The organism is Mycolicibacter terrae (assembly GCF_010727125.1).
GTDB classification, from domain to species: domain Bacteria; phylum Actinomycetota; class Actinomycetes; order Mycobacteriales; family Mycobacteriaceae; genus Mycobacterium; species Mycobacterium terrae.
Genome location: NZ_AP022564.1, coordinates 3,481,032 through 3,942,404, shown reverse-complemented (window position 1 = coordinate 3,942,404; position 461,373 = coordinate 3,481,032). Strand labels below are relative to the sequence as shown.

Genomic DNA, 461,373 nt, shown 5'->3' with positions numbered 1-461,373 from the left:
GTTACTGGGCCCGCGGCCGGCCTGGCGGCGACGACGGCGCAGACGGAACCGGCGGATGCGGCCGCTGAGTCGGCGGGGCGGGGAGAGCAGGCTATGAGTGCGGTCTCGCAGACCGATCGGATCGGTCTGCGAGAGCAGGTCGAGCAGCGGGTTGATGATTGCCGCCGCGCGGCCGAGCGCGTCGGCGACCTCGGCGTCGGTCAGGGTGGCGCGTGGCTTCGGTAGCAGACCCATGCCGTCGATTGTGCTGCGCAGACTGCTCAAACGTGGAGCCGATGACGGGAATCGAACCCGCGTATTCAGCTTGGGAAGCTGATGTTCTGCCATTGAACTACATCGGCGAGTAGGTGTCTGACCTGCGCGTACGCACTCGATTGCCTCGGGCGTGGCACGTCGGTGTCACACTCAGTGTTGCAATGAGTTTGCAGCGGCGCGCAGGGCGTCGTCCTGCGAGTGAGCATACAACCTCATGGTCAGGGCCGGATCGTTGTGTCCGATGTACGCGGCAATGACGAACTCGGCGGTGTGGGCCGGATCGCTAAGCCACTCCAGGGGAAGGCCGGGCGTATCACTATGGCCGGGAGTTTTCGCGGACTTGGGCTTGTGTCGGTATTCGGATACAGCGTCGAGGTCGTCAGGTGAGAATAGGTAGTCGGTTCCGCGTTTGGTGAGCCTCATTCTGAGGCCGGACTTACGGATTGCGCGTTGTAGAACTGGAATCGAAATATCAAATGCCGCAGCGGCCTGCGAGGTCGTCATCATGCGCCGCATCGACGCATTCGCGAACTTGCGGTTAGTCGTCGTCCTCGTCGGCATCGGGCTGGTAGCGATACCACTTGCTCTCGTCTGGATCCCAGTACGCTTGCTCGGCTCCCGGTTCGGGATTGTGGCGATATCTCCCTACAGGGAAACGATAACCCTGAGTCGGATGCGTCGGAGGCTGGCCCCATCTGCCGTCCCACCACGGAACCCAATGGAAGTCCCAGATGTCGTCGTCCGATGGCTGGAACTCTTTGAACGCTGCACCCAGTCGATAGATGATGTGGAGCATGCTTTTGGCTTCGCCAACATTGCGGAGCGCCCTAACAAGATCCTCCTCGCGGATCTCTTCGTTGTAGCGCTGCTGGAACCAGATTCCGTCTGTATGTTCCTCGAAGCCTTTGCCGAAGACAATAGTCATGACACGGTGGGGCTGATCGCCCTCGACCGAGGCAACGTCGACGATGTGCGCGAGCTTGTCGCGCATTGCCTTGGCTTCCTTGTAGATCGCCGAGAAGACATGCGGGAACGCGACTCCCCAGACGCGACGGACAACTTTCTTGTACTCCTTGAGGATGTAGTCGTCGGCGTACTTTCCTCTCTCCGCGTAGGCCTTGGCGTCCTCAGCTTCTAGGGCCATCAGCGTGTAGTCCTTTATCAGCGCTTGCAGCTCCGTCCACGCGCCGAACAGTTTGAGCACCATCCGTTCCATGGCGACCATCGTCGCACTCACCAGAGAAGTCGCGGCGATGTGTCGAGGACTACGGCTGACGGGTCCGCACGCGCCCTCTCGGTTGTTGCGTCACAGACCATCGGTATTCTTTCGCTGTGGAGCCGCCCAATAATCCGGCAGAAGCGCTCGACCGCTTGCTCTGGAAAATCATCCAGTCTGGTGTTGCGCCATTCAGAGACATCATCGGCAACGCCGTTGGGGCTGGAGTTGGCTCGGTTGAGTTCGTAAATCGGCATAGCGCCGTCGTCGGGCTCATCAATGAGTTGCAGACCTTCCTCGATGCGCTTCCCGATGGGCACGAACTCAAGACCCGCCATTTGTCGGACATGCCGGCGTACTACAACGCGGTGGTGTATCCCGGTGACTGGGGCGCGAACGTCAACCCATCCACCATCATCGACGCGAATCTGATCAAGCTCTTGGGTGGACTCGGCACCACGTTGAAGGTCATGGCAGCAGGGACGACGCCAGTCGCGGCTGATATCGAGAAGCTCGAAACGTCTCTCACCGAGTGGGAAGCGATGCTCGAGTCGGCGGGTTTGCCAGACGGCTTAGCCGACCAGATTCGTGGGCAAGTGAAGAAGATCCGCGATCTGCTCACGCAAGTTGACAACCTCGGGTACGGGCCCGTCATACGGGAGAGCCAGAGCCTGCTCGGGTACGGCATCCGAGCCCTCAAAGTGGCGAAGAACGTCGGTCACGTCGCCACATGTTACGTCGCACTCTTCGAATTCATTGCGCATGTTCAAGTGCAGGACTGGGGTTCGGCGGCCAACGTGCTTACGGGTGCGTTTAACACCATGGGCGAAGCGCTGAACACTGCGCGCGAAACCGATCAAGGCTTGCAACTTGCGCTAAACGGGGCCGAGCAGCTTGCGATCGAAGCGAAGAAGGTCGCGGACGTCATTGAGGAGGTCGTTGACGACGCAAGTGAACTTCTTGATGCACCAAAAAGCCCCACACCCGATGATGGGGTGCAGGGCTGACGGCCGGTGTGGTCAGGCGGTCTTGCTTTCTTTGCGCCTTCGCGCTGGGCAAGCCAGGCCGTGAACTTGGCTTTCATTGGCGCGATGTCTTCGGCGGTGAACGCATAGCGCGACCCCGATCCCATGGCTTCGTAGTCGGACGACGTCCGCAAGAAGCTTCGAAGCGCCTTGGGGTCGGTTCCGATCTTGTTGGCAACCTCACGGGTGGTCAGCGCGGGGGTGGGCTCAGACATGGTTGACAGCCTTTCGTTAGCTGTGCTTACTAACTAACGCTAAGACGCCTCGGCGTCGAGTCCAAAATATGCCTTGTGACGTGCGAGGTTGCTGCGCCCGATTTGCGTTCGATGTTGCAACCGACGTCATCAGACGTGCCCCAACGACATCGAACGACACCGAACGCAAGATCACTCGAAAGCGCAGGTAGACAAGGACTTTGAGTGCACACAGGCATACGTCATCGGACGTATCGGGGCATCTTGGGAAGCTGATGTTCTGCCATTGAACTACATCGGCATTGCTGCGCTAGCAGGCTAGCATCAGCGGCCCTGCGCACCGGCAATGACGGCGGCGACTGTGCGGAATTGTTCGCCCAAGCGCCGAAATCCGAACCGAACCGCACACTCGGCGCCCGCGGTACGGCCCATCCAAGCGGTCAGCGGATACGCTCGTGCGGTGCTGCTCTCCGATCGCGATCTGCGGGCCGAAATCGCCGCCGGCCGGCTGGGTATCGACCCCTTCGATGACGCCCTGGTACAGCCGTCCAGCGTGGATGTCCGCCTCGACAATCTGTTCCGGGTGTTCAACAACACCCGTTACACACATATTGATCCCGCCCAGCAGCAGGACGAGCTGACCACGCTGGTCGAACCCAAACCCGGCGAGCCGTTCGTGCTGCACCCCGGCGAGTTCGTGCTGGGCTCCACCCTGGAGCGCTGCACCCTGCCCGAGGACCTCGCCGGCCGGTTGGAGGGGAAGTCGAGCCTGGGCCGGCTCGGGCTGCTGACCCACTCCACCGCGGGTTTCATCGACCCGGGCTTCTCCGGTCACATCACCTTGGAGCTGTCCAACGTGGCGAACCTGCCGATCACGTTGTGGCCGGGGATGAAGATCGGCCAGCTGTGCCTGCTGCGACTGACGAGTCCGGCGGAGCACCCTTACGGCAGCACGCGAGTAGGGTCGAAATATCAGGGCCAGCGCGGGCCGACGCCGTCCCGCTCGTACCAGAACTTCATCCAGTCCGGTTAGCCCTTCGGATGTACGGCCGCCCGCGGCTGTGATGGAGCCGGTACCGGCTGGCCCTGCCGGGGGTCTGGCCCTCGTCACTGGCCGAATAGCAGCGGGGTGGAGGTTTCGGTGGACATCGTTCTCGGGGTGTCAGTGGCACCCTCGACGGTCCGCATGGTGTTGGTCGAAGGCGAAAGCGCCAACGGGGTCACGGTGGAGCATGACGACTTCGATGTCGGCGCCGGTACCCAGAGCGCACCGGAGCGGGTGGTATCGGCCATCCTGGGCACCCGCGAGGGCGCTCGCGAGGGTGGCTATCAGCTCAGTTCGACCGGGGTGACCTGGTGTAATCCCGCCGAGGCCACCGCCCTGCGAGATGCCCTGGTCAGCCACAAGGTCGAGAACGTGATGCTGGTGTCGGCGTTCCTGGCGGCCGCGGCGTTGGCCCAGGCGGTGGGCAGTGCGACCCGCTACGACCGCACAGCTCTGCTGTTCGTCGAACCGGAGGCCGCCACCCTGGCGGTGGTCAACTCCGGCGACGGCGCGATCACCGAGATCTATCGGCAGCCGCTCTCACGCGACGACGCCAGCGCCGTCGGGGAGCTCACCGAGATGGCGGCCGGCGCTCAACGGCTGGCGTCTCGTCCCGAGGGGTTGTTCGTGGTGGGGGCGGGCGGCGTCAACGTCGCCGCGATCAAGCCGGAGTTGGACAAAGCCAGCCCCCTGCCGGTCAGCGCGCCCGAGGAGCCGGACATGGCGTTGGCCCGGGGTGCCGCGCTGGCCAGCGCGCACGCGCCGTTGTTCACGTCGTCCACTCAGGCGATGGCGTGGGCGCAGGACCCGGGCACCGGCGCAGTAGACCCATCGCTGGTCAGTGCCGGCTACGCCTACATCCCGCCCGAGGCGGTGGACTACAACGCCACTTCGGATATCGAGCCGCTGGCCTACAGTGCCGTACCCGACTTCACCGACAGCGGCTACCTGCCCTCGGGGATCCAGGACGCCGTCGACCGGCCCGAGCTCGTCGACTCCCGGCTGCTGGACTTCAGCACCGGGTTCCAGGAGCGGGAACGCAAGCCGATGTTGGTCACCGGTGGGGTGGCGGCGCTGTTCGTGGTCGGGGTGCTGGCCCTGGCGATCGCGATGGCGGTGGGCATGCGGGCGGCCAACCACCACGGGCCCGATGTGCGGGCCAACGTCGTCACTCATCAGCCCTCGCCGCCCAAGGCCGCGGTTCCGCCCCCGGCGCCGGCACCGTCGGCGCCGCCCGTGCCGGCCGCGGAACCGGCCCCACCGCAGGCCCCGGCCCCGGTGCCCCGGGCGCCGGCACCGCAGCCCGTGGCCCCGCCGCCACCGCCGGCTCTACCGCCCCCGCCGCCACCGATGATCCCCAACCTGGAGATTCCCGGCCTCCCCGGTGGTCCGCCGATTCTCGGGCCACCGAAAAAGGGCGGTTGGGGACCCGGCCCCGGTTGGAATCCCGGCCGGGGCGGACCCGGCCGAGGCGGTCATGGCGGTGGCCATGGCCGCGGCGGCGGCGGCGGAATCCCGATCCCGCTGCCCATTCCGGGCCTCCACTTCTGAGGTGGGGGTTTAGTTCGCCAACCGATAAGATGGGCTAATCAACCGAGGGCCGTAGGGGAGGTGTGCGATGGACATCGTTCTGGGCGTGTCGATGGCACCGCCGTCGGTACGGATGGTCCTCGTCGAAGGAGAGAACGCCGGTGGCGTCACCGTCGACGAGGACGGCTTCGAGGTGGACTCCACCAGCGGTGCGGCGTTTCCCGACCAGGTGGTGTCGGCCATTCTGGGCACTCAGGAGAGCGCCCAGGAAAGCGGTTATCGGCTGGCCTCCACCGGAGTGACCGTCGCCAATCAATGGCAGGCCGGTCGGCTGCGCGACGCGTTGGCCGACCGCAAGGTCGAAAACGTGATGCTGGTGTCGGCGTTCCTGGCGGCGGCAGCGCTGGCGCAGACGGTAGGCGGAACGATCGGCTACCAGCGAACCGCGTTGATGTTCGTCGAGCCCGGCGGTGCAACGCTGGCGGTCGTCGACTCGTCGGACGGCTCGATCACCGAGGTGCGCCGGGTGACATTGCCGTCCGACGACACCGCCGCCCTGGGTGAGTTGACCACCCTGGCCGCGCAGGCCGGACGACTCGAGTCCCGGCCGGACGGCTTGTTCGTGGTCGGCTCCGGGGTCAACGTCGGCCGGGTCAAGCCGGAACTGGATGCGGCCAGCCCGATCCCGGTCAGCGTGCCCGAGGAGCCGGAGACGGCGCTAGCGCGGGGCGCGGCGCTGGCCAGCGCACACGCGCCGCTGTTCGATTCGTCGACGTCGGCTCTGGCGTGGGCGCGCGACCCGGGCACCGGCGTGATCGATCGGGATCTGGTCGCGCTCGGCTACGCCTACCCGGCCGGCGGCGACTACGACGCCACCATGGGCGAGTACGCCCTGGCCTACAGCGCCGTCCGCGACGACGCCGATGGCGACTATCTGCCGTTCTCCGACACCGGCAGCACCCAGAGCGCCGTTGTCGAAGACTACGAGCCGGGCTCCGGTGTGCGGCAGTTCGAGGACCCCGAGCGTCCTCGCCGCCGTAATCCGTTCCTGCTGGCCGGCAGCGGACTGGCGGCCTTCTTCGTCGTCGGGGTGGCCTCGTTGCTGGTGGCGCTGGCGGTCAGTATCCGGCCCACCGCGTCCGACCATCCCGCTCCCAGCCAGCACATCGTGGTACCCACGCAGCAGGCCCCGGTGGCCCCGGCGCCGGTCCCCGAGGCGGCGCCCAAGGTGCCACCTGCCGCACCGGCGGCTCCGGCTCCGGCGGCCCCGGCGCCGCCCGCTCCGATGGCCCCGGCGGCTCCTGCTCCGGTGCCCGCGGCTCCTGCGCCCGCCCCGGCGGCTCCTGCTCCGGCGGCCCCTGTGCCGGTGCCGATTCCGGTGCCGATCCAGGTGCCCAGTCCGCCGCCGGTCGAGATCCCATCGCCTGCCGCACCTGCCCCGAAACAACCCGAGTGGCCACCGATCTTCAAGCCGCCCAAACAGAGTCCGCCCAAGAACGACAATCCATCGTGGCTGCCCGGAAACAACGGTGGCGGCAACAAGGGCGGCAACCCGTCGTGGTTGCCGGGCGACAACGGTGGCGGCAACAAGGGCGGCAACCCATCGCCCTGGCTGCCCGGCGTCGGCACCAACGGTGGCGGGAACAATCCCTGGTTACCGGGCCTGGGAGGCGGTAGCAGCGGCGCTCGCGGTGGTGGCGGCGGCTCGTGGTTCCCCGGCCTCGGCGGTGGCGGCAACCGGGGCGGCGGTGGCTGGCCCTTCTGAGTCGGCGCGCAGTCCACTAGCCTGACGGCGTGGATTACGCCGCAGCTTTACTCGATGAGAACCGTTCCTTCGGTGAGCTGGTCCGCTCCGGGGATCCCGAGCTGGCGATTCCTACCTGCCCGGAGTGGAACCTGACGCAACTGTTCCGGCACGTCGGACGCGGACATCGTTGGGCCGCACAGATCGTCGCCGACCGACTGGACCACCCACTGGATCCGCGCGACGTCGTCGACGGTAAGCCGCCCGCGGACCCGGACGCGGCCATCGCCTGGCTGCACGACGGGGCACAGCGGGTGCTCGATGCGATCACGAAGATCGGGCCGGACAATCCGGCGTGGACATTCCTGGGTCCGCGCCCGGCCGGCTGGTGGCTGCGTCGCCGGTTGCACGAGACGACGGTGCACCGAGCCGACGCCGCACTGGCGCTCGGCGGTGACTTCAGGCACTTTGCCCTGCCGCCGGAGTTGGCCGCCGACGGGATCTCCGAATGGCTCGACCTGATCACCGCGCGACTCGGCCGCGACGGGCAACCGGCACTGGCCGGCGGCGACAGTGTGCACCTGCACGCTACCGATGAGGGTCTGGGACCGGCGGGCGAGTGGACGTTCAGCAGGTCGGCAGAGACCGGCGCACTGTGCTGGTCGCACGAGCACGGCAAAGGGTCGGTGGCACTGCGCGGCCCGGCCCGGGACCTCTTCCTGGCGATCCTGCGACGGGTTCCGGTGGCCGACACCGACATCGCGATGTTCGGCGACGCCGCGGTCTGGCAGGCCTGGGTCGACAACACCACGTTCTGAGTGCGCTCCAACACGGTAGTTTGCAGGGCATGAGCACATCGGAGATCGCTACCGTCCTCGCCTGGCAAGACGCCCTGGACGCCGGCGACCTGGACACCCTGGAACAGCTGTCCAGTGACGACATCGAGGTAGCCGACGCCGACGGTGCCGCGCAGGGTCATCAGGCGCTGCGGAGGTGGGCCGCTTCGGCGGAGTCCACCGCCGGGATCGGCCGGATGTATGTGCACGACGGCGTCGTCGTGGTCGAGTTGACCCCCGTCGGAGCCGGCACGGCCCAGGCGGTCGCTTTCCGGGTGGTGCACGACCACGTCACGGCGGTGTTCCGCCATGAGAACCTCGACGCGGCGCTGACCGCCACGGACCTCACCGAGGCCGACCGGGCCGACTGACCGGTGTCCTTCTGCTTCACCCGGCTCCGCCGCGTTTGCGATCGCCGCTAGGCTCGACGGCATGCGCGGGATCATCCTGGCCGGTGGCTCAGGCACCCGCCTGTATCCGATCACCATGGGCGTCAGCAAACAGCTGCTGCCGGTCTACGACAAGCCGCTGGTCTATTACCCGCTGTGCACCCTGATGCTGGCCGGAATCCGCGACATCCAGGTGATCACCACGGGCCACGACGCGCCGGCCTTTCAGCGATTGCTCGGTGACGGCGGCACATTCGGGGTCGACATCACCTATGCGGTCCAGGATCAGCCCGACGGGCTGGCGCGGGCGTTCGTCATCGGCGCCGACCACATCGGCAACGACTCGGTCGCACTGGTGTTGGGGGACAACATCTTCTACGGTCCCGGCCTGGGAACCAGCCTCCGTCGTCACCAATCCGTTTCCGGCGCAGTAATATTCGCCTACTGGATGGCCGACCCGTCGGCCTACGGCGTCGTCGAGTTCGATGCGCAAGGCACGGCGGTGTCGGTGGTGGAGAAGCCGACGACGCCGAAATCCCACTACGCGATACCGGGTCTGTACTTCTACGACAACGACGTCGTCGAGATCGCCCGGGGCCTGAGGCCTTCGGGGCGCGGCGAGTACGAGATCACCGACATCAACCGGACCTACCTCGACCAGGGTCGGCTCCGGGTCGAGACCCTGGCCCGCGGCACCGCCTGGCTGGATACTGGGACGTTCGATTCGCTGCTGGACGCCGGCGACTACGTCCGCACCATCGAGCGTCGCCAGGGCCTCAAGATCGGCATTCCCGAGGAGGTGGCCTGGCGGATGGGGTTCATCGACGACACCCAGCTCGCGGCCCGCGCCGAGAACCTGCGTAGGTCCGGCTACGGCGACTACCTGTCCGGGCTGTTGGAGCGCCGGTAGCGGGCCGCGGCGGTGGGCGCCGCCGTCGTTATCCACAACCTCGTGGTCGAGCCCGCAGTTATCCACAACCGTGGAATCTTGCATAGATTTGTGAGTCCACCCGGGTAGTGTCGAACATATGTTCGATATCGACTTGCCGGAACCGGACGATCTGTCGGGTGTCGACGAGCGCGTTCTGGTAGCGGCGGTCGCCGGGTGGGGCCGGATCGAGGCGGCCGCCGCCGCGCGACGGCTGGCGGTGATCGCCGAGTTGGTGGACCGGAGAACCTCGGGGGAGGGCTCGCGTTCACGCTGGGCGTGCGACGGCTGGGATGCGACCGCGGCGGAGGTGGCTGCGGCTGCGGGTTCGACCCGTGGTCGTGCGTCGAATCAGATGTATGTGGCCACCGCCCTGCGCCACCGGTTACCGCGGATCGCCCGGCTGTTCGCCGACGGCACACTCAGCGCGGCGGTGGTAGGCGCCATCGTCTGGCACACCACGCTGATCGAGGATCTCGGGGTGTTGGAGCTTGTCGATGTCGCCCTGGCCGGTGAGGCCCGCTACTACGGTCAGTTGTCGGCGGCAAAAACCACCGCGGCCATCCACGCGATCATCGAAGCGCACGATCCAGCTGCGGTGCGGCGCAGTCAGGCTGCGGCCCGCAGCCGCGACCTGGTCGTCGACACCAACAACACCGAATCGGGCACGACCGCACTGTGGGGGCGGTTGTATGCCCATGACGCCGCCGTCCTGGATCGACGCCTTGGCGCGATGGCCCACAGTGTCTGCGACGACGACCCGCGCACCTTGGGGCAACGGCGTGCCGACGCGCTTGCCGCCTTGGCCGCCGGCGCCGGCGGGCTGGCGTGTGCCTGCGACAATCCGCACTGCCCCACCCGAACCGGGGCCCCGGATGCGGGCACCGGCGCCGCGCTGGTCTATGTGCTCGCCGACGCCGACAGCCTCGATAGCCCTGTCGATCCGCTCAACAACGGTGAATACCGCCAGTGCCGACCCGGTGCCCCCGCTGGGCCGGCTGACGAACCGACGGCCAGGGGAAAGCCCGCGCAGATCGTGGGCGGGCCGATCACCCCCACCTCGGTGCTGGCCGAACTGGTCCGTACCGGCGCCACGGTGCGGCCTCTGCAGATTCCCGGACCCGACAGCCGACCCGAACCTCATTACCGGCCTTCGGCCAAGCTGGCGGACTTCATCCGCTGCCGTGACCTGACCTGCCGGTTCCCTGGATGCGACCAGCCCGCACAACGCTGTGACATCGACCATGCGATCGCTTGGGCCGACGGCGGGCTGACCCACCCGGGCAACCTGCGGCTGCTGTGCCGAAAAGATCACCTGCTCAAGACGTTCTGGGGGTGGCACGATCGCCAGCTTCCCAACGGCACGATCGTCTGGACCAGCCCCACCGGGCACACCTACACCACGCATCCCGGCAGCAGGCTGCTCTTCCCGGCTCTGTGCCGACCCACCGGCCGAGCACCGACTTCTGTGCCGCTGCCGCAGGAGGCGTCGGCCTGCCGCACCCTGATGATGCCCATCCGTAGACGCACTCGCGCGCAGGATCGCCACGCGGCGATCAAAGCCGAGCGCGCGCTCAACCGTATCGACGCCGACGAAGTACGAGCCGAACGCAGCAGGCCGCCGCCGCCATAGCCCAGCCGTATCGGCACTGCCGATCATGTTTGGTGAAGGCGGTGGCAGTGGTAGAACAACCCACATGAGGAACACGAACCGGGTTGCGGCAGGTATGGCGACGGCGGCGTTAGGGTTCGTTGCCCTGGGCATGGCGGGTGTGGCGCAGGCCGAGCCGCGTTACCACTGGTGCCCGGGTGAGCAGTGGAGCGGGTGGATGGGTCTCAACTGGAACACCAGCTACTGCCACGACAACCACTATCTCGACAACGTGCCGCACGACCCGGAGCACTGGCAGAACGGCGGCACCTACGATCCGAACTGGCCGCCGCCGTCGCCCTATACCCGGTAGCCGACCAGGAAGTTGCCCAGGCGTTCGATGGCGCTGGACAGGTCACGGGCCCACGGCAACGTCACGATCCGCAGGTGGTCCGGCGCAGGCCAGTTGAATCCGGTGCCTTGGGTGACCAGGATCTTCTCCTGCAGTAGCAGATCCAGAACCAGCTGCTCGTCGTCCTCGATCGGGTAGACCTCGGGATCCAACCGCGGGAACGCGTAAAGCGCACCACTCGGCTTGACGCAGGACACGCCCGGAATCTCATTGAGCTTGGTCCAGGCGACGTCCCGCTGTTCAAGCAGCCGCCCACCCGGCAGGACCAGATCGTCGATGCTCTGGTGACCGCCCAGGGCCACCTGAATGGCGTGCTGGGCCGGCACATTCGGACACAGCCGCATGTTGGCCAGCAGGTTGATGCCCTCCAGGAAACTGGTCGCGTGCTCCTTGGGGCCGGTGATCGCGACCCAGCCCGCCCGGTAGCCCGCCACCCGGTAGGCCTTCGACAACCCGTTGAACGTCAAGCACAGCAGATCCGGTGCCAGGCTGGCCATGTTGGTGTGTTCGGCGTCGTCGTAGAGGATCTTGTCGTAGATCTCGTCGGCCAGCAGCAGGAGTTGATGCTTGCGGGCCAACTCGGCGATCTGGCTGAGCACTTCCCGGCCGTAGACCGCGCCGGTGGGGTTGTTCGGGTTGATCACCACCAGCGCCTTGGTGCGCTCGGTGATCTTCGACTCCATGTCGGCGATGTCGGGCTGCCAGCCCTGGGTCTCATCGCACAGGTAATGCACCGGTGTGCCGCCGGCCAGTGAGGTCGACGCCGTCCACAGCGGATAATCCGGCGCCGGGATCAGCACCTGGTCGCCGTTGTCCAACAGTGCCTGCAGAACCAGAGAGATCAGCTCCGACACCCCATTGCCCAGGTACACGTCGTCGACGTCGAAGCGGGGGAAGCCTTCGACGAGTTCGTAACGGGTGACCACCGCGCGGCGTGCCGGCAGGATGCCCTGCGAATCGGAGTAGCCCTGTGCGTACGGCAGGGCCTGGATCATGTCCCGCATGATGACGTCGGGCGCCTCGAACCCGAACGGCGCCGGGTTGCCGATGTTGAGCTTGAGGATGCGGTGCCCCTCGGCCTCCATCCGTGCGGCTTGGGCGTGGATCGGACCGCGGATCTCATAGAGGACGTCCTGCAGCTTGGTCGACTGCGCGAACGTGCGCTGCCGCAGCTGGCTGCCGGGCGCAGGCCAGGGCATCTGGTGGGGCAACTGATGAGCGGTCACGTCGACAATGGTCCCATAGCTGTCCAATCAAAATTTGCCCCAGAAACAGATCGGGGCCGTATGTGCACACACACGGCCCCAACCTGTTATCTCAACGTTTGCCCGGCGGCTTCGCTCCGCGCTGGATGCCCAGCCCCTTCACCGGGGGCTGTTCCTTGGGAGCTTCGGCCTGCGAAGCAGCCTCGGGAGCTGCCCCGGCGGAGGCCGCTTCAGTGGTCGGCTCCGCGGCCGGCTCGGCCGGTTCGGCCGTGGCGGGCTCCGCGGCCGCAGCCGCCGGTGCCTTCTTGGCGCCGGGTTTGCGCGCCCCAGCCGCCATACCGAGCCCCTTGACCGGTGCCGCGGGTGCGGCCGGCTCGGCGGGTGCCGCGGGTGCGGCCGGCTCGGCGGGTGCCGCGGTGGCGGCCTCGGAGGCCGGAGCCGCTGCCTTCTTGGCACCCGGACGCTTGGCACCGCCGGCGATGCCCAACCCCTTGACCGGTGCCGCCGGTGGCGCCGGGGCAGCGGGGCTGACCTCGGCGGCCGGAGCCGCCGTCTTGGCGCCCGGACGCTTGGCCCCACCGGCGATTCCCAGCCCCTTGACCGGGGCAGCGGTCTTGGCCTCGGCTGCCGGCGCCGGCTTCTCCAGCGTCGCGGTGGCGGCAGCAGCAGGTTGCGGCGCCTGTTCGGATTTCTTCGGTGCCCGTTCGGCGGCCGCTGCGGCGGCGGTGCCCTTCGCCGGCAACGTCACCCCGGACAGATCCAGCGAGTCCAGCAGCATCTGGGCGATGTCGCGGACCACCACACCCTCGCTCCCGGCGGCTTCCTGACGGTCGCCGACACCGTCGTGCAGCATGATGCGGCAGAACGGGCAGGCCGTCGCGATCTGTTTGGCACCGGTGGCCAGCGCCTCGTCGACTCGGTCGTGGTTCACCCGCTTGCCGATGTGCTCTTCCATCCACATCCGGGCCCCGCCGGCGCCGCAGCAGAACGAGCGGTCGCGGCTCCGCGGCATCTCGATCAGGTTCCGGCCGGACGCGGTGACCAGTTCACGCGGAGGCTCGTAGATCTTGTTGTGCCGGCCCAGGAAGCACGGGTCGTGGTAGGTGACGTCTTGCGAGACGGGACTGACCGGTACCAACCTCTTGTCCCGCACCAGGCGGTTGAGCACCTGGCTGTGGTGCAGTACGGAGTAGCTACTGCCCAGCTGCGGGTACTCCCGGCTGATCGTGTTGAAGCAGTGCGGGCAGCTGGCGATGATCTTGCGTTCCGTGGTTGGCACCCCGTCGAACAGCTCGTTGAGCGTCTCGACGTTTTGGGTGGCGAGCTGCTGGAACAGGAACTCGTTGCCGGAACGTCGGGCCGGGTCGCCGGTGCAGGTCTCCCCGGTGCCCAGCACCAAGAACTTCACCCCGGCCGCGGCCAGCAGTTCGGCGACCGCCTTGGTGGTCTGCTTGGCCTTGTCCTCGTAGGCGCCGGCGCAACCCACCCAGAACAGGTACTCGAAGCCGTCGAAGCTCTCGACGTCCTGCCCATAGACCGGGATGTCGAAGTTCAACTCGTCGATCCAGGCGGTGCGCTCGCTGGCGTTCTGACCCCACGGGTTGCCCTTGTTCTCCAGGTTCTTGAACAGCACGCTCAGCTCGGACGGGAACTCCGACTCCACCAGCACCTGGTAGCGGCGCATGTCCAGGATGTGGTCGATGTGCTCGATGTCGACCGGACACTGCTCGACGCAGGCACCGCAGTTGGTGCACGACCACAGCACGTCGGGGTCGATCACGCCGCCCTGCTCGGCGGTGCCGACCAGCGGCCGGGCGGCCTGCTCGGGGCCGGAGCCGCCGATGCGCTCGAAACCCTTCTCCGGCACGTGGTGTCCCGCCAACGGCTTGGCGTCGGCGAGGTCGATGTCCATGTCCGGCGCGTCAGCGGTGCCGAGCAGGTAGGGAGCCTTGGCCATCCAGTGGTCGCGCAGGTCCATGATCAGCAGCTTGGGGCTCAGCGGTTTGCCGGTGTTCCACGCCGGGCATTGCGACTGGCAGCGGCCGCACTCGGTACAGGTGGCGAAGTCGAGCATGCCCTTCCAGGAGAAGTCCTCGATCTTGCCGCGGCCGAACACCGCGTCTTCCGGCGGGTCGTCGAAGTCCAGCGGCTCGCCCTCGTACTCGATCGGCAGCAGCGGGCCGAGCCCGTTGGGCAGTCGTTTGAAGGTGACGTTGATCGGGGCCAGGAAGATGTGCAGATGCTTGGAGTGCAGCACGATGATCAGGAAGGCCAGCGCCACCCCGATGTGCAGCAGCAGCGAGACCGTCTCGATGTACTCGTTGGCTGTGAGCCCGAGCGGCTCCATGATCTTGCCCATCAGCTGCGACAGGTAGGCGCCCTTGCCGTAGGGCAGGCTGCCGGTGTTGACGGCGGCCCCGCGCAGCAGCAGGAAGGTCCAGACCACGTTGAGGATCATGACCAGGATCAGCCAGGCACCGCCGTTGTGAGAGCCGTAGAAACGGGACGCCCGGCCCATCTCGCGGGGGTTGCGGATCACGCGGATGACCATGAACGCGAAGATCGACAGGGTGACCGCGGTGATGAAGAAGTCCTGCAGGAAGCCCAGCGCGTCCCAATGGCCGATGATCGGCAGTGCGAAGTCGTGCTTGAACAGCTGGCCGTAGGCCTCGATGTAGACGGTCAGCAGGACGATGAACGCCCACATGGTGAAGAAGTGCGCGATGCCCGGGATCGACCATTTCAGCAGCTTGGCCTGACCGGCGACCTCGCGGATCTGAGTCCAAACCCGGGTCCCGACGTCGGATACCCGCTCAGCCCCGACCTTTTGGCCGGACATCACCAGCCGGTACAGCCAGAGCACCCGGCGTGCGGAGAAATAGCCGACGAGCACCGTCATGGACAGGCCGACGACCAGCCTGATCATCATCTGGACATTCTCGGTCACGGAGCGCCTCTCCCATCCATAAGTTACCGATCAGTAACTTAACTCTTGTTACTGACGGGTAACTTACCGCCAATCTTGCGCAATACCTGTTCAAGCGCTGCTTGATGCTCGCCCATAGTGCCACCCCGTTCCGACCCAGCGCGACGCAGGCTGGCCTAACTGTATCGGCTGGCGAGTGTTCCGACGGGCTTTCTCGCCGGTGACGGCTATTGGCCGTTCATCCTTCGTGTGGCAGCGGGATGACGATCTCCGACGGCGGTTGAGCCGCCGCGCTCGTGGTGGTGGGGGCCTGGGTGGTGGTCGGAGCTGTGGTGGTCGGAGCTTCCGTGGTCGTCGGCGCCGAGGTCGTGGTCGGCGTGGTAGTCGTCGGCGATTCGGTGGTGCTCGGCGGTTCGGAGCTGCTGGCCGATGGTTCGATTGTCGTGGCCGGGGGAGCGTTTTCGCCGGTGGTGGTCTCCGGGACGACCGGCTCCGGGTTCGGGGCGACCGGTGACTCGTTGGGCGCGACTGTGGTGGATGTGACCGTGGTCGGTGTGGCGTCACCGGATTCTTTGTTCACCAGCCGGACCATGCCCCACACCAGTCCCGCGATCAGGAGTGCCGTCAACACCCCCCAGCCGATCAGCGCGAGCGGCTGCAGGTACCAGGGGGTCGGTGGCGGTTCAGGTGGTTCGGACCAGCCGGGCTGTACGCCGGTGGGTTCGCGGTACTGGCTGTAGTAGCCCGCCGGCTCGCCGTAGTCGCCGCCCCCGCGATAGTCGTAATCGGCCATTCGGGTCGGTTCGTCGTTCGGATCCTCCGGCGTTCGGTCCACGCGAACCGATGGTAGGCGCCGCGTCTGACGAAACGCCGCGATGGCACCTGACTAGTAGCTGTGCCGTCCACCGGTGCGGCGGCCGCGTCATCCCCGGCCGGCGGCCCTGCGTCGTGCGACGAGCTCGAACGCAGCCCGCCAGCCGAGCAGGAAGACGGCGGTCACCGTCGATGCGACCAATACGAAACTCCACGCCACACCCGCGGAGGTTGCTGCGCGCAGCACCATGCCGACCAGCACCGTCGATATCCAGACGATCGCCCCGGTGGGCACCACCGCGGTCGGCCGGAGCCAGCCGCGGGACAACAGCCAGCCCAGCACCGTACCGCTCAGAAACGGCCAGGCCGTGGCCGCCAAGCCGCTGAAATCGACGCCCTCGTCGTGACTGCGCCGACCGAGGGCGCAGAACACCAGAACGGCCACCAGATCCATACCGAGCCAGGCCGGCTCCCGCTGCGGTCGCATGCGGCGAGAGTACTGGGCCGGTGCTCCGCCTACCGGCGTGGCGGGATGGTGATCACCGTCGGCAGCTCCGGAACCTTGGGGATCGGCGGAATGGTGATCACCGACGGCAGCGACGGCAGGCGCGGAAGGTGACGGTGCGACTCACTGGGCACCGGCGGCTGCCGGGGCGCCGGCTGTTGCGGTGGCGCCTGTCCGGGCGGGGCCGCCGGCGGGGCCGATGTGCTCGAGGGGCTCTCCGAGGTGGAGCTGCTGGTGGTGGCGCTGCTGCTGGTCGTCGTGCTGGTGGAGCTCGACGAGCTGGTCTGCGGCGCGGTGCTCCCGCCCCCGGGCCCGCGGCTGGTCAGCTGGACGATGCCCCAGATCACCAGCCCGAGCATCACCGCAATGAGTCCGAACCACGCGGTCAGCACCGACCGCCGGCGAAACCAGGGGGTGGGGGGCACTCCGGCGAAGTCCGTGGTGTCCGCCTCACCCGGAATCTGCTGTTCGAACGGGTTGTGGACGGGGTTGTACTGGGTCGGCGCGTTGCCGGGGTGGTAGCCCGGATCGCCGGGATTGTACCCCGGGCCCGGGGGGCCGAACGGAGCCGGCTGCGGCCCGGGCGGCTGAGGTCCGCGTTGGGTGTACTGGGTGGATCGGGTTGGGTCGTCGCCGGGTTTGCCGGAGCCGTCTGAAGATCCGAAGCGCGCCATTCCAGCGATCGTAATCGAAAGCGGTGGCCGGCGAACGGTGCCAGAGGTCAGAACGTTTCGACGTTGTCGATGCTGACGAACATGCCGTGGCCGGTGCGTTCATTGGTGAATCGGGTGCCGTCGATATCGGCTTTGATCTTCCAGCCCTGAGCCTGGTAGGTCAGGTAGTCGATGGTGACGACCGGGATGTCGCCCAGGTTGCCCAGCACCCACTGCACGGTGCCGTCAGAACTGACGCTGACGCCGTTGGCGTGCTCGCCGCCCTTGAGCGGGGTGTTGGTGAACTGAGCCTCGCAGTCCACCTGCCGAGTCGAGATCTGGCAGCGGGTCCTGCCCGACTTCGTCTCGATGAAGACGTAGCCGTTCTCGTCGGGCGGCAGGGAAACGGCGCCACCCGGCTCATGCGGATTGCTCGACGGGGGCGGCGTGGAGGGAGCCGGGGTTCTCGGCGGCGCCGTGGTGGGTCGGGGTGTCCGGAACGACGGCTCCGCCGGCCCGCCCCCGCCGGGCGCCGCGGTCGGGTTGCCGTCGACGGTGGAACTGCAGCCGGTCAACAGCAGCGCGACCGCCAGCGTCAGTTGTGCGCCGATTGCTCTCGTTCTCACCTGATCCGGTTCCCGCACGCACGCCCCCGCCGACATAGATTGCCGTCCAGCCTACGCATTCTGTGACGCGAGTGGCTGTAGTGACTCGCGGGCGAAGCAGTGGGGGTTACGAGAAATCCCGGAACGCCAACACGCCCCCGGCCACCGCCGTGACCGCGGCGAGGCCGTAGCCGAGCACCGACCACCAGCCGACGTGCAGATAGGCGGTGATGGCCACGATCGCGATGGCGCAGAAGACCAGGGCCATTCCATACAGCGGAGGTTTCGCTGCATATCGGTTGGGGGACATGCGTTTCCGGCCTCCTACTCGTCCGTTTCGGCCTGCGTGGTCACCGCAGGTGGTTGCTCGGGGGCGGCCGACGGTGGTGCGGCCGCGGCCGTCACCCGCCCGCGGACCAGATACCAGCCAAGCACCAGCGCCGGTGCACCGACGAGCACCGCGGTGCGAATCCAGATGCCGTACTCGGGGTCGAACAGCATCAGCACCAGCACCGCGGCCAGGAAGGCCAGTGTGGCGTAGCCGCTGTAGGGGGCCAGCGGCATGCGAAATGTCGGCCGTTGCAGGGTTCCGGACTTGGTCAGCCGGTGAAACCGCAGCTGGCAGGCCACAATCGTCGCCCACGCCGTTACCACGCCCAAAGCCGCGATATTGAGCACGATTTCGAAGGCATGCTCCGGTACGACGGCGTTCAGTGCCACCCCGAGCAGGCCGATCATGCCGGTCAGCAGGATTCCGCCGTAGGGCACCCCGTTGCTGGACAACGGTGCGGTGAACTTCGGCCCGCTGCCATTGACCGCCATCGAACGCAGAATCCGCCCGGTGGAGTACAGGCCGGCGTTGAGGCTGGAAAACGCGGCGGTGAGCACCACCAGGTTCATCAGGCCGCCTGCGCCGGTGAACCCGATCTTGGCGAAGAATGTGACGAACGGGCTCTCACCATGTTTGTAGGTGGTGTAGGGCAGCAGGAGTGCCAACAGCACCACCGAGCCGACGTAGAAGATCGCGATCCGGGCGACCACCGAATTGATCGCCCGCGGCATGATCCTTTCGGGGTCGGCGGTCTCGCCGGCCGCGGTGCCGACCAACTCGACGGCGGCGTAGGAGAACACCACACCCGAGGTGACCAGCACCACCGGCAGTAGCCCCGTCGGGAGGAACCCGCCGTTGTCGACCCACAGGTGCAGGCCGGTGGCCTGGCCTTCGACCGGAAAGCGCCCGCCCAAAAAGACGGTCCCGACGACCAGGAACGTCATCAGGGCCACCACCTTGATCAGCGCGGCCCAGAACTCCAGCTCGCCGAAGAGCTTCACCGAGATCAGGTTCATCGACACCACCGCCACCAGCGCGACCAGTGCCAGCACCCACTGGGGAAAGACGTGGAACACGCCCCAGTAGTGGAAGTACGTCGCGATCGCGGTGGTGTCGACGATGCCGGTCATCGACCAGTTCACGAAGTACAGCCACCCGGCGACGAATGCCGTTTTCTCCCCGAAGAATTCGCGGGCATACGACACGAACGACCCCGAGGTGGGGCGGTGCACCACCAGTTCGCCGAGCGCCCGCAGGATGAAGAAGACGAAGATGCCGCAGATCCCGTAGACCAGGAACAGGCTGGGGCCGGCCTCGTGCAGGCGCCGGCCCGCCCCCAGGAACAGCCCGGTGCCGATCGCTCCGCCGATGGCGATCATCTGCACCTGACGAGGGTGAAGATCCTTGTGATAGCCCTCGTCTTCACGGGCCAACACGGCCGGAGAGGCCGGGTGAGGATCGGGGGCGTGGGACATCGGTGCAGGGTAACGCACCGAGGCTGTCGGCCAGATTCAAATCTCGCCGCGCTCGGCCCCGCCTTCTCGCTACAGCGAGCTGAACCAGCTGGTGACGTGGTCGAGGGTGCTCTCGAACGCGAAGAACCCGAGCAAGCCCCCGGCGCTGGTCCTTCGAATAAACCGGATCGGTGTTCGGGATTTGACGCCAACGGCGGAGAACGAGTCGCTGCCGGATCCCATGCTGAATCGGTCGCGGTGGAAGCCGCTGCAGCAGCGGAACTTTCCCGCGACGTGGCGATGCGGAACGTATACGGTTGCGGTTATGGCCAGGCGGTCAGCGCAAGTCGACGGCGTGCACGGCATCCCCGTGTCGAGACCGCGCGTCACCAGGACCGAACTCGCCGAAGTGATTCAGGACGCCTGGCTGTCCCGGGCCGCCGGCGGTTCAGACGCATGAGCAAGCGGATCGCTGTCGTGGGAGCCGGTATCGCCGGGCTGGCGACCGCGATCGGGCTGCAGCGGCGCGGTCATGATGTCACCGTCATCGAACAGCGGACCGACACCTCGTCGGGTGCTGGGATCAGCATCTGGCCCAATGCGCTGGCGGCCCTGGACCATCTCGATCTGGGCGATGCAGTCCGCGCGGCGGGCGGCCGCATCACAGCCGGCGCGGCGCGCTGGCACGACGGGTCGTGGCTGCGCCGCCCCGCGACCGAACGAATGGTCAAAGCGCTCGGCGAGCCGCTCGTGGTGGTGCAGCGCTCCGTACTGCGCGACATCCTCACCGACGCGTTGCCGGCGGGCGCCGTCGAATACGGGCTCACCGCCGCCGACGTGACGATTACCGGTGACATTGTGCAGCTGCAACTCTCGGATGCCTCGGTACGTACTTTCGATGCGCTCGTCGGCGCCGACGGCACGCATTCGATGGTGGCCCGCCACCTCAACGGCCCGCTGAGCCAGCGTTACGTCGGCTATACCGCGTGGCGCGGCATCGCCGCCTACGCGCTGGACCCGGACCTGGCGGGGGAGACGCTGGGTCCCGGGGTGGAGGCCGGCCATGTCCCGATGGGCCCGGATCTGACGTACTGGTTCGCCACCGAGCGGGTGCCCGAGGGGCAACGGGCGCCCGAAGGGGAGTTGGCCTACCTTCGGGCCAAGTTCGCCCCTTGGGCCGAGCCCATGCCGAGCATTCTTGCCGCGACCGCGGCCACTGATGTGTTACGCGATGATCTCTACGATCGCAGTTCGGCCCGGCTCTGGGCGCGCGGACCGACGGTGGTGGTGGGCGACGCGGCCCATCCGATGCGCCCGCATCTCGGCCAGGGCGGCTGCCAGGGGCTGGAGGATGCCGCAATCCTGTCCGCGTTCGTCGCGCGGGAGCCCGACCTGTTTGCCGCTTTCTCCCGGTTCGCCGCCTTTCGTCGTCCGCGAGTGGCGTCGCTGGTGCGGGAGTCGGCGTGGCTCGGGAAGGCGGTCAATGTGCGACCCGATTTCCTCAGCGCCGCCGTCAGCCGCGTCACCGCGCTGATCCCGGAAGCACTGCTGATGAGGCACATGGCAGCGATCGCTGCGCGGTCGGCGTTTGTGCTGCCCACCGGCGGCCGATGAGTGCCGTCTGCCCTGGGCGACATGACGGAGTTCGAGATTTGACGGGAGGTCGGTGATGCGATCGGGTCTATGGGTTCGGTGGGCGGTGCTGCACGGGCTTCCGCGGGCGTTCCTGGCGGTGCAGGCCCGGCGCTCAGAGCCCATGGCGCGTCTACTGCTCGGTCCCGTGCGCGGTGGTGCACCCGAACCGCTGATCGAACAGATTCGCGCCGAGGGAAGCCTGGTTCGTACGTCGTGGGCCTCGGTGAGTGCCGATCATGAGTTGTGCCGAACGATCTTGCGCGACGACAGGTTCGGAGTGAGCAACCCCACCAACATGAGACTGTCCAAGGCGGTGCGCTGGGTGCTCGACCGAACCGATCCGCAACTGCCGAATCCGGCCGAGCCGCCGTCGATGCTGATGGTCGATCCACCCGATCACACGCGCTACCGGCGAGCCGTGGTGCGCGCCTTCACGCCGCGCGCCATCGAGAAACTGCGTACCCGGATCGTCGAGATCACCGATGAGCTGCTGGACCGCCTCGAGGGTGCATCGGATCCGGACCTGATCGCCGATTTCGCCGGGCCATTGCCGGCGTTGATCATCGCCGAGATTCTCGGAGTACCCGAGGAGATGCGGCCACGGCTGCTGGACCGGGGCGACCTCGCCGCACCGCTGCTCGATATCGGATTGTCCTGGAAGATATTTCGGTGCGCGATGCAATCACTGCGCGAAGGCGACCGCGACTTCGGCGACCACGTCGAACGGTTGCGCAACGAACCCGGCGACGACATCTTCAGCCAGCTGATCCGCGACGGGGACCTTGATCGACGCGAACTGGGTGTGACGGCGCTGCTGGTCATCGGCGCGGGGTTCGAGACCACCGTCAACCTGATCGGCAACGCCATCGTGCTGTTGCTGCGTCACCGAGAGCAACTGGCGATGCTGCGCGAGGATCCAGAGTTGTGGCCGGGTGCGGTCGAGGAAGTCTTGCGCTTCGACAGCCCGGTGCAGATGACGTCGCGCAACCCGCTCTGCGACTTGGAGATCGGCGGGCATCGCCTGACCGCAGGCGAAACGGTCGCGCTGCTGCTGGGCGGCGCCAACCACGACCCCGGGGTGTTCGATGAGCCCGACAGGTTCGACATCACCAGAGCCAACGCGCACGAACATCTGTCCTTCAGCAGCGGTGTCCACGCCTGCCTCGGGGCCAACCTGGCTCGCATGGAAGCCACCATCGCCCTGCGAGCACTGTTCGAGCGCTTCCCCGACCTGCAGCTGGCCGGGCCTCCGACACCGCGCGAGTTGGCCACCTTGCACGGTTTCCGGTGCATACCGGCGACGATGGGCGCCCCGGCGAATCCGGTCAGGCGGTTCTCGGCTTGACCAACCGTGCACCCAGCTCACCGGGCTCGACCCGGTGGTCTTCGGCGCAGCGGATCTCGACCGACACGTCGGCACCACAGCCCAGATGGGTCAGGCCGATCCGTCCGCGGTTGGGCAGGTGGCGTTGCCCCCACTGGAACATCGCCCAGACCACCGGCATGAAATCGATCCCGGCGTCGGTCAGGACGTATTCGTCGCGGCTGCGCTGGCCCGGCTCCCGGTAGGGCCGCCGGGCCAGTAATCCGAGGTCGACGAGCTCCGCCAGCCGCGTTGCGGTCGCCGCTTTGGTGATGCCCACCCGCTGGGCGAAGTCGTCGAAGCGGGTGGTGCCGTAGTAGGCCTCCCGCATGACCAGCATTGCGGACTTGGTTCCGACGACCGCCATGGTCTTTTCGACCGGACACTGCCCGATCGCCGACCAGGAATCCCGGTCGGCGAGCGACCCCTGCAGAAAAGTCATCTCGATCACCTCACTCCTGAGTTGACTCTACTATACCCAGGGTGTATACCTGGGTATAGACGACCATACTCAGAGGGCAGGAGAGTTCGCGATGACCGGATACCACGGCCGCGACGCCGTCATCGTCGGCGCCGTACGCACCCCGATCGGCAAGGGCAAGCCGGGTGGCGCTCTGCACGGTGTCCTGCCCGCCGACCTGCTGGCGCACAGCCTGCGGGAACTGGTGCGGCGCACCGGCGTCGATCCGGGTCAGATCGACGACGTGATCGCCGGCGCCGTCACCCAGGTGGGCGATCAGGCCGTCAACATCGCCCGCAACGCTTTGTTGGGTGCGGGATTTCCCGAATCGGTTCCCGGCACCACCATCGACCGGCAATGCGGCAGCAGTCAGCAGGCGATCAGCTTCGCGGCCCAGGGCGTGCTGGCCGGCGCCTATGACATCGTCATCGCGGCCGGAGTGGAGTCGATGAGCCGTGTCCCGATGGGCAGCTCGGTGCTACCGGGCAGCAACCCGTTCGGCGAGGACATGACGCGCCGCTACCCCGAAGGGCTGGTACCGCAGGGCATCAGCGCCGAGTTGATCGCCGCCCGGTGGGGTTTCTCCCGGGCCGAGCTCGACGAGTTCTCCGCCGCCAGCCATGAGAAGGCGGCACGGGCAACCAAGGAAGGACTCTTCGACGACGAGCTCGCCCCGATCGCCGGCCTGACCACCGACGAGATCATCCGGCCCGGCACCACCGTGGAGACGTTGGCGGCGTTGCGCCCGGCCTTCTACAACGAAGCGGTGGAAGCGCGTTTCCCGCAGATCAATTGGTCGATCACCGCCGGGAACTCGTCACCGCTGTCCGACGGCAGTGCAGCGCTGCTGATCACCAGCGGCGAAGCCGCCCGGAAGCTGGGCCTGCGGCCCCTCGCGCGAATCCACACCACCACCGTCGTCGGGTCCGATCCGCTCTACATGCTCACCGGCGTGATACCGGCCACCGAGAAAGTGTTGCGGCGTGCCGGGTTGACCCTGGCCGATATCGACCTGTTCGAGGTCAATGAGGCGTTCGCCCCGGTGGTGCTGGCCTGGGCGAAGGAAACCGGTGCGGATCTGGCGAAGACCAATGTCAACGGCGGCGCCATCGCGATCGGGCATCCGTTGGGCGCCAGCGGCGCACGCCTGATGGCCACCCTGGTAAACGCGTTGCAGCACAGCGGAAAACGCTACGGCCTGCAGACGATGTGCGAAGGCGGCGGCATGGCCAACGCCACCATCATCGAGCGCCTGGGCTAGCAGGGGCCGTCATGAGCACCGAACCGAACGCCTCCCGCACCGAGCGACTGGCCCGTCGCGTCGCCGACCTCTACGCCGCCGACGCCCAATTCCAGGCAGCGCAACCGGACCCCGACGTCATCGCGGCGGCACGCCGGCCTGGCTTGCGACTCGCTGAGGTGTTGCAGACATTGGCCGGCGGCTATGCGGAGCGCCCGGCCGTCGGGGAGCGCGCCCGTGAGCTGGTGACCGATTCTGCGACGGGCCGCACCACAGCGCGGCTGTTGCCCCGGTTCGAGACGATCAGCTATCGGCAGCTGTGGGCGCGGGCGGGGGCGATCGCCGCCGACTGGCGGCACCACCACAGCCATCCCCTGCAGCCCGGCGATTTCGTCGCCACCATCGGTTTCGCCAGTGCGGACTATCTGACCATCGACCTGGCCTGCGCTTATCTCGGCCTGGCGTCGGTGCCGTTGCAGCACACCGCTTCTGCATCGCAGCTGAGGTCGATCGTCGCCGAGGTGCAGCCGCGGGTGGTCGCGGTGGGCGCCGCGTACCTGGAGCTAGCGCTGGAATCGGCGTTGGACAACCCTTCGCTGCGCCACGTACTGATCTTCGACCATCAGCCGGAACTCGATGCACACCGGGAGGCGTTGGCACGGGCTCGCGAGCGCATCCGCGGCGCCGGCGTCCCGGTCGTCGTCGAGACGCTCGACGAGGTCGTACAGCGCGGCCGCGCGCTGCCGCCCGAGCCGCTCTACACCGCCGGCACCGACGAGCGGCTGGCGATGATTCTCTACACCTCGGGCAGTACCGGCACACCGAAGGGCGCCATGCACTCCGAACGGACGCTCACCAAGCTGTGGACGGCGACGTCAACGTTTCTCTCGTCGTCGGAGACACCGGTGTTCAACGTCAACTTCATGCCGCTCAACCACCTCGGCGGCCGGCTGCCGCTGGTCTCGTCGTTCATAGCCGGCGGCACAAGCTATTTCGTAGCCGAGCCCGACCTGTCGACGCTGTTCGACGACTGGTCACTGGTGCGCCCCACCGAGCTTCCGCTGGTACCCAGAGTGATCGACATGCTCTACCAGCGCCACCGCAGCGCGGTGGCCGGATCGATCGCCGGTGGTGCCACCTCGGAGGCTGCAGAGGCCGACGCGGCGGCTGAGCTACGCGAGGGACTGCTCGGCGGTCGGGTTCTGGGTGGGTTCGTCGGCACCGCGCCGCTGGCTCCGGAGATGGCGGCGTTTCTCGATTCGGCACTGCAGGTACACCTCTCCGACGGCTACGGCTTGACCGAGGTCGGCGGGGTCGCCCGGGACGGCGCCATCCTTCGGCCGCCGGTGCTGGACTACAAGCTCGTCGACGTCCCCGAGCTCGGGTACTTCACCACCGACCGGCCGCATCCGCGCGGTGAACTGCTGATCAAATCGGCAACCGCCACGATGGGCTATTTCAAGCGCCCCGACGTCACTGCCGAGGTCTTCGACGACGACGGCTACTACCGCACCGGTGATGTGATGGCGGAAATCGCCCCGGATCAGCTGGTTTACCTGGACCGCAGCAAGAACGTGCTCAAGCTCGCTCAGGGTGAGTTCGTCGCGGTCGCGCGCTTGGATGCGGTTTTCGCCGCGGCACCCGGGGTGGGCCAGATATTCGTCTACGGCAACAGCGAACGCTCGTACCTGCTCGCGGTGATCGTTCCGACCCCCCAGGTTCGTGAGCAATTCGCCGACGACGCCGGCGCGCTGAAGGCCGTGCTCCGCGATTCGCTGCGGCAGACCGCCAAAGCGGCCGAGCTGCAGTCTTATGAGGTCCCGGTCGACTTCCTGATCGAGACAGCACCCTTCACCGCCGCAGCCGGCCTCGTCTCGGGCGTCGGGAAGCTGTTGCGCCCCGCGCTCACAGCGCGCTACGGCCGGCGACTCGAGCAGCTCTACACCGATATCGAGCTGGCGCAGGCGGACGAACTGCATGCGCTGCGCAACTCCGCGACCGACCAGCCGGTGCTCGACACCGTGCGCCGGGCCGCGGTCGCGGTACTCGGCTCCGCGGGCGCCGACGTGGACCCGGACGCCCACTTCACCGATCTTGGCGGCGACTCGCTGTCCGCCCTGACGTTCTCGGAGCTGCTGCACGACGTCTTCGGAGTCGACGTACCCGTGGGAGTCATCATCAGCCCCACGTCCACCCTCGAGCAGCTGGCGAGCCACGTGGTGGCGCAACAGCGAGGCGCTTCAACGCGCCCCACAAGCGCCACGGTGCACGGGCCCGACGCGGCGACGTTACGGGCGAGCGAGGTGACCCTGGAGAAGTTCATCGATGCCGTGACGTTGGCCGAGGCGCTGACGCTTCCGCACGTCACCGGCGAACCGCGCACCGTACTGCTCACCGGCGCCAACGGCTATCTCGGCCGGTTCATCGCCTTGCAGTGGCTGGAAAGGCTCTCACAGACCGGCGGCACACTGATCTGCATCGTGCGCGGCAGCGACGACGCGGCGGCGTGGGTGCGCCTTGAGCAGATGTTCGACAGCGGTGACGTAGCGCTGCGGCGGCGTTTTCGTGCACTGGCCGCCGAGCATCTGGAGGTCATTGCCGGCGACATCGGCGAACCGCACCTCGGACTGGACACGACCACCTGGAATCGGCTGGGGCGCAGCGTGGATCTGATCGTGCACGCGGCCGCCCTGGTCAACCACGTGCTGCCCTACGAGCAATTGTTCGGCCCGAACGTCGTCGGCACCGCGGAGGTGATCCGGCTGGCGATGACCACCCGGATCACGCCGATCACGTTCCTGTCGACGGTGGCGGTTGCCATGACGGTCGACCCGGCTGCCTTCACCGAGGACGGCGACATTCGCGAGATCAACCCGGTACGGGCGATCGGCGACGGCTACGCCAGCGGCTACGCCAACAGTAAGTGGGCGGGGGAAGTGTTGCTGCGCGAGGCGTTTGACCACTGCGGGCTGCCGGTGACGGTCTTCCGATCGGACATGATCCTCGCGCACCGCCGCTTTACCGGCCAGCTCAACGTCCCCGACGCATTCACCCGACTGGTCTTCAGCCTGCTTGTGACGGGTATCGCGCCAGGGTCCTTCTACGAGACGGGGACCTCCGGTGAGCGGCCGCGCGCGCACTACAGCGGCTTGCCAGTTGATTTCGTCGCCGAGGCGATTGCGGTCCTGGGCGCGCGCGGCGCCGGCGGGTTCCGATCCTTCGACGTGATGAACCCGCACGACGACGGTATCTCGTTGGACACCTTCGTCGATTGGCTCGGCGATGCCGGCCATCGGATCGAGCGCATCGATGACTATGACGCGTGGTTGGGGCGCTTCGAGACGGTGTTGCGGGCGCTGCCCGAAAAGCAGCGCCGGCACAGCGTGCTTGCGCTGCTGGACGCCTACCGGAAACCGCAGCAACCGCTGCGGGGCGCCCCGGCGCCGACGGCGGCCTTCCGCGCCGCGGTGCAATCCGCACAGGTCGGTGACGACGACGACATTCCGCAGTTGTCGGCGGAACTGGTTGAAAAGTACGTAGCCGACCTGAATTACCTCGGCGTGCTGCCGGCCGGCAGTTCGACAATCGTTGAGACACAATAAAAAGGACGCTGAAAATGAATGAGATCCGAGCCGCCGCCGTGCAGATCAGCCCGGTGCTCTACAGCCGGGAAGGAACCGTCGAACGAGTGGTGGACAAGATCGAGCACTTGTCGCGCCAGGGTGTGCGGTTCGCGGTCTTTCCCGAAACGGTGATCCCGTACTACCCGTACTTCGCGTTCGTGCAGCGTCCGTTCGAGATGCGCCCGCAACACCTCACGTTGATGGAGCAGGCCGTGACGATCCCGTCGCCGGAGATCGATGCGATCGCAGCCGCGGCCAGACAAGCCGCAATGGTGGTGTCCATCGGTGTCACCGAGCGCGACGGCGGCTCGCTGTACAACACCCAGCTGCTGTTCGACGCGGACGGCAGCCTGCTGCAGCGGCGGCGCAAGATCATGCCGACCTATCACGAGCGAATGATCTGGGGGCAGGGTGACGGCAGCGGGCTGCGTGCCGTCGATAGCGCGGTCGGACGGATCGGGCAGCTCGCCTGCTGGGAGCACTACATCCCGTTGGCCCGGTATGCCTTGATCGCCGACGGCGAGCAGATCCACGCGGGCATGTGGCCGGGCTCGTTCGCCGGCGAGTTGTTCGCGCAACAGGCCGAGATCAGCGTGCGCAATCACGCACTCGAATCGGGTGCCTTCGTCGTGAACTCCACCGCCTGGCTGGACGCCGACCAGCAGACCCAGATCATGGCCGACACCGGGTGTCCGATCGGTCCGATCTCGGGCGGGTGCTTCACCGCGATCATCAGCCCGCACGGGGAGCTGATCGGTGAGCCATTGCGTTCCGGCGAAGGTGAGGTCATCGCCGACCTGGACTTCTCGCTGATCGATGCGCGCAAGTCGCAGATGGATTCGCACGGCCATTACAGCCGCCCGGACCTGCTGAGCCTGCGGGTGGATCGCACCCCGCGCGCCCACGTCCAGGAGCGCTTCGAAGAACCTGCAGCTGCCGATGTCGAGGAGATGGATCGTGTCGCAGTCTGATCCGCGCGAGATCCGGTTCTCCGGAGTCCGGGTGCGCTATGAGAGCACGAAGAGCTACGACGAGCTGGTGGCCGCATTGTTCGCCGACGTCGGCGATCGGCCAGTTCCGATCGAGGACATTGCGAAGGACTTCCCGAGCTGGGACGCCTATCGAGACGAGGTCCAAACCCATGTCGGCCCAAGTGGATTCATGCTGTTCACGATCTTCGATCATGGCGGCTGGATCACCAAGGCCGGCATCAACCGAGAAGTGTTGCGGGTCATCATCGGCAACCCGCTGATCGCGATCACGATGTTGCGCCACGACGTGACAGCGGGCCTGTTCGCGCCGGTGGAGTTGCTGATCGTCGGCGAGGAAGACGGCAGCAGCAGTTTGACCTACGTCAAGCCCTCATCACTGATGGTCGTAGAACCCAACCCCGCGCTGCTTTCGGCCGCCGAAGGGCTCGACGCCAAGTTGGCGGCCCTGGCCGCGAAGGTCGCGGGATGAGCGCCGCCGAAGGCGGCAGGCGGATCTTCTTCGCGGGCGCCTCGGGTGTCATCGGCAGTCGGCTCGTCCCGATGTTGGTGCAGGCCGGCCACACCGTCGGGGCGATGACGCGGTCAGCCGCGAAGGCCGACGGGCTGGCTTTCCTGGGTGCCCAACCGATCGTCTGCGACGTTTTCGACCGTCCGGGTCTGACCAGCGCCGTCCGCGCCTTCTCACCCGACCTGGTGCTGCACCAGCTGACGGATCTTCCCGACGACCTGGACGATCTGCCCGAGGTGTCGCTGCTCAATGCCCGGATACGGGTGGAGGGCACCCGCAATCTCCTCGGCGCGTTGGAGGGCTTGCCACCGACGAGGATCGTGGCCCAGAGCGTCGCGTGGACGATGCGACCCGGCCCCGAAGCCGACGCGGTGGTGGCACTCGAGGAAGCCGTCCTCGCGGCGAACGGCGTGGTCCTACGCTACGGATTGTTTTACGGGCCCGGCACCTACTACCAGGGGGAACTCCCGCCGGCGCCACGCGTGCACATCGACATCGCCGCCGCGCGAACCCTCCAGGCCCTCGAGGCGCCATCGGGCATCTTGACCGTCGTGAGTAGCTGACCGTCTCCCGGGAACAAACCCCGGACCCGCCCCGTTGACCACTACGACAAGTTGAGTCATACGCACTCAAGTCTGGGTTGACAGCAGGACCGCCGGAGGCGCATCCTTGAGCGCAGTCCGCTCAGACTAGGGAAGCGTCTATCAGGGAGGAAACCACAATGGCTCGTGCGGTCGGAATCGACCTCGGGACCACCAACTCTTGCGTCTCGGTGCTGGAGGGCGGCGATCCCGTCGTCGTAGCCAACTCGGAGGGCTCGCGCACGACCCCGTCGGTCGTCGCGTTCGCCCGCAACGGCGAAGTGCTGGTCGGCCAGCCCGCCAAGAACCAGGCGGTCACCAACGTTGACCGCACCATCCGCTCGGTCAAGCGCCACATGGGCACCGACTGGAAAGTCGAGATCGACGGCAAGAACTACACCGCGCAGGAGATCAGCGCCCGCGTGCTGATGAAGCTCAAGCGCGACGCGGAGGCCTACCTCGGTGAGGACATCACCGACGCGGTCATCACCGTGCCCGCCTACTTCAACGACGCCCAGCGTCAGTCCACCAAGGAAGCCGGCCAGATCGCCGGGCTGAACGTGCTGCGGATCGTCAACGAGCCGACCGCGGCCGCGCTGGCCTACGGCCTGGACAAAGGCCAGAAGGAACAGACCATCCTGGTGTTCGACCTCGGTGGCGGCACCTTCGACGTCTCGCTGCTGGAGATCGGCGAGGGCGTGGTCGAGGTCCGGGCCACCTCCGGTGACAACCACCTCGGTGGCGACGACTGGGACGACCGCGTAGTGGAGTGGCTGGTCGACAAGTTCAAGGGCACCTCGGGCATCGACCTGACCAAGGACAAGATGGCGATGCAGCGGCTGCGGGAAGCGGCCGAGAAGGCCAAGATCGAGCTGTCCAGCTCGCAGAGCACGTCGATCAACCTGCCCTACATCACCGTCGACGCCGACAAGAACCCGCTGTTCCTCGACGAGCAGCTGACCCGCTCGGAGTTCCAGAAGATCACCCAGGACCTGCTGGACCGCACCCGCAAGCCGTTCCAGTCGGTGATCAAGGACGCCGGTATCTCGGTGTCGGAGATCGACCACGTGGTGCTGGTGGGTGGTTCCACCCGGATGCCCGCGGTGACCGACCTGGTCAAAGAGCTGACCGGCGGCCAGGAGCCCAACAAGGGCGTCAACCCCGACGAGGTTGTCGCCGTGGGTGCCGCGTTGCAGGCCGGCGTGCTCAAGGGTGAGGTGAAAGACGTTCTGCTGCTTGACGTCACCCCGCTGTCGCTCGGTATCGAGACCAAGGGCGGGGTGATGACGAAGCTGATCGAGCGCAACACCACGATCCCGACCAAGCGCAGTGAGACCTTCACCACCGCCGACGACAACCAGCCGTCGGTGCAGATCCAGGTCTATCAGGGTGAGCGTGAAATCGCCTCGCACAACAAGCTGCTCGGCTCCTTCGAGCTGACCGGTATCCCGCCGGCCCCGCGTGGCGTCCCGCAGATCGAGGTCACCTTCGACATCGACGCCAACGGCATCGTGCACGTCACCGCCAAGGACAAGGGCACCGGCAAGGAGAACACGATCAAGATCCAGGAGGGCTCCGGCCTGTCCCAGGAGGAGATCGACCGGATGATCAAGGACGCCGAGGCGCACGCCGACGAGGACCGCAAGCGTCGCGAAGAGGCCGACGTTCGCAACCAGGCCGAGTCGCTGGTCTATCAGACCGAGAAGTTCGTCACCGAGCAGCGTGAAGCCGAGGGCGGCTCCAAGGTCCCCGAGGACACTCTGGCCAAGGTCGACAGTGCGATCGGCGAAGCGAAGAAGGCGCTGGAGGGCACCGACATCGGTGCCATCAAGTCCGCGATGGAGAAGCTCGGCGTCGAATCGCAGGCGCTGGGTCAGGCGATCTACGAGGCCACGCAGGCCGAGCAGGCAGCCTCCGGAGCGGAGGGCGGTGCATCCGCCGGTGCCGATGACGTCGTGGACGCCGAAGTGGTCGATGATGGAGACACCAAGTGAGCGAAGGAGCTTCACACGAACCGTCTCCGGAGACGATCACCGTGACCGACAAGCGGCGTATTGACCCGGAAACCGGTGAGGTGCGCGCGAGTTCCGCCGGGCCGGCCCCAAGTGGGCCGGCCCCGGCGGAACCGGCCAGCGACGTCCACGCCGGTGAGGTCGACCAGGTTGCGGAACTGACCGCCGACCTGCAGCGGGTACAGGCGGACTTCGCCAACTACCGCAAGCGGGCGCTGCGCGACCAGCAGGGTGTCGCCGACCGGGCCAAGGCGTCGGTGGTGACCGAACTACTCGGGATCCTCGATGACCTGGACCGTGCCCGTAGTCATGGCGACCTGGAATCCGGGCCGCTGAAAGCGTTCGCGGACAAGCTGACCGGTGTGCTCACCGGGCTGGGGTTGGCGGCGTTCGGCGCCGAGGGCGAAGAGTTCGACCCGCTGTTGCACGAGGCCGTCCAGCATGAGGGTGACGGAACCCATTCGGTGATCGGCACCGTCATGCGGCAGGGCTACAAACTCGGTGAGCAGGTGCTGCGCCACGCGATGGTCGGGGTGGTGGACACCGTCCCGGACGTTGACGAGGGCAGCGCTGACACCCAAACCGACGACGAAGACGCCGGCGACGACAATTGATCAGGGTGAGGAGGTGACGCGTCATGGCTCAGCGTGAATGGGTCGAGAAAGACTTCTACAAGGAGTTGGGCGTCTCCTCCGACGCCAGCGAGAAAGAGATCAAGAGCGCCTACCGCAAGTTGGCGTCCGAACTGCATCCGGACAAGAACCCGAACAACCCGGCTGCCGCGGACCGGTTCAAGGCCGTCTCCGAGGCCTACAGCATCTTGTCCGACGAGTCCAAGCGCAAGGAGTACGACGAGACCCGGCGACTGTTCGCCGGCGGCGGGTTCGGACGGCGCTTCAACGGTGGCGGCGGCTTCGATCGGTTCTCCACCGGCGGCGACGGCAGTGAGTTCAACCTCAACGACCTGTTCGGTCAGGCCGGTCAGGCCGGTGGCGCCAACATCGGGGACCTGTTCGGCGGCCTGTTCGGGCGCGGTGCACAGCAGCGGCCCAGCCGGCCGCGGCGCGGAAACGACCTGGAGACCGACTCCGAGCTGAGTTTCCTGGAGGCCACCAAGGGTGTGGAGATGCCGCTGCGGCTGACCAGTGCGGCACCGTGCACCAACTGCCACGGCAGTGGAGCACGGCCGGGTACGAGCCCGCGAGTGTGCGCGTCCTGCAACGGATCCGGAGTGATCAGCAGCAACCAGGGCGCCTTCGGGTTCTCCGAGCCGTGTACCGACTGCCGCGGCAGCGGGTCGATCATCGAGCACCCGTGTTCGGAGTGCAAGGGAACCGGGCGGGCGGCCCGCACCCGCACCATCAACGTGCGGATTCCACCGGGCGTCGAGGACGGCCAGCGGATTCGGCTGGCCGGCCAGGGCGAGGCGGGTCTGCGGGGGGCGCCGTCGGGCGACCTGTATGTGACGGTCCGGGTGCGTCCGGACAAGGTCTTCGGCCGCGACGGCGACGACCTGACGGTCACCATCCCGGTCAGTTTCTCCGAACTAGCCTTGGGCACCACGCTTTCGGTGCCGACACTGGACGGCAAGGTCGGTGTGCGAGTACCCAAGGGGACCGCCGACGGCCGGATTCTGCGGGTGCGCGGGCGCGGGGTGCCCAAACGCGGCGGCGGACACGGCGACCTGCTGGTCAAGGTGAAGGTTGCGGTCCCACCGAACCTGGAGGGTCCCGCGCAGGAGGCACTCGAGGCGTATGCGGCAGCGGAGCGGTCCAGCGGCTTCGACCCGAGGGCCGGATGGGCGGGGAACCGGTCATGAGTAAATCGGAGAACTCCCGGACCTTCCTGATCTCGGTGGCCGCCGAGCTGGCCGGTATGCACGCCCAGACGCTGCGGACCTATGACCGGATCGGGTTGGTCAGCCCGCGCCGCAGCTCCGGCGGCGGACGCCGCTACTCGGAGCGGGATGTGGACCTGTTGCGTGAGGTGCAGCGGCTCTCCCACGACGAGGGCGTCAACCTGGCCGGCATCAAGCGGATCATCGAACTGACCAATCAGGTCGAGGCGCTGCAGTCACGGGTCAAGGAGATGGCGGCCGAGCTGGAGATGTTGCGCGCCAAGCAGCGTCGCGAGATCGCGGTGATGCCCAAGAGCACCGCCGTAGTGGTCTGGCAGCCGCGTAAGTGATTCCTCACCGTTGACTCTGCGTCCACCAGGGTGTCCACTCGCACTTTTGTCTGGTACGCGCAGAGTCAGCGCTCAACGGACCCGGATGGAGAACTGTGCCACGCCGGGCGCTCCCTGACGCGCCATCCGATAGCCGCCGCGGCGCAGCGCGTCGGTGGGCGCGGCCATCGGTTCGAAGCAGATGACGTCGTCGGTGGCCGGGGCGTAGATCTGTGCCGCCGGATACCCGGTGTCGAAGTGCACCTCGATCCGTCGGCCGCCGCCGCTGACCGCGAATACCGCCCCGGCCGGCACGTCGTCGAAACCGTCGTCGAACACCTGCTCGCCCAATGACTCGCTGATCGCCGGGTGCGGTTCGGTGGCACCGGTGGGGATGCCGCGGGCGTCGACGAGCCGGGCGCGCATCGGCGGCGTCTCCATGCGCCATTGATCTCTCAAGACTCCGGGCAGCTGCAGATACGGGTGGAAGCCGAAGCACAGCGGCACCGCCGCGCCGGTGGTGGCGGTGACCGTGGTACGCACCGTCAGTATGCGGTCGGCAAGGCTGACAGCCAGGCTGAGCAGGTGCGGGAACGGGAAGGACGCCAACAACTCCGGGCGCGAACCGAAGTCGAGTTCGGCGGTCACGGTCGTCGCCGATCGCTCGGTCACCCGCCACCCGGGATCTCCGGCCAGCGTGCCGTGGATCGGGGCGCCGTGCTCGTCGGTGTGCACTCCGCCGCTGCCGGGAGTCAGCGCGACCTCGGTTGCACCGACGCGGTATCCCTTACCGCTCAACCGGTTCGCCCACGGATACAGCAGTGGGATGCCCATGGTCTTGGCCTCAAAGACGTAGGCCCGCAGGCCCCTGCGCTGGCCGAGTAACTCCTCGCCGCCGTCGGACAGCGAGGTGCCGATCATGCCCGCACCCGGGACGAACGTGGCCGTGAGATCCGACGACGGATCAGCCAATGTGCACGGTTCGAATTCGGTCACTTCTCACTCCGACAACGGGTCGTGTTGAATACGTTGCGCAGGCGCGCCTTTGGCGACCAAAGCCGCCTTGGTAGCGCGGGTCATCTCGGGTCCGCCGCAGATCAGGATCTGGCGGTCACTCCAGCTGCCATAGCGGGTGACCACCTCCGGCAGCCGCCCGGTCTGCCGCACGTGCAGGCCCCGCGGCGGCGTCACATCGGGATAGTCGGCGGCCCAGCCGGGGTCGCCGGGGTACTCCGACACCGGGGTCACCGACAGCCACGGGTTGTGCGCCGCGATCTGCCACAGCGTCGGCAGGTCGTAGAGCTCGCAGGGGTATCGGCCGCCGAAGAACAGGTGCACGCGCGGGTTCACCCCCCACCGGGTCAGGTCCATGATGATCGCTCGCAGTGGCGCCAGGCCGGTGCTGCCGGCCACCATCAACACATCACCGGCCTCCCGGTCGATGTGCAGGCCGCCGTGCGGGCTGGACAGCCGCCAGCGGTCGCCGGGGCTGGTCTCGTTGACGATCGCGGTGCTGACCAGTCCGGCGGGGACCCCGCGCAGATGGAACTCGATCGCGCCGGTCTCGTCGGCCGGCATGGCAGGCGAGAGGTAGCGCCAGGAGCGCGGGCACTGTGGCACCTCGACTTTGACGTACTGGCCCGGGTGGTAGGGCAGTGGGTAGTCCAACTGGATCCGGACGACCGCCAAGTCGCGGGAGACCCGTAGGTGTTCGACGACGGTGCCGTCCCACCAGGCCGGGCCGTCTTCGGCGTCGGCGGCGCCACCCATCACCCCGATGATCAGACTCAGTGACTCCCGGGCGGCGTCGTCGACCGCGGGGGTCCAGTCATCGGCCAGCTCTTCCCGCAGGACGGCATACAGCACCCGCCCCATGGTGTCGTAATGATGTTGTGTCACACCGTATTTACGGTGGTCTCGACCGAGTTGTGCCAAAAAGGCGACCGGCTCCTGGGCGCGCTGGGCGACCAGCTCGCCATACACCCAGCTCATGGCCTGGGCGAACGCCACGCGGATGCCGGACAGGTCGGCCGGGAACAGGTCTCGGGCCGACGGGTTGGTTCCGAACCAGCGGGCGAACAGGCGGCCGATGAAACCGTCGGTGGCCTCGGTGCTGTTCGAGTCGCCGAACGCGCCGCGCAGCACCTGCAGTGCGTCACGGTCGTCTAGGCCCACGGCCGCAATTTTATGCTGGCCGGGCGCCGTAGCGGCTACAGCGCGTGAATCCCGTTGTAGGTCACCATCGCACCGATGAGGACGAGGATGACGGCGACGAGCGCGGCGTGCTGCTGTTCCATCCAGTCTTTGAGCCTGCCCAGCGCGGGATCAAGCCGGTGGCTGGCGGCAAGGTAGCCCAATATCGGGATCACGACCGTGGACGCGGCGACGGCTACGAAGAACGCGGCCGCCTGCCAGGCGGCCGCCGCGCCCAGCCCGGCGCTGCCGATGGCCAGGCCCGCGGCGGCACACATGAACAGCACCTCGGGCCGGATTGCGGCCAATACCGCGGCCATCAACCCGGCGCGCAGTGGGGTCATCCTCGTGAATGAGCGCATCCAGCCCGGCATCTCGCCGTGTCCATGTCGGGCGGTCCAGCGGTAGATGCCGAACGCGATCAGTGTCGCGCCGACCACGATCCGCAACCACGACGCCCAGGCCGGCGGTGTCTTGTCCAGCCCGCCCAGCAGGCCCGATCCCGCTACGAAGGCCGCGGTGAGTGCGGCCAGGCCCGCCAGCCAGCCGATCAGGAAGGTCAGCCCGGTCTCGCGCGGATGCGGGGTGTGCAGCACCAGTATCGCCGGGATAACGGTGATCGGGGAGAGTGCCACCACCAGTGCGAGCGGAACCAACGCGATCCATATCGAACCCAAGCCGGACGTCATGGCAGCACCGTATCGGTTCGGTGCCGGCCTTCAGCCACGGCAGCACCGAGCCGATCCGAGCTTGCCCTATACCCGTACGGGGTATAGGTTCGCAGAAGGTCTCCACGGAAGGCGGATATGCCACCCCCAGCAGAATGTCCTGATCGGCGCCGGCTGCGCTCCGCGACGGGTCGCCGGTTCGGGCTGGCGGGTGTCATCGCGGCTTTGACCTGCACGCTGGCCTGCTGCCTGCCGGCGATCCTGGTGCTGCTGGGCGTGGGGGCGTCCGCGGGCCTGGGCCATGCTGCGCACGGTGCCGCGGGCTCCCGGGGCTGGTGGGGCGGTCTGCTCGACGTGCTGCACCGGATCAGCCCGGGACTGCTGATCATTTCGATCGTGCTCGTCGCCGGTGCGTTCGCCGTGCGGCGCGCCGCGGCGGTGCTGCCGGCGCTGTTGGCCGGTGTCGTGCTGTATCTCAGCGTGCACGGCCAAACCGATCCGGCCGTGATGTACGCCGGGATGGCGGTCGGCTACGGCGCCTGGCTGGCTCTCTACTTCTGGACGCGGCCGTCAGCCGAGGCCCGCGAGCACCAGCCGGGTTGCGTAACCGCCGAGCTCGGCACGACTGACCGGAAGCCGCCCATCGGCCCAGTCGAGGACCAGGGCGGTGAGCGCACCTGACAGTGCGCTGGCGTGCAGGGCGCGCATGGTGCGGGGCAGCGGGGAATCGGCGAGGCCTGCCGAGGTGGCCAGCTCGGTCGCCAGATCGGGCAGAACATCGGCCCGGTGTACCGCCGCTCGGCAAAAAATAGACTTGAGCGGAACAGACTCAACCTTGACTGCGTTGGACAACACGACAAGCATTTTTGGTAACCCCTGACCCCGAATGGAGGTGTCGTGGACTCGTTCAACCCGACCACCAAGACGCAGGCGGCCTTGACCGCGGCATTGCAGGCGGCCACCGCCGCCGGCAACCCCGAAATCCGGCCCGCACACCTGCTGCAGGCCCTACTGACTCAGAACGACGGGATCGCCGCGCCGCTGCTGGAGGCGGTCGGTGTGGTCCCGGCAACGATCCGCGCCGAGAACCAGCACCTGCTGGACCGGCTACCGCAGGCCAGCGGAGCCAGCGCGCAACCACAGCTGTCCCGCGAGTCGCTGGCGGCGATCACCGTCGCCCAGCAGCTGGCCACCGAGATGGACGACGAGTACGTCTCCACCGAGCACCTGATGGTCGGGTTGGCCACCGGTGACTCCGATGTCGCCAAGCTGCTCACCGGCCACGGCGCTTCGCCGCAGGCGCTGCGGGAAGCCTTCGTCAAGGTGCGCGGCAGCGCCCGGGTCACCAACCCCGACCCGGAGGCCAGCTACCAGGCGCTGGAGAAGTACTCCACCGACCTGACCGCCCGCGCCCGCGAGGGCAAGCTCGACCCGGTGATCGGCCGTGACACCGAGATCCGCCGGGTGGTGCAGGTACTGAGCCGGCGCACCAAGAACAACCCGGTGCTCATCGGTGAGCCCGGCGTCGGCAAGACCGCGATCGTGGAGGGCCTGGCCCAGCGCATCGTCGCCGGCGATGTCCCGGAAAGCCTGCGCGACAAGACCGTCGTCGCGCTGGACCTGGGTTCGATGGTGGCCGGCGCCAAATATCGTGGCGAGTTCGAGGAACGCCTCAAGGCCGTCCTCGACGAGATCAAGAACGCTGCCGGGCAGGTGATCACCTTCATCGACGAGCTGCACACCATCGTCGGCGCCGGCGCCACCGGCGAGGGCGCGATGGACGCCGGCAACATGATCAAGCCGATGCTGGCCCGCGGCGAGCTGCGACTGGTCGGCGCGACCACGCTCGAGGAGTACCGCAAGTACATCGAGAAGGACGCCGCCCTGGAGCGCCGTTTCCAGCAGGTCTACGTCGGCGAACCCTCGGCCGAGGACACCATCGGCATCCTGCGCGGCCTCAAGGACCGCTACGAGGTGCACCACGGTGTGCGCATCACCGACTCCGCGCTGGTGGCCGCCGCCACCTTGAGCGACCGCTACATCAGCGCGCGTTTCCTGCCGGACAAGGCCATCGACCTGGTCGACGAGGCCGCCAGCCGGCTGCGGATGGAGATCGACTCCCGGCCCGTCGAGGTCGACGAGGTCGAGCGGTTGGTGCGCCGGCTGGAGATCGAAGAGATGGCTCTGGAAAAGGAGGAAGACGCCGCGTCCAAGGACCGGTTGGTCAAACTGCGTGCCGAGCTGGCCGACCTCAAGGAAAAGCTCGCGGAACTGACGACCAGGTGGCACAACGAGAAGAACGCCATCGACATCGTCCGTGAACTCAAGGAGCAGCTGGAGGCGCTACGCGGCGAGGCCGACCGTGCCGAGCGGGACGGCGATCTCGCCAAGGCTGCCGAACTGCGCTACGGGCGCATCCCCGAGGTGGAGAAGAAGCTCGAGGCGGCGCTGCCGGACGCACAGGCCCGCGAGGGCGTCATGCTCAAAGAAGAAGTCGGGCCGGACGACATCGCCGACGTGGTGAGTGCCTGGACCGGCATCCCGGCGGGACGACTGCTGGAAGGCGAGACCGCCAAGCTGCTGCGGATGGAAGACGAGCTGGGCAAGCGCGTCGTCGGGCAGCGCAAACCGGTGCAGGCGGTCTCCGATGCGGTGCGGCGCAGCCGCGCCGGGGTCGCCGACCCCAACCGGCCGACCGGCTCGTTCCTGTTCCTCGGTCCTACCGGCGTGGGCAAGACCGAGCTCGCCAAGGCGCTGGCCGACTTTCTGTTCGACGACGAACGGGCGATGGTTCGTATCGACATGAGCGAGTACAGCGAGAAGCACTCGGTGGCGCGCCTGGTGGGGGCGCCCCCCGGCTACGTCGGCTACGACCAGGGCGGTCAGCTGACCGAGGCGGTACGTCGCCGGCCCTACACCGTGGTGCTCTTCGACGAGGTGGAGAAGGCGCACCCGGATGTGTTCGACGTGCTGCTGCAGGTGCTCGACGAGGGCCGGCTCACCGACGGCCAGGGCCGTACCGTCGACTTCCGCAACACCATCTTGATCCTGACCTCCAACCTGGGATCGGGTGGCACCGACGAGCAGGTGATGGCGGCGGTGCGGGCGGCGTTCAAGCCGGAGTTCATCAACCGGCTCGACGACGTGCTGATCTTCGAGGGGCTCAACCCCGAGGAACTGGTGTCGATCGTCGACATCCAGCTGCAGCAGCTGTCCAAGCGGCTTCAGCAACGCCGGCTGACGCTGGAGGTGTCGCTGCCGGCCAAGAAGTGGCTGGCGCACCGCGGGTTCGACCCGATGTACGGCGCGCGGCCGCTGCGCAGGCTGATTCAGCAGGCCATCGGCGACCAGCTGGCCAAGCTGTTGCTGGCCGGTGAGGTGCACGACGGCGACACCGTGCCGGTCAACGTCAGTCCGGATGGCGAGTCGCTGATCCTGGGCTGACGGCCCGGCGAGAGTGAAGGCCCCCGCTTACCGGCGGGGGCCTTCACGTCTGCCGGGGGAGCTGATGCGGCGGCGGAGTTGATCGGTTACCCTAACGATTGCTGAGAATGTCCAGTATTTTCCAATACCGTCGTTCATTCCGAGGGGTAGCCATGTCGGGTCGTCGTCATCGCCTGGTCGGCGCAGTCAGCACCGTAGGGGCGTTCCTGACGGTGGGGTTGGCGCCACTGGGCACCGCGCCCGCGGCGAACGCGGACTTCGACGACCTGTTCCAGCCCATCATCGATGCATTCACCATGGTCGATCCCGGCATTGCTGCCGACACCGACCCGGGTTCGGCGCTGGCCTCGTTGGACAGCCTGCTGGACGGCTGGTACCAGGACCTCGTCTACACCCCGCTGCACGGTATCGCGCCGTGGCTGTTCGGGCCGGATCTCCCGGGCAGCGCTGTCGCTTACGACTCGGACAGCGCCGTCCTCCCGGACAGCTTCACCGTTCCGATGGACGTCAACCTCACCACCCAACCGGTGATCAACGTTTCGATCGGCGGCGGCGCCCAGACCGAGGTGCTGGTCGACACCGGCGCGGCCGGGCTGGTCGTGCCGATCTGGAACATCAACCCGTTCGGCATCACCGGGCTGCCCACCGGCTTCAACATCGGCCAGTTCGGTGGGGCGCTGAACTACTTCTATATGGAGCTGCCCACCACGGTCACGTTCACCGACGCCGGCGGCAACACCGTCACCGCTGACACCACGGTGGATGCCGTGCTCTTCGCGTTCCCTGCGGACCTCAATCCCTTTGGCTCCTGGTCGATTTACGACTACTTGGCCGGCTCCTCCACCGGGGTCTTGGGGATCGGACCCAACGCGCTCGGGCCGACTCCCGACCACATCCCGACCGCCGATCTGCCGGGAGTTCTTGGCCATGGGGTGTTGATCGACCAGCCGGGCGGCAAATTGATCTTCGGGGACAACCCGTTGGAGGGGGGCACCGTGATTGCCGGGTCGCCCTGGGCTGAGCTGAAGGTGCAGCTCAACGACGGGCCGATGACGGGCGTCCGCGGGGTGATCGACTCCGGTGGGGTGTACGGCACCATGCCGTCCTCGGCGCTCGGCGAGGTCACCCCGACCGCCAACGGAGCTTTGCCCGACGGGACGGACATCTCGGTCTACACCAAGGACGGCACGCTGCTGTACTCCTACACGGTGGGCTCGCAGGAGGGTGAGGTGCGCAGCCCGGTTGTGGTCGGCGCCAACAGTGGCATGAACACCGGGAACTGGCTGTTCGGCCAGCAGCCGGTCTACATCAACTACCTCGTGAATGGCGGGCAGACCATCATCGGCGGCACCCCCATCGAACTGTGATGGCGTAGGCCCGCAATCCGCTGAACGCACCGAGATTTTTGGGTGTTTCTTGGGTGAATCCTCTGGTGTTCTACGCCCCATAGTGGGTTAGCGTGACCGCGGGCGGTCGCGGCTGTTCGCGGCCTCATGCGGGGAGGTCTCCGATATGGCAGTTCGTCATCGGCAGGTGGTAGGTGCGACCGCGACGGTCGGGGCGTTCCTGGCGTTCGGGGCTATTCCGGCGGCGCACGCCGACTTCGACGACCTGTTTCAGCCGATCATCGACGCTCTCAGTGCGGTCGATCCCGGAATCGCCGCCGATACCGATCCGGGTTCGGCTCTCGCCTCGTTGGACTCCCTGTTCGACGGCTGGTACCAGAATCTGGTCTACACCCCGATCAACGACCTCGAGCAGTGGCTGTTCGGCGGGTCGGCGGACGCGAGCACAGCCGGCAGTGCCCTTGCGTCCGGCTCGGACACCGCTGTCCCGGATACCTTCACCGTCCCATTGCAGGTCAATGCCACCACCGAGCCCGTGGTGGACGTCTCGGTGGGTGGCGGCGGTTCGGCGCCGGTGCTGGTCGACACCGGCGCGGCCGGCCTGGTGATGCCGATCTGGGACATCCCATGGACCGGCATCACCGGCCTGCCCACCGGCTTCAACATCGGTCAGTTCGGCGGTGCGCTGGACTACTTCTATGTGGAGTTGCCCACCACCGTCACCTTCACCGACGCGGCAGGAGAAACCGTCACCGCCGACACCAGCGTCGATGCCGTGCTCTTCGCGTTCCCGGCGGACTTCAACATCTTCGGCCCGTGGTCCATCCAGGACTACCTGGGTCCGGCCAACGTCGTCGGCGTGCTGGGGGTCGGACCCAACGCGCTCGGGCCTACCCCCGACAGCATCCCGACCGCCGCGCTACCGGGGGATCTCGGTCAGGGTGTGCTGATCGACCAGGCCAATAACCGTTTGATCTTCGGGGACAACCCGTTGACCGACGGGACCTCGGTCGCCGGGGCACCCTATGCCCAACTGGATCTCAGCATCAACGGCGGTGCACACCAGGCGGTCCAAGCGGTGGTCGACTCCGGCGGGGTGTACGGCACCATGCCTTCCTCGGCGCTCAACGGTGTCACGCCGGAGGGCAACGGCGGATTGCCGGATGGGACGACCATCGCGGTCTATCAGCACGGCACCAACAACCTGCTGTACGAGTACACGGTGCATAACTCGAACGGGGTCTTCAACTCCCCGACGGTGACTTCCGGCGACACCATGAACACCGGCAACATCCCGTTCGCCCAGCAGCCGATCTACATCTCCTATGCCGGCAACGGGACCACCATCTTCGGTGGCTCCAATGCGCTCCAACTGTGACGTTGACCTCTTGGAATCGTGCTGATACCCGGTTGTAACCGGCAAGCGTTCTCGCTTCCGGGCCGACAGCAGATACGCTAGGCGCAATGGTCCCGCTCTGGTTCACGCTGTCCGCGCTGTGCTTCGTCGGCGCGGGTGTCTTGCTGTACGTGGACCTCGACCAGCGCCGCGGCCGCAGCCGCCGCCGTAAGTCCTGGGCCCGCTCGCAGGGCTTCGACTTCGAACCGGAGTCCACCGAGATCCTGCGACGCTGGAAACGCGGCGTCATGTCGACGGTGGGCGACGCGCCCGTCCGCAACGTGGTGCTCGGCCAGATCCGCGGCGAGGCGGTCTACATCTTCGACCTCGACGAAGTCGCGACGGTGATCGCCCTGCACCGCAAGGTCAGCACCAACGTCGTCGTCGACGTGCGGCTCAAGGGCCTCAAAGAGCCGCGGGAGAACGACATCTGGCTGCTCGGGGCGATCGGCCCGCGGATGGTCTACTCCACCAACCTCGACGCGGCCCGCCGGGCGTGCGACCGGCGGATGGTCACCTTCGCCCACACCGCCCCGGACTGCGCGGAAATCATGTGGAACGAGGCGAACTGGACCCTGGTGAGCATGCCGATCACCAGCACCCGCGCCCAATGGGACGAGGGTCTGCGCAGCGTGCGCCAGTTCAATGACCTGCTGCGGGTGCTGCCGCCGACGCCGCGGCGCCAACCGGTCGAAGCCGCTGCCGGCGCCGCCAAGCCGTCGGCCCGACGCAACGGGCAGCCCAGCCGTCCGCTGGGGTCGGGCGGTGCGGTGGAATCCCCGGAGGACAGCGCGGCCGAGCAGGCCCCGTCTGCGCCCCGGTCGTCCGCTCCGCCCCAGGGCAACACCGCCGCCGAATCTCGGCCGCGGCGCCGGACGGCCCGCGAGGAGTCATCGGGCATGCTGCATGCCCCGGCCCCCGGCCGCAACGGGCGGCAGACCGCGCACTATCAGCGCTGACATACGCTATCGGTCATGTCACGACCCACGGCCCTGGTCACCGGGCCTACCTCCGGGTTGGGAGCGGGCTACGCGCGCCGGTACGCCGCTGACGGCTATGACCTGATCCTGGTGGCCCGCGATGCCGAGCGCCTGCAGGCGATGGCGGCCGAACTGCGGGGCAGGCACGGCTGTGATGTCGAGGTGCTGCCCGCCGACCTGGCCGACGCCGACGGCCGGGCCAAGGTCGCCGAGCGGGTGAGCGCCGGAGTGCGGGTCCTGGTGAACAACGCCGGCTTCGGCACCTCCGGCGAGTTCTGGACCGCCGACCCCGCGCTGCTGCAGGCCCAGCTGGACGTCAACGTCACCGCGGTGATGCAGCTGACCCGGGCCGCCCTGCCCGCGATGATCGACACCGGCGCCGGCACCGTCGTCAACGTGGCCAGCGTCGCCGGCCTGCTGTCCGGGCGCGGCTCCACCTACTCGGCGTCCAAGGCCTGGGTGGTGTCGTTCACCGAAGGACTGGCCGGTGGGCTCAAGGGCACCGGCGTGGGTATCCACGTGGTCTGCCCGGGCTATGTGCACACCGAATTCCACGACCGCGCAGGCATCGACATGGCCACGCTGCCGTCGTTTCTGTGGATGGAGGTCGACGATGTGGTCGGGGCCAGCCTGGCCGACATCGCCCGCGGTGAGGTGATCAGCGTCCCGGGCATGCACTACAAGGCGCTGGTAGGCGCCAGCCGACTCATTCCGCGCGGACTGTCGCGGACACTGACCAACACCTTCGGGCGGGGCCGTGGGCGCACTTAACAGCGGCGAACGCGACGAACTTGCCGCGCTGGTGCGCGAGCTGTCGGTGGTACACGGCCGCGTGACCCTGTCCTCGGGCGCCGAAGCCGACTACTACGTCGACCTGCGCCGCTCCACCCTGCACCACCGGGCCGGCGCCCTGATCGGCCGGCTGGTCCGCCAGCTCACCGACGACTGGGACTACGTCGCGGTGGGCGGGTTGACCCTGGGCGCGGACCCGGTCGCGACCGCCGTCATGCACGCCCCGGGACGGCCGATCGACGCCTTCGTGGTGCGTAAGTCGGTGAAAACCCATGGCATGCAACGCCTTATCGAAGGCGCCGATGTCTCCGGCCGTCCGGTGCTCGTGGTCGAGGACACCAGCACCACCGGCGGCTCGGCGCTGACCGCGGTGCGTGCGGTGCGCGACGCCGGCGGGCACGTCGTCGGGGTGGCCACCGTGGTGGACCGCGCCACCGGAGCGGCGGAGGCCATCGAGGCCGAGGGTGTGCCCTACCGCAGCGTGCTCGGCCTGGCCGAGCTCGGACTGGGCTGAGCCCGAGGACGGTTGTGCGGAGACTGATCGCGGCGTTGCTGACGCTGGCCGTCGCATTTCTGCCGGCCTGCACGCGTTCCGGTGCGACCGGTCCCTACGGGGCCCAGGGCGCCCGGCTCGGGGAGGCGCTGACGCTGCTGGGTTGGGACATGACGCTGACCAACCTGCGCTGGGAGGTCGATCACGTGCTGATCGACGTCAAGGGTCGTCTCGCCGACCCGGATGCTGAGCACGCCGCGGCCGGCGATCTGCGGTTCGGCATCTACGGCACCCCGGCGCACCCGGTGGAGGCCACCGGCCTGGGCAGCTGCGATGCGCTGGGTGAGCTGACCCCGGCGCCGCTGTCGGATCGCGAACCCGATCGGTTGGACGGAACCGTGTGCCTGGGACCGCTGAAGGAACGCAGCGCGGTGCGCGGGATCTACGCCTACTCCCCGGCCGACCGGATCAAGGACACCACCGTGGCCTACCCCGCGGCGTTCCCGGTGGGGTTGCCGCCGGTGAACCCCTACGACACCGGTCTGGTGCTCACCGCCCAGGGCGTGGCGGCCTACCGGGCCGACGGTGTGCCGCTGGCCCCGTCCGCCCTCGGCGACCCGAAAGCGTTCTCCGGCAAGGGATATATGGTGCTGAGCCTGTCCGCCGACGCGCTCGCCGCGCAGTACCGGGACGACGCGCAGGCGCGCGGTGGGCCGTTGATGCTCCTCGCCGGACCGTCCACGCCGATGCCCGGGCTGGGCCCGGACTGCCTTGCGTTCGGGTCGTCGGTGCTGATCCTGCCGGAGGCGTCGCTGAACTCCGTGCACGTGCCGACATCGCTGTGCACGCACGGGGAGATCAACGCCGCGGTGCTCTACGCCTCGGTATCGGTGGTGGGCACCCACGCGGCGGTATGGACCACCTCGTGAACGACGCGGTGGATCATCCCGGCCCCACCGAGTGGTTCCCGCCCGCCAACGGTGTCGGGCCGTGGCCGGGTGAGCCGCCGGCCGACCCACGTTACGACCCGGAGCTGCTCCGGGACGGCGATGCCCGCAACGTCGTCGACGCCTACCGCTACTGGACCCGCGAGGCGATCATCGCCGACATCGACCGGCGGCGGCACGCGCTTCACGTCGCGATCGAGAACTTCGGGCATGACGCCAACATCGGCTCGGTGGTGCGCACCGCCAACGCGTTCGCCGTGCACACCGTGCACATCGTCGGGCGGCGGCGCTGGAACCGGCGCGGCGCCATGGTCACCGACCGTTACCAGCGGCTGCAACACCACAACGACGTGGCCGGACTGCTCGACTTCGCTGCGCGACAGGGCCTGACGGTGGTCGCGGTGGACAACGTCGCCGGGGCGGTGCGCCTGGAGCAGACCACATTGCCGGCCGACTGCCTGCTGGTGTTCGGCTCCGAGGGGCCCGGCATCAGCGACGAGATGCGCGCGGGCGCCGATGTGCTGGTGTCGATCGCCCAGTTCGGCTCGACCCGCAGCATCAACGTCGGGGTGGCCGCCGGGATCGTGATGCACGCCTGGATAGCCCAGCATGGGAACCTCGACCAGGCCTGGTAGGGCAGGATCTTTGGCTATGGATCTGCTATGGGCGAATCGGGCCGAGAGTGCCGAGGCTGCTGTCACCGCGAGACACCTCAAGCCGCTCTGGCATCTGCCGGGCACCCAGCTGGGCGTGGTGGCCTGGCCGCCGATCCGGCGCGCCCCGCACTGGCACTACTGGTGGCAGGCGCACCTGCTGGACTGCCTGGTCGACGCGCAGCTGCGGGACCCGCAACCCGAACGGGTGACCCGGATCAAACGGCAGCTCCGCAGCCACCGGCTGCGCAACGTGTTCCGTTGGGGCAACGCCTATTACGACGACATGGCGTGGCTGGCGCTGGCGATCCAGCGGGCCGGCGCCGTCACCGGTATCGACCGGCACCGTGCGCTGCGCACCCTGACCCGCGAGCTGACCGACTCCTGGATGCCCGAGGCCGGCGGCGGGATCCCCTGGCGGAAGGACGAACAGTTCACCGAGCCCTTTTTCAATGCCCCCGCCAACGGCCCGGCCGGGATCTTCCTGGCCCGCGAACCCGGTTGGCTGGAGCGCGCGAGGGAGATGGGCGACTGGATCGATGCCACCCTGATCGACCCGGACACGCACCTGGTGTTCGACGGCATCAGGGCCGGCTCGCTGGTGCGGGCGCAGTACACCTACTGCCAGGGCGTGGTGCTCGGCCTGGAGACCGAGCTGGCGGCGCGCACCGGAGCGCCAGACAGCGCGCGGCACGCCGCCCGCGTCCACCGGCTGGTCGCCGCGGTGCACTCGCAGATGGCTCCCGGCGGGGTGCTCAAGGGCGCCGGGGGCGGCGACGGCGGCCTGTTCGCCGGGATCACCGCCCGGTACCTGGCGTTGGTGGCCACCGATCTGCCGGGCGATTCCGCTGCCGACACCGCGGCCAGGGGCACCGCCGCCGAGCTGGTGCTGGCGTCGGCGAGGTCGGCGTGGGATTACCGGCAGTCGGTGGACGGGCTGCCGCTGTTCGGGGCGTTCTGGGACCGGCCCGCCGATCTGCCCCGGGCCGACGGCGCGGTGGCCACCTCCGTCGCGGGGGCCGTCTACGAGTCCGAGGTGCCCGAACGCGACCTCTCGGTGCAGCTGTCGGGCTGGATGCTGATGGAGGCCGCCCACGCGGTGGCGTCGGCCCGCCCGAGCGGACTTACTCCGGAGTCGGCGTGCTGAGCGCGGACTCGTCGTCGGGTGTCTCGACCGCGCGGTTCTGCCGGCGCGCCAGGTAGGCCTTGGTCGCCGAGAAGATCGCCGGGAGCAGCGAGACGAACAGGATCCCGATGATGATCAATTCCAGGTGGTCGGTGATGCCGGGCACCTTGGTACCCAGCCAGTACCCGGTCAGGGTCATCCCGGCCCCCCACAGAATCCCGCCGACGATGTCGAAGGCCAGATAGACCGGGTAGCGCATGTAGGACACGCCGGCGATCGCCGGGACGAAGGTGCGTGCGAACGGCACGAAGCGGGCCAGGATGATCGCCACCGGGCCGTATTTTTCGAAGAAGGCATGTGAGTCGGTCACATAGTGCTTCTTGAAAAAGCGGGAATCCTCCTTCTTGAACAGTGCCGGCCCCAGACGGCGGCCGATGAAGTAGCCGGTCTGATCGCCGAGGATCGCCACGATCGCCACCGCCGGCGCCAGCACCCAGATGTCGGGATTGCCCGCCGCGGCCAGCAGACCACCGGTGACCAGCAGCGATTCGCCCGGCAACAGCGGAAACAGCAGACCGGTTTCGACGAAGACGATCACCAGGATGGCCGGCAGTACGGCGTGCTCGAATACCCCGCCCTGCCCGATCCAGTACATCGGGTCCAAGATGTGGGGCATCGCCGCCACCGTCATGCTCATGACGCACCAACATACCCGGGGCTGCTGCGGAAACCGTCCCTGAGATACTCGAGGGCAGGTTCGGTCAGCCAGGAGGAGAGAGTTCCATGCCTATCGCCACCCCTGAGATCTACGCCGAGATGTTGGGCCGCGCCAAGGAGAATTCCTACGCGTTCCCGGCGATCAACTGCACGTCGTCGGAGACCATCAACGCCGCGATCAAGGGCTTCGCCGACGCCGGCAGCGACGGCATCATCCAGTTCTCCACCGGCGGCGCGGAGTTCGGCTCCGGGCTCGGTGTCAAGGACATGGTGGCCGGCGCGGTGGCGCTGGCCGAGTTCACCCACGTGATCGCCGCCAAGTACCCGATCAACGTGGCCCTGCACACCGACCACTGCCCGAAGGACAAGCTGGACGGATTCGTGCGTCCGCTGCTGGCGATCTCGACCGAACGGGTCAAAGCCGGCAACAACCCGCTGTTCCAGTCGCACATGTGGGACGGCTCAGCCGTGCCGATCGACGAGAACCTGTCCATCGCCAAGGAGCTGCTGGCCAAGGCGGAGGCCGCCAACATCATCCTGGAGATCGAGATCGGCGTCGTCGGCGGCGAAGAGGACGGTGTGGAAGCCGAGATCAATGAGAAGCTCTACACCACCCCGGAGGACTTCGAGAAGACCATCGACGCCCTCGGCATCGGCGACCACGGCGAGTACCTGCTCGCCGCGACCTTCGGCAACGTGCACGGTGTCTACAAGCCCGGCAACGTCAAGCTGCGTCCCGACATCCTCGGCGAGGGCCAGAAGGTGGCGGCGGCCAAGCTGGGTCTGGCGGCCGGCTCCAAGCCGTTCAACTTCGTCTTCCACGGCGGCTCGGGCTCGCTGAAGTCCGAGATCGAAGAGGCGTTGCAGCACGGCGTGGTGAAGATGAACGTCGACACCGACACCCAGTACGCGTTCACCCGCCCGATCGCCGCGCACATGTTCACCAACTACGACGGGGTGCTCAAGATCGACGGCGAGGTCGGCAACAAGAAGACCTACGACCCGCGCAGCTACCTCAAGAAGGCCGAAGCCGCCATGACCGAGCGGGTCATCGAGGCCTGCAACGACCTGCACAGCGCCGGCAAGGCCCTGGGCTGATGCGCTGACTCTGCGTCCACGGCGGAGAAATTCGAGAAAACCGCGCCGTGAGCGCAGAGTCAACGTGGATGGTTCACCCGGCGTGTGACTGGCAGATCTTCCACTGGTCGTCGCGGAACTGCAGGTCGAAGCTGCGGGTCGAGCGGACCCGCGGCTCGTAGGCCATGAACGCGGTGACGTTGGCTTCGGCGTGCCCGTCGTTGACGACGACCTCGTCGATGCTGGCGACCACCGGGTACTGCTTGGCCGCCGCGATCCGGCGGTAGGTGTCGTCCCAGGCCTTCTGGTCGTAGTTGACGTAGCGGTCGCGGATGTCGCCGCAGGTCAGGCTGCGCAGCGCGGCCAGGTCGCCGGTCTGCATGGCGACGTCGAAGTTCTGGATGGTGCCGCGGACCCGCTCTTCCTGCGAGGCCGCCTGGCGCTCGTCGCGGGTCAGCCACAACGTGCCCAGCACCGCGATGACGGCCAGCGCCAGGATGATCAGGATCAGCGCCATCACCCAGCCCCAGCTGCGTGAGACGGTCGCGGGCAGCCTGCCGCCCAGCCGCGGCGGAATCTGTTGCGGTATCGCCTTTCCCGCCTCGCCCTGCCGGCCGATCAACGCGGTGTCGGCGTCGCCCACCGACGGGATGACCTCGGTCTGCCCGGCGTCGAACCCGGGCGCGGTGAACCGGCGCTCCGTAGGCCCGTCCGCCGCGGAGCCGGCTGCTCCGGGTGCGGCCTCGGTGGCGATCACCTCGGTGACGGCCTCGGCGTTGGCCTCGTCCGCGGAATCGGCGACGGGGTGGACCTCGGTGACCTGGTCGTCGCCGTCGGGCTGCCCGGTCGAAGTGATATCGCCGCCCACGGGACCGTGACCGGATGCGGGCGGGGCGGGGACGTCGTCGCGGTCGGGGCCGGATGGGTTCGGCATGGGCTTAGTGCTGTCCTCCCGCTAGCGAGTCTGCTGGGCGCCAGCTTACTGAGCGAGGCGGCGGCTTGTTGGAGTGGCCGGCCATGGACGGCACGGCACAATGAACGGTGTGACGCTCTCCGGTGATCTCCTCAGACCCGATCCGATCTTGCTGCCCGGCGACCCCGACGCTGAGGCCGACCTGCGGGCCAACCAGAACCCCACGATTGTCGCTGCCGCGCATCCGGCGGCCTCGGTCGCGTGGGCGGCGCTGGCCGAAGCGGCATTGGCCGAGGATAAGGCGGTCACCGCCTACGCCTACGCGCGCACCGGCTACCACCGGGGCCTGGACCAGCTGCGGCGCAACGGGTGGAAGGGCTACGGCCCGGTGCCCTACGAGCATGAACCCAACCGGGGCTTTCTGCGGTGTGTGGCCGCGCTGGCGCGGGCCGCCGATTCCATCGGGGAGACCGAGGAGCTGGCGCGCTGTCTGGATCTGCTCGACGATTGCGACCCCGGCGCCCGCTCGGCGCTGGGGCTGAGCTGACCATGCGATGACCCGGCTTGGGAGTCAGCATCCGATGGGGCAGTCGCCGCCCTGTCCGGGCGGCTCCACCTGGACGGTGGCATGGGTCAGTCCGCGAGCGGCCAGTACCGCACGCGCCTGGCCGAGCACCCGGCCGGGGTCGGTGTCGGCGCGCAGGTGAGCGGTGGCCATGTCCTGGCCCGGAACCAGCGTCCAGACGTGGAGGTCGTGGACATCGGTGACCCCGTCGACGGCGGCCAGCGCCGCCCGCAGTTCGTTGACGTCGATGTGGCTCGGCGATGCCTCCGACAGGATCCGTAGCGCGGCGCCGGCCAGCGCGAACGCCCGCGGCAGCACCCACAACGCGACGAACACGGCGACGACCACGTCGGCGTAGGGCCAGCCGGTGGTCACCGTGACGACACCGGCGATCAACACTCCCACGCTGCCGACGGTGTCGGCGACCACCTCCATGTAGGCGCCGCGCACCGCGAGGCTGTCCGTCGCGTGCGAGCGCAACAGCAGGGCCACCCCGGTGTTGACGGCCATGCCGGCGACCGCGACGACGATCATCGGCACACCGGGCACATCCGGTGCGGTGCCGATCCGGCGGATCGCCTCGGTGAGGATGAACGTCGCCATCCCGATCAGCAGCACCGCGTTGGCCACCGCGGTGAACACCTCGGCGCGGTGCCAGCCGTAGGTGCGCGACGGCGAGGCGCTGCCGCGGCGGGCCAGCACCACCGCCGCCACCCCCATGAACAGGGCGGCCAGGTCGGTGAGCAGGTGCCCGGCGTCGGCGAGCAGCGCGATCGAGTTGATCACCACCGCCGTGGTCAGCTCGATGGCGAAGAACGCGGTCAGGATCACCGCCCCGATGACCATCCGGGACAGCCGGGAGTCGGTGCGACGGTGATCGTGACCGGTGGCCATGGCTAGCCAATATATGTCGCGCGTCCCACGTGGGCGCTGCGCTCGTCAGAACCAGCCGTTCCAGAACTGCGTCAGCGACAACCCCCACGAAACCAGCAGGCGCGGCACCCCGAACAGGTCGAAGAACCACAGCACCATGCCGAAGAACTTTGCGTTCAAGGCGGGCGACGAGATCAGCAGGACCAGCAGCACCAACAGGCCCCACTGCTGAAACGGCGCCACGGCGCGGCGGGTCTGGGGGCTCAGGTGCGGCTCCAGCGCGCCGTAGCCGTCCAGCCCGGGCACCGGCAGCAGGTTCAGCACCACCGCGGTGACCTGCAGGAAACCCAGGAACGCCACCCCGGAGAAGAACACCGGATGCGCGGGGTCGTAGAACGCCCGGGTGGCGCCCAGCAGCAGCACCGCCAGCACCAGGTTGGCCGTCGGGCCCGCCAGGCTGACCAGGGTGCGCCGCAATGGCGTCATGAACGAGGTGTGCAGGTACACCGCACCGCCCGGCAGGCCGATGCCGCCCAGGGCGATGAACAGCATCGGCAGCACCAGCGACAACCCCGGATGGGTGTAGCGCAGCGGGTTCAGCGTCAGATAGCCGCGCATCTCGACGCCGCGGTCGCCGAATCGCCAGGCGGTGAAGGCGTGGCCGAACTCGTGCAGGCACAGCGACACCAGCCAGCCGGCGATGACGAACACGAACACACCGGTGTAGGCCAGTGGCGCGATGTCGGCGGCCGCCCGCCAGGCCAGCACGCCGCCGACGGCGGTCACGGCCACCAGTGCCAGGAAGACCGGGCTGGGCCGTACCGCCTCGCCGCGCAGCGGGCTGACATTCACCGCACGAACCTATCGGACCAACAACCAGTCCTCGATGTGCCGATAGAAGGTGGACCGCTTCACCGTGCGGGTGCCATAAACCCCGTCGCGCACCACCAGCGCCCCGGTGGTGCCCAGTTGCGCCGCCCGGCCGCTCACCCAGCGGCGCACCCGGCCGCGCCGCGACGGGATCCCGGCCCGCAGCCCCGGTGCGGTGCCGAGCGGCTCGATGAGCACCCCGGCCGCGTCGCCGTCGAAGACGGTCGCGTCGTCGACGATGCCCTCACCGCGCAGCACCACGTTGCCGTCCACCGGCACCCAGCGGCCCGCACCGGCCAGCACCGTCCCGGCGTCGTCGCGGATCAGCGGCACCGCGACGGCGGCGCCCCGGCGGGCACGCCGCGCCCCCCGCCAGCCGGCCGGGAGCCGGTAGGCCCTGGTAGCGGGGGTGCGCCGCGGCGGCGCGTAGCCCACCTCGACATCCAGCCGGTCGGCGCGCAGCAGCCGGGTCAGCACCCGCGCCAGCTCGGCGTCACCGCCCACCACCACCAGCCGGCGGAATCGGTCGATCGCGGCGTCTACCGCCTCCGCGGCGGCCGCGTCGTCGTGGACTTGCACCGTCGGAAGCCCCCGCAACGGGCGGGGCAGCGGCCGCCCGGCAAACTGCAGAACGGCGATTTCAGGGCCGTTGGTGGCGTTCAACGCTCTCCTTGTGAATCTCTTCAGATAGGCTCAGTCACCGGCTGGACCACAGTAAGCCAAGACAGTTAGCGAGAATCCATGCCGGCAATCGTCGTCATCGGCGCCCAATGGGGTGACGAGGGCAAAGGAAAAGCCACCGACCTACTCGGCGAACGAGTGCAGTGGGTGGTGCGCTACCAGGGCGGCAACAATGCCGGCCACACCGTTGTGCTGCCCACCGGGGAGAACTTCGCGTTGCACCTGATCCCCTCGGGGGTGCTGACGCCGCACGTCACCAACATCATCGGCAACGGTGTGGTGGTCGATCCCGGGGTGCTGCTCGAGGAGCTGGCCGGGCTGGAACGGCGCGGCGTGGACACCTCGAGGCTGCTGATCTCCGCTGATGCGCACCTGCTGATGCCCTATCACGTCGCCATCGACAAGGTGACCGAGCGCTACATGGGCAGCAAGAAGATCGGCACCACCGGCCGCGGCATCGGGCCCTGCTATCAGGATAAGATCGCCCGGATCGGGATCCGGGTCGCCGACGTGCTCGACGAGACGTCGCTGGCGCAGAAGATCGAGGCGGCCCTGGACTTCAAGAACCAGGTGCTGGTCAAGATCTACAACCGCAAAGCGCTGGAACCGCAGCAGGTCCTCGAAGATCTGCTGGCGCAGGCCGAGGGTTTCAAGCACCGCATCGCCGACACCGCCCTGCTGTTGGGCGCCGCGCTGGACCGCGGCGAGAACGTGTTGCTGGAAGGCTCGCAGGGCACCCTGCTCGACGTCGACCACGGCACCTACCCGTACGTGACGTCTTCCAACCCGACCGCCGGCGGCGCAGCCGTGGGCTCCGGCGTCGGGCCGACCCGCATCACCACGGTGCTGGGCATCCTGAAGGCCTACACCACCCGGGTCGGCTCGGGGCCGTTCCCCACCGAGTTGTTCGACGCCAAGGGCGAATACCTGTCCAAGACCGGCGGCGAGGTCGGGGTGACCACCGGGCGCCGGCGGCGGTGCGGCTGGTTCGACGCGGTGATCGCCCGCTACGCCACCCGGGTCAACGGCATCACCGACTACTTCCTGACCAAACTCGACGTGCTGTCTTCCCTGGAGACCGTGCCGGTCTGCGTCGGCTACACCGTCGACGGCAAACGCACCGACGAGCTGCCGATGACCCAGGAGGAATTCGCCCGCGCCGTACCGGTTTACGAAGAACTGCCGGGCTGGTGGGAGGACATCTCCACGGCACGTACCTTCGAGGAGCTGCCCGCCAACGCGCGCGACTACGTGTCGCGGCTGGAAGATATTGCCGGAGCGCAGGTTTCGTGCATCGGTGTCGGACCCGGTCGCGAGCAGACCATTGTGCGCCGCGATGTCGTGCGGGACCACACGTGAGCGACGGTGGGCCCGAGCAGCTCGATCCCGATTACGCCAGCCACGGCGGGTTCCCCGACTTCGCGGTCGTCGACCCGAGCCCGGGTTTCGCGCGGTTCGTCACCACGATGCGGCGCCTGCAGGACCTGGCGGTGTCCACCGACCCCGACGACACCACCTGGGATGACGCCGCCGACCGGGTCGAGCAACTGGTCGGGCTGCTGGAGAAGTTCCCGGCGCCGCAGGCGGTCGCCCCGGCCGGGCGCGCGCCGTCGCTGCCGGGCATGGGCAGCCTGCTGCTGCCACCGTGGCGCCTCACCCGGTTCGAGCCCGACGGTGTCTCGATGCAGGGGCGATTCAGCCGGTTCCACGTGGGCGGTAACTCCGCGGTGCACGGCGGCGTGCTGCCGCTGCTGTTCGACTGGATGTTCGGGATGGTGGTGCACGCCGCGAACCGCCCGATCAGCCGGACGGCGTTCTTGCACGTCGACTACCGCAAGGTCACCCCGATCGACACCCCACTGCTGGTGCACGGCCGGATCGAGAAGGCCGAGGGGCGCAAGGCGTTCATCGGCGCAGAACTCACCGACACCGACGGCACCGTGCTCGCCGAAGCGCAGGGCCTGATGGTGCGGCTGCTGCCCGGGCAGCCCTAGCGGCGGACCGGCCGCAGCGTCATCGCCGCGAACAGCGCCAGAAACGATGCGGCCGGGACGGTGTTGGGGATGCTGTCGCGGACTCGGACGTGGGCGCCCACGGCGAGCACGAAATACAGCGTCAACGCCGCGGTGGTGAGTCGGGCCAGCACCGGGAACCGGTTCACCGACAGCAGGCCGACCGCCGAGGCGACCTTGACGATCGGCAGGATCGGGCGGACCTGCTGGGGGCACTGGACGGTGTCGAGTGCTTTGGCGATGAAGGGCACCGGGATGGCGCACGCCACCGCGTCGGCGGCCTGGAAGGCGGCCAGGCCCTGGTATGTCTTCGGCGAGGTCAGAACGCTCATGGCACCCACTGTATTCAGCGGTGCGAATCCTCTGCGCGAGCAGACGCAGACTCGCACGCCGCAGGCTGGTTCCGTGCGATTCTGTGTCTGCTCGCGGGAGGGGCTAGTCCAGATTCAGCGTCGCCTCTTCCAGATCCAGCCCGTGCAGCAGGGCGCGCAGCACCTGATCGTCGATGCGGCCGGCGTCGCGTTCGGTGATCAGCGCGGCACGCTCGGCGGCCAGCATCTCCAGCCGTAGCCGGCGAAAGGCCGCCGAGGCGGTCTCGTCGCTGTCGTCGTAGTCAGGATCCAGGCGCCGCAGCCGTTCCCGGGCGGCATTGCGTCGTCGGGTGTTCCAGCTGCGCAGCGCGTCGGCGGCACGCTCGCTGGCCGGCGACGGCTCGCTCGAGGCGAGTACCTCGTCGAGTCGGTCGGCGGCGGCGCGGGCCGCCTTGTCCCGCGCGGACGCGGCGGCGATCGCATCGCGGCGGTCCTGATCGGTACGCACCCCCAGCCGCCGGATCAGCCACGGCAGGGTCAGGCCGTGCAGCAGCAGGGTGCCGACGACCACCACGAAGGTCAGAAAAACCAGCTGCGGGCGGCCCGGGAACGGCTGCCCGGCCAGTGTCGCCAGCGGTACACCGAAGGCGGCCGCCAGCGACACCACGCCGCGCATCCCGGCCCAGGCCAGGATGAACACCTGCCCCGGGGTGGGTGCGGGCTCGCGTTGCCGGATGCCCGCGGACAGCATCCGGGGCAGGTAGGAGAACGTCACCACCCACACCGCCCGCACCGCCAGCGCCGTCGCGAAAACCGCCACCGATGCGAGGGCCAGAGTCGAGAAGCGCACGCCGTGCATGTTCTGCACGACCGTCGGCAGTTGCAGCCCGATCAGCAGGAACGCCAACGACTCCAGCACCAGCTGCACGGCCCGCCAGACCGCCTGATCCTGCAGCCGGGTGGCGTAGTGGGCGCGGGTGTAGCGCTGCCCGAGGATCAACGCGGCGACCACCACCGCGAGCACACCGGAGCCGCGGACTTCTTCGGCCACCAGGTAGATGACGAACGGGGCCACCAGCCCGACCGCGCTCTCCACCAGCGGGTCGGCCAGCCGGGCCCGGATGACCACGATGAGCGCCCCGAAGACCACGCCGACCACCACGCCGCCGACGGCCGCCAGCGCGAATGTCGCCAGACCCATGCCCCAGCCGGTCGCGGCGCCGATCGCCGCGGCCAGCGCCACCTTGTAGACGGTCAGCGCGGTGGCGTCGTTGAGCAGGCTCTCGCCGCCCAGCAAAGTCATGATCCGCCGGGGCAGGCCGACCCGGCGGCCGATGGCGGTGGCCGACACCGCGTCCGGTGGGGCCACGATCGCGCCCAGCGTCAGCGCGGCGGCCAGGGTGAACTCCGGCACGGTGTAATAGGCGACCACACCGACCGCGACGGTGGTGGCCAGCGGCAGCCCGACCGCCAACAGGATGATCGAACGCCGGCTGCGGCGCATGTTGATGAAGGAGCTCTCCAGCCCCGCCGACCACAGCAGCGGCGGCAGGATCACGAACAGCACCAGGTCGGGGCGCAGCGCGATGTCGGGCACCGCCGGGATCAGCCCGACCAGCAGACCGGCGATCACCAGGACCAGCGGCGCCGACAGCTGGCGGTGCCGCGCGAGGGCTGCCACCAGCACCGCGCCCACCAGCGGACCCAGCAGCACCGCGTTCACCGTGGTTCGCACCTCCGCCCGTCTTCACCTTTATCCTTGAGCACCATGCAACATTGCCTTGACGCGGGGAGGGTGGGGCAGTGAACGGCGACGCGGGTGAGCCCACGACCGAGCGGTTGTCCTCCGACGGCCCCAGCCGGACCAGGGTGGCATTGCTCGGCTCCGGTGAGCTCAGCCGCGAACTGGTGACGGCGCTGCAACGCCTGGGCGCCGAGGTGATCGCCGTCGACCGGTACGCCGACTCGGCGCTGCAACCGATCGCCGACCGCTCCGTGGTGGTGGACCTGATCGACAACGACGAACTGGCCGCGGCGATCAGATGGTTGCAGCCGAAATTCGTGGTGGTCGCCTCGGACGTGGTGGCCACCGAGGCGCTGACCGCGGCGGTCGATACCGGTTTCACCGCATTGGTGCCAGGAATCCGCGGTGCCCGGCTGGCCGCCGATCCGGAGGGGTTGCGGCGGCTGGCCGCCGATGAGCTCGGCCTGCCGACCGCGCCGTTCTGGTTCGTCGGTTCGGTCGAGGAACTGCGGGAGGTGGCCGGGCACGCCGGGTTCCCGATGGTGGTCAAACCGGTGGGCGGAGCCCTCGGCGAGGGCCGCTCGGTGATGGTGCGAGACAGCGATGTCGAACCGGCCTGGCAACGCGCGGTTTCCGCCGCCGGTGCGGGGTCGCCGGCCCGCGTGCTGGCCGAGACCGCGGTGGAATTCGACAGCGAGGTCACGCTGCTGGCCGTGCACCGCGACGGCCCGGACGGCCCGGCACTGGACTTCTGCGCCCCCATCGGGCACCGCACCGAGGAGGACCCGAACGGGCAACTGACGGTGGAGCTTTGGCAGCCCTACTCGATGAGTGCGGTGGCGCTGGATGCGGCCAAGTCGGTCGCCGCCCGGATCGCGCGGGCGCTCGGCGGCCGCGGCCTGTTCGGGGTGGAGCTGATGGTTCACGGCGACGAGGTGTACTTCACCGGCGTCAACGTCCGCCCGTATGATGCCGCGCTGCTGACGTTGCGCACCCAGCGGCTCTCCGGTTTCGAACTGCAGGCCCGGGCGATCCTCGGGCTGGCGATCGACGCCATCATGGTTTCGCCGGGCGCAGCCCGGCTGATCTACTCCCGGCGTCCGCCGGGCCCGCCCGCCACCGAGACCACCCCCGACAGTGTGGCCGTGGTCGCCGATGCGCTCAGCGTGACCGAAAGTGATGTGGTGGTGTTCGGACACCACGAGGGGCACCCGCGCCGGCGGCTGGGTTTGGCGCTGGCCACCGGTCCGGACGTGGCGGTTGCCCGCGACCGGGCCGGGCAGGTCGCGGCCATTCTGGGCAAGCTCTGGCCCTGACCCCGCCGTGGCGTGAGCCCGCCGCGGGTGCGAGACTTCCGCAGGTGAGCTACGCAGGAGACATCACACCCGAGCAGGCCTGGGCGATACTGCGCGACGACCCCACGGCGACGCTCATCGATGTGCGCACCGACGCCGAATGGCGCTTCGTGGGGCTGCCCGACCTGTCCGGCCTGGGCCGCGAGGTGGTCTGCATCGAGTGGGTCCGCTCCGACGGCACCGCCAACCCGGACTTCGCGCACGAGCTGGCCGCCCGGGTACCGGCCGGGCCGGCGGTTTTCCTGTGCCGCTCGGGCAACCGCTCCATTCCTGCCGCCGAGACCGCAACCGCGGCCGGCATCGGCCCGTCCTACAACGTGCTGGACGGTTTCGAAGGGCAGCTCGACGAGCACGCGCACCGCGGTGGCACCGGTTGGCGCGCGGTCGGCCTGCCCTGGAAGCAGTCGTGAGTGATCCGAAGCGCTCCGTCCGGGTCCCCAAACCGCTGCCGGACGGCGTCAGCCAGGCCACCATCGGGGTGCGCGGCGGGCTGCTGCGCTCGCAGTTCGACGAGACCGCCGAGGCGCTGTTCCTCAATTCCGGTTACGTCTACCCCTCCGCCGCCGACGCGGAGCGGGCGTTCACCGGTGAGGTCGACCGGTTCGTCTACTCCCGGTACGGCAATCCGACAGTGTCGATGTTCGAGGAGCGGCTGCGGCTGATCGAGGGCGCCCCGGCGGCGTTCGCCACCGCCAGCGGCATGGCGGCGGTGTTCGTGTCACTCGGTGCGCTGCTGGGTGCGGGCGACCGGTTGGTGGCCGCTCGCAGCCTGTTCGGATCGTGTTTCGTTGTCTGCAACGAGATCCTGCCCCGCTGGGGCGTGGAGACCGTGTTCGTCGACGGCGATGACATGGCGCAGTGGGAGCAGGCGCTGTCGGTACCCACGAGCGCGGTGTTCTTCGAGACGCCGTCCAATCCGATGCAGTCGCTGGTCGACATCGCCGCGGTCACCGAGCTGGCTCATGCCGCCGGCGCGAAAGTGTTGCTGGACAACGTGTTCGCCACTCCGCTGCTGCAGCAGGGTTTTCCGCTCGGGGTGGACGTGGTGGTGTATTCGGGCACCAAGCACCTCGATGGGCAGGGCCGGGTGCTCGGTGGGGCGATCCTGGGCGACCAGGAGTACATCGACGGTCCGGTGCAGACGCTGATGCGTCACACCGGCCCGGCCCTGAGCGCCTTCAACGCCTGGATACTGCTGAAAGGCCTTGAGACAATGGCGGTCCGGGTCGACTACGCCAACGCAGCGGCGCTGCGGATCGCGGAATTCCTCGAACAGCGTCCCGCGGTGCGCTGGGTGCGCTATCCGTTTCTGGCGTCGCATCCGCAGCACGACCTGGCGCGCAAGCAGATGTCCGGCGGCGGCACCGTCATCACCTTCGAACTCGACGCCCCCGAAAGCACAGCCAAACAGCGGGCTTTCGAGCTGTTGGACAAGCTCAAGCTGATCGACATCTCCAACAACCTTGGGGACGCGAAGTCTCTGATCACCCATCCGGCGACCACCACTCACCGGGCGATGGGGCCCGACGGGCGCGCCGCGATAGGCCTCGGCGACGGGGTGGTGCGGATCTCGGTCGGGCTGGAAGGCACCGACGACCTGATCGCCGACCTGGATCAGGCGCTGGGGTAGAACAGGTTGCCGGTCAGTCGTTCTCGATGACCCCGGTGGCGTGCTGGGCGCGGTCTTCGTAGGCCTGTCGGGCCGCGGTGTCGAACTGCAGAAACACCGTGTCGTTGCCCGTCTTCTTGTTGAGCCAGCGGCGGGCCCGATCGGGCAACAGGCTCGCCAGGACCGCGGTGCGGCGACCGAAACCGGGCACCGAGACCAGCGTCTTGGGCTTGTCGAGCACCTTGACCACCGCAGCGGCGATGTCCTCGGGCTCCACCGGCTTCTGTGCCGCCGACGGGTTGGTGCCCGAGATCAATTCGGTGTTGGTGAAGGTCGGTAGCACCGCGGTGACCGAAACACCCTGCGGTGCGAACTCGTCGGCCATCGCGGTGCTCAGGCCGACGACGGCGAATTTGGTTCCGGCGTAGAGCACCTGGCCCGGAACAGCCACGATCCCGGCCAGCGAGGCGACGTTGATGATGTGGCCGGCGCGACGCTTGACCATCTCGGGAAGCACCAGCTGGCAGCCGTTGAGCACTCCGTAGAAGTTGACCTCGGTCGCCGAGCGAATGGATTCCGGGGTCTGGTCGAGGAACGGTCCGACCGGCATCACGCCGGCATTGTTGATCAGCACATCGATCCGGCCGTCACCATCGGTGCGGGCCTTGTCCAAGAACGTCGAGAACGACTCGCGGTCGGTGACGTCGAGGGGGTAGCCGGTGACCGGACTCCCCGGGCCCAGGCGCTGTACCGCCTTGTCGAGCGCGCCGACATCGCGGTCGCCGATGACGACGCGGGCGCCGCGGCGCAGCAGAGCGGTGGCGGTCGCCAGCCCGATCCCACGGGCGGCTCCGGTGATGGCAATGGTCTTACCGCGGATGTTGTCCACCCGAGAAATTTAACAGGTGTCAAGTTCGTCCGTCGAGGGTCTCCCGGTGCGGACTGCGGACCGGCGGGGTCTCAGGCCCAGCGGGCCAAGAGCTCACCGGCCTGCTTACCCAGTGCGACCTGCAACAGCCCCCCGAAGCTGACCCGCGCGACGCCGAGTTGGCCGAACGAGGCCGGGTCGTCCTGGTCGGGTGCGGCGAGCGCGTTGATCGGCTTGGGCAGCCCGGCGACCAGGGCGCGCAGCGTCTCCGCGTCATGGCGGCCGACGGGGTAGAGCACGTCTGCTCCCGCCTCGGCGCACTCGGTCAGCCGGGCGATGACGCGATCGATGCGATCCGCGTCGTCGCCGTCTTTGCGCAGGAACAAGTCGGTGCGGGCGTTGATCACGAGGTGGGCGCCCGCGGCGTCGGAGGCTTCGCGCAGTGCGGCCACGTACTCGGCGTGCTCGGACGCCGACCGCAGGCGCTTGTCCTGGCTGTGCACCGAGTCCTCGATGTTGCAGCCGACGACGCCGGCCTCCAGCAGGCCTTCGGCCAGTCGCTCGGGGGACTCGGCGTAGCCGGATTCGATGTCCAGCGATACCGGCACGTCGACGGCCTCGGTGATCTGGCCGACCCTGCGCAACACCTCGGCGAAGGACATCCCCTCACCGTCGCTCTGGCCCCTCGACTCGGCCACCGGCTTGCTGCCGACGGTCAGTGCGGCGAATCCGGCGCCGACCGCCAGCTTCGCCGACCACACATCCCACACGGTGGGCAGGACCACCGGATTGCCCGGCTGGTGCAGTGCCAGAAACGCTGCCGCCCGCTGCCCAACATCCTCGCGATTCGTCATTTTCACAACTCTTCCATGTGTTATTTGCCGGTCGATCAGCGGGGCTCGGTTGTGGGCGACCCGGGGACGTCGTCAGAGCCGGAGATCCTTGGCGATGATCGTCTTCATGATCTCGTTGGTGCCGCCGTAGATGCTCTGAATACGGGCGTCGACGAACGCCCGGGACACCGGATACTCACGCATGTAGCCGTATCCGCCGTACAACTGCAGGCAGCGGTGCGCGGTTCGGAACTGCACGTCGGTGGTCCACCACTTGAGCTTGGCGGCCCGCGCCGCGGTCAGCTCACCGGCCAGGTGCGCTGCGATGCAATCGTCGAGATAGGTTCGGGCGACGTCTAATTCGGTCGCCACCTCGGCCAGTACGAACTGGGTGTTCTGGAAGCCGGCGATCTCGGTGCCGAACGCCCGGCGGGACCGGACGTAGTCCAGGGTCTCGGCCAGCACCCCTTCGGCGGCGGCGACCGCGCCCACCCCCAGCGAGAGCCGTTCCTGGGGCAGGTTGTGCATCAACTGGTAGAAACCCTGCCCCTCCTCGCCGAGCAGGTTGTCGACCGGCACCCGCATGTCGGTGAACGCCAGCTCGGAGGTGTCCTGGGCGTGCAGGCCGATCTTGGCCAGGTTGCGGCCCCGATGGAACCCGGGTGTGTCGGGCGCGACGACCAGCAGGGACAGCCCCTTGTGCCGGTCCTCCCCGGTGCGGACCGCGACGACGAACAGATCGCCGGTCTGGCCGTTGGAGATGAAGGTCTTGGCGCCGTTGACCACGTAGTGATCGCCGTCCCGGTGCGCGGTGGTGGTGATGCCGGCCAGGTCGCTGCCGGTGCCGGGTTCGGTCATCGCGATCCCGAGCACCGTTTCGCCGGTCACCACCCCGGGCAGCCAGCGGCGCTGCTGCTCGGCCGTGGTCAGGTCGGTCAGGTAGGGCAGCACGACGTCGTTCTGCAGCGAGAACGCGATCGCCTCCGCGGCGGCCCCGGCCCGTTGCAGTTCGTCGACGACGATCGCGTGGTACCGGAAGTCGCGGACTCCCGGTCCGCCCAGGTCCTCGGGCACCGGGAACCCGAGCAGGCCCAGCCGGCCGGCCTCGATGAACATCGAGCGATCCCAGCTGCCGTCGCGTTCGGCGTCCTCGTGGCCGGGCATGACGATGTTGCGTACGAAATCCCGGACCAATTCCCGGAATTGGCGGTGCTCCGAGCTGTAGCTCAGCATCAGCGGAAGGCGCCCAGCCCGGTGAAGGCCTGCCCCAGTACGAGCTGATGCATCTCCGGGGTGCCCTCGTAGGTCAGCACCGACTCCAGGTTGACCATGTGCCGGATCACCGGGTATTCCAGCGATATCCCGTTGCCGCCCAGAATCGTTCGTGCAGTTCGACAGATCTCCAGCGCGCTGCGGGTGTTGTTGAGTTTGCCGAAGCTGACCTGCTCGGGGCGCAGGCCGACGCCGTCCTTGAGCCGGCCCAGGTGTAGAGACAACAGCTGGCCCTTGTGCAGCTCGACGGCCATGTCCACCAGCTTGGCCTGGGTGAGCTGGAAACCGGCGATCGGCTTGCCGAATTGGGTGCGCTGCATGGCATAGTCGCGGGCCGACTGCCACGCCGAGCGAGCCGCACCCATTGCCCCCCAGATGATCCCGTAGCGCGCCTCGGACAGGCTGGCCAGCGCGCCCTTGACACCACGCGCCTTGGGCAGCATCGCGTCGGCGGGCAGCCGCACATCGTCAAGCACCAGTTCGCTGGTGATCGACGCGCGCAGCGACAGCTTGTGGTGGACGGTGTTGGCGGAGAACCCCGGCGTGTCGGTGGGCACGATGAAGCCGCGGATGCCCTCGTCGGTGGCCGCCCACACCACCGCGACGTCGGCGATCGATCCGTTGGTGATCCACATCTTGCGGCCATTGAGTATCCAGTCCGAGCCGTCACGTTTGGCCCGGGTGGTCATCGCGGCCGGATCGGAGCCGACGTCGGGCTCGGTCAGCCCGAAGCAGCCGATCACCTCACCGGTGGCCATGCCCGGCAGCCACTGCTGCTTCTGCTCTTCGGAACCGTTGTTGTAGATCGAGAACATCGCCAGCGAACCCTGCACGCTCACCAGGGAACGCAGGCCGGAGTCGGCCGCCTCGAGCTCCACGCAGGCCAGCCCGTAATGCACCGCCGACGCCCCACTGCAGCCGTAGCCGTGCAGGTGCATGCCGAGCAGCCCGAGCTTGCCGAATTCCCGGGCCAGTTCGCGGGCCGGCAGGTCGCCGATCTCGAACCACTCGGCGATGTGGCCCATGACGTGCTCGGCGCAGAACTTCGCGACGGTGTCGCGCAGCGCGATCTCGTCGTCGGAGAGCAGGGTGTCGAGGCTCAGCGGGTCGAGTGGGTCGAAAGCCGCGGTGCTGCCGGTTGTCATCAGCTCATCCTGCCATCGTGAGGCCGCCGCTGACACTGATCACCTGTCCGGTGATGAACGACGCGGCAGCAGAGGCGAAGAACAGCACCGGGGCGGCGACCTCGTCGGGACGGGCCAGCCGCCGGAACGGGATCGCTTTGACCAGCGCCTCTTTCAGCTTCTCCGGTTGGGCGGCGAACAGCGGGGTGTCGGTGGGGCCGGGACACACGCAGTTGACGGTGATCTGGTGGCGGGCCATCTCCCGGGCCAGTGACTTGGTCAGTGCGATCACCCCGCCCTTGGCGCCGGCGTAGATGCTCTCCCCGGCGCTGCCCACCCGCCCGGCGTCACTGGCCAGGTTCACCACTCGGCCACCACCGCCGGACTCGATCATGCCCGGCAGGAACGCACTACACATGTGCACCGGGCCCAGATAGTTGATCGCCACCACCTTCTCGGCGAATTCTGGTGTGGCATCCAGGAATTGGGCGGTGCGATCCCAGCCGGCGGCGTTGACCAGCACGGTGGGCGCGCCGGCCTCGGCGAGCACCGCGTCGCGTAGCGCGTCCACCCGGGTGCGATCGGCGACGTCGACGCCCAGCGCGGTGATGTGGTCCGGGGCCGACGCGGCGGTGGCCTGCGCGGCCGATTCGTCGAGGTCGGCGGCGATCACCCGATCGCCCTGCGCGGCGAAGCCCAGCGCGACGGCTCGGCCGATCCCGGAGCCGGCACCGGTCACCACGGCGATTCTGTCGGTCATAGTCGGGCTCCCCTGTCTGGATTTTTTAGCAGGGTAGCCCCGCCGCCGGGTCAGGATTCAGCCCAACCGAACAGGCTGGCAGTTCGCTGGACGGTCGCTGCAAATGCCGTCGAAATTCCTGTTGCTATCTCAGTTATCGTGCCGGATCTGAAATAACCTCGCGCAGCTGATATTTCACGACCTTTCCGGACTGGGTCCGAGGCAGCGCGTCGATGAACTCCAGCCGGATGGGCAATTTGAACGCAGCAAGCTTGTCCCGGGCGAACTCGCGCAGCTCGTCGAGCGTCAGCGTCGTCCCCGGCCGCAGCGCCACCACCGCGGTCACCGCCTCGCCCCACTTTTCGTGCGGGGTGCCCAGCACGGCGACTTCGGCGACGGCCGGATGCCCGTAGAGCACATCTTCGACTTCGGCGGGGTAGACGTTCTCGCCGCCGGAGATCACCATGTCCTTCACCCGGTCGATCACCCAGACGTAGCCCTCGTCGTCGGCCTGACCGATATCGCCGGTGTGAAACCACCCCTCGGAGTCGATCACCGCCGCGGTGGCCTCGGGGTTGCGCCAGTAACCGGCCATCACCTGCGGTCCGCGCACACAGATCTCGCCGCGCGCGCCGGCGGGCACCGGAGCGTTGTTGGCGTCGACCAGTCGCACATCCGAGAGCGGCAGCACCTGATTGCCCGCGGCGCCGATCTTCACGCCGACCTCGTCGGTGCGCAGTACCAACGCCAGTGGCGCGGTCTCGGTGAGCCCGTAACCCTGCGCGAACGGGATGCCACGCTCGCCGTAGCGGTGGATCAGCGCCTCGGGCACCGGCGCGCCGCCGCAGACGAAGTTGCGCACGCTGGACAGGTCGGATTCGGCGAACTCCGGGCGCTGACTCATGAACAGGAACATCGCCGGTACCCCGAACATGGTGGTGACCCGATGCTCGGCGATCAGCGTGAGGGCTTCGGCCGGATCGAAGGCAGGCATCAGCACGATCCGGCCGCCCTTCTGCAGCGTCAGCAACGTGGTGACGTTCAGTCCGCCGATGTGAAACAGCGGCGCGCAGACCAGCGACACGTCCTGCTGGCTGGTGTCGAACGTCAACAGCGCATTGATGTTGTTCCAGAACAGGTTTGCGTGGGTGAGCATGGCCCCCTTGGGCCGCCCGGTGGTGCCCGAGGTGTACATGATCACCGCGATGTCGTCGGGCTCGGCGTACACCGGGTCGGCCAGCGGGGCGCGGCGGGCGAGCAGTTCGTCGGCCACCTCCCAGCCGGGCACCGGGGTCAGGGCGATCGCGCGCTGCAACCCGGCCTGGGCGCGCACCGGGTCGATCACCGCGGCACGCTCGGCGTCGGCCAGCAGCGTGTGCACCTCGGCGTTGCCCAGGATGTAGCAGAGTTCGTCGGCGGTGAGTCGCCAGTTCAGCGGCACGAATGCCGCGCCGATCCGGGCGGCGGCGAACAGTGTGACGAGAAAGTCGGGGTGGTTGAGGCCGACATAGCCGACGCGGTCGCCGCGGCGCATGCCACCGGCGGCCAGTTCGGCCGCCAGCCGGTCGATGCGGTCCGAGAAATCCCGGTACGTCCAGGTGGTCTCACCGAAGGTTATCGCCGGCAGCTTCGGAGTTGCCGCCGCTCGCCGGGCGATCCAGGAGCCGAGGTCGATAGGAGCTGTGGTCACCTTCTGAACGCTAACGGCGGAGCCGTCGGCCGGGGCGCGATTCGCCGCGCCGGCGTGGTGGCCGGCGGTTGCGGCATTTAATGCTCGGCCTGATTTTTTGTGTCGATCGATGCCGAACTTCAACAACAGATGTGAGCAGAGAGCGCTTTTATGTGGGTAATGGAATCATTCGCGGTGATTTAATCTGTGAACCATTGTGACGGTCATCTCATTTGCCGCTCCCACCTGGGAAAATACCTGCCGTCGTGGCGATGGTGACGTGACGGATGACGATAGATGAACGGCCCTTGAACATTGTATTCGCCCACCTTTTCGGCTCGCGTAATCCGGCGCGAAACGGCTAGGTTCGTCTTCGTCGAGCCGACCATTGCTCGGCGCGGTTTAGGAAGGGTTTCGCAGATGAGCGGTCGCGGTTCGGTTCGAGGGGCAGTCACGGCGTTTGTGGCGCTGGGCTGCTGCCTGCTGGCCGCACCGACTGCGCACGCCGACTTCGACGACCTGCTCGACACCGTCCTGGGCGCAGCGGCCGCCGGAGCCGACCTGGGCCCGGGCGAGATCCCCGCCGACCCGGGCGACCTCGGTGATCTCGGCGTGCTTCAGGACCCGCTGGGCCAGCTCGACCAGTTGTTCCACGAGACGCCGGGATCCGTCGACGCCGATCCCGCCTACGGCGCACCCGACAGCCCCGCCCACGGCGCACCCGACAGCCCCGGCGACGGCGGCTACGGTGCGCCCTCCGGCACCACTCCCGGTGGCGCCGAACACAACTCCGAGGGCGAGGGTTCCGAACGCCTGCCCAGCCTGCCCAAATTCAGCATCCCCAGCACCGGTAACGGCTCCGGAGGTTCCGGCGGCAGCGGAGGGGGCTCAGGAGGCTCGGGTAACTCGGGCAGCAGCGCGCCGCGGACCAAGGCGAACGCCGGCGCCACCAACGGCTCCACGGCGCCGACGCCCGAGCCGGCAGCAGTGCCGTAATCGAGGGGGTGGCAGGCTGAACCGGTGCCCGGTTCGATCTGCGACATCCTGCCGTCCGCGGCCGCGGCGCTCGGAGTTCCGGGCGCGACCGACGTACTCGGCCTGGTAGAGCGCCTCGGCGACGTGCGGCGCCTGGCGGTGGTCTTGGTCGACGGGCTGGGTTATCACCTGTTGCCGCAGCTGGCCCCCGACGCCCCGCTGCTGGCCTCGGTGCTGGCCGGCACCACGGGGCAGCTGACCGAGCTGGCCTGCACCTTCCCGTCGACCACGCCGACCAGCCTGGTCTCGCTGGGCACCGGCGCGTTGCCGGGAGAGCACGGCGTTTTGGGCTTCACCGTCAACGTGCCCGGAACCGCTTCCGTGCTGACCCACATCTTCTGGGCAGACGACCCGCCGCCGCGAGCCTGGCAGCCGGTGCCGACCTGGTTCGAACGACTCCGCGACGCGGGCATCAGCGCCCGCGCGGTGCTGCCGGAGATGTTCATCGGCAGCGGGCTGACCGAGGCCGCCTACCGGGGCGCGGAGTTTCGCCCGACCGCCAAGGGCGAACACTATGCCGCTCGGCTCGCCGCGGAGGTGGCGGCCGCACCCGGTCTGGTCTACGGCTACACCGCGGCGCTGGACCACGCGGCGCACGTCTCGGGCATCGGCTCACCGCACTGGCACACCGCCGCGGCCAAGGTCGATGCGCTGCTGCGGCATGTCCTCGAGCACCTACCGGGGGATGCCGCGCTGGTGGTCACCGCCGACCACGGCGGGCTCAACGTGCCCGACGAGGCGCGCATCGACCTGGACGCCGACCCGCGGCTGCGCGCGGGAATCCGGGTGGTCGCGGGCGAGCCGCGGGTGCGCTACCTGCACACCGAACCGGGCGCGACGGCAGACGTGCTGGCCGCCTGGACGGAGCTGCTCGCCGGTCGGGCCCTGGTGCAAACCCGCGAACAGGCCGTCGCCGCAGGCGTTTTCGGGCCGGTGCGCGAGGAGCACCTGGCCCGCATCGGCGACGTCGTGGTGACCTGTGGCGGCGACACGGCGATCCTGGCGACCGATCACGAACCGCCGCAGACGGCGCAGCTGGTGGGCTTCCACGGCGGTCTCACCCCGGCGGAGGTGGACATTCCACTCATTCTTCTGCGTTGACCCTGCGCTCACCAGACACCGCACTCGCACTTTCGCCTGGTACGCGCAGAGTCAACGGGGGGGGGGTTACTCCGAGTCGCCGTACTCGTCGAACCAGTGGGCCAGTTTGCCGCGCCGGCTGACCGCCCGCAGCCGGCTTTCCGCCGAGGCGCGGGTCTTGCTGGTGGTGACGATCAGCAGCTCGTCGCCCACGGCGATCCGGGTGTCGGGCTGCGGGACGAACGTGTCGCCCTTGCGGATGATCAGGGTGATGACGCTCGGATCAGGCAGCCGAAGCTCCAGCAGCGAGACGTTGTGCAGCTTCGATTCCGGCTGCACCGTCATCGTCAACAGCTCGGCTTCCAACACATCCAGCGGCGCCGCCTCGACCTGGATCTCACGGGTGCTATCGCGTCGGATCAGCCCCAGCCAGTGGGCGACCATGCCCAGGCTGGGGCCCTGCACCACCGTGTAGACCACCACCAGGATGAACACGATGTTGAGCAGTCGATAGCTGTCCGGCACTCCCTCGACGATCGGAAAGGTGGCGAGCACGATCGGAACCGCGCCGCGCAGGCCGGCCCAGGACAGGAAGATCTGCTCACGCCACGGCACCCTGAACCAGATCAGCGAGGCCACCACCGACAGCGGACGACTCAGCAGCAGCAGCACCGCCCCGATCAGCAGCGCCGGCACCAGCTCCCCGGACAGCTGACTCGGGCTCACCAGCAGTCCGAGCAGCACGAACAAACCGATCTGCGCCAGCCAGCCCAGCCCCTCGGCGAACGAGCGGATGGCCGCGCGGTGCGGCAGCCCGGAGTTCGCCAGCACCACCCCGGACAGGTAGGCGGCGATGAAGCCGCTGGCGTGCACCGAGGCGGCCGCGGCGAACGCCACCATGCCCAGCCCGAACGTCGCCAGCGGATACAGGCCGGACGCCGGCAGTGCGGCGCGACGCAGCATCATCGCCCCGAGCAACCCGGCGACCAATCCGATCGCCGACCCGATCACCAGCTCGAAGACCACGTCGCCGATCGCGTGCACCGGTGCGATCGTCAGCGGCGTGGTGCTCAGCATCAGCACCATGATCGCCGCGGGCGCGTCGTTGAAGCCGGACTCGGCCTCCAGTAGACCCGCCACCCGCCGCGGCAGCGGCAGCACGCGCAGGATGGAGAACACCGCGGCGGCGTCGGTGGGCGAGATGATCGCGCCCAGCAGGAAGGCCAGCTGCCAGCTGATGCCCAGCAGCAGGTGTGCGGCCACCGCGATCACCGCCATGCTGACCACCACGCCGACGGTGGCCAACACCGCCGCGGGCGCGAGCAGCGTGCGGATGTTCGAAAAGCGCGTCGTCAAACCGCCTTCGACCAGGATCACCGCCAGCGCCGTGGTGCCCAGGTCACTGGCCAGTTGTACGTCGGAGAAGTCCAGGCCCAGCCCGTCGTTGCCGATCGCCACCCCGACCAGCAGGAACAGCAGCAGGCTGGGCAGACCGACCCGATCTGCCGCCCGGGTGGCGATGATGCTGGCCAGCAGTACCGAGCCCCCGATCAGCAAAGCCAGGTACAGCTGTTCCAGGCTCATCTGATCCCCATTCGGGCCGGCGGTGGCGGTCGAACCCACTCGTGTGATTCGCTCAAAGTCAGCGGGTTCGTGTTATCTGTCAGTAAATCAGTAGCGCTGTCACAACCGTGTTACGCCCGGAGCGGCCGGGGCAGCCCGGGGACGAGGGGAGCGATCATGCGCATCGGAATCGCCGGTGCCGGCGCGGTCGGGCGATCCGTGGCCCGGGAACTGATCGGCGACGGTCACCGGGTGCTGCTCATCGAGCGCAATCCGGCGCATTACGAGCCGCACTCCGTCCCTGAGGCCGAGTGGCTGCTCGCCGACTCCTGCGAGCTGTCCGCGCTACAGGAATGCGGCATCGAGATCTGTGATGTGGTGATCGCGGCCACCGGTGATGACAAGGCCAACCTGGCCACCGCGCTGCTGGCCAAGGCCGAGTTCGGGGTGGCCCGGGTGGTCGCGCGGGTCAACAACGCGCGCAACGAGCCGCTGTTCACCGAGGAATGGGGTATCGATGTGGCGGTCTCCACCCCGCGAGCGATGGTCGCCGCGGTGGAGGGCGCCATCGACGTCGGCCACCTGGTGCCCCTGATGGGCTTGCGGCGCGGCCAGGCGAGCCTGACGAAGCTGACGCTGCCCGACGACAACCCGCTGATCGGCCGCAAGGTCTGCGACATCGCGCTGCCCGAGGGCGCCGCCCTGGTCGCGGTGCTGCGCGGCGACGCGGTCATCCTGCCGCGGGCGGCAGATACGCTGCGGGCCGGCGACGAGATGCTGTTCGCCGCGGCGAGCGGGACGGAGGATCGGGTCCGGGCGGTCGTGCACGGGGTGCCGGCCGGCAGAAGGGTGCACTGACCGTCGTGCCGCCACGGTGGACACCCATGAGCACGGCGCCCGCCTCCCCGGATGACACCGGGAGCCTGGCCACCGGTGCCGGCGTCATCGCGACCGTGCTGGCCGCGGCGCGAGCCGCGGCGACGTCTCGCGGCCTGATCAACGACCCCTTCGCTGCGCCGCTGGTGCACAAGGTGGGGCTGGATTTCTGCATTCGGGTAGCCGACGGCGAGCTGGACATCAGTCGGCTGGGCAAGGACGGCGGGTTTCCGCGGCTGGCCGAGTTCTCCGCGGCCCGCACCAAGTTCTTCGACGCGTTCTTCACCGACGCCGCTCGCGGCGGGATCCGCCAGGCGGTGATCCTGGGGTCGGGGCTGGACACCCGCGCCTACCGGTTGTGGTGGCCGGCCGAGACCATCGTCTACGAGGTGGACCATCCGCCGGTGGTCGACTTCAAGGCCACCACCATGCGGGCCTGGGGCAGCGCGCCGAGTGTCAACCGCCGTGCGGTCGGAGTTGACCTGCGGGGCGACTGGCCGGCAGCGCTGCGGCGGGTGGGTTTCGACGTGGCCGCCCCCACGGCATGGGTCATCGAAGGCCTGCTGGTCTGGTACGTGCCCTCGGATGCGCAGAACCGCCTGCTCGACGGTGTCAGCGCGCTCAGCGCCCCGGGCAGTCGGCTCGCCGCGGACCACGCGGTGCCACCGAGCAGGCCGCAGGCGGTGCATCACGAATCCCTCGTCGAGCGCTGGCGCCGGCGCGGCCTGAGCCTGACCGGGCCCGGACCGTTCTATTCCGGAGAGCACACCGACGTGGTGCGGCACCTGACCGAAAGCGGCTGGATGACGGTCGACTCCGGGATCGCTGACCTGTTCGCCGCCGCCCGGCTGCCCCGGCTGACCGATCGTGAGCTCGATGGGGCCCCGGCTGCGATCCGCTACGTCGCGGCCACCCGGAGCTAGCCGGCCTGCGCTTCGGGATGTGTTGCGCGAGAATTTATCTCGTATAACGTGGTATCGAGTGCGAGGCTCGTCACTACGTAGGGCATCGCGATCGGTGTCGCACTGAATTAATACAGCAGACGTTCGTAAAAGCTTCTCATGCGAATGTTGTTGGAGCACAACGCTATCGATGATACTGCGGCTGCAACCGTACGACAGTCGCAGTGCGTGACCGGCATCACTCAGTTTGTCCAACAGGGACTTTCGATATTCACCTTCCAGTTCTTCCACAGCAAATCCCCGGAAATCGCCCCTAGTTTGAGGGTTCGTCAATCGGCGGACAGCTCGACGATGGCGTGAAAGACCCGTATTTCCAGGAGGTTACGCCGTGATCACACGTTGCGTCGCACGGGTAGGTCCATCCGTCGAGCGTGCCGAAGCATCCGATTCTTCAAAGATGCCGGGCGCCTGGGCGCACGCCGTTGAGGGCTACCTGCAGCGCCGGATACATCGGCCGTGGCGAAAGCGCGGCTCCTAACCGCAACTGGCAATCCCGGTGAGCCGTGCCGGCGCTCGGTTCTTCGTGGCTCACCGCTGGTGCTACAGCATCTCTTCAGACGCTTGGAAAAGGTTGGGTGAATATGGATTTCGGGGCATTGCCGCCGGAGGTGAACTCCGGCCTGATGTATTCAGGGGCCGGCCCGGGCCCGTTGCTGTCCGCGGCATCCGCGTGGAGCGAACTTGCTGCCGAGTTGCACTCGGCGGCAGCGGGATACGGTGCAGTCCTATCGGACCTGTCGGCTGACTGGCACGGGTCGTCCGCGGAGGCCATGTCGGTGGCGGCTGCGCCGTACGTCGAGTGGATGAGCGGGCTCGCCGGCCAGGCCGAACAGGCGGGAGCGCAGGCGGCCGCGGCCGCCGCGGCCTACGAGGGGGCCTTCGCTGCGACCGTTCCACCGCCGGTGATCGCTGCGAACCGCAGCCTGCTGATGACGCTGATCGCGACGAACATTCTGGGGCTCAACACCCCGGCGATCGCTGCCACGGAGGCGCATTACGCACAGATGTGGGCTCAGGATGCCGCAACCATGTACGGCTACGCCGGTGCCTCGGCGGCAGCTACCCGGCTGATGCCGTTCACCGAGCCGCCGCCCACCACCGACCCGGCCGGCGTCGCCGATCAGGCGGCTGCGACCGCGCAGGCCACCGCTGGATCGGGAAGCGCAGTCGGACAACAGATCTCCCAGGCGCTGAAAATGCTGCCGAGTGCGCTGCAATCGCTGTCGGCGAATCCGGCCGGAGCCACATTGCCGGGAGGCCTCGGCACCGATCTGGCCAACTGGAACACCATCATGTCCACCCTGACCGGTGCGTACAGCCCACTGTTGGGATGGACGTCCATCCCGGGCGGGCCGTTGCTGGCCTTCGGGCAGATCTGGAGCTGGCCTATCAATGCGATGGGGGCCACCTCCTACCTGGCCGGGCCGAAAGCCATCACCGGCGCGTTGACGCCCTTGTCGTCCTTGGCGAACGACGTCATTCCGGCGGCAGGGCTCGGTGGGGGGCCGGTGACCGGCACCCTCGGCCGGGCGGCGCTGGTCGGAAAGCTGTCGGTACCCACGGCATGGGCCACGTCCGCGCCGGTGACCCAACCGGTGGTGTTGACAATGCCGGCCAGTGCGGCCGCTCCGGTAGCCGCGTTCGCCGCCGAGGACACCATGTTCGGTCAGATGGCCTTGGCCAGCCTGGCGGGACGTGCCATGGGGGCCACCACCGGCCGGACCGTCGGCGCGACGATGAGCCGTGCCGCCGGCTGCGGAGTCGGCGCCGATGTCGTCGGCGCCGTTGCCGGTGAGGCGGACCCTGCGGCGGCCACCATCGTGGTGATCCCGGCGCTGGACGACGAATGAACCCGGCTCGTAGCCCAGCCCGCGTGTTGCGGTCGCGCGTCACCAGATGAGGGAGAGGCGAATGTACTTTTCTTGGTTACCGCCGGAGACCAACTCGGGAAACATCTACACCGGCCCGGGGTCCGGACCGCTGCGGGCGGCGGCGACATCATGGGAGCGGCTGGCCGGTGAATTGCATTCTGCAGCAGCCGACTACGCCGCGGTGGTGGCGGAACTGACCGCTGAATCATGGGCCGGCCCGTCGGCCGAGTCGATGGCGGCCGCGGCGGCACCCTATGCGGCGTGGCTGTCGGTCACCTCGGCGCAGGCCGCGGAGGCGGCCGCGCAGGCGCAGGCCGCCGCGGTCGCCTACGAAACCGCCTTTGCCGCCGTCGTGCCACCGGAAGTGGTGGCGGCCAACCGCACTCAATTGATGTCACTACTGGCGACGAACCTGGTCGGCCAGAACACCGCGGCGATCGCCGCTACCGAAGCTCAGTACATGGAGATGTGGGCCCAGGATGCGACGGTCATGCAGAGCTATGCCGTGTCGGCGGCGGCCGCCACGAAGATCAGCGCCTTCACCGAACCGCCACAGACCACCACCGGGAACGCGCCGGTCGCCGCGTCGACCGCGGCTGCCAACCCCATCCTGCAGGCCGGTGCCGACCTCGCGACCCAGTACACCGCGTTCTTCAACAACCTGCTGAACAGCCTCACCGGCTCATCGGACGCCGGCTCGACGTTCTCGGCGTTGTACTCGGCTGTCAAGGTCCCCCTTGGCTTTACCACCCAGTTCAACGACGTCTCCCTGCTCACCAACTTCCCCATTCAGAACTTTCTGAAGTTCGCCCCGCCACTCGGACGTGCGCTCGTCGAGATCCCGGCGACCCGGATGGGGGCGGGACTCGCGCTGCCGCCGTCCGGTGGACTCGCCGCTGCGGTGTCGGCCGGAATGGGCGAAGCCGATCTGGTCGGGTCACTGTCTGTCCCGCCGGTGTGGGCCGGACAGAGCCCGGCGATCCGGCTGGCGGTCGGCGCGATACCGAGCGCCGGCGGGACCGGGGCCCCCGCAGCCATTTCCGGGGGCCTGGCGAGCCAGATGGCGCTCGGTGCCATGACCGGTGGGGCCCTCGGCAGTGCGGCGCCCCGGCTCGTCGCCGCAGCAGGACGGACACGCGTCACCACCGGCATGGGCGCCAAGACCCCCGCCAAGCTCGACCGGGTGCTGGCCAAACTGCGGCATCAACCCGACTCGGTGCAGCACTGGAATACCGACCAGGCCGGGCTGGACACCTTGCTCGACGAGCTGTCGCGCAAGCCGGGAATCCATGCCGTTCACCTCAAGGGCAGCAGGACCAAGGCGCCCAACAAACCCGTGACGTGACCCGCGGCCGACCCCTTCCGACAGCATTCCGAAACCGGAGATCTCAATGCAGATGCTTCTGGAGTTCTGGCAGAACTTCACCCACAACCTGTTCAAGCCGCTACTGCTGTTCTTCTATCTCGGCTTTCTCATGCCGATCCTGAAGGTGCCCTTCGAATTTCCGGCGGCGATCTACCACGGGCTGACGATGTATCTGCTGCTGGCCATCGGCTGGCACGGCGGCGAAGAGCTCGCCGGAGTCGACATGTCCAGTCTCGGAGGCATTCTCGGCTTCATGCTGACCGGATTCGTACTGAACTTCGTCATCGGCGCATTGGCATACTTCATCCTGAAGCACACCACGAAGATGCGAGCAGTCGACCGGGCGACGGTCGCCGGCTATTACGGGTCGGACTCGGCCGGCACGTTCGCCACGTGTGTCGGTGTACTGGCCACCGCGGGCGTTGTTTTCGACTCGTATATGCCGGTGATGCTGGCGATCATGGAGATTCCCGGCTGCCTGGTGGCGTTACTCCTGGTGGCTCGGCTACGGCGCAGGGGAATGGACTCCGTCGGTCTGCTGCCCGGTGAGATCGGGTACACCGGGACGGCCGGATCCGTGGTTCGGGCCGCTCACCACAGCGACACGGACTCCGGCGGTTCCGTGACACTCGAGGACCTTCCGGAGTCTCCGAGAAAGGAATCTCTCCTCTCCGGCGCGATGCTTCGCGAAGTGTTTCTCAATCCTGGACTGTGCCTGCTCATGGGCGGCATAGCGATCGGATTCATCAGCGGCCTGCAGGGGCAGAAGGTCACCGCTGTCGACGACCCGGTCTTCTTGACGGCGTTCCAAGGGGCGCTGTGTCTGTTCCTGCTGGAGATGGGGATCACCGCGTCCCGAAAGCTGAAGGATCTCAAGGCGGCGGGCCGGGGCCTGATCCTGTTCGGCGTTCTCGCACCGAACCTCTTCGCGACGATCGGTATCGCGGTGGCCCGCTTGTATTCCCAACTCACCGGGTTCCCCCTGGAGACCGGAACCTACGTGCTCTTCGCGGTGCTCTGCGGTGCAGCGTCGTATATCGCGGTTCCCGCGATCCAGCGGCTGGCCATTCCCGAAGCCAGTCCGAGCCTGCCGTTGGCCGCGTCGCTGGGCCTGACCTTCTCCTACAACGTGACTATCGGCATACCGCTCTACATCGAACTGGCCCACATGCTGGCGCGGGTGTGAGCATCGATGATCGCGAAGAAGTTCCTCGTGGCGGTGGGCCTGGCGTGCTCGATCACCGGAGCCGCTGCAGCTCAGGCAGATCCCGACGGTGCCGACAACGACCAGGCTTTCCTTGCCTCGCTTCGACAGTCGGGTATTACGTTCGCCAGCGAAGGGCAGGCGATCGCGGCCGCCCGGACGGTCTGCGGGCTGATCGACAACGGGGAATCCGGGTTGCAGGTCGTCAGAGAACTGCAGAGCGACAACGCCGCGCTGACCTGGGATGGTGCAGCACAGTTCGCGGCGATCGCCGCCAAGGCCTACTGCCCCGCACAACTGAACAGACCCAGGTCGTGATCGGGCCGGCGCTCACGGTGGCCCCGCTCCTACTGCCCGCAGCAGTGGGTCACGAGATGGCTGCGGGCAGTAGGAGCTGTCACAAGGGTGCTCGGCTCGAAGGCGAGCCGCTGACGCAACGCCGTTATCCCGCCATGAATTCAGCGTAGGCGGAGGCCAATTCGGGCGGAAGCACCGTCGTCTGGCACTGCCGTTGCGTCTCGCCGATCGGCGCCAGGATGCCGCGCAGTTCGTAGTACTCCTGCGGGTGCGCAGTGAAGTAGCTGCGCACATCGGCTGCGGCCTGGGGCCGCGGAGAGCTGATGGCCCGGCTCACCACGGCATCGGCGCCCGGGTGGGCGCTGAGGTACTGCCGAGCCGAACCGGTGACCGAGTCGACGGTGCTGGTCACCGACGCCGGACTGCAGTCCGGTGCCGCCGACGCCGCGGGCGCGGCGATCAGAGTGGCCACCACGGTGGTGGTAGCGGCGCCCAGCAGTCCGGCGCCGAGGCCGAATCGCCGAATCATGGTGGTGTCGAGGGGTTTCGACATGGATGTTTCCTCCCGGTTAGTGCGTGCAATTCCCGTCCCGAGCCCAAGGTACGCGCGACCACGGTGGGCGACAGGTGTCCCGTAGCGCAGCCGAATGTGCACTGGGGCAACAAATCGATCACTCGCCGGTCGATCCGGGCCGGGTGTGCCGCAAATGAGGATCGGATTGGTAAGGCCGCTCTTAAACTCCGAGATCAGCACTTATCAGATCGTGACCTTAGGGCCTGCCCGCTCGGTCGATTGCGGCCTCGGCGGCCTCCCGGATCGGGCCGCGCCAGACGTCTCCGTGACCGGGCGCCAGCACGTCGGTCTCCAGCAGCGCCAGTGCCGCCAGGCTGCGGATGCAGTCGTCCTGGCTGTGGCTGAACAGCGCCGGCAGCAGCTGCGGTCCGGTGCGCGCCAGCACCGGGTGCCCGGTGATCAGGGCGTCGCCGCTGGCCAGGACCCCGTCAACCAGATAGGAGCAGTGGCCGCGGGTGTGGCCCGGCGTGGGGATGGCCACCGGCTGGCCGGGTAGACCGGCCGCGATGTCCCCGGTCAGCGGCCGAGCGGAGGGGATGCCCTCCCGGTTCAGGCCGCCGTTGCGCAGGACGTGCGCGCTCCACCGGGCCCAACTGGGCCGCCACAGGTGCGGAGCCACCGCCAGCGGCGAAGCCTGCTCCAGGTACTCGCGCTTGGCGTGTCCCACCTCGTCGGCGTGGCAGTAGACCGGTGTCCCGTACGTTTTGGCGAGCCAGATCGCGGCACCGAAATGGTCGACGTGGGCGTGGGTGAGCAGCACCGCACGCACATCGGCGGCGTGATAGCCCAACGCGCCCAGTGAGGCCAGCACGTCGGTGCGGTCGCCGGGGTAGCCGGCGTCGATCAGCAGCACACCGGTGTCATCGGTGACCACTAGCCAGTTGACCGCCTCACCGCGGGCCAGGTGGACCCGCTCGCTCACCGGAACGACCTCGACCAGCCTCTCACCCATGCCCGTGAGTCTAGGAAGAGCGCGGGAGAGTAGAAAAGGTGGAATGGCGGAACTCAAACTCGGATACAAGGCGTCGGCGGAGCAGTTCGGGCCGCGAGAACTGGTGGAGCTCGGTGTTGCCGCGGAGGCGCACGGCATGGACAGCGCCACCGTCAGCGACCACTTCCAGCCCTGGCGCCACGAAGGCGGGCACGCCCCGTTTTCGCTGGCCTGGATGACCGCCGTCGGGGAACGCACCGAGAAGATCCAGCTGGGCACCTCCGTGCTGACCCCGACGTTCCGCTACAACCCGGCCGTCGTCGCGCAGGCCTTCGCCACCATGAGCTGCCTGTATCCACAGCGGGTCTTCCTCGGGGTGGGCACCGGGGAGGCGCTGAACGAGATCGCCACCGGCTTCACCGGGCAGTGGCCCGAGTTCAAGGAGCGGTTCGCCCGGCTGCGCGAGTCGGTGCGGCTGATGCGCGAGCTGTGGCGCGGCGATCGGGTGGATTTCGACGGCGACTACTACACGCTCAAGGGCGCCTCGATCTACGACGTGCCCGACGGCGGCGTGCCGGTCTACATCGCGGCCGGTGGGCCGGCGGTGGCCAAGTACGCCGGGCGGGCCGGCGACGGGTTCATCTGCACCTCAGGCAAGGGCGAGGAGCTCTACACCGAGAAGCTGATGCCGGCCGTGCTGGAGGGCGCGGCCGCGGCCGAGCGGAACGCCGACGGCATCGACAAGATGATCGAGATCAAGATCTCCTACGACCCGGATCCCGACCTGGCGCTGAACAACACCCGGTTCTGGGCGCCGCTGTCGCTGACCGCCGAGCAGAAGCACTCCATCGACGACCCGATCGAGATGGAGAAGGCGGCCGACGCGCTCCCGATCGAGCAGATCGCCAAGCGCTGGATCGTCGCCTCGGATCCCGACCAGGCGGTGGAACAGGTCGGCCAGTACGTCAAGTGGGGCCTGAACCACCTGGTGTTCCACGCCCCCGGCCACGACCAGCGGCGTTTCCTGCAACTGTTCAAGACCGACTTGGAGCCGCGGCTGCGTCGGCTGGGCTGACCGGCGTCAGAACGTGCTCATCGGCCGCACCGCGTTGGCCATGTCGACCAGCGCGTAGCGGTGCGCCTGGGTCGGCGCCAGCCGGGCCAGGGCCCGCAGCGCCGTCTCCACTCCCAGCCGCAGCCCGTGTTCGGTGAACGGGAACCCGAGGATGTGGTTGGTGCTGGCCTCGTGCTCGGTCAGCCAGTCCATCGCCGCACCCAGCACCAGCGCCCGGATCTGCAACACCCGCGGTTCAGTCTCCGGCAGCGCCTCCACCCGGCGGGCGGCGTCGCGGATCTGGGCCTCGGTGATCTCATTCGTCGACCGCCCGGACAGCAACGTCACCGCGCTGGTCAGCCGGGCGGTGGTGAAATGCCTTGAGGTGGCGGGCACTTCGTCAAGGGTTCGGACCGCCGCGGTGCGGTCGCCCTCGACCGAAAGAGCGCGCGCCAGGCCGAACGCGGCCGAGATCACACTGTCATCGGTGCGCCACACCGTCTCGTAGAAGTCGCGTTCGTCTTCGGTGCCGGCCAGCTCGGCGGTGGCGGCCAGCGCCATCTTCGGCGCCAGTTCACCCGGGAACATGTCGAGCACCTCGGTGAAGTCCTTGCGCGCCGCCTCATAGTCGCCGGTGAGCAACTCGGCCACGCCCCGGAACCAGACCAGCCGCCATCGCCAACCGACCTGCTCGGCGAGTTCGTCGAGCTTGCTCATGGCCTTGGTGACGTTGCCCAGGTCCAGCAGGGCGCGCACCTCCATCAACGGCAGCCCGATGGACTCCGACAGGTCGATACCTTCGGATTCCAGCGCGCTGTTGCGCACCGCGCGCAGCGAATCCAGCGTCTGCACCGGTTCGCTCAGCTCCATCGACGTCAACAGCGGGGCGGCGACGTCGCCCGGGTCGATCAGCGGCACCTGCAGTGCGGTGACGATCTCGCGGGCGGTCAGGTTCTGCGAGTGCACATGCCCGTCCAGGTAGACGTCGGTATGCGCGACCAGCAGGTGCTCGCCGAATGTCGACCGCGACCGGGTGAACACCGTCGACAGGCCGGGCCGCGGGATGCCGGTGTCCTCGGCGACCACCTCGCGCAGCACCCCCATCAGCTGCGCGGACATCTCCTCCGCGGAGGTGAACCGGCGCCGCGGATCCGGGTCGATGGCGCGGCGCAGCAACCGGCGGTAGGAGTCGTATTTCTTCAGAACCGGGTCGTCGTCGGGTAGGCCTTCGACGTAGCGGCCATCACGGGTGCGTAGCTTCAGCGTCAGCGCGGCCAGGGTTCGGCCCACCGTGTAGATGTCGGTGGCCACGGTCGGTCCGGTTCGGACGATGTCCGGCGCCTGGTAACCCGGTGTGCCGTAGAGGTAGCCGAACGAGTTGATGCGCGCCACCGCGCCGAGGTCGATCAGCTTCAGCTGCTCCTCGGTCAGCACGATGTTCTCCGGCTTCAGGTCGTTGTAGACCAGGCCGAGGGAGTGCAGGTAGCCCAGCGCGGGCAAGATCTCCAGCATGTAGGCGATGGCCTGTGCTACCGGCAGCCGGCTGCCGCGGCGCTGTTTGAGTGACTGCCCGCCGACGTACTCCATCACGATGTAGCCGACCGGGTCCCCGTGGGAATCCGGGTGCTGGACGAAGTTGAAGATCTTCACGATCGACGGGTGGGTCACCTCGGCGAGGAACTGGCGCTCGGCCATCGCGATGGCCTGCGCCTCGGCGTCGCCGGAGTGCACCAGGCCTTTGAGAACCACCGGGCGCTCGTTGACGTTGTGGTCGACCGCCAGGTAGACCCAGCCCAGGCCACCGTGTGCCACACAACCCTTGATCTCGTACTGCCCGGCCACCATGTCTCCGGGTTTGAGTTGCGGCAGAAAAGAATACGGGCTACCGCAGTGCGGGCACCAGCCTTCCGAGGTGGCTCGTTTTGTTTCGGAGTCGTCCGGACCGGAACGTCCCACCGGCCGGCCACAGTTCCAGCAGAAACGCTTGGACTCGGCGACGACCGGATCGGCCATCAGCGCCTCGAGCGGGTTGATCTCGGGAACCCGCGGGATCTCCACCAGCCCGCCGCCCAGGCGCCGCCGCGGAGCGACGGTGCGCACCACCGTCGCGTCGCGGGATTCGTCGTCGTCGGAAGCTGCCGAGGTCAAACCCTCACGGGGGCGGAAGATCGCCTGGGTCGACATCGGACGTCGCACCGACGACGATTCGGCCAGCACGTCCGCGCGCTGGGTGACCGGGCCCTCGAAGTCGTCGGGCTCGCCGTGCGGCTCGAGCCGCCCGTCGGCGTCACCGAGGTCTGAATCGTCGCTTGCCATCAGTCCGAATACCTCGGCGTAGGTGGCACCGGCGCCGGCCCGAGCACCGTCAACCACTTGCGGTACAAGGTGTTCCAGGTGCCGTCGCGGCGGATGCGCTCCAACGTGCCGTTGACGAAGCGGACCAGCCCGGTGTTGTCCAGATTGATCCCGATACCGTAGGGCTCCTCGTCCATGCTCGGCCCGACGATATGCAGATACGGATCTTGGGCCATCAATCCGGCCAGGATCGAGTCGTCGGTGCTGACGGCGTCGACCTGACGCTGCTGCATCGCCACCAGGCAGTCGGCCCAGTTCACCACCGAGACGATGATCGGCGCCGGGGAGATGTGCCGGATGCGGCGCAGCGAGGTGGTGCCCTGCGCGACACAGACCCGCTTGCCCGACAGATCGCCGGCCTGGCGGATCGAGGAGTCGCGCGGCACCAGCAGACGCTGATTGGCGACGAGGTACACCGTCGAGAAGTTCACCAGCTTTCGGCGGCCGCAGGTGATGCTCATGGTCTTGACCACGATATCGACTTCGGACTTCTGCAGCGCCGCAATGCGTTCGGCCGACGCCAGAATCCGGTACTCGACCTGCGACGGAGTGCCGAAGATGTCGCGGGCCACCTCGCCGGCGATGTCGACGTCGAAACCGGTTATCTCGCCGGTGATCGGATCGCGGAAGCTGAACAGGTTGCTGCCGATGTCCAGTCCGACGATCAACCGGCCGCGATGACGGATCTTGTCCACCGCCGCATCGGCCTCCGCCTTGGTGCGGAACGGGCGCAGGCTGGCGGTGGCATCACAGTTCTCGGTTCCCGGTTCGGGTGGTCGCGGCGCCTCGGGCGCCAGCTCCTGCATCCCGGCCGGGGTGGGCGGCGGCAGTGTCGGCACCGCGGTGGGCGTCACGAACTCGGAGTGGCCGCACCCGGTCAGCCCGGACAGCACCAGCACCGCGCTGAGTGCGCCGGCGAGCAGACGGGGCCCGTAGCGGGTCATCATTTGTACTCGTTCAGTCGTGGCCACAGACCGAGCGCGACGGCTATCGCAGCCCCCATGCTGAGCACCGCGCCGCCGACGGGGGCCACCGACAGCACCCGCCGGGCGTTGAGGATATCGCTGCGCAGTTGATTGCGGCTGTGCTGCAGGGCCTTGTCCAAGGCCGCGTCGAGCTGGTCGAACGCGGGAGTGGAGTCATCCCCGTTGCCGCCCAGCGCCACCTGGGTGGCGGCCCGGTAGTTGCCGACGGAGATGTAGGAGTTCATCCGGTCGTTGGCCTGCCGCCACCGGGCCAACAGCTGCCCGGCGTTGGCCAGGTCGGCCTTGTCGACGGCGTCGCCGCGCTTCAGGTAGCCCTGCAACTGATCCTGCATGGTGTCGATGCGCTGGTAGAAGGTCTGCTTGCGGGTCTCCTCGTCGCCGCGCCGGATCAGCGACAGCGTCTCGTCGGCGCGGGCCTGCTGCGCGGTGATCGCCAGGTTGGTGATCTGCTTCAGCGATTCGGCGGCGGTGTCCTTGGCGGCGCGGCTGCCCGCGGTCGAGATCACCAGCACGGTGCCGACCCAGATCACCATCAGCAGGATCGCCAAACCACCGGCGACCAGCCCGGGGTTGATCCGGCGCCGGGTGTGCCGGGCCAGCCAGCGGTGCGCGAACGCACCGAACAGCACGGTGGTGGCCACCACCAGGATCACCGGGGCCGGCACCCGGGTGGAGGCGGTGGTCTGGACGTCGACCGTCGCCGAGGTGGCCTGATAGAGCCGCTGGGCATCGGGCAGGATCGTGTGCTGCATCAGCTCGGAGGCTTCCGACAGGTACGACGAGCCCACCGGATCACCCGATCGGTTGTTGGTCCGGGCGGTCTCGATCAGGCCGGTGTAGACGGCCAGTTCGGCGTTGATCCGTCCCAGCAGCGCCAGCAGCGGCTCATCGCTGAGTCCGCCGGAAGCCCTGGTCACCGCCACCGCGGCGGCGGTGATGGCCTGCTCGTAGCGTTCCCGCACCGCTCGGGGCTCACCCTGGGCGATGAACGCGGTGGCCGCCGCGGCGTCGGCGACCGACAGGGTGGTGTAGAGCTGGCCGGCGGCGTAGGCCAGCGGCTCGGTGTGGTTGAGCACGGTGGTCAGGGTGTTCTGCCGGTTGTTGATCGTGGTGGCGGTAGCAAACGCACTGATGCCGCCGAGGGCGGCCAGGATGAGGCCGATGGCCAGGATTCGACCGGGGGTGGTGGTGAAGAACCACCAGCGGGGTCGGGCCGATTCGGTCGGCGACCGTAACCCCGCCGGCTCGGTTGACGGATGCGCCAACTCAACGGTCACGTCTGTTCGTCACTCCGTCCCTGCTCGCGTCACCAACGATCATAAAGGGATTCTAAGAGTGCAGGTGTCGTCCGCGCCGACCTGCGCGGCGGTTGTTGCCGAAATAGTCGCGCGATCTAACCACAACCGAGACATTGCTCTCCCGATACGCTTCCAGGCGTGCGTGGTGACGGCGATGGGTGGGCGTTCTCCGACGCCGGCGTCCGCTTCTGGGGCCGGCACGGCGCGGCGGGCCTGCTGCTGCGGGCCCCCCGGCCCGACGGCATCCGCACCGTACTGCTGCAGCACCGCGCCTGGTGGAGTCATCAGGGCGGCACCTGGGCGCTGCCCGGCGGTGCCCGCGACAGTCACGAGACCGCCGAGGAGGCCGCGATCCGCGAGGCGCAGGAGGAGGCCGGCCTGCCCGCCGACCGCATCGTCGTTCGCGCCGCCGTGGTCACCGCGTCGGCCAGCGGCACCAGCTGGACCTACACCACCGTGGTCGCCGACGCCGACGAGCTCCTCCCGGTGGTGCCCAACCGGGAGAGCACCGAGCTGCGGTGGGTTCCTGAGCACGACGTGTCCGCTCTGCCGTTGCACCCCGGTTTCGCCGCCAGCTGGGAATCGCTGCGCGGGTTGCAGCTACCGGGCTGAGGCGAAACACGTCGAGTGTGCGGTTTGGGACGAAAAATCGTCGATCTGCTGACGAAAACGCACAGTCGAAGCGACAGCCGGGTCACCCCGGCGTGACGGTCAGCCCCGCACGCAGTGCTGCTGCTGCTGCCCGCGGATCCTCGGCGGCGGTGATCGCCCGCACCACCACCGCCCGGTCGGCCCCGGCTTCCAGCACCTGCGGCAGCCGCTCGGCGTCGATCCCGCCGATGGCGAACCACGGCTTGGCGGAGCGCTGCTGCGCGGCGAACCGCAGCAGCTCCAGGCCCGGGGCTTCCCGGCCGGGTTTGGTCGGGGTGGGCCAGCACGGCCCGACGCAGAAGTAGTCGACCGGTTCGGTCAGCGCCGCGGCGACCTGCTCGCGGTCGTGGGTGGACCGGCCGATCAGCACGTCGGGGCCGACGATCTCGCGCGCCACCGGCAGCGGCAGGTCGTCCTGACCCAGGTGCAGCACGCCGGCGCCGGCAGCGCGGGCGATGTCGGCGCGGTCGTTGACCGCCAGCAGCGCCCCGTGCCGGTCCGCGGCGTCGGCCAGCGCCTCCAGCGCCGCCAACTCGTCGCGAGCCTCCAGCGGGCCGAATCGCTGCTCGCCGGGCGAACCCTTGTCGCGCAGCTGGATGATGTCCACCCCACCGGCCAGTGCGGCGTCGGCGAACGCGGCCAGATCGCCACGTTCCCGGCGGGCGTCGGTGCACAGGTACAGCCGGGCTCGATCAAGGCGGGCGAGGCGGGACCGACGGTCGGAGGGTTTGTGCACACCGCGACGCTAGCGGCTAGCTTGGTGAGTTGACACGCGGGTGGAAGGGAGCAGCACATGCCCGGACCCTCGCTCGGGTCACTGGCCGTGATCGGCGGCGGCGTCATCGGCCTTTCGGTGGCGCGTCAGGCCGCCCGGGCCGGGTGGACGGTGCGGGTGCACCGTACCGGTGAGCACGGCGCGTCCTGGGTGGCCGGCGGCATGTTGGCCCCGCACAGCGAGGGCTGGCCCGGGGAGGACCGGCAGCTGCGGCTGGGGCTGCGATCACTGGAGTTGTGGCACGACTTCCTCGAGGGACTGCCGGCCGAGGTCGTCACGGCGCGCGAATCGCTGGTGGTGGCCGCCGACCGAGCCGATGCAGCCGACCTGCGCACCGTCGCCGACTGGCTCTCGGCGCAGGGCCACCCGGTGGTCTGGGAGTCGGCGGCCCGCGAGGTCGAACCGCTGCTGGCCGCCGGGATCCGGCACGGTTTTCGGGCCCCGACTGAGCTGGCGGTCGACAACCGCGCGGTGGTCACCGCCCTGGTCGCCGCCTGCGAGGAACTCGGGGTGGCGTGGGCCGGGCCCGTGCATGATCTCGCCGAGGTGGTCGCCGACGCGGTGGTGATCGCCAACGGCATCGACGCCCCGGCGCTGTGGCCCGGCTTGGCGATCCGGCCGGTCAAGGGCGAGGTGCTGCGACTTCGGTGGCGAAAAGGCTGTTTGTCGGTGCCGCAGCGGGTCATTCGGGCCCGGGTGCACGGCCGGCAGGTCTATCTGGTGCCGCGAGCTGACGGCGTGGTGGTGGGGGCCACCCAGTACGAGCACGGCCGCGACACCGCCCCGGTGGTCTCCGGGGTGCGCGATCTGCTCGACGACGCCTGCGCCCTGGTGCCGGCGCTGGGGGAGTACGAGCTGGCCGAATGCGGAGCGGGCTTGAGGCCGATGACGCCGGACAACCTGCCGCTGGTGCGCCGACTCGACGAGCGGACGGTCGTCGCCGCCGGCCACGGCCGAAATGGTTTTCTGTTGGCCCCATGGACCGCCGAACAGGTTGTGTCCGAACTACTTCCGGTTGGAGTGCGGTAATGATCGTCAACGTCAACGAGAAACAGGTCGAAGTGGCCGAAGCGACGACCGTTGCGGCGCTGCTGGTTTCGATGGGCTACCCGGACCGCGGCATCGCGGTGGCGGTGGATCAGGCGGTACTGCCGAGATCACGGTGGACCACCACACTTTCCGATGGCGCCCGGCTCGAGGTGGTGACGGCGGTGCAAGGTGGTTGATGACGCGAAGCTGACCATCGCCGGGCGGGAGTTCAGCTCCCGGCTCATCATGGGAACTGGTGGGGCGCAGAGCCTGGCCGTGCTCGAAGAGGCGCTGGTGGCCTCCGGTACCGAGCTGACCACGGTCGCGATGCGCCGCGTCGACGCCGAGGGCGGGACCGGCATGCTGGATCTGCTGAGCCGGCTGGGGATCACGCCGCTGCCCAACACCGCGGGTTGCCGCAGTGCCGCCGAGGCGGTGCTGACCGCGCAGTTGGCGCGCGAAGCGTTGGGCACCGAGTGGGTCAAGCTGGAGGTGATCGGCGATGAACGCACCCTGTTGCCCGACGCCGTCGAATTAGTCCGCGCCGCAGAGCAATTGGTGGACGAGGGGTTCGTCGTCCTGCCGTATACCAATGACGACCCGGTACTGGCCCGCCGGCTGGAGGACGCCGGCTGCGCTGCCGTGATGCCGCTGGGTTCGCCGATCGGCACCGGACTGGGCATCGTCAACCCGCACAGCATCGAGATGATCGTGGCCGCGGCCGGGGTGCCGGTGGTGCTGGACGCCGGGATCGGGACCGCCAGCGATGCCGCGCTGGCCATGGAGTTGGGTTGCGACGCGGTGCTGTTGGCCAGCGCGGTCACCCGGGCGGCCGACCCGCCGGCCATGGCCGCGGCGATGGCAGGTGCCGTCACCGCCGGATACCTGGCGCGCCGGGCCGGGCGTATCCCGAAGCGGTTCTGGGCGCAGGCATCCAGCCCGGCCCCGTGAGCGGGCTTCCGAGAGTCGCATGAGCCGCTATGTCGCGCTGGGCAGTTCCATGGCGGCCGGTCCGGGCATCCGGCCGGGCGTCGCCGGCGCGCCGCGGGCGGCGGGACGTTCGCAGCGCAACTACCCCCACCTGGTCGCGAATGCGCTGAACCTCGATCTGGTCGACGTGACGTTCTCCGGCGCGACGACAGCGCATCTGCTGACCGAACGCCAGCACGGTGCACCGCCCCAGATCGAGGCGCTCGACGGCTCGGAAACCCTGGTGACCATCACGATCGGCGGCAACGACGTCGGCTACGTGCCGCTGCTGATGGCGGCGGCGCTGCTGCCCCGGCCCGCCCGGCTGCTGCCGCCGGTCGGTGCACTCTTCGACCGTCGCCAGCGCCAGCGGGACCTCGACGAGGTCGAAGCCGCGCTGCGGGCGGTCGGCACCGCGGTTCGTGACCGGGCCCCCCGCGCGCGGGTGCTCTTCATCGACTACCTGACCCTGTTGCCACCGGCCGGGATCCGGGCGGGACGCCTGCCCGAGCCCGTCGTCGAGTTGGCCCGCCACGTCGCCGGCGAATTGGAACAGCACACCGCCGCGGCCGCGGCCGCCACCGGCGCCGAGATCGTGTGCGCCGGACAGGCCAGCCGTGAGCACCACCCCTGGTCAGCGGCTCCGTGGACGGTGGGCGCGGGCCTGCCGTTGCCGTGGCGGCCGTGGCCGTTTCACCCCAATGCCGCCGGAATGGCGGCGGTCGCCGAGATGGTGACGGCGCGACTGGCCGGGCCGGGAATCTCGCCCGCCGATTAAGACGAGGCGCCGGGAGCGCCCGGTTTGCCGGGAGTGCCCGCGCTGCCGTGCACGGTGCCGGGTCCGGCGTTGCCGGCCGGGCCGCCGAGACCACCGGTGGCCCCGTCGCTCCCGTCGCCGCCATCGCCGCCGTTACCGCCCGCGCCGCCGTCGCCCCCGAAGCCCACGCCGTGGCCGCCGCCGCCGCCGTGGCCGCCCGTCCCGCCGATCCCACCGATGCCGGCAGCCGCGCCACCGGCCCCGCCGTCGCCGCCGGTACCGCCGTTGCCGCCGAGGATCCCGAGAACGACGCTGGTACCGCCGCCGCCGGTTCCGCCGTCGCCACCGGCTCCGCCGGTGCTGGCGGTCCCGGTGGCCGCGCCGCCGTCGCCGCCCACACCGCCGTGACCGCCACCGGCCGGATCGCCACTGCCGCCGACCCGACCGCCATTGCCCCCGTCGCCACCGGCTCCGCCGGTGCTGCCGGTCCCGGTGGCCGCCCCTCCGTGGCCGCCGTGGCCGCCGTGGCCGCCGCCGCCGAACAACTGACCGCCGTCGCCGCCGTCGCCGCCGTCGCCGCCGATGCCGCCTGCGCCGCCGGCCCCGCCGATCAACGAGCCCTCTGCTGCTGCCGAGCCGTTGCCGCCGTCACCGCCGTCACCGCCGTTGCCGAACATCGTCCCGCCGTTGCCTCCGGCGCCTCCATGGCCGCCCGCCCCGCCGTCGCCGCCGTCGCCGCCGTCGCCGAACAGGCCGGCGTGCCCGCCGTCCCCACCGGCCGTGCCGGCCACGGTCGAGGTCCAGCCGTCGCCGCCGTCGCCGAACCACACTCCGCCGTTGCCGCCGTCGGGATCGGCCTCGGTGCCGTCCGCCCCGTTGCAGATCAACCCGCACGTGTCGGGATAGAGCGGCGCGAACATCTGGTTGATCGGGGCGATGGCCTGTTCACCGAAGTCGGAGGTGATCCAGTTCTGCAGGGCTGTGTGCAGCGGCGTGTAGAAGTCGAACGCGACACCGCTGCCGGCGGCCGACCCGATCAGCGCATCGCCGGACAGATCCCAGCCCGGAGCGGCGAAAAGACTGTTGAAGTCGTCGCTCAGATTGCCCCACGCATTCGGGTCGAACAGGTCTGCCAGCAGATCCTCGACGTCGGCCTGGGCCGCGGCAGCGGGAGCCGCCATTCCCATCGCGGTCGCTGTGAGAACGGCCAACAGTGGACGTCCACCCTTCAGTGTCGCGTGGCGTATGCGGGAGCGGCGCTGTTCCGCATTACTGCGAGCCTGTGTCATTCGGCCGACCTTCCTAGACGACTGGGGCCAACGATAACGCAGGTCAGCCAGCGTCTCCGCCCTTTTGATCCACCGAAACATACCATCTGACTTATTCAACGGCCGTTATTGCACTGTCGGTAGACACTTGCCCCAGCGTCAGTTACTGTGCCCGTCCTAAGGGCACAGTAAACGAAGTGGTGCGGCGCTGAGGACGATCCGAAAGGTCCGGGGGATGGCTAGTCGAAGTGGTGTGACGGGGAGTTGGGGCCGGCGGGCCGTGGGTGCGTCCTCGGCGGTCGCGGCGTTTTTGGCGCTGGGGTTGTCGCCGTTGGGGGCGACGCCGGCGGCTCATGCCGACTTCGATGATTTATTGACCGATCTGTTCGATCCGGCTGCGTGGGGCAATTTGTCGGGGGATTTCGACAGCCTGTTCACCTCGTCCGGTTGGGATCTGCCGGGCTCGGCGGACGCGACCGACATGGCCCAGATGTGGGACACCATGTTCTACACGCCGCTGCACGCGGCATTGCAGGACTGGATCAACTCTGACTTCGGGTCGCAGGTCAACAGTGTGGTCAACCAGTTGACCGCCCCGTTCACCGAGGGCTTCTGCGGGATGATCTGCAACGGCATCGATGGCACGCAGGCCGATCCCGACGGCGGTAACGGCGGCCTGTGGTTCGGCGACGGTGGTGATGGTTGGTCCTCCACGGTCGAGGGTGTGGCCGGTGGCAACGGCGGGCACGCCGGCGGTATCGGTGATGGTGGCGACGGTGGTGTCGGCGGGTTGGGGGCCGACGGTGGCAACGGCGGTCACGGCGGCGAGATGTGGGGCAACGGCGGCGACGGTGGCGCCGGCGGGGCGGCCACGGCGACCCTGGCGGCTGGTAACGGCGGCAATGGCGGGTCTTCGGGTCAGGCCCAGGACTTCTTCGGGATGGGTGCGCTGGGCAACGGCGGCGACGGCGGTGTCGGTGGTGCGGGCTGGAACGGAGTGGCCGGCTCGTTCGCCAACGGCGGTGACGGCGCCGGTGGTAACGGCAGCAACGGCGGCAACGGCGGCAACGGTGGCGCCGGCTCGTCGATCCTGGGTATCGGCGGCAACGGCGGCGCAGGCGGCGCGGCCGGCAACGGTGGCGACGGTGCGACCGGAACCTTGGCGCACCACGACGGTGGCAATGGCGGCAACGGCGCCGCGCCGGGCACCGGCGGCAAGGGCGGCGCCGGCGGCAGCGCGGCAGGCACCGACGGCACCTCGGCGACGACTGGCGGCAATGGCGGTAACGGCGGTGACGGCTTCGATGCCGCCGCGGCGAACTCGGGTGCCGCGACCGGCACCGACGGTGGTAACGGAGGCATCGGCGGCAACGGTGGTGCCTACGGCAACGGCGGCACCGGTGGTAACGGCGGTGACGGATCAGCTGGTGCCGGCGGCACTAACGGCACACCGAGCAGCACCGGCAGCGCCGCGACGGCGGGTCAAGCCGGCGGCGTCGGCGGTAACGGCGGTGCCGGTGGTAATGGCGGAACGCTCGCGGGCAACGCCGGCGACGGCGGCAACGGTGGCAACGGTGCCGGCGGTGGTGTCGGCGGCAACGGCGCGATCAGCACTGACGACGGTGATCTCACACCCGCTGCCAACGCCACCGGCCAGGACGGTGGCGCCGGCGGCCACGGCGGTGACGGCGGCGCCGGCGGCCAGGCGCTCAGCGGCACCGGCAACGGCGGTAACGGCGGCAACGCTGGTGCCGGCGCCAACGGCGGCACCGGAGGTGTGGGCGGTACCAGCAACGACGGCATCACCAACACCAACAGCTACCGCCCCGGCGGCGATGGTGGTGCCGGTGGTGCCGGCGGCAACGCCGGTGTCGGCGGTGCCGGCGGTGCCCAGGGCACCGATGGTCAGCTCGGCGAGGGCGCTGACGGCGGCAACGGCGGCGACGGCGGCGCGGCCGCGCCGTGGGTCCATGACATCTGGCCCGGCGGTGCCGGCGGCCCGAACGGTGCGGTGGCCGGCAACGGCGGCGATGGCGGTGCCGGTGGCACCGGCCTGCACGCCGGAAACGGCGGTGACGGCGGGGCCGGCGGCTTCGGCGGCGGCACCGCGGGTACCACGCCGGGCACCGGCGGCAGCGGCGGCGCCGGTGGCGTCGGTGGCAAGGCCGTGGCAGGCACCGTCGACGGGCTCGGCGGCAATGGCGGTGTTGGTGGGGCCGGCGGCGCCGGTGGCGACGGCAACATCATCGAGTCCGGTCCGGTCGCGACCAACGCCCCGCGGATCCTGCCGGCCGGTAATGGCGGCGATGGCGGCGACGGTGGCGCCGGTGGCGCCGGATTCGGCGGCGGCCACCAGGGCGACGGAGGCAACGCCGGTGCGGGCGGTAACGGTGGCAACGGCATGTCGGGCCCGCAGACCGCAGTCAGCAACACCGCCGGAGACACCACGACGGTGATGGACGGCGGCGACGGCGGCAACGGCGGTAATGGCGGCGTCGGTGGCGACGGCTACAACTCTGGTAACGGAGGCGACGCCGGCCAGGCAGGTATCGGCGGCGACGGCGCCGACGGCACCGTTGACAACCCCAACGGGGGCAACGGCGGTAATGGAGGCAACGGCGGCGATATCGGTGTGGCCGGCACAGCCAACGGCGGTGCCACCGGAGCCGATGGCGCGACCGCTGACGGCGGCACGGGCGGAACCGGCGGCGACGGCATGGGCAACGTGACCGGCGTGAGCGGCGGTGGCACCGGCGGTAACGGCGGCGCCGGCGGCGCTGGCGGAGGCGGCACCCACACCGCGGGTAACGGCGGTGCCGGCGGCGCGGCCGGAGACGGCGGCTCCGGGCAGATCGGCGCCGACCCGGTTACTGGCCCGGGTTTGAATCTCAATGGCAGCAACGGCGGCGCCGGCGGTATCGGCGGCGCCGGTGGCGCCGGTGGTACCGCTACCGCGGCCGACGGTATTGGTGGCAATGGCGGCCAGGGTGGCGCGGGCGGCAGCGGTGGGGTCGCTGGTGCTGCCCAGCACAACGATGCCGGGCATGCCTACTCCCAGCATGCTCAAGTGGGCGGCAACGGTGGTGCCGGTGGTGCCGGTGGTGCCGGCGGTGCCGGCGGTGTGAACGGTCATGTGGGTGACGGCGCCGACGGTGGTGCCGGCGGTAACGGTGGCGACGGGTTCACCGCGACACCGACCGACTACAACAATGGCCTGGTCGATGTCGCGGGCTCGGCCGGCAGCGGCGGCACCGGTGGCGCCGGCGGCGCCGGTTTCAACCCCGGTGACGGCGGTGCCGGCGGCAACGGCGGCAACGGCAACACCGCGACGGTCAACGGGCCCGGGGGTACCGGCGCCACGGGAATCACCGGCAGTGGTGCCCTTCCGGGCGCCGGCGGTGATGGCGGCGCCGGCGGTGACGCCATCGGTGCCGGCACCGGTGGCACCGGCGGAGCCGGCGGTAGCGGCGGTATCGCCGGAGGTACGAACGGCAATGTGGCCGCCGCGACCGGTGGAGCCGGTGGTAGCGGTGGGGCCGGCGGATCCAGCGACGCCGGACCCGGTGGTACCGGCGGGGCCGGAGGCGACGGCGGAAACAGTGAAACCACCGCGGGCGGCAACGGGGGTGCCGGCGGTGGTGGGGGCCAGGGCGGTGCGTCCGGGGCCACAACCGGCGATGCCGGGGCGGCGGGTGACGCCGCCACGGGAGCCGCGGGCGGCGCCGGCGGTACCGGTGGCGCCGGCGCCCAGCCCGCGCCTTAAGGAATCGCAGCACGCAGCAGCCCCGCACGGCATGGCCGTGCGGGGCTGCTGTATTCGGTGCAATCAGCGGCGGCACCCAGCCGTGCCTGGCGCGCGTCGCGCCGCCCACCCACTAACGTGGACGCGGTGGATTACCAGAAGAAACTGATGCCCGTCCTTGGTGCCGTGCTGGTCGCTGTGCTGTTCACCGGTGGGTGCAGCAGCACGCCGCGCAGCACCATTGAGAAGGCACCGGACGCCGCCGCGGCAGCGGAGTTCGCCAACACATTGAGCGACAAGGTCACCATCGACGCGATGATGACGCACCTGCAGAAACTGCAGGACATCGCCAACGCCAACAACGACACCCGCGCCGTCGGCACCCCGGGGTATGACGCCAGCGTCGACTACGTGGCCAACACGTTGCGCGAGCACGGTTTCGACGTCCAGACCCCCGAATTCATCGCCCGGGTGTTCAAGGCCGAAAAGGGCTCGGTGCAACTCGGCGACAAGACCGTGGAGGCTCGGGCCCTGCAGTACAGCCTCGGAACGCCCCCGGACGGCGTCACCGGGCCGCTGGTGGCCGCGCCGGCCGACGACAGCCCGGGCTGCAGCGCGGAGGACTACGACGGCCTGACGGTCAAGGATGCCGTCGTACTGGTGGATCGCGGAACCTGCCCGTTCAAGGAGAAGATGGCCGTCGCCGTCGAGAAGGGCGCGGTGGCACTGGTGGTCGCCGACAGCGTCGACGAGGAGAAGATGGGCGGCACGCTGGGCGAGGCCACCGAGGTCAAGATCCCGGTGGTGAGTGTGACCAAGGCCGACGGCGCGATGCTGCGCGGCGGGCACGGCGCGATGACCGTCAAACTCGATGCGCACACCGATGAGATTCCGGCGCGCAACGTGATCGCCCAGACCAAGACGGGTTCGACCGAGAACGTGGTGATGCTCGGCGCCCACCTGGACAGCGTCCCCGAGGGGCCCGGCATCAACGACAACGGCTCCGGGGTGGCCGCGGTGCTGGAAACCGCTCTGCAATTGGGTGATTCGCCTGATGTGCACAATGCGGTGCGGTTCGGGTTCTGGGGCGCCGAAGAACTCGGCCTGATCGGATCGAGGAAGTACATCGAGTCGCTCGACGTCGAGCAGCTCAAGAACATCGCGCTGTATCTGAACTTCGACATGCTCGGCTCACCCAACCCCGGCTACTTCACCTACGACGGCGACCAGTCACTGGACCCCGACAAACGCGGACAGCCGGTGGTGCCGGAAGGCTCGGCCGGCATCGAGCGCACCCTGGTGGCCTACCTGAAGTCCGCCGGCAAGGAACCGCGTGACACCTCATTCGACGGTCGCTCCGACTACGACGGATTCACCCAGGCCGGCATCCCGTCCGGCGGGCTGTTCTCCGGTGCCGAGGTGAAGAAGTCGGCCGAGGAGGCCAAGTTGTGGGGCGGCGCCGCCGATGAGCCGTTCGACCCGAACTACCACCAGAAGGGCGACACCATCGACAACATCGACCGCGACGAACTGGCCCTCAACGGCCGCGGCGTCCCCTACGCCGTCGGGATCTACGCCCAGGATCTCAGCGGCCGCAACGGGGTTCCGGTTCGGGACGACCGCACCCGCCACCTCGTCACCACCCCGTGATCCGCCCGGCGGGCGCCCTACTGGTCGCAACCGCCCTGTTGGCGGGCTGCTCGCCGGAGCCCGTCTCGCCGCCGTTGTCGAACCGGCTCGCCGGTCAGGTCAAAGTCGACGCGATGCTGGCGCACCTGCAGCGATTGCAGGAGATCGCCGACGCGCACCACCATGACCGGGCCGACGGCACGCCCGGCTTCGACGCCGGCGCGGACTATGTGGCCAATGCCCTGCGGGACAAGGGCTTTGACGTGCAGACGCCGGAGATCACCAGGCTGGACACCACCTCGCCAGGCAAGCCGACCCTGACGGTGGGAGGAATCGGCTACGCCGTCGACCAGGCATCGCTGCTGGTGCGCACACCGGTCGGGGGAGTAACCGGGCCGGTGATCCGCCCGACCCGGTCGACCGGTTGTGCGGCGGCCGACTATCCGGCCACGGTGCCCCGCGGCGGTATCGCCGTGGTCAGCGACGCCGGCTGTTCGGTGGTGGTCAAGCAGAACGTGGCCGCCGAACGCGGTGCCGCCGCACTGATCGTGGTCAGCCTGCCCAGCCGCAACGGCGCTCCCGCCGGGCTGTTCCCCACGGACTACTACGATCAGCTCACCATGCCGGTGGCGGTGACTGGTCGCGACGGGGACCGCGCGCTACGCCGCACCACGGGCAAGGTGCGGCTCGTGCTGGACGCCGTCACCGTCAAGGTCACCTCCAAAAACATACTGGCGCAGACCAAAACCGGCTCCGAGCATGACGTCGTGATGGTCGGTGCGCACCTGGACAGCGCACCCGGCAGTCCGGGAATCAACGACAACGGTTCCGGGGTGGCCGCGGTGCTGGAGACCGCCCTGCAGCTGGGACCGGCGCCCTCGGCGGCCAACGCGGTGCGGTTCGCGTTCTGGGCGGCCGAGGAACAACAGCTCGGCGGCTCCACCGACTACGTCTTCGGACTGGACCGCGACCAGCTCAACGACATCGCGGTCTACCTCGACTTCGACATGCTCGCCTCCCCGAACCCCGGTTTCTTCACCTACGACGGTGACCAGTCCGCGCTGCCGAGCCGTGACATCGCCCCGGGCGACGTCCCCGCCGGGTCCGCCGGTGTGGAACGAACCCTCGCCGGCTACCTGAACTTGGTCGGGGTGCGGCCCGCCGACATGCCGTTGAGCAGCGACACCGACTACAGCCCGTTCCTGGTGGCCGGGGTTCCAGTCGGCGGCATCACCACCGGGGCCTCCCAGCTCAAGACCACCGCGCAGGCGCGGCTGTGGGGCGGCAAACCCGGGGCCGCGTTCGACCCGAATTATCACGGCCCCGGCGACACCATCGCCAAGACCAATCGGCATGCGCTGGCGCTCACCGGTTCTGCGGTGGCGTTCGCAGTGGCGACCTACGCGCAGTCCATCGGCGGCCCCAACGGGGTTCCACTCCGCGACGCGCGCCACCGGGTACCGTTGGCCCCGTAGCTGTCACGGCCAGGCAGGACCGAAGCAAGGTGCCTTGCCCTGCGTTGTTGACCAGGGTGTGTTAATAATGCTCTGCAACGACAGAGCCGTCGGGAGTGATGAGGGGTGGTTATCACGCTTGGTGCCACGAACGACCCGGCCGGACGGGCGGGTCCCCACATCAGGCGGCGCCCCAAGGATCGCAAAGCACAGATCACCCGGGCGGCGGCGGAAGCCTTCAGTGCGCACGGCTACCACGCAACCAGCATGGAGGCGATCGCCAGCAGAGTCGGGATATCGGCGCCCGCGCTGTACCGGCATTATCCCAGCAAATACCACATGTTTGCCGTCGTCGTCGGTGCGTTCGGCCAGCAGCTACTCGACTGCACGGCTTTCGTCGACGACGTCTCCGACGTCGAACTGGAGCGAGACCCCGCGGCGGTACTGGACCGGATAGTCGAGGCGCTCCTCGAGACGGCGCTCCTCAACCGCGCGACCGGCGGTTTGTACCGCTGGCAGGGCCGCTACCTACAGCCCGACGACCAGGCCAAGCTGATGGCGCAGATGTCCACGGTCAATCGGCGCATTCAACGTCCGCTCGGCGCGCTGCGCCCGGAGCTGAACTCCGTAGAACGCTGGACCCTGTCGGCAAGCCTGCTCAGTGTCGCCGGCAGCATCCTGGGTCACCGGCTTGCGCTGCCCGACGAGGAAATCCGGCCGATGCTCATCGAGTCCGCGCGCGCGTTGGTGGACACCCAACTGCCCCAACCCGGAGACGTCGGGGTCAATCGACTGACGGTATGGCGCATTTTCACGCCCGACGCCGGACCGTATGAGACCCTGCTGCACGCGGCGATCCTGCTGTTCGGCAAGCAGGGGTATGCCGAGACCAGCGTCACCGAGATCGCCGACGCCGTCGGTGTCCCCGCCTCCGGGGTCTACCGGTACTTCTCCAGCAAGGCCGACATCTTGACGACGGGTCTGCAGCGTGCCATGGACCGGACCGCCGGGGAGATGTCGGCTATCGCGAGTGTCTTCGCCGACCCCCGGGAGGCGTTGGCTCGCTTGGTCGAGGCATACGTGGCCACCGTGTTCGCCAACCCGGAACTGGCGGCCGTCTACGACACCGAGCGAGTGAATCTCGCCTCGGCGGAGCGGGAGCTGCTCCGGGATTCCGAGCGCGCATTCATGGACACCTGGGCCAAGCCGCTGATCATGGTGCGGCCGGGGCTGGACAGCGACCACGCCAGGTTCCTGGTGCACGTGTTGGCGGTGCTGGTGGACGACCTGGGCCGGGTGGCACGGGAGCGCAAAGCGAAGTACGGCGAGGAGTCCGCCCCCGGCGGGCCGGGCTACGCGCAGGCAAGCCTGCGCAGACTGATGGAGTCCATCGTGTTCGGCCCGGCTCAGCCCTGACGCCGATTCATCCCACGGCTCAGGCGATCTGGTAGTCCTCAAGGGGAAACCGTGCGCCGTCGCGTACCGCGTTGCGGACGGTGGTCGGCCGCAGCAGCGAGGCCTCACCGGCGGGGTTGAAGTAGTAGGACCGCGACGTCGCGCAGTCACCGCTGTAGAACACCGAGGAGTCCAGCCGCTTGGTCATCTCGTCGAGGAAGCGGGCGTTGGCGGCCTCGGTGACCTCGAACGTCGTCGCACCGCGGCGCTGCACTTCGCCGAACAAGCGGCCCATGTGGCGCATCTGGTACTCCATCGTGTTGAAGAACGACAGGCCGCAGAACGCGTATGGGCTGGCCAGGCTCAAGAAATTCGGGAAGGCCGGAATCGACACGCCCTGATAGGCCTGGAACCGATTCTCCCGCCACCACTTACCCAGATTGCGCCCGTCACGTCCGACGATCTCGATCGCCGGGAAGTTGGCCTCCCACAGATCGAATCCGGTGGCCAGCACCAGGGTGTCGATCTCGGTCTTGCGCCCGTCGCAGCCGACGATGCCGTCCGGTTCGATCCGCTCGATGCCGGCGGTCTCCAGGTGCACGTTCGGCTTGGTGAAGCTGCGGTAGTAGTCGTTGGACCAGCTCGGCCGTTTGCAGCCGATGTCGTAGTTGGGGGTGAGTTTGGCCCGCAGCTCCTTGTCCCGGATCTGCACGAACCGGTGGATCTTGCAGAGGTCCATCGCGCCGACCGAAAGCCTGCGGAAGTAGGGGAAGTTGAGCACCCCGACGAACGTCATGAACCCCAGCATGCTGTCGGTGACCCAGCGCACCGCCCGCTGGGTCAGCGGTACCCGGGCAAATATCCGCTGCACGAACGGTGAGATGTTGAAGTCGAGTTTGGGGGCGACCCAGATCGGCGTGCGCTGATACACCGTGAGGTCGGCGACGGTCTTGGCCAGTTCCGGGATCAGCTGCACCGCGGTGGCGCCGGTACCGATCAGGCCGACCCGCCGGCCCGTGAAGTCGTAGCTGTCGTCCCAGGCGGTGGTGTGCACCACCTTGCCCTCGAAACCGGCGATGCCCGGGATGTCCGGGGTGTGCGGCTGGGACAAGAACCCGGTCGCGGTGATCAGGTAGCGGGCGCCGAGGGTCGCACCGTCGGCCAGGCTCACCTGCCAGAGCTGGGCCTCCTCGTCCCAGCGGGCGCCCTCGACGGTGGTGCGGAAGCGCATGTGGCGGCGCACGTCGTACTTGTCTGCGACGTGCTCGGCGTAGCGCTTGAGTTCCGAACCGGTGGCGAACAGCCGGGTCCAGTGCGGATTGGGCTCGAACCAGTAGGAGTAGGTGGTCGAGGGGATGTCGACGGCCAGTCCCGGGTAGCGGTTGACGTGCCATGTTCCGCCCAGATCGTCCTCGCGCTCCAGCAGGACGATGTTGTCGTAGCCGAGCTTCTTGAGCTCTATCGCCGCACCCATCCCGCCGAAGCCGGCACCCACGATGACGACGTCGAAGCGCTCCGTACTCATGAAAATTACGGTACCTGACTCACCGGTAACCAGCGAAGCTCACCGACGGGTCTCGGCCCAGCAGTCGCAGTGCGGCGTCGACCGCCAGCGCCGGCACGTCCAGTGTCTTGGAGGCCAGGTCGTGGCGGGCGCCGGTGATCTCGACGACCCGGTGCGGGGCCGGGATCAACGCGGCGGCGGCGTGAATTTCGGCGGTCGTGCCGAAGGGATCCGAGCTGCCGTGGGTGAACACCGTGGGCACGCCGATGTCGGGCAGGTGTTCGGTGCGGGCGCGCTCCGGCTTGCCCGGCGGGTGCAGCGGGTAGGAGAACAGCGCCAGCAGGTCCACCGGTGCACCGCTGGCCGCCACCACCATCGAGGTCTGCCGGCCACCGTAGGAGTGCCCGCCGGCGATCAGCGGACCGCCGGACAGCCCGCGCGCGTACTCGATGGCCTCGGTGATGCCCTCCCGGTCCCCGGCACCCGATCCCGACGGTGGACCCTTCGGGCGGCGCCGGCGAAACGGTAGGTCGTAGCGGATCGCCAGAAAGCCGCGCCGGGCCCACTCGTCGCAAAGCCATTGCAGCATAAGCGAATCCCGGTTGCCGCCGGCGCCGTGCGTCAGCACCACCACTCCGGCGGGGGTGCCGTCTGGGCGGTGAGCGATACCGGCTATGTCCGCCAGGCTCACGAGACGCCCCGTGCTAACCGGAACAGCGGCGAGACGGGGCCGTGCCCGTGGCCCAGCGGATAAGCGGCACGCAGGCACTCGGTCACCCAGCGTTTGGCGAAGTCCACCGCGTCGGGCACGGGAAACCCGTGCGCCAGCGCGCACACGGTCGCCGCGGCCAGCGTGTCACCGGCACCGTGGTCGTCGGTGGTGGCCACCCGCGGCCCGGGGAACTCCAGAAAATCGTTGCCGTCGAACAGCAGATCGGGACTGTGCTGGGCCGACGGCAAATGCCCGCCCTTGACCAGCGCCCACCGTGGCCCCAGACGGTGCAGCGCCCGGGCGGCCGCCCGTTGCGATTCGGCGTCCACCACGTCGATGCCGACCAGCAGCCGAACCTCGTGCAGGTTGGGTGTCACCAGGGTGGCCAGCGGAAACAAGTTGTCGCGCAGCGCATCCAGGGCTGAGGCCGCCAGCAGGGCATCACCGTGCATGGACGCCGACACCGGATCGACCACGAGCGGAACGGACAGCGCGAGTTCTTGCCACGTCGCGGCAACCGTGGTGATGATCCGCGCCGACGCCAGCATCCCGGTCTTGGCGGCCTGGACCCCGATGTCGGGTACCACCGCGGTGATCTGGGCGGCGACGGTGTCGGTGGGCACCTCGTGAAAGCTCTTGACGCCGGTGGTGTTCTGCACCGTCACCGCCGTGACCGCGACACAGGCATGCACGCCGAGCAGCGCGCAGGTGCGCATGTCGGCCTGGATGCCCGCGCCGCCGCCGGAATCCGACCCGGCGATGGTGAGCACCCGCGCCGGGGTCGAGCCGGGCGGGGCCAGCGGCAGGAACCCCACTAGGTGGAGATGGGGAGATACACCCGGTTGCCGTGTTCGGCGAACTCGGCGGACTTCTCGTCCATGCCCTGCTGGATCGCGGCGTCGATGTCCTCCTGGGTCTGTAACCCGTGCTCGGTGGCGTAGTCGCGCACGTCCTGGCTGATCCGCATCGAGCAGAACTTTGGCCCGCACATCGAGCAGAAGTGCGCGGACTTGGCGGGCTCGGCGGGCAGTGTCTCGTCGTGGTACTCCCGCGCGGTGTCCGGGTCCAGGGAGAGTGCGAACTGGTCATACCAGCGGAACTCGAAGCGCGCCTTGGACAGTGCGTTGTCGCGATCCTGTGCGTGTGGGTGCCCCTTGGCCAGGTCGGCGGCGTGTGCGGCGATCTTGTAGGCGATCACCCCGTCCTTGACGTCCTTGCGGTCCGGCAGGCCCAGGTGCTCCTTGGGAGTCACATAGCACAGCATCGCGGTGCCGGCCTGGGCGATGATGGCCGCGCCGATCGCCGAGGTGATGTGGTCGTAGGCCGGCGCGATGTCGGTGGCCAGCGGTCCGAGGGTGTAGAACGGCGCCTCGTCGCACAGTTCCTCTTCCAAGCGCACGTTCTCGACGATCTTGTGCATCGGGACGTGGCCGGGTCCTTCGATCATCACTTGGGCGCCACGGGATTTGGCGATCTTGGTCAGCTCGCCCAGGGTGCGAAGTTCGGCGAACTGGGCTTCGTCGTTGGCGTCGGCGATCGAACCGGGCCGCAACCCGTCGCCGAGGGAGAAGGTGACGTCATAGCTGGCCAGGATGTCGGCCAGTTCCTCGAAGTTGGTGTAGAGGAAGGATTCCTGGTGCCGCGACAGGCACCACGCCGCCATGATCGAGCCGCCGCGTGACACGATGCCGGTGACTCGCTTGGCGGTCAGCGGCACATACCGCAACAGCACCCCGGCGTGCACGGTCATGTAATCCACACCCTGCTCGCACTGCTCGATCACGGTGTCGCGGTACAGCTCCCAGGTCAGCTTGGTCGGGTCGCCGTTGACCTTCTCCAGCGCCTGGTAGATCGGCACGGTGCCGACCGGAACCGGGGAGTTGCGCAGGATCCACTCCCTGGTCTCGTGGATGTCTTTGCCGGTGGACAGGTCCATGATGTTGTCCGCGCCCCAGCGGGTGGCCCACACCATCTTGTCCACTTCTTCGGCGATCGAGCTGGTCACCGCGGAGTTGCCGATGTTGGCGTTGATCTTCACCTTGAAGGCCTTGCCGATGATCATCGGCTCCAGTTCGGGGTGGTTGTGGTTGGCCGGGATCACCGCCCGCCCGCGGGCGACCTCGTCGCGGACCAGCTCTGCCGGTACTCCTTCGCGGGCGGCGATGAATGCCATCTCGGCGGTGATCTCACCGGCCTGGGCGCGCTGCAACTGGGTACCTCGATCGGTCACCACGCCCGGCCGCGGCGGCAGGCCGCGGTGCAGGTCAAGGTCGGCGTGGGCGTCGGTGTAGGGGCCGGAGGTGTCGTAGACGTCGAAGTGCTCACCGTTGGTCAGGTTGATCCGCCGGAACGGCACCTTCATGACCGCGCCACCGGGGGCTTCGATCTCGCGGTAGGCCTTCTCGCTGTAGGGGATGGGCCCGGTGGTCACCTGCGGGTCTACTCGGACATCTGAGACGTCGGTCATGTTTCTTCCTCTCCCTTGCCGGCATTACCCGGTCAGGTTCGTACGGTCGACGGCCCCGGCCGTCCTCTCAGCGCACTGGTTGCGCTCCCGCGGTGTGGATTTCTGTCACTGCCAGACTGCACTGCCACGCTATCGCAGCGCGGCAGCCGATGTAAGGCGCTGACATGGCTGCGAGCGCCGCAGATTAGGCATCCGATCCTTTGCATAGCTAATATATGTGCCTTGGCTTAGAGAAGATGCGGGTGAATCGATGACGGCGCAGATCGACCGGGCAAATGTCGATCCCGGCGCGGTCGCCACCACCGCCCGCCGGTTGCGCTACGACCGCCACCACCCGCGCTACAAGTGGATCGCGCTGTCCAACACCACGCTGGGCGTGCTGCTGGCCACCATCAACGGCTCGATCGTGCTGATCTCGTTGCCGGCGATCTTCCGTGGCATCGGCCTGAACCCCCTGGACCCGGCGAACGTCAGCTACTTGCTGTGGATGCTGATGGGCTACCTGCTGGTGTCGGCGGTGCTGGTGGTGTTCTTCGGCCGGCTCGGCGACATGTTCGGCCGGGTGCGCATCTACAACTGGGGCTTCGTGGTGTTCACGATCGCGGCGATCGCGCTGTCGATCGACCCGTTCGACCACGCCGCCGGCGCCCAATGGCTGATCGCCTGGCGCGTGGTGCAAGGGGTCGGCGGGGCGATGCTGTTCGCCTCGTCGTCGGCGATCCTCACCGATGCCTTCCCGGCCAATCAGCGCGGCATGGCGTTGGGCGTCAACCAGGTGGCGGCGGTCGCGGGGTCCTTCGTCGGCCTGCTGATCGGCGGGTTGCTCTCGGAATGGGATTGGCGGGCGGTGTTCTGGGTGGGGGTGCCGATCGGGGTGCTGGGCACCCTCTGGTCGGTGCGCTCACTACACGAACTCGGTGAGCGGGCACCGGCCAAGCTGGACTGGGCCGGCACCGTGACACTGGCGCTGGGCCTGACCTTGCTGCTGACCGCGATCACCTACAGCATTCAGCCGCACGGCAATTCGCCGACCAGCTGGGCCAGCCCGGCGGTGCTGGGCTCGCTGGCTCTCGGGGTGGCGCTGCTCGTGCTCTTCTGTGTCATCGAACTGCGGGTGGCCGCGCCGCTGCTCGATGTGCGGCTGTTCCTGATCCCGGCGTTCGGCATGGCCAACGTGGCGGGCCTGATGTCGGCGATCGGGCGTGGCGGCCTGCAGTTCATGCTGATCATCTGGCTACAGGGCATCTGGTTGCCGTTGCACGGGTACAGCTTCGAATCCACCCCACTGTGGTCGGGGATCTACCTGCTGCCGATGACGGCCGGCTTTCTGCTGGCCGGGCCGGTGGCCGGATCGTTGTCGGACCGGCACGGCGCCCGGCCGTTCGCTGTCGGCGGCATGGCACTGATGGCCGCGACGTTCGTCGCGCTGGTGCTGCTCCCGGTCGATTTCGACTACCGGGTGTTCGCGGCGCTGGTGTTCCTCAACGGGCTGGGCGGCGGGATCTTCACCGCGCCCAACAGCGCCGTGGTCATGTCGAGCGTTCCGGCCGACCAGCGCGGGGCGGCGTCGGGCGTGCGAGCCACCTTCTTCAACGCCGGCACCTCGCTGTCGATCGGCGTCTTCTTCTCGCTGATGGTGATCGGCCTGGCCAACACCCTGCCGGCCGCGATGGGCACCGGGCTGCAGGAGCAGGGGGTGTCGGCCGCGGTGGCCGATCAGGTGGCCGGGACGCCGCCGGTGGGCAGCTTGTTCGCGGCGTTCCTGGGCTACAACCCGATCGCCGAACTGCTGGCGCCCTCCGGAGCACTGCACCAGCCCGGGGTCGATGCTCAGGCGCTGACCGGACACACCTTCTTTCCGCAGCTGATCTCCGGGCCGTTCCACACCGGGTTGGCGGTGGTGTTCGCCGCCGCCGCGGTGATGATGGTGCTCGGCGCGCTGACCTCCTGGGTGTCGCCGGGGCGCTACGCCGGTGAGCCGGTACGCCTGTCCGACAGCGACCGCCAGGGCTGATTGCTGTTACCCAAGTGACTGGTGTGACAACGCCTCGGATCCCCGAGTCGGGGCATTCGGGCACGTCAGGTGCCCCCGACACGCCCGGAAAGCGCGGAGTTGACCGCGGCCTGCCCGTCATGCACTATGGAGCACGCAAGCACCTCGTTAGGTGAGGCGTCTGCACGGATACAGGCCACTGACCCCGAACGTCGAAAGACGCCCCGGGTCAGGACAGCTCCTCCCGGCTTAAGGGTTGAGCCCAAGTGGCTTCCTACCGCGTCAGTAACGCGGGCAGGACACGCCGTGCAGTGCCGAAGCTCTGACGAGAGGGGTGCGGTCTTCCGACAGTCGTCGGAGCTGCCTCCGAAGCATGCGGTGAAACCGGCACGCTCACGCGTGCCCGCGACCGAGAGGAGGTGAGGGACGAATGAGTTCCGGCGATAGTCCGAGCCGATATCTGACGTCAGTTCCGTCCCCATCCGAACGGTCGCGCACTGCCTCCAGCTGAGCCATACCCCTGGACTCCCCGCTGGGCGCGTAGCGCCGTTACGCGACTAGGAGGCCATCATGGTTGCAATCGCTTACACCGACATCCCGGCGCCGGCCCCGCGTGCCGCCAGCACGGCGAAGAAGCAGGACCCCCGACGGGGCGCGCCTGCCTCGGACCCCGTCGTCGACATGACCACCCGGCTGCTCAGCGGTCCCCTGCACCAGATGTATGCACTCCTGTGGCGGGTCGGGGTGCTCAGCGTCGACAACTGAGGAGGCGGCCCGACGTCTGCTAGACGTCTTCTAGGGCCTCGCCGAGTTGCTCGAGTACCTCGCTGCGGTGGTTGTTGGCCAGAATGTGGCCGGCAGCCACCGCAACGGCGACCGGCCAGTCGATGATCTCGAACGCCGCCAGCAGCGCCAGCCCCCCGTAGTAGGCCAGCTGCTCGGGACGCGGCACCGTCACCTTGCCCACCAGGGGTAACTCGACGGCGAAACCCTCGGCGTCGCGGATGTGGGCCACCGCTTCCCGCTGAGAGGTGGTGCGCCGCGGCTTGTCCGCCATCATGAGCCTCCTGGTGGCGACGGGTCGCCGGATGATCGGGCCGCGGCCGTTCCGCGACGAGAGCCGGTGTCCCCATTGTGCACAAGCCGCAGGTGCGGCGTGGGGTGGCCGTCGGCCATCGGGGTGCCGTCGGGCCGGCGCGGGCCCGGGACCATGAACTGGGTGGGCTTGTCCGCGGCGTCCTGCACACCGGACAGCAGCCTGGGCACCACGGCGGCACCGACGGTGGCCACCGCCGCCGTACCCAGCGCCTGGGCCCAGCCCAGCGGGCCCAGCGGCGTGCAGCCCAGCAGCTGACTGACGCCGGGAATGGTGATCAGCGTTCCCATCGCGCCAAGCGAGCCGACGGCGGTCGCCACCACCAGCGGGTCGTGCGAGTCGAGCAGGGTCTGGCCCAGCTGGGTGGCGACCAGCGACACCAATGCCACTGTGGAGGCACGCTGTTGACGGCCGGTCACCGATGCCAGCGCCCAGGCGCCCACCGCGGCCGATGCGGTCGTCACCCCGCGGACGGCCACCGTGCGCCACAGCGCGCGCTCGTCGGGGCCGTGCCCGCCGTTGGTAGCTGCCTCGTTGAGCGAACTGACCGCCAGCGCGGTGGCCGGCAGCGCGTCGGTCAGCATGTTCACCAGCAGCAGCTGGCGGGCGTTCAGCGGTGAGCGCCCGGTGAGTGCGCTGCCGATGATCGCGAACGCCACCTCGCCGGCGTTGCCGCCCAACAGCACCGCCACCGCCGCCTGCACCCGCTGCCACAGCTCGCGGCCCTCGTCCAAGGCGTCGAGCAGGGTATGGATCCGCCCGTCGAGCAGCACCACGTCGGCGGCGGTGCTGGCCGCGTCGCTGCCGTGTGCGACCACCGCGATCCCCACGGTGGCGGCCCGGATGGCCGCGGCGTCGTTGGCGCCGTCGCCGACCATCGCCGACACCTTGCCGGTGCGTTCCAGGGTCTGCACGATCTGCACCTTGTTCTCCGGTGACATCCGGGCGAACAGCACCCGCTCGGCCACCGCACGCTCCTGGCCCTTGCGCGACAACGCATCCCACTCCGCGCCGCTGATCACCTGATCGTTGGTGACCTCCAGGCCCAGCTCCCGGGCGATCGCGGTGGCCGTCAGCGGGTGGTCGCCGGTGATGAGCCGCACCGGGATGCGGCGGCGGTCCAAGTCGGCGAGCAGGTCGGCGGCCTCGTCGCGCGGAGTGTCGGACAGGCCCAGCAGGCCGACGAATGTCAGGCCCTCGTTGCAGAACTCGGAGATCTCGTCGGGTTCGGGATCGTCACCGAGCGATGCCACCTGTTCGGGGGTCAGGTCACGGCGGGCGACCGCGATCACCCGCAAGCCGTTGGCGGCCAGCGCCGCCACCGCCTGCTTGACGGCCGGGCCCGCGCCGGTGCACGCCAGCACCACCTCCGGGGCGCCCTTGAGGGTGAGTTCGGTTCCGAGCACCGAGGCCGAGAACTGGCGCCCGGAACGGAACGGCAGGTGCGCGGCGAGACCATTGGGTGCGCCTGCGACCCCTGCCCTGGAGGCGCCCTCGATGATGGCGGTGTCGGTGGCGTGCGTCTGGCGGTTGCCGTTGGACGCCGGGGCCGCGGTCGCCGCGTAGCGCAGCACGTCGTCGTCGGTGAACCCCTCCGCCGGATGCACCTGAGTCACTCGGAGCCGGTTCTTGCTCAGTGTTCCGGTCTTGTCGAAGCAGACCACGTCGACCCGGCCCAGAGCCTCGACCGAACGCGGAACCCGCACCAGTACACCGGCTTTGGTCAGTCTGCGAGCCGACGCCTGCTGTGACAGGGTGGCCACCAGCGGCAGCCCCTCGGGGATCGCGGCCACGCTCACCGCGATGCCGCTGGCCACCGCCTGACGCAACCCGATCCGGCGCGCCATACCGAGCCCGGTCACCAGCGCACCGCCGGCCAGGCTTATCCGCCATGCCTTGCTGGTGAGCAGGCTCAGCTGGTGCTGCAACCCGATCTCGGACTGATCGCCGGCCACCAGGTCGGCGGCCCGGCGTCCGTGGGTGTCGCCGCCGGTCGCGGTCACCAGCACCACCGCGGTTCCGGTCACCACGGTGGTGCCGGCGTAGACCATGCACTCCCGGTCGGCCAGCTCCGCGCCCGGGGTGGCCTCGACCTGTTTGACCACCGTCAACGACTCACCGGTCAACGACGACTCGTCGACTTCCAGGTCGATCGCCTCGATCAGGCGTCCGTCGGCGGGCACCACCTCGTGCGGCTGCACCTCGATCACATCGCCGGGGCGCAGCTCCTCGGCGTCGACCTCGCGGTGGCTGCCGTCGGGAAGCACCTTGCGTGCCGGCGGGACCTGTTCGTTCAGCAGCACATTGAGCCGACGCTCGGCCACCAGCCGCTGCGCGGCGGCCAGCATCGCGTTGCCGCTCACCACCGAACCGACCAGCATCGCGTCGACCGGTGAGCCCAGCACTGCGCTGGCCGCGGCCCCCAGGGCCAGCACCGGTGTGATCGGGTCGGACAGTTCACTGCGCACGGCCTGGGCGAACTGCCAGAACAAGCGGGGTGGGGCGGTGCGCTGCGCGCCGCGGCGGGCCAACTCGACTGCTGCCAGCGCGGCCGCCGCCGCGGGAGCGTGGTGGGCCTCGGCGGGGATCTCCAGGTCGGGTGGCGGAAGCACCGCGCGGACCTGGTCGACCGACATGGCGTGCCACTCGTGCACCGCCGCGGGCCGAGGCGCCGCTGCGTCCACGGCACGCCGGGCCAGCCAGTAGCCGGACAGGGCGCCGGCCGCCGCGCCGGTGGTCACCGGGCCGGGCCCGCGGCCACGCACCCCGGGCAGCATCAGCAACGCACCCAACGTCGAAGCGCCGGTGGCGATCTCCACGCCGCGCCGGCTGGCGGAGCGGGCCGCCGGCAGTGCGTGCAGCACTCGCCACGCCGCGGCCAGATCGGTCAGCAACACATCCGAGCACCACGGCGGGCAGCCCTGCTCCGGCAGGACGCCCAGCGCCACGTCGGCGGCCGCAAGTGCCCCGACGGCGGCCGTCGACAGCACGGCGACGTCGTGACCGTCGGCTTGGTAGGCGATCACCGCGGCGGTCAGCGCCTCATCGACCGAGGCCCCGTCCAGCGGACGGATGTCATCGAAGATCGGCCGCAGCTCGCCGAGCGCCTCGGTCTCGACCGAGACCACTTCGACGTCGGCGTGCCTTGCTTCGGTCACCACCGCGGCGGCCAGCGGCAGCAGCGCGGGCTGGAACGACGCCTGCACGCCGGCGCGCGAACCGACCCGATGCCAGCCGGGTGTGAGTCCGGGGTCGCTGAGGCGGGCTTGGGCCTGCGCCCACACGGCCCGAAGCTCGTCGTCGTCGGCGCCGCGCACCTGCATCACCCGCAGGCCTTCGCCGCACAGCACCCGCGGGTCGATGATCACCGTGTCGATCCGGTCGAGCTCGCGCAGGCTGCAAGGCCGCAGCACAACCGCGCCGTGCCGGTCGGCCAGACCGCGGCCCAGGGTCGCGGCGAACGACTCGCGCGCGGTGCGGGTGCCCTTCGGCGCGGCCACCGCCGCGGCGGTACCGGCCAGGTCGGGACTGCGGGTCGCGGCGCCGATCACTCCGGCGCCCAGCGCCTGTGCCCAGGCGCTGCGGGTCAGGTGCCGTTCGACCGGACCGGGCGGCCGAGGTGCCGGTCGTGGCGGGATGGCCACCGGCGGGTGGTCGGCGTAGTCGGCGAGTTCGGGCTCGCGGCGGCGCCAGGCCCGCGCCGCGGCGCGTTCCTCGCCGGCGCGCATCGCCTCCATCGACAAGTCCACCGCCAGCGCGGTGGGTGCCTGGTTGAGCGTGTGCACACCCGCGCCGGCCAGCGATAACAGCGCGTCGGTCGCCTGTTTGCCGAGGCGTTCCTCGAGTAGCCGGCGCACTCGCGGCTGGTAGTCGACGACGATGACCCCGGCTTCCAGGCCCAGCGGTAGGACGGGCAACCGCAACAGCCGCCCGACGGTCGCCAAACCCAAGCCGGCGACGTTCGCGCCGACCGTCAACGCGCGCAGCGTCTGCGTCATGCCGTCGCCGGGCAGGGCGGCCGGCGGGCGGACGGGGGTGGCCGGCCGACGGTACTGGTTCTCGGTGTCGGCGACGACCCGGCAGAGCTCGCGCAACGACACCACGTCGGTGGCCGCCGAGTCCAGGCCGACGACCAGGCGTGACAACGGGTGGTTCAACCGAACCGCGGTGACCCCGGGTAGTGCCCGCGCCGCGGTGAGGACGGCGGTCGCGAGCTCGGCTCCGGCCGCACCGTCAAGGCCGCGTACCTCGACCCAGGCCCGCTGCTCGCCGCGGAAGCACCGTCGGGACAGCGACCACCCGGTCTCGCTGGTGTGACGGGCCGGCCGGGTGGCCAGGTCGGCCAGCCCCGTCGCGGTCTGCACCGATGCGTCGACCAACGCGGAGGTGAGTTGGACACCGAAACTCGCCGCACGCAGCGGAAGAGAGTGCCTGATGGCACGGCCTAAATCCACTCGGGCCCGATCAGTGGCGCGCGCGAGCGCTGCTGCCGCTGCGCGACTGCCGTGCTGTGGTCTTCTTGGCCTGCGGGCTGCGCCGCGTGGCCGAGGAACCCGCCGGCTTGCTCGACTTCACCGACTTCAACGGCCGTGCCGCCGCGGTCGGAGCCTTGGCCGAAGTCTTGGCCGGCGCCTTCGCCTGGGCCGCTTGGGGCGCCTTGCCGTTCTCGGACCGCCCGTTGAGCTGCTTGAGCACCAGCGCGGTGCCGCCGACGGCCACCAGCAGCGGCCATTCGACCAGCCCGGTGACGCCGAGGGCGCCCAAGGTCAGTGCCGCTGCGGGGGTTGAGTGACTGCCGGTGCTCAGCCCGCGTTGCGCACCGCTGGCCGCACCCTTCAGTCCGCCGATCACTCCGTTGAGTGCGGCCCCGCCGATCGCGCCGGCCGCCTCGGTGGTCATGGTCGCCGCGCGGGTTGCCGCCCCGGCCACCTTCCGAACCGTCCCTGCGACGGCGTTCATGGGTATTCCCTGCCCTTCAAATGAGCAAATCGGTTAACCCAATCCATCCTATGCGCATTTCGGCGAGCCCCGCGGAATCCACAAGGAATTCATATAACTGGGGGCGTCCGGCTCGACTGGATGTCCACCAGCACCGGCGCGTGATCGCTGGGCGACTTGCCCTTGCGTTCGTCGCGGACGATCTCGGCGTGCGAGACCCGGGTCGCCAGTGCGGGAGAACCCAGGATGAAATCGATGCGCATGCCCTGCTTCTTGGGGAACCGCAACTGCGTGTAATCCCAATAGGTGTAGACGCCGGGGCCGGGTGTGAACGGCCGGACCACGTCGAGGAACCGGGCCTCGGTCAGCGCGCGGAATGCCCTGCGCTCCGGCTCGGAGACGTGCGTCGCCCCGTCGAAGAACTCCATGCTCCACACATCGTCGTCCTGCGGGGCGATGTTCCAGTCGCCGACCAGCGCGATCGGCGCCGACGGGTCGTCGACCAACCAGCCTTCTGCAGTATCGCGCAGTGCGGCAAGCCATTCCAACTTGTAGGTGTAGTGCGGGTCGTTCAGTGCCCGGCCGTTGGGCACATACAGGCTCCACACCCGCACCCCGCCGCAGGTGGCGCCCAGCGCTCGTGCCTCCACCGCCGGGTCGGCATCCGGCTTGGCCCAGACCGGCTGGCCCGGGAAGCCGACCTCGATGTCGTCGAGTCCGACCCGGGAGGCGATCGCCACCCCGTTCCACTGGTTGTGGCCGACGTGGGCGACCTCGTAGCCCAATTCGTGAAACGGCAGCGTGGGGAACTGCGCGTCGGTGCACTTGGTCTCCTGCATGGCCAGCACGTCGACCTCGGAGCGGGCCAGCCACTCGGTCACCCGGCCGACCCGGGTGCGGATGGAGTTGACGTTCCAGGTGGCCAGTCGCAACGCAGTCACGCCAGCCACCCTAGATCGTGGCGGCGGACCGCTACGAGCTACAGCAGCCGCGCGTCGAGGTAGCGGGTGCGGTGCTGGCCGGCGAATCCGATCGCCTCGAAGAAGCCGAACGCGATCGCCCCGTCGGGCGAGCCGCCGGGCACCTGCGCGTAGCCGCGGGTGGCGCCGCGGTCGAACCCCCAGGCCTGCAACGCCGCACAGATCGTCCGGCCGTGGCCCTGGCGGCGCCGTTCGGCGGCCACCCGCAGCGCCGACAGACCCAACCAGCGGGTCCCGTCCGGGGCTTCGGTGAGCGCGGCGCGCCCGACCCCGACCCCCGGGATCGAGGCGAACACCACCTCGCCGCCGACGACCGCGGTCAGCACGTCGACCGGCTCGGCGCCGCCCGACGCCAGCCAGTCGGCGTCGGGTTCCCCGGCCAGCAGCACATCGCCGCCGGGCTCTCCGGCGGGCAACTCGCGCACCAGGGTGCGGGTCTCATACCGCGCGGGGATGTCCTCGGGTAACCGCAGCAGCCGTTCCGGTACCGCCAGGCACGGCGGCAGGTCCCGCTGCGCATACCAGGCGATGATCGCCGGGAGAGTGTTGGTGTGCGCGAACATGTCCAGGGGAACAGCGGAATTGGCTTCCAACCCGGCGCCGGGCCCGGCCCGCATCATCCAGCCGTCGAGCCACTGGTGTTCGCTGCCCGGCCAGGCCAGGGCGGCGGCGTGCTCGACGGATCGGATCGCCGAGTTCTTCACCGGCCGATCGGTCAGCCGCCGCACATAGAGCACGTCGGCGTGCCGGCAATCATGGATCACCCCGTCCGATGAGCGGACCCGCACCAGCGGCCCGGTCTGCACCAGATGCCCCACCACGTCGCCCATCGGCGGTTCGGAGCCGGGCGGACGCAGATAACGCAGGCTCACCCGGGCACCGACCTCGGGCAGTTCCGGGGGCAGTTCCGGGCGCCGGCTCATCAGTGGCCGAACGGGTCGGGCACGTCACCCGGCATCCAGGACAGGCCCGGTACCCCCCAGCCGTTGGATCTCACCGTCCGCTTCGCCGCGCGGGCATGCCTGCCCACCAGCATGTCCAGATAGAGCAGCCCGTCGAGGTGTCCGGTCTCGTGCTGCAGCATCCGGGCGAACAACCCGGTGCCCTCCAGCGTGACCGGGTTGCTGTCCGCGTCCAGGCCGGTGACCCGAGCCCACTGGGCCCGGCCGGTGGGAAACGATTCGCCGGGCACCGACAGACAGCCCTCGTCATCGTTGTCCGGGTCGGGCATGGTCTCGGGGCGCTCGGAGGTCTCCAGCACCGGGTTGACCACCACGCCGCGGCGCCGGGTGGTCGCGCGGCGGTCGTCGGCGCAGTCGTAGACGAAGACCCGCAACCCCACGCCGATCTGGTTGGCGGCCAAACCGACGCCGTTGGCGGCATCCATGGTCTGGTACATCGTGTCGATCAGCTCACCGAGGTCGGCGGGCAGCGAGCCGTCTTCGGCGACGGGGACCGGACTGGTCGGGGTGTGCAGGACGGGATCGCCCACAATGCGGATGGGTACGACGGCCATGACCGAAAAGCTTAGGTGGGCGGTTTAGCGAGGCTCGACGGAGGAGAGGCGAAGCTGGAACCGCCGGGGTGGTGGGCGGTTTAGCGAGGCTCGACGGAGGAGAGGCGAAGCTGGAACCGCCGGGGTGGTGGGCGGGTTAGCGAGGCTCGACGGAGGAGAGGCGAAGCTGGAACCGCCGGGGTGGTGGGCGGTTTAGCGAGGCTCGACGGAGGAGAGGCGAAGCTGGAACCGCCGGGTTGGTGTGCTGCCATCGGCCCAGTGCAGCGGCCACGGCGACTCGCGGGACCGGCTCCCGGTTCAACACCGCCTGCCGTGATTGAATATTCGCTCAGGACACGCCGCCGAAAAACGCAATGAACGTTCAACCAAAGTACTTTCCGGAAGGGTCCAGGAAACGATATGGACGGCGCCATGGCGCAAGCGAATCGCTCAGGGGACGATTCGGAGCCCACCGACGGCCTGAGCCGTCGCGAACACGACATCCTGTCCTTCGAACGGGACTGGTGGAAGTACGCCGGCGCCAAGGAAGAGGCCATCAAGGAGCGGTTCTCGCTGTCGGCGACCCGCTACTACCAGGTGCTCAACGCACTCGTCGACCGGCCCGAGGCACTGGCCGCCGACCCGATGCTGGTCAAACGGCTACGCAGGCTGCGGTCCAGTCGTCAGAAGGCGCGCGCGGCCCGGCGTCTCGGTTTCGATATCACCTGAATCACCTGAATCAGCTGGAACCGTTGATAGCTGGGCGTTTATCGCTTATGGCCTGCTCCTGGATACAGTGGGCGCAATGAGCGAACACGTTCCCGACTCCTCCAGGCTCCCGCTGCGGGCCATGGTGATGGTGCTGCTGTTTCTGGGCACCATCTTTCTGCTGGTCGGGTTCCAGGCGCTCGGCTCGTCGGGTGACGACGACAACACGAACAGTTCGCCGTCGTCGAAACCGATGACCACCAGCTCGGCGGTGGCCAAGCCCGAGCATCCCGCCCACAAGTCCGATGTGCGGGTCTACAACATCTCCGAGCAGGCCGGACTGGCCGGGCACACCGCGGACCAGCTGCGGGAAGCCGGCTGGAACGTGACCGACGTCGGGAACCTCGAGCTGCCCGAGGTCACCGAGACCACCGTCTACTTCAGCGACGCCCAGGGCGAGCACGACTCGGCCACGGCCGTGGCCGACGTGCTGCACGCTGCGGTGGAGCCGCGCATCCCCGACGTAGCCGAGCAGCCGCCAGGCGTCATCGTGGTGGTCGCGGGTTAAGCTCCTCGCATGGTCACAGGTCACCGCAGAGTTCTCGCCGTCGCTGTCTTCGCCACCCCGGTTGTGCTGTTGGCGGCGTGCAGCCCCCCCAACGAGCAGCCTTCGGACGCGCCGGGCACCACGCCGGCGATCTGGACCGGATCACCGGCGCCGTCGGGCGTGGACCATGAGCCGGGCGGGTCGGGCCCCTCGGACACCCTGGTCGCGCACCTGACGACCCCGGACGGCGGCCAGGTCGCCACCGCGACGTTCGAGTTCAGCAAGGCCGGCGGCAAGGAATTCGCCACGATCACCGTGCAGACCACCAGCCCCGGCGTGTTGACACCGGGCTTCCACGGCATGCACATCCACAGCGTGGGCAAGTGCGAAGCCGACTCGGTGCCGCCCGGCGGCGGGGCACCCGGTGCCTTCCTGTCGGCCGGCGGCCACTTCCAGGCTCCCGGTCACAGCGAGCACCCGCAGAGCGGCGACCTGACCTCGCTGCAGGTGCGCTCCGACGGCAGCGCGCTGCTGGTGACCACCACCGACGCGTTCACCCGCGACGAGCTGCTGGCAGGTGAGAAGACGGCCATCATCATCCACGCCGACGACGACAACTTCGCCAACATCCCGGCGGACCGCTACACCCAGGTCAACGGCACCCCCGGCCCGGACCAGACCACGCTGACCACCGGAGACGCCGGCAAGCGGGTTGCGTGTGGTGTCATCGGCACCGGATAACCCGTTGCACAGCTGGGCTTCCTCGCGGTCTGAAGCCCGGATCGAGTTCGCGCACTGCGCCCGGCCCACCCTCGGGGTGGAATGGGAGTTCGCCCTGGTCGACGCGGAGACCCGCGACCTGAGCAACGAAGCCAGTGCCGTGCTCGCCGAAATCGGCGAGAACCCGCGGGTGCACAACGAATTGCTGCGCAACACCGTTGAACTCGTCACAGGCATCTGTGCCGATACCGGTGAGGCGATGGACGACCTGCGCCAGACGCTGGCCGCCACCCAGCCGATCGTGCACGACCGGGGGATGGAACTGTTCGGCGCCGGCACCCACCCGTTCGCGCAGTGGTCGGCGCAGAAGCTGACCGATGCGCCGCGCTACGCCGAGCTGATCAAACGCACCCAGTGGTGGGGCCGGCAGATGATGATCTGGGGCGTGCACGTGCACGTCGGCATCTCCTCGGCCCGCAAGGTGATGCCGATCATCTCCTCGCTGCTCAACTACTACCCGCACCTGCTGGCGCTCTCGGCGTCGTCGCCGTGGTGGGCCGGCGAGGACACCGGCTACGCCAGTAACCGGGCGATGATGTTCCAGCAGCTGCCCACCGCGGGGCTACCGTTCCAGTTCCAGACCTGGGCGGAGTTCGAAGGTTTCGTCTACGACCAGAAGAAGACCGGGATCATCGACCACACCAACGAGATCCGTTGGGACATCAGGCCGTCCCCGCACCTGGGCACCATCGAGGTGCGGGTCTGCGACGGGGTGTCCAATCTTCGCGAGTTAAGCGCCCTGGTAGCACTGACCCATTGCCTGATCGTCGATCTGGACCGGCGGCTGGACGCCGACCAGTTCCTCCCCACCATGCCGCCGTGGCACGTGCAGGAGAACAAGTGGCGCGCGGCCCGTTACGGCCTGGACGCGGAGATCATTCTCGACTCCGACAGCAACGAGCGATTGGTCACCGAGGACATCGACGAACTGCTCAACCGGCTGGAGCCGATGGCCGCGCGACTGCACTGCGCCGACGAGCTGGCGTCCGTCGCCGACATCTACCGAACGGGTGCGTCATACCAGCGCCAGCGCCGAGTCGCCGAGGAACACGACGGCGACCTGCGCGCGGTCGTCGATGCGCTGGTCGCCGAACTGGATATCGCCTGATGGAACTGCCGATGTTCCCGCTGGAATGGGTGTTGCTGCCCGGCGAGGAACTGTCGCTGCGGATCTTCGAGTTGCGCTACACGGTGATGGTCGGTGACCTGGTGCGCAGTGGCGACCCCCGGTTCGGGGTGGTGCTGATCGCCCGCGGCCGCGAGGTGGGCGGGGGCGAGCAGCGCAACGACGTCGGCGCGATGGCCGCTATCACGCAGTGCACCGAGCTCGGTGGCGGCCGTTACGCGTTGCGCTGTCTGACCGGGGAGCGGATCCGGGTCCAAGAGTGGCTGCCCGACGATCCGTATCCGCGGGCGATCGTCGAGGAATGGCCCGATGAGCCGGCAGAACCGGTGAGCGACAGCCAGTTCCGCGAATTGGAAGACCGTATCGTCACACTCCACAAGCGGATGGCGATGGCCCGGCGCCGGTGGGTCGTGCCGGGGCGCAACACGATGCTGGGTGGTCGCCGGTTGCGCTCGCTGGAACCGGTGCAGCGGCTGTATTCGCTGGCCTGCCGGGTCCCGATGGGGGAGGCCGACCGCTACGCGGTGCTGGCGGCGCCCTCGTTGTCCGACCGGCTGACCGCGGTGCACGAGGCCATCGAGACGGTTTCGGCCCGAGTCGAATTCGAGCTGCCCCACTGACGCCGGTTCACTTCAGCATGCTGCCCGCGTCGACGGTGAGCAGAAGCCCGGTGACGTAGCGGGATTCGTCTGAGGCCAAGAACAGCACGGCGTTGCTGATGTCCACCGGTTCCACCCACCCCGTCTGGTGTTGGTCGATCGATCAGCACCGCTGGCACCGACGAGCCTGGTTGTCAACCGTCGGGTGTCAGGAGGCGGGGGCCGGGGGGACCGCCAGCCGATTGAGCTGACGCTCGACGAGCATGCGCAGCTCGTCGTGGCCACGGGTGACGCCGACGGCGTCTTCGTTGCACAGGCTGCGGGCGATCTGGGCGATCAGCATGGCGACCGCGACGGGGGGACATTCCTCGAGGTCGACGCCGTTGGCGCGCAACGCCACCGTGACGGCCGCGGTCTCGATGTCGCGTACCCGTTCGGCGTAGGCCTTGAGCTCGCTCCGAATCGCCTTGCGATGGTTGGCCAGCGCCATGAACTCGGTGTTCAGGCTGGTCACCCGGGCGTCACTGTTGATCGTCCACAGCGCCCGGAGCGGATCGTCGTCGGTGAGGGCGGCGCGCATCCGCTCCAGCGCGACGTCGGCCCCGGCACGCAGCACCTCGACGAACAGGTCATCCATGGTGGGGAAGTAGTAGTAGACCAGGGCCTGCTTCACCCCGGCCTCGGCGGCCACGCGCCGCGAGGTCGCCGCGGCATAGCCTTCGTCGCGCATGAGCCGGGCCGTCGCTTCGATCAGCCGTCGCCGGGTGGCGCTGTCGGTCGATTTGGCCTTGCGCGGCGCCGTCATTCAGGACATCCCGGCGCTGCGATTGCTTGACCACCCGTCGCCGCACATGGTAGGCATGACGCATTCTAGCAATTTGATCGGTCGATCAGCGCGACGCGGTCGTGGCACGAGTGAAAGGGCGCATCGCGTGGTGACGGATCTCGCGGCGCTGGACTACTTCTCCGACCCGGGGATAACCCAGAACCCCTACCCCTATTACGAATACCTGCGCGGATGCGGACCCGTCTTCGCCGAGCCGCACCACGGCGTCGTCGCCGTCACCGGCTACGACGAGGTGCACGCCGCGTTCAAAGACCACGACTCGTTCTCGGCGGTCAACGCCATCGGCGGTCCCTTCCCGCCGTTGCCCTTCGAGCCCGAGGGCGACGACATCACCGAGCAGATCGAGGCGCACCGGCACCAGTTTCCCATCTTCGAGCACGTGGTCGTCCAGGATCCGCCGGCACACGAACGGACCCGGGCGCTGCTGGGGCGCATCCTGACTCCGGTCCGGCTCAAGGAGAACGAGGAGTTCATCTGGCGGCTGGCCGACCTGCAGCTCGACGAGTTCATCGCTGACGGCCGGTGCGAATTCCTCATGGACTACGCCAAACCATTCGCGACACTGGCGATCGCCGACCTGCTCGGGGTTCCCGACGATGACCGCGCCGAATTCCGCCGGGCGCTGGGGGCCGGCGCACGCCCGGGTGCCCGCGTCGGTGCTCTGGACGGAGAACCGGTGGGGCTCAACCCGTTGGAGTACCTCGACGACAGATTCGACGGCTACATCTCCGATCGGCGTAACAACCCCCGGGCCGATGTGCTGACCATGCTCGCCGAGGCGACCTACCCCGATGGGTCGATCCCGGAAGTGAGGGAGGTGGTGCGTCCGGCGACCTTCCTGTTCGGCGCGGGCCAGGAGACCGTGACCAAGCTGCTGGGGACCATGGTGCAGGTCCTCGCGGAGCACCCCGAGTTGCAGGAGAGGCTGCGCGAGAACCGCGACCTGATCCCGCGCTTCATCGAGGAATCGCTGCGGATCCAGAGCCCGACGAAGATCGACTTCCGGCTGACACGCAAGTCCACCACGTTGGCCGGTGTGCCGATCAAGGCGGGCACGGTGCTCATGCTCTGCCTGGGTGCGGCCAACCGGGACCCGCGCAAGTTCGAAAACCCCGACGAATTCAACCTGGACCGCAAGAACGTTCGCGAACACATCGCCTTCGGCCGCGGTATCCACACCTGCCCCGGCGCGCCGCTGGTCCGGGTCGAAGGCCGGATCACCGCCAATCGGATGCTGGACCGGATGCGCGACATCAGGATCAGTGAGGCCCACCACGGCCCGGCCGACCAGCGGCACTTCGACTATGAGCCGACGTTTCTGCTGCGCGGCCTGACCGCGCTGCACATCGAGTTCACCCCGGTCGGTTAGCCTCGGATCCCGGCGGTCAGCGTCTGGTCAGCGCGAACACCTTGATCTGGCGATCGGCCCGGTGCCGGTAGGTGTCGTAGTTGTTGATGTAGTCGACGAATCTCTGGTAGGCCCGGTCGCGCTCCTCGCCGATGACCTCGGTGGCAAGCACCGGAATCTCCTTGCCGCCCATCGTGACCCAGGCATTCGGGTCGGAGACGAGATTCAACACCCAAGCGGGATGGTGCTGCTGTCCGAAGTTGCTGCCCACCAGCAACAGCCGGTCGCCATCCCGCATATAGCTCAGCGGGATCTGCCGGCGCTGACCGGACTTGCGGCCGGTCGTGGTGAGCAGCAGCAACGGGACCGCCATCGGCCCGAAGATGGTGAGCCGACCGTCGCTGCGGTCGAGCAGCCAGCGGTCCAGCGGAGTGAACTGGCGGATCAGCCAGGCGCCGGGTTTCGATCCGGCGACCGCCCCGATCGCGCGCCTCGCCAGCGGTCCGGGGTCGCGGCCCCACCGCACGTCGGGAAAAGGGTTGTCGGTCATGCCCAGATCCTGCCATCCCGGCGGGTGCGTGTGAGACTGGCGTCATGCCGGAGATCGTCTTCACCGCCGTCGCCCCCGTCATCCCGGTACGAGATCTCGATGCCGCCCTGGACCGCTATCGCCGGCTCGGATTCACCGCCCGCGCCCACCCCGGGCCGGCCCGGTACGGGTTCGCCGAGCGCGGCCCGGTGGCACTGCATCTGACCGAGTGGGCGGAGCACGATCCGCTGCGCACCGCGGCCAGCGTGTACCTCTACGTCGACGACGCCGACGCGCTCTACGCGCAGTGGACGGCAACGGGAGTCCAGGGCCGGTTCATCGAACCGGCCGACACCGACTATCGGCTCCGGGAGTTCGCGTACGTCGATCCCGAGGGCACCCTGCACCGCGTCGGCTCGCCCGTTGCGGCCAGGGTCGTCAGCGCCGGCCGGGACATCGCTGCGCCGGCCGAGCGGATCTTCGAGTTGATCGCCGATCCGGCTCAACAGCCGCGCTGGGACGGCAACGACAACCTGGCCGAGGCGAAACCCGGACAGCGGGTCCGCGCCGCCGGCGACACCTTCACCACGATGCTGACCCTGGGCTCCCTTCGGGAGAACCACGTGGTGGAGTTCGAGGAAGGGCGCCGGATCGCCTGGCTACCGGCCGAACCCGGCCGGCAGCCGCCGGGGCACCTGTGGCGGTGGGACCTCGAACCGCTGGACCAGACCCACACCCGTGTCACCCACACCTACGACTGGTCGGCACTGTCGGACCCGAAACGTCTCGAGCGCGCCAGGGCCACCACCGCCGACAACCTCGCTGCGTCGCTGACCCGGTTGGCCGCGCTGGTCGAGGGGTCTTGATCTCACCGATTGTCGGCGAAGGACCGCAGCGCGTCGATCTGAGCGGGATCCAGTGAGGGGCGGACGGTTTCGCGCGCCGCGGTGATGTCGGCGTTGGTGACGTCGGCGGCGTCGATAGACCGCCGCATCGCGGTCAGGGCCGCTTCGCGCAGCAATGCCACGCAATCGGCGGCGCTGTAGCCGTCCAGGTCGGTGGCCAGCGCGTCGAGATCCACATCTTCATGCAGCGGCACGGACTTTCCGGCCACCCGCAGGATCTGCCGGCGGGCGTCGGCGTCGGGCGGCTCGACGAACACCAGCTTCTCGAGCCGGCCCGGCCGGGTCAGGGCCGGGTCGATCAGCTCGGGGCGGTTTGTGGCACCGACCACCACCACGTCGCGCAGTGGGTTGACGCCGTCGAGTTCGGTCAGCAGCGCGGCCACCACCCGGTCGGTCACCCCGGAGTCGAAGCTCTGCCCGCGCCGCGGCGCCAGGGCGTCGATCTCGTCGAGGAACACCAGTGAGGGAGCGGAATCGCGGGCGCGCTGGAACAGATCCCGCACCGCCCGCTCGCTGCTGCCCACCCACTTGTCCATCAGCTCGGCGCCCTTGACGGCATGCACACTCACCCGCCCGGAGCCGGCCAGCGCGCGCACCACGAACGTCTTGCCGCAACCCGGCGGGCCGTAGAGCAGCACGCCGTGCGGCGGGTCGACGCCGAGGCGGGTGAAGGTGTCCGGGTGCTGCAACGGCCACAGGATCGCCTCGGTCAGCGCCTGTTTGGTGGCCGCCATATCGCCGACGTCATCGAGGGTGACCGAGCCCACGGAGACCTCGGCGGCCGCCGAGCGGGACAGTGGACGGATCACGCTGAGCGCGCCGGCCAGATCATCCTGGGTCAGCACCGGGTCCCCGCCGCTGTCGCTGGCCCGCGACGCCGCCCGCAGTGCCGCCTCGCGTACCAGTGCCGAAAGGTCCGTGGCGACGAAACCCGGTGTGCGTTCAGCGATCTCGTTCAGGTCCAGAGCCTGGCTGGGCACCGACCTGAGCAGTCCGCCCAGCAACGCGGCGCGGGTCGCGCCGTCGGGAAGGCTCAGGCGCAGTTCCCGATCGCACAGCTCCGGGACCCGCAGCCTGGTGTCGACCCGGTCCGGCACCGCGGAGGTGGCGATGAACGCGACCCCGTCGGCGGCGACCGCGGCGCGCAGCTCGGCCAGGATCAAGGTGCTCACCGGCTCGGCCTGATCCGGCAGCAGCGCATCGATATCGGTGATCAACAGCACCCCGCCGCCGTCGCACACCTCGTTCACCGCCGCGCGCACCGCCGCCAGCCGCTCGTCGGCGACTCGGGCCCCGACCTCGGGCCCGTCGAGCTCCACCATCCGCCGGCGCGCGCACACCGCCCGCACCAGCGTGGACTTGCCGACCCCGGGTGGGCCGGACACCAGCACGCCGAGGTTGGTGCCGGCGTTGAGCGTCTTGAGCAGGTGCGGTTCGTCGAGAGCCAGCTTGAGCCATTCGGTGAGCTTGTCGGCCTGGGCGGTACAGCCCTTGAGGTCGTCGACGCTCAGCGGCGCGGTTGCGGCCGCAACGGCCCGATCAGCCGGCACAGCCGGTAGCGAGCCGTTGCCCCAGGTCACCGACGAGTTGGGTTGCACGCTGACCGGCCCGGCCGGGTCGACGCCGGTGACGGTCAACAGCTCCGAGGTCCAGCTGATCCCCACCGCGGAGGCCAGCGCGGTGGTGGCGGCCGAGGTCGAGGTACCCGGGCCCAGGTCGCGGGGCAGCAGCGAGACCGCATCACCGACGGTGAGCACCTTGCCCAGCAGCGCCTGACGCAAGGTGGCCGCCGACACCGATTGGCAGGCCAGCTTCGACCCGCTCAGGGTGACCGCCCGGGCACCGTAGACGGTGACCGGGGCCACCACCACCTCGGTGCCGTCCCTCAGCCCGGCGTTGGACAGCGTCACGTCATCGAGCAGCACCACACCGGCCGGCGAGTCGTTTGCGGCCAGCCCGGCCACCGCCGACGTCGTGCGAGAACCGGTCAGCGAGACCGCATCCCATTCCCGAATGCCCAGGGCGGCAATCGCTTCGGCGTGCAGCCGGACCACGCCACGGCGTGCGTCGACGGCCGAGGTGTTCAGCCGGGCGATCAACGTCAGGTGGCGGGAGGAGGTCCGGGAGGCATCGCCGTCCCGATGCTCTTCAATAGAACCCATGCGGTCATTATCGGCATACGGCGGCACCCTGATGTCGGCGATCTGCGCTGTCACACTGCTGTCGGGCCCCTTCCCGTCGCGAGCCGACACGCCAAACCCGCTGGCCGAGTTGGTCGATGCGGCCGCCCAGCGGCTCCAAGTCGCCGACGACGTCGCCGCCAGCAAGTGGCTCACCACCGCCCCCATCGAGGACCCGGCCCGGGTGCAGCAACAACTGACCGCCCTGGTGGCGGCCGCGCAGGCCGACCACCTCGACGCCGACTATGTGCGGCGGGTCTTCACCGACCAGATCGGCGCCACCGAGGCGGCCGAGCACTACCGGTTCGCCCAGTGGAAGCTGGACCCGGCCGCCGCACCGGCCGCCGCCCCCGGCCTCGCCGTCTCACGGGCCCGCATCGACGGCTTCAACCACGTCATGCTCACCCAGATCGGCCTGCGCTGGGAGCAACTGCATGCACCCGACTGCGACGCCCGACTCGATGAGGCGACCCGCGACGTCAGCGTCGCGCGGCAACTCGATCCGTTCTACCGGCAGGCGCTGACGGCGGCGACGCGGGAGTACTGCTCGGGATAGCTCAGCGGCCCGGCTTGCGCAGCCGTAGCCGTGCCATCGACTGGCCGCTGGGCCGGCGGATGCCCCGCCGCGCTCCGGGCCGGCGGCTGGGCTGCGACCGGCGGATCGCCCGCCGCGCGGCGCGGCGCTCCCGGGGGGCGTCCTCCCAGGCCTCCGGGTGGGCGGCCACCCAGCGCTGGCTGCGGACCGAGAACGGAATGGTGCACAGGTACGCCACGATCAGCACCAGCACCAGCACGTAGGGGAACAGGAACGCCGCGGCGGCCACCAGGGCCAGCACCGCCAGCAGCACCGCGGCCAGATGCGGGGGTACCGACACGGCGTGCATCTTGCGCATCGGGATCCGGCTGACCAGCAGCATCGACGTGCCCACCACCCAGGCGCAGGTGAACCACTGCGAAGTCCACCACCCCTCGCCGAACTGCAGCTTCGCGGCCAGCAGCCCCATCAGGGTGATCGCTCCGGCCGGGGCGGGCATCCCGACGAAGAACTCGCGGGTGTAGGACGGCAGGGTGGCGTCGTCGAGCAGGGTGTTGAACCGCGCCAGCCGCAGCACCACACACACCGCGTAGAGCAGCACCACGATCCAGCCCGCCGGCTGCGTCGACAGCAGCGACACGTAGATCACCACCGCGGGCGCCACCCCGAAGTCGACCGCGTCGGCCAGCGAGTCGATCTCGGCGCCCATCCGCGATTCGGCGTCCAGGATGCGGGCCACCCGGCCGTCGAGACCGTCGAGGATGGCGGCCGCCGCGATCAGCGCCATCGCCACATGCGGTTGACCGTCGAGTGCGTACTTGATCGAGGTCAGGCCGGCACAGATCGCCAGTACCGTCATCGAGCTGGGCAGGATGTGCAGGCCCACCGGGCCCCGGGTGCGAGAGGACGTCGTCATGGCAGCCGGGCCAGCACCGTCTCGCCGGCGACCATGCGCTGGCCGACGCCGACCAGCGGCTGCGTCCCGGCCGGCATATAGGTGTCCAGCCGCGACCCGAACCGGATCAGCCCGTAGGTGTCGCCGATCGCCAGATGATCGCCGGGCCTGGCGTCGCAGACGATGCGCCGCGCCACCAGCCCGGCGATCTGCACGGCGATCACCTCGGCGCCGTCGGCGGTGCGGATCCGCACACTGTTGCGCTCGTTGTCCTCGCTGGCCTCGGTGCGGTCGGCGGAACCGAACCGGCCGGCCCGGTGCAGCACGTCGAGTACCTCACCGCCGACCGGGGCCCGCTGCACGTGCGCGTCGAACACCGACATGAAGATGCTGACCCGCGGCAGCGGAGTGTCGGGCAGTTCGAGTTCCGGGGGCGGGGTTGCGGTGTCGACCAGGCAGACCATGCCGTCGGCGGGGGCCACCACCACATCGGGGCGGGTCGGCGGCACCCGGCGGGGATGGCGGAAGAAGCCGGCACTGGCGCCCGCGGCCAGCAGTCCGGCGCCGCGCAGCCAGCGCTGCTTGCGGCCCAGCGCGGCCAGCCCCAGGCCGCCGGCGACGAACGGCACGCCGGCATGGTGCATCGGCGGCACCGTCGAGCGCACCAACTCGATCAGGTGTCGCAGACCACCGGGATCATCTGCTGCGCGGGGGCGTCTGGCCATCCGGCCATCTTAGAAGCTGCCAGTCAGGTCCCAGACCTCCACGGTGGTGCCCATCGGCAGTTCGGTCACCTCATCGGCGATGTCGAGCAGGCAGTTGGCCGACGCCAGGTAGCGCAAATGGTGCGAGGCCGGTGGGCCGTAATTGGTGACGGTCCCGGTGTCGTGGTCGAGCAGGCCGCGCCGGAACTGCCGCCGGCCGGCCGGGGAGGTCAGCGTCTCGCTGAGAACGGCGGCGCGGCGCGGCCGGTCCGGTGTCGGTGAGTCCATCGCGCGGCGCAGCGCGGGCCGGACGAACACCTCGAAGGAAACCTGCGCACTGACCGGGTTGCCGGGCAGCGTGATGATGGCGGCGTCGCCCACCCGGCCGATGCCCTGCGGCATGCCCGGCTGCATCGCCACCTTGACGAAATCCACGCCCTGATCGCCGTTGCGGCCGAAGACGTCCTTGACCACCTCGTAGGCGCCCGCGCTGACCCCACCGCTGGTGATGATCAGATCCACCGCGCCGTCGCGCACGCCGTAGCGGTCCAGCACCGCGGTGAACTCGGCGGTGTCGTCGGCGACGGTCGCCACCGCCACCACCTCGGCCCCTGCCTCGCGCACCGCGGCGCCCAGCATCACCCCGTTGGACTCGTAGATCTGTCCGGGCGCCAACGGGGTGCCCGGCTTGACCAGCTCGGTGCCGGTGGAGATCACCAGCACCCGTTGCCGGGGCCGCACCGTCAGCTCGGCCAGGCCCAGCGCGGCGGCCAGGCCTGCCGCCGGCGGGCTGACGAGCTGCCCGGCCCACAGCACGGTGGCGCCCTGCGCGACGTCCCCGCCGGCGCGGCGGATGTGACGTCCCCGGGCGGTGGAGGCACTGATCGCCACGCTGTCGGTTCCCCCGTCGGTGGCCTCGACGGGAACCACCCCGTCGGCCCCGAACGGGATGGGCGCGCCGGTCATGATGCGGTGCGCGCTACCGGGTTCCAGCGAGGGGATGTCGGTGCGACCGGCCGGGATGTCCTCGGTCACCGGCAGCGTCACCGGGTTCTCTGGTGATGCGGCGGCTACGTCGTCGGCGAGCACGGCATAGCCGTCCATTCCGGAGTTGTCGAAGACCGGCAGGGAGATCGGCGCGATCACGTCCGCGGCCAGTACCAGCCCCTCGGCGTCGGACAGCGAGACCGTGAGCGGCGGGCGGGCCCGGATCAAGCCGGCGACGGCGCGCTGATGCTCCTCGACAGATCGCATTCCGACATCTTGACCTAGACGGGGAAGGTGATTCCTGTCAGCTCCTGCGAGACCGCCCACAGGCGCTGCTGGAGTTCGACGTCGTGCGCCTGCTTACTGGCCTCGACCAGCTTGGGATGACCGCGTTGCTCACCGAGGCCGCCCGGCCCGTAGTACTGCCCGCCGTGCACCTCGGGGTCGGTGGCGGCGCGCAGCGTCGGCAGCGCGCCCATCGCCGCGCTCTGGACGACCAGCGGCAACAGCAACCGGTCGGCCGGACGCAGGAACGGCGGCAGATAGCGGGTCAATTCGGTGTTGGCGGTGCCGGGGTGCGCGGCGACGGCGATCGTCGATTTGCGTTTGGCGGCCAGCCGCCGTTGCAGCTCAAACGTGAACATCAGGTTGGCCAGCTTGGACTGCCCGTAGGCGGCGATCCGGTTGTAGCCGTGCTCCCACTGCAGGTCGTCGAAGTGGATCGCCGCCATGATCCGGTGGGCCATGCTGCTGACGGTCACCACGCGAGAACCCTTCACCGGCATCATCCGGGGCAGCAGCAGGCCGGTGAGTGCGAAATGCCCCAGATGGTTGGTGCCGAACTGCAGCTCGAAACCGTCGACGGTGGTCTGTTTGGGGGTGTACATGACACCGGCGTTGTTGATCAGCAGGTCGATACGGGGGTGCGCGGCGCCCAGCGCTTCGGCGGCTTCGCGGACCGATGCCAGCGAGCTCAGGTCGAGCTCCTGCACCTCGACGGCGGCCTGCGGCGCGGCCTTGGTGATCCGTTCGGCTGCCGCGCGGCCCTTGTCGAGGTCGCGCACCGCCAGCACCACCACAGCGCCGTGCCCGGCGAGCGACAGGGCGGTGTGATAGCCGATTCCGGTGTTGGAGCCGGTGATCACCGCGACGCGCCCGGTTTGATCGGGTGCATCCCCGGCGGTCCATTTGTCCCGGCTGCCCATGTGGAAAACGATACCGACGTCCGCGGGTTCTGCACTCGGAGATGACAGCGCCGCGAGGCTAGGTCATTCTCTGTTGCATGGCGCCCAACGCAAATCGTCCCAGCAACGCCGCGGTGATCACGATGGTCGACCCCACCAACTCACCCAGCTCGCGAGCGCCGCTGGTGTGGGCCCTGGGCGGCGCGGTGCCCTGGCTGGTGTTCGCCATACTGCAACTGGGGTGGGCGGTCGCCGATCCGCGGCTGGAGTGGCTGCACGTCGGTGCCGTGGCGGTCACCGCGCTGGGACTGCTGGTCTCGGTGGTGATCGCGCCGGTGTGGCGTTTTCGTGTGCACCGGTGGGATATCAGCGACCACGCGGTCTACACCCGCACCGGCTGGCTGGTGCAGGAGCGCCGGATCGCGCCGATCTCACGGGTCCAGACCGTCGACACCTACCGCGGGCCGCTGGATCGACTGCTCGGACTGGCCAACGTCCGGGTGACCACCGCGTCGTCGGCGGGGGCGGTGCACATCGTGGCGCTGGACGCCCCGGTCGCCGACCAGGTGGTGGCGCACCTGACAAACATCGCCTCGCTGGGCGCCGGGGACGCCACATGACCGCCGGCGACGAAGCGGACTGGCAGCGGCTGAGCCCGCGGATGCTGCTGGTGCACCCGCTGCACGAGGCACTGCGCGAGCTGCCGCTGCTGATCGCGGTCGTCGTATTCGGTTCGGCCACCGACAATTCGGTGTGGGTGGTCGCGGTGGTGTGGGTGATCGCCGTGGTCGGGGTGACGCGCTGGTTCACCACCACCTATCGCATCGACCCGGACCCCGAGGCCGGCCGGGTGCAGCTGCGCTCAGGCCTGCTGCGCCGAAGGGCTCTCTCGGTGCCGCTCAACAGGATCCGCTCGGTGGAGACCGACACCCGGTTGCTGCACCGGCTGCTGGGGTTGACGGTGCTGCGGGTCAGCACCGGCCAGCAGGCCGCCGGCGACACCGTGTTCGAGCTGGATGCGGTTGAGAGCAGTCAGGTGCCGCGGCTGCGCGCGATCCTGCTGGCGCACACCGGGCAGGCCTCCGCGGCCGGGCCGGAGCTGGCCCGGGCAATGGTGCTGGCCCGGTGGCGGCCGTCCTGGCTGCGCTACAGCGCCCTGAGTATGTCCGGGCTGGTGACGATCGGCGCCGCGCTGGGTGCGCTGTATCAGAGCGGAGCCTGGGATGCCCTGGCGGATTCGCCACTCAGCCGGGCCTGGCGGGACGCCGCCGAGCGGTTCGGGCCGCAGCAGACCGCGGCGGTGGCGGCCGGACTGGTGCTGGTGGCGGCGATAATGCTGGCGGTGCTGCGCTCGGCACTGACCTACGGGAACCTGGTGCTGTCCCGCAGGCCCGGGGCGGCCGGAGACGTGCTGGAGCTGAGCCACGGCTTGCTGCGGGTACGGCAGCACAGCTACGACATGCGTCGGCTGCGCGGCGGAACGCTGCGTCGGCCGCTGCTGGTGCGGCTGTTCGGCGGCGCGCGACTGGACGCGGCGATGACCGGCGTCACCGGTGCGGGGGAATCCTCCACCCTGCTGCCGCCCTGCCCGCGTGTCACCGCCGAGCAGGTGCTGACCGGACTGGTCGCCGACCCCGATGCGGTCACCGGGCCGCTGCGCCGGCACGGCCCGGTGGCGACCCGCCGGCGCTGGACCCGGGCGATGATGCTGCCGGCGGCGCTGGGAGCGGGGCTGGCCGTTGCGGCGGTGACCGACGGGGTTGCGGCGTGGTACTGGCCGGCCTGGGCGGCGCTGATGCTGGGCGCGGCGCTGCTGGCCGCCGACCGGGCGCGTGCCCTGGGGCATCGCGTCGACCAGCATTGGCTCTCGGCCCGTACCGGCAGTTGGGAACAGCGCCGCTACTGCATCGCCACCGCGGGCATCATCGGCTGGACGGTGCACCAGAGCTGGTTTCAGCGCCGCGCCGGTGTCGCCACCCTGATCGCGGCGACGGCCGCCGGCGTGAAGGCCTACCGGGTGCTCGACGTGCCCCAGGAGTGGGCGTGGTCGGTGGCCGCGCAGGCCTCGCCGTGGGTGGCCGAGAGCGTGTGGGCGCGATAGCTCGGCGGTTTCCGTTCCGCTGGACCCCGTAGGGGCCGGAGAACGAAGATGGATGCGGGTGGAAACTCAGAGTTTTCTCTGAAACTATTTTCCATGTAAATTTCCCGCCGGACCTTTTGATAAGAGTTCGTGTTCGTGGGCGTCGGAAAAGCGAGCGAGCCGCCGGTTCGGGCCGCGAAGCCTCAACGAAGTCGTTGCGCGGGGAAATCAGTGCGATAACCACGCCAAGGGTATCGACGAGATAAGGCGAAGATCGGACGTACTTGAGCCTTATTTCACAAATTGACGGTTGTGCAACCTAAGGTCGTTTATGCTGCGGGCTGAGAGACGGCTGAGTTCGTTCGAAAGGGGAGTAGCCATGGGTATTCGTCGGCGTGAACAGGGGAACAGTCGGGCGAGGACACGTCGGCGAGACCGCGCGGTAGGTGCCGCCGCCTCGGTCGGGGCGTTCCTGGCGTTCGGGATGGCGCCGTTGGCGTCGGCGCCGGCGGCCAATGCCGACTTCGATGACTTGCTGGCAGATCTGTTCGACCCGACTGCGTGGGGCAACCTGTCCAACGATTTCGACGGACTGTTCACCGGCTCGGACTGGGATCTGTCCGGTTCGGCCGACGCGTCAGGGGCGGAGCTGGCCCAGATGTGGGACACCTACGTCTACATGCCGCTGCACGACATGATGCAGGACTGGATCAACTCTGACTTCGGTTCGAGCGTCAACGGGATGATCAACCAGCTGTTCGCTCCGTTCACCGAGGGCTTCTGCGGGATGATCTGTAACGGCGTCGATGGCACGCAGGCCGATCCCGATGGTGGTAACGGCGGTCTGTGGTTCGGCGACGGTGGTGATGGCTGGTCGTCGACGGTGGACGAGCTGGCCGGTGGTAACGGCGGGCATGCCGGCGGGATCGGCAATGGCGGCGACGGCGGCGCCGGTGGCCTGGGGGCCGACGGCGGCAACGGTGGTCACGGCGGCGAGATGTGGGGCAACGGCGGCGACGGTGGCGCCGGCGGGGCCGCGACTGAGATTTTGGCGGCTGGTAACGGCGGCAATGGCGGGTCTTCGGGTCAGGCCCAGGACTTCTTCGGCATGGGTGCGATCGGCAACGGCGGCGACGGCGGTATCGGCGGCGCGGGCTGGAACGGGACGACCGGGTCGTTCGCCAACAACGGCGACGGCACCGGTGCCAACGGCAGCAACGGCGGCAACGGCGGCAACGGTGGCGCCGGTTCGTCGATCCTGGGCATCGGCGGCAACGGTGGCACCGGTGGTGCGGCCGGCAACGGCGGAAATGGCGCGACCGGTAGCGCGGCGAACGTCAACGGCGGCGCGGGCGGCAACGGCGCGGCGCCAGGCAACGGCGGCAAGGGCGGCCTGGGAGCGAGCTTGTTCGGCGGCAGCGGCAGCGACGGCGCCCTCGGCGGCGGCGGCAACGGCGGTGACGGCGGCGACGGCTATGACGCGGCCACCGATGGCAGTGCGCTGGCCGGCACGGCCGGCGGCAACGGCGGCGCCGGTGGCAACGGCGGCGCCTACGGCAACGGTGGCAGCGGCGGGGCCGGCGGCAACGGTGCGAACGGCGCCGCGGGTGCCGCGGGCACTGCCACCGACCTCGACGGCGGCAACGGTACCGAGGGCGGCCTCGGCGGTAGTGGCGGTAGTGGTGGCTCGGGCGGAGCCAACGCCGGTGATGGCGGTGTCGGTGGTGCCGGTGGCGCGGGCGGTAACGGCGGTAAGGGCGGCGACGGCGTTCAGGGCACCGACGGCGCCGACGCCGAAGCCGGCAGTGGCGCCGACGGCGGTAACGGCACCGACGGTGGCAGCGGCGGTAACGGCGGTGCCGGTGCGAACGGCGGTGCCGGCGGTGCCGGTGGTGCGGCACTGGCCGACGGGTACAGCAACGGTGCCGTGGGTGCGGGCGGCGTCGGCGGCAACGGCGGAGCCGCGGGCAACGCCGGTGACGGCGGGGATGGCGGCGCCGGCGCGGCGGGCGGAACCGGAACCACGGCCGGCAGCGGCGGCAACGGCGGCAACGCCGGCGACGCGGGAACGGCCGGCGGCGCCGGCACCGGCGGGCTCAGCGGTGACGGCACCACCGCAGCCGCCGACGGCACGGCCGGTGCTGCGGCCACCGGGGTCGGCAACGGCGGCAACGGCGGCAACGGCGCCAACGGTCAGGTGATCGACACCGGTACCGGCGCCATCGCCCAGGACGGCGGCAGCGGCGGTGCCGGCGGTGCGGCCGGGCTGGTCGGCAACGGTGGCCGGGGTGGCGCCGGCGGTAACGGCGTGGACGGCACCGGTGGCAACCCACCGGCCCAGAACATTCCGCCGGCTGCCGGAAACGGCGCCGACGCACCGGTGAACGAGGGGACGCCGGGCGGTGTCGGCACCACCGGCGGTAACGGCAGCGCGGGAACCTCACCCGGCCAGGCCGGTGGTGCCGGCGGTACCGGCGAGACGTACTTCAGCCCAGAAAGCGACGCCACCGGCGGCAACGGCGGGTCCGGCGGCACGGGTGGGCTCGGCGCGGCCGGCGGGGCCGGCGGCTTGGGCGGCACTGTGTTCGGTGCCGAGGATCCGGAGGTCGATGGCACCGGTGGTGTCGGCGGCACCGGCGGCGACGGCGGGGCCGGCGGCGTGGGTGGCGACGGCGGCAACGGCGGGAATGGCGACGTCAACGGCGGCATCGGTACCGGCGGTGCGGGTGGTGCCGGCGGGAATGGCGGCACCGGGGCCGCCGGCGGCAACGGCGGCACCGGCGGTTACGGCGACACTTCCGGCGCGGGCAACGCCGCCGGTGGTGCCGGGGGCGACGGCGGTAACGGCGGCGATGGCGCCAGCGGCACCAGCGGCAGCAGCGGCGGGGCCGGTGGCGCCGGCGGGGCCGGCGGCACGGTGAGTGGTGTCGGTGGTGACGGCGGCGTGGGCGGCAGCGGCGGTAACGGCGCGGACGGCGACGTCGGTGGCTCCGGCGGTAACGGTGGTGACGGCGGCTTGGCCAGTAACGGCGTGGTGTCCACCGGAGGCGACGCCGGTGACGGCGGTGATGGCGGTGATGGCGGTGACGGCGGCAACGGCGGTAACGGCGGCAACGGCGGGGCCGCGGGCAGCGGAGCCGACGGCGCCGGCACCGCGGGTGCCGGCGGGGCCGCAGGTACGGCTGGTGTCGGCGCGGACGGTGGGGCGGCCGGCGCAGGCGGCGCCGGTGGGACCGCGGCCAGCCCAGGCGGCACCACCGTCATCGACGGCGCCGCCGGAGACGACGGCAGCGCCGGTGCTCAGGGCAACGACGGCACCGCCGGCACCGCCGGTCAGCCCGGCGCCCCCGCCGGTCAGCCCTGATCCCGGGTTGACGTTCGCCGAGCGTGTACTCACTGCGAAATTTCGCGCGGATTTTCGCAGTGAGTGCACGCTCGGCGAAGCGGCATAAGCGCTACAGCTGCCGGATGGCCTCGATCCGCGCCCGCAGCTGATCCGACGTGGCCGCCGCCACCGGCGGGCCACCGCAGATCCGGCGCAACTCGTTGTGGATCCAGCCGTGCGGTTTGCCGAGCCGATGATGCGCCGCCGACACCAGCGCGTTGAGCTCGTGGCGCAGCGCCCGCAGCTGCCCGTGCGTGGTCACCGGAACCGGCGCCCCGGCGACCTTCGAGCGCCGGTCGAGCTGCTCTTCTTGGCGGCGCCGCAACAGGTCTCGCATCTGGTCGGCGTCCAGCAGCCCGGGGATGCCCAGGTAGTCGGCCTCTTCCTCGCTGCCGGCCGGGCCGGAAGTCACAGCGGTGCCATAGGACTGGCCGTCGAAGATCACCTGATCCAGCTCGGCGTCGGCCCCCAGCGACTCGAAGGTGTTCTCCAGCTCGGAGGGTTCGTCACGCCGGCGCTCGGCCTCGGCGAACTCGTCGCGTTCGGACTCCCGGTGCGGCTTGCCCAGCACATGATTGCGCTGCGCCTCGAGCTCACTGGCCAGCTGCAGCAGCGACGGCACCGACGGCAGAAAGATGCTGGCGGTCTCTCCGGGTCGACGTGACCGGACGAACCGGCCGATCGCCTGCGCGAAGAACAGCGGGGTGGACGCGCTGGTCGCGTAGACGCCGACCGCCAGCCGCGGCACGTCGACCCCTTCGGAGACCATCCGCACCGCCACCAGCCAGCGACTGGTGGCCGCGGAGAACTGCGCGATCTTGTCCGAGGCGCCCGCGTCGTCGGAGAGCACCACGGTGGGGGCCTCGCCGGTGAGCGTGGTCAGCAGCTTGGCGTAGGCCCGGGCCGTCTTCTGATCCGAGGCGATCACCATGCCGCCGGCGTCGGCCATGCCGCCGTCCCGCAGCTGGCGCAGCCGGGTGTCCGCGGCGGTGATGACCGCCGGCATCCATTCCCCGGTCGGATCCAGCGCGGTGCGCCAGGCGCGGGCGGTGTGCTCGGCGGTCAACGGCTCGCCGAGCCGGGCCGAGTACTCCTCGCCGGCACTGTCGCGCCAGCGGGCCTCACCCGAGTAGGCCATGAACACCACCGGGCGCACCACACCGTCGGCCAGCGCGTCGGTGTAGCCGTAGCTCTCGTCGGCCACCGAGCGCAGCGCACCGCTGCCGTCGGGCTCGTAGTTGACGAACGGGATGGGACTGTCGTCGCTGCGGAACGGGGTGCCGGTCAGCGCCAGCCGGCGGGTGGCATCGGAGAACGCCTCCCGGATGCCGTCACCCCAGCTCTTGGCGTCGCCGCCGTGGTGGATCTCGTCGAAGATCACCAGGGTTTTCGCGGCCTCGGTGCGCACCCGGTGCCGGGTCGGGTGGCTGGCGACCTGCGCGTAGGTGACGACGACGCCGTGGTACTCCGAACTGGTCCGGGCATCGGAGTTGGAAAACCGCGGATCCAGCGCGACGCCGTGTTCGGCGGCCGCCGTCGCCCACTGCACCTTCAGGTGTTCGGTGGGCACCACGATCGTGATGCGCTCGACGGTCCGGTCGGCCAGCAGCTCGGCCACGATGCGCAGCGCGAACGTCGTCTTGCCGGCGCCGGGGGTGGCCACCATCAGGAAATCACGCGGTTTGGCGGTCAGATACCGCACCAGCGCCCGCCGTTGCCAGCCCCGCAAAGCCCGGGTGCTGGGCGCTGCGTCAGCCCGCACCCGGTCTCCTATCTGATCGAGAGGCAGTCTAGGGCAAGCGGATAGCATCGCTTGCGTGTCCACCCCGGAGGAGCCGGAATCCGTCCGCGTCGAGCGGCTGCTCGACGCGCAGACCAAAGCCGCGGCGCTGTTCGACGAGATCGAGCGCCGCGGCATGATCCGCCCCGGTGTCGGCGAGCAGCAACTCTCCGAGGAGATCGCCGGCCTGGCCGCCGAGCGATTCGGGGTGACGCGGCACTGGCACCGCCGGGTGGTGCGCGCCGGAGAGAACACCCTGCTGGCGTTTCACGCCCATCCGCCGGATCGCGTCATCGTCGACGACGACATCGTCTACCTCGATCTGGGGCCGATCTTCTCGGAGTGGGAGGCCGATTTCGGCCGCACCTTCGTGCTCGGCGCTGACCCGGACAAGCTGGCGCTGCGCGACGCCCTGCCCGGGGTGTGGCAGGCCGGGCGGGAGTTCTTCGACGCCCACGCCGAGATCACCGGCGCGCAGCTCTACGACCACGTGGTCGGATTGGCGCGGGACCGGGGCTACGAGTTCGGCGCCCCGATCGCCGGGCATCTGCTGGGGGAGTTCCCGCACAAGAAGATCTCCGGGGACGAGGCGCAGTTCTACGTCACGCCCGGGTCCGATCACCCGATGCGACGGACCGACCGCACCGGCCGGGTCTGTCACTGGATCCTCGAGGTGCACCTGGTGAACCGGGCCCGCGGGTTCGGCGGTTTCTACGAGGAACTGCTCGACGTGGGGTGAACCGGGTTCGGCTATACCGGAAAGACCACCCCGGTCAGCTCCTCGGAGACGTTCCACAGCCGCTTCTGCGTGCCGACGTCATGGGACTTGCGGCTGGAGCCCACCACTTTCGGGTAGCCGCGTCCTTGCGCGAAGCCGTCCGGCCCGAAGTACTGCCCGCCGAGCGCCTGCGGGTCGCTGGCAGCACGCAGCGTCGGCAGGGCGCCCATGGCCGCGTCCTGGAACAGCGGCTCGACCAGCAGCGTCAACCCGGCAGCCCAGGCGGGCAGGTTGCGGGTCAGCTCGGTCCGGGAACCCCCGGGATGCGCGGCCGTGGCGATCGTCGTCGGCTGCGAGGCCAGCCGTCGCTGCAGTTCGTAGGTGAACAGCAAGTTGGCCAGCTTGGACTGCCCATAGGCGGCGACGCGACTGTAGCCGTGCTCCCACTGCAGGTCATCGAAGTGGATGTCGGCACGGAGGCGGTGACCGAGGCTGCTGACGGTCACGACCCGGGAGCCGGCGACCGGCAGCAGCCGGTCCAGCAGCAGGCCGGTGAAGGCGAAGTGGCCCAGGTGGTTGGTGCCGAACTGCAACTCGAAGCCGTCCTTGGTGGTCGACTTCGGCGTCCACATCACGCCGGCGTTGTTGACCAGCAGATCGATGCGGTCATGCTCGGAGCGCAACTGCGCGGCGGCGGTGCGAACGGAGTCCAGCGATGTGAGGTCGAGTTCCTGCAACGCAACGCTGGCACCCGGGCTGCGCTGCCGGATCAAGGCCTCGGCGTCCTTGCCCTTGTCGAGATTGCGCACCGCCAGCACCACGTGCGCCCCCCGCTCGGCGAGCGCGGCGGCGGTCTCGAAGCCGAGGCCGGTGTTGGCGCCGGTGATGACGACGACACGACCGTTCTGGTCGGGAATATCGGCGGCTGTCCACTTGGCCATGGAAGGCTCCTGAAGCTGTAGGGTAAACGGGGCGGACGCTCCGGTTCGTGCAACTATACGGAACGTACGCCCCGTTTTGTCAAGCGATAGGGATGCTCAGGTGACTCAGCCCACCCGGCCACTGCGCGCCGACGCGGCGCGCAACCGCGCGCGCATCCTGGAAGTGGCCTACGAAACCTTTGCCGCCGAAGGCTTGTCGGTGCCCATCGACGAGATCGCCCGGCGTGCCGGAGTCGGTGCCGGGACCATCTACCGGCACTTCCCCACCAAGGAGGAGTTGTTTCAGGCGGTCATCCAGGACCGGGTGCGGCGTGTCACCGACAACGGCTACGCCCTGCTGGAATCCGAGGCGCCCGGAACGGCGATGTTCACCTTTCTCCGGTCGATCGTCCTGCAGTGGGGCGCGACCGACCGCGGGCTGGTTGAGGCGCTGGCCGGCGCCGGAATCGACATCGCGGAGTTCGCGCCCGACACGGAGGCTGCGTTCTTGGCGGTGCTTGACGAGCTGCTACAGGCGGCTCAGCAGGCGGGTACCGCGCGACACGACATCGACGTCCCCGAAGTGAAGGCGATCCTGGTCGGATGCCAGGCGATGCAGTCCTACAACTCTGCATTGGCCGAACGTGTGACCGAGGTCGTCATCGACGGTTTGCGCCCGCCGCAATAGGAACCCGGCAATCTTGCACTCTCCATGGGCGAGTGCTAAGAATGACGTTGGCACTCGCGACCGGCGAGTGCTAGGTCGGGACGGTGAGGTACGGGGCCGCACCTGCGGAGCACACCCACAGCCGTCCGTCGCGGGCACTGACCCGACCGACAAGACGTGCACCCCCTAACCGGAGGAATCACTTCGCAATGGCCAAGCAAATTGCGTATGACGAAGAGGCCCGTCGCGGCCTCGAGCGGGGCCTGAACGCCCTCGCCGACGCGGTCAAGGTGACGCTCGGTCCCAAGGGCCGCAACGTTGTCCTGGAGAAGAAGTGGGGCGCCCCCACGATCACCAACGATGGTGTGTCCATCGCCAAGGAGATCGAGCTGGAGGACCCCTACGAGAAGATCGGCGCCGAGCTGGTCAAAGAGGTCGCCAAGAAGACCGACGATGTCGCCGGTGACGGCACCACCACGGCCACCGTGCTGGCACAGGCGCTGGTCAAGGAAGGCCTGCGCAACGTGGCCGCCGGCGCCAACCCGCTGGCCCTGAAGCGCGGCATCGAGAAGGCCGTCGAGAAGGTCTCCGAGACCCTGCTGAAGGACGCCAAGGAGGTCGAGACCAAGGAGCAGATCGCGGCTACCGCCGGGATCTCCGCGGGCGACCAGTCCATCGGTGACCTGATCGCCGAGGCGATGGACAAGGTCGGCAACGAGGGTGTCATCACCGTCGAGGAGTCCAACACCTTCGGCCTGCAGCTGGAGCTCACCGAGGGTATGCGCTTCGACAAGGGCTACATCTCGGGTTACTTCGTCACCGACGCCGACCGTCAGGAAGCGGTTCTCGAGGACCCCTACATCCTGCTGGTCAGCTCCAAGATCTCGACGGTCAAGGACCTGCTCCCACTGCTGGAGAAGGTCATTCAGGGCGGTAAGCCGCTGCTGATCATCGCCGAGGACGTCGAGGGCGAGGCCCTGTCCACCCTGGTGGTCAACAAGATCCGCGGCACCTTCAAGTCCGTCGCCGTCAAGGCCCCGGGCTTCGGTGACCGCCGCAAGGCGATGCTGCAGGACATGGCGATCCTCACCGGTGGTCAGGTCATCAGCGAAGAGGTCGGTCTGTCGCTCGAGACCGCCGACATCGCGCTGCTGGGTAAGGCCCGCAAGATCGTCGTCACCAAGGACGAGACCACCATCGTCGAGGGCGCTGGTGACTCGGAGGCCATCGCCGGCCGGGTGTCGCAGATCCGCGCCGAGATCGAGAACAGCGACTCCGACTACGACCGGGAGAAGCTGCAGGAGCGGCTGGCCAAGCTGGCCGGCGGCGTCGCGGTCATCAAGGCCGGGGCTGCCACCGAGGTGGAGCTCAAGGAGCGCAAGCACCGCATCGAGGACGCGGTGCGCAACGCCAAGGCCGCCGTGGAGGAGGGCATCGTCGCCGGTGGTGGCGTGACCCTGCTTCAGGTCGCTCCGTCGCTGGACGAGCTCAAGCTCGAGGGTGACGAGGCCACCGGCGCCAACATCGTCAAGGTGGCGCTGGAGGCCCCGCTGAAGCAGATCGCCTTCAACGCCGGCCTGGAGCCGGGCGTGGTGGCCGAGAAGGTGCGCAACTCGCCCGCCGGGACCGGCCTCAACGCCGCCACCGGGGTGTACGAGGACCTGCTCAAGGCAGGCGTCGCCGACCCGGTGAAGGTGACCCGCTCGGCGCTGCAGAACGCGGCGTCCATCGCGGCACTGTTCCTGACCACCGAGGCCGTGGTCGCCGACAAGCCGGAGAAGTCGGCCGCACCCGCGGGCGACCCGACCGGTGGCATGGGCGGCATGGACTTCTAAGTCTGGTTGCACGAAAGAGCCCGGTCCCTTTGGGGGGCCGGGTTTTTTCGTTGCAGCGCGCGGGCTGACAGTGATTCCCCAGCAAATAAATCTTGGTCCTCCTTGTGAAAAAGAACTACGTTGTGAGACCGCATCTTGCGTGAGAGGAATCGATGAAGCACTTCGCATGGGGGATCGTTGTCGGGGGAGCCGTCGCGGCGGCGTTCGCGAGCTCGGCGGTGGCCAACGCCACCGGAGAGACCTGGACGCCGGACTACGACGTGGGCACCGCCCAGCTGCTCGCGCAGTTGCCAACTCTGACCCAGGAAGGGTGGTCCCCGGCGTGGGAGCTGCCCGCGAGTTTCACGTCCGGCACCGGCACGACCCTGACCGGGACCGACTACATCACGCTGTCGGGCGGCGGGTTCAACGACGAGTTCATCACCAAGGACGGAGCGATCTACGACCAGAACCAGCTGTTTCCGGGATTCACGAACCTGTATTACGACCCGGCCGGGGACGGCCCCGCCGTCGACGCCATGAAGACCCCGTTCGGCAGCTTCGATATGTCGTCGATGGCCTCGACGTTCGCCCCGGCGGAGCTTCCCACGGTGAACGCGGAGACCGTGGGGAACAACATCGTGGTCGGCGACGGTGGCGGCTTGCGCATTACCCAGGCGCTGGGGCTGTCGAACGGCAGCGACCACTGGGCCGGAGGGCCGATGGCAACGTCGGTCACGCCGATGGAGACACCGGACTCCTCGCTGGTGTGGTCGGTTCCCGCAATGTTCACCGACGGCAGCGGCCCCGACGTGCCGACGCTGACCGGGACCGAATACGTCACGTCGCCGACCGACGTCGAGTTCGTAGATAAGGCCGGGGATGTCTTCGATCAACACGCATTCGTTTATGGCTTGTTTCCGGTGGAGAACCTGTACTACGACCCGGTCGACGGCCCCGCGGTGGATGAGATCCAAACGATCTTCGGCAACATCGACCTGTCGCCGATCGCATCGTGGTTCGCGCCAGCCGACGTCGCAGACCTGGTGACTCCGTCGCCGCTGGCCGATCTGGCCGACGCCGGCCTGTACAGCGCGCTCGACCTTTTGACCGGGCTCACCCCGTAGTCGCTGCCTCCGCGAGCAGACATAGAGTCGCACCCGCGGCGGTCGCATCGTGCGATTCTGTGTCTGCTCGCCGAGGGGAGGCGCCATGGAGATCCTGCTTTTGGGCACCGGCAGCGCCGACGGCTGGCCCAATCCGTTCTGCCGGTGTGCTTCCTGCCGGTGGGCGGTCGACACCGGGGAGATCCGCGCCCAGACCGCCGCACTGGTCGACGACGTCCTGCTGCTCGACTGCGGCCCCGAGGCGCCACGCTCCGCGATGCGTCACGGCCGGTCGCTGGCGCCGGTGCGCCACATCCTGTTCACCCACGGACACCCCGACCACGTCGGCCCGGCAGCGCTGCTGATGCGGCACTGGGCCGGGACCGCCGAGCCGCTGGACGTGGTCGGACCGGCCAGTGCCCTGGATCAGTGCCGGGATTGGGTGGGCCCGGACGATCCGGTGCGCTTCGTCGAGGTGGGGCCCGGCGACGACGTGCATCTGGGTGCCTACCGGGTCCGGGTGCTGGCCGCCGCACACGGGTCCGACATCGGCGGTGACGCGGTGCTCTACGACCTGGAATCCGTTGGCGGCCGGATCTTCTGGGCCACCGACACCGGCCCCCTGCCCGAGGAGACGCACGCCGCGGTCGCCGGTGCCGCCTTCGATGCGGTGTTCCTGGAGGAGACGTTCGGCAACCACACCGGGCACGGCACCGAACACCATGATCTGCCTGCCTTCGCGGCAACCGTGGCGACGTTGCGACGATCCGGCGCCATTGTCGAGGCCACCGAGGTCGTCGCCGTCCATCTGAGTCATCACAACTTTACCGGCTCGAAATTAGCTGCAGCACTGATGGATTCAGGTGCTCGCCCGGGGCGTGACGGCGAGATTGTGGGTGCGTCCCGGCCGGCTCAACGGCGCACCTTGGTGCTCGGTGGCGCCCGGTCGGGGAAATCCGCGCACGCCGAAGCGCTGCTGGCAGGAGAACCCGCGGTCACCTACCTGGCCACCGGCGGTATGCGCGAGGGCGATCCGGAGTGGGCCGAGCGAATCCGGCTGCACCGGGGCAGGCGCCCGCACTCCTGGCGCACCGTGGAGACCGTCGACATCGCCGATACGCTGCTCACCGCCGAAACCCCGGTGTTACTGGATTGTTTGGGCACCTGGCTCACCGCCCGGATGGACCTGCGCCGAGCCTGGGACGACGGTGGGCTCGACGGCGTGCACGCCGACATCGACGAGCTGGTGGCGGCCTGGCGGGCCTGCCCCGTGCGGGCGGTGGCGGTCAGCAACGAAGTCGGCAGCGGCGTGGTTCCGCCCACCGCCTCCGGCCGGTTGTTCCGCGACCTGCTCGGAGTGCTCAACGCGCGGATCGCCACCGAGTCCGACGAGGTGCTGCTGATGGTGGCCGGGCGACCGCTCAGACTCCCTGCGCAGTGACCTTCAAGTCGACACAGTCGCTGTAGCAAGGGGTTTCGCCCGGAGACTCCGGGGTGGCGACCCGGATCAGCACCGCGCGACTGGGGGTGATCTTCACGCTGGCCAGCTCACCGGCATCAGACACCTCGGCGGTGCCGTCGACGATGACGGTGTAACCGCCCGGGACCGGCGGCGGCCACATCACCGTGACGTCGCCGCTGCGGGCCAGATTCGCCCGGCTGCGCCGCCCGCCCAGCGCTCCGATGTGCACGATGTCGCCGTCGAGCGTCGGCATCACCGGTACCGGGTGCGGCCGGTTCTCGGCGTCGACGGTGATCAGGTAGGCGTAGTCGTAGCCCACGAGTTTCTCTGCGAGGCGGTCGAAATCCACGTTGGAGGTCATGAATTCGAGCCTAGTCCGCCTTGAGCTGTACGCAGTCGTGCACGGTGCCTACGGCCCGCCCGCCCTCGAAAACAGGCCGGTGCAACAGGGCTTTGGTCGGTGTCACCAGCACCGGACCGGCCGGATCATCGGGAACCTCGGCCCGGCCGTCGACGAACAGCGAGTAATCGCCGACGTCGCGGGCCGGCCAGACCAGGGTGACCGCGTCACGGGCGGCCATGTTCTCCCGGCCGTGGGTGCCGACCGGGCCGATATCCAACCGGGCGCCGTCGAAGGTCGGGGTGATCGCGACGGTACGGATGCGGTAGTCGTCGCCGACGGTGACCAGAAAGGCGTAGCGGTAGCCGGGCAACAGCTCGGCCAAGCGGGCGAGGTCGACAGTTCGGGCCATAAAGTCCAAGATAACGTTATGGAATTTCGCTACCTGGGCAACTCCGGCCTGCAGATCTCAGAGATCACCTACGGCAACTGGCTCACCCACGGATCGCAGGTCGAGAACGACGTCGCCACCGCGTGCGTGCACGCCGCGCTGGACTGCGGTATCACCACGTTCGACACCGCCGACGTGTACGCCAACGGCGCTGCCGAGGAGGTGCTCGGGGCGGCACTCAAAGGACGGCGCCGCGAATCACTGGAGATCTTCACCAAGGTCTACTGGCCGATCGGGCCGGCCCCGTTGGGTAAGAACGACACCGGATTGTCCCGCAAACACATGATGGAGGCCATCGACGGGTCACTGCGCCGGCTGGGCACCGACTACGTCGACCTGTACCAGGCGCACCGCTATGACTCCTTCACCCCGCTGGAGGAGACCATGCAGGCGTTCGCCGACATCGTCCGGGCGGGCAAGGCGCTCTACATCGGCGTCAGCGAGTGGAGCCCCGAGCAGATCCGCCAGGCCCACGGACTGGCTCGCGAGCTGGGGGTTTCGCTGATCTCCAGTCAGCCGCAGTACTCGATGCTGTGGCGGATCATCGAGCCGGAGGTGATTCCGGTCTGTCAAGAGCTGGGCCTGAGCCAGATCGTCTGGTCGCCGATGGCCCAGGGCGTGCTGTCGGGCAAGTACCTGCCGGGTCAGCCGCCGCCGGCCGGCTCACGCGCCACCGATGAGAAGGGCGGGGCGAATTTCGTCAAGCGGTTCATGACCGACGACGTGCTGACCCGGGTGCAGCAGCTGCGTCCGATCGCCGAGGAATTGGACCTCACGACGGCGCAGTTGGCCATTGCCTGGGTGCTGCAGAACGACAACGTCGCCGCGGCGCTGGTCGGGGCATCGCGCCCGGAGCAGGTGACCGAGAACGTCAAGGCTGCCGGGGTGCGGATCCCCGCCGAGCTGCTGGCGCGCATCGACGAGGTGCTGGGCGACGCGGTGACCAGTGACGCCGCGCTGGTGGCCAAGTCCACCCCGCAGCAGCGGCTGATCTGAGCGGTCACACCCGGCACAGGATCTGGCTGTGCAGGATCGCCAACCAGCCGTCCGGGTGATCGGCCCAGTCTCGCCACGCCCGCGAAATCGCCTGCAGCTTGGCCTGATCGGCGGCGCCGCTGCCGAGTAGCTGCTCGGCGATGGCGGATTGCAGGATCCGGTCGGCCCACATGCCGCCCCAGTGCTCCCGGTCGGCGGGGGTCGCGAAACACGACGCGCTCGTGGTCGGGGTGACGTCGGTGAATCCGGCCGCGTGCGCCCAGGCCAGCAGGTGCCGGCCCGCGTCGGGCTCGCCGCCGTTGGCCCGCGCGGCCTCGCGGTAGAGCTGCAGCCAGTCGTCCAGCTCCGCCGAAGCCGGGTACCAGGTGAACGCCGCGTAATCGCTGTCGCGGGCGGCCACCACCCCGCCGGGCTTGCACACCCGGCGCATCTCGGAAAGCGCGGTCACCGGGTCGGCGACATGCTGTAGCACCTGATGAGCATGCACCACGTCAAAGCTGTTGTCGCCGAACTGTAGTGCATGCACATCGGCGACCACGAAGTCGATGTTGTGTTGCCCTCGTTCACGTGCGCAGTCGCGCGCCAGATCCAGTGCTTCGGGCACCGGTTCGATGGCGATCACCCGGCCGGGAGCGACGATGCCGGCCAGATCCGCGGTGATGGTTCCCGGCCCGCAGCCGACATCGAGCAACTGCAAGCCCGGGGTCAATGACGGCAACAGATACGCTGCTGAGTTCTGCGCGGTGCGAGCCCGGTGGGCGCGCAGCACCGACTCATGATGGCCGTGGGTGTATTTGGGCTCCGGGGGCTCAGTCACATCCGACAACGCTACTCGCGCAGCCCAGCCGCCCGACGCGGCTCAAGCTCGGGCCGGCGAGGGCTGACGGCCACGCACCAGCTTGCCGGGCCGGGCCGCGGTGGGTTTGCCGTTCTCGGCGATGATCTCGCCGGAGACGATCGTCGCCACGTAGCCGTCGGCGGTCTGGTCCAGCCGCCGCCCGCCGGCGGGCAGGTCGTAACTGATCACCGGCTTGTGCAGCCGCAGGCGCTGGTGATCGATGACGTTGAGGTCCGCCTTGTAGCCGACGGCGATCCGGCCGCGGTCGTCGAGTCCGGCTGCCCGGGCCGGCGTCGACGTCAATTCGCGGATCGCCTCGGCAACGCTGAGCCGGCCAGACTCGCGGTCACGGGCCCAGTGCGTCAGCACGTAGGTGGGAAAGCTTGAGTCGCAGATCATTCCGTAGTGGGCGCCACCGTCGCCCAGGCCCAGCACCACGTCGTCGCGGCGCATCAGGGCGCCGACGGTGTCCAGCGAGTTGTTCTCGAAGTTGGCCAGGGCGTCCAGCAGGATCGCGTGCCCGTCGTCATCGAGGAGCCGGTCGTATGCTTCCTCGACCGGAGAGACGCCACGTGCCCTGGCGCGTGCCGCAATGCTCTTCGCCGGATCCGGTTCGTAGTCGGGGTCGTCGCCGAGCGGGTACGTCCAGTCCCAGGACTGGGCCAGATACGCAATGGGATTGGCCGGGACAATACTCGGCCGATCGGACAAAATCCGTTGCCGCACCTCAGGTTTGCGCATTTCGGTGACGCGCTCCGCCAACGGCAGCCCGGCGATCTTCTGGTAGCTCGGGTACAGCACGAACGGATGGATGCTCAGATCCAGGCCGACCATTAGACCGATCGGCCGGGGGAACACCTGCGCGGTGATCGCGGCGCCGGAACTGTTCGCCTTCTCCACCATGGTGATCGCATCGTGCCACAGTGGATCGCCGGCGTTCCCGATCAGCAGGGTGAACGTGACCGGCAGGCCTGCATCGGTGGCTGCGTCGAAAACCTGTTGCAGCACAGGCTGATACGCGCCGTTGGGGAGGTCCGGGACGAATTGGATCAGCCCTCCGCCGCCATCGGCGATGCCGCGGCTGATCTCGAGGATCTCGGCGTAGGCGGCGTCGTAGCTGGGGATCCGGGCTCCGGTCTTGGTGCGGTGGGTGGTCAGCCGAGACGATGAGAAACCCAGTGCCCCAGCGTCGGCGGCCTCGCGGGCCAGCTCGCGCATCCGGGCCAGATCCTCGGGCGTTGCCGGCTCGCGGTCCACACCGCGCAGTCCCATCACGTAGACCCGCAGCGGCGAGTGCGGCAGAAACGCCGCGACGTCGATGTCGCGCTGCCGCGCGTCGACAGCATCCATGAACTCCGGGAAGGTCTCCCAGGTCCACGGCAGCCCGTCGGTCATCACCACCCCGGGGATGTCTTCGACGCCGGCCATCAGGTCGACCAGCACCTCGTGGTCGGCCATCCGGCACGGCGCGAAACCCACGCCACAGTTGCCCATCAGTGCCGTCGTCACCCCGTGCGCCGATGAGGGATTGAGGCGATCCGACCAGATCGACTGCCCGTCGTAGTGGGTGTGAAGGTCGACGAAACCGGGTGTGACCAGAAGCCCCGCCGCGTCGATCACGTGCTGGGCTTCTGTGGCCCCCGAGTCGGCCACCCGACCGACCTCGGCGATGATGCCGTCGCGGACCGCGACATCGCCGACGAAAAGCTCGCCACCCAGCCCATCGACAACGGTGCCGTTGCGGACCACGAGGTCGAAGCTCATCTAGAAAATCTACGCCCGGGTACGCCTCATATGCCAGAACGTTTTCGGTGATCGCCGGTGGCGGCCGATTGGCGCAGCCGGTCACAGCGGCCATCGAAGCATCTCGGCCCCGCGATCGCCGGGCGTGGCTATAGTTGGTGGCTGGAGCGCAACCAAGGAGCCTGCAACAGGATCGGAGGCGCGAACCGATGGTAGCCCTCGAACGGCTTGACTCCGACGGCGTCTGGGAGCTGTTCTACCGGACCGACAAACTCGGTGTGCTGACGGTCAGCCTGAACGCGGATCCGAGCGGGGACCCCAACCTGCAAGCCGCCGCCATCGACCTGAAGAACCGCTTCCGGGAGTTGCAGCGCCGGATCGCGGCGGAGAGCGAGCACAGCGACAAGACCGTCGCGGCGCTGGAACGACTCTGGCCCCGGGTGGCAGAGCTGGCCGACCCGGCGGCCGGCGGCCGAAGCCGAATTCTGTTCGCCGGGCTGGAAGATGACTGGGTTCTGCAACTGCAGAGCGCGTTGCCGATAGCCAGCCGAGTGGTGTTGGACGACCGCCCGTTCATCCATCCGCTGCTGGAGTTGCTCGATGAAGGCCGGCCGGCGGGGGTGGTCCTGGTCTCCGCCGAGGACGCGGTACTGCTCGAGTGGCGCGTCGGGTCGGTTCAGCAGCTGAGCCGGATCGAGCAGCAATATGTCGAGGCGTCGCACGAGCGCGCCGGCCATATCGGTGGCGGCCCGCAAGGGCAGTTCCACACGCCGATGCAAGAGCAGCGTCAATCGCGCGAGCACGATCGAGCACAACGGTTCCTGGATCGGGTGACGACGGTGGCCGCCGGGCTGGCCGCCGAGCGTGGTTGGGAGCGAATCCTGGTCAGCGGCGGGGACCGCTGGACCGAGCCGGCCGTCACGAAATTTCCCCAAGTCCTTCGCGACCGGGTATTCGCCGACACCCGGGTTCTCAGCGGGCTCGATGCCGCTGCACTGCAGGCCGCTGTGACCGAGTGGGCTCATGAGCAGCACGCCGAGCGGGAAAGACGGCTGCTGGACGGGGTGTGCGACGGCGCCGGGTCCGGTCACCGGGTGGCCCTGGGGTTGTCGGAGGTGGCCGCGGCGTTGAATGCCGGCCGAGTCGCGCACCTGATCTACGACCCGGAGGTCCGCTACACCGGGACGCTGGGTGCGGACGGGGCGCTTTACGCCGGCGAGGAGGTCGGCCCGGACGGGCACCCGGGGACGCCGGATTCCCGGTTGACCGAGAGGCTGGTCGAGCGGGCGTTCAAGACCGGAGCCCGGATCAGCCCCATCCAGGGGGCGGCCGACGGGCGGCTGCGCGATGCCGCGGGCGTTGCCGCGCTCCTGCGCTGGTAAACGACCCTTACGGAAGGACGTGCCGATGAGCGACGCCGCGTTGCAGGACCTGCTTCGGGACGCGTTCACCCGATTGATCGAACACGCCGACGAAGTCACCGACGGGCTCACCGAGCAGGTGGCCGAATATCGGCCGACGGCGCAGGCCAACAGCATCGCCTGGCTGCTCTGGCACAGCGCCCGGGTACAGGACATCCAGATCGCCCAGGTCGCCGGCGTCGAGCAGGTGTGGACCCGCGACGGCTGGGTGGACCGGTTCGGTCTGGACCTGCCGCGCGACGACAGCGGGTACGGCCACAGCGCGGCCGATGTCGCCAAGGTCCGGGCCCCGGCGCAACTGCTGGCGGGCTACTACCGCAGCGTGCACCAGCTGACCCTCGACTATCTCGACGGAGTCACCTCCGACGAGCTGGCCCGCATCGTCGACGACCAGTGGGATCCGCCGGTGACGGCCGGGGTGCGGCTGGTCAGCATCATCGACGACTGCGCGCAGCATCTAGGTCAGGCGGCGTACCTGCGGGGCTTACAAGCCTGAGCGCGGGGATGAACTTGACACCTGTCGAGGCGGGTGCGACGGGGATCACAACCGGGACTAACATGGCGCCATGACTGTCACCACGCCTGCCACCGCCCTGTCCGGTACCGACACCGTGCTCAGCCCCGCCACCGGGGCGGTCGCCGGTGAGGTGCACTGGACCGATCCGTCCGACGTCGAAGCGATCGCCGCCGGCCTGCGCAGCGCCCAGCGCGAATGGGAGCGGCGCGGCGCCAAGGGGCGGGCCAAGGCGATGGCCCGCTACGCGGTGTGGCTCGGCGAGCACCGCGACGAGATCGAGCGGCTGCTGATCGCCGAGACCGGCAAGTCCAGCACCGACGCCGCGCAAGAGGTGCCGCTGCTGATCATGATCCTGTCCTACGTGATCAAGGTGATGGACAAGGCGATGGCCCCGGAGACCCGGCCGGCAGCGCTGCCGATGATGGCGATCAAGAAGATCTCGGTGCACTACCGGCCGCGGCCGGTAGTCGGCGTGATCGCCCCGTGGAACTACCCGGTGGCCAACGCGTTGATGGACGCGATCGGTGCCTTGGCGGCCGGCTGTGCGGTGCTGCTCAAGCCGTCCGAGCAGACCCCGCTGACCGCGGAGCTGCTGCGCGAGGGCTGGCAGGCCTCCGGCGGCCCGGACGTGTTCGCGGTGGTTCAGGGCGCCCGTGAGGTGGCCGAAGCGGTGATCGACAGCTCCGACTATGTGCAATTCACCGGCTCCAGCGGCACCGGCCGCAAGGTGGCCGAGCGCGCCGCCCGGCGGCTGGTGCCCTACAGCCTCGAATTGGGTGGCAAGGACCCGATGATCGTGTGCGAGGACGCCGACATCGACCTGGCCGCACACGCCGCCGTGTGGGGGGCGATGTTCAACGCCGGCCAGACCTGCGTCTCGGTCGAGCGGGTGTATGTGCTGGACGCCGTCTACGACAAGTTCGTCGCCGCCGTCGTCCGGGACGTCGAGGCGCTGCAGATGGGCACCGGTGAGGGTAAGCACTTCGGGGCGCTGATCAGCGACCAGCAGTTGGCCATCACCGAACGTCACGTCAAGGAGGCGGTGGCCGCCGGAGCGCGCGCGCTGACCGGCGGTGAACGCGCGCCCGGCACGGGCAGCTTCTACCCGCCCACCGTGCTCGTCGGCGTCGACCACTCGATGGCCTGCATGACCGAGGAGACCTTCGGGCCGACCCTGCCGATCATGAAGGTCGCCAGTGTCGATGAGGCGATCCGGCTCGCCAATGACAGCCCCTACGGGCTGAGTGCCTCGGTGTTCTCCCGCGACATCTCACGAGCCAAAGACATTGCCGTCCAACTGGATTGCGGTGCGGTGAACATCAACGACGTGATCTCGAACCTGATGTGCACGACGGCCCCGATGGGCGGCTGGAAGACGTCGGGTATCGGGGCGCGTTTCGGCGGCGTCGACGGGATCCGCAAGTTCTGCCGGCAGGAGGCCATCGTGGCGCCGCGCACGAACGTCGGTGCGGGCGGCAACTACTACCACAATTCGCTCAAGGCACTGGCCCGGATGAACGGGCTGATGACCCGGATGGCGCTGGCGAGGCCGCGGCGCACGGCGAAATAGTGCGCTTCCTCACGGCGGCGCTGTTCTGGTTGCTGGCCACCGTGACCCTTGCGGTGTCGCTGCCGACGGCATGGGCGCAGAGCAACCTGATCGACGGCGACGGCTACGCGCGGCTGGCGCGACGGGCTGCGGCCCAACCTGCCCTGCAGGACGCCGTCGCCGCGGAGCTCACCTCCCAGGCGGTGCGGCTGATCCGTGCGCAGGGCTTTCCCATCGACCCGTCCCCGGTGCGGGACGCCGCCGCCGAATACACTGCCGGGCCGGCATTTCCTGCCCAGTTCGTCCAGGTGAACCGGGACGGGCACGACTGGCTGCTCAGCAGCGCCGACACCGGCCCGTGGGAGATCGACGTGGTACCGATGTTGCGGGACAAGGCGTTTGCGCAACTGCTGTCCGACCACCACATCGCGCTACCGGCGTCGATGAGCATTCCGCTGACGGCGACGTCCACCGAGGTGGCGCGTCCGGCTGAATTGCACCGCCTCGCGGTGTGGGGACCGTGGCTGAGCCTGGTGCTGGTCGCGCTGACCGGTCTGTGTGCGGCGCTGACGCTCGCCGCGGCACGCCATCGCGGCAGGGCATTGGCGAGTCTCGGCGTTTCGGGGCTATTGGTGGGCGCGGCGGGCTGGGCGGGGATCGAGGTGGCGCGGCGCTATCTGAATCACGCGCTCAACCAGGCGACCGGCGACATCCGCCGGATCGCCGAAGCCGTGGTGGACGTGGCCGAAGCCAGCCTGCATCAGTGGCTCAATCTGACCCTGGCCGCCGGTGGGGTGCTGGTGCTGGTCGGCGTGGCCGCCGCGTTGGCGGGTGGGGTGCGCAAGGCCTGACGGGTCAGCGCCGATCGCCCAGCATCCGCCACAGGAATGAGAAACTCAGCGCGGACTTGAACGCCGCCTGCGCGTTGTCGGCGGCCCCGCCGTGGCCGCCCTCGATGTTCTCGTAGTACCAGACACGGTGTCCGGCGTCCTGCAGTGCCGCGGTCATCTTGCGGGCATGCCCGGGGTGCACCCGGTCGTCGCGGGTGGACGTGGTGATCAACACCGGAGGGTAGGTCGCCTCGGCCGAAATATTCTGGTAGGGAGAGTATTTCGAGATGAATTCCCAGTCGTCGGGGTTGTCGGGATCGCCGTACTCGGCGACCCAGGACGCGCCGGCCAACAGCAGGTGGTAGCGGCGCATGTCCAACAGCGGTACCTGACAGACCAGCGCGCCGAACAACTGCGGGTAGGCGGTGAGCATGATGCCCATCAACAGCCCGCCGTTACTGCCGCCCACCGCGCCGAGCTGCGCCACCGTGGTGATCCCGCGGTCCACCAGATCGGTTGCCACCGCGGCGAAATCCTCGGCCACCAGGTGCCGGCCCGCGCGCATCGCCTGGGTGTGCCAACCCGGACCGTACTCGCCGCCGCCGCGGATGTTGGCCAGCACGTAGGTGCCGCCGCGCGCCAGCCACAGCCGGCCCAGCACCCCGTCGTAGCCGGGGGTGCGGGCCACCTCGAATCCGCCGTAGCCGCCCAACAGCGTCGGGCCGGTTGCGCCTTCCGGGCGCACCACGAAATAGGGAATCGCGGTGCCGTCCTTGGACGTGGCGAAGTACTGGGAGACGTTCAGGCCTTCGGCGTCGAAAAAGGCTGGCGCGGACTTGATCTCGGTGAGCGAGCCGTCGACCGGACCGTGCAGCAGCCGCGACGGGTGAGCGAATCCGCTGGAGTCCAGGAAGATTTCATCGCCGGTGTCGTCGGCAGCCGCGATCACGACGTTGGTGTTGGCCGGCACCTCGGTGACCGGGCGGCGCTGCCAGTCGCCGGGAGTGATCACCTCCACCCGGCTGGCCACGTCGCGCAGGGTGACCAGAACCAGCCGGTCGCGGGTCCATGCGTAATGGTGCAGGGCGCTGTGGGCGTCGGGTTCGAAGACGACGCTGCACTGCGCTGTGCCGGCCAGGAATTCGTCGTAGTCGGCGGCCAACAGGGAACCCGCTCGGTAGGACGCGGTGCCGGTGTCCCAATCGGTGCGCAGCTCGATCAGGATCCATTGCCGGTGCACCGACACCGTCGCGTCGGTGGGCGCGTCGATCCGGATCAGCTCGTCCTCGCGCAGCTCATAGACCTCGTCGTTGAAGAAGTCGACGGCCCGCGAGACCAGGGTGCGTTCGAAACCCGGGGTGCGGTCGCGTCCGGCGCCCACCGCCACATCGGTCGCCGCGCCGGCGAACACCGTCGCGGCGTCGGTGAGCGGCCGGCCGCGCCGCCACCGCTTGACGATCCGCGGATACCCCGAGTCGGTGAGCGAGTCCGGCCCGAAGTCGGTGCCCACCAGCACCGTGTCCTCGTCCTCCCAGCTGATCCGGGTCTTGGCCTCCGGGAGCTGGAATCCGCCGGAAGCAGAGGGGACGAATTCCCTGGTGGTCATATCGAATTCGCGCACCACCACGGCGTCCGAGCCGCCCCGGGACAGCGACACCAGCGCCCGGGTGAGCTCGGGTTCGATCACGTTGGCGCCGCCCCACACCCAGTTCTCGCCGTCGGCGCGGCCCAGCTCGTCGACGTCGATGATCACGTCCCAGTCCGGGGCGGCGCTGCGGTAGCTGTCCAACGTGGTGCGCCGCCACAACCCGCGCGGGTTGGCGGCGTCGCGCCAGAAGTTGTAGAGGAACTCGCCGCGCCGGCGCACGTAGGGGATGCGGGCGTCGGTGTCGAGCACCTCGAGGGCGGCGGTGCGCATCGCCTCGAAGTCCGCTCCGGCGAACCCGTCGACGGTCGGGGTGTTGTGGGCGCGGACCCAGTCCAGGGCGTCGTCACCGGTGACGTCCTCGAGCCAGAGGTAGGGGTCGTCGAAGTGGTCGGCAGCCATGGATGCCATTGTGACGGCGACGGTAGTGTGAGGTGTGTAACACCCGAGAGGAGCAGCACCGATGACCGTATTCGCACGTCCGGGTTCCGCGGGGGCGCTGATGAGCTACGAGTCCCGCTACGGGAACTTCATCGGCGGGCAGTGGGAGCCGCCGGTCTCCGGTGAGTATTTCGAGAACGCGACACCGGTCACCGGCCAGGTGTTCTGCGAGATCCCGCGCTCCACGGCGGCCGACGTCGACAAGGCGCTGGACGCCGCGCACGCCGCCGCCCCGGCCTGGGGCAAGACTTCGCCGGCCGAGCGGGCGGCGGTGTTGAACAAGATCGCCGACCGCATCGAAGAGCACACCCAGCAGCTGGCGGTCGCCGAGGTGTGGGACAACGGCAAGCCCATCCGGGAGGCGCTGGCCGCCGACATCCCGCTGGCCGTGGATCATTTCCGCTATTTCGCCTCCGCGATCCGCACCCAGGAGGGTGCACTGTCCCAGCTCGACGACGACACCGTCGCCTATCACTTCCACGAACCGCTGGGCGTGGTGGGCCAGATCATCCCGTGGAACTTCCCGCTGCTGATGGCGGCCTGGAAGCTGGCGCCCGCCCTGGCGGCGGGAAACGCGGTGGTGCTCAAGCCCGCCGAGCAGACCCCGGCGTCGATCCTGTATCTGATGAGCCTGATCGGCGACCTGCTGCCCGCCGGAGTCCTCAACGTGGTCAACGGTTTCGGGGTGGAGGCGGGCAAGCCGCTGGCTTCGAGCAACCGGATCGCCAAGATCGGTTTCACCGGGGAGACCACCACCGGCCGGCTCATCATGCAGTACGCCAGCCAGAACATCATCCCGGTCACCCTGGAGCTGGGTGGCAAGAGCCCCAACATCTTCTTCTCCGACGTGCTGGCGGCAGGAGACGACTTCCAGGACAAGGCGCTGGAGGGGTTCGCCGGGTTCGCGCTCAACCAGGGCGAAGTGTGCACCTGCCCGTCGCGGTCGCTGATCCAGGCCGACATCTACGACGAGTTCCTGGAACTGGCCGCGATCCGCACCAAGGCGATCCGCCAGGGCGATCCGCTGGACCCCGCCACCATGATCGGCGCGCAGGCCTCCAACGACCAGCTCGAGAAGATCCTGTCCTACATCGAGATCGGTAAGGGCGAGGGCGCCAAGGTCATCACCGGCGGGGAGCGCGCCGAACTCGGTGGGGAGCTGTCCGGCGGTTACTACGTGCAGCCGACGATCTTCGGCGGGCACAACAAGATGCGGGTCTTCCAGGAGGAGATCTTCGGCCCGGTGGTCTCGGTGACATCGTTCACCGATTACGACGACGCCATCGGCATCGCCAACGACACCCTCTACGGGCTGGCCGCGGGGGTGTGGAGCCGCGACGGCAACACCGCCTACCGGGCCGGCCGCGACATCCAGGCCGGCCGGGTGTGGGTCAACTGCTACCACGCCTATCCCGCGCACGCCGCGTTCGGCGGCTACAAGCAGTCCGGAATCGGCCGGGAGAACCACAAGATGGTGCTCGGCCACTACCAGCAGACCAAGAACCTGCTGGTGTCCTACTCCCAGACGGCGCAGGGTCTTTTTTGATGGGCATGTTCTGATGGACGCGCCGGCCAGGGTGCTGATCACCGATGCGGCAGCCGAACTGGTGGCGCGACTGGTCCGGCGGCACGGCCCGGTGATGTTCCACCAGTCCGGCGGCTGCTGCGACGGCTCGGCGCCGATGTGCTACCCCGACGGGGACTTCATCGTCGGTGACCGCGACGTGCTGCTCGGTGTGCTCGACGTCGACGGAGTCGGTGGCGGGGTGCCGGTGTGGATCTCCGGGCCGCAGTTCGGGGCGTGGAAGCACACCCAGCTGATCATCGATGTGGTGCCCGGCCGCGGTGCCGGGTTCAGCCTGGAGGCGCCGGAGGGCATCCGGTTCTTGACCCGTGGCCGGGCCTTCACCGACGACGAGAACGCTTTGCTGGACGAAGTCCCGGTGATCACCGGGTCGCTACCGCACTGAGCGGGGCCGCGGTCGTAAAATCTGCTGGTGTGATTCCGCTGCCGCGCCCCTGGCTGTTGAGCAGCATCATGCTGGTCGGGACCGCTGTCGGTGCGCTGACCGGAATCGGGACGACGCTGCTGCTCACCGCAGCATTGCGCCCGGACGCCGCGATCGCGCTGGTGCTCGGAGCTCCCAGCGTGGCCGGGCTGGGGTTGGTGTTCGTCTCCTCGCGACGCTGGGTAACCGCAGTGGGTGCGTTTCTCCTCGCGCTGGCGGTCGGCTGGTTCGGGGCTCTGGCGGCGATTCAGGCGGTCTCCGGTGTCTGAGACCACCGACACCGGGGCGCTGCCGATGACCGAGCCGCACTGGCCGCCGAGCTTCGAGACCGGCCCGCATCCGACGCCGCTGCCCGGGCCGGAAGAGGAGTGTGCGCCCGAACCGGAAGGCAAGCCGGAGCCGCAGGTGACGTCGACCGCCAAGCCTCCCAAGCCGGTCGTCGTGGAGGGCCAGTACCGGTTTCTCAAGTGGTGGCAGCTGGTGCTGGTGCTGGCCGCCGTCTGGATCCCGGCGGCCGGGATCGGGCTGGGGCTGTTCTCCTGGTGGTATTCGCTGGCCGACAAGACCCCGGCCGTCTTCGTGGTGGTGGTCTACGCGGTGGGGTGCATCCTCGCCGGGGTGATCGTGGCGATGGTCGGCGAGAAACCGTTGCTGGCGGCGCTGGCCATCGCGCTGATGTCGGCGGTGTTCGCCTCGGCCGCGGCCGCCGCGCCGCTGTACGGCCACCACTTCTGCCAGCACGTGAGCCGCTGCGTCGGCGGGATCATCCCGTACTGAAGCGCGGGGACACTGCCCGTTAGGGTGGGTCTGTGACCCACTATGACGTCGTAGTCCTCGGAGCCGGCCCCGGTGGTTATGTCGCGGCCATCCGCGCTGCCCAGCTGGGCTTGAACACCGCCATCGTCGAACCGAAATACTGGGGCGGGGTCTGCCTGAACGTCGGCTGTATCCCGTCGAAAGCGTTGCTGCGCAATGCCGAGCTGGCACACATCTTCAACCGTGAGGCCGCCACCTTCGGGATCACCGGGGAGGCCAGCTTCGACTACGGGGCGGCGTTCGACCGCAGCCGCAAGGTCGCCGACGGCCGGGTGGCCGGTGTGCACTTCTTGATGAAGAAGAACAAGATCACCGAGATCCACGGCTACGGCCGGTTCGCCGACGCCCACACGCTGTCCGTCGAGCTGAACGAGGGCGGGACCGAAAACGTCACCTTCGACAACGCGATCATCGCCACCGGATCGAGCACCCGGCTGGTGCCGGGCACGTCGCTTTCGGCCAACGTGGTCACCTACGAGGAGCTGATCCTGAGCCGGGAGCTACCGGGCTCGATCGTCATCGCCGGATGCGGGGCCATCGGCATGGAGTTCTCCTACATCTTGGCCAACTACGGCGTCGACGTCACGGTGGTGGAGTTCCTACCGAGGGCGCTGCCCAACGAGGACGTCGAGGTGTCCAAGGAGGTGGAGAAGCAGCTCAAGAAGCTGGGTATCAAGATCCGCACCGGCACCAAGGTCGAGTCCATCGTGGACAGTGGAGCCGGCGGGTCCGTCACCGTCACCGTCAGCAAGGACGGGCAGACTGAAGAGCTCAAAACCGACAAGGTGTTGCAGGCCATCGGCTTTGCGCCCAACGTCGACGGTTACGGTCTGGAGGCCGCCGGGGTGGCGCTGACCGACCGGCGCGCGATCGGTGTCGGGGAGTACATGCAGACCTCGGTGCCGCACATCTACGCCATCGGCGACGTCACCGGTCTGTTGCAGCTGGCGCACGTCGCCGAGGCGCAGGGCGTGGTGGCCGCCGAGACCATCGGTGGGGCCGAGACGATGCCGCTCGGTGACTATCGGATGATGCCGCGCGCCACGTTCTGCCAGCCGCAGGTGGCCAGTTTCGGGCTGACCGAGGAGCAGGCCCGCGCCGAGGGTTACGACGTGAAGGTGGTCAAGTTCCCGTTCACCGCCAACGGCAAGGCCCACGGGGCGGGCGACCCGAGCGGGTTCGTGAAGCTGATCGCCGACACCCGCTACGGCGAGCTGCTCGGCGGGCACCTGGTCGGCCACGACGTCTCCGAACTGCTGCCCGAGCTCACCCTGGCGCAGAAGTGGGACCTGACCGCGGGCGAGCTGGCCCGCAACGTGCACACCCACCCGACCATGTCCGAGGCGCTGCAGGAGTGCTTCCACGGCCTGACCGGCCACATGATCAACTTCTGAGTCCGGGCGCCCGCCGGCGCCGCCCTTGATACGGGCAACCAAAGCGACCAAGCTTGCGGTCGTGGAGACGGTGGCGCAGTCCGCAACACACCCACGGACAGTCGAGGTCCGGTGACCCGGCGGTATGACCTGGCGATAGCCGGGGGCGGGCCGGCGGGTTCGGCGGCAGCGTGGCAGGCGGTGCGGACCGGTGCCCGGGTGGTGGTGCTGGACAAGGCCGAGTTTCCGCGCGACAAGCCCTGTGGTGACGGCTTGACTCCGCGCGCCACCGGCTACCTGCAGAGGATGGGTCTGGCCGACGAGATCGCCACGTTCCACCGCATCAACCGGGCCAAGATCTTCAGCCCGAGTCAGTGGGAGCTGACCTTCCCGCGCCGCGCCGGGATGCCCGACCACGGGCACGGTATCCGCCGTCGCGAGCTGGACACGATGTTGCTCGAAAACGTCGCGGCTGCGGGTGCCGAGGTACGCCAGGGCGCCGAAGTCGTCGGCCCCCTCGTCGACGACGACGGACGCGTCACCGGCGTGACCCTGAAGTCCGGCGAGAAGGTACTGGCCGATGCGGTGATCGCCGCCGACGGCGCGTACTCGCCGGTCAAGCGCGGGCTCACACTGGACTCGCAATGCAACGGCTACTCGGCGATCGCGATCCGCGCCGAAATGCAGGCGAACCGCCCGGACTCCGACAGCCTCGACATCTACCTGAAGATTCGGTTCCAGGGCGACCAACTGCCCGGGTACGGCTGGGTTTTCCCACTCGGCGGTGGCCACGTCAACATCGGCGTGGGCTACGTCAACAGCTACAAGCACTGGCAGAAGATCAACTCCACCCGGTTCCTGGGCGAGTTCATGGCCACCCTGCCCCGCGACTGGGAGCTGCCGTCGGTCGCCGAGTTGCAGAAGTCGAAGGCCCTGCAGGGCTGGCGGCTGCCGATGGGTTTCACCGCCTGGCCGCCGTGGCGCCCGGGTGTGCTGTTCGCCGGTGACGCGCTGGGGGCGGCCCGGCCGGTGTCGGGCGCGGGCATCTCCAAGGCGTTGCAATCCGGGATGGCGGCCGGTGAGTGCGCCATCGCCGCGTTGACCAACGGTGGGCCCGACGATTTCAGCAACTACCAACAAACCATCCAAGCGGCATGGGGCAAGGAATACCGGCGCGGCCGGATCTTCAACAAGCTGGCCGGCGTCCCGGCGCTCACCCGCACCGCGCTCGCGTTGTTGGACAGTGTGAACCATCCCGGGTTTCGAACACGGCTGCTGTTGTGGGAGAGGACATTATCGGGAAGGTAGCCAGGCGCGGCTACCCCAGCAGCTCGAATACCAGGAATCCCGCCGCCATCCCGGCCCCATTGGCGAAGGCGTTGACGACGTCGTTGCCCACCCAGCGCCACCCCCAGGACGGCTGCGTCGGCGACCCACAGTGCAGGCGGTCCTCCACCGTGGCGCCGCAGGTGGTGCACACGAAGCGGGCCTCCACGCTGGCGCCGATCAGGGTGTCCACCAGGGAGCCGATGATCCCGGCCACCAGGCCGACGGGCACCATCGCCAGCCCACCGAAGAGCGCGCCGAAACATCCGACCGCCAACGCTCCCACCACCGTCGCCGCTGAACCCAGCGGGGAGACCGCCCCCGACGTGCCTTTGGCGACGCGGCCCCGCGTCCGCAGCGACACCGGATCCCGCTTGGAGAACCGGCCGATCTCCGACGCCCAGGAGTCGGCGATGCCGGCGGCGATCCCGCCGATGGAGACGGCGTACCAGGCCGGGTCGCGGGTGAACGCAAAGCCGATCACCGGGACCAGCACCGGTAGGCTGGCGTTCACCGCGACCTGACTCATGGTGCGCATGCCCCCGGCCCGGGTGGGTCGGCGATACCCGGTGAGCAGGCTGGTCAGTGAGAAGAAGACGGCGGCCGGGATGATCCACGCCCACCCGCCGAGGCCGACGGCCACCCCGGCGATCAGACCACCGCAGAGCGCGCCCGGCAGATCCAGCCAGCGCATCCGGAGCATGAACGGCACGATGGCGCAACCGAATACGGCCGCGGCCAACCAGCGCAGCGCGTCGTCGGTGGACAGCTCGCGCGCGACGTGCAGCAGCAGCGCCACCCACGGTGTGATCAGCAGGTTGTCCGCCGCCGGCCAGACCAGCAGCTCGACCGCTGCCGTCGTCACCGCGACGAACAACGAAACCGCCACCGCCATGAACGAATTCAGTTCGAGGCCGACCCGGCAGAACACGAACGACACGGCGAAGGCGATCGCCACGAAGGCCACCGAGCCCTCCAGGGAGCGCACACCGCCGCCGGCTTCCACCCGGTGGCGGCCGTAGCGGTCCCCGATCAGGGCCGCGCCCGCGTCGGCCAGACCCAGCACCACCACACCTGCGGCGATCGCCACCCGATCCGGCCAGAACGCCAGCACCGCGACGAGTGCCCCGGCCGCGAAGCCGACCAGCCCGTAGTCGCGGGAACGGGTGCCATCGAAGACCCCGGGAACCGGGACCAGGCCCCGCTCCACGATGAACGCCAATGCCACCGTCGCGACGGCCAGCACGCCCGCCACCACCGCCCCGTGGGACAGCTGGAACGCGGCCACCGCGGCGAACAGCCCGCACAGCGCATGGGGAACCTTGCGGGTGACCAGCGGGCCGGCGCCACGGCGTGCCAGCGCTCGCCCGACGACGATCAGCACGACCGCGATCAGCAGGATCCCGCCCCCGGCGACGGCCAGGTCGTGGCTAACGGTAGCTGTCACGCAGCGCTACTCGTCGAAGTCCAGCGGCACCCGCAGGGCGCTCAGCGTGGCGGCCAGCGCGTCGTATTGCGATGTCAGCATGACGAATTCGATCAGCCGGGGACGATCCAGGTGCTCGGACAACTGCTCCCAGGTGGCATCGGAGAGGGTGCGGGACTGCACGAGTTCGTCGATCGCGATCAGCATGACGCGCTGGCGATCGGTGAGCTCGTCGAAATGGGGGCCGCCGGGGCCCTCGAAGATGCGGGCCTGGGTGGCGTCGTCCAAGCCGGCCGCGGCGGCCATCCGGCGGTGATGCTGCAGTTCGTATCTGCTGTCCCGCAGGTGGCCCACCCGCAGGATCACCAGCTCGGTGTCGCGAGTGGAGAGCTTGCCGCCCCGCATCAGCACCCCGCCGAACGGCAGCCAGGACCACATCAACCGCTTGTGCTGGCCCAGCGTGGTGAACAGGTGCGCCCGGGGCACGTGCTGGCGGGCGGCGACGACTTTGCAGACCAGCCAGTTGACCAGACCGAGGTCGCGCAGGCCGGGGGCTTCGGGGATGCGAGCTGTCACCGCTGTTGCTTTACCAGATACGGCGACACCGTGCTGCGGTGTTCGTTGAGATCGAGGTCGCGGCCCAGTGCGGGGAATGCCCGCTGCGGGCAGTTGTCGCGTTCGCAGACCCGGCAGCCCGCCCCGATCGGGGTGGCCGGGACCTCATGGTCACCGTGCAGATCCAGCCCTTCGGAGTAGACCAGCCGGTGGGCGTGGCGCAGTTCGCAGCCCAGCCCGATCGCGAAGGTCTTGTCCGGCTGGCCCCAGCGCGCGGCGCGGCGTTCCACGGTGCGCGCCACCCACAGGTATTTGCGGCCGTCGGGCATCTCGGCGACCTGCACGCCGATCCGTCCCGGGTTGCCGAACGTCTCGTAGACGTTCCACAGCGGGCAGGTCCCGCCGCTGGAGGAGAAGTGAAAACCGGTGGCCGACTGACGTTTCGACATGTTTCCCGCGCGATCGACGCGGACGAACGAGAACGGCACGCCCCGCATCGACGGCCGCTGCAGGGTGGACAGCCGGTGGGCGATGGTCTCGTAGCTGACCCGGTAGAACGCCGACAGCCGCTCGATGTCGTAGCGGAACGTCTCGGCGCTGTCGTGGAACTGCCCGTAGGGCAGCACGATCGCCGCCGCGAAGTAGTTGGCCAGACCGAGCCGGGCCAGCGTGCGCGAGTCCTTCGAGGTGAACTTGCCCTCTTCGACCATCGCCGAGATCTGGTCGTCGAATTCCAGGTAGGCCAGCTCGGCGGCCATCTTGAACACCCGCTGGCCCCACGACAGGTGGTTGGAGATGTCCAGGGTCCGGGTCGCCGTGTCATAGCGGTGCAGCACCGTCTCGCCCAGGTCGATGCGCCGGTTGATGTGCACGCCGTGTACCTCGGTGAGCCGGTTGGCCAACTCGATGGCCAATTCGCCTTGGTGCCGGCGCATCCGGGTGGCCAGTTCCTCTGCGGCGGTGTCGAGTTCGTGCAGGTAATTCTGTCGCTGATAGAAGTAGTCGCGGACCTCTTCGTGCGGCATGGTGATCGCGCCGGTGCCGCTGCCGTCGGTGTAGCGCTCCTCGGTGGCCGCGGCCAGCTGGGCGGTGGTGATCCGGTAGCGGCGGTGCAGGTTGACCATCGCCCGGGCCAGTTTGGGGTGGGCGCTGACCAGTTCGGCCACCTCGGTCAGCTCGACCTCGACGTCCAGGTCGCGGTCCAGGGTGACCTCACGCAACTCGGCGACCAGCCGGGTGTCGTCCTGGGAGGCGAAGAAGGTGGCGTCGACCCCGAAGACCTCGGTGATGCGCAGCAGCACCGCCACGGTCAGCGGCCGGACGTCGTGCTCGATCTGGTTGAGGTAACTCGGTGAGATCCCCAGCATCTGCGCCAGGGCAGCCTGGCTGAACCCGCGCTCGCTGCGCAGCTGGCGCACCCGGGAGCCGACGTAGGTCTTGGCCACTTCGCCGAGCCTACCTGCTGCGAAGCCGGCATTCGCATTATTGGCATGGCATGATCGCTCTGGGAAAACGACGGGGAGCATCGATGCAGCAGACTGATGGGCCGGCCGGTCTGGCGAAGGTTTTGATGCCGGTGCCCGACCCGCACCCCCACGTATTCGACCGGCAGTGGCCGCTGCGGGTCGCCGACATCGACCGGCGGGGCCGGCTGCGGATGGATGCGGCGGCCCGGCACATCCAGGACATCGGCCAGGATCAGCTGCGGGAGATGGGGTTTGAGGCCACCCACCCGCTCTGGATCGTCCGGCGCACCGTGATGGACCTGATCGCACCCGTCGAGTTCCAGGACTTGCTGCGGGTGCGGCGCTGGTGCTCGGGCACCTCCAACCGCTGGTGCGAGATGCGGGTCCGCATCGACGGCCGGCGCAGCGGCGGCCTCATCGAGTCCGAGGCGTTCTGGATCAATATCAACCGCGAGACCCAGGGGCCGGCGCGGATCTCCGAGGACTTCCTGGCCGGACTCAAACGCACCACCAGCGTCGACCGGCTGCGCTGGAAGGCGTACCTGAAAGCGGGCGACCGCGCCGACGCCGCCGAGATTCACGAGTATCCGATCCGCTTCACCGACATCGACCTGTTCGACCACGTGAACAACTCGGTGTACTGGAGCGTGGTCGAGGACTACCTGTCGAGTTACCCGGAACTGCTCGCGGCGCCGTTGCGGGTAACCCTGGAACACGACGCCCCCGTCGCGCTGGGCGACAAACTAGAGATCGTCTCCCACATTCACCCGGCCGGATCGACCGATCGGTTCGGGTCCGAGCTGGCCGATCGCGCTGTTAGAACGCTCACATACGTGGTCGGCGAAGAGGTCAAAGCGCTCGCCGCGATCTTCCCGCTGTAACACGTTCTAGTCAGTACGGCCGTACTGCTGATACCCGCGTTGACCTGTGCGGATAAGTTACCGACCGGTAGCTTTTCCTGGACGCGCCACGAGAAGGCCTCTGGACGATTCTTCGCAAACTTCGCATAACGGTCGTACTGTTTGGCCAAAATTGGCAACTAAAACCAGTGGACCTGGGCCGATGTGGTGTGTCAAGGTCGCGTTAACACACCAGTAAATTCGCCGGGGTGTTGGCAAGTCCGATAAGCGGCCCGGCGATCGCGCGAACACGAAGGAGTTGCCATGTCGACCGTTGGCACGCCGAAGAGCCCCGAGCAGATCCAGCACGACTGGGACCACAACCCGCGCTGGGAGGGCGTCACCCGCACCTACTCGGCCGAGGACGTCGTCGCCCTGCAGGGCCACGTCGTCGAGGAGCACACCCTGGCCCGCCGCGGCGCCGAGGTGCTCTGGGAGCAGCTGCACGAGCTGGACTACATCAACGCCCTCGGTGCGCTGACCGGCAACATGGCGGTCCAGCAGGTTCGGGCCGGCCTGAAGGCCATCTACCTGTCCGGGTGGCAGGTCGCCGGTGACGCGAACCTGTCCGGCCACACCTACCCCGACCAGAGCCTCTACCCGGCCAACTCGGTGCCGCAGGTGGTGCGCCGGATCAACAACGCGCTGCTGCGTGCCGACGAGATCGCCAAGGTCGAGGGCGACACCTCGGTGGAGAACTGGCTGGCCCCGATCGTGGCCGACGGGGAGGCCGGCTTCGGTGGCGCGCTCAACGTCTACGAGCTGCAGAAGGCGATGATCGCCGCCGGCGTCGCGGGCTCGCACTGGGAGGACCAGCTGGCCTCGGAGAAAAAGTGCGGTCACCTGGGCGGCAAGGTGCTGATCCCCACCCAGCAGCACATCCGCACGTTGACCTCTGCCCGACTCGCTGCTGACGTGGCCGGCGTTCCCACCGTGGTGATCGCCCGCACCGACGCCGAGGCCGCCACCCTGATCACCTCGGATGTCGACGAGCGCGACCAGCCGTTCATCACCGGTGACCGGACCGCGGAGGGCTTCTACCGGGTCCGCAACGGCCTGGAGCCGTGCATCGCCCGGGCCAAGGCCTACGCCCCCTACGCCGACCTGATCTGGATGGAGACCGGCACCCCGGACCTGGAGCTGGCGGCTAAGTTCGCCGAGGGCGTCAAGGCCGAGTTCCCCGACCAGATGCTGGCCTACAACTGCTCGCCGTCGTTCAACTGGCGCCAGCACCTCGACGACGCCACCATCGCCAAGTTCCAGAACGAGCTGGGCGCGATGGGCTTCAAGTTCCAGTTCATCACGCTGGCCGGCTTCCACGCCCTGAACTACTCGATGTTCGACCTGGCTCACGGCTACGCCCGCAACCAGATGAGCGCCTACGTGGAGCTGCAGGAGCGCGAGTTCGCCGCCGAGGCACGGGGCTACACCGCCACCAAGCACCAGCGCGAGGTCGGCGCCGGCTACTTCGACCGGATCGCCACCACCGTCGACCCGACGTCGTCGACGACTGCGCTGGCGGGCTCGACCGAAGAGGGCCAGTTCCACTGAGTCACTGAGCCACTCACCCGCCGAGCAGACGCAGAATCGCGTAATCACCGCTGAGGTTGTGCGAATTTGTGTCTGCTCGCGGGGTAGGTTTCCCGCGGTGCTTGTCGGATTGCGCCGCGGGGGAGTTGACAGCGCAGGCCCCGCCCAGCCAGCCTGGGCGGGGCCTGTTGCTGCCGCGAGACTGAAAATGAACATGCCGTGAGGCCCGAAAGGAACACAGTGTCGATCCAACGAGTAGGCGTCATCGGAGCCGGGCAGATGGGCGCCGGAATCGCCGAGGTGTCCGCGCGTGCCGGCGTCGAGGTGAAGGTCTTCGAGACCACCGACGCGTTGATCACCGCCGGACGCAACCGGATCGTCAAGTCGCTGGAGCGCGGTGTGAGCGCCGGCAAGATCACCGAACGCGAACGCGACGACGCCGTGGGCAACCTGACTTTCACCACCGACCTCGCTGAGCTGGCCGACCGGCAGCTGGTCATCGAGGCCGTCATCGAAGACGACACCGTCAAGTCGAAGATCTTCGCCGAACTCGACCGGGTGATCACCGACCCCGAGGCGGTGCTCGCGTCGAACACCTCGTCCATCCCGATCATGAAGATCGCCGCCGCCACGGCGAACCCGCAGCGGGTGTTGGGCCTGCACTTCTTCAACCCGGTGCCGGTGCTGCCGCTGGTCGAGCTGGTCAGCACGCTGGTCACCGACGAATCCGCCGCCGCCCGCACCGAGGAATTCGCCAGCGCGGTGCTGGGCAAGCAGGTGGTGCGCTGCTCGGACCGCTCCGGTTTCGTGGTGAACGCCCTGCTGGTGCCCTACCTGCTGTCGGCGGTGCGCATGCTCGAGTCCGGGTTCGCCACCGTCGAGGACATCGACAAGGCCATCGTTGCCGGGCTTTCGCATCCGATGGGCCCGCTGCGGCTGTCCGACCTCGTCGGCCTGGACACCCTCAAGCTGATCGCGGACAAGATGTACGAGGAGTTCAAGGAGCCGCTCTACGCCGCGCCGCCGTTGCTGCTGCGCATGGTCGAGGCCGGCCAGCTCGGCAAGAAGTCCGGCCGGGGCTTCTACTCCTACTGAGCGGCTAGTGCGTGGGGGTCACGCCGAACGCATACCAGCAGGGCTTGCCCTCCATGGGCGAGTCGAACGGTGACGCGGTGCGGGTCAAGCCGCCTGGCGGGATCAGGGTCGGGGCCCCGTTGAAGATGACGCAGGCGGAGTTGGTGATCAGGTCCTGCGGCGGGCGGTCGCCGGACGGATTGCCCTGGCTGTTCTGGCCGGCGGCGCGGGCCGCCTGGTCGGCGGCGTTCTGGGCCTCGCCGATGGCCCGATTGGCGATACCGGCGCCGCACGCCTGCGGGTCTTGCGGCTGTTGGCCCTGATCGCCGCCTGCGCAGGCGTCCTGCCCCTGCCCGCCCGGCGGTTCGGGGTCGTCCGCGCCGGCCGGTGGGGGACTGCTGAGGAACGCTCCGGCAGCGATCAGTGTCGATGCGACCGTCGTGACGGCCAGCCGGTAGCCCGTTGTGGCCATGGTGAGGCACCCGCCTTCCCTGGATGAGACTTCGCGTCACAACCGGTCGGTTCTGACGACCCGCTTGCGACGGTAGGAGATTCAGCCGTCGAGAGATACAGGGATTTCCCTGGTAATCGTCGGCGCCTCATGGGCGCGGCCAGGTCAGCCCGCAGACTTCGTCGATACGTCGGGTTGGCGCCCTTGCGCGCCGGTCACCCGGCGCCAGGGCAGCATCGGCGACGGGTGCTTCCCGGCGTTGAACTTCTCCAGCGACCCACCCACCTCGACGATGCCGCACAACGCATTCCAGCTCAGCATCGTCAGGTAGTCGATCAGGTCGTCGGCGCTCATCCGCGGGTCCAGCAGCCACGAGTGGGTGGCCAACTGCACACCACCGACGATCATGTAGGCCCACGGCTCGACCCCGCTGGTGTCCATCCCGACCGCGTTCATCCGCCGGCGGAGCATCACGGCGAGCATTCGGGCGATGATGCGCTCGGAGTCGGCGATCACCTTGCTCTTGCTGGCCGAACTGTTGGCCATCACGAACCGGTACGGCTCGGGCTCGTTGGCCACCGTCTGCACATACACCCGGATGATCTCGCGGACCAGGTCGAAGCCGTCCAGGTTCGCCGACAGCGCAGCCGCCATATTGGGGATCAGGGTCGTCTGAGCGAAGCGCATCATCACCGCGGTGGTCAGGTCGTTCTTGTCGACGAAGTAGCGGTACAGCACGGTTTTGGACACGCCGATCTCAGCGGCGATCTCATCCATGCTCACGTACCGGCCGCGGCGCCGGATCGCCTCGATCGTCCCGTCGGTCAGGTCATTTCGGCGGTCGACCTTGTGTTGGTGCCAGCGCCGCTTGCGACCATCGGTCTTGGCGGCGCCGGCTCGAAGCTGCTCTGCCACTATCGCGGGTTCCCATTCACTAGTCCTTATAGATAATACGGCGCGGTCCAGCAAACTTTGTGGTCCGGTAACAGTTACCGGTGGTTTGGCGAGGCCCGGCGGAGGAGAGGCGAAGCTGGAACCGCCGCATATACCCGCCGCCCGAGATGGCGGATGATGGTGTGGTGGTGCATCGAGAGAACCGCCAGACTTGGCCCGGCGCGGCGCGGACCGTGCAGTCGCTGGCGGAGTCCTTCGCCGATGCCGATCCGGCCGCCGATGCCGTGCGATTGCGAGACCTGCGCCGGATGAAGGTCGTCGCACTGAGCTTCCTGCTCGGTGCGACCGTCGTCTTCCTGCTGTGCCGGTGGGCGGCGGCCCACGGTATGGAGGGCACCGCCCCGACCTGGGTGGGTTACGTCGGCGCCGCCGCCGAGGCCGGCATGGTCGGGGCCCTGGCGGACTGGTTCGCGGTGACCGCGCTGTTCAAGCATCCGCTGGGCATCCCGATCCCGCACACCGCGATCATCAAACGCAAGAAGGACCAGCTCGGGGAGGGCCTGGGCACCTTCGTGCGGGAGAACTTCCTGTCACCGCCGGTGGTGGAGACCAAGCTGCGCGACGCGCAGATCGCCGGGCGGCTGGGCAAGTGGCTCTCCGAACAGGACCACGCCGAACGGGTGGCCGCCGAGACCGCGACCGTGCTGCGGGTGCTGATCGAGATGTTGCGCGACGACGACGTCCAGGACGTGATCGACCGGATGATCGTGCGGCGCATTGCCGAGCCGCACTGGGGGCCACCGGTGGGCCGGGTGCTGGGCACCCTGCTGGCCGAGAACCGGCAGGAGGCGTTGATCCAGTTGCTGGCCGACCGGGCGTTCCAGTGGTCGCTCAACGCCGGCGAAGTCATCCAGCGGGTGGTGGAGCGGGACTCGCCCACCTGGTCGCCGCGGTTCGTCGACCATCTGGTCGGCGACCGGATCCACCGTGAGCTGATGGACTTCACCGACAAGGTGCGCCGCAACCCCGATCACGAATTGCGCCGCAGTGCGACGCGTTTCCTGTTCGAGTTCGCCGACGACCTGCAGAACGACCCGGCGACGATCGCCAAGGCCGACGCGGTCAAGGAACAGTTGATGGCCCGCGACGAGGTCGCCAACGCTGCGGCCACCGCCTGGCGGACGCTGAAGCGGCTGGTGCTCGAGGGTGTCGACGACCCGTCCAGCGCCCTGCGCACCCGGGTGGCCTCGACGGTGGTCCAGGTCGGTGAGTCGTTGCGCGACAAGGCCGACCTGCGCGACAAGGTGGACAATTGGATCGTGCGGGGCGCTCAGCATCTGGTGGCGCATTACGGGGTGGAGATCACCGCGATCATCACCGAGACGATCGAGCGCTGGGACGCCGCGGAGGCGAGCCGGCGCATCGAATTGCATGTCGGACGCGATCTGCAGTTCATCCGGATCAACGGGACCGTGGTGGGGTCACTGGCCGGGCTGGCGATCTACGCCATAGCTCAACTTATGTTCTGACCTGCGCTAGCTAGTGCTTGCAAAAGTTAGCATTAGGTCGTATCGTGGCGTTCGTCAGCAAGTCGCAAGTCCACGAAAGGGGTCACCGGTGTCGCAGGATGACAAAATTGCCGCAGTGGTCTCCACTGCCGCGGCGGACATCGGCAGCTTCATCCGGGCGCAGCGCGAAGCCGCGCAGGTGTCCATGCGACAGCTGGCCGACAAGGCCGGCGTGAGCAATCCCTACCTCAGTCAGATCGAGCGCGGATTGCGTAAGCCCTCCGCTGACGTCCTCAATCAGATCGCCAAGGCCCTGCGGGTCTCCGCCGAGGTGCTCTACGTGCGTGCGGGAATCCTGGAGCCCAGCGAGAAGAGCGAGGTCCGCGACGCCGTCATCTCGGATGCGGCGATCACGGAGCGCCAGAAACAGGTTCTGCTCGACATCTACACCTCCTTCGTCCAGCAGAACGAAGCCGACGGTGAGGAGACGACACCTGCCTGATCCATGTTCGTCCTCCTGAGAAGAACCACCAACCGGAAAATCCAACCCGAAAGGAACCCCGACATGGCCGAGAACCCGACCATCGAAGAACTGAAGGCCCCGCTGCTCGCCGCGATCGGCGCTGCCGACCTGGCCCTGGCCACCATGACCGACCTCGTCGCCAACCTGCGCGAGCGCGCCGGTGATGCCCGCGAAGACGCCAGCACCCGGGTCGAGGAGAGCCGTGCCCGGCTGAACAAGCTGCAGGAGGAGCTGCCCGAGCAGTTCGCCGAGCTGCGGGAGCGTTTCACCGCCGAGGAGCTGCGCAAGGCCGCCGAGGGCTACGTGGAGGCCGCCACCGGCCGGTACAACGACCTGGTGACCCGCGGCGAGGCCGCCCTGGAGCGGCTGCGCAACCAGTCCGGTCTCGACGACGCCTCGGCGCAGGTTGAGGGCTACGTCGACCAGGCCGTCGAGCTGACCCAGGAGGTGCTGGGCAACGTTGCGTCGCAGACCCGCGAGGTCGGCGAGCGCGCCGCCAAGCTGGTCGGCATCGAGCTGCCCAAGAAGGAGCAGGCCAAGACGGCGCCCCCGGCTGCTGGGGCCGCCAAGAAGACCCCGGCGCCGGCTGCTGCCAAGAAGGCTGCCCCGGCCAAGAAGGCTGCTGCCAAGACGGCCGCGAAGAAGGCGCCTGCCAAGAAGGTCACCCAGAAGTAACCGCAGTTCGACGCCCGGGACGGTACCCGCCTAGGCTTGCAGCGTGTTCGCTATGAGCCTGGTGGGTATCGTCCTCGGCGTTTTGCAGCTCATCGTCTTCGCGACGTCGGTGTATGCGTTCGTGCACGCGGCGATGCAGCGCTCCGACGCCTATACCGCCGCCGACAAGCTCACCAAGCCGGTGTGGCTGGTGATCCTCGGGGTGTGCGGGCTGCTGGCCCTGGTGCTACAGGTGATGGGGATGGCCATCGCCGCCTGTGCCGCCGGGGTCTACCTGGTGGATGTGCGGCCGAGATTGCTTGAGGTCCAAGGCAAATCCCACTGACGCCCATGATCCGTTCGACTCTCCGAGCAGTCGGTGTCGCGGCGGCCGTTTCGCTGCCCGCCGCCCCGGCGTGGGCCGACTCCGGGGCGTCGGGTTTCGTCGACCGCATCGAGTGGACGAGCTACGGCGACCTGTCCAGCCTGCGGGTGTATCCGACGCCGGCCGGCCGGGCCGCGGCAGCCCGGTTGGACGCCGCCGCCGACGGCGAGCAGGCCTGGCGCGAAGTGCTCGCCCATGCTCCCGGGGCGGACACCCCGGGCATGCGCGACCAATTCCTCTGTCACTGGAACTATGCCGAGTTCGCCCGGCCCGGCAAGACCAGCTGGAACCTGGAGCCGTGGCGGCCCGTCGTCGACGGTGTGACGATGCTGGAATCCGGATGTAATCCCGGTGCCCCCGAGGAGGCGTTCTGATGCCCGGATGGAACCGCGACCAGGTGGCCAAACTGGTCGACCACACCTTGCTCAAACCCGAAGCGACGACCGAGCAGGTCGTCGCCGTCGTCGCCGAAGCCGCCGAACTCGGCGTCGCCGCGGTGTGCGTGTCACCGTCGGTGGTGGCCGTCGCCGCGGCGGCCAATCCGGCCGGCGTCCGGATCGCCGCGGTCGCGGGCTTTCCGTCCGGCAAGCACCTGCCGGTGGTCAAAGCGCAGGAGGCGGCGCTGGCGGTGGCGGCCGGGGCGGCCGAAATCGACATGGTCATCGACGTCGGCGCCGCACTGGCCGGTGATTTCGCCGCGGTCGGCGCCGACATCGGCACCGTGCGTGCCGCCGCTCCCGACGCCGTGCTCAAGGTGATCCTGGAATCCGCCGCGCTGCTGGAGCTGGGCGGGGACGCGACCCTGGTGGCGGCCTGCCGCGCCGCCGAAGACGCCGGTGCGGATTTCGTCAAGACCTCCACCGGTTTTCATCCTTCCGGCGGGGCCTCGGTGCGCGCGGTGACGCTGATGGCCGATGCCGTCGGCGGTCGGCTCGGCGTCAAGGCCAGCGGTGGCATCCGCACCGCGGACGATGCGCTGGCGATGCTCGAGGCGGGGGCGACCCGGCTGGGCCTGTCGGGTACCCGGGCCGTACTGGACGGGCTCGGGTAGCGCCGGCCGCGAACCCTTACAGTCTCGCGAAGCACTGACTCGACGACGACGCCGGGATGGCGGCGTTTCGCGTCGAGAACTTGACCACCACACCGGAATCGGTGACCTGCGAGCTGTCGATGTGGATCCCCAGCGGAAGGTCGTCGGTCACCTTCGCGGTGAGGTTATCGAGGTTGCGCTGCACGGTGTCGGTGTCCAGATCGTGGCCGAGTGCTTCCAGCTCCACCACCTGCAGCTTCAGCCCGTTGTCGACGATCTGCGGCTTGACGGTCGCGCGGTTCAGCAGGCCCTTGAGCTCGACGGTGCCGGCGTCCGGATCGGTGGTGACCTTGCCGGTGACGATGCTGCCGATCACCGGGACCACCTCCTGAATCGACTCTTTGATGCCGTCCGCCGGCCAGGTGATGGTGCCGTCCAGCGACCCGATGGTGCCTTTCGAATCCCCGCTCTTGTGCAGCCGGATGTCGCGGATGTCCAGGTCCAGCCGCATGCCCTTGGCCTTGCGGATCTGGTTGCCAGCGGTCTGCACCGAGATGTGCGGGTAGTCGCCCCGGAAGTACTGCGCCAGCACCGGCGGATTGGAGGCGAACGACACCGTGGCGGTGTCCTCCGCCTCGCACTGGACCGCGTCGGCGACCAGGCTCTTGGCCCGGTGCGTGGCATAGAGCTGTCCGCCGAACAAGGCGACCAGCGCCAGGACCAGCACCGCGGACAGCGCCAGCAGGACCGCCGGCAGGCCGGTAAATCGATGCGGGCGGTGCGCCGATCCGAATGTGCTCATTACTGCAGGCTACAGGTGCGCGAAGCAGGGGTCGTCGGACTGCGGGATGGCGGCGTTCCGGGTCGAAAACCGCGCCACCACACCGTTATCGGTGACCTGGATGCTCTCGGCGCGCAGACCCAGCGGGTAACGCTTCGTCAGCTCCCGGGCGAATCTGTCCAGCTCCGGCTGAAGCGTCTCGCGCGGCAGGGTCAGCGCACCCAGGCCGGTGAGCTTCTGCACCTGCAGCGAGAGTCCACCGTCGACCACTTCCGGCTTGACCACCACGCTGGCCAGGCCGAATGCGCCACCGAGTTCGACGGTGCCGTCCTGGGAATTGGTCTTCAGATCCGAGACCAGGTTGCCCAGGATCGGCACCATCGACTGGACGGTCTCCTTGATGCCGGCCGCCGGCCAGGTCAGGGTGGCGTCCAAGGCCCCGATGGTGCCCTTGGAGTCGCCGGTGCCGTGCAGGTCGACATCGGAGATGTTGAGGTCGGCGGTCATCTGCTGGGCGTCTTTGACCTGGTTACCCGCGGTGTGGATGGAGATGTTGGTGTAGTTGCCGGTGATGTGCTGCCACAGGAACGGCGGCGTCACCCCGAAGGACACCTTGGCCTTGTCGTGCACCACGCATTCGGTCGCCTTGGCCACCTTGTTGTCGGCGATCCGGCGGGCGATCAGCTCGGCGCCGATCAGACCGGCCAGCGCCAGCGCGATCACCGTGACGACGATCAGGACCAGGGCCAGCGGATCCCGCAGCAGGGTGGCCGGCCGGTGCTGCGGGGCCGGGGCGCTGATGACGGTGGTGGGCGCCTCGCCGGCCGACTCCGGTGGCGCCGCGGCCGGTACCGGCGGGGCGGACGGTGGTGGCGCCGCCGGGGCCGCGGGTGCGCTGGGAATCCGGGTGGTCGGCTCCTCGCGGGGCGTACCGCCGACCGGCATCTGCCGGGTCGGCGACGCGGACGGTTCCGGTCGAGGCGGGGCTTCGCCCTCGGGGGGCTGATCGGGCTGGCCGGTGGGGCGCGCCCAAGGTGACTGGTCGCCGTGGGGAGGTCCGGGCGGATTGCTCACCCGCGCGATTCTGCCTTACCGACCTGAAGAAAATCCGCGCGATTGCTCAACACGGCCAGGGTTCGGCGGGCGCTGCCGACCGCGTCGAGGTCGACGTCGCAGACCAGGAGCTGCGGTTCCGGGCCGGCCGACACCACCACCTCACCCCACGGCGAGGCGACCAGGCTGTGGCCCACACCGGTCGGCGCGCCCGACGAACTCGCCGGGTCGCCGGCGCCGGGGTAGGCCTGCCCGACGGCGGCGATGTAGCTGGTCGAATCCAGCGCCCGGGCGCAGGCCAGCAGTTCCCACTGCCGCAGTTTGTCCGGCCCGGCGCCCCACGAGGCGCACACCGCGATCAGCTGGGCACCGCGATCGGCCAACTCGGTGTACAGCGTCGGGAACCGGATGTCATAGCAAGTGGACAGGCCGACGCCGACGCCGTCGACGTCGATCACCACGGGATCGGATCCCGGTGCGACGGTGCGTGATTCGGTGAATCCGAACGCGTCGTAGAGGTGGATCTTGTGATAGTGCGCTTCGGTTCCCGGTCCGGTCGCCAGCAGGGTGTTGCTGACCCGTCCGTCGCCGGCCGGGACGAACATCCCCGCGATGACGGTCACCCCGGCCCGGGCGGCGATGTCGCGCACCCGGGTGGCCCACGGCCCGTCGAGCGGCTCGGCGACCGGGCCCAGCGGCACCCCGAACCGGCACATCGTGGCCTCCGGGAAAACCACCAGGCGCGCGCCCTGGGCGGCGGCGCGCTCGGTGTGTTCGGCGACCAACTCCAGGTTGGCGGCCGGGTCGGTCCCGCTGAGGATCTGCGCACACGCTATCCGCATGGGTTCAGCCTATTCCGGTCGCTCAGCGCCGCCTCGCTGCAGCCACATCGCGGTGAACCGTTGCTCGGCGGTCATCAGCTCAGTCAGCTGGGTGCCGATGAAGTTCTCGATCTTGCCGCCCACCAGCGGGATGTCGACCCGCACCGTCGCGGTCAGCCGCAGCGCACAGCCGCCGGTGGCCGGTTCCAGCACCGCGTCCCCGGACAGCTTCGCCGGCGCCCCGACGATCCTGCCGGTGACCTCGGCGTGGGCCCGCCCGTCGCGGACCGGACGCCACTTCTCGTGGCGGGCCATCTCCAGGTCGCCGGGGTGGAACTGGGCGGCCAGCGCCGGCAGCTTGTCGCGGTGAATGCCCTGTGTGGTGGCCACGTCGACACCGCCGTCGGCGCCGACGGTCATCGAGTCCAGGGTCACCGTGTCGGCCCCGGAATCGGCCAGCCGGGCCAGCCAGTACTGCTCGTCGGCGAATGCCGCATAGACCTGCTCGACGCTTCCCGGATAGTGCTCGGACAGCGTGAATGTACGCGGCATAGCTGGTCAGGCTACCGTTACCGGCCGTGGCCGGATCCGAGTTCGCGGGCGCGCGTGTCGCCGAGGCGGTGCCGCTGGCGCCGTTGACCACGCTGCGGGTCGGACCGGTCGCGCAGCGCGTCATCACCTGCATCGATGCCGAGCAGATCGTGGCCACCCTGGGCGAACTCGACCGGGCCGGGGTCCGCCCGCTGCTGCTCTCGGGTGGCTCCAACGTGGTGATCGCCGACGACCTGACTGACCTGACCGTCGTCCGGCTGGCCAACGACGGCATCGAGATCGACGGCAACGTGCTGCGGGCCCAGGCCGGCGCGGTCTGGGACGACGTGGTCGCACGAGCCGTCGCCGCGGGGCTGGGCGGTCTGGAGTGCCTGTCGGGTATCCCCGGTTCGGCCGGCGCCACCCCGGTGCAGAACGTCGGGGCCTACGGCGCGGAAGTCGCCGACACCGTGACCCGGGTGCTGCTGCTGGACCGTCGCACCGGCACCGTGCGCTGGGCAGCGGGCGCCGAGTTGAACTTCGGCTACCGCACCAGCGTGCTGAAGTACTCGGATGCGGCGGTGGTGCTCGAGGTGGAATTCGAGCTGGACGCCTCCGGGCGCAGCGCGCCGCTGCGCTACGGCGAACTGGCCACCGCGTTGCACGCCGCCGACGGCGACCGCGCCGACCCGGCAGCCGTGCGTGCCGCAGTGCTCAAGCTGCGCAGCGCCAAGGGCATGGTGCTCGACGGGAGCGATCACGACACCTGGAGTGTGGGCTCGTTCTTCACCAATCCGGTTGTGCCGCAGGAGGTGTACCGGCAGATCGCCGAACGGAAGACCGGACTGGTTCCGCACTGGGACGGCCCCGACGGGGTGAAGCTGGCGGCCGGCTGGCTGGTGGAGCGGGCCGGTTTCGGCAAGGGCTATCCGGACGATGACGGTGCGCCGGTGCGTCTTTCGGGCAAACATGCGCTGGCTTTGACCAACCGGGGTGGCGCCAGCACCGCCGACGTGCTGGAGTTGGCGCGCACCGTGCGCGACGGGGTGCGCGCGGTGTTCGGCATCACCTTGCACCCCGAGCCGGTGCTCGTCGGTTGCGCGCTGTAACCAACATCGCAGGTGGTCAGGTGGCCTGCCCGGTATCTTGGGATGGCGTGAACCTGAACCGGCGAAGGGCGTTGGCCGCGCTGGCGGCCGGGGTGCTGGCGCCGCAGGCGCTGGCGGGCTGTCTGAGCCGGGCCGGAAACAGTGCCGACAAGACGCCGCCGGCGGCGCCCGCCCTGAGCTTCGAACCCCCGGTCGGCCAGACCGATGTGCTGCCGACCGCCGACGTCGCTGTCACCGTCTCCGACGGCTGGTTTCAGCGGGTGGCGCTGACCAGCCCGGCCGGCAAGGTGCTCAGTGGAACGTTCAATCGGGACCGCACCCGCTACACCGTCACCGAGCCGCTGGGCTACGACGCCGTCTACAGCTGGTCGGGCTCGGTGGTGGGCCACGACGGCAACGCCGTACCGGTCACCGGCACCATCACCACGGTGACGCCCGCAGTCGTCATCGACGGCGGTTTTCAGCTGGCCGACGGGCAGACGGTCGGCGTCGCGGCGCCGGTGATCCTGCAGTTCGACGCGCCGATCAGTGACAAGGCGGCCGTCGAGCGGGCCCTGCGGGTCACCACCGAACCGCCGGTGGAGGGCGGCTGGGCCTGGTTGCCCGATGAGGTGCAGGGCGCCCGGGTGCACTGGCGCAGCCGCGAGTACTACCCGGCCGGAACCACCGTCAGCGTCGACGCCAAGCTGTACGGCGTGGCCTTCGGCGACGGTGCCTACGGCGCCCAGGACATGTCGCTGCAATTCTCGATCGGGCGGCGCCAGGTGGTGAAGGCCGAGGTCTCCTCGCACCGCATCCAGGTGGTCCGCGACGAGGGCGTGATCATGGACTTCCCGTGCAGCTACGGTGAAGGCGACCAGCCGCGCAACGTCACCCGCAACGGCGTCCACGTGGTCAGCGAGAAGTACGCCGACTTCTACATGTCCAACCCGGCCGCCGGCTACAGCAACATCCACGAGCGCTGGGCGGTCCGCATCTCCAACAACGGCGAGTTCATCCACGCCAACCCGGCCAGCTCCGGCGCCCAGGGCAACACCAACGTCACCAACGGCTGCATCAACTTGTCCACCGAGGACGCCGAGCAGTACTTCCACAGCGCGATCTACGGCGACCCGGTCGAGGTGACCGGCAGCTCGATCGAGCTGTCCTACGCCGACGGCGATATCTGGGACTGGGCGGTGGACTGGGACACCTGGGTGTCCATGTCGGCGCTGCAGGCGGATTCGTCGACTCCAGGGCGGCCCCGGACCTCACTGCCCAGCACCGCGCCGGCCACCCCGACCGACGCGCCGACACTGTCGGGCACCCCGACGACGACTCAGCCGCCGCCGACGTCTGTTACTCGGCCCGGCGGTTAGCCCGCGTTGCGGAGGCCTGGTCGCGCGGGCGGATCACGATCTGGTCGAGGTCGACGTGCGGGGGCCGGGAGGCGACGAACCCGATCACCTCGGCGATGTCGGCCGCCGTCAGCGGAGTCAGGCCGGCATAGACCGCGTCGGAGCGCTCGCGGTCACCGTCGAAGCGCACCAGCGAGAACTCGGTCTCCACCATGCCCGGGGCGATCTCGGTGAGCCGCACCGGTTTTCCCAACAACTCACCGCGCAGCGTGCGGTGCAGCGCGCTCTGGGCGTGCTTGGCCGAGGTGTAACCGGCGCCGCCGTCGTAGATCTCGAATGCCGCGATGGAGGTCACGGTGACCACCAGGCCGTCGCCGGAGGCGATCAGCTTCGGCAGCAGGGCGCGGGTCACCTGAAGGGTGCCCAGCACGTTGGTCTCCCACATCCACCGCCAGTGCTCGAGGTCGGCGTCGCTGACCGGCGCCAGGCCCTTGGCCCCGCCGGCGTTGTTGACCAGCACGTTGACCGAACCGGCGAGACCCTCGCACACGTCGGCCAGCTCGGCGACCGCGGCCAGGTCGGTGACGTCCGCCGCAACGGCGGTGCCCCCGATCTCCTGCGTCAGCGCGGAGATCCGGTCGGCGCGCCGGGCTACCGCGACCACGTGAAAGCCTTGTCCGGCAAGGGTTCTCGCGGTCGCCTCGCCGATACCCGAGCTGGCGCCGGTGACCACGGCGATCGGTTGGCCGGCGCGCTGGTGTCGCGCGGGTGTGCTCATCGACTCAACTTTAGTGACCGTGCTACATTTCTCCGTTATGTACCGCAGTGCCCGCTATCTGACAGCGGTGTGTCTCGTCGCCACCGGCGCGTGTTGTTGCGCATGTCGTCGCGCCTGACCTGCTGCGAGTAGCCACTCCTTGAGGGAGCCCGCCGGGTCGCAGGCGTCACCGGACCCCATTCGGACTCTTCCTAGGCAAGGACACACAGCGTGCGCACCACCTCTCTCACCACCCACATCACCAGCCACCGGACCGCCCGGGTGCGCTCGCATCCGCGCGTCGTTCCGCCGGCCCTGCAGCTGCCCGAAACCGCCGGCGCCGCGGTCTTCTCCGCGGTTCGCCAGCACGGCCCGATCGCCCGCGAGGCCATCGCCGGCGCCACCTCGCTGAGCGTCGCCACGGTCAACCGGCAGGTCAGCGCGCTGCTGGAGGCCGGATTGCTGCTGGAGCGCGCTGATTTGGCGACCTCCGGGGCGATCGGACGCCCGCGCCGGCCTGTGGTGGTCAACCACGAACCGTTCCTGGCGTTGGGCCTGCACATCGGGGCGAAGACCACCAGCATCGTGGCCACCGACCTGCTCGGCCGCACCCTGGACGTGGTCGAGACCCCGACCCCGGCCAACGGGGCCTCGCCGGCGCTGGCGGCCCTGGCCGCCAGTGCGCGCCGGTACCTGACCCGCTGGCAGAAGCGCCGCCCGCTGTGGGTCGGGGTGGCCATCGGTGGCGCGGTGGACGGCACCACCGGCTACGTCGACCACCCCCGGCTGGGCTGGACGGCCGCCCCGGTCGGACCGGTGCTGGCCGACGAGCTGCGGCTGCCGGTGTCGGTGGCCTCCCACGTCGACGCCATGGCCGGCGCCGAACTGCTGCTGGGAGTGCGGCGACCGACGGTGACCAGCTCCACCAGCCTCTACGTCTACGCCCGCGAGACCGTGGGCTACGCCCTGGTGATCGGCGGGCGGGTACACAGCCCGACCAGCGGTCCCGGCACCATTGCCGGCCTGCCGGTGTCCTCGGAGCTGCTCGGCGATTCCGGACAGCTCGAATCCACCGTCAGCGACGAGGCGGTGCTGGCCGCGGCACGCCGGCTGCGGATCCTGCCCGACGGCAACGGTGCGGCTTCGGCCGCGGTGACCGGCCTGGCGCGGGAGGCCCGGGCCGGTGACCAGCGGGCGAGCGCGTTGCTGACCGAACGTGCCCGGGTCCTCGGCGAAGCCGTCGCGCTGCTGCGCGACGTGCTCAACCCCGACGACCTGGTGGTCGGTGGCCAGGGCTTCACCGAATACCCGGAGGGCATGGCCGAGGTGGAGCGGGCCTTCGCCCAGCGGTCGGTGCTGGCGGGCCGCACGCTGCGGGTCACCGCTTTCGGCAACCGGGTCCAGGAGGCCGGGGCCGGGACGGTGTCGTTGGGCGGGCTCTACGCCGATCCGGTCGGGGCGATGCGCCGCTCCCGCGGCTCGGTGGCCCGGGCGGTCCCCGAAGCGTCCGCCTGACCGGAGCTGTAAAGATGACTGGGTGGGGAGTGGCGTCGGATCCGATGTGCACCGGGTAGCGGTGCTGTCGGTGCACACCTCGCCGCTGGCCCAACCCGGTACGGGCGATGCCGGCGGCATGAACGTCTACGTGCTGCAGAGCGCGCTGCACCTGGCTCGCCGCGGGGTGGCCGTGGAGGTCTTCACCCGCGCCACGTCGTCGGCCGATCCGCCGGTGCAGCATGTGGCGCCCGGCGTACTGGTGCGCAACGTGGTGGCCGGACCGTTCGAGGGCCTGGACAAGAACGACCTGCCCACCCAGTTGTGCGCGTTCGCGGCCGCGGTGCTGCGTGCCGAGGCGGCCCACGAGCCCGGCTACTACGACGTCGTGCATTCGCACTACTGGCTGTCCGGTCAGGTCGGCTGGCTGGCCGCGGATCGGTGGGCGGTGCCGCTGGTGCACACCGCACACACCCTGGCCGGGGTCAAGAACGCCGCCCTGGCCGCCGGTGACAGCCCCGAGCCGCCGCTGCGCACCGTCGGCGAGCAGCAGGTCGTCGACGAGGCGGACCGGCTGATCGTCAACACCGACGACGAGGCCCACCAACTCGTCGCGCTGCACGGGGCCGACCCGGCGCGTATCGACGTGGCGCATCCGGGCGTCGACCTGGAGGTCTTCCGCCCCGGCGACAAGGCGCAGGCCCGGGCCGCGTTGGGGTTCTCGCCCGGCGAGCCGATCGTGGCCTTCGTCGGTCGCATCCAGCCGCTCAAGGCGCCCGACATCCTGCTGCGCGCCGTCGCGAAGCTGCCCGGGGTGCGCGTGGTGGTGGCCGGCGGGCCGTCGGGCAGCAGTGGGCTCGCCGCGCCGGGCGGACTGGTTCGGCTGGCCGCGGAACTGGGTATCAGTGACCGGGTGACCTTCTTGCCGCCGCAGTCCCGCGAGGATCTGGCGGCTTTGTTCCGGGCGGCCGATCTGGTGGCGGTGCCCAGCTACTCCGAATCGTTCGGCCTGGTGGCCCTGGAGGCGCAGGCCTGCGGCACGCCGGTGGTCGCCGCGGCGGTCGGCGGGCTGCCGGTGGCGGTGCGCGACGGTGTCACCGGGGCACTGGTCGCCGGGCACGGCATCGAGGCGTGGGCGACCGCGATCGACGACCTGCTGCGGTTGGGGGAGGGGCCGCGCGGGTGGGCGATGCGCCGGGCCGCGGCCGCTCACGCGGCGACGTTCTCCTGGGAGCGCACCGTGGACGCCCAGCTGGCCAGCTACACCAGCGCGATCGAGGACTTCGCCGCCGCTCGGGGTGCGCGGATGCGGGTGGTGGGGGCGCCGCGGCGGGCCCGGCGCTGGCCCACGCGACGCGGGGCGCGCGCGTGAACCGCAGCGACGTCCAACAGCTCATCGAGGACACCCTCAAGACGGCAGAGCTGACCTACTCGCAGTTCCCCGGCGCACACGGCGGGCTGCCGGGGGTGGTCGTCGAGCTGCCCGGCGAACGCAAGCTCAAGACCAACACGATCCTCAGCGTCGGGGAGCACTCGGTGCGCGTCGAGGCCTTCGTCTGCCGCAAGCCCGATGAGAACCACGCCGGGGTCTACCGCTTTCTGCTCAAGCGCAACCGCCGGCTCTACGGGGTGGCCTACACCCTGGACAACGTCGGCGACATCTACCTGGTCGGCCGGATGGCGCTGGCTTCGGTGACCGCCGAGGAGATCGACCGGGTACTCGGGCAGGTGCTCGAAGCCGTCGACTTCGACTTCAACACGTTGCTGGAGTTGGGATTTGCCTCCTCCATCCAGAAGGAGTGGGAGTGGCGGGTGTCCACCGGGCAGTCGCTGCAGAACCTGCAGGCGTTCGAGCATTTGATTGACCGCGACGGTGACTGAGACACTGGCCGGCATGTCTGAGACTGCCACGCTGGTGCTGCTGCGCCACGGAGAGAGCGAATGGAACGCCAGTAACCAGTTCACCGGCTGGATGGACGTCAACCTGACCGACAAGGGCCGCACCGAGGCGGTCCGCGCCGGCAAGCTGCTGGTCGAGCACGACCTGCTGCCGGACGTGGTCTACACCTCGCTGCTGCGCCGGGCGATCACCACCGCGAACCTGGCCCTGGACGCCGCCGACCGGCACTGGATCCCGGTCAGGCGCACCTGGCGGCTCAACGAACGCCACTACGGCGCGCTGCAGGGCCTGGACAAGGCCGCCACCAAGGCGCGCTACGGCGATGACCAGTTCATGACGTGGCGGCGCAGCTACGACACCCCGCCGCCGCCGATCGAGGCCGGCAGCCGCTACAGCCAGGACACCGACGCGCGCTACGCCGACATCGGCGGCGGTCCGCTGACCGAGTGCCTGGCCGATGTGGTGGCGCGCTTCCTGCCGTACTACACCGACGTCGTCATCCCGGACCTGCGGTGCGGCAAGACGGTGCTGATCGCGGCGCACGGCAACTCGTTGCGGGCGCTGGTGAAGTACCTCGATCAGATGTCGGATGAGGAGGTGGTCGGACTGAACATCCCCACCGGTATCCCGCTGCGCTACGACCTGGACGCCGACCTGCGTCCGACCCTCACCGGCGGTGCCTACCTGGACCCCGAGGCGGCCGCGGCCGGGGCCGCGGCGGTGGCCGGCCAGGGCGCCAAGTAGCCGCAGCGCCCGCCAGCATGAATTTCAGGTGGAAAACGGGTGAAATCTTCCCCCTGAATTCACACTCGACGCACGTCGGGGTCGAACGCTGGCCAGATAGCGCGGTCGACCTGCGTACGATTTTGCCGTGGCTGCGACTTCGGCGCTGACGCTCGCCGCGGTGTCGGCACTGCCGGCGCTCGTGGTGGGCGCGGCGGCCGGTTTCTGGCTGTCGCCCCTGCTGGCCGCGCGGCGCCGGCGGGTGACCACCGAACGGGCGGGGATCACCGTCGCGCAGATGCTGCAGCGGATCGTCGCGCACGCCTCGTTGGGGATCGCCGTCGTCGACACCCACCGCGACGTCGTCTACCTCAATGAGCGCGCCTCCGAGTTGGGCCTGGTGCACGGCCGGCTGCTCGACGACGGCGCCTGGGAGGCCGCGCAGCGGGCACTCTCCGGTGAGGAGGACGTGGTGTTCGACCTCTCGGCGGCCAAGCGATCGGCCGGGGCCACCCGGCCGGATCTGTCCGCGGTGCGAGGGTACGCCCGGTTGCTGTCCGACGTGGATCGTCGGTTCGCGGTGGTGATCGTCGACGACCAGTCCGAACAGGCGCGGATGGAGGCCAGCCGGCGCGACTTCGTGGCCAACGTCAGCCATGAACTCAAGACCCCGGTCGGGGCGATGGGCCTGCTCGCCGAGGCGCTGCTGGCCTCCGCCGACGACCCCGAGGCGGTCCGCCCGTTCGCCGAGCGGGTGCTGGTGGAGGCGAACCGGCTGGCCAGCATGATCGGCGAGCTGATCGAGTTGTCCCGGCTGCAGGGCGCCGATCCGCTGCCGGATCTGGGCGCCGTCGACGTCGACAGTGTGGTGAACGAGGCGATCTCCCGGCACAAGGTGGCCGCCGACAACGCGGAGATCACCATCACCACCGACGCCCCGAGCGGCTATCGGGTGCTCGGCGACGAGCCCCTTCTGGTCACCGCACTGGCTAACCTGGTGTCGAACGCGATCGCCTACTCGCCACACGGCTCGCAGGTGTCGATCAGCCGGCGCAGCCGGGACGGCTTCGTCGAGATCGCCGTCACCGACCGCGGCATCGGAATCGCGCGGAAGGACCAGCAGCGCGTCTTCGAGCGGTTCTTCCGCAGCGACAAGGCGCGCTCGCGGGCGACCGGTGGCAGCGGGCTCGGGTTGGCCATCGTCAAGCACGTGGCGGCCAACCACAACGGCAGCATCACGCTGTGGAGCCAGCCGGGCACCGGTTCGACGTTCACCCTGGCGATTCCCGCCTACCAAGCCGATTCGGAGCGAAGGGAAGAAGAGCAGCGATGACACCTGCTGTCGACGATGCAGAGCGGAGCGTGCGGAGCGATGAGGAGGAGCAGCAGCGATGACACACGTGTTGATCGTTGAGGACGAGGAGTCGCTGGCGGACCCGCTGGCGTTCCTGCTGCGCAAGGAGGGTTTCGAGGCGACCGTGGTCACCGACGGGCCCGCGGCTCTGGCCGAGTTCGACCGGGTCGGCGCCGACATCGTGTTGCTGGACCTGATGCTTCCGGGGATGTCGGGCACCGACGTCTGCAAGCAGTTGCGGGTCCGCTCCAGCGTGCCGGTGATTATGGTCACTGCCCGCGACAGCGAGATCGACAAGGTCGTCGGCCTGGAACTCGGGGCCGACGACTATGTGACCAAGCCGTATTCGGCCCGCGAACTGATCGCCCGGATCCGGGCGGTGCTGCGCCGTGGCGGCGACGACGAGGGCGGTGTCGGGGAGGGGGTGCTGGAGTCCGGCCCGGTGCGCATGGACGTCGAACGGCACGTGGTCATGGTCAACGGCGAACAGATCACCTTGCCGCTCAAGGAGTTCGACCTGCTCGAATACCTGATGCGTAACACCGGCCGGGTGCTCACCCGCGGCCAGTTGATCGACCGGGTGTGGGGCGCCGATTATGTCGGCGACACCAAGACCCTGGATGTCCACGTCAAGCGACTGCGGTCCAAGATCGAGGCCGACCCGGCCAATCCCGTGCACCTGGTTACCGTGCGGGGTCTCGGATACAAGCTGGAGGGCTGACGCCGCAGCCGTCTGGCTGATCGGTCACCTGACTTGCCCGGTGTGGGCGATGTCGCCGAAAATCACGGGATTGACGTCCTGCTTCTTAATGTAGCCTTAATCAGGTTGCCTACGGGATCTTTGGGCCCAATATCTAAAACCAATCTTCGTTAGCCATACGGGAGACGCGATCGATGAGCGGGCCGGACGAAACGGTGCACACCCTCCGCACGCTGGTGGACCTGCTGGCGCAGCGTGCCCGGGAGCGCGGCGACAAACCGGCGTTCACCTTCTCCCGCGACGGCGACGAGCACGAGACCAGCCAGGTGACTTACCGGGAGCTGGACCTGCGCGCCCGCCAGATCGCCACCGACCTGCAGCGCCAGGGCGCCTCCGGGCAGCGGGTGCTGGTGCTGTGCCCGCCCGGCCTGGACTTCATCGCCAGCTTCTTCGGGTGCCTCTACGCCGGCGCCATCGCGATCCCGGTGCACCCGCCGATGCGCGAGCATCTGATCGGCCGCGTCGAGTCGATCATCGGCGACGTCCAGCCCGGCTTCGCGCTCACCACCGCCGAGATCGAGCCCAGGATCAAGCCCGCCATCGACGGGCTGCCCGGCGGGCAGGCGCTGCAGTGGTCGATCACCGACAGCTACCCGCCCGGCAGCGAGGCGGCCTGGGTGGCGCCGCAGATCGACGGCGACAGCGTCGCGATGCTGCAGTACACCTCCGGGTCGACCAGCGCGCCCAAGGGCGTCGTGCTGACCCACGGCAACCTGGTGCACAACCTGTTGACCATTGCCGAGGCCTGGAACCCGCCCCACCACTCCGAGATCACCGGGGTGTTCTGGCTGCCGCCGTACCACGACATGGGCCTGATCGGCGGCCTGCTGGAAACCCTGTACGTCGGCGGCACCTCGGTCCTGATGCCGCCGACCGCGTTCATCAAGCGCCCGATGCGGTGGTTGGAGGCGATCTCGCGGCATCGCGCCACGATCACCGCCGCGCCGAACTTCGCCTTCGACATGTGCGTCGAGCTGTCCAGCCCGCAGGAGCGCGCGGCCCTGGACCTGTCCAACTGGACGGTGGCGCTGTGCGGTGCCGAACCGGTGCGCACCGCCACCCTGGAGGGGTTCGCCGAGGCATTCGCGCCGGCCGGCTTCCGGGCCGAGTCGTTCTACCCGGTGTACGGGCTGGCGGAGGGCACCCTGCTGGTCTCCGGCGGATCGGACTCGCCGCTGCCGTTGGTGCAGAACGTCGACCGGGTCGCCCTCGGCGACAACCGGGTCGTCGCCGTTTCCGCCGACGATCCCAACGTCGCGACCCTGGTCGGCTGCGGCAAGCCACGCGGCGGCCAGCGGGTGATCATCGTCGACCCCGACACCCGCCGGGAATGCGCCGCCGACCGGGTCGGTGAGATCTGGGTGGCCGGCGGAAGTGTGGCCCACGGCTACTGGGGAGCCCCGGAGCTGTCCGCCGAGACGTTCGCCGCGACCCTGTCCGACAGCGGTGAGGGGCCGTTCCTGCGCACCGGCGACCTGGGATTCATCCATTCCGGGGAGCTGTTCGTCACCGGCCGGCGCAAAGACCTGATCATCATCCGGGGCACCAACCACTATCCCAACGACATCGAGCTGACCGTCCAGAACACCAACCCGGGGTTGCTGCGCGGCCGCGGCGCGGTGTTCTCGATCGCTCCCGAACCGGGCGCGGCCGAGCAACTCGTCGTGGTGCAGGAGGTCGACCCGAGCCGGTTGAGCGGGGCGGCGGCCGATGAGGCCATGCAGGTCATCCGCACCGCGATCACCGAGAACCATTCGGTTCGCACCCACTCCGTCGTCCTGGTGCAGCCGCTGCAGCTGCCGACGACCTCCAGCGGCAAGATCCAGCGCAGCGCCTGCAAGCAGCGCTACCTCGACGGCGAGCTGCCGGTGGTGGCGGTCTGGCCCCCGGCCGCGCCCGAGCCGACCGAGCCGCCGGCGCAGGCCGAACCCGAACCCGCCCCCACGGTGGCGGCCGGGTCGGGGAAACGCGGTGCGGCGGAGATCAGCGCCTGGCTCGTCGACCGGTTGTCCGGTGAACTCGAACTGCCCGCCGCCGAGATCGACCCGGCCAAGCCGTTCGCCTTCTACGGGCTGGACTCCATCCACGCGGTGCGGCTCTCGACCGCCCTGGAGCAGTGGCTGGGCTGCGAGCTGGCCCCGACCATCGCCTACGAATACCCGTCGATCGACATCCTGTCGCAGCACCTGGCCCGCTCGAAAACGCTAGCCGCGGAGACTCCGGCCGCGGGGCCCGCCGGCGAGCGCCCGGAACGGCCCGCCGCCGACGAGCCGATCGCCATCGTCGGCATCGGCTGCCGGTTCCCGGGCGCTGACGGGCCCGAGGCCTTCTGGCGGCTGCTGTCCGGCGGGGTGGACGCCACCAGCGAGGTCCCGGCCGACCGGTGGGATGTCGACGCGTTCTACAACCCCGACCCCTCTGTTCCGGGTACCGCCGTCACCCGCCGCGGTGGCTTCCTGGGCCAGGTCGACCAATTCGACTTCCAGTTCTTCGGCATTTCGCCGCGCGAGTCGGCGCAGATGGATCCGCAGCAGCGGCTGCTGCTCGAAGTGGCCTGGGAGGCCCTCGAGGACGCCGGTCAGGTGCCCGACGCCCTGGCCGGCAGCCGCACCGGGGTGTTCGTCGGGATCTCCACCAACGACTACGGCTTCCTGCGGCTGGGGCAGCCCCAGCTCGTCGACGCCTACACCGGCACCGGCAACGCGCTGAGCATCGCCGCCAACCGGCTGTCCTACACCTTCGACTTCCACGGCCCGAGCCTGTCGGTCGACACCGCGTGCTCGTCGTCGCTGGTGGCCGTCGACCTGGCATGCCGCAGCCTGCGCGACGGCGAGTGCAGCATGGCGCTGGCCGCCGGGGTGAACGTGATCCTGTCGCCGGCCCTGGCGATCAACTTTTCCAAGGCCCGGGTGATGGCCCCCGACGGCCGGTGCAAGACCTTCGATGCCGACGCCGACGGCTATGTGCGCGGTGAGGGCGCCGGCGTGGTGGTGCTCAAGCCGTTGAGCCGGGCACTGGAGGACAACGACCCGATCTACGCGGTGATCCGGGGCAGCGCCACCAACTCCGACGGCCGCACCAACGGCCTGATCGCCCCCAGCGGGCGGGCCCAGGAGGGCGTGCTCACCGAGGCGTTCCGCCGGGCGGGCCTGCCGGCCGGTGCGGTCCAGTACGTCGAGGCGCACGGCACCGGAACCTCGATCGGTGACGCCATTGAGGCCAACGCGCTGGGCACCGTGCTGGCCGAGGGCCGCCCGCAGGGCAGCCGCTGCCTGGTGGGCTCGGTCAAGACCAATATCGGGCACCTGGAGGCGGCGGCCGGTGTTGCCGGCCTGATCAAGGTGGCGCTGGCGTTGCAGCACCGGCAGATCCCGGCCAGCCTGAACTACACCGAGCCCAACCCGCACATCGGATTCGACCGTCTGCCGTTGGAGGTGGTGCAGACGCTGACCCCGTGGCCGGCGGGCAGCCGGGCGATCGCCGGGGTCAGCTCGTTCGGGTTCGGCGGCACCAACGCCCACGTCGTGCTCACCGAGGCCCCGCAGGTCCGCGGCGGCCACCCCGACGACACCGCGGCGCCGCGCGCCGAGTTGCTGGCACTCTCGGCCCGCTCGCCGGAGGCGCTGACCGCGCTGGTCGGCGAGTACGAGATGGCGTTGTTCTCCAGCGGGCTCGGGGGCGGCAGGGCCCTGACCGACCTCTGCTACACCGCCGGAGCGCGCCGCGGCCACCACGATTACCGGCTTGCGGTGGTCGGCGACTCCCCGGCCGCGTTGTTCGAGTCGCTGTCGGCTTACCGGCAGGGCGAGTCACGGCCCGGCCTGTCGGTCGGCCATTGTTCAGCCGGGCGCGCCGTCGGATCCCGCGGTGTGACGTTCATCTTCTCCGGCCAGGGCTCGCAGTGGCACGGCATGGCACAGCGGTTGCAGGCCGACGAGCCGGTCTTCGCCGACGCCCTGGCCGCCTGCGACAACGCGCTGCACCCGCACCTGGGCCACTCGATCCTCAAGGAACTGGCCAAGCCGCAGGAGCGGTCCAAGCTCACCGACATCGGCATCCTGCAGCCCACCATCTTCGCCATTCAGGTGGCGCTGGCGGCGCTGTGGCGATCCTGGGGCGTCGAGCCGGCCGCGGTGGTCGGACACAGTCTCGGCGAGGTCGCCGCCGCCCACGTGGCGGGGGCGCTGAGTCTGGAGGACGCTGCGCGGGTGATCTGCGCCCGGGCCCGCATGCTGCGGGGAGTGCGCGGCCGCGGCGCGATGATGGTCACCGAGACCACCCTGGCCGAAGCCCAGGAGCTCATCGCCGGTCACGAGCGTGAGGTCGCCGTCGCCGCCAGCAACAGCCACCGGTCGACGGTGCTCGCCGGTGAACGCAAGGTGCTGGAAGAGTTGATGGCCAAGCTGACCCGGCGGGACCGGTTCTGCCGGTGGATCGAGGTCGACGTCGCTTCGCACAGCCCGCAGATGGAGGCCCTCGGTGCGGGCCTGCGCGGCAGCCTGGTCAAGCTGAAGCCGACCGCGCCGACGGTGCCGATGTACTCGACCGTCACCGGGGAGCTGGTCGGCGAGAAGCTGCTCGACGCCGACTACTGGGTGGCGAACCTGTGTTCGCCGGTGCGGTTCTCGCCGGCGCTGCGGCGGCTGCTGGAGACCGGACACGACACCTTCGTCGAACTCAGCCCGCACCCGATCCTGCTGACGGCGGCCCGCGAGGATGTTGAGGATCTCAGGCGCAGCTGCACCTTATTGCCGTCGATGCGGCGCGACGATGACGGCCGCTCGACCATGCTCGGCTCCCTGGGCGCCCTCTACACCCTGGGACAGCCGGTGGCCTGGGAGCAGATCTACCCCGAGGGCAGTCGCTGCGTCCCCGCCCCCACCTACCCCTGGCAGCGGGTGCACTCCTGGCTGGACGCCGGCTCCATCGCGGCGCCGCGCCACAACGGTGCCGTGGTGCCCGGCGGCGGCTGGCGCGGGCCCATCCGCTCGGCCACCCAGCCGGGCACGGTGCTGACCGAGATCGACGTGACCACGGGGGCGCTCTCCGCCGAGCAGCTCGGTGAGCTGGCCGGCCAGGCGGTCGAGGTGGCGTTCGGCCCGGGCAACCGGTCGGTCGGCGCGCTGAACCTCAACGGCGGTCCGGTCGCGGCGCACACCGTGCAGTTCGCCCTGGCCGATGACGCTTTCGAGTGCTACGGCAGCACCGCCGGTGCGGAGTGGTCGTTGCTGGCCACGGGGAGCATCGTGGCCGGCCGGTCCGGCGTGCCGGCCATCACCACCGCTCCCGCCGACCCGGCCGACCGCAGCTACCGGGTGCGCTGGCAGCCCGCCTCCCTCCCCATCGACGGCGGCGGCCGGTCCGAGGGCCGGCCCGCCGAACCCGGCAGCTGGCTGATCCTGTCCGACGGCTCGGTGGCCGACACGCTGCGCGACCACCTCGAGGCGCAGGCCCAGTCCTGTGTGCTGGTGGAACCGGTCGTCGGGCTCGCCGAGATCGAACGGGTCAGCGCCGACAGCTACCGGCTCGACCCGGGCCGGCCCGAACACTTCGGTGAGCTGTTGCGCGCGGCGTTCGGCGGTGACCGGCCGCCGTGCCGTGGCGTGGTGCACCTGTGGAACCTGCTGGACGCCTCGCCGGCGAACACCGGCATCGAATCGCTGGAGACGGCGACGACGGTCGGCACGCTGAGCGTGGTGCATCTGATCCAGGCGCTGACGCTGGCCGGCTGGCCGGAATCACCGCGGTTGTGGCTGGTGACCCGCGGGGCGCAGCCGGCCGGCGACAACGGATCCGCCGGACTGTCGGTCGGGCAGGCCCCGGTCTGGGGGCTGGGCCGCAGCATCGACCACGAGCACCCGGAGTTTCGCGCCACCGGCGTCGACCTGTCCGCCGACGGCGGTCCCGAAGAACTGCGGGGCCTGTTCGGCGAGATCTGGTCGGACGACCGTGAGACCGACGTGGCGCTGCGCGGGCACCGGCGCTACGTAGCCCGGCTGGAGCCCTACCGGGAGACCTCCGGGCAGCCGGGCGCGTTCACGCTCGGAGACCAGGCCACCTACCTGGTCACCGGCGGCCTCGGTGCGGTCGGCGGCGAGGTGGCCGGCTGGCTGCTCGAGCGCGGTGCGCGCCATCTGGTCCTGATGGGCCGCGGCGCCCCGTCGGCGACGGCGGAGGCGACGCTGGCGGCGCTGCGTGCGGCCGGTGCCCAGGTGACGGTCGCGCGGGGCGACGTCACCAAGGCCGACGACGTCGCCGCGGTGCTCGCCACCATCGCCGCGACGATGCCGCCGCTGCGCGGCGTGGTGCACGCCGCCGGCACGGTGGACGACGCGATCCTGGCCCGCCTGGACGCGGCCAAGCTGCGGGAGGTGATGGCGCCCAAGGTGCAGGGCGCCTGGAACCTGCACACGCTGACCGCCGGTGCGGAGCTGGACTTCTTCGTGCTGTTCTCCTCGGCGGCGTCGGTGCTGGGTTCGCCCGGGGCCGCCAACTACGGGGCCGCGAACGCCTTCCTGGATGCGCTGGCCTGGCACCGGCGGGCGTCCGGCCAACCGGCGCTCAGCGTCAACTTCGGCCCGTGGGCCGGGCTGGGCATGTTCACCAACTCCGAGCTGCACCGCCACTTCTCGCATTACGGCGTCGAAGGCATGCCGGCACAGGACTACTTCGCGGCGCTGACCGCTCTGCTGGCCGGCTCCGGGGAGCTGGCACCGCAGGTCATGGTGCTCGACATCGACTGGGCGCTTTGGCGTCCCAGCGCGCAGTCGCCGTTGCTGCGGGATCTGCAGGTCCCCGGTGGGCCGCAGGACGCGGCGATAGGAAGCGGTCTGTTCGAGACGGTGCAGGCCGCCGATCCGCAGGAGCGCCGGCGGCTGCTGGAGACCTACCTGCGTGATCTGGTCGCCGGCAAGCTGGGTCTGGCCCCGGCCGGCCTGGACATCGCGGCGCCGTTGAACAGTCTCGGAGTCGATTCGCTGATCACCCTGGAACTTCGCATCCAGGTGGAGCGTGAACTCGGTATCGTCGTTCCCGTTGCCCGGCTGCTGGATGGGCCGAGCGTGGCCAGCCTGTCGGCCTGGCTCGGTGAGCAATTGGACTCCCGGGCCGGTGCGGCGGGGCCGGCAGCGCCCGAGCCGGCCGTCTCGCCGGAAACGACGGCGCAGGAGACGGAACTGCTGTCGCAGGTGTCCGACCTCTCCGACGACGCGGTGGACGCGCTGCTGCAGAAGATGCTTGCCGACGGCGAGCATGCCAAGGATGGGGGGTAGCCGATGACGGACCGACCCGAGCCGCCCCTCGACATCTCCGGCCTGTCGCCGGAGAAGAAGCGCGAACTGCTGACGCAGCTGCTGATGGCCAAAGCGCAGAACGCGGCGTCCGAACACGAGCTGTCCTACGGGCAGCGGTCAATGTGGTTCGTGCACCGGCTCGCTCCCGACAGCGCCGCCTACACCGTCGCCTACGCGGGACGCATCGGCGGCCGACTCGACGTGGGTGCCCTCGAGCGGGCCGCCCAGGCCTTGGTGGACCGGCACCCGATGCTGCGGACCACCTACACCGAACGGGACGGCCAGCCGGTCGGGCTGGTCCACCCGCACTGGCCCGTGCGGATCGCCACCCATCGCATCGGTGCGGACGCGGCCGAACTCGAGCAGTGGATCCAGACCGAGACCGACCGGCCGTTCGACCTGCGCACCGGCCCGGTGCTGCGGCTGACGCTGCTGCAGCGGCCGGACGACCACGTGCTGCTGCTGACGGTGCACCACATCGCGGTGGACTTCTGGTCCATCGACATCATCCTCAACGAGCTGCGTGCGCTGTACGCCGCCGAGCACGGCGCCACCGCCCCCACGCCGCCGGCGGGGCCGCCCGCCGACCGGTATGTCGACTACGCCGCGCGGCAGACCCGGATGCTGGCCGGGCCCGACGGCGAACGGCTGTGGGAGCACTGGCGCGAGACGCTGCGCGGTGAGCTGCCGACGCTGGCGCTGCCCACCGATCGGCCGCGACCGGCCGTGCAGACCTACGACGGTGCGCTGCACCGGTTCAGCGTCGACGCGCAGGTGACCGCCGGGCTGAAGCAAGTGGGGCGGGCGGTCGGCGCGACGCCCTACATGACCCTGTTGGCCGCCTACGCGGTGCTGCTGCACCGCTACAGCGGTCAGGACGACCTGATCATCGGTTCACCGTTCGCCTGCCGCGACCGGGCCGGCCTGATGGGCATGGTCGGCTACGTCACCAACCCGCTGCCACTGCGCGTCGACGTGCGCGAGGACCCGAGCTTCGCTGCGCTGCTGGGCCAGGTCAAAGACACCGTGCTGGGCGCCATCGCGCATCAGGATTACCCGCTGCCGCTGCTCGTCGAGCGACTGCGACCGGCCCGCGACGCCGGGCGCACCCCGCTGTTCCAGGTGTCCTTCGCCTGGCAGCAGGTTCGGCTGTTCGACGACGGTGCCTCCGGCGCGGGGGTGCTGCCCCTGGAGACCCTGCACATCGGCCAGGGCGGCTCACCGTTCGACATCACCATGCAGGTCGGTGAGCAGGACGACGCGCTGCAACTCGCGCTGCAGTACAACACCGACCTGTTCGACGCCGCCACCATCGAGTCGATGGCGCAGCACTTCGGCTTGCTGCTGGCCGGGTTGGTACAGCCCGGGGCCGCCGACGCTCCGGTGTCGCGCTTGCCGCTGCTCACCGACGCCGAGCGGGCAAAGCTGCAGTCCTGGAACCAGACCCGGGTCGATTACCCGGATGCTCCGGCCGGTCTGCACGAGATGGTCGCCGCCGCCGCGGCGCGCACACCCGACGCCGTCGCGGTGAGCTACGACGGCCGGGAGCTGAGCTACCGTGAACTCGACCGGCGGGCCAACGGGCTGGCGCACCGGCTGAATCAGCTCGGAGTCGGTGCCGGAGCCGGTCCCGCCGTGGTGCCGGTGCTGCTGGAGCGCTCCGAGGATCTGGTGATCGCCCTGCTCGGCGTGCTCAAGGCCGGCGGCGTCTTCCTGCCGCTGGACCCCGCCCAGCCCACCGGGCGGATGGAGGCGATGCTGGCCGACGTGCCGGATGCACCGGTCTGCGTCACCCACCGACAGCATCTTCCCCAGGTGCCAACGGGTTTCACCGGCGCCCGGCTCTGCCTGGACCAGTCGTCGGCGGCACCGGAGGAGCAGGAGTCGGCTCCCGAGGTGGCCTCCGCCGAGCTGGCGTATCTGATGTACACCTCCGGTTCCACCGGCGCTCCCAAGGGGGCGCTGAACAGCCACGCCGGCATCCGCAACCGGCTGCTGTGGATGCAGGACGCCTACCGGTTGACCGCCGAGGACCGGGTGCTGCACAAGACCCCGATCAACTTCGACCCGTTCGTCTGGGAGATCTTCTGGCCGTTGATCGTTGGCGCCCGGGTGGTGATCGCCAAACCAGAGGGCCACAAGGACGCCGGCTACCTGGCCCGGACCGTCGTCGAAGAACGCGTCACCACGATGCATTTCGTGCCGTCGATGCTTCGCCGTTTTCTGGCCGAACCCGCGGCGGTGTCGTGCTCCGGGCTGCGCCGGGTGTTCTGCAGCGGTGAGGCACTCACCGCCGACCTGCGCGATGCGTTCTTCGCGATGCTTCCCGCCGAGCTGTACAACCTGTACGGTCCGACCGAGGCCGCCATCGACGTCACTCATTTTCATTGTGTGCGTGGGGATTCGCGTCCCATCATCCCGATCGGACGACCGATCGCCAACATCGCGATCCATCTGCTCGACGCCGCGGGCAACCCGGTTCCGATCGGGGTGCCCGGCGAGCTGTGCATCGGCGGCGTCGGCGTCGCCCGCGGCTACCTGAACCGGCCGGAGGCCACCGCGGCGGCGTTCGGCGAAGACCCGTTCAGTTCCGTTCCAGGTGCCCTGCTCTACCGCACCGGCGACCTGGCCCGGTATCTGCCCGACGGCAACATCGAGTACCTGGGCCGCCGCGACGACCAGGTGAAGATCAACGGTTTCCGCATCGAGCTCGGAGAGGTCGAAGCCGCGCTGGCCAAGCATCCGGGTATCGCCGAATGCGCCGTGGTGGCACGCAAAGACGCCTCCGGCAACACCCAGCTGATCGCACATATCGTGCCGGTCGCCGCCGCGCCGGGCACCGCGGAGCTGCGCCGCTTCCTGCTGGACCTGGTGCCGGCGGCGATGGTGCCCGCGCTGTTCCGCACCACCGACCTGCTGCCGCTGTCGCCCAGCGGCAAGGTGGATCGCCGGGCGCTGCTGGCCGCCGACGACGATCTCGATGCGGCGCCGAGAGAGTTCGTCGCACCGCGCAACCGCACCGAGGAGGCGCTGGCGAAGATCTGGCGTGAGGTGCTCGACGTGCAGCGCGTCGGCGTCACCGACGACTTCTTCGCCCTCGGTGGGGCCTCCACCCAGGCGCTGGAGGTCGCGGTGCGGGTCGGCGAGCTCGGCATGGAGCTGCGCCCGGAGTCGATGTTCGTCTACGGCACCATCGCCGAACTGGCGGAGGAGTTCGGCCCGATCGGCGAGGACACCGCCGGCGCGGCCGCGGCCGCACCGGTCGTTGCCGAGACGCCTGTCGCTCCGAAACCCGCTGCGGTACCGGTGATCAAGCCGGCGCAGACCGGTCCGGCGCGCAACGTGGTGATTGAAAGCCTCGGCGTGTACCTGCCGCCCCGGGCGGTCTCCACCGAGCAGGTGCTGGCCGACTGTGTCAACGAGGTGAAGATCCCGCTGGAGCGCCTCACCGGCATCAAGAACCGGCGGATGGCCGGCGTCGACGAGTTCTCGATCGACCTGGGCCGCAAGGCGATCAGCGACTGCCTGTCCCGGTCGAGCTACGCCCCCGAAGAGATAGACCTGGTCATCGCCTGCAACATCTCCCGGTGCGACGGCCCGGAGCACATGTTCACCTTCGAGCCCAGCACCGCCTCCCAGTTGCGTGATCAGCTGGGCCTGGCCAACGCGGTGTGCTTCGACATCAACAACGCCTGCGCGGGCATGTTCACCGGCGTCAGCGTGGCTCAGGACTTCCTCAAGACCCACCTGGTGCGCAACGCGCTGGTGGTCAGCGGTGAGTACATCAGCCACATCACCGGAACCGCGCAGCAGGAGATCGACGGGCCGATGGACCCGCGGCTGGCCTGCTTGACCGTCGGCGACGCCGGCGCGGCGGTGGTGCTCGAACTGGGGGCGAGCGACCGGGTCGGCTTCCACGACCTGGACCTGGCCACCTACAGCGAGTTCGCCAAGCTGTGCATCGCCAAGGCCACCGAGGGCCCGCACGGCGGCGCCATCATGGTCACCGACTCGGTCACCCAGACCGCGATCGCGGTGAAGCACTCGGTGCCCTACGTCGCGGCGGTGATGCAGCGGCACGGCTGGCGGCCCGAGACGGCCGATCACCTGCTGATGCACCAGACCTCCGAGGCGTCGATCAACGACGCCATCCTGACCATCAACCGGGTCTTCGGGGCGGGCGCGGCCAGCCGGGCCACCACCATCTGCAACCTGGCCGAGCGCGGCAACACTGCCACCACAACGCATTTCGTTGCGTTGTATGACTACATCAACGCGGGCCGGATCAACTCCGGCGATAACGTGGTGTTGTCCATCACCGGATCGGGACAGACCATCGGCACCGGGCTGTACACCTTCGACGACCTGCCCGACCGAATGCGACGTGCCGCCAACGGCCAGGCCGGCCACTCCGCCCGCGGGCGGTCCACCACCGGCCGCCGGGAACTGCCCGCGACCCCGCGGGTGCGTATCGAGGGCATCGGCCTCGCCCCGGCCGGCCAGGGCCCGCCGAGCTCCATTGCGTTCGCGGTCGACGCCGCCAGGGCCTGCCTGGACGACAGCGGTGTGGACTCCGCGCAGGTCGGCCTGATGATCCACGCCGGCATCTACCGCGACGACTTCCTGTCCGAACCGGCGGTCGCCACCCTGGTGGCCGGTGAAGTCGGGGTCAACGCCGAGCCGGAGTCCGCGGATGCCCCCAAGACCTTCGCGTTCGACATCCTCAACGGCGCGGTCGGTTTCCTCAACGGCTGCCACATCGCCGCCGGCATGATCGGCGCCGGCCGGACCGGTCACGCCATGGTGCTGGCTTCGGAGGTGGAGAACAACACCGTCGAGAGCGGCTACCCGCGCAGGGGAGTTCAGGAGACCGGGTCGGCGATCATGCTGAGCCCGAGCAACGGCCCGGAAGGCTTCGGCCGGTTCGTCTTCGAACACCACCCGGAGTACCGCGGGGCGCTGGCCACCCACACCCAGGAGCGCGACGGTCGGACCTGGCTGCGGGTGGACCGCGACCCGAACCTGTCGGCGATCTACCTGAGCTGCCTGCCGTCGGCGGTCAAGCAGCTGCTGACCCTGGAGACGCTGGATCCCGAGGACATCGCGCTGGTGTTGCCGCCGTATCTGCCCGGCGCGGCCCTCGACGACCTGGCCGCGCGTATCGGTGTGGACCGGTCGCGGTTCGTCGACCTGGAGGCCCAGGGCTGGACGAGTGACCCGTTCACCTCGACCCTGCCCTATCAGATCGCCGACGCTCGGCGGCGCGGGCTGGTCAAGCCGGGCGATGTCGCGCTGATCCTGGCCGTCGGCTCCGGCGTCGAGGTCGGCTGCGCCACCTACCGGTTCTGACCTCGTGCGGGCATTCGTCACCGGGGGAACCGGATTCGTCGGCTCGAACCTGGTGGCCGCCTTGCTCGACCGCGGCATCGAGGTTCGGGTGTTGCGACGCTCGACCTCGCCGATGGCCGCGCTCGACGGCCTGGACTGTGAAACCCGGGTCGGTGACGTACTCGACGGTGTCGACGCGCTGACCGAGGCGATGGCGGACTGCGATTGGGTATTCCACACCGCGGCGATCTCGGACTACTGGCGCTACCGGACCCAGACCCGGCTCTACCGCACCAATGTCGACGGCACCCGCGACATGGCTACCGCGGCCCGGCGGGCCGGGGTGAAGCGCTTCGTCTACACCAGTTCGCTGGCCGCCCTGGGTGTTCCCACGCGGGGCCATCTGCTGGTGGAGACCGACGAGTTCAACATCCGCCCGCGGAGATTCCCCTACGGGCACAGCAAGCATCTCGCCGAGACCGAACTGCACAAGGAAGTGGCGGCGGGCCTGCCCGCGGTGATCGTCAACCCCTCGGTGGTGATCGGGCCCCGCGACGTCAACCGCATCGCCAGCGCGATGCTGGTCGAAGCGAAGCGCGGTCGGCTGTGGTTCGCCGCTCCGGGTGGTACCAACTTCGTCTCGGTCGACGACGTGGTGGCCGGCCACATCGCGGCAGCGGAACGGGGACGGGTCGGCGAACGCTACATCCTGGGCGGTGAAAACCTGCCGTTCCGTGCGGTGTTCGCGGCCGCCAATGAACTCTTTGGCCGGGGTGCCCCCTCGATTGTGCTGCCGCGCTGGATAATTCCGGTAGCTGCGGCCGGCGTGAGCGTCGCTCGTGCCGTCGCGGGCCCGCGGTTGCCGATCGACGCCCGCCAGATGCGCCTGTCGCTGGCCGAGATCTACGCCGATCCCGCCAAGTCCCACAACGAGTTGGGCGTGCCGTTCACCCCGTTCCGCACCGCGCTGCGCAGCGGCTACGAGTGGTACCGCAGCAACGGCTACCTGGACGGGTAATCTGACGAGCTTTCAGCGATAGCGGTTGTCAGCCGGCTTGTTTCCAGTCGTCTTCGGCTGACGTCGGGAGAGGGTCGTCGTCGCCGTCTGGGAGAGGCCGTCGGTGGTGGTCGATGACGGCTTCGATGAAGTGGAAGGGGTTGGTGCGTGGTTGGCCGTGGTCGAGTTTGGGTGGTGGGATCCATTCGACCCGGCCGGTGTCGTCGAGTCTGGTCAACCAGCCCTGTTCGCTGGCCATCCGGTTGTCCGGCGCGCACGCCAACGCGAGTTCGTCGATATCGGTCTGCCCGTTTGTGGCCCAGTCGTTTTCGAGGTGATGGGCCTGGGACAGATAACCCGAGACCGTACATCCTGGGCGGGTGCAGCCGCGGTCGCGTGCGTGCAGCACGATGCGCTGATCTCCTGAGGCGAGGCGTTTGCTGCGGCCCAACCACAAGGCTCGGCCTTTCCCGTCGAAGATGCTCAGGTAGTGGTAGGCGTGGGAAGCCATGCGCAGCAGATCACTCATGGGCAGCAGGCCGCCACCGGCGGTGTGTGCCTTGCCGGTGACCGGGGATTCGGTCGGCGGCGTATGACCGGTGGCGGCCTGCAGCTCGGCCAGGGTGGTCGAGACGATCACGGTCACCGGCAGGCCGTTGAGTTGGCCCAGATCCCCACAGGCCAGGGTGGCGCGTAAGGCGGCGAGCAGAGCATCGTGTTGGCGTTGATCGCGGGTGCGGTGATCGTGCTGGATCTGGTCCTGGCTGGGGGTGCCGGCCACACAGGGTTGGTCGTCGGCGGAGTTGCACATCCCCGGGGCGGCCAGTTTGGCCAGTACCGGCTCGAGGGTCGCCCGCAATTCCGGGCTGATCTTGCCGGACAGGGTGCTCAATCCATCGGCTCGTTGCGGCCCCAGCCGCAGCCCGCGGTGGGCGTGGCGTTGGCGGTCGTCGGGCTCGTCGCCATCTTGATCCAGAACGGCGATCAGATGCGCCGCCAACCGCCCGAAGGTCTCCGGGGCGAACAGCGTCGCCAGCTCTGCCAGATCACGTTCGGCGCGCTCTCGATCTGCAGCAGCCACCCGGGTCGGGATCTTGTCCATCGCCTTGCGGGCGATCGCCATCTGCTCGGGGCCGACCCGCCCGGCTGCCTGCGCGGCAGCCAGAGCGGGCAGCACCGGTTCGAGGGGTTGACCGATCATGGCGGTGCGCGGTCCCAGGTCAGCGGCCTCGGCGATCCGCCGGCGGGCTTCTGCCGCGCTGATCCGCAACCGCTCACCGAGGGCCTTGGCCAGCGAGCACCCCGCCAACACCGCGCCATGGCCCTCGGCCACGAAGCGGGCCACGATCTGATGATCGATCGCCGGCGCCTGCCACGCCAACGCCTCCCGGCGGGCCAGCACCTCCACCAGTTCCTCGGGGCTCAACGCATCGAACGAACACTGCGCCAACTGCGCATTAATCGCTTCCTGCGCATCCAGACACCCCAGAATGGTGTCCCGATCGGCGAGCGCATCCCTACCCATATATCGAACACTAGTTCGATACACCGACAGAAAATCCCCGGGTCCGACCCGCCCAGATTAAGGAGCCGGTGAGAATTCGGGTCCGCCTCAGTCCGAGTTCAACATCGGCGTGCGGTCGCTCGAAGGTCCCTCCGATAGTGTCGATCCACAGGCCGTCACCGGAAGGAAGACACCATGGTTGTCACCGTTGTCGAAGCGGGACCCCGGCAGGTCAGCCGGTCGGTGGAGGTTGCGGCTCCGGCGGCCGAACTGTTCGCGATGGCGGCCGACCCGCGCCGCCATCGGGAACTGGACGGGTCGGGTACGGTCCGGGATACCGTCAAGGCACCGGCCGAAATCACTGTCGGGTCAAAGTTTTCGACGAACATGAAGATGTTCGGGTTGCCCTACCGCATCACCAGCACCGTGACCGCGTTCAAGCCGGACGAGTTGGTCGAGTGGCGCCACCCGGAAGGCCATCGCTGGCGATGGGAGTTCGAGCCGATCGCACCGAGCCTGACCAGAGTCACCGAGACATTCGACTACCGCAACGGTGGTGCGCTCAAATTGAAGTTCTACGAGCTGACCCGGTCCGCCAAGACCAATGCCGCGGGTATCGAGGCGACACTGAGGAGGCTGTGCGAGCGCTACCCGGTGACGTAGCGCGCGATTTTCAGCCAACCTGCGACAGCAGCGCCTCGGTGGGCGGCCGGCGCTGGACCCACGGCCGCACCGACTCGATCTGTGCCGCAAGCGAAATCAGGGTCGCCTCGTCGTTGGCCCGTGCCACCAGGTGCACCGCCTCGGGTACGCCGTCGGCGGCGATCCCGGTCGGGACCGACATCGCCGGCTGGCCGCTGTAGCACTGCGGGAAGGTGAACGGGATGAACTTCAGCATTCGCAGCATGGCGCGGGTCGGGCCGAAACCCTCGAAGTAGCCCACCCGCACCGGCGGGATCGCCAGCACCGGGGTCATCAGCACGTCGAAGTCGGCGATCGGACGCTGCGAGCGGGCGGTGATCCGGGGCTCGGCGGCCACCGCCTGCCGGGCCAGCCAGTCCGGGACCAGGCGGCTGGTTCGTGCCTCGGCCTGCATACGTCGTTCCAGCAGTTCGGTCTCCGGCAGCCGGGCGATCTCGTCGGCGAACCCGTTCATGAACAGCGCGAGCACCGCGGCGATACCCACCACCGGATAGACCGGGTCACGCTCGACGACCTCGTGGCCCAGCGAACGCAACAAGTCCGCGGTCTCGCACACCGGGCGACGCACCTCGTCGCTGACCGGCACCGGAACCACCGGCTTGAACGACACCGCGACCCGCAGCCGCCGCGTCGGCGCCAGCAGCGCGTCCATCAGCGGCGGCGCCGGTGGCGGCGAGGGGATCTCGTCGTCGGGTTCGGGGCCGGTCATCGCGTCGTGCAGCAGCGCGGCGTCGACGACGCTGCGGGCCAGCGGCCCGATGTGGTTCAGTCCGTGGAACCGGTAGGCCCGTTCGGGCGACTCCTTGGTGCTGATCCGTCCGCGTTGGCCCTTCAGGCCGACCAGCCCGCAGCAGGCGGCCGGGATGCGGACCGAGCCGCCGCTGTCGCTGCCAGTGGCGCCGGGCACCATCCCGGAGGCCACGGCGGCGGCCGAGCCGCCGCTGGATCCACCCGGGGTCCGGTAGAGATCCCACGGGTTGCGGGTCACCCCCCAGGTGGCCGATTCGCAGACCGGGTAGGCGCCGAACTCCGAGAGGTGAGTCTTGCCGATGATCACCGCGCCGGCGGCGCGCAGCCGGCGCACCGCGGCGCTGTCGGTGCTGGCCGGGCCGACGTCGATTCCGGTGCCGCACATCGACGAAACACCCGCCACATCGGTGTCGTCCTTGACCGCGATCGGCACGCCGGCCAGCGGCAGCACCTCTCCGGCGGCAAGCCGCCGCTCGACCTGCGCGGCCTCGGCCATCGCCGTGTCGCCGAGCACGGTGCGAAATGCGTTCAGCACCGGGTCAAGTCGGGCGATCCGATCCAGGTACAGCGTCACCAGTTCGCGCGGGGACACCTCGCGCTCCCGCACCAACTGCGCTAACCGCGCGACGCCGGCAAAGGCCAACCCATCATCGTGCGCGCCCGGCATGCTTGCGTCCTTTCCCCGCGGACCACAATACCCAGTCTGCGCTGCGTAAACGTGTGTCGATGGTGGCGACACACTGTGAACTGCGAACGTCAGCCCGCGGGCTTGATGTTGTGGTTGAGGGTGAACCGGTTGTCCGGGTCCAGACGTGCCTTGAGATCGGCGAGGCGCTGATAGCCGGCGTCGCCGAATGTCGCCCGGATGCGGTCCTGCCCTTCATCTCCGACGAAATTCAGGTAGGCGCCGGCCGGGCCGAGCGGCCGCAGGATCTCGAAGGCCTGACCGGCCCACGCCGTGCAACGCGCGGTGTCGGCCGGGTCGGTCCAGGTCGTCATCAGATGGATGATGTACGGGTGCTCCCGGGTGGCCACGGCCGTGGCCTCCGGCGGCACCCGGCTGGCGTACCCGCCGAGCCGAATCAGGTGCAGCCGGGTCTGTGCCGAGGGCCGGGATCGGCCGAGCAGGGCGATGCGGCGGATCGCCTCGTCGGTGAGTTCGGTGACGAACAGTGACTTCCAGTAGTTCAGCCAGCCGAACGGCGCCGTCTGGTCGATGGCCTGCTGCCAGGTCGGGTACTCCAGCTTGTGCTGCAGGGCCAGCACGGGTTTGGTCGCTGCGCCGCGGACGTTGAGCAGCGCATGGGTGTCGTCGACCCCGGTGGAGTCGGTTCGCGTCGAGCAGCCCAGGATGTTGACCAGCGACTGACCGGACTTGAGGTCGCTGGAGAAGTCCAGGATGGACGCCAGGTGATCCGGGGCGTTGTCCATCTGGGCCCGGAAGTGCTTGCACGCCGCCTCGGCGTCGGTGTCGGCGTAGGACTGCACGCCGGCCACCACCCCGTCGACCGGATGCAACCGCAGCACGAATTGCGAGACGATGCCGAAGTTGCCGCCCCCGCCGCGCAGCCCCCACAGCACGTCGGCGTTCTCGGTCTCGCTGACCGTCAGCACCTCGCCGGATGCCAGTACCAGCTCCGCGCCGATGAGGTTGTCGCAGGTCATACCGTAGGCGCGGGAGAGCCACCCGATGCCGCCACCGAGCGAGAAGCCGCCGACACCCGTCGTCGACACCACCCCGCCGGGGCAGGCCAGGCCGTACCTGCTGGTGGCCGGGTCGACATCGCCCCAGGTGGCGCCGGCGTCGACGTAGGCGATCCGCGCCTGCGCGTCGACGCGTACCCCGCGCATCTGCGTCAGGTCGATGACGACGCCGCCGTCGGTGGTCGAGTGACCGGCGACGCTGTGTCCGCCGCCGCGCACCGCGATCTCGGCACCGGCGTCCACGGCATAGCGCACCGCGGCGACGATGTCCTCGCGCGTGCGGCACTGCAGCACCGCCCGCGGCCGTTTGTCGATCATGCCGTTGAAGACCTGACGCACCGCCTCGTAGCGGGCATCGTCGGGGTAGATGGCGTCACCGGTGAAACCCGGCACGGTGGAGGCGGTCGCGGTCATTGCATCCTTCACTCGTCGCGAAGCTCGGTCGCCGGGGTGGAGCGGGTGGACTTCCACGCGGGAATGATGGCCGCGAAGACCGCGGCGACGGTGGCCAGCACCGCATACATCAGCGCGTCGGACCAGGGGAACACCAGCGGGGTGATCAAGCCGACGTTGACGACGGCCGCTCGCCGAACCGCTTCGGAGATGGCGATCGACAGCACCGCGCCGAACAGCCCACCGGCGGCACCGGCGACGACGGCCTCCACCGTGGTGATGCTGAAGACCCGGAACCGGGTGGCGCCCAGCGCCTGGATCAGCGCCACCTCGCGCTTACGGCGGATGCCGACCAGCAACAGCGTCGACAGCACCGACACGAACGCGATGGCGAGCAGGCCGTACTTGAGGGTGTTCAGCGGCGTGAGGTACCGGCCGATCGAGGTCGCGATCTCCGAGGCGTAGCCGGCGGTGTCCACTGCGCTCACCGGCTGGTCGAACTTGACGGACCCGATGTTGTCGATGACCTGCTCGGTGGTGAACCCCGACGCCGGGGTGGCGAAGATCAGGCCGGCGGGCTGCGGACCGTAGATCTGCTCGGCGATCGAGTACGGCATGTAGATCCGGCGGCCGCCGTATTCGGGCGTGGCGACAATCGTGCCGATACTCATGGCCTGCGCATCGAGTCCACTTCCAAATACCAGAGTGTCACCGATGTGGAGATTTTTCTCTCGGGCAAGCACGCTGCCGATGACGAGTTGATTGGCTTTCTGGCTCGCCTCCGGCGATTGCCCGGCGAGTAATCCGAACGGGAATGTCGGTCGGTCCTGCGCCTGAATATGCGCCAGCGACCCGTCTTTGAGGCTGATCTCGATTTCAGCCATGCGCTCGATTTTTTCCACGCCGGCCACCGAGTTGAGTTTGTTGACCGTCTGCGGGGCGAATCGGGCGTCAATGGGCCCGTAATCGGCGAAGCGTGTCGTGGTGATGGCAATGCGCCCGTCGGACTGCGATTCGGCGACCCGGGTCGCGCCGATGTGAATCGCCACCAGGAAGCCGGAAAGCAGGATCGCGACCACCACGGGCACCGCGATGGCGCCCGAGATCGCCGCGGTGCGCGAGCGGTCCGAGCGCAGCGCGTTGAGGGCGATGGTCAGCGTCGCCCCGCGTGACTTGCTCGGCGTCGTCCGCAGGCTGGTGATGGCCTGGGCACTGAGGTACGCGGTGGCCAGCAGCAGCCCGATGATCGCGACCACGGCGCCGGCGTCGGCGATGGCGGCCTGCCAGGACACCAGCGCGCCGGACACCGTGGCCAATCGGGCCGCGATCACCCCGGACAACCCGATCGCCAGCAGCAGCAGCGCCTTGAACCAGATCTTGCGCTGGGTGGTCTGTTCCTGGGCCGCCCGTCCGGACAGCTCGGCCGCGATCGGGGTGTTGGACGCCGAGAGGGCGGGGCCGACGGCGGCCAGAACCGCCAACACGATGCCGGCCAGGACACCGACCACCAGGATCACCGGTCTGAGCACCACCGGGACGGTGACGCCGACGAAGCGTTCGGTCAGCTCGCTCGCGCTGGCCACGATCGGTTCGGAGATGATGATGCCGGTCAGCACGCCCATCGCCGATCCCGCCGCGCCCAGCAGGGCGGCCTCGCTGAGGAACCCGGTCATGATCGAGGCCGGTGATGCCCCCAGCGCGGAGGCGATCGCGATCTCGCGACGGCGTTCCTCGACCGAGAGGCGGGTGATCTGGGTGATCAGGATGACCCCGACCCCGATCGAGATCAGCGCGAAGATGCCCAGCAGGGGCAACAGCACGTCGTTGACGTTGTAGCCGCGCGCCGGTTCACTGCGGGGCTGCACGCTGTAGGTCGGGCCGAGCGTGGTCTTCAGCCGCTGCTGAACCTCGGTGGCGTCGGCGTTCTTGGCCAGGGTCACGTACACCATGTCCACCCGATCGCCGCGGGCGAACTGCACTTTGGCCATGCTCAGCGGGAGCACCACCACCAGGCCGTTGTTGACGTTGTCGAGGTCGGCTACCCGCTGGAACTTGTCCATCGACAGCTGCCCGACGTCGGTGACCAGGGTCGCCGAGGGGTCCAGGGAGTCGCCCAGGGAACTCGAGATCGCCGGCGGGGGTTCCTGCTGCCCGGTCTGGCAGACCTTGGGGTCGACGATCCACTGCGCCGAGCAGTCCACCCCGAGGCCCAGCCCGAAGCTCTCCTTGCCACTGTCGCCACCGTCGCGGATCATCGTCACGCCGCGGATGACCGGCACCACGGCCGCCACTCCGGGCACCGAGCGGGCGTCGTCGACCACCGCCGGGCTGATCCCGCCCCGGGTTGCCGCACCGACCACGCGCAACGGAGCCGGTCCGGCGATCTGGTAGCCGACATCGTCGACGGCCTTGGAGACGCTGGTGACCTCGATCATGACGGCCACGACGACCGCGACGCCGCCGCCGAGCGAGAAAGCTGCCAGTGCGGCCCGGAAGGCGTGTTTACGAACGGCCCGGAAATTGATAATCCGCAGGAGGCCGAAAGTCGCGGCTAATGTTCCGCGAGCCATGTCACATTGTTGGGCGCGTGGACTATTCCACTGTCGGTTTCGATTTCACCGTCGAGTAGGGAAACAAGCCGAGGAGCGTCGTCGGCTATTTTCCGATCGTGCGTCACCAGAACAATTGTCTGCCCCGCCGCATTAAGGTTATACAGGGCGTCGATAACCCGGTGGCCATTAAGCGTGTCCAGATTGCCGGTCGGTTCATCGGCGAGAATGACATCGGGTTTCATGAAAAGTGCTCGCGCAACGGCCACGCGTTGTTGTTCGCCGCCGGACAATTCAGAGGGCACCCGTTTGGATTTGGCGGCCAGTCCGACCTGGTCCAGCAGGCTCATCGCATGGGCGTGCTGGGAGCGCCCGGATTTCCCGGCCAGCAGGCCCGGGAGCATGACGTTCTCCACGACCGACAGACCCGCCAGAAGGTTGAATGCCTGGAAGACATAGCCGAGGGTCTGACATCGGACGGCGGCCAACTGCCGGCGGGAGAGCTGCGAAACGCTTTGGCCGTTGATGAGGACATCGCCGCTGGTCGGCATGTCCAGCAGACCGAGGATGCTCAGCAGCGTCGACTTGCCGGACCCCGACGGCCCGACCAGGGCGACGAATTCCCCGCGGGTTATCTGGATATCGATGTTCCGCAATACCGGCGTCGCCGTATCGCCGGCACCGAACTGTTTGTTGAGTTTGCGCGCTTCCAGGACCACGGGAGGTCTAAGAACGACCGGCGGCGTCTGTCCGTTATGGTCGAGCTCCACGGTGTGCATGTCGGTCCTGATCATGAATCTCCAGCGGGCTGTCTAAACGCCGATTATGCCCGTTTAGGGCGATTTCCTCAGTTCGTTGCGCACTCCGATGATGCCGCGCTACCGGGGAGCCTGCTGCCGATCATACCGACCTGAGTCCCTTGCCAAAAATCATTGGTCGGTGACCCCGCACACCATTGACGGCCCTGGTGGGTGGGCCTACCGGGGCGAGATGGTTGCACGCCGGCAGCTGAGTTTCGCCGGAAGTAAGTCCTGACCTGCAGTGAATCGTTCATGGAAGCCGGTCGTCGAAATCGACGTCACTCCGCTCGGATCGGCCGGCGGCGGCGGTGGCCGGGTGCACGGCCACCAGGCCGAGTTCGTTGCGCCGCTGGCAGATCGCCGCCAGCTCGGCGTAGGCCTTTTCGCCCAGCAATTCGGTGAGCTCCGGTCCCAGGCTCTGCCACACCTGCCTGGCGCCGACGTGGGCCGCCGGATCGCCGGTGCAGTACCAATGCAGATCCGCACCTCCAGGGCCCCAGCCCCGCCGGTCGAACTCGGTGATCGTGGTCTTGAGGATCTCGGTCTCATCGGGGCGGGTCACCCACTCCTGGCTGCGCCGGATCGGCAGTTGCCAGCACACGTCGGGCTTCATGGTCAGCGGCTCCACCCCCAGCCGGACCGCCTTGATGTGCAGCGCGCAGCCCGCGCCGCCGGCGAACCCGGGCCGGTTCAGAAAGATGCAGGCGCCCTTGACAGTCCGGGTGCGCAGTTGCTCCTCGCCGTCGTTCTCGTCGTACTCGAGGTAGCCCTTCTTGCCCAGACCCTTGTCCCGCAGCTGCCAGTCGGCGTCGGTCAGCTGCGCGACGGCGTCGTCGAGCTTGGCGCGGTCGTCTTCGTCACACAGGAACGCGCCGTGCGAACAGCACCCGTCGTCGGGCCGGCCGGCCACGATGCCCCGGCAGGCCGCCGTGCCGAACACACACGTCCAACGGGACAACAGCCAGGTCAGGTCGGCGGCGATCAGGTGCTCGGGGTTGTCCGGGTCGTAGAACTCCACCCATTCGCGGGGGAAGTCCGGGCCGACTTCACGCCGGGGGGATGCTGGTTGCGCGGGGGTCACAAAACTCCACGCTAGACCAGAAAATCACGTTGTCTCACGTTGCCGGTGCCACGCCCCATTAAGTTGGGTGCGTGCGATTAGGCGTGCTCGACGTCGGCAGCAACACCGTCCATCTGCTGGTGGTCGATGCCCACCGGGGCGGTCACCCGACCCCGATGAGCTCGACCAAAGCCACGTTACGGCTGGCGGAGGCCACCGACAGCTCCGGCAAGATCACCCGGCGCGGCGCCGACAAGCTGGTGTCCACGATCGGCGAGTTCGCCACGATCGCAGCAAGTTCGGGCTGCGCGGAGCTGATGGCGTTCGCCACCTCGGCGGTGCGGGACGCGTCGAACTCCGAGGACGTGCTGGCGCGGGTGCGCACCGAGACCGGCGTCGAGCTGCAGGTGCTGGAGGGCGAGGACGAGTCCCGCCTGACGTTCCTGGCGGTGCGCCGCTGGTTCGGCTGGAGCGCCGGGCGGATCATCAACCTCGACATCGGCGGCGGCTCGCTGGAACTGTCCAGCGGTCTCGACGAGGAGCCTCAGGTGGCCCTCTCGCTGCCGCTGGGTGCCGGCCGGCTCACCCGGGAATGGCTGCCCGAAGACCCGCCCGGGCGGCGCCGGGTGTCGATGCTGCGGGACTGGCTGGACACCGAGTTGGCCGGCGCGGCCGCGACCGTTCTCGACGCCGGGCCGCCGGACCTGGCGGTCGCCAGCTCCAAGACGTTTCGTTCGCTGGCCCGGCTCACCGGGGCGGCGCCGTCGGCCGCCGGGCCGCGGGTGCGGCGCACGTTGACCGCCGCCGGCCTTAGGCAGCTCATATCATTCATCTCTAGGATGACCACGGCCGATCGTGCCGAATTGGAAGGGGTGAGCGCCGAGCGGGCCCCGCAGATCGTGGCGGGCGCCCTGGTGGCGGAAGCGAGCATGCGAGCGCTGTCGATCGAAACGGTTCAGATTTGCCCGTGGGCACTGCGGGAGGGCTTGATCCTGCGGCGGCTCGACCGGGAAGCCGACAGCGCCACTCTGCTGCAATCCTCGTCCATGGGCATGGCGGCGGCCGGGCCGGCGGAAGGAGACCGTCGATGACTGGGCCCAAGCCTGATCCCCGCGATATCGAGACGCGGCCGATCTCGGTCGCCGAACTGCTCGCCAAGAACGGGACGATCGGCTCGCCGCCGGTCACCGGGCGTCGCCGGCGCAGGCGCAACAACGCCGACGCGGTCACGGTCGCGGAACTGACCGGCGAGATCCCCATCATCCGCGACGACGAGAACCCCCCGGAGCAGAGCGCCCCGGCCGAGTCGCCGGAGCCGGAGAGCTCCGAGCGCTCCGACAGGGAGCCGAGCGGGGGATTGCTCACCGGGCCGGCCCCCGGGTTCGTCGACGAGGACCGGCCGGCCGCCGGGCCACGTCCCCTCGAGCGGGAAACCCGGCCCGACACCGGGCCGCGCCCCGTCGAGCGGGTGGAGTTCATCCAGCGGTCGGTCCCCGAGCCGCGCTGGCCCAAATCCCCGCCGCAGCCCCCCCGCGGTAACGGTCCGCAGCAAAGTCCCTACCCGCGGCCGATGCGCCGGTCCGATCCGCCGGTCGCGGAGAACGGCCGCCCGGCCGAGACCCGGCCGACGGGCTCCGGCGCCGAACGGATGCGTCCCGACCCGGTCGACACCTACACCGACATCGAAGTCGACGTGATGGACACCGAGGTGCGAGACCCCGACCTGCCGGTCGGCGACTCCGCCTACGTGCGCTCCTTCCTCAGCAAGGTCGGCGGCCCCGAGCGGTCGGTCCGGTCGGACTTCGACGCCGACACCGCCGATCGGGGCGAGGCCGGCTTCACCGGCCCGGAGGAGGCCGACGCCGCCGAAACCGAGCAGGCCGAGGAGTACGTCGGCCGGCCGGGAGTGGTCGGCGGGGCACTGGTGGTGCTGCAGTCGATGCTGGCGGTGGCGTTCGGAGGCGGACTGTTCATCGTCTTCGACCAGCTGTGGCGGTGGAACAGCATCGTGGCGCTGGTGCTCACCGTTTTGGTCACGCTCGGCCTGGTGGCCGCGGTACAGGCCGTCCGCAAGACCGTCGACATCGTCAGCACCTTGATCGCGGTGGCGGTCGGGCTGCTGGTCACCCTGGGGCCGCTGGCGTTGCACGCCAATTAGCCGGTCACTATTAGTTCGTGCGCCCCGCCATCAAGGTCGGATTGTCGACGGCTTCGGTCTACCCTCTGCGGGCCGAGGCCGCCTTCGAGTACGCCGCCCGGCTCGGCTACGACGGCGTCGAGCTGATGGTGTGGGGGGAGTCGGTCAGCCAGGACATCGGCGCGGTGCGACGGCTGTCGCAGAAGTACCGGGTACCGGTGCTGTCGGTGCACGCGCCGTGTCTGCTGATCTCGCAACGGGTCTGGGGCGCCAACCCGATCCACAAGCTGGAACGCAGCGTCCGGGCCGCCGAACGGCTGGAGGCCCAGACCGTCGTGGTGCATCCGCCGTTCCGCTGGCAGCGGCGCTACGCCGAGGGATTCAGCGATCAGGTCGCCGAGCTGGAGGCCACCAGCGACGTGGCCGTGGCGGTGGAGAACATGTTCCCGTTCCGCACCGACCGGTTCTTCGGCGCCGATCAGTCCCGCGAGCGGATGCGCCGCCGCGGCGGCGGCCCCGGCACCGGGATCTCGGCGTTCGCGCCGTCCTACGATCCGCTCGACGGCGGACACGCGCACTTCACCCTGGACCTGTCGCACACCGCGACGGCCGGCACCGACGCCCTGGAGATGGCCCGCCGGATGGGGTCGGGCCTGACGCACCTGCATCTGTGCGACGGCACCGGGCTGCCGGCCGACGAGCATCTGGTGCCCGGGCGCGGCGATCAGCCCACGGTCGAGGTGTGCCACCTGTTGGCCGCCGGCGACTTCACCGGGCACGTGGTGCTGGAGGTCACCACCTCGCAGGCGCGCTCGCCGCACGAGCGCGAGGCGTTGTTGATCGAGTCGCTACAGTTCGCACGCACGCACCTGCTGCGCTGATCGACGGATCGCTGAGACCCAAGGAGCCCCCGCGTGACCTCATCCACGCTGTTCACCGATGCCATGGCCCTGGTGCGCCTCGACGGTGACGAGCATGTCGCGTCGTTTGCCGGGGAGCTGAACGAGCACTGGACCATCGGACCGAAGGTGCACGGTGGCGCGATGCTGGCGTTGTGCGCCAACGCCGCCCGCTTGGCGTGTGGCGCCCCTTCGGATGCGCTGCAGCCGGTCGCGGTGTCCGCCAGCTATCTGTGGGCGCCCGACCCCGGACCGATGCAGTTGTCGACCACCATCCGCAAGCGCGGCCGCCGGGTCAGCCTCGTCGACGTCGAACTCAACCAGGGCGAGCGCACCGCGGTGCGCGCCGTCGTCACGCTGGGCGAGCCGGAGCACCACGCGCCGCCACTGCTGTCGTTCAACCCGGTGGTGCCGTTGATGACGCCGGAGCCGCCGCCCGGCTTGGAGCCGATCGGTCCGGGCCATCCGATGGAACACATCGTGCACCTTGCGCACGGCTGCGATATCCGGCCGGCGCTGACCACGCTCGGCCCGCGCTCCGATGGCGGCCCGCCGGTGATCGAGATGTGGGTGCGCCCCAAAGACGCCGCACCAGACGTGCTGTTCGCGCTGCTGTGCGGCGATGTGTCGGCGCCGGTGACCTTCGCCGTCGATCGCAATGGCTGGGCGCCCACGGTGCAGCTCACCGCTTACCTGCGGGCCATCCCGGCCGACGGTTGGCTGCGGGTGATCTGCAGCTGCGTGCAGATCGGTCAGGACTGGTTCGACGAGGACCACACCGTGGTCGACTGCGAGGGCCGGATCGTGGTGCAGTCCCGACAACTGGCGATGGTTCCCGCCCGCTAGCGCGTCCCCGGGGGTGCCCAAGGGGCGCATCTGCCATGCTGTCGCCATGGCCAGAATCGCGATCATCGGCGGCGGCAACATGGGCGAAGCGCTGCTGGCGGGCTTGCTGGCGGCGGGGCGCCCGGTCAAGGACCTGGTGGTCGCCGAGCGGTTCGGTGACCGGGTCCGCCAGCTCTCCGAGAAGTATTCGGTGCTGGTGACCTCGGTCGCCGACGCGATGGAGAACGCGTCCATCGTGGTCGTCGCGGTCAAGCCGCAGGACGTCGACTCCGTGGTCGCCGAGTTCGCCAAGAACGTCACCGCCGCCTCCGGTGACAGCCCCGAGCAGGTCTTGGTGTCGATCGTGGCCGGTGTCACCACCGGCTACGTGGAGTCCAAGCTGCCGGCGGGAGCCGCGGTGATCCGGGTGATGCCCAACACCCCGGTCAAGGTCGGCGCGGGGGCCAGCGCGCTGGCCAAGGGCCGGTTCGCCAGCAGCGAGCAGGTCGAGCAGGTGGCCGCGCTGTTCGAATGCGTCGGCACGGTGGCGATCGTTCCGGAAGAACAGCTGGACGCGGTCACCGCGGTGTCGGGCTCCGGGCCGGCCTACTTCTTCTTGATGGTGGAGGCGCTGGTGGATGCCGGGGTGGCGGCCGGGCTGAGCCGGCAGGCGGCCACCGATCTGGCCGTGCAGACCATGGCAGGGGCGGCGCAGATGTTGTTGGACGAGCGCAGCGAGACGGCGGGTACCGCGGTCATCGACACCGCCCCGGCACAGCTGAGAGCGATGGTGACGTCCCCGGGGGGGACCACCGCGGCCGCGCTGCGGGAACTGGAGGCCGGTGGCCTGCGGACCTCGGTCGATCGGGCGGTTCAGGCCGCAAAAACATGCTCTGAGCAGCTAAGAATTACATCCGAGTAATTCACTTATTTTTCACATATTGCCTCTCACCCGTCGCAGGAACCCCATTCGTCCCGCTATTCTCCTCTATGTCTGTGCGTGTGGACGCAGCGGAGGGGAAGCCGCTGGGGCTGCACGTGCCTGATTGAAATGGGTAACGATGACGTCTGCGAACGGGCCTTCGGCACGAGACTCGGCTGGCGGCAGGGCGGCACGGGATGCCGGCGCTGCCGACGCGGGTCGGACACAATTTCTCACCGTGGCCGAGGTGGCTGCGCTGATGCGGGTCAGCAAGATGACGGTGTACCGCCTGGTGCACAACGGCGAGCTGCCCGCGGTACGGGTGGGACGGTCCTTTCGGGTGCACGCCAAGGCAGTGCACGACCTGTTGGAGACCTCCTTCTTCGACGCGGGCTGACCGCCGCTCGACAGGTAAGCGCCCCCCGGGCGTCGCCGCACGGCGACGCCCGGGGTCGGCTGTGTTGTGGGTCCGTTCAAGTGCCGGTTTTCTGTCCGGCGCCCGCCTACGGGTAAAGTGACCGGGTCGAGCAAGTTCGCCCAGCGCCCCTCCGGCGGCGCGGGCAGAAGCAGATAGCGGAGTTCATGGGTTCAGTCATCAAGAAGCGGCGCAAGCGCATGTCGAAGAAGAAGCACCGCAAGCTGCTTCGCCGTACCCGGGTCCAGCGCAGAAAACTCGGTAAGTAACCCCGCCGGGCCCCCCGGCCTCCGCGCCGGCCGGGGACGGCCGATCGCCGGTATTGCTTTTCTCCGGTGGCCGTTAGGCTTGCGGAGTGGACGAGGCCGGCCCCCCGAGCGACAGCACGCGAAGCGACGTCCGGCACTACCCCAAGGTCGTGTTGGTCACCGGCGCATGCCGGTTTCTGGGCGGCTTTCTGACCGCCAGGCTCACGCAGAACCCCTTGATCAACCGGGTGATCGCGGTGGATGCGGTGATGCCGAGCAAAAACATGCTGCGCCGGATGGGACGCGCCGAATTCGTCCGCGCCGACATTCGCAATCCCTTTATCGCCAAGGTGATTCGAAACAGCGAGGTCGACACCGTGGTGCACGCGGCAGCGGCGTCGTATGTGCCGCGCACCGGCGGCGCGGCGGCGCTGAAGGAGCTCAACGTGATGGGCGCCATGCAGTTGTTCGCTGCCTGCCAGAAGGCGCCTTCGGTGCGCCGGGTGGTGCTCAAGTCGACGTCGGAGGTCTACGGCTCCTGCTCGCGTGACCCGGTCCTGTTCACCGAGGACAGCACCAGCCATCGGCCGCCCACTCAGGGGTTCCCCCGCGACAGCATCGACATCGAGGGCTACGCCCGCGGGTTGGGCCGGCGCCGGCCGGACGTCGCGGTCACCATCCTGCGGATGGCCAACATGATCGGCCCGGCCATGGACACCGCGCTGTCGCGCTATCTCGACGGCCCGCTGGTGCCGATGGTGCTGGGCCGCGACGCCCGCCTGCAGCTGCTGCACGAGCAGGATGCGCTGGGCGCCCTGGAACGGGCCACCATGGCCGGTAAGGCGGGAACCTTCAACGTCGGCGCCTACGGCATCATCATGATGTCGCAGGCGATCCGCCGCTCGGGCCGGATCCCGTTGCCGCTACCCGGGCTGGGCCTGTGGGCGCTGGATTCGCTGCGGCGGGCGAACAATTACACCGAGATCAACCGGGAGCAGCTGAACTATCTCAGCTTTGGTCGCGTGATGGATACGACTAGAATGCGAACCGAGCTCGGGTACAGCACGAAGTGGACCACTGCCGAGGCATTCGACGACTACGTGCGGGGGCGCGGTCTCAATCCGATCATCGACCCCAGCTGGGTGGAGTCGATGGAGCGGCGCACGGTGAGTGCGGCTCAACGACTGGGCGACATCAGTTTCAACAGGGTGCGGGGAGGTTAGCTTTATGGCTGGTGATGCAAAAGCCAAAGTCATTCCGCTGCACAAAAATTCGGGATCTGCCCGTCGGCACCCGTCGACGCTGGCCGGATCCAACGAGCGGGCCTCGACCGAGCAGATCGCCGCGGTCATCCGCGAGATCGATGAGCGCCGCTCCGCCGCGGGGGCTTCGGGCGCCGAGGCCGAACCGGCCCAGGGCGAATTCGCCCGGCGGGTGGCCGCCGTCGTCGGGTTCCTGCGGGAGCGGGTCACCGGGGACTACCAGGTCGACGAGTTCGGATTCGATCCGCACTTCAACGAGGCCATCGCGCTGCCGTTGCTGCGGTTCTTCTTCAACGAGTGGTTCCGGGTCGAGGTCAGCGGCATCGAGAACCTTCCGGCCGCCGGCCCGGCGCTGGTGGTGGCCAACCACGCCGGTGTGCTGCCGATGGATGCGCTGATGCTCTCGGTGGCGGTGCACGACCACCACCCGTCCCATCGCGACCTGCGGATGCTCGGCGCGGACCTGGTGTTTGACCTGCCGCTGATCGGGCCGGCCGCGCGCAAGGCGGGCCACACCATGGCCTGCACCGTCGACGCGCACCGGTTGCTGGCGGCCGGCGAGCTGACGGCGGTGTTCCCGGAGGGCTACAAGGGCCTGGGCAAGCGGTTCAAGGACCGCTACAAGCTGCAGCGGTTCGGTCGCGGGGGCTTCGTGTCGGCCGCGCTGCACACCGGGGCACCGATCGTGCCGTGCTCGATTGTCGGCTCCGAGGAGATCTACCCGATGATCGCCGATGTCAAGCTGTTGGCCCGGCTGCTCGGTGTGCCCTACTTCCCGATCACCCCGCTGTTCCCGCTGGCCGGTCCCGCCGGTCTGGTGCCGCTGCCGTCGAAGTGGCACATCACCTTCGGCGAGCCGATCGAGACCACCGGCTACGAGGCCGGCGCCGCCGACGACCCGATGGTCACCTTCGAGCTGACCGACCAGGTGCGCGAGACGATTCAGCAGACGCTGTACCGGGTGTTGGCCGGCCGCCGCAACATGTTCTTCGGCTGACGCCCAAACCGGCGGGCGCCCCAATCGGCGCGAGCCCCAATCGGCGCGAGCGTGCGTGTTTGCCCACGACACGCCGCTGACGGGCGTACAACTGCGCACGCTCGCCGAACGGATTGTCGCCTACTGCTTGCTGCGGTTGCGCATCGCCTCGATGGCGGCGATCGTCGCCGCCTCGGTGTCGGCGTCCTGGTTGACCGACTCGCCGAGCATGGTGACGACGCTGGTCACCACCGGCTTGCCCTCGGCGTCGGTGACTTCGCTGCGGACCTCGCTGACCACCGTGCCGTGGGACTCGATCACCGAGTCCAGGTAGGTGTCGAAGTACAGCTTGTCCCCGGCCATGATCGGCCGGTGGAAGGTGAACTTCTGGTCGCGGTGCAGCACCCGGGCGATGTTGATCGGGATGTCGAACTTCTCGAAGATCTCCAGCTGTACCTGGCGCCCGGCGACCGCCAGGAACGTCAGTGACGCGATCAGGCCGGGATGCCCGGTCGCGGCGGCGGCGTCCTCATCGAAGTGGGCGGGGTGTTCATCCTTGACCGAGCGGGCGAACTCCCGGATCTTCTCCCGGCCGACCTCGAAGTAGTCCGGAAACCGGTAGTGCGTGCCGATGATCCCCTGGGACTCGGTGTGTACTGCCATGCCGGTCTACCCCTCCGCTCGCCGTGGTGTTCGGCGGCGGAAGCTTATCAGCGTGCGGGCTACGGGCGCTCGTTCCGGTGCGCCACGGCCGCAGCCAGGGCCCCGCCGACGGCCCCCAGCGCCAGCGCCGAGGGCACACCGATACGCGCCGCCCGCCGCGCGGTGCGGAAGTCGCGGATCTCCCAGCCGCGCTTGCGCGCCATCTCCCGCAGCGCGGCATCCGGGTTGATCGCCACCGCGGTGCCGACCAGCGACAGCATCGGCACGTCGTTGAAGCTGTCGGAGTAGGCGGTGCAGCGCCGCAGGTTCAGCCCCTCCCGAATGGCCAGCGAGCGCACCGCGTGGGCCTTGCCGGGCCCGTGCAGGATCTCGCCGACCAGCCGGCCGGTGAACACCCCGTCGATCGATTCGGCGACGGTGCCCAGTGCGCCCGTCAGCCCTAGCCGCCGGGCGATGGTCTCGGCCAACTCGTAGGGGGTGGCGGTGACCAGCCACACCTGCTGGCCGGCGTCGAGATGCATCTGGGCCAGCTCGCGGGTGCCGGGCCAGATCTTGTCGGCGATGATCTCGTCGTAGATCTCCTCGCCCAACTCCACCAGCTCGGACACCGGCCGCCCCTCGATGAACGCCAGCGCCTTGCGCCGGCCGGCCGCGACATCGTCGCTGTTCTCCCGGCCGGTCAGCTGGAACTTGGCCTGGGCGTAGAGGAACCCGATGACGTCGCGGTAGGTGAAGTAGTTGCGGGCGGCCAGCCCGCGCCCGAAATGCACCATCGAGGAGCCCTGCACCAGGGTGTTGTCGACGTCGAAGAACGCGGCTGCGGTCAGGTCGACCGGGGCGGGCGTGGCGGCCTCGCCCACGTCGGCCAGCGCCCGCTCGGCGCTCGCTGCGAAATCCCCGCCGGCCGGCGACTCCAGATCGGCGCCCGCTGCGGAATCCCCGTCGGTAGGGCCGGGCAAAGCCATCACCGGCTCCTTCCGCTGCGTGCTGACGGCCGGTCGTCCGGCCGCCATCAACCCTAACCGGACCCGCCCCCGAAGACCCGCAGGTGATCGCGCAAATCTCCGGTGAGCTCCAGCATCGAATAATCCCGGAAACTGAACCGCCAGACGCCGTCGACCCGCTCGAACTCGTCGTGATAGCGGCCGGCGGCAACCACCTGCAGCGGCACGGCGTCGCTCTGTTGCAGCACGGTGTAGTAGGACCGGCAGGTCGCGGTGCCGGCCTCCTCGTCGATGTCGAGGATCGGGTTGGTGACGACGTGTTTGGTGCGCGGGGTGCCGTCCGGGTGGATCTTGACCAGCCCGCGCCATAGCGCCAGCAGCTCGGCGCTGTCGAGGACGGCGGTGCCCTCGGCGTCGGCCTTGATCCGGGCGTGGGTGAACAACGCCGCGGCCGACTCCAGGTCACCGGCGTCCATCAACTCGGCGTAGCGGTACAGCAGGTTCGTGATCGACACCGCACTTCCGCTGGCCATATCGAAAACATAGCGACCCTGCGCCACACTGAACTCATGACCCGCCATCAGGTGCAGCTGCTGACCCGCGACGGTTGTCCGGTCTGCGTCCAGGTGCACGCCCAGCTGACGCAGCTGGCCACTGAGCTGGGGTTCGACCTGCACGCAGTCGACGTCGACGCCGCCGCAGCGGCCGGTGACAGCGCCCCGCGCGCGGAATTCGGCGACCGGTTGCCGGTGGTACTGCTCGACGGGCGCGAGCACAGCTATTGGGAGGTCGACGAGGCCAGGCTGCGCGCCGATCTCGCCGAATTTGGTGGGCCAGCGCTTTAGCCTTACCGTGGAGTGAAGTTTGTTCACGGGTGACAGCAAGGAGCGGACCAGGTGATATTGCCGTGAGCGTCCTGCTCTTCGGGGTCTCGCATCGCAGTGCCCCCGTCTCGGTACTCGAGCAGCTCAGCACCGCTGAATCCGATCAGGCCAAGATCGTCGAGCAGGTGCTGGAATCGCCGCTCGTCACCGAGGCGATGATCCTGTCGACCTGCAACCGGGTCGAGATCTACGCCGTCGTCGAGGCGTTCCACGCCGGGCTGTCGGCGATCGGGCAGGTGCTTTCCGAACACTCCGGCATGTCGATGACCGACCTGACCAAATACGCCTATGTCCGCTACAGCGAGGCCGCCGTCGAGCATCTGTTCTCGGTGGCCAGCGGTCTGGACTCGGCGGTCGTCGGCGAACAGCAGGTGCTGGGGCAGGTGCGCCGGGCCTACGCCTCCGCCGAGGCCAACAACACCGTCGGCCGGGTGCTGCACGAACTGGCGCAGCGGGCGCTGTCGGTGGGCAAGCGGGTGCACTCGGAAACCGGGATCGACGCCGCCGGCGCCTCGGTGGTGTCGGTGGCCCTGGGAATCGCCGACAAACAACTGGGCGACAACGGATTACAGGGACGGTCCGCGGTGGTGATCGGCGCCGGATCGATGGGTGCGCTGTCCGCGGCGCACCTGGCGCGAGCCGGTGTGGAACGCATTCATGTGGTCAACCGCTCGCTGTCGCGCGCCCAGCGCCTGGCTCGCAAGGTCCGCGACGGTGGCGTCGCCGCCGAAGCCGTCGCCCTGGACCGGATGGCGGCGACCCTGGCCGACGCCGACGTCGTGGTGTGCTGCACCGGGGCGGTGAGCCCGGTCGTGTCGCTGGCCGACGTGCACCACGCACTCGCCGACGGAGACCGCGACGAGGCGACCCAGCCGCTGGTGATCTGTGATCTGGGCATGCCGCGAGACGTCGACGCCGCGGTCGCCGGGCTGCCCGGGGTGCACGTCATCGACATGCAACGGATCCAGCGCGAGCCGTCGGCGCAGGTCGCCAGCTCCGACACCGACGCCGCGCACGGCATCGTGGCCCGCGAGGTTGCCACCTACCTGGCCGGACAGCGGATGGCCGAGGTCACCCCGACCGTGACCGCGCTGCGCCAGCGTGCCGCCGACGTGGTCACCGCCGAGTTGCTGCGGCTGGATCACCGGCTGCCGGATCTGGACACCGCGCAGCGCGAGGAGGTGGCGCGCACCGTGCACCGCGTCGTGGACAAGCTGCTGCATGCCCCCACCGTGCGGGTCAAACAGCTGGCCAGCTCGCCCGGCGGTGACAGCTACGCCGAAGCGCTTCGCGAGCTCTTCGAGCTCGATCCGACCGCCGTGGACGCGGTCGCGACCGCCGGTGAATTGCCAGTGGTGCCGAACGGACTGGACGTCGGCGCCGAAACCGGGTCGGCCGGGTAGACGTTTTGGGTGAAGTAATCCGTATCGGTACCCGGGCCAGCTTGCTGGCCACCACTCAGGCCGGGACCGTTCGCGACGCCTTGGTGGCGGCCGGACACCCCGCGGAACTGGTCAAGATCAGCACCGTCGGGGACCGTTCGTCGGGCCCGATCGCCGACCTGGGGGTGGGAGTCTTCACCGCCGCGCTGCGCGAGGCCATCGCCGACGGCCGGGTCGATGCCGCGGTGCACTCGCACAAGGACCTGCCTACGGCGGAGGATCCACGTTTCCTGCTGGCCGCGATTCCGCCCCGCGAGGACCCCCGGGACGCGCTGGTGGCGCGCGACGGGCTGGTGCTGGGAGAGCTGCCGGCGGGGGCGGTGGTGGGCACTTCGTCGCCCCGGCGGGCCGCACAGCTTAGAGCATTGGGTCTCGGTTTGGAAATTCGCCCCCTACGAGGCAACCTAGATACCAGGTTGAACAGGGTAAGCAGCGGCGAACTCGACGCCATCGTGGTAGCCCGGGCGGGTTTGGCCCGACTGGGACGCCTCGACGCGGTCACCGAGACGCTGGAACCGGTGCAGATGTTGCCGGCTCCGGCCCAAGGTGCACTGGCGGTGGAGTGTCGCGCCGGCGATACCGCACTGGCGGTGTTGCTGGCGGAGTTGGATGACACCGACACCCGCCGTGCGGTCACCGCCGAGCGGACCCTGCTCGCCGAACTGGAGGCGGGTTGTTCCGCACCGGTGGGCGCGATCGCCGAGGTGGTCGAGTCCATCGATGAGGACGGCCGAGTCTTCGACGAGCTGTCGCTGCGCGGTTGTGTGGCGGCGCTGGACGGATCCGACGTGATCCGCGCGTCCGGCATCGGCAGTCCGGACCGAGCCCGGGAACTGGGCGTGTCGGTCGCGGGGGAACTGTTCGAGTTGGGTGCGCGCGAGCTGATGTCGGACGCGCGGTGAAGACAGCCGCGCTCGGAGTGGCTGAAGTGACTGGGAGTAGGGAATGGCTCGCCAAGTGAGCGTGCGAGGGCAGAAGCCCAAGCCGGGCCGCATCGTGTTCGTCGGCTCGGGTCCCGGCGACCCGGGTCTGCTGACGACGCGGGCGCGGACGGCGCTGACGAATGCCGCGCTGGTGTTCATCGACCCCGACGTGCCCGAGGCGGTGCTGGGGCTGGTCGGTACCGACCTGCCGCCGATCGCCGGGCCGGTGCCGCCGGACCCCAAGGCCGACAAGGCGGAGAAGGCCCACGACGACGCCGACGACGCCGCCGACGCTTCCGACGCCTCCGAGGCCTCCGGGGCCTCCGACATCGATGACGCTGCGACGACCGTCCCGGGTGGGCCCGACATCCGCCCGGCGCTGGGCGAACCGGCCGAGGTGGCCAAGATCCTGATCGCCGAGGCGCGGTCCGGCGCCGACGTGGTGCGACTGGTGGCCGGCGACCCACTGTCGGTCGACGCCGTCATCACCGAGGTCAACGCGGTTGCCCGCACCAACGTGACGTTCGAGATCGTGCCGGGCCTGCCGGCCACCAGCGCGGTGCCCACCTACGCCGGCCTGCCGCTCGGCTCGTCGCACACCGTGGCCGACGTCCGCGACCCGCAGGTGGATTGGGCCGCTCTGGCCGCCGCCCCGGGCCCGCTGATCCTGCAGGCCACCACCTCGCACCTGCCGGAGGCGGCCCGCACCCTGATCGAGTACGGGCTCTCGGATTCCACCCCGTGCGTGGTCACCACGTCGGGCACCACCTGTGCGCAGCGCTCGATCGAGTCCAGTCTCAGCGGGTTGACCGAGCCCGCGGCGCTGGCCGGTATCGACCCGGTCATCCTGCCCAATGGTCAGGAGACCACCGCCGGGACGCTGGTGGTGACCATCGGCAAGACGGTGAACCACCGGTCCAAGCTGAACTGGTGGGAGAGCCGTGCCCTGTACGGCTGGACGGTTCTGGTGCCGCGCACCAAGGACCAGGCCGGGGAGATGAGCGATCGGCTGGTCTCCCACGGTGCCCTGCCGGTGGAGGTGCCCACCATCGCCGTGGAACCGCCGCGGAGCCCGGCCCAGATGGAAAGGGCCGTCAAGGGTTTGGTGGACGGCCGCTACCAGTGGGTGGTGTTCACCTCGACCAACGCGGTGCGCGCGGTGTGGGAGAAGTTCGGTGAGTTCGGTCTGGACGCCCGCGCGTTCTCCGGAGTGAAGATCGCCTGCGTCGGTGAGGCCACCGCGGAGCGGGTCCGAGCGTTCGGGATCAGTCCTGAGCTGGTGCCCTCCGGGGAGCAGTCCTCGCTGGGCCTGCTCGACGAATTCCCGCCGTATGACGACGTTTTCGATCCGGTCAACCGGGTGTTGCTGCCGCGCGCCGACATCGCCACCGAGACGCTGGCCGAGGGTCTGCGCGAGCGGGGCTGGGAGATCGAGGACGTCACGGCCTACCGCACGGTGCGGGCCGCCCCGCCGCCGGCGACCATCCGGGAGATGATCAAGACCGGCGGGTTCGACGCGGTGTGCTTCACCTCGAGTTCCACGGTGCGCAACCTGGTCGGCATCGCCGGCAAGCCGCACGCCCGGACCATCGTGGCCTGCATCGGCCCCAAGACGGCCGAGACGGCAGCCGAATTCGGGCTGCGGGTCGACGTGCAGCCCGAGACGGCTGCGGTGGGTCCGCTGGTCGACGCGCTGGCCGAGCACGCCGCCCGGCTGCGGGCCGAGGGCGCCTTGCCGCCGCCGCGTAAGAAGAGCCGCAGGCGCTAACCGCATGGCCTTTCCGCGGCAGCGTCCGCGCCGGCTGCGGTCCACGCCGGCGCTGCGCCGCCTGGCGGCGCAAACCTCGCTGGAGCCACGGCATCTGGTGCTGCCGATGTTCGTCGCCGACGGCATCGACGAGCCCAGGCCGATAGCCTCCATGCCCGGCGTGGTTCAGCACACCCGCGATTCGCTGCGCTCCGCGGCCGCCGACGCGGTGGCCGCCGGAGTGGGTGGGCTGATGCTGTTCGGGGTTCCCGCGGAGGCCGACAAGGACAGCGCAGGTTCAGCGGGCACCGACCCCGACGGGATCCTCAACATCGCGCTGCGCGACCTGGCCGCCGACCTCGGTGATGCCACCGTGTTGATGGCCGACACCTGCCTGGACGAATTCACCGACCACGGCCACTGCGGGGTGCTCGACGAACGGGGCCGGGTCGATAACGACACCACCCTGAAGCGATACGTGGAACTTGCTGTGGCACAGGCGGATTCCGGTGCCCACGTGGTGAGCCCGAGCGGCATGATGGATGGCCAGGTCGCCGCTATCCGTGACGGGCTGGACGCCGCGGGGCGCAGCGACACCGTGATCCTGGCCTACGCGGCGAAGTTCGCTTCGGCGTTCTACGGCCCGTTCCGTGAGGCCGTCGCGTCCAGTCTGGAGGGGGACCGCCGCACGTATCAGCAGGAGCCCGGCAACGCCCGCGAGGCACTGCGTGAGGTCACCCTCGACCTCGCCGAGGGCGCCGACATCGTGATGGTCAAGCCCGCCATGGGCTACCTGGACGTGATCGCGGCCGCGGCCGCGGTGTCCCCGGTTCCGCTCGCCGCCTACCAGGTCTCCGGGGAGTACGCGATGATCGCGGCGGCGGCCGCCAACGGCTGGATCGACGGGCGGGCGGCCGCACTCGAGTCGCTGGTCGGCATCCGGCGCGCCGGGGCCGACATCGTGCTGAGCTACTGGGCGGCCGAAGCGGCCGGCTGGCTGAAGTGACCGGGCCGGAGATCGCGTCGCAGTCACCGGCCGCGACCCGGCCCGCCCGTCCGGCGGACGTCGACACCGGGTTCTGGCTGTGGCTGGCCGCGCTGCCGTTGATGACCACCGGATACGTGGTAGGCCTGCTGGCGTCGCCGGAGATCGCCGAGCTGCCGGTGACTTACCCGATGGTGGGGCTGACCGCACTGGTGGTGGTCGTCGTGGTGGCGACGTTCCTGATGCTGATGCGCTCCGGGTACCGCTGGGCCCGCACCGGGTTGACCGGCGGCGGGATCGCCTCGGTGGTGTACGCGGTGAGCGGCCTGTCGCACGCCGACGCCCGCCCGGCGGTCGCGGTCACCGTCGCCGTCACCGGCATCGTCGGTTCGGTGCTGATCGCCGCGGGGACTTATCTGCTGCACCGCGCCGACGCCCAGGAGTACTTCACCCGGTAGCCGGTTCAGCCGCTGGCGCCCCGTCACCGACGGCAGACTGGGCTGATGGATCCGGTGGAGGCACTGCGCCAGATCGCGTTCTACAAGGACCGGGCCCGCGAGGACCCGCGCCGGGTGATGGCTTATCGCCGCGCCGCCGACGTCATCGAGGCCCTGGGTGACGACGAGCGGCGCCGCCATGGCCTGGCCGAGAGCTGGCAGTCCCTGCCGGGTATCGGACCGAAGACCGCCGCGGTGATCGCACAGGCCTGGGCCGGGGTTGAGCCCGAAACCCTGGTGCGGTTGCGCGGCGAGGCGGCGGATCTGGGTGGTGGGGTGTTGCGCGCGGCGTTGCGCGGCGACCTGCATCTGCATTCGGACTGGTCGGACGGCTCAGCGCCGATCGAGGAGATGATGACCACCGCGGCGGCGCTGGGGCATGACTACTGCGCGCTGACCGATCATTCCCCGCGGCTGACCATCGCCAACGGGCTCTCGCCGCAGCGGCTGCGCTACCAACTCGAGGTGATCGACGGGCTGCGGGAGCGGTTTGCGCCGCTGCGGATCCTGACCGGCATCGAGGTCGACATCCTCGACGACGGCAGCCTGGATCAGGAACCGGAGTTACTGGAGCGACTCGACATCGTGGTTGCCAGTGTGCACTCCAAGCTGGCGATGGAGTCGGGCGCGATGACGCGGCGGATGGTGCGCGCGGTCTCCGATCCGCGGGTCAACGTACTCGGGCACTGCACCGGGCGGCTGGTGACCGGTGGGCGCGGTCGGCGGCCGGAGTCGCAGTTCGACGCTGAGGCGGTGTTCACCGCCTGCCGCGAGCACAACACCGCGGTGGAGATCAACTGCCGCCCGGAACGACGGGACCCACCAACCCGACTGCTGCATCTCGCCCACGAGTTGGGGTGTCTGTTCAGCATCGACACCGACGCGCATGCTCCCGGGCAGCTCGACTTCCTCGGCTTCGGCGCCCAGCGCGCGCTTGACGCCGAGATTGCGACCGAGCGGATCGTCAACACCTGGCCGGTCGAGGAGCTGCTGGTCTGGACGACGGCCTGAGAGCTCTGGTGAAAGAACCACCGGTTTTTCGGGTAGCGGCGCCGCGTTAGGCTGACCCGACATGTCTGAACCCGAGCCGACCGCGCAACCCGCACCGCTGTTCTTCGAACACGGCGCCAGCTGGTACTGGGTGCTGTTCGGCCCGGTCGCGGCGGTACTGCTGATGCTGATCCAGAACTCCGGCGGCTACGGGTTCCAGCCGGTGATTCCCCTCGTCCTGATGGGGCTGGTCTCCACCATGCTGGCCGTCCAGGTGAAGGCGGCCCGCATCCACACCTCCGTCGAGTTGACCGAGAACACCCTGCGGCAGGGCACCGAAACCCTCAAGATCGCCGACATCGTGATGATCTACCCCGAGGCCAAGCGGCCCACCGGGTGGGGCAAACCGCCACCGGAGAAGTGGCAGGAGGCTCGGGCGCTGGGCGAGCTGAGCGGGGTACCGCGCCGCCGGACGGGCATCGGGCTGCGCCTGAAGGGGCGCCGCACGGTGCAGGCCTGGGCGCGTGATCACCGCAGGCTGCGGGCGGCGCTGAACGAGCTCATCCCGCAGGCGGTCCCACCCGGCGAGCTGACCCGACCCGACCTCGACGGCGATGCCGAAGAATCGTCATGGTGAGGGCCCCGATCCTCCGGGCGATCGCCGAGCTGATCCTGGCCGGGGCCGCTGCGGTGGGTTGCGCGGCGAGCTGGCTGAACGTTCGCTACCTGGTGCTGGTCGCCCCGGTGATCGACGGTGAGCCGGCCACCACCTCGGTGACGTACCACCCCCGGATGTTGCTGCTGGCGCTGCTGTTGGCCACGGCCGCCGGCGTGCTGGCGGTGGTGGGTGCCGCCCGGCTGCGCAGGGCCCGCCGCCGATCCGGGTCCATATACCCGGTGGGGGTATCATCGGCGGGGTGATCACCACCGACCTGGAACTGCGGGGAATGACCTGTGCGTCGTGCGCGGCGCGGGTGGAGCGCGGCTTGAACGCGCTGGACGGGGTGCAGGCCACGGTGAATCTCGCGGTCGAACGCGCCCACGTCGAACACGAGGCGAGTGTCTCCGCCGGCGACCTGCTGCGGGCCGTGGAATCCGTCGGCTACCAGGCCGCGGTGATCGGCGCGGCGCACGAGCACCCGGCCGAGCACGCCTCTGACCATGCACATGTGCCGGCCGGCCAACTGCGCCCCCGGCTGATCGGCTCGACGCTGCTGGCCCTCCCGGTGGTGGCGCTGTCGATGGTGATGGCCTGGCAGTTCAGCGGCTGGGGCTGGGTGGCGTTCGCGCTGACCACCCCGATCGTGGTGTGGGGTGGCTATCCGTTCCACCGGGCCGCGCTGCGCACCGCCCTGCACGGGGCCGCCACGATGGACACCCTGGTGTCGCTGGGCACCTGCGCGGCCTACCTGTGGTCGGTGGTCGCGGTCGTCACCGGATCGGGGCACCTGTATTTCGAGGTGGCGGCGGTGGTCACGGTCTTCCTGCTGGCCGGGCGCTACGCCGAGGCGCACGCCAAACGCTCGGCGGGTGCGGCGCTGCGCGAGCTACTGGAACTGGGCGCCAAGGACGCCGCGGTGATGCGGCGCGGCGATGACGGCCTGAAGGAGATCCGGGTGCCGATCGCCGACCTGCGGGTGGGCGACGTCATCGTGGTCCGGCCGGGTGAGCGGGTCGCCACCGACGGCGTCGTCATCGACGGCAGCACCGCGCTGGACACCTCGGCGATGACCGGCGAGTCGCTTCCCGTCGATGTCGGAGACGGTGACCCGGTGCTGGGCGGATCACTCAACACCACCGGGCTGGTGCTGGTCCGCGCGACCAAGGTGGGCGCCGACACCCAGCTGGCCCGGATGGCCCAGCTGGTCACCGACGCCCAGGCCGGCAAGGCGTCGATTCAGCGGCTGGCCGATCGGGTGTCGGCGGTGTTCGTCCCGGTGGTGCTGGTGATCGCGGCGCTCACCCTGGCCGGGTGGCTGCTGGCCGGGCAACCCGCGGCGGCGGCGTTCACCGCGGCCGTCGCGGTGCTGATCATCGCCTGCCCGTGCGCGCTGGGCCTGGCCACACCGACCGCCATCCTGGTCGGTACCGGCCGCGGCGCGCAGCTGGGCATCCTGATCAAGAACCCGCAGGTCCTCGAGGCCGTCAAGGACATCGACACCGTCGTGCTGGACAAGACCGGAACGGTCACCACCGGCGTGATGTCCGTCGGCGGTCTCGCGGTCAACCGCGGGGAGGACCCCGACACCGTGCTGGCGCGCGCCGCCGCCGTCGAATCGGGGTCCGAGCACCCGATCGCCGCGGCCATCGTCGCCGGGGCGAAAGCGGCCGGGCATCCGATCGAACGGGTGACCGAGTTCGCCAGCCGGCCCGGCCACGGGGTGACCGGCGTGGTCGACGGGGTGCGGGTCGAGGTCAGCCGGTCGGCCGCCGCGCACCAGACCGGGACGGCCGTCGAGGTCTCCTGGGACGGCCGGGAGCGCGGGACGATCACGCTGACCGACACCGTGCGGCCCAGCAGCGCGGCCGCGGTGGCCGAGCTCAGGGCGATGGGCATCACCCCGGTGCTGCTCACCGGCGACGGCGCGGCGGTGGCGCGCAAGGTGGCCGGCGAGGTCGGGATCGACCCGGCCGACGTCATCGCCGATGTGCTGCCCACCGACAAGGCCGACGCGATCAAGGCCCTGCAGGCGAAGGGCCGACGGGTGGCGATGGTCGGCGACGGCGTCAACGACTCGGTGGCCCTGGCCACCGCCGACATCGGCATGGCGATGGGCACCGGCACCGACGCCGCCATCGAGGCCGGTGACCTGACCTTGGTCCGCGGTGACCTTGCCACGGTTCCGACCGCGCTGCGACTCTCGGCGCGTACGCTCCGCATCATCCGGCAGAACCTCGTCTGGGCGTTCGGTTACAACGTCGCCGCGATTCCGCTGGCGGCGGCGGGGTTGCTCAATCCGATGATCGCGGGTGCCGCGATGGCCGCCTCGTCGGTTCTGGTGGTGACGAACAGCCTGCGGTTACGCCGGTTCGCGCGGTGATGTCCGGGAAAGTCGAACGATCCGGTTGATCCGGCCGGCCGAATCACGAACCCAGCCAGGCCAACTCGGCCGGCAACTGCCCCCGCCAGTAGGTCACGTCGTGGCCGCCCGGCGCGAACCCGCCCGCCGGCCGGGGATTCAGCTGGCCGACGAAATGGTTGGTCGCGTAGTAGAAACTGTCCGATGTGCCGCAGTCGACCCGCAGCGGGATCGGCGCGAGCCGGGGCGCCAGGCTGAAAGCAGAGTTGGTCCGCCAGTCATCGACACTGTCGAACGCCCCGGCGGGCGCGCCGAAGTAGGTCATGTAGATCGCCGGGCTGATCGCGCAGATGCCGGCGGTCCGAGCCGGACCCAGCCGGGTGCCCAGCAGCATCGCGCCGTAGCCGCCCATCGACCAGCCCATGAACCCGACCCGCGAGGTGTCGATGCCCTTGTCGGCCAGCATCGGGATCAGCTCGGTCAGCACCATCGCCCCGGAGTCCTCGCCGGAGCCGTGCGGCCGCCAGTAGGTGTTGCCGCCGTCGACGGCCACCACCGCGAACGGCGGCCGGCCCGACGCGGTCAGTTTCGCCAGCTCCTCCTCGACGCCCAGATCCATCACCCAGGCCGCATCGCCGTCCTTGCAGTGCAGGGCGATCACCGGCCGCAACGGCGCGGTCTGCCCCGGTGGCCGGGCGATGATCCAGTTGGTCTCCAGCCCGCCGCGGGCCGCGGACACGAACGACCCCGACTCCCGGGTGGGGTAGGCGTTGCCGGTGGCCTGCGACTCCGCCGATAGCAGCGTGCCCGACCCGAGCAGGCTCGCAGCGCCGGCCGCACCGACCCCGAGGCGCAGTGCAGCCCGGCGGGTCAAATCAGCCATGACAGCCATCATCTCGTGCCGGTGCGCGCCGGTGCCCAAGGCACGCCGCAGCGACGGTCAGGTTGATGCGGGCCCGTCCTGGCCGTCGGGATCCGGTGGGTTGCCGAACTGCCGGCGGAACGCGTCCACGGTGTAGCTCACCACGGTCGCCTCGCGCGGCGCGCGGACCGTGGCCGAGCGCGGGATGCGGACCATCGGCCCGAGCTGCCCGGCGTAGTTGTCCGGTTTGCCGATCTTGAGCAGGCCCCCGCCGGCATCGGTGGATTCCGGCGCGATCTCCACCTCGCCCTCGGTGACGACGTAGATCAGATCCTCCACGGTGCCTTGTTCCAGCAGCACCGCACCGGGTCCCAGCCGGACCGGCGCCTGCTGGGCGGGCGCCGGGGCGGGCGTCGCGGTAGGCGACAGCTGGATCACGATGTCGGCGAGCGGCACGATCCGGGTGTCGTGGGTGGCCACCACCACGACGCGGTCACCGGCGGCGAGCACCCGCAGCAGTTGCACCACCTCGCCGGCCCGGACGAAGTCCAGCTGCGCGGTGGGTTCGTCGGCCAGGATCAGCGGCGGGTCCAGGGCCAGCGCGCGGGCCACCGCCACCCGCTGCTGCTGACCGCCGCTGAGCTGCCCGGGCCGGTGATGGGTCCGGTCGGCCAGGCGGACCCGGGTGAGCAGATCCCGGGCGCGTTCCTGGGCGGACCACTGCGTCCACCCGGCCGCCCACATCGGCACCATCACGTTCTCCAGCGCGGTCAGGCTCGGTACCAGGTTGAACGCCTGGAACACGATGCCGACGGTGCGACGCCGGTAGGAGGTGATCTCGCGGCGACTCAGCCCGGTCACATCGGTGGCGCCGAACCGGATCTCGCCGCTGGTCGGGCTCAGGATGCCGCCCAGACACGACAGCAGCGTCGTCTTCCCGCACCCGCTGGGACCGAGGACCACCACCAGCGACCCGGCCGGGACCTCCAGGCTCAGACCGTGAATGGGGCGGATCGGTTCCCCACTGCCGGTGGCGTATTCGATGACCAGATCCTTGATGCGCAGGTCGCCCACGGCTCACGGCCCCCCGAAGGCGAGCACCGGGTCGACGGCCACCGCGTGGCGCAGGCCCGCCAGGCTGGCCAGCAGCCCGATGCCGAGCGCGGTCAGCACCAGCAGGGCGAACGACGACGTGGTCACCGCCACCAGCATCGGGAACAGCGGACCGATCGCCACCGCGAGGATCCCGCCGAGCACCGCCGCGGCCACCGCCACGGCCACCGCCTGCAGCGCCAGCCCCGCCAGCACCATCCCGGTCGTCACACCCAGCGCCTTGAACACCGCGAAGTCGCGGGTGCGCTCCAGTGCCGACAGGTAGATCAACGAGCCGACGATCAGCGCGGCGACACCCCACAGCAGCACCGACATGTACGACAGCGCCATCTGCGCCCCGGCCAGCGGGCGCACCATGTCGTCGACGGCAGCGACCCGATCCACCACCCGGTAGCCCTCGGGCACCTCCGCCGGGGTGCCCCGCAAGCCGATCGCCGAGGCCACCGGCTGCCCGGAGAACATCAGTCGCTGTGCGCCCGCCACGGTCAGGAAACCGTTGGGCTGCCCGGCCAGCGTCGTCGACTTCTCGACCAGCCCGACGATCCGCAGTGTGTCCGCGCCCATCTCGACCTCGTCGCCGACGGCGCGTTTGAGCGTGGTCGACATCGCGATCTCATTCGGCTCGGTCGGTGCGCGCCCGGAGATGATCGGCGGCATCGCGGCCTTGGGGACCCCGTAGATGTTGACGTTCAGTGGCGACTCGCCGTCCTGCAGGATGGTGTTGCCGTAGACCACCGGCAACGCCGCTTCGACACCGGAGATCCCCGCGACGTCGCCGGCCTCCTTCTGCGGGAACCGCGACGAACCCATGAACGGGCCGACAGCGGCCGTCTGGATCAGGTAGCTGTCGATGCCCAGTGAATCGACCACGTGCTCCGCCTCAACCCGGAAGCCGTGGGTCAGCCCGGCGAGCACAAGGGTCAGCGCGAAGACCATCGCGGTGCCCACCGCGGCGACGATGAACCGGCGCAGCCGCCACTGCAGATCGCGCCAGGCGGTGATCAGCATCCGCACGCGCGCATGTTATCGCAGGGTGCGGCTGTGACCGCCATCGCGGCGAGCGGGCCGTACCCCCTCCGCAAATCCGGAATCGTAGGCCATCGGGGTGATTTTGGGTTAAAAATACACACACGCCGGTTTCGTGAGCCGGTTCCCAGGGAGGGGGTCAGTGCATGAATTACGCTGCCCTGCCTCCGGAGGTCAATTCGCTGCGGATCTACACCGGCCCGGGCTCCGCGCCGATGCGGGCGGCGGCCGCGGCCTGGGCTGCACTGGCCGCCGAACTGCATTCGGCGGTCACGTCCTACGAGACGGTGATCGCCGAACTGACCGGCCAGTCCTGGCTGGGGCCGGCGTCGGTGGCGCTGACGCAGTCCGCCGGGCGATACGCCTCGTGGATGGCCGCCACCGCGGTACAGCTCGATCAGACGGCGGCGCAGGCGAACGCGGCGGCCGCGGCCTACGAGGCGGCGTTCAGTGCGACGGTGCCGCCCACGGTGGTGGCCGCCAACCGCGCCCAACTGATGCTGCTGGTCGCCACCAACGTCCTGGGGACCAACACCGCGGCGATCGCCGCCAACGAGGCCGAGTACGCCGAGATGTGGGCGCAGGACGTCGCCGCGATGTTCGGCTACGCCGCGGCGTCGGCGGCGGCGACCGGGCTCGCGCCGTTCCAGCCGCCACCGCAGACCAGCAATCCGGCCGGGCCGGCCGGTCAGGTCGCCGCGGCCGGGTCGGCCGAAGCCTCGTCGTCGTCGTCGAACATCCAGTCGTTGCTGGGCCAGTTGGCCTCGGGGATCTTCGGAGCGCCGAACAACTCCCTGACGCAGGCCGGAGTCGGGGCGGCGACGGTGGCCGGGCCGGCCCAGGGCCTGGCGGATCTGATCACGCTGCCGAGCATCAGCGACATCGCGGGGCTGAGCGCGGCGCAGGTGGTCTCGCTGATCCTGGCCTCGGGAGCCTGGGTGGCGGCGGACGCCAGCACCCGGGAGATCCTCCACGAGCAGGATCGGCTGGAACAGGTGGAGTACGAGATCCTGCGCAACATCGATCTGTTCTCGCCGTTGACCCCGTCCCGGCCGATGGTGCCCGGCCCTTCCGCGGGACTGGCCGCGGCGATGGGCGAGGCGATCAGCGCCGGCAACCTGTCGGTGCCGATCAACTGGGCCGCCAATGCCCCGGAGATCCGCACCCTGTCTTACACGACGCCGCTGGCCGGTCCGGGTGTCGGCGGGGCGCCGGCGGCCTCGCTCGCCGGCGCCGGAAGCGCGTTCAGCCAGATGGCGCTGGCCGGCATGGGCGGCAGCGCGCTGGCCGGATCGGTCAGTCGTGGCCGCGGCGGCGGTGCCGCCGACGCGTCGGCGAAGGTCCCGATGCCGCAACGCGCCGAGTCCGGGTCGGCGGCTGATTCTCCGGCGGGCGAACGCGGCGCCGATGGCACACCCGGGCCGACGGCGATGGGCATCGCCGCGGAGATCCGCGAATTCGCCGAGCTACGCGATCGCGGATTGATCACCAACGACGAGTACAACGAGCAGAAGATGCGGCTGCTGGGCCGCTGAAAGCCGGTCGCGGTGTCCGGATCAGTGCGACGGGTCTTCGGGACCCTCCCAGGTGTGCGGCAGCATCGGGGCATTGTCTGTCAGAGTCGTCAAACCCGTTACCGCAGAACCGGTTTCCTGCTGCACGGTGCCCGCGAAGCCGATCTGGCCGGCCCCACTCGCCGAGTCGAGGTATTCGTAGCGGTTGCCCGGGTCCGGTAGCCCTTCGCGGTGTCGCCGGCGGCGGGCCTGACGCTCGGTGACCGCGGTGGTCGCCGCGGCTGCCGGGGCGGCGGACCGCTGGGCCGCCCCGGGCGCGGCGGAGCGCATCTTGGCGGCTGTCCCGTAGGACGGGCCGGCACCGATCAGGTACGGAAATGCTGCCGCTTCGACTCCGGTGATCGGCGGCGGCATCACCGGGACGCCACCGGCGGCCGCCGCGGCCGGGGCAAGTGTCGGCGGGGCCATGGCCGGGGGAGTCGCGGGGGCAGCGGAGGGTGGAGCGGCCAGTGTCGCGGGGGCGGCGGCGGCCGGGACGGGCATCGGCGGGTTGGGGGCGGGCAGCGCCGCTGCCGCGGGGACGTTGATGCCGGCCAGGCCGGCGACACCGGCCAGGCCGGCCAGCGGTGACACCGGTGCGATGAGCCCGAGCATCGTCTCGGTCAGCGCGGTCACCGTGGGCGCCAGCCCGAGGACGATCTCACCGGCGTAATGCGGGGCGATCGTCATCAGCACCGGGTCACTGATCAGGCTGGTGAGTGGATTATTGCTGGACAGGTCGGCCTGAATGGCCTCGTTGATCTCGGCGATCCGGGTGGTCCACCAGCTCTCCTGGTAGATGTTGCCGAAGTCCTGGGTGGGCGCCTGGTCGTTGCGGTGCTGATGGTCGCGATGTGGCGGGGTGTCGGGGTTGAGCACCGTGGGCGCGGTCGCCGCCGCCGGGGACGACGCCACCGCGGCACCGGCCACCGCCTGATACGTCGCCATCGTGCTGGCCGCCTGTACCCACATCCGGGTGTAGTCGGCCTCGTTGAGCGCGATCGGGATCGTGTTGACCCCGAAGAAGTTCGTCGCCTGCAACACCGCGTGCACGGCGTGGTTGCCGGCCAGTTCGGCCAGGGTGGGCATCGTCGCCAGCGCGGAGGTGTAGGCGGTGGCGGCGGTCTGGTGCCGGGCCGCCAACGCCGTGGCGTCGGAGCCGGCTTTGGTCAGCCAGGACAGATACGGAACATTGGCCGCTACATAGGATTCCGCGCTCGGTCCCTGCCACGTGCCGGCCTGCACCGCTCCGAGCATGGTGGACAGTTCCTGCGCCACCTCGGTGTATTCGGTGCTCAACGTCTGCCACATGGCGGCGGCCGCCAGCAGTGGCCCCGCGCCCGGACCGCTGCTCAGCAACGCCGAGTGCACCTCCGGCGGCGAGGCCATCCAGATGGGCTCCGTCATCGTCATCTCTCCCGTCCCGAACATACGGAGCCTATCCTCAAATCACGAATAACTGCTGGATGTCTCCTGGGAATACGGATCTATTAGAGGAAAATATCCGCATTTAGGGACTCAAGGGTGCGTAGCCGGCGGGGGGTCGCACCAGGAATCCGCTCATGAGCAGACTGCGCACCAACTCCACCTGCTGGGCGTCCGTCAGCCCGGGTAGTTCGCCGACGCGGAACGGTTCGCTGCGCTCGGAGAGAAACCGCATCGCCGCTTCGTGGTCCGGGCGGGCGCTGACGATCAGCTGGGCGAACTGCAGGCCGACGCCGTCGGCGGTCGTGGTCACCCGGGAGTACAGCGGCTGCTGCTTGCGCACCAGCGTGTCGGTGTCGAGCCCGACGGTGTCGGAGACCTGTCCGACGACCGGGCAGCGGGCGCGCCGTACCAGGAAATCCTGCATGGCGCCAAGGCCTTCCGCGAGGGCGTCGGAAGCCGCGAGGGCGTCGAGCCCGTCCCGAATCATCGTTCCCAGGCTCGCGCGCACCTGCTGATCGTCCAAATGCCTTGCGGGCAAACGGGTATGCACCACGTCGTCGCGCAGGCTCAAGATGTGCAGCGTGTGGGTCAGCAGGGTGAGCACCGTCGGCACGTGGATGCCGACAGTCAGATGTACCGAGCTCTGTGACGTCGTCACCGCCGAATGAACCCGGCCCCGTGGCAGATACAGGGTGTCCCCGGCGGCCAGGTGCAAGCTGGTCGGCTCCGGCAGTCCGGCCGGGTCGACCTCGTGCATCTGCGCCATCAGGTGCGGCGGCACCGGCTCGTCGCCGTAGAAGTACCACGTCTTGCTGCCCTGGACCTGCAGCACCAACACGTCGTGGTGGTCGTAATGCGGCAGGAACCCCGTCGAGGCCGGTGGGGTGATGTAGGCGTTGACGTGCGTGGGGAAGTTCAGCTCCACCTCGACCGAGTGGGTCAGCGTCGACATCGGGCGCAGGTACTTCTCGATGTTGTTGCAGATGACCGTGTAGCCGCCGTCCAGTTCGGCGTGGATCCGGGCCAGGTCCAAGGTGCCGTCGGCGAGTGTGTAGTGCTCCGGCTGCAGATGGTCGGCCCCGCGCACCAACCGCACCGCAGCCGGCTCGGTGCGCAACGCGGCCAGAAGTCGCTCGGCCGAAAGCGGCCCGGCTATCGGTTCGAAGTAGTCGGCGCGGTCTCGACCGATGTGGTTCGGCGCGGCGCCCCACAGCTCGTCGAGGAAGGTCCGCACCGTCACCGGCGCCAGCAGCCAGGCGAGCGGGGACTCCGATTCCGGGAGGCTCGGGAAGCCGGCTGGCACCGGCACAAACTACACCCGGCCCGCCCCGAGCGGAATGTTGCGCCAGCGAGTGCGGATCCTACCGGTCCATAAACCCGCACCTGCCGGGCTAAGTCCGGATCTGAGCCCGCAGTTGTGGATCGGCAACCCCGCTGGTTAAAGTCGGCGAATGCCCCGTCAGCGTGTTGAGAATCGCCGCCACCACCCAGCTCGCCGCGCCGGGGCCGCCGCCACGACGTCCCTCGGGTCGGTGGGGACATTCCTGGCGCTCGGGCTGAGCCCGCTGGCCACCGCACCGGCGCACGCCGACTTCGACGATCTGTTCTCGTTCGACCAGTTCATCGCCGACATCGACGCCGCCGCTCAGGCCGACCCGGGGGCGGCAGCGGCGGACACGCTGGATCTCTCCCTGGTGGGCACCGACGTCTACACCTGGACCTCGGTGGTCGAGGTCGTCTTCGCCGGGCTGATCCAGAACCAGCTCTACGCGACCCTCCACGACCTGGGCAACCTGTGGATGATGGGGCCGGGTGCCCTGATCGACCCGATCATCAACCCGCTCTTCGCTTTTGACGGCGCCTGCGGCCTGATCTGTGATGGTGTCGACGGAACCGTCGACCACCCCGACGGCGGGGACGGCGGCTGGCTGTTCGGCGACGGCGGCAACGGGTACGGCGCGGGCACCGACGAGAACATCGCCGCCGGCGTGGTCGGCGGGCACGGCGGTAACGCCCTGATGATCGGCAACGGCGGGTGGGGCGGCGACGGCGGCTCCGGGGCCGACGGCGGCGACGGCGGGACTGGCGGCTGGCTGCTGGGCAACGGCGGCGAAGGCGGCTGGGGTGGTGACGGGCTGGACAGCGTCTCCGGCACCGCGGGCAACGGCGGCGACGGTGGGCTCGGCGGCGACGCCATCTCGGTGTTCGGTGCCGGTGGTCGGGGCGGCGACGGCGGCGACGGCGGCTGGGGCAACGGCGGCGGCGACGGTGGCAACGGCGGCAACGCCGGTGACGGCGGAGACGGGGTCGCCGGCTTCGGCGGTCCGGGCGGCTCCGGCGGTTACGGCGGAAACGGTGGTGCCGGCACCGCCGACCACCCGAGCGGCGGAAACGGCGGTGCTGGCGGGGCGGCCGGAAACGCCGGGGACCTGGTGTTCATGGGCAACGCCGGGCCCGGCGGGTTCAGCGCCCCGGGCGGTAACGGCGGCGACGCGCTGGCCGGTTCCGATGGCGACGGCGGTAGCGGCGGCAGCGGCGGCGACGGGGGCTCGGGTGGCTTCGGCGGCGTCCCCAGCCACGGCCGGGTGGGCGGGGCCGGTGGAAACGGCGGGGCGGCGGGTTCGTGGGCCGGCACGGCCGGCAACGGGGGCGACGGCGGCGACGGCGGCCAGGGCATGCTCGGTCACCCCGGCAGCGGTGAGAGCGGCGGCGGCGGCCCGGGTGGCACCGGCGGTGCCGGTGGCGCCGGAACGGCCACGCATCCCGACGGCGGCGCCGGGGGCTCGGGCGGCGACGGGGCAGACGCCGGGGACGGTGCCGCGGCGGCCGCCGGCGGTGCCGGCGGCACGGGCGGTGCCGGTGGCGCGGCCGCTCCCGGCGGGTCGGTCGGACCGGGCGGACCGGGTGGCGGTGGCGGTGACGGGGGCAACGGCGTCGAGGCCGGAAAGGCCGGCGCAGGTGGCGCCGGTGGGGCCGGAGATCCCGCCGGAAGCCCGGGACAGCCCGGCAACCCGGGCACGCCTACCGGGTAGTCGGCTAAGCGCGGTCCAGCAGCAGGGTGTGCGGCACGCCGGCGCGCCCGAGCAGCTGGCGCCAGGGCGGCTTCAGCAGGCCGAGCGCCTCGTCGGTCGGCACCACCCGCGGATTGGTGACGGCAAAACTCTTGCCGCCCATCTTGGCGTGTCCACCCCCGGCTACCTGCAGATTCTTCACCCAGTCCCGCTCGGTTCCGTAGGGCAGCAGCACGGCGACGCCGCCGGCCGTATGGAACATCGAGACCGGGGTGCGGTAGGTCGCCCCGGAGCGCCGGCCGGTGTGCTCGACCAGGGACCACATCGGTATCCAGCCGGAGATCGGGCGGAGCAGCCGGTTGGTCGCCACCCGGTTGAACCGGGCGCGCCGCTCGGAGAACCGCACCACCTCAGCTCTGCCTGGTGAGCAGTACGGCCTGTTCGAACGGCAGCCGACCGAACGCACGGCGACCGAAGCCGGTGACGTGCGGGGCCGCTTCGTCGCGACTCATCACCCGGGGATTGGTGACGGCGAAGGTCTTGCCGTGCCGGCGCAGCTTGGCGCCGCCAGCGGCGGTGATGTTCTTCAGCCAGTCGCGGTCGGGGCCGTAGGTGAGCAGGATGGCCACCCCGTCGTCGGTGCTGAACACACTCAGCGGGGTGCGGTAGGGCTTGCCGGAGCGTCTGCCGACGTGTTCGAGGATTCCGAAGCTCGGGGCCCAGCCGGCCCACATGCGCTGAATCGGGTTGGTGACGTGCCGGTTGAACCGGGCCAGCCGTTGCGGTAGTTGCATGATTGCCATCCAACTCCGAGACCCGGGTCACCTCAACCCCCGAACAACTACACCCTGTAGTCGGCTGAGCCGCCCGAGCTGGGACACTGGTCGTCGTGGCTAGTGCGGATCGGACCACGGCGGCATCGGAGCGGTTGTTCGCCGAGGCCTGCGCGGTGATTCCCGGCGGAGTCAACTCGCCGGCACGGGCGTTCGCCTCGGTGGGGGGTACACCCCGGTTCATCACCGAGGCCCGGGGCTGCTGGCTCACCGACGCCGACGGCAACCGGTATGTGGACCTGGTCTGCTCCTGGGGGCCGATGATCCTCGGCCACGCCCACCCGGCGGTGGTCGAGGCGGTCCGCGCCGCAGCCGGTGCCGGCCTGTCCTTCGGGGCGCCGACGCGCACCGAGACCGAGCTGGCGGCCGAGATCATCGGCCGGGTGCCCGCGGTGCACAAGGTTCGGCTGGTCAACTCCGGCACGGAGGCCACCATGAGCGCGCTGCGGCTGGCCCGCGGCTTCACCGGCCGGCCCAAGGTCGTCAAGTTCTCCGGCTGCTACCACGGTCACGTCGACGCGCTGCTCGCCGACGCCGGCTCCGGGGTGGCCACCTTGGCCTTGCCGTCATCGCCGGGGGTCACCGGCGCCACCGCCGCCGACACCATCGTCTTGCCCTACAACGACATCGAGGCGGTTCGGCGGGCCTTCGCCGAATTCGGTGACCAGATCGCCGCCGTCATCACCGAGGCCAGCCCCGGCAACATGGGCGTGGTGCCGCCCGCACCCGGCTTCAATGCCGACCTGCGGGCCGTCACCGCCGAACACGGGGCGTTGCTGATCGTCGACGAGGTGATGACCGGATTCCGGGTCAGCCCCAGCGGTTGGTACGGGATTGACCCGGTGGACGCCGACCTGTTCACCTTCGGCAAGGTGATCAGCGGCGGGCTGCCCGCCGCGGCCTTCGGCGGTCGCTCCGAGGTGATGGACCGGCTGGCACCGCTGGGGCCGGTCTACCAGGCGGGCACGCTGTCGGGGAACCCGGTGGCGGTCGCCGCCGGGCTGGCCACCCTGCGCGCCGCCGACGACGGTGTCTATGCCGCGCTGGACCGCAACGCCGACCGACTGACCGCTCTGCTGTCCGAGGCCTTGACCGATGCCGTTGTGGCGCACCAGATTCCGCGGGCCGGCAACATGTTCAGCGTGTTCTTCTCCGCGGAGCCGGTCACCGACTTCGCCGCCGCCCGGGCGAGCGAGACCTGGCGTTTTCCGCCGTTCTTCCACGCCCTGCTGGAAGCCGGCGTCTACCCGCCGTGCAGTGCTTTCGAGGCCTGGTTCGTCTCGGCCGCCCTCACCGACGACGCTTTCGAACGGATCGCCGCTGCGCTACCCGCCGCAGCCCAAGCGGCCCGTGCCGCCACCACCCCGGAGTCGAGACCCTGATGCAGACCCGCGTACACCTGATTCGCCACGGCGAGGTCCACAATCCGGACCGCATTCTCTATGGCCGGCTCCCGGGTTTCCGGCTCTCCGACACCGGCCGGGCCCAGGCCGTTGCGGCCGCCGAGATGCTGGCCGGCCGCGACATCGTCGCCGTGGTCGCCTCGCCGCTACAGCGCGCCCAGGAGACCGCCGCGCCCATCGCCGCCCGCCACGGCCTGCCGGTCGAAACCGACGAAAACCTGATCGAGTCGGCCAATATTTTTGAGGGCAAACGGGTTTCGCCGGGCGATGGCGCCTGGCGCAACCCGCGGTACTGGTGGCACCTGCGCAACCCGCTCACCCCGACATGGGGCGAACCCTATGCCCAGATCGCCGACCGGATGGCCACCGCGGTGGACAAGGCCCGGTCCCGCGCCGCCGGCCACGAGGTGGTGTGCGTCAGCCACCAGCTGCCGGTGTGGACGGTGCGACAACACCTGAGCGGCAAGAAGCTCTGGCACGACCCTCGCCGGCGGCAGTGCGACGTGGGTTCGGTGACCACGCTGGTCTATGACGGTGATCGGCTGGTCGACGTCGACTACCGTGTCCCGTCCGGCGGCTGACGATGCGGGCGGTGTTGATCGCCGGGGTGGTGGCTGCCGCCCTGATCTCGGGCTGCTCGGTCGGCGACGACGCGGTGACGCAGGGCGGCACCTTCGAGTTCGTCTCACCCGGCGGCAAGACCGACATCTTCTACGACCCGCCGGAGACCCGTGGCCGGCCGGGCAAGATCTCCGGGCCCGACCTGATGGACCCCGAACGCACCGTCGGCGTCGAGGACTTCGCCGGCCGGGTCGTCGTCATCAACGTGTGGGGGCAGTGGTGCGGGCCGTGCCGCACCGAAATCAGCCAGCTGCAACAGGTTTACGACCAGACCCGCGCCGACGGGGTGGCGTTTCTGGGCATCGACGTCCGTGATCCCGAGCCGCAGGCCTCCCGCGACTTCATCAAAGACCGCCGGATCACCTATCCGTCGATTTACGACCCGGCGATGCGCACCATGATCGCGTTCGGCGGCCGGTATCCGTCGTCGGTCATCCCGGCAACCATGGTGCTCGACCGACAGCACCGGGTCGCCGCGGTGTTCCTGCGCGAGGTGCTCGCCGAAGACCTGCAGCCGGTGGTGGCACGGTTGGCTGCCGAGGAGCCGCAGTGAGCAGCCTCACCGCCATCGCCACCACCGGCCCGCTGCTGCTGGCCGTCGCGGTGTCGGCGCTGGCCGGTCTGGTGTCGTTCGCCTCGCCGTGCGTGGTGCCGCTGGTGCCGGGCTACCTGTCGTATCTGGCCGCGGTGGTGGGCGTCGACGAACAACCGGAGGCCGGTGCGTTCAAGGCGCCGCCGTCAGCGAGGTGGCGCGTCGCGGGGTCGGCGGGGCTGTTCGTCGCCGGATTCACCGCGGTGTTTCTGCTCGGCTCGGTCGCCGTGCTGGGCATGACCTCCACGCTGATCCGCAATCAGGTGGCGCTGGAGCGGATCGGCGGCGTGGTGACGATCGCGATGGGCCTGGTGTTCATCGGTTTCGTCCCGGCGCTGCAGCGCCAGTTCCGCTTCACCCCGCAACGACTGTCGACGGTGCTGGGGGCGCCGCTTCTGGGCGCGGTGTTCGCGCTGGGCTGGACCCCGTGCCTGGGGCCGACGCTGACCGGGGTCATCGCCGTCGCCTCGGCCACCGACGGCTCCGGCGTGGCCCGCGGCGTGACGCTGGTGATCGCCTACTGCCTGGGATTGGGCATCCCGTTCGTGGCGCTGGCCTTCGGCTCGGCCAGCGCGGTGGCCGGGCTGGGCTGGCTGCGCCGGCACACCCGGGCCATGCAGATTCTGGGCGGGGTGCTGCTGATCGTGGTCGGGTTGGCGTTGGTCACCGGCGTGTGGAGCCACTTTGTGGCCGCGGTGCGCGACGGGCTGGTCTCCGACGTCAGGCTGCCGATCTGATGGTCACCTCACCCCCGCGAGCAGACGCGGAATCGCACGACGCGGGCTCCACGCGTGCGATTCCGCGTCTGCTCGCGAGGCTCACCGCCCGGGGCCGCAACACCTGGCGGGCGCTGACCTCCATGGGCACCGCGCTGGTGCTGCTGTTCTTGCTCGCGCTGGCGGCGATCCCCGGGGCACTGCTGCCGCAACGTAACCTCAACGCCGCCAAAGTCGACGAGTACCTGGCGCTGCACCCAGTGCTCGGGCCATGGCTGAACCGGCTGGAGGCGTTCGACGTCTTCTCCAGTTTCTGGTTCACCGCCATCTATGTGCTGCTGTGCATCTCGCTGATCGGCTGCCTGACCCCGCGGACCCTTGAGCACCTGCGCAATCTGCGCGCCAGCCCGGTCGCCGCGCCGCGCAATCTGGCCCGGCTGCCCAAACACGCCGAGACGCAACTGGCCGGCGATGCCGACGAACTCGGTGCAGAGCTGGCCGGGCGGCTGCGCGGCTGGCGGCGGACCACCCGCTCCGCCGGCGGCGCCGTCGAAATCTCCGCGGAGAAGGGCTATCTGCGCGAATTCGGCAACCTGGTCTTCCATTTCGCGCTGCTGGGTCTGTTGGCGTCGGTCGCGGTCGGCCGGCTGTTCGGCTACGAGGGCAACGTGATGGTGATCGCCGACGGTGGGCCCGGGTTCTGCTCGGCATCCCCGGCGGCGTTCGACTCGTTCCGCGCCGGCACCACCGTCGACGGCACCCGGCTGCACCCGATGTGCATCCGGGTCAACGACTTCGACGCCAACTACCTGGCCTCCGGGTTGGCCACCTCCTTCACCGCGCACATCGACTACCAGGCCGGCGAGGACCTCAGCGCCGACCGCTGGCGCCCGTACCTGTTGGAGGTCAACCATCCGCTGCGGGTGGGCGGAGTCCGGGCTTACCTGCAGGGCCACGGCTACGCCCCCACTTTCACGGTGATCTTCCCGGACGGGCAGACCCGTACCCAGACGGTGCAGTTCCGCCCGGACAACCCGCTGACCCTGCTGTCCTCCGGCGCGGTACGCATCGACCCCCCGGCCGGGACCTATCCCGACGCGAGCGAACGCCGCAAGCACCAGATCGGGATCCAGGGGCTGTTCGCGCCGACCGCGGAACTCGACGACGGGTTGTTGTCGTCGGGGTTCCCGGCGCTGCACGACCCCGCGGTGGCGATCGACGTCTACCGCGGCGACACCGGTCTGGACACCGGCCGGCCGCAGGGGCTGTTCACGCTGGATTCCCGGCTGATCCACCAGGGCCGCCTGACCAAGGTGGCCCGGTCCAACCTGAAGCCCGGTGAGGAGATCCGCCTCGATGACGGCACCCGGGTGCGCTTCGACGGCGCCGTGCCGTTCATCAACATCCAGCTGTCGCATGATCCGGCCGCGGTCTGGGTGCTGGTGTTCGCGATGACGATGATGGCCGGCCTGGTGGTGTCGCTGGCGGTGCGCCGTCGCCGGATCTGGATCCGGATCACCCCGGCGGAGTCCACCCGGCCGACCGGTACGGTGAACGTCGAGCTGGGCGGGCTGGCACGCACCGACAACTCCGGCTGGGGTGACGAGTTCGAGCGGCTGCGCGACACGATGATGCGGAGCGCAGCGACGGGGAGGAGTGGCGCCCGTGACTCAGCCCGGCTGTTCGGCAAGGAGATCTAGATGAACACCACCCATATCGACATCGGGCTGGCGCGCTACTCCGACTGGGCGTTCACCTCGGCGCTGATCGTGCTCGTCATCGCCATGCTGCTGCTGGCCGTCGAACTGGCCTCCAGCCGCGCCCGTACCCCCGCCGAGGCCGAGCTGGTGGGCGCCGGGGCGGTGCGGGCCGACAGCGCCACCCCCGGCGTGGTGCTGCCCGCGCCGCGGCGGCCCTTCGGCGAGCGGGCGGGCGGCGCCGGGCTGGCCCTGGTCTACCTGGGTATCGCGCTGCTGCTGGCCTGCATCGTGTTCCGCGGCGCCGCCACGCTGCGCCCGCCGTGGGGCAACATGTATGAGTTCATCAACCTGACCTGCTTCTCCGGGGTGGTGGCCGCCGCGGTCGCACTGCGCCGTCCGCAGCACCGCGGCCTGTGGGTGTTCGTGCTGCTGCCGCTGCTGATCCTGCTGACGGTCTCCGGGCGCTGGCTCTACGCCACCGCCGCACCGGTGATGCCGGCGTTGCAGTCCTATTGGCTGCCGATCCACGTGTCGGTGGTCAGTATCGGCTCGGGGGTGTTCCTGGTGGCCGGGGTGGCCAGCATCCTGTTTCTGGTGCGGTCGTCGCGACTGAGCGACCCCGACGCCCCGGGGCCGCTGGCCCGGATGGTGCGACGATTGCCGGACGCGCAGACCCTGGACCGCATCGCCTATCGGACGACGATTTTCGCGTTCCCGGTATTCGGCTTCGGCGTGATCTTCGGCGCAATCTGGGCCGAAGGTGCCTGGGGCCGCTACTGGGGATGGGACCCCAAGGAGACGGTGTCGTTCGTCGCCTGGATCATCTACGCCGCCTATCTGCATGCCAGGTCGACGGCCGGGTGGCGGGACTACAAGGCGGCCTGGATCAACGTCGCCGGGTTCGTGGCGATGATTTTCAACCTGTTCTTCGTCAATCTGGTGACCGTCGGACTGCACTCCTATGCCGGAGTCGGCTAACGCTGCTGACAGATACGCTTAGGACAGCTGCGCTACCCTGCGGTAACAGACGTCCACCGACTCGACCCAACCACCGCGATGGGGGAGATATCAGTGTCTGACCACGCACCGGGTGATGCCACCCAGGGCCACGACGTGACAGATCATCCGACCACCCAGTTCCGGCCGTATCAGCAGGTCGCCGGGGCCGACGACGCCTCGGCCGGCAACCCCGACACCGGGCCGCTACAGCAGCAGAGCGAGGCCGCCGAAGGGGCCGCGACCAGGTCTTTCGGTGGTTTCCGCACCGAACGCCGGTTCTCCGAACCGGTCGACCCGTGGCCGGCGCCCACCGAGACCCAGGCCCAGCAACAGCAGTGGAGCCCCGGTCCGGCGACCTGGGTCCCGCAGCCGATGGAGAACCCGGCTCCGGTCTACTACGGCGGCGCCCCGGGCGGCGTCCCCGGCGGCGGGAACGCCCCGTACCGCCCGGCGGAGTCCATCGCACCGTTCTCTGACCTGTCCACCACGTCACTGTTGCGGCAGGTCAAACCGCCGCCGTCGTCCGGCTGGCGCCGACTGCTCTATGTGCTGTCCGGCCAGCTGATCAACGTCGGGGAGAGTCCCCGCACCGCCCGCTATAACGACCTGGTGGTGCAGGTCAACCGGCCGCTGCAGGGTTGCCACCGGATCGCGGTGCTGTCGCTGAAGGGGGGTGTCGGCAAGACCACCATCACCGCCACGCTGGGAGCCACCTTCGCATCCATCCGCGGCGATCGGGTGGTGGCCGTGGACGCCAACCCCGACCGCGGCACGCTGAGCCAGAAGGTGCCGATGGAGACCCCGGCGACGGTGCGTCACCTGCTGCGCGACGCGGACGGCATTCAGCGCTACAGCGACGTCCGCAGCTACACCAACCAGGGCCCCAGCCGGCTGGAGGTGCTGGCCTCGGAGAGCGACCCGGCCGTGTCGGAGGCGTTCAGCGCCGAGGACTACGCCCGCACCCTGCAGGTGCTGGAGCGGTTCTACAGCCTGGTGCTGACCGACTGCGGCACCGGCCTGATGCACTCGGCCATGTCAGCGGTGCTGGCCAAGGCCGACACCATGATCGTGGTCAGTTCCGGTTCGGTCGACGGCGCCCGCAGCGCCTCGGCGACGCTGGACTGGCTGGACGCGCACGGCCACGAGGACCTGGTGCGCAATTCGATCGCGGTGATCAACGCCGTGCGGCCACGCGGCGGCAAGGTCGACATGCAGAAGGTGGTCGACCACTTCTCCCGGCGGTGCCGGGCGGTGCGACTGGTGCCGTTCGACCCGCACCTGGAAGAGGGCGCCGAGATCGACCTGCTGCGCCTGAAGCGGGAGACCCGCGAGGCCCTGGTTGAGCTGGCCGCCATCGTCGCCGAAGCCTTCCCGGGCGACGACCGGTTCAACCAGCACTTCGTCTAGGTCGAAGCAGGGCGGTCAGCGCCCTACGGCTGGTTGTCGCCGTGGCTGAGCTGCCACAGGAAGTCCGGGTCGTCGTCCGGTCCGATGACGCGGGTCTTCGGCCGCGCGCGATTGGCGCGCAGAGCGATGTAGATCAGTGTCCCCAGGGCCAGCACGAGGAGCAGGTAGAGCACGTGCGTCACCTCCTGGCGCCGAATATACCGTGAGCGCCGCCGGACCCTCTGGGACCCGACAGTAGGCTTGGTCAGCGTGACAACAGGTCGGGCTCCATGGGGCCGTGCGGTCGTCGATGTGATCGTGTACACCGCGGCGCGGCTGGCGCTGGTGGTCGTGTTGAGTGCGGTGATCTACGGGCTGGGGCAGCTGATCGGGCTCAGCGACTTCCCGCCGATCGTCGCGGTGCTGCTGGCGCTGATCATCGCGCTGCCGTTGGGCATGTGGGTCTTCACTCCGCTGCGCCGGCGTGCCACCGCCAGCTTGGCCTTGGCCGGTGAGCGGCGCCGGCGGGACCGCGAGCAATTGCAGGCCCGGCTGCGCGGGGAGTGAGCGCGGCCGCGTTGACTCTGCGCCTACCACGGGATCCACTCACACTTTTGTCTGGTCAGCGCAGAGTCAACCCAGGGATAAGGCCACCGCCTCCACGATCGCCCACACCAGCATCGTGAACCCGGTGTCGCGCAGCACCGGGATCAGCGCCACGCCGCCCTTCCCGGTGCGCACCGGGGCGATCGCCCGTAGCGCCAACGGTGTGGCGATCAGGCCGGCCGCACACCACGGAGTGGCCCGCATCAGCGCCAGCGTCAGCACCCCGGCCAGCGCCAGCAGCAGCTGGAACAGCACCCGGGTGCGGGCGTCCCCGAGTCGCACCGCCAGGGTGATCTTGCCGGCCGGCTCGTCGGTGGCGATGTCGCGCAGATTGTTGGCCACCAGCACCGCCGAGGACAGCGCCCCGATGCCGACCGCCAGTGCGGCCCCGACCCAGTCCACCCGCAGCGCCTGGGTGTACTGGGTGCCCAGCACCGCGACCAGACCGAAGAACACGAACACCGCCACCTCGCCCAGGCCGGTGTAGCCGTACGGACGCGACCCGCCGGTGTACAGCCACGCCCCGGCGATACAGGCCGCACCGACGGCCAGCAGCCACGGGGCACTGAGCAGGGCCAGCGCCAAACCGGCCAGCGCGCCCACCGTCAAGGCGATGATCGCCGCCGTCAGCACCGATCGCGGTGCGGCCAGCCGCGAGCCCACCAACCGCAGCGGGCCGGTCCGGTCGTCGTCGGTGCCGCGGATGCCGTCGGAGTAGTCGTTGGCGTAGTTCACCCCGATGATCAGTGCGACGGCGACGGTCAGCGCCAACAGCGCCTTCCACCACACCGCGGCGCCCAGCCAGGCCGCCGCACCGGTACCGGCGATCACCGGGGCGATGGCGTTGGGCAGGGTGCGGGGCCGCGCGCCTTCGATCCACTGTGCAAAGCTGGCCTTTTCAGACATAGGCACGATCCTTGCACGCGGGAGGAACGCAACTTGCTGGGAGTGATCGGCGGTAGTGGCTTCTACTCGTTCTTCGGTGACGACGCGCGCCGGGTGCAATCCGACACCCCCTACGGGAAGCCCAGCGCGCAGATCACCGTCGGCGAAGTCGGTGGCCACCAGGTCGCGTTTCTGCCGCGGCACGGCGAGCGACATGAGTACTCGGCGCACACGGTGCCCTACCGGGCCAACATGTGGGCGCTGCGGGCACTGGGGGTGCGGCGGATCCTCGCGCCGTGCGCGGTCGGCAGCCTGACGCCTGAGCTGCCACCCGGCTCGGTGGTGGTGCCCGATCAACTGGTGGACCGCACCCGGGGGCGTGCCGACACCTACTTCGACGACGGCGGTGTGCATGTCGAATTCGCCGACCCGTACTGCCCGACGCTGCGGACCACGGTGTGCGGCCTGCCCGACGTCGTCGACGGCGGCACCATGGTGGTCATCCAGGGGCCGCGTTTCTCCACCCGCGCCGAAAGTCAATGGTTCGCCGCGGCCGGTTTCCGCCTGATCAACATGACCGGCTATCCCGAGGCGGTGCTGGCTCGTGAACTGGAAATGTGCTACGCGGCAGTAGCTTTGGTCACCGACCTGGACGCCGGCGTCGATGTCGGCAGCGGCGTGAAGGTCGTCGACGTGTTCGCGGAATTCCAGAAGAACATCGAGCCGTTCAAAAAGTTGGTGCACCAAGCCATCGAGCGGGTCGACGAAGAGCGCACCTGCACACACTGTCTGCCGCACGAGGGCATCGAGTTGCCGTTCGAGCTGCCCTAGAGCGCTCTAGAGATGGGCGACCGCGTAATCAGCGCCCTGGTCCGTCATACCGTTGACGCCGTAGGACGCGTGTGCGAAGGGTGGCCCGCCGGCCGGGGCTCCGTTGCAGATGGTGTCGCCGTCGGCGCACAGCTGCAGGGTCTTGGATGCATACCGCGGGCCGATCCGCACCGGTGGCGCGCCGTTGGGCTGCAGGAACTCCGTGGACGGCGTGCCGAACAAGACGACGGCGGCGACGTGGTCGGCCACCGAAGGCGGCATCGGCTGCGGGATGTAGGCCAGGTACTCGGCGGGCACTTCCTTGGGGACCTCGGCCGAGGTGGTGTAGCCGGCCAACGCCGCGCCCTGCGAGAATCCGCCGAGCACGATTCGGGTGTTGGGGCAGGTCGCGGCGGTGTTCTCGATGTGGGTGCCGGCGTCGCGGATGCCGTCGACAACGGTGCGGGCGAAGTCGGTGCCGCCGCCGAAATCACTGCTGGCGGCATAGTTGACCGGGTACACCGCAAACGAGCGTTCACCCACCTTGGCGCGCAGCGCATCGACGAAGGATTGGCCGATGCCACCGACGCCGGGCGGCTCGCCGGTGCCGCGCGCGAACACCGCCTCCACGTCCGGGCAGGGCTCCGCCGAGACGTAGCCGACGCCCGGGGCCAACAGGGTGGCACCGCTCATCACCATCGCTGCACCCAGGTACCGGGTGATGGCACCTGCCTTCGTTACGGCCATTTCGATGTTCATCTCGTCCTCATGTCAATCGCTGGAGCGCAGTGTCGCTTACCCGGCGCCCGCATTCGATAAACGCTTTGGTGGCTGCCCAGATCATTCGCCGCACGGGGGAGTCAGCTGCCGTTCGAGCTGCCCTGGGCCAACGCTTCGCCGCCGGCCGACTCGTCGGCTCCCCGGTAGATCCTCGGCCCAGCCGCGGGTGAGGACGGGGTCGAGCCCTCCGAACGGAAGATGTGCGGTGAGCCGGGGACGCCGGGTCTGGGGCGGTCGTCGGTGGGCAGTGCGAGTCGTCCGGCGATGATCGCGACCGCCAGAGCGCACAGCGCCAGCCCACACAGCACCACGTCGAACGTGCTGGTGATCTGCTGGGCGAGTCCGTTGCCGTAGACCGGGTTGGCCAATGCCTCGGCCCGCTGCGAGTCCGCCAGACGCGGGGCCAGCCCGGCACCCACCACCAGGCGCGCGATCGTGAACCCGAACAAGATCGCGGCTACCGACCAGAGGGCGGCCGCCGGAAGCGACCGGTTGCCCAGGTTGATCCGCAGCCAGACCGCGACCACCGCGGTCAGCACGTCGAAGGATGCCATCGCCGCGCTGTCATACGGCGAACGCGGCAGATCCAGCCCGGCCGCGACCGCGAGATCGTTGATGCGCATCAACGCCGACCCCAGACCCCAGACGGTGATGAGCAGCAACGTATTACGCGTCGCACCCAGCCAGGTCATCGCCGACGCATCGCGTACCGCGGCCACCGCGAAGATCGCCGCCGCGGCCACCCACACCAGGTAGCCCTCGAACCCGACCCCGGCCGTGGAGGTGTTCTGCGCGATGCCGTGAAAGCCGTCGATGACACGGCCCACCGGCAGCGTCCACACCAGTGCGCCGGCGAGCAGGGTGGCGCCGCCCAGCAGGACGACGCTGAGCTGGGACGCCCTGTCGCGCCGCAGAATCCAGCGCGAACCGGTGAACACCGCGACCCAGGCCACCACCCCGTACACCAACGCGGTCACGATGATCGCGACATGTTGCCCGGCGAAGCCGCCCGTCGCGTCGGGCAGGGCGTAGCGCACCCGCCAGTAGAGGTTGAACAGCACGCTCAAGGCTGCGCCGGCGATCGCGGCATAGCCCAGCACGCGGACCCCGCGCTTCCAGAACCGGACCGGCCCGGCAAGCACCGGTTGCCCGGCGAGCAACGCTCCGGTGACGCCCAGCCAGGCGCCCGGACCCGCGCCGCCGGGGGGCTGCGAGCTGCCGCCGAAGCGGATGGTCTGCAGCACGTCGACGACCACCACACCGAGCACCAGCAACAGGTACGGCGCACTGAGCAGCCCGCGCAGCCGTCCCGCGAAGGCCGGGTTGGGGTGCGCGCCCAATATTGCCCAGGGCCCGACATACGCCACGGCGACCGCCCCCAGCGCGAGCACCGTCGCCGCGGCCAGCACGGCCAGCAACCTGGTGTCGCTGCCGGGAATTCCGCCCCCGAAGTACAGGTTCCAGGGCAGTGCGAGCGCAGCGCACAACAGCACCGCAGCGGTGACGTCACGGCCGATGTTCCAGCGCCTGGTCGACTCGGCGATCACCTGCTCACCATAACCGCGCGGTGGCTGGACACCGCTGAACAGCGAAGATCCACGCCACTCGGCTGCGGGGTTCGCGCGGCTAGACTGGCTAATCGAAGTGGCGGAAGGAGGCGCGCAGATGGATGTCGCGCTGGGCGTCTCGGTCACCGGCGCACTGGCCCGCCTGGCGCTCGTCGAATCGGATGCCTACGGCGATGCCGTACTCGATGAGTCGATGCTTGACCTGACGCGGGATCCGGTCGGGACGCTGACCGAGACGGTGACCGGCACGCACCGGATGCTGGCCGACGAAGGCCATCGGCTGGCTGCCACCCGGCTGTGCTGGTCGGATTCGGAATTGCTGGCCGATCTTCGCCGGGCGCTCGACGAGGCGGGCGTCGAGAACGTCTCCGAGCAGTCTGATGCGCGCTCGGCAGTGGCGTTGGCGCGCAACGCTTCCGGCGAGGACGGCGAGACGACGATGCTGCCGTCTCCCGGCGGGGAGGCGACGATGGCCGCACCGGCGGCGACCGCCGCCGAGCCGACGATGGCGGCGGCGCTGCCTGACTTGGACGCGGCCGATGGAACGGCCACCGCGGCGGCACCGCCGGCCCACGGTTCAGAGCCCGAACAGCAGCTGGCGTACTCGATGACCCACGACGACTCCGAGTTGCTGCCAGTCGAGTACGCCGAGGATGACTACGACTACGACGCCGCCTACGACGAAGCCGAGGCGGCCGAAGACGACGAGCTCGGCGCCGCGCCGCCACCGGTGGGTCGCGCACTTCTGGTGGGCAGCACGGTCGGCGGCATCCTGGTCGCCGGCTGCGCCGCGCTGGCGGTGGCCGTCACGATCGGTATCCGCCCGACGGCCGCGTCCAGCCCGTCACAGCCTCCGGTGGTGGCGCAGCCGCCGCAGCCCCAACCGGTGCCGGGTAACTTCATCCCCGCCTTACCGGCGCCCAAGCCGTTGCCACGGCCCGCTCCCCAAGCTCCGGTGTCCAATCCCGTTGTGGTCCCGGTGAAACCGGAACTCCCGGCCGCGGTGGCTCCGCCGCCGGTCGTGGCGCCGGCGGTGCCGCCCGTCGCACCCCCGGCGCCGGCGGTGATCCCGTTCCCGATTCCGATCCCGATCATCACCGGGCCCGTCATCGGCGGCGGCGGTGGGCTCGGCGGCTCCGGCTCTGGCTCCGGCAGCGGTGGTGGTAGTGGTAGTGGCGGAGGCGTCGGGTCCGGTGGCGGTCATACCGGGAGCGGCAGTCCCGGTGGAGATACCGGTTCCGGTGGCAGCGGTTCGGGCGGCAGCGGTTCGGGCGGTAGCGGTTCTGGCGACACCGATTCGGGTGGCGGCCATTCCGGCGGTAGCGGGACCGGTGGCGATGATGGGAGCGCCGGGGGCTCCGGCACCAACCCCGGCGGCGGTAGCAGTAACCCCGGCGGATCCGGTGGTGGCGCGGGCGGTTCCGACGACGGCGGGTCGGGCGGCTCTTCCGGTAATCCCGGTGGAACATCCGGTGGCGGTACCAGCTCGGGCGGTACCGACTCGGGTGGGACCGGTACCGGGGGATCGGGCAGTGACGCGGGTGGGTCCGGGAGTGGTGAGGCCGGCAGTGCGGGCGGCTCAGGCGCCCCGGGTGGGTCGGACAGCAGTGGCTCCGCTGGTGGCGGGTCCAGCTCGTCTGGCTCGGGCGGTGATGCCGGGGGCGGGTCCAGTGGTGGGTCCAGCAGTGGCTCCAGCGGCGATTCGAGCGGCGGGTCCAGCAGTGGTTCCAGCGGTGATTCGAGCGGTGGTTCCAGCGGTGGGTCCAGTGGCGATTCGAGCGGTGGTTCCAGCGGTGGGTCCAGTGGTGGCTCCAGCGGCGATTCGAGTGGTGGGTCCAGTGGCGGCTCGAGTGGTGGCTCGAGTGGTGGCTCGAGTGGCGACGGCGGGACCTGATTCCGCGGCCGATGGCCTAATCAGCGAGAAAACCTACGCATGAGAGCTTTTCGGTCCAGCTTCCCGATCCCGCGTCGGGGCAGCGCGTCGACGATGTGCAACTCGCGCGGGGCCGCCGTGAGGTCCAGGGACGCGGCGACATGGGCGCGCAACCCCTCCAGCGTCGGCGGGGTGAGACCGGCCACCACCACCGCGGCCGCGACCCGCTGCCCCAGCCGATCGTCGTCGATCGGAAACACCGCGCAGTCGGCCACCGCGGGGTGCGTCGACAACACGGCCTCCACCGGGCCGGGTAACACGGTCAGCCCGCCGGTGCTGATTGCGTCGTCGGCGCGCCCCAGCACACTGAGATGTTTGGAATCATCGAGGGCGCCAACATCATTAGTGTGAAACCATCCCGGCTCGGCGAATGGGTCGGGTTCGACGCGATTGCGGTAACCCCGGGCCAGCGTCGGTCCGCCGATCGCGATCCGACCGTCCGGGCCGATCCGGACGCGGACTTGCGGCAGCGGCACGCCGTCGTAGACGCAGCCCCCGGCGGTCTCGCTCATGCCGTAGGTGCGCACCACCCGCACGCCTGCGCCCGCCGCCGCATCCAGGACCGGTTGCGGCGCAGGCCCACCGCCCAGCAGCACCGTATCCAGTTCGGCCAGCGCGGCCGTCGCGGCGGGGCTGGTCAGCGCCTTGGCGAGCTGGGTGGCCACCAAGGAGGTGTAACGCCGCCCGGACCCGAGTTCGGCGACGGCCGCCGGAAGCTGTTCGATGTCGAAACCCGTTGCCACGTCAAGCTGCACCGGGGTGGTGCCGGCCAGCAGGCTGCGCACCACAACCTGGATTCCGGCGATGTGGTGCGGCGGCAACGCCAGCAGCCAACGGCCCGGACCGCCGAGGCGGTCGTGAGTGGCGGCCGCGCTGGCCCGCAGTGCCGCGCCGGTCAGCAGAGCTCCCTTGGGTGCCCCGGTGGTTCCCGACGTCGTCACCACCAGCGCGACGTCGTCATCGACCGGTTCACCCACCCGCAACACCTCAAGGACCGATGGATCACCGTCGGGCGCAACGGGGGTCAGGGCGGCGTCGCGGCCGTCCAGGACGTCGCGCAGAGCGGGCAGCAGCGTCGACACCGCACCGTCGGATGGGACGACCAGTGCGCGCAGGCCGGCTATGGCGTCCCTCCGCCGGTGGGGGCGTCGTCCAGCAGCCAGCCTTTGGCGGCCAACCGCTCCCGCACCCGGTCGACATCCTCTTGGGCGGGCAGCTCGTTGGTGAGCCGGGCGATCAGCACCCCGATGTCGACGTGATCGAATTCGCCGCGACCGATCAGTTCCCCGGCGACGGCCTTCACCTCGTCGTTGGACAGCCGGCGGGACAGCAGCGCCAGCAGCGGGACGTAGTCGGTCTGCGGGACGCCGTCGGGATATCCGGCGCGCAGCCAGGCGACGATCGAGGTGAGAAATTTGTTCATCCTGCGTCAACTTCCCGGCGCCGACACCATGTCAGGATCGATATTACGTCTATTCGGCGCCGAAAACGTCGTCCCAGACGTCCCAGTCATCCCACTGCCAACCGATGCGGTGCTCGATGAAGTCGCGGCTGATGAACAACACCCCGACCAGCATTATCGCCAGCAACAGCGCAAACACCGCCCACCGCAGCACACTCAATTCCCGACGGCGGACGGTGGGGCCGTCCGCGGCCGCGCCCAGGCGCACCCCGATCGCGAACAGTCCGGGCATCGCGGTGCCGATCAACAGGCCGAAGATCAGGATCTTGGCCGTGGCCACATAGTTGAACCAGGCGCTCAGCGTGCTCATGCGTCGACCTCCTCGGCGCCGACATCGCCCGCTGAGGAGGGTGGAACCGGCTGCGGTGCAATAACTTCAAGGCCGTCGGTCATGTGCTTGCCCCAGTCGGCGGTCACATTGGTGTGATCGACCGGGACTTTGCGGGACTGCAGCCAGATCAGCGTCGCCACTCCCACCAGCACGACCAGCCCGGCGATGGTGCCCGGGTAGCCGCCGATGGTGTGGACCAGTCGGTAGGTGAGCGCCCCGATGGCGCCGGCCATCGGGAGGGTGATCAGCCAGGCGGTCGCCATCCGGCGGGCCACCGTCCAGCGCACGTCGGCGCCGGGTTTGCCCAGCCCCGAACCCATCACCGACCCGGTCACCACCTGCGTGGTCGACAGTGAGTAGCCGAAATGGCTGGACAGCAAAATGATGGCCGCCGACGACGATTCGGCCGCCATGCCCTGCGGTGGCTCGATGTCCACCAGCCCCTTGCCCAGGGTCCGGATCACCCGCCAGCCGCCGAAGTAGGTGCCGGCGGCCATCGCCAGCGCACAGCACACGATCACCCACAGTGGCGGCATCACGTCGGTCTTGCGGGCGGCACCATAGGAGATCAGCGCCAGAAAGATGACGCCCATCGTCTTCTGGGCGTCGTTGGTGCCGTGGGCCAGCGACATCAGAGCGGCCGAGAAGACTTGGCCGCGACGGAATTCCCGCCGGGTGCGCCGCGGGGAGACGTCACGGGTCAGCCGGTAGACCAGCCGGGTTCCGACGGTGGCGACCAGGGTGGCGGCCAGCACCGCTATCACGGTGGGCACCAACACCTTCGACACCACACCGTCCCAGCGCACACCGGCCCCGCCGGCCGCGGCCATCATCGCCCCGACCACCCCGCCGATCAGTGCGTGTGAGGAGCTCGACGGTATTCCGAGCAGCCAGGTCAGCAGGTTCCACACGATGCCGCCCACCAGGCCGCCGAACATGACCTCCAGCGTCACCAGATGCGTGACCACCAGGTCCTTGGCGATCGTCGCGGCCACCTGTGTCGACAGGAAGGCGCCGACGAGATTCAGCGTGGCGCACAGCGTCACTGCGGTTTTCGGTTTGAGCGCACCACTGGCGATTCCGGTGGCAACGGCGTTGCCGGTGTCGTGGAAGCCGTTGGTGAAGTCGAAGGCCAGGGCGGTGATCACGACCGTGATCAACAAGAACAGCTCCAAGGTCACCGGGAGAAGTTTTGCAGCCGCACGCCCGCGTTGTCGAACCGGGTTACTTCGGCTTCGCCCCGAGCAGGTACCAGCCGAAGTGATGGCCCAGGAAGTCGCGGGCGATGAACAGCACCCCGATGACGACCACGACCAGCACCGCCAGGAAGATCGCCCAGCTGAGCGCGATCAGCACCGAGCGCTTCGCGTTCACGGTGCCATCAGTGCTCGCGGGGACATTGTTGCCGACCGCGTTGACCCGCACCCCGACCGCGAACAGCGCCGGCAATGCCCCGCCGACCAGCAGCCCGAACACCAGGATTTTGAGGGTCGCGGCGTAGTTGAACCACGCGGTCATGACCGGACGACTTCGCGCGCGGCGGGTTGGTCGCCGGTGACGATGGTCAGCTGCGGCACCTCGGGGTCGGGTTCGAACGCCGTCCGCAGCGCCTGCTCGACCAGCGGGCTCTGCGCCGGGGCCGGCACGTGAGCGTCGATGTCGGTGAGACCGCCGGTGAGGCTGCCTTCCCACTCGGCGTTGACGTTGTGGTGGTCGATGCGCGCCCGCCGCGAGCGCAGCCAGATCGCCAGCACCGCGGTGATCAGCATCGCCACGCCGACGGAGATCCCCAGGTAGCCGCCGATGCCGTGCACGATGCCGTACGCGCCGGCGCCGACACCGCCGGCCATCGGCAGCGTCACCAGCCAGGCCGACACCATCCGGCCGGCTACCGCCCAGCGCACCTGGGCGCCCGGCTTGCCGACACCGCTGCCCAGCACCGAGCCGGTGGCGACCTGGGTGGTGGACAGCGAGTAGCCGAAGTGGCTGGACAGCAGGATGACCGCGGCGGCGGCCGACTCGGCGGCCATGCCCTGTGGGGGCTTGATCTCGACCAGGCCCTTGCCCAGGGTGCGGATGATGCGCCAGCCGCCGGTGTAGGTGCCGGCCGCCATCGCGAGCGCGCAACTGACGATCACCCACAGCGGCGGCAGCGTCGCCGACGTGCTCACCGCGCCGTAGGACATCAAGGCCAGGAAGATCACGCCCATGGTCTTCTGCGCGTCGTTGGTGCCGTGCGCCAGCGAGACCAGTGCGGCCGAGCCGATCTGGCCGCGCTGGAACACCTTCTCGGCATGCTTCTCGTCGACGTTGCGGGTGATGCGGTAGACCAGCCAGGTGCCGACCGTGGCGATGAGGGCGGCGATCACGGTGGCGACCACCGCCGGGACCAGCACCTTGGAGACCACGCCACTCCAGATCACCCCGTGGGCGCCGACGGCGGCGATCATCGCCCCCACGATGCCACCGATCAGGGCGTGTGAGGAACTGGACGGGATTCCCAGCAGCCAGGTCAGCAGGTTCCAGACGATGCCGCCGACCAGACCGGCGAAGACCAGCTCCAGGCTCACCAGGTGGGCGTCGACCAGGCCCTTGGCGATCGTCGCCGCGACCGCGGTCGACAGGAATGCTCCGATCAGGTTCAAGCACGCCGAGAGGGTGACCGCGGCCTTGGGCTTGAGCGCACCACTGGCGATCGATGTCGCCATCGCGTTGCCGGTGTCATGAAAGCCGTTGGTGAAGTCGAAGGCGAGCGCCGTGACCACCACGATGATCAAAAGGAACAGATCAAGGCTCACGAGAGCATCACAGCGCCAATTCTGGCGGGCGGGGGTGCCGTTGTCTAACGATCACGCTCGCGAAACGCCGGTGTACTTCGAGACGTTTTCAACTGTTCGCCTGCCGTTAACTTTCCGGTTTTGCACGTTTGTCCTGGCGGGCATCCCGCCGTAGCGGGTGATCAGCGGGAACCTCCACGAAAATCAGGGTGATGCCGTCGGGGTCAGTGACATGCATCTCATGCAATCCCCACGGTTCCCGGCGGGCGGTGCGGGCGATTGCGACGCCGCGGCTCTCCAGCTCGGACTGGGTGGCGGCGACATCGCGCACCTGCAGCCACAGGGCCCCCGGAAACGGTGCGTCGGCGCTCTCCGGGTTGCCGTGCCCGGCAAGCTCGATCAGCGACTGTCCGGCGTAGAACACCATCCCGGCGCCGTAGTCGCGGGCGATCGCCAGTCCGAGCTCGTCGCGGTAGAACCGCAGCGAGCGTTGGTAGTCGGCCGGTCGGAGCAGCACCCGGCTGGCCAGGATCTCCATGACCTCGTGTCTATCACGTACCGCGTTGCATGACCGTGGTGACCAGGCCCGGCGCCATCACGTCCAGGGCACGCGCGGTCACCGCGATCCGCGGGGCGATCCGTACCGGCCGGCTGCGCGCCGCGGTGATCATCCATTCGGCTGCCTCGTGTGCCGTCAGCGCGGGCCGGTTCCGGAACGCCTTGGTCGGCGCGATCATCGGGGTCGCCACCAGCGGGTAGTACAGCGTGGTGGAATGCACACCTTTGCCGGCCCACTCGGTTTCGATGACGCGGCTGACCGCCGACAGCGCCGTCTTGGAGGCGTTGTACACCGCGAACAGCGGTGAGGCCTCGGTCATCACGCCCCAGGTGGCGACGTTGATGATGTGCCCGTCGCCGCGCTCGAACATGCCCGGCGCGATCGCGCGGATCAGCCGCAGCGGCGAGTAGTAGTTCAGCGTCATGGTCCGCTCGACGTCGTGCCAGCGGTCCAGTGATTCGGCCAGCGGTCGCCGGATGGACCGGCCGGCGTTGTTGACCAGGATGTCCACCCCGCCGAGCCGCTTTTCGACGTCGGCGGCCAGCGCGTCCACGGCGTCCATGTCGGACAGGTCGCACGCGATCGCGATCGCGTTGCCGCCGGTGGCGGTGATCCGGCCCACCACCTCGTCGAGCAGGTCCTTGCGCCGGGCCGCGGCTACCACGGTTGCGCCCTGGGCGGCGAACAGTTCGGCCGCGGCCTCGCCGATGCCCGACGATGCGCCAGTGAGCAGCACCCGCTTGCCGCGCAGCTCGACCGGTTTGGCCAGCGGTCGATACGCCAGTAGCTGCGGCGCGACGGGCGGGCGCATCGCGGCCAGGGCGACCGCCTCGGTCAGGCGGCGTAAAGGGCTTTTGCTCATGGATAGACACTCTATGCGGGGTGCCGGATGCGTCGAGCCTGTAGTTGCCGCGAAGCCCACTCGCACTTCTTGACGCCAACCGCAGCCTCGGCGAAGCGCCCGCTCAGAAGTAGCGCGGGAATGAGCTCCAGTCCGGGTCGCGCTTCTGCAGGAACGCATCGCGGCCCTCGACGGCCTCGTCGGTCATGTAGGCCAGCCGGGTGGCCTCGCCGGCGAACAGCTGCTGGCCCACCAGCCCGTCGTCGAGCAGGTTGAAGGCGAACTTCAACATGCGTTGGGCCTGAGGTGATTTGCCATTGATCTCCCTGGCCCACTGCACGCCGGTGGCCTCCAGTTCGGCGTGGTCGACCACCTCGTTGACCGCGCCCATGGCGTGCATCTGCTCGGCGGTGTAGGCCCGGCCCAGAAAGAAGACTTCGCGGGCGAACTTCTGGCCCACCTGCCGGGCCAGATACGCCGAGCCGTACCCGCCGTCGAAGCTGCCGACGTCGGCGTCGGTCTGCTTGAACCTCGCGTGCTCGCGGCTGGCCAGGGTCAGGTCGCACACCACGTGCAGGCTGTGCCCGCCGCCGGCCGCCCAACCGTTGACCAGGGCGATCACCGGCTTGGGCATGAACCGGATCAGCCGTTGCACCTCCAGAATGTGCAGGCGCCCGGCCCGGGCGGCATCGACGGTGTCGGCGGTCTCTCCCGAGGCGTACTGGTAGCCGCTGCGGCCGCGGATGCGTTGGTCGCCGCCGGAGCAGAACGCCCAGCCGCCGTCCTTGGCCGACGGCCCGTTGCCGGTCAGCAGCACCACGCCGACGTCCGAAGACATCCGGGCGTGATCGAGCGCCTGGTACAGCTCGTCGACGGTGTGCGGGCGAAACGCGTTGCGCACCTCGGGGCGGTTGAACGCCACCCGCACCGTGGCGTCGGTGACGTGGCGGTGGTAGGTGATGTCGGTCAGATCGGCGAAGCCGTCCACCGGCCGCCAAATGCTCTCGTCAAACGGGTTGCTGCTCAAGGCTGGTGAACTCCATTCTGGATCGGCTCGAAGCGGAACACCGGGCACACCCCGGCGAGTGCTTCGAACTCCTCGGGGCGCCCGTGGGTGATCAGTCCGGATCGTTTCATGAAGCCGACACCGGTGGGCACCTCACTCGGCCAGAGGCGCAGCAGCGGCCGTGCCTCGTCGACGCCGAGCTCGACGATCCGCACTCGCTCACGACGCCGGCCGCGGGCCACGGTGGCCTGCCCGGCCGCGCGCACATTGGCCACCCAGTCCGCGCCCGGGAAACCGCCGACGACGTATTCGACGCCGTCGACGAGCATCGGGGTGACCGGTGTCGAGCGGGGCTGCCCGGACTTGCGGCCCGGCACCGTCAGCACGACCGGGCTCTCGCCGCCGAACCGCAAACCCAGCCGGGACATCTGGATGAAGATCTTGTTCGCCGGCTTCAGCCACCATGGCGGTCGGACCGGCTTGCCCCTGCTCACACCGCGACGGTACCCGGCGGCGAGGTCAGGTCGCCGAGGCTTCCCGAAGCGCTTCGCGCAGGCTCGCGGCGTAATCCGGGCCCTGCCCCGGGGCGGTGACGGCATCCAGGCGGGCGATGGCGTCGTCGCTGAGCACGATGTCGGCCACCGCCATGTTCTGCTCCAGATGCGCGATCGATCCGGTGCCCGGGATCAGCAAGGTGTTCGCCGAGGTGGTCAGCAGCCAGGCCAGGCCGATCTGGGCCGGGGTGGCGCCGAGGTCGCCGGCGATCTCACGGACTGTCTCGTTGTCGGTGACCTTCGGTAAGCCGGGGAACGCCGAGCCCAGCGGGAAGTAGGGCACCCAGGCGATGCCTTCGTCGGCGCAGAAGTCCAGCGTCTCCTCCTGCGAGCGGTCCAGCAGGCTGTAGGCGTTCTGCACGCACACGATCCCGGCCGGCAGCGCCCGCTGCACCACATCCAGGCCCACACTGCTGATGCCGATCGCGGCGATCTTGCCCTCGTCGCGCAGCGCGATCATCTCGGCCAGCTGATCGTCGAGGTCGACGTTCTGGTCGCCCTCGGGGACCGGTGCGGGCCCCAGGTCGTAGCGCCGCAGGTTGACCACCGACATGGTGTCCAGCCCCAGTTGGCGCAGGTCGTTTTCGACGGCGGCGCGTAGTTCGGCCGGTTTCTGGGCGGCGGTCAGCGGAACGGGGCCGACGCCGGTGTAGGCGGCGCCGACCTTGCTGACGATGACGAGGTCGTCGCGGTAGGGCGCGAGCGCCGTGCGGATGCGGTGGTTGACCTCGCCGCCGGCGTAGAACGACGCGGTGTCGATGTGGTTGACGCCGAGTTCCAGGGCGCGGTGCAGCACCGCCACGGCGTCCTCGTCTGCGATTCTCTCGTCGAGCTGCATGGCGCCGTAGCCGATGCGCGCCACCTGCTGTGTGCCGATGCGGCCGGAGCCGCCGGGCGGGATCTGGTCGGTCATGGTGCTCCTGTCAGCGGGAAGTGAGACACTGGTGGTTAGCGGAGGACCCTCCGCTTGGTCAGCGTAGCAGAAACGGAGGTTCCTCCGCTTTGGCCGGGAAATGTCGTGCCGATGCGCGCCGCAACCGCGAGCGGCTCCTGGCCGCCGCCGCCGCGGCGTTCGGCGGCTCCGACGGGAGCCCGGTGCCGCTGGAGTCGATCGCCCGCGACGCCGGGGTGGGGATCGGCACGCTCTACCGGCACTTTCCCAATCGCGAGGCGTTGGTCGAGGCCGTCTACCGCGCCGAGCTGGGCGACGTCGCGGCGATGGCCGAAAAGCTGCTCGCGGGCCACCCGCCCAAGGTCGCGCTGCGGCGCTGGATGGATCGCTACGCCGCCTTCGTCGCGGCCAAGCGCGGCATGGCGGAATCGCTGCGGGCCGTCGTCGAGTCCGGTGCGATGGAGCCCAATGAGACCCGCGAGCGCATCGTCGGTGCGGTCGATCTGCTGTTGCGGACCGGCGCCGAGGACGGCAGCCTGCGCGCGGACGTGCGGGCCGACGATGTGGTGTCGAATTTGATCGGCATCTTCTTGACCAGCGCCTCACCCGAGCAGACCGGGCGCCTGCTGGACCTGTTGGTCGCCGGAGTGGCCGCCACCGCATGAACCCGTGGCTACGGTGGGGACGATGACCATCGACGTGTGGATGCAGCACCCGACCCGCCGTTTCCTGGCCGACGACATGCTGGCGTCCCTGCGGCGCTGGACCGGCGGGGCGATGCCCGATCAGGAGATCCCGATCGAGGCCACCGTGTCCGCGATGGACTCCGCCGGGGTGGATTTCGGCTTGCTCAGTGCGTGGCGCGGCCCCAACGGCATGGATCTGGTGTCCAACGACGAGGTCGCCGAATGGGTTCGGGCGCACCCGAGCCGGTTCGCCGGCCTGGCCACCGTCGACCTGGATCGCCCGATGGAGGCCGTCCGCGAGCTGCGCCGCCGGATTCGCGACGATGGGTTCGTCGGCCTGCGGGTGGTGCCCTGGTTGTGGAATGCCCCGCCCACCGACCGGCGCTATTACCCGCTGTTCGCCGAGTGCGTCGAACTCGGGGTGCCGTTCTGCACCCAGGTCGGCCACACCGGTCCGCTGCGACCGTCGGAGACCGGGCGCCCGATTCCCTACATCGACCAAGTGGCGCTGGACTTTCCAGAACTGGTCGTCGTGTGCGGGCACGTCGGCTATCCCTGGACCGAGGAGATGGTAGCGGTCGCCCGCAAGCACGAGAACGTCTACATCGACACCTCGGCTTACACCACCAAACGGTTGCCCGACGAGCTGATCAGGTTCATGAAAACCCGAACGGGACAAGGAAAAGTGTTGTTCGGCACCAACTATCCGATGATCATGCACGATCACGCGCTGGACGGTCTGGACGACGTCGGCCTCGATGGCGCTGCGCGGGCGGACTATCTGCACGGCAATGCCGCGCGGGTGTTCAAGCTGGAGATCGGAAGCTCGTGCGAATAACCGCCTTCCACTGTCCAGTCGCATATACAGGTGACTGGCGGAACCGCCATTAACCTTGCTAGCGTCCTGCTCCAGAGCTCCAACGGAGGTGCGAGCATGGCTTCGGTACCGATTGATCCCGCGAAGCTATCGGTTGATCCCGCGCAGTTGCACGCCCACGCCTCGCGGGTGGCCGCCGCGACCGAGGTGTCACGCACGTTCGCGGCCCGACACGCCGGCTACGTGGGTGACTGCGCCGCGGCCTGGGCCGGGTCCTCCGCGGAAGCCCTGGCCGAGTTGAGCGCGCACTGGAAGTCCGCCGACGCGCGGTTGCACGGGCGGGTGCACGCGTTCGCCGAGGCCATCCGTGAGGGCGGTCGTCGCTATACGGCGATGGAGCAGGAGCACGCCGGGAGGTTCACCGTGCTCGTTCCCAGAGAATCCGGCGCTTCCTAGCGGATGACGATCACTACCGACGGCATCGAGAAGTGGAACCTCGAAACTCTGGACACGGTGTTCGAGATCGCCACGGAACGCGCCGCACGCAAGGCCGACTTCGGTGCAGCGTTAGGCGACACCGGCAGCGGACTCAAGGAGTGGGAAGGTCGCGGCGGCGACGCGTTCCGCCAAGAGTTGGGCAAGCACCGGGCGGACATTGCCGATCACCAGAGTGAGGCGACGGCGATCGCCAACGCCTTCTGCACCGCTCGGGCTGAGGTCTCGGCCTGCAAGACGGAGTGGATCTCGATCAAATCGGCTGCGGCGAGCAATAATTGGGCGATCAGTCCCGATGGATGGTTGAGCGGACACGTCGCCGAGACGAAGCGCAACGACTTTGACGCGCTCCAACGTCGGCTGACCAAGCTGATGGCCGACGCAAGCAGGACGGACCAGGATCTGGCCACCGCCATCCGGGCAGTAGTCGGCGACACCAGAGTCACCGCGGACGGTCGCGCGATATTCGGCCCGCCGATGCCGACCGACGCAACGAAGGCGCCGGCCGAGCAGGCGCTGCCGACCGACGCGCGGAGGGCGAATGACGCCTCCGGCGATCCGGCGGCTGGAAGCCTGCCCTGGCTGTTGAGCCAGGCGAAGCAGGGCGGTGGGCCCGTCCCCCCAGTCCCGTTGAACCCCAAGGACGTCGAGGGCTTCAAAGTAGCTGCTAGGCAGGTGCTGGCCAACGACGGTGTTCCGGCGGATCAGATCGAGGCGCGGATCAATGCGGCCGTGGTCGCCGCCCAGCAGCCGCTGCCGCGATTTATCCCCCCTGCACCGCAACGCGGACCGGCACCCGGATTCGGCGACGGATTCGGTGACCGGTGGCGCGCCACCGAACAAGGCGTCAAGAATCTGCTGGGACAGGGCGGACCGGGCGCCCCCGGTGTGCTGGAATCCTGGGGCGGAATGGCCAAAGGCATTGGCAGTGCCATGATCAACCCCGTCGGTGCAGGCGTCGCAGAAGTCAAAGACGCCATCAACTCGCCGAGTCTTCCGTACTACCTCGGAGAAAAGACCTTCGATGCCGGCTCCGCCGCGGTCACCCTTCCGTTCGCTGGTGAGGGTGCCATGGTTCGGGCGGGGCTCGGCGACATCGGCCCCGGCGTGCTCGACACCGGGCCAGCCGTTTCGTCGTACGCGGAGGTCGGTCTCGATACCCCGGCCGCCTATCACCCCTGGGCAAAAGGTTCGGCCACGGACCTCAATCATGCAAGTCTGCACGGAGGGCCGACCGCAGGTCTCAGCCAGGAAGTCGCCGATATGTCGACCCACTACGTCGGCCCCAATCCGGACCGGGTCGTCCTGGGTAGATTCGACGGTCAAGACGGTGGCTACATCGGTGAGGCCAGGGACAACGGCGGCATCTACTTTGACACCGGGAGTCCGACATGGGACGCGCTTGCCGGTGGGCTCGGCACGTCCCAAGCGGACAACCTTGCGTGGCAAGTAAACGAACAGTTCCTGCTTACCCAAATGGAAAGCGGCGTATCCCGCATCGAATACGTCCTTAGTGAGGAATGTCCCTCACTGGAGTCCGTTCTTGTGAAGTTTCCAGACTCGTTCTCCGCGAGAGAGATTGAGTTCCTGGTAGAGAACGCGCCAGAGTACGGCTACCAGCGAGTTGGCAACGCATGGGTGAAGGGTTGATGTTGGTAAACGAATTCATAGAAGAAGTCCGGAGAATTGTGGATCCTTTCCTGTCGGGACTGGGTTTTGCTGTCGAAGAGGTTGATGAGATCGTTGACGAGGGGGGGCTGACGAGCTCGGTTGCTTATTACCGAGGCCCTGACTGCAAAATCCAGGTCTACCACTCTTCGCGCGAGGGGGAAATCAATGCGATGATTGCTCCCTTCGACGCACCGAATGAGCTTGGCGTCTACGGCCGATCCAAAAAGTGGCACCACCTCAGCGATTTCGCCGACACAGCTGATCTTCCGCTAGAGGAGCTCGTGCGGAAACTTCGCGAGGAGCGCGCATCCTGTGACACTACTCCGAAAAGGCTCGAATGGCTTACTCGACGCATCGCCCAGGATTTCGATGCTGCGCGTACGGCTATCCTGGAGGGTCAATAAAGTGATTCCTCCATCAGGAGGTAGATCCGGAGAACTTCAGGCCGAGATCGATCGGCTGGCCGATAAGTTCGGCGTTCGTTCCATCCCAGTCGGACTGCGGACTAACCACGGACTAAACGTTTTCGTCGCGGACGATGGCTCGTACCACCATTCGTTTTGCGAACGTGGGAACCTCGGCTTCGAAGTATTATGATCTGCGCTACTGGTATTGCACTGACATCGTCACAGATGAAGCCGCGAAAAAAATCGGCGATCGCGCGGAGCGCTTCAAGTACGAATACGAGTGGCTCAGCGATCTTGATGGCGCCTGGACCAAGAGGCGAGTTCGTGAACTTGCCGCCATGTTTCGCAATGGGCAGCCGCAAGACATCGCCCTGCTCCCGGACATCGGCGAACCGCTGTGACCTGACCTCGCCCGACCAGAGCGGCCGCCTGCTGGATCTGTTGGTCATCGGCGCGGCCCCACGGGGTTGACCGCGCCAGTGGGCAATTTGCCAGCAACCCTGCCTGGCCGAACCGACCCGCTAATATTAGGCAAGGTTAGCCTAATCCGGGGGGCTTAGGCGTTAGTGCCGGGGGGAAATCGGTGGGCGCTGTACTGGGGATATCGCTGACGGCGACGCGCGCGGGCCTGGTTGTTCTCGAAGGGGTCGGGGCCGATGCGCGGACGGTGATACGCGATGCGGTCGCTGTGTCTGCGGGAGGACTGGATGTTGTTGTGGCCGCCGTCGCGCAGGTTGCGCGCACCGCAGCGAGCCGCGGCTACTCGGTGCAGGCCGCTGGGCTGACCAGCACGACTGACGCCGAACAGTATGCGTTGGACTTGGCAGGGCTGTTAGCCGATTCGGACATCGCAGAGATCGTGATGTTCGAGCCGGCCGACGCTGTGGCGGCGCTGGCCGAGGTGGTCGCCTCGAGCAGACGATCTCAGCGCGCGACCGTCAGCCTGATCGCCGAGGACCAAACCATCGCGGTGCTGGCCGATGGCCGAGACGGTGTCCATCACACCGCCGTTTCCCAACACCACGACGACGACGCGGCGTTGGTATCGCTGGACCAACTCGTCGCCGACTGGGTACCGGGTGCTGTGTTCGTGATGGTCCCACATGCCCTAGTGACCGAAGGCTTTCCGGAGCGGCTTGAGCGCGCTCTCGCTCCGCGAATGATTGCGCTGATCGATGCCGAACTGGGATTGGCCCGCGGGGCGGCGCTCACTTCCGGAAACGCTGGTTTCGTCGGCGTCGTTGTCGATGAGCCGACTGTTCCTGTGCGACAACGGCTCCGCCGCGCTGATGCGTTGCTGATCGCAGCCGTGGGGGTGACAGTGCTGGTCGCGGTGATGACGGTTGTGCTGGTGCGCGGGGCGCTGCTGGGAGGCGAATCGTCGCCGCACGTGAACAGCAGTGTCGGTGTCGCCGACAACGAGGATCAGCAGCTTCGGCCGGCCACGCCTCCGGCATCTTCCGCTGTGGCGCCGCCGGTTTCGATGGCGGACGAGGAATCCGCGGCGGGGCCACCGGTGTCGGCGCCGGAGCATGCAGAGCCACAATTCACTGAACCTGGTGAGGCGAGGCTCCGAAAGATGACCGAGCCGATGGCCGAATCGGGCCCGGCACCGGTCACACCGCCTGAAGCGGCTCCGGCGCCGTCGGCCGTCGAGGAGCCGGCGCCGTCGCCGATCCAGGATGCGATCACATTTGTGGAGCAGACCTTCGGCATCGATGTCGACAATGACGGCCTGATCGGAGGCCGCCCAGCAACGCCGGCGCCGGATCCCGACCACGCGGCCCCCGCCTAGCGCACCACACCGTCTGCCCGGCACCATAGACCGATGCCGCGCCTCGACGACATCCTCGACCGCCTGCATGTGGTGGCGTTGCCGATGCGGGTCAAATTCCGCGGCATCACCGTTCGCGAACTCGCCCTGATCGACGGACCGGCCGGCTGGGGGGAGTTCGGCGCCTTCCCCGAGTACGAACCGCCCGAGGCGGCACATTGGTTGGCCTCGGCGTTGGAAAGCGCCTACCACCAGCCGCCCGAGCCCATCCGCGACCGGATCCCGATCAACGCGACCGTGCCCGCCGTCGACGCCGGCCGGGTGCCGGAGGTGCTGGCACGGTTCCCCGGCGCGGAAACCGCCAAAGTCAAAGTCGCCGAACCCGGCCAGGCCCTGGCCGATGACGTCGCCCGCGTCGAGGCCGTGCGCGCCGTGATCCCCACCGTGCGGGTGGATGCCAACGGCGGCTGGAGCATCGAGCAGGCCGTGCAGGCGGCAAAGGCGTTGGGACCGCTGGAGTATCTGGAACAACCCTGCGCCACGGTCGCCGAGCTCGCCGAGCTGCGCCGCCGCATCGACACCCCGGTCGCCGCCGACGAGAGCATCCGCAAGGCCGAGGATCCGCTGGCCGTCGCCAAAGCCGGCGCCGCCGATATCGCCGTGCTCAAAGTCGCGCCGCTGGGCGGTATTTCACAGCTCCTGGCCATCGCCGCCCAGATCGGCATACCGGTGGTGATCTCCAGCGCGATCGACTCCGCGGTCGGTATAAGCACCGGGTTGCACGCCGCGGCCGCACTGCCGGACCTGCAGCACGCCTGCGGGCTGGGCACCGGATCGCTGTTCACCGACGATGTCGCAGAGACCCCACCGCAAACCGACGGCTACCTGCCGGTGCAGCCGATCACCCCGGACCCGGCACGGCTGCACGCCCTGGCGGCCCCCCCGGCAAGGCGGCAGTGGTGGATCGACCGGATCACGGCCTGCCATCGGCTGCTGGCCGTCTGAGTTTGCATCCGTCGAGTGTGCGGTTTGGCACGAAAAATCACCGAACTGCGTGCGAAACCGCACACTCGGCACGCTGTCCGCCGACAACTCAGACGCTGGGCAGCCGCGCGTCGATGCCGTTCGCGATCGTGACCGCTTCGTCGCTGACGTAGAGCTTGCACGCCAGCACGTCGATGGCGACGTTGTTGGCCACCCGCAGCGCCCGCTGGCACGACCATCCCGCGCTGTCGTCCTGGTGCTGGGTCATCCACACCGTGGAGTCGACGTCGGTGACCGTGTCGAACGTCCACGGCGTATCGCCGTAGCCGTTCTTGGTGGTCGTAAAGGACCGCTCGCCGCACAGCGCCCACCGCCGGGCGGTCGTGTCGAAGAAGCTCTGCGCATCGACCCGGTTGACGAACACCGTGGCCGCCTGGATGACGAAGTGGTCCAGCGCGGTTTCGGAGAGGGTCTGGACCATCGTGGCCGCCCAATTGGTGCCGGCGTAGACCGACTGCTCGGCGGGCATCCAGGCGACCATGCAGTCGAGGTCGGGGAATTGCCGGCCGGAGTCGAACATCCGTGAGCGGGAGTCTTTGACCCGCATACCGGCCGAGCCCATGATGTCGCTGACGGTGGAGGCCTCCAGCAGCAGGTCGGGCAGCATCGACGCCGCCACCGGCCGGGGTCCGTCGTGGTCGGCGGGCACCGCCCGGCCCTCGGTCACCCGCGAACACCCGGCCACGACGGCGCAGGCCAGCACCAGCGTGCAAGCCAACCCCGCGGTCCGTCTCCGCATCACCGTCCCCAGCTGCGCAGTTGCGATCCTGACACCATAAGGCGTCGGCGGGTCGCGTACCTTCACTCCCGTGACCAACCTCGCTTACGACGACCGTAATCAGGATGGCGATCCGGTTCTGTTCATCGCCGGGCGTGGCGGTGCCGGCCGCGGCTGGCACCTGCACCAGGTACGCGACTTCCAGCTCGCCCGGTTTCGCCCGATCACCTTCGACAACCGCGGTATCGGCGCCACCGAGAACGCCTCGGGGTTCACCACCGAGACCATGGTGGCCGACACCGCGCAGCTGATCGAATCCCTGGGGGTGGCCCCGGTTCGGATCGTCGCGGTGTCGATGGGCGCCTTCATCGCCCAGGAACTGATGCTGGCGCGCCCAGAGCTGGTGCGTTCGGCCGTGCTGATGGCCACTCGCGGCCGGCATGACCGCGCCCGGGACTTCTTCTACTCCGCAGAGGTGAAGCTGGCCGAGTCCGGTGTCGAGCTGCCCGCCGAATACGAAGCCAAAGTGCGTCTGCTGGAAAGTTTTTCGCCGAAGACCCTCAGCGATGACGCCGCGATCAAGGACTGGATCGCGATGTTCACCATGTGGCCGGTCAAGAACACCCCGGGGCTGCGCTGTCAGCTCGACGTAGCGCCGCTGACCAACCGGCTGCCCGCCTATGCCAACATCACCCAGCCGGTGCTGGTGATCGGGTTCGGCGACGACGTCGTCACCCCGGCACACCTGAGTCGCGAGGTCGCCGACGCAATTCCGGGCGCACGGTACCTGGAGATCCCCGACGCCGGCCACCTGGGCTTCATCGAGAAGCCAGACCAGGTCAACAAGGCCGCGTGCGAATTCCTGGCCGAGGTCGACGGCAGGACGTTCCGCTGGACGCCTCCCCCGCCGACGCACGACTAACCTGATAACAATGACCAACCCCTCGACGGCACAGGCCCGCATCGTCGTCGACGAGCTGATCCGCGGTGGCGTCCGCGACGTGGTGCTGTGCCCGGGGTCGCGCAACGCGCCGCTGGCCTTCGCGCTGCACGACGCCGACCGGGCCGGCCGGCTGCGCCTGCACGTGCGCATCGACGAACGTACCGCCGGATACCTGGCGATCGGGTTGTCGGTGGGTGCCGGCGCGCCGGTGTGTGTGGCGATGACCTCGGGTACCGCGGTGGCCAACCTGGGGCCGGCGGTGGTGGAGGCCAACTACGCGCGGGTGCCGCTGATTGTGCTGTCGGCCAACCGGCCCTATGAGCTGCTGGGTACCGGGGCGAACCAGACCATGGAGCAACTCGGTTATTTCGGCACCCAGGTACGTGCCACGATCAGTTTGGGACTCGCTGAAGACGCCCCCGAGCGTATGGACGCCCTCAACGCCACCTGGCGCTCGGCGGTGTGTCGAGTGTTGGTCGCCGCCAACGGATCTCGCACCGCCAACGCCGGTCCGGTGCAGTTCGACATTCCGCTGCGTGAACCGCTGGTGCCCGATCCCGACGATTCGGGAGCGCTGCCGCCGGGCCGCCCCGACGGCCGGCCCTGGACTTACACCCCGCCGGTCAGCTTCGATCAGCCGCTGGAGATCGATTTGACCCCGGACACCGTGGTGATCGCCGGGCACGGCGCCGGGGCGCACCCGAACCTGGCGGCGCTGCCCACCGTCGCCGAACCCACCGCCCCGGTGCCGCAGAATCCGCTGCACCCGCTGGCGCTGCCGCTGCTGCGCCCGCAGCAGGTCATCATGGCCGGCCGGCCCACCCTGCACCGCCCGGTGTCGGCGCTGCTGGCCGACCCCACGGTTCCGGTGTTCGCGCTGACCACCGGACCGCGCTGGCCGGACGTGTCGGGAAACTCGCAGGCAACCGGCACCCGGGCCGTGACCTCGGGGTCGCCGGATGCGGCCTGGCTGCGCCGCTGCGCCCAGCTCAACCGCAGCGCCAACGCCGCGGTGCGCGAGCAGTTGGCGGCGCACCCGCTCACCACCGGTCTGCACGTGGCCGCGGCCGTCGCCGACGCGATGCGCCCCGGTGATCAGCTGGTGCTGGGCGCCTCGAACCCGGTGCGTGACGCCGCGCTGGTGGGGCTGGGCAACGCCGCGGCCGCCCGAGACATCGCCGTGCGATCCAACCGCGGGGTCGCCGGTATCGACGGCACCGTGTCCACCGCGATCGGTGCGGCGCTGGCGCACGAGCGGGCCAACCCCGACGCCCGCACCATCGCCCTGATCGGCGACCTGACGTTTGTGCACGACAGCTCCGGGCTGCTGATCGGCCCCACCGAGCCGACGCCGCGGCAGCTGACCATCGTGGTGTCCAACGACAATGGCGGTGGCATCTTCGAGCTGCTCGAACAGGGCGACCCCAGGTTCGCCGACGTGTCGTCGCGGATCTTCGGCACCCCACATGACGTCGACGTCGGCGGGCTGTGCCGCGCCTATCACATCGAGTCCCGGCAGATCGAGGTCGACGCACTGCCCGCCGCGCTCGCCGAGCCTGCCGGCGGCCTGCGGGTGCTCGAGGTCAAGGCCGACCGGTCGTCGCTGCGGGCACTGCACGCCGCGATCAAGGCCGCACTGTGAGATTGTCCCGTTTCAATTCATTGAAGACGGTGCTGCACAGCCTGATTCGCGGTGAGGGCGTTGTCGCGCCGGATAGCACAATCGGACGCCTGTTGCGCTGGGCCCGAATGGGTGTGCTGATCATGGTGGTCGTGGTGACGCTGCAGTCGATGCTGCTGGTGGCCGGCGCCTGGCGCAACGACATCGCCATCGAACGTGACATGGGGGTGGCCGAGGCCGAAGTCCTCAACGCGGGCTTCCGGCGCTCCACCATCGAGTTCGTCACCCCGGAGCGAATCACGTACCGCCCCGAACTGGGAGTGCTCTATCCGTCCGAATTGGCAACCGGGATGCGCATTTACGTTGAATACGACAAGTCCGACCCGGACCTGGTGCGGGTTCAGCACCGCACCGCGGTACTGGCGATCATCCCGGCCGGCTCGATCGTGGTGATCGCCTGGCTATTCGGCACCGCGGCGCTGGCCGGGTTGGCCGTCGTCGAACGACGCTGGGCGCGCGACTAACGCCCTTCGGTGAGCCGGTCCAGCCAGCCGGCGTCGTCGGTGTCGACGACCGTTCTGGTGACGGCGTCGTAAACCGTTGGGGTGCCGGGACTCTCCGGGTTCGCCGCCAGCAGCTGCACCCGGTTGAAGGCGTTCATCGAGGTGGGGTCGACAACCTGCTGTCCGGCGGCGATCCGGTCCACCACGTGGGCGGGCAGGCCGGCGTCACGCGCGGTGGCCGCGATGTCCTCCAGGCCCGGCGTGCCGCCCCTGCGGTACAGCTCGGAGACGAACGTCTGATAGGTGGCGGCCGATGTCGCCGGATCGGAGGCCGCCATCAGCGCGTTGCCGACCCGGGCGGAGGTGTCGTTGCCCCGGCGGGCGTCCAGGAACGTCATCCACCGGTAGGTCACCGCGACGTCCCCGGCCACCAGGTGACTGCCCAAGTCGTCCCCGGAGGCCGCCACGAACTTCGCGCATTCGGAGCACTGCGGATCGCAGAACACCTCCAGCTGCACCGGGGCGTCGGCCGACCCGGCCAGCACCCCGAAGTGATCGGGCGCCCACGCGGTGCCCGGCGCGCCGGGGTCTGCTGCCGCCGGACCCGCCAGCACCACGCCGAACGTCACCAGTACTGCCAATGTGCCCAGCCAAGACCGCATTCCAAACACCCTATCGGACCGGGTAGCGTCGACACGGTGAGCCGCGCGAGCCTGGACAAAGACCCCCACGCGGTGGCATCGATGTTCGACGGCGTCGCGCGCCGCTATGACCTCACCAACACGGTGATGTCGCTGGGCCGGGATCGCGCGTGGCGGCGGGCGACCCGCAAAACCCTGGGGTTGCAGCCGGGGGAGAAGGTGCTGGACCTGGCCGCCGGCACCGCGGTGTCCACCGTCGAACTCGCGAAATCGGGCGCATGGTGCGTGGCGGCGGACTTCTCGGTCGGCATGTTGGCCGCCGGGCGCAAGCGTGACGTGCCCAAGGTCGCCGGGGACGCCACCAAGCTGCCCTTCGGCGATCGCGTGTTCGACGCGGTCACGATCAGTTTCGGGCTGCGCAACGTCGTCGACCACACGGCGGGTCTGCGGGAGATGGCTCGGGTGACCAAACCCGGTGGGCGGCTGGTGGTCTGCGAGTTCTCCACCCCGACCGTCCCGGTGTTCGCCACCGCCTACAAGGAGTACCTGATGCGGGCGCTGCCGGCGGTGGCCCGGGCGGTGTCGTCGAACCCGGAGGCCTACGTCTATCTTGCCGAGTCGATCCGGGCCTGGCCGGACCAGGCGGCACTGGCCGAGCAGATCTCCGCGGCGGGCTGGTCGGACGTCAGCTGGCGCAACCTCACAGGCGGCATCGTCGCACTGCACTCGGCCCGCAAGCCGTTGGCCTGACGGCGATCAGTCCGCCACCGGGTCGAACCGGAAGACGGCGCAGCGGCCGGCGAGCGCTTCGATCTCCTCAGGAGTGCCGTGCGGTGCCAGGCCGGTGCGCTTCATGAACCCCACCCCGACCGGCACCTCGGAGTGAAATGCCCGCAGCACCGGCCGTGCCTCGTCGGCGGGCAGTTCCACGATGTGCACCGTTCGCGATCTGCGCCCCCGGGTCAACGTTCCCACCCGCGCGGCGCGTGCATTGCTCGCCCAGTCGGCACCGGGAAACGCCACACCGTGCACGCTGCCATTGACTGTGAACGGCGTCATCGGTGTGCTGCGGGGCTGGCCCGACTTGCGGCCGGGCACCGTCAGGACGGTGACCGGACCCGCCGTGATGCCGAGCCTCTGTATCGCCAACATGACCTTGTTCATCGGCTTGAGCCAGCCGGGGAGCTTCGCGACGGCCATGGCGTTCAGCCCAGGTGCGCTGAGAGCAGCCAGCCCGCAGCCGATTTGCGGCCGCCTGCTTCGTCGCGCAGTCCGACGCCGCCGAAGCCGGGGAAGTCGTCGGGGAACACCGCGTGCAGCCGGGCCGGTTTGATCTCGTCGATCACCCAGTACTTCGACACCACGTCGCGCAGCTCCTCGTCGGTCACCGCGAAGGGCGGGCCCTCCGGGATGGCGGACTTGTCGAAGACCAGCACGAAGTACGACGCTCCCGGCGCGGCGGCGCGCACGATCGAGCGCTGGTAGCCCTCGCGGGCCTCCACCGGGATGGAGTGGAACAGCGTGCTGTCGACGATGGTGCCGAACCGGCCGTCATAGCCGGTGAACGCGCTGATGTCGGCGACCTCGAAGGTGGCGTTGGTCAGGCCGCGCGCGGCGGCCTCGCGACGGGCCAGGTCGATGGCGGTGGGCGAGCTGTCCAGGCCGACGGTGTTGTGGCCCCGTTCGGCCAGATACAGCGAGATGGCGGCCTCGCCGCAGCCGACGTCGAGGACATCGCCGTGGAACTTGCCCTGCTCGATCAGTGCGGCCAGTTCGGGCTGGGGCGCACCGATGCTCCACGGTGGTTTGGCGCCCAGTCCCATCTGCTCGGATTCACCGCGGTAGGCGGCGTCGAACTGGAATTCCAATGAATCACTCATCCGTCCGGTATATCAACTGGACTGATATGTGTCAATGATCCTGATATTGCGGTTCAGCGGGCTAACTGAACGGGCGGCGACGGTCGATCAGCCGGGACATCCGCCCCCCGCCGCGCCAGGCGCGCGCCACCATGTCGGCGTCGTCCTCGGTGACCAGATTGGCCATCACCCGCACCGCCACCCGCATCAACATCGTCGAGCGCATCGCCACCGGGCCGGTCGCCGGCAGGAACCGCGGGAAGGTCAGCAACAGCGCCAGCCGCCGGGCCACCGAGAAGCCGCGGGCGTAGCGGGCGGCCAGCAACTCCGGCCAGGCGTGGGTGAGATCCGGGCAGTCCAACATGCCGGCGGCCAGCAGTCCGGTCTCCAGTCCGTAGTCGATGCCCTCGCCGTTGAGCGGGTTGACGCAGGCCGCGGCGTCGCCGATCAACATCCAGTTCGGCCCGGCCACCCCCGAGACCGCCCCACCCATCGGCAACAGCGCGCTGGCCGGAGCCTTCACCGGCCCCTCGAAGCCCCATTCGTCGCGCCGTAGGTCGGCGTAGTAGGACAGCAACGGCCGCAGCGCCACGTCGGCGGGCCGCTTGACGGTGGCCAGCGCGCCGACGCCGATGTTCACCTCGCCATTGCCCAGCGGGAAGATCCACCCGTAGCCCGGCAGCACCGCGCCGTCGGGGGAGCGCAGTTCCAGGTGCGACGTCAGCCACGGTTCGTCATGCCGCGGCGAGGCCAGGTATCCGCGCGCGGCCACCCCGTACACCGTCTCCTGATGCCACTGGCGGCCCAGCACCCGGCCCAGGGTCGAGCGGGCGCCGTCGGCGACGATCAGCGCCCGACCGGTCACCTCGGTGCCGTCGGCCAGCACCACCGCGCGCACCCGTCCCGACGAGTCGTGGCGGACGCCGACGGCCTTGACGCCCAGTCGCATCCGGGCCCCGGATTCCTCGGCGACCTTGCGGATCCGTTCGTCGAGTTCGGTGCGCGGTGCGGCGCTGCCCGTCGACGGGAAAGACGGGCCGGGCCAGTCCACCTGCACTTCGCCACCGAACCCGGCCATCCGCAGGCCCCGATGCCGGATGTGGCTGTCCAGCCACTCGCCGAGCCCCAACAACTCCAGCTGCTCGACGGCGCGCGGGGTCAGCCCGTCGCCGCACGGTTTGTCCCGGGGGAAGGTGGCCGTGTCGACCACCAACACGTCGCGGCCCGCCCGGGCGGCCCAGGCGGCCGCCGCCGACCCCGCCGGACCGGCGCCCACTACCACCACGTCGGCGACCGTCTCAGCGCTGGAGTTCACACTGACCAGTATGTTGGAGCCGTGAGGACACCGGCGAGTGTGGTGGCGGGGCTGGATTTCGGGGGCTTGGGCGACCCGGCGTTCGCGGGCAGCGTCCGCGACGGCGTGGCACGCATCGAAGAGCTGATGGACACCGAGTTGCGCGGCGGGGACGTGCTGATGACCGAGGCCGTCACCCACCTGTTCGACGCCGGGGGTAAGCGTTTCCGGCCGTTGTTCACGGTGCTGTCCGCGCAGCTGGGCCCGGAGCCGGAAGCCTGGCAGGTGACGGTGGCCGGCGCGGTGATCGAGCTGGTGCACCTGGCCACGCTGTATCACGACGACGTGATGGACGAGGCGCAGATCCGCCGTGGGGCGCCCAGTGCGAACGCGCGATGGGGCAACAACATCGCGATTCTGGCCGGGGACTACCTGTTCGCGACGGCGTCGCGGCTGGTGTCGCGGCTGGGACCGGAGGCGGTGCGGATCATCGCCGAGACCTTCGCCCAGCTGGTGACCGGGCAGATGCGGGAGACCCGCGGGGCCGCCGAAGGGGCCGACGCGATAGAGCACTACCTCAAGGTGGTCTACGAGAAGACGGCCTGCCTGATCTCGGCGTCCGGCCGGTTCGGTGCGACGTTCTCCGGCGCCGACGACGATCAGATCGAGCGGTTGGCCCGCCTCGGCGGTGTGGTGGGCACCGCGTTCCAGATCTCCGACGACATCATCGACATCGACAGCGACCCCGACGAGTCCGGGAAGCTGCCCGGCACCGATCTGCGCGAAGGGGTGCACACCCTGCCGGTGCTCTACGCGCTGCAGGAGGCCGGGCCGGACGCCGAGCGGCTGCGGACGCTGCTGGCCGGCCCGGTCACCGACGACGCGGTGGTGGCCGAGGCGTTGGGGCTGCTGCGCGCATCGCCGGGGATGGTGCGGGCGAAGGCGACCGTCGCCGACTATGCCGCGCAGGCCCGCGCCGAGTTGGCCGCGCTGCCCGACTGCGTCGGCCGAGCGGCACTGGCCGGCCTGGTCGACTACACCGTCAATCGCCACGGCTGATCGCAATGCGGAACCCGCGCTGCGCCCGAGGCGTTAAATGAGCAAGACCGCGGTTCTCCGAGGAGGAAGTCGATGACCTGGCACCCCCATCGCAACACGGCGAAGACGTTCTTGCTGCTGTTCGTCATGTCGGGGTTGATCGTGCTGGTCGGTCGGGCCTTCGGGCCTTCGATGATGTGGTTGGCGGTGTTGTTCGCCGTGGCGATGAACGCCTACACCTACTTCAACAGCGACAAGCTGGCGCTGCGGGCGATGCGGGCCCAGCCGGTCACCGAGGTCCAGGCGCCGGAGATCTACCGGATCGTGCGTGAACTGGCCACCGCCGCCCACCAGCCGATGCCCCGGTTGTACGTCAGCGACACCAACGCCCCCAACGCATTTGCGACCGGCCGCAGCCCGCGGCACGCCGCGGTGTGTTGCACCAGCGGAATCCTGCGCCTGCTCAACGAGCGTGAGCTGCGTGCCGTCCTGGGCCACGAGCTGTCGCACGTCTACAACCGCGACATCCTGATCTCCTGCGTGGCCGGTGCCCTGGCATCGGTGATCACCGGGCTGGCCAACATGGCGATGTTCATGGGCAACCGCCGCGACGGCAACCCGCTGGCGATGCTGCTGGTGGCCTTGGTGGGGCCGCTGGCCGCGTCGGTGGTGCGGCTGGCGGTGTCGCGGTCGCGGGAGTATCAGGCCGACGAGTCCGGCGCCGTGCTGACCGGTGACCCGCTGGCGCTGGCGTCCGCGCTGCGCAAGATCTCCGACGGGGTGCAGGCCGCCCCGCTGCCGCCCGAGCCGGAGCTGGCCAGCCAGTCGCACCTGATGATCGCCAACCCGTTCCGGGTGGGCGAGAAGGTCGGGCAGCTGTTCTCCACCCACCCGCCGATGGCCGACCGGATCCGCCGGCTGGAGGAGATGGCCCGGGGATAGTTCTCCCAACCCCCTGCTGCCCAGCCCCTCCGGCACCGGCAGTCCCACCCGTCACTCCCGCCGCCGCTCCAGAATGGCCGTGTGACGACAGCGGTCCAGGTTCAGAACCCGGTGCCCTCCACCTCGTGCCCGGGCGCCTCGGCGATCAGCCCGCGGTAGGCCTGCTCGACGGTCGAGCCGTGGTTGATCACGCCGTCGACCTCACGGGCGATCGGCATGTTCAGCCCGTACTGCGCGGCGAACTTCATGATCACGCTGGCGGCCCGCACCCCCTCGGCGACCTGGTTCATCGACGCGATGATCTCGTCGATCGACTTTCCGGAGCCCAGCTGTTCGCCGACGAACCGATTGCGGCTGCGCTGGCTGGTGCAGGTCACGATCAGATCGCCCATGCCGGCCAGGCCGGAGAAGGTGTCGCGGGCCCCGCCCATCGCCTCGCCCAGCTTGGACATCTCCCGCACCGACCGCGACATCACCATGGCCCGGGTGTTCTCGCCGATTCCCAGCGAATAGCCCATCCCCACCGCGATCGCATAGACGTTCTTCAACGCCCCGGCCATCTCGACCCCGACCACGTCGTCGCTGGTGTAGACCCGGAACCGCTTGGTGCGGAAAAGCAATGCCAGCTGCGCCGCCAGATGCTGGTCGGGCATCGCCAGCACCGCCGCGGCCGCGTAGCCCTCAGCGACCTCGCGGGCGATGTTCGGCCCGGCCAGGATGCCGGCCGGATGCCCGGGCAGCACCTCGTCGACGATCTGCGACATCCGCATGTTGGTGCCCTGCTCCAGGCCCTTGACCAGTGACACCACCGGCACCCACGGCCGAAGCTCGTTGGCGAGCTCGGTGAGCACGCCCCGAAACCCGTGCGACGGCACCGCCATCACGACGACGTCGGCGCTCTGGGCGGCCTCGGCGAAATCGGTGGTGGCCCGCAGGGTCTCGCTGAGCACCACGTCCTCGCCCAGATAGCGGTTGTTGCGCTGGTTGTCGTTGATGTCGGCGGCGGTCGAATCCGATCGAACCCATTGCAGCGTCGGGGCGCGGCGCGAGCAGATCGACGCCACCGTGGTGCCGAACGATCCGCCGCCGAGCACGACGACCCTGGGTGTGCGAGTAGCAGCTGGCATGAGCGCCAGCGTATTGCCGACGCCGCCGTCACACCGGCAGTTGGCGAACTCGGTGCTACCCGGCCAGCGGAACCCGCTCCCCGGCCCGCCCGAACACCATCGATTCCTCGATCCGGTCGAACCGGTAGTCCAGCGCGTCGGCGAAGTAGTTCTGCCGCACGTTCCAGGGCCGCTTCGTGCCGGACTTGGGCAGCGCGTGCAGGGCACGCAGCACATAGCCGGCCTGAATGTCCCAGGCCGGCTTCTCGGTGAGCGGCTCATCGCCGCGATGCGGGTACGCGTGGGTGTACCCGCGGGCGGCCATGTGCGACATCAGCTTTGCGGTGGCCCGGGCGGTCATGTCGGCACGCAGTGTCCAGGAGGCGTTGGTGTAGCCGACGCACCAGAACAGGTTGGGCACGTCTTCGAGCATGTGCGCCTTGTAGACGAAGCGATCGGTGGGCTTGATCTCGGTGCCGTCCAGGCTGATCCGTACTCCGCCGAGAGCCTGCAGCTGCAGACCGGTGGCGGTGACGATGATGTCGGCATCCAGGTGCGTCCCGGACTGCAACGTGATCCCGGTGGCGTCGAAGTGATCGATCCGGTCGGTGACCATCTCGACTCGTCCGGCGCTGATCTCGGTGTAGAGGTCGGCGTCGGGAATCAGGCACAGTCGCTGGTCCCACGGTTGATAGGGTGGCTTGAAGTGGGTGTCGATGTCATAGCCCGGCGGCAGGTTCTGGACGGCCGTCCGGCGCAGCATCCACTTCAGGACCGCCGGCGTCTTGCGGGCCAGGAACCAGACCAGGCCCTCGAACAGGGCCATGGTCAACCGGATGATCGGGTGAGCCAATTTGCGGGGCAACAGCTTTGCGACCGCGTCGGTGAAGCGACTGTATTTCGACGCCGAGATCAGGTACGTCGGCGTGCGCTGCAGCAGGGTCACCTGGCCGGCCCGCTCGGTCAGCGCCGGAACCAGCGACATCGCCGTGGCACCGCTGCCGATCACCACGATCTTCTTGCCGGCGTAATCCAGGTCCTCGGGCCAGTGTTGCGGGTGCACCACCGTGCCGGTGAACGTCTCGACGCCCGGGAAGTCCGGGGTGTAACCGTCGTCGTAGTTGTAGTAGCCGGATCCGAAGAACACGAACCGGCCGCGGTAGGTCCGCGATGTCCCAGTGGTGCCGTCCTCCACCGTCACCGTCCAGGTGTCGGTCGACGAATCCCAGTCGGCGGCGACGACGTGGCTGTTGAACCGGATGTGGGACTCGATGCCGTGCTTGCGCGCGGCATCGGTCAGGTAGTCGCGGATCTCGTCGCCGTCGGCCACCCGTTCGCGGCCCGTCCACGGCTCATACGGCAGGCACAGCGTGAAGATGCTGCTGTCGGAGCGCACCCCCGGATACCGGAACAGGTCCCAGGTGCCGCCGATGCGTTCGCGCCGCTCCAGGATGACGTAGCGGGTGCCGGGGTTGCGTTCGGTGATGCGGTAGGCCGCGCCGATCCCGGAGATGCCCGCTCCGATAATCACGACGTCGACGGAGTCTTCGGTGGTCACGGCTCCCAGCGTAGGCACAGGCAGGGCCGCGGGCTAGGGGCTTTGGGCTACCGGTAGTTGACGAACTGCAGCGCCACGTCGAGGTCGGCGCCCTTCAGCAGCGAGATGACGGCCTGCAGGTCGTCGCGCTTCTTCGACGACACCCGGATCTCGTCGCCCTGGACCTGGCTCTTGACGCCCTTGGGCCCCTCGTCCCGGATCAGCTTGTTGATCTTCTTGGCGTGCTCGGCGTCGATGCCCTGCTTGAGGCTGCCGCTGACCTTGTAGGTCTTGCCGGAGGCCTGCGGTTCGCCGGCGTCGAACGCCTTCATCGAGATGTCCCGGCGGATCAGCTTCTCCTTGAACACGTCGACGGCGGCCTTGACGCGTTCCTCGGTGGAGCTGACCAGCTCGATGGTCTCCTCGCCCTTCCAGGCGATGGTGGTGTCGGTGCCGCGGAAGTCGAACCGGGTGGCCAGTTCTTTGGCCGCCTGGTTCAAGGCGTTGTCGACCTCCTGGCGGTCGACCTTGCTGACGATGTCGAACGATGAGTCGGCCACGAGACGTCCTTTCTCCATGCCGTTCGGCAGGTGCTGGCCCGTTTGTGTTCGGGGTACATCTTCGTTGTAGTCTGCTAGGCGCGATACGGCAGGTTGCCCGAGCGGCCAATGGGAGCGGACTGTAAATCCGTCGGCGCAAGCCTACGCAGGTTCGAATCCTGCACCTGCCACCCATATCAGGCCCCCCGTTGCGAGGGGCCTGATTGCTTTTTACAGCTCGTCGGAGAAGTCGGCGGTCAGCCAGCGGTCGGGCCGGATGGTGAACAGCACGCTGGAGGCGCCGTCCATGTTGGCGGCGAACGCCCGTCCGCCTTCCTTGCCGAGGTAGCGAACCGCGATGGCTTCGCGTGGTTCCTGCGGCGCCGGCGTGGTGGCCTGTACGACGGTGCCTTCGACGACGACGTATTGATAGGGCAGGTCTTCGCGCTGTGCCACCAGCGTCACCGCACCGGCCCGCTCGATGAGCTTGGCCTTGCGGGAGCCGGCGCCGGTGTTGACCAGGATGTCGCCCCCTGGGGTGTAGTCGTACCAGATCGGGACGCTGGCCGGGGGCCGGCCGCCGGTGGCGTCGACGGACAGCACGGCGACGTGCGTGCCGGCGAGGAATTGCTGACGTTCGGCTTCGGTGAATGGTTTGGGCATGCCGACACGAACGGCGCCGGTCCCGGCGCTATTCCACCGGCGGGCCTACCAGTCCGGCGGCAGCGGTTTGGTCCGTGCCCACGGGGTGCACCCGTAGCTGACGAAGGTGCCGTTTTCAGCGCGCGGATCGACATCGACCGTCGTGATGCCCAGCGTGATCAGCCGGGAGCCGGAGTCGACGACCTGACCGTGCCGGTCGACGACGGCATAGCTGCACGAACCGCCCGGGTCGACTCCGGCCGCATAGGTGCCGAAGGGCATCACGTCGGGAATCACGTAGCGGCCGGCCGGGAACACCGGGCCGGCGGCGTTGGGCGAGCCGGCGATCTGCGCTGCGGCGGCCACGCAGTCGGCGCGGGGGAACTCGGCCAGGCAGTTCTTCCAGCCGATCTGCCCGACGATCGCCGGATCAACCATCGTGGTGGCGGTGTCGGCCTGCCAGGAATAGCCGGCGACGCTGCTGAGGCAGCGCAGGGTCATCCCCGATACCGAGATCACCGTGGTGTTGAACTGGGCGTGGCTGCATGTCGTATCCAGTAATGGAGCCGCCGGCGCCGACGTCACCGGCGGGGTCGTCGCCGCAGGTGGAGCTTCCGTCGTGACCGGTGGAGCCGTGAGGGCTAGTGGGGGAGGCGATGCCGTCACGGTGGTCGTCGAAGTGGACGTCACCGGTGCCGCGGCGGTCGGCGCCGGCGGCTCCGCCCGGGTGCTGCCGAGCAGGTACAGCGCCAGGAATGCGGCGGCCGACAGCGCCCAGCCCCTCGACAACCGGCGCCGGGGCTTCGGCAGTGGAAGCACCGGCCGGCTCGGCGCGGGCGCAGCCGCCCGCAGTGCGGCCGCGAAGTCGGCGCAGCCGGCGTACCGCTCGGCCGGATCCTCGGCCAGCGCCCGGATCAGCGCGGCATCGAGCCCGGCCGGGTCGGGATGCACCGGTGGCTTGCCGGTGAGCAGGTGGTAGGCGGTGGCGGCCAGCGCGTACTGGTCGGCCCGGCCGTCGATCGCGGCACCCCGCAGTTGCTCGGGTGCGGCGTAGCGCAGCGTGCCGACCGCCATGTTGGTCGCCGTCAGGCCGCTGACCTCGTCGACCCGCAGCCCGATCCCGAAGTCCGCCAGGATGATCCGCGCACTGGTGTCGCCGGGTTTGGTCAGCAGGATGTTCGCCGGTTTGACGTCGCGGTGCAGCAGCCCGCGCTGATGCGCGTGATCCAGGGCCCGCGCGACGGCCGCGACGATCTCGACCACCTGCTCGCGCGGCAGACCGCCCGGGTGGTGCCGCAGCAGCGCCTCGGCGTCGGAGCCGTCGACGTAGTCCATCGCGATCCACAGCTGGCCGTCGTACTCGCCGCGGTCGTGCACCCCGACGATGTGCGGATGCCACAGCGACGCCGCCAGGTCGGCTTCGCGGTTGAACCGTTCCCGGAAATTCGGGTCGGCCGACACCTGGGCGGGCAGCACCTTCAGCGCGTCGCGGCGCGGCAGTCGAGGGTGTTCGGCCAGGTAGACCTCGCCCATTCCGCCCGAGCCCAGCTGCCGCACGATGCGGTACCCGGCGAACGTCGAGCCTGCGGTGAGCATGTCGTGAACGTATCGCCGGGCACCGACATCTCCCCGGCTTCACCACCGATTTAAAGGAGAGACAGGGTCTAAAGTCCTCTAGCGGACGCAATATGGGTAAGGCTAACCTTCATTGCATGACCTTGCCCATGTCTGACCGCAAAACCGCTGATCTCCCCGGCCACTGGCTCTTCGCGCGCCTCGGCAAACGCGTCCTGCGCCCCGGCGGCCTCGGGCTGACCCACCGCATGCTCGCCGACGCGCAGCTGTCCGGCGCCGACGTCGTCGAACTCGCCCCCGGCATGGGCCGCACCGCAAAAGAGATCCTGGCGTGCACTCCCGGCACCTACACCGGTGTGGAGGCCGACGAGAACGCCGCCGGTGTGGTCCGTTCGGTGGTCGGCGCCCGCGGAAAGGTCGTCACCGGCGAGGCGTCGGAGACCGGGCTGGCCGCCGGCAGCGCCGACGTCGTCGTCGGCGAAGCCATGCTGACCATGCAGACCAACGCGCACAAGGCCGAGATCATGCGCGAGGCCTTCCGGGTGCTGCGGCCCGGCGGCCGCTACGCCATCCACGAGATGGTGCTGCAGCCCCACGACGTGCCCGAGGCCGTCAAGGACGAGGTGCGCACCGCGCTGGCCCGCTCGATCAAGGTCAACGCGCGCCCGCTGACCGCCGCGGAGTGGACCGAGCTGCTCAACGGGGCCGGCTTCACGGTGGAGAAGATCTCCTACGCGCCGATGGCGCTGCTCGAACCGCACCGGCTGGTCGCCGACGAGGGCCTGCTCGGGGCGCTGCGGTTCGTGTTCAACGTGCTGCGCGACTCCGATGCGCGGGCCCGGGTGCTCAACATGCGCGCGACGTTCCGCCGCCACCGAAACCACATGGCGGCCATCGAGGTGATCGCCGCCAAACCGGCCGCGTAACCCACTTGCCATGATGAACGGGTGACAACCCGCGACCGCGACGACTCCGGCCGCCCCCGCAACGCCCGCCCGCGGGACCGGCTGGGTCGGCCGCTGCCGCGCGGCAGCCAGGGTGGAGTCGAAGGTGTTCCCGACGATCTCGACCTGCCACCGGCGCAGACGCTGGCCTACGCGCAGCTGCTGCTCGACGACGGTCTGGCGTTCAACGCCCACGAGGTGCTGGAAGCCGCCTGGAAACACCGGCCCGACGCCGAACGCGATCTGTGGCAGGGACTGGCGCAACTGGCGGTCGGTGTCACCCACGTCCAGCGCGGCAACGTGGTCGGCGCGGTGAGCCTGCTGCGCCGCGGCGCCGACCACCTGGCCGCGGTGCACGCCCCGGCGCCGTTCGGGATCGACCTCGCCGGTCTGCTGCGCTTCGCCGCCACCCTCGCCGACGACCTGGCGGCCGGCGTCGAGATCGCCCCGAACCGGCTGCACCCCCGGTTGGTCGCGTGAGCCACCCGACGAGCTGGACGCTTGCCGACGGCCGCTACCTGTTGTTCTTCTGCCTGCCCGGTCACAGCCCGGCCCCGGTGGCCGACCGCCGGCCGCTGCCGCCCCGCGACCCCGAGCCGTCGCAGCTGCGCTTCGACCGCACCACCGGCCAATGGGTGATCATCGCCGCGCAACGCCAGGACCGCACTTACCAACCGCCCGCCGAGGCCTGTCCGCTGTGTCCGGGACCGAGCGGGCTGACCAGTGAGGTGCCCGCGCCCGGCTACGACGTGGTGGTCTTCGAGAACCGGTTCCCCAGCCTGGCCGGGACCGGGGCCGCGATCGCCACCCCGCCCGACGGCGCCGGATTCATCGCCGCACCCGGGCATGGCCGCTGCGAGGTGATCTGCTTCTCGGCCGATCACACCGGCTCGTTCGCCGCCCTGCCCGCCGAGCACGCCCGGCTGGTGGTGCAGGCCTGGCGGCACCGCACCGCCGACCTGCTGGCGCGCCCCGGCGTCGAGCAGGTGTTCTGCTTCGAGAACCGCGGCGAGGAGATCGGGGTGACGCTGGCCCACCCGCACGGCCAGATCTACGGCTACCCCTATCTGACCCCGCGCACCGCGGTGATGCTGGACCAGGCCCGCGATCACCGAAACACCCACGGCACCAATCTGTTCGCCGACCTGCTCGCCGCCGAGCTGGCCGACGGCACCCGGATCGTGACACGCACCGAGTACTTCACCGCATTCGTACCGTTCGCGGCGCGCTGGCCCGTGGAGGTGCACCTGTATCCGAATCGGCGGGTGCACAACCTGACCGAGCTGTATGACGCCGAGCTGGACGACTTCGCGCAGATCTACCGAAATCTGTTGGGCCGCTTCGACCGCATCTACGACGCCCCGCTGCCGTATATGGCCGCCCTGCACCAGTACCGCGCCGACGGACCGCAGGCCGACGGGTATTTCCACGTCGAGTTGATGTCGATCCGGCGCAGCGCCACCAAGCTGAAGTACCTGGCGGCCTCGGAATCGGCGATGGACGCGTTCATCGCCGACGTCACCCCGGAGTCGGTCGCCGAGCGGCTGCGTGAGCTGTGATCAGCTATTCCGCGCCGGGCCGGGTGAACCTCATCGGTGAACACACCGACTACAACGGGGGTTTCGCGCTACCGATCGCGCTGCCGCAGCGCACCACCGTCGCCTTCAGCCCCGCCGAGATCGACACGATCACCGTGCTGTCCGACGCCGCCGACACCTCGGTGCGCATCCCCGTGGACACCGCCCCCGGCGGGATCACCGGCTGGGCCGCATATGTGGCCGGGGTGATCTGGGCGTTGCGCGAGGGCGGTGTTGCGGTGCCCGGCGGAACCATGTCGATCCGCAGCGACGTGCCGATCGGTTCGGGTCTGTCATCGTCGGCGGCGCTGGAATGCGCGGTGCTCGGCGCCCTGACCTGCGCCGCCGGGGTGCAGATCGACCGGATCGAGCAGGCTCGGATCGGGCAGCGCGCCGAGAACGACTACGTCGGCGCCCCAACGGGTTTGCTCGATCAGCTGTCGTCGCTGTTCGGGGAGGTCAACAGCGCGCTGTTGATCGACTTCCGCGACGTCGCGGTGCACCCGGTGCCCTTCGACCCGGACGCCTCCGGGGTGACGTTGCTGTTGTTCGAGTCCGGTCAGCGCCACGGCCACGTCGACGGCGAGTACGCCGCACGGCGCGCGTCGTGCGAGCGGGCCGCCGCCGGGCTGGGGGTGACGTCCCTGCGGGAGGTGCAGCACCGCGGCGTGCAGGTGCTCGACGGCATCGCCGACCCGGTCGACGTCCGCCGGGCCCGGCATGTGTTGACCGAGAACGAGCGCGTGCTGGATTTCGTTGCGGCGTGCGGGGAGTTGGACTTCGCCGCGGCGGGCCGGTTGTTCACCGCGTCGCACGCCTCGATGCGCGACGACTTCGAGATCACCACCGCGCATCTGGATGTGATCGTCGACGCCGCGGTGGCGGCCGGAGCGCTGGGCGCCCGGATGACCGGCGGCGGTTTCGGCGGCTGCGTGATCGCCCTGGTGCCGGCCGAGCTGACGCTGAAGGTCGGCGATGCGGTGCGGGCCGCGGTGACCGCGGCGGGCTACGCCGAGCCGGACCTGAGCCGGGTGTATGCGGCGGCCGGGGCCGGATAGCGTCAGATCGGGTAGTCGGGCAGGTCGAAATCGTCGCGCACCGAGCCGGCGAACACGCTCGTGAGCAGCCGGAGGTTCATCGCCCGGATCGCCAGGTTGCGAAACCACAGCCCGAATCGGGTCCGGGTGGCGAAGAACCCGAGGAACTGTTGCGCGCTGGACTGTTTGGCTTCGATGAACGGTCGCAGCCGCGCTTCGTAGGCGCCGAACGCGCGCCGATGGTCACCGGCGGTGCGTTGCAATTCGCCGGCCAAGACGTAGGCCTCGGTGATGGCCAGGCCGGTGCCCTCACCGCCGAGCAGCGAGATGCACCCGGCGGCGTCGCCGAGCAACAGCACCCGCCCCCGCGACCAGGAGTCCATCCGGACCTGGCTGACCACATCGAAGTACAGGTCCTCAACCCCGGCGACCGCGGCCAGCAGCTGCGGGCATTCCCAGCCCGCGTCGGCGAACCGGTGGTGCAACTGGGCCTGGGGATCGGTCACCTCGGCGGAGGCGTCGCGGAACACGAACAGCACCAGGGTGCGGTCGTCGCGCAGTGCGACCCGGGACACCTGCCGGCCGGGCACGGCGTAGCTCACGTACACCAGTTCGTCGCGGGGCCGGTAACCCTCGACGACGGCCGCGGCCACTTTGCAGCCCAGGTAGTGCTCGAAATCGGCGTCCGGGCCGAAGACCAGCCGGCGCACGTTGGAGTGCAGGCCGTCGGCGCCGATCACCAGGTCGAACTCGCGCGGCGCGGCGTGGGTGAAGGTCAGCCGGACACCGTCGTCGTGGTCGTCGATGCCGGTGATGCTGTCGCCGTAGATCATCTCGACGTGCTCGGCGATGGTGGTGTGGATGGTGTCGGCCAGGTCGCCGCGGGGCAGGCTGGTGAAGTCGTCGCCGAGCAGGTGCTGAAAAACGTGTGCGTCCAATGCCGCGCGGGTGCGGCCGTCGGCGCCGACCGATCGGACGGACTCGATCTGGTAGCCCTTGTCGAGGATCTGCGCCTCGATGCCCATCCGCTGGGCCACGGTGTAGCCGACGCCCCAGAAGTCGATCATGTAGCCCCCTGAGCGGAAGGCCGGCGCCTGCTCGATCACGGTCGGGGTGTGGCCGGTGCGGTGCAGCCAGTGCGCGAGTGCCGTTCCGGCCACTCCTGCACCGCTGATCGCGATCCGCATCGGGTCAGATCATCTCGTTCTCGGTCAGCCAGCGCATCACCGGCCAGCCGACGAACACCGGCAGCCAGCAGGTCAACACCCGATACAGCAGCACCGACGGGACCGCCAGCGCGGCGGGGACGCCGAACGCGGCCAGCCCACCGATCAGGGCGGCCTCCACGGCGCCGACCCCGCCGGGTGTCGGGGCGGCCGAGGCCAGGGTGCCGCCGACCATCGTCACCACCGTGACGGTGACGAAGGAGGTGTTGCCGCCGAAGGCCTCCACGCTGGCCCACAGTGCCAGTGCCGCACCCAGGGTGGTGCCGGCCGCGCCCAGCACGATCAGCGCCAGCCGCTTGGGTTCCCGGGCCAGCTCCATCAGGTCGGCGGTGACCTCGGTGAGGCGGGGACGCAGCGCCGTGGTCAACCACCGGCGCAGGTTGGGCACCAGCAGGAAGATGCCGGCAAGCCCCAGTGCCACACCGGCGATCAGGTAGAGCATGGTGGCGCTGGGCACGAAATGGGACAGGTCGGCCCGGGCGCCCGCCGCGGTGGTGAAGACGATCAGCAGGATCACGTGCACGATCACCTGCACCGACTGCTGCAGCGCGACCGCGGCGGTGGCCCGCAGGGCGCTCAGCCCGCCCTTGACCAGAAAGCGGGTACTCAACGCCAGCCCGCCCACACCGGCCGGGGTGGTGGTGGCGGCAAAGGTGTTGGCCACCTGCATGATCGCCAGATTGCGGAAGCTGACCGCGCCGTTGGCGCAGGCCCACAGCGCCCCGGCCGCACCGACATAGGTCAGCGACGACACGATCAACCCCACCAGAGCCCAGGACCAGTTCGCCTGCCGCAGTTGGGAAAAGAACGTCGGGACCTGGCTGATGAACGGATAGGCGACATAGACCAGCGCGACCAGCAGCACCAACTGGATCAGCTGGCTGCGGGTGAAGCGGGTGATGGTCTTGGTGTGGATCGCGTCGGTGTTGGTCTGCCGCTTGACCTCCTCGCGGGCGGCCGAGATCACCGCACCGACCTCGGGCACCGCCTTGCGAAGCCGTGACGGCACAGCCGATTTGGTGAGGCGGCGTGAGGCGGCCAGCACCGCGGTGCGGCCGAAGTGCTCGATCGCCGCGGCCACCGCCGACGACGCGTTGTACAGCGATGACGTCGTCACCAGCAACTGGGCGATATCGGACTGCAGCTGGGTGTCGGTGGCGCCGTACTCGGCGTTGCCGAAACCGCCGAACAGCACCCGGTCGCCGACGACCGTCATCTCCTTGCTGCGCAGGTCCCCGTGCGAGATCTGCTGATCGTGCAACCGCCGCAGTGCCTCCCAGGCCTTGCCCACCGGGGTGCTGGCGACACAATCGGCGATCGGCACCCCGCGTGGCGCGGTGTGGGCGTACAGCGTCCAGCCCCGGTCCAGGGAGGCCACCGCGACGGTGTCGGTGTTGGCGACCCCGGTCTCGGCGATGGCGATCGCCATCAGCGCGCGATGCTCGACGGCGCGGTGCAGCGAGGCGTGCAACGGCGCGGTCTCGGTGGTGCGCAGCCGCAGCTTGCGCCAGAGCTGGCGCAGCGCGCCGCCGCTGCGCTGGTTGGGGCCGTAGAGTTCGATGATCGCCGGGCGCTTGCCGACGGTGGACAGCACCAGCGGCCCGCGCCCGGCCGGGCGGACCACGGTGAGCTCGGTGACGGTGCAGCCGCGGCGGGCCAGGGTGCGCACGGTGCCGTCCAGCGGCACCTCCAGTGCGGGGGTTCCGACGATGAGGATCACCAGCGCCCCGACGAACCAGCCGACGGCCAGACCCAGCAGGGAGCGGGCCGGCACGATTGCGCTGACCACCAGGTGGATCGGCACGAACGCCAGCAGCAGCGCCCACCACCAGCGCCGCCAGCGGGCCGGCAGCCACGGGCCGGAGACGGTGAGCATCGCGGCGAGCATGGCGATCCACCGCGGGTCGTCGAGGAACTGGGCCAGTGTGGTGGCCAGCCGTTCGGACAGGTCGAAGTGCCACCGCGGTGCGGCCAACCCGTTGCTGCGGATCGACAGCGACGCCACCGCGAGCAGCCCGGCGACCGCGTAGGCCGCCAGTAGTTTCCACTGCCGGGAGACGACCAGGCCGATCAGGATGGCGAAGGGCAGCCCCACGATCGCGATGCCGTAGGCCAGGTATACCTGGTTGGCGTGGGTCGGGGAGAGCACCCCGACGATCTGGGACACCGAGCGTTCCAGCGATACCCACTCGTAGCGGGTGACCAGGGAGCTGGTGATGACGGTGGCGAGGAACAGCGTCGCCAGCCCGAGACGCAGAATGTCGTTGGTGCGTCGGGTCAGCGGTTGCAGCAGGTTGCCGGTGACGGCAACCTCGCGTCCCTCAACTCGCATGATCACTTTCGGTCCCTGGGTGCCGCAGATTGCGGCTCGCCACAACTTAACCGGTGAGCTGGGGTGTCACGTCAGTTTGTCGGCGACAGCGGGTGCGCGTCGCCGCGTGCGAGTCTCATGCGCCCCATGCGTCACTGCGGGGCGGGGGTGTGGTGTGTGCCCGGCTATGCGCGACAACTCGCTCAGAGCGGGTAGTGCACCCCGGTCATCTTCTCCGACTCTTCCCACAGCCGCCGCCACAGCCGCTGGTCTTTTGACAGCTTGTTCGACGGGCACGGGCCGACCGGGCCGCGGGCCTGGTTCAGCTTGGTCGGCCCCCAGTAAGTGTCCGGGTCGGCGTCGGCGGTGGTGGCGGCGAAGACGATCGACTCGGCGGCCCGCTCGGGTGCCTGGCCGACCAGCGTCATGCCGTACTTGGCGACCAGACCGGGCAGGCTCTTGTCGTTGTCGAACAGCTCGGTGGCCGACACCCCGGGGTGCACCGCGTAGGACCGCAGCGGCGATCCGGCCGCGCGCAACCGGCGCTGCAGCTCGCGGGCGAACATCAGGTTGGCCAGCTTGGACTGCGCGTAGGCCAGGTTGCGCTGATAGAAGCGGTCGGAGTAGTTGAGGTCGTCGATCCAGAACTTCGGGGTCTGCTTGTGCGCGATGCTCGACACCGTCACCACCCGGTCGCCGATGCGGTCCAGCAGCAGACCGGTCAGCGCGAAGTGGCCGAGGTGGTTGACGCCGAACTGCATCTCGAAGCCGTCGACGGTGCGCCGCATCGGGATGTTCATCACCCCGGCGTTATTGACCAGCACATCGAAGCCGCCCTGCTGCGCGGCGAAATCCCGCACCGAGGCCAGGCTGCCCAGATCCAGCGCCGCCACCGTGACGTCGCCGTCGATGCCGTCGGCGATCTGCTGGGCCTTGGCGGTGTTGCGGCAGGCCATCACCACGCTGGCGCCGTTGGCGGCCAGGGTGCGGGTGACGACCTCGCCCAGTCCGCCGTTGGCGCCGGTCACCACGAAGGTGCGGCCGTGCTGATCGGGTGTGTCGGCGAGTCGGAAAGCCATGGTCGTCACGTTACGCGACGAATCAGGTGCCGCCTTCTGTGGTCAGCACCACACCCCGGTGGGTGATCACCCGGGTCTGTGCGGTGGGCCCGAGCCCGCTCGCCGCCTCCAGGTAGCCGCGCCGCAGCGTCACCCGGACTCCGCCGGATAGCCCCGGGATCGCCAGGCGCACCGAGTGGCCGGGTGCTTCGTGCAGCACGGCCACCGGGGGATAGCGCAACATCCGTCGCAGGGCGTGGTCGTCGTGGCCGTCGAAAAGCTGCGCGGTGCGGATGACGCCGTCGATCGCCCACTCCAGGTTGGCGTCGAGGCTGCGGATCCGCTCGGCCGACAGCGGCGACGGCGGCGGAGTCAGCACGGAGATCAGCACCGCGGGATGCCCGATGTCCTCGGCGATGTCGCAGGCGGTGAAGCCGCGGGCGTCGCGCAGGCCGCGCAGCGCGCCGCGATCGAGCAGCGCGGCAAAGACTTTCGCCGGTGCCCCGTGGCGGGCGGCCTGGTGCAGCGGGGTGAGCCACTGGGGGCTTCCGGGCCGCGGCTGGTTGACGCTGAGCGTCGGGGTGGCATCCAGCAGATCGAACAGGGCCGGCCAGTCGCCGGCTTCGGCGGCGTCGGCCAGGTGTTGCCCGGCGGTGCTGGCTTCCTGTGACATCAGGGAGGGTTCCAGCACGCCGGGCCAATCTAAAGGGGGTTCGTCCATGGCTCGAACGTAGTCAGGGGGTCCGACAAAAACTGTCGGTCGTTCGGCGGAAAGGACTTGTCGGTACCCGTCGATAGCCTGGTGCCAGTTGTTCTGGACGGAGAGAGTTGCCGTGGGGCTGAGTGCCGTGTTCCTGCACTGCGTGCAGGCCGCCAGTCGTACCCCCACCCTGGGGGCGCTCTACGGGGCGCGACGGCAGGGCACCGGCATCGATGACGCGCTGGCCGATGTGGGTGCGGTGCTGCCGGATTCATCGGCCGATGACGCCTTTCGGGAGTCGTTGCGACGGTTGGTTCCGGGGGAGCGATGAGCGCCGAGAAAGGGTGGATCGGAGAGCCTCAACCTCCTAAAGAATGGCAACGCTCGTTCGCCTCCTGCCGCGCTGAACAAATCGCGGGCGCAGAACGCAAGCGCAGTCGACGAGCCGAGGCTGCTGCTATTGAAGAGTGGGAGCATCGTCGCTCTCTGACGGATCACCCGGCCTCGGAGGAGGATTCGTGAATTGGGATGCGCCCGCGCGATGGGGCGCTGAAGTCCGCCGCGACCCCATTCAGCTGGTGAGGATTGCTGACCTCGTTCGTACACCCCCGGATCGCTGGGCGGTGGATCCTGTCACCCCCACCTCGTAGGATCCTTTCTCATGCACGCGCTGTTCTCGGCCGGCGGTCTCCCGCTCACGCCGTAGCCCCCGCTCCGCGGATCGACCGTGGACTCGGCGGGGGCTACCCCGTCCGAGGAGACCGTTGTGTCCCGTACCGATGCCCACAGCCCCTACCGCGTCCGCCTCGCCCGCCGTGAAGTCCGCGTTTGTGCGGTGCATGCCTGCGGTGGTCTCGACTGCGATCTGCCCGCGCTCGATCCCGGCTGGTCGATCGGCCGTATCGGCCGCTGTTACTGGGAATTCGTCTACACCGGAACGAACGTGTGCAGCTGCTGGATGTGCCACTGCCATCACCGCCCGGAGCATCGTCGCTCCGCGGTGCGCACTGAGTTGCGTGCCGTTGCCCGCGAGTGGAACGCCGGGGAGCGGGAGGAGTGACAGCGACCCCCGGTTGCCGGCAGCCAGAACTTGTCGGTGGTCGCCGATACATTCCTTTCACCAACACTTCCCCACGGGGGCTTCATGAATCGGGAGGTATCGATGCCGCACTCCACACCGATCATTCTGCTCGGAGACCGTGACACCGTGGCCCATCGCGGCGACTTGTCCGTCGACGCCGGCGAGCGAGGCTACACCATCGTCGACACCTTCGGATTCGACGACGGGGCGGCCGCTCGGGAACACGACTTGACCCAGGTCGAGGCCGTCGTCGATGCACTGAGCCGTGCCATCGCCGGCCGGATCGACGTCTGGGTGCCGTTTCCGGGCCCGGATTTTCTGCGCGAGCAGCACCTGCGGCGGCTCAGTCTGGTGCTGCAGCGCCACGGTTTGAACCTGCTGATTTACCGGGAGCTTTTCCGGGTGCCCACCGACGGCGGAATCAATGAGATCGACCAGGCGCTGCGGCTGGAAGTGCAGACCGTCGACGAGCTCGACCGCGCGGCGCTGGCGGTGGCCGGTGTCACGAGCCTGAGCCGGGAGATCGAGTTGGCGCTGGCCAAAACCGGTGCAACTCCTGCGGTGGGGAGACTGCCGGAACGCGGTACTACGGCGGCGCACTCGCTGCCGCCGGTGCTGCCGTCGCCGTCGGTGCCGTGGTCGCAACGCAAGGGGCTGCTCAAGTTCTACGCGAGCTGGCTGGTGTACGGCTGCGGTGTCACCCAGGCCGCCACCGCGCGGGTGCTGAACTCGACCGGGCAGCGCACTCCGACCGGCCGGCACTGGAAGCCGGCCACGGTGTCGAAGCTGCTCACCGGCAAATACGACGATCCGCGCCGCCCCGGTGAGTTCAGGCCAGATGCAGTAGCTGGGTGACCACCACCGTCGGGATGACGGTTAGCGCGATGGTCAACGGCGTGGCGAGGTAGCCGATGAGCATGCCCCGGCCGACTTCACCGATCTCTCCGGGCATTTCGCGCATGAACAATGCTGTCGGCACGACTACCACCGTGGCCACACCGAAGAAGAACAAGTTGATCATCCAATACGGAAGCCAAGCCCACGTGGCAGTTTCGACGATGGCGATAGTGGCCAGCGCAGCGGCGAAGCCGCGTGGGCCGTACCGGTCTGCCGGCGTCGGGGTGCTCATGAGGCGGGCTCCACGATGGGCAAGAAGATCAGTGCGAAGGCCAACCCACCGACCAAGACAGCTATGCCCGAGCCGGCGATCCCCAGACCCACGCCGCGGCGACGAGTTGAATCGCTGCGCAACAGCGCCTTGCCGATCGACAACGCGACGACTGTGGTCAGGACAGTCGCGACCGTCACCAAGATGCGAAACTCGATGTGGCTTTCGACTGGCCGGCGCCCCAGCAGCCAGCCGATGCCGAACAACGCAGCCCACACGAACTGGACGACGATCGGCGATGATCGGGTGGCGGTCCTCCAGACGTCGTTGTCCTGCAGACGGATTTGAGACAGTGTCGTGCGTAGCATGCACTATCGCCTTTCTGTGGGAGAGTCAGCTGCGGGCTGGTGGTCTGCTGTCATCTCACCGCCGCATCTGAGGGCAACATCAGGAACAGCGCGTAGGTGGGGGCACCGATCATCACGGCCAACCCGGATCCGATGATGCTGAGGCCGAAGGCACGACGACGCGCCGATCCGCAGACGGCCACCATCGCCCCGAACGCCACCGACAGGGCAGTCGTAATGGCCGTTGCGATCAAGACAATCGGCCGAAAACCGAGGTGCGGTCCCAGCAGCCGGTCCACCAGCAATGACGTGATGCCCACCAACAGCGCCAGTACCGGTTGGATGGCGACCGGCAGGAGCCAGGTGGCCCTGCGCCACACGTCCGTGTCGATGTCACGGAAGCGGGCCAGTAGTGCGCTGGGCATTCAGCAGCTCCTTTCGGTAATCAGGGCAGCGCTCCGCCGTTGTTCGTTGATGCTGACGGCGGCGCGTATCGTGACCCGAAATCGGTCCCCGCTCCGGGGTCGAACTGATCGAAGGTGAAACTACCCAGCCCGATCTCGTGGTGAAACGGCAGATTGAACACGGGGCCCACGCTGCTGCCGGACTGGGCGGGATCGATCAACACCGTCCGGGTCGTTCCGTTCGGCAGGTCTTGGTACACCTCCAGTGACGGGTAGTCCGTCCGCGTGCCATCCACGCGCAGACCCAAGGGGCCTGGGGTGAACACCAGGTCGCCGTTGACGCTCAAGCGGTGGTCGCCGAACGGTCCGTGGGCGTCGTTGGTGAATCCCGGCACCAGCGGGTTTCCGGCGTCGTACTTGATGCGGACCGAACCGTCCGGGGCTTGCATGACACTACCCTGGGGGACACCGACTTTCACTCTTCCGGGGCCACCGCTGTCGTTGAGTTCGACGGACGGGTTCTGCCGCAGCACCACGATCCCGTTGTCATAGTCGATGTAGGTGGTGACCTTGGTGTCTTCAGGATCAAACTGCGCATTGGGCCCGCGTTCGTTGCCGAAGTCGCGGGCGAAGAAGCCGCTCTTGACATCGCGCTGTGGAATCCACTGCGACGCGCGCACCACGCCCTGCCCGGGCACCGGATCGATCCGGGCCACCCGCACCTCGGAGTCCACGCCCTGGAACTTGGGGTCGTAGGTGTGCGCATCCAGCGCGGCCGCGGTCGTCCAGTCCGACGCCGACACCGGGTCGCGGCCGAAGACCTCGCGGAAGGCGTCGACCTGATTGAGCCGGCGTTGGTCGGCGCTGCTCGGCGCCTTCTTGACGGTGTGGTCGACGGCCTGCACACCGGGCCCACGCCCGCCCTCGACGCGGTAGCCCCCGCTGAGGGACCGCACCACTTCGGCGCGGGCTCGGCTGTCCGCCACGGTGTCGGCGACCACCTGGTGGATGTCGCGGGTCTTGACGGTCAGGAACCGTTGGAACTGGCGGGCGCCAGCGGGGGTATCCAACGCCAGCGCTTGTTGATTGGCCAGTGCGTCGCGGATCTCGGTCTCGATGCCGTCGAGTCGCCGGCGCCCGAGCAGCGCCACCTGCGCAGCACCGCGCACCGCGGCGACGAACGCCCGGTCCAGGTGCGTCGTCGTGCGTAGCCGGCCTGCCAGCGCGTCCTCGCGTTCTCGCGCGGCATCGGCATGAGCACCGAGTTCCTCGGGCATACCCGGGACGGTAGTTCAACCGTGCCGATCGCGGTATTCACCCCGCGGCGCTCAATCCTTGAAATACACGAGCTGATGGCTGCTGGTCAGCAGCGCACCGTCGCGCGACCACAGGTGCGCGCTCTGGTCGAAGTAGCCGCGGGAGAAGGCGTTGGCGTGCGCGCTGCCCAGCACGAAATCACCGCCGACGGCGTCGATCTGCGCCTTGTCGGCGTGGAAGTAGGTGGTCAGTGAGATCGTGCCGGCCGGGATGAAGCCGCCGCGGCGCAGGAACACCCGCGGATAGAAGATGTCGGAGACCGCGGCCAGTGCGGCGAAGTCCAGGGGCCGCTGCTCGGCGTCGCGCACCCACAGTGTGGTGGTCGACGACTCGCTGTGGACACCCTCCTCGGGAACCGGCCCATCGGTGAAACGCATGTCGTAGCGCTTGGCCCAGATTATGAACTCGATGAAGGCGCTTCGCGGGATATCTTCGGGGGCAGGGGCTTTCGGTGGGTGGGCTTCGATGTCGGCCCAGGTGTCGCGGTGCAGGCCGAACACCGCGGTGGCGGTGGTCTTGACCTCGTCGCCCTGGCGCAGTTCCAGAATCCAGTGCTGATTGCTGCGGTTGGTGCGGGCGGCGCGCAGCGCGATGTCGAACTCGCCGTCGGCGATCGGCGCGGCGTAGTTGACCGTCAACGCCAGCGGGTCACCGATGCGGTCGGGGTGGGATTCGACGGCGCGCAGCAGCACCGCCGCGGTGATCCCGCCGAACGGCCCGACCATGTTGGCCCACTGCGGTTCGGTGGCACCGCGGACCACGCCGGCGTCGACGGGTTCGAGCTGCATGGCGCGGTCGAAGGGGTGGGGAGTCACGGGGATCCTTCGGGGGTGGGCGAAACGATATCGGTCACGCTATCGCGCGTGGTTTTCCGATCGTGCTCAGCCCGGATTGGTCGCGGTGACCACCCAGGTGTGGCCGGGGAACTTCACCACCCCGTCGACGCGGTGCCGGCGCAGCTCGGCGCGCAGCTCTTCGATGAGCGCAGCCCACCCGTCCGGGCCGAGCCGGTCCGCCAACTCGGTGCGGGCCTGCTGGCCGGTGCGGTTGGACAGGATCATCGTCAGCCGTTCCTCGACGCCGTCGCTGCCGTCGATGCTGAAGTTGCAGACCCCGTCGAACGCCGCCAGGCCGACGTCGCTCCAGCCGGCGTCGGCCAGGATGGCCTGCACCCGCTCGGCGTTGCCGAAGGCCAGCGGGCCCGGCGCGGTGGGATCAGCTGGCGCAGGCGGTGATTCCAGCCGCGCCGCCAAGACGTCGACGCCCACCGAGAACATCGGGTTGTCGCCCTCGCGCCAGCACACGAACGCCAACCGCGCCCCGGGCGCCGCCGCGTTGCGGATGTTGCTGAACGCGGCCACCGGGTCGTCGAAGAACATCACCCCGAACCGCGAGATGACCCGGTCAAACGCGGGCCCGCCCGCCCGCAGATCGAGCGTCTGGGCGTCCCCGAGCGACACGGTGGCCTCCGGCACCCGCCGACGGGCCGCGGCCACCATCGGCTCGGAGATGTCGACGCCGACCGGGGTCGCCCCGAGTGCCGCCGCCTGCTGCAGCAGAGTCCCTGCACCGCTACCGATGTCGAGCACCCGAGCGCCCGGTTTGATGTCGGCGGCCCGCATCACCGCATCGGCGAACGGCGCCAGCGCCGCCTCGAAGATCGCCGCGTTGTCAACCCAGTCCACACCTTGGGTTGCCCAGGACTGCTGCTGTTCCTCGTTCACCATGGCTCTCAGCGTAGGGGGCCGCGACCGCTAGCCTGAGAGCCGTGGATGGCCAGGCGTTCTACACCCAGACCGGTCCCGGACAGTTCGACAGCTCACCGCTGACCGCCGGGCCGTGGAGTGCGGCGAGCCAGCACGGCGGGCCGCCGTCGGCGCTGCTGGCCCGCGAAATGGAGCGTTATGAGCCGCGCGACGGGCACCGGCTGGCGCGAGTGAGCATCGACATTCTGACCCCGGTGCCGGTGGCGCCGCTGAGCATCGCGGTGGAGGAGATCCGCACCGGCAAACGGGTGCAGCTGCTGCAGGCGACCGCGCAGGCCGGCGGGCGCACGGTGCTGATCGGGCGGGCGTGGCGGATCGCCGCGGCCTCAGCGGATTTCCCGACCGATGTTCCCGAGCCCACGCCGGATGGGAGCGAGCCGGCCGCGCAGGCGTTCATGTTTCCCGACGGCTGGCATGTCGGCGGCTACATGTCCGCGATCGATTGGTGCTTTCTGGTCGGCGGTTTCGCCGCGGACGGCCCGGCGCGGGCCTGGGCGCGCCCGAACGTGACGCTGGTCAACGGGGAGTCGATGACGCCGTGGCAGCGGGTGCTGACGGTGGGCGACTCCGGTAGCGGGATCAGCGCGTGCGCCCCGCCGGCGCAGCATCCGGCGATCAACTGCGATTTCGCGTTGGTGCTGCACCGGGATCCGGTGGGGCCGTGGATCGGGATGGACTCGCGCACCCTGGTGACGCCCGGGGCCGGGGCGATGACGCAGACGACGGTCTTCGATGCCGCCGGGGCGGCGGGCCTGGCGACCCAGACGCTGGTGGTGTGAGCGTCCGGGGCACCCGGCCTTGGGCGACAGGATTTTTGCCCGCCTCTGAGCGACTTTCAGCGTTATGTCAGCCCGGGAAGGCAAATTGTCGCGCAGAGTCGGGCACCAACCCCCATGTCCCTCGACGCGGCGGAACGGGGCTGCGCACCGAACTCGCGCCCGTCGTCGACGCCGACGAGCGCGAGGAGCGAGTCCGGCAGGCCACCGCCGTCGGGCAGGACGCGCCGCGGGCCCGCTACGTCGACACCGTTGGTCAGAGCAGAGTTCCGAACACGACGAAGGCCGCCACCGCGAACAACACGGCGTTCAGCGCGACGCTGGCCGGCTCCTGTAGCCGAGAATGCGCCCAAGCGGCGCCGACCATCACCACACACAATCCCGCGGCGGCCAGCGGAGTCAGTACCTGCCCGACCCCGGTGAGCCGCGGCGCCACGAGTCCGACCGCCGCCAGCAGTTCCATCGCCGCGGTGAAACGCACCACCGGCATGGGAAACATCGCCACCCCGGTTTGTCCGGTGGCAAGGAGGCGCTCTCGGGGCATCGTGAGTTTGGCGGTGCCGGATGCTGCGAATACCACGGCCAGGACGAGTTGGGCGGCCCACAGTGCACTGTTCATCGTTTCAATCCTTTCCGTTTTGGGTGTCCCTCTGTAAGACGGCCGGGAGCCGCGGGATGTGACACCGCTGGTGTCACGTTCGGCGGGGCTGGATCGTCTACAGGGGATGAGCGACTATCAGGCCATCCGTTATGACCGGCGCGGCCACGTCGGCACGCTCACGTTGGCGCGGCCGCACAAGCGCAACGCCCTGAACCCGGCGATGCGCGCGGAGCTGGTTGAGCTCGGCGGGCAGCTGCTGGCCGACGAGACACTGCGATGTCTGGTCGTCACCGGCGACGGGCCGTCGTTCTGTGCGGGCATCGACCTGGCCGAAGACATGGCCGGCACACTGGCCGCGTTCGCCGAGCAGCCCTTGAACGATGAGACCGTGGAGCTGGGCTTGCAGGTGGCCGGGACCTTCGAGTGGATTCCCACCCTCGGCTGTCCCAGCGTCGCCGCGGTGCGTGGCCACGCCTATGGGGCGGGCCTGCAGCTGGCGCTGGCCTGCGATTTCCGCATCTTCAGCCGCGATGCCAGGGTCGGGTTGACCGAGACCCGCTACGGTCTGCTGCCCGACATGGGGGCGACGTTTCGGCTCCCGCGCATCGTCGGGGAGGGGCGAGCCAGGGAATTGATCCTGCTCGGCGAGGTGATCGGCGCCGACGAGGCGCTGCGGATCGGCCTGGTCAACCGGGTGGTCGACGACGACGAACTCGATTCGGCGGCTGTCGAATTCGCCGAACGCCTAGCGGGTCAACCGCCGCTGGCCGTGCGTGGGGCGCGGCGCGCTATGGAGGCCGGACGTGGTTTGGATGACTTCGCTAGCTTGCGCGCGGCGGTCGCCGAGCAAGCGCGCTGCCTGGCATCCGAGGAGTTCAACCAATCCGTGTCGACGGAGAGAGGGTGATCGCTATGACCATCGACCTGCCCTACCTCGATGAGCACACGGTACGCATCGACGCACCGCGCAATGTCGTGTGGACCGGCCTGCAGCGCTACATCGAGTCCATGCTGCACGGAACCGAGCGCAATCCCCTTGTCGCACTGCTCGGCCGGCAACCCCGGGCCGGCTTCGACGTGGTGGAAAGTGTTGAGCAGGACTCAGTCTGGCCGGGCGGCATCGCTTCTCGCGCTATTGGCTGGTGTTCGAGTTGAGGACGTCCCGGGTGGCGCGACGTGCGTTCACGCCCGGGCCTACGCGGCGTTTCCGGGGATACATGGGCGTGCGTACCGCGCGCTGGTGATCGGGACGCGGCTGCACGTCGTGGCGACGAATTACATGCTGCATGGGATTCGGGCGGCGGCGTTGAGGACGGCGCGAGGTGAGTCCGGTTGACCGGCTTATTTGGTCAGGTAGCCGATCAGGGCCAGTCGGACGGTTTCGTCCGGTAGTCGCACTCAGTTGGGGCGGAGGTGGGGGATACGACCGTGGCGGTTCGGATGCCCGCCAGCGGCAAAGTGGCGGGCTCGTATAGTCAACATGAGAACGGTCACAGTAGCCTCGCGTCCATTGACAAGAACGAGTGTCTGCATGCGTCGCTCTTGAGTCTCCATGCAGAGTGAAGGAGAGTGTCCACCGGTGATTTCGGCTGGTCCATCGGTGACCTCTAATCCTCCCTCTTTCGGCTACCGTCCCGACCCGGAGAGAGTCGACGTCATCGACGGCCTCGGCGCGTTTCCGCGGGTGCTGGTCGTCGACGGGCCGGTCCGTGAACTTGTCACGCAGGCCGTTGAGTGTCGGGCACTGGCCGTTCCCCCGATCGAGTTGCCGGAGGGGCTGTACTGGTTCCAGGGTGTCGACGGCGGCGGGCTGCTCCTGCAAGTGGCTCGGGGCGTCACACCGGGTGACGCAATGATCGTCCCGCTTGATCGCCTCAATGACGATCACCCGCTGATGGCTGCCTACGGGTGGGCTGAGCAGTTCTGGGCCGACGCACAATCTGTTCCGGCGCCCCGGTTTGAGATCAACGAGGCCGCTGTGACTCACCCCGGCGACGTGGACGTGGTGATCCGCGACCGATTCTTCGTGAGCGGGCGCTCGGGGCAATGGTCCTACACGGTGATCGTCGAAGGCCGCCAGCAAAATGTGGTCGAGTCCTCGCTGAAGGCGCGTCCCGAACTCGACGCCCCGCGAAACTGGGTGACCCGTGAACCGACCCCAGCACACCGATTCGGTGCCACGCTGACCCGTGCCAAGCTGCAGAGCAAGTTCGCCAACACCCTGTTCTCATTTCGGGCCACCCGCACCACGTTCCGGCCCTACCAGTTCAAGCCGGTGCTCAAGCTGTTGCAAACCGGTAAGGCACGCATCCTTATCGCCGACGAAGTCGGTCTCGGCAAGACGATTGAAGCCGGCCTGATCTGGACTGAACTGGAGGCGCGTCGCGAAGCCGATAGAGTCCTGATCGTCTGCCCCGCAGGACTTGTCGGCAAATGGCAAGAGGAGATGGAAGATCGCTTCGAGTTCGACGTGGAGGAACTCGACAGCAATAAGCTGCGGTCTTTCCTGGAAAAGCACCGCCAGAACCGGCTGCCGCGCCGGCAGGCCTACATCTGCAGCATCGAACGGCTGCGCAGCTGGGATGGCATCGAAGAACTCGACGACCTGCCGCCGGAATTCGACCTGATCATCGTCGACGAGGCGCACTCCATGCGCAATTCAGACACCAAGAGCTACGCACTGGGCACTCGGCTGACCGACTGGGCGGCGAACCTGATCTTTCTCACCGCGACACCGATCAACCTGCGCCAAGAGGACCTGTCGAATCTGTTGGAGCTGCTGGCGCCGGAGGACTACGGCGACATCGGCAACCTTGAGCTGCAGCTCGAACCGAATCGCATCATCAACGCCGTCGCGGCGCGTCTGTCGGAGAAGGGCGTCAACGGCCACGAACTGTGTCGCAAGCTCGACGAACTGCGGACTGTTGCACTCGGTCACCCGCTGATGCAGCGTCCCGACTTCGGCCTATTGAAAGAGACGCTGGCCAAAGATCACCTGACCCCACGCGATGTCGTGGAGGCACGACGCTACCTCGCTGATCTCAACACGCTCTCGACCGTGATCACCCGCACGAAAAAGGTCGAAGTCGACGACCGGAAGTCCAAACGGACCCTCAACCGCCACGCAATCCACTGGCAGACAGTCGAAATCGACTTTTATAACGAGTTCCTGCAATGGTGTCGGGATCGCGCCGCCGCAATGGGACGGCCGCTGCACTTCGCCATGCAGATGCCGCTGCGACTGGCTAGTGCCTGTTTGCCGATGGCGCGGCGGGCGGTGCTGGACCCGCAGGGCTTCGGCGAAGTCGCCGACGCCGACTCCGACACTTCGGCGGCCCGGATCGCCCCGCATGCCAGCCTGGTGGCCGCAGCGCATCGGCTGCCGGCAGAGGTCGACACCAAATTCGACCGCCTGCGGGAGACATTGCGCGACTTACACGGCCAGGGCCGGCAGGCCCTGCTGTTCACCCATTCGCGGCCCACACTGGCCTACCTCGTCGGCCGGCTGGAGGACGAGTTCCGGGTAGCGGTCATGCACGGCGGTGTCAGCCGGGAGCAGCGCCGACGCATCATGGCCGACTTCCGTGCCGGGGCCTACGATTTCGTCTTGGCCAACCGAGTGGCCAGCGAAGGCCTCGACTTCGAGTTTTGCTCCGCGGTGATCAACTACGACCTGCCGTGGAACCCGATGGAGATTGAGCAGCGCATCGGCCGCATCGACCGCATCGGCCAGGTCGAAGAGACCATGCTGGTGGTCAACTTCGTCAACGAAGCGACCATCGATGAACGCATCCTGTCGCGGCTATTGGATCGTATCGGCATCTTCGAGTCGTCGATCGGGGTGCTGGAGCCGATCATCGCCGCCAACGCCACCGAGGTGCTGGAAGCCGGGTTCGACTTCACCCTCACGGACGAGCAGCGCGAGCAGAAAATGCACGAAGCGCTGACCGCAATCGAAGAGCAACGCGCCGGCCTGCAGGACGTCTCGGATGCCTCCAGCGCGCTGCTGGTCAGCAACGACGTCGACGTTGCCGGACTTGAAGACGACCTGGTTCGGACCGGCCGCTACATCGGTCAGCACGAGCTCGCGCAGCTGCTCGATGACTGGGCCCGCGTCGACGGCGCCCTGGGCGTTCGGCTAGCCGCGGATCGACGCAGTGCCGAGTTCTACGGCAACCCCACCATGGCCGGGCGTGTCGAGGAGCTCGCCAAGACAGCGCAGCGCACCCGCAGTGAGACCAGCGGTCTTGCCGCACAGCTGCGAGGTGAGATGTCGATTCCGCTGGTGCTGGATCAGGAATTGGCGCGGACCGGGGGCGGGAGATTGCTAACTGCGACCAGCCCGCTGGCGATGGCGGCGGCCGCGGTCCCGGGACATCGCCAAGCGCGCTTCGCCTCACTGCGGCTGTCCGCGACGGCGGAAGATGTCGCACCCGGCGTCTACGTTGTGGTCATGGCGAAAGCGGTGTCGGCATCTCGAGGGGGCGACGAGATCTGGGGTGCGGCGGTGACGGCCAGCGGCCGTGACGCCGGCGATGGTCCGGCGAATGCATTGTTGGCGGCGCTCGCCCAAGGCGCGCTTGCTGACGCCCCGTTACCGAATGTCGACCGGATTGGTCGGCTCGCTGACCGCGCGCAGGACCAACTGCATCGCCGGCACCTGGACGAGCAGGCTCGGCGCAACCATGAGTTCGATGCACTGCAGCGGTCTCGGGCGATCACCCTGCGGGAGCAGTACGGGCGCAGGCTCGCGGCCATCGAGAACCGGATCGCGACCGCGCGGTCACGCGGCCGTGGGGACCGCGTGATCGCACTGTTTGAAAGCCAACGCCGGCGCGCCGAGGAACGTTTCGATGCCCTGTCTGCCGAGTTGGACGACGAAGTCCAGCCCGAGATTCGACTTGAGCCGCTCGCGGCCTGTGTGATCGAGATTGTGGCCTGATGGAGGTTGATGAGGTTGATGCGCAAGGAGCTTGAGCTCGAGGACGAACGGACCACGGAGAAGCGGTACGCAAAGGCATTGCGAGACAAAGCCAACCGCCCGCTGGCCTATTCGGGCCCACGAAACGGCCTGTGGACCGGAAGCGGTGTGCCGTCACGACCGAAAGTGCCGACCGGCGAGCTGGTGGGCCGCGTGGCGTTGGCCGGCCCAGACCACTACGTGCTCGACGGTGCATCCGACTTCTACATCGGCGAGAAACATGCCGAACTCGACGGTGTCGAGGTGTTCAGCTGGACCGCACCGATCGCCTGCACGTTCTTCCGCGGCACCAGACACCACAAGCTCTGCGACGAGGTTGCCGTCGTCCGCACCATGGTGCGACGTGGCGGCCAGATCGTGGATTTCAGTGACGAGACTGTCCGCACCGATGCCCCCGAACACCCATTCCGCAAGCGTGGGTTGGCTATCCCTGCTCCGCCGACGATGCCCAAACGGCCCGATGTGCCGAAACCGTTGGACCCGGTGACCGAAGGACTTTCGGCGGATGCACCCGAAGGACATGATCACGCCGACCACGAACCCGTCGGAATTCGGGCGGAGGAAGCGTTGCGGGCCCAATTGCAGGCTCCGCGAACAAAGAGGCTGGATTCGGTGCTGGCCACACTGCAGCCGGACCAGTACGCGTTGGTGACGATGCCGGCGAGCGACAGCATGATCATCGAGGGCAAACCCGGCACCGGGAAGACGATCATCGCATCCCACCGCGCCGCCTACCTGGTCAACGAGGACACCCCGGCAGAGGAAAGGGCTGCCGGCAACGTGCTGCTGATCGGGCCGACCACCGGGTACTCCAAACATGTTCTCGGCGTCATCAACCGCCTAGCCGGCAACTCCGCACAGCTGCGAGTGCTGTCGCTGCCGGAGCTGTGGCAACACATCCTCGGGCTGGAATACCCGCCGAAAGGCGACATCTCGCCATCGTCGCAGGACGCGGACTGGAAACTGGTGCGCTTGTTGCGGCGTGCCATCCGGCAGATCCGCACGACCAGCGATGGTGCCGCGCTCTCGGCCGAACAGGTTTACGAATACATGCGTGCCAACAGCGCAGCGGTCACGACCGACCCGCAGTGGAGCACCTACCTGAGCGCGCTGCCTGCCTACCGACATGCGCGGGAGCTGCGGGCCCATTCGCCACTTCTTGCCTATATCCAATGGGAGGTGAGTCCGCCGTCCGAGCTCGCCGGTATCACGCACATCATCATCGACGAAGCACAGGACGTGACCCCGCTGGGCTGGTTGCTGTTAGACGAGATCAACATCGAGGATCGATGGACGGTGCTGGGAGATCTCAACCAGCGCCGGTCGGACCACACCCCGGCGAATTGGCCCGAGATCCTGGACTTGATCGCGATCGAAGAAGACACCGCGACCTTCGAGTTGGCGATCGGATATCGGTCCACGAGGCCGATTTTGGAGTTCGCCACCCGCCTGCTTCCCAGAAACCAGCGCACCGTCAACGCATTCCAACAGCAGGGTCCGGCCCCAGTGGTGCAGAAGGTGAAACCGGCGGAAGTCGGTGATGCGTCGGCCGCACAGGTGGAGCGGCTGCTGACTGCCTATCCATTGGGCACCGTTGCCGTCGTCGGTCCCGACACCAGCGCGGTACGAAAGAGCCTGCGGTCGCGTGGCTGGGTCGGGTCCATGCACGACCTGAGCCCCTGGGAACGCGACGGCCGGGAAGTAACCGTCCTCGACCCCGATTCGGCACGCGGGATCGAGTTCGATGCTGTCGTGGTGGTGGAGCCGGCTGCATTCAAACAGAACCGTGGCCATCAGGGACCGCTGTATACGGCACTGACCCGGCCGAACCGGGAACTGGTGGTTGTGCACAGCAGCGCACTGCCGGCACAGCTGCGGGAGAGGTAGTTCGGGATTGGCCGGCCTGTCCGACCCGTCAACTAACCTCCGCCGCGTGGACGAGGGTCTGTACGAATCGCTTCTCACTGACCGGCTGAACCAGGACCTGGCTGGCCGCCCCCGACCTGCACCCGCAGATCGCCGCTGTCGACGACGCCGAGCAGCCGCTGACCCTGGCCCGGCCCCTGTCCCCGCCGTGCCGGGAATGAGGCTGGCATTGCGAGGATGGGCGTCCCACCGCCTGCCGGGCAGCATCGTTCGACGGCGTTCGTGATCGCTGACTCCTTCTGGCGACGATCCGTCGCTGTTGACGGGCCGGGCAGCTACGGTTCCTGTCGTGGCGACAGATGGCTGGGAATTCTGGAAGGTGACGACAGTCGGCGGGGAGCTCGCCTGGCTGGCGCTGACGCGGCCGGGGGCTCGAGCGGTCATCGACCGTGAGAAAGTCTGGACGCTGCTGCCCAAGGTGCGCGTGTTCATCGCCAATTGGTTCGTCACTGAAGACTTCGTTCATCAGGACGGACTGTGGATCTACGAGAATATCGACGTGGACGAGGCACGCGGCCTGGTGGTTGACGTTCCTGACCCGACCGCAGAGTTGATGAGCCGGATCACCCGCCCGGAGCGCGTGTTGACCCTTGAGCAGATTGACCGGCACCCGGTCTTGAAAGTGCTGGGGGATCGTGCGAATGGGGTGTTGCTCGCTCGTGGTTAGGGCGTCATATGAGTCTCCGTTTGCCTCTGGTGGTGGCGAATGGCGCCGTGGTGGAATTTCCTGATGACAGCGATGGAGACGAGAACTCCGGGACATTTGTTCATGGTCAAAGCCGATGTCAGCACCATCGACTGCGACGCTTGGCTGTTACCCACAGACTTGCCCTTCAAGGTGAATGAAGGCTTTGCTGCGGCGGTTGGTCTCACCCAAGCGGGATATCTTCAGGGCTTCCGATGGGACCGTCGGGCCGTGCCGTTCAATCCGCGATCGGATGATGGCAAGCCATTGGTTGTGCTGGGCAAAATCGGCAAGGCGCAGGCAGTATCGCCTGCCGACGTTGACGAGCAAGTGGCCGACCTCGTGCGCGTGGTCGGTGAGTTTATCGACGTTGCCAAGGCCAACCGCAAAGCGAAAGGTGAACTGCTGCGTCTTGCCTTGCCGGTGATCGGAACTCGCGACGGCGGCCTGAGTGATGCCAAGGGACACGCAATCAAGAGGCTGATCTCCGAACTCCGAGCGCAGGCACGCGACACCGGTGTCGACATTGTGCTATGTGCGGACAATGACGTGACGTGGTCCGCGATCCAGAAGGCACGAGAGGATGATGAGTCCGCTTGGGGATTGACCGGCCAAGAACGCAGGTTGGCCATTCAGCTGGCAAAGGCTGCGCGTGCCGGCCAATTGGTGCTCTTCATCGGCGCGGGCGTCAGCAGTGATGCCGGCCTGCCTGGTTGGCAGGAATTACTCAACCGGATTCGACCGACGAAACTCTCCGACGAGCAGCGGGCTGGCTTCGAAAAACTCGACTTCCGCGACCAGGCAACGCTGATCGAGCAGGACTTGGGTAGCCCTGCCGAGCTCAGAAAGAGAATTGAGCAAGAGCTCGACGGATACCAGTACATCGGTCTGACGCACGCTCTGTTGGCTTCATTGGGCGTTCGGGAGTCCATCACCACGAACTACGACAAGCTGTACGAGCGCGCATGCACCAAACGCGGGCACACCGTCGACCAGGACCTTGTTGTTCTGCCGTACCACCGGGCTGTTGAGGGGAGGCCGTGGTTGCTGAAGTTACACGGCTCAGTCGACCAGCATGACCACATAGTTTTGACGCGGTCGGACTATCTGAAGCTGGCGCGTGATCGAAGTGCGCTGTTCGGGATCGTTCAAGCGCTGCTCGCGACAAAACATCTGCTGTTCGTGGGTTATTCACTGACCGACGAGGATTTCCACCGCCTGATCGACGAGATCCGCATCGCGATCGACCCGATCAAGGAAGAGTCATCCGACGAACTCGGCACGGTTCTGACCATCCAGGATACGCCGCTGGACAAACTCTGGAAGGGCTTGCTGCAGATTCATCGGATTGGGTCCGGCAGTATCGGGCCGTCAGGACGGCGCGTGCAGATCATCTTGGATCGGGTGGCCCATCTTGCAACGCCGTACGCGTCCTACCTGCTTGACAGTTCGTTCGAGGGACTTCTTTCGCCAGATGAGATTGAGATCGCCCGGGCGCTCCAGGGCCTGGAGAGGAGTGTCGAGAAGATATTGGAGAAGGACGCCCGCCAGCCGACCGCTCTGGCGGTGCAACAGGTCCTTGAACGCTTCGGGTCGACCGACCGCGATTCGCGGAGGTCAGGTAAGTAAGTGCCGATGGGGCTTCCGGTGATGCCGCGGACTGTCGAGCCAACCCCACATGTCGGCGGGCCCCGGTATGTTCCCAGTACAAGAGTCGGCACGTTGGCCGGAAGGGGTTCCCGTTGGGTGATTGCAGATCCGGTCTCGGTGGTCGTCGGGCGGCGCAGCGACTCGTCCTGTCACACCTTGGTCAGTGACCACCATGGATATTTTCCGCATACACCAAGAGTTGATCGACGACTATCGGCTGTTCACTACCAGCGCCATCGAGCCACGTGAGCCGCGGATCAGCCAGCACGTCGCCGACGAGCTGGCTAAGCAGACCCAGTGGCCGGAGCCGTGGCTGTCGCTGAACCCGATGTTCGCCACGGGCGGGTCGATCGACGAGTTGGTTGCCGAGGATCTGCTGCACCCGGAGTGCGCGAAGATCTTTCGCCCCAAGCGAGATATGGCCGACGTCGGTACCGCACCGATCACACTGCACCGCCACCAGCGGGAGGCGATTCAGACGGCGCAGTCCAGCAAGAGCTATGTGCTGACCACCGGCACCGGGTCCGGTAAGTCGCTGGCCTACATCATCCCGATCGTCGACCACGTGCTCCGGCAGGAACCGCGCCAACCCGGGGTGAAGGCGATCATCGTTTACCCGATGAACGCGTTGGCCAATAGTCAGGTGGGCGAGCTGGAGAAGTTCTTGCGCTACGGCTACGGCGAGGGCAACGAGCCGGTGACGTTCGCCCGCTACACCGGCCAGGAAAAGGACGAGCGGCGCGACGAGATCCTGCGCAATCCGCCCGACATCCTGCTCACCAATTACGTGATGCTTGAGCTGCTGCTCACCCGTCCCGAGGAACGCCGCAGGCTGGTCGGCGCGGCGACCGGCTTGCCGTTCTTGGTCCTCGACGAACTGCACACCTACCGGGGGCGGCAGGGCGCCGACGTCGCAATGTTGGTGCGACGGGTGCGCGGAGCCTGCCAGTCCCCTCAACTGCAGTGCATCGGCACCTCGGCGACGATGGCCAGCGGAGGCACGCTGGAAGACCAGCAGCGGGTAGTCGCCGAGGTCGCCAGCGCGCTGTTCGGGACCGACATCACCCCGGACCGGGTGATCGGGGAGACCCTGGATCGGGCCACCGTCGGCGATCCCGAGGACGTCGGCGGCCTGACACGCGAAGTACGGAAGTGTGGCGCAACTGGGGACTACGACGCGCTCGCTTCGTCACCGTTGGCGACGTGGATCGAAACCACCTTTGGGCTGACCACCGAACCGCAATCCGGGCGGGTGATCCGGCAGCGTCCGGCTAGAGTCCACGACTCGGCGGCGAGGCTGGCTGGACGCACCGGCTGCACCGTCGACGAGTGCGAGCAGGCGATCCGCGCCACCCTGCTGGCCGGGTCGGCGGTCCGGAATCCAACGACGGGCCGGCCACTGTTCGCGTTCCGGCTGCATCAGTTCCTGTCCAAAGGCGACACGGTTTATGTGTCGATCGAGGAGGAACAGCGCCGCCACATCACCTCGCAGTATCAGGTGACGGTCCCCGACCACCCCGACCAGCTGTTGATGCCGTTGGCGTTCTGCCGCGAGTGCGGCCAAGAATATCTGGTGGTCGCCCGCTCCACCCTGAGCGCTGAGGTGGTGTACCGGCCACGGCGTGATCGTGACGCTAGCGGCGGGGATCAGGCGAACGGCTACCTCTACATCTCCACCGATCAACCGTGGCCGGTCGATCCGCTGCTGGAGGGCAGGCTGCCGGACTCGTGGTTGATCGACGGTGCCATCGTTGACCGCCGTAAGCAGTATCTGCCGCGCCGCATCCGGGTAGATGTGGGCGGAAACGAGGTCACCGGTGGCGGTGTTGACGCGGCGTTCGTGCCGGCTCCGTTCCGGTTCTGCTTGCGCTGCAAGGTCTCCTATGAGCAGGCCCGCGGCAGCGACTTCGCCAAGCTGGCCACCCTCGACGTGGAGGGCCGCAGTTCGGCGGTCTCGGTGCTGAGCACCTCGATCGTGCGGTCGCTGGACAAAATCCCCGAGTCGGAACTCAGCGCTGAGGCGCGCAAACTGTTGACGTTCGTCGACAACCGTCAGGACGCCAGCCTGCAGACCGGGCACTTCAACGACTTCGTGCAGATGACCCAGTTGCGCGGCGCGCTGCACCGGGCGGTGCAGCAGAGTGCACTGCGCCACGACGATGTCGCCGAGCACGTGGTGGCTGCGCTCGGGCTGCCGTTCGCCGATTATTCCGCCAACCCGCAAGCCGTCTACGGGGCGAGAACCGCCGCCGAGCGGGCCTTCAAGGAATTCGTCGAATATCGGCTCTACGCCGACCTACAACGCGGCTGGCGGGTGACGATGCCGAACCTGGAGCAGACCGGGTTGCTGCGCATCGGGTACGAGTCTCTGGAGGAGATCGCCGCCGACGCCAGCCTGTGGGAGCCCGCCTATCCACCGTTGCGCGATGCCCAGGCGGGGCAGCGAGAAGAGCTGTGCCGCATCGTGCTTGACGAATTCCGCCGCGAACTGGCCGTCGATGTGGAATGTCTGACCGAGGACGGCTTCGACCGGGTCAAGCGGCAGTCCGATCAGCATCTGGCTGGTTTGTGGGCGATCCCGCTCTACGAGCCGCGGCCTCGCCCCGGCGCTGTGTCGACCACTTCCGGGCAGCGGGGCACCCTGCGCGCCGATGTCCGGATGACCGGCCGATCGGCGGTGGGGCGCTACATCCGCGAACGCAGTGGACTGAGCCTGGCTGGCGCGCCTCTGGACGTCTCTGACGCCCAGAGGGTCATCGAGGATCTGCTCGCGACCCTCGATCGTGCCGGCTTGTTGACGACGGTAGACCTGCCGGGCGCCACCGGCGCCAACTACCGGCTCAAAGCCTCCGCGGTGATTTGGAACGCTGGCGACGGCAAGCACGGTGCACCCGATCCGCTGCGGCGCGGATTCGACCCCGACCAGGGGACCCGAGTTAATCCGTACTTTCTAGACCTGTACCGCAACACCGCGGCCGATCTCGGCGGTATGCACGCCCGGGAACACACCGCGCAGGTGTCTGCCGCCGACCGGGAGGAACGCGAGAAACGGTTCCGCAGCGGCGATCTCAAGGTGATGTACTGCTCGCCGACGATGGAACTCGGTGTCGACATCGCCAGCCTCAACGCGGTGATGATGCGCAACGTGCCACCCACCCCGGCGAACTACGCCCAGCGCAGTGGCCGCGCCGGCCGCTCCGGGCAGCCGGCGCTGGTCACCACCTACTGCGCCACGGGAAATGCCCACGACCAGTACTACTTCCGGCGGTCGGAGGACATGGTCGCCGGCTCGGTTGCCGCACCACGCCTGGACCTGACCAACGAGGCGTTGCTGGCCTCACATCTGCATGCGCTGTGGCTGGCCGAGACCCGCGCGAGCCTGCACACCCGGATGCCACAGCTGCTCGACCTCGACGCGCCAGACATGCCGTTGTCGGCGGACCTGCAACGTGCCCTGGCCGACTCGGATGCGGTGCGACGCGCCACCGATCGCGCCGGCGAACTGATGGCTCCGCTGGCCGAGGAATTGCAGCGCACCTCGTGGTGGCATGACGGGTGGGCCGAGGCCGTGATCACCAACGCGGAAAGCCAGTTCAACCGCGCCTGCGAGCGGTGGCGGGAGCTCTACCGGGCGGCGCTGGACGATCAGAAGGAACAGAATCGGATCATCTTGGAGCCCACCGTGCCCAAACGGGCGCGGGACGCCGCCGACGCACGTCGGCGCGACGCCGAAGGCCAGCTGCGGCTGCTGCGCAACGAAGACACCGATCAGGCATTCTCCGATTTCTACACCTACCGCTACTTCGCCTCGGAAGGCTTTCTGCCAGGCTACAACTTCCCCCGGCTGCCGCTGGCCGCCTACATTCCCGGCGCGCGTCAGGCGGCCGGAACCCGCGGGAACTACCTACAGCGGCCACGGTTCCTGGCAATCAGCGAGTTCGGCCCCGGCGCCATCATCTACCACGAGGGTGCGCGCTACGAGGTCAAACGCATTCAGGTGCCGATGACCGCGGGCGGTATCGGAACCGTCGAACTGCAGGATGCCTACCGGTGCGAATCGTGTGCCTACCACCATGTGCGGCGGCCCGGCCTGGACGTCTGCGAGAACTGCGACACGGCGCTGGGGCAACCGCAGCACGGCTTGATGCGCATGCAGACGGTGTTCACTCGGCGGCGTGAACGCATCTCCAGCGACGAGGAAGAGCGCCGCCGAGCCGGATTCGAACTGCACACCTCCTACCGGTTCAGCCAGCACGGGCCACGGCTGGGTCGGCTAGATGCGACAACATCGGGTGCAGACGGTCAGCCGCTGGTGGCGTTGAGCTATGGCGACACCGCCACGGTGCGGGTTACCAACGTGGGCCGGCGGCGTCGCAAGAACCCCAACGAGCTCGGCTACTGGCTGGACACCGTCAAGGGCGACTGGCTCAGCGAGAAAGCCGCCGAGGACGCCACCCCGCAGGACGACGGACTGGGGGACGCCGCCGATGTACCGACCAAACACAAGGTGATCCCCTACGTCGAGGACACCCGCAACATCCTGGTGCTGCGGCTGGCGGCACCGGTCTCCGTGCAGGTCGCCACCGGCCTGCGGTATGCGCTGGAACGCGGCATGGAAGCGGAGTTCCAGCTGGAGGACTCCGAGTTGTCCAGCGAAGCACTTCCGGACGACGACGAGCGTGGCCGGATGCTGTTCACCGAATCTGCCGAGGGCGGTGCCGGGGTGCTGCGTCGACTGCACACCGAACCCGACGCGCTGGCCCGAGCTGCCCGCCAGGCCCTGCAGATTGCCCACTTCACCCCCGATGGCGCCGACCTTGGTCAGGCCGACGGCGCGCGGGAACGGTGCGAGAAAGCCTGTTATGACTGCCTGCTGTCCTATGCCAACCAACACGAGCACGCAGTCATCGACCGGCACGCGGTACGGGATCTGCTGCTGAAACTCGCCTCGGCCACCACCACCGCGGTGACAGCGGATCGCCCACGTGGCGAACACGTCGAGCAGCTTCGTGCGCAATGCGAGACGGATCTGGAACGCGGTTTCATCGACCTACTGGTCGAGCATGACCTCGTGTTGCCCGACGGGGTTCGCGAGCAGATCGCGGGAATCAGGGCAGATTTCGCCTTTCGCAACACCGACTCCAGCCTGGCGGTATTCGTCGAACCCGAGTCGCCCGACGACGCCGGCGAGGTTGAGGACAAACTCATGGACGCCGGCTGGTCGGTACTTCGACTGCGTCCCGGCCAGGATTGGCTGGCCCAGGTGCGTCAGCACCCGTACGTGTTCGGTGAAGGAAGGGTGTAGCAATGGGATTCGCCCCCGGTAACCTGGTGACTGCGCGCGGCCGGGAATGGGTGGTGCTGCCCGAGAGCACCGACGACTTCCTGGTGCTGCGGCCCATCGGCGGCATCGACGACGACATCGCCGGCGTGCTGCTCAGCGAAGGCGTCAACCCGGCGAGCTTCCCGCCGCCGCAGCCAGACGATCTCGGTGACCACCTCAGCGCGTCGCTGCTGCGCAGCGCGCTGCGGATCGGATTCCGCTCCACCGCCGGACCGTTCCGCAGCTTGGCGTCGATCGCGGTCGAACCCCGCGCCTACCAACTGGTTCCGCTGATGATGGCACTGCGCCAAAACGTGGTTCGGCTGCTGATCGCCGACGACGTCGGGATCGGCAAAACCATCGAAGCCGGGTTGGTCGCCACCGAGCTGCTCAAGGTCGGCGATGCCCGCGGGCTGGCGGTGCTGTGCAGCCCGGCGCTGGCCGAACAGTGGCAAAGCGAACTGCGCGGCAAGTTCGGGCTGGAAGCCGAACTGGTGCTGCCCAGCACGGTGCGGCGCCTGGAACGCGGCCGGATCGGCGCCGAGTCGATCTTCGAGCGCTACCCGATCACCGTGGTCTCCACCGACTTCATCAAAAGCGCCCGCCGCCGCTATGAATTCCTACGCACCTGCCCGGATTTGGTGATCGTCGACGAGGTCCACACCTGCGTTGCCGACTCCACTGCAACCGGCACCGGACGCACCCAGCGCTATGAGCTGCTTCGCGAGCTCTCCGGCGACCAAACCCGACATCTCATCTTGGCCAGCGCCACCCCGCACAGCGGCAAAGAGGAACCGTTCCGTAACCTGCTGGGCCTGCTGGACCCTGAACTCGCCAGCGTCGACCTGGAACAGCGAAAGGGCCGCGAACTGCTGGCCAAACACTTCGTGCAGCGCCGCCGCGCCGACATCCGCCGCTACCTCGATGAGGACACCCCGTTCCCCAAAGATCGGCTCTCCACCGAGGTGCCCTACACGCTCAGCGCCGAATATCACGCGCTGTTCGACAAAGTGCTCGACTACGCGCGAGAAACCGTCCGCACCGAAGACGGCGGGTTGGCACGAAGGGTCAACTGGTGGTCGGCGCTGGCACTGCTGCGCGCGCTGGCATCCTCCCCGCGGGCGGCGGCGCAAACCCTACGCACCCGGGCAGCAGCAGCCGCCGCCGCAACGCCGGAAGAAGCCGATGCGATCGGGCGGGCCGTCGTGCTCGACCAGTCCGATGACGAGGTGATCGAAGCCGCGGACACCACTCCGGGCGCCGAAACTGACCGGGAAGGCGACATATCGAAAGCCCGCAAGCTACGCGGTTTCCTGGCCGAGGTAAGCAAGCTGGAAGGTAAACCCGACAAGAAGGTCGCGGCCCTGGTCAAAAGCGTCAAAGAGCTGCTGGGGCTAGGCAGCGATCCGATCGTGTTCTGCCGCTTCATCGATACCGCCGACTATGTCGCCGAACAGCTTTCCGGTGCGCTCGGCAAGAACGTGACGGTCCGCGCGGTCACCGGCACCCTGCCGCCCGACGAGCGGATCGCCCGCATCGATGAGCTGGCGGCAACCCCGGGCCGACATGTGCTGGTGGCCACCGACTGCCTATCGGAAGGGGTGAACCTACAGGAGAACTTCCAGGCGGTACTGCACTACGACCTGGCCTGGAACCCCACCCGGCACGAACAGCGGGAGGGCCGCGTCGACCGGTTCGGCCAGCGCGCCGATACCGTCCGCACGGTGATGCTCTACGGGCGCGATAACCAGATCGACGGCATCGTGCTGGAGGTGCTGCTACGCAAACACCAGGCGATCCGCAAAGCCACCGGGGTGTCGGTGCCGGTCCCCGACAGCAGCGACGCGGTCGTGCAGGCACTGATGGAAGGGCTGCTGCTGCGCGGCAAGGACGCCGAACAGCTCAGCTTGGACCTCGGCGTCCAAGAACAACGCGACGCCCTCTACGGCCAGTGGGAGTCGGCGGCCGAACGGGAGAAGATCGCCCAAACCAAATACGCCCAACACGGCATCAAACCAGAGGAAGTCGGCGCCGAACTGCGCGAGACTCGAGCAACGCTGGGCACCAACGCGCAAGTCGCCGAATTCGTCGAACAGGCACTGCGCGCCCTGCGCTCCACCGTCACCACCGCCGACACCGGATTCACCGCCACCCTCACGCCGCTGCCCCTGGGCCTGCGGGATTCGTTGCCGCCCGGCCGCAACGACCCGCTGCACTTCGCCACCGACCTGCCGGTGCGCCGCGGCGATGCAGTGCTCAACCGGACCGACGCCTCCGTGGAAGCCGTCGCGCACTACACGCTGGAATCCGCCCTGGACCCCAACCTGCCCGACGAGCAGCGCCCGGCACGCCGCTGCGCGGTAGTGCGAACCACCGCGGTCACCACCCGCACCACCTTGCTGGTGGCGCGCTACCGGTTCCAACTGCAACTGCCCTCCCGTACGGGGACCCGGCAGCTCGTCGCCGAAGATGTTGCAACCCTGGCGTTCGAAGGCGCACCGGCAAAAGCGGACTGGCTAGCCTCGGAATCCGTCGAACCGCTGCTGCACGCCAAGCCGTCCGGAAACGTACCGGCCCCGCAAGCCGCCCAGTTCCTGGCCCGCAGCCTCGACGGCCTGCCCGACATCGCCACCCACCTCGCCGAACACGGTGAGCAGCTGGCGGGCCGACTGCTCGACGCGCACCGCCGGGTGCGGCAGGCCTCCGCTGAGGTGGTGCGCGGGCTGAAGGTGACCGTCGAACCCGGCGCCGATGTGCTAGGTGTCTTCGTCTTCGTGCCACCGGCAGGAGGCGAGCAATGAGCAGCGGTGCAAGCGCATTCGTCGGGGTGCGCATCCAGGGCGGGCTGCTGCCGGCCGACCTGCTGGCCCGGCTGGCAAACCGGCCCGACGTGCCTGGAATGACGTCCAAGGACTACCACCTGGCCGCCGGGGAATCGGTGTCGGATGCGGCCAACCGGGTCTGGGCGTACCTGCGCGGGGCGTGGACCGCCTACCGGGAGGCACTGGCCGCGCTGCCCGAGGACGACCGGGCCACCGCGCTGACCCGGGAACGGTTCAGCATGGTGCTGCTCGACCAGCTCGGCTACGGCCGGGTACCCACCACCGGCAAGGGCGGAATCACGTTGGGGGAGCACAGCTTCCCGATCTCGCACCTGTGGGAATCGGTCCCGATCCATCTGCTCGGCCGGGTGCCGCTGGACACCCGCACCAAAGGGATGGCCGGCGCTGCTGGCGCCTCACCGCAGTCGATGGTCCAAGAACTGCTCAACCGCTCCGATGAGCACTTGTGGGCGCTGCTGGCCAACGACACCACGCTGCGGTTGCTGCGCGACTCCACCTCGTTGGTCGGGTCGGCCTACGTCGAATTCGACCTGGAGGCGATCTTCGACGGGGATCTGTTCGCCGACTTCCTGCTGCTGTACACGCTGTGCCAGCAGTCGAGGCTGGAGATCCGCGACCCGGAGATCGGTCCAGCCTCCTGCTGGCTGGAACACTGGCGCCAAGACGCCCTCGACACCGGCTCGCGTGCCCTGAACCTACTGCGCGACGGTGTCGTCGACGCACTGCAAACGCTCGGCACCGGATTCCTTACCCACCCCGACAACGCCGCACTGCGCCAGCGGCTAGTCGACGGCACCCTGACCGTGCGCGACGCCCACGAAGCCTTGCTGCGGGTGGTTTACCGGCTGCTGTTCACCTTCGTCGCCGAAGACCGCGGCGTGCTTCTTGACCCGGCCGCCGACCCGACCGCGCGGCAACGCTACCTGGACTACTTCTCTACCGACCGGCTGCGGCGCATCTCCCGGCGCCGCCGCGGCGGCCGCTACGGCGACCGGTGGCAGGCCCTGATCCTGGTGTGGTGCGGCCTGGGTGACGAGAACGGGCTGCCCGAACTTGGCCTGCCCGGCATCGGCGGCCTGTTTGATCACGGCGAGCTGGACTTTCTGACCGACTGCGAGCTGAGCAACGCCGCCCTGCAAGCAGCGGTGCACTCCCTGTCGCTGGTGCGCGAACCTGGCTCGGGGCTGCTGCGGGTGGTCGACTACCGCAACCTTGGCGCGGAGGAACTCGGCAGCATCTACGAGGCGCTGCTGGAGTTTATTCCCTCCTGGGATCCGGCCGCCAAGACCTATCAGCTGTCGGTGGCCTCCGGTAACCAGCGCAAGGACACCGGTTCCTACTACACCCCGACCTCGCTGGTGGAGTCCCTGCTGGACACCGCACTGGATCCGGTGCTCGATGATGCCCAGAAATCCGACAATCCGCAGGAAGCCCTGTTGAACCTCACCGTCTGTGATCCAGCGTGTGGCAGCGGACATTTCCTGGTGGGGGCGGCCCGGCGCATCGCCAAACGGCTGGCGCACCTGCGTACCGGCGACCCCGAACCGGCACCGGCGGCAGTGCGCTCGGCAATGCGCGATGTGGTGGCCCGCTGCATCTACGGGGTCGACGTCAACCCGCTGGCCGCCGAGCTGGCCAAGGTGTCGCTGTGGATGGAAACCCTCGAACCCGGCCTGCCGCTGGCCTTCCTCGACGCGCAGATCAAGGTTGGCCATGCCCTGGCTGGCGCCACCCCGAAACTGCTCGCCGACGGCCTGCCCGATGAGGCGTTCAAACCCATCGAAGGCGACGACAAGAAGATCGCGGCGGCACTGGCCAAACAGAACAAGGTCGAGCGCAGCGCGCAGGACAGCCTGTTCGACATCGACATCACCGCCGCCACCACCGCCCTCGGCGAGGAAGTTCAGCAGGTGGTGTCCGCCCCGGTGCTCTCCTTGGCCGACGTTCACGTGCAGCGTCAACGCTGGCGCGCCTACACCCAATCCGATGCATACCAGCACCAACACCTGGCGGCTGACACCTGGTGCGCGGCCTTCGTCTGGCCCAAACACGCCGGTGCACCGGCCGCGCCCACCCACCGCAGCATCGCCGCGCTCGCCGACGGTCAGGACTCGCTCAACGAGGCGTCTCGCGCCGAGGTGGCCCGGCTGACCGCCGAATATCGGTTCTTCCACTGGCACCTTGAGTTCCCGCACCTGTTTCCCGCCCAGGCCAGTGGCGACGACACGGTGAATCCTGCAACCGGCTGGGCCGGTGGATTCTCGGCAGTCATCACCAACCCACCTTGGGAACGGGTCAAACTGCAGGAACAGGAGTTCTTCGCTGCCCGCGACCCCGACATCGCCACCGCGCCCACCGCCGCGGCCCGCAAGAAACTGATCAAAGAACTGCCGACCACGAACCCGACCCTGCACGCGGCGTTCACCGCGGAGAAGCGGCGCGCGGAGGGCATCTCGCATTTCATGCGCAACTCCGGCCGGTATCCCCTGACCGGACGTGGCGACATCAACACCTATTCGGTGTTCGCCGAAACCGACCGCAACCTGCTGGCCGGAACCGGGCGACTCGGGGTGATCCTGCCTACCGGCATCGCCACCGACGTCACCACCCAGTACTTCTTCAAAGACCTCGTCGAACACGGCTCAATCGCCAGCCTCTACGACTTCGAAAACCGCAAGCCGCTTTTTGAGGCGGTGGATAGCCGCTTCAAGTTCTGCCTGCTGACCCTGGTCGGGCGCGACGAGCGGGAGCCGGCCGCCGATTTTGCGTTCTTCGCCCACGACCCCACCGACCTGCAGCGGCCGAACGTCCGCTTCGCGTTGAGCCCAGAAGAGCTCACTGTGCTCAATCCCAACACCGGCACCTGCCCGGTGTTCCGCAGCCGGCGCGACGCCGAGATCACCCTCGGGATCTACCGGCGGGTGCCGATCCTCGTCCGTGAAGGCGATCCTGATGGAAACCCTTGGGGTATCAGCTTCATGCGGATGTTCGACATGTCCAATGACTCGCACCTGTTCCACTCCCGCGAGGAGTTGGAGGTCGACGGGTGGGTGCTCAACGGCAATGTGTTTGAACGCGGCGAGAACCGGATGCTGCCGCTGTACGAGGCGAAGATGATCCACCACTACGACCACCGCTGGGCCACCTATGAACGCGACGGAACCGTCCGAGATGTCACGCTGGCGGAGAAGCAGGACCCGGCCTTCGTTGTCATGCCTCGGTATTGGGTAGACAAGCGGGAGGTGGACGCAAAGCTGGCGGGTCGTAGGCCTGAACCGCTAATCGGCTATCGATGGGTCGCGCGGTCGACAGATGCACGCACACTCATTGCGACTGCGCTGCCGATGGTGGCAGCCGGAAATAGCCTTCCGTTGTTGCTCTCGTCGCTACCGTTGATACCGCTCGCGGCAATTCTCGCGAGCTTTGTCGTTGACTATGCGTGTCGCCAGAAACTTGGGGGCGCGAACCTGACGTTCTCTACTTTCGAGCAATTGCCAGCGATCGATCCAGATGCGTTGTGCCGTACTGGTGACTGGCATGAGGGGACGCCGCTGGAGTGGATCGATGGTCGGTTAGAGCTGCTGAATGAAACGGCTGATAAGCAGAGTGCGAGTGAGCTACGCGCTGAACTCGACGCCGCTTTCTTCCACCTCTACGGCATCGACCGTGGCGACGCCGACTACATCATGGAGACCTTCCCGATCGTCAAGCGCAAGGACATCGCCGAGCACGGCGAGTACCGCACCAAGAAATTGATCCTGGAGGTTTACGACGCGATGGCCGAAGCCGAGCGCACCGGAGTGCCGTACACGTCGCCGCTAGACGATCCGAACATGAAGAGTAAGACAGGTGCGCGATGAGCGACGTCGAGGTCGGGACGTTCGCCCGCGAGGCCGCGGTCGGCGTCGAGAAGATCGGGCGGCGGATCATCGACTCCGGTCTGGGCAAGGACGATTCGTTGCTCACTCCCGGCGAGCCGACTTGGACGATGGCGAACCTGGATGCACTCACCCGCGATTACGTCGACCGGCCGGACACTGGCCCCGGTGGGTTTTTCGAGAAACTGAAGATCCAGCTGGCGGATTCGTCACCGGCCGTCGTGCAGTTGTTCGCCGAGCTGCTGATCCTCAACATGCTTCCCATCAGGAACGTCAACGGCACGCTGAAGGTCAAACAGGTCGACAATGTGCTGGGCATGAGCAGTGCTCCAGTGACATTGCCGGCGGATGTTGAGGCCGCACTTGAGGGTGGCGGCGTATTCAACGGCGGCCAGGCTTTCACCACCTATCGCTGGGCGCAGATCGTCTACCTCATCCAGTTGGCGCGCCACTTCAAATCACTACCCGAGCAGCGGCTGGTCGACGCGCTGGCTGAGCCACTTATATTCCGCGAGGAGGTCAACGCCGTCCCGACCGGCCAGGCCGCTCAGCGCCAATCTCTGCTGTACCTGGCGTTCCCGCACTTCTACCTGCCGATCGTCAAGACCGAACACCGCATTCTGCTGCGCGACCGACTGGCCGGAAAGTATCTTGCAACGCCAACCGGCGACCTCGATAGCGACATCGCCGAAATCTACGAAGCCATTACCGAGGCCGAGGGCGGTCACATCGACCTCTACGAGAAGCCTTGGATCGAGCGCTGGCTAAAGAAGCCCGAGCTGCCCGCCCGGCACGCCTGGAAGGTGCAAGGCGCAGGCGTCAAAGGCCAAGACATGGTGCCGATCTGGCGGCGCAAGGGCACCGTCTCGCTGGCCGCCAGCCTGCTGCGGCCCGTCGATACCGATGTGAGTCGAGACGAACTGAAAGCCTTCGTCGACGAGGACTACCGCTCATCCGGCTACGCGCAGCGGCAGGAGAAGTTCGACGAGTTCTTCGCCTTCCTCACCCGCATGCACCCACAGGACGTTGTCGTCACCGTCAGCCAGGGCAAGGTGTACTTCGGGATCACCACCGGCGAAGCCGAATTCGTGAACAGCAGCGACGGACGGTCAAACCTGCGCCGACCGGTGAAGTGGTATGACAGCGCGCTGCCGCTGGCAGAGCTGCCCAGCGAGGTATCAGCGCGGCTGGGGGCGCAAGGTGAGGTGCTCGACCTCAGCCAGCACCTCGACACCCTCATCGCACTCGCCGAACGCCGACGTCCACCCGCTGGTGCCGCCGCGATGCACTTGCCGGATGCCACCGCCGAACTGGCCCGACGCCTCTACGTGCCGCAGGTGTGGCTGCAGGAGTGTGTCGAGCTGCTGCGGGACCGTCCACAGCTGATCTTCTACGGCCCGCCCGGAACCGGAAAGACCTACATCGCCCAAGAACTCGCCCGCCATCTGGCCACCGAGTCGAACGTCAAGATCGTCCAATTCCACCCGGCCTACTCCTACGAGGACTTCTTCGAGGGATACCGCCCGACCGGGCGGGGCGGTGAACAGGTCGGCTTCGCACTCAAACCCGGCCCACTGCGTTCCCTGGTCGACCGGGCCAACGAGAACCCCGAAGCTGTCTACGTGCTGATCATCGACGAGATTAACCGCGGCAACCTCGCCAAGATCTTCGGCGAGCTGTACTTCCTACTGGAGTACCGCGACAAGTCGATCGACCTGCTGTACTCCTCCGATGACACCGAACCGTTCATGTTGCCGAAGAATATCGTCATCCTCGGCACGATGAACACTGCCGACCGCTCCATCGCGCTGGTCGACGCCGCCATGCGCCGCCGGTTCGCCTTCCTGCCGCTGCATCCGTCGGAGGAACCCACCAACGAGATTCTCCGCAACTGGCTGGCCGACAAGGGCCACCCCGCGCAGGTCGCCGACTATCTCGACGAGCTCAACGCCCGCATCGAGGATGCAGACTTCAAAATCGGGCCGTCCTACTTCATGCGGCCGGCGGTCTACGACGCTGATGGCCGTGGGTTGGAACGGGTGTGGCGTACCGCGATCCTGCCGCTGCTGGAAGAACACCACTACGGCGACCGCGCACTTGATGTCCGAGCCCGCTATGGCCTTTCGGCCATCCAGGCCGCGGTGGAGGCCAGGCGCACCGGCGTGTGGGCCGGGGCCGCCCCGGTAGAGGAATCCGGCAATGACGTCACCGGCGCTGACCCTTACTGAGGGCGGAGCTCCGCAGACCGTCGAGCTGACGGGGAGCGAGTACCGGGCGTTCCAGCAGCTCGGTCTGGTCACGGTGACCCCGACACTTGATGCCGGCCGCTACGAGGTCACCGCCGGCCGCAAGGTTGGTGCGGTCACGGTGGGGGAGCGTCAACTCGTCGTCCGTCCCAAGATCACCGACTTGAACCGGCTGTTGTTCTTGATCGGCTATGCCAAAGATCAGCGGATTTGGCGTGACGATCAGGTCGATCTCATCGGCGCCAACGAACTGCTGCCCGGCATCGCCGAGGCATTCAGCCGGCTGGCGTCACGCGCCGTAGAGCTGGGTGTGCTGCAGGGTTACCGGACGATCCGCGACACGCTGCCGGTGCTGCGCGGCCGGTTGCTCGCCGGTGAGCAGATGACCCGGCTCTATGGGCTGCCGGTGCCGGTTGCGGTGGAATATGACGACTTCACCGTCGACGTCGCCGAAAACCAGCTCCTGCTTGCCGCAGCGCTGCGCCTGCTGAGCGTGCAGCGGATCAGCGAGATGGCCAGGCGGCGGTTGCAGCGGCTGCGGCAGACTCTTGCCGACGTGTCGATGCTGTCTCGCGGCGCCGCGCTTCCGCGCTGGCAGCCGAGCCGGCTCAACACCCGCTATCACTCAGCGCTGCGGCTTGCCGAGATTGTACTGGCGTCAGAGTCATTCGAACATCACGTCGGTAACCTTCGGGTAACCGGATACATGTTCGACATGTGGCGGATCTTCGAAGACTTTGTGACGACTGCGCTGCGTGAGGCATTGCGGACGATCGGTGGTCGCAGTGTTTCCCAGGCGTCGCTGCGCCTGGACGTAGCCCAGCGAGTCGATATGCGCCCAGACCTCCTGTGGTATCGCCACGGCGTGCCGTGTGCGGTGGTCGACGCCAAGTACAAGGCCGAAAGGCCCGAGGGCTTTCCGAACGCGGACCTATACCAAATGTTGGCGTACTGCACCGTGCTCGGTCTGCCGGAGGGGCATTTGGTTTATGCCAAGGGCAACGAACCGGTTCAGACGCACACCGTGCAGCGGGCTGGGGTCACGATTTACTGTCATGCCCTCGACCTGGCCTTGCCGCCGGCGCTTCTGATGCGGCAGGTCGATGAGTTAACGGCGCTCGTCACTGCTGGCGCGGCCCCGTCGGAGTTGGGGAAGGGCTAACGAAATGGCAGACGCAACAACGTTCCGGCTCGACACGGCAGACATCGCGCTGGACTCCGGTTGGCATGTGGAGTCGACTCGCCGTACCGACGAGTTCGCCAAGGGCGGAACCAGTATCGCCGTGCAGTACTCCGACGATGACGAGATCACCAGCTTAGTGCGTCAGTGCCCGGACCGTGACGAGGAGTTTTTCTCGGAAGACTCTCCTGGAAAAAGCGACCGGCTTAGGGCTTGGTTGACGGGTCGGGTTGTTGCCGTCGGCGATTCGGCGCCTCGCCCCTCAAGATACGCAGCGGGATACGGGCCGAAGCCACGAAAGTTGAGTTGGACCAAGGGGAAATGGTTACACCGGCCGACGTTAGAGGTGGTGGACGACAGCGACCCGCGCACGCCTCGCACGGTCGATGAGTCGAAGAGGCAGCGCAATACTTGGCATCTCGTCCTGGACGAGGCGGTCATCGAGCAGGGGTACTACCGGCGCGAAATGGATATGAGTACGGCCGCGGACCCTGAACCCACAATCGTTGCGACGTGGAACCCAAACAATGGCCGTGCGGTGACTATCATCCGAGCACATGGTGGAGTGGCATATCAAGCATGCGTGCGTCACTTTCAAGAGAACTTCCGGGATCTTTAGCCCAGTCCCCACAGTCCGGCTAACACGTCACAGCTCGATCAGCGATGAGGATAGGGATAGAGAATTGGCAGATGCGTGGGCGTTCCGGCTCGACACTATCGACGTGGCGAGCGAGTTCAACTGGCGTCCCGAACACACGAGTCGCATCGACGAATTCACCAAGGACGGAACCCGCATCACGGTGCACTACTCGCTCGACGATGAAATCACGAGCGTGGTACGTCAGCGCCCGAACCGCGACGAGGAGTTCTTCTCACAGGACTCTCCGGGGAATAATGACCGGCTCCGGGCGTGGTTGACGGGCCGCCCTTCGGTCGCTGCCGCAGCATCGCCTATGGAGCTGTTTGAGGGGCTGACGATCAAGTTTGACGGTACGAATCCCTGGCCCCCCCAACACTTTCTCGATGCGGTCGAAGATCCGGCTGATCACGCCTTCCTGCGCAGAATTCTGGAACTGATGCACGCCACGAGCCAGCTGCCGACGATGGGCGACTACTGTCACCTCTGCTTCGGCCAGTACCCCGGTGGGGCGCTGTTTGTCTACCCGTCCATGCGGCGGTATCCGCCTTACAAGTTCAAGATCGCCAGATCGGGGCAGTTGCTGATCTCAGGCTGTTGGAAGAGCAACTTCAAGGTCACCGGCCATCCCGGCTTTGCGGAACTTGCCTCGTTGTTAGATTTAGACCACACCGGATCAGCGCCTTGGAACCCGGTCTCGGGCCTTGACGCCGACGAGCTGTGGGACGTCGGGGAAAGGGCATCGCGTGCGATCAATGCCTGACGCGGCCACCGGGCATGGTTCGTCCCGGCGGCGTTCTGAAGGTCGCCCGTTCACCAGATCCGGCCTTCATCTGAGCTCGGATAATGCGGAACCCCAGGCAGCGTGATGGCGGCAAGGTCGGTCGAAGTGACGGTGTGCCAGGTAGGCAGGCCCGTTACGACGTTGCAGCGCCGCCCCGTCCGTCTCATGCCGAGCGGGTCTGCGGGCGTGGTCTACCAGGGTGCGGTCTACCCGCTCTACACCGGCGACATCATTCGATTGGAAGACGATCCGCTGGACAAGGAGGCATGCGGCGGTTTTGTGACGGGCCGTGGACGCATCCCGTACGCGCCCGCAGTCGAACCGGTCGCTGAAGCGAGTCCGGTCTGTCGGATCGATGCTTGGCATCTTGAATCCAACCGATTCGGGCATTACTTGGTCTTCGACTCGTCGCACGAGTCCGCGCAGCTGCTCGTCGAGATCGTGGAGCAAGCCGGCTTGGGCGTAAAGCGGTGGGATGAAAGCACCCGACCCGCCGACAATGGTGCGTTCTACGACTGGTTCATCCGCCTTGGATTCGACGGGACGCGCGAAGAGTGCCTGCAGCGACTGGATTTGCTCTTCGTTGCCGAGGACGCCGAGGATTCGCTGTCTAATCATACTGAGAACGCGAACGGAGCTGACGATTCAATCGCCGGGGGAAGAGAACTCGCAGATGCTTTATTGGCGGCGGGCATCGAGTCGATCTCGCGCGAAGTAGCCGTAGATCGGCTGGCGTTCTTTGATCATGACGGGGGGTACCACGATGGATACCTGGCTTGGCGGTTTCACGAGATGTGCACCCGTCCTGGCCAGGCCGCAGACTACTCCGATGTAGGCCAACTTCAGCGGATGCGGTCAATAGTGCTGGACGTCAAGGAACTTATCGTGCGGCTCGCGGGTCAGCACGGTCGTTACCTGGACAACCGCCCGCACCTTGCACGGCGTGCACTGGATGCCGAGCTCGACAAAGTTGATCTGGACGCCAGTTGGCGATCGCCGGACGATGCGTTGCGTAGGGCCAGAGCCAGCCTGACCTTCCTGCGCCACGCTGTCATCTTGACTTTCGGCAGTGAGGACTACGGCGAGCGACTGCACCCGCTTCTGCATCGGTTGCTACCCCCGCCCGAGGTGCCGAACGATGACGCGGCGCCAAACTTGGCGGCTGCGGTCGGCAACCTGCGGCGCATGATCCATTCTGTCGAAGAGCTGTTCTCGCGCGACGCCGCGGGTCTGGCGATATTGTACGAGGACGCTCGTGCGGAATTGACGGCTCTGGAAGGCAATGACTTCGACTTCCTTGCTGATCTGCCGGACGAAAGCGGCGAAGCAGCGAATGCATTTGCATCGGAGGATCTTCCGTTCTCGATCCTGCCGCCGGGTGAGCTGGTGCAGTCCTTCGTGGATGGAATGCGGAGGTCCGGCGGCTATCTCGGGAAAGCGGTAGATCCGCGGCGAACGCAGGTGCTGCAGGAACTGGCCAACCACTTCGCAGCACGGCGCTGTACGGTCCACCGTGGAGCATTTTCATCAGGGTACAACGACAACGGCTACGTCGTTCTGCGGCTACCGATACCGGGGAGTGCTGGGGAAGACGCTGTAGCGATCAGTCCTTTGAAGGGCGAACACGCAACTTTTGTGGTTCGGCATGGGTGCGGCGCGAAGCGGCCGTGGCCAACTGTCCTCTCGCAAAACAAAAGTGAGGCAAAGACGCTCGGAGCGCGGCGGTTGCTCTTTAAAGTCAATCTGGATCGTCGTATTAAAATCAACGAGTACGACGCGATGTTGAGCAAGATCATCGCCCTGCTGGAGTGTGAGGCGGCGTTGTTTGACCACGGCGAGTTGTACTTCGAATACGAGCGCAGACGCTATGAAGTGCGTGAGCCCCTCGAGGATGGTGGCCGCGTCGCCAATCCCTTTGCGCCCAGTCCATCCCGGCCAAGCAACGTATTTCAGCGAATCGTCAGCTGGATCAGTCCGTAGCCGCGTTGCCGGGCATCCGTCTGGAGCACCTTTCGTGATGGGCTCGATCGGGAGGAGGAGAGTGGGAGTGATCAAGCTACTGCTGATCGGTGCCGTGATTGTGTTGGTGCTGATCCTCGTGTTAGCGATCACGGCGGTCTTGGTAGTAGGCCGTGCGCTAACGGCTTTGGATTCCGCCATTCAGCAGTGGGAGACACGCCGGGTCATTCGCCTTGAGAAGGCTCGTCAGAAGCGCGCCGTGGGGAGGGCATCGGCCGCGCTGATGGCGTGGCTTCCAACGTCGGCGGGAAAGCGATTGATCCGCGGCAACGGGCAAGTCGATAATCGTGCATTACCTGTTGTTGCAAACCGTGTAGCGGATGCTACGCCACCCAAACTCAGCAAGGCTCCGGTGCCGCACAACACCGGCCTGGCGACAGAAGCGCCGGTGCAAGACTTTCAGTCGTTGTGCGTATGCCCGCACTGTGGTGAGGTGGATACTCACTATCTGCGAGCGCCGATCCGAGCGGCCGAGGCGGAACCCGGATCGTCGCAACCGGAGGGTGAGTCGGGTGACGCGTCACCAAAGCTTTGGTGGAAATTTGCAGGCACCCGGTTAGGCAGCGACAACCCTGAAACGTCTACGCCGAGCCCCGAACCTACCGCTGATCATCCCGACGCCGATTCCGTCCGGACCTGCCGCAGCTGCGGTCACGTATGGGCACAGCGCTGAGGGGGCATACGACGGAATCTGCAGCGCATTGGTCAGGGTCGAGGTGCTGAACCTTCCTACGTCATTCACGCCCACCAACCTCCGTCGCATGGACACGGGCGTCTACGAATCCCTGCTCAATGAGCAGTTGATGGCTCAACTCACGCACCACCCCGACCTGCATCCTGACTACGGCACCGTCGACGACGCCGAGCACGCATTGACTATCGCCCGCTACCTCGCGCCAATCATCGAACGGTCACTGCGGTCGGCCCGCACCGTCGAAGACCGCGTGGCCCTGGCCCACCGCATCCTGGACGTACTGCCCGACACCTACACCGACGGCGCCGCCTTGCACACGAACGAGCCCGGCAAGGTCACTCGGCTCGATGAAGTCCGCCACGCGACGGCGCTGGGCGCCCCCAAAACCCCACGGCCAGCCACGCCGTTTTCCGACGCCGCCCTGATGACCAATGCCCGCAACGAGCCGACCCTGGCCGCCGAGCTGCGCGCTGAACTGGCCAGCGCCGACCGAGTGGATCTGCTGTGCGCTTTCGTCAAATGGCAGGGCCTGCGGCTGCTGGAAAAAGAGCTCACCGAGCTGCGCGAGCGCAGTATTCCGCTGCGCGTCATCACCACCACCTACCTCGGTGCCACCGACGCACGCGCCTTGGACGCCCTGGTCAACGAGTTCGGCGCCGAGGTCCGGGTTAACTACGACACCACGATCACCCGCCTGCACGCGAAAGCGTGGCTGCTGCGGCGCAACACTGGCTTCCACACCGCCTACGTCGGTTCCAGCAACCTCTCGCACGCTGCCCTGGTAGACGGGCTGGAATGGAACGTGCGCCTTTCGGCGATCGCCACCCCACATCTTCTTGAGAAATTCCGGGCTACCTTCGACTCCTACTGGGAGAACCGCGATTTCGAGCCATACCGTCCCGGCCAAGACGGGGAACGACTCCGCCAGGCCCTCCAAACCGCATCCGGGGACCGCAAGCGCGACCCGCTGGCGGTCACCCTGTCCGGCCTGGAAGTACGCCCTAAGCCCTTTCAAGCCGAGATGCTCGAACAACTCGACGCCGAACGCACTCTGCACGACCGGCACCGAAACCTGATTGTGGCAGCCACCGGAACTGGCAAGACCGTCATGGCCGCCCTGGACTACCGTCGGCTGGCCCGCGACATCCACGGCCGCGACCTCACCCTGCTGTTTGTCGCGCACCGCCATCGCTCGGCGCTACTGGGACCAACGCGAATACCTGCGTCTGGCCTACGAATCCGTCTACGGAGACGACCCGACGAACTGGCCTTCACAGCATCCCGGCGTCGTCCTGGCCACCTGGAACGCGGGCCGTCCGGCATGCCTGCGCTGCCCCTACTTTGGCGCCGATACCGGACAGCTGGATGCGCTCGATTTGGCACGGCGCCACGAAACCTCCGGTGGAGAGTTCTGCGAGCGCAGTCGTCAGCGCCCGCCACCCAGCCCCGATCCGCCTCCTACTCCGCCGCGGCCCCGGCGCGCGCCGATCCCGGCCTTGCGTATCTCAGAGCGCTACGGCGGTGGCAGAAAGCGGCGGCCACGCCGCGGTGTCGGTACCCCCTGAGACAATTCAGTTGTGAGAGAAGAGGAGATCCACATTGGCTGATTCCACGGTGCGGGGCTACGACATCATCGGTGACATCCACGGCTGCGCCAGCCAGCTCGAAGAGTTGCTGACGGAGTTAGGCTACGAGATCACCGACAGCGCAGGAGAATATCGGCACCCGGATCGGCAGGCGATCTTCGTCGGTGACCTGATCGATCGCGGTGACGAACACCAGCGGGTGCTGGAGATCGTCAAAGCCATGGTCGACGCCGGCAGCGCGCGGATCGTCATGGGTAATCACGAATTCAACGCTCTGGCCTACCATGCGGAATGGCCGGAAGGCAGCGGGAAATACCTTCGCCCACACGATGATCCCGACAACCCATGGTCGGAGAAGAACACCCGGCAGCACCAGGCCTTCCTGGATCAGATCACCGGCGAACAGCGTCGGTACTACCTGGACTGGTTTGCTACGTTGCCGATATGGCTGGATCTGGGCGGGCTGCGGGTGGTTCACGCCTGCTGGCACGACGAGTCGATCGCAGTCGTGCAGGAGCGCTGCGGGTCGGCGGCGCCGTTCACCGACGTGGCCCGTCTGGTGGCCGCCAGCGACAAGAGCGATCCGCTGTATAGGGCTGTCGAGACGCTGCTCAAGGGCCCGGAGATCAGCCTGGTTGACTACGGCCAGCCCGAGTACCGCGACAAGGACGATGTACCGCGTGCCAGCGCCCGCATCCGCTGGTGGGACAGCGAGGCGGGCACACTGCGGGACGCTGCCGTGATGGACAGCGGAATCAAGACCAAGGACCGCAAGCCCTATCCGGAGCTGCCGGACACGGAGCTGCGGGCTGACGCTGCGTCGTACGTCTACACCGGGGAGGTCCCGGTGTTCTATGGACACTACTGGCGCCAAGGCGCCCCCGAACCCGGGCAGGACTGGACGGCGCGCACCGCGTGCGTGGACTTCAGCGCGGTCAAGCCGGGCGGGGCGCTGACGGCATATCGCTGGTCTGGGGAGAGCGAGATCGATCCCGCGAACTACCACCAACTCGGTGCCGCGTGGGATTTCCCCAGTCTGGCCCTCGTGTGGGAAGCCAAGACCCGGGCGATCGTCGCGGGTGCAGGCCGGATCGAGGCACTTACCGACGCCGAGGTGGAATCCGAAGTCTTACCAAACTTGCACAAGGAGAGGATCGTGAGCAGGTACACCTATCGTGCCTTCTGGTCAGCCGAAGATGAAATGTACGTCGGAGTCGTTGCCGAGTTCCCCCACATGTCGTGGCTCGCCGATAGCGCACGCGAAGCGCTCGCCGGCATAGAGAAGATCGTGACCGACATCGTGGCTGACATGGAGGCCAATGGCGAGTTCGTTCCCGTCCCCTTTGCTGATCGCCCCTAACAGCGTGCGGATGTTGGTTCGCTCATCCAGGGCTGCACCGCAGGCCGGCCATCAAGGCTGCCGAGCAGGTCGTGCATCATCTTTCCTTTGACCTCGACGATCTCAGCGCCCTTGGTCGCGGACGTGACCGGAGCAATACCTCACTCAGCTTGGCGCCCGGCCGTGGTACCCAGTGTCAGCTCCCATGCCGATAGCCACGGTGTGATGGTCTGGGCGATCGAGAACGGGTGTGGGTCTTCGCACTTGGGCTCGGAGTAGGTGCCGTCGGAGACCGCGATGTCGATGCCGACCGCCTCGGCGGTGCCGTCATCGCCCAGCCGATACACTGGCCCGCCCGAATCGCCGCAGGTGCCGCTGGCTTCAAACCGGGCCTGGTTCACCTCGGTGGCCACCACCGGCCCGCACACCGGTCCGCCGCTGCGGATCCAGTAGTGACACAGCACATCACCGACATCGACCCGTGCTGCAACACCAGTCACCGGATGTCCGTCGACGACCGAAGTGAGCGGGATCTTGCCCGGGTCGTCCAGGGTGATCAGCCCGATGTCGTAGTCGCCCCAGTTGCTGGCGTCGTACACCGTCTCGGTGAACGTGCCGATGGTGCGATAGGCGAAGACACCACCATGGCGGATCGCCACCTGCCCGGGCCCGCCATCGGGGTTACAGTGTCCGGCCGCCAGCAGCCCGGGCCGGCCGTCGCGGGAGCGCACCAGAAACCCCGTCGTGCAACTGACCGGCTTGCCGTCGCCGGCGGGGGAGACGTCAATGCCGATGCCGGGCCCGATCGCGTGCGCCTGCGGGATCGGGATCTGCGAGCGCATCGGATGGAGACGATTGGCCTGGATCAGGCCGATGAAGATCGCGACCACGACGAGCGCGATACCGATCCGCCACGCCGCGGTCTTGCCATATCCCAGCGGCGCCGTTCCGTCACCGTTTCCGCAACGGTAGCGGGACTCCCGACAAAGGTCGTCCGGCGATCGCGATATCGCCGCCGCTATCGAATCCGAACATCACACATACACGCCCCTGCGGTGCGGATGTGGCGGCTGTGACTGTCGAAGCCATGACAAGCAGGTCGCAGGCCGCGCAAGCCTTTGCGTAGGCTGGCGGAGTGCCATCCCCGCTTCTGACCGCCGAGTTCGCCCACGCGTTCCCCGAGCTGGCCACGCCGTGGCAGGCCGCCGCCCCGCCGGACCCGAAGCTGCTGGTGCTCAACGAACCGCTGGCCGTCGAACTGGGCCTCGACCCGGACTGGCTGGCAAGCCCCGACGGCCTGAAGCTGTTGACCGGTACCGGTATTCCCGAAGGCGCCACCCCGGTGTCGCAGGCCTACGCCGGGCACCAGTTCGGCAACTACGTCCCACTGCTCGGCGACGGGCGTGCGCTGCTACTCGGCGAACTGGGCGGCGACCACCGCCGCGACATCCAGCTCAAGGGCTCCGGGCCCACCCCGTACGCCCGCGGCGGCGACGGCCTGGCCGTCGTCGGCCCGATGCTGCGCGAATACGTGATCAGCGAAGCCATGCACGCCCTCGGTGTGCCCACCACCCGCTCGTTGGCCGTCGTCGCCACCGGAACCGCTGTGCAGCGTGAAGCGCCCCTGCCTGGGGCGGTGCTGACCCGCATCGCCGCAAGCCACCTGCGGGTGGGCAGCTTCCAGCTCGTCGCCCAGCAGGCCCGCGCCACCGGCGATCTGAGCCTGCTGCGCCGGCTGGCCGACTACGCCATCGCCCGGCACCACCCGGCGGCAGCGCAGGCCGAAAACCCTTACCTTGCACTGTTTCAGGCGGTTCTCGAGGCCCAGGCGTCGCTGATCGCGAAATGGATGCTGGTCGGATTCGTGCACGGGGTGATGAACACCGACAACATGACGATCTCCGGCGAGACCATCGACTACGGTCCGTGCGCGTTCATGGAGGCCTACGACCCGGCCACGGTGTTCAGCTCGATCGACTACGCCGGGCGCTACGCCTACGGCAACCAGCCACTGGTCGCGCAGTGGAACCTGGCCCGCTTCGCCGAGACGATCCTGCCGCTGTTCGCTGCCACCGAGGAGTTGGCTCTGTCGGTGGCGGTGGAAGCCCTGGAAGGGTTCATGCCGCGTTATCACGGCTTCTGGTCGGCCGGGATGCTGGTCAAGTTCGGGCTGACTGGCAGTGTGGAGGCCGCCGCGCTGATCGATCAGGCGCTGGCGCTGCTCAAGGGCAACGCCGTCGACTACACCTCGTTCTTCAGGGCGCTGGGCGCGGCGGGCCGCGGTGATACGCAAGGGGTGTTGGCCGACAACATCTTTGATGACTGGCTGGGGCGCTGGCGGTCGATGGAACCCGACGTCGACGCGATGGACCGGGTCAACCCGGTTTACATCCCGCGCAACCACCTGGTGGAGCAGGCGCTGACCGCGGCGATGCGCGGGGATCTCGCGCCGGTGCACACGCTGCTCGAGGTGCTCGCCGAACCGTATCGGGAGCGCGACGGCCTGCAGGAGTATGCCGCGCCGGCACCGCCGGAATTCGGGGAGTACCGGACATTCTGCGGGACGTGAGACTTATGGTGCGGTGGTGACCAGGGTCAGCTCCCACGCTGCCAGCCACGGCTTGATCAGCTGCGCGACGGAGTAGACATGGTCTCCATCGCAGGTCGGCTCGGAATAGTCCCCGTTGGACACCGCGATAAAGATCCCGACCGCTTCGGCGGTGCCGTCGGGTTGTAGCCGGTAGACCGGGCCGCCGGAGTCGCCGCAGCGGGCGGCCGCGGCGAACCGGATCTTGTTCTCCTCGCTGGCGGCCACCGGCCCGCACTCCGCGCCGCCGCTGCGGATACCGAAATGGCAGAGGGTGTCCCCGATTTCGACTCGATCGGCCAGACCGGTCACCGGATGGCCGTCGACCTCGGAGCTCAGCGGGATCTTGCCGGGGTCCAGGGCGATCAGCCCGATGTCGAAGTCGTTCCAGTTGTTGCCGTCGTAGATGCTTTCGGTGAAGGTGCCGACGATCGGGTACTTGTAGAGGCCACCGTGGCGGATGGCCACCGTCCCGGGACCGCCGGCCTTGTTGCAATGCCCGGCGGACAGCAGGGCCGGCCGGTCGTCCTTGGTGCGCACCAGAAATCCCGCCGTGCAGATGATGTTCTCGGGGTCATCGGCAGACGTGACGTCGATGCCGATCCCGGGGCCGATCGCCTTGGCCGTGGGGATCGGGCTCGGGTTGCGTATCGGGTGGGCGCGGCTGGCCCAGATGGTGCCCACCGAGATCGCGACGATGACGACGGCGATGGCCAGCCGCGTGATCAGGGCGCTGAGGGGAAGTTTTCGGGAGGCAGCCATGTCAGGTGTGCTCCCGGGATGCTCGTCGCGATGGAATGCATCGACTCTACCGAGGGGGTGGTAAATCGCGGCGCGGCCGCGGTTTCGGGAGGACAATGGCGGCTAAGGGGGACGCTCGGGAAGGACGACACGATGAGCACCTCGATTCACACCCAGCACACCACCCGGATGTTCGCCCGGGTGATCGGCCCGTTTCTGGCCGTTCTCTGTTTGACCGCCGCCGTGCAAGGCCCGCAGCTGTGGACGCGTGTCTCCGAAGCCGCGGACGATCCGTTGTGGGCGTGGGTTGCTGGTGCGTTCACCTTGCTGGCCGGCCTGGTGGTAATCGCGCTGCACCCGCACTGGCGCGGGGTGGCGGCGTTCAGCGTGTCGGCGCTGGGCTGGCTGACCGCGGTTAAAGGTGCGCTGCTGGTGGCGTTTCCAGCGACCGTCCTGTCGTTGCCGGCGGACTGGATGGGCGCGGTGAGCGTGTGGCGGATCGTCTATGTGGCGTTCGCGGTGCTGGGGCTGTATCTGGCGTATGTCGGGTGGGCGCCGGCGGCACGGGGTTCGGAGCCACGCGAGGGGAGTGCCGAGCGGGACTTGCCGCACGCAGCGTGAGGTTCTCTCGCCCTGTCCTTACCAGTTGCTTGGCGCGTAATCCTTGAGAAAACACCCGTGGAGATCCTCGCCGGCCTCCCCGCGCACGATCGGGTCATACACCCGGGCGGCGCCGTCGACCAGATCCAGCGGCGCGTGGAAACCCTCCTCGGCCAACCGCAGCTTGGTGGGGTGCGGGCGTTCATCGGTGATCCAGCCGGTGTCCACCGCGGTCATCAGGATCCCGTCGCTCTCCAGCATCTCCGCCGCGCTGGTGCGGGTGAGCATGTTCAGCGCGGCCTTGGCCATGTTGGTGTGCGGATGCCCCGAACCCTTGTAGCGGCGGGAAAACTGGCCCTCCATGGCCGACACATTCACCACATATTTACGACGCGCGGTGGACGCCGCCATCGCCGGACGCAGCCGGCTCACCAAAATGAACGGTGCGGTCTGATTGCACAGTTGCACCTCGAGCAACTCCAGGGCGTCGACCTCGTGCACGCGTTGGGTCCAGCTGTTGATCGCCGCGGTATCGGGCAGCAGCCCGCCCGCATCGATCGCTGTGCCGGCAGCGATGCGCGCCGGAGAGGCACTGCGGGCGGTCAAGGCCAGTTCGGTCAAGGCGTGCGGTGCCTGATGCTCGGCGAGGCTGCCCGCCAGCGCGGCCGGGTGGGCGTCGCTGACGTGATCGAAGGTGATCACGTCGACCAGCTCAGAGGCCGGGGTGCGCTCAGCCTCGACCAGAGCCGCGTACGAGCCGGGGGCGCGCCGCACCGTCTGCGCGGCGTTGTTGATCAGGATGTCCAGCGGTCCCTGGCCGGCCACCGTGTCGGCCAGGGCGACAACTTGCGCCGGGTCGCGCAGGTCGATGCCCACCACCTGCAGCCGGTGTAGCCAGTCGGCATGGTCGGGCATCGCAGCGAAGCGGCGCACCGCGTCGTTGGGGAAGCGGGTGGTGATGGTGGTGTGCGCGCCGTCGCGCAACAGCCGCAGCGCGATGTACATGCCGATCTTGGCGCGCCCGCCGGTGAGCAGGGCCCGCCGGCCGGTCAGGTCGGTGCGGGCCTCGCGTTTGGCCCGGCTGAAGGCGGCACAATCTGGGCAGAGCTGGTGATAGAACGCATCCACCTGCGTGTAGTGGGCCTTGCAGATGTAGCAGGCCCGGGAGCGGATCAGGGTGCCCGCCGACGCGCCCTTGGCGGCCGATACCAGTGGGATGCCTTGGGTCTCGTCGTCGATGCGGCCCGGGGCGCCGGTAGCGGTAGCGGCGACGACGGCCTTGTCCGCGGCGGCCACCGCATCGCGTTTGGCGTCACGGCGGGCCTTCTTTACCGCCTTGAACATCCGTGCGGTGGCGCGGCGCACGGTGATCGCATCGGGATGCTCCGGCGGCAGCGCATCGACCTCGGCGAGCACCTGAAGGCAGGTGGCGAGTTTGTCCGGGTCGATGGCGGTCACGCCTGGTAAGGGTACGGGGCCTAATCGGCGATGCCGATCAGGTCCGTTTCGGCTCGGTTCGAGAGCGTTACCGGGCCGGAGGGGTGTCGGACGTGGGTGCGCCGGGATCGAGCTTGTCGGCGCGTTCGTATTCGGAGTCCAATTCGCTGCGCGCGGTAGCCGCCTCACTGCGGTGTTGGTGAGCCTGGTGTTCCAGGCTCGCCGCTTGCGCTGCCAGCGCTTCGGATTCGGCTCGCATGGCGCGGCTCTTGGCCGCAATCTCCTCAGCGTGGGCTTCGCGCTGTCCCACCTCATGAGCCTGCTCGGCGGCTTTGTCGCGGATCTCCTCGGCCTGGCTGCGACGCCGCTCAGTGCGCTTGTTGCGCGCGATGAAGGCGACAGCGATCAGGACCAGGACGGCCACGATCGCGACGACAACGATGAGAATGATGGTGCTGCTACTCATTGCGGTTCCCTTTGCGTTGCTGGTAGACGGGCCGTCAGTAGTAATGACGGCGACCGCCCACCGGGCTGCCCATCCGTCCGGCCAGCATCAGCACGAGGCCGACGACGAGGAGAATGACCCCGATCACCACCATCAGGTGGGCGTAGGCGAAGGTCGGGATGAGAGCGGGCAGAACAAGACCGAGAATGATGAGGAGCACTCCGAGGGCAATCATGGCGGTTACTCGATTTCTGTGGAAGAGGGGCTAATAACTGTCGTTTCGCAGCATTCCCGGTTTCCGTCGCGCATAAACCCAGGTGACGAGCCGTCCGCGCAGTTGAAACACTTCGGCGGCTTGGCCGGTGGCGTCACTTCTTGCCGGGAATGACGATGCGCGGGTGATCCGCGACAACGCACGACCTGATCGGGGTGTCGGCACCGCCCTCTAAGCTGCTCGGCAATGCGACACAGGCGTCGTTGGTGGCGCCTTGCCTTAGGAGCCCGCGGTGATCGATGCCGACCGCTGTGACGACAAACCTTCCCGTGAATTCCGGTCGGGTGAACTCTTCGTGGCTGCACCGGCCGACGGCGGCGGCGGCCTTTCCAACGTGAGGGGGTTGCAGTGACCCCAACGCGGCCACTGGCCGTGCCCGCACACCGCCATCCCGTCGGTCCGTCGCCGGCCGGTGCGACCATGTAGCGATGACCGCAACGCTCGTCGCCAAGAATGTGGCCGGCGGCTTCGCCCACCGCACCTTGTTCGAGGGCTTGGACCTGACTGTGGCGCCGGGCGACGTCATCGGCGTGGTGGGCGCCAACGGCGCCGGCAAGAGCACCCTGCTGCGGATCCTGGCCGGAGACCTCGAGCCGCTACACGGTGCGGTCACCATCGCTCCGGCCGATGCGTTCGTCGGCTGGCTGCCGCAGGAGCACGAACGGGTGCCGCGGGAGACCGTCGCTGCCTATATCGCGCGCCGCACCGGCTGCGCTCAGGCCGCGCACGCCATGGATGCCGCGGCCGCGGCCCTGGCAGATCCGGATCAGCCTGCCGCGCCCACCGATCCGGCTGAGGGCTACTCCACGGCATTGGATCACTGGCTGGCCACCGGTGCGGCCGACCTCGACGACCGGCTACCGGCCGTGCTGGCCGACCTGGGACTGGACACCCAAGCCGTGCGGCCCGAGTCGACGCCGATGAGCGCCTTGTCGGGTGGGCAGGCAGCGCGGGTGGGCCTGGCGGCATTGCTGCTGTCGCGGTTCGACATCGTGTTGCTCGATGAGCCGACCAACGATCTCGACCTCGATGGGCTGGCCCGCCTGGAGCAGTTCGTCGCTGATCTTCGTGGCGGGGTGGTACTGGTCAGCCACGACCGGGAGTTCCTGTCCCGCAGCGTCACCCGGGTCCTCGAATTGGACCTGGCCCAGAACACCACCACCGTCTTCGGCGGCGGATACGACAGCTATCTCGAGGAGCGCGAGGTCGCACGCCGGCACCGGCGCGAACAGTACGAGGAGTTCGCCGAGAAGAAAGCGGACCTGGTGGCCCGCGCCCGCACGCAACGGGAATGGTCGAGCCAGGGAGTGCGCAACGCGATGCGCAAGGCACCGGACAACGACAAGAACCGGCGCCGCGCGGCCACCGAGTCCAGTGAGAAGCAGGCGCAGAAGGTGCGTCAGATGGAGAGCCGGATCGCCCGCCTCGAGGAGGTTGTCGAACCCCGCAAGGAATGGACCCTGCAATTCAGCATCGGCGCCGCGCCCCGGTCGAGTTCGGTCGTCGCAACCCTCGACAATGCTGTTGTGCGACAGGGCGATTTCGTCCTCGGACCGGTATCACTGCAGGTCGATGCCGGCGAGCGGATCGGCATCATCGGCCCCAACGGGGCAGGAAAGTCGACGTTGCTGCGGTTACTGCTCGGCCGTCAACAGCCCGATGCAGGCCGGGCAAGTCTGGGCGCCAACGTCGCCATCGGCGAAATCGATCAGGCGCGTGCCGATTTCACCGGCCCCGCCCGGCTGATCGATCGCTTCGAGCAGCGAGTGCCGTCCTGGCCGACCGCCGACGTGCGAACCCTGCTAGCCAAGTTCGGGCTGGCCGCCGACCACGTGGAACGCGCGGTCGACGACCTCTCGCCCGGGGAGCGCACCCGTGCCGGCTTGGCGTTGCTGCAGGCTCGTGGCACCAACGTGCTGGTCCTCGACGAACCGACGAACCATCTCGACCTGCCCGCCATCGAGCAACTTGAGCAGGCGCTGGAGAGCTATGACGGTGCGTTGTTGCTGGTCACCCATGACCGGCGGATGTTGCAGAACGTCCGGTTGGACCGCTCCTGGCTGGTCGAGAACGGCCACGTCGCGGAGCGGTAGCAATGAGGAGTGTGCCTCAGTACCCCGAGGCCACATTCTCCGTCGCCCAACGCTTCTCGGCCTCCGACCCGCCCGGCGGCGGGATCAGCCCGTTGATCATCCACAGGTCTTCGCTGGTCTCGTCGACGTGGAACTCCCAGTGCAGACCCGGATGCCGCTCCAGGAACGGCAACAGAATCTTTCTGATCCCCCCGGCGATCCGCTGCCGGGTCTCCTTGTCGCCGGCGCGCCGGGCGATGTGATCGATGACGATGCGCACCCCGACCGGGGTCGGCTCACCACCGACATACAGATCCTCGGGAGCCGTCTCCTGGAACAGCGTGACCACGTAGAAACGCGGCAGCCCGACCCGCTCGTAGTGATCGGTGATGCGCGAGGCCAGCTTGCGCTTCTCCGCGGCGCTGAAGATTCCGGGGGTGTGGTGAATCGTCCACAGCGGCATGGCGGTTCCGTTCTCGACCTGCCGGCGTTCAGACCGGCAGGGTGACGGCCAGGTTTTCCACCGGGCCCGACAGGGCGGCCTTGACGTCGACGCTGATGTCATCGGCGAGCACCTCGAGAGCCCCGTCCTCCACGCCGTCGACGATGCGGCGGGCGACCTCGGCCGCGCTGGTCTTGTCCGCGGCGATGTCCGAGACCATGTCGGTGTCGATGAACCCGGCGTGCACGCCGACCACCTGCGTGCGCTGCGCCGCCAGCTCGGAGCGCAGCGAGTTGGTCGCCGACCAGATGGCGGCCTTGGACGCCCCGTAAGCCCCGGCGCCGCCCAGCCACGACAGCACCGAATGCATGTTGACCAACGCTCCGCCGCCGTTGGCCGCCAGGATCGGGGCGAAGGCGCGGGCGACGCGCAGCGGCCCGAACACGTTGATGTCGAACGTGTCGGTCAGCTCGTCGAACCCGGCGCCCAGCAGTGAGCCGGGGTGCAGGATGCCGGCGTTGTTGAACACGATCTCGGCGTCCGCGGCGGTGCGCGCCAGCGCGGCCACCGACTCGGCCGAGCGCACATCGAGGGCATGGGGCACCACCTGGGGCCTGTCATCGGTGAATGCCGATCGGCCGGTCGAGTACACCTTGGCCGCCCCGCGGGCCAGCACCTCGTCGACCAGTGCCGCGCCGAGCCCGCGGCGTCCCCCGGTGACGACAACCACCTTTCCTTGTACTGCGACCATCTCGACACCCTCTTCCGGCTAGATAACGAATACGTTAGTCAGATGGAACCACGAATTGCTGGATAACGCAAGCGTTAGTCACGTAGGATGTCGGCATGGAGTTCGAACCCCGCCTGCGCGACCGCACCCGATGGTCGATCGGGGAGGGCTGCTCGATGACGAAGCTGCTCAACGTGCTGAGCACCAAGACGGCATTTTTGGCGCTGCGCGAATGCTTCTACGGCACCACCCGGTTCGAGGACTTCACCGAGCGGATCGGGGCCTCCGCGCCGGCCGTGTCCCGGGCGCTCAAGCAGCTCGAAGCCGCCCAGATCATCACCCGGGTGCCGTATCAGGAATGCGGCAAACGCGCCCACGACGAGTATCGGCTGACCCCGGCCGGGGAGGATCTGCTGCCGGTCCTGGTGGCGCTGGTGCAGTGGGGCGACAAATACCTGCAGGACAGTGGCCCGCCGCTGGAACTCGTCGCCGCCGGCACCCAACGCCGCATCGGGGTGCGCGTCACCGACGACCTTGACACCCCGTCGATCGAACCCGAAGACATCCAGATCCGGCTGCCTGCCAGGCGCCGCTCACCCTGAGCTGTCCGACCCCGCTCGTAGCGTGCAGGCCATGAACGCGTTGACCGCGAGGGCCCGCACGGCACTGCGTTCCGGCGCCGGGCCCGTCGTCGCCCTGCTGTTGGTCGCCGCACTGTGCGGGTCGGGCGGGTTGTGCGTCGCCGTCCTGGCCCTGGCCGCCCTCGGATTCGCCGGCTACCTGCTGGCGCTATGGATCCGGGAACAACGGGCGGTGGCCGCGCGGCGCCGCGAGGAGCTCCGGGAGCGCGCCGACCAGCAGCACCGCTGGGCGTTGCGTGGTGACAGCAGAGGCCTCTACGGAGTCGACGGCGCCGAGCTGATGCGCCAGCTCGCCCCCGACACGACCCCGGCCGACGACCCTGCCGACGACACCGACGAAGAGCAGCGGATCGCCGCGGTCGCCTACACCCCCGAGGGCCTGGACGCCCTGTTGACCGAACGACCGGCCTGCTGGCGGTACGCGGTCTTCGTCTCGGTGCTGGTGCAGCGGTACGCGGCACTGCAAGCACGCCTGCGCGATCAACAACTCGGCTACGCCCCGCACCGAGGCCCACGCATCCACACCGATCTTCAGCTGGGGCAGTACCTGGTTGACCTCCTCGACCAGATGCTCGCGCTGATAACCCGGGCTGAGGAGTTGATGCTCAGCCCGGCCTTCACCCGGATGTTCGGAGATCCCACCGATGAGGGCACCGCTGACGCCGAGGCCATCATGCATGCCGCGCACCGGCTGATGGATCTGCACGAACGACTGCTGAGCCTGGCCGAACGCTGTCGCGGCGCCAACGCACCGGGCGAACACGCCGATGTCGTGCGCGATTGCGCTCGGGTGCTGGACGTTCCGCTGGAGGGCTACCGCCGCTTCATCGACGAATTCGTCGTGCGCGTCGGCGAGCTGCCCGACGTACTGCCCTATGCCCGCGGCACCGTTGCGATGGACCCCGTCCTGCTCGAAATGGCCGACAACGACCGGCTTCTCGACAAAGCCTTCGCCGGGCTCGCCACGTTGGCACCCCACGCCCACTAACACCGAGGCGCCACCAAAACCCTTGCCGCTGCCCCCAATAGACCATCCGGTAATGTTCGGCAAATAACCCATCGGCGAAGGGGCGCCCCAGATGGTGGCATCCGACCAGGTGGCCGGCCGATCCTCGGCTGCCGTCTCGGAGTGGTTGCGCGACCCGGGCCGGCTGCTGTGGACGATCGCCGCGCTGTGCTGGGTGGCGCTGCTGGCATCCGGACATCACCATGACGGCCTCATCTCCGGGGGTAACCGGCCGGAATCGGCTGCGGGCATTGCGGTCTCCGTTGCGTTGCTGGCCGCTGCCTGGCTCGAGATGACCGCGGCGATGATGTTGCCGACGACCATTCCGATGGTGCGGATGTTCACCGTCGTCAGCGCCCGCGCGCCGCGCACCGCCGCGGTGCGTACCGCCTTTCTCGCCGGCTACCTGGCGCTGTGGCTGGCGTTCGCGCTGGCCGCGGTCGCCGTGGCGACGGTGCTGCGGGCCTGGACGCCACCGGAGCAGCTGAGCTGGATCGCCGCCCGGCCGCATCTGGTGCTCGCCGCGGTGCTCGCGATCGCCGGCGTCTTCCAACTCACCCCGCTCAAGGACCGCTGCCTGACCCAGTGCCGCGATCCCCGGGCCTTCCTGTTCGCGCACTACCGCCGCGGTGTCGCGGGCGCCTGGAACCTGGGGCTGCGCCACGGCCTGTCGTGTCTGGGCTGCTGCTGGGCGTTGATGCTGATCATGTTCGGCACCGGACTGGGCAACGTGCTGGCCATGCTGGCGCTCACCGCGGTGATGCTGATCGAGAAGACCGCATCCTGGGGCCGGCGCATCGTCACGCCACTGGGGATCGGCCTACTGGCCGCGGCGGCGTTGGTCGGCCTGTTCGGAAACCAGCTGCCCGGCTGGGGATTGTATGAACCCCTGCAGTCATCGACCGGCACGCACCACCACTGAAAAGGAGATCGCCGTGGGATACCAGTTGAACGGACGGATGGCCGAGGTCTGCAGCTGCCGCTCCCTGTGCCCGTGCACCATCGGGGAGAACGCCGACGGCAACAACTGCGGGTTCAACTGGGTGTTCCACATCGACCGCGGCCAGATCAACGACGTCGACGTCTCCGGGCTCAACCTGGGACTGCTGGGGCATCATGCCGACAACATCTTCGACGTCAACACCCGGGTGTTCGTCATCGTCGACGACCGCGCCGACGACGCCCAGCAGAACGCGCTGGTGGCCGCCTTCACCGGCCAGGAGGGCGGGCCGCTGGCCGATTTGGCCGGCCTGGTCAAAGAGATCGTCGGCACGACCCGGGCACCGATCGAGTTCGACGTCGACAAGGGCAGCGGATATTTCAAGGTCGACGGGGTGTTCGAAGCCGAGGTCGCCGGCTTCACCGCCAAGGACGGATCGCACACCACCTTGAACAACACCGCGCTCGGTCACGTCTATGGTGCCCTGACCTACCCGGGCAAGGTGATTCGGCACCGGGTGACCGAGACCGAACACGGACTGCAGTTCCGGGGCCGCCAGTCGACCCAGACCGAGTTCAGCTTCGCCTCCTGACGCCGTGGACCTCTACGAGACGCACCTGACCCGACGTGAGCTGGTCGCCGAAGACACCATGGCGTTCCATTTCGCCCGGCCCGCAGGCTATGACTACCAAGCGGGCCAGTCGTGTCAGCTGACGCTGATCGACCCGCCGACGACCGACGACAAGGGTTCGACCCGCGAATTCACCATCGCCAGCGCCCCGCACGAAGCCGAGTTGATGGTCGCAATGCGGCTGCGGGACAGCGCGTTCAAACAGGTGCTCCGTGACGCGCCGATCGGGACCGCGGTGCAGATCAGCGAAGCCGACGGCGACCTGATCCTGCACCGCGACGCCGCCCGCCCGGCCGTGCTGATCGCCGGCGGTATCGGCATCACACCGTTCCTGTCGATGGTGCGACAGGCCGCGCGGGCGTCATTGGTGCATCCGATCTTCCTGTTCTACTCCAACTGGCGACCCGAACTCGCCGCGTTCCTGCCCGAACTCGAAGAGCTGCAACAGTCGCATCCGCCCTACCGGTTGATCGCAACCATGACCGACCCGGCCGCCTCGGCGCAGCCGTGGTCGGGCCAGACCGGTGTCATCGACGCCGACCTGCTCAAGGGGCATCTGCCAGACCTCACCAGCCCGATCTACTACGTGGCCGGGCCGCCGCCGATGACGCTGGCGATGCTGGACCTGCTGCAGGATCTCGGCGTCGACGACGACGCGATCAAGTCATCCGAGTTCTACGGCTACTGACCCGGGCTACTGTCGGCAGCCATGACCCACCCGGTGCGTTACCGACCCGGCGACGCGCTGCTGGCGCTGCACCGCCGCCGCGGCCCGATGGTCGACGCCGGGATCGGCCGCCACGGCTACGTCTACCTCTTCGGCGCCCAGGCCAACAAATTCGTCTTCGCCAACTCCGACGCCTTCAACTGGTGGGAGGCCTTTCAGGTGCTGGTGCCCATCGATGGGCCGACCGCGCTGATCGTCAGCGACGGGGCCGATCACCGTCGCCGCCGCAGCCTGGTCCAACCGGCATTCCACCACCGCCACATCGCCAACTATCTGCAGATCATGGCGGCCAACGCCGACGCCGTCATCGACTCCTGGCGCCCCGGCGACCCGGTAGACATCTTCGCGCAGCTGCGCTCGGCGATCCGGCGCAGCGCCATCGAATCACTGTTCGGCCAGCGCATGGCCGGGCACACCGACTTCCTCGGCGAGCAACTGCAACCGCTGATGGACCTGACCAGCCGACTGCCCCAGGTGCTGCGGGCCGAGCAACGGTTGCGCTCCCCGGCGTGGCGGCGCGCGATGGCCGCCAAGGCCCGCGTCGATGAGCTGATCTACGCCGAGATCGCCCGCGCCCGAGCCCATCCCGACGCCGACGACAACGTGCTGACCACCCTGATTAACGGCCGCACCGAGGACGGGCAGGCGTTGCGCGACGACGAGATCCGCGACCAGGTCGTCTCGCTGATCGCTGCCGGCTACGAAACGACCAGCGCGGCGATGGGCTGGGTGGTCTACACCCTGCTGAGCACTCCCGGGGTGTGGGAGACCGCCGCCGCCGAAGTCAAAAGCGTGGCAGGGGAGCGGGCGCCGGATGCCGCCGATCTGAACGCCCTGACCTACCTCAACGGTGTCGTGCACGAGACGCTGCGGCTCTACCCGCCCGCGGTGATCTCCGCGCGCAAGGTCACCCGCGACCTGACGTTCGCCGGCCGGCGCATCCACGCCGGACGCACCCTGGTGTTCAGCCCGTATGTCACCCACCGACTTCCTGAGCTGTGGGCCGACCCGTTGGACTTCCAGCCGCGCCGGTGGGACCCCGCCTCCCCGCTCTACCGCCGGCCGGCGCCGTATGAGTTCCTGCCGTTCGGCGGTGGAACACACCGCTGCATCGGGTCGGGTTTCGCCACCGCCGAGTTGACCGTGATGCTGGCCAGGCTGCTGGCCAAAACCGAGCTGACCCTGCCTGACCAGCGTATTCGTGCCGGTGGCTATGCCGCCCTGCAGCCGCGCGACGGCCTGATCGTCCACGTTCGTGGACTTCGGTAAACCCCTGCTCTGTGGTGCGTCGGCATGGACTGGCTTTTCACGCCGACATATGATGTGGTGTAGGCCACGTTGAAAATTGGATGTGACGCTTACCACAGGAGGCTACGGTAATGACGGCTTTCTTGAGCACCTTGGGCATCACCGCGGCCACCGCGACCATCGGCGCCGGCCTGATGGGCCAGACGACGGTGGCATTGTGCGTCGGCCTGGTTTCGTCGGCGTTCTTCGCCGGCCGGATGTGCTGATTTCGACACGAATCCGGGGCACCCGCCGGTAGGCGTGGCAGTCTCATCCGCGTGCCGGTTTCCCTCCCCGAACATCCGCGATTCGCCAGCCCCTCCGAGCGCCACGTCTACCAGGCGCTGATCGACCAGTTGCAAGACGGCGACGTGGTGGTCGCCGGTCAGCGCGTCACCGACCATCTCAAGGACCACGAGATCGACTTCGTGGTCGCGATTGAGGGTGCCGGCATCATCAGCATCGAGGTCAAGGGCGGTGAGGTCTGGCACGACGGGGCCGGGTGGCGTCAATTGCGCGGCGGCCGGGAGTACCGCATCGAACCGGTACGCCAGGCGCGCGAGGCCTGTTACGCACTGCGGGACTACATCGAGCACGACCCGCGCTGGACGCAGGACCGGCCGCGCTGGGATCACATCGTGGCGTTGCCGCACACCGAGCTGCCCGACGACTTCGAACTGCCGGAGTGCCCGCGCTGGAAGGTGATCGACCGCAATGACCTGCCGCAGCTGGTGTCCAAGCTGCGACACGTGCTCATCCGCCAGGAGCTGGACCGCCCGCTGCTGACCGCCGACGGCATCGACCAATTCCGCACCGCGCTCAGCGGTCGCGGGCTGCCGCAGCGCGATGTGGTGGCCCGCGCCCTGGCCAACGACAGCGCCGCCGACGCCCTCACCGAACAGCAGGCCGTGATCCTGGAAGCGATCCGGCTACTGAACCGGGTACAGGTGCGCGGCAGCGCCGGCAGCGGCAAGACCTACCTGGCCGTCGAGCAGGCCCGACGGCTCGCCTCCGAGGGGAAACGTGTTGCGCTGCTGTGCTATTCGCACGGGCTGGCCTCCTACCTCAAGCGCCTCACCGGGGCGTGGCGCCGCCGCCAGCAGCCCGCCTACGTCGGTGAATTCCACTCACTGGGCGTGGCGTGGGGCGCACCCGACGGGCCGAGCCACTCAGCGGATTCGGTGCGGTTCTGGGAGGAGCAGCTTCCGCAGCAGATGCTGGCGTTGGCGGAGAACCTCGATGACGGCCAACGGTTCGACGCGGTGGTGGTCGACGAGGCGCAGGACTTCGCCGACGCCTGGTGGGATCCGGTGCTGGCCTCGCTGCGTGACGACGAGGAGGGCGGGCTGTTCGTGTTCAGCGACGAAGGCCAGCGGGTCTTCGACCGGCAGGGCACCCCGCCGGTGCCGCTGGTCTCGCTGGTGCTGGACCGCAACCTGCGCAACACCCGCCAGATCGCCACCACGTTTCAGCCGCTGGTGGACCACCCGATCCGGTTCCTGGGCGCCGACGGGCCGGAGGTGCGGTTCGTGCCGTGCCGTCGCGAAGAGGCGGTGAACACTGGTGATGATCAGGTCGAGAAGCTGCTCGACGACGGCTGGCGTCCCGAGGACGTGGTGCTGCTGACCACCGGTAGCCGCCACCCCGAGCAGGTCGCCCGCCAGGAGCAGGGCGACCAGGCCTACTGGGACAGTTTCTGGGATGCCGATCAGGTCTTCTACGGACATGTGCTGGGCTTCAAGGGATTAGAGCGCCGGGCAGTGGTGCTCGTCGTGGACGCCAGCGGGCCGATCGAACGGGCCCGAGAACGGCTCTACGTCGGGTTGTCGCGGGCCCGGGATGAACTCGTGGTCTGCGGTGACCCGGACTTCATCGCCGAGGTGGGCGGACCGGCTTTGGCGCGGAAGTTGGGAATCGGGTAGCGCTCACGGCTTTCCCAGTGACTACTCGGGCCGAGCCGTCTGCGCCAAACTCTGCGCCAACCGAATGGAGGCGGCATGGGAAACCGGACGAACTTCGTCGTCGTCGAGAACCAAGCATGCGGCGCCGGCGTCGGCTCGAATTCCAGAGCGTGATATCATCGCATGGCTCTTGCTATCATTGGTGGTATGAAGCAGCTCCTGCTGCGGGTTCCCGAGGACCTGCACCACCGACTGATGGCCCGCGCGGCGCGGGAGGGCCGCAGCCTCAACGCGTTGGCCACCCAGATCCTCGATGCGGCGGCCGAAGCGGATTCCGGTGACCGCCGCGCGCAGGTGCGCGCCGCCGCGGCCGCATCCGGCGCGCTGCACACGGTGACCGCACGCCCGGTGAGTGCGGCCCGCCGACAGCGGGCCATCGCCTCGACTCGTGGCCTCGGAGCGCAGCTTGACCGTCTGCTCGACGAGGAACGCGAAAGGCCGTGATCGCCTACTTGGACTCCTCGGTCCTGGCGCGTGCCTATCTCGTCGACGAGGACGGTCATGAGCAGGCGACTGCTTTGCTCGCTGACCCTGACATCGCCACCGTCACCGGTACCTGGACACGCATCGAGGTTTCCGGCGCGCTGGTTCGCGCGGCGCGCGCGGGCCGTGCCGACGAAAAGGGGCTCCTGGCGGCGCTGGACGCCGATCTTGCCGGAGCGGTCGTCGTGCTGGCCGCACCGCAGCAGCAGGTGGAGCACGACGCCTTGGACCTGGTGCGCCGGCACGCCCTACGTGCCATGGACGCCTGGCACTTGGCGGTCGCGGCGTTGGTCGTTCCGCCGCTGTTGGACCCCGGCGAGCAGCGCGGGTTCGCCTCACGAGACGCCGCGCAGCGCCGGGTCGCCGAACATCTGGGCTTCGTGGCGATCTAGCCTGGCGCGACCTGCCGACACGAAGGGGTCACCGGGTCGCACATCACCGGCAGTGTGGTCCAGCCGCCGTAGGTGCTCGGCACATTCCAGGTCGGCATCAGCGGGCCGTCGTAGTACGGGTTGGGCATGTACTGGCAGGTGTCGTAGGCCGCGCACGGCGGCGGCGACTGGGCCCACGCGACCGCCGGAACGGCCAGCCCCAGCCCGAACACCGCCAGCGCGGCGAGCAGGTATCTCATGTACCCACGGTGGCATGGGGTACCGACAACTATCGTCGGACGATGACCGTCGAACAGCGACTGGCAGCCCTCGAACAGATCGAGGCGATCAAGGCCCTCAAACACCGCTACTTCCGCGCCTGCGACGCCAAGGACCCCGACACCTTCCGGGCCTGCTTCATCGCGTCCGGCGCCGACGTCGACTACGGCCCGCTGGGCGGCTTCACCGACGCCGATGAGATCGCCGAGACGTTTCGCCGCATCGCGCTGCACACCGTCGACGGCAAACACGTCATCTTGGACATGCACCACGCGATGCACCCGGACATCACCATCACCGGCCCCGGCCGGGCGAGTGGCCGCTGGACGCTGAAGTTTCGGCAGCTCAACCTGATTGAGCGCACCGAGCGACTGCTCACCGGCGAATACGACGACGACTACGTCATCGAGGACGGAATCTGGAAGATGTCACGCAGCCATTTCCGCCAGCTGTGGTCGATGGTCCGCCCGCTGGTCGACGCCGTGGTGGAGGCCTGAGATGAGCGCACGTGTCGCCCTGGTCACCGGCGCCAGCCGCAGCGTCGGCAAGGGCGTCGCGCTGGCGCTGGGCTCGGCCGGCTGGACCGTCTATGTCACCGCGCGGCGGGAGGGCCCGCTGGGCGAGACCGCCCGAAGCGTCACCGAACGCGGCGGGCGCGGCGTCGCCGTGCCGTGCGATCACCGCGACGACGCCCAGATCGCCGCGTTGTTCGCCCGCATCGCCGACGAACAGGAGGGCCGGCTGGACCTGCTGGTCAACAACGTATGGGCCGCACCCAAGGGCTTCGCCGGGTTCACCGAGAAATTCTGGGGGCGCCCGCTGTCGGACTGGGACACCCTGATCGGGGTGGGGCTGCGCGCGCACTACGTCGCCGCGGTGCACGGCGCGCAGCTGATGGTGACCCGCGGGTCGGGCCTGATCATCAACATCTCCTCGTTCGGCGCCCGCGGACATCTGCACTCGGTGCTCTACGGCATGTCCAAAGCCGGGCTGGACAAGATGGCCGCCGACATGGCCGTCGAGCTGGCCGGCACCGGGGTGAGCACACTGTCGGTGTGGCCGGGGCTGGTGAAAAACGAAGTCATGCAGGGCTTCATCGAGCGCGGCCTGGACAACTTTCAGGGCTTCGGCCTGGCCAACGCCGAGACACCGGAATTCATCGGCCGCGTCATCGCCGCGCTGGCGAACGACCCGGACATCGCGGCCCGCAGCGGACACACCCTGATCACCGCCGAGACCGCACTCGATTACGGCATCACCGACATCGAAGGCAACCAGCCCGACTCGCATCGGGAGCTGTTCGGCGGCGGGCCGCTGTATTGAGGGTGCACAACCCCCCAATACACTCGCTGGCGCCATGACCGACAACGCCCTGGACTCCGAAGCGGGCCGCCGCAGGACCTTCGCCGTCATCAGCCACCCCGACGCCGGCAAATCCACCCTGACCGAGGCGCTGGTGCTGCACGCCAAAGCCATCACCGAGGCCGGCGCCGTGCATGGCAAAGCCGGTCGTCGTGCCACCGTGTCGGACTGGATGGAGATGGAGAAGGCCCGGGGTATCTCCATCACGTCGACGGCCTTGCAGTTCCCCTACCGCACCGCCCGCGGACAGGACTGCGTCATCAACCTGCTCGACACCCCCGGCCACGCCGACTTCTCCGAAGACACCTACCGGGTGCTGACCGCAGTGGACTCCGCGGTCATGCTCATCGATGCCGCGAAAGGTCTTGAGCCGCAGACCCTCAAACTGTTCCAGGTGTGCCGGCATCGCCGGATCCCGATCATCACCGTGATCAACAAGTGGGACCGGCCCGGCCGGCACGCCCTGGAATTGATGGACGAGATCGCGACCCGGATCGGGCTGCGTCCCACCCCGTTGACCTGGCCGGTCGGCATCGCCGGCGACTTCAAAGGTGTGCTCGACCGCCGCTCCGGCAATTTCATCCGGTTCACCCGGACCGCCGGCGGCGCCACCGCGGCACCCGAGGAGCACATTCCCGCCGCCGCTGCGCACGGCGCGGCCGGTGTCGACTGGGACACCGCGGTCGAGGAGTGCGAGCTGCTGAGTGCCGACGGCTCCGACTTCGACCGCGAGGCGTTTCTCGACTGCGCGGCGACACCGGTGCTGTTCACCTCGGCGGCGTTGAACTTCGGGGTGAATCAGCTGCTCGACGTGCTCACCGAGTTGGCGCCGCCGCCCGGTGGGGCGCTCGACGTCGACGGTGTCCGGCGCGCCACCGACGCGCCGTTCAGCGCCTTCGTTTTCAAGGTGCAGGCGGGCATGGACTCCGCGCATCGCGATCGCATCGCCTTCGCCCGGGTGTACTCGGGAACCTTCGAACGCGGCGACGTGCTCACCCACGCCGCGACCGGCAAGCCCTTTGTCACCAAGTACGCCCAGTCGGTGTTCGGTCAGCAGCGTTCCACGTTGGATACCGCCTGGCCCGGTGATGTGATCGGGCTGGCCAACGCGGCGTCCCTGCGTCCGGGTGACACACTGTATTCCGATGTGCCCGTGCAGTACCCGCCGATTCCGAGCTTCTCGCCCGAGCATTTCGCGGTGGCGCGCAACGTCGACCCCAGCAAGCACAAGCAGTTCCGTCGCGGTATCGAGCAGTTGGACCAGGAGGGCGTCGTTCAGGTGCTGCGCTCGGATCGCCGGGGCGACCAGGCGCCGGTGCTCGCCGCGGTCGGCCCGATGCAGTTCGAGGTGGCGGCACACCGGATGGCATCCGAGATCGGTGCGCCGATCTCACTGGAGTCGCTGCCGTATCAGGTCGCGCGGATCGTGGATGCCGGCGACGTCGATTTCGTCAACAGGCAGTCGTTGGCGGAAGTCATGACCCGCACCGACGGGGTGCACCTGGCGTTGTTCTCCAACAGCTGGCGGCTGCAGGGATTCCAACGCGACAACCCCGAGGTGCAGCTGCGGTCATTGGTGGCCGCGGAGGGGTAGGCCGCTTCACTAACTGCGCAGCCGCACCATGCGCGTCGTCGAACTCTCGTCGAGCTCCACCAGGTCCGAGTAGGACCGGAGGAAGTCACTGAATGACTTGTAGCCCAGCGCTTTTTCGCTGAACGAGGGATCCATCCGCTTCATCTGCGCCTTGACCGAAGAGTTGTGCAGCCACTCGACATCGTCCTTCTCCAGGCCGATCTGCAGCGCGCGGGTGAGCAGCGCGGTGGCGGTGTCCACCGGATCCGGCGCCGGCGGCTCTACCGGCTCCTTCTTGGTCTGGCGGGTGCGCCGCTTCGGTTCGGCGTCGGCGTCGGCGTCGGCGTCGGGGTCGGCCGGTGCGGGCTCGAACACCGGCACCCCGGGCAGCGCGTCGTAGCTGACGAAGTCGTCGCACGCCGCGGCGAGCGCCCGGCTGGTCGACCCGGCCACTCCGATGCCGACCACGTAGCGGCCCAACCGTTTACAGCGCTGCGCCAGTGGGATGTAGTCGGAGTCGCCGGCCACGATCACCACATGGGTCAGATCCGGCAGCCGGAACATGTCCTCGACCGCGTCGACAGCCAACCGGATATCGGCACCGTTCTTGCCGTAGGCCGCCGCGGGGAACAACTGCACCAGATCGACCGCGCGGGCGACCAACTGTTGGCGGTAGCCGGTGTTGACTTCGGCCGACCAGTCGGCGTAGGCGCGGGTGAGCACCAGCGTCCCGAACGACGACGCGAAGTCGATGATCGCGCCGACGTCGACGGTGGCCCGTGCCAGCCGATCCGGCTGCTTGGCCAGACCCTTGGCTTTGTCCTTCTGGAACGAGCTGCGCCCGTTGACCTGGTCGTAGCGGGAGATCACGATGTTGTCGAAGTCGAGGTACACCGCGACCCTGGTGTCGCCGGATTCCGTCATGGATGCCAGTGTGGCACGCACCACCGGGTTCAGCCGTGGCGGCTTGGCGGGCATAGGGGAGTTGCCCGGCTCTCAGCGACAACTTTCGATGCGAGGTGGTGTGGTCGCGATTTGTCGCTCAAAGGCGGGCAACTGCCCCTATGGTCCCGGCTCACCGATCTGATCAACCCGCCTTGTACCACCGCGGAATCAACTCCTGATCCGGCAGCGGGTACTGCCCGTAGAACCCGTGCGGGTCACCGCGCAGCACCTGGGCGTTCTGGATCTCCGCGCGCTGCCGCATCGCCTGAAGCCGGTCCCCTTCGGCCCTCCGACGCACGGCGTAGCTGCGCAGCAGCCGTCGCACCACGATCACCAGCACGGCGATCACGGCGCCGGCCACAATGAACCAGCGCAGCCACCACAGCAACGCGAGAAACACGATGATGGCCAAGCCCCTGCCGCCGCCATCGGACCGTTTGCTCCTGCTCATAACCGTCACGGTAGAAGCGGGGTCCGACAAACCCCTCAGGCCTCCCGCAGCCGCAACGCCAGCCCGGACGCCCGCACCGCTCGCCGATCCAGCGCGGCACGGATCTCCCCCTCGGACCCGATCACCCGCACCCGGTGCTTGGCGCGGGTCACCGCGGTGTAGAACAGCTCGCGGGTCAGCAGCCGCGACTCGACCGGCGGCATCAGCACGGTCACCACGTCGGCTTCGCTGCCCTGACTCTTGTGGATGGTCATCGCGTACATGCTGTCGACGTCGGTGAGCCGGCCGGTGGCGAAATCCACCGGGCCCGACGCGGTGGCGATCACCGCCCGCAGCCCATCAGCGCGCGCCACGACCACCCCGGTGTCGCCGTTGCGCACGCCCAGCCCGTAGTCGTTGGCGGTGACCAGCAGGGGCCGCCCGGCATACCAGTCCGCCCACACCGGATCCCCGGTCTGCTCGGAGACCCACCGCCGAATCTGACGATTCCAATGATTCGCGCCATGCGGGCCGTCGCGGTGCGCACACAGCAGCCGGTGTTCGTCGAGGTTGCGCAACGCCTCGTCGGCGTCGCCGAGCAGCGCCGCCTGGCGCACCCGCAACGCGTGCGGCACCGCGATCGCCGCCAACTGGTCGGCCAGCGCGGCCGGGGTCGTCACGTCGATCCATTCCCGGTGCTCGTCGCCGGAGCGCAGCAGCTCGATCACGGTGTCGCCGTCGCCGGCGCGGATCGCCGCAGCCAGCTCGCCGATCGGCTTCTTGTAGCGATGCGCCGTCGCCAGCGTCGCCACCCGGGTGCCCGGGCGGGCGGCCAGGCCGTCCACCAGGTCGGCCAGCACCGCCCCGGCCTCCACCGACGCCAACTGATCGGGGTCACCCACCAGGATCAGCCGGGCCTGCGGCCGAACCGCCTCCAGCAGCCGGGCCATCATCGTCAGCGACACCATCGACGTCTCGTCGACCACGATCACATCGTGCGGCAGCCGGTTGCCGCGATTGTGCTTGAACCGCGACGAATTCCCCGGCCGGTAGCCCAGCAGCGAGTGCAGGGTGCTGGCCTGCAGCTTGAGTTGCCCGGTCAGCCGATCCTTGTCCACCGTCTCGAGTCCGGCCACCTCCCCGGCGACCGCCTCGGTCAGCCGGGCGGCGGCCTTACCGGTCGGGGCGGCCAGCGCGATCCGCAGTTTTGCCTTTCCCGGCGGCGCCGACACCTCGGCCTGCTCGGCCAGCAGGGCCAGTAACCGGGCCACCGTGGTCGTCTTGCCGGTGCCCGGGCCGCCGGTGAGCACCGTGACCGCCTGGGTCAGCGCGATCTCGGCGGCGGTGCGCTGCTCGTGGTAGTCCGGCGGGAACAGCCGCTGCAGCCCGGGCAGCTCGGCCGGCCCGGCCTGCGGCGTCGACAGCGCCAGCAGGTCCGCGCAGACCTGCTCCTCCTCCCGCCAGTAACGGTCGAGGTAGAGCAGCCCGCCAGAAGGGGTGTCGTAGAGCCGCAGCACCTGCTTGGCGACCAGCGAGCTGGCGCGCACCGCCGTCAGCCACGCCGCGGGTTCGGGCCAGCTCAGCTCCGGCAGCTCGGTGCCTTCGGCCACGGTGGCCAGCTCGACGCAGACCGACCCGGTGCGCAACGCCCGTACCGTCAAAGCGACTGCGAGCGCGACCGATTCGTCAGTTTCGCCGCCCAGCGCGCAGATCCGCTGGGCGGTGTGCACGTCCGCGGCATCGAGCACGCCGGCCTCGTTGAACTCCCGCAGCACGCCGGTGGCGCGCAACGCCACCCGGCACGACAGCGGGTCGACATCGGTTGTGCTCACCTGGCCACCCCCTGGTGCAGCAGATCCGACAGCGCGACCACCAGTTCCACCGGCGGCCGCCAGCTGAACACCCCGGCCGGATGCCCGCCGAGAATCGGGGTGTCCGGCCCGCACATGCCGCGCACGAACAGATAAAGCACCCCGCCCAGATGCCGCGCCGGGTCGTAACCCGGTTGGCGCCACCGCAGAAACCGGTGCAACACCGCGGTATACAGCAGCGCCTGCAGCGGGTAATCCGAGTGCAGCATCGCCTCGGCCATCCGGGGGAAGCTGTAGTCGGCGGCGGTCTCGCCGAGCTGATTGGTCTTGTAATCGACCACCAGGTAACGCTGATCGGGCAGCCGTAGCACCACATCCAGCGAGCCTGACAGATATCCGCGCAGCGACTGCCCACCCAGCGCGTCGGAGAGCAGCCGGTCGGCGTAGACGCCGAACGGATCCTCGGGTGCCAGGTGTTCGCGCAGCAGCGCGCCCACGTCGGCGACCCGTGCCTGCGATGCCGCCCCCGGGACGTCGCCGCCGGCCAGCGGAATTTCGAAGTCCAACTCCCGCAACCGATCCGGTACCCCGATCTGGCGCAACGTCAACCCCACGGCCAGCGGGCCGAGCGGGGTGTCATGCATCGGCACCAGGGCCGCCGCCAGTACCTCGGCGTCGACCCCGATCGGCCACCACGGCTCGTGGGCCCGCACCTGCTCGGTCAGTTCGGCGGCCAGGTCCGCCGCGAACGGGTCGGCGGTCTCCAGCACCGCGTGCACCAGCGAGCCGAATGTCTTGCCGCCGGGCAGATCCGCCATCGGCGAGCGCAGTTCGGCGCCGGTAACCGGGGCCGCCGCGGTGACCGTGACCTCCTCGGACTCGTCGTCACGGGTGTGGGCCTCGGGTTCAGAGTGCGTGCCGGCCGCCGCCTCGTCGGCAACACGGATCAGCGCCGAGTAGGAGGTGCGTCGCCAGCCGGTGTCGATGTGGCGGTGGAAGTGGCGCACCGCCAGCTCGCCGGGAGCCTCGCGAGGCACCGCCGGCGTCGGCGGGCCGACCACCGATTCCTCCACCACCGGCCCGCCCCGGTCCTGCCAGCCGGTGAACACCGCCCAGGCGTCGTCGTCGGAGATTCGCGGCGTGCACCGGTCGGGTACCTCCGCTTCCCCGGGTGCTCTCCCGCGCAGCAGCCGCGACAACCCACCGTTGATCTCATCGCCGGCCGGCGCCCACCAGGCCACGACCTGGGACTGGGCCCGGGTCAGCGCGACATAGGTGATCCGGATGTGGTCGAGCGCTTCCTCGCGCCGGTGCAGCTCGATGACCTCGGCGCTGCGGCCGCCGCCGATGTGCAGGCAGCGGACCTCCGCCCCGTCGGCACCGGCCTCGTGATAGAGCAGGTTGCCCTTGTCGCCGATGTAGCGGCGAAACATGAACGGCAGGTACACGATCGGGAACTGCAGACCCTTGGCGGCGAACACCGTCATGATCTGTACCGCGCCGGCATCACTGTCCAGGCGGCGGTTGCGTTCGGTCGCGCCGGTCCGGTCCTCGCGCTGACGACGCAGCCAATCCCGCAACGCCGGCAGGCCGAGCCGATCGGCGTGCGCGGTCTCCTGCAGCAGCTGACCGATGTGGGCCAGGTCGGTCATGTGCCGTTCACCGCCGCGCCGGCTCAACACGCGCCGGCCCATCCCGGCGAGTTGGGCGGCCTCCAACACCGCTGCGACGCCGCGCAACCGGGCATGGTCGGTCCACTCGCGCAGCGTCTGGGTGACCCGGTCGGTCAGCTTGTCCCCGCCGCGGGCCAACGATTCCGCGGTCTCGCCGAAGAACATGGTGCAGGCCGCCGCACGCGCCAACCCGGTGCGGCCCGGCTGGTCGAACGCCTCCAACAGGCACAGCCAGTCCTCGGCGGCCCGCGAGGCGAACACGTCGGTGTCGCCGGTGTAGACGACCGGGATGCCCAGCTTGGTCAGCGCGTCGCGGCACAACGCCGCATCCTGGTGCTGCTCGACGAGGACCGCGACGTCTCCGGCGCGCACCGGCCGGCTGTCGTAGCGGGCACCGGAGTTCAGCAGGGCGCCGATGTCGGCGGCCAGATCAGCCGGAATGTGTTCGCGCAGCGGCCCGATCAGCAGGCTGTCGAGGCCCTGGCGGCCCAGCGTGGGCCGCTTGACCACCCGCAGCCGAAACGGGGCGTTGTGCGGCGCCCCGGTCAGCCGATGCCCGCTGCGGTGGGCCTCGATCGGCGGCACGGTGATCTCGGGGTGACCCAGTTGGGCGCCGCCGAGCACGGTCTGCAGGCTGTCGACGACTGCCTTGTCGCTGCGGTAGTTGGTGGGCAGGGTGCGCTGGTCGCCGGCGGCGCGGACAGCCGCCAGGTAGGTGTAGATGTCGCCGCCCCGGAAGCCGTAGATGGCCTGCTTGGGGTCGCCGATGAGCACCAGCGTGGAATGCCCGGTGAAGGCGCGGTCGATCACCTGCCACTGCACCGGGTCGGTGTCCTGGAACTCGTCGACCATCACGATCTGCCAGCGCCGGCGCATCCGGTCGGCGGCGTCGGAGTCGCTGTGCTGCAGGGCTTCGGCCAGCCGGGTCAGCAGGTCGTTGTAGCCGAGGATGCCGAGCCGGCGCTTCCGGTGCGCGAGCTCGTCGAGCACCGCCTGGGCGAACGCCAGCCGCACACCCGCCTCGGATTCCGGGTCGGGGTGCGCCGGGCGCAGCTGGGCGGCCGGGTCTTCGACGACCTGGGTGGCCAGATCGATCGCGTCCTTGCGTGTCAGCGGCGGTGGATTCTCGTCGCTGCCGAAATGCGCCAGGTAGTGGTCGTCGACGATCTCGGTGACCAGATCGGTGAGGCTTTCCACCAGGGTCGCCGACGACGCGGTATCCCCGGCCACCCCAAGGGATTTCAGCACCATCGCGCAGAACTGGTGGATCGTGACGATGGTCGCGGCGTCGAAATCGGCCAGCGCGTCCCGCAGCAGGGCGCAGCGCGAAGGAGCGTCACCGGTGGCGAGCAGATGTGACTCCAGCTCGTTGGCGGGCTCGCGGCGGCCCTCCAGCACCGCTGCGGCGTCACCGATCTGGGTGCGCACACGTTCTCGCAGTTCCTGGCTGGCCACCCGGCCGAATGTGATCAGCAGCAACTGGTCCACGGTCGCGGCGCCGTCGGCCAGATAGCGGGTGACCAGGCCGGCCAGCGTGAACGTCTTACCGGTGCCGGCGCTGGCTTCCAGCACCACGGTGGACCGCTCGGCGGGCAACGGCCCCAGCAGGTCGAAACGATGAGTCACGAGAGCACCTCCGCGCTCAGCAGCGGCGCCCACAGTCGCAGCGCCAGCGCTCCCAGCCGGGTGCCTTCCCCGGTGACTTCCTCGCCCGGATGCGGAGTACCGAGAATCTTCTCCAACGGGGCACTGGGACCCCACACCTTGACGTGAGGCGCATCGGTGCAGTCGCCGTACTTGCCGCCCCAGGCGCCCCGGGCGGCGTCGAGCGGGTCTTCGACTGCCCGGCGAGCCTCGGCCCAGGCATACGACGTCGGCAGCGGAAGCGGTAGCGGCTCACGGCGGCCCGCGTCGTAGATCGCCACCAGATCGGCGAGCACCGCGACCGGATCCGGGGGCGACGTCCACAGCCGCTGCCGGATGTGGGTGCGGCCGACGCCCCGGCCGACGCACAGTGCGCTCCACTGCGTTTCGGGATGCTGGGCTGCCAGCGCCAGCAGCGGAATCCAGGCTGCCAGCACATGTTTCGGCGCCAGGCGCGAATAGGTCACCGAGACGGTGCGGTTGCCGTAGACGCCGGTGACCGTCCCGGTCAGTCGGCGGCCCCCGCCCAGGTCCACGTCGACGTCGTAGGCGGCCGGATCCCCGCTCCGGTGCGCGATCGCGGCCTCGGCGAGCGCGCGGGACAGGTCGCGGATCTCGCAGGCGGTGCGCATGCCGAGCCGGCCGGGCGGCAGGGTGCCGCGGCGCCATTCGGCGTTCGCGGCGTCGTCGGGGTGCATGCCGGCGAGCATGTCGGCGAGCATCCGGTCGCCGACCGTCCACTGCTGCAAGCCCTCGATCTCGACGGGCATGGAGTCCTGGACCCCCTCGACGTCCCACGGCAGGGTGTAGTCCAGCGCCCGGAAGTAGCCCTTGACCGGGTCCTTGAAGAAGCGGGTCAGCTCTTCGAGCTCCACGTCGCCGGCCGGCGGCGGCGGCAGCAGCGCGGCGAAGGTGTCGGTGGGTTCGGTGCGTCTCCCGGCGGCCGCCTCGGCGGCGGTCAGTGCCGTCGGGTCGAAGGTGAACGGCTTGCCGGGCAGCCCCAACTCACCCGGCTGGACGTTGCGGATATCGAAGGGCTGCAACGGGTGCCGTACCACGACGTGCGCGCGCACCGGCTCCGCGGTGGTGGCGTCCAGTGAGTCGAGGAGTTCGGCGAGCGGCACCGCCGGCGGGCGCACCTTACCGGTGCTCTCGTCGGCGCCGGCGTAGGTGACGACCAGGGTGTCGGTGGCCGCGCACACCGCATCCAGCAGCAGCTGCCGGTCCTCGGAGCGGATGTCACGTTCCCCGGTCAGTGGACGGCGGCACAGCGCGTCGTCGCCGTCGACGTGATCCACCCGCGGGAACACCCCGTCGTCGAGACCGACCAGACACACCACGCGGTGCGGTACCGAGCGCATCGGCACCATGGTGCACACCGTCAGCCCGCCGGTGCGGAAGTTGGCCCGGGTGGGCCGGCCGGCCAGGTGACCGGCCAGCAGGGCGCGCACATCGGGCAGCTGCAGCGCGGTCGCGGCGTGCGAACCGGCCTCGGCCACCACGTCGGACAGCTCCCGCTGCAGCTGGCCGACCTGCCAGCCGTCGTCGATCGAGACCCGGGTCAGGGCGGTCACCCCGTCGATCAGGGCGGCGATCCACTCGGTGAGCGGCTGGGCCCCGGTGAGGGCATCCGCGGCGGTCTGCAGCCGCGCGACGAACTCGGCCAGTCGCCCGGCCAGCTCCACCTGGTTGCTGCCGACGTCATCGAGGGGTAGCGCCGTGCCCAGCCACGCCCGGGAGTCCTGCGACATCGCCACCCCGGTCAGGATCCGGTCCAGCCCGAAGCGCCAGGTGTTGTGCTGAATATCCTTGAGCCCGTATGGCTCCCGATGCGCCGCGTCGAAGCTCCACCGCACGTTGGCTTCCTGCACCCAGGTGGTGATGTCCTCCAGGTCGTCGTCGGTGAACGCGAACCGCGCCCGCACCGGCGCGGCCTGCGCCAGGTTGAGCACCGCACTGGCGGTGGCGCGGCTGTCGGCGATGCCCAGCAGTTGCTCGGCGACCCCCAGCAGCGCGTTGGTCTGGGTGAGCGCCCGGTCGGCCAGCTGCACCCGCAGCCGGTGCGCGGGATGGCTCTCGCCGACCAGCTCGCCGAGCCCGAATCCGGCGATGATCAGCGGCGCGTAGGTCTCGATGTCCGGGCACATCACCACGATGTCGCGCGGTTGCAGCGTCGGGTCGTCTTCGAGCAGGCCGAGCAGTACCTCACGCAGGACGTCGACCTGGCGGGCCGGGCCGTGGCAGGCGTGCACCTGCACCGAACGGTCCGCCGCGGTAGCCGAGCGCCCGGCCGGGCGTACCGCGTTCGCGGCGATGTCGGCCTGGAGCCAGCCCAGCAGCGTCCCGGGTTGTGCTGCGGTGCCGAGGTATTCATCGCTGTCGGGAGCCGGTGGCAGCGCGCGTTGCAGCTCGCGCAGATCGCGGCCCAGGGTCTGCAGCAGCGGATGGGCAGCGCTGCGCCGGCTTTCGTCGGTGGTGCGCGGCACCGTCCCGTGCACGCCGCGCAGCGCCTGCCACAGCGCATCGGAGGGGTGCGGCAGCCACAGATGCAGCTCGTGGTGGGTGGCCAGTGCGCCCAGCAGCGCGATGTCGGTGCGAGACAGGCGGGTGTGGCCGAACAGCGACAACCGGGCCGGCAGCGCCGGCGCCGGAGCTTCCTGCAGCCGCGTGACGGCGCGGCGGTGCCGCAGGTGTGGGGGATCGGCCGGGATCGCCGCGGCCAGCGCCCGCCACAGTGGCGGCTGCCACGCCAGGTCGGAGTCCAGTTGACCGCCTGAGCCGTCGCCGCAACCGCCGTCGAGCCAGTCCGCCAGCATGTCGGGCCGCTGCCTGGCATAAGAGGCGAACAGCCCGGCCAGCCGGCGCGCCACCGCATAGCGCCGGCCGCGCCGCACCTGCGCGTCGTCTCCGGTGTGGAAATGCCCTAGATGCCTTGCCAGCGTGGCACACCAGGACTCGTCCAGGCTGGCGTCGATCACCGACAGCAACGGCCAGCTCATCGCGTCCGGTGACCACGGATCGTCATCGGCGATTCCGGTGATCTCGGCGATCAGCGATCCCGGATTGCGAAACTCCACCCCGGCGCAGACCCCGTCGCCCCCGGACCCGGCACCGAGCACGTGCGACAGCCGTTGGGACAGCCAGCGCTCCACCCCGCGAGCCGGCACCAGCACCAGCTCCTGGGCGAACGGGTCGGCCGGCGGCGTCGCCAACAGCGCACCGAGACCATCGGCGAGGGCGTCGGTGCGTTCGGCGCGGTGCAGGTGCAGTCCCATCGCGGCCACCATAAACCGCGGCCCCGACACCCGGTGCTGAACTATCGGCCGGTCGCCATCGTCGTGCATGGCATGAGGATCTACACGCTGATACTGGCCGCCGTTGCCGCACTGGTCGTCGGGTTGGCCGCCCCACCGGCCGCCACCGCCTCCGATGACCGGTTGCAGTTCGCCACCACCACCGTCGACGGGGCGGCGTTCAACGGCGCCAGCCTGCAGGGCAAGCCCGTGGTGCTGTGGTTCTGGAGGCCGAGCTGCCCGTTCTGCAACGCCGAGGCGCCGTCGGTGAGCCAAGTCGCGGCCGCCAACCCGCGGGTGAGGTTCGTCGGGGTGGCGGGGCGCTCCGATGTGGCGTCTATGCAGAACTTCGTGGACAAATACCACCTGAACTTCACCAACCTCAACGACGCCGACGGCTCGATCTGGGCGCGCTTCGGGGTGCCGTGGCAGCCCGCGTACGTATTCGAGCGCTCCGATGGCACCTCGACATTCGTGAACAACCCGACTTCGGCGATGTCGCAACAGGAGTTGTCCGACCGGGTCGCGGCACTGAGCTAGGTGAACCAGAATCTGCCGGGGCTGGCCTTCGCCGCCGGGCTGGTGGCTGCTCTCAATCCGTGCGGATTCGCGCTGCTGCCCGCCTATCTGGCGTTGGTGGTGCGCGGTGAGCACGGCGGCGGCTGGGCCGCGGTCGGCCGGGCGCTGGCGGCCACCGCGGCCATGACCCTCGGCTTTCTGGCGGTGTTCGGCACTTTCGGGCTGCTCACCGTCACGGTGGCGTCCAGTGTGCAGCGCTACCTGCCCTACGCCACCGTTGCGATCGGCATCGTGTTGGTGGCGCTCGGTGCCTGGCTGCTGGCGGGCCGCCGGCTCGCGGTCGCCGCATTCGGCGGGCGATGGGCACCGACCGCCCGGATCGGGTCGATGCTCGGCTACGGAGTGGGCTACGCGTGCGCATCACTGGGCTGCACCATCGGCCCTTTTCTGGCGGTCACCGGGGCGGCACTGCGCGGCGGCGTCAGCGGGATGACGGCCTATCTGGCGTATGCGGCCGGGTTCGGTCTGCTGGTCGGGGTGCTGGCGATCGCGGTGGCGCTGGCCCGCTCGGCGCTGATCGACCGGATGCGCCGAATCACCCGCTACGCCAGCCGGATCAGCGGTGCACTGCTGGTGGCCGTCGGGCTCTACGTTGGCTACTACGGCTACTACGAGGTTCGGCTGTTCGAGCTGGGCGGCGGCACGGGGGACCGGGTGCTGGCCGCGGCGGGGCGGCTACAGGGCACGCTCGCCGGCTGGGTGCACCAGCAGGGGGCCTGGCCGTGGCTGGCGGCCCTGGCGTTGCTCGGGCTGGGTGCGATGCTGGGTGCTCGCCGCCCCGGTCGTTGACAACACCGCAAACCCCGGCGCCGGCGGGCCTGCCTCGTAGGCTGGAGTTTGTGAAAGCGGTCAGCTGTAAGAACTCGCAACTCGAAGTCGTCGACCTGCCCACCCCGGTTCCGGCCAAAGGCCAACTGCTGCTCGAGGTGCTGCGCTGCGGCATCTGCGGCTCGGACCTGCACGCCCGGCAGCACTGCGACGACGTCGCCGACATCATGGCCGAGACCGGCTACGACGGGTTCATGCGCTCGGATCAGCAGGTGGTGCTCGGGCACGAATTCTGCGGTGAGGTGCTCGACCACGGGCCCCGGACCCGCAAAGCGCCGCGGCCCGGCACCCGGGTGGTCGCGATCCCACTGTTGCGGCGCGGCGAGGACGTCCATGCGGTCGGGCTGTCGGAATCGGCGCCGGGCGGCTACGCCGAGCAGATGCTCGTCGAGCAGTCGCTGGCCCTGCCGGTTCCCAACGGGCTGTCGGTGGACGCGGCCGCCCTCACCGAGCCGATGGCCGTCGCCTGGCATGCCGTACGGCGCGGCGAGGTGCGCAAACGCGACGTGGCGATCGTGATCGGCTGTGGACCCATCGGCCTGGCGGTGGTGTGCATGCTCAAGGCGCGCGGGGTGCGCACGGTGATCGCCGGCGACTTCTCGCCCGGCCGGCGCGCGCTGGCCACCCGATGCGGCGCCGACATCGTCGTCGACCCGGCACAGGACTCGCCGTATGCCGCCGCCGCGGGCCACGGCCACCTGGAGAAAGCGCCGGATGCGCTGGGCCTGGCGGTGGGCACCGTCGAAAAGCTGTACAAGGCACGGTTGCCCTGGTGGCACGTCTGGCGGGCCGCCGAAGCCGTCGGGGCCGCCACCCCCAACCGCCCGGTGATCTTCGAGTGCGTCGGGGTACCGGGTGTCATCGACGGCATCATCGCCGGTGCGCCCCTGTTCTCCCGGGTGGTCGTGGTCGGGGTGTGCATGGGAAACGACGCGTTCCGGCCCGCGATCGCGATCAACAAGGAAACCGACCTGCGGTTCGTATTGGGATACACGCCAATGGAATTCCGTGACACCCTGCACATGATCGCCGAGGGCAAGGTCGATGTTTCGCCGCTGATCACCGGCACTATCGGACTGGGCGGGGTGGCCAATGCGTTCGACGCGCTGGGTGACCCGGCCAAGCACGCCAAGATCCTGATCGACCCGAAGAGCGCGTCACAGGAGGTGTCGTGACGCCCGGCATCAAACGCATCGCGATCAGTACCGGCGGCGGCGACGCGCCCGGTCTCAACGCCGTCATCTACGCCACCACGCTGGCCGCCCGCAACCGCGGCTGGGATGTGGTCGGCATCCGCGACGGCTTCAACGGGTTGCTGCTGGGCGACGACTACGCCGACGGTGGGCTGATCGACCTGACCCGCGACCGGGTGCGCGGCATCATCCACCAGGGCGGCACCATTCTGGGCAGCACCAACCGCGGCAACCCGATCGCCTACCCGGTGCAGCAGGCCGACGGCAGCTGGGTCGAGGTCGACCGCACCGAGGAGCTGCTCGAGCTTTTCGCCGAACGCCGGGTCGACGCGCTGGTCACCGTCGGCGGCGACGGGTCGCTGACGATCGGCGACCATCTGCACAAGGCAGGGCTGCGGTTGGTCGGGGTGCCCAAGACCATCGACAACGATCTGGACCGCACCGCGTCGACATTCGGCTTCGACAGCGCCGTCGGGTTCGCCTCGGAGTGCATCGACCGGCTGTTCGCCACCGCCACGTCGCACAGCCGGATCATCGTGGTCGAGGTGATGGGCCGCTACGCCGGCTGGATCGCCCTGCACGCCGGCATGGCCTCCGGGGTACACGCCATCCTCATCCCGGAGATCCCCTACCGCCTCGAACCGGTCGCCGAACTGATCAACCAACGGGCACAACGCGGTTCGACGTACTCCATCGTGTGCGTGGCCGAGGGCGCCATGCCGGTGGGCGGCGAGCGCACCGTGATGGCCAAGTCGGTGGGCCAGGCCGAACGCCTGGGCGGCGTCGGTGCGAAGGTGGCCGCCGAACTCGAGGCGCTGACCGGGCGCGAATCGCGCGCGGTGGTACTCGGCCACCTGCTGCGTGGCGGATCGCCGACGTCGCTGGACCGGCTGCTGGGGCTGCGGTTCGGGGCCGCCGCGGTGCGCGCCCTCGATGAGGGCCACAGCGGGGTGATGGTGGCGCTCAACCCGCCGACGGTGGACTATGTGCCGCTGGCCGACGCCATCAGCCGGCAGAAAACCGTTCCGCCGGACTGCGATTCGATCCAGACCGCTCGCGACATGGGTATCCGGTTCGGCGATGAGAGCGTTGCTGCGGGCTGAGCCCGCGGCCTGCGGCGGTGGTCCTCCGGCGTCGTGGGGGATGTGATGTGTGCCCGCCTTTGAGCGACAGGCGGCGTTATGTCAGCCCGCCCGGGGCGCGCGGCGGGAATCGGGCGTCGGGCCGGCGCCGCCACAGCTTGACATAATCGGCATTGTCGCTCAAAGGCGGGCACACACCCATATCCTCCGGACCGGTGACGGATGGGGCGGGCGGGAAACGACGCGCTCAGTATCCGATCGTAAACCCGTGTCGCAGCACCAGATCCGCTGTCACGTCGGGGCGCTGCGACAGCGGCCACGCCGCCACCTCGAACGCTTCGACGGCGAAGAACGCGAAGTTGACCGAGGTCTCCGGGGTGGTGCGCGACCGGTAGACGATCGCATCCGGGCATTCCTCGGGTTCGGGCCACCAGCGCCGCACCGCGTCGGCCAGCTGTTGGCAGGTGCCCCACACCGCGTCGTGCTGGCCGGTGCTGATCTGGTCGTCGACCCCCAGGGCGTCCAGGTTGCGTTCGGTGCGCAGGTCGAGCACCCGCAGGTGCCGGGCGGCGGTCAGCAGCACCAGGTGGTGGCCGGAGTGGTCGGCGGGGATCATCAGCCCGGTCAGCCGGTAGCGCTCCCGGAACGCGCCGAGCAGATCGGTTGCGCCGTAGCGGGTGCGGAAACCTCCCGACGACGGGTCGAAGCGGTAGCGCGGTTCGGCGAAGCCCTCCCACGTCCAGGCGCCGGGATGCTCGGCGTCCAGGCGCCACAGCTGCGTCCCGGCGGTGATCCGGCGGCGGCGCAGCCCGGTCGGCCGGGCATCGGGCAGCGGGGCCCGGTAGCCGGCGGGAAGCTCAGGCACCGAGCGCGGTGAGCATCCGCCGGGCGGTCGCCGCGGTGTCGGGGCGGCGCAGCGCCTCGGCGATCGAGACACCGCCCAATTCGTCATGGGTGAGCCGCATGACGCGGTCGGCGGCCAGCGGATCGGTGGTGAACCGGCCCAGCAGCTCCAGGATCTCGGGCAGGTCGGCGCGCAGCCGCGCGTCGTCGAATTGCCAGGCGGGGAACCAGGTCTGGTTGCCCACGGGCGCGCCGATGAGCTTGCCGCGGCTGCGCAGCCGGTGCACGGCCTGCGGTGTGCCGAGCCGCAGCAGCGCCTGGACCTTCGGGGTGGGCAGTGCCCCGGCGACGAAGTCGTCGATCAGGGCGGCGCGGCGCTGGTCGTTCAGCGCGTGGGCGGCGATGCGCTCCAAGGTGCCCTGCGGCGCGGTCGGCGCCTCCATCAGGGCGTCGAGCACCTGGGCGAACCCGGCATCGGCGCGGGCGCGTTCGGCGATCAGGCGGGCGATGGGTGCGGCGGCGGTGGGCATGGGTCCATGCTACCCGCGAGTGCGCCTAATTGAAACAATCGAAACCGATACTAGTACTACGGCCGCTCCCAACAGCGGCCAGGCCCCCAGCGCGTCGACCTGATCGGCCAGCCAGGACTGCACCACGCCCGCCGCGTGGATCACCGGATCGTCGGCGCCGGCCCCGGCGAAGTACAACCGGATCTCGTAGTAGCCGTAATAGGTGACGTACAGCCCGGTCAACACCACGATCACCCCGGCGATGCGGCCCACATACGGCAGCACCCGGCGCAGCGCCGAGGTCGCCGAGGAGCCGGCCAGTGCCACCGCCAGCGCCGCGACCCCGACGGTGATGCTCATACCGGCGGCATAGGCGACGAACGCCAGCACCCCGGCCAGCGTGGAGCCCCGTTGGAACGTGGTGCTGATCACCGCGAGGAACGGCGCGATCGTGCAGGACAGCGACGCGACCGCGTAGCCGACGCCGTAGCCGTACATCGAGCCCAGTCGCGCCGTCGGGGTTGCGCCCACCGCCTTGGGCAGCAGCACCGAGATGTCCCGACCGGACAGCAGCCAGGCGCCCATCGCCAGCAGCCCTACGCCGATGACCACGGTGGCGAACGGCAGATACCTCTGCGCCGAGGCGATCAGCGGCGACACCGCCAACCCGAAAATCCCGAACACTGTCAGGAATCCCGCCGACATCGTCACCGTCGCCGCACCGGCCCGGGCCAGCGCGACCGGCCGCGACGCGCCCCGGCTGTCGGCGATCACCAAACCCAGATAGCCCGGAAGAAATGCGAACCCGCACGGGTTCAGCGCCGCGACCAGCCCGGCGCCCAGGGCGAAACTCAGTGTGGCGGTGTCGATCACGACTGCGTCAAAGCATGCACTCGGGCACTCAGATCGGCTTCGGACAGTGAGCCCTTCACCACCTCCACCTTCCCGTCCGGGCTGATGAAGGCGTACGCGGGCTGACGGGTCACCCCGAAGCGGGCCCACACCGCGGCGTCGGTGTCGGCCAACTGGGTGAACTTGTCGACGCCGTACTTGGTGCTGAACCGCTGAAGTGCGTCCAGCTGGTCCTGGGCGCCCACCCCGACGAACGTCACCGCCGGGTTCGCGGCGGCCACCCGCACCACCAGCGGTGCATCCCGCTGGCAGGTGGGACACCACGGCGCCCAGAACCACAGCACCGCCGGCCTGCCGTGCAGGCTCGCGCCGGAGAACGGCCGGCCGTCGAGGGTTTGGGCGGTGAAGTCCAGCTGGGTGCTCGCGGATGTGGTCCGCGAACCGCAGCCCGCGGCCAACAGCGCCGCCGCGGCCATCAGTACGGCGATCAGCAGGCGCAGTCCGGAGACTTTGGCAGGGGGCATGCCGCCGAGTATGCCAGCGGTCCTCACCGGGCTAAGGTCGCTGACATGGCCTGCGGACGCCTGGAGCACACCGCCGACATCGCCGCGCCCCCGGACGCCGTCGCGACGTTTCTGGCCGACCTGGTCAACTACGAGGCCCTGCATCCGATGTTGGTGGACGTGCGCCGGATCCCCGGCGGTACCGACGGCGCCACCCGCTACCTGGCCCCGCACCGCATGCGCCTGTACGGCATACCGATCCGCTTCACCTGCCGGGTGGAGCTGCGGGCCGACCGCCCCGGTGAGATCCGCAGCCACACGCTGCAGCGGCCCGGCATCGAGATGTGGTCGACGGTGACCGTGCGCCCGCACGGTGGCGGCAGCCGGTTGCACGAGCAGGTCGACATCACAGCGCCCGGGTTGTTGATGAACACCGTGCTGCGCGACGGCGGCAGTTCGCATGCCGCGATGTGGGAGAACCTGCGCCGCTATTTCGAAGGCTGAGCGACACGGGCATGCTGGAAGCCATGAACCGACGCGAGATCACCGAGCAGATCGTCGCCGCCCGGCTGGCCAAGGGCCTGACCTGGCAGGAGTTGGCCGACGCGATCAAGAGACCGGTCGTGTGGACCACCTCGGCGCTGCTGGGCCAGCAGCCCATCCCCGCCGAGCTGGGTGAGATCCTGGCCGGGCTGCTCGGGCTGGATCGTTCGGTGGTGCCGGTGCTGGCCGCGGTGCCGATGCGCGGCCAGCAGTCTCGCGTGCCCGCCGACCCGACCATCTACCGGCTGCATGAGGCGGTGAGCGTCTATGGCCCGGCGATCAAGGAACTGATCCACGAGCAGTTCGGCGACGGCATCATGAGCGCGATAAATTTCAGCGTGGACATCGACAAGAAGCCGCACCCGGGCGGTGATCGGGTGGTGATCACCCTCGACGGCAAATTCCTGCCCTACGAGTGGAACTCCGCGGACTGAGCGCCGACCGATGGCCGCTCGCGGATCGCCGAAGACCCAGCCGCTGAACGCGGACCTGGTGCTGTCCGGCGGGGGAGTGCGGTTCATCGGGCTGGTCGGCGCGGTGGTCGCGCTGATGGACGCCGGGTATTCGGTGCAGCGCATCTCCGGGGTGTCCGGCGGATCGGTCGTGGGCACCATCCTGGCCGCGGCCGCACAGGGCGATCAGTTGACCGCGGCGCAGGTCAAGGAACTGGCGCTGTCGGTGCCGCTGCACACCTGGCGCGACACCGAGGTGCCGGTCCCGCTGTTGGGCGCGGCGTACGGATTCCTGCGCGACAGCGGCCTGTACCGCGGCGACGTCGCCCACGACTGGATCCGCAGCGAGCTGGCCAACCTGGGGGTGCGCACCTGGGGAGATCTGGCCTACGACAGCACAGTCAACCTGCTGACCGAGCGGCGCTACCGGGCGGTGGTCAGCGTGACCGACGTGACGACCGGGCAGCTGGTCCGGCTGCCGTGGGACTACCGTCGCGTCTACGGCCTCGACCCCGACGAGCAGTCCGTCGCCGACGCGGTGCGCGCCTCGATGTCGGTGCCGTTCTTCTACCGCCCGGTGACGCTGACCAGCGCCGCCGGGCGGCGATCCACCCTGGTCGACGGCGGGGTGCTGTCGAACTTCCCGATCTACACGTTCGACCGGCTCGACGGCCGCGCACCGCTGTGGCCCACCTTCGGGGTGACGGTGGTGCCGGAGCTGTCCGGCGGCGACATCGGTGACATGGTTCCGGGCCTGCGGCCGCTGCGCATGTTCGGGCAGTCGCGGCTGCTGGAGAACCTGATCAGCACCCTGCTGATCGGCCACGACCAGACCTACCTGAACCAGCCGTGGGTCAGCGTGCGCGCCATCAAGATCCACCCGACTGACGTCGGGGTGCTGGACTTCGGGATCTCCCGCGCCCGCCTCGAAGAGCTCTACGACAACGGCTACGTCGCGACGCAGGAGTTCCTGTCGGGCTGGGACTGGCCGGCCTACCTCCAGCGGTTCCGGGTGGCGCACTACCCGGGCGCCGAGTGACGCGGGCTCAGTGGCGGTGCTTGCCCAGCTCGGCGCTGGCATCGCCGAGCCGCACCGTGATGTCGGTGTTGCCGGCGCCCTCGAGCTGCTCCCGGCCGCGCAGCCGGTCCTGGATCTCGCGGGCCGCCCCGTTGATCCGCTCGATCTCGCCGCGGAACACGTCCGGGCGGGTCTCCTTGCTGGCGTAGTGGAAGTAGCTGAGCAGGCTGCGCAGCAGCTCCAGCTTCTGCTTCTCCCGCTTGGCCAGGTCGTGGGTGGTCATCAACTCGACGCGGCGCACCGGCGGCAGGTCGCCCCAGTCCAGCGTCACCTTGTTCTCGTAGCGGGTCCGCTTGCCACGCCCGAACCAGCCCTTGGGCTCCTCGGGGGTGTCGAAGTAGCTGACCGTCCCGGTGAACCGCGACTCGATGCCCTCACCGAGCTCGGCCCGGTCGATCGCCGAATCCCACACCGTGCGCCACTCCTGGTTCGGCGCCAGCACCGTCAGCTCCTCGGGCAGCTGCAGCGCGACCACGTCGGCGTAGCCGTCCGAAGCCGTCTCATAGCGGGCCACGGTCGGCGGCTGGGCGAACGAGAACCGGATGTCATAGGCGGCGGTCTTGCCGAAGTTGCGGACCACCAGCTCGATGACGTGCCAGTCCGCGGCGTGCGGCTCCATGAACATCGCCACGTGCGGGCGGGTCTGCTCGGCCGCCGCACGGCGGTTTCGCTGCAGTTGCCGGTTCAGATAGAACAGCGCCAGCACGGTGATCCCGATCGCCAGCCACGCGGCGAACGCGAGCCAGGTCTCCGGCCCCGCGTGGGTGACGTCGTACCAGCGGTCCTCGACTGATCCCATCGGCTATCCCCTCATCCGCCCATCAGCATGCGCCACCGGTCCAGGCTTCCGGCGCTGAATACGTAGTTGGATCGTTTGACCTCGGAGAGCGCGGCGCTCGGATCGGCCGAATACCAGTGACCGGGAAACACCGTCGGGTCGCCCGGCAGGGCGGCCAACTGCTGCAGGCTGCGGTACATCTCGTCGGAGTCGCCGCCGGGAAAATCGGTGCGGCCGCAGCCCTCCAGGAACAACGTGTCGCCGGCGACGAGCCGGCCGTCCAACAGGAAACACTGACTGCCCGGGGTGTGCCCGGGCGTGTGCAGCAGCTCGATCTCGATGTCGCCGATGCTCACCTTGTCGCCGTGCTCATGCGAGGTCAGGTCCGTCATCGGAATCTCTGTGATCCGCGAAACCCACTGCGCTTCATGGGTATTGACGTGAACCGGGACGCTGACCCGCTCCAGCAGCTCTGCGAGGCCCTTGAGTTCGAATCCCATCATCGACCCGCCCACATGATCGGGGTGGTGATGCGTCACCAGCACGCCGGACAGTCGCATGCCGTCGCCTTCGACGGTGTCGAGCAAATCGCCGGCGGCGTAGGCCGGGTCGACCACCACGGCGTCGCCGGTCTGCCGGTCACCGATCAGATACGCGAAATTGCGCATCTGGGTGGCCATCGGGTCCCCGACCGCGAAATCGCGTCCGGAGAGCAGTTGGCGGAAATACAACCGGTCGGATTCGGGCACGCCCTCTACCCTAAAGCAGCGGTGACCGCTACCGCGGTGAAGGCGGGCGCGGCAGGTCGTCGCTGTCGGCACCGCGGTTTGGTGACCTCGTGGCCGAGGTTGTAACCTTCTACAGGCTCACGGCGCCGCATGGCCGCCGTGTGTCAGGCCCCCTTAGCTCAGTCGGCAGAGCGTTTCCATGGTAAGGAAAAGGTCAACGGTTCGATTCCGTTAGGGGGCTCGGTGGACGCCGGGCCTGCTGGCAGGTGTATTACCCGCGGCGATGTAGCTCAGTTGGTTAGAGCGAACGACTCATAATCGTTAGGTCGCCGGTTCAAGTCCGGCCATCGCTACTACGAGAAACCAGCGCAACAATAGATGAAAGAGGGCAGCTGACGTGGCCTCCAGCACCGATGTGCGGCCGAAGATCACCTTGGCCTGTGAGGTGTGCAAGCACCGCAACTACATCACCAAGAAGAACCGCCGCAACGACCCCGACCGGCTGGAGCTGAAGAAATTCTGCCCCAACTGCGGCAAGCACCAGTCTCACCGCGAATCACGCTAGGTAGCGCAAACCGTGTCGTTGGCCGAGCGCCTCGCCGGGGCGCACTACCGTTATCCCGACCACTACGAGGTGGAGCGGGAGAAGATCCGTGAATTCGCCCGCGCCGTCAAGGCCGTGGACCCGGCCAGTCTCGACGTACGGGCGGCCGCCGGCCTCGGTTACGAGGGGCTGCTGGCACCGCTGACGTACATCTCGGTGTTCGGGCACAAGGCGATTTCGTCGTTCTTCGAGCACGTCGGGGTCACCACCGACGACGCTCAGATCGTCCAGGTGGACCAGAAGCTGGAGTTTCACCAGCCGATCAAAGAGGGGGACCGGTTGTACTGCGACGTCTCGGTCGAATCGGTTCGTCGCGCACACGGCACCGACATCATCATGACCCGGCAGGTGGTCACCAATGATGCCGGTGAGATCGTGCAGGAGACGTACACGACGCTGGCTGGTCGTGCCGGCGAGGAAGATAAGGGTTTCACCGATGGCGTTGCGTGAGTTCAGTTCGGTCAAGGTCGGCGATCAGCTGCCGGAGCGGGTCATCACCCTGACGCGGCAGGACCTGGTCAACTATGCCGGCGTGTCCGGCGACCTGAACCCGATCCACTGGGACGACGAGATCGCTCAGCAGGTCGGCCTGGACACCGCGATCGCCCACGGCATGCTGACCATGGGGCTCGGCGGCGGCTACGTCACCGCGTGGGTGGGTGACCCGGGAGCGGTGACCGAGTACAACGTCCGTTTCACCGCCGTGGTGCCGGTGCCCAACGACGGCAAGGGCGCCGAGATCGTCTTCAGCGGCCGGGTGAAGTCTGTGGACCCCGATTCCAAGTCGGTGACGATCGCGCTCACCGCCACGACCGGTGGAAAGAAGATCTTCGGACGGGCGGTCGCCTCGGCGAAGCTCGCCTAGGGGATTCAACGATGGCGATCAAAACCGACATCCGGGGCCTGATCTGGCGCTACCCGGAGCCGTTCTTGGTGGGCCGCGAGAAGATCCGCGAGTTCGCCAAGTCCATCAAGTGCGAGGACCCCGCCTGCTATGACGAAGCGGCGGCGGCCGAACTGGGCTACGACTCGGTGTTGGCCCCGCTGACCTTCGTGGCGATCCTGGCCAAGCTGGTGCAGTCCGACTTCTTCCGCAACGTCGACACCGGCTACACCACCATGCAGATGGTGCAGGTCGACCAGGGGTTCACCTACCGCAAACCGATCAAGGCCGGCGACGTCCTCTACGCGCGGATGGAGATCGCGTCGGTCAACGAGCGGTTCGGCGCTGACATCGTGACGACCCGCAACATCTTGACCAACCAGGACGGCGATGTCGTGCTGGAGGCGTTCACCACGATGATGGGCCACGACGGCGACGATTCGGTGAGCCTGAAGTGGGACGCCGAATCCGGTCAGGTCGTCCGAACAGCCTGATTAGTAACTGGCCGCAGCGGCGAGGTACACTCGGACCTCGGGGTTTTCCCAGCACTAGCGCGCTTTCCGTGAGGCGAACGGGGAGCGCGCGAATTGTGTGGGCCGGAGACGGTGCACAGGTGAGGCCCCGGAACGCAGGTTGGTCTGCCAACCGCGAAGGGGCGTAGCTCAACTGGCAGAGCAGCGGTCTCCAAAACCGCAGGTTGCAGGTTCAAGTCCTGTCGCCCCTGCTGACGTGCCATGGTGGACAGTGGACACTGGAACTCACCAGGTGCGGTACGGCAACACGTAAGCGAGAAGAACGAAGGAGCATGCGGTGACCGACGAGCTCGACCGTCCCGACGCCGCAGCCGACGGCGACAGCGAGGCCGACTCCACGGTCCGCCCCGGTCGCACGGCCGTGGCGAGCAGGCAGGTCGGCGACCCGCTGCGGCCCACCGGCAAGCGCTCCCGTCGGCGGGTGTCCGACGACGTCGAGGAACTGGAGTCCACGGCGACGGAGCTGGGTGGCGACGACACCGGCGCCAAGAAGCCCAAGAAGGCCAAGAAGAAGTCGGACGGGCCGTCGCGTAATCCGTTCCTCTTCGTCTTCAACTATCTCAAGCAGGTCGTCGGCGAACTTCGCAAGGTGATCTGGCCGAACCGCAAGCAGATGGTCACCTACACCGCGGTGGTGCTGGCGTTCCTGGTCTTCATGGTGGCGTTGGTCGCCGGTGCCGACTTCGGATTCGCCCGGCTGGTGCTGCTGGTGTTCGGCGAGTGAAGTTATAGGAAGGACTGACAACCGTGACTACCTTCGACGGCGATACGCCTGCGGGCGAGCCGGTCGACGTGGCGGAGACGACCGAGGTGCCCGACGAGGCCTCGGCTGAGGAGACCCCTGAGGCTGCTGAAACCGCCGAGACCCCGGAGGTCGCCGAGGCGGCCGAGGCCGAGCCGGCCGAAGCCGAGCCGGCCGAACCCGAGGAACTCGACCCCGCGGTGGCGCTGAAGGCGGAGCTGCGCACCAAGCCGGGCGACTGGTATGTCATCCACTCCTACGCCGGCTACGAGAACAAGGTGAAGGCCAACCTCGAGACCCGCGTGCAGAACCTCGACGTCGGGGATTACATCTTCCAGGTGGAAGTGCCCACCGAAGAGGTCACCGAGATCAAGAACGGCCAGCGCAAGCAGGTCAACCGCAAGGTGCTGCCGGGCTACATCCTGGTGCGGATGGACCTGACCGACGACTCCTGGTCCGCGGTGCGCAACACCCCGGGCGTCACCGGATTCGTCGGCGCCACCTCGCGCCCGACCTCGCTGCCGCTGGACGACGTGGTCAAGTTCCTGCTGCCGCAGGGTGCGGCCAAGAAGCAGGCGCGCGGGGCGGCCAGCACCGCGGCGGCCGCCAGCGAGGGCGGTCTGGAACGGCCGGTCATCGAGGTCGACTACGAGGTCGGCGAGTCCGTCACCGTCATGGACGGACCGTTCGCCACGCTGCCCGCCTCGATCAGCGAGGTCAACGCCGAACAACAGAAGCTCAAGGTGCTGGTGTCCATCTTCGGCCGCGAGACGCCTGTGGAACTGACCTTCACCCAGGTCTCCAAGATTTAGTACGTAGGAAAGGAACACCCTTCATGGCCCCCAAGAAGAAGGTCGCCGGTCTGATCAAGCTTCAGATCGAAGCCGGCCAGGCCAACCCCGCTCCGCCGGTCGGACCCGCGCTCGGTCAGCACGGCGTCAACATCATGGAGTTCTGCAAGGCCTACAACGCCGCCACGGAGAACCAGCGCGGCAACGTCGTACCGGTGGAGATCACCGTCTACGAGGACCGCAGCTTCACCTTCGCGTTGAAGACCCCGCCCGCGGCGCGGCTGCTGCTCAAGGCCGCCGGCATCGCCAAGGGCTCGGCCGAGCCGCACAAGACCAAGGTCGCCAAGGTGACCTGGGACCAGGTCCGCGAGATCGCCGAGACCAAGAAGGCCGACCTCAACGCCAACGACGTCGAGGCCGGCGCCAAGATCATCGCCGGCACCGCCCGGTCGATGGGCATCACCGTCGAGTAGCGCGCGTTGATCCTGCGCTGACGGCGTAAAAGTGCGAGTAGGCACCGCCGTGAACGCAGAGTCAACGCAAAGAAAGCGTGGGAGGGCCAGCTCGGCCCGCTAACCACAACCAACCACGAGATTGGATAACCGATGAGCAAGAACAGCAAGGCCTACCGCGCCGCCGTCGAGAAGATCGACCGCGACAACCTCTACAGCCCGCTGCAGGCCGCCAAGCTGGCCAAGGAGACGTCCTCGACCAAACAGGACGCCACCGTCGAGGTCGCCATCCGGCTCGGTGTCGACCCCCGCAAGGCAGACCAGATGGTCCGCGGCACCGTGAACCTGCCGCATGGCACCGGTAAGACCGCCCGCGTGGCGGTGTTCGCGGTCGGCGAGAAGGCCGAGCAGGCCATCGCCGCGGGCGCCGACGTGGTCGGCAGCGACGACCTGATCGAGAAGATCCAGGGCGGCTTCCTCGACTTCGACGCCGCGATCGCCACCCCTGACCAGATGGCGAAGGTGGGTCGCATCGCCCGCGTGCTGGGCCCGCGTGGCCTGATGCCCAACCCCAAGACCGGCACCGTCACCCCCGACGTCGCCAAGGCCGTTTCCGACATCAAGGGCGGCAAGATCAACTTCCGGGTGGACAAGCAGGCCAACCTGCACTTCGTCATCGGCAAGGCCTCCTTCGAGGAGTCCAAGCTGGCGGAGAACTACGGCGCCGCCCTCGAGGAGGTGCTGCGGCTCAAGCCGTCGTCGTCCAAGGGGCGCTACCTCAAGAAGATCGTGATCTCGACGACGACCGGCCCCGGCATTCCGGTGGACACGACCGTCACCCGCAACTTCGCGGCCGAGTAGACACCAGCGAGAAGCCCCCGCACGCCAGGCGTGACGGGGGCTTTTCGTTGTGAGATCGCGGGTCAGGCCGCTTGCTTGACGTAGCTGACCAGGCTGACGTCCAGGACCTCATCGGCGAAGTAGTACTCGCAGCCGCGCAGGTACTTCATGTAGCGCTCGTAGACCTCTTCGGACTGGATCGCGACGGCCTCGTCGTGATGGGCTTCCAGCGCGTCGCCCCAGATCCTGAGCGTCTTGATGTAATGCGAGCGCAGTGAAAGCGCTTCCGGCACAGTAAAACCGGCCTTCTGCCCATGCTCCACCATCATCTCGGTGGTGGGCAGTCGGCCGCCCGGGAAAATCTCGGTGAGGATGAACTTGATGAACCGGGCGGTCTCGAACGTCAGCTTCTTGCCGCGGGCGTTCAGGTCATAGGGGTGGAAGCTGACGCTGCTCTGGATGGCCATCCGGCCGTCGGCCGGCATGATCTCGAAGCAGTTCTTGAAGAAGTCGTCGTAGTTCTCGAAGCCGAAATGCTCGAACGCCTCGATGGAGACGATCCGGTCCACCGGCTCGTGGAACTCCTCCCAGCCCCGCAGCAGAACCCGACGGGACCGCTCAGTGTCGATCTCGTCGAGCAGATTCTGGGAGTAGACGTGCTGGTTCGTGCTCAGGGTCAGCCCCACGACGTTGACGTCGTATTTCTCCACGGCGCGTTTCATGGTCGCGCCCCAGCCGCAACCGATGTCCAGCAGCGTCATGCCGGGCCGCAGATCCAGCTTGTCCAGGTTCAGATCGACCTTGGCGATCTGCGCCTGCTCCAGGGTGAGGTCCGGCGGCTCGAAGTACGCACAGCTGTAGATTCGGGTCGGGTCCTGGAACAGCGCGAAGAAGTCATCGGACAGGTCGTAGTGGGCCTGGATATTTTCGAACTTCGGACGCATCCCCGCGGTGTGTGAAGCTTTCTCCGCCATCTGTGACTGGTTGCCTTCCTGATGTAACCCGCCGTTGGACCGGACGTGCCGGTGGTGTCGCCCGTGCCGGTCAACTGTTGCAGCTTAGCTGGTAAAGGGGGAATCGGTTGAGGTGAATCGCAGCCGAGCCGACGGCCGCGAAGAGCGGGCCGGTGCTACTTCTGCAGCGTGTACTGGTGCACGCTGTTGTAGCCCTCGCGAAAGAGTTTCACGCAGCCGTTGAGGTACTTGTCGAAACGGTCGTAGGCCACCTGGCCCTGCACCTCGATCGCCCGCTCCTTGTTGGCCGCCAACATCGCCGCCCAGTCCTCCAGGGTGCGCGCGTAGTGCGGCCCGATCTCGTCGTCCCGGGTGACGGTGAAGCCGGCCTCAGCAGCGAACTTGCGGGGCAACCACGCCGAGGGCACCTGCCCGCCGGGGAAGATCTCCTTCATGATGAACAGGGTGAACTTGGCCAGGTCCATCGTCAGCGGCAGGCCCTTGGCCAGCGCGTCCTCCGACCCGGCGATCGCGGTGATGGTGTGCAGCAGCATCCGCCCGTCGGCGGGCAACGCGTCGTAGCTGATCCGGAAGAAGTCTTCCCAGCGGTCACGGCCGAAGTGCTCGAACGCGCCGATCGACACGATCCGGTCCACCTTGTCGGTGAACTCCTCCCAGCCCTGCAGTCGCACCTCGACGTTGCGGTTGGTCTTCACCTTGGCCAGTTTCTCCACCGCGTACTCGCGCTGCTCGCCACTGAGGGTGAGCCCGATGACGTTGACGTCGTACTTCTCGATCGCTCGTTGCATGCAGGCCCCCCAGCCGCAGCCGATGTCGAGCAGCGTCATCCCGGGCTGCAAGCCCAGTTTGCCCAGTGCCAGGTCGAACTTGGCGATCTGGGCTTCGTCGCAGGTGGTGTCCTTGTCCGGGTAGAACCCGCAGGTGTAGCCCATCGTGGGCCCTAGAAACAGCTCATAGAACTCATTCGAGATGTCGTAGATGGACTGTAGTTCCTCGTACTTCGGCTCCAGCTTGGACATTCCTGATTACTCGCGATCTTGGGTGGGGGGGTAGGCAAATCCAACACAGACTACCGGTAGTCGGCCGGGTGTCTTGCCTGCCTACCTGCTCACAGCGAACGTGGCGGTCAATTCACCGATGACCTGGTCCCACAACTCCTCGGGCAGGTCATGGCCCATGCCCTCGACCAGCACCAGCCGGGCCCGGTCGATGGCGTCGGCGATCGCCCGTCCGCCCGACGGGCGCATCAGCTTGTCGGCCAGTCCGTGGATGACCACGGTCGGCGCGGTGATCAGCCGGTCGTAGGCGGCCAGGCTGCCGCTGGCCAGGATCGCGCCGAACTGCCGCGCGATGCCCCAGGGGTAGTAGCTGCGTTCGTAGGCCTCGACGATGTTGGCCCGCAGCTGCTCCTCCGGAGTCGGGTAGCGCGGGCTGCCGATGATCCGGCTGGCCCGCATCGCGTTGTCGATGATCACCTCACGCGGTGAGTCCGGCGGCGGCCCGGACAGCAGCGCCAGCAGCGCCCGCGGCGCCGGTGGCGGTAGGAACCGCCGGTTGTTGCTGGAGAAGATCACCGCCAGCGACCGGGTCCGGTCGGCGAATCGGGCCGCGAACACCTGCGCGATCATCCCGCCCATCGAGGCGCCGACCACGTGCGCCTTGTCGATGCCCAGGTGATCCAGCAGGGCGGCGGCGTCGTCGGCCATGTCCTCCAGGGTGTAGACGGCCGAACTGGGCTTGCCCAGCCAGAACCGCGCCATCCGGGGCACCAGTGCGCCGCGGGCGTGCTTGCGGCCCAGCTTGGTGGACAGGCCGACATCCCGGTTGTCATAGCGGATCACCCGCAGGCCCTGCGCCACCAGCTTCTCGCAGAACCCGGTGCGCCACAGCAGCAGCTGTGCGCCCAGGCCCATCACCAGCAAAACGGCCGGGTCATCGGGGTTTCCCATGTCCTCGTAGAAGATGTCCAGGTCTCCGGAGCGGGCGGTACCGCTGCGAACGTCCACGGCTATACCTCCGGTGAGTCTTTGTGTTCGCGGCTGACGTCGACCATGAAGTTAGCGAAGTAGCCGGTCAGCTGCGGGTCCGACATCATCTGCCAGCGTGGCGCCAATAGTTTCATGTAACGCTCTACGTACAGGAACTGCTTGCCGATCAACACCAGCTCACGCGGCAGCTTGACGTCGTAGGCGTCGGCCAGCGCACCGAGCTGCTTGCCGATCTCGGCGTAGGACATGTCGCCCAACGACTTCATCGTCAACGGCGTGGCGAACGCCTCCAGGTCCTGGGCGGCCTGGCCCTCGGGTTTGACGGTGCCGACCGCGCCCATCAGCACCACGATCTTGCCGGCCGCGGCGTGGTCCTTTTTGACCAGCAGGGCGTACACCAGCTCGCGCAGTAGCCAGCGGGTGCGCGGGTCGATGCGGCCCATGATCCCGAAGTCCAGGAACACCACCCGGCCCGCTTCGTCGACCAGCAGGTTGCCGGCGTGCAGGTCGCCATGGAACAGACCGTGCCGCAGCCCGCCCTCGAAGGTGGAGAACAGCAGCGCCTTGACCAGCTCCACCCCGTCGAAGCCGGCTTTGCGGATGGCGGGGGCGTCGTCGATGCGCACCCCCGACACCCGTTCCATCGTCAGCACCCGTTCGCTGGTGAAGTCCCAGTGCACGTCGGGCACTTTGATGTTCTTGCCGAGCGGTGAGGCGTGCAGGTGCGACACCCAGGTCTGCATGGACTGCGCCTCGATGCGGAAATCCAACTCCTCGGCGAGGTTGTCGGAGAAGTCGGCGACGACGTCCTGGGCGGACAGCCGGCGACCCAGCTTGGCCAGTTCGACGACCTGCGCGAACCGTTTGAGGATCTGCAGGTCGGCGGCGACCCGGCGGCGGATGCCCGGACGCTGGATCTTGACCACGACGTCCTCGCCGCTGTGCAGGGTGGCGAAGTGGACCTGGGCGATGGACGCCGAGGCGATCGGTGTCTCGTCGAACTCGGCGAACAGTTGCTGCGGTTCGGCGCCCAGTTCCTCGACGAACAGTTTGTGCACCGCGGCCGGGTCGGCCGGCGGCACGGAGTCCAGCAGTCCGCGGAACTCCCGCGAGAGCGGCTCGCCGAACGCCCCGGGGCTCGAGGCGATGATCTGGCCGAACTTAACGTAGGTGGGTCCCAGGTCGGCGAACGTCTGCGGCAGCTCCCGGATCACCTTCTGCTGGATCGGTCCCGGTCCGAGCAGTCGGGCGCAGACCCGGGTGGCGGCGCGGGTGAGCTGCCAGCCGGTCACACCGACGCGGGCGGCCTCGACCGGCAACGGCACCCGGTCGAGCTGGACCACCTGGCGGGGCGGGGTCGAACTCATTGCTGCAGTCTGCCAAATCACCGGCGGAAGTTCTCCGCCAGCGCACCGTGCTACGCCGTGGCGCCTGGTCGCCAGGGGGTCAGCCATGCGGTCGGTTCCCAGCCCTCGAACCCGGCGATCAGTTCGTACATGGTGGCACCGTCGATGCTTTCCCGGATGATGTCGGCGTGCCCGGCGTGCCGCGCCAGCTCGTTGATCACGTGATGGAACACCCAGCGCACCGTCCACGCGTCGACGTCGGCGGGGAACCACGGTGCGTCGCGCGGCACCGGCACCGCGGCGTCGAGGTCGGCGGACTCCAGCAGGCGCAGCGTCTCGGCGTTGTGCGCCGCGAACGCCTCCAGTACCCCGGCCAGGCTTTCGTCCTGGCGCAGTACGTACTGGTCCTGGTATTCGCGGGCTCTCTGCTCGCCCGGTCGGCTGTCCGCGGCCGGTGCGGCCGGCGCGGCGGCGACGCGGGACATCCAGCTGTGTTGCATCCCGGTTGCGTGCTTGATCAACGCGCCGATCGACAGGGAACTGGCGGTCGGGGTGGCACGGGCCTGCTCATCGGTGAGGCCATAGGCCACCGCGAAGTAGGCGCTTTGGTGATAGGCCACGAATTGGCGCAGGGCGTCGCGTTCGTCGGTCACCGGTGGGGCAAGTCCAGGCATGGGCTAGTTGTACTGACCTGAGAGGTTAGGTACGCGACTGGCGGGTGGTTGACCTTTGAGTGAGGTGTGGCCGCGGTGGTGATTGTAGTGGTGCACCCAGAGTGGGAATTCGGCGCAGCGTTCGGCGTCACTGGTGTAGAGCCGCACGTAGGCCCATTCGTCGGCCAGAGTGCGGTGAAACCTCTCGACCTTGCCGTTGGTCTGCGGCCGATACGGTCGGGTTCGGCGATGCTTGATGCCACCGAGGGCGTCACGGAATACGTGCGAGCGATAGCAGGAACCATTGTCAGTCAACACATTTCGCACGGTGAAGCCGCACTGAAGGAACCAAGCGTTGGCCCGTTTCCAGAAGTCAGCCGCAGTTTGTTTGCGTTCGTCAGCCAAAATCTCGGAGTACACCAGTCGGGAGTGAGCGTCCAGGGCGGTGTGCAGGAAGTGGTGTCCCCGCAGTGGATCGCCCCACTTGCTGCGACGGCCTGAACTTTTATCAGCTCGTGAGTTGTGATTGCCCTGGGTTCGACCGAGCATGCGCCAGCCGCCGCCAGCGGGGATCTTCCCGAGTTTCTTGACATCGACGTGCACCAGATCGCCCGGGGCTGCGGATGTCATCCGGCGGATGACGCGTCCGGTGGGGCGGTCCAACCAGCGCAGTCGGGCCAGCTTGTAGCGACTCAACACTTTGTGCACGGTGGAGACGTTGAGCCCGAGCAGATAGGCGATGCGGGCCGGGCCCCACCGTTTGATCACCCGGACTTTGATGATGCGCCGTTCGGTCCGCGTCGGAGTCTGGTTGGGGCTGCGGTGCGGGCGTGAGCTGCGATCAGCCATGCCGGCCGGACCCTGCTCGCGGTAGCGCCGAGCCCATCGCTGGGCGGTGGTTACCGCGACCTGGAACCGTTCGGCAGCTCTGCGCAACGACCACCCGTCCTCGACGATGCAACGAGCCAGGCGCAGACGACCGGTTTCTGACAAAGGGGCATTACGGTGGGACACGAAGACCTCCGAGATTGAGCAGTGCGTTCCTTAGACAGCTCGCACTTCACTCGGAGGTCTTCTTCATGTCACCACGCCACGCCGTACCTAACGTCTGTGATCAGTACAGCTAGTCCTTTCGATCGAGTCGGTGCGCGTACAGGTCACGCAGGCATGCGATTTCGGCTCCGTGATGGATGACTTCGCGGTTGATGTGCAAGACCAGCTCCGCCATGGTGCGGTCGGCCCACGGCCCCTCCGCCGCGCCGATGGGCCGGTCCAACGCGGACTCATCGAGGCCACGTACCCCGGCGAGCCAGCCCGCGTAGGCGTCGTCGAGCTGGCGCAGCGCGGTGGCGGCATCGAGGGCGTACGGCCAGCTCTGGTAATCGGCCGGCGGCCCGCCGAAGTGGTGATGGTTGCGCATGGCGAACACGCCGACGATGACGTGCGCCATCCGCCAGGCGATGGTGGTGAACGGCGCCGGCTCGGGCGGCGGCAACGCAAAGTCGATGCCGTCGCGGCGAACGGACCAGCAGCCGGTCACCGCCTCCCACAGGTACTCGTCATCGGTGAGGCCGTCCAGCCGCGGGCGCAGCTGGTTCTGCCAGTGCCAGTCGAGCTGGTCGGCCAACAGGTCACGTGAAACGGGCATGATCCGAGCCTGCCAGCCGGGTCGGACAATTCCCACGCGCGCACTCCAGAACAAGCGGTCGCCGAAAGACTCCGCTCGGTGGGCCGTGCATCCGTACGTTTGGGGAATGCGGATCCTCGACGTCGAATCGACCGAGAAGTTCGTCGGGCCGGTCGACACGCCCGCGCAGCTGGTCCGGATCGGCTACCGCGACGCCGACGTGGCGACACCGCTGCGTATCGACGGCGAGGGCCTGGCCGGCGAAGCCGTAGCCGAGCCCGGCGACGGTGTCGTCGAGGTGGCGGTGACCGTCGAGGACCCGATGCCGGGTCAGCAGCGGACCGCCCGCGTCAACGACACCGGCTTCACCTTCACCGTGGCCGAACCCGGCTGGACGATGTTCATGATCGGCCACTTCCACTACGACCCGGTCTGGTGGAACACCCAGGCCAACTACACCAGCGCGTGGACCGAGCACCCGCTTGGCGCGTGCCGGCAGACCAACGGCATCAACCTGGTGCGCGGCCACCTGGACTGGGCGCGGGACAACCCCGAGTACAAGTTCGTCCTGGCCGAGGTCGACTACCTCAAGCCCTACTGGGACACCCACCCGCAGGACCGTGCCGAACTACGCCGGCTGATCGCCCAGGGCCGGGTCGAGGTGATGGGCGGCAGCTACAACGAGCCGTCGACCAACCTCACCGACGCCGAGACCACCATCCGCAACCTGGTGGCCGGGATGGGTTTTCAGCGCGACATCATGGGCGCCGCACCGGCGACGGCGTGGCAGCTCGACGTGTTCGGCCACGACCCGCAGTTCCCCGGGCTGGTCGCCGACGCCGGACTGTCCTCCAGCGCCTGGGCGCGCGGGCCGTTTCACCAGTGGGGTCCGATGGCCGACCGGGGCGATCCGCGCCGAATGCAGTTCGCATCCGAGTTCGAATGGATCGCGCCGTCCGGGCGCGGCCTGCTGACCCACTACATGCCGGCGCACTACGCGGCCGGCTGGTGGATGGACGCGCAGGAGTCCTTGGCCGACGCCGAGGCCGACGTCTACCGGTTGTTCACCGAATTGAAGAAGGTCGCCGCCACCCGCAATGTGCTGCTGCCGGTGGGCACCGACTTCACCCCGCCGAACCGCTGGGTCGCCGAGATCCACCGGGACTGGAACACCCGCTACACCTGGCCGAAGTTCATCTGCGCCGTGCCGAGTGAGTTCTTCGCCGCGGTGCGCGCCGAACTCGCGCGGCGCGGCGAGGCCGCGTCGCCGCAGACCCGCGACATGAATCCGATCTACACCGGCTGCCACGTCTCCTACATCGATACCAAGCAGGCCAACCGGGAAACCGAACGTGCGCTGCTGTCCGCGGAGCGCTTCGCGGTGTTCGCCGCCGCACTGACCGGGGCGCCCTACCCGGAGGCGGCGCTGGCCAAGGCGTGGGCGCAGCTGTGTTACGGCGCCCACCACGACGCCATCACCGGGTCGGAGGCCGACCAGGTGTACCTGGACCTGCTGACCGGCTGGCGCGACGCCTGGCAGCTCGGCACCGACGTCCGCGACAACGCTCTGGCGGCGCTGTCCGGGCTGGTGCGTACCGGCGCCGAAGGCCAACGCGCCGTGGTGTGGAACCCGGTGGCCGACGACCGCACCGACGTGGTCACCGTGCGGCTGGACACGCCGCCGGCAGCCGGGATGCGCGTGCTCGACACCGACGGAACCGAGCTCGCCGCCCATGTCGAGCACGACGGCAGCACGGTCAGCTGGCTGGCCCGGGACGTGCCGTCGTTGGGCTGGCGGGCCTACCGCCTGGTCCCCGCCGACAGCTCGCAGGGCTGGCAGCGCATCCCCGGCTCCGCGATCAGCAACGAGCACCACCGGCTGACCGCCGACCCGGACCGCGGCGGCGGCATCGCGTCGTGGCGGTGCGACGGCCGGGAGATGATCATCGAGGGCGGGCTGGGAAACCAGCTCGCCGTCTACGACGAGTACCCCAAGCACCCGCAGTCCGGAGAGGGTCCGTGGCATCTGGTGCCCAGCGGCAACCTGTTCACCTCCGCTGTCGCCTCCGACGTGAGCGTGCAGGCCTACCGCGGGCCGCTGGGAGAGCGGTTGGTGGCCTCGGGGCGAATCCGCAACATGCTGGCCTACCGCCAGACCCTGACGCTGTGGCACGGGGTGGACCGGGTGGATTGCTCGACCACCATCGACGAGTTCACCGGCGCCGACCACCTGCTGCGGCTGCGGTGGCCCTGCCCGGTGCCCGGCGCGCTGCCGGTCGCCGAGGTGGCCGACGCCGTCATCGGCCGCGGCTTCGGCCTGCTGCACGAGCCCAGTGGACGCTCGGTGGACACCGCGCAGTACCCGCGGACCCTCGACACCCCCGCCCACAGGTGGTTCGGGCTGTCGGCAACCGCGCGGGTCAGCGTCGGCGACGGCACCCGGGCGGTGTCGGTGGCCGAGGTGATCGGCCCGGCGCCGCGGGAGCTGATGGTCGCGCTGGTGCGCGCCGGGGTCACCGCCACCTGCTCGGGCGCCGACGGGCCCCGCTACGGCAACCTCGACGTCGACTCCAACCTGCCCGACACCCGGATCGCGCTCGGCGGGCCGGACCGCAACGCCTTCACCCGCGCGGTGCTGGCCGCCGCCGATCCGGCCTACACCGACGAACTGCAGCGGCAGCTGGCCAGGGACGGCCGGGCCCGGGTGTGGGTGCCCGCGGAGAAGCCCCTCACCCAGGTCTGGGTCCCCGGCGCCGACCTGAGCGGCCCGCGCGCCCTGCCGGTGCTGGTGATCGCCGGCCGCGACGACGGGGATCTGGCGGCCGAGATCGCCCGGATAATCGGGGAGCTGGCCGACGCCGAGATCGCCGTGGACCAGCAGGCCCCGGCCGAGATGGCGCCGTTCGAAGCGCGCACCGTCGCCCTGATCAACCGCGGCATGCCCAGCTTCGCCGTCGACACCGCCGGCACGCTGCACACCGCGCTGATGCGGTCCTGCACCAGCTGGCCGTCGGCGGCCTGGACCGACGACCCGCGCCGCACCGCACCCGACGGCAGCGCCTTCCAGTTGCAGCACTGGACGCACACCTTCGACTACGCGCTGGTGGCCGGCGACGGTGACTGGCGACAGGCGAGGATCCCGGCGCGCTGCGCGGAGTTCGCCGATCCGCTGCGGGCCGTCGCGGTGGCCGGCGACGGCGGTCCGTTGCCGGCCAGCGGCTCGCTGTTGCGCGTCGAGCCGGCCGGCGCAGTCGAGCTCGGTGCGCTCAAGGCGGCCGGCAACCCGACAGCGCGCGGCAGCGCCCAGCGCGTCGACCCGAACATCCTCACCCTGCGTCTGGTGGAGACTCGCGGCGCCGACGCCTCCGTCACGCTGCGCAGCGACCTGGGCGAGCTGACCGTACTGGGCCGCGCCGACCTGCTCGAGCAGCCGCGCGAGCACCCGGACCCGGCGCGGTTGCACGGCTACGAGATCGCCACCGTCACCGCCGGGCTGGACGCCGAACGCGTGGGGGCCGGCCACCGCCTGGGGCCCGAGGCCGAAGTCGCCCAGCCGCTGTACGCCCGCTACTGGCTGCACAACCGCGGAACGGCACCGCTGGGCGGGCTGCCGGCGGCCCCGGCGTTGCACCCGCACCTGCTGGACGCGAATCCGGGCGGACGGGTGAGCCTGGATCTGAGCGTGGCCAGTGACAGCGTCGATGCGACCCTGGCCGGCGCGGTGACGCTGGCGTGTCCGGGCGGCTGGACGGCCACGCCCGGCGAGCACCCGGTGCGACTGAAGGCAGGCCAGCACACGCGCACCCCGGTGGCGGTGACGGTGCCGGCCGACACCCCACCGGGGCTCTACCCGATCCGCGCCCGGCTCGACATCACCGGAGACCTGCCGCCGTCCTGGCGCCAGCCCGTCGAAGACGTGGCGGTGGTGCGCGTCGGCGATCCGGGACCCGACCGGCTGCTCTATGTCGACGGGCTGTCCGACGTCGAGGTGACCGCCGGGAAGACCGCGCGCCTGAGCGTCATCGTCGGCACCGACGCCCACGCCGACCTGGCGGTCGAGGCGCATCTGATCAGCCCCTGGGGCACCTGGGAGTGGGCCGCGCCGGCCGCGGTGGGCGCGCTGGTCCCGGCCCGCGGCAGTGTCGCAGTCGAGTTCACGCTGAGACCGCCGGCGTGGGCGAAGCCCGGGACGTGGTGGGCGCTGGTCCGGGTCGGCGGGGCGGGCGGGCTGGTGTACTCACCGGCGGTGCGGATCGCGGTGCCCGCGGCCGAGACGGTCGGCGTCCCATGACGGGCGGCGACCCGGCGACCCTCGCGCTGGACGTCGGCGGCACCAAGATCGCCGCCGGCCTGGTCGGCGCCGACGGAGCACTGATCTACACCGCCACCCGGCCCACCCGGGGGGATCAGGGCGCCGAGGTGGTGTGGGCGGTGGTGGCCGATTTGCTCGCCGACGTCCTGGCGGAAGCCGGCGGGCGGGTCGGTGCGGTCGGGATCGGCTCGGCCGGGCCGGTCGACGTGAACGCCGGGACGGTCAGCCCGATCAACATCCCGGGCTGGCGCAGATTCGGCCTGCGCGACCGGGTGGCCGCCGCGGTGCCCGGCGTGCCGGTCGCCCTGGGCGGCGACGGCGTCTGCATGGCACTGGGCGAACACCGGCACGGGGCCGGCCGGGGGACGCGATCGATGCTCGGCATGGTGGTGTCGACCGGGGTGGGAGGGGGGCTGGTGCTCGACGGGGCGCCCTTCCACGGCCGCACCGGCAACGCCGGGCACGTCGGACACGTCGTCGTCGACGCCGATGGCGAGCCGTGCCGCTGCGGCGGCCGGGGCTGTGTGGAGACCATCTCCTCCGGCCCGGCGATGGTGCGCTGGGCGCTGGCCAACGGCTGGACGCCGGAAGCCGACGCTGACGCCAAGGTGCTCGGCGCGGCGGCCGAAGCCGGCGACGAGGTTGCGATGCGGGCATTTCGGCGCGGTACCGACGCGCTGGCGGCGATGATCGCCTCGGTGGCCGCCGTCTGCGATCTGGACCTGGTGGTGATCGGCGGGGGAGTCGCGAAATCCGGTGCGCTGCTGTTCGATCCGCTGCGGACCGCGTTGGCCGAGCACGCCCGGCTGGATTTCCTGACCGGGCTGCGGGTGGTGCCCGCCGAACTCGGCGGCGACGCCGGCCTGGTGGGGGCGGCCGTGCTCGCGGGGCTGGCCTGAGCCTCAGCCGGCCGCCCCGCGGGTCATGTGCCCGCGGCCCCACTCGCACAGCGCCTCGAGCACCGGTGCCAGCGTCTTTCCGTACGCGGAGATCGAATAGTGCACGCACGGCGGCACCGTGCCGGCGTCGTGGCGGTCGATGATGCCGTCGGCGACGAGTTCGTGCAGATGACGGATGAGCATTCGTTCGGTGATGCCCGGGATGCTGCGCCGCAACTCGGCCGTGCGCATCGGCCCGTCGGCCAGGCGCCACAGGATGGTGCCCTTCCAGCGGCCGTCGATCACCGACAGCGCGGCGTCGATCGGGCAGTCGCCGACCTCTTTCTTCGATACCGCCACCGCACCTCCTCATGCTGACTAATTTGTCAGTACCTTGTTTTTTGTCAGCATAACGGTCATAGTCGGTGCCGTGCTGGAGATGATCTGGATTCTTGCGATATTGATGGCCGGGACGCTGGTGGGCGCGGAGTTCGCCGTGGCGGCGTTCCTGCACCCGGTTCTCGGGCGCCTGGACGGCGACGCGTTCCGGGACGCCCGCGGGGACGCCGCCCGGCTGCTCGGACGGGTGATGCCGTTCTGGTACCTGACCGCACTGGCCCTGCTGGTGGCGGCCGCCGTCGTCGCCGACGCGCAGCGCTGGCCGATCGGTGCCGGCGTGGGTCTGATGATCGTGGTCGTGCTGATGACGGTGACCCTGATGGTGCCGATCAACAACCGCATCGGAGCCGGTGAGGTCTCCCGCCCGCTGGTGGTGCGCTGGGATCGGCTGCACTGGTTGCGGGTGGCGATGCTGGCCGCGATGTTCGTCCTGCTGATGATCGGCGCACTGAACGCCTGAGCGGTGGCGGCCGTTTTGGCTGATTGCCACCGGTCACGCTATGGTGTGAACCGATCCACCGAAGACCGTCGGTCACCGAGCAATCGGTTGAAGGTCCGGGAACATCCCGGCGGCCCACGCAGGAGGACGAGGCACCGGCCCCGCCGGCACTGCATTGTGACGCCCCGACCGCATCCTGCGTCGGGGCGTTCGTCATTTCCGGGTGGGTCACCGAGACAAGTACAGCGACACCGAGGAGGTATGCATGGCGCGGGCTGACAAGACCGCCGCCGTCGCGGACATCGTCGAGCAGTTCAACGACGCGACCGCCACCGTGATCACCGAGTATCGCGGTCTGACGGTGGCGAACCTGGCGGAGCTGCGGCGTTCGCTGGCCGGCTCGGCCACCTACACGGTGGCGAAGAACACGCTGGTCAAGCGGGCCGCGGCCGAGGCCGGGCTCGAAGGGCTCGACGAGCTGTTCGCGGGCCCGACGGCGATCGCGTTCGTCCGGGGCGAGCCGGTCGACGCCGCCAAGGCCATCAAGAAGTTCGCCAAGGACCACAAGGCGCTGGTCATCAAGGGCGGCTACATGGACGGTCACGCGCTGACCGTCGCCGAGGTGGAGCGCATCGCCGACCTGGAGTCGCGCGAGGTGCTGCTGGCCAAGCTGGCCGGTGCCATGAAGGCCAACCTGTCCAAGGCGGCCGGCCTGTTCGCCGCCCCGGCGTCGCAGATGGCCCGCCTGGCCGCGGCGCTGCAGGAGAAGAAGCCCGCCGAGGCTGTGGAGGCCGCACCGGCCGCCGAGGCCCCGGCTGCCGAAGCACCCGCCGAGACCGAAGCACCCGCCGAGACCGAGGCCCCGGCCGAGACCGAGGCTCCGGCCGAGACCGCCGAGGCTCCGGCCGAAGCCGCCGAGTAACCAATCCCAACCCCAACTTCCTAACCGGAATCAGAAAGGACCGAAATCATGGCTAAAATTTCCACCGACGATCTGTTGGACGTCTTCAAGGAGATGACCCTGCTGGAGCTGTCGGACTTCGTGAAGAAGTTCGAGGAGACCTTCGACGTCACCGCCGCGGCTCCGGTCGCCGTCGCCGCCGCCCCGGGCGCCGCCCCGGCCGCCGCTGAGGCCGGCGAGGAGCAGTCCGAGTTCGACGTCATCCTGGAAGCGGCCGGCGACAAGAAGATCGGCGTGATCAAGGTGGTCCGCGAGGTCGTGTCCGGCCTGGGCCTCAAGGAGGCCAAGGACCTGGTCGACGGCGCTCCCAAGCCGCTGCTGGAGAAGGTCGCCAAGGAGGCCGCCGAGGAGGCCAAGGCCAAGCTCGAGGCCGCCGGCGCCACCGTCACCGTCAAGTAGTTTCTACCGCCCAAACCCCCGGCAGCCGTAAGGCTTCCGGGGGTTTGCGCTATTCAGGCCCGGTCGCTCACCGCGGCCAGCGACTCCGCCACCCTCTCGGGGCTGTCACCGAGCGCCACCAACAGGCCGGTCGCCATCGGGCCCAGCACCGGCCCCACCGCCATCGCCCGGTCTTGGGTGTCGCCGAAGAACCCGGCCAGCTCCAACATGACGAAGCCGTGCATCACCGTCCAGAACTGCGCCGCGGTCGCCACCACCGCTGCGTCTGAAGCGGCCGAGCCCACCGAACCGTTCGGCGCCGCCGTGATCCGGCCCGCCTGTATCGATCGGTGTACGCCACGGACCACGTGGGCGAAGCTGGGGATGTGGTCACCGATCTGCGCCAGGCTCAGCGTGAGCATGTTGTGGGCCGGGGCGTTGATGCCGCTCGCACTGGTGCTGCCGAACATCAGCCGGTACAGGTGCGGCCGTTCGATGGCGAAGTCGCGGTAGGCCATGCCGGTGGCCAGCAGATCGGCCACCGGATCCTCGGTGAGCGGGATCGTCAGCGCCGCGTCGAATTGGCGCAGGCCCTCCTGGGTGACCGCCGCGATCAGCTGGGGCATGCCGCCGAAATGGGTGTAGACCGCCATCGTCGAGGTTCCGGCCGCGGCGGCCACCTTGCGAGCCTGCAGCGCGTCGGGCCCGTGCTCGTCGAGCAGCCCGACAGCCGCGTGCAGCAGCTCATCACGGACGGTGCGTTCCGGCTGCGACGTCACGGTTGCCATCGTCGCACAGTCGGCGTACGGTATCCATAACGTTGAAATAACATTGTTATAGGAGCCGTCATGAGCCTCAACACCACCAGCCGGACCGCGCCGGCGGCCAACCCGTACCTCGAAGGCGTCATGGGGCCCGTGCCCACCGAGATGACGGCCACCGAACTGCGGGTGACCGGAGAGATCCCCGATTATCTCGACGGTCGCTACCTGCGCAACGGACCCAATCCGGTCGCCGAGGTCGACCCGGCCACCTACCACTGGTTCACCGGCGACCCGATGGTGCACGGCGTGGCGCTGGAAGAGGGCCGCGCCCGCTGGTACCGCAACCGTTGGGTGCGCACCCCGGCGGTCTGTGCCGCGCTGGGCGAGCCACTGCCGGCCCGGATCGACGTCCGGGCCGGGATGCAGTCCGTCGGGCCCAACACCAACGTCCTCGGCCACGCCGGCAAGACGCTGGCGCTGGTCGAGGGCGGCGTGGCCAACTACGAACTCACCGAAGACCTCGACACGGTGGGAACCTGCGACTTCGACGGCACCCTGGCGGGCGGCTACACCGCGCACCCGCACCGCGACCCGCTCACCGGCGAGCTGCATGCCGTTTCATACTCCTTCGCCCGGGGCAACACCGTGCAGTACTCGGTGATCGACAACACCGGACGCGCCCGCCGCACCGTCGACATCGAGGTGACCGGGTCGCCGATGATGCACGACTTCTCGCTGACCGAGAAGTACGTGGTGGTCTATGACCTGCCGGTCACCTTCGATTCGGCCCAGGTGCTGCCGGTCAACATGCCCCGCTGGCTCAAGACGCCCGCCCGGCTGGTGCTGAGCAGCCTGGTCGGCAAGGTCCGGGTGCCCGGGCCGTTCACCTCGATCGTCAACCGCGACAGCCGGCCGCCGGCCGGACTGCCGTACGCGTGGAACCCCGGCTACCCGGCGCGTATCGGAGTGATGCCGCGTGAGGGCGAAGCCCAGGGATGGGTCCGGGCGGGGGAAGCGCAGGTGCGCTGGTTCGACGTCGAACCGTGCTATGTCTTCCACCCGGTCAACGCCTACTCCGACGTGACGCCGGCCGGACAGGAACTGCTGGTGCTCGACGTGGTGCGCTACGCGAAGGTCTTCGACGTCGACCGGCGCGGGCCGGGCGACGCCCCGCCCAGGCTGGACCGCTGGACGATCAACCTGGACACCGGCGCGGTGAACACCGAGACCCGCGACGACCGGCCGCAGGAGTTCCCCCGGATCAACGAGACCCTGCTGGGCGGAAAGCACCGCTTCGGTTACACCGTCGGGATCAACGGCGGTTTCATCGGTGACACCGGGGCCGAACTGTCAACGGCGCTGTACAAACACGACTACGCGACCGGGTCGAGCATGACGGCGCCGCTCGACCCGCAGCTGGTGCTCGGAGAGATGTCGTTCGTGCCGCGCCCGGGGGGCGTGAACGAGCACTTGGCCGAGGATGACGGCATCCTGATCGGAATGGGCCACCACCGCGGGTCGGACGAGGGCCAACTGCTGATCCTCGACGCCGCATCCTGTGAGACGGTGGCGACCGTGCACCTGCCGCAACGGGTGCCGATGGGCTTTCACGGAAATTGGACACCGGCTGACTGAGGCGGACGGGCGTTACGGGTCGCAACGGTGCGCTACAGTGGCCCAAGCCACAAGGGGAGTCGTGGCACGACCAAGAGTTGCGGAAGGACCTCACTAATGGGTGTCGCCATCGATGTACAGGGGCTGACGAAGTCCTTCGGATCGGCCCGGATCTGGGAAGACGTCTCCCTGACGATTCCCGAGGGTGAGGTCAGCGTGCTGCTGGGACCCTCCGGCACGGGCAAGTCGGTGTTCCTCAAGTCGTTGATCGGGCTGTTGCGGCCCGAGCGCGGCTCGATCGTCATCGACGGCACTGACATCTTGCAGTGTTCGGCCAAGGAGCTCTACGAGATCCGCACGCTGTTCGGGGTGCTGTTCCAGGACGGCGCGCTGTTCGGGTCGATGAACATCTACGACAACACCGCGTTCCCGCTGCGTGAGCACACCAAGAAGAGTGAGAAAGAGATCCGTGACATCGTCATGGAGAAGCTCGAGCTGGTCGGTATGCCCAACGACGGCTACAAGTTCCCGGGTGAGATCTCCGGTGGTATGCGCAAGCGTGCCGGCCTGGCTCGCGCGCTGGTGCTGGACCCGCAGATCATCCTGTGCGACGAGCCCGACTCCGGTCTGGACCCGGTCCGCACGGCGTACCTGAGCCAGCTGCTGATCGACATCAACGCCCAGATCGACGCCACCATCCTGATCGTCACGCACAACATCAACATCGCCCGCACCGTTCCGGACAACATCGGCATGCTGTTCCGCAAGCAGTTGGTGATGTTCGGGCCGCGCGAGGTGCTGCTGACCTCCGATGAGCCGGTGGTGCGCCAGTTCCTCAACGGCCGGCGTATCGGGCCGATCGGCATGTCCGAGGAGAAGGACCAGGCCACCGCGGCGGCCGAGGAGGCCATGATGGCAGCCGGCCAGAGCGACGGCGGCGTCGAAGAGGTCTTCGGGGTGCCGCCCCAGCTCAGCGCGACCCCTGGCCTGCCGGAGCGCAAGGGTGTGGCCCGGCGTAAAGCCCGGGTGCGCGAGATCCTGCACACCCTGCCCGCAGGCGCCCAGGCCGCCATTCGCGACGACCTCGAAGGCACCCACAAGTACGCGGTGCACGAGTTCCCGGAAGCCGACGAAGCTCCCACCGCCTCGCTCCAGACCCCGCCGGGCTGACACCTGGCCGTCGGCCCGCGCCGTGTCAGCTCTTGACGGACGGACGTAAACGGTCCAATCTGGTCACCAGTGTTTGTGCGAGGGTTCTGGCGGAGGCCAGCCAGCACCGATAGGACCCCGGGATGCTGCAGTTGAGGTTTGCGTGAGCCTGCGCTATTGTTGGACGTTGCGCTGGCTTCCTCCTGCCCACCCTTACCCGCACCCGAACCCGCAGTACCAGCCTGAGTCGCGTTCGTCGGCTCGTTTAAGGCTTGTGACGTCGTGGTTTGGCTGTGCGTGAGACCGGACTAGAGCGTCCGCCAGCCGAACCAACGGTTGATATTCGCAGCGAACGGGGTCTGGTGTTCACCGGGACCCGTTAGCCGCATTAGGTGCTGGAAGGATGCATCTTGGCAGTCTCCCGCCAGAGCAAGAAGAACGCTTCAGGTACTACCACCCAAAATTCCCCCAACAGTTCCGTGCCCGGGGCTCCCAACCGGATCTCCTTCGCCAAGCTGCGCGAGCCGCTTGAGGTTCCGGGTCTGCTCGACGTGCAGACCGATTCCTTCCAGTGGCTGATCGGGGCGCCGGAGTGGCGGGAGAAGGTGGCCAAGCAGACCGGCGCGACGCCCAAGGGCGGCCTCGAAGACGTGCTCGAGGAGCTGTCGCCGATCGAGGACTTCTCCGGCTCGATGTCGCTGTCGTTCTCCGACCCGCGGTTCGACGACGTCAAGGCGCCGGTCGAGGAGTGCCGCGACAAGGACATGACCTACGCCGCGCCGCTGTTCGTCACCGCGGAGTTCATCAACAACAACACCGGTGAGATCAAGAGCCAGACGGTGTTCATGGGCGACTTCCCGATGATGACCGAGAAGGGCACCTTCATCATCAACGGCACCGAGCGTGTCGTCGTCTCCCAGCTGGTGCGGTCGCCGGGCGTGTACTTCGACGCCAACATCGACAAGTCCACCGAGAAGACGCTGCACTCGGTCAAGGTGATCCCGGGCCGCGGTGCCTGGCTGGAGTTCGACGTCGACAAGCGTGACCTGGTCGGCGTCCGTATCGACCGCAAGCGCCGTCAGCCGGTCACCGTGCTGCTCAAGGCGCTGGGCTGGACCAGCGAGGCGATCCGGGAGCGGTTCGGCTTCTCCGAGATCATGATGTCGACGCTGGAGAAGGACAACGCCGCCAACTCCGACGAGGCGCTGCTGGACATCTACCGCAAGCTGCGTCCGGGCGAGCCCCCCACCAAGGAGTCCGCGCAGACCCTGCTGGAGAACCTGTTCTTCAAGGAGAAGCGCTACGACCTGGCCCGGGTGGGTCGCTACAAGATCAACAAGAAGCTGGGCCTGCCGGCCGCACCCGCCGACGTCGAGACGTCGCCGACCACGCTGACCGAAGAGGACATCGTGGCCACCATCGAGTACCTGGTGCGGCTGCACCAGGCCGCTCAGGACGGTCAGTCCGGCACCATGACGGTGCCCGGCGGTGTCGAGGTGCCCGTCGAGGTCGACGACATCGACCACTTCGGCAACCGGCGGCTGCGCACGGTGGGTGAGCTGATCCAGAACCAGATCCGGGTCGGGTTGTCCCGGATGGAGCGTGTGGTCCGCGAGCGGATGACCACCCAGGACGTCGAGGCCATCACGCCGCAGACCCTGATCAACATCCGCCCGGTGGTCGCCGCGATCAAGGAGTTCTTCGGCACCAGCCAGCTCTCGCAGTTCATGGACCAGAACAACCCGCTGTCGGGTCTGACCCACAAGCGCCGGCTGTCGGCGCTGGGCCCGGGTGGTCTGTCCCGTGAGCGGGCCGGGCTTGAGGTCCGTGACGTGCACCCGTCCCACTACGGCCGGATGTGTCCGATCGAGACCCCGGAGGGTCCGAACATCGGTCTGATCGGCTCGCTGGCGACCTACGCGCGGGTCAACCCGTTCGGGTTCATCGAAACCCCGTACCGCAAGGTCAACGACGGTGTGGTCAGCGATGAGATCGTCTACCTGACCGCCGACGAGGAGGACCGCCACGTCGTGGCGCAGGCCAACTCGCCGCTGGAGGACGACAGTCGCTTCGCCGAGGACCGAGTTCTGGTGCGCCGCAAGGGCGGTGAGGTCGAGTACGTGTCGTCGGCCGAGGTCGACTACATGGACGTCTCGCCGCGCCAGATGGTGTCGGTGGCCACGGCCATGATCCCGTTCCTGGAGCACGACGACGCCAACCGTGCCCTGATGGGCGCCAACATGCAGCGTCAGGCGGTTCCCCTGGTGCGCAGCGAGGCGCCGCTGGTGGGCACCGGCATGGAGCTGCGTGCGGCGATCGACGCCGGCGATGTGATCGTCGCGGACAAGACCGGTGTCATCGAGGAGGTCTCCGCCGACTACATCACGGTGATGGCCGATGACGGTACGCGGCAGACCTACCGGATGCGTAAGTTCAACCGGTCCAACCACGGCACCTGCGCCAACCAGCGTCCGATCGTCGACGCCGGCCAGCGGGTCGAGGTCGGCCAGGTGATCGCGGACGGTCCGTGCACCGACAACGGTGAGATGGCCCTGGGCAAGAACCTGCTCGTGGCGATCATGCCGTGGGAGGGGCACAACTACGAGGACGCGATCATCCTGTCCAACAGGCTGGTCGAGGAGGACACGCTGACCTCGATTCACATCGAGGAGCACGAGATCGACGCCCGCGACACCAAGCTGGGCGCCGAGGAGATCACCCGGGACATCCCGAACGTCTCCGATGAGGTGCTGGCAGACCTCGACGAGCGCGGCATCGTCCGCATCGGCGCCGAGGTCCGCGACGGCGACATCCTGGTCGGCAAGGTGACCCCCAAGGGGGAGACCGAGCTGACGCCCGAGGAGCGGCTGCTGCGCGCCATCTTCGGTGAGAAGGCCCGCGAAGTGCGGGACACCTCGCTGAAGGTGCCGCACGGCGAGTCCGGCAAGGTCATCGGCATCCGGGTGTTCTCCCGCGAGGACGACGACGAGCTGCCCGCCGGGGTCAACGAGCTGGTGCGCGTGTATGTCGCGCAGAAGCGCAAGATCTCCGACGGTGACAAGCTGGCCGGCCGCCACGGCAACAAGGGCGTCATCGGCAAGATCCTGCCGGCCGAGGACATGCCCTTCCTGCCGGACGGCACCCCGGTCGACATCATCCTGAACACCCACGGTGTGCCGCGACGGATGAACATCGGTCAGATCCTGGAGACCCACCTGGGCTGGATCGCCAAGACCGGCTGGACCATCGAAAAGGACAGTGGTGGCTCCGTGCCGGACTGGGCCGACAAGCTCCCCGAGGAGCTGCACTCGGCCGGTCCGGACACCCGCACCGCGACCCCGGTGTTCGACGGCGCTCAGGAGTCCGAGCTGCAGGGTCTGCTGTCCTCGACCCTGGCCAACCGCGACGGCGAGGTCATGGTCAACGGCGACGGCAAGGCGATGCTGTTCGACGGTCGCTCCGGTGAGCCGTTCCCGTACCCGGTGACCGTCGGCTACATGTACATCATGAAGCTGCACCACCTGGTGGACGACAAGATCCACGCCCGCTCCACCGGTCCGTACTCGATGATCACCCAGCAGCCGCTGGGTGGTAAGGCGCAGTTCGGTGGCCAGCGGTTCGGTGAGATGGAGTGCTGGGCCATGCAGGCCTACGGTGCGGCATACACGCTGCAGGAGCTGCTGACCATCAAGTCCGACGACACCGTGGGCCGCGTCAAGGTCTACGAGGCAATCGTCAAGGGCGAGAACATCCCCGAGCCCGGTATTCCGGAGTCGTTCAAGGTGTTGCTCAAGGAGCTGCAGTCGCTCTGCCTCAACGTCGAGGTGCTGGCGAAGGACGGCGCGGCCATCGAGTTGCGCGAAGGCGAGGACGAGGACCTGGAGCGGGCAGCCGCCAACCTGGGAATCAACCTGTCCCGCAACGAATCCGCGTCAGTCGAGGATCTGGCCTAGATCTTTTTCACTAGTTACTAAACCCGCAAGGGGAAAGGGAGTTACGTGCTAGACGTCAACTTCTTCGATGAGCTCCGCATCGGCCTGGCGACCGCGGAGGACATCCGGCAATGGTCCTACGGCGAGGTCAAGAAGCCGGAGACCATCAACTACCGCACGCTCAAGCCCGAGAAGGACGGCCTGTTCTGCGAGAAGATCTTCGGACCGACTCGCGACTGGGAGTGCTACTGCGGCAAGTACAAGCGCGTGCGCTTCAAGGGCATCATCTGTGAGCGCTGCGGCGTCGAGGTGACTCGCGCCAAGGTGCGGCGTGAGCGGATGGGCCATATCGAACTGGCCGCCCCGGTCACCCACATCTGGTACTTCAAGGGCGTGCCGTCCCGGTTGGGTTACCTGCTGGACCTGGCGCCCAAGGACCTCGAGAAGATCATCTACTTCGCGGCCTACGTCATCACCGCCGTCGACACCGAGATGCGCCACAACGAGCTGTCCACGCTGGAAGCCGAGATGGTCGTCGAGAAGAAGGCCGTCGAGGACCAGCGCGACGCCGACCTGGAGGCGCGTGCCCAGAAGTTGGAGGCCGACCTGGCCGAGCTGGAGGCCGAGGGCGCGAAAGCCGATGTGCGGCGCAAGGTTCGCGACGGCGGCGAGCGCGAGATGCGTCAGCTGCGCGACCGGGCCCAGCGTGAGCTGGACCGCCTCGACAACATCTGGGACACCTTCGTCAAGCTGGCTCCCAAGCAGCTGATCGTCGACGAGACCGTCTACCGGGAGCTGGTCGACCGCTACGGCGAGTACTTCACCGGTGCGATGGGCGCGGAGTCGATCCAGAAGCTGATCGAGACCTTCGACATCGACGCCGAGGCCGAGTCGCTGCGCGACACCATCAAGAACGGCAAGGGGCAGAAGAAGCTTCGCGCCCTCAAGCGGCTCAAGGTGGTCGCCGCGTTCCAGCAGTCGGGCAACTCCCCGATGGGCATGGTGCTCGACGCGGTGCCGGTGATCCCGCCGGAGTTGCGCCCGATGGTGCAGCTCGACGGTGGCCGGTTCGCCACGTCCGACCTCAACGACCTGTACCGCCGGGTCATCAACCGCAACAACCGGTTGAAGCGACTGATCGACCTCGGTGCGCCCGAGATCATCGTCAACAACGAGAAGCGGATGCTGCAGGAGTCCGTCGACGCGCTGTTCGACAACGGCCGTCGCGGCCGGCCGGTCACCGGCCCGGGCAACCGTCCGCTGAAGTCGCTGTCCGATCTGCTCAAGGGCAAGCAGGGCCGGTTCCGGCAGAACCTGCTCGGTAAGCGTGTCGACTACTCGGGCCGTTCGGTCATCGTGGTCGGTCCGCAGCTCAAGCTGCACCAGTGCGGTCTGCCCAAGCTGATGGCGCTGGAGCTGTTCAAGCCGTTCGTGATGAAGCGACTGGTCGACCTGAACCACGCGCAGAACATCAAGAGCGCCAAGCGGATGGTGGAGCGGCAGCGGCCCCAGGTGTGGGATGTCCTCGAAGAGGTCATCGCCGAGCACCCGGTGCTGCTCAACCGTGCACCCACGCTGCACCGCCTGGGTATCCAGGCCTTCGAGCCGCAGCTGGTGGAGGGCAAGGCCATTCAGCTGCACCCGCTGGTGTGTGAGGCCTTCAACGCCGACTTCGACGGTGACCAGATGGCGGTGCACCTGCCGCTGAGCGCCGAGGCGCAGGCCGAGGCCCGCATCCTGATGCTGTCTTCCAACAACATCCTGTCGCCGGCCTCGGGTCGTCCGCTGGCCATGCCGCGACTGGACATGGTGACCGGTCTGTACTACCTGACCACCGAGGTCGAAGGGGACACAGGCGAATACACTCCGGCCGCCAAGGACCGCCCGGAGAGCGGCGTGTACTCCTCGCCGGCCGAGGCGATCATGGCCGTCGACCGCGGTGCGCTCTCGGTGCGGGCCAAGATCAAGGTGCGGCTGGACCAGCTGCGGCCCCCGGCCGCGGTCGAGACCGAGCTGTTCGGCGAGAACGGCTGGCGTCCGGGCGGTGCCTGGATGGCCGAGACCACGCTGGGCCGGGTGATGTTCAACGAGCTGCTGCCGACCGGGTATCCGTTCGTGAACAAGCAGATGCACAAGAAGGTTCAGGCCGTCATCATCAACGACCTGGCCGAGCGCTACCCGATGATCGTGGTCGCCCAGACCGTGGACAAGCTCAAGGACGCCGGCTTCTACTGGGCCACCCGTTCGGGGGTCACGGTCTCGATGGCCGACGTGCTGGTGCCGCCGCGCAAGAAGGAGATCTTGGACTCCTACGAGGAGCGCGCCGACAAGGTCGAAAAGCAGTTCCAGCGTGGCGCGCTCAACCACGACGAGCGCAACGAGGCGCTGGTGGAGATCTGGAAGGAAGCCACCGAGGAGGTGGGTCAGGCGCTGCGTGACCACTACCCGGCCGACAACCCGATCATCACCATCGTCGATTCCGGTGCGACGGGTAACTTCACCCAGACCCGGACGCTGGCCGGCATGAAGGGTTTGGTGACCAACCCCAAGGGTGAGTTCATCCCGCGGCCGATCAAGTCCTCGTTCCGTGAGGGCCTGACGGTGCTGGAGTACTTCATCAACACCCACGGCGCCCGAAAGGGCTTGGCGGACACCGCGTTGCGTACCGCCGACTCGGGCTACCTGACCCGTCGTCTGGTGGACGTGTCGCAGGACGTGATCGTGCGCGAGCACGACTGCGGCACCGAGCGCGGCATCATGGTGGAGCTGGCCGAGGTCGCTGCGGACGGATCGCTGATTCGCGACCCGTTCATCGAGACCTCGGCGTACGCCCGCACGTTGGCGGTCGACGCGGTCGACGAGAAGGGCAACGTCGTCATCGAGCGCGGCCACGACCTCGGCGACCCGTCGATCGAGGCCCTGCTGGGCGCCGGTATCTCGGCGATCAAGGTGCGCTCGGTGCTGACCTGTGCCACCGGAACCGGCGTGTGCGCGACCTGCTACGGCCGGTCGATGGCCACCGGCAAGCTGGTCGACATCGGCGAGGCCGTCGGCATCGTCGCGGCCCAGTCCATCGGTGAGCCCGGTACCCAGCTGACCATGCGCACCTTCCACCAGGGTGGTGTCGGTGAGGACATCACCGGCGGTCTGCCACGGGTGCAGGAACTGTTCGAGGCCCGCATCCCGCGCGGCAAGGCGCCGATCGCCGACGTCGCCGGACGGGTGCAACTCGAAGAGGGCGAGAAGTTCTACAAGATCACGATCGTGCCGGACGACGGTGGCGAGGAAGTGGTCTACGACAAGTTGCCCAAGCGTCAGCGGCTGCGGGTGTTCAAGCACGAGGACGGCTCCGAGCGGTTGCTGGCCGACGGTGACCACGTCGAGGTCGGCCAGCAGCTCATGGAGGGTTCGGCCGACCCGCACGAGGTGCTGCGCGTGCAGGGCCCCCGCGAGGTGCAGATCCACCTCGTCAAGGAGGTCCAGCAGGTCTACCGGGCCCAGGGTGTGTCGATCCACGACAAGCACATCGAGGTGATCGTCCGGCAGATGCTGCGCCGGGTGACCATCATCGACTCGGGCGCCACGGAGTTCCTGCCCGGTTCGCTGACCGAGCGGGCCGAGTTCGAGACGGAGAACCGTCGGGTGGTGGCCGAGGGCGGCGAGCCCGCGGCCGGGCGTCCGGTGCTGATGGGTATCACCAAGGCGTCGCTGGCCACCGACTCGTGGCTGAGCGCGGCGTCGTTCCAGGAGACCACCCGCGTGCTGACCGATGCGGCGATCAACTGCCGCAGCGACAAGCTGCAGGGCCTCAAGGAGAACGTGATCATCGGCAAGCTGATCCCGGCCGGCACCGGCATCAACCGGTACCGCAACATCGCGGTGCAGCCGACCGAGGAGGCCCGGGCCGCTGCGTACACGATCCCGTCCTACGAGGATCAGTACTACAGCCCGGACTTCGGCGCCGCCACCGGTGCCGCGGTGCCGCTGGACGACTACGGTTACAGCGACTACCGCTAGTCCCTTCTGCGCGAGCAGTCGCGAAAGCCCCCATTTCGAGGCCGAAATGGGGGCTTTCGCGTCTGATGGACGGGTTGTGAGCCGACCGTCGCGGGTGCGGGCGGGCCGCCACGGGTTGCGGCGCCCGCGCCGAGCAGGTTGCATCGTGGGCATGGGGGACGAGGTCAAGAGCTCCGACTACAGTCGCACCCAACGTCAGCTCTACCGGCGCAAGATCCAGCAGTGCCTCGACGTCTTCGAGACGATGCTGGCGCAGTCCAGCTTCGACTGCGACCAGCCGCTGACCGGCATGGAGATCGAGGCCAACCTGGTCGGTGGTGACTACCGGCCGGTGATGGCGAATTCCGACGTGCTGGCCGCGATCGACGATCCGGCCTATCAGCGCGAACTGGGTGCCTACAACATCGAACTCAACGTCCCGCCCCGACCACTGCCCGGGCGGCTGGGCCTGGAGCTGGAGGCCGAGGTGCGCGCCAGCCTCAATGCCGCGGAGGCCAAAGCCCACGCCGACGGTGCACGCATCGTGACGATCGGCATTCTGCCCACGCTGATGCCCGAACACCTGACCGGTGATTGGATGAGCGACTCGGCCCGCTATGCGGCGCTCAACGATTCGATCTTCGCCGCGCGCGGTGAAGATCTCGCCATCGACATCGACGGCCCCGAACCCCTGACCCTGCGTGCGCCCACCATCGCTCCGGAATCGGCGTGCACCAGTATGCAGTTGCACCTTCAGGTGTCGCCGGCTCAGTTCGCCGACCATTGGAACGCCGCCCAGGTGCTGGCCGGTCCGCAGCTGGCGCTGGGTGCCAATTCGCCGTACTTCTTCGGCCACCGGCTGTGGGCGGAGACCCGGGTCGAGGTGTTCGCCCAATCCACCGACACCCGACCCGACGAGCTGAAGAACCAGGGGGTGCGCCCGCGAGTGTGGTTCGGCGAGCGGTGGATCACCTCGATCTTCGACCTCTTCGAGGAGAACGTGCGCTACTTCCCGTCGCTGCTGCCGGAGGTCTCCGAGGAGGATCCGGTCGCCGAGCTGGCGCAGGGCCGCACACCGCAGCTGGCCGAGCTGCGCCTGCACAACGGGACGGTGTATCGGTGGAACCGGCCGGTTTATGACGTCGTCGACGGACGGCCCCACCTGCGGGTGGAGAACCGGGTGCTGCCGTCGGGGCCCACGGTCGCCGACATGCTGGCCAACGCGATCTTCTACTACGGACTGCTGCGCAGGATGGCCCGGGAGCGACGGCCGTTGTGGACCCAGATGAGTTTCGCCGTCGCCCACGACAACTTCCGCGCGGCCGCCCGCCACGGCATGGAGGCCCGGCTGTACTGGCCGGAGCTGGGTGAGGTCGGCGTGCAGGAGCTCACCCGGCGCGAGCTGCTCCCGATGGCCCGGCAGGGCCTCGACGAGTGGGGGGTGGCGCCGGAGGTGTCGGAGCGGTTCCTCGGCATCATCGAGGGCCGGGTCGCCTCGGGGCGCAACGGCGCCACCTGGCAGGTGTCGACGGTCCAGGCGTTGCAGGCGCAGGGGGCGAGCCGGCCGGACGCCCTGGTGGAGATGCTGCGGCGCTACTGCGCGCACATGCACACCAATCAGCCGGTACACACCTGGGAACTGGCCTGACGGTTCGGCTTCTCAGCGGGCTCGTCCCTCGCCCGCATCGTCGCCGAACTAGTCTTCTGGTCCGGCTTCTCAGCGGGCTCGTCCCTCGCCCGCATCGTCGCCGAACTAGGCTGACCGCCGTGTTGATCGGTTCCCACGTGCGCCCCGCTGATCCGTTGGCCGCCGCGGAGGCGGACGGCGCCGATGTGGTGCAGATCTTCCTCGGCAACCCGCAGAGCTGGAAGCCGCCCAAACCGCGCGAGGACGCCGAGCGCCTGCGACAGGCGGCGCTGCCGATCTACGTGCATGCCCCGTACCTGATCAACGTGGCGTCGCCGAACAACCGGGTGCGCATTCCCTCGCGCAACGTCCTGCAACAGACCTGTGACGCCGCCGCCGACATCGGCGCCGCCGCGGTGATCGTGCACGGCGGGCATGTGACCGCCGACGACGACGATGCGCAGGCCGGCTTCATCCGCTGGCGCAAGGCGCTGGACCGGCTGGAGACGACCGTCCCGGTGTATCTGGAGAACACCGCCGGCGGCGAGCACGCGATGGCCCGGCGCTTCGACACCATCGCCGAGCTGTGGGACCACATCGGCGACACCGGCGTCGGGTTCTGCCTGGACACCTGCCACACCTGGGCGGCCGGCGAGAAGCTGGCCGACGCGGTGGAGCGGATCAAGGCCATCACCGGACGCATCGACCTGGTGCACTGCAACGACTCCAAGGACGCCGCCGGCTCCGGCCGGGACCGGCACGCCAACTTCGGTACCGGCCAGATCGACCCCGAGCTGTTGGTCGCGGTGGTCAAGGCGGCCGGCGCCCCGGTCATCTGCGAGACCGCCGACGAGGGCCGCAAGGCTGATATCGCGTTCCTGAAAGAACACGTCGACTGATTCCGGCGGGTCTCGGGAGGTTCCGGCGCTGGTGAGGGGCGAATCTCGGGGTGGGGTTCCAGGCTGTCGATCAGTGGCTTTGTCATGCCGCAGGCCGGCGTCACACTCAGACCGATCACTTTCTAGTCGGCCTAAAACCATCCGCATTGATTGGTTACCCTTGAAACAGATGACAAGTGGTTGGTGGTGTGCTATTAATTTGCTATGGCCTCGCCAGCAAGGGCGGCTTGCACGTTCATTCCGGCTAAAGGATCCCTGATGACTGAGCGCCACCGCTGCGGTGCGGCGGGAATGAGCAACCCCTAGCGCGGCACCCACAGACGCGGCGGTCACGGCCTGGAACCTCCCGACCTCGGGCCGTGACCGCCGTTTTATTTGTCGGGCATAACTAGAGTTACATCCATTGTGCGTGCGTCGAAAAACTGTAATACTGCGGTATGGCCGACACGCACATCGTCACCAATCAGGTCTCTCCGCTGGAGGGCTACAACCCGGCGTCGTCGCCGGTCCTCATCGAGGCGCTCATCCGCGAGGGCGGTCAGTGGGGCGTCGACGAAGTCACCGACCTCGGCGCGATCTCCGGCTCGGCCCAGACCCAGCGCTGGGGTGAGCTCGCCGATCGCAACCGGCCGATCCTGCACACCCACGACGTCGTCGGTAACCGCATCGACGAAGTGGAATACGACCCGGCATACCACGAGCTGATGCGCACCGCGATCGCCCACGGCCTGCACGCCGCGCCGTGGGCCGACCCCCGGCCGGGCGCCCACGTGGTGCGTGCCGCCCAGACCGGGGTGTGGACCGCCGAACCCGGCCACATGTGTCCGATCTCGATGACCTATGCGGTCATCCCGGCGCTGCGCTACAACCAGGAACTGTCGAAAACCTACGAGCCGCTGTTGACCAGCCGGGACTACGACCCGGTGCTGAAGGTGCCCGCGACCAAGGCCGGCATCACCGCGGGCATGTCGATGACCGAGAAGCAGGGCGGCTCGGATGTGCGCGCGGGCACCACCGCCGCGGTGCCGAACGATGACGGCAGCTACACCCTGACCGGACACAAGTGGTTCACCTCGGCGCCGATGTGCGACGTGTTCCTGGTGCTGGCGCAGGCGCCCGGCGGCCTGAGCTGCTTCTTCCTGCCGCGAGTGCTGCCCGACGGCACCCGCAACCGGATGCGGCTGCAGCGGCTCAAAGACAAGCTCGGCAACCACGCCAACGCCTCCAGTGAGATCGAGTACGACGGCGCCACCGCGTGGCTGGTCGGTGAGGAGGGCCGCGGCGTCTCGGTCATCATCGAGATGGTCAACCTCACCCGGCTGGACTGCGCGCTGGGCAGCGCCACCAGCATGCGGATGGGGCTGGCCCGCGCCATCTACCACGCGCAGCACCGGAAAGCGTTCGGCGCCTACCTGATCGACCAGCCGCTGATGCGCAATGTGCTGGCCGACCTGGCGGTGGAGGCCGAAGCGGCCACCATGGTGACCATGCGGATGGCCGGCGCCACCGACAAGGCGGTTCAGGGCGACGACCGGGAGGGGTTGCTGCGCCGGATCGGCCTGGCGGCCACCAAGTACTGGGTCTGCAAGCGCGCCACCCCGCACGCCGCCGAGGCGATGGAATGCCTGGGCGGCAACGGCTATATCGAGGACTCGTTGATGCCGCGGCTGTACCGGGAGGCGCCGCTGATGGGCATCTGGGAGGGCTCCGGCAACGTCAGCGCCCTGGACACGCTGCGGGCGCTGGCCACCCAGCCCGACTCGGTGGCCGTGCTCTTCGACGAGCTGGCCGGCGCCGCCGGGCAGGACCGCCGCCTGGACGCGCACCTCGACAGCCTCAAGGCGCAGCTGGGTGACCTCGGCGACGGACGCGATCTCGCCGGCGCGCAGTACCGGGCCCGCAAGATCGCCGAGGACATCTGCCTGGCGCTGCAGGGCACGCTGCTGGTGCGCCACGGCCACCCGGCTGTCGCCGAGGCGTTTCTGGCCACGCGATTCGGCGGCCAATGGGGCGGGGCGTTCGGTACGCTTCCCGCGGGCCTGGACCTCGGGCCGATCCTCGAGCGTGCTGTCGTAAAAGGGTCGTAAAGGCCGTCAAAGGGTCGTAAACAGTCAGGAAAAGGCGACACCATGCGGCACCACATTGCCCCGGTCGAGTTCGACAACCTGCGAACGATGACCTACGAGGTCACCGACCGCATCGCCCGGATCACCTTCAACCGCCCGGAGAAGGGCAACGCGATCACCGCCGACACCCCACTGGAGCTGTCGGCCCTGGTGGAGCGCGCCGACCTCGACCCGAATGTGCATGTGATCCTGGTGTCCGGTCGCGGCGAGGGGTTCTGCGCCGGCTTCGACCTGGGCGCCTACGCCGACGGGTCGTCGTCGGCCGGCGGCGAGAACTACCGGGGCAGTGTGCTCGACGGCAAGGTCCAGGCGGTCAATCATCGCTCGGACCAGCCCTGGGATCCGATGATCGACTACCAGATGATGAGCCGTTTCGTCCGGGGCTTCGCCTCGCTGATGCACGCCGACAAGCCGACCGTGGTCAAGATTCACGGCTACTGCGTGGCCGGCGGCACCGATATCGCACTACACGCCGACCAGGTGATCGCAGCCTCGGACGCCAAGATCGGCTACCCGCCGATGCGGGTATGGGGAGTGCCGGCGGCCGGGCTCTGGGCGCACCGGCTCGGCGACCAGCGCGCCAAACGCCTTCTGCTGACCGGGGATTGCATCACCGGCGCGCAAGCCGCCGAATGGGGGCTGGCGATCGAGGCTCCCGACCCGGCTGATCTCGACGAGCGCACCGAACGCCTGGTGGGCCGCATCGCCGCCATGCCGGTCAACCAGTTGATCATGGCCAAGCTCGCGCTCAACACCGCGCTGCTGCAACAGGGTGTGGCCACCAGCCGGATGGTCAGCACCGTCTTCGACGGGGTCGCACGGCACACCCCGGAGGGGCACGCGTTCGTCGCCGACGCGGTGGCGCACGGTTTCCGCGACGCGGTGCGGCACCGCGACGAGCCGTTCGGGGACTACGGCCGACGGACATCCGGGGTCTAGGGCGCGCGAGATGGCCGACCCGCCCGTTCGCATGACGGCCCGATCGGTGGTGCTGTCGGTGCTGCTGGGTGCCCATCCCGCCTCGGCCAGCTCAGCTGAACTCCTCAGGCTCACAGCGGGTTTCGGTATCAAGGAAACCGCTATGCGAGTGGCGCTGACCCGGCTGGTCGCCGCCGGGGACCTGGTCCGCTCCGCGGAGGGCTACGGGCTCGCCGAACGTCTGCTGGAACGTCAGCGCCGACAGGACGAGGCGCTGAATCCGCGCACCCGGCGCTGGGGTGGCGACTGGCTTGCCGTGGTGATCACCAGCGTCGGCTGCGACCCCCGGACCCGGGCCGCATTGCGGTCCGGCCTCACCGAGCGGCGATTCGCCGAGCTGCGCGAAGGGATCTGGATGCGGCCGGACAACATCGACGTCGACCTCGGCGATGAGCTGGCTTCCCACACCCGGCTGCTCACCGCCCGCGACGAACAACCGGCCGAACTCGCCGGCCGGCTGTGGGACCTGGCCGACTGGGCGGCCACCGGTGAGGGGCTGCTCGCCGAGATGGCACAGGCCTCCGACGTCCCCGACCGCTTCACCGTCGCCGCGGCCATGGTCCGCCACCTGCGCCGCGACCCGGTGCTGCCGGCCGAACTGCTGCCGCCGGGCTGGCCGGGAGAGCGGATCCGCAGTCGCTACGCGGAGTTCGTCGACGAAGTGGCGGAACGGCGCGATGCGGGTCGAACGGCGGAGGTGCCCTGATGACGGATTCGGTGCGGGTGGAGCGCAGCGGTGCGGTGACCACGGTGATCCTGAACCGGCCGCAGGCACGCAACGCCGTAGACGGGCCGACCGCGGCCGCGCTGTATCAGGCCTTCGCCGACTTCGATCGCGACGACACCGCGTCGGTGGCGGTGCTGTGGGGGGATAACGGAACCTTCTGCGCGGGAGCAGATCTCAAAGCATTCGGCACCGAGAAGGCCAATCAGACCCACCGCACCGGGCCGGGGCCGATGGGCCCGACCCGGATGACGCTGTCCAAGCCGGTGATCGCCGCGGTGAGCGGGTATGCGGTGGCCGGGGGCCTGGAGTTGGCGCTCTGGTGTGACATGCGGGTCGCCGAGGCCGACGCCGTGTTCGGCGTGTTCTGCCGGCGCTGGGGGGTGCCGCTCATCGACGGCGGCACGGTGCGCTTGCCCCGGCTGATCGGTCACAGCCGCGCCATGGACATGATCCTCACCGGCCGCGCGGTGGACGCCGACGAGGCGCACGCGATCGGGTTGGCCAACCGGGTGGTGCCGAAAGGCCAGGGCCGCAACGCAGCCGAGCAATTGGCCGCCGAACTCGCCGAGCTACCGCAGGGTTGTCTGCGCTCGGATCGGCTCTCGGCGCTGCGGCAGTGGGGGATGACCGAAGCCCATGCGATTGATCAGGAATTCGCCAGCCTCTCCAGGGTGGCCGAAGAGGCGGTGCACGGGGCGGGCCGGTTCGCCGGCGGCGCCGGCCGGCACGGCTCCAAAGCCTGACCTGAGCTCAACCAGGTCAACGCTTTTCGGCGATGGTGTTGCCCGACCCGCGATCGTCCACCGTCGGCTCGCCGCCGTGGTAGGTGACGGAGTTGTTGAGCCCGGTGACGGTCAGCGACTTGTCGACCCGCTCGAGGGTGATCCGGTTGTCGGCACCCGCGACATCCACCGTCGCGCAGCGGCCCCGGACGGTCAACCGGTTGTTGGATCCGGCCACGTTCAATGACTTGCCGTCGGCGCAGTCCACCGCCGACGTCGTCCCGAACGAGCCGTAATGGATGGTGTTGACGTTCGAGCTCATCGACAGCCGCTTCGGGGGAGACGCCTCCGTCGAGGCGTCGCAGCCGGCCAAGCCGAGAAACAGTGTCGTGATCGCGACGCAGATACTTCGGCGGCGATCGCCGGTCACGCCGGTACGCGTTGGAGCCGGTTGGTCATGCCCAGCTCACGTCCGCGGTCGAACAGGAAAGGGTCGCCGTTGTGGTAGTAGACGGTCTGGTCGTAGCCGTAGACGGTGACGTCGTTGACGATGGTGTCGGCGATGACGGTGTTCTGCGAGCCCTGCATGGTCACCGCCCAGCAGCTGCCCATCGCGTGGACGGTGATGTTGACGCCGTTGATGAACAGGGTGCCGCCGTCGCAGTCCAGCGTGCGCGTCTCGTGCACTCCGTAGACGTGGATGTCGCCGGGAACGGCGTTCGCGTTCGGGAGGCCACTGGCCAGACCGGCGGCAGAGCACAGCAGCGCCATACCCAGCGCGGTCCATTTCATCTCCCGTGCCCCTCTCGCCGGACGCGATCTCGGCAAAGCTTACGTCGCGCCGGCTCGGCCGTACGCGGGTTCCCCTACTTATCGGTGGATTAGAGTTCTTAGCTGACCTCTCCAGTCCGGCCACCACCCGAAGGGCGAACGCCATGCCAGCTCGACCAGACCCGCCGGCGGCGGGCGGTCGCTCGCGTACCAACGGAAAATCGGGGGCGCGACCGGTCAAGCTGAGTCGCGACGTCATCGTCAACGCGGCACTGAATTTCCTGGACCGCGAGGGCTGGGACGCGTTGACCATCAATGCGCTGGCCACCCAGCTGGGCACCAAGGGCCCGTCGCTGTACAACCACGTGCACAGCCTGGGTGACCTGCGCCGCGCGATGCGGATGCGGGTCATCGACGACATCCTCGAGATGCTGACCCAGGTCGGCCAGGGCCGCGCCCGCGACGACGCGGTGCTGGTGATGGCCGGCGCCTACCGCAGCTACGCCCACCACCACCCGGGCCGCTATTCGGCTTTCACCCGGATGCCGCTGGGGGGTGAGGACCCGGAGTACACCGCCGCGGCCACCCGCGCCGCCGCACCGGTGATCGAGGTGCTGGCGTCCTACGGGCTCGACGGTGACCGGGCGTTTCACGCGGCATTGGAGTTCTGGGCGGCGATGCACGGATTCGTGCTGCTGGAGATGACCGGGGTGATGGATGACGTCGACACCGACGCGATCTTCTCCGACATGGTGCGCCGGCTGGCCTCGGCGATGGAGAGCCGTACCGGGTAGCCGTAGCGGACGCCGGAGGGGCCGGGGCGACGCGCTTTGACCTGCCGGAGTCCAGCCGGGTATTGTGGTAGCTCGTGCCTGGCCACGAGGCGCGTATTGGTGACATGACGCGCGCGCCTGGCCCAATTCGCATGTCCATTATGCAGCGGAGCGATCCGCGGCCGGCCCATGCGACACGCCCGACCGCGGGTAGCGGTAGGGCACAGGACTGACAAGTTTTGCAGAGTTCGAACAGCGATACAGGAAGCCGGTAGATGCCAACCATTCAGCAGCTGGTCCGCAAGGGCCGCCGCGACAAGGTCGCCAAGGTCAAGACCGCGGCCCTCAAGGGCAGCCCGCAGCGTCGTGGCGTGTGCACTCGCGTGTACACCACCACCCCGAAGAAGCCGAACTCGGCGCTTCGCAAGGTGGCCCGCGTCAAGCTGACCAGCCAGGTCGAGGTGACCGCCTACATCCCGGGCGAGGGCCACAACCTGCAGGAGCACTCGATGGTGCTGGTGCGTGGTGGCCGGGTGAAGGACCTGCCGGGTGTGCGCTACAAGATCATCCGCGGCTCGCTGGACACCCAGGGGGTCAAGGGCCGCAAGCAGGCCCGCAGCCGCTACGGCGCCAAGAAGGAGAAGAGCTGATGCCGCGCAAGGGTCCCGCACCGAAGCGTCCCCTGGTCTCCGACCCGGTCTACGGGTCGCAGCTGGTCACCCAGCTGGTCAACAAGGTGCTGCTGGACGGCAAGAAGTCGCTGGCCGAGCGCATCGTCTACGGCGCGCTGGAGCAGGCTCGCGACAAGACCGGCACCGACCCGGTCGTGACGCTCAAGCGTGCGCTGGACAACGTCAAGCCGGCCCTCGAGGTGCGCAGCCGCCGTGTCGGTGGCGCCACCTACCAGGTACCGGTCGAGGTGCGCCCCGAGCGCTCCACCACGCTGGCCCTGCGTTGGCTGGTCAGCTTCTCCAAGGCCCGTCGCGAGAAGACCATGGTCGAGCGTCTCGCCAACGAGATCCTCGATGCCAGCAACGGGCTGGGTGCCGCGGTGAAGCGCCGTGAGGACACCCACAAGATGGCCGAGGCGAACCGGGCCTTCGCGCACTACCGCTGGTGATCTTGCCGGTGTAGCCACCGGACCCGGCCCGGGCGATGGCAAGACAAGCAATTGAAGTTATCGAAAGAGTGGGAAGACTGCTGTGGCACAGGACGTGCTCACCGACCTGAACAAGGTCCGCAACATCGGCATCATGGCGCACATCGATGCCGGCAAGACGACGACGACCGAGCGGATCCTGTACTACACCGGTGTCAATTACAAGATCGGTGAAACGCACGACGGCGCCTCGACCACCGACTGGATGGAGCAGGAGCAGGAGCGCGGCATCACCATCACCTCGGCCGCGGTGACCTGCTTCTGGAACAACAACCAGATCAACATCATCGACACCCCGGGCCACGTCGACTTCACCGTCGAGGTGGAGCGGTCCCTGCGTGTCCTCGACGGTGCGGTAGCCGTGTTCGACGGCAAGGAGGGCGTCGAGCCGCAGTCCGAGCAGGTGTGGCGGCAGGCCGACAAGTACGACGTGCCCCGGATCTGCTTCGTCAACAAGATGGACAAGCTGGGCGCGGACTTCTACTTCACCGTGCGCACCATCAAGGAAAGGCTGGGTGCGACTCCCCTTGTCATCCAGCTGCCGATCGGCGCGGAGAACGACTTCGAGGGCATCGTCGACCTGGTCGAGATGAACGCCAAGGTCTGGCGCGGTGAGACCAAGCTCGGTGAGACCTACGAGACCATCGAGATCCCGGCCGACCTGGCCGACAAGGCTGCCGAGTACCGGACCGCCCTGCTGGAGGCCGTCGCCGAGACCGACGAGGCGCTGCTGGAGAAGTACTTCGGCGGCGAGGAGCTCTCGGTCGAGGAGATCAAGGCCGGTATCCGCAAGCTGACGGTCTCTTCGGAGCTGTACCCGGTGCTGTGCGGCAGCGCGTTCAAGAACAAGGGTGTCCAGCCGATGCTGGACGCCGTGATCGACTACCTGCCGTCGCCGCTGGACGTCGAGTCGGTGCAGGGCCACGTGCCCGGCAAAGAAGACGAGGTCATCAGCCGCAAGCCCAGCATCGACGAGCCGTTCTCGGCGCTGGCCTTCAAGATCGCGGTGCACCCGTTCTTCGGCAAGCTGACCTACGTGCGGGTGTACTCCGGCAAGGTGGAGTCCGGCGCCCAGGTGATCAACTCGACCAAGGGCAAGAAGGAGCGGCTGGGCAAGCTGTTCCAGATGCACTCCAACAAGGAGAACCCGGTCGAATCGGTCTCCGCCGGCCACATCTACGCGGTGATCGGCCTCAAGGACACCACCACCGGCGACACGCTGTGCGACCCGAACAAGCAGATCGTGCTGGAGTCGATGACGTTCCCGGCCCCGGTCATCGAGGTCGCCATCGAGCCGAAGACCAAGAGCGACCAGGAGAAGCTGGGCCTGGCGATCCAGAAGCTGGCCGAGGAAGACCCGACCTTCAAGGTGCACCTGGACTCCGAGACCGGCCAGACCGTGATCGGCGGGATGGGTGAGTTGCACCTGGACATCCTGGTGGACCGGATGCGCCGCGAGTTCAAGGTCGAGGCCAACGTCGGTAAGCCGCAGGTGGCCTACAAGGAGACCATCAAGCGCACGGTGGAGAAGGTCGAGTACACCCACAAGAAGCAGACGGGTGGCTCGGGTCAGTTCGCCAAGGTCCTGATCAGCCTCGAGCCGTTCACCGGCGAGGACGGCGCGACCTACGAGTTCGAGAACAAGGTCACCGGTGGCCGGGTGCCCCGCGAGTACATCCCGGCGGTGGACGCCGGCGCCCAGGACGCCATGCAGTACGGCGTGCTGGCCGGCTACCCGCTGGTCAACCTGAAGGTCACCCTGCTCGACGGTCAGTACCACGACGTCGACTCCTCCGAGATGGCCTTCAAGGTGGCCGGCTCGCAGGCGCTGAAGAAGGCTGCCGCAGCAGCGCAGCCGGTGATCCTGGAACCGATCATGGCCGTCGAGGTCACCACGCCCGAGGACTACATGGGCGATGTGATCGGCGACCTGAACTCCCGCCGTGGTCAGATCCAGGCCATGGAGGAGCGCAGCGGTGCGCGTGTCGTCAAGGCGCAGGTTCCGCTGTCGGAGATGTTCGGCTACGTCGGAGACCTCCGGTCGAAGACCCAGGGCCGGGCGAACTACTCCATGGTGTTCGACTCCTACGCCGAAGTGCCGGCGCAGGTGGCGAAGGAGATTATCGCGAAGGCGACGGGCGAATAAGCACCATCTGCCCGTGCCGCTACGGTGGCACAAACTAAAAAGATCAATCCTGCTGTAACCCAGCACCAACAAGTCCAGGAGGACAAGAAGTGGCGAAGGCGAAGTTCGAGCGGACGAAGCCGCACGTCAACATCGGGACCATCGGTCACGTTGACCACGGCAAGACCACGCTGACCGCGGCTATCACCAAGGTTCTGCACGACAAGTACCCGGACCTGAACGAGTCGCGTGCATTCGACCAGATCGACAACGCTCCCGAGGAGCGTCAGCGCGGTATCACGATCAATATCTCCCACGTGGAGTACCAGACCGAGAAGCGGCACTACGCCCACGTCGACGCGCCGGGCCACGCCGACTACATCAAGAACATGATCACCGGTGCCGCCCAGATGGACGGCGCGATCCTGGTGGTCGCGGCCACCGACGGCCCGATGCCGCAGACCCGTGAGCACGTGCTGCTGGCCCGTCAGGTCGGCGTGCCCTACATCCTGGTGGCGCTGAACAAGTCCGACATGGTCGACGACGAGGAGCTCCTCGAGCTCGTCGAGCTGGAGGTCCGCGAGCTGCTGGCCGCCCAGGAGTTCGACGAGGACGCCCCGGTGGTCCGGGTGTCGGCTCTGAAGGCGCTCGAGGGCGACGAGAAGTGGGTCAAGTCCGTCCAGGACCTGATGGAGGCCGTCGACGAGTCCATCCCGGACCCGGTGCGCGACACCGACAAGCCGTTCCTGATGCCGGTCGAGGACGTCTTCACCATCACCGGTCGTGGCACCGTGGTCACCGGTCGTGTCGAGCGCGGCGTGATCAACGTCAACGAGGACGTCGAGATCGTCGGTATCAAGACGACCGTCACCAAGACCACCGTGACCGGTGTCGAGATGTTCCGCAAGCTGCTGGACCAGGGCCAGGCCGGTGACAACGTCGGTCTGCTGATCCGCGGTATCAAGCGTGAGGACGTCGAGCGGGGTCAGGTTGTGGTCAAGCCCGGCACCACCACCCCGCACACCGAGTTCGAGGGCCAGGCCTACATCCTGTCCAAGGACGAGGGTGGTCGCCACACGCCGTTCTTCACCAACTACCGTCCGCAGTTCTACTTCCGCACCACCGACGTGACCGGTGTGGTGAGCCTGCCGGAGGGCACCGAGATGGTGATGCCCGGTGACAACACCGAGATGAGCGTGAAGCTGATCCAGCCCGTGGCCATGGACGAGGGTCTGCGGTTCGCCATCCGTGAGGGTGGTCGCACCGTCGGCGCCGGCCGGGTCACCAAGATCATCAAGTAGTACCTGTACGACCAGCCTCCCGCAAGCGGGAGGCGCCCCAGCGAAGACCCCCTTTCCCGTGTGGAATGGGGGTTTTTGCGTTTGCTCGCCGGGTGACCGGCGCTAGTGTGTCGCACATGTTGTGGCGCTACGTCAAAGCCCAGGCCATGGTGCTGGGCTTCGGCGGCCTGGTCGGGCCGATCTTCCTGGTCGTGTTCTTCGCGACCGGGCAGCAGGCGGACCTGAAATGGATGTTCTACACCGGGCTGCTGGTCACGTTCTGCGACGTCCTGGTCGCGTTGGTGTTGACCGACTTCGGTACGAAGTCGGCGGCCAAGACCCGCTTCCTGGAGCAAAACGGCGTGCTGGCCCTGGCGCAGGTGACCGGTATTCACGAGACCGGCACCCGGATCAACGACCAACCGCTGGTCAAACTCGACCTGCATATCGAGGGAGCGGGCCTGGCGCCCTTCGACACCCAGGACCGGGTGATCGCCTCGGTGACCCGCATGCCGCTGATCTCCGGGCGCAAGCTGGCCGTCCTCGTCGACCCCACCACAAATAGCTACCGGATCGACTGGCAGCGCAGTGCTCTGCTGAGCGGTACGGCGCCCGCCCGGTTCACCCTCGCCGAGGACAACCAGACCTATGACCTGGCCGGCCAGGACGGGCCGCTGATGGAGATTTTCCAGATCCTGCGGGCCAACGGCATACCGGTGCAGGGCACGATCGACATCCGCTCCAACCCGGCGGTGCGCCAGCAGGTGGCCGCGGTGGTCAGGCGGGCCGCCGAGCAGAGCGCCGGGGCGCCGGCCCAGGAGGCCGTCCAGACGCGGTCTGCCGGGGAACGCCTGCAGGAATTGGACGCCTTGCGCAAACAGGGCGTCCTCACCGACGAGGAATACGCGCAGAAACGCCGGCAGATCATCGCTGAGTTGTGAAAGGTTCACCGGCAGTAGAACACGTTCCAGTTTCAGCTGCTAGCCTCGTCGCGTGAGCGAGAACCAGAAGCACGGCCTGCAGGGCAAGGTGGCATTGGTCACCGGCGCGGCGCGCGGCCAGGGGCGGGCACACGCAATCCGGCTGGCGGCCGCCGGCGCCGACATCATCGCCGGCGACATCTGCGCACCGGCCTCGGACTGCATCACCTACCCGGCGGCCACGCCCGACGATCTGGCCGAGACGGTGGCCGGGGTCGAGGCACACGGCCGCAAGGTGCTGGCCCGCCCGCTCGACGTCCGCGACGACGCAGCGCTGCGCGCCCTGGTCTCCGACGGGGTGGAGCAGTTCGGCCGCCTCGACGTCGTGGTGGCCAACGCCGGAGTGCTGAGCTGGGGCCGGCTCTGGGAGCTCACCGACGAACAGTGGAACACCGTCATCGACGTCAACCTGTCCGGTACCTGGCGCACCATCCGGGCGGCGGTGCCGGCGATGATCGAGGCCGGCAACGGCGGTTCGATCGTGATCGTCAGTTCCTCGGCCGGGGTCAAGGCCACCCCCGGCAACGGCCACTACGCGGCCTCCAAGTACGGCCTGGTGGCGTTGACCAACACCCTGGCGCTGGAGGTCGGCGAGCACGGGATCCGGGTCAACTCCATTCACCCCTACTCCGTGGACACCCCGATGATCGAGCCGCAGGTGATGGCCAAGATCTTCGGCGAGCACCCCGACTACCTGCACGCCTTCCCTCCGATGCCGTTGCGTCCCAACGGTTTCATCTCATCCGAAGAGGTCGCCGAGGTGGTCGTCTGGCTTGCCGGTGACGGCTCCGGGGTCCTGACCGGTGTGCAGATCCCGGTTGACAAGGGCGCTTTGAAATACTGAGCGCTCTGCTGGGACCACAACGGGGGGGATCGACGTGCCCGAACACGGGATCGTCATCGTGGGCGGCGGCCTCGCGGCCGTGCGCACCGCCGAGGAACTGCGGCGCGAGGAGTACGCCGGGCCGATCACCATCGTCTCCGACGAGACCCGCCCGCCCTATGACCGGCCGCCGCTGACCAAAGACGTGCTGCGCGGCGAACGCGACGACACCACGCTGGAACCGCCGGAGTTCTACGCCTCGCGCGACATCGACCTGCGGCTGGGCTGCGGCGCCCGCGGTGTCGACACCGCAGCGCAGACGGTGACGCTGGCCGACGGCACCGTGCTGCCCTATGACCAGCTCGTCATCGCTACCGGGCTGGTGCCGCGGCGTCTCCCCAGCCTCGGAGACCTGAACGGCATCCGGGTGGTCCGCTCGTTCGAGGACAGCCTGGTGCTGCGCGGGGACGCGGCCGCGGCTCGGCGTGCGGTGGTGATCGGCGCCGGCTTCATCGGCTGCGAAGCGGCGGCCAGCCTGCGCAGGCTGGGCGTGGACGTGGTTCTGGTGGAGCCGCAACCCACCCCGCTGGCCGCGGTGCTCGGAGAGCAGATCGGCGAGCTGGTCGCACGGCTGCACCGGGCCAACGGTGTCGACGTCCGCAGCGGCATCGGGGTGGCCGAGGTCCGCGGCGAAGGCCACGTCGAGACCGTGGTGCTCGCTGACGGCGCCGAGCTGGCCGCCGACCTGGTGGTGCTGGGCGTGGGATCCCGGCCGGCCACCGAGTGGCTGGACGGCTGTGGCGTCGACTTGTACGGGCGGGATAACGGCGTGCTCTGCGATCTGACCGGGCGCACCAGCGCGCCGAACGTGTGGTCCGTCGGCGATGTGGCGTTCTGGCGCGGCCGCGGCGGGCATGAGGCCCGGGTGGAGCACTGGAGCAATGTCGTCACCCAGGTGCGGGTCATGGTGCCGGCCATGTTGGGCCGGGAGTCGCTGCATGACGTGGCGGTGCCGCCGTACTTCTGGAGCGATCAGTACGACCTCAAAATCCAGTGCCTGGGCGAGCCGCGGGCCACCGACACCGTGCATCTGGTTGAAGACGACGGCCACAAGTTCCTGGCGTACTACGAGCGCGACGGCGTGGTGGTCGGGGTCGTCGGCGCCGGCCGGCCCGGCAAAGTGATGGGGGCGCGGGGCAAGATCGCCACCGGCGCCCCGATCTCCGAGGTCCTGGGTTCCTAGCGCCGGAGCGCCTCGCCGGCGCGGTAAAAGAACCGAAAACCCCTCCTCTTCCGCGGAGAACGATATTCTCCATGCGGAGACTGAGAGGTGCAGGCCATGGGTGGTGCGCAGGATTCCCGGCTCGACGCGGCGGCGCTGGGGCGCTGGCTCGACGCCAACGCCGCACCCGGCTCGCCCGGCCACGGCGAGCTGCCGGTACCGGAACCGCTGACCGGCGGTTCACAGAACACCCTCTACCGGCTGCGCCGCGGCGACGCCACGATGGTGCTGCGGATGCCGGGCGCCCGCGCGGACGCCGCCCGCATCGACGGGCTGCGCCGCGAGATCCGACTGGTACGGGCGCTGGCCGGAACCGACGTCCCGCACGCGGAGCTGATCGCCGCCGACGACGACGGCGACCTGCTCGGCATGCCGTTCTACGTGATGGCGGAGGTGGACGGCTGGAACTCGACCGGCAACGCCTGGCCCGCCCCGTTCGACGCGGACCTGACCGCCCGCCGCGGCCTGGCCTTCGAGTTGGTCGAGGGCGCCGCCCGCCTGGGCCGGGTGGACTGGCGTGCCCGCGGACTCGAAGGGTTCGGGCGCCCGGACGGATTCCACGAGCGCCAGGTCGACCGCTGGCTGGCGTTCCTGGACAGCTACCGGGTACGCGACCTCCCCGGCCTGGACGACGCGTCGGAGTGGCTGCGGCGCAACCGTCCCGAGCACTACCGACCGGGCATCATGCACGGCGACTACCAGTTCGCCAATGTGATGTATGCGCACGGCGCCCCGGCGAAACTGGTCGCGATCATCGACTGGGAGATGACCACCATCGGCGACCCGCTGCTGGACCTGGCCTGGGCACTGCTCGGCTATGACGGGGAGAATCCGCGCACCCAGGGCTACTACGCCGACCTGGCCGGAATGCCGACCCGCACCGAGCTGCTGCAACGCTACGAGCAGGTGAGCGGACTGTCGACGGAGAACATCGACTACTACCTGGTGCTGGCCAACTGGAAGCTCGGGATCGTGCTGGAGAAGACCTATGCGGCGTCGGTCACCGGTGACCGGGTCGACCCGAAGATCGCCGCCGCGATGGGCCCGATGATCCCGCAGCTGATTGCGACCGCGGCCGAACTGGCCCGCTCGCTGCCCGCGAGGAGTAGTTGACATGACCTATGCCGACGAGTTGTTCGATCTGACCGACCGGGTGGTGCTGGTCACCGGCGGCAGCCGCGGCCTGGGCCGGGAGATGGCGCTGGCGGCCGCCCACTGCGGCGCCGACGTGGTGATCGCCAGCCGCAAACTCGACGCCTGCCAGGCCGCGGCCGCGCAGATCGAAGCCGAAACCGGGCGCGCCGCAATGCCGTACGCCGTGCACGTCGGGCGCTGGGATCAGCTCGACGGGCTGGTCGATGCCGCTTATCAGCGGTTCGGCCGGGTCGACGTGCTGGTGAACAATGCCGGCATGTCGCCGGTGTATGACAAGCAGACCGACGTCACCGAGAAGATGTTCGACGCGGTGGTCGGCCTCAACCTCAAGGGACCCTTCCGGCTGTCGGCGCTGATCGGTGAACGGATGGTGGCCGCCGGCCGGGGATCGATCATCAACGTCAGCACCCACGGCTCGCTGCGCCCGCAACCGTCGTTCATCCCCTACGCGGCGTCCAAGGCCGGGCTCAACGTCATGACCGAGGCGCTGGCCCACGCGTACGGGCCGACGGTGCGGGTGAACACCTTGATGCCCGGGCCGTTCCTGACCGACATCAGCAAGGCATGGAACTTCGACGTGGCGAATGCGTTCGGGAACTTCGCGCTGCGACGCGCCGGGGAGCCACGCGAGATCGTCGGGGCGGCACTGTTTTTGATGTCGGATGCCTCCAGCTACACGACCGGCTCGATCCTGCGGGTCGACGGCGGCCCGTCCTGATCACCCGATCGATCGCCGAGAGGAGCTACAGATGGCATGGGATTTCTCCACCGAAGAACAGTTCGAGGCGAAACTGGACTGGATCCGGGCTTTCGTCCGCGACGAGGTGGAACCGCTGGAGGTGCTGTTCCCCGGCTGCGAATACCTGCCGCTGGATGACGAGCGGCGCCGGATCGTCGACCCCCTCAAGGACCGGGTGCGCGAGCAGGGGCTGTGGGCCCCGCATCTGGGACCCGAGCTCGGCGGGCAGGGCTTCGGTGCGGTCAAGCTGACCCTGATCAACGAGATCCTGGGCCGGTCCAGCTGGGCGCCGATCGTGTTCGGCACCCAGGCCCCCGACACCGGCAACGCCGAAATCCTGGCCCGCTTCGGCACCGTCGACCAGAAGGAGAAGTATCTGGCCGGGCTGCTGTCCGGGGAGATCTTCTCCTGCTTCTCGATGACCGAACCGCAGGGCGGTGCCGACCCGCGGGTGTTCACCACCCGAGCGGTCCGCGACGGTGACCAGTGGGTGATCACCGGGCGAAAATACTTCTCCTCCAACGCTTCGGTGGCGTCGTTCTTCATCGTGGTGGCCATCACCGACCCGGACGTGCCGGTGCACCGGGGCGCGTCGACCTTCCTGATCCCGGCCGGCACACCGGGTCTGGTCATTGAAGCCACCCACCACCTGGTCGGTTCGCATCCCCACGAGGCCGGACATTCGCTGGTGCGCTACGACGATGTGCGGGTACCTGCCGACGCCATTCTCGGGGAGCCGGGACAGGGCTTCCTGATCCTGCAGAATCGGCTGGCCGGCGGGCGGCTGCACCATGCCATGCGTTCGATCGGGGTGGCGCAGCGCGCCATCGACATGATGGCCCGCCGCGCGAAAAGCCGTTTCACCCAGGGAAGTTCACTGGCCGACAAGCAGCTGGTGCAGGCGTTCATTGCCGACTCCTACGCCGAGCTGATCCCGTTCCGGTTGACGGTGCTGCACGCCGCCTGGCTGATCGACACCGCGGGCGAGCACGCGGCTCGCGCCGAGATCGGGGTGTGCAAGATCCTGGCGTCGCAGGTACTCAAGTCGATCGGGTTGCGCGCCATTCAGGTTCACGGCGCGATGGGCCTGACCGAGCAGCTGCCGCTGACGAACGTGCTGCTGGGCGGGGTGGCGCTCGGGCTGGCCGACGGGCCCACCGAGGCGCACAAGGTGAACCTGGCCCGGCTGCTGCTCAAAGACTATGAGGCCGAGGACCCGGAGTGGCCCAGCGAATTCCTGGACAACCGGATCGAGGCCGCCCGCGCCAAGTACGGCGATCTGGTCGACCGGATCCCCGCGCTGCCCCGGACAGCGACGTGACCACCCGCGTCGATGCCGCCGTCCACCGGGCACTCGACCTGCGCCAGCAGCAGGCCACCGCCGAAGTGGAGCGCATCCTGGCGGCCGCCGTGACGGTGTTGGAGCGGGTGGCGCCCGACGAGCCGCGGGTCTCCGACATCGTCGCCGAGGCCGGATCGTCGAACAAGGCGTTCTACCGCTACTTCACCGGCAAGGACGAGCTCTTCCAGGCGGTGATGGAGCGCGGCGTCGCGATCGTCGTCTCGTATCTGCAGCACCAGCTGGCCAAGGAGGCCACCCCCGCCCGCCGGGTTGAGCGGTGGATACGAGGTACCGTCGCGCAGGTGTCCGACCCGCACCTGTTGAGCATGAGCCGCGCGGCCAGCACCCAGCTGACGGCCGCCGGGGTCTCCGACGGGGCCTTCCCAGAGATCCTCCGCCCGCTGCGCGATCTGCTCACCGACCCGGTGGCGGCGCTGGGAGGCCCCGACCCGCGCCGGGACACCGACACCGTTTTCGCCTGCACACTGGCCACCGTGCGGCGCTACCTGGGTGGTACCGCCCAGCCCAAGCGGGCCGATGTCGACCATCTGGTGGCGTTCTGCCTACGGGGACTGGGAGTCTGATGCGCGCGATCGTATGCCAAACCTACGGACCGCCGGAAAGCCTGGTGCTCCAAGAGCTTCCCGACCCCACACCCGGGCCCGGCACGATGGTGGTGCGGGTGCGGGCCGCGGCGGTCAACTTCCCCGACGTGCTGATGATCGACGGCAAATACCAGCTCAAGATCCCGACCCCGTTCACGCCCGGCAGCGAACTGGCCGGCGATGTGATCGCGGCCGGTGAGGGGGTGCCGTTCGCGGCCGGTGACCGGGTGGTCGGCACCTCGTTCGTGGGCGGATTCGCCGAGCAGGCGCTGTTGCCCGCCGCCGCGGTGACCGCGATACCCGACGGTATCGACTACGCCGCCGCGGCGGGGTTCGGGGTCACCTATCGCACCGCTTATCACGCGCTGCGCTCGATCGCCCAAGTGGGGCAAGGGGATTGGGTGGTGGTACTCGGGGCGGCCGGTGGGGTCGGGCTGGCGGCGGTCGATCTGGGAGTGGCGCTGGGCGCGCGGGTGCTGGCCGCGGCGTCCAGCCCGGAGAAGCTCGCCGTGTGCACGCAGCGCGGCGCGCAAGCCGTGGTCGACTACGACCGGGAGGACCTCAAGCAGCGGATCCGCGAGATCACCCGGGACGGCGCCCGCGCGGTGCTCGACCCGGTCGGCGGGCGCTACGCCGAACCGGCGCTGCGCAGCCTGGCCCGCGGCGGGCGCTTCGTCACGCTGGGGTATGCCGCCGGGTCCATCCCGGCCATCCCGCTGAACCTGGTGATGCTCAAGGGCATCACCGTGCAGGGCATGGAGATCCGGACGTTCGCCACCGATCATCCGGCCGAGAACGAGCGTGATCTCGCCGAACTGCAGCGGCTGTTCGCCCAGGGCAGGGTCAGCCCCTACATCGGCGCCCGCTTCCCCCTCGCCGACACCACGGCGGCGCTGCGCTACGTCGCCGACCGCAAGGCCGTCGGCAAGGTCATCATCGACGTCTGACCCAGACCAGGGCGTTGTGGCTCGTCACACCGTCATTCGTGGTAGTGGCCGACAAAGTCAGTTGGGCGCCGTCCACCTCGGCATGGCGCAGCTGCGGGCTCGCCAGCAGTTCCGGCAGCATCGACACACTCACCAGATGGTGCACCGTTGCGGTGTCCTCGTCGACGCGGAAGCGGCCACCGTAGGCGATGTACTGGCGCAGCGCCGCATCGTCGCCCGAAACGAGTTGCGCGGACATGTAGCCGTCGGCGGTGTAGAGGATCAGGCCGCGCGGCGCCGATCCCATGGGGTGCGACACCGCCCCCGTAGCGATGTCGCGGGATTCCATCGACAACAGCTCCCAGCCGCCGAGAAGCGCATCGCGCAGGGCGCCCATCAGGGCATGATGACGGTTCGGGTCACCGGCTCGGCGACCGCCTGCCGGCTGCCCAGCCCCCGTCGCAGGGCGCTCAGCAGCGCGTCGCGGGTTTCGCGCGGGTCGATGAGTTCATCGAAGCCGAGCTGCTTGGCGGAGTGATAGGACGCCTGCAACTCGGTGTCGCGCAGCTTGGCCGCCAGATCCTCACCGGCGTGCGAGGCGGCACTGAGTGCCGCCGCACTCATCGCCCCCATCGTCGCCCCCGGATAGGCGAACGTCGCGACCTGGGAGTCGAACCCGAGCAACGACATCACCATGGAACCGAAGCCGTAGGCCTTGCGCAGGGTCAGATGCAGCTTCAGGGTGGTGGCCGCGGTCTGGGCGGCGAACATCCGCGCCCCGGCCCGCAGTACACCGCTGCGCTCGGAACGGCTGCCCGGCAGCATGCCCGGATTGTCGGCCAGGAACACGATCGGCAGATGGAACGAGTCGGCCACCATGATGAAGTGGGCGGCCTTGTCCGCGGCATCGGCGTCGATCGAGCCGGCCAGCACCTGCGGCTGGTTGGCCACCACCGCCACCGGGTGGCCGCCCAGATGGGCCAGCGCGCAGATGATCGCGGGCCCGAACCGCGGCTGCACCTCGAACCAGTCGGGCCGGTCGAAGATGACGTCGAGTACCGAGCGCATGTCGTAGATGCGACGGTTGTCGCGCGAGACGATGTCGAGCAGCTCCGGCGTCGGGCGGGACTCCGCGGCCGGGTCGGCGGGCAGCGCCGGCGGGTAGGACCAGGCGCTGGGCGGGAAGTAGGACAGATACCGGCGGATGTCGTCGAGCACCGCCGCGTCGTCGGCGGCGACGTTGTGGATCACCCCGCTTCTCAGGGCGACCTCGGGACCGCCCAGGTCCTCCTTCGAGATCTCCTCGCCGGTGGACTCTTTGACCACCGGAGGCCCGGCGGTGAAGATCGCGCCGTGCGGGCTCATGATCCGGAAGTCACAGACCGGGCCCACCAGGGCGCCGTGCCCGGCCGATGGGCCCAGCACCGCGGCCACGGTCGGCACCTTGCCCGAGCATTGCGCCTGGGCCAGCAGGTCGGTCGGGGTGCGCCCGTAATGCTCACCGGTGGGGCGGAATCCGGCGCCTTCGAGCAGCATCACCAACGGGATCTTGTCGCGCAGCGCCAGCTCGGCGATACGGTAGCGCTTGGCGTTGCCGCCGGGACCGATGCTGCCCGCCAGCGTGGTGAAATCCTCCGCACCCACCATCACCGGCGAGCCGTTGATCTCCGCCGAGCCGACCACGATGCCGTCCGCGGCGATCTCCCCGCCGACCATGGTGCCCAACTCGCGGAACGTTCCGCGGTCGATCAGGTGCTCGATGCGGGCGCGCGCGTCGAGCTTGCCCTTCCCGCGATGCTTGGCCACCCGCTCGGCGCCGCCCATCGCCTGGGTGTGCCGGCGCCGCCGGTCGAGATCGTCCAGCGTCTCCTGCCAGTCCTGGGCGTTCGTCATCTGCCGATCCTCATTCGTTGACCATACTGAAATTCTTACTGTAGCGTCACCCGGCATGGCTGGAAGTGGCTGCCCCGGACGGTCCCTGGCTATGAGTTCTGTTGCGCCGGAGGCGCGATGACCTCAAACCCGATACCGCGGCACCCGCAGCAGGTGACCAGCCGGTGGCTCTCCGGTGTATTGAGCGCCCGGGGCGAACCGGTCGAGGTGGCCTCGGTCGACGTCGTGCCGGTCGGCACCGGCCAGACCGGAGCCACCTACCGGGTGTCGGCGACCTACGCCGGCGATCCGGACGGCCTGCCGGGCAGCTTCGTGATCAAACTCCCGGCCGGCGACGATGCGGTCCGCGACCGGGTCGTGCTGGGCTACCGCAGTGAGTGCGCCTTCTACCAAGACGTCGCCGATCGCGTGCGGATACCGATACCGGAGTGCTTCCACTGCGAAATCAACGCGGACGCAACCGAGTACGCGTTGCTGCTCGCCGACCGGGCACCCGCGGTACAGGGCGATCAGATCGCGGGTTGCGACGAGCGGCAGGCCCGGTTGGCGGTGACCGCGCTGGCCGGGCTGCACGCGCCCACCTGGTGCGACGAGCAGTGGCTGACCTTCCCCGGCCTGGCGATGACCCAGTTGGACGAGGCCGGCGCCAAAGGCATGGGCGACATCGCCCGGATGTGCGCCGCCACCACCGTCGAGAGGCTCGGTGCGCAACTCGGTGTGGCCGACTGTGAGACGTTGACGGCCGCACTGGGTCTGATCACGCCCTGGGTGTCAGCACCACTGGGCCGGTTCGCGCTGATCCACGGAGATTATCGGCTGGACAACATGCTGTTCAGTCCGGATGGGGAACAGGTCTGGGTGGTCGACTGGCAGACCCTGGGCGTCGGCCTGCCGGCCCGGGACCTGGCCTACTTCACCGCCACCAGCTTGGCGCCCGAACTGCGCTCGGCGATCGAAGCAGATCTGGTCGCGGCGTATCACGCCGCGCTGCTGGGCTACGGGGTGAGTGCTTACGACTGGGAAACCTGTTGGCAGGACTACCGGTTCGGTGTGCTGCAGGCTCCGCTGATCTGCGCGCTCGGGCTGGTCTTCGCGACGGGCACCGACCGTGGTGACGACATGTTCGTCATCATGCTGCGGCGCGCCTGTCAGGCGATCAGGGACCTGGGCACGCTGGAGCTGGTGGCACAGCTGACCGGCTGATCACGAAAGAGAGGTCTGCTCTGATGGGTGCTCAATCACCGCGGCCGCCCGAGGGCGACTGGCTCGGAACCCCCTACCTCGAGTTTCGGCGGGAGGGGCCGCTGGCGGTGTGCACCCTGAACCGGCCCGAAGCCCGCAACGCGATGACCCCCGCGATGTACTTCGGCATTCGCTACGCGGTGGGCCTGGTCAACGCGGACCCGGACCTGGCCGGGTTGTTGATCACCGGTACCGGCGACGTGTTCGCCCCGGGCGGCGACATGGGCGGCGGCGGGGCGGACAACTGGATCACCTTCGGGTCCGCCCTCGGCATGGACGTCACCCCGTTCGACGCGTTGCGCAGCTCGGTCAAGCCGATCGTCTCGGCGGTCAACGGACTGTGTCAGGGCGGCGGGCTGCAGATCGCCTTGTGCAGCGACGTCGCCGTGGTCAGCGACCGGGCGACGTTTCGGGTGCCCGAGCTGTTCCGCGGCATCGCCGACACCTACTACAGCCAGGTGCTGGCGCGGGTGATCGGACCGGTCCGCACCCGGGACCTGATGTTCACCGGCCGCACATTCGGGGCGCAGGAAGCACTCGAATGGGGGATGGTGGCACGTGTGGTCCCGCACGACGAACTACCCGCGGCCGCCCGCGACGTCCTGGCCCAGTGCTGCCGGACGGCGCCGGCCGCGCGTGCGGTGGTCAAGTCGAGTCTGGACGCCTACCTCGGGCTGTTCGACCGGATCGGGATGAGCACCAGCCTGGGTGCGCCGGAGGCCGTCGAAGGCTTCCGGGCCTTCAAAGAGCGCAGGTCACCGGGGTGGGTGCACCCCGCGTTGCGGGTCGAGGGACGACTATAGATGAGACATTTGCTCTAAATGAGAATGGGTGTGCATCAAAAACAGAACGTGCTATCGCACTAACCACGAATCGGCTACTATCCACTCGGGTCGTATCGCGAGTGTTCTGAGGAGCCTGCCGCTATGGGGATGAAGGACCTGCTTCCGTGGTCCCCGCAGTCGGCGATCGGGCGGTTGTCGGAACCGATGCAGGCGGTCGGCGGGCTCTTCGCGATGTCGGTGGACGCGGTGAGATTCCTGTTCCGCCGACCCTTTCAGGCCCGTGAGTTCCTCGAACAGTCCTGGTTCGTCGCCCGCGTCTCGCTGGCGCCCACGCTGCTGGTGGCGATTCCGTTCACGGTCCTGGTCAGCTTCATTCTGAACATCCTGCTGCGCGAGCTCGGTGCCGCGGACCTGTCCGGTGCCGGTGCGGCGTTCGGCGCCGTCACCCAGGTCGGGCCGATGGTGACGGTGTTGATCGTCGCCGGCGCCGGTGCCACCGCGATGTGCGCCGACCTGGGTTCCCGCACCATCCGCGAAGAGATCGACGCCATGGAGGTGTTGGGCATCAACCCGGTGCAGCGGCTGGTGACGCCGCGCATGCTGGCGGCCGGGCTGGTGGCGTTGCTGCTCAACAGCCTGGTCGTGATCATCGGGATTCTCGGCGGCTACGTGTTCTCGGTCTTCGTCCAGGACGTCAACCCCGGCGCGTTCGCGGCGGGCATCACGCTGTTGACCGGGGTGCCCGAGCTGATCATCTCCTGCATCAAGGCGGCGCTGTTCGGTCTGATCGCCGGCATGGTCGCCTGCTACCGCGGCCTGACCATCTCCGGCGGCGGCGCCAAGGCCGTCGGCAACGCGGTGAACGAGACCGTGGTGTATGCGTTCATGTCGTTGTTCGTCGTCAACGTGGTCGTCACCGCGATCGGCATCAAGATGACGGCGCGCTGAGCCGTGGCACTGCGGGCTCTGCAGGCGGTCTATCCGGGCGTGACCCGGCAGGTCCGGCGGCCCATCGCCGCGCTGGGCCGGCTCGGTGACCACACGCTGTTCTACGGCAGGGCGATCGCCACCGCGCCGTTTGCGTTCACCCATTACCGCCGGGAGGTCATCCGGCTGATCGCCGAGATCAGCATGGGCACCGGGACCCTGGCGATGATCGGCGGCACCGTGGTGATCGTCGGGTTTCTGACCCTGGCGGCCGGCGGAACCCTGGCGGTACAGGGCTACAGCTCCCTGGGCAACATCGGCATCGAGGCGCTGACCGGGTTCCTCGCGGCGTTCATCAACGTCCGCATCTCGGCCCCGGTGGTCGCCGGTATCGGCTTGGCGGCCACCTTCGGCGCCGGGGTGACGGCGCAGTTGGGCGCGATGCGCATCAACGAGGAGATCGACGCGCTGGAGTCGATGGCGATCCGGCCGATCGCCTATCTGGTCAGCACCCGAATCGTCGCCGGGCTGGTCGCCATCACCCCGCTGTACTCCATCGCGGTGATCCTGTCGTTCATAGCCAGCCGGTTCACCACGGTCTTTCTGTTCGGGCAGTCGGCCGGCCTGTACGACCATTATTTCCGGACCTTCCTGAACCCCATCGATCTGCTGTGGTCGTTCCTGCAAGCCTTTTTGATGGCGGTCACCATCCTGTTGATCCACACCTATTTCGGCTATTTCGCGGCGGGCGGCCCCGCCGGGGTCGGGGTCGCGGTGGGCAATGCGGTGCGCACGTCGCTGGTCGTCGTCGTCTCGGTGACGTTGCTGGTCTCACTGTCGGTCTACGGCGCCAGCGGCAACTTCAACCTGGCCGGATAGCCGCTGCGACGAGGGCATGTGACCTAAGTGGTATTGGCATTCTCATTTTTTGGAAGTACCGTATCCATCGATGAATGACCCAGTGCAGACCTCTTCGGGAATACCGCTGAAACCGGTGTACGGGCCGGAAGACCGACGCGGCGAACCCGCCCCGCCGGGGACCTACCCGTTCACCCGGGGCAACTTCGCCTCTGGTTACCGCGGACGGCTCTGGACCTTCCGGCAATACTCCGGATTCGGCACCGCCGAGGAGTCCAACCGGCGCTACCGGTACCTGCTGGAGCAGGGCGGCACCGGACTGTCGGTCGCGCTGGACCTGCCCACCCAGTGCGGCTACGACTCCGACGATCCCGAGGTCGGTGAGGAGGTCGGCCGCGTCGGGGTGGCGGTGGACACCCTCGCCGACGCCGAGATCCTGTTCGACTCCATCCCGCTGGACAAGATCAGCACCAGCTTCACCATCAACGGCACCGCCGCCATCCTGTTGGCGTTCTATGTGGCGGCCGCCGAGCGTTCCGGGGTGCCGCGGGCCAAGCTCACCGGCACCATTCAGAACGACATCCTCAAGGAGTACGCCTCCCGCGGCACCTGGATCTGGCCGCCCGAACCGTCGCTGCGGCTGATCGCCGACACCATCGAGTTCTGCGCCGCCGAGGTACCACGGTTCAACGCGATATCGGTGGCCGGCGCGCACTTCCGCGACGCCGGCGCCAACGCCGTACAGGAGATGGCGTTCACCCTCGCCGACGGTGTCACCTACTGCGACACCGTGGTGGAGCGCGGGCGGATGACCATCGACCAGTTCGCCCCGCAGGTCTCGTTCTTCTTCTACACCCACGGCGACTTCTTCGAGGAGGTCGCCAAGTACCGTGCCGGGCGGCGCCGCTGGGCCACGATCGTCCGCGAGCGCTACGGCGCCGAGGCCGACAAGGCGTCGATGTTCCGGTTCGGCTGCGTGGCCGGCGGGGCATCGTTGTTCGCCCCGCAGGCCCAGAACAACCTGGTGCGGGTGGCGTACGAGTCGATGGCGGCGGTGCTGGGCGGGGTCCAGTCGATGTTCACCGCCGCCTGGGACGAGCCGTTCGCGCTGCCCAGCGAGGAGTCCGCGACGCTGGCGCTGCGCACCCAGCAGATCCTGGCCTATGAGACCGGGGTGACCCGCGTCGCCGATCCGCTCGGCGGTTCCTACTTCGTCGAGGCGCTCACCGACGCCACCGAGGAACGCATCATCGAGATCATGGACGACCTGGAGCGCCACGGCGGCATGGTCCGCGCCATCGAGGACGGTTACCTGCAGGGCCTGATCGCCGACGAGGCGTTCAAGATCCATCACGAGATCGAGTCCGGGGAACGACCGGTCGTCGGCGTCAACAAGTTCACGTCCGACGAGCCGCCACCGGAGATCGTCACCTACGAACTCGATGCCGAGGGCCGCGACGTTCAGCTCAAGCGGCTGGCTCGGGTCAAGGCCGAGCGCAACGCCGGCGACGTCGCCGCCAAGCTGGCCGCGCTGTCGCGCGCCGCGCAGGGCGAGGACAACCTGATGCATTCCCTGATCGACTGCGCCAATGCCTACTGCACGGTGGGCGAGATGGTCTCGGCGCTCAAGTCGGTCTGGGGCGAGTTCCAGCAACCGGTGGTGTACTGATGACTTCTCCGCTCGCCTCTTCTTCGCCGCTGCCGGCCCGGGTGCTGGTCGCCAAGCCCGGCCTGGACGGCCACGACCGCGGCGCCAAGATCGTCGCGCGGACCCTGCGTGACGCCGGCTTCGAGGTCATCTACACCGGTATCCGCCAACGGGTCGAGGACATCGTCGCCACCGCCCTGCAGGAGGACGTCGCGGTGGTCGGGCTGAGCATTCTGTCCGGCGCCCACGTCGCGCTGACCGCCCGTATCGTCGAGGCGCTGCGCGCCGCGGATGGCGGAGACATCGCGGTGGTGGTCGGCGGGACCATCCCGCAGTCCGACGTCGCCAAGCTGTTGTCGCTCGGCGCGGCGGCGGTGTTTCCCACCGGGACCTCGTTGGACGATCTGGTCACCGGGGTCCGGCAGGTCATCGGTCAGGCGGAGGCGAACTGATCATGCGACTTGGGGTGATGATCGGGGCCGAGCGCGGCGACATGGCGCGCAAGGTCGCCAAACTGATCGCCGACATCGAATGGGCCGACTCGGCGGGCCTGGCCACCGCGTGGATGCCGCAGGTGCCCGACGATTTCGACCTGCTGAGCATGGTGGCGCTGATGGCCTCGCACAGCAGCCGGATCGAGCTGGGCACCGCCGTGGTGCCACTGCAGGCCCAGCACCCGATTGCGCTTGCCCGCCAGGCGCTTTCGGTACATGCCATTTCGGCTGGTCGCCTGGCGCTGGGTGTCGGGCCGTCACACCACTGGATCATCCGGGACATGCTCGGCCTGCCTTACGACAAGCCTGCCGCCTACACCCGCGACTACCTGCAGGTGCTCAACGCCGCGCTGGCCGGCCCGGGACCGGTGGACGTCGAGAACGACAACTTCACCGTGCACAACCCGACCGCGCTCGGGGCGGTCTCGCCGATGCCGGTTCTGGTGGCCGCGCTGGGGCCGGTGATGCTGCAGATCGCCGGCGAACACGCCGACGGCACGTCGCTGTGGATGGCCGACGAGAAGGCGATCGCCGAGCACATCGCGCCGAAGATCAACAAGGCCGCCGCGCAAGCGGGCAAGCCCGCACCGCGCATCGTCGCCGGTATCCCGGTCACGCTGTGCGCCAACTCCGAGATCGAGGCCGCCAAGGAGCGTGCCAACCGGATCTTGGCCGAGGCCGAGACCTCGCCCAACTACCAGCGCCTGCTCGACCGCGGTTCCGCCCGTGATGTCGGCGATTTGTGCGCCGCCGGTGATGAAGAGTCAATCCTGAAGCGGTTCAAGCAGTTCGCCGATGCCGGGGTGACCGACCTGTCGGTGCGGCTGCTGCCGATCGGTGAGAACCGCGACGAACTGGTCGCATCGAAGTACCGCACCCGCGAGGTGATCGCCGAACTAGCCAAGGCCGTCTAGGTGAGCGGACCGCTTGCCGGAATCCGCATCCTCGAAGTGGGAGTGATGCTCGCCGGTCCGTACGCGACCATGCTGCTGGCCGACCTCGGCGCCGAGGTCATCAAGATCGAGCCGCCGGGCGGGGAGATCTCCCGTGAGGTCGGCCCCAGCTACTTCGCCAGCCTCAACCGCAACAAGCGCAGCATCTGCCTGGACCTGACCTCGGAGTCCGGGCAGGCCCGGCTGGGGGAGCTGGTCGCCGAATCCCATGCGCTGCTGGTGAATATGAAGCCCTCGGTGATCCGCAAGCTCGGCCTCACTTACTCGGCACTGTCGCGTTTCAATTCGCGCATCGTCTGCGTCGCGCTGACCGGGTTCGGGCTGGACGGCGGCGACGAACCGGCCTTCGACTACGTGATCCAGGCCGCCACCGGAATCGCCGCGATGACCGGCGACCCGGCCGGCCCGCCGACGCTGCCGGGGTACTCCTCGGCCGACAACTCCACCGGGCTGGCGGCCGCGCTCGGCCTGCTCGCGCAGATCGTCAGTGGCCGCGGCGGCCAGGTCGAGGTATCACTGCTGGATGTGATGCTGTCCCAACTGAACTACCGGGCGTCGGCCTACCTCAACGACGGCATCGAACCGCAACGGTTTCCGCACGGCGCGCACTCGTACTACGTTCCGGCTCAGCTGTTTCCGACAGCTGAGGGTTATCTGGCGCTGTTTGTCACCCATGACGGGTTCTGGAAGGCCTTCGCCGCGGAGGCGGGCATCGACGGCTTCGCGACCATGGCCGAGCGGGTGTCCCGCCGCGAGGAGGTGCTCTCCGTCGTCACCGTCGCGCTGGCCGCCGACACTGCGGCCGGCTGGGAGCGGCGGTTGCGGCCGCTGGGCATCCCGGCCGCCGCCGTGCGCACGCTTCCCGAAGCGCTGAAGGAGTACACCCACGCGATCGTGACGGCTGGTGATTTCCGGTTGGTGGGCAGCCCGATTCGCGTCGCAGGGTACGAACCGGCCTACCGACCGCCGCCGACGCTGGAGGGCTAACGCCGAAGGCTCACACCGTGACGATGCTCGCCGACGCCGTCCCAGGCGCGCCGTAGACCTGGGCGAAACCGACCTTGGGTTCGCCCGGCACCTGACGCTCACCGGCCTGTCCGCGCAACTGCAGCACCAGCTCATGCAACTGGCGCAGCCCCGAGGCGCCGATCGGCTCGCCGTTGGCGATCAGCCCGCCGTCGGTGTTGACCGGAAGCGACCCGGAGATCTCGGTTGCGCCGTCGGCGAGCAGCTTCTCCTGGTCGCCGTCGGCGCAGAAGCCGCACTCGGCCATGTGGATCACCTCGGCACCGGCGTCGGTGTCCTGCAGCTGTACCACGTCGACGTCTTCGGGTGCCACACCGGCGATTTCGAAGGCGGCGCGCGCCGCATACACCGTGGGCGCGACGTCCTCCTCGATCGGAGCCGACGTCCCGTGCACCTCGTAGGCGCCGTAGGTGCGGGTCCGGATCTCGGTCGCCTTCAGATACACCGGCTTGTCGGTGTAGCGGTGGGCGATGTCGCCGCGGCACATGACGATCGCGGCGGCGCCCTCATCCGGCGCGCAGAACATGTACTGCGTCAGCGGGTAGTTGAGCACCGTCGAATTGAGGATGGCGTCCTCGGACATCGGCTTGCGCCGGAAGGCATTCGGGTTCAGGGCTCCGTTGCGGAAGTTCTTGGCGGCGACCTTGGCCAGCGTCTGCTGGGAGATGCCGTGATCGTGCAGGTAGCGGTTGGCCTTCATGCCGAAGAACTTGGTGGTGACGAACTGCCCGTTCTCGGCGTACCAGGCCGGCAGCGCCAGCTTGGCCGGATCGTCGGTGAACGCCCCGCGCGGGTGTTTGTCCATGCCGATTGCGATGCCGATGTCGTATTTGCCGGAGCGGATGTTGTCGGCACAGACCTGAGTGGCGGTCGCCGCAGTCGCGCAGGCGTTGAACACATTGGTGAACGGGATGCCGGTGAGCCCCACCAGTCGCGTCACCGCGTCAGGATTGGAGATCTCGTAGCTGCCGCCGACCCCGAACTGGATGTCGCGCCACTCGACGCCGGCATCGGCCAGGGCGGTGTGGATCGCCTCGGCGCCCATCTGCATCGCCGACTTGTCGAACCGGCCGAACGGGTGCAGGCCGACGCCGATGATCGCCACATCATTGTTCGCTACGGTCATTGTCCAGGCCTCCTTAGACGGGCTGGAAGGCCCAGGTGAGGATCTCGGTTCCGTCGTCGTCGACATAGAACGGCACCATGGTCAATTCGACGCCCATCCCGAACTGCAGCTTGGCGGGATCGGATTCGGTCAGGCGGGCCTCGACCTTGATCACATCGCCGAGCCGCACCAGTCCGACCCCGAACGGCGCGAAGCCCTCGGCGGACTCGCCTCCGGCATAGGGCAACTTCGGTACGAAGCCCTGGGTCGTCCAGGCTTCCAACGTGCCCCGTCGGGGCAGCAGCAGATCGCGCATCCGCGGGCCACTGCAGTGCGGGCAATGGTCCTGTCGGGGCCACACGGTGGCCTCGCAGTCGTCGCATTGACTACCGATCAGCGCCGGGTTCTCGTCGGGCCAGTTTGTGACGTCGGGAGCGAGGACTTTACGCATCGGCGAGGCCCGCCGGCGAAGTGCGCATACACCGTGTGGAAATCACATTCTCGATTAGAGCATATGTGCCTACGGGAATGGAAGCCGGGATCGGGCGGATCGGTCGTGTGACCGTTTGTCCCGGGTCCGACGAGCGTGCGCAGATGCACGTATTCACGCGGCGTGTCGCGGACAGACGCGCACGCTCGCGAGATAACGGGACCCCCGCTCGCGGGGAACGGGGGAGGGGGAGATCAGTCGGCGAGGCCGTGGGCGCAGAAGTCCCAGACCTCGTCGGCCTTGATCGGGTGGGTGCCCGGTTCGTCGGAGTCGGCGCTGGACTGCGCCACGAACATGACGGTCTGCATGGTCATCGCCGCCATGCGCCGGGCGTTGACTCCGGGTCGCAGCTCGCCGGCCTCGTCGGCGGCCTCCATCAGCTCGGTGAGCAGGGCCAGCAACGGGGTGAAGGCGACTCTGACCTCGGTGGGGTGCGAGACCAGCAGCCGCGGCGCGAAATCGGTGAACAGCGGGCGCTTGGCCGACGGGTCCGGCCGGGAGAGCTCGAAGAGCAGCTCGACGGCCACTTTGAGCCGTTCCAGCGGCTTGGTCTTGTCCTCGGTGGCGGCCCGGATCTGGTCGGCGGTCCGGCTCAGGGCATCCTCGAACAGCGCCAGCAGCAGTTCGTGTTTACCGTTGAATTGCAGGTAGAAGCTGCGCAGCGACTGCCGTGAGCGCTCGACGACCTCCTGGACGGTGAAGTCGGTGCTGCCCTTCTCGATGATGATGGCCTGGGCCGCGTCCAGAAAGCGCTGAACGCGCTGGGCGGCCCGCAGTCGCGCGGTCTTGATCGACCGTTCGACTGCCCGCTGCTTCCAGACCGGCTCCTCTTCGGGGTTGCTCACCAGCGGCTCCGGAGGTTGCCTTTTTGGGAGAACACGAATGCACCCTACCGGAGAATGTGGCCATGGCGACGGCGCCGATCGGGGCGCTGCCGTACCGGTGTAGAAGATGGTAACTTTCCTAGAATGAGAAGCGGCTTCTCCCGCTTTGCCGACGCAGCCGGAAGCCGTCGGTTAGACCGGCGCCGATCCCGCAACTGACAAGGACGTCCATGTACATCGATTACGAGGTCGCCGAGAAGATCGCGACCATCACCCTGAACCGTCCCGAGGCGGCCAACGCCCAGAACCCCGAGCTGCTCGACGAGCTCGACGCGGCCTGGACGCGTGCCGCCGACGACGACGACGTCGCTGTCATCGTGGTACGGGCCAACGGCAAACACTTCTCGGCCGGCCACGATCTCAAGGGCGGTGGCCCGGTGCCCGACAAGATCACCCTGGAGTTCATTTACCAACACGAGTGCAAGCGCTACCTGGAGTACACCCTGCGGTGGCGCAACGTGCCCAAGCCCTCCATCGCCGCGGTGCAGGGCCGGTGTATCTCCGGGGGGTTGATGCTGTGCTGGCCGTGCGATCTGATCATCGCCGCCGACGACGCCCAATTCTCCGATCCGGTCGTGCTGATGGGTATCGGTGGCGTCGAATATCACGGGCACACCTGGGAACTGGGACCGCGTAAAGCCAAGGAGTTGCTGTTCACCGGCCGCGCGATGACCGCGCAGGAAGCCGAGCAGACCGGCATGGTCAACCGGGTGGTGCCGCGCGACCAGCTGGACGCCGAGACCCGCCGGCTCGCCGAGCACATCGCCACCATGCCGTCATTTGCGCTGCGGCAGGCTAAGCGCGCGGTCAATCAGACCCTCGACGTGCAGGGCTTCCACTCGGCGATCCAGTCGGCGTTCGACATCCACGAAACCGGACACGGCAATGCGCTGTCGGTGTGCGGGTGGCCGGTGCTGGTCAACCTCGACCAGATGAAGACGAAGGTCGAATAAGCCGGGGCCTTCATTCCGCCGCGAGATTGCAACCACGCACGTCGTTCGCCACTTTTGCGTGCGTGAGTGCAATCTCGCGACCCGAACTCAGCCCAGCTGGGCGCGCAGCTCCCGTTTGAGCACCTTGCCGTAGCTGTTCTTGGGCAACGCGTCGACGAACTCGTAGCGTTTCGGGCGCTTGAACCGGGCGATGCGTTGCAGCAGATGGGCGTCCAGCTCGGCGATGGAGGCATCGCCGACGATGAACGCGACCACGATCTCGCCCCACTCGGGATCCGGCGCGCCCACCACACCGGCTTCGGAGACCCCGGGATGGTCCAGCAGCGCCTCCTCGACCTCGCGGGGATAGATGTTGCTGCCACCGCTGATCACCACGTCCTTCGAGCGGTCCCGCAAGGTGAGGTAGCCGCGGTCGTCGAAGGAACCCTGGTCGCCGGTGAACAGCCAGCCGTCCTCGTTGATGGCCTCGGCGGTCGCGCCCGGGTTGTTCCAGTACCCGGCCATCACCACGTCGCCGCGGCAGACGATCTCGCCGACCTCGCCGGCCGGGGCGGGCGTGCCGTCCTCGCGCAACACCGCCACCTCCACACCGGAGCGCGGCCGGCCCACCGAAGCCAGGATCGCGTCGTCACCGGAATGGTCGGCGCGGCTCAGGCCGGTGATGGTCATCGGCGCCTCGCCCTGGCCGTAGAGCTGGGCGAACACCGGCCCGAACGCGGCCAGCGCACGCTTGAGGTCCCCGAGGTACATCGGGCCGCCGCCGTAGATGATGGCGCGCAGGTGGGCCGGGCGCTCGCGTCCGGTTCTGACCAGGCGTGCCACCATGGTCGGCGCCAGAAATGCGGTGGCGCCGCGATGGTGCCCGCACAGGTCGAGGAATTCGTCGGCGTCGAACGAGCCCGACGCCGGCACCACCTGCCGGGCCCCGCGCAGCACGTACGGCGCGATGTACAGCCCGGATCCGTGCGACATCGGGGCGCCGTGGATCAGGCTGCAGTCGGCGTCGGGGTCGTCGAGGTCGGCAAGGTGCGCCACCGTCATCGCCATCAGGTTGCGGTGGGTCAGCATCGCGCCCTTCGAGCGTCCGGTGGTGCCGCTGGTGTAGAACAGCCACGCCAGCCGATCCGGATCCGGGTCGGGTGATGTGCACGGCTCGTTGTGGAGTCGCTCCAGATACGTCGCGCCGCCGAGGGTTTCGACCGGGGTGTCGACTGCCGCTGCCAGGTCGGGTGTCAGCGTCGGGGAGGCGAAGACCCGGCTCGCCCCGGCGTCGGAGATGATCTGGGCCATCTCCCGCGGGTGCAGCTTGTAGTTGAGCGGGACGACGACGCAATCGGCCGCCCAGGTGGCGAACATCAGCTCGATGATCTCGGGCCGGTTCTCGCTGGCGATCGCGATCCGCGCGCCGGGCCGCACCGCCCCGCGCAACGATGCCGCCAGGCGCAGGGCGCGATCTGCCAGCTCGGCCCAGGTATGCAGTTGGCGCTCACCGTGATACACCGCTCCTCGCTCGCCGAATCGGACCGCGGCCTGATCCAGGCAGGTGAACAGATTCACGGCCGCACCCAGTGGGAGTCCAGCCCGAACTCCGAGAGATATTTGGTCGAGCTCCAGCCGCCGTCGACCACGATGGTCTGGCCGTTGATGAATGCGCCGGCTTCCGAGCACAAAAAGGCGACGGTATTGGCGATGTCGGCTACCCGCCCCAGCCGCGGGTAGGGCGTCATCTCGGTGTTGATCTTGCGGAATCGCGGGTCGTCGAGGCGCTTTTCGACCATGGGCGTCACGGTGACCCCGGGCGCCACCGCGTTGCACCGGATGCCCTGTGCGCCGTACTGGCAGGCGATGTGGGTGGTCAGCGCGGTCAGGCCGCCCTTGGCCGCGGAGTACGCTCCGCCGCGCAGGCCGCCGACCACCGCGAAGGTGGAGGTGACGTTGATGATCGCCGACCCGGGGCGCAGGTGCGGCAGCACGTCTCGCGCCAGCCGGAACGGCGCCCGCAGCATCAGATTCAGGAATTGGTCCAAGGTTTCGTCGTCGGTCTCGTGCAACGGTTTGGGGCTGCCGACGCCGGCATTGTTGATCAGGTAGTCCACCCGGCCCCAGCGGGCCAGTGCGGCGTCGATGATCTGCGCGGGAGCCACGTCCTGCGTCAGGTCGACGGCCAGGGTGGCGATGCGATCCCCATCGGCGACCTCGGCCGCCAGAGCCGCGAGTCGCCCCTCGTCACGGCCGGTGGCCAGCACCGCCACGCCGTCCTCGGCAAGCTTTGTGGCGCAGCCGAATCCGATTCCACTGCTGGCGCCGGTCACGATCGCCACCTGCATGCTCAGTCACCTCCGTTATTGCGGGCCAGCGCGGCCCGGATGCGCTGTTTGACAACCTTGCCGGCGTCGTTCTTCGGCAGTTCGTCCCAGATCTCCACCTGCTCGGGAGCCTTGAACACCGCGACACCGTGCGCGGTCAGCATGGCGCGCAACTCGGCGACGTCGGGACCGGTGTCGCCGGCCGCAACGATCACGGCACAGGCCCGCTCTCCGGTGCGCGCATCGGGCAGGCCGACCACCGCGATCTCGGCGATTCCCGGATGCCCGGCCAGGATGTCCTCCACCTCGCGCGCGGAGATGTTCTCGCCGTTGCGGATGATCACGTCCTTGAGGCGGCCGGTGACGACCAGATAGTCGTCGTCCACCCAACGTCCCAGATCGCCGGTCGCGAAGTAGCCCTCGGTGTCGAAGCAGTCGCGCTCGTCCTCGGGGTGCAGATAACCCACCAACATCTGCGGTCCGCGGACGTAGATCTCGCCCTCTCCCGGCGGAGCGCCGTGGTGGTCGACCAACTTGATGTCGGCGATCCCGGCCCGGCCCTCGGTCTCCGCGGCGTAGGAGAGTTCGCCGGGGCCCACCGCGCCAACGGTGCTGACCGGAACCTCGCTGGACCCGTACACCCGGGTGACGGCAGCGGTACGGAAGTAGCCGGCCGCGTCGCGGATCAACGACGCCGGGACCGACGCGCCGCCGCAGACGAAGAGCTTCAGGTCGGGCAGGCGGGTGCCGGCGCGCCGGGCGGCGGCGAGCAGCTGGTCGAGAAACGGTGTCGCCCCGGCCACGTGGGTGCAGTGTTCGGCGAGCATCAGTTGCACGGCCGCGTCGGCGTCCCAGGTGTCCATCAGCACGGCGGTGGCGTCCAGCAGCAGCGGGGCCTCGAACGCGTAGATCGACCCGCCGATGTGGGCGATCGGGGACGGCACCAGAAACGTGGCACCGGTCGCCGCCGGCCAGTATCGACCCAGCTGCCGGATCAAAGCGTTGATCGAATTATGGCTGTGCAGAACGCCTTTGGCCCGGCCGGTGGTGCCCGAGGTGTACAGGAGCAGCCGGACGGCGTCGGGATCGACCCGCGGCAGGCGGACCGGTTCCACGACGCCGTCGGTCAGCGCGCGATAGTCGGTACGGGCGCCCGGTTCGGCGGCGCGCACCAGCACCAGCTCCGGTGGCTCGGGTAACGCGCCGTTCACCCGGGTCAGCATCGCCGCATAGTCGTGGCCACGAAACACGTCCGGCGCGAACAGCAGTCGGCTTCGCGAGTCGGCGAGGATGAACTTCAGTTCGGCGTCTCGCAGTGACGGCAGGATCGGGTTGACCACCATCCCGGCCAGGGTGGCGGCCAGGTAGACGACGGCGGCCTCGTGCCAGTTCGGCAGCATGAACGACACCACGCTGCCGCCGGGCATGCGCTCCAGCATCGCCTGCGCCAGGGCCGTGGCCCGGGTGTGCAGCTCCCGGCAGGTCAGCCGGACTTCACCGTCGATCAGCAGCACCCGCTGCGGGTGCTGCGCGGTGGCCTGCGCCAGGGTGTCGCCCAGCGTCGTCACGGACTGCCCGGTCCTATCACCCGGTGCAGCGTCATCGAGTATTGGTAACCGTCGCCGGCATGGGTGTTCACCGTCACCTGGGCGATCTCACCCTCGGAGGTGGTGTAGGTGCGTTGCATCTGCAACGCGGCGGCGCCGGGATCGACGGCCAGTTCCTCGGCGAGTTCCGCGGTGATGATCACCGCCCGGATGTGCTGGCGGACCTCGACGATGCTGACCCCGAACATGTCCTCGACCAACGGGAAGATCGGTCCCGAATGCCGCTGCAGCAAGCGGCCGACACCGGCGAAGGCCCGGTTGATGTAGTACTCGGTCCGGCAGATCGGCGCAGTCTGGCCCTCGGTCCGTCGATTGCCGCGCACCGTCAGCCAGTCGCTACCGGTCGGCAGGCCGGTGCGCGCTGCCGCATCGTCGTCGATGGTGATCATGGCGTTGGAGTCGATCTCAAAGGTGGAACCGGCGGCGAATGCGACCAGATCGTCGATCGACACCACGTCGTGGGCGTAGCAGTTCGTCGCGGTGCGGGGAATCACCACGGTGCCGGCGCGGGGCCGGGAGACGACGAGGTTGTCCTCTCGCAGCCGCCGCAGCGCCTCGCGGACCGTGTAGCGGCTGACGGTGAACCGTTCGCACAGCTCATGTTCGGTGGGCAGCTGCGAGCCGATCGGATACACCCCGTCGGCGATCTCCTTGCGCAGCACCCGGGCGACCTTCAGGTAGCGGTGGTCGGTCACGGGCCGACCGGACGTAGTGCCAGCACGCTGCCGTCCCCGTCGGCGGCGACGAACAGGGTGCCGTCGCGGCTGCGTGCGATGCCGGCGAACGGGCCCTGCGGACCGGAGAACGGCGGCATGCCCCGCAGTGGCTTGGGTGCCACGCCCGGCGGCGGCCCGACCGGCAGCCCGTCGGCGATGGCGTGCCGCGTCCCGGTGTCGAGGTCGACGGCGAGCACCCGGCGGGCGCCGGCGTCGACGAGGTAGAGCCGGCGGTCGGCCACCAGAATGCCCTGCGGGCACGACAATCCGTCGACCACCGTCTCGACGCCCGAGGCGCTGACCCGCACCACCCGCCCGGCGCCGGATTCGGCCACCAGGTATGAGCCGGCTTCGGCGTCCTGGGCGAGTGCGATCCCGACCGGACCGGCCAGGCCGTGTGCGAGCACGTCGACCGCACCGGCGCGAACGCCCAGCACCCGGCCGGTGCCGAACTCGGTGACGGCCACGCCGGCGGGTCCCGCGGCCACCCCGTAGAGCTGGTCGAAGCCGTCGGCGAGTACCTCGCTGCGCGACTCGGCCGGAACGTAGCGGCTGACCTGCCCGCCGGAGGTGGTGACGACGAACTCGCCGGGACCGACGGCGGCGACCCCGCGGATGAAACCGGGATAGCCTGGCGTGAACAGCATTCCGAGTGTTTGCAGACGCCCATCCGGACCGACCGCGTAGAAGTAGGTGCCGTCGGCGACGTAGAGGGTGCCGTCGTCGTCGAGGGTCAGATCCAGTGGCCAGTTCAGCCCGCCCGGCAGCGCGGTGGTCACCTCGCCGTCGGCGGCGACCTCGGTGATCTCCCCGCTGAAGTTGGAGACGAACAGCCGGCCGTCGACGAAAGTGCAGTTGTCCAGCCCCGGCGCCAGTTGCGCCAGCACGGTGCGCTCGCCGGTGCGGGGGTCGATGCGCAACACCGCGCCGCTGGCCGCCTGGGTGGAGACGATGCGGCCGTCCGCGTCGAACTTCACCGAGTCGGGTACGCCCAGATCGGCGGCAACCCGTTGCGGTGCGGCATCATCGGCATACGGGTCGATCCGCCAGATCTCGTTGGCGGTCATCACCGGGAAGTACAGCAGGCCGTCGGGTCCGACCTCCATGGCATTGGGCGACGGGAGGTTCTCGGCCAGGATGCGCTGGGCGCCGGTGGCCCGGTCGAGCTCCATCAGGCGCCCGCCGTCGCGGCATTCCCCGATGAACAGCCGGTCGCGATGCACGGTGATCCCGTTCGCGCAGGGCAGGTCGTCACGCAGCACCCGACTGCGTCCCGAGGCGTCGAGCGCGCTGACGCGGGCGTCCATCACCTCGGTGGCATACAGATTTCCGGCACTGTCGAAGGCCACGTCGTCGGGCGCGACGATGTCCCCGCCGCGGGGGCTCACCGCGACCAGTTCGCCGGTGGCCACGTCCAGCGCACTGATCTGGCTGCCGGTCACCTGCGCGACATAGACCCGCCCGTCCGGACCGGTCCGCAGGCCGTTGGCGCCGAACAGCCGGCTCGGAGCGGTGATCCGCTGCAGTCGCCAGCCCGCTGCGATCGCCGGACTGGTCAGGACGTCACGGGAGAGCAGGTCCGTCATGACTCCGGACGTTATCAAGCGCAGTTAGTCCAGACAATAGCCGCCGTAACTCGGTGCACTGCCCTTGACGGGCAAATAACCCCTGCGGAATAGTGTTCTGCAATACGCAGAACGGAGTATTTTGTCCGAACAATTGATGGTTGCTGGGGCGACGGGGGAAGCCCCCGGGGGCGGACCGCTGCACGGGGTGCGGGTGGTCGATCTGACCACGATGGTGATGGGCCCCTACTGCACGCAGATCATGGCCGACATGGGTGCCGACGTCATCAAGGTCGAGCCGCCCGAGGGCGATGCCACCCGCTACATCTCGGCGGGCCCCGCGCCGGACATGAGCGGGGTGTTCGTCAACGTCAACCGCGGCAAACGCGGCATCGTGCTGGACCTGCGCACCGACGAGGGCCGGAAGGCGATAACCGCGCTGATCGCCGGCGCCGACGTGTTCGTCCACTCGATGCGGGCCAAGGCGGTCGCGAAACTGGGTCTGGACTATGACTCGGTGGCCGCCATCAACCCGCGGATCGTCTACACCAACTGCTACGGCTACGGCCGCCGCGGCCCGGACGCCGACCGTCCGGCCTACGACGACACCATCCAGGCCGAATGCGGACTGCCCGCCGTGCAGCAGCAGCTCACCGGGCGGGCCGACTACGTCGGCACCATCATGGCCGACAAGATCGCGGGGCTGACCGCCCTGTACGCCACGATGATGGCGCTGTTCCACCGGGAGCGCACCGGGCAGGGCCAGGAGGTCGAGGTCGCGATGTTCGAGACCATGGCCTCGTTCATGCTCGTCGAACACGCCAACGGCGCGATGTTCGACCCGCCGCTGGGCCCGGCCGTCTACCCCCGCACGGTAGCGCCCAACCGGCGGCCGTATGACACCAGCGACGGGCAGATCGCGGCGTTGATCTACAACGACAAACACTGGAACGCCTTCATCGACGCGGTGCAGCCGTCCTGGGCGTCGCCGCAGTACGCCACTCTGGCGCAGCGGGCCCAGCGGATCGACACCGTCTACGGGCTGGTGGCGCAGACCGTGAAGGAGCGCACCACCGCCGAGTGGCTGAAGCTGTTGCGCGAGCTGGAGATACCGGCCGCCCCGCTGAACACGCCGGGGGCGCTCTTCGACGACCCGCACCTCAACGCGGTGGGACTGTTCGAGACCGTGGACACCCCCAACGGTCCGGTGCGTTTCCCCGGCGTGCCCACCTGGTTGTCGCGCACCCCGGGCCGGGTCGCCGGCCCGGCGCCGGAGCTGGGCGCGCACACCGCGGCGGTGCTCGCCGAACTGGGACTCGAGCAGGGCACCGTATGACGCTCGACTTCGACATGGGGACGCGCGCCGGCGAGCTGCGGGGGCAGCTGCGTGAACTGATCAGTAAGGAGCTTCCCGAACAGTTTCCGGGCGCGTTCACCGACGATCCCGCTGATCTTGCTGCCGCGCAACGGTTCTGCCGCGTGTTGGCCGAGCGCGACCTGCTGTGCCTGTCCTGGCCGAAGGAATTCGGCGGGGCGGACGCCTCGGTGTGGGAGCAGACCGTGGTGCGCGAGGAGATGTGGGCGCACCACGAACCGCGCGGGGCGCAGTACATGGGGGTGAACTGGGTCGGGCCCATCATCATGCGGCACGGCACACCCGAACAGCAGCGCCGGCACCTGCCGCCGATCGCGGCCGGCGACGTGATCTGGTGTCAGGGGTTCTCCGAACCCGAAGCCGGCTCGGACCTGGCCTCGCTGCGTACCCACGCCCGCCGCGATGGGGACGGCTGGCTGATCAACGGCCAGAAGATCTGGACCTCGTACGCCACCATGGCGCAGTGGTGCTTCCTGCTGGCCCGCACCACCCGGGTCGGCGAAGGGCAGGTCACCAAGAAGCAGCAGGGCCTGACGGTGTTCCTGGTCCCGATGGACGACCCGGCGATCCAGGTCCGGCCGATCCGCACCATGATGGGCCCGCACCATCTCAACGAGGTGTTCTTCGACGACCTGCGCGTCACCGACGCCGACGTGCTCGGCGAGGTCGATGCGGGCTGGTCGATCGTGGCCGACGTGATGGCTTTCGAGCGGGTGGGCATCGCCCGGTATGCCCGCTGCGAACGCCTGCTGGCCGCCGCCCCGCACGCCCTCGAGCAGCGCTGGGACACCCTGCCCGGCGAGTTGACGGCCCGCTGGGTGCGCATGCTCACCCACTGCCGGCGCGCCCGGCTGATGGGATACCGGGTGGTGTCCCTGCAGGCCAGTGGGCGTATTGCGCCCGGAGACGCCGCCGCCTACCGGATCGCGGTCACCCGCCTGGACCAGGAGAGCGCGGAGGTGCTGATGGAGATCGCCGCCGAAGCGCCGGACACCCCGCAGGCGCGGTGGTTCCGCGCCGAGGTCGAAGACCACTGGCGCTACTCGCAGGCCGCCACCGTTTCGTCGGGAAGCATTGAGATGCAACGCATCCTGCTCTCCCGCGCCCTGTTGGCGGCGCGACAATGATTCTCGAACTCGGCGACGGCGCCGAAGAATACGGCCGGGCGGCACTGCGGGCGTTCGAAGCGGCCGGTGGCGACGACCTGGTGGTGCGCGCCGATGCCGACCCCGCCGGGCGCGAGCAACTGGTGGCGCCGATCCTGAACGGGATGGGCGCCTTCGACCTCAAACCCCGCACCGATGCCGACGAACTCGAAGCGGCCGCCGCGCTGTGTCGCAGCGCCGGTTATTGGGCCGTTCCCTACCCGCTGGCCGAATGCCTTGCGGCGCCGGCTGATCTCGATGATGTCGAAGGGCTGATCGTGGTCGCCGAGCATGCCCCGGCCGGTGCGGTGGCCGGACTGCCGAAGCGGTGGGCCGCGGTGACTCTGGCCGGTGCGCGCAGCACCGTGGCGGCAGTGTCCACGCCGGGGCCGGCACTGGTGTCCGAGCTGACGCTGACGGCGATCGACGACGACGGTGCCGACGATGTGGCGCTGGGGCTGGTGCTGGGATGCTGGACGCTGCTGGGAATGCTGGACCGGGCACTGGATCTCACGATCGCCCATGTGCGGCTGCGCCAGCAGTTCGGCCAGCCGCTGTCGGCATTTCAGGGCGTGCAGTTCCAACTTACCGACGCCGAGGTGGAACGCGCCGGGCTGGACATGCTGGCCAAACACGCGCTGTGGAGCATCGCGGCCGGGCGCCCCGAAGCGGTCGACGACGCCCTGGCGCTGCGGTCGGCGGCGCTGGAAGCGGCCGAGGTGGTGTTCCGGGTCTGCCATCAGCTGCACGGTGCCGTCGGGTTCTGCGATGAGACGGCACTGTCCTGGCTGTCGCGCTACAGTCAGCCGCTGCGCCGGCTGCCCTGGGGGCTCTCGGCGACCCGCGAGCTGCTGGTCCACCGCGTCGGCCGAGTTGGATTGGCGGGACTCTACGCATGAAATACGACCTGCCGCAGGAGATCGCGGTGGCCGGCGACGGCCCGGTCCGCACCGTGACGATCAACCGGCCAGACGAGCTCAACAGCGTCAACGCGAACCTGCACTGGGGTCTGGCCAACGTGTGGCGGCAGTTGGCCGCCGACAAAACGGTCCGCGTCGTGGTGCTGACCGGCGCCGGGCGGGCGTTCTCCGCCGGCGGCGACCTGAACTGGATCACCACCTTCCTCGACGACGAATCCGCCCGTGACGAGAGCATCCGCGAAGGCGCTGCGATCGTCGAGGAGATGCTCCGGTTCCCGCTGCCGATCATCGCGGCCGTCAACGGCCCGGCGGTCGGGCTGGGCGCCAGCGTGGCGCTGCTCTGCGACATCGTGTTGATCAGCCAGACCGCCTATCTCGCCGACCCGCACGTTGCGGTCGGCCTGGTCGCCGGTGACGGCGGCGCCGCGTTGTGGCCGTTGCTCACCCCGATCCTGCGGTCCCGCGAGTACCTCTACACCGGTGACCGGATCGATGCCGCCACCGCAGTTGAACTGGGACTGGCCAGCCGCACGGTGGCACCCGAAGAAGTGCTGCCCCAAGCTCATCGGCTAGCCGAACGGCTGGCCGCCCAGCCGCCCGAGGCGCTGCAGGGCACCAAGCGGGTGGTCAACATGTACCTGTCGCAGGTGCTGGGCGGGCCCTTGCAGGCCGGGTTCGCCGCCGAGGTGGCCACCATGAAGACACCCGAGCACCGGGAGCGCCTCCTGGCCTTCCAGAAGCGGGCGAACCGGCGATGACCCCCACCTCCGATTTCCGCGCCCAGGTACGCCAGTGGTGCCGCGACAACGTCCCGGCGGATTGGCGCCGCACCCAGACCGGGGTCGGGGAGCAGGAATTCGTCGACTTCCAGCGCAGCTGGTTCGCCACCCTGCACAGCGCCGGGTTCGCGGTGCCGCACTGGCCGCGCGAGTGGGGCGGCGGCATGTCGGTAGCCGATCAGGCCGTGCTGTACCAGGAGCTGGCCGCTCACGACGCGCCGCGGCTGGTGCTGGCGTTCGTCGGCATCCACCACGCCGCGGCGACCCTGCTGGCCGCCGGCACCGAGGGACAGCGCCGCCGGCATCTGCCGGCGATCCTCGACGGCGAGATCTGGGTCCAGGGCTTCTCCGAACCCGAAGCCGGCTCGGACCTGGCGTCGCTGCGCACCACGGCCCGGCGGGTGGGCGATGACTATGTAATCAACGGCCAGAAGCTGTGGGCCAGCGGCGCGAGTTACGCCCAATGGTGTCTGTTGCTGGCCCGCACCGACCCGGACGCCCCCAAGCGCAAGGGCATCTCCTACTTCCTGTTGGACATGGACACCCCCGGAGTCCAGGTGCGGCCGATCCGTAACGCCGTCGGCGACCAGCACTTCTGCGAGATCTTCCTCGATGACGTGGTGATCCCGGCGGCCAATCTGATCGGGGCCGAGAACACCGGCTGGCAGGTGGCGCAGGCGACGCTGGGCGCCGAACGCGGCATGACCATGCTCGAGCTGGCCGAGCGGCTGGGCTGTGCCGGATTCCGCTGGCTGGTGCAGGCCGCCCCGACCGATGACCCGGTGGTGGCCGACAGGCTGGCGCAGCTCGAGACCGAGATCACCGGCCTGCGCGCGATGTGCCGCCAGTTGGTGCGCGACGTTGAGGCGGGCACCGCCGGGCCGGCCGACGCCTCGATCGTGAAACTCTTCTACAGCGAACTGCTGCAACGCCTCACCGATTTCGGCACCGAGATCAGCGGACTGGCCGCGCACACGGCGCTGGCCAAACCCCTGTCCAGCGGGTGGGAATCCGGTTCCTGGGTGCTGGATTTCATCGGCTCCTGGGAGTGGACTATCCCCGGCGGCTCCAGCGAGATCCAGCGCACCATCATCGGCGAACGCGGCCTGGGATTGCCGCGAGAACCGAGCCTGCCGTGACCACAACCGATTTCGCCGAACTGCACGACGACCTCCGAGCCGTCGCCGCCGACGTGCTGTCCCGCGGCCGTGTCGTCGACTGGCCGACCATGGCCGACGCCGGCTGGGTCGGGCTGGAGGTACCCGAGGCCTTCGGCGGGGCCGGTGCGACGTTCGCCGAGGTCGCCGTGGTCTGCCAGGAACTGGGCCGCGCCGCCGCGGCAACGCCCTACCTGGGCAGCGCGGTGCTGACCGTCGGCGTGTTGACCACGCTGCAGGACAGCGTGGTTCGTGATGCGCTGGTGGCCGATGTCGCCACCGGCGCGGCTCAAGTGGCGGTGGCGATCGGAGACTTCACCCTCGACGCCGACCGTCGATTGACCGGCCGCGCCGATTTCGTTCCGGACGCCGAAGGCGCCGACCGGTTACTGGTGCTGGCCACCGATGCGTCCGGCGCCGATGTCGCCGTCGCCGCCGAGGGCCTGACCGTCACCCCGCAACCGGTGCTCGACGAAACCCGCCGGGTCGCCACCGTGACCGCCGACGGGATCGAGGTGGCCGAACCGCTGCGGTTCGCCGGCGGCGCGCGGCCTGTCCTGAATCGCGCGGCCGTCGCGGTGGCCTGCGACAGCCTGGGCCTGGCCGAAGCGATGCTCGCCGCAACCGTGTCCTATGCGCAGACGCGGGAGCAATTCGGCCGTCCGATCGGTTCCTTTCAGGCCGTCAAACACGCCTGCGCCGACATGCAGGTGAAAGTCTCGGTGGCCCGCGCCCTGGTGCGCGAGGCCGTTGAGGCGGTGGTCGCGGTGGCGGGCCCCGACGGCGCGGAAATCGAAGCCGATGCAGCCGTGGCCATGGCGAAGTCCTATACCTGCGGTGCCGCCGTCGACGTGGTCGGCAAGGCCATGCAGCTGCACGGCGGTATCGGCTACACGTGGGAGAGCGGCATCCACGTCTATCTGAAACGCGCCGTCTTCAACCGGTCGTTGTTCGGGTCACCGGCAGCGCACCGGCAACGTCTCGCTCAACGGTATTAACAAGCAGAACAAGGAGTTTCGACTGTGGGTGTACCCGTTTACCGCCGGATACTGGAATTGTTCGAAGCCGAGGGCGTCGACACGCTGTTCGGCATCCCCGACCCCAACTTCGTGCACATGTTCGTCGAGGCCGAGCAGCGCGGCTGGTCGGTGGTGGCCCCGCACCACGAGGAGAGCGCCGGATTCATGGCGGAGGCGGCGTCCCGGATGACCGGCCGGCCGGGGCTGTGTATCGGCACGCTGGGTCCCGGGGTGGCCAACATCGCCGGGGCGATGATGTGCGCGAAGGTGGAGAACTCCCCGGTGGTGTTCCTAGGCGGGCAGCGGGCCCGCATCACCGAGCGGCGGGTGCGGCGCGGGCGTATCCAATTCGTCCGGCAGGAAGAGCTTTTCACGCCGTCGGTGAAGTACAGCGCGTCGATCGAGTACGCCGACCAGACCGATGAGATCGTGCACGAGGCCATCCGGCGCGCCATGTCCGGCACGCCCGGGCCGTCCTACATCGAATACCCGTCGCATGTGATCCTCGAAGAGCTCGACGTCGCCGGGCCGCCCGAGCCGCACCGCTACCGGCTGGTGAATCAGCGGGCCGGTGCGCCCGAGCTCGCCGAAGCCGCCGAGATCATCCGCAACGCGGCCAACCCGATCCTGCTGGTCGGTCACGGGGTGCACACCTCGCGCAGCGGGGCGGCGGTGGCCGAGCTCGCCGAGCTGATGGCGTGTCCGGTGATCCAGACCTCCGGCGGTACCGCGTTCATCCCCGGGCTGGAAGACCGCACCTTTCCCTACGGGTTCTCCTCATCGGCGGTCGAGGCGGTGGCTGCCTCCGACGTCTGCGTGGCGCTGGGCACCGAGCTCGGCGAGCCGGTGCACTACGGCACCACCCGGCACTGGGCGGAGCGCAACGCCGAGCGCAAGTGGATCTACGTCGAGCAGGATCCGCTGGCGATCGGGGTGAACCGGCCGGTCGACGTGCCGCTGGTGGGCGACCTGCGCGGTGTCGTCCCGCTGCTGGTCGAGGCACTCAAAGACCGTCCACGCTCCCCGTCACCCGACCTGGCCCGCTGGATCAAACAGGACGCCGAGCAGTTGGCCGAGCTGGCCGAGACCGCTCCGGCCGGGCGTTCTCCGGTGCATCCGGCGCGCTTCGTGGTCGAGGCCACTCGGGCTTTTCCCGCCGACGGCATCATGGTCCGCGACGGCGGCGCCACCGTCATCTTCCAGTGGACCTATTCCCAGGCCAAACCCCACGACGTGATGTGGAACCAGAACTTCGGTCACCTGGGCACCGGGCTGCCGTATGCGGTGGGCGCCTCGGTCGCCGAGGGCGGTAAGCGGCCGGTGATGCTGCTGACCAGTGACTCGGCGTTCCTGTTCCACATCGCCGAGCTGGAGACCGCGGCCCGGCTGAAGCTTCCACTGGTCTGCGTGGTCGGGGTGGATCACCAGTGGGGCCTGGAGGTCGGGGTGTACAAGCGGACGTTCGATCAGCCGTCGCCGCAGCCCGGGGTGCACTGGAGCAAGGATGTCCGGTTCGACAAGATCGCCGAGGGGATGGGCTGCCGCGGGGAGTACGTGCAGGACGAGGCGGAGATCGGGCCGGCGATCAAACGCGCCTACGCCGCCGGCGGGACAGCGGTGATCCACGTGTGCATCGACCCGAAGGCCAACTCGGAGGAGATGCCCAACTACGCCGAGTTCCGCACCTGGTACGCCGAAGGAACCCAGTGACGAGAATGCTATTCTCGTTTGCGACTAATGAACATCCACATGGGGTTTTGATGAGCTGGAGGAGACCATGTCCGGCGGAATGAGCTTCGAGCTGACCGAGGACCAGCAGCTGATCCGGCAGTCGGTCGCCGAACTGGCATCCAAGTTCGACGACCACTACTGGATGACCAAGGACTTGGCGCACGAATTCCCGCGCGAGTTCTACGACGCCATCGCCGGTGGCGGCTGGCTGGGCATGACCATCCCCGAGGAGTTCGGCGGCCACGGGCTGGGCATCACCGAGGCCACCATCCTGGCGGAAGAAGTGGCGCGTTCGGGCGGCGGCATGAACGCCGCAAGCTCGATCCACCTGTCGATCTTCGGTATGCAGCCGGTCGTGGTCTTCGGCTCGGAGGAGATGAAGGCCGAAACCCTGCCCCGCATTGTCAGCGGCGACCTGCACGTGTGCTTCGGCGTCACCGAACCGACCGCGGGCCTCGACACGTCACGGATCACCACGTTCGCCAAGCGCGACGGCAGCGACTACGTAGTGAACGGTCGTAAGGTCTGGATCTCCAAGGCGCAGGAGTCCGAGAAGATCCTGCTGCTGACCCGCACCGAGTCCCGCGAGGACGTGCAGAAGCGAGGGGGCAAACCCACCGACGGTCTCACCCTGTTCCTCACCGATATCGACCGCGACCACGTCGAGATCCGGCCGATCACCAAAATGGGCCGCAACGCCGTCGGCTCCAACGAGGTGTTCATCGACGACCTGCGAATCCCGGCCGAACACCGGATCGGTGAAGAGGGCAAAGGCTTTTCCTACATCCTGCACGGGCTGAACCCGGAGCGCATGCTGATTGCCGCCGAGGCGCTGGGCATCGGCCGGGTCGCGCTGGACCGCGCGGTCCGCTACGCCAACGAGCGTGTGGTGTTCGACCGGCCGATCGGCATGAACCAGGGGATCCAGTTCCCGCTCGCGGACTCGCTGGCGCGCCTGGATGCCGCCGAGTTGATCCTGCGCAAGGCCACCTGGCTCTACGACAACGGCAAGCCGTGCGGCCGTGAGGCCAACATGGCCAAATACCTCTGTGCCGATGCCGGTTTCGGGGCCGCCGACCGGGCGCTGCAGGCCCACGGCGGCATGGGCTACTCGGAGGAGTATGCGGTGTCGCGGTACTTCCGCGAGTCGCGGCTGATGAAGATCGTGCCGATCAGCCAGGAGATGATCCTGAACTTCCTGGGCTCGCACGTGCTCGGACTACCCAGGAGTTACTGATGGGCCGGTCGATGGTGGCATGGTGATGTGATGCCCCCACAGTCAGCCGCACCGCTGGCCGGCGTCACCGTGGTGACCCTGGAACAGGCGGTGTCGGCCCCGATGTGCACCCGCGCGCTGGCCGACTTCGGCGCGCGCGTCATCAAGGTGGAGAACCCCGACGGCGGCGACTTCGCCCGCTACTACGACGACGTCGTCAACGGGCAGGCCGCGCACTTCGTCTGGGTCAACCGTGGCAAGGAGTCGGTCACCCTGGACCTGAAAAGCGCTGCGGGACGCGACATTCTGCACCGTCTGCTCGACCGCGCCGACGTGCTGGTGTCTAACCTCGCGCCGGGTGCCACCGCCCGGCTGGGGCTGTCGCCGGCGGACATGGCGCGCCGGCACCCCAACGTGATCGCGGTGGAGATCGACGGGTACGGCAGCGGCGGCCCGCTGTCGCACAAGCGCGCCTATGACCTGCTCGTGCAGGCGGAGTCCGGGGTGTGCTCGGTGACCGGCAATCCGGGCGCCCCGGCCAAACCCGGCCCGCCGGTGGCCGACGTGACCAGCGGCCTGTACTCGGCGCTGTCGATCGTGGCGCTGCTGGCCGGCCGCAAGGGGACAGACCGGGATGAGCCGGCGCCGTCGATCACCGTGAGCCTGTTCGACACCATGGCCGAGATGATGGGCTACCACCTGACCTACGCGCGGCACTCCGGAGTCGACCAGCAGCCGCTGGGGATGAGCTCACCGGCGGTGGCGCCCTACGGCGCCTACCCGACCGCCGACGGGCACACCGTGGTGCTGGGCACCACCAACGACCGGGAGTGGCAGCGGCTGGCCCGCGAACTGCTGGGCCGCGAGGATCTGGCCGAGGACCCGCGGTTCGCCGGAAACGCCGACCGGGTGGCGCACCGGGCGATCCTGGACGAGGCGATAGGCGACTGGTGTTCCCGCCATGACCTGGCCAAGATTCAGGACGCCGCCGACGCCGCCGGAATCGGCAACGCCCGCTACAACACGCCCAGCGACGTGCTGGGGCATCCGCAGCTCGCCGAACGCGACCGCTGGCGCAGCATCGACACGCCCGCCGGACCGATCCCGTCGTTGCTGCCGCCCCCGGTGATCGCCGGCTACGACCCGCCGATGGGGGCGGTGCCGGGCCTGGGCGAACACACCGACGCGGTGCTGGGCGAGCTGGGTCTCACCGACACCGACATCGCCGCGCTGCGCGGCCAGGGGGCGATCGGGCAGGCTGGGAGCTGATGGCACACCACGACGGGGCCGGCGAGCCGGTCCTGCTGAGCAGCGATCGCGACGGCGTGCGCACGCTCACCCTGAACCGGCCCGCCCGCAAGAACGCGATCAACCCGCGGTTGTGGCGGGAGCTGCGGGATGCGCTGCGCGACGCCGCCGACGACCGCGACCTGCGCGCCCTGGTAATCACCGGCGCCGGCGGCGCGTTCTGCTCGGGCGCGGACATCGGCACCCCCGAGCAGGTCCACCCGGCGGAGAAGCTGCGCCGGCTGTCCGACGTCGCGCTGGCCCTGCACGAGCTGGCGGTGCCGACCGTCGCCAAGGTGAACGGCGTCGCGGTCGGGGCCGGCTGGAATCTGGCCCTGGGTTGCGACCTGGTGGTCGCGACGCCGGAATCGACGTTCTGCCAGATCTTCTCGAAGCGGGGGCTCTCGATCGACCTGGGCGGATCGTGGCTGCTGCCCAAGATCGTCGGCCTGCAACAGGCCAAGCGGCTGACGCTGCTGGCCGAGACCATCGACGCCGCCGAAGCCCAGGCACTGAACCTGGTGACCTGGGTGGTGGGGGCCGAGGAGATCGACGGGTTCGTCGACGACCTCGCCGACCGGTTGGCGGCCGGCCCGCCGCGGGCACTGGCGCAGACCAAGGCGCTGCTCAACCAGGGGGCCGACACCACCCTGCCGGCCGCCTTGATGAACGAATCACGCGCCCAGATAGTCAATTTCGCCGGGACAGACGCCGCGGAAGCGTATGCGGCGTTCGCCGAGAAACGGACGCCGCGCTTCACCGGCGGATGGCCGGCGAAGCCAACGAGATCGGAGTAGTTCAGATGCGACCAACAGTGATCGTCGGGGCGGTGCGCACCCCGGTCGGCAAGCGCAACGGCGGCCTGGCCGGGGTGCACGCCGCGGACCTGTCCGCTCTCGTGTTGAACGAGCTGATGCAGCGCACCGGTGTCGACCCGGGGGCCGTCGACGACGTGGTGTGGGGCTGCGTGTCGCAGGTCGGCGACCAGTCCAGCAATATCGGGCGTTACGCCGTGCTGGCCGCGGGCTGGCCGGAGACCATCCCCGGCACCACCGTCAACCGGGCCTGCGGCTCCAGTCAGCAGGCGCTCGATTTCGCGGTACACGCGGTGATGTCGGGGCAGCAGGATGTCGTGGTCGCCGGCGGTGTCGAGGTGATGAGCCGGGTTCCGCTCGGCGCGGCACGGTCCACCGGGGAACCGTTCGGCCCGAAAGCGCTGGCGCGTTATGACGGATTTCAGTTCAATCAGGGCATCGGCGCCGAGATGATCTGCGAGAGATGGGGTTTCGACCGCGCTCGGGTCGACGAATATTCGGTGCGCTCACATGGGCTGGCCGCCGCCGCGCAGGACGCCGGGGCGTTTCGCGATCAGATCATGCCGGTGGCGACCGACGGCGGCGTGGTGGACGCCGACGAGGGCATCCGACGGGGTACCACCGCCGAGAAGCTGGCCGGGCTCAAGCCGGCCTTCCGTGACGACGGAGTGATCCACGCCGGCAACTCTTCGCAGATCTCCGATGGCGCCGCAGCGCTTTTGGTGATGAGCGAAGACGAGGCCGCCCGGCGCGGGCTGACCCCGCTGGTGCGCTACCGGGCCGGCGCGGTGACCGGCGCCGACCCGGTGCTGATGCTCACCGGGCCTATCCCGGCCACCGAGAAGGTGCTCAAGCGGGCCGGGCTCGGCATCGACGAGATCGGCGTGTTCGAGGTCAACGAGGCCTTCGCGCCGGTGCCGCTGGCGTGGTTGGCCGACACCGGCGCCGACGCCGAGCGGCTCAACCCGCTGGGCGGGGCCATCGCACTGGGCCATCCGCTCGGCGCCTCCGGTGCGGTGTTGATGATCCGGATGATTCACCACATGCGCGACAACGGGATTCGTTACGGCCTGCAGACCATGTGTGAAGGCGGCGGAACCGCCAACGCCACGATCGTCGAGCTGGTCGGTTAGGGGACACCTCATGCAGCGTGTTCTGTTCACCGAAGACCACGAGGCGTTTCGGGCCTTGGCCCGTGACTTCGTCGAAAAGCACGTGGTGCCCGAATATCCGCAGTGGGAGAAGGCCGGCCGGATGCCGCGAGCGGTGTTCGAGCACCTGGGTTCGCTGGGAATGCTCGGCATGGCGATCCCCGAGGAGTACGGCGGCGCCGGCATCGACGACTACCGCTACAACGTGGTGCTGCAGGAGGAGGCGGCGCGCGCGCTGGTCACGTTGTCCACGGTGCGCACCCAACTCGAGGTGATCCTGCCGTACTTCCTGCACTACGCGAGCGACGAGCAGCGGGCCCGCTGGTTCCCCGGGCTGGCGGCCGGCACGTTGCTCACCGCGATCGCGATGACCGAGCCCGGCACCGGGTCGGATCTGGCCGGGATGCGCACCACCGCGGAGCGAGACGGCGACGACTACATCGTCAACGGGGCCAAGACGTTCATCACCGGCGGCATCCAGGCCGATCTGGTGATCGTGGTGGCGCGCACCTCCACCGACCCCGACAACCGTCGCCGCGGCCTGACGCTGCTGGTGGTCGAGGACGGTATGGCGGGCTTCGCCCGGGGCCGCGAACTGGACAAGATGGGCTGCAAGGTGCAGGACACCGCCGAGTTGTCGTTCACCGACGTTCGGGTTCCGGTGGCCAACCGGCTGGGGGAGGAGGGGGAGGCGTTCAGCTACCTCGGCCACAACCTGGCCCAGGAACGGCTCACCGTCGCCGTGGGCTCGGTCGCCCAGTCCCGCTCGGCGCTGGCCGCCACCATCGACTATGTGAAGAACCGCAATGTGTTCGGCTCCCCGGTCGCGTCGTTCCAGAACACCAAATTCGAACTGGCCGCGGTCTCCACCGAGATCGAGGCCGCCCAGTGCATGCTCGACCGAGCGGTCGCCGAACACGTCGAGGGTGAGTTGTCGGCGGCCGACGCCGCCCGGGTGAAACTGTTCTGCACCGAGATGCAGGCCCGGGTGATCGACCGCTGCCTGCAACTGTTCGGCGGCTACGGCTACATGATGGAATACCCGATCGCGCGGCTCTACACCGATGCGCGGGTGGCCCGGATCTATGCCGGGACCAGCGAGGTGATGAAGATGATCATCGCCAAGTCGCTGGGTCTGTGAGGGCCGGCAAAAAGAATCTTCGATGAGACCCTTGTCACAACGCGCAAACCAACCTACTGTGTGTTCACTTGGTTGGTTGATCGAAGGAGCCCGGTGACCTCACCACGGCCGTACGCCACACTGCTCGCCAAAGGGGAGGACCGCCGGCAGCGGATCCTGCTGGCGGCAGAACACCTGCTGGCGCGCAACGGCTGGCGCAATACCTCGCTGGCGCAGATCGCTCGCAACGCCGGTGTCAGCGCGGCCGGTCTGCTGCACCACTTCGCGTCCAAGGAACAGTTGCTGCACGCGGTGCTCGACGCCCGCGACGCCGATGACGATTCCCACGCCGACCGCGACGGCGACCTCATCGAGCAGATTGAGCGGGTGGCCGAACGCTTTACCCGGGCGCCCGAACTGGTCGGGACGTTCACCGTGCTGCTCGCGGAGAACGTCCTGCCCGAGGCGCCACTGCACGACCGGATGCTCAAGCGCTACCGCGCCGCGCTGGACATCGTCGCCGACCTGATCCGGCGCGGCCAGGACGCCGGCCGCTACCGCGCAGATTTCGACGCGGGCATCAAGGCCGCCGAGATTCTCGCCTTTATCAACGGAATGGAGATGTCATGGCTTCTGGACCCTTCAATACCTCTGACCGAGGTGTTCACGGCGTACACGGAAACACTGGCGCGCGACTTCGCTCCGCCGGTACAGGACGGACACCGGTGACCGGCGACCCGGAGATGCGCTACCGGTTCGACGTCGTCGGCCGCAGCGTCCTCGACGTCGTCACCGCCGCCGGCGGCTGGCTCTACGACCGCGCGACGGCCGGGTGGGACGTCACCGTGATGATCCTCGACGCCCTGGACGACACCGACACCCGTCCTCTGCAGATCCTCGGGGCCCGCGTTCTGGACCTGGCGTCGGTGCTCAAACAGTGGGAGCACTGGCCGCACCCTCAGACGATCGCGGTCTGCGCCGAGATGTTCGACGGCCACGCCCAAGTGCGGCAGGGCGTGCTCGACGCGCTGGAGCACAGCAGCACCGAGGTGACGCTATGGGGAGCGGTGCCCGCCGAACTGCGTCGCGACGTCGACGCCCGGCAGCACCGGCTCAGCGCGGCGGCTCGCGCGTTCAAGGCCCAGGCGTTGCGGGCGGCCGGCGTCGACCCGGCGGCCGCCCGCTCCGGATCGGCCCACATCGAGAAGTTTCGCTGCGGGCCGGCGGCGTGTCCGTCAGTCGCGATGGACCTGAGCCCGGCCAGCTGACGGGCGCCGTCGCGCCTGGAGGAGAGAACGTGCCCGAGTCGTCGCGCTCCCTGGTGCTGGTGACGGACTATCGGGTCCCCGATCCGGCCAGGGTCTGGCCGCTGTTGCAGCGCCACCGCGACAACCTGGCTCACCTGGGTGCCCGCCGCGTCCTCGTCTACACCTCCGCGGTCGATCCCGGCCGGGTGCTGGCGGTGATGTCGATCCGCGCCGCGCAGCCGGTGGTCGACCTGCTGCGCGACGAGGCCTTCATGGGCTGGTTCGACGCCGTCGGCGTCCACGACATCCCGGCCGTCTTCGCCGGTTCGCTGGCTGAGCGCATCGATTTCGCCGATCCGCAATTGTCGTCGGCCGAACCGCCGGGGGTGGTGGTGGCGGCGGTGGCCGAAGTCGTCGACGCCGAGGCGCTGATCGCCCACGTGCATGCCACCGCCGAGGATTTCACCGCGGCGGGCATCCAGAAAGTCTTGATATACCAGGCTTTCGACAATCCCCGTGAGGTGTTCATGCTGCAGCAGGCCTCCGAGGAGGTGGCCGAAGTCGACGCCGGACGGTGGATCGGCCAACCCGAATTCGCCGCCGACTGGATCACCCGGGCCGGCGTCGGCGTCTACCCGCCGGTCTTCGTCGGCCGGTTGCAGCACATGATCCGCGTTGCCGATCAGCACGATGACCAAGAAGACCGCGCCGAAGGAGAAACCATTCGATGACCGCTTACGACGTAGCACTGTTGATCGTGCGGCTGTGCCTCGGCCTGACCATGGCTGCGCACGGCTACAACAAGATCTTCGCGGGCGGCCGGATCGCCGGGACGGCACGCTGGTTCGACAGCATCGGTATGCGGCCGGGCACCTTCCACGCCCGGATGGCCGCCGGAACCGAGATCGCCGCCGGGCTGGGCCTGGCCGCCGGTCTGCTCACGCCGATTCCCGCGGCGGGCTTCGTCGCCCTGATGCTGGTGGCGGCCTGGACCGTGCACCGGGCCAACGGCTTCTTCATCGTCAACAGCGGGTGGGAGTACAACCTGGTGCTGGCGGCCGTCGCGGTCGGCATCGCCATGCTCGGGGCCGGGCAGCTCAGCCTGGACCACCTGCTGTTCGGGCACAACTGGTGCGACGGGTGGACCGGCCTGCTGATCGCGGCCGGGCTCGGCCTGGCCGGCGGGCTGGGCCAGCTGGCGGTGTTCTTCCGGCCGGTGCCGGAGCAGGCCTGAGCAAGCCTGCCCTGCCGGTCAGTCGCTGGCCGGCAGCGGTTTGGCTTCCTTGATGGCCATCGGTACGGTGCCGATGCTCAGCGTGCCGGCACCGGCCTTGGTGACCAGCACTTCGGCGCCGGCGTCGTCGACGTAGCGCTTGCCCATCATCGAGCCGCCGGCGAAGTCGGGGTCCAAGGCCGCGCCGCCGGAGGCATCGGCGTCCAGCGGCACCATCGCGGCGCCGCCGGCGCGCAGATCATCGAGGCTGTCGGCGGTCTTCACCACGATGACCTGGGTGTCGCACACCTGACTCTTCAGACGGGTACCGGACTTGATCATTGCGCCCCTTCGGCATTCACTGTTTGCAGTTCGTTCACGAGCTCCCGGCGTAGCACTTTGCCGGTCGGGGTGGTGGGCAGCTCCGCCCGGAAGACGATCCGATCCGGCGTGCGGGATCCGCGCAGCTGTGCCCGAACATACTCGCGCAGCGCGTCGGGGTCGGGCGATGCACCCGCTGCCGGAACCACGCACGCGACGATGATCTGGCCCCACTCCGGATCCGGGGCGCCGACCACCGCGACCTCGCGCACCTCGGGGTGCTCGACCAGCACGTCCTCGATCTCGGCGGGGGCGATGTTCTCGCCGCCGCGGATGATGGTGTCATCGGAGCGGCCGACGATGAACAGGTAGCCCTCGCTGTCCAGCACGGCAAGATCGCGGGTCGGGAACCAGCCGTCGGCGTCGAGCACCGACCCGATGCCGGTGTAGGTGCCGGAGACCTGTTCGCCCCGGACGAACAACTCGCCGGGCACTCCGGCGGCGACCGGTAGGCCGTCGTCGTCGCGGATGACGACCTCGATGCCGGGAACCGGGCGACCGACCGACCCCAACCGCTTGCGCACGGCCTCGTCGGTGGACGCATAAGCGGTGCGGTGGTCTTCGGGGGTGAGCACCGCGACGGTCGAACTGGTCTCGGTCAGGCCGTAGGCGTTGACGAAGCCGACCTCGGGGAGCAGGTCCAGCGCCCGGCGCACCAGCGGCAGGGCCACCTTGGAGCCACCGTAGGCCAGGTTGCGCAGGGTGGGCAGCGGGGCCGGTCCGGCTTCCAGTTCGGTGACGATGCGCTCGAGCATCGTCGGGACCACGGTCGCGGTGGTCACCGCCTCGGTCCTGACCAACCGGATCCACTCGGCGGCGCTGAAGCGGCGCAGATAGACCGACTTGCGTCCGGCGTAGAGGTTGCTCAGCGCCGCTCCGACACCGGCGATGTGGTACGGCGGAACACAGATCAGCGCGGCGTCCTCGGGATCGGCCGAGCCGAACTCCACCGTGCCGGTCACGTAGCTGGTCAGGTTGTTGTGGGTCAGCTCAACGGCTTTGGGCGCCGAGGTGGTGCCCGAGGTGAACAGCACGACCGCCACGTCGTCGGGGTCCGGCCACTGCACCGCGGGGGTGGTGGTGCGGGCCCGGGCGCAGAAGGTGTCGGAGTCCATGACCGCGACGGCGATCCCGCCCGCCTCGCCGACCAGGTCGAGGTATTCCTTGTCGACGACGAGCAGCGGTTGCGGCAGTCGGCCGATCAGCTCGCGCAGCGCCTGCCCGCTGAGCCGGTAGTTCAGCGGGGCGAAGGGCTGCCCGGCCCGTGCCGCGGAGAACAGCAGCAACGGCAGCAGGTCTCCGCCCATCCCGACGTAGGCCACACTGCGTGCGCCGGTCTCGTCGATCACGCCGGCCCCGGCGTCGGCGAGGGCGTTGAGCTCGGCGGTGGTGTAGCGGGTCGTGTCCGAGACGACGGTGACCCGGTCCGGATCGGCGGACACCGCCATTTCCAGCAACAACGAAATGCTCACCGCTTGGCTCCCCGTGGTGCGTCGTGAATGAGAACGACATTATCATTTTAGGGTAGTTCCGCTACCGTCCGGAGCAGGGTCGCGCGGCCGTCCTGGGTACGCTGACGTGCGTCATGATCAGCGTGGTCGGCCTCGAGACGGCACCCGACGCCCAGCCCGGCGCCGGGATCGTCATCGCGACGGGCGCCCGATTCGACAGCGAGCACGCCGAGCACTGGCTGGAGCGCGCCAGCTTCACCCTCTCGGAAGCCGAGGTGGCCGATCGCCGGGTGATCACCGTCGGGTCGGTGAGCGAGACGCTCGCCGACATCGCCGAGCGGTGCCGGCGCCGCCCACACTCGGCGGCGATCTGCGACGACGTGCTGCGGGCGATCGATCCGGGCGCAACGGCGTTCGCCGGAGTGGTCACCGAATCCCTGGCCTACTCGGTGCTGCAGGCCGGCCCGGAGTTCGCCGGCTGGCTGGCCGAGCGGGGCCCGGCCACGGCGCCGGATGCGAGCGACCCGGTGCTGATCGACCGCGACGGCGACACCTTGCGGCTGCGGTTGAACCGGCCGGAGCGGCACAACGCGTTCAGCAACGCGATGCGCGCCGCCCTGCTCGACGGGCTGGCCGTCGCCGAGGCCGACACCTCGATCGACGAGGTGGTGCTGGCCGGTACCGGGCGGTCGTTCTGCAGCGGCGGCGATCTCGCCGAGTTCGGCGGCTTCACCGATGTGCCCAGCGCCCACCTGGCCCGCACCCGCTACAGCCCCGCACTGGCGCTGGACACCCTGACCGCCCGGCTCGGCGCGCGCTGCCGCGCCGACATCCACGGCCAGGTGCTCGGCAGCGGACTGGAGATGGCCGCCTTCTGCGGTCGGGTGCGAGCCCACCCGGAGGCGGTGCTGGGCCTGCCGGAGCTGAACCTCGGGTTGATACCGGGCGCCGGTGGCACCGTCAGCGTCACTCGCCGCATCGGGCGGTGGCGCACCGCCTATCTTATCCTGTCCGGACGCACCATCGGCGCGACGACCGCCCAGCGGTGGGGGCTGGTCGACGAGGTCTCGGCCGAGGCCTGGTCGTGCCCGTAGCGGACCCGGTGATCGGCTGGGGCGCATCCGGGCTGGCCTGGCTGACCGGTGCGCCCGACGGCCCGCCGGATTTCTCCCGCGCCGCGGTGCTGCAGCGCGCGGGGGAGGTGATCCGACGCATCAACGCCGCGGCGGGCCTCGAAGCCGATGCCGCGATCCTGCTGGCCGGGCGCGCTGCGCTGCGGGGCTGGACCCGCGCCGGCCGCGTCTCGGCCGGCGGAGCCTCCCGACTGCTGGGCGCCGCCGACGGCTGGTGGGCGCTCACCCTGTCGCGCCCCGACGACATCGACGCCGTGCCCGCCCTGATCGAAGCCGAGGGCCCCGGCGAGCCGTGGGGGGCCATCGCCGGCTGGGCGGCCGACAAACCGGCGGCCGACGTGGTGGCCCGGGCGCGACTGCTCGATCTCCCCGCCGCCACGCTGGGCGAGGCCGATCCCGCGCCACCTCTGATCCGCCGGGCCGGGCCTTCGGGGCCGGGCCGCGGACCGCGCGGCGCGCTGGTCGTCGACCTGACCTCGCTGTGGGCCGGGCCGCTGTGCGGGCAACTGCTGGCGCAGGCCGGCGCCACGGTGATCAAGGTGGAAAGCCCGTCCCGACCGGACGGAACCCGCGCCGGGGACCGCGCGTTCTTCGACTGGATGAACGCCGGGAAGCTTTCGTGCGCCCTCGATTTCGATCGGGACGCCGCGTTTCTTGCCCGGCTGCTGGCAGCGGCCGACGTGGTGCTGGAAGGGTCGCGGCCCGCGGCATTGGCCCGGCGGGGACTGGGGCCGCTCGACGTGGCGGGCCGGCCGGGCAGAGTCTGGCTGCAGATCACCGCGCACGACGCCGGATCTCCCGGCTTCGGTGACGACGCCGCGGTGGCGGGCGGGCTGGTGGGCTTCGACGGGGCTGCGGACCCGGTGTTCTGCGGCGACGCCATCGCCGACCCGCTGACCGGCATCGAGGCGGCCGGTGCGGTGCTCGACGCGCTGGCCCGCGGCGGCGGCGAGGTCATCACCTTCGCCCTGGCCGCCGTCGCCGCCGGCTATGCCGCGCTGCCGCTGCATCGCGGCGGTGCGCAGCCGGCGTCGCCGCCGGGGTGCCCGCGCATTGAGGGCGTCGGCCCGCGGTTGGGGGCCGACAACGCACGGGTCGGCGAGTTGGTGTCACGGTGCTGATCCAGCGCGCGGTGTTGCTGGACGGGTCGGTGGTCGATGTGCGCCTCGGCGACACCATCGCCGAGGTCGCGCCCCGGCTGGACGCGCGCCGCGGCGAAGACGTGCTCGACGCGCACCACGCCACGGCGATCCCCGGGCTGCACGATCACCACCTGCATCTGCGCTCGGCGGCCGCGGCGCTGGATTCGGTGCGTCTGGGGCCCCCGCAGGTGCGCACCGTCGATGACCTGGCCGCCGCGCTGCGGAGCGCGACCGCTGATCCCGATGGCTGGGTGCGGGGCTACGGCTACCACGAGTCGGTCGCCGGAGAGCTCAATGCCGCACTGCTGGACCGATTCTGCCCTGAGCTTCCGGTGCGGGTGGCGCACCGCAGCGGCGCGCTGTGGGTGCTCAACTCCGCCGGCCTGGCCCGAATCGGGATGGCCGGCCACGCGGACGGCCGGCTGCTGCGCGCCCACGGCGACCCGGCGCCGCGGCTGCCGCAACGCGAGCCGTCGCTGACGGCATTGAGCCGCCAACTGGCCGCCCGGGGTGTCACCGGGATCACCGAGGCCACCCCCGGCCACGGCGACGTCGATCTCGCCGCGTTCGCCGCGGCGCGCGGTCGCGGCGAGCTGCTGCAACGCCTGCACTGCCTGGCGCCCGCCGGGACCGCCCCGGCACCCGGGGTCACCGTCGGGCCGGCCAAGATCATCCTCGACGATGCTCGCCTGGACCTGGATGCATTGGCGAAAATGCTGTGCGACAACCACATCCGCGACCACGGCGTGGCACTGCACTGTGTCACCGATGCCCAGCTCACCGTGGCGATCGCGGCATGGCAGTCCGCCGGGGTGCATCGCGACGATCGCATCGAACACGCAGCGGTGGTGCCCGATGATCGGCTGGCCGACCTCGCCGCGCTCGGCATCACCGTGATCACCCAGCCCAACTTCGTCGCCGAACGCGGCGACGACTACCTGGCCGCCGTCGAGCCCCACCGCCAGCACGAGCTGTGGCGGCTGGCGTCGTTGCGGGACAACGGGATTGCGGTGGCGCTGTCGACCGACACGCCCTTCGGTGACGGTGATCCCTGGGCGGCCATGCGCGCGGCGGTGCATAGGAGCACGCCGAGCAGCGTGGTGTTGGGCCCGGCCGAGCGGGTATCGGCGCGTGCCGCACTGGCGATGTTCACCGGTCGAGCCGACCGGCCCGCGGTACCGCGCCGGATCGTGCCCGGTGAACCCGGCGACCTGTGTCTGCTGGCCGCCGGTCCGGCCGAGGCACTGGCCGCGCTCGAGGCTGACATGGTCGCGCTGACCGTCGTCGCCGGCGGCGTAGTGTCCCAGCACAGCGACAGTCGGTAGCCTGTCTAGATAGTTTGGTTGATGGAGAAATCGGAAGGAACGGTTGATGACGCGTTCGGACAGTGACAGCTGGGACCTGGCCAGCAGTGTGGGAGCGACCGCGACCATGGTGGCGGCGCAGCGCGCGCTGGCCACGACCGGACCGGACAAACTGATCAACGACCCGTTCGCGGCGCCGCTGGTACGTGCCGTCGGCATCGACTTCTTCACCCGCATGGTGGACGGCGACATCGCGTTCCCCGAAGGCGACGACTTCGATCCGGTCCGGATGGGCCACGGCATGGGTGTGCGCACCCGCTTCTTCGACGAGCACTTCCAGTCCGCCACGCAGGGCGGCATCCGCCAGGCCGTCATCCTCGCCGCCGGGCTGGATTCCCGCGCCTACCGGCTGGCCTGGCCGGCCGGCACCGTGGTCTACGAGGTCGACCTGCCGCAGGTCATCGACTTCAAGACCACCACCCTGGCCGGTCTGGGCGCCGAGCCGACCACCGAGCGCCGCACGGTGGCCGTCGACCTGCGCGACGACTGGCCGGCCGCGCTGCGGGCCGCCGGCTTCGACCCGCAGGCTCCCACCGTGTGGAGCGCCGAGGGCCTGCTCGTCTATCTGCAGCCCGACGCCCAAGACACGCTGTTCGACACCATCACCGGCCTCAGCGCACCGGGCAGCCGGTTGGCCTGCGAATTCATTCAGGACACCTCGGTGTTCTCCGGGCCGGAGTGGCGCGAGCACCGAGAGAAGCTGCAATCCATCGGCTGC

At 68.7% G+C, this 461,373-nt stretch carries 423 protein-coding genes, 5 tRNA genes, 7 pseudogenes and 2 riboswitches (2 of these 437 running past the window's edge); of the genes and pseudogenes, 269 read left to right on the top strand and 166 right to left on the bottom strand.

The annotated features are described in order from the left end of the window. The 4 genes from G6N23_RS18645 to G6N23_RS18630 form a co-directional block, all read right to left on the bottom strand. Positions 1-234: the beginning of a hypothetical protein gene (locus tag G6N23_RS18645; protein ID WP_085260696.1), read on the bottom strand. The gene continues 576 nt to the left of window position 1, outside the view; the window shows 234 of its 810 coding nt (coding positions 1-234); the start codon lies at positions 232-234; the stop codon falls past the left edge of the window. A 33-nt stretch (positions 235-267) separates the two neighbouring features. Beyond that, positions 268-341, bottom strand: a tRNA-Gly gene (locus G6N23_RS18640). 64 nt (positions 342-405) lie between these two features. After that, complete coding sequence (locus G6N23_RS22720) at positions 406-762, bottom strand: helix-turn-helix domain-containing protein (protein ID WP_095173680.1); 357 nt, start codon at positions 760-762, stop codon at positions 406-408. A gap of 31 nt (positions 763-793) precedes the next feature. Further along, positions 794-1,492: a hypothetical protein gene (locus G6N23_RS18630; RefSeq protein WP_234808592.1), complete on the bottom strand. Its 699-nt coding sequence runs from the start codon at positions 1,490-1,492 to the stop codon at positions 794-796. Between the two features lie 95 nt (positions 1,493-1,587). On the opposite strand from G6N23_RS18630, the gene G6N23_RS18625 reads away from it, so the two are divergent. From G6N23_RS18625 to G6N23_RS18585, 9 genes are all read left to right on the top strand, one after another. Then, entirely contained in the window at positions 1,588-2,478 is an 891-nt protein-coding gene (locus G6N23_RS18625) for a hypothetical protein (protein ID WP_133055467.1), read from the top strand. A 672-nt stretch (positions 2,479-3,150) separates the two neighbouring features. Next, complete coding sequence (gene dcd, locus G6N23_RS18620; protein WP_085260699.1) at positions 3,151-3,723, top strand: dCTP deaminase; 573 nt, start codon at positions 3,151-3,153, stop codon at positions 3,721-3,723. 108 nt (positions 3,724-3,831) lie between these two features. Then, complete coding sequence (locus G6N23_RS18615; RefSeq protein ID WP_173675000.1) at positions 3,832-5,286, top strand: DUF7159 family protein; 1,455 nt, start codon at positions 3,832-3,834, stop codon at positions 5,284-5,286. 67 nt (positions 5,287-5,353) lie between these two features. After that, positions 5,354-7,030 carry a DUF7159 family protein gene (locus G6N23_RS18610; protein ID WP_085260700.1) on the top strand — a complete coding sequence of 559 codons (1,677 nt, stop codon included), beginning with the start codon at positions 5,354-5,356 and terminating at the stop codon, positions 7,028-7,030. Positions 7,031-7,059: 29 nt separating this feature from the next. Further along, positions 7,060-7,827: a maleylpyruvate isomerase family mycothiol-dependent enzyme gene (locus tag G6N23_RS18605; RefSeq protein ID WP_085260701.1), complete on the top strand. Its 768-nt coding sequence runs from the start codon at positions 7,060-7,062 to the stop codon at positions 7,825-7,827. 29 nt (positions 7,828-7,856) lie between these two features. Further along, complete coding sequence (locus G6N23_RS18600) at positions 7,857-8,216, top strand: nuclear transport factor 2 family protein (protein WP_085260702.1); 360 nt, start codon at positions 7,857-7,859, stop codon at positions 8,214-8,216. Positions 8,217-8,277: 61 nt separating this feature from the next. Beyond that, a complete protein-coding gene (gene rfbA, locus G6N23_RS18595; RefSeq protein ID WP_085260703.1) occupies positions 8,278-9,144 on the top strand; it encodes a glucose-1-phosphate thymidylyltransferase RfbA in 867 nt (288 codons plus the stop codon). 118 nt (positions 9,145-9,262) lie between these two features. Beyond that, entirely contained in the window at positions 9,263-10,795 is a 1,533-nt protein-coding gene (locus tag G6N23_RS18590) for an HNH endonuclease signature motif containing protein (protein ID WP_085260704.1), read from the top strand. A 64-nt stretch (positions 10,796-10,859) separates the two neighbouring features. Then, positions 10,860-11,126, top strand: a complete 267-nt coding sequence (locus G6N23_RS18585) for an Mtp family mycobacterial-type pilin (RefSeq protein WP_133055468.1) — start codon at positions 10,860-10,862, stop codon at positions 11,124-11,126. Here G6N23_RS18585 and G6N23_RS18580 read toward each other — a convergent pair. From G6N23_RS18580 to G6N23_RS18545, 8 genes are all read right to left on the bottom strand, one after another. Further along, positions 11,114-12,418: a pyridoxal phosphate-dependent aminotransferase gene (locus G6N23_RS18580; RefSeq protein WP_085260706.1), complete on the bottom strand. Its 1,305-nt coding sequence runs from the start codon at positions 12,416-12,418 to the stop codon at positions 11,114-11,116. The two genes, G6N23_RS18585 and G6N23_RS18580, sit on opposite strands and share 13 nt — an antisense overlap. Positions 12,419-12,482: 64 nt before the next feature. After that, the gene (locus G6N23_RS18575) at positions 12,483-15,299 is read right to left on the bottom strand and encodes a (Fe-S)-binding protein (RefSeq protein WP_085260902.1); all 2,817 of its coding nucleotides are present in this window, start codon (positions 15,297-15,299) and stop codon (positions 12,483-12,485) included. Between the two features lie 235 nt (positions 15,300-15,534). Next, positions 15,535-16,131, bottom strand: coding sequence for a hypothetical protein (locus tag G6N23_RS18570; protein WP_085260707.1), 597 nt, complete (start codon positions 16,129-16,131; stop codon positions 15,535-15,537). Positions 16,132-16,218: 87 nt separating this feature from the next. Continuing rightward, positions 16,219-16,596: a DUF3054 domain-containing protein gene (locus G6N23_RS18565; protein ID WP_085260708.1), complete on the bottom strand. Its 378-nt coding sequence runs from the start codon at positions 16,594-16,596 to the stop codon at positions 16,219-16,221. Positions 16,597-16,625: 29 nt separating this feature from the next. After that, entirely contained in the window at positions 16,626-17,288 is a 663-nt protein-coding gene (locus G6N23_RS18560; protein ID WP_085260709.1) for a hypothetical protein, read from the bottom strand. 47 nt (positions 17,289-17,335) lie between these two features. Beyond that, positions 17,336-17,929, bottom strand: a complete 594-nt coding sequence (locus G6N23_RS18555; RefSeq protein ID WP_372508912.1) for a hypothetical protein — start codon at positions 17,927-17,929, stop codon at positions 17,336-17,338. Between the two features lie 70 nt (positions 17,930-17,999). Next, complete coding sequence (locus G6N23_RS18550) at positions 18,000-18,182, bottom strand: hypothetical protein (protein WP_085260710.1); 183 nt, start codon at positions 18,180-18,182, stop codon at positions 18,000-18,002. Between the two features lie 14 nt (positions 18,183-18,196). Continuing rightward, positions 18,197-19,678: an amino acid permease gene (locus G6N23_RS18545; protein WP_085260711.1), complete on the bottom strand. Its 1,482-nt coding sequence runs from the start codon at positions 19,676-19,678 to the stop codon at positions 18,197-18,199. A 304-nt stretch (positions 19,679-19,982) separates the two neighbouring features. Between G6N23_RS18545 and G6N23_RS22460 the strand changes: the two genes are divergently transcribed. From G6N23_RS22460 to G6N23_RS18535, 3 genes are read left to right on the top strand one after another with little or no spacing between them, the layout of a single operon-like run. Further along, positions 19,983-20,117, top strand: a complete 135-nt coding sequence (locus G6N23_RS22460; RefSeq protein ID WP_264069653.1) for a hypothetical protein — start codon at positions 19,983-19,985, stop codon at positions 20,115-20,117. Next, the gene (locus G6N23_RS18540; protein ID WP_085260712.1) at positions 20,114-21,271 is read left to right on the top strand and encodes an FAD-dependent oxidoreductase; all 1,158 of its coding nucleotides are present in this window, start codon (positions 20,114-20,116) and stop codon (positions 21,269-21,271) included. The genes G6N23_RS22460 and G6N23_RS18540 overlap by 4 nt, the downstream gene beginning before the upstream one ends. Positions 21,272-21,326: 55 nt before the next feature. After that, positions 21,327-22,637, top strand: a complete 1,311-nt coding sequence (locus tag G6N23_RS18535; RefSeq protein WP_085260713.1) for a cytochrome P450 — start codon at positions 21,327-21,329, stop codon at positions 22,635-22,637. Here the strand turns inward: G6N23_RS18535 and G6N23_RS18530 are convergent. Continuing rightward, positions 22,618-23,097, bottom strand: coding sequence for a winged helix-turn-helix transcriptional regulator (locus G6N23_RS18530; protein WP_085260904.1), 480 nt, complete (start codon positions 23,095-23,097; stop codon positions 22,618-22,620). The two genes, G6N23_RS18535 and G6N23_RS18530, sit on opposite strands and share 20 nt — an antisense overlap. Positions 23,098-23,188: 91 nt before the next feature. On the opposite strand from G6N23_RS18530, the gene G6N23_RS18525 reads away from it, so the two are divergent. The 9 genes from G6N23_RS18525 (at position 23,189) to G6N23_RS18485 (ending at position 34,258) form a co-directional block, all read left to right on the top strand. Next, the gene (locus G6N23_RS18525; protein ID WP_085260714.1) at positions 23,189-24,376 is read left to right on the top strand and encodes a thiolase family protein; all 1,188 of its coding nucleotides are present in this window, start codon (positions 23,189-23,191) and stop codon (positions 24,374-24,376) included. An 11-nt stretch (positions 24,377-24,387) separates the two neighbouring features. Further along, positions 24,388-27,957: a carboxylic acid reductase gene (gene car / locus G6N23_RS18520; protein ID WP_085260715.1), complete on the top strand. Its 3,570-nt coding sequence runs from the start codon at positions 24,388-24,390 to the stop codon at positions 27,955-27,957. Positions 27,958-27,971: 14 nt separating this feature from the next. Next, complete coding sequence (locus G6N23_RS18515; protein ID WP_085260716.1) at positions 27,972-28,949, top strand: nitrilase-related carbon-nitrogen hydrolase; 978 nt, start codon at positions 27,972-27,974, stop codon at positions 28,947-28,949. Next, positions 28,918-29,439, top strand: coding sequence for a DUF302 domain-containing protein (locus G6N23_RS18510; protein ID WP_085260717.1), 522 nt, complete (start codon positions 28,918-28,920; stop codon positions 29,437-29,439). The genes G6N23_RS18515 and G6N23_RS18510 overlap by 32 nt, the downstream gene beginning before the upstream one ends. Beyond that, positions 29,436-30,041: an NAD-dependent epimerase/dehydratase family protein gene (locus G6N23_RS18505; RefSeq protein ID WP_085260718.1), complete on the top strand. Its 606-nt coding sequence runs from the start codon at positions 29,436-29,438 to the stop codon at positions 30,039-30,041. Before G6N23_RS18510 ends, G6N23_RS18505 begins: the two co-directional genes overlap by 4 nt. Positions 30,042-30,199: 158 nt before the next feature. Next, entirely contained in the window at positions 30,200-32,053 is a 1,854-nt protein-coding gene (gene dnaK, locus G6N23_RS18500) for a molecular chaperone DnaK (protein WP_085260719.1), read from the top strand. Continuing rightward, positions 32,050-32,685: a nucleotide exchange factor GrpE gene (gene grpE / locus G6N23_RS18495; RefSeq protein ID WP_085260720.1), complete on the top strand. Its 636-nt coding sequence runs from the start codon at positions 32,050-32,052 to the stop codon at positions 32,683-32,685. The genes dnaK and grpE overlap by 4 nt, the downstream gene beginning before the upstream one ends. A 23-nt stretch (positions 32,686-32,708) precedes the next feature. Then, positions 32,709-33,890: a molecular chaperone DnaJ gene (gene dnaJ / locus G6N23_RS18490; RefSeq protein WP_085260721.1), complete on the top strand. Its 1,182-nt coding sequence runs from the start codon at positions 32,709-32,711 to the stop codon at positions 33,888-33,890. After that, the gene (locus G6N23_RS18485) at positions 33,887-34,258 is read left to right on the top strand and encodes a heat shock protein transcriptional repressor HspR (protein ID WP_085260905.1); all 372 of its coding nucleotides are present in this window, start codon (positions 33,887-33,889) and stop codon (positions 34,256-34,258) included. Before dnaJ ends, G6N23_RS18485 begins: the two co-directional genes overlap by 4 nt. Before the next feature lie 72 nt (positions 34,259-34,330). Here G6N23_RS18485 and G6N23_RS18480 read toward each other — a convergent pair whose 3' ends face one another. From G6N23_RS18480 to G6N23_RS18470, 3 genes are read right to left on the bottom strand one after another with little or no spacing between them, the layout of a single operon-like run. After that, positions 34,331-35,233, bottom strand: a complete 903-nt coding sequence (locus G6N23_RS18480; RefSeq protein WP_085260722.1) for an aldose 1-epimerase — start codon at positions 35,231-35,233, stop codon at positions 34,331-34,333. A gap of 3 nt (positions 35,234-35,236) precedes the next feature. Beyond that, entirely contained in the window at positions 35,237-36,412 is a 1,176-nt protein-coding gene (locus tag G6N23_RS18475) for an FAD-binding oxidoreductase (protein WP_085260723.1), read from the bottom strand. A 35-nt stretch (positions 36,413-36,447) separates the two neighbouring features. Further along, on the bottom strand, positions 36,448-37,119 hold the full coding sequence (locus G6N23_RS18470) for a GAP family protein (RefSeq protein ID WP_085260724.1): 672 nt from the start codon (positions 37,117-37,119) through the stop codon (positions 36,448-36,450). 117 nt (positions 37,120-37,236) lie between these two features. On the opposite strand from G6N23_RS18470, the gene G6N23_RS18465 reads away from it, so the two are divergent. The 10 genes from G6N23_RS18465 to G6N23_RS18420 all read left to right on the top strand — a co-directional run bounded on the left by G6N23_RS18465 (position 37,237) and on the right by G6N23_RS18420 (position 48,296). Next, positions 37,237-37,779 carry a hypothetical protein gene (locus tag G6N23_RS18465; RefSeq protein ID WP_234808593.1) on the top strand — a complete coding sequence of 181 codons (543 nt, stop codon included), beginning with the start codon at positions 37,237-37,239 and terminating at the stop codon, positions 37,777-37,779. A gap of 216 nt (positions 37,780-37,995) precedes the next feature. Beyond that, positions 37,996-40,542 carry an ATP-dependent chaperone ClpB gene (clpB, locus tag G6N23_RS18460; protein WP_085260726.1) on the top strand — a complete coding sequence of 849 codons (2,547 nt, stop codon included), beginning with the start codon at positions 37,996-37,998 and terminating at the stop codon, positions 40,540-40,542. Between the two features lie 152 nt (positions 40,543-40,694). Then, entirely contained in the window at positions 40,695-41,909 is a 1,215-nt protein-coding gene (locus G6N23_RS18455) for a PecA family PE domain-processing aspartic protease (RefSeq protein ID WP_085260727.1), read from the top strand. 145 nt (positions 41,910-42,054) lie between these two features. Then, positions 42,055-43,266: a PecA family PE domain-processing aspartic protease gene (locus tag G6N23_RS18450; RefSeq protein ID WP_165758691.1), complete on the top strand. Its 1,212-nt coding sequence runs from the start codon at positions 42,055-42,057 to the stop codon at positions 43,264-43,266. A gap of 86 nt (positions 43,267-43,352) precedes the next feature. Then, entirely contained in the window at positions 43,353-44,243 is an 891-nt protein-coding gene (gene ttfA / locus G6N23_RS18445; RefSeq protein WP_085260729.1) for a trehalose monomycolate transport factor TtfA, read from the top strand. Between the two features lie 15 nt (positions 44,244-44,258). Then, positions 44,259-45,035 (top strand): SDR family NAD(P)-dependent oxidoreductase, encoded by a 777-nt coding sequence (locus G6N23_RS18440; protein ID WP_085260730.1) that lies wholly within the window; start codon positions 44,259-44,261, stop codon positions 45,033-45,035. Beyond that, positions 45,022-45,570: an orotate phosphoribosyltransferase gene (gene pyrE, locus G6N23_RS18435; RefSeq protein WP_085260731.1), complete on the top strand. Its 549-nt coding sequence runs from the start codon at positions 45,022-45,024 to the stop codon at positions 45,568-45,570. Before G6N23_RS18440 ends, pyrE begins: the two co-directional genes overlap by 14 nt. Before the next feature lie 14 nt (positions 45,571-45,584). Further along, on the top strand, positions 45,585-46,478 hold the full coding sequence (locus tag G6N23_RS18430; RefSeq protein ID WP_085260732.1) for a hypothetical protein: 894 nt from the start codon (positions 45,585-45,587) through the stop codon (positions 46,476-46,478). Beyond that, entirely contained in the window at positions 46,463-47,131 is a 669-nt protein-coding gene (locus G6N23_RS18425) for a TrmH family RNA methyltransferase (protein WP_085260733.1), read from the top strand. Before G6N23_RS18430 ends, G6N23_RS18425 begins: the two co-directional genes overlap by 16 nt. Before the next feature lie 16 nt (positions 47,132-47,147). After that, positions 47,148-48,296, top strand: a complete 1,149-nt coding sequence (locus G6N23_RS18420) for a glycoside hydrolase family 76 protein (protein WP_085260734.1) — start codon at positions 47,148-47,150, stop codon at positions 48,294-48,296. Here G6N23_RS18420 and G6N23_RS18415 read toward each other — a convergent pair. Further along, positions 48,274-48,972: a DedA family protein gene (locus G6N23_RS18415; RefSeq protein ID WP_085260735.1), complete on the bottom strand. Its 699-nt coding sequence runs from the start codon at positions 48,970-48,972 to the stop codon at positions 48,274-48,276. The genes G6N23_RS18420 and G6N23_RS18415 overlap by 23 nt on opposite strands. 86 nt (positions 48,973-49,058) lie before the next feature. Between G6N23_RS18415 and fbaA the strand changes: the two genes are divergently transcribed. Next, the gene (fbaA, locus tag G6N23_RS18410; protein WP_085260736.1) at positions 49,059-50,090 is read left to right on the top strand and encodes a class II fructose-bisphosphate aldolase; all 1,032 of its coding nucleotides are present in this window, start codon (positions 49,059-49,061) and stop codon (positions 50,088-50,090) included. A 73-nt stretch (positions 50,091-50,163) separates the two neighbouring features. Here the strand turns inward: fbaA and G6N23_RS18405 are convergent, their stop codons facing one another. Continuing rightward, positions 50,164-51,003 (bottom strand): Rv0361 family membrane protein, encoded by an 840-nt coding sequence (locus tag G6N23_RS18405; RefSeq protein ID WP_085260737.1) that lies wholly within the window; start codon positions 51,001-51,003, stop codon positions 50,164-50,166. A 109-nt stretch (positions 51,004-51,112) separates the two neighbouring features. Between G6N23_RS18405 and G6N23_RS18400 the strand changes: the two genes are divergently transcribed. After that, the gene (locus tag G6N23_RS18400; RefSeq protein WP_085260906.1) at positions 51,113-51,529 is read left to right on the top strand and encodes a DUF3151 domain-containing protein; all 417 of its coding nucleotides are present in this window, start codon (positions 51,113-51,115) and stop codon (positions 51,527-51,529) included. A 24-nt stretch (positions 51,530-51,553) separates the two neighbouring features. Here the strand turns inward: G6N23_RS18400 and G6N23_RS18395 are convergent, their stop codons facing one another. Genes G6N23_RS18395 through G6N23_RS18385 form a run of 3 tightly spaced genes read right to left on the bottom strand, consistent with a single transcriptional unit; the run spans position 51,554 to position 53,953 of the window. After that, positions 51,554-52,441, bottom strand: a complete 888-nt coding sequence (locus tag G6N23_RS18395; RefSeq protein WP_085260738.1) for a cation diffusion facilitator family transporter — start codon at positions 52,439-52,441, stop codon at positions 51,554-51,556. Between the two features lie 45 nt (positions 52,442-52,486). Continuing rightward, positions 52,487-53,272, bottom strand: coding sequence for a site-2 protease family protein (locus G6N23_RS18390; protein WP_085260739.1), 786 nt, complete (start codon positions 53,270-53,272; stop codon positions 52,487-52,489). A 9-nt stretch (positions 53,273-53,281) separates the two neighbouring features. Continuing rightward, complete coding sequence (locus G6N23_RS18385; RefSeq protein ID WP_407938355.1) at positions 53,282-53,953, bottom strand: peptidase M50; 672 nt, start codon at positions 53,951-53,953, stop codon at positions 53,282-53,284. Positions 53,954-54,031: 78 nt separating this feature from the next. On the opposite strand from G6N23_RS18385, the gene G6N23_RS18380 reads away from it, so the two are divergent. Then, complete coding sequence (locus G6N23_RS18380; protein WP_085260740.1) at positions 54,032-55,330, top strand: adenylosuccinate synthase; 1,299 nt, start codon at positions 54,032-54,034, stop codon at positions 55,328-55,330. Continuing rightward, positions 55,327-55,965, top strand: a complete 639-nt coding sequence (locus G6N23_RS18375) for a PaaI family thioesterase (RefSeq protein ID WP_085260741.1) — start codon at positions 55,327-55,329, stop codon at positions 55,963-55,965. Before G6N23_RS18380 ends, G6N23_RS18375 begins: the two co-directional genes overlap by 4 nt. On the opposite strand, the gene G6N23_RS18370 is transcribed toward G6N23_RS18375, so the two are convergent. Both G6N23_RS18370 and G6N23_RS18365 read right to left on the bottom strand, forming a co-directional pair. Beyond that, positions 55,962-56,315: a DoxX family protein gene (locus tag G6N23_RS18370; RefSeq protein WP_085260742.1), complete on the bottom strand. Its 354-nt coding sequence runs from the start codon at positions 56,313-56,315 to the stop codon at positions 55,962-55,964. The genes G6N23_RS18375 and G6N23_RS18370 overlap by 4 nt on opposite strands. Positions 56,316-56,418: 103 nt before the next feature. Continuing rightward, complete coding sequence (locus G6N23_RS18365; protein ID WP_085260908.1) at positions 56,419-58,017, bottom strand: Na+/H+ antiporter; 1,599 nt, start codon at positions 58,015-58,017, stop codon at positions 56,419-56,421. 80 nt (positions 58,018-58,097) lie between these two features. On the opposite strand from G6N23_RS18365, the gene purT reads away from it, so the two are divergent. From purT to G6N23_RS18350, 3 genes are read left to right on the top strand one after another with little or no spacing between them, the layout of a single operon-like run. Further along, a complete protein-coding gene (purT, locus tag G6N23_RS18360; protein WP_085260743.1) occupies positions 58,098-59,354 on the top strand; it encodes a formate-dependent phosphoribosylglycinamide formyltransferase in 1,257 nt (418 codons plus the stop codon). A 44-nt stretch (positions 59,355-59,398) separates the two neighbouring features. Further along, positions 59,399-59,803 (top strand): rhodanese-like domain-containing protein, encoded by a 405-nt coding sequence (locus G6N23_RS18355; protein ID WP_085260744.1) that lies wholly within the window; start codon positions 59,399-59,401, stop codon positions 59,801-59,803. After that, positions 59,800-61,023 carry an O-succinylhomoserine sulfhydrylase gene (locus G6N23_RS18350; protein WP_085260745.1) on the top strand — a complete coding sequence of 408 codons (1,224 nt, stop codon included), beginning with the start codon at positions 59,800-59,802 and terminating at the stop codon, positions 61,021-61,023. Before G6N23_RS18355 ends, G6N23_RS18350 begins: the two co-directional genes overlap by 4 nt. 13 nt (positions 61,024-61,036) lie before the next feature. Here the strand turns inward: G6N23_RS18350 and G6N23_RS18345 are convergent, their stop codons facing one another. The 6 genes from G6N23_RS18345 to G6N23_RS18320 all read right to left on the bottom strand — a co-directional run bounded on the left by G6N23_RS18345 (position 61,037) and on the right by G6N23_RS18320 (position 67,528). Further along, positions 61,037-61,891, bottom strand: coding sequence for an SDR family oxidoreductase (locus G6N23_RS18345; protein ID WP_085260746.1), 855 nt, complete (start codon positions 61,889-61,891; stop codon positions 61,037-61,039). A gap of 71 nt (positions 61,892-61,962) precedes the next feature. Further along, the gene (locus tag G6N23_RS18340; RefSeq protein ID WP_085260747.1) at positions 61,963-62,724 is read right to left on the bottom strand and encodes an isocitrate lyase/PEP mutase family protein; all 762 of its coding nucleotides are present in this window, start codon (positions 62,722-62,724) and stop codon (positions 61,963-61,965) included. Between the two features lie 72 nt (positions 62,725-62,796). Then, positions 62,797-63,936, bottom strand: a complete 1,140-nt coding sequence (locus G6N23_RS18335) for an acyl-CoA dehydrogenase family protein (protein ID WP_085260748.1) — start codon at positions 63,934-63,936, stop codon at positions 62,797-62,799. Further along, positions 63,936-65,120: an acyl-CoA dehydrogenase family protein gene (locus G6N23_RS18330; protein WP_085260909.1), complete on the bottom strand. Its 1,185-nt coding sequence runs from the start codon at positions 65,118-65,120 to the stop codon at positions 63,936-63,938. Before G6N23_RS18330 ends, G6N23_RS18335 begins: the two co-directional genes overlap by 1 nt. 4 nt (positions 65,121-65,124) lie before the next feature. Then, positions 65,125-65,859, bottom strand: coding sequence for an SDR family NAD(P)-dependent oxidoreductase (locus G6N23_RS18325; protein WP_085260749.1), 735 nt, complete (start codon positions 65,857-65,859; stop codon positions 65,125-65,127). A gap of 133 nt (positions 65,860-65,992) precedes the next feature. Beyond that, the gene (locus G6N23_RS18320; protein ID WP_085260750.1) at positions 65,993-67,528 is read right to left on the bottom strand and encodes an acyl-CoA synthetase; all 1,536 of its coding nucleotides are present in this window, start codon (positions 67,526-67,528) and stop codon (positions 65,993-65,995) included. 399 nt (positions 67,529-67,927) lie between these two features. Between G6N23_RS18320 and G6N23_RS18315 the strand changes: the two genes are divergently transcribed. Beyond that, positions 67,928-68,503 (top strand): hypothetical protein, encoded by a 576-nt coding sequence (locus G6N23_RS18315; protein ID WP_095173684.1) that lies wholly within the window; start codon positions 67,928-67,930, stop codon positions 68,501-68,503. Positions 68,504-68,527: 24 nt separating this feature from the next. Next, positions 68,528-69,643 carry an alkaline phosphatase family protein gene (locus G6N23_RS18310; protein ID WP_085260752.1) on the top strand — a complete coding sequence of 372 codons (1,116 nt, stop codon included), beginning with the start codon at positions 68,528-68,530 and terminating at the stop codon, positions 69,641-69,643. A gap of 66 nt (positions 69,644-69,709) precedes the next feature. Here G6N23_RS18310 and G6N23_RS18305 read toward each other — a convergent pair whose 3' ends face one another. Then, positions 69,710-71,206, bottom strand: a complete 1,497-nt coding sequence (locus G6N23_RS18305) for a potassium/proton antiporter (protein ID WP_085260910.1) — start codon at positions 71,204-71,206, stop codon at positions 69,710-69,712. 156 nt (positions 71,207-71,362) lie between these two features. On the opposite strand from G6N23_RS18305, the gene G6N23_RS18300 reads away from it, so the two are divergent. From G6N23_RS18300 to G6N23_RS18275, 6 genes are all read left to right on the top strand, one after another. Next, positions 71,363-72,043, top strand: coding sequence for a potassium channel family protein (locus G6N23_RS18300; RefSeq protein WP_085260753.1), 681 nt, complete (start codon positions 71,363-71,365; stop codon positions 72,041-72,043). A gap of 26 nt (positions 72,044-72,069) precedes the next feature. Beyond that, complete coding sequence (locus tag G6N23_RS18295) at positions 72,070-72,984, top strand: SAM-dependent methyltransferase (RefSeq protein WP_085260754.1); 915 nt, start codon at positions 72,070-72,072, stop codon at positions 72,982-72,984. 620 nt (positions 72,985-73,604) lie between these two features. After that, entirely contained in the window at positions 73,605-74,873 is a 1,269-nt protein-coding gene (locus G6N23_RS18290; RefSeq protein WP_085260756.1) for a PPE family protein, read from the top strand. Positions 74,874-74,934: 61 nt separating this feature from the next. Next, positions 74,935-76,239 (top strand): PPE family protein, encoded by a 1,305-nt coding sequence (locus G6N23_RS18285; RefSeq protein ID WP_085260757.1) that lies wholly within the window; start codon positions 74,935-74,937, stop codon positions 76,237-76,239. Between the two features lie 52 nt (positions 76,240-76,291). Then, positions 76,292-77,446, top strand: a complete 1,155-nt coding sequence (locus G6N23_RS18280) for a sodium-dependent bicarbonate transport family permease (protein WP_085260911.1) — start codon at positions 76,292-76,294, stop codon at positions 77,444-77,446. A 6-nt stretch (positions 77,447-77,452) separates the two neighbouring features. Continuing rightward, entirely contained in the window at positions 77,453-77,782 is a 330-nt protein-coding gene (locus tag G6N23_RS18275; RefSeq protein ID WP_085260758.1) for a DUF732 domain-containing protein, read from the top strand. 124 nt (positions 77,783-77,906) lie between these two features. Here G6N23_RS18275 and G6N23_RS18270 read toward each other — a convergent pair whose 3' ends face one another. Together G6N23_RS18270 and G6N23_RS18265 are read right to left on the bottom strand one after the other, a co-directional pair. Next, the gene (locus G6N23_RS18270; protein ID WP_085260759.1) at positions 77,907-78,314 is read right to left on the bottom strand and encodes a heme-binding protein; all 408 of its coding nucleotides are present in this window, start codon (positions 78,312-78,314) and stop codon (positions 77,907-77,909) included. A gap of 217 nt (positions 78,315-78,531) precedes the next feature. Further along, on the bottom strand, positions 78,532-79,275 hold the full coding sequence (locus G6N23_RS18265; RefSeq protein WP_173675059.1) for an MBL fold metallo-hydrolase: 744 nt from the start codon (positions 79,273-79,275) through the stop codon (positions 78,532-78,534). A gap of 55 nt (positions 79,276-79,330) precedes the next feature. Between G6N23_RS18265 and fgd the strand changes: the two genes are divergently transcribed. Then, the gene (gene fgd, locus G6N23_RS18260; RefSeq protein WP_085260761.1) at positions 79,331-80,341 is read left to right on the top strand and encodes a glucose-6-phosphate dehydrogenase (coenzyme-F420); all 1,011 of its coding nucleotides are present in this window, start codon (positions 79,331-79,333) and stop codon (positions 80,339-80,341) included. Positions 80,342-80,347: 6 nt separating this feature from the next. On the opposite strand, the gene G6N23_RS18255 is transcribed toward fgd, so the two are convergent. Genes G6N23_RS18255 through glnX form a run of 3 tightly spaced genes read right to left on the bottom strand, consistent with a single transcriptional unit; the run spans position 80,348 to position 84,938 of the window. Next, a complete protein-coding gene (locus G6N23_RS18255; RefSeq protein WP_085260912.1) occupies positions 80,348-82,636 on the bottom strand; it encodes a serine/threonine-protein kinase PknG in 2,289 nt (762 codons plus the stop codon). Then, positions 82,636-83,619 (bottom strand): glutamate ABC transporter substrate-binding protein, encoded by a 984-nt coding sequence (locus G6N23_RS18250; protein ID WP_085260762.1) that lies wholly within the window; start codon positions 83,617-83,619, stop codon positions 82,636-82,638. Before G6N23_RS18250 ends, G6N23_RS18255 begins: the two co-directional genes overlap by 1 nt. Continuing rightward, the gene (glnX, locus tag G6N23_RS18245) at positions 83,619-84,938 is read right to left on the bottom strand and encodes a protein kinase G-activating protein GlnX (protein WP_085260763.1); all 1,320 of its coding nucleotides are present in this window, start codon (positions 84,936-84,938) and stop codon (positions 83,619-83,621) included. The genes G6N23_RS18250 and glnX overlap by 1 nt, the downstream gene beginning before the upstream one ends. A gap of 159 nt (positions 84,939-85,097) precedes the next feature. Between glnX and G6N23_RS18240 the strand changes: the two genes are divergently transcribed. Then, the gene (locus tag G6N23_RS18240; protein WP_085260764.1) at positions 85,098-85,571 is read left to right on the top strand and encodes an NUDIX hydrolase; all 474 of its coding nucleotides are present in this window, start codon (positions 85,098-85,100) and stop codon (positions 85,569-85,571) included. 82 nt (positions 85,572-85,653) lie between these two features. On the opposite strand, the gene thiE is transcribed toward G6N23_RS18240, so the two are convergent. Then, complete coding sequence (thiE, locus tag G6N23_RS18235) at positions 85,654-86,346, bottom strand: thiamine phosphate synthase (protein ID WP_085260765.1); 693 nt, start codon at positions 86,344-86,346, stop codon at positions 85,654-85,656. Between the two features lie 57 nt (positions 86,347-86,403). Between thiE and thiO the strand changes: the two genes are divergently transcribed. From thiO to G6N23_RS18215, 4 genes are read left to right on the top strand one after another with little or no spacing between them, the layout of a single operon-like run. After that, positions 86,404-87,414: a glycine oxidase ThiO gene (thiO, locus tag G6N23_RS18230; protein WP_085260766.1), complete on the top strand. Its 1,011-nt coding sequence runs from the start codon at positions 86,404-86,406 to the stop codon at positions 87,412-87,414. Further along, on the top strand, positions 87,414-87,611 hold the full coding sequence (thiS, locus tag G6N23_RS18225) for a sulfur carrier protein ThiS (RefSeq protein ID WP_085260767.1): 198 nt from the start codon (positions 87,414-87,416) through the stop codon (positions 87,609-87,611). The genes thiO and thiS overlap by 1 nt, the downstream gene beginning before the upstream one ends. Positions 87,612-87,660: 49 nt before the next feature. Next, positions 87,661-88,365 carry a thiazole synthase gene (gene thiG / locus G6N23_RS18220; protein WP_234808605.1) on the top strand — a complete coding sequence of 235 codons (705 nt, stop codon included), beginning with the start codon at positions 87,661-87,663 and terminating at the stop codon, positions 88,363-88,365. 19 nt (positions 88,366-88,384) lie between these two features. Beyond that, the gene (locus G6N23_RS18215) at positions 88,385-89,161 is read left to right on the top strand and encodes an SGNH/GDSL hydrolase family protein (RefSeq protein WP_085260769.1); all 777 of its coding nucleotides are present in this window, start codon (positions 88,385-88,387) and stop codon (positions 89,159-89,161) included. Here G6N23_RS18215 and G6N23_RS22640 read toward each other — a convergent pair. Next, positions 89,158-90,351, bottom strand: a complete 1,194-nt coding sequence (locus G6N23_RS22640) for a PGRS repeat-containing protein (protein ID WP_157997501.1) — start codon at positions 90,349-90,351, stop codon at positions 89,158-89,160. The genes G6N23_RS18215 and G6N23_RS22640 overlap by 4 nt on opposite strands. Before the next feature lie 292 nt (positions 90,352-90,643). Here G6N23_RS22640 and G6N23_RS22455 point away from each other — a divergent pair, with 292 nt between their 5' ends. The 4 genes from G6N23_RS22455 to G6N23_RS18190 all read left to right on the top strand — a co-directional run bounded on the left by G6N23_RS22455 (position 90,644) and on the right by G6N23_RS18190 (position 98,649). Continuing rightward, on the top strand, positions 90,644-94,171 hold the full coding sequence (locus tag G6N23_RS22455; protein ID WP_157997502.1) for a PGRS repeat-containing protein: 3,528 nt from the start codon (positions 90,644-90,646) through the stop codon (positions 94,169-94,171). A 147-nt stretch (positions 94,172-94,318) separates the two neighbouring features. Beyond that, positions 94,319-95,800: a M28 family metallopeptidase gene (locus tag G6N23_RS18200; RefSeq protein WP_085260913.1), complete on the top strand. Its 1,482-nt coding sequence runs from the start codon at positions 94,319-94,321 to the stop codon at positions 95,798-95,800. Then, positions 95,797-97,254, top strand: coding sequence for a M28 family peptidase (locus tag G6N23_RS18195; protein WP_085260770.1), 1,458 nt, complete (start codon positions 95,797-95,799; stop codon positions 97,252-97,254). Before G6N23_RS18200 ends, G6N23_RS18195 begins: the two co-directional genes overlap by 4 nt. 105 nt (positions 97,255-97,359) lie before the next feature. Further along, positions 97,360-98,649, top strand: coding sequence for a TetR/AcrR family transcriptional regulator (locus tag G6N23_RS18190; protein WP_085260771.1), 1,290 nt, complete (start codon positions 97,360-97,362; stop codon positions 98,647-98,649). A 19-nt stretch (positions 98,650-98,668) separates the two neighbouring features. Here G6N23_RS18190 and G6N23_RS18185 read toward each other — a convergent pair whose 3' ends face one another. The 4 genes from G6N23_RS18185 to thiC all read right to left on the bottom strand — a co-directional run bounded on the left by G6N23_RS18185 (position 98,669) and on the right by thiC (position 103,311). Next, positions 98,669-100,153, bottom strand: coding sequence for a flavin-containing monooxygenase (locus G6N23_RS18185; RefSeq protein WP_085260772.1), 1,485 nt, complete (start codon positions 100,151-100,153; stop codon positions 98,669-98,671). A gap of 19 nt (positions 100,154-100,172) precedes the next feature. Then, positions 100,173-100,823, bottom strand: coding sequence for an alpha/beta hydrolase family protein (locus G6N23_RS18180; RefSeq protein WP_085260773.1), 651 nt, complete (start codon positions 100,821-100,823; stop codon positions 100,173-100,175). Continuing rightward, on the bottom strand, positions 100,820-101,659 hold the full coding sequence (gene thiD, locus G6N23_RS18175) for a bifunctional hydroxymethylpyrimidine kinase/phosphomethylpyrimidine kinase (protein WP_085260774.1): 840 nt from the start codon (positions 101,657-101,659) through the stop codon (positions 100,820-100,822). The genes G6N23_RS18180 and thiD overlap by 4 nt, the downstream gene beginning before the upstream one ends. Then, entirely contained in the window at positions 101,659-103,311 is a 1,653-nt protein-coding gene (gene thiC, locus G6N23_RS18170) for a phosphomethylpyrimidine synthase ThiC (RefSeq protein ID WP_085260775.1), read from the bottom strand. Before thiC ends, thiD begins: the two co-directional genes overlap by 1 nt. Continuing rightward, positions 103,306-103,412, bottom strand: a riboswitch (TPP riboswitch). Its footprint overlaps the gene before it by 6 nt. Before the next feature lie 149 nt (positions 103,413-103,561). Between thiC and G6N23_RS18165 the strand changes: the two genes are divergently transcribed. After that, positions 103,562-105,325, top strand: coding sequence for an MFS transporter (locus tag G6N23_RS18165; RefSeq protein ID WP_085260776.1), 1,764 nt, complete (start codon positions 103,562-103,564; stop codon positions 105,323-105,325). A 136-nt stretch (positions 105,326-105,461) separates the two neighbouring features. Continuing rightward, a riboswitch (M-box (ykoK) riboswitch) is annotated at positions 105,462-105,645 on the top strand. Positions 105,646-105,874: 229 nt separating this feature from the next. Then, positions 105,875-106,069, top strand: coding sequence for an Rv1535 family protein (locus G6N23_RS18160; protein ID WP_085260777.1), 195 nt, complete (start codon positions 105,875-105,877; stop codon positions 106,067-106,069). Positions 106,070-106,088: 19 nt separating this feature from the next. Here G6N23_RS18160 and G6N23_RS18155 read toward each other — a convergent pair whose 3' ends face one another. From G6N23_RS18155 to G6N23_RS18130, 6 genes and pseudogenes are all read right to left on the bottom strand, one after another. Next, entirely contained in the window at positions 106,089-106,364 is a 276-nt protein-coding gene (locus G6N23_RS18155) for a hypothetical protein (protein WP_085260778.1), read from the bottom strand. 36 nt (positions 106,365-106,400) lie between these two features. After that, a pseudogene (locus G6N23_RS18150) lies at positions 106,401-110,818 on the bottom strand (HAD-IC family P-type ATPase); the annotation flags it as partial. Positions 110,819-110,864: 46 nt separating this feature from the next. Continuing rightward, the gene (locus G6N23_RS18145) at positions 110,865-111,359 is read right to left on the bottom strand and encodes a hypothetical protein (RefSeq protein WP_085260780.1); all 495 of its coding nucleotides are present in this window, start codon (positions 111,357-111,359) and stop codon (positions 110,865-110,867) included. Positions 111,360-111,448: 89 nt separating this feature from the next. Beyond that, positions 111,449-112,270, bottom strand: coding sequence for an exodeoxyribonuclease III (locus G6N23_RS18140; protein WP_085260914.1), 822 nt, complete (start codon positions 112,268-112,270; stop codon positions 111,449-111,451). 47 nt (positions 112,271-112,317) lie between these two features. Continuing rightward, entirely contained in the window at positions 112,318-113,241 is a 924-nt protein-coding gene (locus G6N23_RS18135; protein ID WP_085260781.1) for an N-acetylglutamate synthase, CG3035 family, read from the bottom strand. Beyond that, positions 113,241-113,834 (bottom strand): peptide deformylase, encoded by a 594-nt coding sequence (locus G6N23_RS18130; protein WP_085260782.1) that lies wholly within the window; start codon positions 113,832-113,834, stop codon positions 113,241-113,243. Before G6N23_RS18130 ends, G6N23_RS18135 begins: the two co-directional genes overlap by 1 nt. 399 nt (positions 113,835-114,233) lie before the next feature. On the opposite strand from G6N23_RS18130, the gene G6N23_RS18125 reads away from it, so the two are divergent. From G6N23_RS18125 to G6N23_RS18105, 5 genes are all read left to right on the top strand, one after another. Next, on the top strand, positions 114,234-114,542 hold the full coding sequence (locus G6N23_RS18125; RefSeq protein ID WP_013827346.1) for a nucleoid-associated protein NapA: 309 nt from the start codon (positions 114,234-114,236) through the stop codon (positions 114,540-114,542). Positions 114,543-114,618: 76 nt separating this feature from the next. Continuing rightward, on the top strand, positions 114,619-115,089 hold the full coding sequence (locus G6N23_RS18120) for a LytR C-terminal domain-containing protein (RefSeq protein ID WP_085260783.1): 471 nt from the start codon (positions 114,619-114,621) through the stop codon (positions 115,087-115,089). 9 nt (positions 115,090-115,098) lie between these two features. Continuing rightward, complete coding sequence (gene sodC / locus G6N23_RS18115) at positions 115,099-115,809, top strand: superoxide dismutase[Cu-Zn] (RefSeq protein WP_085260784.1); 711 nt, start codon at positions 115,099-115,101, stop codon at positions 115,807-115,809. Between the two features lie 4 nt (positions 115,810-115,813). Beyond that, positions 115,814-116,956: a glutamate--cysteine ligase gene (locus G6N23_RS18110; protein WP_085260785.1), complete on the top strand. Its 1,143-nt coding sequence runs from the start codon at positions 115,814-115,816 to the stop codon at positions 116,954-116,956. Continuing rightward, positions 116,956-117,594 (top strand): LON peptidase substrate-binding domain-containing protein, encoded by a 639-nt coding sequence (locus G6N23_RS18105; protein ID WP_085260786.1) that lies wholly within the window; start codon positions 116,956-116,958, stop codon positions 117,592-117,594. The genes G6N23_RS18110 and G6N23_RS18105 overlap by 1 nt, the downstream gene beginning before the upstream one ends. A gap of 7 nt (positions 117,595-117,601) precedes the next feature. Here G6N23_RS18105 and G6N23_RS18100 read toward each other — a convergent pair. Together G6N23_RS18100 and G6N23_RS18095 are read right to left on the bottom strand one after the other, a co-directional pair. After that, a pseudogene (locus tag G6N23_RS18100) lies at positions 117,602-117,715 on the bottom strand (SDR family oxidoreductase); the annotation flags it as partial. 66 nt (positions 117,716-117,781) lie between these two features. Continuing rightward, positions 117,782-118,378 (bottom strand): TetR/AcrR family transcriptional regulator, encoded by a 597-nt coding sequence (locus G6N23_RS18095; RefSeq protein WP_085260787.1) that lies wholly within the window; start codon positions 118,376-118,378, stop codon positions 117,782-117,784. Positions 118,379-118,508: 130 nt separating this feature from the next. Between G6N23_RS18095 and G6N23_RS18090 the strand changes: the two genes are divergently transcribed. Further along, on the top strand, positions 118,509-119,789 hold the full coding sequence (locus G6N23_RS18090; protein WP_085260915.1) for a cytochrome P450: 1,281 nt from the start codon (positions 118,509-118,511) through the stop codon (positions 119,787-119,789). 16 nt (positions 119,790-119,805) lie between these two features. On the opposite strand, the gene G6N23_RS18085 is transcribed toward G6N23_RS18090, so the two are convergent. Continuing rightward, positions 119,806-120,318 (bottom strand): nitroreductase/quinone reductase family protein, encoded by a 513-nt coding sequence (locus G6N23_RS18085; protein WP_085260788.1) that lies wholly within the window; start codon positions 120,316-120,318, stop codon positions 119,806-119,808. 44 nt (positions 120,319-120,362) lie between these two features. Here G6N23_RS18085 and G6N23_RS22635 point away from each other — a divergent pair. Both G6N23_RS22635 and G6N23_RS21610 read left to right on the top strand, forming a co-directional pair. Then, positions 120,363-120,725 (top strand): annotated as a pseudogene (locus G6N23_RS22635) (bleomycin resistance protein); the annotation flags it as partial. Beyond that, positions 120,699-121,163 (top strand): SRPBCC family protein, encoded by a 465-nt coding sequence (locus G6N23_RS21610; RefSeq protein WP_197701542.1) that lies wholly within the window; start codon positions 120,699-120,701, stop codon positions 121,161-121,163. The pseudogene G6N23_RS22635 and the gene G6N23_RS21610, both read left to right, overlap by 27 nt. Before the next feature lie 2 nt (positions 121,164-121,165). Here G6N23_RS21610 and G6N23_RS18075 read toward each other — a convergent pair whose 3' ends face one another. Further along, positions 121,166-123,364 carry an AAA family ATPase gene (locus tag G6N23_RS18075; protein WP_085260790.1) on the bottom strand — a complete coding sequence of 733 codons (2,199 nt, stop codon included), beginning with the start codon at positions 123,362-123,364 and terminating at the stop codon, positions 121,166-121,168. Here G6N23_RS18075 and G6N23_RS18070 point away from each other — a divergent pair. Further along, a complete protein-coding gene (locus tag G6N23_RS18070; protein ID WP_085260791.1) occupies positions 123,363-123,938 on the top strand; it encodes a chorismate mutase in 576 nt (191 codons plus the stop codon). The genes G6N23_RS18075 and G6N23_RS18070 overlap by 2 nt on opposite strands. A gap of 1 nt (position 123,939) precedes the next feature. On the opposite strand, the gene pssA is transcribed toward G6N23_RS18070, so the two are convergent. From pssA to G6N23_RS18050, 4 genes are read right to left on the bottom strand one after another with little or no spacing between them, the layout of a single operon-like run. Next, complete coding sequence (gene pssA / locus G6N23_RS18065; RefSeq protein ID WP_085260792.1) at positions 123,940-124,833, bottom strand: CDP-diacylglycerol--serine O-phosphatidyltransferase; 894 nt, start codon at positions 124,831-124,833, stop codon at positions 123,940-123,942. After that, complete coding sequence (locus tag G6N23_RS18060) at positions 124,830-125,537, bottom strand: phosphatidylserine decarboxylase (RefSeq protein WP_085260793.1); 708 nt, start codon at positions 125,535-125,537, stop codon at positions 124,830-124,832. Before G6N23_RS18060 ends, pssA begins: the two co-directional genes overlap by 4 nt. A gap of 9 nt (positions 125,538-125,546) precedes the next feature. Beyond that, positions 125,547-126,770 (bottom strand): molybdopterin molybdotransferase MoeA, encoded by a 1,224-nt coding sequence (gene moeA, locus G6N23_RS18055; RefSeq protein WP_085260794.1) that lies wholly within the window; start codon positions 126,768-126,770, stop codon positions 125,547-125,549. A gap of 14 nt (positions 126,771-126,784) precedes the next feature. Then, positions 126,785-127,708, bottom strand: coding sequence for an SDR family NAD(P)-dependent oxidoreductase (locus tag G6N23_RS18050; RefSeq protein WP_085260795.1), 924 nt, complete (start codon positions 127,706-127,708; stop codon positions 126,785-126,787). Between the two features lie 77 nt (positions 127,709-127,785). Here G6N23_RS18050 and G6N23_RS18045 point away from each other — a divergent pair, with 77 nt between their 5' ends. The 3 genes from G6N23_RS18045 (at position 127,786) to G6N23_RS22450 (ending at position 133,131) form a co-directional block, all read left to right on the top strand. Then, positions 127,786-128,307 carry a PH domain-containing protein gene (locus tag G6N23_RS18045; RefSeq protein ID WP_234808594.1) on the top strand — a complete coding sequence of 174 codons (522 nt, stop codon included), beginning with the start codon at positions 127,786-127,788 and terminating at the stop codon, positions 128,305-128,307. Then, positions 128,304-129,788, top strand: a complete 1,485-nt coding sequence (locus tag G6N23_RS18040) for a PH domain-containing protein (RefSeq protein ID WP_085260796.1) — start codon at positions 128,304-128,306, stop codon at positions 129,786-129,788. Before G6N23_RS18045 ends, G6N23_RS18040 begins: the two co-directional genes overlap by 4 nt. Before the next feature lie 358 nt (positions 129,789-130,146). Next, positions 130,147-133,131 (top strand): PGRS repeat-containing protein, encoded by a 2,985-nt coding sequence (locus G6N23_RS22450; RefSeq protein ID WP_157997503.1) that lies wholly within the window; start codon positions 130,147-130,149, stop codon positions 133,129-133,131. A gap of 91 nt (positions 133,132-133,222) precedes the next feature. Here G6N23_RS22450 and G6N23_RS18030 read toward each other — a convergent pair whose 3' ends face one another. Further along, the gene (locus tag G6N23_RS18030; protein ID WP_085260797.1) at positions 133,223-134,914 is read right to left on the bottom strand and encodes a DEAD/DEAH box helicase; all 1,692 of its coding nucleotides are present in this window, start codon (positions 134,912-134,914) and stop codon (positions 133,223-133,225) included. Between the two features lie 55 nt (positions 134,915-134,969). Between G6N23_RS18030 and G6N23_RS18025 the strand changes: the two genes are divergently transcribed. Then, positions 134,970-135,671, top strand: a complete 702-nt coding sequence (locus tag G6N23_RS18025) for a M24 family metallopeptidase (RefSeq protein ID WP_085260798.1) — start codon at positions 134,970-134,972, stop codon at positions 135,669-135,671. 11 nt (positions 135,672-135,682) lie between these two features. Here G6N23_RS18025 and G6N23_RS18020 read toward each other — a convergent pair whose 3' ends face one another. Further along, the gene (locus tag G6N23_RS18020; RefSeq protein ID WP_085260799.1) at positions 135,683-136,591 is read right to left on the bottom strand and encodes an SDR family NAD(P)-dependent oxidoreductase; all 909 of its coding nucleotides are present in this window, start codon (positions 136,589-136,591) and stop codon (positions 135,683-135,685) included. Positions 136,592-136,691: 100 nt separating this feature from the next. On the opposite strand from G6N23_RS18020, the gene G6N23_RS18015 reads away from it, so the two are divergent. The 4 genes from G6N23_RS18015 (at position 136,692) to G6N23_RS18000 (ending at position 141,598) form a co-directional block, all read left to right on the top strand. Next, positions 136,692-137,258 (top strand): TetR/AcrR family transcriptional regulator, encoded by a 567-nt coding sequence (locus G6N23_RS18015; RefSeq protein WP_085260800.1) that lies wholly within the window; start codon positions 136,692-136,694, stop codon positions 137,256-137,258. 188 nt (positions 137,259-137,446) lie between these two features. Then, entirely contained in the window at positions 137,447-139,072 is a 1,626-nt protein-coding gene (groL, locus tag G6N23_RS18010; protein ID WP_085260801.1) for a chaperonin GroEL, read from the top strand. A 152-nt stretch (positions 139,073-139,224) separates the two neighbouring features. Then, positions 139,225-140,178: a hypothetical protein gene (locus G6N23_RS18005; protein ID WP_085260802.1), complete on the top strand. Its 954-nt coding sequence runs from the start codon at positions 139,225-139,227 to the stop codon at positions 140,176-140,178. A gap of 85 nt (positions 140,179-140,263) precedes the next feature. After that, on the top strand, positions 140,264-141,598 hold the full coding sequence (locus tag G6N23_RS18000; protein WP_085260803.1) for a bifunctional adenosylcobinamide kinase/adenosylcobinamide-phosphate guanylyltransferase: 1,335 nt from the start codon (positions 140,264-140,266) through the stop codon (positions 141,596-141,598). Here G6N23_RS18000 and G6N23_RS17995 read toward each other — a convergent pair. Together G6N23_RS17995 and G6N23_RS17990 are read right to left on the bottom strand one after the other, a co-directional pair. Next, on the bottom strand, positions 141,579-141,980 hold the full coding sequence (locus G6N23_RS17995; RefSeq protein ID WP_085260804.1) for a pyridoxamine 5'-phosphate oxidase family protein: 402 nt from the start codon (positions 141,978-141,980) through the stop codon (positions 141,579-141,581). The genes G6N23_RS18000 and G6N23_RS17995 overlap by 20 nt on opposite strands. Before the next feature lie 10 nt (positions 141,981-141,990). Further along, on the bottom strand, positions 141,991-142,371 hold the full coding sequence (locus G6N23_RS17990; protein ID WP_085260805.1) for a pyridoxamine 5'-phosphate oxidase family protein: 381 nt from the start codon (positions 142,369-142,371) through the stop codon (positions 141,991-141,993). An 18-nt stretch (positions 142,372-142,389) separates the two neighbouring features. Here G6N23_RS17990 and G6N23_RS17985 point away from each other — a divergent pair, with 18 nt between their 5' ends. After that, a complete protein-coding gene (locus G6N23_RS17985) occupies positions 142,390-143,406 on the top strand; it encodes an aldo/keto reductase family protein (RefSeq protein WP_085260806.1) in 1,017 nt (338 codons plus the stop codon). Between the two features lie 4 nt (positions 143,407-143,410). Here G6N23_RS17985 and G6N23_RS17980 read toward each other — a convergent pair whose 3' ends face one another. Beyond that, complete coding sequence (locus tag G6N23_RS17980; RefSeq protein ID WP_085260807.1) at positions 143,411-144,223, bottom strand: class I SAM-dependent methyltransferase; 813 nt, start codon at positions 144,221-144,223, stop codon at positions 143,411-143,413. A gap of 42 nt (positions 144,224-144,265) precedes the next feature. Further along, positions 144,266-146,008, bottom strand: coding sequence for an N-acyl-D-amino-acid deacylase family protein (locus G6N23_RS17975; protein ID WP_085260808.1), 1,743 nt, complete (start codon positions 146,006-146,008; stop codon positions 144,266-144,268). Between the two features lie 188 nt (positions 146,009-146,196). Between G6N23_RS17975 and G6N23_RS17970 the strand changes: the two genes are divergently transcribed. The 4 genes from G6N23_RS17970 (at position 146,197) to G6N23_RS17955 (ending at position 150,325) form a co-directional block, all read left to right on the top strand. After that, complete coding sequence (locus G6N23_RS17970; protein WP_085260809.1) at positions 146,197-147,369, top strand: MSMEG_1130 family ribosome hibernation factor; 1,173 nt, start codon at positions 146,197-146,199, stop codon at positions 147,367-147,369. A 19-nt stretch (positions 147,370-147,388) separates the two neighbouring features. After that, positions 147,389-147,904 (top strand): mycothiol transferase, encoded by a 516-nt coding sequence (locus tag G6N23_RS17965; protein ID WP_095173688.1) that lies wholly within the window; start codon positions 147,389-147,391, stop codon positions 147,902-147,904. Positions 147,905-147,974: 70 nt separating this feature from the next. Then, entirely contained in the window at positions 147,975-149,495 is a 1,521-nt protein-coding gene (locus tag G6N23_RS17960; RefSeq protein WP_085260811.1) for an aldehyde dehydrogenase family protein, read from the top strand. After that, positions 149,495-150,325, top strand: a complete 831-nt coding sequence (locus G6N23_RS17955; RefSeq protein WP_085260812.1) for a hypothetical protein — start codon at positions 149,495-149,497, stop codon at positions 150,323-150,325. Before G6N23_RS17960 ends, G6N23_RS17955 begins: the two co-directional genes overlap by 1 nt. A 4-nt stretch (positions 150,326-150,329) precedes the next feature. Here the strand turns inward: G6N23_RS17955 and G6N23_RS17950 are convergent, their stop codons facing one another. After that, positions 150,330-152,360 (bottom strand): prolyl oligopeptidase family serine peptidase, encoded by a 2,031-nt coding sequence (locus G6N23_RS17950; protein ID WP_085260813.1) that lies wholly within the window; start codon positions 152,358-152,360, stop codon positions 150,330-150,332. A gap of 52 nt (positions 152,361-152,412) precedes the next feature. Here G6N23_RS17950 and exaC point away from each other — a divergent pair, with 52 nt between their 5' ends. The 6 genes from exaC to G6N23_RS17920 all read left to right on the top strand — a co-directional run bounded on the left by exaC (position 152,413) and on the right by G6N23_RS17920 (position 157,896). Next, complete coding sequence (gene exaC / locus G6N23_RS17945) at positions 152,413-153,936, top strand: acetaldehyde dehydrogenase ExaC (protein WP_085260814.1); 1,524 nt, start codon at positions 152,413-152,415, stop codon at positions 153,934-153,936. Positions 153,937-153,949: 13 nt separating this feature from the next. Then, positions 153,950-154,360 carry a DUF779 domain-containing protein gene (locus G6N23_RS17940; RefSeq protein WP_085260815.1) on the top strand — a complete coding sequence of 137 codons (411 nt, stop codon included), beginning with the start codon at positions 153,950-153,952 and terminating at the stop codon, positions 154,358-154,360. 29 nt (positions 154,361-154,389) lie between these two features. Then, positions 154,390-154,668, top strand: coding sequence for a putative holin (locus G6N23_RS17935; RefSeq protein WP_085260816.1), 279 nt, complete (start codon positions 154,390-154,392; stop codon positions 154,666-154,668). Continuing rightward, positions 154,661-155,176 (top strand): hypothetical protein, encoded by a 516-nt coding sequence (locus G6N23_RS17930; RefSeq protein ID WP_085260817.1) that lies wholly within the window; start codon positions 154,661-154,663, stop codon positions 155,174-155,176. The genes G6N23_RS17935 and G6N23_RS17930 overlap by 8 nt, the downstream gene beginning before the upstream one ends. 32 nt (positions 155,177-155,208) lie before the next feature. Continuing rightward, on the top strand, positions 155,209-156,609 hold the full coding sequence (gene lpdA / locus G6N23_RS17925) for a dihydrolipoyl dehydrogenase (protein WP_085260818.1): 1,401 nt from the start codon (positions 155,209-155,211) through the stop codon (positions 156,607-156,609). A gap of 111 nt (positions 156,610-156,720) precedes the next feature. Beyond that, on the top strand, positions 156,721-157,896 hold the full coding sequence (locus G6N23_RS17920; RefSeq protein ID WP_085260819.1) for an NAD(P)/FAD-dependent oxidoreductase: 1,176 nt from the start codon (positions 156,721-156,723) through the stop codon (positions 157,894-157,896). A gap of 10 nt (positions 157,897-157,906) precedes the next feature. Here the strand turns inward: G6N23_RS17920 and G6N23_RS17915 are convergent, their stop codons facing one another. Genes G6N23_RS17915 through ramB form a run of 3 tightly spaced genes read right to left on the bottom strand, consistent with a single transcriptional unit; the run spans position 157,907 to position 161,340 of the window. Next, on the bottom strand, positions 157,907-159,361 hold the full coding sequence (locus tag G6N23_RS17915; protein ID WP_085260820.1) for a DUF92 domain-containing protein: 1,455 nt from the start codon (positions 159,359-159,361) through the stop codon (positions 157,907-157,909). 6 nt (positions 159,362-159,367) lie between these two features. Beyond that, positions 159,368-159,916: a carboxymuconolactone decarboxylase family protein gene (locus G6N23_RS17910; RefSeq protein WP_085260821.1), complete on the bottom strand. Its 549-nt coding sequence runs from the start codon at positions 159,914-159,916 to the stop codon at positions 159,368-159,370. Continuing rightward, on the bottom strand, positions 159,913-161,340 hold the full coding sequence (gene ramB / locus G6N23_RS17905; protein ID WP_085260822.1) for an acetate metabolism transcriptional regulator RamB: 1,428 nt from the start codon (positions 161,338-161,340) through the stop codon (positions 159,913-159,915). The genes G6N23_RS17910 and ramB overlap by 4 nt, the downstream gene beginning before the upstream one ends. Positions 161,341-161,423: 83 nt before the next feature. On the opposite strand from ramB, the gene G6N23_RS17900 reads away from it, so the two are divergent. From G6N23_RS17900 to G6N23_RS17890, 3 genes are all read left to right on the top strand, one after another. Continuing rightward, entirely contained in the window at positions 161,424-162,242 is an 819-nt protein-coding gene (locus tag G6N23_RS17900) for an acyl-[acyl-carrier-protein] thioesterase (protein WP_085260823.1), read from the top strand. Between the two features lie 282 nt (positions 162,243-162,524). Further along, the gene (aceA, locus tag G6N23_RS17895; protein ID WP_085260824.1) at positions 162,525-163,811 is read left to right on the top strand and encodes an isocitrate lyase; all 1,287 of its coding nucleotides are present in this window, start codon (positions 162,525-162,527) and stop codon (positions 163,809-163,811) included. 219 nt (positions 163,812-164,030) lie between these two features. Further along, positions 164,031-164,885: a 3-hydroxybutyryl-CoA dehydrogenase gene (locus G6N23_RS17890; RefSeq protein ID WP_085260825.1), complete on the top strand. Its 855-nt coding sequence runs from the start codon at positions 164,031-164,033 to the stop codon at positions 164,883-164,885. Between the two features lie 4 nt (positions 164,886-164,889). Here G6N23_RS17890 and G6N23_RS17885 read toward each other — a convergent pair whose 3' ends face one another. Together G6N23_RS17885 and G6N23_RS17880 are read right to left on the bottom strand one after the other, a co-directional pair. Continuing rightward, positions 164,890-165,336: a hypothetical protein gene (locus tag G6N23_RS17885; RefSeq protein WP_085260826.1), complete on the bottom strand. Its 447-nt coding sequence runs from the start codon at positions 165,334-165,336 to the stop codon at positions 164,890-164,892. Positions 165,337-165,480: 144 nt separating this feature from the next. Continuing rightward, positions 165,481-166,230 (bottom strand): TetR/AcrR family transcriptional regulator, encoded by a 750-nt coding sequence (locus G6N23_RS17880; protein WP_085260827.1) that lies wholly within the window; start codon positions 166,228-166,230, stop codon positions 165,481-165,483. Between the two features lie 146 nt (positions 166,231-166,376). Here G6N23_RS17880 and G6N23_RS17875 point away from each other — a divergent pair, with 146 nt between their 5' ends. The 6 genes from G6N23_RS17875 (at position 166,377) to deoC (ending at position 170,330) form a co-directional block, all read left to right on the top strand. Beyond that, the gene (locus G6N23_RS17875; protein WP_165758692.1) at positions 166,377-167,738 is read left to right on the top strand and encodes a DUF445 domain-containing protein; all 1,362 of its coding nucleotides are present in this window, start codon (positions 166,377-166,379) and stop codon (positions 167,736-167,738) included. Positions 167,739-167,826: 88 nt separating this feature from the next. After that, positions 167,827-168,219, top strand: coding sequence for a helix-turn-helix domain-containing protein (locus G6N23_RS17870; protein WP_085260828.1), 393 nt, complete (start codon positions 167,827-167,829; stop codon positions 168,217-168,219). Positions 168,220-168,282: 63 nt separating this feature from the next. Continuing rightward, the gene (locus G6N23_RS17865) at positions 168,283-168,915 is read left to right on the top strand and encodes a heparin-binding hemagglutinin (RefSeq protein WP_085260829.1); all 633 of its coding nucleotides are present in this window, start codon (positions 168,283-168,285) and stop codon (positions 168,913-168,915) included. A 52-nt stretch (positions 168,916-168,967) separates the two neighbouring features. Then, a complete protein-coding gene (locus tag G6N23_RS17860; protein ID WP_085260830.1) occupies positions 168,968-169,240 on the top strand; it encodes a DUF2516 family protein in 273 nt (90 codons plus the stop codon). A 5-nt stretch (positions 169,241-169,245) separates the two neighbouring features. Then, on the top strand, positions 169,246-169,653 hold the full coding sequence (locus G6N23_RS17855; protein WP_085260831.1) for a DUF2599 domain-containing protein: 408 nt from the start codon (positions 169,246-169,248) through the stop codon (positions 169,651-169,653). Then, on the top strand, positions 169,653-170,330 hold the full coding sequence (deoC, locus tag G6N23_RS17850) for a deoxyribose-phosphate aldolase (protein WP_085260832.1): 678 nt from the start codon (positions 169,653-169,655) through the stop codon (positions 170,328-170,330). The genes G6N23_RS17855 and deoC overlap by 1 nt, the downstream gene beginning before the upstream one ends. A 16-nt stretch (positions 170,331-170,346) precedes the next feature. Here deoC and G6N23_RS17845 read toward each other — a convergent pair whose 3' ends face one another. The 4 genes from G6N23_RS17845 to G6N23_RS17830 are packed head-to-tail and all read right to left on the bottom strand — an operon-like array spanning position 170,347 to position 173,516. Then, on the bottom strand, positions 170,347-171,111 hold the full coding sequence (locus G6N23_RS17845; protein ID WP_085260833.1) for an LmeA family phospholipid-binding protein: 765 nt from the start codon (positions 171,109-171,111) through the stop codon (positions 170,347-170,349). A gap of 9 nt (positions 171,112-171,120) precedes the next feature. After that, complete coding sequence (locus tag G6N23_RS17840) at positions 171,121-172,164, bottom strand: LmeA family phospholipid-binding protein (RefSeq protein WP_165758693.1); 1,044 nt, start codon at positions 172,162-172,164, stop codon at positions 171,121-171,123. After that, complete coding sequence (locus G6N23_RS17835; RefSeq protein ID WP_085260835.1) at positions 172,161-172,985, bottom strand: carbon-nitrogen hydrolase family protein; 825 nt, start codon at positions 172,983-172,985, stop codon at positions 172,161-172,163. Before G6N23_RS17835 ends, G6N23_RS17840 begins: the two co-directional genes overlap by 4 nt. A gap of 9 nt (positions 172,986-172,994) precedes the next feature. Further along, the gene (locus G6N23_RS17830) at positions 172,995-173,516 is read right to left on the bottom strand and encodes a DUF2505 domain-containing protein (protein WP_085260836.1); all 522 of its coding nucleotides are present in this window, start codon (positions 173,514-173,516) and stop codon (positions 172,995-172,997) included. Positions 173,517-173,542: 26 nt separating this feature from the next. Between G6N23_RS17830 and G6N23_RS17825 the strand changes: the two genes are divergently transcribed. After that, the gene (locus G6N23_RS17825; protein WP_085260837.1) at positions 173,543-174,604 is read left to right on the top strand and encodes a UDP-N-acetylmuramate dehydrogenase; all 1,062 of its coding nucleotides are present in this window, start codon (positions 173,543-173,545) and stop codon (positions 174,602-174,604) included. 5 nt (positions 174,605-174,609) lie between these two features. Then, a complete protein-coding gene (locus tag G6N23_RS17820) occupies positions 174,610-175,962 on the top strand; it encodes a L,D-transpeptidase (RefSeq protein ID WP_234808608.1) in 1,353 nt (450 codons plus the stop codon). Here the strand turns inward: G6N23_RS17820 and G6N23_RS17815 are convergent. Beyond that, positions 175,943-176,719, bottom strand: coding sequence for an SDR family NAD(P)-dependent oxidoreductase (locus G6N23_RS17815; protein WP_085260839.1), 777 nt, complete (start codon positions 176,717-176,719; stop codon positions 175,943-175,945). The genes G6N23_RS17820 and G6N23_RS17815 overlap by 20 nt on opposite strands. A gap of 210 nt (positions 176,720-176,929) precedes the next feature. Here G6N23_RS17815 and G6N23_RS17810 point away from each other — a divergent pair, with 210 nt between their 5' ends. The 9 genes from G6N23_RS17810 (at position 176,930) to G6N23_RS17770 (ending at position 196,567) form a co-directional block, all read left to right on the top strand. Beyond that, entirely contained in the window at positions 176,930-178,213 is a 1,284-nt protein-coding gene (locus tag G6N23_RS17810) for an ROK family protein (protein ID WP_085260840.1), read from the top strand. Beyond that, entirely contained in the window at positions 178,146-179,564 is a 1,419-nt protein-coding gene (gene mshA, locus G6N23_RS17805) for a D-inositol-3-phosphate glycosyltransferase (protein WP_372509010.1), read from the top strand. The genes G6N23_RS17810 and mshA overlap by 68 nt, the downstream gene beginning before the upstream one ends. Continuing rightward, positions 179,561-180,073 (top strand): type III secretion system chaperone family protein, encoded by a 513-nt coding sequence (locus G6N23_RS17800; protein ID WP_085260841.1) that lies wholly within the window; start codon positions 179,561-179,563, stop codon positions 180,071-180,073. Before mshA ends, G6N23_RS17800 begins: the two co-directional genes overlap by 4 nt. Positions 180,074-180,086: 13 nt before the next feature. Then, positions 180,087-180,836 (top strand): phosphoglyceromutase, encoded by a 750-nt coding sequence (locus G6N23_RS17795; RefSeq protein ID WP_085260919.1) that lies wholly within the window; start codon positions 180,087-180,089, stop codon positions 180,834-180,836. A 127-nt stretch (positions 180,837-180,963) separates the two neighbouring features. Continuing rightward, entirely contained in the window at positions 180,964-182,148 is a 1,185-nt protein-coding gene (locus tag G6N23_RS17790; protein ID WP_085260842.1) for a sensor histidine kinase, read from the top strand. A 58-nt stretch (positions 182,149-182,206) separates the two neighbouring features. Next, a complete protein-coding gene (gene regX / locus G6N23_RS17785; protein ID WP_085260843.1) occupies positions 182,207-182,890 on the top strand; it encodes a two-component sensory transduction protein RegX in 684 nt (227 codons plus the stop codon). Positions 182,891-183,063: 173 nt separating this feature from the next. Beyond that, positions 183,064-190,200 carry a type I polyketide synthase gene (locus tag G6N23_RS17780; protein WP_085260844.1) on the top strand — a complete coding sequence of 2,379 codons (7,137 nt, stop codon included), beginning with the start codon at positions 183,064-183,066 and terminating at the stop codon, positions 190,198-190,200. 3 nt (positions 190,201-190,203) lie between these two features. Further along, positions 190,204-195,570, top strand: a complete 5,367-nt coding sequence (locus tag G6N23_RS17775) for a non-ribosomal peptide synthetase (RefSeq protein ID WP_085260845.1) — start codon at positions 190,204-190,206, stop codon at positions 195,568-195,570. A gap of 4 nt (positions 195,571-195,574) precedes the next feature. Then, on the top strand, positions 195,575-196,567 hold the full coding sequence (locus G6N23_RS17770) for an NAD-dependent epimerase/dehydratase family protein (RefSeq protein ID WP_085260846.1): 993 nt from the start codon (positions 195,575-195,577) through the stop codon (positions 196,565-196,567). 28 nt (positions 196,568-196,595) lie between these two features. On the opposite strand, the gene G6N23_RS17765 is transcribed toward G6N23_RS17770, so the two are convergent. Further along, the gene (locus G6N23_RS17765; protein WP_085260847.1) at positions 196,596-198,071 is read right to left on the bottom strand and encodes an HNH endonuclease signature motif containing protein; all 1,476 of its coding nucleotides are present in this window, start codon (positions 198,069-198,071) and stop codon (positions 196,596-196,598) included. A 174-nt stretch (positions 198,072-198,245) separates the two neighbouring features. Between G6N23_RS17765 and G6N23_RS17760 the strand changes: the two genes are divergently transcribed. Further along, a complete protein-coding gene (locus G6N23_RS17760) occupies positions 198,246-198,713 on the top strand; it encodes an SRPBCC family protein (RefSeq protein ID WP_085260848.1) in 468 nt (155 codons plus the stop codon). A gap of 10 nt (positions 198,714-198,723) precedes the next feature. Here G6N23_RS17760 and G6N23_RS17755 read toward each other — a convergent pair whose 3' ends face one another. From G6N23_RS17755 to G6N23_RS17735, 5 genes are all read right to left on the bottom strand, one after another. Further along, entirely contained in the window at positions 198,724-200,169 is a 1,446-nt protein-coding gene (locus G6N23_RS17755) for an amidase family protein (protein WP_085260849.1), read from the bottom strand. A gap of 89 nt (positions 200,170-200,258) precedes the next feature. Further along, complete coding sequence (locus tag G6N23_RS17750) at positions 200,259-201,620, bottom strand: FAD-binding oxidoreductase (RefSeq protein WP_085260850.1); 1,362 nt, start codon at positions 201,618-201,620, stop codon at positions 200,259-200,261. A gap of 8 nt (positions 201,621-201,628) precedes the next feature. Beyond that, the gene (locus G6N23_RS17745; protein ID WP_234808595.1) at positions 201,629-204,034 is read right to left on the bottom strand and encodes an FtsX-like permease family protein; all 2,406 of its coding nucleotides are present in this window, start codon (positions 204,032-204,034) and stop codon (positions 201,629-201,631) included. Between the two features lie 116 nt (positions 204,035-204,150). After that, entirely contained in the window at positions 204,151-204,942 is a 792-nt protein-coding gene (locus tag G6N23_RS17740) for an ABC transporter ATP-binding protein (protein WP_234808596.1), read from the bottom strand. A gap of 256 nt (positions 204,943-205,198) precedes the next feature. After that, entirely contained in the window at positions 205,199-206,029 is an 831-nt protein-coding gene (locus G6N23_RS17735) for a DUF3109 family protein (RefSeq protein ID WP_085260852.1), read from the bottom strand. Positions 206,030-206,100: 71 nt separating this feature from the next. Here G6N23_RS17735 and G6N23_RS17730 point away from each other — a divergent pair, with 71 nt between their 5' ends. From G6N23_RS17730 to G6N23_RS17690, 9 genes are all read left to right on the top strand, one after another. Continuing rightward, positions 206,101-207,099: a Ppx/GppA family phosphatase gene (locus G6N23_RS17730; RefSeq protein ID WP_085260853.1), complete on the top strand. Its 999-nt coding sequence runs from the start codon at positions 206,101-206,103 to the stop codon at positions 207,097-207,099. Continuing rightward, a complete protein-coding gene (locus tag G6N23_RS17725; protein ID WP_085260854.1) occupies positions 207,096-208,166 on the top strand; it encodes an Rv0497 family membrane protein in 1,071 nt (356 codons plus the stop codon). Before G6N23_RS17730 ends, G6N23_RS17725 begins: the two co-directional genes overlap by 4 nt. Positions 208,167-208,183: 17 nt before the next feature. Beyond that, complete coding sequence (locus G6N23_RS17720) at positions 208,184-209,026, top strand: sugar phosphate isomerase/epimerase family protein (protein ID WP_085260855.1); 843 nt, start codon at positions 208,184-208,186, stop codon at positions 209,024-209,026. Positions 209,027-209,059: 33 nt separating this feature from the next. After that, a complete protein-coding gene (locus tag G6N23_RS17715) occupies positions 209,060-209,890 on the top strand; it encodes a thioesterase family protein (protein WP_085260856.1) in 831 nt (276 codons plus the stop codon). Between the two features lie 46 nt (positions 209,891-209,936). After that, entirely contained in the window at positions 209,937-210,791 is an 855-nt protein-coding gene (proC, locus tag G6N23_RS17710) for a pyrroline-5-carboxylate reductase (protein WP_085260857.1), read from the top strand. Between the two features lie 139 nt (positions 210,792-210,930). Further along, positions 210,931-211,188 carry a helix-turn-helix domain-containing protein gene (locus G6N23_RS17705; protein WP_064923002.1) on the top strand — a complete coding sequence of 86 codons (258 nt, stop codon included), beginning with the start codon at positions 210,931-210,933 and terminating at the stop codon, positions 211,186-211,188. Between the two features lie 185 nt (positions 211,189-211,373). Beyond that, the gene (locus tag G6N23_RS17700; RefSeq protein WP_003402602.1) at positions 211,374-211,475 is read left to right on the top strand and encodes a 30S ribosomal protein bS22; all 102 of its coding nucleotides are present in this window, start codon (positions 211,374-211,376) and stop codon (positions 211,473-211,475) included. Positions 211,476-211,561: 86 nt separating this feature from the next. Then, a complete protein-coding gene (locus tag G6N23_RS17695) occupies positions 211,562-212,677 on the top strand; it encodes an SDR family oxidoreductase (protein ID WP_085260858.1) in 1,116 nt (371 codons plus the stop codon). Positions 212,678-212,681: 4 nt separating this feature from the next. Continuing rightward, positions 212,682-213,713 (top strand): lysophospholipid acyltransferase family protein, encoded by a 1,032-nt coding sequence (locus G6N23_RS17690; RefSeq protein WP_085260859.1) that lies wholly within the window; start codon positions 212,682-212,684, stop codon positions 213,711-213,713. A gap of 120 nt (positions 213,714-213,833) precedes the next feature. On the opposite strand, the gene G6N23_RS17685 is transcribed toward G6N23_RS17690, so the two are convergent. Genes G6N23_RS17685 through G6N23_RS17675 form a run of 3 tightly spaced genes read right to left on the bottom strand, consistent with a single transcriptional unit; the run spans position 213,834 to position 215,832 of the window. Further along, complete coding sequence (locus tag G6N23_RS17685) at positions 213,834-214,355, bottom strand: FAS1-like dehydratase domain-containing protein (RefSeq protein WP_085260860.1); 522 nt, start codon at positions 214,353-214,355, stop codon at positions 213,834-213,836. Positions 214,356-214,414: 59 nt separating this feature from the next. Continuing rightward, a complete protein-coding gene (locus G6N23_RS17680) occupies positions 214,415-215,320 on the bottom strand; it encodes an HAD family hydrolase (protein ID WP_173675003.1) in 906 nt (301 codons plus the stop codon). A gap of 53 nt (positions 215,321-215,373) precedes the next feature. Beyond that, on the bottom strand, positions 215,374-215,832 hold the full coding sequence (locus tag G6N23_RS17675) for a nuclear transport factor 2 family protein (protein ID WP_085260922.1): 459 nt from the start codon (positions 215,830-215,832) through the stop codon (positions 215,374-215,376). A gap of 36 nt (positions 215,833-215,868) precedes the next feature. Here G6N23_RS17675 and G6N23_RS17670 point away from each other — a divergent pair, with 36 nt between their 5' ends. From G6N23_RS17670 to G6N23_RS17625, 10 genes are all read left to right on the top strand, one after another. Then, positions 215,869-216,144 carry a glutaredoxin family protein gene (locus tag G6N23_RS17670; RefSeq protein ID WP_085260861.1) on the top strand — a complete coding sequence of 92 codons (276 nt, stop codon included), beginning with the start codon at positions 215,869-215,871 and terminating at the stop codon, positions 216,142-216,144. Between the two features lie 62 nt (positions 216,145-216,206). Next, positions 216,207-217,586: a glutamyl-tRNA reductase gene (locus G6N23_RS17665; protein ID WP_085260862.1), complete on the top strand. Its 1,380-nt coding sequence runs from the start codon at positions 216,207-216,209 to the stop codon at positions 217,584-217,586. A gap of 5 nt (positions 217,587-217,591) precedes the next feature. Then, on the top strand, positions 217,592-218,527 hold the full coding sequence (gene hemC / locus G6N23_RS17660) for a hydroxymethylbilane synthase (protein WP_085260863.1): 936 nt from the start codon (positions 217,592-217,594) through the stop codon (positions 218,525-218,527). 43 nt (positions 218,528-218,570) lie between these two features. Continuing rightward, positions 218,571-220,316 carry a bifunctional uroporphyrinogen-III C-methyltransferase/uroporphyrinogen-III synthase gene (locus G6N23_RS17655; protein WP_085260864.1) on the top strand — a complete coding sequence of 582 codons (1,746 nt, stop codon included), beginning with the start codon at positions 218,571-218,573 and terminating at the stop codon, positions 220,314-220,316. A 4-nt stretch (positions 220,317-220,320) separates the two neighbouring features. Continuing rightward, positions 220,321-221,301, top strand: a complete 981-nt coding sequence (hemB, locus tag G6N23_RS17650; protein ID WP_085260865.1) for a porphobilinogen synthase — start codon at positions 220,321-220,323, stop codon at positions 221,299-221,301. Next, entirely contained in the window at positions 221,298-221,738 is a 441-nt protein-coding gene (locus G6N23_RS17645; protein WP_085260866.1) for a hypothetical protein, read from the top strand. The genes hemB and G6N23_RS17645 overlap by 4 nt, the downstream gene beginning before the upstream one ends. 45 nt (positions 221,739-221,783) lie before the next feature. Then, positions 221,784-222,788 carry a PHP domain-containing protein gene (locus tag G6N23_RS17640; protein WP_085260867.1) on the top strand — a complete coding sequence of 335 codons (1,005 nt, stop codon included), beginning with the start codon at positions 221,784-221,786 and terminating at the stop codon, positions 222,786-222,788. Between the two features lie 61 nt (positions 222,789-222,849). Further along, complete coding sequence (locus tag G6N23_RS17635; RefSeq protein WP_085260868.1) at positions 222,850-223,404, top strand: transport-regulating membrane protein Mce1N; 555 nt, start codon at positions 222,850-222,852, stop codon at positions 223,402-223,404. After that, complete coding sequence (locus G6N23_RS17630; RefSeq protein ID WP_085260869.1) at positions 223,398-223,688, top strand: hypothetical protein; 291 nt, start codon at positions 223,398-223,400, stop codon at positions 223,686-223,688. Before G6N23_RS17635 ends, G6N23_RS17630 begins: the two co-directional genes overlap by 7 nt. A 26-nt stretch (positions 223,689-223,714) precedes the next feature. Then, positions 223,715-225,808, top strand: a complete 2,094-nt coding sequence (locus G6N23_RS17625; protein ID WP_085260923.1) for a heavy metal translocating P-type ATPase — start codon at positions 223,715-223,717, stop codon at positions 225,806-225,808. A 43-nt stretch (positions 225,809-225,851) separates the two neighbouring features. Here the strand turns inward: G6N23_RS17625 and G6N23_RS17620 are convergent, their stop codons facing one another. The 3 genes from G6N23_RS17620 to G6N23_RS17610 are packed head-to-tail and all read right to left on the bottom strand — an operon-like array spanning position 225,852 to position 228,770. Then, the gene (locus tag G6N23_RS17620) at positions 225,852-226,679 is read right to left on the bottom strand and encodes an alpha/beta hydrolase (protein WP_085260924.1); all 828 of its coding nucleotides are present in this window, start codon (positions 226,677-226,679) and stop codon (positions 225,852-225,854) included. Positions 226,680-226,727: 48 nt separating this feature from the next. Beyond that, the gene (locus tag G6N23_RS17615) at positions 226,728-227,723 is read right to left on the bottom strand and encodes an ABC transporter ATP-binding protein (RefSeq protein WP_085260870.1); all 996 of its coding nucleotides are present in this window, start codon (positions 227,721-227,723) and stop codon (positions 226,728-226,730) included. A gap of 3 nt (positions 227,724-227,726) precedes the next feature. Beyond that, entirely contained in the window at positions 227,727-228,770 is a 1,044-nt protein-coding gene (locus tag G6N23_RS17610) for an ABC transporter permease (RefSeq protein WP_085260871.1), read from the bottom strand. A gap of 164 nt (positions 228,771-228,934) precedes the next feature. Between G6N23_RS17610 and G6N23_RS17605 the strand changes: the two genes are divergently transcribed. Further along, a complete protein-coding gene (locus tag G6N23_RS17605) occupies positions 228,935-230,323 on the top strand; it encodes a PPE family protein, SVP subgroup (RefSeq protein ID WP_085260872.1) in 1,389 nt (462 codons plus the stop codon). 21 nt (positions 230,324-230,344) lie between these two features. Here G6N23_RS17605 and G6N23_RS17600 read toward each other — a convergent pair whose 3' ends face one another. Together G6N23_RS17600 and G6N23_RS17595 are read right to left on the bottom strand one after the other, a co-directional pair. Next, positions 230,345-231,748, bottom strand: a complete 1,404-nt coding sequence (locus G6N23_RS17600; RefSeq protein ID WP_095174127.1) for a PPE domain-containing protein — start codon at positions 231,746-231,748, stop codon at positions 230,345-230,347. 103 nt (positions 231,749-231,851) lie between these two features. Then, entirely contained in the window at positions 231,852-233,072 is a 1,221-nt protein-coding gene (locus G6N23_RS17595; RefSeq protein WP_095174129.1) for a JmjC domain-containing protein, read from the bottom strand. 148 nt (positions 233,073-233,220) lie between these two features. Here G6N23_RS17595 and G6N23_RS22445 point away from each other — a divergent pair, with 148 nt between their 5' ends. Beyond that, the gene (locus G6N23_RS22445; RefSeq protein ID WP_157997504.1) at positions 233,221-234,801 is read left to right on the top strand and encodes a PGRS repeat-containing protein; all 1,581 of its coding nucleotides are present in this window, start codon (positions 233,221-233,223) and stop codon (positions 234,799-234,801) included. Between the two features lie 4 nt (positions 234,802-234,805). On the opposite strand, the gene G6N23_RS17585 is transcribed toward G6N23_RS22445, so the two are convergent. Together G6N23_RS17585 and G6N23_RS17580 are read right to left on the bottom strand one after the other, a co-directional pair. Further along, positions 234,806-235,186 (bottom strand): nitroreductase family deazaflavin-dependent oxidoreductase, encoded by a 381-nt coding sequence (locus G6N23_RS17585; protein ID WP_162291763.1) that lies wholly within the window; start codon positions 235,184-235,186, stop codon positions 234,806-234,808. Positions 235,187-235,190: 4 nt separating this feature from the next. Beyond that, positions 235,191-235,574: a nitroreductase family deazaflavin-dependent oxidoreductase gene (locus tag G6N23_RS17580; RefSeq protein ID WP_029248731.1), complete on the bottom strand. Its 384-nt coding sequence runs from the start codon at positions 235,572-235,574 to the stop codon at positions 235,191-235,193. A 95-nt stretch (positions 235,575-235,669) separates the two neighbouring features. On the opposite strand from G6N23_RS17580, the gene hemL reads away from it, so the two are divergent. The 7 genes from hemL to G6N23_RS17545 all read left to right on the top strand — a co-directional run bounded on the left by hemL (position 235,670) and on the right by G6N23_RS17545 (position 243,051). After that, positions 235,670-236,995: a glutamate-1-semialdehyde 2,1-aminomutase gene (gene hemL, locus G6N23_RS17575; protein ID WP_085259707.1), complete on the top strand. Its 1,326-nt coding sequence runs from the start codon at positions 235,670-235,672 to the stop codon at positions 236,993-236,995. Next, positions 236,995-237,597 (top strand): histidine phosphatase family protein, encoded by a 603-nt coding sequence (locus tag G6N23_RS17570; RefSeq protein ID WP_085259708.1) that lies wholly within the window; start codon positions 236,995-236,997, stop codon positions 237,595-237,597. The genes hemL and G6N23_RS17570 overlap by 1 nt, the downstream gene beginning before the upstream one ends. Before the next feature lie 2 nt (positions 237,598-237,599). Continuing rightward, a complete protein-coding gene (locus G6N23_RS17565; RefSeq protein ID WP_085259709.1) occupies positions 237,600-238,190 on the top strand; it encodes a TlpA disulfide reductase family protein in 591 nt (196 codons plus the stop codon). Next, complete coding sequence (locus tag G6N23_RS17560; protein WP_085259710.1) at positions 238,187-238,966, top strand: cytochrome c biogenesis CcdA family protein; 780 nt, start codon at positions 238,187-238,189, stop codon at positions 238,964-238,966. The genes G6N23_RS17565 and G6N23_RS17560 overlap by 4 nt, the downstream gene beginning before the upstream one ends. Beyond that, a complete protein-coding gene (gene resB, locus G6N23_RS17555) occupies positions 238,966-240,645 on the top strand; it encodes a cytochrome c biogenesis protein ResB (protein WP_095173696.1) in 1,680 nt (559 codons plus the stop codon). The genes G6N23_RS17560 and resB overlap by 1 nt, the downstream gene beginning before the upstream one ends. Next, entirely contained in the window at positions 240,646-241,623 is a 978-nt protein-coding gene (gene ccsB, locus G6N23_RS17550) for a c-type cytochrome biogenesis protein CcsB (protein WP_085259711.1), read from the top strand. Positions 241,624-241,716: 93 nt separating this feature from the next. After that, entirely contained in the window at positions 241,717-243,051 is a 1,335-nt protein-coding gene (locus G6N23_RS17545) for a MinD/ParA family ATP-binding protein (protein WP_095173698.1), read from the top strand. A gap of 23 nt (positions 243,052-243,074) precedes the next feature. Here G6N23_RS17545 and G6N23_RS17540 read toward each other — a convergent pair whose 3' ends face one another. Next, entirely contained in the window at positions 243,075-243,224 is a 150-nt protein-coding gene (locus tag G6N23_RS17540; protein ID WP_085990252.1) for a hypothetical protein, read from the bottom strand. 76 nt (positions 243,225-243,300) lie between these two features. On the opposite strand from G6N23_RS17540, the gene G6N23_RS17535 reads away from it, so the two are divergent. After that, the gene (locus G6N23_RS17535; protein ID WP_085259821.1) at positions 243,301-243,597 is read left to right on the top strand and encodes a DUF4229 domain-containing protein; all 297 of its coding nucleotides are present in this window, start codon (positions 243,301-243,303) and stop codon (positions 243,595-243,597) included. 66 nt (positions 243,598-243,663) lie between these two features. On the opposite strand, the gene G6N23_RS17530 is transcribed toward G6N23_RS17535, so the two are convergent. Beyond that, positions 243,664-244,542 (bottom strand): 1,4-dihydroxy-2-naphthoate polyprenyltransferase, encoded by an 879-nt coding sequence (locus G6N23_RS17530; RefSeq protein WP_085259713.1) that lies wholly within the window; start codon positions 244,540-244,542, stop codon positions 243,664-243,666. Between the two features lie 33 nt (positions 244,543-244,575). On the opposite strand from G6N23_RS17530, the gene G6N23_RS17525 reads away from it, so the two are divergent. Continuing rightward, positions 244,576-245,352, top strand: a complete 777-nt coding sequence (locus tag G6N23_RS17525) for an S-methyl-5'-thioadenosine phosphorylase (RefSeq protein ID WP_085259714.1) — start codon at positions 244,576-244,578, stop codon at positions 245,350-245,352. A 6-nt stretch (positions 245,353-245,358) separates the two neighbouring features. Here G6N23_RS17525 and G6N23_RS17520 read toward each other — a convergent pair whose 3' ends face one another. Further along, a complete protein-coding gene (locus G6N23_RS17520; protein WP_085259715.1) occupies positions 245,359-246,090 on the bottom strand; it encodes a cutinase family protein in 732 nt (243 codons plus the stop codon). 101 nt (positions 246,091-246,191) lie between these two features. Then, positions 246,192-247,658, bottom strand: a complete 1,467-nt coding sequence (locus tag G6N23_RS17515; RefSeq protein WP_085259716.1) for a DUF7937 domain-containing protein — start codon at positions 247,656-247,658, stop codon at positions 246,192-246,194. A 118-nt stretch (positions 247,659-247,776) separates the two neighbouring features. Between G6N23_RS17515 and G6N23_RS21550 the strand changes: the two genes are divergently transcribed. After that, a complete protein-coding gene (locus tag G6N23_RS21550) occupies positions 247,777-249,573 on the top strand; it encodes a DUF7159 family protein (RefSeq protein WP_085259717.1) in 1,797 nt (598 codons plus the stop codon). Between the two features lie 20 nt (positions 249,574-249,593). On the opposite strand, the gene menE is transcribed toward G6N23_RS21550, so the two are convergent. The 11 genes from menE to G6N23_RS17455 all read right to left on the bottom strand — a co-directional run bounded on the left by menE (position 249,594) and on the right by G6N23_RS17455 (position 258,055). After that, the gene (gene menE / locus G6N23_RS17505; protein WP_207567957.1) at positions 249,594-250,694 is read right to left on the bottom strand and encodes an o-succinylbenzoate--CoA ligase; all 1,101 of its coding nucleotides are present in this window, start codon (positions 250,692-250,694) and stop codon (positions 249,594-249,596) included. 38 nt (positions 250,695-250,732) lie between these two features. After that, positions 250,733-251,035, bottom strand: a complete 303-nt coding sequence (locus tag G6N23_RS17500) for a DUF3349 domain-containing protein (protein WP_085259718.1) — start codon at positions 251,033-251,035, stop codon at positions 250,733-250,735. 49 nt (positions 251,036-251,084) lie between these two features. Next, positions 251,085-251,375 carry a hypothetical protein gene (locus tag G6N23_RS17495; RefSeq protein ID WP_085259823.1) on the bottom strand — a complete coding sequence of 97 codons (291 nt, stop codon included), beginning with the start codon at positions 251,373-251,375 and terminating at the stop codon, positions 251,085-251,087. A 5-nt stretch (positions 251,376-251,380) separates the two neighbouring features. Beyond that, the gene (locus tag G6N23_RS17490; protein ID WP_085259719.1) at positions 251,381-252,586 is read right to left on the bottom strand and encodes an inorganic phosphate transporter; all 1,206 of its coding nucleotides are present in this window, start codon (positions 252,584-252,586) and stop codon (positions 251,381-251,383) included. Between the two features lie 43 nt (positions 252,587-252,629). Beyond that, positions 252,630-252,923, bottom strand: a complete 294-nt coding sequence (locus G6N23_RS17485) for a hypothetical protein (protein ID WP_085259720.1) — start codon at positions 252,921-252,923, stop codon at positions 252,630-252,632. Then, entirely contained in the window at positions 252,920-254,203 is a 1,284-nt protein-coding gene (locus tag G6N23_RS17480) for an inorganic phosphate transporter (protein ID WP_085259721.1), read from the bottom strand. The genes G6N23_RS17485 and G6N23_RS17480 overlap by 4 nt, the downstream gene beginning before the upstream one ends. Before the next feature lie 106 nt (positions 254,204-254,309). Next, positions 254,310-254,720: a VOC family protein gene (locus G6N23_RS17475; RefSeq protein ID WP_085259722.1), complete on the bottom strand. Its 411-nt coding sequence runs from the start codon at positions 254,718-254,720 to the stop codon at positions 254,310-254,312. A 13-nt stretch (positions 254,721-254,733) separates the two neighbouring features. Continuing rightward, positions 254,734-255,603, bottom strand: coding sequence for an SDR family oxidoreductase (locus tag G6N23_RS17470; RefSeq protein ID WP_085259723.1), 870 nt, complete (start codon positions 255,601-255,603; stop codon positions 254,734-254,736). A gap of 103 nt (positions 255,604-255,706) precedes the next feature. Then, a complete protein-coding gene (locus tag G6N23_RS17465) occupies positions 255,707-256,609 on the bottom strand; it encodes a 1,4-dihydroxy-2-naphthoyl-CoA synthase (RefSeq protein ID WP_085259724.1) in 903 nt (300 codons plus the stop codon). Next, on the bottom strand, positions 256,606-257,082 hold the full coding sequence (locus G6N23_RS17460; RefSeq protein ID WP_085259725.1) for a nitroreductase family deazaflavin-dependent oxidoreductase: 477 nt from the start codon (positions 257,080-257,082) through the stop codon (positions 256,606-256,608). Before G6N23_RS17460 ends, G6N23_RS17465 begins: the two co-directional genes overlap by 4 nt. A gap of 25 nt (positions 257,083-257,107) precedes the next feature. After that, positions 257,108-258,055, bottom strand: coding sequence for an aldo/keto reductase (locus G6N23_RS17455; protein ID WP_085259726.1), 948 nt, complete (start codon positions 258,053-258,055; stop codon positions 257,108-257,110). 89 nt (positions 258,056-258,144) lie between these two features. Here G6N23_RS17455 and G6N23_RS17450 point away from each other — a divergent pair, with 89 nt between their 5' ends. From G6N23_RS17450 to G6N23_RS17415, 8 genes and pseudogenes are all read left to right on the top strand, one after another. Continuing rightward, positions 258,145-258,699 carry a TetR/AcrR family transcriptional regulator gene (locus tag G6N23_RS17450; protein WP_085259727.1) on the top strand — a complete coding sequence of 185 codons (555 nt, stop codon included), beginning with the start codon at positions 258,145-258,147 and terminating at the stop codon, positions 258,697-258,699. A 22-nt stretch (positions 258,700-258,721) separates the two neighbouring features. Continuing rightward, positions 258,722-259,558, top strand: a complete 837-nt coding sequence (locus tag G6N23_RS17445) for an amidohydrolase family protein (RefSeq protein ID WP_085259728.1) — start codon at positions 258,722-258,724, stop codon at positions 259,556-259,558. A 96-nt stretch (positions 259,559-259,654) separates the two neighbouring features. Further along, positions 259,655-259,993 carry a WXG100 family type VII secretion target gene (locus G6N23_RS17440; protein WP_133055450.1) on the top strand — a complete coding sequence of 113 codons (339 nt, stop codon included), beginning with the start codon at positions 259,655-259,657 and terminating at the stop codon, positions 259,991-259,993. Between the two features lie 3 nt (positions 259,994-259,996). Further along, the gene (locus G6N23_RS17435; RefSeq protein WP_085259730.1) at positions 259,997-261,682 is read left to right on the top strand and encodes a hypothetical protein; all 1,686 of its coding nucleotides are present in this window, start codon (positions 259,997-259,999) and stop codon (positions 261,680-261,682) included. Beyond that, on the top strand, positions 261,667-262,107 hold the full coding sequence (locus tag G6N23_RS17430; RefSeq protein WP_133055451.1) for a hypothetical protein: 441 nt from the start codon (positions 261,667-261,669) through the stop codon (positions 262,105-262,107). Before G6N23_RS17435 ends, G6N23_RS17430 begins: the two co-directional genes overlap by 16 nt. 82 nt (positions 262,108-262,189) lie before the next feature. Then, positions 262,190-262,511: pseudogene (locus G6N23_RS17425) on the top strand (hypothetical protein). 182 nt (positions 262,512-262,693) lie between these two features. Continuing rightward, positions 262,694-263,905: a DUF7159 family protein gene (locus G6N23_RS17420; protein WP_133055452.1), complete on the top strand. Its 1,212-nt coding sequence runs from the start codon at positions 262,694-262,696 to the stop codon at positions 263,903-263,905. Between the two features lie 33 nt (positions 263,906-263,938). Next, on the top strand, positions 263,939-264,889 hold the full coding sequence (locus G6N23_RS17415; RefSeq protein ID WP_085259733.1) for an o-succinylbenzoate synthase: 951 nt from the start codon (positions 263,939-263,941) through the stop codon (positions 264,887-264,889). Between the two features lie 88 nt (positions 264,890-264,977). Here G6N23_RS17415 and G6N23_RS17410 read toward each other — a convergent pair whose 3' ends face one another. After that, positions 264,978-265,667, bottom strand: coding sequence for a sensor domain-containing protein (locus G6N23_RS17410; RefSeq protein ID WP_234808505.1), 690 nt, complete (start codon positions 265,665-265,667; stop codon positions 264,978-264,980). Between the two features lie 70 nt (positions 265,668-265,737). On the opposite strand from G6N23_RS17410, the gene G6N23_RS17405 reads away from it, so the two are divergent. The 3 genes from G6N23_RS17405 to G6N23_RS17395 are packed head-to-tail and all read left to right on the top strand — an operon-like array spanning position 265,738 to position 268,734. After that, positions 265,738-266,568, top strand: coding sequence for an alpha/beta fold hydrolase (locus G6N23_RS17405; RefSeq protein WP_085259735.1), 831 nt, complete (start codon positions 265,738-265,740; stop codon positions 266,566-266,568). A 10-nt stretch (positions 266,569-266,578) separates the two neighbouring features. Beyond that, entirely contained in the window at positions 266,579-268,231 is a 1,653-nt protein-coding gene (gene menD / locus G6N23_RS17400) for a 2-succinyl-5-enolpyruvyl-6-hydroxy-3-cyclohexene-1-carboxylic-acid synthase (RefSeq protein WP_085259736.1), read from the top strand. A gap of 29 nt (positions 268,232-268,260) precedes the next feature. Beyond that, a complete protein-coding gene (locus tag G6N23_RS17395) occupies positions 268,261-268,734 on the top strand; it encodes a DUF3592 domain-containing protein (protein ID WP_085259737.1) in 474 nt (157 codons plus the stop codon). Here the strand turns inward: G6N23_RS17395 and G6N23_RS17390 are convergent. Beyond that, positions 268,731-269,375: a DsbA family protein gene (locus tag G6N23_RS17390; RefSeq protein ID WP_085259738.1), complete on the bottom strand. Its 645-nt coding sequence runs from the start codon at positions 269,373-269,375 to the stop codon at positions 268,731-268,733. The two genes, G6N23_RS17395 and G6N23_RS17390, sit on opposite strands and share 4 nt — an antisense overlap. A gap of 36 nt (positions 269,376-269,411) precedes the next feature. Between G6N23_RS17390 and G6N23_RS17385 the strand changes: the two genes are divergently transcribed. After that, positions 269,412-270,104, top strand: coding sequence for a demethylmenaquinone methyltransferase (locus G6N23_RS17385; RefSeq protein WP_085259739.1), 693 nt, complete (start codon positions 269,412-269,414; stop codon positions 270,102-270,104). 6 nt (positions 270,105-270,110) lie between these two features. Here the strand turns inward: G6N23_RS17385 and G6N23_RS17380 are convergent, their stop codons facing one another. From G6N23_RS17380 to menJ, 3 genes are all read right to left on the bottom strand, one after another. After that, a complete protein-coding gene (locus G6N23_RS17380; RefSeq protein ID WP_085259740.1) occupies positions 270,111-270,554 on the bottom strand; it encodes a nitroreductase/quinone reductase family protein in 444 nt (147 codons plus the stop codon). A gap of 5 nt (positions 270,555-270,559) precedes the next feature. Beyond that, complete coding sequence (locus G6N23_RS17375; protein WP_085259741.1) at positions 270,560-271,234, bottom strand: class I SAM-dependent methyltransferase; 675 nt, start codon at positions 271,232-271,234, stop codon at positions 270,560-270,562. 61 nt (positions 271,235-271,295) lie between these two features. Beyond that, positions 271,296-272,528 carry a menaquinone reductase MenJ gene (menJ, locus tag G6N23_RS17370; protein WP_095173705.1) on the bottom strand — a complete coding sequence of 411 codons (1,233 nt, stop codon included), beginning with the start codon at positions 272,526-272,528 and terminating at the stop codon, positions 271,296-271,298. Positions 272,529-272,549: 21 nt separating this feature from the next. Here menJ and grcC1 point away from each other — a divergent pair, with 21 nt between their 5' ends. Beyond that, positions 272,550-273,566, top strand: coding sequence for a nonaprenyl/(2E,6E)-farnesyl/geranylgeranyl diphosphat synthase (gene grcC1 / locus G6N23_RS17365; protein ID WP_085259742.1), 1,017 nt, complete (start codon positions 272,550-272,552; stop codon positions 273,564-273,566). A gap of 72 nt (positions 273,567-273,638) precedes the next feature. Beyond that, a complete protein-coding gene (gene htpX / locus G6N23_RS17360) occupies positions 273,639-274,487 on the top strand; it encodes a zinc metalloprotease HtpX (protein WP_085259743.1) in 849 nt (282 codons plus the stop codon). 101 nt (positions 274,488-274,588) lie between these two features. On the opposite strand, the gene G6N23_RS17355 is transcribed toward htpX, so the two are convergent. From G6N23_RS17355 to G6N23_RS17345, 3 genes are read right to left on the bottom strand one after another with little or no spacing between them, the layout of a single operon-like run. Next, a complete protein-coding gene (locus G6N23_RS17355) occupies positions 274,589-275,614 on the bottom strand; it encodes an NAD(P)H-dependent glycerol-3-phosphate dehydrogenase (RefSeq protein WP_085259744.1) in 1,026 nt (341 codons plus the stop codon). 55 nt (positions 275,615-275,669) lie between these two features. Next, a complete protein-coding gene (locus G6N23_RS17350; RefSeq protein ID WP_095174131.1) occupies positions 275,670-277,160 on the bottom strand; it encodes a flavin-containing monooxygenase in 1,491 nt (496 codons plus the stop codon). A 38-nt stretch (positions 277,161-277,198) separates the two neighbouring features. Then, complete coding sequence (locus G6N23_RS17345; protein WP_085259745.1) at positions 277,199-277,690, bottom strand: YajQ family cyclic di-GMP-binding protein; 492 nt, start codon at positions 277,688-277,690, stop codon at positions 277,199-277,201. A gap of 87 nt (positions 277,691-277,777) precedes the next feature. On the opposite strand from G6N23_RS17345, the gene G6N23_RS17340 reads away from it, so the two are divergent. Beyond that, positions 277,778-277,860, top strand: a tRNA-Tyr gene (locus G6N23_RS17340). A 40-nt stretch (positions 277,861-277,900) separates the two neighbouring features. Here the strand turns inward: G6N23_RS17340 and G6N23_RS17335 are convergent. After that, positions 277,901-278,332, bottom strand: a complete 432-nt coding sequence (locus G6N23_RS17335) for a pyridoxamine 5'-phosphate oxidase family protein (protein ID WP_085259746.1) — start codon at positions 278,330-278,332, stop codon at positions 277,901-277,903. A gap of 45 nt (positions 278,333-278,377) precedes the next feature. After that, positions 278,378-279,907, bottom strand: a complete 1,530-nt coding sequence (locus tag G6N23_RS22630; RefSeq protein WP_085259747.1) for a serine/threonine-protein kinase — start codon at positions 279,905-279,907, stop codon at positions 278,378-278,380. Between the two features lie 116 nt (positions 279,908-280,023). Here G6N23_RS22630 and G6N23_RS17325 point away from each other — a divergent pair, with 116 nt between their 5' ends. From G6N23_RS17325 to G6N23_RS17310, 4 genes are read left to right on the top strand one after another with little or no spacing between them, the layout of a single operon-like run. Then, on the top strand, positions 280,024-280,812 hold the full coding sequence (locus tag G6N23_RS17325) for a class I SAM-dependent methyltransferase (RefSeq protein ID WP_085259748.1): 789 nt from the start codon (positions 280,024-280,026) through the stop codon (positions 280,810-280,812). Between the two features lie 21 nt (positions 280,813-280,833). Then, positions 280,834-281,310, top strand: coding sequence for a DUF309 domain-containing protein (locus G6N23_RS17320; RefSeq protein WP_085259749.1), 477 nt, complete (start codon positions 280,834-280,836; stop codon positions 281,308-281,310). Then, the gene (gene galT, locus G6N23_RS17315) at positions 281,307-282,389 is read left to right on the top strand and encodes a galactose-1-phosphate uridylyltransferase (protein ID WP_085259750.1); all 1,083 of its coding nucleotides are present in this window, start codon (positions 281,307-281,309) and stop codon (positions 282,387-282,389) included. Before G6N23_RS17320 ends, galT begins: the two co-directional genes overlap by 4 nt. Further along, on the top strand, positions 282,386-283,465 hold the full coding sequence (locus tag G6N23_RS17310; RefSeq protein WP_085259751.1) for a galactokinase: 1,080 nt from the start codon (positions 282,386-282,388) through the stop codon (positions 283,463-283,465). Before galT ends, G6N23_RS17310 begins: the two co-directional genes overlap by 4 nt. Positions 283,466-283,467: 2 nt before the next feature. On the opposite strand, the gene G6N23_RS17305 is transcribed toward G6N23_RS17310, so the two are convergent. The 4 genes from G6N23_RS17305 to G6N23_RS17290 form a co-directional block, all read right to left on the bottom strand. Further along, entirely contained in the window at positions 283,468-284,631 is a 1,164-nt protein-coding gene (locus G6N23_RS17305; RefSeq protein WP_085259752.1) for an FAD-binding domain, read from the bottom strand. A gap of 4 nt (positions 284,632-284,635) precedes the next feature. Then, on the bottom strand, positions 284,636-287,002 hold the full coding sequence (locus tag G6N23_RS17300; protein ID WP_085259826.1) for a lysylphosphatidylglycerol synthase transmembrane domain-containing protein: 2,367 nt from the start codon (positions 287,000-287,002) through the stop codon (positions 284,636-284,638). A 182-nt stretch (positions 287,003-287,184) separates the two neighbouring features. Continuing rightward, complete coding sequence (locus G6N23_RS17295) at positions 287,185-288,060, bottom strand: oxidoreductase (RefSeq protein WP_085259753.1); 876 nt, start codon at positions 288,058-288,060, stop codon at positions 287,185-287,187. A gap of 22 nt (positions 288,061-288,082) precedes the next feature. Further along, entirely contained in the window at positions 288,083-288,730 is a 648-nt protein-coding gene (locus G6N23_RS17290; RefSeq protein ID WP_085259754.1) for an ankyrin repeat domain-containing protein, read from the bottom strand. Positions 288,731-288,872: 142 nt separating this feature from the next. Between G6N23_RS17290 and G6N23_RS17285 the strand changes: the two genes are divergently transcribed. The 3 genes from G6N23_RS17285 to G6N23_RS17275 all read left to right on the top strand — a co-directional run bounded on the left by G6N23_RS17285 (position 288,873) and on the right by G6N23_RS17275 (position 290,675). Beyond that, positions 288,873-289,070: a protein-tyrosine phosphatase family protein gene (locus G6N23_RS17285; protein ID WP_085259755.1), complete on the top strand. Its 198-nt coding sequence runs from the start codon at positions 288,873-288,875 to the stop codon at positions 289,068-289,070. A 435-nt stretch (positions 289,071-289,505) separates the two neighbouring features. Further along, positions 289,506-289,799 (top strand): hypothetical protein, encoded by a 294-nt coding sequence (locus tag G6N23_RS17280; protein ID WP_133055453.1) that lies wholly within the window; start codon positions 289,506-289,508, stop codon positions 289,797-289,799. A gap of 102 nt (positions 289,800-289,901) precedes the next feature. Beyond that, positions 289,902-290,675 carry a hypothetical protein gene (locus G6N23_RS17275; RefSeq protein WP_085259827.1) on the top strand — a complete coding sequence of 258 codons (774 nt, stop codon included), beginning with the start codon at positions 289,902-289,904 and terminating at the stop codon, positions 290,673-290,675. Here the strand turns inward: G6N23_RS17275 and G6N23_RS17270 are convergent. From G6N23_RS17270 to G6N23_RS17245, 6 genes are all read right to left on the bottom strand, one after another. Beyond that, positions 290,650-290,949, bottom strand: coding sequence for a hypothetical protein (locus tag G6N23_RS17270; protein ID WP_085259756.1), 300 nt, complete (start codon positions 290,947-290,949; stop codon positions 290,650-290,652). The two genes, G6N23_RS17275 and G6N23_RS17270, sit on opposite strands and share 26 nt — an antisense overlap. After that, on the bottom strand, positions 290,946-291,296 hold the full coding sequence (locus G6N23_RS17265) for a hypothetical protein (RefSeq protein ID WP_234808506.1): 351 nt from the start codon (positions 291,294-291,296) through the stop codon (positions 290,946-290,948). The genes G6N23_RS17270 and G6N23_RS17265 overlap by 4 nt, the downstream gene beginning before the upstream one ends. Positions 291,297-291,346: 50 nt before the next feature. Next, on the bottom strand, positions 291,347-291,700 hold the full coding sequence (locus G6N23_RS17260; RefSeq protein ID WP_085259757.1) for a hypothetical protein: 354 nt from the start codon (positions 291,698-291,700) through the stop codon (positions 291,347-291,349). A gap of 20 nt (positions 291,701-291,720) precedes the next feature. Then, entirely contained in the window at positions 291,721-292,956 is a 1,236-nt protein-coding gene (locus tag G6N23_RS22115; protein WP_085259758.1) for a DUF4226 domain-containing protein, read from the bottom strand. Between the two features lie 51 nt (positions 292,957-293,007). Beyond that, positions 293,008-293,784 (bottom strand): acyl-CoA thioesterase, encoded by a 777-nt coding sequence (locus G6N23_RS17250; RefSeq protein ID WP_173675061.1) that lies wholly within the window; start codon positions 293,782-293,784, stop codon positions 293,008-293,010. 93 nt (positions 293,785-293,877) lie between these two features. Then, positions 293,878-294,723, bottom strand: a complete 846-nt coding sequence (locus G6N23_RS17245; protein WP_085259760.1) for a class I SAM-dependent methyltransferase — start codon at positions 294,721-294,723, stop codon at positions 293,878-293,880. 41 nt (positions 294,724-294,764) lie between these two features. Between G6N23_RS17245 and G6N23_RS17240 the strand changes: the two genes are divergently transcribed. After that, positions 294,765-295,541, top strand: coding sequence for a thioesterase family protein (locus tag G6N23_RS17240; protein WP_085259761.1), 777 nt, complete (start codon positions 294,765-294,767; stop codon positions 295,539-295,541). Positions 295,542-295,794: 253 nt separating this feature from the next. Here G6N23_RS17240 and G6N23_RS17235 read toward each other — a convergent pair whose 3' ends face one another. Further along, positions 295,795-296,157, bottom strand: a complete 363-nt coding sequence (locus G6N23_RS17235; protein ID WP_085259762.1) for a DoxX family protein — start codon at positions 296,155-296,157, stop codon at positions 295,795-295,797. Between the two features lie 106 nt (positions 296,158-296,263). Between G6N23_RS17235 and G6N23_RS17230 the strand changes: the two genes are divergently transcribed. The 17 genes and pseudogenes from G6N23_RS17230 to G6N23_RS17150 all read left to right on the top strand — a co-directional run. Then, positions 296,264-297,046, top strand: a complete 783-nt coding sequence (locus G6N23_RS17230; RefSeq protein ID WP_085259763.1) for an enoyl-CoA hydratase/isomerase family protein — start codon at positions 296,264-296,266, stop codon at positions 297,044-297,046. 5 nt (positions 297,047-297,051) lie between these two features. After that, positions 297,052-297,475 (top strand): annotated as a pseudogene (locus tag G6N23_RS22625) (hypothetical protein). A gap of 264 nt (positions 297,476-297,739) precedes the next feature. Then, on the top strand, positions 297,740-301,081 hold the full coding sequence (locus tag G6N23_RS17220; protein ID WP_162291746.1) for a helicase-related protein: 3,342 nt from the start codon (positions 297,740-297,742) through the stop codon (positions 301,079-301,081). An 18-nt stretch (positions 301,082-301,099) separates the two neighbouring features. Continuing rightward, complete coding sequence (locus tag G6N23_RS17215) at positions 301,100-303,007, top strand: helicase domain-containing protein (RefSeq protein ID WP_157997505.1); 1,908 nt, start codon at positions 301,100-301,102, stop codon at positions 303,005-303,007. A 328-nt stretch (positions 303,008-303,335) separates the two neighbouring features. After that, positions 303,336-303,713, top strand: coding sequence for a hypothetical protein (locus tag G6N23_RS17210; RefSeq protein ID WP_085259766.1), 378 nt, complete (start codon positions 303,336-303,338; stop codon positions 303,711-303,713). 63 nt (positions 303,714-303,776) lie between these two features. Beyond that, positions 303,777-305,360 (top strand): SIR2 family protein, encoded by a 1,584-nt coding sequence (locus G6N23_RS17205; protein WP_157997506.1) that lies wholly within the window; start codon positions 303,777-303,779, stop codon positions 305,358-305,360. Positions 305,361-305,553: 193 nt separating this feature from the next. Further along, a complete protein-coding gene (locus G6N23_RS17200) occupies positions 305,554-310,686 on the top strand; it encodes a DEAD/DEAH box helicase family protein (RefSeq protein ID WP_085259829.1) in 5,133 nt (1,710 codons plus the stop codon). Positions 310,687-310,688: 2 nt separating this feature from the next. Beyond that, on the top strand, positions 310,689-313,505 hold the full coding sequence (locus G6N23_RS17195) for a DUF8741 domain-containing protein (RefSeq protein ID WP_085259768.1): 2,817 nt from the start codon (positions 310,689-310,691) through the stop codon (positions 313,503-313,505). Next, complete coding sequence (locus G6N23_RS17190) at positions 313,502-317,407, top strand: Eco57I restriction-modification methylase domain-containing protein (RefSeq protein WP_085259769.1); 3,906 nt, start codon at positions 313,502-313,504, stop codon at positions 317,405-317,407. The genes G6N23_RS17195 and G6N23_RS17190 overlap by 4 nt, the downstream gene beginning before the upstream one ends. Beyond that, positions 317,404-319,653 carry an McrB family protein gene (locus tag G6N23_RS17185; protein ID WP_085259770.1) on the top strand — a complete coding sequence of 750 codons (2,250 nt, stop codon included), beginning with the start codon at positions 317,404-317,406 and terminating at the stop codon, positions 319,651-319,653. Before G6N23_RS17190 ends, G6N23_RS17185 begins: the two co-directional genes overlap by 4 nt. Further along, a complete protein-coding gene (locus G6N23_RS17180) occupies positions 319,625-320,833 on the top strand; it encodes an McrC family protein (protein ID WP_085259771.1) in 1,209 nt (402 codons plus the stop codon). Before G6N23_RS17185 ends, G6N23_RS17180 begins: the two co-directional genes overlap by 29 nt. 4 nt (positions 320,834-320,837) lie before the next feature. Beyond that, complete coding sequence (locus G6N23_RS17175; RefSeq protein ID WP_085259772.1) at positions 320,838-321,470, top strand: hypothetical protein; 633 nt, start codon at positions 320,838-320,840, stop codon at positions 321,468-321,470. Between the two features lie 64 nt (positions 321,471-321,534). Then, on the top strand, positions 321,535-322,251 hold the full coding sequence (locus G6N23_RS22105) for a hypothetical protein (RefSeq protein WP_234808508.1): 717 nt from the start codon (positions 321,535-321,537) through the stop codon (positions 322,249-322,251). A gap of 207 nt (positions 322,252-322,458) precedes the next feature. Further along, positions 322,459-324,252 (top strand): hypothetical protein, encoded by a 1,794-nt coding sequence (locus G6N23_RS17165; RefSeq protein WP_133055454.1) that lies wholly within the window; start codon positions 322,459-322,461, stop codon positions 324,250-324,252. A gap of 67 nt (positions 324,253-324,319) precedes the next feature. Further along, positions 324,320-324,964 carry a hypothetical protein gene (locus G6N23_RS17160; protein WP_133055455.1) on the top strand — a complete coding sequence of 215 codons (645 nt, stop codon included), beginning with the start codon at positions 324,320-324,322 and terminating at the stop codon, positions 324,962-324,964. An 88-nt stretch (positions 324,965-325,052) separates the two neighbouring features. Beyond that, positions 325,053-326,171: pseudogene (locus tag G6N23_RS17155) on the top strand (DEAD/DEAH box helicase family protein); the annotation flags it as partial. A 413-nt stretch (positions 326,172-326,584) separates the two neighbouring features. Then, a pseudogene (locus tag G6N23_RS17150) lies at positions 326,585-327,574 on the top strand (metallophosphoesterase); the annotation flags it as partial. Between the two features lie 497 nt (positions 327,575-328,071). Here G6N23_RS17150 and G6N23_RS17145 read toward each other — a convergent pair. Further along, complete coding sequence (locus G6N23_RS17145) at positions 328,072-328,800, bottom strand: chymotrypsin family serine protease (protein ID WP_234808509.1); 729 nt, start codon at positions 328,798-328,800, stop codon at positions 328,072-328,074. A gap of 245 nt (positions 328,801-329,045) precedes the next feature. Between G6N23_RS17145 and G6N23_RS17140 the strand changes: the two genes are divergently transcribed. Next, the gene (locus tag G6N23_RS17140) at positions 329,046-330,479 is read left to right on the top strand and encodes a protein adenylyltransferase SelO (protein ID WP_085259776.1); all 1,434 of its coding nucleotides are present in this window, start codon (positions 329,046-329,048) and stop codon (positions 330,477-330,479) included. 3 nt (positions 330,480-330,482) lie between these two features. On the opposite strand, the gene G6N23_RS17135 is transcribed toward G6N23_RS17140, so the two are convergent. Beyond that, on the bottom strand, positions 330,483-331,259 hold the full coding sequence (locus tag G6N23_RS17135; RefSeq protein ID WP_085259777.1) for a chymotrypsin family serine protease: 777 nt from the start codon (positions 331,257-331,259) through the stop codon (positions 330,483-330,485). Between the two features lie 132 nt (positions 331,260-331,391). Between G6N23_RS17135 and G6N23_RS17130 the strand changes: the two genes are divergently transcribed. Next, complete coding sequence (locus G6N23_RS17130) at positions 331,392-331,859, top strand: hypothetical protein (protein ID WP_085259778.1); 468 nt, start codon at positions 331,392-331,394, stop codon at positions 331,857-331,859. A gap of 18 nt (positions 331,860-331,877) precedes the next feature. Here the strand turns inward: G6N23_RS17130 and G6N23_RS17125 are convergent, their stop codons facing one another. From G6N23_RS17125 to G6N23_RS17115, 3 genes are all read right to left on the bottom strand, one after another. After that, positions 331,878-333,296 carry an SDR family oxidoreductase gene (locus G6N23_RS17125; RefSeq protein WP_085259779.1) on the bottom strand — a complete coding sequence of 473 codons (1,419 nt, stop codon included), beginning with the start codon at positions 333,294-333,296 and terminating at the stop codon, positions 331,878-331,880. A gap of 67 nt (positions 333,297-333,363) precedes the next feature. Next, positions 333,364-333,741: a hypothetical protein gene (locus tag G6N23_RS17120; RefSeq protein ID WP_085259780.1), complete on the bottom strand. Its 378-nt coding sequence runs from the start codon at positions 333,739-333,741 to the stop codon at positions 333,364-333,366. Positions 333,742-333,775: 34 nt separating this feature from the next. Beyond that, positions 333,776-333,955, bottom strand: coding sequence for a DUF6131 family protein (locus G6N23_RS17115; protein WP_085259781.1), 180 nt, complete (start codon positions 333,953-333,955; stop codon positions 333,776-333,778). A gap of 467 nt (positions 333,956-334,422) precedes the next feature. Between G6N23_RS17115 and G6N23_RS17110 the strand changes: the two genes are divergently transcribed. Next, complete coding sequence (locus tag G6N23_RS17110) at positions 334,423-336,087, top strand: ABC-F family ATP-binding cassette domain-containing protein (RefSeq protein WP_085259782.1); 1,665 nt, start codon at positions 334,423-334,425, stop codon at positions 336,085-336,087. A gap of 16 nt (positions 336,088-336,103) precedes the next feature. Here G6N23_RS17110 and G6N23_RS17105 read toward each other — a convergent pair whose 3' ends face one another. Both G6N23_RS17105 and G6N23_RS17100 read right to left on the bottom strand, forming a co-directional pair. Further along, entirely contained in the window at positions 336,104-336,529 is a 426-nt protein-coding gene (locus G6N23_RS17105; RefSeq protein WP_085259783.1) for a tautomerase family protein, read from the bottom strand. Positions 336,530-336,557: 28 nt separating this feature from the next. Continuing rightward, entirely contained in the window at positions 336,558-337,259 is a 702-nt protein-coding gene (locus tag G6N23_RS17100) for an SDR family oxidoreductase (RefSeq protein WP_085259784.1), read from the bottom strand. 95 nt (positions 337,260-337,354) lie between these two features. Between G6N23_RS17100 and G6N23_RS17095 the strand changes: the two genes are divergently transcribed. The 10 genes from G6N23_RS17095 (at position 337,355) to G6N23_RS17055 (ending at position 345,306) form a co-directional block, all read left to right on the top strand. Beyond that, entirely contained in the window at positions 337,355-337,840 is a 486-nt protein-coding gene (locus G6N23_RS17095) for a winged helix-turn-helix transcriptional regulator (RefSeq protein ID WP_085259785.1), read from the top strand. Between the two features lie 31 nt (positions 337,841-337,871). Further along, a complete protein-coding gene (locus G6N23_RS17090) occupies positions 337,872-338,867 on the top strand; it encodes a hypothetical protein (protein ID WP_085259786.1) in 996 nt (331 codons plus the stop codon). A gap of 91 nt (positions 338,868-338,958) precedes the next feature. Continuing rightward, on the top strand, positions 338,959-339,807 hold the full coding sequence (locus G6N23_RS17085) for a DUF2182 domain-containing protein (RefSeq protein WP_085259787.1): 849 nt from the start codon (positions 338,959-338,961) through the stop codon (positions 339,805-339,807). A gap of 13 nt (positions 339,808-339,820) precedes the next feature. Further along, entirely contained in the window at positions 339,821-340,417 is a 597-nt protein-coding gene (locus G6N23_RS17080) for a DUF1326 domain-containing protein (RefSeq protein WP_157997507.1), read from the top strand. A 4-nt stretch (positions 340,418-340,421) separates the two neighbouring features. After that, the gene (locus tag G6N23_RS17075; RefSeq protein WP_197701536.1) at positions 340,422-341,144 is read left to right on the top strand and encodes a ferredoxin--NADP reductase; all 723 of its coding nucleotides are present in this window, start codon (positions 340,422-340,424) and stop codon (positions 341,142-341,144) included. Positions 341,145-341,165: 21 nt separating this feature from the next. Continuing rightward, complete coding sequence (locus tag G6N23_RS17070) at positions 341,166-342,452, top strand: cytochrome P450 (protein ID WP_085259789.1); 1,287 nt, start codon at positions 341,166-341,168, stop codon at positions 342,450-342,452. A gap of 110 nt (positions 342,453-342,562) precedes the next feature. Further along, a complete protein-coding gene (locus G6N23_RS22440) occupies positions 342,563-342,697 on the top strand; it encodes a hypothetical protein (RefSeq protein WP_264069718.1) in 135 nt (44 codons plus the stop codon). 51 nt (positions 342,698-342,748) lie between these two features. Then, entirely contained in the window at positions 342,749-344,392 is a 1,644-nt protein-coding gene (locus G6N23_RS17065; protein WP_085259790.1) for an NERD domain-containing protein, read from the top strand. 186 nt (positions 344,393-344,578) lie between these two features. Then, a complete protein-coding gene (locus tag G6N23_RS17060; RefSeq protein WP_109560184.1) occupies positions 344,579-344,875 on the top strand; it encodes a FitA-like ribbon-helix-helix domain-containing protein in 297 nt (98 codons plus the stop codon). Beyond that, positions 344,872-345,306 carry a type II toxin-antitoxin system VapC family toxin gene (locus G6N23_RS17055; protein WP_085259792.1) on the top strand — a complete coding sequence of 145 codons (435 nt, stop codon included), beginning with the start codon at positions 344,872-344,874 and terminating at the stop codon, positions 345,304-345,306. Before G6N23_RS17060 ends, G6N23_RS17055 begins: the two co-directional genes overlap by 4 nt. Here G6N23_RS17055 and G6N23_RS17050 read toward each other — a convergent pair. Further along, positions 345,303-345,545, bottom strand: coding sequence for a hypothetical protein (locus G6N23_RS17050; protein ID WP_234808510.1), 243 nt, complete (start codon positions 345,543-345,545; stop codon positions 345,303-345,305). The genes G6N23_RS17055 and G6N23_RS17050 overlap by 4 nt on opposite strands. Positions 345,546-345,587: 42 nt before the next feature. Between G6N23_RS17050 and G6N23_RS17045 the strand changes: the two genes are divergently transcribed. From G6N23_RS17045 to G6N23_RS17035, 3 genes are read left to right on the top strand one after another with little or no spacing between them, the layout of a single operon-like run. Continuing rightward, on the top strand, positions 345,588-346,061 hold the full coding sequence (locus G6N23_RS17045; protein WP_085259793.1) for a nuclear transport factor 2 family protein: 474 nt from the start codon (positions 345,588-345,590) through the stop codon (positions 346,059-346,061). A gap of 1 nt (position 346,062) precedes the next feature. Beyond that, complete coding sequence (locus G6N23_RS17040) at positions 346,063-346,887, top strand: SDR family NAD(P)-dependent oxidoreductase (RefSeq protein ID WP_085259794.1); 825 nt, start codon at positions 346,063-346,065, stop codon at positions 346,885-346,887. A 34-nt stretch (positions 346,888-346,921) separates the two neighbouring features. Further along, on the top strand, positions 346,922-348,520 hold the full coding sequence (locus tag G6N23_RS17035) for a peptide chain release factor 3 (RefSeq protein WP_085259795.1): 1,599 nt from the start codon (positions 346,922-346,924) through the stop codon (positions 348,518-348,520). A 9-nt stretch (positions 348,521-348,529) separates the two neighbouring features. On the opposite strand, the gene G6N23_RS17030 is transcribed toward G6N23_RS17035, so the two are convergent. The 5 genes from G6N23_RS17030 to recC all read right to left on the bottom strand — a co-directional run bounded on the left by G6N23_RS17030 (position 348,530) and on the right by recC (position 358,277). Next, positions 348,530-349,423: an NYN domain-containing protein gene (locus G6N23_RS17030; RefSeq protein WP_085259833.1), complete on the bottom strand. Its 894-nt coding sequence runs from the start codon at positions 349,421-349,423 to the stop codon at positions 348,530-348,532. A 163-nt stretch (positions 349,424-349,586) separates the two neighbouring features. Continuing rightward, a complete protein-coding gene (locus G6N23_RS17025) occupies positions 349,587-349,895 on the bottom strand; it encodes a hypothetical protein (protein ID WP_085259796.1) in 309 nt (102 codons plus the stop codon). Between the two features lie 35 nt (positions 349,896-349,930). Next, positions 349,931-351,706: an exodeoxyribonuclease V subunit alpha gene (gene recD / locus G6N23_RS17020; RefSeq protein WP_372508914.1), complete on the bottom strand. Its 1,776-nt coding sequence runs from the start codon at positions 351,704-351,706 to the stop codon at positions 349,931-349,933. Beyond that, complete coding sequence (gene recB, locus G6N23_RS17015) at positions 351,703-354,984, bottom strand: exodeoxyribonuclease V subunit beta (RefSeq protein ID WP_085259797.1); 3,282 nt, start codon at positions 354,982-354,984, stop codon at positions 351,703-351,705. Before recB ends, recD begins: the two co-directional genes overlap by 4 nt. Next, entirely contained in the window at positions 354,981-358,277 is a 3,297-nt protein-coding gene (recC, locus tag G6N23_RS17010) for an exodeoxyribonuclease V subunit gamma (RefSeq protein WP_085259835.1), read from the bottom strand. The genes recB and recC overlap by 4 nt, the downstream gene beginning before the upstream one ends. A gap of 72 nt (positions 358,278-358,349) precedes the next feature. On the opposite strand from recC, the gene G6N23_RS17005 reads away from it, so the two are divergent. From G6N23_RS17005 to G6N23_RS16990, 4 genes are read left to right on the top strand one after another with little or no spacing between them, the layout of a single operon-like run. After that, on the top strand, positions 358,350-358,835 hold the full coding sequence (locus tag G6N23_RS17005; protein WP_085259836.1) for a protein disulfide oxidoreductase: 486 nt from the start codon (positions 358,350-358,352) through the stop codon (positions 358,833-358,835). Then, complete coding sequence (locus tag G6N23_RS17000; RefSeq protein ID WP_085259798.1) at positions 358,836-359,663, top strand: cytochrome c biogenesis CcdA family protein; 828 nt, start codon at positions 358,836-358,838, stop codon at positions 359,661-359,663. 50 nt (positions 359,664-359,713) lie between these two features. Beyond that, positions 359,714-360,877, top strand: a complete 1,164-nt coding sequence (locus G6N23_RS16995) for a zinc-binding dehydrogenase (protein ID WP_085259799.1) — start codon at positions 359,714-359,716, stop codon at positions 360,875-360,877. Next, a complete protein-coding gene (locus G6N23_RS16990; protein ID WP_085259800.1) occupies positions 360,874-361,998 on the top strand; it encodes a 6-phosphofructokinase in 1,125 nt (374 codons plus the stop codon). The genes G6N23_RS16995 and G6N23_RS16990 overlap by 4 nt, the downstream gene beginning before the upstream one ends. A 226-nt stretch (positions 361,999-362,224) precedes the next feature. Here G6N23_RS16990 and G6N23_RS16985 read toward each other — a convergent pair whose 3' ends face one another. Genes G6N23_RS16985 through G6N23_RS16970 form a run of 4 tightly spaced genes read right to left on the bottom strand, consistent with a single transcriptional unit; the run spans position 362,225 to position 364,705 of the window. Continuing rightward, positions 362,225-362,842: an RES family NAD+ phosphorylase gene (locus tag G6N23_RS16985; RefSeq protein WP_095173712.1), complete on the bottom strand. Its 618-nt coding sequence runs from the start codon at positions 362,840-362,842 to the stop codon at positions 362,225-362,227. Continuing rightward, on the bottom strand, positions 362,835-363,350 hold the full coding sequence (locus G6N23_RS16980) for a hypothetical protein (protein ID WP_085259801.1): 516 nt from the start codon (positions 363,348-363,350) through the stop codon (positions 362,835-362,837). Before G6N23_RS16980 ends, G6N23_RS16985 begins: the two co-directional genes overlap by 8 nt. A gap of 9 nt (positions 363,351-363,359) precedes the next feature. Beyond that, positions 363,360-364,202 (bottom strand): cytochrome c biogenesis CcdA family protein, encoded by an 843-nt coding sequence (locus tag G6N23_RS16975; RefSeq protein WP_085259802.1) that lies wholly within the window; start codon positions 364,200-364,202, stop codon positions 363,360-363,362. Beyond that, entirely contained in the window at positions 364,199-364,705 is a 507-nt protein-coding gene (locus tag G6N23_RS16970; RefSeq protein ID WP_085259803.1) for a redoxin domain-containing protein, read from the bottom strand. Before G6N23_RS16970 ends, G6N23_RS16975 begins: the two co-directional genes overlap by 4 nt. 45 nt (positions 364,706-364,750) lie before the next feature. Here G6N23_RS16970 and G6N23_RS16965 point away from each other — a divergent pair, with 45 nt between their 5' ends. Genes G6N23_RS16965 through G6N23_RS16955 form a run of 3 tightly spaced genes read left to right on the top strand, consistent with a single transcriptional unit; the run spans position 364,751 to position 366,718 of the window. Beyond that, the gene (locus tag G6N23_RS16965) at positions 364,751-365,188 is read left to right on the top strand and encodes an SRPBCC family protein (RefSeq protein ID WP_085259804.1); all 438 of its coding nucleotides are present in this window, start codon (positions 364,751-364,753) and stop codon (positions 365,186-365,188) included. A gap of 23 nt (positions 365,189-365,211) precedes the next feature. After that, positions 365,212-365,661: a cyanase gene (cynS, locus tag G6N23_RS16960; RefSeq protein WP_443677237.1), complete on the top strand. Its 450-nt coding sequence runs from the start codon at positions 365,212-365,214 to the stop codon at positions 365,659-365,661. Positions 365,662-365,671: 10 nt separating this feature from the next. Continuing rightward, on the top strand, positions 365,672-366,718 hold the full coding sequence (locus G6N23_RS16955; RefSeq protein ID WP_085259806.1) for a patatin-like phospholipase family protein: 1,047 nt from the start codon (positions 365,672-365,674) through the stop codon (positions 366,716-366,718). A gap of 7 nt (positions 366,719-366,725) precedes the next feature. On the opposite strand, the gene G6N23_RS16950 is transcribed toward G6N23_RS16955, so the two are convergent. Beyond that, positions 366,726-367,556 carry a DUF8453 domain-containing protein gene (locus G6N23_RS16950; RefSeq protein ID WP_085259807.1) on the bottom strand — a complete coding sequence of 277 codons (831 nt, stop codon included), beginning with the start codon at positions 367,554-367,556 and terminating at the stop codon, positions 366,726-366,728. An 11-nt stretch (positions 367,557-367,567) separates the two neighbouring features. Then, positions 367,568-368,284: an MBL fold metallo-hydrolase gene (locus G6N23_RS16945; RefSeq protein WP_085259808.1), complete on the bottom strand. Its 717-nt coding sequence runs from the start codon at positions 368,282-368,284 to the stop codon at positions 367,568-367,570. Between the two features lie 147 nt (positions 368,285-368,431). Here G6N23_RS16945 and G6N23_RS16940 point away from each other — a divergent pair. The 11 genes from G6N23_RS16940 (at position 368,432) to rplA (ending at position 373,129) form a co-directional block, all read left to right on the top strand. After that, positions 368,432-368,504: transfer RNA gene (locus G6N23_RS16940), tRNA-Thr, on the top strand. A 38-nt stretch (positions 368,505-368,542) separates the two neighbouring features. After that, positions 368,543-368,616: transfer RNA gene (locus tag G6N23_RS16935), tRNA-Met, on the top strand. Positions 368,617-368,660: 44 nt separating this feature from the next. Continuing rightward, a complete protein-coding gene (rpmG, locus tag G6N23_RS16930) occupies positions 368,661-368,828 on the top strand; it encodes a 50S ribosomal protein L33 (RefSeq protein WP_013827599.1) in 168 nt (55 codons plus the stop codon). A gap of 12 nt (positions 368,829-368,840) precedes the next feature. Then, positions 368,841-369,317: a (3R)-hydroxyacyl-ACP dehydratase subunit HadA gene (gene hadA / locus G6N23_RS16925; protein ID WP_085259809.1), complete on the top strand. Its 477-nt coding sequence runs from the start codon at positions 368,841-368,843 to the stop codon at positions 369,315-369,317. Beyond that, positions 369,304-369,732 (top strand): (3R)-hydroxyacyl-ACP dehydratase subunit HadB, encoded by a 429-nt coding sequence (hadB, locus tag G6N23_RS16920; protein ID WP_085259810.1) that lies wholly within the window; start codon positions 369,304-369,306, stop codon positions 369,730-369,732. Before hadA ends, hadB begins: the two co-directional genes overlap by 14 nt. A gap of 11 nt (positions 369,733-369,743) precedes the next feature. After that, the gene (hadC, locus tag G6N23_RS16915; RefSeq protein WP_085259811.1) at positions 369,744-370,244 is read left to right on the top strand and encodes a (3R)-hydroxyacyl-ACP dehydratase subunit HadC; all 501 of its coding nucleotides are present in this window, start codon (positions 369,744-369,746) and stop codon (positions 370,242-370,244) included. 157 nt (positions 370,245-370,401) lie between these two features. Beyond that, positions 370,402-370,474: transfer RNA gene (locus G6N23_RS16910), tRNA-Trp, on the top strand. An 86-nt stretch (positions 370,475-370,560) separates the two neighbouring features. Beyond that, on the top strand, positions 370,561-371,007 hold the full coding sequence (gene secE / locus G6N23_RS16905; protein ID WP_085259812.1) for a preprotein translocase subunit SecE: 447 nt from the start codon (positions 370,561-370,563) through the stop codon (positions 371,005-371,007). A 23-nt stretch (positions 371,008-371,030) separates the two neighbouring features. Beyond that, the gene (gene nusG, locus G6N23_RS16900) at positions 371,031-371,837 is read left to right on the top strand and encodes a transcription termination/antitermination protein NusG (protein ID WP_085259813.1); all 807 of its coding nucleotides are present in this window, start codon (positions 371,031-371,033) and stop codon (positions 371,835-371,837) included. Between the two features lie 23 nt (positions 371,838-371,860). Beyond that, complete coding sequence (rplK, locus tag G6N23_RS16895; protein ID WP_019735193.1) at positions 371,861-372,289, top strand: 50S ribosomal protein L11; 429 nt, start codon at positions 371,861-371,863, stop codon at positions 372,287-372,289. A gap of 132 nt (positions 372,290-372,421) precedes the next feature. Further along, positions 372,422-373,129, top strand: coding sequence for a 50S ribosomal protein L1 (gene rplA, locus G6N23_RS16890; RefSeq protein WP_085259814.1), 708 nt, complete (start codon positions 372,422-372,424; stop codon positions 373,127-373,129). A gap of 62 nt (positions 373,130-373,191) precedes the next feature. On the opposite strand, the gene G6N23_RS16885 is transcribed toward rplA, so the two are convergent. From G6N23_RS16885 to G6N23_RS16855, 7 genes are all read right to left on the bottom strand, one after another. Next, positions 373,192-374,082, bottom strand: coding sequence for a cyclopropane mycolic acid synthase family methyltransferase (locus G6N23_RS16885; RefSeq protein ID WP_085259815.1), 891 nt, complete (start codon positions 374,080-374,082; stop codon positions 373,192-373,194). Positions 374,083-374,237: 155 nt separating this feature from the next. Then, positions 374,238-375,101, bottom strand: a complete 864-nt coding sequence (locus tag G6N23_RS16880) for a cyclopropane mycolic acid synthase family methyltransferase (protein WP_085259816.1) — start codon at positions 375,099-375,101, stop codon at positions 374,238-374,240. Positions 375,102-375,182: 81 nt separating this feature from the next. Beyond that, positions 375,183-376,088 carry an alpha/beta hydrolase gene (locus G6N23_RS16875; protein ID WP_085259817.1) on the bottom strand — a complete coding sequence of 302 codons (906 nt, stop codon included), beginning with the start codon at positions 376,086-376,088 and terminating at the stop codon, positions 375,183-375,185. A gap of 2 nt (positions 376,089-376,090) precedes the next feature. Continuing rightward, positions 376,091-377,437 carry an ABC1 kinase family protein gene (locus G6N23_RS16870; protein ID WP_095173713.1) on the bottom strand — a complete coding sequence of 449 codons (1,347 nt, stop codon included), beginning with the start codon at positions 377,435-377,437 and terminating at the stop codon, positions 376,091-376,093. A gap of 50 nt (positions 377,438-377,487) precedes the next feature. Beyond that, positions 377,488-378,090, bottom strand: coding sequence for a DinB family protein (locus G6N23_RS16865; protein WP_085259819.1), 603 nt, complete (start codon positions 378,088-378,090; stop codon positions 377,488-377,490). A gap of 3 nt (positions 378,091-378,093) precedes the next feature. Continuing rightward, a complete protein-coding gene (locus G6N23_RS16860; RefSeq protein WP_095173715.1) occupies positions 378,094-379,083 on the bottom strand; it encodes an IS481 family transposase in 990 nt (329 codons plus the stop codon). Between the two features lie 109 nt (positions 379,084-379,192). Further along, positions 379,193-379,717 (bottom strand): DinB family protein, encoded by a 525-nt coding sequence (locus G6N23_RS16855; RefSeq protein ID WP_085258890.1) that lies wholly within the window; start codon positions 379,715-379,717, stop codon positions 379,193-379,195. A gap of 106 nt (positions 379,718-379,823) precedes the next feature. Here G6N23_RS16855 and G6N23_RS16850 point away from each other — a divergent pair, with 106 nt between their 5' ends. Together G6N23_RS16850 and G6N23_RS16845 are read left to right on the top strand one after the other, a co-directional pair. Next, positions 379,824-383,987: a glycoside hydrolase family 38 N-terminal domain-containing protein gene (locus tag G6N23_RS16850; protein ID WP_085258891.1), complete on the top strand. Its 4,164-nt coding sequence runs from the start codon at positions 379,824-379,826 to the stop codon at positions 383,985-383,987. Further along, positions 383,984-384,907: an ROK family protein gene (locus G6N23_RS16845; RefSeq protein WP_085259009.1), complete on the top strand. Its 924-nt coding sequence runs from the start codon at positions 383,984-383,986 to the stop codon at positions 384,905-384,907. The genes G6N23_RS16850 and G6N23_RS16845 overlap by 4 nt, the downstream gene beginning before the upstream one ends. Before the next feature lie 3 nt (positions 384,908-384,910). Here G6N23_RS16845 and G6N23_RS16840 read toward each other — a convergent pair whose 3' ends face one another. Next, the gene (locus tag G6N23_RS16840; protein WP_085258892.1) at positions 384,911-385,246 is read right to left on the bottom strand and encodes a winged helix-turn-helix transcriptional regulator; all 336 of its coding nucleotides are present in this window, start codon (positions 385,244-385,246) and stop codon (positions 384,911-384,913) included. Positions 385,247-385,325: 79 nt separating this feature from the next. Between G6N23_RS16840 and G6N23_RS16835 the strand changes: the two genes are divergently transcribed. The 3 genes from G6N23_RS16835 to rplL all read left to right on the top strand — a co-directional run bounded on the left by G6N23_RS16835 (position 385,326) and on the right by rplL (position 387,084). Continuing rightward, entirely contained in the window at positions 385,326-385,745 is a 420-nt protein-coding gene (locus tag G6N23_RS16835; RefSeq protein ID WP_085259010.1) for an anthrone oxygenase family protein, read from the top strand. Between the two features lie 244 nt (positions 385,746-385,989). Then, complete coding sequence (gene rplJ / locus G6N23_RS16830) at positions 385,990-386,646, top strand: 50S ribosomal protein L10 (RefSeq protein WP_085259011.1); 657 nt, start codon at positions 385,990-385,992, stop codon at positions 386,644-386,646. A gap of 48 nt (positions 386,647-386,694) precedes the next feature. Further along, positions 386,695-387,084: a 50S ribosomal protein L7/L12 gene (rplL, locus tag G6N23_RS16825; RefSeq protein ID WP_085258893.1), complete on the top strand. Its 390-nt coding sequence runs from the start codon at positions 386,695-386,697 to the stop codon at positions 387,082-387,084. Positions 387,085-387,137: 53 nt separating this feature from the next. Here rplL and G6N23_RS16820 read toward each other — a convergent pair whose 3' ends face one another. Continuing rightward, positions 387,138-387,842, bottom strand: a complete 705-nt coding sequence (locus tag G6N23_RS16820) for a TetR/AcrR family transcriptional regulator (RefSeq protein ID WP_179961140.1) — start codon at positions 387,840-387,842, stop codon at positions 387,138-387,140. A 69-nt stretch (positions 387,843-387,911) separates the two neighbouring features. On the opposite strand from G6N23_RS16820, the gene G6N23_RS16815 reads away from it, so the two are divergent. The 10 genes from G6N23_RS16815 (at position 387,912) to G6N23_RS16770 (ending at position 405,618) form a co-directional block, all read left to right on the top strand. Then, positions 387,912-389,462, top strand: coding sequence for a carotenoid oxygenase family protein (locus G6N23_RS16815; RefSeq protein ID WP_085258895.1), 1,551 nt, complete (start codon positions 387,912-387,914; stop codon positions 389,460-389,462). Positions 389,463-389,558: 96 nt separating this feature from the next. Next, complete coding sequence (locus G6N23_RS16810) at positions 389,559-390,611, top strand: ABC transporter ATP-binding protein (protein ID WP_085258896.1); 1,053 nt, start codon at positions 389,559-389,561, stop codon at positions 390,609-390,611. Between the two features lie 371 nt (positions 390,612-390,982). Then, positions 390,983-394,543, top strand: coding sequence for a DNA-directed RNA polymerase subunit beta (gene rpoB, locus G6N23_RS16805; protein WP_095173717.1), 3,561 nt, complete (start codon positions 390,983-390,985; stop codon positions 394,541-394,543). A gap of 45 nt (positions 394,544-394,588) precedes the next feature. Further along, the gene (locus tag G6N23_RS16800; RefSeq protein ID WP_085258898.1) at positions 394,589-398,539 is read left to right on the top strand and encodes a DNA-directed RNA polymerase subunit beta'; all 3,951 of its coding nucleotides are present in this window, start codon (positions 394,589-394,591) and stop codon (positions 398,537-398,539) included. Positions 398,540-398,690: 151 nt separating this feature from the next. Continuing rightward, positions 398,691-400,166, top strand: coding sequence for a glutamate-cysteine ligase family protein (locus G6N23_RS16795; protein ID WP_085258899.1), 1,476 nt, complete (start codon positions 398,691-398,693; stop codon positions 400,164-400,166). A gap of 119 nt (positions 400,167-400,285) precedes the next feature. After that, the gene (locus G6N23_RS16790; RefSeq protein WP_085258900.1) at positions 400,286-401,044 is read left to right on the top strand and encodes a deoxyribonuclease IV; all 759 of its coding nucleotides are present in this window, start codon (positions 400,286-400,288) and stop codon (positions 401,042-401,044) included. A 437-nt stretch (positions 401,045-401,481) separates the two neighbouring features. Further along, positions 401,482-403,131, top strand: coding sequence for an acyl-CoA dehydrogenase family protein (locus tag G6N23_RS16785; RefSeq protein WP_085258901.1), 1,650 nt, complete (start codon positions 401,482-401,484; stop codon positions 403,129-403,131). Positions 403,132-403,173: 42 nt separating this feature from the next. Next, positions 403,174-404,109 (top strand): crotonase/enoyl-CoA hydratase family protein, encoded by a 936-nt coding sequence (locus tag G6N23_RS16780; RefSeq protein WP_085258902.1) that lies wholly within the window; start codon positions 403,174-403,176, stop codon positions 404,107-404,109. Positions 404,110-404,119: 10 nt separating this feature from the next. Beyond that, a complete protein-coding gene (locus G6N23_RS16775) occupies positions 404,120-404,854 on the top strand; it encodes a PaaX family transcriptional regulator C-terminal domain-containing protein (protein ID WP_085258903.1) in 735 nt (244 codons plus the stop codon). Further along, the gene (locus tag G6N23_RS16770) at positions 404,854-405,618 is read left to right on the top strand and encodes a crotonase/enoyl-CoA hydratase family protein (RefSeq protein ID WP_085258904.1); all 765 of its coding nucleotides are present in this window, start codon (positions 404,854-404,856) and stop codon (positions 405,616-405,618) included. Before G6N23_RS16775 ends, G6N23_RS16770 begins: the two co-directional genes overlap by 1 nt. Before the next feature lie 16 nt (positions 405,619-405,634). Here the strand turns inward: G6N23_RS16770 and G6N23_RS16765 are convergent, their stop codons facing one another. Beyond that, positions 405,635-405,919 carry a DUF3060 domain-containing protein gene (locus G6N23_RS16765; protein ID WP_095174136.1) on the bottom strand — a complete coding sequence of 95 codons (285 nt, stop codon included), beginning with the start codon at positions 405,917-405,919 and terminating at the stop codon, positions 405,635-405,637. 104 nt (positions 405,920-406,023) lie between these two features. Continuing rightward, positions 406,024-406,389 carry a DUF3060 domain-containing protein gene (locus G6N23_RS16760; protein WP_085258906.1) on the bottom strand — a complete coding sequence of 122 codons (366 nt, stop codon included), beginning with the start codon at positions 406,387-406,389 and terminating at the stop codon, positions 406,024-406,026. Positions 406,390-406,532: 143 nt separating this feature from the next. Here G6N23_RS16760 and G6N23_RS16755 point away from each other — a divergent pair, with 143 nt between their 5' ends. The 13 genes from G6N23_RS16755 to G6N23_RS16695 all read left to right on the top strand — a co-directional run bounded on the left by G6N23_RS16755 (position 406,533) and on the right by G6N23_RS16695 (position 419,578). After that, the gene (locus G6N23_RS16755) at positions 406,533-407,162 is read left to right on the top strand and encodes a TetR/AcrR family transcriptional regulator (protein ID WP_085258907.1); all 630 of its coding nucleotides are present in this window, start codon (positions 406,533-406,535) and stop codon (positions 407,160-407,162) included. 254 nt (positions 407,163-407,416) lie between these two features. Continuing rightward, positions 407,417-407,791, top strand: a complete 375-nt coding sequence (rpsL, locus tag G6N23_RS16750) for a 30S ribosomal protein S12 (RefSeq protein ID WP_085258908.1) — start codon at positions 407,417-407,419, stop codon at positions 407,789-407,791. Then, on the top strand, positions 407,791-408,261 hold the full coding sequence (gene rpsG, locus G6N23_RS16745) for a 30S ribosomal protein S7 (RefSeq protein WP_064855607.1): 471 nt from the start codon (positions 407,791-407,793) through the stop codon (positions 408,259-408,261). Before rpsL ends, rpsG begins: the two co-directional genes overlap by 1 nt. Before the next feature lie 133 nt (positions 408,262-408,394). After that, complete coding sequence (gene fusA, locus G6N23_RS16740; RefSeq protein WP_234808456.1) at positions 408,395-410,446, top strand: elongation factor G; 2,052 nt, start codon at positions 408,395-408,397, stop codon at positions 410,444-410,446. A gap of 89 nt (positions 410,447-410,535) precedes the next feature. Further along, positions 410,536-411,726, top strand: a complete 1,191-nt coding sequence (tuf, locus tag G6N23_RS16735; protein WP_085258910.1) for an elongation factor Tu — start codon at positions 410,536-410,538, stop codon at positions 411,724-411,726. A gap of 116 nt (positions 411,727-411,842) precedes the next feature. Then, positions 411,843-412,646 (top strand): SHOCT domain-containing protein, encoded by an 804-nt coding sequence (locus G6N23_RS16730; RefSeq protein ID WP_085258911.1) that lies wholly within the window; start codon positions 411,843-411,845, stop codon positions 412,644-412,646. A 52-nt stretch (positions 412,647-412,698) separates the two neighbouring features. Continuing rightward, positions 412,699-413,529: a mycofactocin-coupled SDR family oxidoreductase gene (locus tag G6N23_RS16725; protein WP_234808451.1), complete on the top strand. Its 831-nt coding sequence runs from the start codon at positions 412,699-412,701 to the stop codon at positions 413,527-413,529. Between the two features lie 34 nt (positions 413,530-413,563). Continuing rightward, a complete protein-coding gene (locus tag G6N23_RS16720) occupies positions 413,564-414,751 on the top strand; it encodes an NAD(P)/FAD-dependent oxidoreductase (protein WP_372508917.1) in 1,188 nt (395 codons plus the stop codon). 96 nt (positions 414,752-414,847) lie between these two features. Then, on the top strand, positions 414,848-415,903 hold the full coding sequence (locus G6N23_RS16715; protein ID WP_085258913.1) for a phosphotransferase family protein: 1,056 nt from the start codon (positions 414,848-414,850) through the stop codon (positions 415,901-415,903). Position 415,904: 1 nt separating this feature from the next. Beyond that, positions 415,905-416,663, top strand: a complete 759-nt coding sequence (locus G6N23_RS16710) for an SDR family NAD(P)-dependent oxidoreductase (protein ID WP_085258914.1) — start codon at positions 415,905-415,907, stop codon at positions 416,661-416,663. A 31-nt stretch (positions 416,664-416,694) separates the two neighbouring features. Then, positions 416,695-418,005, top strand: a complete 1,311-nt coding sequence (locus G6N23_RS16705; RefSeq protein WP_085258915.1) for an acyl-CoA dehydrogenase family protein — start codon at positions 416,695-416,697, stop codon at positions 418,003-418,005. Further along, positions 418,002-418,610, top strand: a complete 609-nt coding sequence (locus G6N23_RS16700; RefSeq protein ID WP_085258916.1) for a TetR/AcrR family transcriptional regulator — start codon at positions 418,002-418,004, stop codon at positions 418,608-418,610. The genes G6N23_RS16705 and G6N23_RS16700 overlap by 4 nt, the downstream gene beginning before the upstream one ends. Then, positions 418,610-419,578 (top strand): NADPH:quinone oxidoreductase family protein, encoded by a 969-nt coding sequence (locus tag G6N23_RS16695; RefSeq protein ID WP_085258917.1) that lies wholly within the window; start codon positions 418,610-418,612, stop codon positions 419,576-419,578. Before G6N23_RS16700 ends, G6N23_RS16695 begins: the two co-directional genes overlap by 1 nt. Here G6N23_RS16695 and G6N23_RS16690 read toward each other — a convergent pair. Together G6N23_RS16690 and G6N23_RS16685 are read right to left on the bottom strand one after the other, a co-directional pair. Then, positions 419,565-419,954, bottom strand: coding sequence for a lipocalin-like domain-containing protein (locus G6N23_RS16690; RefSeq protein WP_085258918.1), 390 nt, complete (start codon positions 419,952-419,954; stop codon positions 419,565-419,567). The genes G6N23_RS16695 and G6N23_RS16690 overlap by 14 nt on opposite strands. After that, entirely contained in the window at positions 419,954-421,450 is a 1,497-nt protein-coding gene (locus G6N23_RS16685; RefSeq protein WP_085258919.1) for an acyl-CoA carboxylase subunit beta, read from the bottom strand. Before G6N23_RS16685 ends, G6N23_RS16690 begins: the two co-directional genes overlap by 1 nt. A gap of 117 nt (positions 421,451-421,567) precedes the next feature. On the opposite strand from G6N23_RS16685, the gene G6N23_RS16680 reads away from it, so the two are divergent. The 8 genes from G6N23_RS16680 (at position 421,568) to G6N23_RS16645 (ending at position 429,344) form a co-directional block, all read left to right on the top strand. Further along, a complete protein-coding gene (locus tag G6N23_RS16680; RefSeq protein WP_085258920.1) occupies positions 421,568-422,653 on the top strand; it encodes a phosphotransferase family protein in 1,086 nt (361 codons plus the stop codon). A 23-nt stretch (positions 422,654-422,676) separates the two neighbouring features. After that, a complete protein-coding gene (locus G6N23_RS16675) occupies positions 422,677-423,495 on the top strand; it encodes an enoyl-CoA hydratase/isomerase family protein (RefSeq protein WP_085258921.1) in 819 nt (272 codons plus the stop codon). A 123-nt stretch (positions 423,496-423,618) separates the two neighbouring features. Then, positions 423,619-424,425: an MlaE family ABC transporter permease gene (locus G6N23_RS16670; protein ID WP_085258922.1), complete on the top strand. Its 807-nt coding sequence runs from the start codon at positions 423,619-423,621 to the stop codon at positions 424,423-424,425. Positions 424,426-424,428: 3 nt separating this feature from the next. Then, positions 424,429-425,283, top strand: coding sequence for an MlaE family ABC transporter permease (locus tag G6N23_RS16665; protein ID WP_085258923.1), 855 nt, complete (start codon positions 424,429-424,431; stop codon positions 425,281-425,283). 70 nt (positions 425,284-425,353) lie between these two features. Beyond that, a complete protein-coding gene (locus G6N23_RS16660; RefSeq protein WP_085258924.1) occupies positions 425,354-426,931 on the top strand; it encodes a methylmalonyl-CoA mutase family protein in 1,578 nt (525 codons plus the stop codon). Positions 426,932-426,960: 29 nt separating this feature from the next. Next, positions 426,961-427,362 (top strand): cobalamin B12-binding domain-containing protein, encoded by a 402-nt coding sequence (locus G6N23_RS16655; RefSeq protein WP_029248941.1) that lies wholly within the window; start codon positions 426,961-426,963, stop codon positions 427,360-427,362. Positions 427,363-427,364: 2 nt separating this feature from the next. Continuing rightward, on the top strand, positions 427,365-428,318 hold the full coding sequence (locus G6N23_RS16650) for an LLM class F420-dependent oxidoreductase (RefSeq protein WP_085258926.1): 954 nt from the start codon (positions 427,365-427,367) through the stop codon (positions 428,316-428,318). Beyond that, positions 428,319-429,344, top strand: coding sequence for a CaiB/BaiF CoA transferase family protein (locus tag G6N23_RS16645; protein WP_085258927.1), 1,026 nt, complete (start codon positions 428,319-428,321; stop codon positions 429,342-429,344). A 10-nt stretch (positions 429,345-429,354) separates the two neighbouring features. On the opposite strand, the gene G6N23_RS16640 is transcribed toward G6N23_RS16645, so the two are convergent. The 3 genes from G6N23_RS16640 to G6N23_RS16630 all read right to left on the bottom strand — a co-directional run bounded on the left by G6N23_RS16640 (position 429,355) and on the right by G6N23_RS16630 (position 431,823). After that, positions 429,355-430,509: a thiolase family protein gene (locus G6N23_RS16640; RefSeq protein ID WP_085258928.1), complete on the bottom strand. Its 1,155-nt coding sequence runs from the start codon at positions 430,507-430,509 to the stop codon at positions 429,355-429,357. Positions 430,510-430,522: 13 nt separating this feature from the next. Further along, positions 430,523-430,939 (bottom strand): Zn-ribbon domain-containing OB-fold protein, encoded by a 417-nt coding sequence (locus G6N23_RS16635; RefSeq protein WP_085258929.1) that lies wholly within the window; start codon positions 430,937-430,939, stop codon positions 430,523-430,525. 233 nt (positions 430,940-431,172) lie between these two features. After that, a complete protein-coding gene (locus G6N23_RS16630; RefSeq protein ID WP_173675004.1) occupies positions 431,173-431,823 on the bottom strand; it encodes a TetR/AcrR family transcriptional regulator in 651 nt (216 codons plus the stop codon). A 209-nt stretch (positions 431,824-432,032) separates the two neighbouring features. Between G6N23_RS16630 and G6N23_RS16625 the strand changes: the two genes are divergently transcribed. Next, on the top strand, positions 432,033-432,815 hold the full coding sequence (locus tag G6N23_RS16625) for an enoyl-CoA hydratase (protein ID WP_085258931.1): 783 nt from the start codon (positions 432,033-432,035) through the stop codon (positions 432,813-432,815). An 87-nt stretch (positions 432,816-432,902) separates the two neighbouring features. On the opposite strand, the gene G6N23_RS16620 is transcribed toward G6N23_RS16625, so the two are convergent. Genes G6N23_RS16620 through G6N23_RS16600 form a run of 5 tightly spaced genes read right to left on the bottom strand, consistent with a single transcriptional unit; the run spans position 432,903 to position 439,030 of the window. Then, positions 432,903-434,372: an AMP-binding protein gene (locus tag G6N23_RS16620; RefSeq protein WP_085258932.1), complete on the bottom strand. Its 1,470-nt coding sequence runs from the start codon at positions 434,370-434,372 to the stop codon at positions 432,903-432,905. After that, complete coding sequence (locus G6N23_RS16615; RefSeq protein ID WP_085258933.1) at positions 434,369-435,142, bottom strand: SDR family NAD(P)-dependent oxidoreductase; 774 nt, start codon at positions 435,140-435,142, stop codon at positions 434,369-434,371. Before G6N23_RS16615 ends, G6N23_RS16620 begins: the two co-directional genes overlap by 4 nt. A 2-nt stretch (positions 435,143-435,144) precedes the next feature. Beyond that, positions 435,145-436,689 carry an AMP-binding protein gene (locus G6N23_RS16610; protein ID WP_095173721.1) on the bottom strand — a complete coding sequence of 515 codons (1,545 nt, stop codon included), beginning with the start codon at positions 436,687-436,689 and terminating at the stop codon, positions 435,145-435,147. Then, positions 436,686-437,423, bottom strand: coding sequence for a GntR family transcriptional regulator (locus tag G6N23_RS16605; protein ID WP_085258935.1), 738 nt, complete (start codon positions 437,421-437,423; stop codon positions 436,686-436,688). The genes G6N23_RS16610 and G6N23_RS16605 overlap by 4 nt, the downstream gene beginning before the upstream one ends. Further along, the gene (locus G6N23_RS16600) at positions 437,420-439,030 is read right to left on the bottom strand and encodes an SMP-30/gluconolactonase/LRE family protein (RefSeq protein ID WP_085258936.1); all 1,611 of its coding nucleotides are present in this window, start codon (positions 439,028-439,030) and stop codon (positions 437,420-437,422) included. Before G6N23_RS16600 ends, G6N23_RS16605 begins: the two co-directional genes overlap by 4 nt. A 178-nt stretch (positions 439,031-439,208) precedes the next feature. On the opposite strand from G6N23_RS16600, the gene G6N23_RS16595 reads away from it, so the two are divergent. From G6N23_RS16595 to G6N23_RS16520, 16 genes are all read left to right on the top strand, one after another. Then, complete coding sequence (locus G6N23_RS16595; RefSeq protein WP_085259013.1) at positions 439,209-440,345, top strand: CaiB/BaiF CoA transferase family protein; 1,137 nt, start codon at positions 439,209-439,211, stop codon at positions 440,343-440,345. Next, positions 440,342-441,511: an acyl-CoA dehydrogenase family protein gene (locus G6N23_RS16590; protein ID WP_085258937.1), complete on the top strand. Its 1,170-nt coding sequence runs from the start codon at positions 440,342-440,344 to the stop codon at positions 441,509-441,511. The genes G6N23_RS16595 and G6N23_RS16590 overlap by 4 nt, the downstream gene beginning before the upstream one ends. Continuing rightward, entirely contained in the window at positions 441,508-442,428 is a 921-nt protein-coding gene (locus G6N23_RS16585; protein ID WP_085258938.1) for an acyl-CoA dehydrogenase family protein, read from the top strand. Before G6N23_RS16590 ends, G6N23_RS16585 begins: the two co-directional genes overlap by 4 nt. After that, the gene (locus G6N23_RS16580) at positions 442,425-443,207 is read left to right on the top strand and encodes an enoyl-CoA hydratase/isomerase family protein (RefSeq protein WP_085258939.1); all 783 of its coding nucleotides are present in this window, start codon (positions 442,425-442,427) and stop codon (positions 443,205-443,207) included. The genes G6N23_RS16585 and G6N23_RS16580 overlap by 4 nt, the downstream gene beginning before the upstream one ends. Next, positions 443,204-444,367, top strand: coding sequence for an acyl-CoA dehydrogenase family protein (locus G6N23_RS16575; RefSeq protein WP_085258940.1), 1,164 nt, complete (start codon positions 443,204-443,206; stop codon positions 444,365-444,367). The genes G6N23_RS16580 and G6N23_RS16575 overlap by 4 nt, the downstream gene beginning before the upstream one ends. Beyond that, complete coding sequence (locus tag G6N23_RS16570; RefSeq protein WP_085258941.1) at positions 444,364-445,383, top strand: acyl-CoA dehydrogenase family protein; 1,020 nt, start codon at positions 444,364-444,366, stop codon at positions 445,381-445,383. Before G6N23_RS16575 ends, G6N23_RS16570 begins: the two co-directional genes overlap by 4 nt. A gap of 24 nt (positions 445,384-445,407) precedes the next feature. Next, positions 445,408-447,114: a thiamine pyrophosphate-binding protein gene (locus tag G6N23_RS16565; protein ID WP_085258942.1), complete on the top strand. Its 1,707-nt coding sequence runs from the start codon at positions 445,408-445,410 to the stop codon at positions 447,112-447,114. A gap of 67 nt (positions 447,115-447,181) precedes the next feature. Beyond that, entirely contained in the window at positions 447,182-448,372 is a 1,191-nt protein-coding gene (locus G6N23_RS16560; RefSeq protein ID WP_085258943.1) for an acyl-CoA dehydrogenase family protein, read from the top strand. Between the two features lie 30 nt (positions 448,373-448,402). After that, the gene (locus G6N23_RS16555) at positions 448,403-449,620 is read left to right on the top strand and encodes a CaiB/BaiF CoA transferase family protein (protein ID WP_085258944.1); all 1,218 of its coding nucleotides are present in this window, start codon (positions 448,403-448,405) and stop codon (positions 449,618-449,620) included. Further along, complete coding sequence (locus G6N23_RS16550; RefSeq protein ID WP_085258945.1) at positions 449,620-450,435, top strand: enoyl-CoA hydratase/isomerase family protein; 816 nt, start codon at positions 449,620-449,622, stop codon at positions 450,433-450,435. Before G6N23_RS16555 ends, G6N23_RS16550 begins: the two co-directional genes overlap by 1 nt. 5 nt (positions 450,436-450,440) lie before the next feature. Beyond that, complete coding sequence (locus tag G6N23_RS16545) at positions 450,441-451,586, top strand: thiolase family protein (RefSeq protein WP_085259014.1); 1,146 nt, start codon at positions 450,441-450,443, stop codon at positions 451,584-451,586. A gap of 10 nt (positions 451,587-451,596) precedes the next feature. Next, positions 451,597-452,745, top strand: coding sequence for an acyl-CoA dehydrogenase family protein (locus G6N23_RS16540; RefSeq protein ID WP_085258946.1), 1,149 nt, complete (start codon positions 451,597-451,599; stop codon positions 452,743-452,745). A gap of 93 nt (positions 452,746-452,838) precedes the next feature. Beyond that, entirely contained in the window at positions 452,839-453,453 is a 615-nt protein-coding gene (locus G6N23_RS16535; protein WP_095173725.1) for a TetR/AcrR family transcriptional regulator, read from the top strand. Then, the gene (locus G6N23_RS16530; RefSeq protein ID WP_095173727.1) at positions 453,450-453,992 is read left to right on the top strand and encodes a hypothetical protein; all 543 of its coding nucleotides are present in this window, start codon (positions 453,450-453,452) and stop codon (positions 453,990-453,992) included. The genes G6N23_RS16535 and G6N23_RS16530 overlap by 4 nt, the downstream gene beginning before the upstream one ends. A 29-nt stretch (positions 453,993-454,021) precedes the next feature. Next, positions 454,022-454,702: a fatty-acid--CoA ligase gene (locus tag G6N23_RS16525; protein WP_085258947.1), complete on the top strand. Its 681-nt coding sequence runs from the start codon at positions 454,022-454,024 to the stop codon at positions 454,700-454,702. Next, positions 454,699-455,205 (top strand): DoxX family protein, encoded by a 507-nt coding sequence (locus G6N23_RS16520; protein ID WP_085258948.1) that lies wholly within the window; start codon positions 454,699-454,701, stop codon positions 455,203-455,205. Before G6N23_RS16525 ends, G6N23_RS16520 begins: the two co-directional genes overlap by 4 nt. 18 nt (positions 455,206-455,223) lie before the next feature. On the opposite strand, the gene G6N23_RS16515 is transcribed toward G6N23_RS16520, so the two are convergent. After that, the gene (locus tag G6N23_RS16515; RefSeq protein WP_085258949.1) at positions 455,224-455,526 is read right to left on the bottom strand and encodes a hypothetical protein; all 303 of its coding nucleotides are present in this window, start codon (positions 455,524-455,526) and stop codon (positions 455,224-455,226) included. Next, positions 455,523-457,037: a class I adenylate-forming enzyme family protein gene (locus tag G6N23_RS16510; RefSeq protein WP_085258950.1), complete on the bottom strand. Its 1,515-nt coding sequence runs from the start codon at positions 457,035-457,037 to the stop codon at positions 455,523-455,525. Before G6N23_RS16510 ends, G6N23_RS16515 begins: the two co-directional genes overlap by 4 nt. A gap of 113 nt (positions 457,038-457,150) precedes the next feature. Here G6N23_RS16510 and G6N23_RS16505 point away from each other — a divergent pair, with 113 nt between their 5' ends. The 4 genes in view from G6N23_RS16505 to G6N23_RS16490 are tightly spaced (at most 46 nt apart) and all read left to right on the top strand, a layout consistent with a single transcriptional unit that may run on beyond the window. After that, the gene (locus tag G6N23_RS16505) at positions 457,151-458,110 is read left to right on the top strand and encodes an enoyl-CoA hydratase/isomerase family protein (RefSeq protein WP_085258951.1); all 960 of its coding nucleotides are present in this window, start codon (positions 457,151-457,153) and stop codon (positions 458,108-458,110) included. Then, the gene (locus G6N23_RS16500; protein ID WP_234808452.1) at positions 458,101-459,270 is read left to right on the top strand and encodes a CoA transferase; all 1,170 of its coding nucleotides are present in this window, start codon (positions 458,101-458,103) and stop codon (positions 459,268-459,270) included. The genes G6N23_RS16505 and G6N23_RS16500 overlap by 10 nt, the downstream gene beginning before the upstream one ends. Further along, positions 459,264-460,616 (top strand): amidohydrolase family protein, encoded by a 1,353-nt coding sequence (locus tag G6N23_RS16495; RefSeq protein WP_085258952.1) that lies wholly within the window; start codon positions 459,264-459,266, stop codon positions 460,614-460,616. Before G6N23_RS16500 ends, G6N23_RS16495 begins: the two co-directional genes overlap by 7 nt. 46 nt (positions 460,617-460,662) lie before the next feature. Further along, positions 460,663-461,373: the 5' portion of a class I SAM-dependent methyltransferase gene (locus G6N23_RS16490; RefSeq protein WP_085258953.1), read on the top strand. The gene runs 204 nt beyond the window's last position; only the first 711 of its 915 coding nucleotides appear in the window; it begins with the start codon at positions 460,663-460,665; the stop codon falls past the right edge of the window.

Coding starts and splice junctions, on each gene's coding strand:
- G6N23_RS22720 (WP_095173680.1), bottom strand. CDS start 762: ATGATGACGACCTCGCAGGCCGCTGCGGCATTTGATATTTCGATTCCA.
- G6N23_RS18610 (WP_085260700.1), top strand. CDS start 5,354: ATGGACATCGTTCTGGGCGTGTCGATGGCACCGCCGTCGGTACGGATG.
- G6N23_RS18600 (WP_085260702.1), top strand. CDS start 7,857: ATGAGCACATCGGAGATCGCTACCGTCCTCGCCTGGCAAGACGCCCTG.
- rfbA (WP_085260703.1), top strand. CDS start 8,278: ATGCGCGGGATCATCCTGGCCGGTGGCTCAGGCACCCGCCTGTATCCG.
- G6N23_RS18590 (WP_085260704.1), top strand. CDS start 9,263: ATGTTCGATATCGACTTGCCGGAACCGGACGATCTGTCGGGTGTCGAC.
- G6N23_RS18585 (WP_133055468.1), top strand. CDS start 10,860: ATGAGGAACACGAACCGGGTTGCGGCAGGTATGGCGACGGCGGCGTTA.
- G6N23_RS18575 (WP_085260902.1), bottom strand. CDS start 15,299: ATGATGATCAGGCTGGTCGTCGGCCTGTCCATGACGGTGCTCGTCGGC.
- G6N23_RS18565 (WP_085260708.1), bottom strand. CDS start 16,596: ATGCGACCGCAGCGGGAGCCGGCCTGGCTCGGTATGGATCTGGTGGCC.
- G6N23_RS18560 (WP_085260709.1), bottom strand. CDS start 17,288: ATGGCGCGCTTCGGATCTTCAGACGGCTCCGGCAAACCCGGCGACGAC.
- G6N23_RS18555 (WP_372508912.1), bottom strand. CDS start 17,929: ATGTCGGCGGGGGCGTGCGTGCGGGAACCGGATCAGGTGAGAACGAGA.
- G6N23_RS18550 (WP_085260710.1), bottom strand. CDS start 18,182: ATGTCCCCCAACCGATATGCAGCGAAACCTCCGCTGTATGGAATGGCC.
- G6N23_RS18545 (WP_085260711.1), bottom strand. CDS start 19,678: ATGTCCCACGCCCCCGATCCTCACCCGGCCTCTCCGGCCGTGTTGGCC.
- G6N23_RS22460 (WP_264069653.1), top strand. CDS start 19,983: ATGGCCAGGCGGTCAGCGCAAGTCGACGGCGTGCACGGCATCCCCGTG.
- G6N23_RS18540 (WP_085260712.1), top strand. CDS start 20,114: ATGAGCAAGCGGATCGCTGTCGTGGGAGCCGGTATCGCCGGGCTGGCG.
- G6N23_RS18535 (WP_085260713.1), top strand. CDS start 21,327: ATGCGATCGGGTCTATGGGTTCGGTGGGCGGTGCTGCACGGGCTTCCG.
- G6N23_RS18530 (WP_085260904.1), bottom strand. CDS start 23,097: ATGACTTTTCTGCAGGGGTCGCTCGCCGACCGGGATTCCTGGTCGGCG.
- G6N23_RS18525 (WP_085260714.1), top strand. CDS start 23,189: ATGACCGGATACCACGGCCGCGACGCCGTCATCGTCGGCGCCGTACGC.
- car (WP_085260715.1), top strand. CDS start 24,388: ATGAGCACCGAACCGAACGCCTCCCGCACCGAGCGACTGGCCCGTCGC.
- G6N23_RS18515 (WP_085260716.1), top strand. CDS start 27,972: ATGAATGAGATCCGAGCCGCCGCCGTGCAGATCAGCCCGGTGCTCTAC.
- G6N23_RS18510 (WP_085260717.1), top strand. CDS start 28,918: ATGTCGAGGAGATGGATCGTGTCGCAGTCTGATCCGCGCGAGATCCGG.
- G6N23_RS18505 (WP_085260718.1), top strand. CDS start 29,436: ATGAGCGCCGCCGAAGGCGGCAGGCGGATCTTCTTCGCGGGCGCCTCG.
- dnaK (WP_085260719.1), top strand. CDS start 30,200: ATGGCTCGTGCGGTCGGAATCGACCTCGGGACCACCAACTCTTGCGTC.
- dnaJ (WP_085260721.1), top strand. CDS start 32,709: ATGGCTCAGCGTGAATGGGTCGAGAAAGACTTCTACAAGGAGTTGGGC.
- G6N23_RS18485 (WP_085260905.1), top strand. CDS start 33,887: ATGAGTAAATCGGAGAACTCCCGGACCTTCCTGATCTCGGTGGCCGCC.
- G6N23_RS18470 (WP_085260724.1), bottom strand. CDS start 37,119: ATGACGTCCGGCTTGGGTTCGATATGGATCGCGTTGGTTCCGCTCGCA.
- G6N23_RS18465 (WP_234808593.1), top strand. CDS start 37,237: ATGCCACCCCCAGCAGAATGTCCTGATCGGCGCCGGCTGCGCTCCGCG.
- G6N23_RS18455 (WP_085260727.1), top strand. CDS start 40,695: ATGTCGGGTCGTCGTCATCGCCTGGTCGGCGCAGTCAGCACCGTAGGG.
- G6N23_RS18450 (WP_165758691.1), top strand. CDS start 42,055: ATGGCAGTTCGTCATCGGCAGGTGGTAGGTGCGACCGCGACGGTCGGG.
- ttfA (WP_085260729.1), top strand. CDS start 43,353: ATGGTCCCGCTCTGGTTCACGCTGTCCGCGCTGTGCTTCGTCGGCGCG.
- G6N23_RS18440 (WP_085260730.1), top strand. CDS start 44,259: ATGTCACGACCCACGGCCCTGGTCACCGGGCCTACCTCCGGGTTGGGA.
- G6N23_RS18425 (WP_085260733.1), top strand. CDS start 46,463: ATGGACCACCTCGTGAACGACGCGGTGGATCATCCCGGCCCCACCGAG.
- G6N23_RS18420 (WP_085260734.1), top strand. CDS start 47,148: ATGGATCTGCTATGGGCGAATCGGGCCGAGAGTGCCGAGGCTGCTGTC.
- G6N23_RS18415 (WP_085260735.1), bottom strand. CDS start 48,972: ATGAGCATGACGGTGGCGGCGATGCCCCACATCTTGGACCCGATGTAC.
- fbaA (WP_085260736.1), top strand. CDS start 49,059: ATGCCTATCGCCACCCCTGAGATCTACGCCGAGATGTTGGGCCGCGCC.
- G6N23_RS18405 (WP_085260737.1), bottom strand. CDS start 51,003: ATGCCGAACCCATCCGGCCCCGACCGCGACGACGTCCCCGCCCCGCCC.
- G6N23_RS18395 (WP_085260738.1), bottom strand. CDS start 52,441: ATGGCCACCGGTCACGATCACCGTCGCACCGACTCCCGGCTGTCCCGG.
- G6N23_RS18380 (WP_085260740.1), top strand. CDS start 54,032: ATGCCGGCAATCGTCGTCATCGGCGCCCAATGGGGTGACGAGGGCAAA.
- G6N23_RS18370 (WP_085260742.1), bottom strand. CDS start 56,315: ATGAGCGTTCTGACCTCGCCGAAGACATACCAGGGCCTGGCCGCCTTC.
- G6N23_RS18340 (WP_085260747.1), bottom strand. CDS start 62,724: ATGACGAATCGCGAGGATGTTGGGCAGCGGGCGGCAGCGTTTCTGGCA.
- G6N23_RS18335 (WP_085260748.1), bottom strand. CDS start 63,936: ATGCTGAGCTACAGCTCGGAGCACCGCCAATTCCGGGAATTGGTCCGG.
- G6N23_RS18330 (WP_085260909.1), bottom strand. CDS start 65,120: ATGACAACCGGCAGCACCGCGGCTTTCGACCCACTCGACCCGCTGAGC.
- G6N23_RS18325 (WP_085260749.1), bottom strand. CDS start 65,859: ATGACCGACAGAATCGCCGTGGTGACCGGTGCCGGCTCCGGGATCGGC.
- G6N23_RS18315 (WP_095173684.1), top strand. CDS start 67,928: ATGAGCGGTCGCGGTTCGGTTCGAGGGGCAGTCACGGCGTTTGTGGCG.
- G6N23_RS18305 (WP_085260910.1), bottom strand. CDS start 71,206: ATGAGCCTGGAACAGCTGTACCTGGCTTTGCTGATCGGGGGCTCGGTA.
- G6N23_RS18300 (WP_085260753.1), top strand. CDS start 71,363: ATGCGCATCGGAATCGCCGGTGCCGGCGCGGTCGGGCGATCCGTGGCC.
- G6N23_RS18295 (WP_085260754.1), top strand. CDS start 72,070: ATGAGCACGGCGCCCGCCTCCCCGGATGACACCGGGAGCCTGGCCACC.
- G6N23_RS18290 (WP_085260756.1), top strand. CDS start 73,605: ATGGATTTCGGGGCATTGCCGCCGGAGGTGAACTCCGGCCTGATGTAT.
- G6N23_RS18285 (WP_085260757.1), top strand. CDS start 74,935: ATGTACTTTTCTTGGTTACCGCCGGAGACCAACTCGGGAAACATCTAC.
- G6N23_RS18280 (WP_085260911.1), top strand. CDS start 76,292: ATGCTTCTGGAGTTCTGGCAGAACTTCACCCACAACCTGTTCAAGCCG.
- G6N23_RS18275 (WP_085260758.1), top strand. CDS start 77,453: ATGATCGCGAAGAAGTTCCTCGTGGCGGTGGGCCTGGCGTGCTCGATC.
- G6N23_RS18270 (WP_085260759.1), bottom strand. CDS start 78,314: ATGTCGAAACCCCTCGACACCACCATGATTCGGCGATTCGGCCTCGGC.
- fgd (WP_085260761.1), top strand. CDS start 79,331: ATGGCGGAACTCAAACTCGGATACAAGGCGTCGGCGGAGCAGTTCGGG.
- G6N23_RS18255 (WP_085260912.1), bottom strand. CDS start 82,636: ATGGCAAGCGACGATTCAGACCTCGGTGACGCCGACGGGCGGCTCGAG.
- G6N23_RS18250 (WP_085260762.1), bottom strand. CDS start 83,619: ATGACCCGCTACGGGCCCCGTCTGCTCGCCGGCGCACTCAGCGCGGTG.
- thiO (WP_085260766.1), top strand. CDS start 86,404: ATGCCCGGACCCTCGCTCGGGTCACTGGCCGTGATCGGCGGCGGCGTC.
- thiS (WP_085260767.1), top strand. CDS start 87,414: ATGATCGTCAACGTCAACGAGAAACAGGTCGAAGTGGCCGAAGCGACG.
- thiG (WP_234808605.1), top strand. CDS start 87,661: ATGGGAACTGGTGGGGCGCAGAGCCTGGCCGTGCTCGAAGAGGCGCTG.
- G6N23_RS18215 (WP_085260769.1), top strand. CDS start 88,385: ATGAGCCGCTATGTCGCGCTGGGCAGTTCCATGGCGGCCGGTCCGGGC.
- G6N23_RS22455 (WP_157997502.1), top strand. CDS start 90,644: ATGGCTAGTCGAAGTGGTGTGACGGGGAGTTGGGGCCGGCGGGCCGTG.
- G6N23_RS18200 (WP_085260913.1), top strand. CDS start 94,319: ATGCCCGTCCTTGGTGCCGTGCTGGTCGCTGTGCTGTTCACCGGTGGG.
- G6N23_RS18185 (WP_085260772.1), bottom strand. CDS start 100,153: ATGAGTACGGAGCGCTTCGACGTCGTCATCGTGGGTGCCGGCTTCGGC.
- thiC (WP_085260775.1), bottom strand. CDS start 103,311: ATGACCGACGTCTCAGATGTCCGAGTAGACCCGCAGGTGACCACCGGG.
- G6N23_RS18165 (WP_085260776.1), top strand. CDS start 103,562: ATGACGGCGCAGATCGACCGGGCAAATGTCGATCCCGGCGCGGTCGCC.
- G6N23_RS18160 (WP_085260777.1), top strand. CDS start 105,875: ATGGTTGCAATCGCTTACACCGACATCCCGGCGCCGGCCCCGCGTGCC.
- G6N23_RS18155 (WP_085260778.1), bottom strand. CDS start 106,364: ATGATGGCGGACAAGCCGCGGCGCACCACCTCTCAGCGGGAAGCGGTG.
- G6N23_RS18145 (WP_085260780.1), bottom strand. CDS start 111,359: ATGAACGCCGTCGCAGGGACGGTTCGGAAGGTGGCCGGGGCGGCAACC.
- G6N23_RS18135 (WP_085260781.1), bottom strand. CDS start 113,241: ATGAGCCGGCGCCCGGAACTGCCCCCGGAACTGCCCGAGGTCGGTGCC.
- G6N23_RS18130 (WP_085260782.1), bottom strand. CDS start 113,834: ATGGCCGTCGTACCCATCCGCATTGTGGGCGATCCCGTCCTGCACACC.
- G6N23_RS18125 (WP_013827346.1), top strand. CDS start 114,234: ATGGACGGCGCCATGGCGCAAGCGAATCGCTCAGGGGACGATTCGGAG.
- G6N23_RS18120 (WP_085260783.1), top strand. CDS start 114,619: ATGAGCGAACACGTTCCCGACTCCTCCAGGCTCCCGCTGCGGGCCATG.
- sodC (WP_085260784.1), top strand. CDS start 115,099: ATGGTCACAGGTCACCGCAGAGTTCTCGCCGTCGCTGTCTTCGCCACC.
- G6N23_RS18105 (WP_085260786.1), top strand. CDS start 116,956: ATGGAACTGCCGATGTTCCCGCTGGAATGGGTGTTGCTGCCCGGCGAG.
- G6N23_RS18095 (WP_085260787.1), bottom strand. CDS start 118,378: ATGACGGCGCCGCGCAAGGCCAAATCGACCGACAGCGCCACCCGGCGA.
- G6N23_RS18085 (WP_085260788.1), bottom strand. CDS start 120,318: ATGACCGACAACCCTTTTCCCGACGTGCGGTGGGGCCGCGACCCCGGA.
- G6N23_RS18070 (WP_085260791.1), top strand. CDS start 123,363: ATGCGGTCATTATCGGCATACGGCGGCACCCTGATGTCGGCGATCTGC.
- G6N23_RS18075 (WP_085260790.1), bottom strand. CDS start 123,364: ATGGGTTCTATTGAAGAGCATCGGGACGGCGATGCCTCCCGGACCTCC.
- pssA (WP_085260792.1), bottom strand. CDS start 124,833: ATGACGACGTCCTCTCGCACCCGGGGCCCGGTGGGCCTGCACATCCTG.
- G6N23_RS18060 (WP_085260793.1), bottom strand. CDS start 125,537: ATGGCCAGACGCCCCCGCGCAGCAGATGATCCCGGTGGTCTGCGACAC.
- moeA (WP_085260794.1), bottom strand. CDS start 126,770: ATGCGATCTGTCGAGGAGCATCAGCGCGCCGTCGCCGGCTTGATCCGG.
- G6N23_RS18050 (WP_085260795.1), bottom strand. CDS start 127,708: ATGGGCAGCCGGGACAAATGGACCGCCGGGGATGCACCCGATCAAACC.
- G6N23_RS18045 (WP_234808594.1), top strand. CDS start 127,786: ATGGCGCCCAACGCAAATCGTCCCAGCAACGCCGCGGTGATCACGATG.
- G6N23_RS18040 (WP_085260796.1), top strand. CDS start 128,304: ATGACCGCCGGCGACGAAGCGGACTGGCAGCGGCTGAGCCCGCGGATG.
- G6N23_RS22450 (WP_157997503.1), top strand. CDS start 130,147: ATGGGTATTCGTCGGCGTGAACAGGGGAACAGTCGGGCGAGGACACGT.
- G6N23_RS18020 (WP_085260799.1), bottom strand. CDS start 136,591: ATGGCCAAGTGGACAGCCGCCGATATTCCCGACCAGAACGGTCGTGTC.
- groL (WP_085260801.1), top strand. CDS start 137,447: ATGGCCAAGCAAATTGCGTATGACGAAGAGGCCCGTCGCGGCCTCGAG.
- G6N23_RS18005 (WP_085260802.1), top strand. CDS start 139,225: ATGAAGCACTTCGCATGGGGGATCGTTGTCGGGGGAGCCGTCGCGGCG.
- G6N23_RS18000 (WP_085260803.1), top strand. CDS start 140,264: ATGGAGATCCTGCTTTTGGGCACCGGCAGCGCCGACGGCTGGCCCAAT.
- G6N23_RS17995 (WP_085260804.1), bottom strand. CDS start 141,980: ATGACCTCCAACGTGGATTTCGACCGCCTCGCAGAGAAACTCGTGGGC.
- G6N23_RS17990 (WP_085260805.1), bottom strand. CDS start 142,371: ATGGCCCGAACTGTCGACCTCGCCCGCTTGGCCGAGCTGTTGCCCGGC.
- G6N23_RS17985 (WP_085260806.1), top strand. CDS start 142,390: ATGGAATTTCGCTACCTGGGCAACTCCGGCCTGCAGATCTCAGAGATC.
- G6N23_RS17975 (WP_085260808.1), bottom strand. CDS start 146,008: ATGAGCTTCGACCTCGTGGTCCGCAACGGCACCGTTGTCGATGGGCTG.
- G6N23_RS17970 (WP_085260809.1), top strand. CDS start 146,197: ATGGTAGCCCTCGAACGGCTTGACTCCGACGGCGTCTGGGAGCTGTTC.
- G6N23_RS17960 (WP_085260811.1), top strand. CDS start 147,975: ATGACTGTCACCACGCCTGCCACCGCCCTGTCCGGTACCGACACCGTG.
- G6N23_RS17950 (WP_085260813.1), bottom strand. CDS start 152,360: ATGGCATCCATGGCTGCCGACCACTTCGACGACCCCTACCTCTGGCTC.
- exaC (WP_085260814.1), top strand. CDS start 152,413: ATGACCGTATTCGCACGTCCGGGTTCCGCGGGGGCGCTGATGAGCTAC.
- G6N23_RS17940 (WP_085260815.1), top strand. CDS start 153,950: ATGGACGCGCCGGCCAGGGTGCTGATCACCGATGCGGCAGCCGAACTG.
- G6N23_RS17900 (WP_085260823.1), top strand. CDS start 161,424: ATGCAGCAGACTGATGGGCCGGCCGGTCTGGCGAAGGTTTTGATGCCG.
- aceA (WP_085260824.1), top strand. CDS start 162,525: ATGTCGACCGTTGGCACGCCGAAGAGCCCCGAGCAGATCCAGCACGAC.
- G6N23_RS17885 (WP_085260826.1), bottom strand. CDS start 165,336: ATGGCCACAACGGGCTACCGGCTGGCCGTCACGACGGTCGCATCGACA.
- G6N23_RS17875 (WP_165758692.1), top strand. CDS start 166,377: ATGGCGGATGATGGTGTGGTGGTGCATCGAGAGAACCGCCAGACTTGG.
- G6N23_RS17865 (WP_085260829.1), top strand. CDS start 168,283: ATGGCCGAGAACCCGACCATCGAAGAACTGAAGGCCCCGCTGCTCGCC.
- G6N23_RS17860 (WP_085260830.1), top strand. CDS start 168,968: ATGAGCCTGGTGGGTATCGTCCTCGGCGTTTTGCAGCTCATCGTCTTC.
- G6N23_RS17855 (WP_085260831.1), top strand. CDS start 169,246: ATGATCCGTTCGACTCTCCGAGCAGTCGGTGTCGCGGCGGCCGTTTCG.
- deoC (WP_085260832.1), top strand. CDS start 169,653: ATGCCCGGATGGAACCGCGACCAGGTGGCCAAACTGGTCGACCACACC.
- G6N23_RS17845 (WP_085260833.1), bottom strand. CDS start 171,111: ATGAGCACATTCGGATCGGCGCACCGCCCGCATCGATTTACCGGCCTG.
- G6N23_RS17835 (WP_085260835.1), bottom strand. CDS start 172,985: ATGCGGATAGCGTGTGCGCAGATCCTCAGCGGGACCGACCCGGCCGCC.
- G6N23_RS17830 (WP_085260836.1), bottom strand. CDS start 173,516: ATGCCGCGTACATTCACGCTGTCCGAGCACTATCCGGGAAGCGTCGAG.
- G6N23_RS17815 (WP_085260839.1), bottom strand. CDS start 176,719: ATGAGCACACCCGCGCGACACCAGCGCGCCGGCCAACCGATCGCCGTG.
- G6N23_RS17795 (WP_085260919.1), top strand. CDS start 180,087: ATGTCTGAGACTGCCACGCTGGTGCTGCTGCGCCACGGAGAGAGCGAA.
- regX (WP_085260843.1), top strand. CDS start 182,207: ATGACACACGTGTTGATCGTTGAGGACGAGGAGTCGCTGGCGGACCCG.
- G6N23_RS17780 (WP_085260844.1), top strand. CDS start 183,064: ATGAGCGGGCCGGACGAAACGGTGCACACCCTCCGCACGCTGGTGGAC.
- G6N23_RS17775 (WP_085260845.1), top strand. CDS start 190,204: ATGACGGACCGACCCGAGCCGCCCCTCGACATCTCCGGCCTGTCGCCG.
- G6N23_RS17765 (WP_085260847.1), bottom strand. CDS start 198,071: ATGGGTAGGGATGCGCTCGCCGATCGGGACACCATTCTGGGGTGTCTG.
- G6N23_RS17760 (WP_085260848.1), top strand. CDS start 198,246: ATGGTTGTCACCGTTGTCGAAGCGGGACCCCGGCAGGTCAGCCGGTCG.
- G6N23_RS17755 (WP_085260849.1), bottom strand. CDS start 200,169: ATGCCGGGCGCGCACGATGATGGGTTGGCCTTTGCCGGCGTCGCGCGG.
- G6N23_RS17750 (WP_085260850.1), bottom strand. CDS start 201,620: ATGACCGCGACCGCCTCCACCGTGCCGGGTTTCACCGGTGACGCCATC.
- G6N23_RS17745 (WP_234808595.1), bottom strand. CDS start 204,034: ATGATCGAGGTCACCAGCGTCTCCAAGGCCGTCGACGATGTCGGCTAC.
- G6N23_RS17740 (WP_234808596.1), bottom strand. CDS start 204,942: ATGATCAGGACCGACATGCACACCGTGGAGCTCGACCATAACGGACAG.
- G6N23_RS17725 (WP_085260854.1), top strand. CDS start 207,096: ATGACTGGGCCCAAGCCTGATCCCCGCGATATCGAGACGCGGCCGATC.
- proC (WP_085260857.1), top strand. CDS start 209,937: ATGGCCAGAATCGCGATCATCGGCGGCGGCAACATGGGCGAAGCGCTG.
- G6N23_RS17705 (WP_064923002.1), top strand. CDS start 210,931: ATGACGTCTGCGAACGGGCCTTCGGCACGAGACTCGGCTGGCGGCAGG.
- G6N23_RS17700 (WP_003402602.1), top strand. CDS start 211,374: ATGGGTTCAGTCATCAAGAAGCGGCGCAAGCGCATGTCGAAGAAGAAG.
- G6N23_RS17690 (WP_085260859.1), top strand. CDS start 212,682: ATGGCTGGTGATGCAAAAGCCAAAGTCATTCCGCTGCACAAAAATTCG.
- G6N23_RS17685 (WP_085260860.1), bottom strand. CDS start 214,355: ATGGCAGTACACACCGAGTCCCAGGGGATCATCGGCACGCACTACCGG.
- G6N23_RS17680 (WP_173675003.1), bottom strand. CDS start 215,320: ATGGCTTTGCCCGGCCCTACCGACGGGGATTCCGCAGCGGGCGCCGAT.
- G6N23_RS17675 (WP_085260922.1), bottom strand. CDS start 215,832: ATGGCCAGCGGAAGTGCGGTGTCGATCACGAACCTGCTGTACCGCTAC.
- G6N23_RS17670 (WP_085260861.1), top strand. CDS start 215,869: ATGACCCGCCATCAGGTGCAGCTGCTGACCCGCGACGGTTGTCCGGTC.
- G6N23_RS17655 (WP_085260864.1), top strand. CDS start 218,571: ATGGCTCGCCAAGTGAGCGTGCGAGGGCAGAAGCCCAAGCCGGGCCGC.
- hemB (WP_085260865.1), top strand. CDS start 220,321: ATGGCCTTTCCGCGGCAGCGTCCGCGCCGGCTGCGGTCCACGCCGGCG.
- G6N23_RS17640 (WP_085260867.1), top strand. CDS start 221,784: ATGGATCCGGTGGAGGCACTGCGCCAGATCGCGTTCTACAAGGACCGG.
- G6N23_RS17635 (WP_085260868.1), top strand. CDS start 222,850: ATGTCTGAACCCGAGCCGACCGCGCAACCCGCACCGCTGTTCTTCGAA.
- G6N23_RS17630 (WP_085260869.1), top strand. CDS start 223,398: ATGGTGAGGGCCCCGATCCTCCGGGCGATCGCCGAGCTGATCCTGGCC.
- G6N23_RS17625 (WP_085260923.1), top strand. CDS start 223,715: ATGACCTGTGCGTCGTGCGCGGCGCGGGTGGAGCGCGGCTTGAACGCG.
- G6N23_RS17620 (WP_085260924.1), bottom strand. CDS start 226,679: ATGGCTGTCATGGCTGATTTGACCCGCCGGGCTGCACTGCGCCTCGGG.
- G6N23_RS17610 (WP_085260871.1), bottom strand. CDS start 228,770: ATGCTGATCACCGCCTGGCGCGATCTGCAGTGGCGGCTGCGCCGGTTC.
- G6N23_RS17605 (WP_085260872.1), top strand. CDS start 228,935: ATGAATTACGCTGCCCTGCCTCCGGAGGTCAATTCGCTGCGGATCTAC.
- G6N23_RS17600 (WP_095174127.1), bottom strand. CDS start 231,748: ATGACGGAGCCCATCTGGATGGCCTCGCCGCCGGAGGTGCACTCGGCG.
- G6N23_RS22445 (WP_157997504.1), top strand. CDS start 233,221: ATGCCCCGTCAGCGTGTTGAGAATCGCCGCCACCACCCAGCTCGCCGC.
- G6N23_RS17580 (WP_029248731.1), bottom strand. CDS start 235,574: ATGCAACTACCGCAACGGCTGGCCCGGTTCAACCGGCACGTCACCAAC.
- G6N23_RS17570 (WP_085259708.1), top strand. CDS start 236,995: ATGCAGACCCGCGTACACCTGATTCGCCACGGCGAGGTCCACAATCCG.
- G6N23_RS17565 (WP_085259709.1), top strand. CDS start 237,600: ATGCGGGCGGTGTTGATCGCCGGGGTGGTGGCTGCCGCCCTGATCTCG.
- resB (WP_095173696.1), top strand. CDS start 238,966: ATGGTCACCTCACCCCCGCGAGCAGACGCGGAATCGCACGACGCGGGC.
- ccsB (WP_085259711.1), top strand. CDS start 240,646: ATGAACACCACCCATATCGACATCGGGCTGGCGCGCTACTCCGACTGG.
- G6N23_RS17530 (WP_085259713.1), bottom strand. CDS start 244,542: ATGTCTGAAAAGGCCAGCTTTGCACAGTGGATCGAAGGCGCGCGGCCC.
- G6N23_RS17520 (WP_085259715.1), bottom strand. CDS start 246,090: ATGAACATCGAAATGGCCGTAACGAAGGCAGGTGCCATCACCCGGTAC.
- G6N23_RS21550 (WP_085259717.1), top strand. CDS start 247,777: ATGGATGTCGCGCTGGGCGTCTCGGTCACCGGCGCACTGGCCCGCCTG.
- G6N23_RS17500 (WP_085259718.1), bottom strand. CDS start 251,035: ATGAACAAATTTCTCACCTCGATCGTCGCCTGGCTGCGCGCCGGATAT.
- G6N23_RS17485 (WP_085259720.1), bottom strand. CDS start 252,923: ATGACCGCGTGGTTCAACTACGCCGCGACCCTCAAAATCCTGGTGTTC.
- G6N23_RS17475 (WP_085259722.1), bottom strand. CDS start 254,720: ATGGAGATCCTGGCCAGCCGGGTGCTGCTCCGACCGGCCGACTACCAA.
- G6N23_RS17470 (WP_085259723.1), bottom strand. CDS start 255,603: ATGAGCAAAAGCCCTTTACGCCGCCTGACCGAGGCGGTCGCCCTGGCC.
- G6N23_RS17455 (WP_085259726.1), bottom strand. CDS start 258,055: ATGACCGACCAGATCCCGCCCGGCGGCTCCGGCCGCATCGGCACACAG.
- G6N23_RS17445 (WP_085259728.1), top strand. CDS start 258,722: ATGACCATCGACGTGTGGATGCAGCACCCGACCCGCCGTTTCCTGGCC.
- G6N23_RS17440 (WP_133055450.1), top strand. CDS start 259,655: ATGGCTTCGGTACCGATTGATCCCGCGAAGCTATCGGTTGATCCCGCG.
- G6N23_RS17435 (WP_085259730.1), top strand. CDS start 259,997: ATGACGATCACTACCGACGGCATCGAGAAGTGGAACCTCGAAACTCTG.
- G6N23_RS17430 (WP_133055451.1), top strand. CDS start 261,667: ATGGGTGAAGGGTTGATGTTGGTAAACGAATTCATAGAAGAAGTCCGG.
- G6N23_RS17415 (WP_085259733.1), top strand. CDS start 263,939: ATGCCGCGCCTCGACGACATCCTCGACCGCCTGCATGTGGTGGCGTTG.
- G6N23_RS17410 (WP_234808505.1), bottom strand. CDS start 265,667: ATGCGGAGACGGACCGCGGGGTTGGCTTGCACGCTGGTGCTGGCCTGC.
- menD (WP_085259736.1), top strand. CDS start 266,579: ATGACCAACCCCTCGACGGCACAGGCCCGCATCGTCGTCGACGAGCTG.
- G6N23_RS17390 (WP_085259738.1), bottom strand. CDS start 269,375: ATGCGGTCTTGGCTGGGCACATTGGCAGTACTGGTGACGTTCGGCGTG.
- G6N23_RS17380 (WP_085259740.1), bottom strand. CDS start 270,554: ATGGCCGTCGCGAAGCTCCCCGGCTGGCTCAAGCCGATGAACAAGGTC.
- G6N23_RS17375 (WP_085259741.1), bottom strand. CDS start 271,234: ATGAGTGATTCATTGGAATTCCAGTTCGACGCCGCCTACCGCGGTGAA.
- htpX (WP_085259743.1), top strand. CDS start 273,639: ATGACCTGGCACCCCCATCGCAACACGGCGAAGACGTTCTTGCTGCTG.
- G6N23_RS17355 (WP_085259744.1), bottom strand. CDS start 275,614: ATGCCAGCTGCTACTCGCACACCCAGGGTCGTCGTGCTCGGCGGCGGA.
- G6N23_RS17335 (WP_085259746.1), bottom strand. CDS start 278,332: ATGCCCAAACCATTCACCGAAGCCGAACGTCAGCAATTCCTCGCCGGC.
- G6N23_RS22630 (WP_085259747.1), bottom strand. CDS start 279,907: ATGCTCACCGCAGGCTCGACGTTCGCCGGGTACCGCATCGTGCGGCAG.
- G6N23_RS17325 (WP_085259748.1), top strand. CDS start 280,024: ATGACCTTGCCCATGTCTGACCGCAAAACCGCTGATCTCCCCGGCCAC.
- G6N23_RS17305 (WP_085259752.1), bottom strand. CDS start 284,631: ATGCGGATCGCGATCAGCGGTGCAGGAGTGGCCGGAACGGCACTCGCG.
- G6N23_RS17300 (WP_085259826.1), bottom strand. CDS start 287,002: ATGCGAGTTGAGGGACGCGAGGTTGCCGTCACCGGCAACCTGCTGCAA.
- G6N23_RS17295 (WP_085259753.1), bottom strand. CDS start 288,060: ATGGCTTTCCGACTCGCCGACACACCCGATCAGCACGGCCGCACCTTC.
- G6N23_RS17275 (WP_085259827.1), top strand. CDS start 289,902: ATGCCGCACTCCACACCGATCATTCTGCTCGGAGACCGTGACACCGTG.
- G6N23_RS17270 (WP_085259756.1), bottom strand. CDS start 290,949: ATGAGCACCCCGACGCCGGCAGACCGGTACGGCCCACGCGGCTTCGCC.
- G6N23_RS17265 (WP_234808506.1), bottom strand. CDS start 291,296: ATGCTACGCACGACACTGTCTCAAATCCGTCTGCAGGACAACGACGTC.
- G6N23_RS17260 (WP_085259757.1), bottom strand. CDS start 291,700: ATGCCCAGCGCACTACTGGCCCGCTTCCGTGACATCGACACGGACGTG.
- G6N23_RS22115 (WP_085259758.1), bottom strand. CDS start 292,956: ATGCCCGAGGAACTCGGTGCTCATGCCGATGCCGCGCGAGAACGCGAG.
- G6N23_RS17250 (WP_173675061.1), bottom strand. CDS start 293,784: ATGCAGCTCGAACCCGTCGACGCCGGCGTGGTCCGCGGTGCCACCGAA.
- G6N23_RS17245 (WP_085259760.1), bottom strand. CDS start 294,723: ATGGTGAACGAGGAACAGCAGCAGTCCTGGGCAACCCAAGGTGTGGAC.
- G6N23_RS17235 (WP_085259762.1), bottom strand. CDS start 296,157: ATGAACAGTGCACTGTGGGCCGCCCAACTCGTCCTGGCCGTGGTATTC.
- G6N23_RS17230 (WP_085259763.1), top strand. CDS start 296,264: ATGAGCGACTATCAGGCCATCCGTTATGACCGGCGCGGCCACGTCGGC.
- G6N23_RS17215 (WP_157997505.1), top strand. CDS start 301,100: ATGCGCAAGGAGCTTGAGCTCGAGGACGAACGGACCACGGAGAAGCGG.
- G6N23_RS17205 (WP_157997506.1), top strand. CDS start 303,777: ATGACAGCGATGGAGACGAGAACTCCGGGACATTTGTTCATGGTCAAA.
- G6N23_RS17200 (WP_085259829.1), top strand. CDS start 305,554: ATGGATATTTTCCGCATACACCAAGAGTTGATCGACGACTATCGGCTG.
- G6N23_RS17195 (WP_085259768.1), top strand. CDS start 310,689: ATGGGATTCGCCCCCGGTAACCTGGTGACTGCGCGCGGCCGGGAATGG.
- G6N23_RS17190 (WP_085259769.1), top strand. CDS start 313,502: ATGAGCAGCGGTGCAAGCGCATTCGTCGGGGTGCGCATCCAGGGCGGG.
- G6N23_RS17185 (WP_085259770.1), top strand. CDS start 317,404: ATGAGCGACGTCGAGGTCGGGACGTTCGCCCGCGAGGCCGCGGTCGGC.
- G6N23_RS17180 (WP_085259771.1), top strand. CDS start 319,625: ATGACGTCACCGGCGCTGACCCTTACTGAGGGCGGAGCTCCGCAGACC.
- G6N23_RS17175 (WP_085259772.1), top strand. CDS start 320,838: ATGGCAGACGCAACAACGTTCCGGCTCGACACGGCAGACATCGCGCTG.
- G6N23_RS17135 (WP_085259777.1), bottom strand. CDS start 331,259: ATGGCTGCCTCCCGAAAACTTCCCCTCAGCGCCCTGATCACGCGGCTG.
- G6N23_RS17130 (WP_085259778.1), top strand. CDS start 331,392: ATGAGCACCTCGATTCACACCCAGCACACCACCCGGATGTTCGCCCGG.
- G6N23_RS17120 (WP_085259780.1), bottom strand. CDS start 333,741: ATGAGTAGCAGCACCATCATTCTCATCGTTGTCGTCGCGATCGTGGCC.
- G6N23_RS17115 (WP_085259781.1), bottom strand. CDS start 333,955: ATGATTGCCCTCGGAGTGCTCCTCATCATTCTCGGTCTTGTTCTGCCC.
- G6N23_RS17110 (WP_085259782.1), top strand. CDS start 334,423: ATGACCGCAACGCTCGTCGCCAAGAATGTGGCCGGCGGCTTCGCCCAC.
- G6N23_RS17105 (WP_085259783.1), bottom strand. CDS start 336,529: ATGCCGCTGTGGACGATTCACCACACCCCCGGAATCTTCAGCGCCGCG.
- G6N23_RS17100 (WP_085259784.1), bottom strand. CDS start 337,259: ATGGTCGCAGTACAAGGAAAGGTGGTTGTCGTCACCGGGGGACGCCGC.
- G6N23_RS17095 (WP_085259785.1), top strand. CDS start 337,355: ATGGAGTTCGAACCCCGCCTGCGCGACCGCACCCGATGGTCGATCGGG.
- G6N23_RS17090 (WP_085259786.1), top strand. CDS start 337,872: ATGAACGCGTTGACCGCGAGGGCCCGCACGGCACTGCGTTCCGGCGCC.
- G6N23_RS17085 (WP_085259787.1), top strand. CDS start 338,959: ATGGTGGCATCCGACCAGGTGGCCGGCCGATCCTCGGCTGCCGTCTCG.
- G6N23_RS17070 (WP_085259789.1), top strand. CDS start 341,166: ATGACCCACCCGGTGCGTTACCGACCCGGCGACGCGCTGCTGGCGCTG.
- G6N23_RS22440 (WP_264069718.1), top strand. CDS start 342,563: ATGACGGCTTTCTTGAGCACCTTGGGCATCACCGCGGCCACCGCGACC.
- G6N23_RS17060 (WP_109560184.1), top strand. CDS start 344,579: ATGAAGCAGCTCCTGCTGCGGGTTCCCGAGGACCTGCACCACCGACTG.
- G6N23_RS17050 (WP_234808510.1), bottom strand. CDS start 345,545: ATGAGATACCTGCTCGCCGCGCTGGCGGTGTTCGGGCTGGGGCTGGCC.
- G6N23_RS17045 (WP_085259793.1), top strand. CDS start 345,588: ATGACCGTCGAACAGCGACTGGCAGCCCTCGAACAGATCGAGGCGATC.
- G6N23_RS17040 (WP_085259794.1), top strand. CDS start 346,063: ATGAGCGCACGTGTCGCCCTGGTCACCGGCGCCAGCCGCAGCGTCGGC.
- G6N23_RS17035 (WP_085259795.1), top strand. CDS start 346,922: ATGACCGACAACGCCCTGGACTCCGAAGCGGGCCGCCGCAGGACCTTC.
- G6N23_RS17030 (WP_085259833.1), bottom strand. CDS start 349,423: ATGACGGAATCCGGCGACACCAGGGTCGCGGTGTACCTCGACTTCGAC.
- G6N23_RS17025 (WP_085259796.1), bottom strand. CDS start 349,895: ATGAGCAGGAGCAAACGGTCCGATGGCGGCGGCAGGGGCTTGGCCATC.
- recC (WP_085259835.1), bottom strand. CDS start 358,277: ATGGGACTGCACCTGCACCGCGCCGAACGCACCGACGCCCTCGCCGAT.
- G6N23_RS17005 (WP_085259836.1), top strand. CDS start 358,350: ATGAGGATCTACACGCTGATACTGGCCGCCGTTGCCGCACTGGTCGTC.
- G6N23_RS16980 (WP_085259801.1), bottom strand. CDS start 363,350: ATGCCCACCGCCGCCGCACCCATCGCCCGCCTGATCGCCGAACGCGCC.
- G6N23_RS16970 (WP_085259803.1), bottom strand. CDS start 364,705: ATGCCCCCTGCCAAAGTCTCCGGACTGCGCCTGCTGATCGCCGTACTG.
- G6N23_RS16965 (WP_085259804.1), top strand. CDS start 364,751: ATGGCCTGCGGACGCCTGGAGCACACCGCCGACATCGCCGCGCCCCCG.
- cynS (WP_443677237.1), top strand. CDS start 365,212: ATGAACCGACGCGAGATCACCGAGCAGATCGTCGCCGCCCGGCTGGCC.
- G6N23_RS16955 (WP_085259806.1), top strand. CDS start 365,672: ATGGCCGCTCGCGGATCGCCGAAGACCCAGCCGCTGAACGCGGACCTG.
- G6N23_RS16950 (WP_085259807.1), bottom strand. CDS start 367,556: ATGGGATCAGTCGAGGACCGCTGGTACGACGTCACCCACGCGGGGCCG.
- hadB (WP_085259810.1), top strand. CDS start 369,304: ATGGCGTTGCGTGAGTTCAGTTCGGTCAAGGTCGGCGATCAGCTGCCG.
- hadC (WP_085259811.1), top strand. CDS start 369,744: ATGGCGATCAAAACCGACATCCGGGGCCTGATCTGGCGCTACCCGGAG.
- rplK (WP_019735193.1), top strand. CDS start 371,861: ATGGCCCCCAAGAAGAAGGTCGCCGGTCTGATCAAGCTTCAGATCGAA.
- rplA (WP_085259814.1), top strand. CDS start 372,422: ATGAGCAAGAACAGCAAGGCCTACCGCGCCGCCGTCGAGAAGATCGAC.
- G6N23_RS16885 (WP_085259815.1), bottom strand. CDS start 374,082: ATGGCGGAGAAAGCTTCACACACCGCGGGGATGCGTCCGAAGTTCGAA.
- G6N23_RS16880 (WP_085259816.1), bottom strand. CDS start 375,101: ATGTCCAAGCTGGAGCCGAAGTACGAGGAACTACAGTCCATCTACGAC.
- G6N23_RS16870 (WP_095173713.1), bottom strand. CDS start 377,437: ATGAGTTCGACCCCGCCCCGCCAGGTGGTCCAGCTCGACCGGGTGCCG.
- G6N23_RS16865 (WP_085259819.1), bottom strand. CDS start 378,090: ATGCCTGGACTTGCCCCACCGGTGACCGACGAACGCGACGCCCTGCGC.
- G6N23_RS16855 (WP_085258890.1), bottom strand. CDS start 379,717: ATGCCCGTTTCACGTGACCTGTTGGCCGACCAGCTCGACTGGCACTGG.
- G6N23_RS16850 (WP_085258891.1), top strand. CDS start 379,824: ATGCGGATCCTCGACGTCGAATCGACCGAGAAGTTCGTCGGGCCGGTC.
- G6N23_RS16845 (WP_085259009.1), top strand. CDS start 383,984: ATGACGGGCGGCGACCCGGCGACCCTCGCGCTGGACGTCGGCGGCACC.
- G6N23_RS16835 (WP_085259010.1), top strand. CDS start 385,326: ATGATCTGGATTCTTGCGATATTGATGGCCGGGACGCTGGTGGGCGCG.
- rplJ (WP_085259011.1), top strand. CDS start 385,990: ATGGCGCGGGCTGACAAGACCGCCGCCGTCGCGGACATCGTCGAGCAG.
- rplL (WP_085258893.1), top strand. CDS start 386,695: ATGGCTAAAATTTCCACCGACGATCTGTTGGACGTCTTCAAGGAGATG.
- G6N23_RS16815 (WP_085258895.1), top strand. CDS start 387,912: ATGAGCCTCAACACCACCAGCCGGACCGCGCCGGCGGCCAACCCGTAC.
- G6N23_RS16810 (WP_085258896.1), top strand. CDS start 389,559: ATGGGTGTCGCCATCGATGTACAGGGGCTGACGAAGTCCTTCGGATCG.
- G6N23_RS16795 (WP_085258899.1), top strand. CDS start 398,691: ATGGGGGACGAGGTCAAGAGCTCCGACTACAGTCGCACCCAACGTCAG.
- G6N23_RS16785 (WP_085258901.1), top strand. CDS start 401,482: ATGGCCGACACGCACATCGTCACCAATCAGGTCTCTCCGCTGGAGGGC.
- G6N23_RS16780 (WP_085258902.1), top strand. CDS start 403,174: ATGCGGCACCACATTGCCCCGGTCGAGTTCGACAACCTGCGAACGATG.
- G6N23_RS16775 (WP_085258903.1), top strand. CDS start 404,120: ATGGCCGACCCGCCCGTTCGCATGACGGCCCGATCGGTGGTGCTGTCG.
- G6N23_RS16770 (WP_085258904.1), top strand. CDS start 404,854: ATGACGGATTCGGTGCGGGTGGAGCGCAGCGGTGCGGTGACCACGGTG.
- G6N23_RS16765 (WP_095174136.1), bottom strand. CDS start 405,919: ATGAGCTCGAACGTCAACACCATCCATTACGGCTCGTTCGGGACGACG.
- G6N23_RS16760 (WP_085258906.1), bottom strand. CDS start 406,389: ATGAAATGGACCGCGCTGGGTATGGCGCTGCTGTGCTCTGCCGCCGGT.
- G6N23_RS16755 (WP_085258907.1), top strand. CDS start 406,533: ATGCCAGCTCGACCAGACCCGCCGGCGGCGGGCGGTCGCTCGCGTACC.
- rpsL (WP_085258908.1), top strand. CDS start 407,417: ATGCCAACCATTCAGCAGCTGGTCCGCAAGGGCCGCCGCGACAAGGTC.
- rpsG (WP_064855607.1), top strand. CDS start 407,791: ATGCCGCGCAAGGGTCCCGCACCGAAGCGTCCCCTGGTCTCCGACCCG.
- fusA (WP_234808456.1), top strand. CDS start 408,395: ATGGCGCACATCGATGCCGGCAAGACGACGACGACCGAGCGGATCCTG.
- G6N23_RS16730 (WP_085258911.1), top strand. CDS start 411,843: ATGTTGTGGCGCTACGTCAAAGCCCAGGCCATGGTGCTGGGCTTCGGC.
- G6N23_RS16715 (WP_085258913.1), top strand. CDS start 414,848: ATGGGTGGTGCGCAGGATTCCCGGCTCGACGCGGCGGCGCTGGGGCGC.
- G6N23_RS16710 (WP_085258914.1), top strand. CDS start 415,905: ATGACCTATGCCGACGAGTTGTTCGATCTGACCGACCGGGTGGTGCTG.
- G6N23_RS16705 (WP_085258915.1), top strand. CDS start 416,695: ATGGCATGGGATTTCTCCACCGAAGAACAGTTCGAGGCGAAACTGGAC.
- G6N23_RS16695 (WP_085258917.1), top strand. CDS start 418,610: ATGCGCGCGATCGTATGCCAAACCTACGGACCGCCGGAAAGCCTGGTG.
- G6N23_RS16690 (WP_085258918.1), bottom strand. CDS start 419,954: ATGGGCGCCCTGCGCGATGCGCTTCTCGGCGGCTGGGAGCTGTTGTCG.
- G6N23_RS16685 (WP_085258919.1), bottom strand. CDS start 421,450: ATGACGAACGCCCAGGACTGGCAGGAGACGCTGGACGATCTCGACCGG.
- G6N23_RS16680 (WP_085258920.1), top strand. CDS start 421,568: ATGACCTCAAACCCGATACCGCGGCACCCGCAGCAGGTGACCAGCCGG.
- G6N23_RS16675 (WP_085258921.1), top strand. CDS start 422,677: ATGGGTGCTCAATCACCGCGGCCGCCCGAGGGCGACTGGCTCGGAACC.
- G6N23_RS16670 (WP_085258922.1), top strand. CDS start 423,619: ATGGGGATGAAGGACCTGCTTCCGTGGTCCCCGCAGTCGGCGATCGGG.
- G6N23_RS16660 (WP_085258924.1), top strand. CDS start 425,354: ATGAATGACCCAGTGCAGACCTCTTCGGGAATACCGCTGAAACCGGTG.
- G6N23_RS16650 (WP_085258926.1), top strand. CDS start 427,365: ATGCGACTTGGGGTGATGATCGGGGCCGAGCGCGGCGACATGGCGCGC.
- G6N23_RS16640 (WP_085258928.1), bottom strand. CDS start 430,509: ATGACCGTAGCGAACAATGATGTGGCGATCATCGGCGTCGGCCTGCAC.
- G6N23_RS16635 (WP_085258929.1), bottom strand. CDS start 430,939: ATGCGTAAAGTCCTCGCTCCCGACGTCACAAACTGGCCCGACGAGAAC.
- G6N23_RS16625 (WP_085258931.1), top strand. CDS start 432,033: ATGTACATCGATTACGAGGTCGCCGAGAAGATCGCGACCATCACCCTG.
- G6N23_RS16615 (WP_085258933.1), bottom strand. CDS start 435,142: ATGCAGGTGGCGATCGTGACCGGCGCCAGCAGTGGAATCGGATTCGGC.
- G6N23_RS16600 (WP_085258936.1), bottom strand. CDS start 439,030: ATGACGGACCTGCTCTCCCGTGACGTCCTGACCAGTCCGGCGATCGCA.
- G6N23_RS16590 (WP_085258937.1), top strand. CDS start 440,342: ATGACGCTCGACTTCGACATGGGGACGCGCGCCGGCGAGCTGCGGGGG.
- G6N23_RS16585 (WP_085258938.1), top strand. CDS start 441,508: ATGATTCTCGAACTCGGCGACGGCGCCGAAGAATACGGCCGGGCGGCA.
- G6N23_RS16580 (WP_085258939.1), top strand. CDS start 442,425: ATGAAATACGACCTGCCGCAGGAGATCGCGGTGGCCGGCGACGGCCCG.
- G6N23_RS16575 (WP_085258940.1), top strand. CDS start 443,204: ATGACCCCCACCTCCGATTTCCGCGCCCAGGTACGCCAGTGGTGCCGC.
- G6N23_RS16560 (WP_085258943.1), top strand. CDS start 447,182: ATGTCCGGCGGAATGAGCTTCGAGCTGACCGAGGACCAGCAGCTGATC.
- G6N23_RS16555 (WP_085258944.1), top strand. CDS start 448,403: ATGCCCCCACAGTCAGCCGCACCGCTGGCCGGCGTCACCGTGGTGACC.
- G6N23_RS16550 (WP_085258945.1), top strand. CDS start 449,620: ATGGCACACCACGACGGGGCCGGCGAGCCGGTCCTGCTGAGCAGCGAT.
- G6N23_RS16545 (WP_085259014.1), top strand. CDS start 450,441: ATGCGACCAACAGTGATCGTCGGGGCGGTGCGCACCCCGGTCGGCAAG.
- G6N23_RS16540 (WP_085258946.1), top strand. CDS start 451,597: ATGCAGCGTGTTCTGTTCACCGAAGACCACGAGGCGTTTCGGGCCTTG.
- G6N23_RS16520 (WP_085258948.1), top strand. CDS start 454,699: ATGACCGCTTACGACGTAGCACTGTTGATCGTGCGGCTGTGCCTCGGC.
- G6N23_RS16515 (WP_085258949.1), bottom strand. CDS start 455,526: ATGATCAAGTCCGGTACCCGTCTGAAGAGTCAGGTGTGCGACACCCAG.
- G6N23_RS16505 (WP_085258951.1), top strand. CDS start 457,151: ATGATCAGCGTGGTCGGCCTCGAGACGGCACCCGACGCCCAGCCCGGC.